This window comes from Sphingobacterium mizutaii, from assembly GCF_900187125.1.
GTDB classification, from domain to species: domain Bacteria; phylum Bacteroidota; class Bacteroidia; order Sphingobacteriales; family Sphingobacteriaceae; genus Sphingobacterium; species Sphingobacterium mizutaii.
The window spans coordinates 173,015-634,387 of the sequence record NZ_LT906468.1 but is presented as its reverse complement, the minus strand read 5'-3'; the positions used below and the strand labels follow the sequence as shown (position 1 = coordinate 634,387).

The 461,373-nt window shown below is 39.7% G+C and carries 399 protein-coding genes, 5 tRNA genes, 1 other RNA gene, 6 pseudogenes and 1 riboswitch (2 of these 412 only partly in view); of the genes and pseudogenes, 181 read left to right on the top strand and 230 right to left on the bottom strand.

The features are described from left to right. From CKW03_RS02815 to recJ, 5 genes are all read right to left on the bottom strand, one after another. Nucleotides 1-1,322 carry the start of a SusC/RagA family TonB-linked outer membrane protein gene (locus CKW03_RS02815; RefSeq protein WP_093101623.1) on the bottom strand. 1,906 nt of this gene lie to the left of the window's left edge, so 1,322 of the gene's 3,228 nt are visible here — the first part of the coding sequence; the start codon lies at nucleotides 1,320-1,322; its stop codon lies beyond the left edge, outside the window. 419 nt (nucleotides 1,323-1,741) lie between these two features. After that, nucleotides 1,742-2,812, bottom strand: coding sequence for a branched-chain amino acid aminotransferase (locus CKW03_RS02810; protein WP_093101625.1), 1,071 nt, complete (start codon nucleotides 2,810-2,812; stop codon nucleotides 1,742-1,744). Nucleotides 2,813-3,425: 613 nt separating this feature from the next. Then, on the bottom strand, nucleotides 3,426-4,943 hold the full coding sequence (locus CKW03_RS02805; protein WP_093101626.1) for a GH3 auxin-responsive promoter family protein: 1,518 nt from the start codon (nucleotides 4,941-4,943) through the stop codon (nucleotides 3,426-3,428). Nucleotides 4,944-4,967: 24 nt separating this feature from the next. Then, complete coding sequence (gene lptB / locus CKW03_RS02800; RefSeq protein ID WP_093101628.1) at nucleotides 4,968-5,702, bottom strand: LPS export ABC transporter ATP-binding protein; 735 nt, start codon at nucleotides 5,700-5,702, stop codon at nucleotides 4,968-4,970. Between the two features lie 31 nt (nucleotides 5,703-5,733). Continuing rightward, the gene (gene recJ / locus CKW03_RS02795) at nucleotides 5,734-7,434 is read right to left on the bottom strand and encodes a single-stranded-DNA-specific exonuclease RecJ (RefSeq protein ID WP_093101629.1); all 1,701 of its coding nucleotides are present in this window, start codon (nucleotides 7,432-7,434) and stop codon (nucleotides 5,734-5,736) included. 115 nt (nucleotides 7,435-7,549) lie between these two features. Here recJ and CKW03_RS02790 point away from each other — a divergent pair, with 115 nt between their 5' ends. The 3 genes from CKW03_RS02790 to CKW03_RS02780 all read left to right on the top strand — a co-directional run bounded on the left by CKW03_RS02790 (nucleotide 7,550) and on the right by CKW03_RS02780 (nucleotide 10,194). Continuing rightward, nucleotides 7,550-8,329 carry an MBL fold metallo-hydrolase gene (locus tag CKW03_RS02790; RefSeq protein ID WP_093101631.1) on the top strand — a complete coding sequence of 260 codons (780 nt, stop codon included), beginning with the start codon at nucleotides 7,550-7,552 and terminating at the stop codon, nucleotides 8,327-8,329. A gap of 73 nt (nucleotides 8,330-8,402) precedes the next feature. Continuing rightward, on the top strand, nucleotides 8,403-8,882 hold the full coding sequence (locus CKW03_RS02785) for a cation:proton antiporter regulatory subunit (RefSeq protein ID WP_093101632.1): 480 nt from the start codon (nucleotides 8,403-8,405) through the stop codon (nucleotides 8,880-8,882). A 7-nt stretch (nucleotides 8,883-8,889) separates the two neighbouring features. Continuing rightward, nucleotides 8,890-10,194 (top strand): cation:proton antiporter, encoded by a 1,305-nt coding sequence (locus tag CKW03_RS02780; RefSeq protein WP_093101634.1) that lies wholly within the window; start codon nucleotides 8,890-8,892, stop codon nucleotides 10,192-10,194. A 9-nt stretch (nucleotides 10,195-10,203) separates the two neighbouring features. Here the strand turns inward: CKW03_RS02780 and CKW03_RS02775 are convergent, their stop codons facing one another. Then, on the bottom strand, nucleotides 10,204-11,706 hold the full coding sequence (locus tag CKW03_RS02775) for an alpha-L-fucosidase (RefSeq protein ID WP_093101635.1): 1,503 nt from the start codon (nucleotides 11,704-11,706) through the stop codon (nucleotides 10,204-10,206). Nucleotides 11,707-11,715: 9 nt separating this feature from the next. Beyond that, complete coding sequence (locus CKW03_RS02770) at nucleotides 11,716-13,812, bottom strand: glycoside hydrolase family 2 protein (protein WP_197700969.1); 2,097 nt, start codon at nucleotides 13,810-13,812, stop codon at nucleotides 11,716-11,718. A gap of 192 nt (nucleotides 13,813-14,004) precedes the next feature. Between CKW03_RS02770 and CKW03_RS02765 the strand changes: the two genes are divergently transcribed. Further along, nucleotides 14,005-14,796, top strand: a complete 792-nt coding sequence (locus CKW03_RS02765; RefSeq protein ID WP_093101638.1) for a hypothetical protein — start codon at nucleotides 14,005-14,007, stop codon at nucleotides 14,794-14,796. Nucleotides 14,797-15,545: 749 nt separating this feature from the next. Here CKW03_RS02765 and miaA read toward each other — a convergent pair. The 4 genes from miaA to pdxA form a co-directional block, all read right to left on the bottom strand. Next, the gene (gene miaA, locus CKW03_RS02760) at nucleotides 15,546-16,463 is read right to left on the bottom strand and encodes a tRNA (adenosine(37)-N6)-dimethylallyltransferase MiaA (RefSeq protein ID WP_338066386.1); all 918 of its coding nucleotides are present in this window, start codon (nucleotides 16,461-16,463) and stop codon (nucleotides 15,546-15,548) included. A gap of 91 nt (nucleotides 16,464-16,554) precedes the next feature. Then, nucleotides 16,555-17,133 carry an IS1096 element passenger TnpR family protein gene (locus tag CKW03_RS02755; protein WP_093100492.1) on the bottom strand — a complete coding sequence of 193 codons (579 nt, stop codon included), beginning with the start codon at nucleotides 17,131-17,133 and terminating at the stop codon, nucleotides 16,555-16,557. Between the two features lie 77 nt (nucleotides 17,134-17,210). Next, a complete protein-coding gene (locus CKW03_RS02750) occupies nucleotides 17,211-18,614 on the bottom strand; it encodes a CCA tRNA nucleotidyltransferase (RefSeq protein WP_093100494.1) in 1,404 nt (467 codons plus the stop codon). 70 nt (nucleotides 18,615-18,684) lie between these two features. After that, nucleotides 18,685-19,740: a 4-hydroxythreonine-4-phosphate dehydrogenase PdxA gene (gene pdxA / locus CKW03_RS02745; protein WP_093100495.1), complete on the bottom strand. Its 1,056-nt coding sequence runs from the start codon at nucleotides 19,738-19,740 to the stop codon at nucleotides 18,685-18,687. Between the two features lie 138 nt (nucleotides 19,741-19,878). Here pdxA and rsmA point away from each other — a divergent pair, with 138 nt between their 5' ends. The 3 genes from rsmA to CKW03_RS02730 are packed head-to-tail and all read left to right on the top strand — an operon-like array spanning nucleotide 19,879 to nucleotide 22,750. Next, complete coding sequence (gene rsmA, locus CKW03_RS02740) at nucleotides 19,879-20,658, top strand: 16S rRNA (adenine(1518)-N(6)/adenine(1519)-N(6))-dimethyltransferase RsmA (RefSeq protein WP_093100497.1); 780 nt, start codon at nucleotides 19,879-19,881, stop codon at nucleotides 20,656-20,658. A 1-nt stretch (nucleotide 20,659) separates the two neighbouring features. Further along, the gene (locus CKW03_RS02735) at nucleotides 20,660-21,814 is read left to right on the top strand and encodes an FAD-dependent monooxygenase (RefSeq protein WP_093100498.1); all 1,155 of its coding nucleotides are present in this window, start codon (nucleotides 20,660-20,662) and stop codon (nucleotides 21,812-21,814) included. A 9-nt stretch (nucleotides 21,815-21,823) separates the two neighbouring features. Continuing rightward, the gene (locus tag CKW03_RS02730) at nucleotides 21,824-22,750 is read left to right on the top strand and encodes an NAD(P)-dependent oxidoreductase (RefSeq protein WP_093100500.1); all 927 of its coding nucleotides are present in this window, start codon (nucleotides 21,824-21,826) and stop codon (nucleotides 22,748-22,750) included. On the opposite strand, the gene CKW03_RS02725 is transcribed toward CKW03_RS02730, so the two are convergent. Next, nucleotides 22,715-23,602 (bottom strand): UbiA prenyltransferase family protein, encoded by an 888-nt coding sequence (locus CKW03_RS02725; RefSeq protein ID WP_093100501.1) that lies wholly within the window; start codon nucleotides 23,600-23,602, stop codon nucleotides 22,715-22,717. The two genes, CKW03_RS02730 and CKW03_RS02725, sit on opposite strands and share 36 nt — an antisense overlap. 180 nt (nucleotides 23,603-23,782) lie before the next feature. Here CKW03_RS02725 and acs point away from each other — a divergent pair, with 180 nt between their 5' ends. Continuing rightward, nucleotides 23,783-25,699: an acetate--CoA ligase gene (gene acs, locus CKW03_RS02720; RefSeq protein WP_093100503.1), complete on the top strand. Its 1,917-nt coding sequence runs from the start codon at nucleotides 23,783-23,785 to the stop codon at nucleotides 25,697-25,699. A 234-nt stretch (nucleotides 25,700-25,933) separates the two neighbouring features. Here the strand turns inward: acs and CKW03_RS02715 are convergent, their stop codons facing one another. Continuing rightward, nucleotides 25,934-27,019 (bottom strand): metallophosphoesterase, encoded by a 1,086-nt coding sequence (locus CKW03_RS02715; protein ID WP_093100504.1) that lies wholly within the window; start codon nucleotides 27,017-27,019, stop codon nucleotides 25,934-25,936. A gap of 221 nt (nucleotides 27,020-27,240) precedes the next feature. Here CKW03_RS02715 and CKW03_RS02710 point away from each other — a divergent pair, with 221 nt between their 5' ends. From CKW03_RS02710 to mnhG, 7 genes are read left to right on the top strand one after another with little or no spacing between them, the layout of a single operon-like run. Continuing rightward, nucleotides 27,241-29,550, top strand: a complete 2,310-nt coding sequence (locus CKW03_RS02710; RefSeq protein ID WP_093100506.1) for a putative monovalent cation/H+ antiporter subunit A — start codon at nucleotides 27,241-27,243, stop codon at nucleotides 29,548-29,550. Nucleotides 29,551-29,554: 4 nt separating this feature from the next. Beyond that, entirely contained in the window at nucleotides 29,555-29,968 is a 414-nt protein-coding gene (locus CKW03_RS02705) for a Na+/H+ antiporter subunit B (protein WP_093100507.1), read from the top strand. Between the two features lie 3 nt (nucleotides 29,969-29,971). Then, a complete protein-coding gene (locus CKW03_RS02700; RefSeq protein WP_093100509.1) occupies nucleotides 29,972-30,328 on the top strand; it encodes a Na+/H+ antiporter subunit C in 357 nt (118 codons plus the stop codon). Then, nucleotides 30,325-31,842 carry a proton-conducting transporter transmembrane domain-containing protein gene (locus CKW03_RS02695; protein ID WP_093100511.1) on the top strand — a complete coding sequence of 506 codons (1,518 nt, stop codon included), beginning with the start codon at nucleotides 30,325-30,327 and terminating at the stop codon, nucleotides 31,840-31,842. The genes CKW03_RS02700 and CKW03_RS02695 overlap by 4 nt, the downstream gene beginning before the upstream one ends. Then, on the top strand, nucleotides 31,839-32,315 hold the full coding sequence (locus tag CKW03_RS02690; protein ID WP_093100513.1) for a Na+/H+ antiporter subunit E: 477 nt from the start codon (nucleotides 31,839-31,841) through the stop codon (nucleotides 32,313-32,315). Before CKW03_RS02695 ends, CKW03_RS02690 begins: the two co-directional genes overlap by 4 nt. Continuing rightward, nucleotides 32,312-32,584, top strand: a complete 273-nt coding sequence (locus CKW03_RS02685) for a monovalent cation/H+ antiporter complex subunit F (protein WP_093100515.1) — start codon at nucleotides 32,312-32,314, stop codon at nucleotides 32,582-32,584. The genes CKW03_RS02690 and CKW03_RS02685 overlap by 4 nt, the downstream gene beginning before the upstream one ends. Next, on the top strand, nucleotides 32,577-32,993 hold the full coding sequence (gene mnhG / locus CKW03_RS02680; protein WP_093100517.1) for a monovalent cation/H(+) antiporter subunit G: 417 nt from the start codon (nucleotides 32,577-32,579) through the stop codon (nucleotides 32,991-32,993). The genes CKW03_RS02685 and mnhG overlap by 8 nt, the downstream gene beginning before the upstream one ends. Here the strand turns inward: mnhG and CKW03_RS02675 are convergent, their stop codons facing one another. Further along, nucleotides 32,994-34,058, bottom strand: a complete 1,065-nt coding sequence (locus tag CKW03_RS02675) for a lactonase family protein (protein ID WP_157739374.1) — start codon at nucleotides 34,056-34,058, stop codon at nucleotides 32,994-32,996. Between the two features lie 208 nt (nucleotides 34,059-34,266). On the opposite strand from CKW03_RS02675, the gene CKW03_RS02670 reads away from it, so the two are divergent. After that, nucleotides 34,267-35,652, top strand: coding sequence for a peptidylprolyl isomerase (locus tag CKW03_RS02670; protein WP_093100520.1), 1,386 nt, complete (start codon nucleotides 34,267-34,269; stop codon nucleotides 35,650-35,652). A 70-nt stretch (nucleotides 35,653-35,722) separates the two neighbouring features. Here the strand turns inward: CKW03_RS02670 and CKW03_RS02665 are convergent, their stop codons facing one another. The 8 genes from CKW03_RS02665 to tgt all read right to left on the bottom strand — a co-directional run bounded on the left by CKW03_RS02665 (nucleotide 35,723) and on the right by tgt (nucleotide 48,067). Next, nucleotides 35,723-36,583 (bottom strand): YybH family protein, encoded by an 861-nt coding sequence (locus CKW03_RS02665; protein WP_093100522.1) that lies wholly within the window; start codon nucleotides 36,581-36,583, stop codon nucleotides 35,723-35,725. Between the two features lie 23 nt (nucleotides 36,584-36,606). Continuing rightward, the gene (gene cysS / locus CKW03_RS02660; protein ID WP_093100523.1) at nucleotides 36,607-38,073 is read right to left on the bottom strand and encodes a cysteine--tRNA ligase; all 1,467 of its coding nucleotides are present in this window, start codon (nucleotides 38,071-38,073) and stop codon (nucleotides 36,607-36,609) included. Nucleotides 38,074-38,090: 17 nt separating this feature from the next. After that, nucleotides 38,091-39,392, bottom strand: a complete 1,302-nt coding sequence (der, locus tag CKW03_RS02655) for a ribosome biogenesis GTPase Der (RefSeq protein ID WP_093100525.1) — start codon at nucleotides 39,390-39,392, stop codon at nucleotides 38,091-38,093. A gap of 686 nt (nucleotides 39,393-40,078) precedes the next feature. After that, the gene (locus CKW03_RS02645; RefSeq protein WP_093100528.1) at nucleotides 40,079-41,710 is read right to left on the bottom strand and encodes a RagB/SusD family nutrient uptake outer membrane protein; all 1,632 of its coding nucleotides are present in this window, start codon (nucleotides 41,708-41,710) and stop codon (nucleotides 40,079-40,081) included. A gap of 11 nt (nucleotides 41,711-41,721) precedes the next feature. Further along, complete coding sequence (locus tag CKW03_RS02640) at nucleotides 41,722-44,757, bottom strand: SusC/RagA family TonB-linked outer membrane protein (RefSeq protein WP_093100529.1); 3,036 nt, start codon at nucleotides 44,755-44,757, stop codon at nucleotides 41,722-41,724. A 187-nt stretch (nucleotides 44,758-44,944) separates the two neighbouring features. Beyond that, nucleotides 44,945-45,823, bottom strand: coding sequence for a DMT family transporter (locus tag CKW03_RS02635; RefSeq protein WP_093100531.1), 879 nt, complete (start codon nucleotides 45,821-45,823; stop codon nucleotides 44,945-44,947). A 12-nt stretch (nucleotides 45,824-45,835) separates the two neighbouring features. Continuing rightward, complete coding sequence (locus tag CKW03_RS02630) at nucleotides 45,836-46,921, bottom strand: LptF/LptG family permease (RefSeq protein ID WP_093100532.1); 1,086 nt, start codon at nucleotides 46,919-46,921, stop codon at nucleotides 45,836-45,838. Between the two features lie 15 nt (nucleotides 46,922-46,936). After that, nucleotides 46,937-48,067 (bottom strand): tRNA guanosine(34) transglycosylase Tgt, encoded by a 1,131-nt coding sequence (gene tgt / locus CKW03_RS02625; protein ID WP_093100534.1) that lies wholly within the window; start codon nucleotides 48,065-48,067, stop codon nucleotides 46,937-46,939. A 127-nt stretch (nucleotides 48,068-48,194) separates the two neighbouring features. Here tgt and CKW03_RS02620 point away from each other — a divergent pair, with 127 nt between their 5' ends. Together CKW03_RS02620 and rsmG are read left to right on the top strand one after the other, a co-directional pair. Continuing rightward, complete coding sequence (locus CKW03_RS02620) at nucleotides 48,195-49,337, top strand: glycosyltransferase (protein WP_169918971.1); 1,143 nt, start codon at nucleotides 48,195-48,197, stop codon at nucleotides 49,335-49,337. Between the two features lie 21 nt (nucleotides 49,338-49,358). Further along, nucleotides 49,359-49,994 (top strand): 16S rRNA (guanine(527)-N(7))-methyltransferase RsmG, encoded by a 636-nt coding sequence (gene rsmG / locus CKW03_RS02615; protein WP_093100535.1) that lies wholly within the window; start codon nucleotides 49,359-49,361, stop codon nucleotides 49,992-49,994. Nucleotides 49,995-50,188: 194 nt separating this feature from the next. Here the strand turns inward: rsmG and CKW03_RS02610 are convergent, their stop codons facing one another. Together CKW03_RS02610 and CKW03_RS02605 are read right to left on the bottom strand one after the other, a co-directional pair. Then, nucleotides 50,189-50,389 (bottom strand): hypothetical protein, encoded by a 201-nt coding sequence (locus CKW03_RS02610; protein WP_093100537.1) that lies wholly within the window; start codon nucleotides 50,387-50,389, stop codon nucleotides 50,189-50,191. A 70-nt stretch (nucleotides 50,390-50,459) separates the two neighbouring features. Next, nucleotides 50,460-50,696, bottom strand: coding sequence for a hypothetical protein (locus CKW03_RS02605; protein WP_093100538.1), 237 nt, complete (start codon nucleotides 50,694-50,696; stop codon nucleotides 50,460-50,462). Nucleotides 50,697-50,789: 93 nt separating this feature from the next. Here CKW03_RS02605 and dprA point away from each other — a divergent pair, with 93 nt between their 5' ends. From dprA to CKW03_RS02575, 6 genes are all read left to right on the top strand, one after another. After that, a complete protein-coding gene (dprA, locus tag CKW03_RS02600) occupies nucleotides 50,790-51,887 on the top strand; it encodes a DNA-processing protein DprA (protein ID WP_093100540.1) in 1,098 nt (365 codons plus the stop codon). Between the two features lie 15 nt (nucleotides 51,888-51,902). Further along, nucleotides 51,903-53,399, top strand: coding sequence for an MFS transporter (locus tag CKW03_RS02595; RefSeq protein WP_093100541.1), 1,497 nt, complete (start codon nucleotides 51,903-51,905; stop codon nucleotides 53,397-53,399). A 1-nt stretch (nucleotide 53,400) separates the two neighbouring features. Then, nucleotides 53,401-53,628, top strand: coding sequence for a DUF6814 family protein (locus tag CKW03_RS02590; RefSeq protein WP_093100543.1), 228 nt, complete (start codon nucleotides 53,401-53,403; stop codon nucleotides 53,626-53,628). An 81-nt stretch (nucleotides 53,629-53,709) separates the two neighbouring features. Further along, nucleotides 53,710-53,807: signal recognition particle sRNA small type (gene ffs, locus CKW03_RS02585), an RNA gene on the top strand. A gap of 100 nt (nucleotides 53,808-53,907) precedes the next feature. Further along, the gene (gene accD / locus CKW03_RS02580) at nucleotides 53,908-54,750 is read left to right on the top strand and encodes an acetyl-CoA carboxylase, carboxyltransferase subunit beta (protein WP_093100544.1); all 843 of its coding nucleotides are present in this window, start codon (nucleotides 53,908-53,910) and stop codon (nucleotides 54,748-54,750) included. 305 nt (nucleotides 54,751-55,055) lie between these two features. Continuing rightward, a complete protein-coding gene (locus tag CKW03_RS02575) occupies nucleotides 55,056-56,456 on the top strand; it encodes a sialate O-acetylesterase (RefSeq protein WP_236736551.1) in 1,401 nt (466 codons plus the stop codon). A gap of 80 nt (nucleotides 56,457-56,536) precedes the next feature. On the opposite strand, the gene CKW03_RS02570 is transcribed toward CKW03_RS02575, so the two are convergent. Continuing rightward, on the bottom strand, nucleotides 56,537-56,887 hold the full coding sequence (locus CKW03_RS02570) for a hypothetical protein (RefSeq protein WP_236736552.1): 351 nt from the start codon (nucleotides 56,885-56,887) through the stop codon (nucleotides 56,537-56,539). Between the two features lie 106 nt (nucleotides 56,888-56,993). Between CKW03_RS02570 and CKW03_RS02565 the strand changes: the two genes are divergently transcribed. Then, a complete protein-coding gene (locus CKW03_RS02565) occupies nucleotides 56,994-57,329 on the top strand; it encodes a MerR family transcriptional regulator (protein WP_093100690.1) in 336 nt (111 codons plus the stop codon). Here the strand turns inward: CKW03_RS02565 and CKW03_RS02560 are convergent. Together CKW03_RS02560 and CKW03_RS02555 are read right to left on the bottom strand one after the other, a co-directional pair. Next, nucleotides 57,324-57,821: a metallophosphoesterase family protein gene (locus CKW03_RS02560; protein WP_093100546.1), complete on the bottom strand. Its 498-nt coding sequence runs from the start codon at nucleotides 57,819-57,821 to the stop codon at nucleotides 57,324-57,326. The genes CKW03_RS02565 and CKW03_RS02560 overlap by 6 nt on opposite strands. Nucleotide 57,822: 1 nt before the next feature. After that, on the bottom strand, nucleotides 57,823-58,527 hold the full coding sequence (locus CKW03_RS02555) for a tRNA1(Val) (adenine(37)-N6)-methyltransferase (RefSeq protein WP_093100547.1): 705 nt from the start codon (nucleotides 58,525-58,527) through the stop codon (nucleotides 57,823-57,825). A 124-nt stretch (nucleotides 58,528-58,651) separates the two neighbouring features. Here CKW03_RS02555 and CKW03_RS02550 point away from each other — a divergent pair, with 124 nt between their 5' ends. After that, nucleotides 58,652-59,047: a hypothetical protein gene (locus tag CKW03_RS02550; protein ID WP_093100549.1), complete on the top strand. Its 396-nt coding sequence runs from the start codon at nucleotides 58,652-58,654 to the stop codon at nucleotides 59,045-59,047. A gap of 16 nt (nucleotides 59,048-59,063) precedes the next feature. Here the strand turns inward: CKW03_RS02550 and mutS are convergent, their stop codons facing one another. After that, entirely contained in the window at nucleotides 59,064-61,670 is a 2,607-nt protein-coding gene (mutS, locus tag CKW03_RS02545; protein ID WP_093100551.1) for a DNA mismatch repair protein MutS, read from the bottom strand. 139 nt (nucleotides 61,671-61,809) lie between these two features. On the opposite strand from mutS, the gene mtgA reads away from it, so the two are divergent. After that, nucleotides 61,810-62,553 carry a monofunctional biosynthetic peptidoglycan transglycosylase gene (gene mtgA / locus CKW03_RS02540; protein ID WP_093100691.1) on the top strand — a complete coding sequence of 248 codons (744 nt, stop codon included), beginning with the start codon at nucleotides 61,810-61,812 and terminating at the stop codon, nucleotides 62,551-62,553. Between the two features lie 16 nt (nucleotides 62,554-62,569). On the opposite strand, the gene CKW03_RS02535 is transcribed toward mtgA, so the two are convergent. The 7 genes from CKW03_RS02535 to CKW03_RS02505 all read right to left on the bottom strand — a co-directional run bounded on the left by CKW03_RS02535 (nucleotide 62,570) and on the right by CKW03_RS02505 (nucleotide 73,306). Continuing rightward, nucleotides 62,570-63,562, bottom strand: coding sequence for an isoaspartyl peptidase/L-asparaginase family protein (locus tag CKW03_RS02535; protein WP_236736554.1), 993 nt, complete (start codon nucleotides 63,560-63,562; stop codon nucleotides 62,570-62,572). Between the two features lie 146 nt (nucleotides 63,563-63,708). Further along, nucleotides 63,709-65,037: a DUF5125 domain-containing protein gene (locus CKW03_RS02530; protein WP_093100554.1), complete on the bottom strand. Its 1,329-nt coding sequence runs from the start codon at nucleotides 65,035-65,037 to the stop codon at nucleotides 63,709-63,711. Then, a complete protein-coding gene (locus tag CKW03_RS02525) occupies nucleotides 65,034-66,530 on the bottom strand; it encodes an endo-1,6-beta-glucanase (protein WP_093100555.1) in 1,497 nt (498 codons plus the stop codon). The genes CKW03_RS02530 and CKW03_RS02525 overlap by 4 nt, the downstream gene beginning before the upstream one ends. A gap of 10 nt (nucleotides 66,531-66,540) precedes the next feature. Next, nucleotides 66,541-68,064, bottom strand: a complete 1,524-nt coding sequence (locus CKW03_RS02520) for a RagB/SusD family nutrient uptake outer membrane protein (RefSeq protein WP_093100692.1) — start codon at nucleotides 68,062-68,064, stop codon at nucleotides 66,541-66,543. A gap of 19 nt (nucleotides 68,065-68,083) precedes the next feature. Beyond that, entirely contained in the window at nucleotides 68,084-71,053 is a 2,970-nt protein-coding gene (locus CKW03_RS02515; RefSeq protein WP_093100557.1) for a SusC/RagA family TonB-linked outer membrane protein, read from the bottom strand. 197 nt (nucleotides 71,054-71,250) lie between these two features. After that, nucleotides 71,251-72,855, bottom strand: a complete 1,605-nt coding sequence (locus CKW03_RS02510) for a SusR family glycan utilization regulator (protein ID WP_197700968.1) — start codon at nucleotides 72,853-72,855, stop codon at nucleotides 71,251-71,253. A gap of 40 nt (nucleotides 72,856-72,895) precedes the next feature. Beyond that, nucleotides 72,896-73,306 (bottom strand): RNA-binding S4 domain-containing protein, encoded by a 411-nt coding sequence (locus CKW03_RS02505; RefSeq protein WP_093100558.1) that lies wholly within the window; start codon nucleotides 73,304-73,306, stop codon nucleotides 72,896-72,898. A gap of 105 nt (nucleotides 73,307-73,411) precedes the next feature. Between CKW03_RS02505 and CKW03_RS02500 the strand changes: the two genes are divergently transcribed. The 5 genes from CKW03_RS02500 to brnQ all read left to right on the top strand — a co-directional run bounded on the left by CKW03_RS02500 (nucleotide 73,412) and on the right by brnQ (nucleotide 77,533). Beyond that, nucleotides 73,412-74,236 (top strand): 2,3,4,5-tetrahydropyridine-2,6-dicarboxylate N-succinyltransferase, encoded by an 825-nt coding sequence (locus CKW03_RS02500; RefSeq protein ID WP_093100560.1) that lies wholly within the window; start codon nucleotides 73,412-73,414, stop codon nucleotides 74,234-74,236. 7 nt (nucleotides 74,237-74,243) lie between these two features. Beyond that, the gene (locus tag CKW03_RS02495) at nucleotides 74,244-74,825 is read left to right on the top strand and encodes an L-threonylcarbamoyladenylate synthase (protein ID WP_093100561.1); all 582 of its coding nucleotides are present in this window, start codon (nucleotides 74,244-74,246) and stop codon (nucleotides 74,823-74,825) included. Between the two features lie 2 nt (nucleotides 74,826-74,827). Next, nucleotides 74,828-75,307, top strand: coding sequence for a DUF4920 domain-containing protein (locus CKW03_RS02490; protein WP_093100563.1), 480 nt, complete (start codon nucleotides 74,828-74,830; stop codon nucleotides 75,305-75,307). 70 nt (nucleotides 75,308-75,377) lie between these two features. Next, on the top strand, nucleotides 75,378-76,220 hold the full coding sequence (gene folP, locus CKW03_RS02485) for a dihydropteroate synthase (protein ID WP_093100564.1): 843 nt from the start codon (nucleotides 75,378-75,380) through the stop codon (nucleotides 76,218-76,220). Nucleotides 76,221-76,225: 5 nt separating this feature from the next. Next, the gene (brnQ, locus tag CKW03_RS02480) at nucleotides 76,226-77,533 is read left to right on the top strand and encodes a branched-chain amino acid transport system II carrier protein (RefSeq protein ID WP_093100566.1); all 1,308 of its coding nucleotides are present in this window, start codon (nucleotides 76,226-76,228) and stop codon (nucleotides 77,531-77,533) included. Nucleotides 77,534-77,589: 56 nt separating this feature from the next. Here brnQ and metG read toward each other — a convergent pair whose 3' ends face one another. Further along, complete coding sequence (metG, locus tag CKW03_RS02475) at nucleotides 77,590-79,656, bottom strand: methionine--tRNA ligase (RefSeq protein ID WP_093100568.1); 2,067 nt, start codon at nucleotides 79,654-79,656, stop codon at nucleotides 77,590-77,592. A 215-nt stretch (nucleotides 79,657-79,871) separates the two neighbouring features. On the opposite strand from metG, the gene CKW03_RS02470 reads away from it, so the two are divergent. Then, nucleotides 79,872-80,267 carry a DoxX family protein gene (locus tag CKW03_RS02470; RefSeq protein ID WP_093100695.1) on the top strand — a complete coding sequence of 132 codons (396 nt, stop codon included), beginning with the start codon at nucleotides 79,872-79,874 and terminating at the stop codon, nucleotides 80,265-80,267. 72 nt (nucleotides 80,268-80,339) lie between these two features. Here the strand turns inward: CKW03_RS02470 and CKW03_RS02465 are convergent, their stop codons facing one another. Genes CKW03_RS02465 through CKW03_RS02390 form a run of 16 tightly spaced genes read right to left on the bottom strand, consistent with a single transcriptional unit; the run spans nucleotide 80,340 to nucleotide 97,444 of the window. Further along, entirely contained in the window at nucleotides 80,340-80,798 is a 459-nt protein-coding gene (locus CKW03_RS02465) for an ABC transporter ATPase (protein ID WP_093100570.1), read from the bottom strand. Between the two features lie 11 nt (nucleotides 80,799-80,809). After that, nucleotides 80,810-81,346, bottom strand: a complete 537-nt coding sequence (locus CKW03_RS02460) for a DUF420 domain-containing protein (RefSeq protein WP_236736556.1) — start codon at nucleotides 81,344-81,346, stop codon at nucleotides 80,810-80,812. Between the two features lie 7 nt (nucleotides 81,347-81,353). Then, a complete protein-coding gene (locus CKW03_RS02455; protein WP_093100573.1) occupies nucleotides 81,354-82,076 on the bottom strand; it encodes an SCO family protein in 723 nt (240 codons plus the stop codon). A gap of 11 nt (nucleotides 82,077-82,087) precedes the next feature. Beyond that, complete coding sequence (locus CKW03_RS02450; protein WP_093100575.1) at nucleotides 82,088-82,465, bottom strand: cytochrome C oxidase subunit IV family protein; 378 nt, start codon at nucleotides 82,463-82,465, stop codon at nucleotides 82,088-82,090. A gap of 34 nt (nucleotides 82,466-82,499) precedes the next feature. Beyond that, nucleotides 82,500-83,237 (bottom strand): cytochrome c oxidase subunit 3, encoded by a 738-nt coding sequence (locus CKW03_RS02445; RefSeq protein WP_093100577.1) that lies wholly within the window; start codon nucleotides 83,235-83,237, stop codon nucleotides 82,500-82,502. 9 nt (nucleotides 83,238-83,246) lie between these two features. Beyond that, on the bottom strand, nucleotides 83,247-83,849 hold the full coding sequence (locus tag CKW03_RS02440; protein ID WP_236736557.1) for a cytochrome c oxidase subunit 3: 603 nt from the start codon (nucleotides 83,847-83,849) through the stop codon (nucleotides 83,247-83,249). A 3-nt stretch (nucleotides 83,850-83,852) separates the two neighbouring features. After that, nucleotides 83,853-84,761, bottom strand: coding sequence for a heme o synthase (gene cyoE / locus CKW03_RS02435; protein WP_093100579.1), 909 nt, complete (start codon nucleotides 84,759-84,761; stop codon nucleotides 83,853-83,855). 15 nt (nucleotides 84,762-84,776) lie between these two features. Then, complete coding sequence (locus CKW03_RS02430) at nucleotides 84,777-85,835, bottom strand: COX15/CtaA family protein (protein WP_093100581.1); 1,059 nt, start codon at nucleotides 85,833-85,835, stop codon at nucleotides 84,777-84,779. Between the two features lie 48 nt (nucleotides 85,836-85,883). Further along, nucleotides 85,884-87,758 carry a cytochrome c oxidase subunit I gene (locus tag CKW03_RS02425; RefSeq protein ID WP_373865677.1) on the bottom strand — a complete coding sequence of 625 codons (1,875 nt, stop codon included), beginning with the start codon at nucleotides 87,756-87,758 and terminating at the stop codon, nucleotides 85,884-85,886. A gap of 25 nt (nucleotides 87,759-87,783) precedes the next feature. After that, complete coding sequence (locus CKW03_RS02420; protein WP_236736558.1) at nucleotides 87,784-89,136, bottom strand: cytochrome c oxidase subunit II; 1,353 nt, start codon at nucleotides 89,134-89,136, stop codon at nucleotides 87,784-87,786. Between the two features lie 41 nt (nucleotides 89,137-89,177). Next, nucleotides 89,178-90,413: a quinol:cytochrome C oxidoreductase gene (locus CKW03_RS02415; RefSeq protein WP_093100584.1), complete on the bottom strand. Its 1,236-nt coding sequence runs from the start codon at nucleotides 90,411-90,413 to the stop codon at nucleotides 89,178-89,180. 19 nt (nucleotides 90,414-90,432) lie between these two features. Beyond that, nucleotides 90,433-91,083: a c-type cytochrome gene (locus tag CKW03_RS02410; RefSeq protein ID WP_093100586.1), complete on the bottom strand. Its 651-nt coding sequence runs from the start codon at nucleotides 91,081-91,083 to the stop codon at nucleotides 90,433-90,435. After that, entirely contained in the window at nucleotides 91,055-91,591 is a 537-nt protein-coding gene (locus CKW03_RS02405) for a DUF3341 domain-containing protein (RefSeq protein WP_093100588.1), read from the bottom strand. Before CKW03_RS02405 ends, CKW03_RS02410 begins: the two co-directional genes overlap by 29 nt. Before the next feature lie 5 nt (nucleotides 91,592-91,596). Continuing rightward, entirely contained in the window at nucleotides 91,597-93,078 is a 1,482-nt protein-coding gene (nrfD, locus tag CKW03_RS02400) for an NrfD/PsrC family molybdoenzyme membrane anchor subunit (RefSeq protein ID WP_093100590.1), read from the bottom strand. Between the two features lie 27 nt (nucleotides 93,079-93,105). Then, nucleotides 93,106-96,117, bottom strand: coding sequence for a TAT-variant-translocated molybdopterin oxidoreductase (locus CKW03_RS02395; protein ID WP_093100592.1), 3,012 nt, complete (start codon nucleotides 96,115-96,117; stop codon nucleotides 93,106-93,108). Nucleotides 96,118-96,157: 40 nt separating this feature from the next. Further along, nucleotides 96,158-97,444: a cytochrome c3 family protein gene (locus CKW03_RS02390; protein WP_093100593.1), complete on the bottom strand. Its 1,287-nt coding sequence runs from the start codon at nucleotides 97,442-97,444 to the stop codon at nucleotides 96,158-96,160. Nucleotides 97,445-97,685: 241 nt separating this feature from the next. Here CKW03_RS02390 and CKW03_RS02385 point away from each other — a divergent pair, with 241 nt between their 5' ends. Continuing rightward, entirely contained in the window at nucleotides 97,686-98,150 is a 465-nt protein-coding gene (locus CKW03_RS02385) for a methionine-R-sulfoxide reductase (RefSeq protein WP_093100595.1), read from the top strand. On the opposite strand, the gene CKW03_RS02380 is transcribed toward CKW03_RS02385, so the two are convergent. Then, nucleotides 98,110-99,144 (bottom strand): LacI family DNA-binding transcriptional regulator, encoded by a 1,035-nt coding sequence (locus CKW03_RS02380; RefSeq protein ID WP_093100596.1) that lies wholly within the window; start codon nucleotides 99,142-99,144, stop codon nucleotides 98,110-98,112. The two genes, CKW03_RS02385 and CKW03_RS02380, sit on opposite strands and share 41 nt — an antisense overlap. A 158-nt stretch (nucleotides 99,145-99,302) precedes the next feature. Here CKW03_RS02380 and CKW03_RS02375 point away from each other — a divergent pair, with 158 nt between their 5' ends. After that, nucleotides 99,303-101,567, top strand: a complete 2,265-nt coding sequence (locus CKW03_RS02375) for a GH92 family glycosyl hydrolase (RefSeq protein ID WP_093100598.1) — start codon at nucleotides 99,303-99,305, stop codon at nucleotides 101,565-101,567. 81 nt (nucleotides 101,568-101,648) lie between these two features. Beyond that, nucleotides 101,649-101,975: a DUF493 domain-containing protein gene (locus tag CKW03_RS02370; RefSeq protein ID WP_093100599.1), complete on the top strand. Its 327-nt coding sequence runs from the start codon at nucleotides 101,649-101,651 to the stop codon at nucleotides 101,973-101,975. A 45-nt stretch (nucleotides 101,976-102,020) separates the two neighbouring features. Here the strand turns inward: CKW03_RS02370 and CKW03_RS02365 are convergent, their stop codons facing one another. The 5 genes from CKW03_RS02365 to CKW03_RS02345 form a co-directional block, all read right to left on the bottom strand. Continuing rightward, nucleotides 102,021-102,911: a collagen-like protein gene (locus CKW03_RS02365; RefSeq protein WP_093100601.1), complete on the bottom strand. Its 891-nt coding sequence runs from the start codon at nucleotides 102,909-102,911 to the stop codon at nucleotides 102,021-102,023. 160 nt (nucleotides 102,912-103,071) lie between these two features. Then, nucleotides 103,072-105,411 carry a glycoside hydrolase family 95 protein gene (locus CKW03_RS02360; protein ID WP_093100602.1) on the bottom strand — a complete coding sequence of 780 codons (2,340 nt, stop codon included), beginning with the start codon at nucleotides 105,409-105,411 and terminating at the stop codon, nucleotides 103,072-103,074. Between the two features lie 142 nt (nucleotides 105,412-105,553). Then, complete coding sequence (gene pnp / locus CKW03_RS02355; RefSeq protein WP_093100700.1) at nucleotides 105,554-107,716, bottom strand: polyribonucleotide nucleotidyltransferase; 2,163 nt, start codon at nucleotides 107,714-107,716, stop codon at nucleotides 105,554-105,556. 224 nt (nucleotides 107,717-107,940) lie between these two features. Then, nucleotides 107,941-108,219, bottom strand: a complete 279-nt coding sequence (gene rpsO / locus CKW03_RS02350) for a 30S ribosomal protein S15 (protein ID WP_093100604.1) — start codon at nucleotides 108,217-108,219, stop codon at nucleotides 107,941-107,943. Between the two features lie 121 nt (nucleotides 108,220-108,340). Further along, on the bottom strand, nucleotides 108,341-109,552 hold the full coding sequence (locus CKW03_RS02345) for an acyltransferase family protein (RefSeq protein WP_093100605.1): 1,212 nt from the start codon (nucleotides 109,550-109,552) through the stop codon (nucleotides 108,341-108,343). A gap of 216 nt (nucleotides 109,553-109,768) precedes the next feature. Here CKW03_RS02345 and CKW03_RS02340 point away from each other — a divergent pair, with 216 nt between their 5' ends. The 5 genes from CKW03_RS02340 to CKW03_RS02320 all read left to right on the top strand — a co-directional run bounded on the left by CKW03_RS02340 (nucleotide 109,769) and on the right by CKW03_RS02320 (nucleotide 118,484). Continuing rightward, complete coding sequence (locus tag CKW03_RS02340; protein WP_157739371.1) at nucleotides 109,769-110,950, top strand: ROK family transcriptional regulator; 1,182 nt, start codon at nucleotides 109,769-109,771, stop codon at nucleotides 110,948-110,950. A gap of 61 nt (nucleotides 110,951-111,011) precedes the next feature. Continuing rightward, complete coding sequence (locus CKW03_RS02335; protein ID WP_093100608.1) at nucleotides 111,012-114,284, top strand: SusC/RagA family TonB-linked outer membrane protein; 3,273 nt, start codon at nucleotides 111,012-111,014, stop codon at nucleotides 114,282-114,284. A gap of 4 nt (nucleotides 114,285-114,288) precedes the next feature. Further along, nucleotides 114,289-115,878 (top strand): SusD/RagB family nutrient-binding outer membrane lipoprotein, encoded by a 1,590-nt coding sequence (locus CKW03_RS02330; RefSeq protein WP_093100610.1) that lies wholly within the window; start codon nucleotides 114,289-114,291, stop codon nucleotides 115,876-115,878. A 74-nt stretch (nucleotides 115,879-115,952) separates the two neighbouring features. After that, nucleotides 115,953-117,383 carry an alpha-L-fucosidase gene (locus tag CKW03_RS02325; RefSeq protein WP_093100612.1) on the top strand — a complete coding sequence of 477 codons (1,431 nt, stop codon included), beginning with the start codon at nucleotides 115,953-115,955 and terminating at the stop codon, nucleotides 117,381-117,383. A 72-nt stretch (nucleotides 117,384-117,455) separates the two neighbouring features. After that, nucleotides 117,456-118,484, top strand: a complete 1,029-nt coding sequence (locus CKW03_RS02320) for a sialidase family protein (protein ID WP_093100613.1) — start codon at nucleotides 117,456-117,458, stop codon at nucleotides 118,482-118,484. 32 nt (nucleotides 118,485-118,516) lie between these two features. Here the strand turns inward: CKW03_RS02320 and CKW03_RS02315 are convergent, their stop codons facing one another. After that, the gene (locus tag CKW03_RS02315) at nucleotides 118,517-120,901 is read right to left on the bottom strand and encodes a glycoside hydrolase family 3 N-terminal domain-containing protein (protein WP_093100615.1); all 2,385 of its coding nucleotides are present in this window, start codon (nucleotides 120,899-120,901) and stop codon (nucleotides 118,517-118,519) included. Between the two features lie 171 nt (nucleotides 120,902-121,072). Here CKW03_RS02315 and CKW03_RS02310 point away from each other — a divergent pair, with 171 nt between their 5' ends. Continuing rightward, nucleotides 121,073-122,845, top strand: coding sequence for an alpha-L-fucosidase (locus tag CKW03_RS02310; protein WP_093100616.1), 1,773 nt, complete (start codon nucleotides 121,073-121,075; stop codon nucleotides 122,843-122,845). Then, entirely contained in the window at nucleotides 122,826-122,990 is a 165-nt protein-coding gene (locus tag CKW03_RS20240; RefSeq protein ID WP_157739368.1) for a hypothetical protein, read from the top strand. Before CKW03_RS02310 ends, CKW03_RS20240 begins: the two co-directional genes overlap by 20 nt. Before the next feature lie 1,117 nt (nucleotides 122,991-124,107). Here the strand turns inward: CKW03_RS20240 and CKW03_RS02305 are convergent. Beyond that, nucleotides 124,108-125,883 carry an aminopeptidase P family protein gene (locus CKW03_RS02305; RefSeq protein ID WP_093100618.1) on the bottom strand — a complete coding sequence of 592 codons (1,776 nt, stop codon included), beginning with the start codon at nucleotides 125,881-125,883 and terminating at the stop codon, nucleotides 124,108-124,110. Nucleotides 125,884-126,011: 128 nt separating this feature from the next. Here CKW03_RS02305 and dacB point away from each other — a divergent pair, with 128 nt between their 5' ends. The 4 genes from dacB to CKW03_RS02285 all read left to right on the top strand — a co-directional run bounded on the left by dacB (nucleotide 126,012) and on the right by CKW03_RS02285 (nucleotide 131,079). After that, nucleotides 126,012-127,451: a D-alanyl-D-alanine carboxypeptidase/D-alanyl-D-alanine endopeptidase gene (gene dacB / locus CKW03_RS02300; protein WP_093100619.1), complete on the top strand. Its 1,440-nt coding sequence runs from the start codon at nucleotides 126,012-126,014 to the stop codon at nucleotides 127,449-127,451. A 49-nt stretch (nucleotides 127,452-127,500) separates the two neighbouring features. Further along, nucleotides 127,501-129,786, top strand: coding sequence for an NADP-dependent malic enzyme (locus CKW03_RS02295; RefSeq protein ID WP_093100621.1), 2,286 nt, complete (start codon nucleotides 127,501-127,503; stop codon nucleotides 129,784-129,786). Nucleotides 129,787-129,795: 9 nt separating this feature from the next. Further along, nucleotides 129,796-130,380, top strand: a complete 585-nt coding sequence (gene ruvA, locus CKW03_RS02290; protein ID WP_093100622.1) for a Holliday junction branch migration protein RuvA — start codon at nucleotides 129,796-129,798, stop codon at nucleotides 130,378-130,380. A gap of 507 nt (nucleotides 130,381-130,887) precedes the next feature. Beyond that, complete coding sequence (locus tag CKW03_RS02285; protein ID WP_093100624.1) at nucleotides 130,888-131,079, top strand: hypothetical protein; 192 nt, start codon at nucleotides 130,888-130,890, stop codon at nucleotides 131,077-131,079. A gap of 89 nt (nucleotides 131,080-131,168) precedes the next feature. On the opposite strand, the gene CKW03_RS20705 is transcribed toward CKW03_RS02285, so the two are convergent. Next, nucleotides 131,169-131,294 carry a hypothetical protein gene (locus CKW03_RS20705; RefSeq protein WP_261772043.1) on the bottom strand — a complete coding sequence of 42 codons (126 nt, stop codon included), beginning with the start codon at nucleotides 131,292-131,294 and terminating at the stop codon, nucleotides 131,169-131,171. Between the two features lie 60 nt (nucleotides 131,295-131,354). Here CKW03_RS20705 and CKW03_RS02280 point away from each other — a divergent pair, with 60 nt between their 5' ends. Then, nucleotides 131,355-131,831, top strand: a complete 477-nt coding sequence (locus CKW03_RS02280) for a free L-methionine (R)-S-oxide reductase MsrC (protein ID WP_093100625.1) — start codon at nucleotides 131,355-131,357, stop codon at nucleotides 131,829-131,831. An 85-nt stretch (nucleotides 131,832-131,916) separates the two neighbouring features. Then, on the top strand, nucleotides 131,917-132,711 hold the full coding sequence (locus tag CKW03_RS02275; protein ID WP_139185522.1) for a TspO-related membrane protein: 795 nt from the start codon (nucleotides 131,917-131,919) through the stop codon (nucleotides 132,709-132,711). Here the strand turns inward: CKW03_RS02275 and CKW03_RS02270 are convergent. The 11 genes from CKW03_RS02270 to CKW03_RS02220 form a co-directional block, all read right to left on the bottom strand. Then, nucleotides 132,683-133,834: a WD40 repeat domain-containing protein gene (locus CKW03_RS02270; protein ID WP_236736559.1), complete on the bottom strand. Its 1,152-nt coding sequence runs from the start codon at nucleotides 133,832-133,834 to the stop codon at nucleotides 132,683-132,685. The two genes, CKW03_RS02275 and CKW03_RS02270, sit on opposite strands and share 29 nt — an antisense overlap. 647 nt (nucleotides 133,835-134,481) lie before the next feature. Next, nucleotides 134,482-135,069 carry a bifunctional phosphoribosyl-AMP cyclohydrolase/phosphoribosyl-ATP diphosphatase HisIE gene (gene hisIE / locus CKW03_RS02265; protein WP_093100628.1) on the bottom strand — a complete coding sequence of 196 codons (588 nt, stop codon included), beginning with the start codon at nucleotides 135,067-135,069 and terminating at the stop codon, nucleotides 134,482-134,484. 13 nt (nucleotides 135,070-135,082) lie between these two features. Beyond that, nucleotides 135,083-135,838 (bottom strand): imidazole glycerol phosphate synthase subunit HisF, encoded by a 756-nt coding sequence (gene hisF, locus CKW03_RS02260; RefSeq protein ID WP_093100629.1) that lies wholly within the window; start codon nucleotides 135,836-135,838, stop codon nucleotides 135,083-135,085. Between the two features lies 1 nt (nucleotide 135,839). Continuing rightward, a complete protein-coding gene (locus tag CKW03_RS02255; RefSeq protein WP_093100631.1) occupies nucleotides 135,840-136,592 on the bottom strand; it encodes a 1-(5-phosphoribosyl)-5-[(5-phosphoribosylamino)methylideneamino]imidazole-4-carboxamide isomerase in 753 nt (250 codons plus the stop codon). Nucleotides 136,593-136,607: 15 nt separating this feature from the next. Further along, nucleotides 136,608-137,198, bottom strand: coding sequence for an imidazole glycerol phosphate synthase subunit HisH (gene hisH / locus CKW03_RS02250; RefSeq protein WP_093100632.1), 591 nt, complete (start codon nucleotides 137,196-137,198; stop codon nucleotides 136,608-136,610). A gap of 39 nt (nucleotides 137,199-137,237) precedes the next feature. Beyond that, a complete protein-coding gene (hisB, locus tag CKW03_RS02245) occupies nucleotides 137,238-138,377 on the bottom strand; it encodes a bifunctional histidinol-phosphatase/imidazoleglycerol-phosphate dehydratase HisB (protein ID WP_093100633.1) in 1,140 nt (379 codons plus the stop codon). A 6-nt stretch (nucleotides 138,378-138,383) separates the two neighbouring features. After that, entirely contained in the window at nucleotides 138,384-139,436 is a 1,053-nt protein-coding gene (gene hisC, locus CKW03_RS02240) for a histidinol-phosphate transaminase (RefSeq protein ID WP_093100635.1), read from the bottom strand. Between the two features lie 55 nt (nucleotides 139,437-139,491). Next, nucleotides 139,492-140,406, bottom strand: coding sequence for a ribonuclease Z (locus CKW03_RS02235; RefSeq protein ID WP_093100636.1), 915 nt, complete (start codon nucleotides 140,404-140,406; stop codon nucleotides 139,492-139,494). Between the two features lies 1 nt (nucleotide 140,407). Continuing rightward, the gene (locus CKW03_RS02230) at nucleotides 140,408-140,785 is read right to left on the bottom strand and encodes an STAS domain-containing protein (RefSeq protein WP_093100638.1); all 378 of its coding nucleotides are present in this window, start codon (nucleotides 140,783-140,785) and stop codon (nucleotides 140,408-140,410) included. A 31-nt stretch (nucleotides 140,786-140,816) separates the two neighbouring features. Continuing rightward, nucleotides 140,817-141,764 carry a phosphoribosylaminoimidazolesuccinocarboxamide synthase gene (locus CKW03_RS02225; protein WP_093100639.1) on the bottom strand — a complete coding sequence of 316 codons (948 nt, stop codon included), beginning with the start codon at nucleotides 141,762-141,764 and terminating at the stop codon, nucleotides 140,817-140,819. 32 nt (nucleotides 141,765-141,796) lie between these two features. Next, on the bottom strand, nucleotides 141,797-142,768 hold the full coding sequence (locus CKW03_RS02220; protein WP_093100641.1) for a PhoH family protein: 972 nt from the start codon (nucleotides 142,766-142,768) through the stop codon (nucleotides 141,797-141,799). A 256-nt stretch (nucleotides 142,769-143,024) separates the two neighbouring features. Between CKW03_RS02220 and CKW03_RS02215 the strand changes: the two genes are divergently transcribed. Beyond that, nucleotides 143,025-143,813: an SAM hydrolase/SAM-dependent halogenase family protein gene (locus CKW03_RS02215; RefSeq protein WP_093100642.1), complete on the top strand. Its 789-nt coding sequence runs from the start codon at nucleotides 143,025-143,027 to the stop codon at nucleotides 143,811-143,813. Nucleotides 143,814-144,118: 305 nt separating this feature from the next. Here CKW03_RS02215 and CKW03_RS02210 read toward each other — a convergent pair whose 3' ends face one another. Together CKW03_RS02210 and CKW03_RS02205 are read right to left on the bottom strand one after the other, a co-directional pair. Continuing rightward, complete coding sequence (locus CKW03_RS02210) at nucleotides 144,119-144,733, bottom strand: hypothetical protein (protein ID WP_093100644.1); 615 nt, start codon at nucleotides 144,731-144,733, stop codon at nucleotides 144,119-144,121. 6 nt (nucleotides 144,734-144,739) lie between these two features. Then, nucleotides 144,740-146,041, bottom strand: coding sequence for an LVIVD repeat-containing protein (locus CKW03_RS02205; RefSeq protein ID WP_093100645.1), 1,302 nt, complete (start codon nucleotides 146,039-146,041; stop codon nucleotides 144,740-144,742). A gap of 209 nt (nucleotides 146,042-146,250) precedes the next feature. Between CKW03_RS02205 and CKW03_RS02200 the strand changes: the two genes are divergently transcribed. The 18 genes from CKW03_RS02200 to CKW03_RS02115 all read left to right on the top strand — a co-directional run bounded on the left by CKW03_RS02200 (nucleotide 146,251) and on the right by CKW03_RS02115 (nucleotide 163,728). Further along, nucleotides 146,251-146,802, top strand: a complete 552-nt coding sequence (locus CKW03_RS02200; protein WP_093100647.1) for a hypothetical protein — start codon at nucleotides 146,251-146,253, stop codon at nucleotides 146,800-146,802. A gap of 58 nt (nucleotides 146,803-146,860) precedes the next feature. Beyond that, on the top strand, nucleotides 146,861-148,696 hold the full coding sequence (locus CKW03_RS02195) for an ABC transporter ATP-binding protein (protein ID WP_093100649.1): 1,836 nt from the start codon (nucleotides 146,861-146,863) through the stop codon (nucleotides 148,694-148,696). A 96-nt stretch (nucleotides 148,697-148,792) separates the two neighbouring features. After that, nucleotides 148,793-149,170 (top strand): YtxH domain-containing protein, encoded by a 378-nt coding sequence (locus tag CKW03_RS02190; protein ID WP_093100650.1) that lies wholly within the window; start codon nucleotides 148,793-148,795, stop codon nucleotides 149,168-149,170. A 53-nt stretch (nucleotides 149,171-149,223) separates the two neighbouring features. Beyond that, nucleotides 149,224-149,883 (top strand): heme exporter protein CcmB, encoded by a 660-nt coding sequence (locus tag CKW03_RS02185; protein ID WP_093100652.1) that lies wholly within the window; start codon nucleotides 149,224-149,226, stop codon nucleotides 149,881-149,883. An 11-nt stretch (nucleotides 149,884-149,894) separates the two neighbouring features. Then, nucleotides 149,895-150,557, top strand: a complete 663-nt coding sequence (gene ccsA / locus CKW03_RS02180; RefSeq protein WP_093100653.1) for a cytochrome c biogenesis protein — start codon at nucleotides 149,895-149,897, stop codon at nucleotides 150,555-150,557. Between the two features lies 1 nt (nucleotide 150,558). Continuing rightward, the gene (locus tag CKW03_RS02175) at nucleotides 150,559-150,762 is read left to right on the top strand and encodes a CcmD family protein (RefSeq protein ID WP_093100655.1); all 204 of its coding nucleotides are present in this window, start codon (nucleotides 150,559-150,561) and stop codon (nucleotides 150,760-150,762) included. A 14-nt stretch (nucleotides 150,763-150,776) separates the two neighbouring features. Next, the gene (locus CKW03_RS02170) at nucleotides 150,777-151,760 is read left to right on the top strand and encodes a DUF6427 family protein (RefSeq protein WP_093100656.1); all 984 of its coding nucleotides are present in this window, start codon (nucleotides 150,777-150,779) and stop codon (nucleotides 151,758-151,760) included. A gap of 175 nt (nucleotides 151,761-151,935) precedes the next feature. After that, complete coding sequence (bamG, locus tag CKW03_RS02165; protein ID WP_093100658.1) at nucleotides 151,936-153,279, top strand: BamG family beta-barrel-assembly machinery protein; 1,344 nt, start codon at nucleotides 151,936-151,938, stop codon at nucleotides 153,277-153,279. An 18-nt stretch (nucleotides 153,280-153,297) separates the two neighbouring features. Then, nucleotides 153,298-153,882 carry an LPS export ABC transporter periplasmic protein LptC gene (gene lptC, locus CKW03_RS02160; protein ID WP_236736560.1) on the top strand — a complete coding sequence of 195 codons (585 nt, stop codon included), beginning with the start codon at nucleotides 153,298-153,300 and terminating at the stop codon, nucleotides 153,880-153,882. Nucleotides 153,883-154,030: 148 nt separating this feature from the next. Next, nucleotides 154,031-156,130 carry a peptidylprolyl isomerase gene (locus tag CKW03_RS02155; protein WP_093100661.1) on the top strand — a complete coding sequence of 700 codons (2,100 nt, stop codon included), beginning with the start codon at nucleotides 154,031-154,033 and terminating at the stop codon, nucleotides 156,128-156,130. Nucleotides 156,131-156,195: 65 nt separating this feature from the next. After that, nucleotides 156,196-156,711 carry a DUF2480 family protein gene (locus tag CKW03_RS02150; RefSeq protein WP_169918970.1) on the top strand — a complete coding sequence of 172 codons (516 nt, stop codon included), beginning with the start codon at nucleotides 156,196-156,198 and terminating at the stop codon, nucleotides 156,709-156,711. A gap of 30 nt (nucleotides 156,712-156,741) precedes the next feature. After that, nucleotides 156,742-157,533, top strand: a complete 792-nt coding sequence (locus CKW03_RS02145) for a DUF3108 domain-containing protein (protein WP_093100662.1) — start codon at nucleotides 156,742-156,744, stop codon at nucleotides 157,531-157,533. 1 nt (nucleotide 157,534) lies between these two features. After that, complete coding sequence (locus CKW03_RS02140) at nucleotides 157,535-158,101, top strand: DUF3109 family protein (protein ID WP_093100664.1); 567 nt, start codon at nucleotides 157,535-157,537, stop codon at nucleotides 158,099-158,101. 53 nt (nucleotides 158,102-158,154) lie between these two features. Next, entirely contained in the window at nucleotides 158,155-159,129 is a 975-nt protein-coding gene (locus CKW03_RS02135; RefSeq protein WP_093100665.1) for a polyprenyl synthetase family protein, read from the top strand. A 3-nt stretch (nucleotides 159,130-159,132) separates the two neighbouring features. Continuing rightward, nucleotides 159,133-160,188 carry a TerC family protein gene (locus CKW03_RS02130; RefSeq protein ID WP_093100666.1) on the top strand — a complete coding sequence of 352 codons (1,056 nt, stop codon included), beginning with the start codon at nucleotides 159,133-159,135 and terminating at the stop codon, nucleotides 160,186-160,188. Nucleotides 160,189-160,353: 165 nt separating this feature from the next. Next, on the top strand, nucleotides 160,354-161,535 hold the full coding sequence (locus tag CKW03_RS02125) for a C1 family peptidase (RefSeq protein WP_093100668.1): 1,182 nt from the start codon (nucleotides 160,354-160,356) through the stop codon (nucleotides 161,533-161,535). A 101-nt stretch (nucleotides 161,536-161,636) separates the two neighbouring features. Then, a complete protein-coding gene (locus CKW03_RS02120; protein ID WP_236736561.1) occupies nucleotides 161,637-162,872 on the top strand; it encodes a thioredoxin family protein in 1,236 nt (411 codons plus the stop codon). A 214-nt stretch (nucleotides 162,873-163,086) separates the two neighbouring features. Then, the gene (locus CKW03_RS02115; RefSeq protein ID WP_093100671.1) at nucleotides 163,087-163,728 is read left to right on the top strand and encodes a hypothetical protein; all 642 of its coding nucleotides are present in this window, start codon (nucleotides 163,087-163,089) and stop codon (nucleotides 163,726-163,728) included. A gap of 54 nt (nucleotides 163,729-163,782) precedes the next feature. Here CKW03_RS02115 and CKW03_RS02110 read toward each other — a convergent pair whose 3' ends face one another. After that, nucleotides 163,783-165,930, bottom strand: a complete 2,148-nt coding sequence (locus tag CKW03_RS02110) for a prolyl oligopeptidase family serine peptidase (RefSeq protein ID WP_236736562.1) — start codon at nucleotides 165,928-165,930, stop codon at nucleotides 163,783-163,785. Nucleotides 165,931-166,217: 287 nt separating this feature from the next. Between CKW03_RS02110 and CKW03_RS02105 the strand changes: the two genes are divergently transcribed. From CKW03_RS02105 to CKW03_RS02055, 11 genes are all read left to right on the top strand, one after another. Beyond that, the gene (locus tag CKW03_RS02105; protein WP_093100672.1) at nucleotides 166,218-169,352 is read left to right on the top strand and encodes a SusC/RagA family TonB-linked outer membrane protein; all 3,135 of its coding nucleotides are present in this window, start codon (nucleotides 166,218-166,220) and stop codon (nucleotides 169,350-169,352) included. Between the two features lie 10 nt (nucleotides 169,353-169,362). Continuing rightward, nucleotides 169,363-170,976, top strand: a complete 1,614-nt coding sequence (locus CKW03_RS02100) for a RagB/SusD family nutrient uptake outer membrane protein (RefSeq protein ID WP_093100674.1) — start codon at nucleotides 169,363-169,365, stop codon at nucleotides 170,974-170,976. 25 nt (nucleotides 170,977-171,001) lie between these two features. Beyond that, nucleotides 171,002-171,682 (top strand): hypothetical protein, encoded by a 681-nt coding sequence (locus CKW03_RS02095; protein ID WP_093100675.1) that lies wholly within the window; start codon nucleotides 171,002-171,004, stop codon nucleotides 171,680-171,682. A gap of 18 nt (nucleotides 171,683-171,700) precedes the next feature. Further along, the gene (locus CKW03_RS02090; protein WP_093100677.1) at nucleotides 171,701-172,696 is read left to right on the top strand and encodes a DUF5007 domain-containing protein; all 996 of its coding nucleotides are present in this window, start codon (nucleotides 171,701-171,703) and stop codon (nucleotides 172,694-172,696) included. Nucleotides 172,697-172,864: 168 nt separating this feature from the next. Next, nucleotides 172,865-173,620: a UDP-2,3-diacylglucosamine diphosphatase gene (locus CKW03_RS02085; protein WP_093100679.1), complete on the top strand. Its 756-nt coding sequence runs from the start codon at nucleotides 172,865-172,867 to the stop codon at nucleotides 173,618-173,620. Continuing rightward, complete coding sequence (locus CKW03_RS02080) at nucleotides 173,602-174,165, top strand: Crp/Fnr family transcriptional regulator (RefSeq protein WP_093100680.1); 564 nt, start codon at nucleotides 173,602-173,604, stop codon at nucleotides 174,163-174,165. The genes CKW03_RS02085 and CKW03_RS02080 overlap by 19 nt, the downstream gene beginning before the upstream one ends. 70 nt (nucleotides 174,166-174,235) lie before the next feature. After that, complete coding sequence (locus CKW03_RS02075; RefSeq protein ID WP_093100682.1) at nucleotides 174,236-174,565, top strand: DMT family transporter; 330 nt, start codon at nucleotides 174,236-174,238, stop codon at nucleotides 174,563-174,565. A 91-nt stretch (nucleotides 174,566-174,656) separates the two neighbouring features. Then, a complete protein-coding gene (gene prfA / locus CKW03_RS02070; RefSeq protein WP_093100683.1) occupies nucleotides 174,657-175,730 on the top strand; it encodes a peptide chain release factor 1 in 1,074 nt (357 codons plus the stop codon). Between the two features lie 73 nt (nucleotides 175,731-175,803). Further along, a tRNA-Asp gene (locus CKW03_RS02065) sits at nucleotides 175,804-175,877 on the top strand. 58 nt (nucleotides 175,878-175,935) lie between these two features. Continuing rightward, a tRNA-Asp gene (locus tag CKW03_RS02060) sits at nucleotides 175,936-176,009 on the top strand. A 54-nt stretch (nucleotides 176,010-176,063) separates the two neighbouring features. Next, nucleotides 176,064-176,140, top strand: a tRNA-Asp gene (locus CKW03_RS02055). Nucleotides 176,141-176,201: 61 nt separating this feature from the next. Here the strand turns inward: CKW03_RS02055 and CKW03_RS20885 are convergent. Next, entirely contained in the window at nucleotides 176,202-176,429 is a 228-nt protein-coding gene (locus tag CKW03_RS20885) for a (4Fe-4S)-binding protein (RefSeq protein WP_093101640.1), read from the bottom strand. 186 nt (nucleotides 176,430-176,615) lie between these two features. On the opposite strand from CKW03_RS20885, the gene CKW03_RS02045 reads away from it, so the two are divergent. From CKW03_RS02045 to CKW03_RS02035, 3 genes are all read left to right on the top strand, one after another. Next, nucleotides 176,616-176,975 (top strand): DUF4870 domain-containing protein, encoded by a 360-nt coding sequence (locus CKW03_RS02045; protein WP_093101642.1) that lies wholly within the window; start codon nucleotides 176,616-176,618, stop codon nucleotides 176,973-176,975. Between the two features lie 205 nt (nucleotides 176,976-177,180). Continuing rightward, nucleotides 177,181-177,765, top strand: coding sequence for an RNA polymerase sigma factor (locus CKW03_RS02040; RefSeq protein WP_093101643.1), 585 nt, complete (start codon nucleotides 177,181-177,183; stop codon nucleotides 177,763-177,765). A gap of 11 nt (nucleotides 177,766-177,776) precedes the next feature. Further along, the gene (locus CKW03_RS02035) at nucleotides 177,777-178,850 is read left to right on the top strand and encodes a S1C family serine protease (RefSeq protein ID WP_093101645.1); all 1,074 of its coding nucleotides are present in this window, start codon (nucleotides 177,777-177,779) and stop codon (nucleotides 178,848-178,850) included. Nucleotides 178,851-179,248: 398 nt separating this feature from the next. On the opposite strand, the gene CKW03_RS02025 is transcribed toward CKW03_RS02035, so the two are convergent. Continuing rightward, the gene (locus CKW03_RS02025; protein ID WP_093101648.1) at nucleotides 179,249-179,884 is read right to left on the bottom strand and encodes a peroxiredoxin; all 636 of its coding nucleotides are present in this window, start codon (nucleotides 179,882-179,884) and stop codon (nucleotides 179,249-179,251) included. A gap of 260 nt (nucleotides 179,885-180,144) precedes the next feature. Here CKW03_RS02025 and CKW03_RS02020 point away from each other — a divergent pair, with 260 nt between their 5' ends. Further along, on the top strand, nucleotides 180,145-181,281 hold the full coding sequence (locus tag CKW03_RS02020; RefSeq protein ID WP_093101649.1) for an acyl-CoA dehydrogenase: 1,137 nt from the start codon (nucleotides 180,145-180,147) through the stop codon (nucleotides 181,279-181,281). A gap of 96 nt (nucleotides 181,282-181,377) precedes the next feature. Here the strand turns inward: CKW03_RS02020 and CKW03_RS02015 are convergent, their stop codons facing one another. The 5 genes from CKW03_RS02015 to proB all read right to left on the bottom strand — a co-directional run bounded on the left by CKW03_RS02015 (nucleotide 181,378) and on the right by proB (nucleotide 189,066). Then, a complete protein-coding gene (locus CKW03_RS02015; RefSeq protein WP_093101651.1) occupies nucleotides 181,378-182,862 on the bottom strand; it encodes a RagB/SusD family nutrient uptake outer membrane protein in 1,485 nt (494 codons plus the stop codon). A 3-nt stretch (nucleotides 182,863-182,865) separates the two neighbouring features. After that, on the bottom strand, nucleotides 182,866-186,039 hold the full coding sequence (locus CKW03_RS02010; protein WP_093101652.1) for a SusC/RagA family TonB-linked outer membrane protein: 3,174 nt from the start codon (nucleotides 186,037-186,039) through the stop codon (nucleotides 182,866-182,868). 347 nt (nucleotides 186,040-186,386) lie between these two features. Continuing rightward, nucleotides 186,387-186,770, bottom strand: a complete 384-nt coding sequence (locus CKW03_RS02005; protein ID WP_093101654.1) for a hypothetical protein — start codon at nucleotides 186,768-186,770, stop codon at nucleotides 186,387-186,389. 2 nt (nucleotides 186,771-186,772) lie between these two features. Beyond that, entirely contained in the window at nucleotides 186,773-188,023 is a 1,251-nt protein-coding gene (locus CKW03_RS02000; RefSeq protein ID WP_093101655.1) for a glutamate-5-semialdehyde dehydrogenase, read from the bottom strand. An 11-nt stretch (nucleotides 188,024-188,034) separates the two neighbouring features. After that, nucleotides 188,035-189,066, bottom strand: a complete 1,032-nt coding sequence (proB, locus tag CKW03_RS01995) for a glutamate 5-kinase (RefSeq protein ID WP_093101657.1) — start codon at nucleotides 189,064-189,066, stop codon at nucleotides 188,035-188,037. Nucleotides 189,067-189,374: 308 nt separating this feature from the next. On the opposite strand from proB, the gene CKW03_RS01990 reads away from it, so the two are divergent. Then, a complete protein-coding gene (locus CKW03_RS01990; RefSeq protein ID WP_093101658.1) occupies nucleotides 189,375-189,881 on the top strand; it encodes a hypothetical protein in 507 nt (168 codons plus the stop codon). 89 nt (nucleotides 189,882-189,970) lie between these two features. On the opposite strand, the gene CKW03_RS20570 is transcribed toward CKW03_RS01990, so the two are convergent. The 6 genes from CKW03_RS20570 to CKW03_RS01955 all read right to left on the bottom strand — a co-directional run bounded on the left by CKW03_RS20570 (nucleotide 189,971) and on the right by CKW03_RS01955 (nucleotide 195,254). Beyond that, nucleotides 189,971-190,240, bottom strand: a complete 270-nt coding sequence (locus CKW03_RS20570; RefSeq protein ID WP_093101659.1) for a hypothetical protein — start codon at nucleotides 190,238-190,240, stop codon at nucleotides 189,971-189,973. A 557-nt stretch (nucleotides 190,241-190,797) separates the two neighbouring features. Further along, the gene (locus CKW03_RS01980) at nucleotides 190,798-191,562 is read right to left on the bottom strand and encodes an exodeoxyribonuclease III (protein ID WP_093101614.1); all 765 of its coding nucleotides are present in this window, start codon (nucleotides 191,560-191,562) and stop codon (nucleotides 190,798-190,800) included. A gap of 1 nt (nucleotide 191,563) precedes the next feature. Then, on the bottom strand, nucleotides 191,564-192,325 hold the full coding sequence (locus CKW03_RS01975) for a peptidylprolyl isomerase (RefSeq protein WP_093101613.1): 762 nt from the start codon (nucleotides 192,323-192,325) through the stop codon (nucleotides 191,564-191,566). Nucleotides 192,326-192,328: 3 nt separating this feature from the next. Continuing rightward, nucleotides 192,329-192,676 (bottom strand): hypothetical protein, encoded by a 348-nt coding sequence (locus CKW03_RS01970; RefSeq protein ID WP_093101611.1) that lies wholly within the window; start codon nucleotides 192,674-192,676, stop codon nucleotides 192,329-192,331. 4 nt (nucleotides 192,677-192,680) lie between these two features. Then, nucleotides 192,681-193,121, bottom strand: a complete 441-nt coding sequence (locus tag CKW03_RS01965) for a low molecular weight protein-tyrosine-phosphatase (RefSeq protein ID WP_093101610.1) — start codon at nucleotides 193,119-193,121, stop codon at nucleotides 192,681-192,683. 594 nt (nucleotides 193,122-193,715) lie between these two features. Next, the gene (locus CKW03_RS01955) at nucleotides 193,716-195,254 is read right to left on the bottom strand and encodes a Do family serine endopeptidase (protein ID WP_093101607.1); all 1,539 of its coding nucleotides are present in this window, start codon (nucleotides 195,252-195,254) and stop codon (nucleotides 193,716-193,718) included. A 190-nt stretch (nucleotides 195,255-195,444) separates the two neighbouring features. Between CKW03_RS01955 and dapF the strand changes: the two genes are divergently transcribed. The 3 genes from dapF to CKW03_RS01940 all read left to right on the top strand — a co-directional run bounded on the left by dapF (nucleotide 195,445) and on the right by CKW03_RS01940 (nucleotide 200,175). Further along, nucleotides 195,445-196,233, top strand: coding sequence for a diaminopimelate epimerase (gene dapF / locus CKW03_RS01950; RefSeq protein WP_093101605.1), 789 nt, complete (start codon nucleotides 195,445-195,447; stop codon nucleotides 196,231-196,233). A 76-nt stretch (nucleotides 196,234-196,309) separates the two neighbouring features. Next, on the top strand, nucleotides 196,310-199,189 hold the full coding sequence (locus CKW03_RS01945; RefSeq protein WP_093101604.1) for a DEAD/DEAH box helicase: 2,880 nt from the start codon (nucleotides 196,310-196,312) through the stop codon (nucleotides 199,187-199,189). A 509-nt stretch (nucleotides 199,190-199,698) separates the two neighbouring features. Continuing rightward, nucleotides 199,699-200,175 carry a hypothetical protein gene (locus tag CKW03_RS01940; protein WP_093101602.1) on the top strand — a complete coding sequence of 159 codons (477 nt, stop codon included), beginning with the start codon at nucleotides 199,699-199,701 and terminating at the stop codon, nucleotides 200,173-200,175. Between the two features lie 49 nt (nucleotides 200,176-200,224). Here CKW03_RS01940 and CKW03_RS01935 read toward each other — a convergent pair whose 3' ends face one another. The 3 genes from CKW03_RS01935 to gltX form a co-directional block, all read right to left on the bottom strand. Then, nucleotides 200,225-201,025: a hypothetical protein gene (locus tag CKW03_RS01935; RefSeq protein ID WP_093101601.1), complete on the bottom strand. Its 801-nt coding sequence runs from the start codon at nucleotides 201,023-201,025 to the stop codon at nucleotides 200,225-200,227. Between the two features lie 168 nt (nucleotides 201,026-201,193). Then, nucleotides 201,194-202,069: a sugar phosphate isomerase/epimerase family protein gene (locus CKW03_RS01930; RefSeq protein WP_093101599.1), complete on the bottom strand. Its 876-nt coding sequence runs from the start codon at nucleotides 202,067-202,069 to the stop codon at nucleotides 201,194-201,196. Nucleotides 202,070-202,092: 23 nt separating this feature from the next. Continuing rightward, nucleotides 202,093-203,622 (bottom strand): glutamate--tRNA ligase, encoded by a 1,530-nt coding sequence (gltX, locus tag CKW03_RS01925; protein ID WP_093101598.1) that lies wholly within the window; start codon nucleotides 203,620-203,622, stop codon nucleotides 202,093-202,095. Nucleotides 203,623-203,700: 78 nt separating this feature from the next. Here gltX and CKW03_RS01920 point away from each other — a divergent pair, with 78 nt between their 5' ends. The 5 genes from CKW03_RS01920 (at nucleotide 203,701) to CKW03_RS01900 (ending at nucleotide 208,342) form a co-directional block, all read left to right on the top strand. Beyond that, nucleotides 203,701-204,933 (top strand): sensor histidine kinase, encoded by a 1,233-nt coding sequence (locus CKW03_RS01920; protein ID WP_093101596.1) that lies wholly within the window; start codon nucleotides 203,701-203,703, stop codon nucleotides 204,931-204,933. Then, entirely contained in the window at nucleotides 204,914-205,450 is a 537-nt protein-coding gene (locus CKW03_RS01915; RefSeq protein ID WP_093101594.1) for a DinB family protein, read from the top strand. The genes CKW03_RS01920 and CKW03_RS01915 overlap by 20 nt, the downstream gene beginning before the upstream one ends. Beyond that, nucleotides 205,440-205,865 carry a hotdog fold thioesterase gene (locus tag CKW03_RS01910; RefSeq protein WP_093101593.1) on the top strand — a complete coding sequence of 142 codons (426 nt, stop codon included), beginning with the start codon at nucleotides 205,440-205,442 and terminating at the stop codon, nucleotides 205,863-205,865. Before CKW03_RS01915 ends, CKW03_RS01910 begins: the two co-directional genes overlap by 11 nt. Nucleotides 205,866-206,135: 270 nt before the next feature. Then, nucleotides 206,136-207,410, top strand: coding sequence for a sugar MFS transporter (locus CKW03_RS01905; RefSeq protein ID WP_093101591.1), 1,275 nt, complete (start codon nucleotides 206,136-206,138; stop codon nucleotides 207,408-207,410). An 86-nt stretch (nucleotides 207,411-207,496) separates the two neighbouring features. Further along, the gene (locus CKW03_RS01900; RefSeq protein ID WP_093101619.1) at nucleotides 207,497-208,342 is read left to right on the top strand and encodes a DUF2911 domain-containing protein; all 846 of its coding nucleotides are present in this window, start codon (nucleotides 207,497-207,499) and stop codon (nucleotides 208,340-208,342) included. Nucleotides 208,343-208,418: 76 nt separating this feature from the next. Here the strand turns inward: CKW03_RS01900 and CKW03_RS01895 are convergent, their stop codons facing one another. From CKW03_RS01895 to cdaA, 3 genes are all read right to left on the bottom strand, one after another. Next, on the bottom strand, nucleotides 208,419-211,340 hold the full coding sequence (locus tag CKW03_RS01895; RefSeq protein ID WP_093101590.1) for an FAD-binding and (Fe-S)-binding domain-containing protein: 2,922 nt from the start codon (nucleotides 211,338-211,340) through the stop codon (nucleotides 208,419-208,421). 3 nt (nucleotides 211,341-211,343) lie between these two features. Further along, on the bottom strand, nucleotides 211,344-212,252 hold the full coding sequence (locus tag CKW03_RS01890) for a DUF1338 domain-containing protein (protein ID WP_093101588.1): 909 nt from the start codon (nucleotides 212,250-212,252) through the stop codon (nucleotides 211,344-211,346). Nucleotides 212,253-212,357: 105 nt separating this feature from the next. Beyond that, entirely contained in the window at nucleotides 212,358-213,152 is a 795-nt protein-coding gene (gene cdaA, locus CKW03_RS01885) for a diadenylate cyclase CdaA (protein WP_169918969.1), read from the bottom strand. Nucleotides 213,153-213,260: 108 nt separating this feature from the next. Between cdaA and CKW03_RS01880 the strand changes: the two genes are divergently transcribed. Beyond that, nucleotides 213,261-213,977 carry a pyridoxine 5'-phosphate synthase gene (locus CKW03_RS01880; RefSeq protein WP_093101616.1) on the top strand — a complete coding sequence of 239 codons (717 nt, stop codon included), beginning with the start codon at nucleotides 213,261-213,263 and terminating at the stop codon, nucleotides 213,975-213,977. Nucleotides 213,978-214,047: 70 nt separating this feature from the next. Here CKW03_RS01880 and lepB read toward each other — a convergent pair whose 3' ends face one another. From lepB to CKW03_RS01855, 5 genes are read right to left on the bottom strand one after another with little or no spacing between them, the layout of a single operon-like run. After that, nucleotides 214,048-215,490 carry a signal peptidase I gene (gene lepB, locus CKW03_RS01875; protein WP_093101587.1) on the bottom strand — a complete coding sequence of 481 codons (1,443 nt, stop codon included), beginning with the start codon at nucleotides 215,488-215,490 and terminating at the stop codon, nucleotides 214,048-214,050. Between the two features lie 3 nt (nucleotides 215,491-215,493). Beyond that, entirely contained in the window at nucleotides 215,494-216,237 is a 744-nt protein-coding gene (gene dapB, locus CKW03_RS01870; RefSeq protein WP_093101585.1) for a 4-hydroxy-tetrahydrodipicolinate reductase, read from the bottom strand. Between the two features lie 15 nt (nucleotides 216,238-216,252). Continuing rightward, a complete protein-coding gene (locus CKW03_RS01865) occupies nucleotides 216,253-216,999 on the bottom strand; it encodes a DUF5683 domain-containing protein (RefSeq protein ID WP_093101584.1) in 747 nt (248 codons plus the stop codon). After that, nucleotides 216,999-217,919, bottom strand: coding sequence for a ParB/RepB/Spo0J family partition protein (locus CKW03_RS01860; RefSeq protein ID WP_093101582.1), 921 nt, complete (start codon nucleotides 217,917-217,919; stop codon nucleotides 216,999-217,001). The genes CKW03_RS01865 and CKW03_RS01860 overlap by 1 nt, the downstream gene beginning before the upstream one ends. A 1-nt stretch (nucleotide 217,920) precedes the next feature. Then, nucleotides 217,921-218,718, bottom strand: a complete 798-nt coding sequence (locus CKW03_RS01855) for a ParA family protein (RefSeq protein WP_093101580.1) — start codon at nucleotides 218,716-218,718, stop codon at nucleotides 217,921-217,923. 214 nt (nucleotides 218,719-218,932) lie between these two features. On the opposite strand from CKW03_RS01855, the gene CKW03_RS01850 reads away from it, so the two are divergent. From CKW03_RS01850 to CKW03_RS01830, 5 genes are all read left to right on the top strand, one after another. Further along, entirely contained in the window at nucleotides 218,933-219,454 is a 522-nt protein-coding gene (locus CKW03_RS01850) for an NADPH-dependent FMN reductase (RefSeq protein WP_093101579.1), read from the top strand. A 130-nt stretch (nucleotides 219,455-219,584) separates the two neighbouring features. After that, nucleotides 219,585-220,301 carry a 3-keto-disaccharide hydrolase gene (locus tag CKW03_RS01845; protein WP_093101577.1) on the top strand — a complete coding sequence of 239 codons (717 nt, stop codon included), beginning with the start codon at nucleotides 219,585-219,587 and terminating at the stop codon, nucleotides 220,299-220,301. A gap of 224 nt (nucleotides 220,302-220,525) precedes the next feature. Further along, on the top strand, nucleotides 220,526-220,849 hold the full coding sequence (locus tag CKW03_RS01840; protein WP_093101576.1) for a DUF6686 family protein: 324 nt from the start codon (nucleotides 220,526-220,528) through the stop codon (nucleotides 220,847-220,849). Nucleotides 220,850-221,028: 179 nt separating this feature from the next. Next, nucleotides 221,029-221,106, top strand: a tRNA-Val gene (locus CKW03_RS01835). Nucleotides 221,107-221,170: 64 nt separating this feature from the next. Next, nucleotides 221,171-221,245, top strand: a tRNA-Val gene (locus tag CKW03_RS01830). 1,634 nt (nucleotides 221,246-222,879) lie between these two features. On the opposite strand, the gene CKW03_RS01820 is transcribed toward CKW03_RS01830, so the two are convergent. The 12 genes from CKW03_RS01820 to nagA all read right to left on the bottom strand — a co-directional run bounded on the left by CKW03_RS01820 (nucleotide 222,880) and on the right by nagA (nucleotide 242,516). Beyond that, a complete protein-coding gene (locus CKW03_RS01820; protein ID WP_236736582.1) occupies nucleotides 222,880-224,862 on the bottom strand; it encodes a putative porin in 1,983 nt (660 codons plus the stop codon). A 58-nt stretch (nucleotides 224,863-224,920) separates the two neighbouring features. Beyond that, complete coding sequence (locus CKW03_RS01815) at nucleotides 224,921-225,736, bottom strand: purine-nucleoside phosphorylase (RefSeq protein WP_093101247.1); 816 nt, start codon at nucleotides 225,734-225,736, stop codon at nucleotides 224,921-224,923. A 68-nt stretch (nucleotides 225,737-225,804) separates the two neighbouring features. After that, nucleotides 225,805-227,316 (bottom strand): sodium:solute symporter, encoded by a 1,512-nt coding sequence (locus CKW03_RS01810; RefSeq protein ID WP_093101245.1) that lies wholly within the window; start codon nucleotides 227,314-227,316, stop codon nucleotides 225,805-225,807. 15 nt (nucleotides 227,317-227,331) lie between these two features. After that, nucleotides 227,332-228,156: an N-acetylmuramic acid 6-phosphate etherase gene (murQ, locus tag CKW03_RS01805; protein ID WP_093101243.1), complete on the bottom strand. Its 825-nt coding sequence runs from the start codon at nucleotides 228,154-228,156 to the stop codon at nucleotides 227,332-227,334. 73 nt (nucleotides 228,157-228,229) lie between these two features. Then, complete coding sequence (locus CKW03_RS20700) at nucleotides 228,230-228,856, bottom strand: polysaccharide deacetylase family protein (protein ID WP_236736581.1); 627 nt, start codon at nucleotides 228,854-228,856, stop codon at nucleotides 228,230-228,232. A gap of 53 nt (nucleotides 228,857-228,909) precedes the next feature. Beyond that, on the bottom strand, nucleotides 228,910-230,700 hold the full coding sequence (locus tag CKW03_RS01800) for a glycoside hydrolase family 9 protein (protein ID WP_236736580.1): 1,791 nt from the start codon (nucleotides 230,698-230,700) through the stop codon (nucleotides 228,910-228,912). A 7-nt stretch (nucleotides 230,701-230,707) separates the two neighbouring features. Beyond that, entirely contained in the window at nucleotides 230,708-232,537 is a 1,830-nt protein-coding gene (locus CKW03_RS01795) for an outer membrane protein assembly factor BamB family protein (protein WP_093101241.1), read from the bottom strand. Nucleotides 232,538-232,591: 54 nt separating this feature from the next. Next, entirely contained in the window at nucleotides 232,592-234,454 is a 1,863-nt protein-coding gene (locus tag CKW03_RS01790) for a RagB/SusD family nutrient uptake outer membrane protein (protein ID WP_093101239.1), read from the bottom strand. An 11-nt stretch (nucleotides 234,455-234,465) separates the two neighbouring features. Further along, nucleotides 234,466-237,936: a SusC/RagA family TonB-linked outer membrane protein gene (locus tag CKW03_RS01785; protein WP_093101237.1), complete on the bottom strand. Its 3,471-nt coding sequence runs from the start codon at nucleotides 237,934-237,936 to the stop codon at nucleotides 234,466-234,468. A 162-nt stretch (nucleotides 237,937-238,098) separates the two neighbouring features. Continuing rightward, complete coding sequence (locus CKW03_RS01780) at nucleotides 238,099-239,331, bottom strand: exo-beta-N-acetylmuramidase NamZ family protein (protein ID WP_093101235.1); 1,233 nt, start codon at nucleotides 239,329-239,331, stop codon at nucleotides 238,099-238,101. 353 nt (nucleotides 239,332-239,684) lie between these two features. Beyond that, nucleotides 239,685-241,331: a glycoside hydrolase family 10-like protein gene (locus tag CKW03_RS01775; RefSeq protein WP_093101233.1), complete on the bottom strand. Its 1,647-nt coding sequence runs from the start codon at nucleotides 241,329-241,331 to the stop codon at nucleotides 239,685-239,687. Nucleotides 241,332-241,403: 72 nt separating this feature from the next. Next, nucleotides 241,404-242,516 (bottom strand): N-acetylglucosamine-6-phosphate deacetylase, encoded by a 1,113-nt coding sequence (nagA, locus tag CKW03_RS01770; RefSeq protein ID WP_093101231.1) that lies wholly within the window; start codon nucleotides 242,514-242,516, stop codon nucleotides 241,404-241,406. 133 nt (nucleotides 242,517-242,649) lie between these two features. On the opposite strand from nagA, the gene CKW03_RS01765 reads away from it, so the two are divergent. The 5 genes from CKW03_RS01765 to lipB all read left to right on the top strand — a co-directional run bounded on the left by CKW03_RS01765 (nucleotide 242,650) and on the right by lipB (nucleotide 248,236). Continuing rightward, nucleotides 242,650-243,036, top strand: coding sequence for a RidA family protein (locus CKW03_RS01765; protein WP_093101229.1), 387 nt, complete (start codon nucleotides 242,650-242,652; stop codon nucleotides 243,034-243,036). 237 nt (nucleotides 243,037-243,273) lie between these two features. Continuing rightward, complete coding sequence (locus CKW03_RS01760) at nucleotides 243,274-244,023, top strand: SDR family NAD(P)-dependent oxidoreductase (protein WP_093101254.1); 750 nt, start codon at nucleotides 243,274-243,276, stop codon at nucleotides 244,021-244,023. A 112-nt stretch (nucleotides 244,024-244,135) separates the two neighbouring features. Next, entirely contained in the window at nucleotides 244,136-246,241 is a 2,106-nt protein-coding gene (recG, locus tag CKW03_RS01755) for an ATP-dependent DNA helicase RecG (protein WP_093101227.1), read from the top strand. Nucleotides 246,242-246,337: 96 nt separating this feature from the next. Further along, nucleotides 246,338-247,528, top strand: coding sequence for a GTPase HflX (gene hflX, locus CKW03_RS01750; protein ID WP_095067834.1), 1,191 nt, complete (start codon nucleotides 246,338-246,340; stop codon nucleotides 247,526-247,528). 9 nt (nucleotides 247,529-247,537) lie between these two features. Beyond that, nucleotides 247,538-248,236, top strand: coding sequence for a lipoyl(octanoyl) transferase LipB (lipB, locus tag CKW03_RS01745; RefSeq protein WP_093101223.1), 699 nt, complete (start codon nucleotides 247,538-247,540; stop codon nucleotides 248,234-248,236). A 70-nt stretch (nucleotides 248,237-248,306) separates the two neighbouring features. Here lipB and CKW03_RS01740 read toward each other — a convergent pair whose 3' ends face one another. The 4 genes from CKW03_RS01740 to CKW03_RS01725 form a co-directional block, all read right to left on the bottom strand. Next, the gene (locus CKW03_RS01740; protein WP_236736579.1) at nucleotides 248,307-249,134 is read right to left on the bottom strand and encodes an MBL fold metallo-hydrolase; all 828 of its coding nucleotides are present in this window, start codon (nucleotides 249,132-249,134) and stop codon (nucleotides 248,307-248,309) included. A gap of 83 nt (nucleotides 249,135-249,217) precedes the next feature. Beyond that, complete coding sequence (locus CKW03_RS01735; protein ID WP_093101221.1) at nucleotides 249,218-250,645, bottom strand: L-serine ammonia-lyase; 1,428 nt, start codon at nucleotides 250,643-250,645, stop codon at nucleotides 249,218-249,220. A gap of 96 nt (nucleotides 250,646-250,741) precedes the next feature. Then, nucleotides 250,742-252,448, bottom strand: coding sequence for a glycoside hydrolase family 3 protein (locus CKW03_RS01730; RefSeq protein ID WP_093101219.1), 1,707 nt, complete (start codon nucleotides 252,446-252,448; stop codon nucleotides 250,742-250,744). A 90-nt stretch (nucleotides 252,449-252,538) separates the two neighbouring features. Beyond that, entirely contained in the window at nucleotides 252,539-253,078 is a 540-nt protein-coding gene (locus CKW03_RS01725) for a TetR/AcrR family transcriptional regulator (protein WP_093101217.1), read from the bottom strand. A 250-nt stretch (nucleotides 253,079-253,328) separates the two neighbouring features. Here CKW03_RS01725 and CKW03_RS01720 point away from each other — a divergent pair, with 250 nt between their 5' ends. After that, a complete protein-coding gene (locus tag CKW03_RS01720) occupies nucleotides 253,329-256,061 on the top strand; it encodes a TonB-dependent receptor (RefSeq protein ID WP_093101215.1) in 2,733 nt (910 codons plus the stop codon). Here the strand turns inward: CKW03_RS01720 and CKW03_RS01715 are convergent. From CKW03_RS01715 to CKW03_RS20225, 9 genes are all read right to left on the bottom strand, one after another. After that, a complete protein-coding gene (locus tag CKW03_RS01715; protein ID WP_093101213.1) occupies nucleotides 256,058-256,852 on the bottom strand; it encodes a M48 family metallopeptidase in 795 nt (264 codons plus the stop codon). The two genes, CKW03_RS01720 and CKW03_RS01715, sit on opposite strands and share 4 nt — an antisense overlap. After that, nucleotides 256,849-257,292 (bottom strand): magnetosome magnetite crystal formation protein family, encoded by a 444-nt coding sequence (locus CKW03_RS01710; RefSeq protein ID WP_093101211.1) that lies wholly within the window; start codon nucleotides 257,290-257,292, stop codon nucleotides 256,849-256,851. Before CKW03_RS01710 ends, CKW03_RS01715 begins: the two co-directional genes overlap by 4 nt. After that, complete coding sequence (locus tag CKW03_RS01705; RefSeq protein WP_093101209.1) at nucleotides 257,268-257,675, bottom strand: DUF2752 domain-containing protein; 408 nt, start codon at nucleotides 257,673-257,675, stop codon at nucleotides 257,268-257,270. Before CKW03_RS01705 ends, CKW03_RS01710 begins: the two co-directional genes overlap by 25 nt. A 4-nt stretch (nucleotides 257,676-257,679) precedes the next feature. After that, the gene (locus tag CKW03_RS01700) at nucleotides 257,680-257,991 is read right to left on the bottom strand and encodes a TM2 domain-containing protein (protein WP_236736578.1); all 312 of its coding nucleotides are present in this window, start codon (nucleotides 257,989-257,991) and stop codon (nucleotides 257,680-257,682) included. A 115-nt stretch (nucleotides 257,992-258,106) separates the two neighbouring features. Beyond that, nucleotides 258,107-259,078, bottom strand: coding sequence for an oxygen-dependent tRNA uridine(34) hydroxylase TrhO (gene trhO / locus CKW03_RS01695; RefSeq protein ID WP_093101205.1), 972 nt, complete (start codon nucleotides 259,076-259,078; stop codon nucleotides 258,107-258,109). Nucleotides 259,079-259,167: 89 nt separating this feature from the next. Beyond that, nucleotides 259,168-259,404 carry a DUF3820 family protein gene (locus CKW03_RS01690; RefSeq protein ID WP_093101203.1) on the bottom strand — a complete coding sequence of 79 codons (237 nt, stop codon included), beginning with the start codon at nucleotides 259,402-259,404 and terminating at the stop codon, nucleotides 259,168-259,170. Next, nucleotides 259,385-260,137, bottom strand: coding sequence for a glycosyltransferase family 2 protein (locus CKW03_RS01685; protein WP_093101201.1), 753 nt, complete (start codon nucleotides 260,135-260,137; stop codon nucleotides 259,385-259,387). The genes CKW03_RS01690 and CKW03_RS01685 overlap by 20 nt, the downstream gene beginning before the upstream one ends. A gap of 657 nt (nucleotides 260,138-260,794) precedes the next feature. Further along, nucleotides 260,795-261,028, bottom strand: a complete 234-nt coding sequence (locus CKW03_RS01680) for a hypothetical protein (protein WP_093101199.1) — start codon at nucleotides 261,026-261,028, stop codon at nucleotides 260,795-260,797. Next, nucleotides 261,029-261,175 carry a hypothetical protein gene (locus CKW03_RS20225; protein WP_157739356.1) on the bottom strand — a complete coding sequence of 49 codons (147 nt, stop codon included), beginning with the start codon at nucleotides 261,173-261,175 and terminating at the stop codon, nucleotides 261,029-261,031. Nucleotides 261,176-261,303: 128 nt separating this feature from the next. Between CKW03_RS20225 and CKW03_RS01675 the strand changes: the two genes are divergently transcribed. Continuing rightward, on the top strand, nucleotides 261,304-261,996 hold the full coding sequence (locus CKW03_RS01675; protein WP_093101197.1) for an FkbM family methyltransferase: 693 nt from the start codon (nucleotides 261,304-261,306) through the stop codon (nucleotides 261,994-261,996). Here the strand turns inward: CKW03_RS01675 and CKW03_RS01670 are convergent. Further along, nucleotides 261,993-262,916, bottom strand: coding sequence for a glycosyltransferase family protein (locus CKW03_RS01670; protein ID WP_093101195.1), 924 nt, complete (start codon nucleotides 262,914-262,916; stop codon nucleotides 261,993-261,995). The genes CKW03_RS01675 and CKW03_RS01670 overlap by 4 nt on opposite strands. Nucleotides 262,917-263,040: 124 nt before the next feature. Here CKW03_RS01670 and CKW03_RS01665 point away from each other — a divergent pair, with 124 nt between their 5' ends. The 3 genes from CKW03_RS01665 to CKW03_RS01655 are packed head-to-tail and all read left to right on the top strand — an operon-like array spanning nucleotide 263,041 to nucleotide 266,967. After that, nucleotides 263,041-264,495: a lipopolysaccharide biosynthesis protein gene (locus tag CKW03_RS01665; protein ID WP_093101193.1), complete on the top strand. Its 1,455-nt coding sequence runs from the start codon at nucleotides 263,041-263,043 to the stop codon at nucleotides 264,493-264,495. After that, entirely contained in the window at nucleotides 264,495-265,868 is a 1,374-nt protein-coding gene (locus CKW03_RS01660; protein WP_093101191.1) for an asparagine synthetase B family protein, read from the top strand. Before CKW03_RS01665 ends, CKW03_RS01660 begins: the two co-directional genes overlap by 1 nt. Continuing rightward, nucleotides 265,846-266,967 carry a CapA family protein gene (locus CKW03_RS01655; protein WP_093101189.1) on the top strand — a complete coding sequence of 374 codons (1,122 nt, stop codon included), beginning with the start codon at nucleotides 265,846-265,848 and terminating at the stop codon, nucleotides 266,965-266,967. Before CKW03_RS01660 ends, CKW03_RS01655 begins: the two co-directional genes overlap by 23 nt. On the opposite strand, the pseudogene CKW03_RS01650 reads toward CKW03_RS01655, so the two are convergent. From CKW03_RS01650 to CKW03_RS01635, 4 genes and pseudogenes are all read right to left on the bottom strand, one after another. Then, a pseudogene (locus CKW03_RS01650) lies at nucleotides 266,964-267,707 on the bottom strand (DeoR/GlpR family DNA-binding transcription regulator). The gene CKW03_RS01655 and the pseudogene CKW03_RS01650 overlap by 4 nt on opposite strands. Before the next feature lie 59 nt (nucleotides 267,708-267,766). Then, entirely contained in the window at nucleotides 267,767-268,996 is a 1,230-nt protein-coding gene (locus CKW03_RS01645; RefSeq protein WP_093101188.1) for a hypothetical protein, read from the bottom strand. Between the two features lie 120 nt (nucleotides 268,997-269,116). Further along, on the bottom strand, nucleotides 269,117-269,842 hold the full coding sequence (locus tag CKW03_RS01640) for a YebC/PmpR family DNA-binding transcriptional regulator (protein ID WP_093101186.1): 726 nt from the start codon (nucleotides 269,840-269,842) through the stop codon (nucleotides 269,117-269,119). A gap of 1 nt (nucleotide 269,843) precedes the next feature. After that, the gene (locus CKW03_RS01635) at nucleotides 269,844-270,794 is read right to left on the bottom strand and encodes an NAD-dependent epimerase/dehydratase family protein (RefSeq protein WP_093101184.1); all 951 of its coding nucleotides are present in this window, start codon (nucleotides 270,792-270,794) and stop codon (nucleotides 269,844-269,846) included. A 371-nt stretch (nucleotides 270,795-271,165) separates the two neighbouring features. On the opposite strand from CKW03_RS01635, the gene CKW03_RS01630 reads away from it, so the two are divergent. Continuing rightward, a complete protein-coding gene (locus CKW03_RS01630; RefSeq protein ID WP_093101182.1) occupies nucleotides 271,166-272,155 on the top strand; it encodes an aspartate-semialdehyde dehydrogenase in 990 nt (329 codons plus the stop codon). A 352-nt stretch (nucleotides 272,156-272,507) separates the two neighbouring features. On the opposite strand, the gene CKW03_RS01625 is transcribed toward CKW03_RS01630, so the two are convergent. Together CKW03_RS01625 and CKW03_RS01620 are read right to left on the bottom strand one after the other, a co-directional pair. After that, complete coding sequence (locus CKW03_RS01625; protein ID WP_093101180.1) at nucleotides 272,508-273,500, bottom strand: Kelch repeat-containing protein; 993 nt, start codon at nucleotides 273,498-273,500, stop codon at nucleotides 272,508-272,510. Between the two features lie 3 nt (nucleotides 273,501-273,503). Beyond that, nucleotides 273,504-274,865 carry a DUF4270 family protein gene (locus CKW03_RS01620; RefSeq protein ID WP_093101178.1) on the bottom strand — a complete coding sequence of 454 codons (1,362 nt, stop codon included), beginning with the start codon at nucleotides 274,863-274,865 and terminating at the stop codon, nucleotides 273,504-273,506. 271 nt (nucleotides 274,866-275,136) lie between these two features. On the opposite strand from CKW03_RS01620, the gene CKW03_RS01615 reads away from it, so the two are divergent. Genes CKW03_RS01615 through pncA form a run of 3 tightly spaced genes read left to right on the top strand, consistent with a single transcriptional unit; the run spans nucleotide 275,137 to nucleotide 277,900 of the window. Then, nucleotides 275,137-276,564, top strand: a complete 1,428-nt coding sequence (locus CKW03_RS01615; protein ID WP_093101176.1) for a sensor histidine kinase — start codon at nucleotides 275,137-275,139, stop codon at nucleotides 276,562-276,564. 51 nt (nucleotides 276,565-276,615) lie between these two features. Next, entirely contained in the window at nucleotides 276,616-277,290 is a 675-nt protein-coding gene (locus CKW03_RS01610) for a response regulator transcription factor (RefSeq protein ID WP_093101174.1), read from the top strand. Between the two features lie 19 nt (nucleotides 277,291-277,309). Further along, nucleotides 277,310-277,900, top strand: coding sequence for a bifunctional nicotinamidase/pyrazinamidase (pncA, locus tag CKW03_RS01605; protein WP_093101172.1), 591 nt, complete (start codon nucleotides 277,310-277,312; stop codon nucleotides 277,898-277,900). On the opposite strand, the gene CKW03_RS01600 is transcribed toward pncA, so the two are convergent. Together CKW03_RS01600 and trmB are read right to left on the bottom strand one after the other, a co-directional pair. After that, on the bottom strand, nucleotides 277,901-279,337 hold the full coding sequence (locus tag CKW03_RS01600; RefSeq protein ID WP_093101170.1) for a M28 family peptidase: 1,437 nt from the start codon (nucleotides 279,335-279,337) through the stop codon (nucleotides 277,901-277,903). It lies immediately after the preceding gene. A 36-nt stretch (nucleotides 279,338-279,373) separates the two neighbouring features. Then, entirely contained in the window at nucleotides 279,374-280,027 is a 654-nt protein-coding gene (gene trmB, locus CKW03_RS01595) for a tRNA (guanosine(46)-N7)-methyltransferase TrmB (RefSeq protein ID WP_093101168.1), read from the bottom strand. Nucleotides 280,028-280,081: 54 nt separating this feature from the next. Here trmB and fcl point away from each other — a divergent pair, with 54 nt between their 5' ends. Continuing rightward, nucleotides 280,082-281,014 (top strand): GDP-L-fucose synthase, encoded by a 933-nt coding sequence (gene fcl, locus CKW03_RS01590; protein ID WP_093101166.1) that lies wholly within the window; start codon nucleotides 280,082-280,084, stop codon nucleotides 281,012-281,014. Nucleotides 281,015-281,020: 6 nt separating this feature from the next. On the opposite strand, the gene CKW03_RS01585 is transcribed toward fcl, so the two are convergent. From CKW03_RS01585 to CKW03_RS01575, 3 genes are all read right to left on the bottom strand, one after another. Next, nucleotides 281,021-281,581: a hypothetical protein gene (locus tag CKW03_RS01585; RefSeq protein ID WP_093101165.1), complete on the bottom strand. Its 561-nt coding sequence runs from the start codon at nucleotides 281,579-281,581 to the stop codon at nucleotides 281,021-281,023. 7 nt (nucleotides 281,582-281,588) lie between these two features. Continuing rightward, a complete protein-coding gene (locus CKW03_RS01580; RefSeq protein WP_175486362.1) occupies nucleotides 281,589-282,035 on the bottom strand; it encodes a hypothetical protein in 447 nt (148 codons plus the stop codon). A gap of 95 nt (nucleotides 282,036-282,130) precedes the next feature. Beyond that, nucleotides 282,131-282,400 carry a YtxH domain-containing protein gene (locus CKW03_RS01575; protein WP_093101163.1) on the bottom strand — a complete coding sequence of 90 codons (270 nt, stop codon included), beginning with the start codon at nucleotides 282,398-282,400 and terminating at the stop codon, nucleotides 282,131-282,133. Between the two features lie 229 nt (nucleotides 282,401-282,629). On the opposite strand from CKW03_RS01575, the pseudogene CKW03_RS01570 reads away from it, so the two are divergent. Continuing rightward, nucleotides 282,630-283,682: pseudogene (locus tag CKW03_RS01570) on the top strand (YifB family Mg chelatase-like AAA ATPase); the annotation flags it as partial. On the opposite strand, the gene CKW03_RS01565 reads toward CKW03_RS01570, so the two are convergent. The 11 genes from CKW03_RS01565 to CKW03_RS20695 form a co-directional block, all read right to left on the bottom strand. After that, nucleotides 283,672-285,144 carry a recombinase family protein gene (locus CKW03_RS01565; protein WP_169918968.1) on the bottom strand — a complete coding sequence of 491 codons (1,473 nt, stop codon included), beginning with the start codon at nucleotides 285,142-285,144 and terminating at the stop codon, nucleotides 283,672-283,674. The pseudogene CKW03_RS01570 and the gene CKW03_RS01565 overlap by 11 nt on opposite strands. A gap of 116 nt (nucleotides 285,145-285,260) precedes the next feature. Beyond that, complete coding sequence (locus CKW03_RS01560; protein ID WP_093101159.1) at nucleotides 285,261-285,467, bottom strand: hypothetical protein; 207 nt, start codon at nucleotides 285,465-285,467, stop codon at nucleotides 285,261-285,263. A 168-nt stretch (nucleotides 285,468-285,635) separates the two neighbouring features. Next, nucleotides 285,636-286,259, bottom strand: coding sequence for a hypothetical protein (locus CKW03_RS01555; protein WP_093101157.1), 624 nt, complete (start codon nucleotides 286,257-286,259; stop codon nucleotides 285,636-285,638). Beyond that, nucleotides 286,259-287,071, bottom strand: coding sequence for a DUF4099 domain-containing protein (locus tag CKW03_RS01550; protein WP_093101156.1), 813 nt, complete (start codon nucleotides 287,069-287,071; stop codon nucleotides 286,259-286,261). Before CKW03_RS01550 ends, CKW03_RS01555 begins: the two co-directional genes overlap by 1 nt. A gap of 29 nt (nucleotides 287,072-287,100) precedes the next feature. Next, entirely contained in the window at nucleotides 287,101-288,327 is a 1,227-nt protein-coding gene (locus CKW03_RS01545; protein ID WP_236736577.1) for an ArdC family protein, read from the bottom strand. Then, nucleotides 288,320-288,475 carry a hypothetical protein gene (locus tag CKW03_RS20220; protein ID WP_157739352.1) on the bottom strand — a complete coding sequence of 52 codons (156 nt, stop codon included), beginning with the start codon at nucleotides 288,473-288,475 and terminating at the stop codon, nucleotides 288,320-288,322. The genes CKW03_RS01545 and CKW03_RS20220 overlap by 8 nt, the downstream gene beginning before the upstream one ends. Before the next feature lies 1 nt (nucleotide 288,476). Continuing rightward, nucleotides 288,477-288,986 carry a M23 family metallopeptidase gene (locus tag CKW03_RS01540; protein ID WP_093101152.1) on the bottom strand — a complete coding sequence of 170 codons (510 nt, stop codon included), beginning with the start codon at nucleotides 288,984-288,986 and terminating at the stop codon, nucleotides 288,477-288,479. A gap of 45 nt (nucleotides 288,987-289,031) precedes the next feature. Further along, nucleotides 289,032-291,068, bottom strand: coding sequence for a type IV secretory system conjugative DNA transfer family protein (locus tag CKW03_RS01535; RefSeq protein ID WP_093101151.1), 2,037 nt, complete (start codon nucleotides 291,066-291,068; stop codon nucleotides 289,032-289,034). A gap of 86 nt (nucleotides 291,069-291,154) precedes the next feature. Beyond that, a complete protein-coding gene (gene traN / locus CKW03_RS01530; protein ID WP_093101149.1) occupies nucleotides 291,155-292,003 on the bottom strand; it encodes a conjugative transposon protein TraN in 849 nt (282 codons plus the stop codon). Between the two features lie 22 nt (nucleotides 292,004-292,025). Continuing rightward, a complete protein-coding gene (traM, locus tag CKW03_RS01525) occupies nucleotides 292,026-293,186 on the bottom strand; it encodes a conjugative transposon protein TraM (protein WP_093101148.1) in 1,161 nt (386 codons plus the stop codon). Nucleotides 293,187-293,201: 15 nt separating this feature from the next. Continuing rightward, entirely contained in the window at nucleotides 293,202-293,414 is a 213-nt protein-coding gene (locus tag CKW03_RS20695) for a hypothetical protein (RefSeq protein WP_139185537.1), read from the bottom strand. Here CKW03_RS20695 and CKW03_RS20690 point away from each other — a divergent pair. Further along, a complete protein-coding gene (locus CKW03_RS20690; RefSeq protein ID WP_157739349.1) occupies nucleotides 293,413-293,586 on the top strand; it encodes a hypothetical protein in 174 nt (57 codons plus the stop codon). The genes CKW03_RS20695 and CKW03_RS20690 overlap by 2 nt on opposite strands. Before the next feature lie 33 nt (nucleotides 293,587-293,619). Here the strand turns inward: CKW03_RS20690 and traK are convergent, their stop codons facing one another. From traK to CKW03_RS01425, 18 genes are all read right to left on the bottom strand, one after another. Then, nucleotides 293,620-294,240: a conjugative transposon protein TraK gene (gene traK, locus CKW03_RS01515; protein ID WP_093101145.1), complete on the bottom strand. Its 621-nt coding sequence runs from the start codon at nucleotides 294,238-294,240 to the stop codon at nucleotides 293,620-293,622. 21 nt (nucleotides 294,241-294,261) lie between these two features. Then, the gene (locus CKW03_RS01510; RefSeq protein ID WP_236736576.1) at nucleotides 294,262-295,404 is read right to left on the bottom strand and encodes a TraJ family protein; all 1,143 of its coding nucleotides are present in this window, start codon (nucleotides 295,402-295,404) and stop codon (nucleotides 294,262-294,264) included. Nucleotides 295,405-295,422: 18 nt separating this feature from the next. Continuing rightward, on the bottom strand, nucleotides 295,423-296,142 hold the full coding sequence (locus CKW03_RS01505) for a hypothetical protein (protein WP_139185536.1): 720 nt from the start codon (nucleotides 296,140-296,142) through the stop codon (nucleotides 295,423-295,425). Between the two features lie 71 nt (nucleotides 296,143-296,213). Continuing rightward, a complete protein-coding gene (locus CKW03_RS01500; RefSeq protein WP_093101142.1) occupies nucleotides 296,214-296,888 on the bottom strand; it encodes a hypothetical protein in 675 nt (224 codons plus the stop codon). Beyond that, nucleotides 296,885-297,538: a hypothetical protein gene (locus CKW03_RS01495; RefSeq protein WP_093101140.1), complete on the bottom strand. Its 654-nt coding sequence runs from the start codon at nucleotides 297,536-297,538 to the stop codon at nucleotides 296,885-296,887. The genes CKW03_RS01500 and CKW03_RS01495 overlap by 4 nt, the downstream gene beginning before the upstream one ends. Beyond that, nucleotides 297,535-298,197, bottom strand: coding sequence for a hypothetical protein (locus tag CKW03_RS01490; RefSeq protein ID WP_093101139.1), 663 nt, complete (start codon nucleotides 298,195-298,197; stop codon nucleotides 297,535-297,537). The genes CKW03_RS01495 and CKW03_RS01490 overlap by 4 nt, the downstream gene beginning before the upstream one ends. Then, entirely contained in the window at nucleotides 298,194-300,683 is a 2,490-nt protein-coding gene (locus tag CKW03_RS01485) for a TraG family conjugative transposon ATPase (protein ID WP_093101137.1), read from the bottom strand. Before CKW03_RS01485 ends, CKW03_RS01490 begins: the two co-directional genes overlap by 4 nt. Further along, entirely contained in the window at nucleotides 300,655-300,966 is a 312-nt protein-coding gene (locus tag CKW03_RS01480) for a DUF4133 domain-containing protein (RefSeq protein WP_093101136.1), read from the bottom strand. The genes CKW03_RS01485 and CKW03_RS01480 overlap by 29 nt, the downstream gene beginning before the upstream one ends. Beyond that, nucleotides 300,963-301,271 carry a DUF4134 domain-containing protein gene (locus CKW03_RS01475; RefSeq protein ID WP_028069947.1) on the bottom strand — a complete coding sequence of 103 codons (309 nt, stop codon included), beginning with the start codon at nucleotides 301,269-301,271 and terminating at the stop codon, nucleotides 300,963-300,965. Before CKW03_RS01475 ends, CKW03_RS01480 begins: the two co-directional genes overlap by 4 nt. 41 nt (nucleotides 301,272-301,312) lie before the next feature. Further along, on the bottom strand, nucleotides 301,313-301,618 hold the full coding sequence (locus CKW03_RS01470) for a DUF4134 family protein (protein ID WP_093101134.1): 306 nt from the start codon (nucleotides 301,616-301,618) through the stop codon (nucleotides 301,313-301,315). Between the two features lie 7 nt (nucleotides 301,619-301,625). After that, entirely contained in the window at nucleotides 301,626-301,946 is a 321-nt protein-coding gene (locus CKW03_RS01465) for a hypothetical protein (protein ID WP_093101133.1), read from the bottom strand. Continuing rightward, the gene (locus tag CKW03_RS01460) at nucleotides 301,943-302,290 is read right to left on the bottom strand and encodes a hypothetical protein (RefSeq protein ID WP_093101131.1); all 348 of its coding nucleotides are present in this window, start codon (nucleotides 302,288-302,290) and stop codon (nucleotides 301,943-301,945) included. The genes CKW03_RS01465 and CKW03_RS01460 overlap by 4 nt, the downstream gene beginning before the upstream one ends. Further along, nucleotides 302,287-302,922, bottom strand: coding sequence for a ParA family protein (locus tag CKW03_RS01455; protein WP_093101130.1), 636 nt, complete (start codon nucleotides 302,920-302,922; stop codon nucleotides 302,287-302,289). The genes CKW03_RS01460 and CKW03_RS01455 overlap by 4 nt, the downstream gene beginning before the upstream one ends. A gap of 38 nt (nucleotides 302,923-302,960) precedes the next feature. Continuing rightward, nucleotides 302,961-304,208, bottom strand: coding sequence for a relaxase/mobilization nuclease domain-containing protein (locus tag CKW03_RS01450; protein WP_093101128.1), 1,248 nt, complete (start codon nucleotides 304,206-304,208; stop codon nucleotides 302,961-302,963). Then, on the bottom strand, nucleotides 304,205-304,615 hold the full coding sequence (mobC, locus tag CKW03_RS01445) for a plasmid mobilization relaxosome protein MobC (RefSeq protein ID WP_093101127.1): 411 nt from the start codon (nucleotides 304,613-304,615) through the stop codon (nucleotides 304,205-304,207). Before mobC ends, CKW03_RS01450 begins: the two co-directional genes overlap by 4 nt. Nucleotides 304,616-305,391: 776 nt before the next feature. Beyond that, the gene (locus tag CKW03_RS01435) at nucleotides 305,392-305,715 is read right to left on the bottom strand and encodes a hypothetical protein (protein WP_093100879.1); all 324 of its coding nucleotides are present in this window, start codon (nucleotides 305,713-305,715) and stop codon (nucleotides 305,392-305,394) included. A gap of 53 nt (nucleotides 305,716-305,768) precedes the next feature. After that, the gene (locus CKW03_RS01430; protein ID WP_093100881.1) at nucleotides 305,769-306,746 is read right to left on the bottom strand and encodes a DUF8464 domain-containing protein; all 978 of its coding nucleotides are present in this window, start codon (nucleotides 306,744-306,746) and stop codon (nucleotides 305,769-305,771) included. Between the two features lie 16 nt (nucleotides 306,747-306,762). Then, nucleotides 306,763-307,611: a DUF8464 domain-containing protein gene (locus CKW03_RS01425; RefSeq protein WP_093100882.1), complete on the bottom strand. Its 849-nt coding sequence runs from the start codon at nucleotides 307,609-307,611 to the stop codon at nucleotides 306,763-306,765. A gap of 878 nt (nucleotides 307,612-308,489) precedes the next feature. On the opposite strand from CKW03_RS01425, the gene CKW03_RS01420 reads away from it, so the two are divergent. Next, on the top strand, nucleotides 308,490-308,708 hold the full coding sequence (locus CKW03_RS01420) for a hypothetical protein (protein ID WP_093100884.1): 219 nt from the start codon (nucleotides 308,490-308,492) through the stop codon (nucleotides 308,706-308,708). Between the two features lie 73 nt (nucleotides 308,709-308,781). Here CKW03_RS01420 and CKW03_RS01415 read toward each other — a convergent pair whose 3' ends face one another. Continuing rightward, nucleotides 308,782-309,156: a hypothetical protein gene (locus tag CKW03_RS01415; RefSeq protein ID WP_093100885.1), complete on the bottom strand. Its 375-nt coding sequence runs from the start codon at nucleotides 309,154-309,156 to the stop codon at nucleotides 308,782-308,784. A gap of 714 nt (nucleotides 309,157-309,870) precedes the next feature. Here CKW03_RS01415 and CKW03_RS01410 point away from each other — a divergent pair. The 3 genes from CKW03_RS01410 to CKW03_RS01400 are packed head-to-tail and all read left to right on the top strand — an operon-like array spanning nucleotide 309,871 to nucleotide 315,038. Then, nucleotides 309,871-310,440 carry a TlpA family protein disulfide reductase gene (locus CKW03_RS01410; protein ID WP_157739346.1) on the top strand — a complete coding sequence of 190 codons (570 nt, stop codon included), beginning with the start codon at nucleotides 309,871-309,873 and terminating at the stop codon, nucleotides 310,438-310,440. A gap of 21 nt (nucleotides 310,441-310,461) precedes the next feature. Then, nucleotides 310,462-313,665 (top strand): SusC/RagA family TonB-linked outer membrane protein, encoded by a 3,204-nt coding sequence (locus CKW03_RS01405; protein WP_093100888.1) that lies wholly within the window; start codon nucleotides 310,462-310,464, stop codon nucleotides 313,663-313,665. A gap of 2 nt (nucleotides 313,666-313,667) precedes the next feature. Continuing rightward, nucleotides 313,668-315,038, top strand: a complete 1,371-nt coding sequence (locus CKW03_RS01400) for a RagB/SusD family nutrient uptake outer membrane protein (RefSeq protein ID WP_093100889.1) — start codon at nucleotides 313,668-313,670, stop codon at nucleotides 315,036-315,038. A gap of 141 nt (nucleotides 315,039-315,179) precedes the next feature. Here the strand turns inward: CKW03_RS01400 and CKW03_RS01395 are convergent, their stop codons facing one another. From CKW03_RS01395 to CKW03_RS01380, 4 genes are all read right to left on the bottom strand, one after another. Continuing rightward, nucleotides 315,180-315,539, bottom strand: coding sequence for a hypothetical protein (locus CKW03_RS01395; protein ID WP_093100890.1), 360 nt, complete (start codon nucleotides 315,537-315,539; stop codon nucleotides 315,180-315,182). A 47-nt stretch (nucleotides 315,540-315,586) separates the two neighbouring features. After that, nucleotides 315,587-316,102, bottom strand: coding sequence for a MauE/DoxX family redox-associated membrane protein (locus CKW03_RS01390; RefSeq protein ID WP_093100892.1), 516 nt, complete (start codon nucleotides 316,100-316,102; stop codon nucleotides 315,587-315,589). 106 nt (nucleotides 316,103-316,208) lie between these two features. Beyond that, entirely contained in the window at nucleotides 316,209-317,195 is a 987-nt protein-coding gene (locus tag CKW03_RS01385) for an AraC family transcriptional regulator (protein ID WP_093100893.1), read from the bottom strand. A 5-nt stretch (nucleotides 317,196-317,200) separates the two neighbouring features. Then, nucleotides 317,201-318,373 carry a hypothetical protein gene (locus tag CKW03_RS01380; RefSeq protein ID WP_093100895.1) on the bottom strand — a complete coding sequence of 391 codons (1,173 nt, stop codon included), beginning with the start codon at nucleotides 318,371-318,373 and terminating at the stop codon, nucleotides 317,201-317,203. Nucleotides 318,374-318,955: 582 nt separating this feature from the next. Here CKW03_RS01380 and CKW03_RS20205 point away from each other — a divergent pair. The 3 genes from CKW03_RS20205 (at nucleotide 318,956) to CKW03_RS01370 (ending at nucleotide 322,697) form a co-directional block, all read left to right on the top strand. Next, nucleotides 318,956-319,126, top strand: a complete 171-nt coding sequence (locus CKW03_RS20205; protein WP_157739343.1) for a hypothetical protein — start codon at nucleotides 318,956-318,958, stop codon at nucleotides 319,124-319,126. Between the two features lie 74 nt (nucleotides 319,127-319,200). Then, nucleotides 319,201-319,557, top strand: coding sequence for a response regulator (locus tag CKW03_RS01375; RefSeq protein WP_139185526.1), 357 nt, complete (start codon nucleotides 319,201-319,203; stop codon nucleotides 319,555-319,557). Nucleotides 319,558-319,562: 5 nt separating this feature from the next. Beyond that, nucleotides 319,563-322,697, top strand: a complete 3,135-nt coding sequence (locus tag CKW03_RS01370; protein WP_093100898.1) for a lantibiotic dehydratase — start codon at nucleotides 319,563-319,565, stop codon at nucleotides 322,695-322,697. On the opposite strand, the gene CKW03_RS01365 is transcribed toward CKW03_RS01370, so the two are convergent. Together CKW03_RS01365 and CKW03_RS01360 are read right to left on the bottom strand one after the other, a co-directional pair. Continuing rightward, complete coding sequence (locus CKW03_RS01365) at nucleotides 322,694-323,401, bottom strand: LytR/AlgR family response regulator transcription factor (protein WP_093100900.1); 708 nt, start codon at nucleotides 323,399-323,401, stop codon at nucleotides 322,694-322,696. The two genes, CKW03_RS01370 and CKW03_RS01365, sit on opposite strands and share 4 nt — an antisense overlap. 10 nt (nucleotides 323,402-323,411) lie before the next feature. After that, the gene (locus CKW03_RS01360) at nucleotides 323,412-324,488 is read right to left on the bottom strand and encodes a sensor histidine kinase (RefSeq protein WP_093100902.1); all 1,077 of its coding nucleotides are present in this window, start codon (nucleotides 324,486-324,488) and stop codon (nucleotides 323,412-323,414) included. 1,130 nt (nucleotides 324,489-325,618) lie between these two features. Here CKW03_RS01360 and CKW03_RS01355 point away from each other — a divergent pair. The 17 genes from CKW03_RS01355 to CKW03_RS01275 all read left to right on the top strand — a co-directional run bounded on the left by CKW03_RS01355 (nucleotide 325,619) and on the right by CKW03_RS01275 (nucleotide 346,973). Next, nucleotides 325,619-326,284 carry a glycosyltransferase gene (locus tag CKW03_RS01355; RefSeq protein WP_093100904.1) on the top strand — a complete coding sequence of 222 codons (666 nt, stop codon included), beginning with the start codon at nucleotides 325,619-325,621 and terminating at the stop codon, nucleotides 326,282-326,284. Beyond that, complete coding sequence (locus CKW03_RS01350) at nucleotides 326,271-327,413, top strand: alpha-mannosyltransferase (protein ID WP_093100906.1); 1,143 nt, start codon at nucleotides 326,271-326,273, stop codon at nucleotides 327,411-327,413. The genes CKW03_RS01355 and CKW03_RS01350 overlap by 14 nt, the downstream gene beginning before the upstream one ends. Before the next feature lie 126 nt (nucleotides 327,414-327,539). After that, nucleotides 327,540-329,825, top strand: a complete 2,286-nt coding sequence (locus tag CKW03_RS01345; RefSeq protein ID WP_157739340.1) for a TonB-dependent receptor domain-containing protein — start codon at nucleotides 327,540-327,542, stop codon at nucleotides 329,823-329,825. A 95-nt stretch (nucleotides 329,826-329,920) separates the two neighbouring features. Further along, entirely contained in the window at nucleotides 329,921-330,118 is a 198-nt protein-coding gene (locus CKW03_RS20200) for a hypothetical protein (protein WP_139185527.1), read from the top strand. A 99-nt stretch (nucleotides 330,119-330,217) separates the two neighbouring features. Beyond that, on the top strand, nucleotides 330,218-331,516 hold the full coding sequence (locus CKW03_RS01340; protein WP_093100910.1) for a radical SAM/SPASM domain-containing protein: 1,299 nt from the start codon (nucleotides 330,218-330,220) through the stop codon (nucleotides 331,514-331,516). Nucleotides 331,517-331,604: 88 nt separating this feature from the next. After that, nucleotides 331,605-333,794, top strand: a complete 2,190-nt coding sequence (locus tag CKW03_RS01335; protein ID WP_093100912.1) for a peptidase domain-containing ABC transporter — start codon at nucleotides 331,605-331,607, stop codon at nucleotides 333,792-333,794. 4 nt (nucleotides 333,795-333,798) lie between these two features. Then, nucleotides 333,799-334,284, top strand: coding sequence for a hypothetical protein (locus tag CKW03_RS01330; protein ID WP_093100914.1), 486 nt, complete (start codon nucleotides 333,799-333,801; stop codon nucleotides 334,282-334,284). A gap of 11 nt (nucleotides 334,285-334,295) precedes the next feature. Continuing rightward, nucleotides 334,296-336,056 (top strand): galactosyltransferase-related protein, encoded by a 1,761-nt coding sequence (locus tag CKW03_RS01325; protein ID WP_093100916.1) that lies wholly within the window; start codon nucleotides 334,296-334,298, stop codon nucleotides 336,054-336,056. Continuing rightward, nucleotides 336,034-337,098: a glycoside hydrolase family protein gene (locus tag CKW03_RS01320; RefSeq protein ID WP_139185528.1), complete on the top strand. Its 1,065-nt coding sequence runs from the start codon at nucleotides 336,034-336,036 to the stop codon at nucleotides 337,096-337,098. The genes CKW03_RS01325 and CKW03_RS01320 overlap by 23 nt, the downstream gene beginning before the upstream one ends. 208 nt (nucleotides 337,099-337,306) lie before the next feature. Next, a complete protein-coding gene (locus tag CKW03_RS01315) occupies nucleotides 337,307-338,626 on the top strand; it encodes an erythromycin esterase family protein (protein ID WP_157739337.1) in 1,320 nt (439 codons plus the stop codon). 894 nt (nucleotides 338,627-339,520) lie between these two features. Further along, nucleotides 339,521-339,736, top strand: a complete 216-nt coding sequence (locus tag CKW03_RS01305) for a helix-turn-helix domain-containing protein (RefSeq protein ID WP_093100924.1) — start codon at nucleotides 339,521-339,523, stop codon at nucleotides 339,734-339,736. Nucleotides 339,737-339,757: 21 nt separating this feature from the next. Further along, on the top strand, nucleotides 339,758-340,990 hold the full coding sequence (locus CKW03_RS01300) for a DNA adenine methylase (protein WP_197700965.1): 1,233 nt from the start codon (nucleotides 339,758-339,760) through the stop codon (nucleotides 340,988-340,990). Between the two features lie 5 nt (nucleotides 340,991-340,995). Next, nucleotides 340,996-342,801, top strand: a complete 1,806-nt coding sequence (locus CKW03_RS01295) for an AAA family ATPase (RefSeq protein WP_093100926.1) — start codon at nucleotides 340,996-340,998, stop codon at nucleotides 342,799-342,801. Next, nucleotides 342,785-343,666 (top strand): HNH endonuclease, encoded by an 882-nt coding sequence (locus CKW03_RS01290; RefSeq protein WP_093100928.1) that lies wholly within the window; start codon nucleotides 342,785-342,787, stop codon nucleotides 343,664-343,666. Before CKW03_RS01295 ends, CKW03_RS01290 begins: the two co-directional genes overlap by 17 nt. 47 nt (nucleotides 343,667-343,713) lie before the next feature. Then, nucleotides 343,714-345,237 (top strand): ATP-binding protein, encoded by a 1,524-nt coding sequence (locus tag CKW03_RS01285; RefSeq protein WP_093100930.1) that lies wholly within the window; start codon nucleotides 343,714-343,716, stop codon nucleotides 345,235-345,237. Beyond that, nucleotides 345,227-345,889 carry a hypothetical protein gene (locus tag CKW03_RS01280; protein WP_093100932.1) on the top strand — a complete coding sequence of 221 codons (663 nt, stop codon included), beginning with the start codon at nucleotides 345,227-345,229 and terminating at the stop codon, nucleotides 345,887-345,889. Before CKW03_RS01285 ends, CKW03_RS01280 begins: the two co-directional genes overlap by 11 nt. Next, nucleotides 345,876-346,973, top strand: a complete 1,098-nt coding sequence (locus CKW03_RS01275; protein WP_093100934.1) for a hypothetical protein — start codon at nucleotides 345,876-345,878, stop codon at nucleotides 346,971-346,973. The genes CKW03_RS01280 and CKW03_RS01275 overlap by 14 nt, the downstream gene beginning before the upstream one ends. A gap of 225 nt (nucleotides 346,974-347,198) precedes the next feature. Here the strand turns inward: CKW03_RS01275 and CKW03_RS01270 are convergent, their stop codons facing one another. Next, nucleotides 347,199-347,702 (bottom strand): Shedu anti-phage system protein SduA domain-containing protein, encoded by a 504-nt coding sequence (locus CKW03_RS01270; RefSeq protein WP_261772011.1) that lies wholly within the window; start codon nucleotides 347,700-347,702, stop codon nucleotides 347,199-347,201. A gap of 930 nt (nucleotides 347,703-348,632) precedes the next feature. Here CKW03_RS01270 and CKW03_RS01265 point away from each other — a divergent pair. From CKW03_RS01265 to CKW03_RS20875, 4 genes are read left to right on the top strand one after another with little or no spacing between them, the layout of a single operon-like run. Then, nucleotides 348,633-349,313 carry a glycosyltransferase family 2 protein gene (locus tag CKW03_RS01265; protein ID WP_093100938.1) on the top strand — a complete coding sequence of 227 codons (681 nt, stop codon included), beginning with the start codon at nucleotides 348,633-348,635 and terminating at the stop codon, nucleotides 349,311-349,313. Continuing rightward, entirely contained in the window at nucleotides 349,313-349,642 is a 330-nt protein-coding gene (locus tag CKW03_RS20880; protein WP_093100940.1) for a DUF2304 domain-containing protein, read from the top strand. Before CKW03_RS01265 ends, CKW03_RS20880 begins: the two co-directional genes overlap by 1 nt. Further along, nucleotides 349,639-350,571, top strand: coding sequence for a glycosyltransferase family 2 protein (locus CKW03_RS01255; RefSeq protein WP_093100942.1), 933 nt, complete (start codon nucleotides 349,639-349,641; stop codon nucleotides 350,569-350,571). Before CKW03_RS20880 ends, CKW03_RS01255 begins: the two co-directional genes overlap by 4 nt. 12 nt (nucleotides 350,572-350,583) lie before the next feature. Next, entirely contained in the window at nucleotides 350,584-350,973 is a 390-nt protein-coding gene (locus tag CKW03_RS20875) for a GtrA family protein (protein WP_093100944.1), read from the top strand. 72 nt (nucleotides 350,974-351,045) lie between these two features. On the opposite strand, the gene CKW03_RS01245 is transcribed toward CKW03_RS20875, so the two are convergent. From CKW03_RS01245 to CKW03_RS01235, 3 genes are read right to left on the bottom strand one after another with little or no spacing between them, the layout of a single operon-like run. Next, the gene (locus tag CKW03_RS01245) at nucleotides 351,046-352,233 is read right to left on the bottom strand and encodes a hypothetical protein (RefSeq protein ID WP_093100946.1); all 1,188 of its coding nucleotides are present in this window, start codon (nucleotides 352,231-352,233) and stop codon (nucleotides 351,046-351,048) included. 17 nt (nucleotides 352,234-352,250) lie between these two features. Further along, nucleotides 352,251-355,022 (bottom strand): TonB-dependent receptor, encoded by a 2,772-nt coding sequence (locus tag CKW03_RS01240; RefSeq protein WP_093100948.1) that lies wholly within the window; start codon nucleotides 355,020-355,022, stop codon nucleotides 352,251-352,253. Between the two features lie 10 nt (nucleotides 355,023-355,032). Beyond that, nucleotides 355,033-356,229, bottom strand: a complete 1,197-nt coding sequence (locus CKW03_RS01235; RefSeq protein WP_093100950.1) for a DUF4934 domain-containing protein — start codon at nucleotides 356,227-356,229, stop codon at nucleotides 355,033-355,035. A 102-nt stretch (nucleotides 356,230-356,331) separates the two neighbouring features. Here CKW03_RS01235 and CKW03_RS01230 point away from each other — a divergent pair, with 102 nt between their 5' ends. The 9 genes from CKW03_RS01230 to CKW03_RS01185 all read left to right on the top strand — a co-directional run bounded on the left by CKW03_RS01230 (nucleotide 356,332) and on the right by CKW03_RS01185 (nucleotide 364,966). Next, nucleotides 356,332-356,682 carry a hypothetical protein gene (locus tag CKW03_RS01230; RefSeq protein ID WP_093100951.1) on the top strand — a complete coding sequence of 117 codons (351 nt, stop codon included), beginning with the start codon at nucleotides 356,332-356,334 and terminating at the stop codon, nucleotides 356,680-356,682. A 247-nt stretch (nucleotides 356,683-356,929) separates the two neighbouring features. Further along, nucleotides 356,930-357,223, top strand: a complete 294-nt coding sequence (locus CKW03_RS01225; protein WP_139185529.1) for a hypothetical protein — start codon at nucleotides 356,930-356,932, stop codon at nucleotides 357,221-357,223. Nucleotides 357,224-357,729: 506 nt separating this feature from the next. Continuing rightward, nucleotides 357,730-358,950 (top strand): DUF4934 domain-containing protein, encoded by a 1,221-nt coding sequence (locus CKW03_RS01220; protein ID WP_093100955.1) that lies wholly within the window; start codon nucleotides 357,730-357,732, stop codon nucleotides 358,948-358,950. 244 nt (nucleotides 358,951-359,194) lie between these two features. Beyond that, nucleotides 359,195-360,634, top strand: a complete 1,440-nt coding sequence (locus CKW03_RS01215; RefSeq protein ID WP_093100957.1) for a hypothetical protein — start codon at nucleotides 359,195-359,197, stop codon at nucleotides 360,632-360,634. A 1,407-nt stretch (nucleotides 360,635-362,041) separates the two neighbouring features. Continuing rightward, complete coding sequence (locus CKW03_RS01210; protein WP_139185530.1) at nucleotides 362,042-362,350, top strand: hypothetical protein; 309 nt, start codon at nucleotides 362,042-362,044, stop codon at nucleotides 362,348-362,350. Between the two features lie 35 nt (nucleotides 362,351-362,385). Next, a complete protein-coding gene (locus CKW03_RS01205; RefSeq protein ID WP_093100960.1) occupies nucleotides 362,386-362,616 on the top strand; it encodes a hypothetical protein in 231 nt (76 codons plus the stop codon). Between the two features lie 431 nt (nucleotides 362,617-363,047). Continuing rightward, nucleotides 363,048-363,299, top strand: coding sequence for a hypothetical protein (locus CKW03_RS01195; RefSeq protein WP_093100963.1), 252 nt, complete (start codon nucleotides 363,048-363,050; stop codon nucleotides 363,297-363,299). A gap of 621 nt (nucleotides 363,300-363,920) precedes the next feature. Beyond that, on the top strand, nucleotides 363,921-364,277 hold the full coding sequence (locus tag CKW03_RS01190; protein WP_093100965.1) for a hypothetical protein: 357 nt from the start codon (nucleotides 363,921-363,923) through the stop codon (nucleotides 364,275-364,277). After that, nucleotides 364,256-364,966: a glycosyltransferase gene (locus CKW03_RS01185; protein WP_093100966.1), complete on the top strand. Its 711-nt coding sequence runs from the start codon at nucleotides 364,256-364,258 to the stop codon at nucleotides 364,964-364,966. Before CKW03_RS01190 ends, CKW03_RS01185 begins: the two co-directional genes overlap by 22 nt. Here the strand turns inward: CKW03_RS01185 and CKW03_RS01180 are convergent. Next, entirely contained in the window at nucleotides 364,938-365,339 is a 402-nt protein-coding gene (locus CKW03_RS01180; RefSeq protein ID WP_093100968.1) for a hypothetical protein, read from the bottom strand. The two genes, CKW03_RS01185 and CKW03_RS01180, sit on opposite strands and share 29 nt — an antisense overlap. 464 nt (nucleotides 365,340-365,803) lie before the next feature. Between CKW03_RS01180 and CKW03_RS01175 the strand changes: the two genes are divergently transcribed. The 4 genes from CKW03_RS01175 to CKW03_RS01160 all read left to right on the top strand — a co-directional run bounded on the left by CKW03_RS01175 (nucleotide 365,804) and on the right by CKW03_RS01160 (nucleotide 368,165). Then, nucleotides 365,804-366,076: a helix-turn-helix domain-containing protein gene (locus tag CKW03_RS01175; RefSeq protein ID WP_236736568.1), complete on the top strand. Its 273-nt coding sequence runs from the start codon at nucleotides 365,804-365,806 to the stop codon at nucleotides 366,074-366,076. Between the two features lie 20 nt (nucleotides 366,077-366,096). Further along, a riboswitch (Fluoride riboswitch) is annotated at nucleotides 366,097-366,163 on the top strand. A 30-nt stretch (nucleotides 366,164-366,193) separates the two neighbouring features. Further along, nucleotides 366,194-367,510 (top strand): voltage-gated chloride channel family protein, encoded by a 1,317-nt coding sequence (locus CKW03_RS01170; RefSeq protein ID WP_093100970.1) that lies wholly within the window; start codon nucleotides 366,194-366,196, stop codon nucleotides 367,508-367,510. Then, nucleotides 367,500-367,844 (top strand): DUF190 domain-containing protein, encoded by a 345-nt coding sequence (locus CKW03_RS01165; protein WP_093100971.1) that lies wholly within the window; start codon nucleotides 367,500-367,502, stop codon nucleotides 367,842-367,844. Before CKW03_RS01170 ends, CKW03_RS01165 begins: the two co-directional genes overlap by 11 nt. Nucleotides 367,845-367,994: 150 nt before the next feature. Further along, nucleotides 367,995-368,165, top strand: coding sequence for a hypothetical protein (locus CKW03_RS01160; protein ID WP_236736569.1), 171 nt, complete (start codon nucleotides 367,995-367,997; stop codon nucleotides 368,163-368,165). Here CKW03_RS01160 and CKW03_RS01155 read toward each other — a convergent pair. The 3 genes from CKW03_RS01155 to CKW03_RS01145 all read right to left on the bottom strand — a co-directional run bounded on the left by CKW03_RS01155 (nucleotide 368,162) and on the right by CKW03_RS01145 (nucleotide 373,202). Then, a complete protein-coding gene (locus CKW03_RS01155; RefSeq protein WP_197700964.1) occupies nucleotides 368,162-368,779 on the bottom strand; it encodes a hypothetical protein in 618 nt (205 codons plus the stop codon). The two genes, CKW03_RS01160 and CKW03_RS01155, sit on opposite strands and share 4 nt — an antisense overlap. A gap of 570 nt (nucleotides 368,780-369,349) precedes the next feature. Continuing rightward, entirely contained in the window at nucleotides 369,350-371,887 is a 2,538-nt protein-coding gene (locus tag CKW03_RS01150; protein WP_093100973.1) for a DEAD/DEAH box helicase family protein, read from the bottom strand. 1,078 nt (nucleotides 371,888-372,965) lie between these two features. After that, nucleotides 372,966-373,202 carry a hypothetical protein gene (locus CKW03_RS01145; RefSeq protein WP_093100974.1) on the bottom strand — a complete coding sequence of 79 codons (237 nt, stop codon included), beginning with the start codon at nucleotides 373,200-373,202 and terminating at the stop codon, nucleotides 372,966-372,968. 494 nt (nucleotides 373,203-373,696) lie between these two features. On the opposite strand from CKW03_RS01145, the gene CKW03_RS01140 reads away from it, so the two are divergent. Next, nucleotides 373,697-374,200, top strand: a complete 504-nt coding sequence (locus CKW03_RS01140; RefSeq protein ID WP_093100976.1) for an RNA polymerase sigma factor — start codon at nucleotides 373,697-373,699, stop codon at nucleotides 374,198-374,200. Between the two features lie 281 nt (nucleotides 374,201-374,481). Here the strand turns inward: CKW03_RS01140 and mrdA are convergent, their stop codons facing one another. After that, nucleotides 374,482-376,275 (bottom strand): penicillin-binding protein 2, encoded by a 1,794-nt coding sequence (gene mrdA / locus CKW03_RS01135; RefSeq protein ID WP_139185531.1) that lies wholly within the window; start codon nucleotides 376,273-376,275, stop codon nucleotides 374,482-374,484. Nucleotides 376,276-377,174: 899 nt separating this feature from the next. On the opposite strand from mrdA, the gene CKW03_RS01125 reads away from it, so the two are divergent. The 3 genes from CKW03_RS01125 (at nucleotide 377,175) to CKW03_RS01115 (ending at nucleotide 380,172) form a co-directional block, all read left to right on the top strand. Further along, the gene (locus tag CKW03_RS01125) at nucleotides 377,175-377,678 is read left to right on the top strand and encodes an RNA polymerase sigma factor (RefSeq protein ID WP_093100980.1); all 504 of its coding nucleotides are present in this window, start codon (nucleotides 377,175-377,177) and stop codon (nucleotides 377,676-377,678) included. A gap of 483 nt (nucleotides 377,679-378,161) precedes the next feature. Continuing rightward, nucleotides 378,162-378,692 (top strand): YciE/YciF ferroxidase family protein, encoded by a 531-nt coding sequence (locus tag CKW03_RS01120; protein WP_093100982.1) that lies wholly within the window; start codon nucleotides 378,162-378,164, stop codon nucleotides 378,690-378,692. A 472-nt stretch (nucleotides 378,693-379,164) separates the two neighbouring features. Then, nucleotides 379,165-380,172, top strand: coding sequence for a DNA topoisomerase IB (locus CKW03_RS01115; protein WP_093100983.1), 1,008 nt, complete (start codon nucleotides 379,165-379,167; stop codon nucleotides 380,170-380,172). 71 nt (nucleotides 380,173-380,243) lie between these two features. Here the strand turns inward: CKW03_RS01115 and CKW03_RS01110 are convergent, their stop codons facing one another. The 37 genes and pseudogenes from CKW03_RS01110 to CKW03_RS20185 all read right to left on the bottom strand — a co-directional run bounded on the left by CKW03_RS01110 (nucleotide 380,244) and on the right by CKW03_RS20185 (nucleotide 425,191). Beyond that, entirely contained in the window at nucleotides 380,244-380,522 is a 279-nt protein-coding gene (locus CKW03_RS01110) for a hypothetical protein (protein ID WP_093100985.1), read from the bottom strand. 588 nt (nucleotides 380,523-381,110) lie between these two features. Beyond that, nucleotides 381,111-381,707 carry a DUF892 family protein gene (locus CKW03_RS01105; protein WP_093100986.1) on the bottom strand — a complete coding sequence of 199 codons (597 nt, stop codon included), beginning with the start codon at nucleotides 381,705-381,707 and terminating at the stop codon, nucleotides 381,111-381,113. 52 nt (nucleotides 381,708-381,759) lie between these two features. Further along, nucleotides 381,760-382,467 carry a KGG domain-containing protein gene (locus tag CKW03_RS01100; RefSeq protein ID WP_093100988.1) on the bottom strand — a complete coding sequence of 236 codons (708 nt, stop codon included), beginning with the start codon at nucleotides 382,465-382,467 and terminating at the stop codon, nucleotides 381,760-381,762. Nucleotides 382,468-382,697: 230 nt separating this feature from the next. Then, complete coding sequence (locus CKW03_RS01095; protein ID WP_093100989.1) at nucleotides 382,698-384,419, bottom strand: FAD/NAD(P)-binding protein; 1,722 nt, start codon at nucleotides 384,417-384,419, stop codon at nucleotides 382,698-382,700. Between the two features lie 690 nt (nucleotides 384,420-385,109). Beyond that, nucleotides 385,110-385,346 (bottom strand): annotated as a pseudogene (locus CKW03_RS01090) (response regulator); the annotation flags it as partial. A gap of 790 nt (nucleotides 385,347-386,136) precedes the next feature. Further along, nucleotides 386,137-386,853, bottom strand: coding sequence for a DUF3891 family protein (locus CKW03_RS01080; RefSeq protein ID WP_093100994.1), 717 nt, complete (start codon nucleotides 386,851-386,853; stop codon nucleotides 386,137-386,139). Between the two features lie 239 nt (nucleotides 386,854-387,092). Next, entirely contained in the window at nucleotides 387,093-388,466 is a 1,374-nt protein-coding gene (locus tag CKW03_RS01075; RefSeq protein ID WP_169918967.1) for a 5-methylcytosine restriction system specificity protein McrC, read from the bottom strand. Nucleotides 388,467-388,645: 179 nt separating this feature from the next. Continuing rightward, nucleotides 388,646-390,247 (bottom strand): McrB family protein, encoded by a 1,602-nt coding sequence (locus CKW03_RS01070; RefSeq protein WP_093100997.1) that lies wholly within the window; start codon nucleotides 390,245-390,247, stop codon nucleotides 388,646-388,648. A gap of 46 nt (nucleotides 390,248-390,293) precedes the next feature. After that, the gene (locus CKW03_RS01065) at nucleotides 390,294-392,192 is read right to left on the bottom strand and encodes a Dam family site-specific DNA-(adenine-N6)-methyltransferase (protein ID WP_093100998.1); all 1,899 of its coding nucleotides are present in this window, start codon (nucleotides 392,190-392,192) and stop codon (nucleotides 390,294-390,296) included. Nucleotides 392,193-392,349: 157 nt separating this feature from the next. Beyond that, entirely contained in the window at nucleotides 392,350-393,861 is a 1,512-nt protein-coding gene (locus CKW03_RS01060) for an HAD family hydrolase (RefSeq protein ID WP_093101000.1), read from the bottom strand. Nucleotides 393,862-394,215: 354 nt separating this feature from the next. Continuing rightward, on the bottom strand, nucleotides 394,216-394,497 hold the full coding sequence (locus CKW03_RS01055) for a hypothetical protein (protein WP_093101001.1): 282 nt from the start codon (nucleotides 394,495-394,497) through the stop codon (nucleotides 394,216-394,218). Further along, the gene (locus CKW03_RS01050; protein ID WP_093101003.1) at nucleotides 394,484-395,572 is read right to left on the bottom strand and encodes a DUF3800 domain-containing protein; all 1,089 of its coding nucleotides are present in this window, start codon (nucleotides 395,570-395,572) and stop codon (nucleotides 394,484-394,486) included. The genes CKW03_RS01055 and CKW03_RS01050 overlap by 14 nt, the downstream gene beginning before the upstream one ends. A gap of 37 nt (nucleotides 395,573-395,609) precedes the next feature. Continuing rightward, on the bottom strand, nucleotides 395,610-396,254 hold the full coding sequence (locus tag CKW03_RS01045; RefSeq protein ID WP_093101004.1) for a hypothetical protein: 645 nt from the start codon (nucleotides 396,252-396,254) through the stop codon (nucleotides 395,610-395,612). After that, on the bottom strand, nucleotides 396,254-398,614 hold the full coding sequence (locus CKW03_RS01040) for an N-6 DNA methylase (RefSeq protein WP_139185532.1): 2,361 nt from the start codon (nucleotides 398,612-398,614) through the stop codon (nucleotides 396,254-396,256). Before CKW03_RS01040 ends, CKW03_RS01045 begins: the two co-directional genes overlap by 1 nt. Nucleotides 398,615-398,622: 8 nt before the next feature. Further along, a complete protein-coding gene (locus CKW03_RS20975) occupies nucleotides 398,623-398,832 on the bottom strand; it encodes a helix-turn-helix domain-containing protein (protein WP_445009323.1) in 210 nt (69 codons plus the stop codon). After that, a pseudogene (locus tag CKW03_RS01035) lies at nucleotides 398,821-399,213 on the bottom strand (recombinase family protein); the annotation flags it as partial. The pseudogene CKW03_RS01035 and the gene CKW03_RS20975, both read right to left, overlap by 12 nt. Nucleotides 399,214-399,555: 342 nt before the next feature. Further along, nucleotides 399,556-399,822, bottom strand: coding sequence for a hypothetical protein (locus tag CKW03_RS01030; RefSeq protein ID WP_093101007.1), 267 nt, complete (start codon nucleotides 399,820-399,822; stop codon nucleotides 399,556-399,558). A 98-nt stretch (nucleotides 399,823-399,920) separates the two neighbouring features. Beyond that, nucleotides 399,921-400,538, bottom strand: a complete 618-nt coding sequence (locus tag CKW03_RS01025; RefSeq protein WP_093101015.1) for a polymorphic toxin type 10 domain-containing protein — start codon at nucleotides 400,536-400,538, stop codon at nucleotides 399,921-399,923. Between the two features lie 243 nt (nucleotides 400,539-400,781). Then, nucleotides 400,782-401,285 carry a hypothetical protein gene (locus tag CKW03_RS01020; protein ID WP_093101009.1) on the bottom strand — a complete coding sequence of 168 codons (504 nt, stop codon included), beginning with the start codon at nucleotides 401,283-401,285 and terminating at the stop codon, nucleotides 400,782-400,784. 2 nt (nucleotides 401,286-401,287) lie between these two features. Continuing rightward, the gene (locus CKW03_RS20195; protein ID WP_236736570.1) at nucleotides 401,288-401,872 is read right to left on the bottom strand and encodes a JAB-like toxin 1 domain-containing protein; all 585 of its coding nucleotides are present in this window, start codon (nucleotides 401,870-401,872) and stop codon (nucleotides 401,288-401,290) included. After that, nucleotides 401,863-402,013: pseudogene (locus CKW03_RS20870) on the bottom strand (RHS repeat domain-containing protein); the annotation flags it as partial. The pseudogene CKW03_RS20870 and the gene CKW03_RS20195, both read right to left, overlap by 10 nt. A gap of 40 nt (nucleotides 402,014-402,053) precedes the next feature. After that, nucleotides 402,054-402,356 (bottom strand): MafI2 family immunity protein, encoded by a 303-nt coding sequence (locus tag CKW03_RS01010; RefSeq protein ID WP_093101012.1) that lies wholly within the window; start codon nucleotides 402,354-402,356, stop codon nucleotides 402,054-402,056. Then, nucleotides 402,356-405,757: a DUF6443 domain-containing protein gene (locus CKW03_RS01005; protein ID WP_095067824.1), complete on the bottom strand. Its 3,402-nt coding sequence runs from the start codon at nucleotides 405,755-405,757 to the stop codon at nucleotides 402,356-402,358. Before CKW03_RS01005 ends, CKW03_RS01010 begins: the two co-directional genes overlap by 1 nt. Before the next feature lie 12 nt (nucleotides 405,758-405,769). Continuing rightward, entirely contained in the window at nucleotides 405,770-407,008 is a 1,239-nt protein-coding gene (locus CKW03_RS01000) for a hypothetical protein (RefSeq protein ID WP_139185548.1), read from the bottom strand. A 273-nt stretch (nucleotides 407,009-407,281) separates the two neighbouring features. Beyond that, on the bottom strand, nucleotides 407,282-407,428 hold the full coding sequence (locus tag CKW03_RS20865) for a DNA cytosine methyltransferase (protein ID WP_139185547.1): 147 nt from the start codon (nucleotides 407,426-407,428) through the stop codon (nucleotides 407,282-407,284). Next, a complete protein-coding gene (locus CKW03_RS00995; RefSeq protein ID WP_093101678.1) occupies nucleotides 407,419-408,000 on the bottom strand; it encodes a hypothetical protein in 582 nt (193 codons plus the stop codon). The genes CKW03_RS20865 and CKW03_RS00995 overlap by 10 nt, the downstream gene beginning before the upstream one ends. Continuing rightward, entirely contained in the window at nucleotides 407,978-411,367 is a 3,390-nt protein-coding gene (locus CKW03_RS00990; RefSeq protein ID WP_095067822.1) for a DUF6443 domain-containing protein, read from the bottom strand. The genes CKW03_RS00995 and CKW03_RS00990 overlap by 23 nt, the downstream gene beginning before the upstream one ends. A gap of 12 nt (nucleotides 411,368-411,379) precedes the next feature. Continuing rightward, a complete protein-coding gene (locus tag CKW03_RS00985) occupies nucleotides 411,380-414,760 on the bottom strand; it encodes a hypothetical protein (protein WP_139185544.1) in 3,381 nt (1,126 codons plus the stop codon). A 253-nt stretch (nucleotides 414,761-415,013) separates the two neighbouring features. After that, a complete protein-coding gene (locus CKW03_RS00980) occupies nucleotides 415,014-415,724 on the bottom strand; it encodes a hypothetical protein (RefSeq protein ID WP_197700963.1) in 711 nt (236 codons plus the stop codon). Nucleotides 415,725-416,028: 304 nt separating this feature from the next. Continuing rightward, a complete protein-coding gene (locus CKW03_RS00975; protein ID WP_093101357.1) occupies nucleotides 416,029-416,532 on the bottom strand; it encodes a hypothetical protein in 504 nt (167 codons plus the stop codon). Continuing rightward, nucleotides 416,522-417,778: a PilN family protein gene (locus tag CKW03_RS00970; protein WP_093101355.1), complete on the bottom strand. Its 1,257-nt coding sequence runs from the start codon at nucleotides 417,776-417,778 to the stop codon at nucleotides 416,522-416,524. Before CKW03_RS00970 ends, CKW03_RS00975 begins: the two co-directional genes overlap by 11 nt. Nucleotides 417,779-417,786: 8 nt before the next feature. Next, nucleotides 417,787-419,745: a secretin GspD/PilQ domain-containing protein gene (locus CKW03_RS00965; RefSeq protein WP_093101353.1), complete on the bottom strand. Its 1,959-nt coding sequence runs from the start codon at nucleotides 419,743-419,745 to the stop codon at nucleotides 417,787-417,789. Further along, the gene (locus CKW03_RS00960) at nucleotides 419,745-421,172 is read right to left on the bottom strand and encodes a GspE/PulE family protein (RefSeq protein WP_236736587.1); all 1,428 of its coding nucleotides are present in this window, start codon (nucleotides 421,170-421,172) and stop codon (nucleotides 419,745-419,747) included. Before CKW03_RS00960 ends, CKW03_RS00965 begins: the two co-directional genes overlap by 1 nt. Nucleotides 421,173-421,749: 577 nt before the next feature. After that, nucleotides 421,750-422,166 (bottom strand): prepilin-type N-terminal cleavage/methylation domain-containing protein, encoded by a 417-nt coding sequence (locus tag CKW03_RS00950; RefSeq protein WP_093101347.1) that lies wholly within the window; start codon nucleotides 422,164-422,166, stop codon nucleotides 421,750-421,752. 809 nt (nucleotides 422,167-422,975) lie between these two features. After that, entirely contained in the window at nucleotides 422,976-423,797 is an 822-nt protein-coding gene (locus CKW03_RS00945; RefSeq protein ID WP_093101345.1) for a hypothetical protein, read from the bottom strand. Nucleotides 423,798-423,867: 70 nt separating this feature from the next. Continuing rightward, nucleotides 423,868-424,518 (bottom strand): hypothetical protein, encoded by a 651-nt coding sequence (locus tag CKW03_RS00940; RefSeq protein ID WP_093101343.1) that lies wholly within the window; start codon nucleotides 424,516-424,518, stop codon nucleotides 423,868-423,870. A 472-nt stretch (nucleotides 424,519-424,990) separates the two neighbouring features. Then, nucleotides 424,991-425,191: a hypothetical protein gene (locus tag CKW03_RS20185; protein ID WP_139185542.1), complete on the bottom strand. Its 201-nt coding sequence runs from the start codon at nucleotides 425,189-425,191 to the stop codon at nucleotides 424,991-424,993. Nucleotides 425,192-425,922: 731 nt separating this feature from the next. On the opposite strand from CKW03_RS20185, the gene imm40 reads away from it, so the two are divergent. Continuing rightward, the gene (gene imm40 / locus CKW03_RS00935; RefSeq protein ID WP_093101341.1) at nucleotides 425,923-426,297 is read left to right on the top strand and encodes an Imm40 family immunity protein; all 375 of its coding nucleotides are present in this window, start codon (nucleotides 425,923-425,925) and stop codon (nucleotides 426,295-426,297) included. 40 nt (nucleotides 426,298-426,337) lie between these two features. Here imm40 and CKW03_RS00930 read toward each other — a convergent pair whose 3' ends face one another. Next, nucleotides 426,338-426,547 carry a hypothetical protein gene (locus CKW03_RS00930; protein WP_093101339.1) on the bottom strand — a complete coding sequence of 70 codons (210 nt, stop codon included), beginning with the start codon at nucleotides 426,545-426,547 and terminating at the stop codon, nucleotides 426,338-426,340. 402 nt (nucleotides 426,548-426,949) lie between these two features. Between CKW03_RS00930 and CKW03_RS20860 the strand changes: the two genes are divergently transcribed. Beyond that, complete coding sequence (locus CKW03_RS20860) at nucleotides 426,950-427,141, top strand: IS110 family transposase (protein WP_197701008.1); 192 nt, start codon at nucleotides 426,950-426,952, stop codon at nucleotides 427,139-427,141. A 735-nt stretch (nucleotides 427,142-427,876) separates the two neighbouring features. Here the strand turns inward: CKW03_RS20860 and CKW03_RS00920 are convergent. Continuing rightward, nucleotides 427,877-428,950 (bottom strand): hypothetical protein, encoded by a 1,074-nt coding sequence (locus CKW03_RS00920; protein WP_186811873.1) that lies wholly within the window; start codon nucleotides 428,948-428,950, stop codon nucleotides 427,877-427,879. 388 nt (nucleotides 428,951-429,338) lie between these two features. Between CKW03_RS00920 and CKW03_RS00915 the strand changes: the two genes are divergently transcribed. The 11 genes and pseudogenes from CKW03_RS00915 to CKW03_RS00870 all read left to right on the top strand — a co-directional run bounded on the left by CKW03_RS00915 (nucleotide 429,339) and on the right by CKW03_RS00870 (nucleotide 442,683). Further along, complete coding sequence (locus tag CKW03_RS00915) at nucleotides 429,339-429,698, top strand: hypothetical protein (RefSeq protein ID WP_093101337.1); 360 nt, start codon at nucleotides 429,339-429,341, stop codon at nucleotides 429,696-429,698. Beyond that, the gene (locus CKW03_RS00910) at nucleotides 429,698-430,204 is read left to right on the top strand and encodes a hypothetical protein (protein WP_093101335.1); all 507 of its coding nucleotides are present in this window, start codon (nucleotides 429,698-429,700) and stop codon (nucleotides 430,202-430,204) included. The genes CKW03_RS00915 and CKW03_RS00910 overlap by 1 nt, the downstream gene beginning before the upstream one ends. Then, entirely contained in the window at nucleotides 430,201-430,899 is a 699-nt protein-coding gene (locus CKW03_RS00905) for a toxin-antitoxin system YwqK family antitoxin (protein WP_093101333.1), read from the top strand. Before CKW03_RS00910 ends, CKW03_RS00905 begins: the two co-directional genes overlap by 4 nt. Then, the gene (locus CKW03_RS00900; protein WP_093101331.1) at nucleotides 430,900-432,150 is read left to right on the top strand and encodes a TPM domain-containing protein; all 1,251 of its coding nucleotides are present in this window, start codon (nucleotides 430,900-430,902) and stop codon (nucleotides 432,148-432,150) included. Beyond that, nucleotides 432,138-432,509, top strand: a complete 372-nt coding sequence (locus tag CKW03_RS00895) for a type IV pilus modification PilV family protein (RefSeq protein ID WP_093101329.1) — start codon at nucleotides 432,138-432,140, stop codon at nucleotides 432,507-432,509. The genes CKW03_RS00900 and CKW03_RS00895 overlap by 13 nt, the downstream gene beginning before the upstream one ends. Further along, the gene (locus CKW03_RS00890) at nucleotides 432,499-432,978 is read left to right on the top strand and encodes a prepilin-type N-terminal cleavage/methylation domain-containing protein (protein ID WP_139185541.1); all 480 of its coding nucleotides are present in this window, start codon (nucleotides 432,499-432,501) and stop codon (nucleotides 432,976-432,978) included. The genes CKW03_RS00895 and CKW03_RS00890 overlap by 11 nt, the downstream gene beginning before the upstream one ends. Nucleotides 432,979-432,989: 11 nt before the next feature. Further along, a complete protein-coding gene (locus tag CKW03_RS00885) occupies nucleotides 432,990-434,159 on the top strand; it encodes a type II secretion system F family protein (protein ID WP_093101325.1) in 1,170 nt (389 codons plus the stop codon). A gap of 443 nt (nucleotides 434,160-434,602) precedes the next feature. Then, nucleotides 434,603-437,452 (top strand): RHS repeat domain-containing protein, encoded by a 2,850-nt coding sequence (locus tag CKW03_RS00880; RefSeq protein WP_139185540.1) that lies wholly within the window; start codon nucleotides 434,603-434,605, stop codon nucleotides 437,450-437,452. A gap of 11 nt (nucleotides 437,453-437,463) precedes the next feature. Continuing rightward, nucleotides 437,464-439,314 (top strand): annotated as a pseudogene (locus CKW03_RS20855) (DUF6443 domain-containing protein); the annotation flags it as partial. 45 nt (nucleotides 439,315-439,359) lie between these two features. Beyond that, a complete protein-coding gene (locus CKW03_RS20685; protein ID WP_236736585.1) occupies nucleotides 439,360-442,281 on the top strand; it encodes an RHS repeat-associated core domain-containing protein in 2,922 nt (973 codons plus the stop codon). A 6-nt stretch (nucleotides 442,282-442,287) separates the two neighbouring features. After that, nucleotides 442,288-442,683, top strand: a complete 396-nt coding sequence (locus CKW03_RS00870; protein ID WP_139185539.1) for a hypothetical protein — start codon at nucleotides 442,288-442,290, stop codon at nucleotides 442,681-442,683. A 567-nt stretch (nucleotides 442,684-443,250) separates the two neighbouring features. On the opposite strand, the gene CKW03_RS00865 is transcribed toward CKW03_RS00870, so the two are convergent. Then, entirely contained in the window at nucleotides 443,251-443,574 is a 324-nt protein-coding gene (locus tag CKW03_RS00865) for a helix-turn-helix domain-containing protein (protein ID WP_236736584.1), read from the bottom strand. Nucleotides 443,575-443,618: 44 nt separating this feature from the next. Here CKW03_RS00865 and CKW03_RS00860 point away from each other — a divergent pair, with 44 nt between their 5' ends. Together CKW03_RS00860 and CKW03_RS00855 are read left to right on the top strand one after the other, a co-directional pair. Further along, nucleotides 443,619-444,158: a magnesium chelatase subunit ChlI family protein gene (locus CKW03_RS00860; protein WP_307724205.1), complete on the top strand. Its 540-nt coding sequence runs from the start codon at nucleotides 443,619-443,621 to the stop codon at nucleotides 444,156-444,158. Between the two features lie 86 nt (nucleotides 444,159-444,244). After that, nucleotides 444,245-444,646: a VOC family protein gene (locus tag CKW03_RS00855; protein ID WP_093101313.1), complete on the top strand. Its 402-nt coding sequence runs from the start codon at nucleotides 444,245-444,247 to the stop codon at nucleotides 444,644-444,646. 8 nt (nucleotides 444,647-444,654) lie between these two features. On the opposite strand, the gene CKW03_RS00850 is transcribed toward CKW03_RS00855, so the two are convergent. The 4 genes from CKW03_RS00850 to rsfS are packed head-to-tail and all read right to left on the bottom strand — an operon-like array spanning nucleotide 444,655 to nucleotide 448,468. Beyond that, on the bottom strand, nucleotides 444,655-445,284 hold the full coding sequence (locus CKW03_RS00850) for a rhomboid family intramembrane serine protease (protein ID WP_093101311.1): 630 nt from the start codon (nucleotides 445,282-445,284) through the stop codon (nucleotides 444,655-444,657). Beyond that, entirely contained in the window at nucleotides 445,285-445,932 is a 648-nt protein-coding gene (locus CKW03_RS00845) for a LutC/YkgG family protein (protein ID WP_093101309.1), read from the bottom strand. Between the two features lie 55 nt (nucleotides 445,933-445,987). Next, on the bottom strand, nucleotides 445,988-448,060 hold the full coding sequence (gene ftsH, locus CKW03_RS00840; RefSeq protein ID WP_093101307.1) for an ATP-dependent zinc metalloprotease FtsH: 2,073 nt from the start codon (nucleotides 448,058-448,060) through the stop codon (nucleotides 445,988-445,990). A 33-nt stretch (nucleotides 448,061-448,093) separates the two neighbouring features. Further along, nucleotides 448,094-448,468 (bottom strand): ribosome silencing factor, encoded by a 375-nt coding sequence (rsfS, locus tag CKW03_RS00835; protein ID WP_093101305.1) that lies wholly within the window; start codon nucleotides 448,466-448,468, stop codon nucleotides 448,094-448,096. Nucleotides 448,469-448,529: 61 nt separating this feature from the next. On the opposite strand from rsfS, the gene CKW03_RS00830 reads away from it, so the two are divergent. The 6 genes from CKW03_RS00830 to gloA2 all read left to right on the top strand — a co-directional run bounded on the left by CKW03_RS00830 (nucleotide 448,530) and on the right by gloA2 (nucleotide 454,604). After that, complete coding sequence (locus CKW03_RS00830; RefSeq protein ID WP_157739329.1) at nucleotides 448,530-449,309, top strand: biotin--[acetyl-CoA-carboxylase] ligase; 780 nt, start codon at nucleotides 448,530-448,532, stop codon at nucleotides 449,307-449,309. Between the two features lie 97 nt (nucleotides 449,310-449,406). Further along, nucleotides 449,407-449,859 carry a protein-disulfide reductase DsbD domain-containing protein gene (locus tag CKW03_RS00825; protein ID WP_169918966.1) on the top strand — a complete coding sequence of 151 codons (453 nt, stop codon included), beginning with the start codon at nucleotides 449,407-449,409 and terminating at the stop codon, nucleotides 449,857-449,859. Between the two features lie 76 nt (nucleotides 449,860-449,935). Further along, complete coding sequence (locus tag CKW03_RS00820; RefSeq protein ID WP_093101299.1) at nucleotides 449,936-451,657, top strand: protein-disulfide reductase DsbD family protein; 1,722 nt, start codon at nucleotides 449,936-449,938, stop codon at nucleotides 451,655-451,657. A gap of 52 nt (nucleotides 451,658-451,709) precedes the next feature. Then, on the top strand, nucleotides 451,710-452,684 hold the full coding sequence (pfkA, locus tag CKW03_RS00815) for a 6-phosphofructokinase (protein ID WP_093101297.1): 975 nt from the start codon (nucleotides 451,710-451,712) through the stop codon (nucleotides 452,682-452,684). A 226-nt stretch (nucleotides 452,685-452,910) separates the two neighbouring features. Continuing rightward, entirely contained in the window at nucleotides 452,911-454,215 is a 1,305-nt protein-coding gene (locus CKW03_RS00810) for a UDP-N-acetylmuramoyl-tripeptide--D-alanyl-D-alanine ligase (protein ID WP_093101295.1), read from the top strand. Beyond that, on the top strand, nucleotides 454,215-454,604 hold the full coding sequence (gene gloA2 / locus CKW03_RS00805; protein WP_093101293.1) for an SMU1112c/YaeR family gloxylase I-like metalloprotein: 390 nt from the start codon (nucleotides 454,215-454,217) through the stop codon (nucleotides 454,602-454,604). Before CKW03_RS00810 ends, gloA2 begins: the two co-directional genes overlap by 1 nt. Here gloA2 and CKW03_RS00800 read toward each other — a convergent pair. The 5 genes from CKW03_RS00800 to CKW03_RS00780 all read right to left on the bottom strand — a co-directional run. Then, nucleotides 454,601-455,047 (bottom strand): RrF2 family transcriptional regulator, encoded by a 447-nt coding sequence (locus tag CKW03_RS00800; protein WP_093101291.1) that lies wholly within the window; start codon nucleotides 455,045-455,047, stop codon nucleotides 454,601-454,603. The genes gloA2 and CKW03_RS00800 overlap by 4 nt on opposite strands. A 45-nt stretch (nucleotides 455,048-455,092) precedes the next feature. Next, a complete protein-coding gene (gene pafA / locus CKW03_RS00795) occupies nucleotides 455,093-456,733 on the bottom strand; it encodes an alkaline phosphatase PafA (RefSeq protein ID WP_093101289.1) in 1,641 nt (546 codons plus the stop codon). A gap of 12 nt (nucleotides 456,734-456,745) precedes the next feature. After that, on the bottom strand, nucleotides 456,746-459,553 hold the full coding sequence (gene uvrA / locus CKW03_RS00790) for an excinuclease ABC subunit UvrA (protein WP_093101287.1): 2,808 nt from the start codon (nucleotides 459,551-459,553) through the stop codon (nucleotides 456,746-456,748). 165 nt (nucleotides 459,554-459,718) lie between these two features. Then, a complete protein-coding gene (locus tag CKW03_RS00785) occupies nucleotides 459,719-460,759 on the bottom strand; it encodes a cytochrome-c peroxidase (RefSeq protein WP_236736583.1) in 1,041 nt (346 codons plus the stop codon). Between the two features lie 8 nt (nucleotides 460,760-460,767). Continuing rightward, on the bottom strand, nucleotides 460,768-461,373 hold the final stretch of the coding sequence (locus CKW03_RS00780; RefSeq protein ID WP_139185538.1) for a DUF6850 family outer membrane beta-barrel protein. 903 nt of this gene lie beyond the right edge of the window; 606 of the gene's 1,509 nt are visible here — the last part of the coding sequence; its start codon lies off the right edge, out of view; the stop codon is at nucleotides 460,768-460,770.

Below are 461,373 nucleotides of genomic sequence, written 5' to 3'. Positions count from 1 at the left end.
CGCGAGGAATAGAACTGCCTAAGAATGGAGTTACCACCACCATCGATGGAGTAGCCACCATCTTGCGGGTTATCGGTTTTTTGATTGATAAAGGCGTTGCCGATATCTAATTTCAAATAGTCGTTTACCTGCGCTGAGATATTGGCCCTGGCATTGATCCTGGCGAATTTATCGTCACCGACCTTAAACATCCCGTTTTGGGTCATATTACCCAAGGAAGCCATGTAAGTTATCTTTTCACTACCTCCAGAAAACTGGATATTGTTATTGTAGATATTGTATTTCTTTTGGATGACCTGATCTAAGATATTTTGTTGATTGTATGTTCTCCATTGACCATTGGAACCTAGCACGAAGGTAGGGCCGTTTACGGCGTATCCTAAATCTTCCTCGGAGTATTCTGCTGCAATACCTGCATTTTTACGGGCAAGGTTTACATAGTTCATCTCATCGATCAAGGAAAGGCGATCGGGCATAGCGCCTGGTCTTTGGATCCCTAAGTTGCTGGACACGGATATCCTGCCCACTCCAGAGGTACCTTTTTTGGTTGTTACCAAGATTACCCCACCAGCAGATTGAGCACCATAGATGGCGGTCGCTCCTCCATCCTTCAGGATACTGATGTTTTCAACATCATTTGGGTTCAAAGCGACAAAGGTTTCCTCCGAACTGATCACTCCATCGATAACGATCAAGGGACCTACGGAACCATTCGCTGAAGTTTCACCGCGAACGGAGATATTCAGGCCTTGGGCTCCGGGTCTACCCGAGTTCCTTGTCACGACCAAACCAGGGGCTGCACCTTGCAACATATTGGTAATGGTTGGCGAAGGTCTGTTTTGGAGCACCTTGGCATCTACTTGGGATACCGCACTGGTCAAGTTGGTCTTTTTCTGGTTACCATAGCCGACCACCACGATCTCATCAAGAGCATCTTCAGAAGGGGAAAGGATAACGCTATTCGCAGCAGAAGCAGTCACTTCCTTCGGTTGAAAACCGATATAAGAAAAGGTCAGGATGGATGAACTGCTTGCCACTGAAATAGTAAACTTACCGTCTGTTCCTGTAGAAGTGCTTTGCCCTTCATTCTTTACCGCTACGGTCACTCCTGCTAGTGGATTGCCATCCAAATCTTTTACTGTTCCGGTAATTTCCGTTTGGAGAGGATTGATCTTAAAATTGGTCGCGTAGTTTGACGCTAGTATTGGTTTCCCTTCAGTTCCATAGGTTGTGGAAGCGAAGAGCAGCGAGGGGGATATTAAAGCAAAATGAATAAACGCTTTTGATAACCTCACTTTGTTAAAGTAATGTTTTCTTCTCATTTCATTTTCGGTGAATAGTTTTTAGACTTATATGGCTATTTCTGGAATAATGGTAGGGAATAATTTAATATTCCACGAACAATCAATTAACACAAACGATTGTGTTAATTACGAAAACGATTGAGATAATAATTTTATGAAATAATTAAACAGCAACAGTTAATAGGTAGTTTTTGTTAATTGCCGATTATCGTCAAGTAGCTCTTTTAGGTAAAATAATTTTATCAGGATTAACTCTTTTAACAAAAACTGCAATATTAACTATCTTTTTATCTCTAAAAAGAGCTGAATATTAATTAGGAAAAAAGAAATATAGATGATACTGCGCGAAGAGCATTGAGGGCGAAAAATGAAGGTTAAAGGCATAAAAAAGACCGCCTCAGGGACGGTCTTATATGTGGATATTGATAAGTTCTTAATTACTTAACGATATAGTTCCAACCAAATGGATCATCGATCTTTCCGTATCTCAATTCATTTAGATAAGCCAACACCTTGTTAGAGAACTCACGTCCTTCAACAGGCGGAAGTGTGTAGTCTTGACCATTGAATCCGATTCTATCGATATGGGTAATGGTGGCAGCAGTACCAGCAGCAAAGGCTTCTGTTACATCTCCTGCTTCGATTCCATCGATCAGTTCTTTTACAGATACTTTTCTCTGTTCTGCTTTGTAGCCCCACTTCTCAGCAAGCTCCATAATGGTACGTCTAGTAACACCATGTAAGATAGTGTCTCCATGTGGTGTGATTATGGTATCACCAATGCGGAAGATCAAGTTAGCTGTTCCAGCTTCTTCAATGTATTTGTGTTCCAATGCATCTGTCCACATGATTTGGTCATACCCTTCGTTGTTGGCCAACTGAGTAGGATAAAGTGACAAGGCATAGTTACCTGCATTTTTAGAGAATCCAACACCACCTTCAGCAGCACGCGTATAATGTGTTTCTACTTTCAAGCTGATTGGTTTGCTATAATAAGCACCAACCGGACAGGTGATGATAATGAATTGATAAGATTTAGAAGGGTGGACACCTAAAGCAGCTTCAGTACCGAACATAAAAGGACGGATATAAAGTGCGGTACCTTCTTTGGATGGAATCCAGTTACGGTCTACATCCAATAGTTTTTTTAAGCCATCCAAGAAGATTTCCTGAGGAACTTCAGGCATTTCAAGTCTTTTTGCAGATTTATTGAATCTTTCCCAGTTTTTATCAGGGCGAAAGATGCTCACGGTGCCATCTTGGAATTTATAACCTTTAATTCCTTCAAAGATAGCCTGTCCATAATGTAAGGCAGACATGGAAGGGCTTACACTCAGGTTCCCATAAGGCACAATCTTAACATCTTCCCATTGCCCGTTGTCATAATTGGCAACCAGCATGTGGTCAGACATTATTTTTCCAAAAACTAAATGATCGAAGTCTACTTGAGAAATTCTTGATTGTTGGGTAGGCTCAACTTGAATAGTGAAATTATCTATGGCACTCATATCAAAAAGAATATTTATTGCTGTGCAATTTAGGTAAAAAAAACAAAAGCATAAATGAATAATGGATTTATAATCGTCCAATCTCCACAAATGCGAGCGACTCCTGTTGATTTCTTAAGAATTTAGCATTTTAGCTATAATGAAATATGTATGTTTTCCTATTCATAACTGTATAGTGTTTGCTATACAGATCATACCCTAAAATGCGGAGATTTATTGTTTATTACTTGATTTCTTTCTCGGTACAGTATTTGGAATAGGCTCAATGCTTTTTAGCAAATCTTTGAAAAGGATTTCTAACCAAGAATTGTAAGTGCAAAAGATAATTTTTATTTCTGTTTTCGGACAGGCTGCTAAAATAAAAAGGCTTGATTTGCTAAAAATAAAAGGCATATAATTAAAGGTTTAACTAAGTAATCCTAAAAATGGAAAGACAATCGACTGATTTTAATGCTCAAGCCACTCCGACAGTTGGAGTATGGAAATTTATCCTAGGTTTTTTTATCTACCTGTACAAAACTGCAATCCGTCCCTAATCAATAGCTGCTCCGAATAACATATCGCATATTACCCACATCTACCTAGCTGCCTTTTGGGCTAGAAATAAAAAAAATTAAGATGCTTGGATTAACTTCAATAGTGGTTCCAGGTATTCCCTGCTATTAGCCAATCGAGGAACTTTGTTCTGTCCTCCTAATTTCCCCCTACTTTTCATCCAGGTATAAAAACTTCCCTTCGCCGCATTGTGAATGATCGGGAAAGATAAAGCCATATTTTTATAACGTTTAGCGTCGTAGTCGGAGTTAATCTCCCGAAGGGTGGCGTCTAGGATTTCGCCAAATCTCTGGAAATCATCTGGTTCTTGTTCAAACTCGATGATCCACTCATGTGCACCAGCGGTCTTATCGTTGAAATACACCGGACCAGCTGTATAATCTTGGATGGTAGCTCCTGTAGCCTTACAAGCAACCTGCAATGCTTGGTCCGCATTGTCCACGATTACCTCTTCCCCAAAAGTATTGATATATTGCTTTGTTCGCCCCGATATCTGGAATCGATAAGGAGACAAGGAAGTAAAACGGATGGTATCCCCAATCTTATAACGCCAAAGTCCCGCATTGGTGGAAATGATCAACGCGTAGTTTTTGCCCAATTCAACCTCATGCAGACATAAGGTCTTAGGGTGTTCTTCATTGATCTGGTCCATTGGAAGGAATTCATAATAGATTCCATAGTCCAGCATTAACAGAAGATCCTCAGAATCAGAACGGTCTTGAAGTCCGAAATAGCCTTCGGAAGCATTATAGTTCTCCAGATAGTACATGTTATCGGAAGGGATCAATTTCTTGAACTGCTCTCTGTAAGGCTTGAAACTAACGCCGCCATGGCTATAGAATTCAAGATTAGGCCATACTTCCAATAGGTTATCCTTTCCAGTGATCTCAAGGATACGGTTTGCCATGACCATGTTCCATGTCGGAACACCAGCCAAGCTCGTTACGTTTTCCTTGATGGTAATCTGCGCAATCTGCTCGATCTTTTCCTCGAAATTGGGATTTAAAGTAACCTCAATGTTAGGTGTCCGTTTAAACTCAGCCCAGAAAGGGAGATTGCGGATAAGGATGGAAGACAGATCCCCATAGTAAGAATCGGGGCTGAAATTATTGATCTGTGATGATCCGCCAATAACGACAGATTTCCCAGTGAAGACCTTGTTTTCAGGCTTATTATGGCAATAGATGGAAAGCATGTCCTTACCCCCTTGGTAATGGCATTCTTCCAACGCTTCGATACTGACTGGAATAAATTTACTGCGGTCTGAAGTAGTGCCCGAGGATTTCGCGAACCATTTGATATCGGATGGCCAAAGGATATTCTGTTCACCTTTAATCATGCGGTCTACATATCCCTTGATATCATCATAATCTTGGATTGGGACACGTTCCTTGAATTCATCAGGGGTAAAAATGCTGTTATAGCCATATTTCTTTCCCCATTCAGTTGCTTCAGCAGCAGAAACTAGGCTTTGAAACCATTCATCTTGAACATCGTGAGGATACTTCATGAATAGATCAATCTGATGCATCCGCTTTTTCATTATCCAAGTAAAAAGAGAATTCAATAAAGCCATAGGTTTATTTTCTGCTATATTTTTTTAGAATTTTTTACGTCTTAATTCGAAATGTCTACCCAAATAGAACTTACGTGCAAGTTCATTGTCGGCAATTTCTTCTGGGGTACCGGTCAGCATGATCTTCCCTTCCGTCAACAGGTAAGCTCTATCTGTGATGGAAAGAGTTTCTTGAACATTGTGGTCAGTGATCAGGATTCCGATATTTCTGGTTTTCAATTTGGCTACGATAGTTTGGATTTCTTCCACGGCGATGGGGTCAACACCTGCAAAAGGCTCATCTAAGAGAATAAAGTTAGGGTTTGCGGCCAATGCTCTGGCAATCTCCGTTCTCCTTCGTTCACCACCCGACAAGAGGTCGCCACGATTCTTGCGGACGCGGTGCAAACTGAACTCAGTCAATAACTCTTCCAGTTTAGCCTTGCGCTCTTCTTTGTTGGGATAATGGATTTCCAATACGGCTAGGATGTTGTTTTCAACAGATAGCTTCCTAAAAACTGAAGCTTCCTGAGCAAGATAACCGATTCCGCGCTGCGCACGCTTGTACATTGGGTCTTGCGTTATTTCCAAGTCATCTAAGTAGACATGTCCATCATTAGGTTTAATCAATCCAACGATCATATAAAAGGAAGTTGTCTTTCCGGCACCGTTAGGACCTAAAAGACCTACGATTTCCCCCTGTTCAACATGGAAGGATACATCGTTTACTACTGTTCGCTGTTTATATTTTTTGATTAAATGTTCTGCTCTTAGAATCATGTGAATAAACCCTTATTTGCAAATATATTTTTTAAAATCGAATTGCCTTTACATTTAGTTGCAAATTCTTCTTGCCACGCCAAGAGTTTTCCTCAATACTGAAGCATATATCGAAAGGTTTCCCCGAATTGATCAGCTCGGCAAATTCGCCTAAACCAAAGCCTATACACTCAAATATAGCGGAATCCTCCTGTTTTACTGAAAACTTTAGATGCGTACTGCCAACGACATTGGCATTGTTACCCATCGTCACGCCTCTGCAAAGAAAAGTTGGAGCTTCATTCTGCGGACCAAAAGGTTGGAATTGACTCAAGATCCTATAAAACTTAGGATCAATCTCTGAAAGCCTGATTTCCTTTTCAATAGAAACCTCCTGCTGCAGCATCTCAGGTTTGATGCTTTTGCTCACGACTTCTTCAAAACGTTGTTGAAAAAGACCAATATTATCTGTAGGCATGGTTAACCCTGCTGCATATTTATGACCACCATACTGATCCAACAAGTCGCTACATTCGCTCAATGCTTCATATAAGTCGAATCCGAGTACCGATCTGGCAGATCCTGCGATATGCCCATTAGTATTGGTCAGGATAATGGTAGGTCTATAATATCTTTCGGTCAATCGAGATGCGACGATCCCGATCACCCCTTTATGCCAATCCTCCTTATAGAGAACGGTGGTATTTCTAGTCTGCAGATGCACATTGTTATCCAACAAATCCAATGCTTCTTTCGTAATCTTCAGATCAAAGTCCTTACGGGCTTTATTCTGATCATCTACACTGGCAGAGAACACTCTCGCTTCAGGCAAAGTCTTTGCAATCAATAATTTCACGGCATCTTTTGCATGGTCTATCCTACCGGCCGCATTGATTCGTGGACCAATCTGAAAGACGATATCATTTACCGTAAAATGACCAGATTTATGGGTAGAAAGATTGATCAAAGCCTGAAGACCACAACACGGGTTGCTGTTCAGCTTTTTCAATCCAAAGTGTGTCAATATTCTGTTCTCACCAGTAATGGGTACAATATCCGAGGCAATGCTAACCGCCACCAGATCCAGATATTGATATGCCAAATCCATTGACATTTTGTTTTGCTTGATAAAAGCTTGAATGATCTTGAATCCGATGCCACAGCCTGATAATTCCTTGTAAGGATAAGGACAGTCTACACGCTTAGGATCCAGTACCGCAACGGCATTAGGAAGGATATCGCCCGGCAGGTGGTGGTCACCGATGATGAAATCGATTCCTTTGGCATTTGCATATTCAATTTTATCGACCGCTTTGATACCACAGTCCAAGGCAATGATCAAGGAGAAACCATTCTCCTTTGCATAATCGATCCCCTTATTGGAAATCCCATAGCCTTCCGCATAGCGATCTGGAATATAGAACTCTAATCCCGTATGGAAGTCACGGAAAAAACTGTAGACAACAGATACGGCAGTGGTTCCATCGACATCGTAGTCACCATAGATCAAAATCTTTTCTTTATTGCCGATGGCACGTTCAATCCGGTCGATTGCTCGGTCCATGTCTTTCATCAGAAAAGGATCGTGAAGATGGTCAAGAGAAGGGCGGAAAAAGTCTTTCGCTTGGTCGAAGGTTTCGACCTCACGGTTTATTAAAAGTTCTGCAATTATATGGTTTACACCCAGCTCCTGTTGTAGCTTCTTCGCCTGCTCTACGTTCTTTTTAGGTTTCAGCACCCACCTTTTTTGCATATCTTTGCCTTATAATAAACGTGTAAAGATACATTATATCAGGGGACTTACCTAATGAGGACCTCGATGTAAAATGATATGCACACATAACTGTCAAGATAACAAACAAATACAAATGGCTCGAGCGCATTCACTATTTGAAGGTTCCTACTCTGTAGATATAAGCAAGCAATTTATCCCCTTCGACCCAAAAAAAGATGATCCAAAAGATAGACCCGGATCGTTGTTCATTCATGTACACCCTTTTCTAATTGAAACCAAAGATGGCCTTATCGTCCTTGATACTGGTCTTGGGCTACGCAATGAAAACAATGAATTGGTCATCCATGAGAACATCAAAAAACTAGGTTTCTCTATCGATGACGTACGTTATGTTCTAATGTCCCATCTGCATAAAGATCATGCAAGCGGCATGGTGGACATCAAAGATGGCGTAAAGCGCTTGGCTTTTCCAAATGCGGAATATGTTATCCAAGAACAAGAATGGGAAGCAGCCTACAGCTCTGAATCCCCTTCCTATCGCACTGAGGTATTTGATGTATTGCAGAGAAGTGGCAATATCTTGTTTGTGAATGGAGATGGACAATTGACTCCAGAGATCCGCTATGAGCTTTCAGGAGGACACAGCGAGTTCCACCAGGTATTCCATGTAGAAACCGAGGGTGAACATTTTTTCTTTGGAGGAGATGAATTACCCGAACCCGAGGAAATCTTCCGAAGCTTTATTGCCAAGTATGACTTTGACGGCAGGAAAGCCAGGGACCTACGCGCAAAATATTGGGCTGCAGGTGCTCCAGAGGGCTGGGTCTTCTTATTTTACCATTCAAAAAATATCGCGGTTGGGCGGCCAGAACAGAAGCCGGATGGCAGTTATAAGATCGTAAATGCCGAATAATCCATTCAGAATCGATATATTTGAGGATAACGAAAAATAATTTTTCTAATTTTTAATTAAATAAAAGGAAATCATGTCGATAGTTAGAGAAAGTGACCTAATTGGTATCGGTAAGAAATACCAAATTGAAACTGATGCTGGAGACAATATGGTGGTTGTCATCCATGATGACGGACGCAGAGAGTTATACCGCCATGAGGATGATGATAACGAAACCCACTGTGTGATGACATTGTCGGATGAGGAGTCTCGTCAGGTTGCCGGAATCTTAGGAGGGCTTTCCTATAAGCCCAAGGCATTGGAAACCATCGAGGTGGCATTGGACGACCTACGCATTGAATGGTACAAGGTTGGCGAGTCTAACGACGGAGTCAACAAGAGTATCGGTCAATTGGAGGTCAGACAGCGTACCGGAGCTTCCATTATCGCTGCTATCCGCGAAGAGGAAACCATTATTAATCCAGGCCCCGACTACGTTATTACGCCGGGAACCACCCTGGTAATCGCCGGAAAGCAGAAAAACATCAAACTTTTAAAGGAAATATTACTATAAGAATAACATGCACAGTAACCTCATCATAGAAATTGGAATCGCAGTACTATTAGTAGCTTCAGTTGGCCTACTTGCCAATAGACTAAAATTTTCAGTGATCCCCTTTTTTATCGTGATTGGTATGGTACTGGGCAATCAATCTTATCCCAAATTCATAGCAGATTTCTTAGCCAGTGTCAACAACGAGGGATTAACCTCTACTGTCGACTCGGTATGGTCTTTCCTGACCTTTACCGAAAGCAAACCGTTCATCGACTTTATGGGACGGCTGGGAGTGCTTTTCCTTTTATTCTATTTAGGGCTTGAGTTTTCAGTCGGTAGGCTTATCAAATCGGGGAAATCAATCGTAGCAGGCGGAAGTATCTACGTCGTGCTCAATTTTTTCTCTGGGCTATTGGTCGGATGGATGATGAACCTCCCATTCAAAGAAATGATGGTCTTGTGTGGTATTATGACCAGTTCGTCCACCGCCATTGTTGCCAAGGTATTGACCGACCTGAAACGTACTGCCAACCCTGAAACCGAAGTAATCATGGGGATGATCATGTTTGATGACCTGTTTATCGCCATGCATATTTCCTTTTTATCGGGCTTAATCCTTACTGGAGGCGGTTCATTCTGGACCGTAGCAGGGACTTCCCTATTGGCGCTAGGCTTCATCCTATCTTTCCTGATCCTTGGAAGGAAGCTCGTGCCATTCATCGACAAGCTCCTTCAGGAGAAATCCTCAGAACTGTTTATCCTGATTATTTTCAGCTTACTGTTTGTCATTGCGGGCTTCTCTGAAACCATCCATGTGGCGGAAGCCATTGGCGCACTGATGGCAGGATTGGTCTTTGCAGACTCCAAATACCTAAAGAAAATCGAAGGAATGGTCTTGCCATTCAAGGATTTCTTTGGTGCCATGTTCTTCTTTAGCTTTGGTCTATCCATTGACATGTACAGCCTCGGTGGTGCTGTTGGCTGGGCAACCTTTGCCGCAGCAATAACAGTGGTAGGCAACGTCGCTTCCGGTTATTTTGCAAGCCGCTTCTCCGGGTTGAAACCAAAGAATTCAGTAGATATTGGCTTTACTCTATCGGCAAGAGGAGAATTCTCTATTATCATGGCCAATATTGGTAAAGCAGGCAAGCTCCTTCCCGTTATACAATCCTTTGTGGTGGTCTATGTATTGATCCTTTCTATTATTTCCCCATTATTGACCAAGGAATCTAGAAAAATCTGGAACAAGCTTGCCGGTCAAGACGATACCGTCAAGAAGCCTAAGAAAAAGCTCAGTGACCTCGAGGCCAGCGTACAAGAGAAAAATTAATCCTCCTGCTTACATCTTGGCATCCATCAGCTTCTCTGACTTCGTCGCTGGAGCTCCCGTAGTCATTTTAATCACAAATGCTCGTTCTGCTTTGAAATCAGCAGGAATGATCACATCATAGTAGGTGTTTTTATCCAGGTCAAGACCAATATCAGAATGTTTCACTTGTAGTTTTTGCCCGTTTGAAAGCAGAACAGCTTCTACAGGAACTTCAGTAGCTTTTTTAGGAATAGCAATCCTGGCAATATTGTTTACTGGTCTATTGAACACCGTTAGATATAGATTTTTATCCTTCTGCGTCAGGTAGCCCAATTTTGTTTTTGGAAGATCTGCATGTCTCACCCCGTAAACTGCCTCTCCATTTACTTTCATCCAATCCCCTAATTCCTTCGCTATCTTATCCTCCTCGGGATGCATCAAACCTTGGCCGTCAGGACCAAAATTCAACACAAAATTACCATTCAGTGAGACCGTATGCATCAACATGTCCAAAAGGTCATCCGTAGTTTTCGTATAGATCCCCGACCAGTCTTTCATATAACCCCAGCCATTAGGAGGTATCGTCATTACCGCATCCCAATCATTGCCATCAAGCCATTCAAATTCCTGTGGCAATTTCCTTTCCCAGCCCTGCTCATAATCACCAAGGATCTTCCCATTGCTGTCAAAATGCCTTTTGCCATGTTCATCGTTCCTAAACCTCGAACCGATAATCAAACCGGGATGCTTGGCCCGCAATTCCTTTTCTAAGTTATAGGTGAAATCATAGGCCTTCACCCAAGATTGATCCCAAGTACCATCAAACCAAAATCCTTTGATCTGCGGGTAGTTAGCCAATAGTTCCAACAATTGATTTTTTGTATACTGCAAGAAACGATCGTACTTCTTCTTTTCGTCCTCCGTCTTTGGTTCTTTAGAAAGATAGTCTGGATTATTCCATTCCAAAATGGAGAAATACAGATAGACATCAATCCCTTCAGCAGTATAGGCATCCACAACCTCCTTCACGATATCCTTCTTATAAGGTGACTTGGTAATATTGTAGCCAGAATACTTGGTTGGCCAAAGGGCAAAACCATCATGATGCTTGGTCGTAAAGATCATGTACTTTGCACCCATATCCTTAGCTTGCTTAGCCCATTGCTTGGCATCAAAATCCTTCGGATCAAACTTTTTATAAAGGTTATCGTAGGTTTCTTTCCAGTTCTTCGGCGCAGTAGGTCCAGACCAAGTCCTGATCCATTCCGAAGCAGCAGCACCTTTTCTGGCGCTCACCCCTTCCCATTCATTCCCCGGAATGGCATATAAGCCCCAATGGATAAATTGCCCCAGGCCATAATTGCGGAAGGCCTCCATATTGGCATCGGTACGGTGCTCAGGTGTCAATGAGCCATATTTCACCTCCGTATGTTTAGTCGGTTTCACTTTCGGACCAGTCCATTGCCCATAAGAGTCTTGGCTAAATATCAAGCCTAAGACTGCAACACATATCGTTTTAAGTATGCTTTTCATAGGTTTTAATTATTGTAGGGTCCAGGTCATTTCATCAGTCAACACTTCGTTGCCACTATTCCCTTTCGCCTGTATCTTATTTTCCCCTTGTTTCAATTCCACATTATCAACGACCCAATGCTTCGAGTTTACTCCTTGTTTTGCTTGGTATTCTTTACCATTAACGATCAGCTGGACTTTAGAAAGATTAGAGAACAATTGGATCTTGCTGTTTTTATGCGTGCGGATACTATCCCTGCGATTTGCCAGATAGATCATAGGTTCAGGGTTCCAATTGGCTTTATACCAATAGAAGGAATCCTTTTTCCTTTTACGATCAAAGGTAATCAGCCCTTTTAGGTTTCGCGCATTTACACCACCACGGTTCCAAGCAGGCACAGCAAACTCAAAACTGTTCCATAGATAAGAAGCCAAGATGATTGGGTTCTTTTCAATGGCAGCCCATTGCTGAATATGCGTCTCAGTCTGGTAATTCTCAGGGAATGCTTTCCCCGAAATCACATCCTTTGGTGCCTCAACCTCTTCCTTGCCAATATCGATATTCCCATCAGCACCATATTCCGAAAGGATAATCTTGTATTCAGGAAAATCCTTCTGCACTTTCTGTGCCCAAGGTCCCAAATCCTCGATCTTGCCTCCATACCAACCAAAATAATGGTTGATACCCTGCACATCGGTACTTAAATTCTCCTGCCTATCAATCACATTGTATCCCGTAACGGCAACCGTATAGCGATCAGGGTCCAATGTTTTAGCGATATCGTTCAATTCTCTCGACAATACAGGCACCTGTTCATCGGCAGTCTTGGAATAGACTTCATTATGCACTCCCCAGATATAGATGGATGGATGGTTAAAGTTTTGCTTCACCAATTCGACCATTTGCTGCTTGGCGTTATCATTCTCATAGTAGGAAACCCTATTGACAAAAGGTATTTCAGCCCAGGTCAAGAAGCCTATCGAATCTGCCAAAGCATACATCTGCGGCGACTGCTGATAATGCGCCAATCGAATGGTCGTGGCCCCCATTTCCTTGATCAGCATCATATCCTCCTTATGCTGTTCAAAGCTCAATGCTGAGCCAAATCCTTCTCGGTCCTGATGCCTGGTCACTCCATACATTGGATATTTCTTACCATTTAGAAACACGCCCTTATTAGCGATCATTTCGATGTGACGGATTCCCAATGGCTGCTTTACGGCATCAAGCTCTTTGCCATTGGCGGTAATCTTTGCCGTTAAAGAATATAGATAAGGATCCCTGATTCCATCCCATAGATGCGGGGATTTCATTTTGATCGTTTCATTCACATAGGTCACCCCTTGCGGCGAAATCTTAACGGGATATTTCTGCGTTTCAACCGTTTTGCCCTGATCATCCTTGATTTCTAGGCTCAACTCCACCTCTTGGATGGTCTTTTCCTTAGTTTCTAATTTTGCCTCAACCTGAATATCCGCAGATTTGCTCGATACATTTTTCTGTCTGATAAAAATCCCAGGAGCAGCTTGATCCGTAACCACAAAATTGGTTTTGTTGGTCGTAATCAGGTGCACAGGTCTATAAATACCACCATATACAGGAAAAAGGAAATGGTTGATCGGGATAATATCCTTTCTCGATTTATTGTCTGCAATGACCGTAATGCTATTGTCCTTTCCATATTCAATGGAATTACTGATTTCAAAGACAAACATGGAATAGCCACCTTTATGTTCTCCAATATAATTTCCGTTGACAAACAACTGCGCCACGGCACCAACGCCTTCAAACTTCAAAAAGGTCCTTCTATTCTTATCAGCCTCATCCGGATGAAATGTTTTCTGATAAACAGCCTTCCCTTCAAAGAAGTTCCGATCCTTCTGCATATCGTCCTTATTGTAAGTATGTGGCAAGGTTATGTCTTCCCATATTTCCAGTTTGGTCCATTGCCCTTGGTTCTCAAAATATTTTTGGCCGTTTTCGAAATCAGTGAAGAAAGTGGAGTTATTTGCCTTATAGAATTTCCAGCCCTCATTAAAAGACTTTTCCATTCTAGACTGCGCAAAACCAATCGAATTGGCAAGCAATCCGACCATCATCAATAGGTACTCTTTCCTAAAAATCATTTTCTGTTTTAGATTTATATGAATCTAAGATAGTCATTTCAAAAAGCCCCTAACCTATCAATCGATTGCGCGAATAGCGAAATGGTTTTCGTAACAAAAACAGTAAGTAGAATTACCCGAATACAGGTATTTACCCCTTTTTTATTAAGCAATACCTTTGAATCAACACAAAAAATCAATCCTGTAAAAAACATGAAAAAGAAAATCCGCATTCCATTTGTCGTATTATTATCCTTGGTATTAGCATTTGCAATCAGTTCGTGCAGCAAAGACGACAAAGACGATGAAATCGAAATCGTTGAAGACCTACCAGGTAAGATCCCAGGACTTGGAAATACTGATGGAGAGCCAACTGGTCAGAAATATAGCCTTCCCGAAGGCATAGAACTGCAAGGTGAAATCACCGGATATGAAGGTGACTATAACACAACTGCCAGAGCTAGCGCTAAGAAAGCTATGGTTGCCAAAAGAGCATCTAATCTTAAAGCTGAAGTTGCAGCAGATCTTTCACCTGATTTCTCGCGTGGAAGTGGTTATTTCGTAAGGTTGGGAATCAAATTGAAAAACAGCACCTCAAGCACTAAAAAATTAGAATTACCCGCTGGACTTATCATTAAATCGAGAACTGGGGACTATCAAAATGGTGTACTATTGAAAAAGGTAAGCATCGATATCCCAGCAAACAAGACTATTTATCTGGATCTGCACATGTACTGCGGAAATGAAAGTAAATATGCTTCTTCAGAAACTGAGAAATACGATTTCGCCGTTATTTCAAATTCCTCAAGCTTACATGATTTAATCAATAGATTGAAGAATAAGAAAATCAATATTGAACAATATTTTAAAAATAATCAGGTAGATCAAAACTATAATGCAATAACCGGCAAACTTCAGGATATCCTATGGACCATCACTGATACGGAGAAAGGTCTTCAAGAAGATGATATCAAATATATCAATGAATATTTACCGAATGACTAATTCATCTAACTCTTAGAAAGAATACACTGTTATTGAAAATAGCCCTATTGGGGCTATTTTTATTTTTAAGCCCAAAAGTACCAAACCTACGAAGGAGCTCACGGATACCAATTCTATTGTTACTTTTGAAGCGCAAAAGTAACCAAACCAACGAAGGAGCTCACGGATACCAAAAACAACTCGAATCCGTAAACGCTTCGGCTCATTTAAGGTGGCTTTTCGCACGGCCTCCCACACATGGATAGAATGCCTTGTTGTCGGGAATATCTTTCAATAGATCATCCCTTTTGATGGGATGATCTATTGAAAGCATTCCAAGGCCAATCCCATCGCACAGGGCATCGGCATTCTATCCATTTTTCCGCCAAGGAAATGAGCCGGGGGCTAAAGGACTTCCTGCGGAAGGATGGTTGTTTGCCAGGATAGGCAACCCCCAGTGGGGGTGGAATATTTGTAGAAAAATTGGACTGTTTAACGGAGAACCCCTAGCGGGGGTGAAATATTTTTCTGAAAATCCCTACTGAATTCATTTCCAACTCTGAACGATTAGTGAAGAATCTGTACGGCTCTCCTTCTAGAGACTTTGTCATCTTCAATCGAAGATTGAAGAACTGTTCGTCAATTCAATAATGGCTGTCTTTGAATTTGAAGGTCCGCATATATCCGAGATGCTTCGGACGAACCTCAGCATATAAAACCTCAAATTAATGACATGGTCTAGGGGAGCAATTTTTTATTTTTTAGAATTTCTAACCCTTGTTTTTAAGGGTTTGATCTAGGTAGGCGAAAATCTCGTCTTTAGCTTGGGGTTCAAACCAGACGGTATTTCCATATTTCTTAAACCAGGTGATCTGCCTCTTTGCATATCTTCTGGAATTCTGCTTGATCTGCGAAACTGCGTCCTCCAAACTGATCTTCCCATCCAAATACTCAAAGATTTCAGCATAACCCACGGTCAAGAGGGCAGGTTTATTCCGGAAAGGCAATAAAGACTTCACTTCTTCCAGCAATCCAGCCTCCATCATCAGGTCCACCCTTTGGTTAATTCGATTGTATAGCCATTCCCGATCGGTATTCAGGCCAATCGTAATCACTTGAAAAGGTCTTTCCGTCTTCTGCTTGTTCATGAAATAAGAGATGGGCTTTCCAGAAGCCTCAAAAACCTCTATCGCACGGATTACACGTTGCGGATTATCAATATCCGCCTTATCATAATACGCTGGATCGATCTCCTGAAGCCTCTGTTTCAAGGGCTCCAATCCTTCGTTCCGAAACCATTCATTCAGCTTATCCCGGATTTCTTCACCCGCTTTCGGAAGATCATCCAAACCCTCGGTCAATGCTCTTACAAAAAGTCCAGAACCACCAACCGCGATCACTACATCTGTACTCTTGAACAGAACCGCTAAACGGACCAGAGCCTCCCGCTCAAAATCCCCAGCAGTATAATCCTCGGCAATGGAACGGGAATTAATAAAATAATGGTTTGCTTGTGCTAACTCTTCCGCATTGGGCTTGGCAGTCCCTATGCTCATTTCTTGGTAAAACTGCCTGGAATCAGCAGAAATAATGGATGTTTTAAAATGATTGGCCAATTGGATTGCCAGTGCAGTTTTTCCTACAGCTGTAGGTCCAACGACTACTATCAATGTTTTTTGCCTATTCAATTCCGTGGACATCCTTTTTTACTAATTATAGAATAAAAAAATAGATGATAGAAGCTCTATCATCTATTCAAAATCTTATTGTTGATCGATATTAATAATCTTCCTCATTAGACTTGTTCGATTCACCTTCCGACTCCTCACCTTCCTCATCATCAAACATATCATAGTCATCCTCCTCATCTACGCCATATTCTTCAGCATCTTCTGGTACAAATTCATCATCATCTTCATCATCCGCCGTAACAGGGAAATTTGCAGCCGTCAAGTTTCTTGGGGCTTCACCGATTTTCTTGAACAGGGCCGGATATTCTTTACCCTCCTCTTCTTTTAAGATCTTGATCAATTCCACATGAAAATCATAAGGACGGTCAAAGTTATACGTGTAGTAAAACTTTTGATGAGGATCATCAATAAATTTACTCAAACGAACATCCTCCACGATCAAAACGCCAGCTGCTTTCTTCCTTTCGTTCGGTAAGTAAGCAATCTCAGTACCTTTTTTCCATTGGTCATTGCTCACATAAAACGAAGAGGAACGCTCTTGGTCGTAGCCAGTACTTTTTTGAATCTGTGTGTGTAAATCTAAGAAAGTACTTTTTGAAGGCATGTCAATCTCTCTGTAAACATCTTCGTAGTCTTCAAAAGTTACTCTAAATCTATAAATCGCCATATTCGTAAAATGTATTAATTTGGATAAGCTCTATTTCAAGCTTTAAAATTACATATTTTTTTAAAAAATCAATCTGTTCAAACTTTGGTTAGCCCCAAGGTTTTCCCTTTTTCTATCATCAAGGATAGTGCTTCTTGCCTAGAGTTTGGAATTTCGCCTTCCAAAATCGCCTCGCGAATCGCTTTCTTGATAATCCCAACATGTTTTCCAGGCCCGATACCAAAGGTTTTCATGATATCATCACCATCCACAGGAGGTTGCCAGTTTCTTAGGTGATCTCGCTCTTCAACATCTTTCAGTTTTTGTTTGACGAGTTCAAAATTGTCCCGGTATTTCCTCTTTTTATATTCATTTTTGGTGGTGACGTCTGCATGGCATAGCAACATCAGATCATCGATATCATCTGCCGCTTCAAACAATAATCTGCGGACCGCTGAATCCGTCACGATATCCTTAGCCAAAACGATCGGTCTCAGGTGGAGCATCACCAATTTTTGCACAAACTTCATCTTTTCATTCAAAGGAAGCTTCAGTTCAGCAAACAATTTAGGCACCATCTTCGCACCACGGTCCTCATGACCATGGAAGGTCCAACCTACCTTTTTATCAAATCGCTTGGTAGCTGGCTTGGCTATATCATGCATGATTGCAGCCCAACGAAGCCAAAGATCATTAGACATCTCAGCTACATTGTCCAATACCTCCAGTGTATGGTAAAAGTTATCCTTATGCCCCTTACCATCTACGTATTCCACGCCGTACAATTGGTACATTGCTGGGAATATCCTCTCTAAAAGGCCGGTATCAAATAAATACTTGAAACCGATAGAAGGTTTTTCAGCAAGGATAATTTTATTGAGTTCGTCAGTAATACGTTCTTTAGAGATAATCTGAATCCGGTCAGCATTTTCACTGATGGCATTCAGCGCGGTTGAATCGATCCTGAAGTTTAATTGGGTAGCAAAACGGATGGCGCGCATCATTCTCAATGGATCATCTGAAAAGGTGATATCCGGAGACAATGGTGTTTTTATCAGCCTATTTTGGATATCGTTAAGCCCTTGGAATGGATCGATGAGTTCGCCATAATTCGACTCATTTAGCGAAAAAGCCATGGCATTGATGGTAAAGTCACGACGATTTTGGTCATCTTCCAGGGTGCCGTCCTCTACGATTGGCTTTCTGGAATCTTTTCGGTAAGATTCCTTTCTAGCACCCACAAATTCAACCTGTAGGCCTTCATAAACTAACATCGCTGTTCCAAAAGATTTATAGACAGCAACTTTCGTATGTAGTTTTTCACCTAATTTATTGGCAAAATCAATCCCGCTTCCCAAGACAAGGATGTCAATATCATCCTTAAATGGACGGCCCATGATTCTATCGCGGACATAACCGCCGATAACAAAACAGGAAACACCCTCCTGATGGGCTAATTCTCTTATTATGGAAAAAATGGGATGACTTAAATTCTCACTCATAGCAACAAAGTGCAAAAGTAATGAAATTTATAGACAACAGATGGCAGCCTTTATAAAATCCAGGCTTTACTTAGTCACGATCTTTCGATAGTCTACGGAATGCTAATGGATTTTCAGTCAGAACCTCTTGTTCTCTACGTCTATTAACTATATGTACAGCTTCAAAAATCGCTTCTAAAAATGATGCATGCGAGGCCAGATTTTTTCCAGCGATGTCGTATCCGGTTCCATGATCGGGAGAGGTACGGACAACTGGAAGACCTGCCGTGAAATTGATGCCGTTACGGGCAGCAATATGCTTGAATGGAATCAATCCTTGGTCATGGTACATCGCAAGGACCGCATCAAACTTGGTATAGGCATCAGCAGCAAAGAAACCATCTGCAGGGAATGGCCCAAAACAGAAGATATCTTCCTCATTTGCTTTCTCAATGGCTGGCTTGATGATATCCCGATCTTCAGTACCGATCAGCCCATCATCGCCGGCATGTGGGTTCAAACCTAATACAGCAATTTTTGGTTTTTGAATCCAAAAATCCTTCTTCAGGCTTTCATTCATCATCCTTAATTTGTGCAAGATGCTCTCTTCGGTAATTGAAGCGGCCACTTCCTTCACAGGGATATGTCCGGTTACAACCCCTACTCGAAGATCATCGCTCACCATAAACATCAACACATCCTTGGCTTCAAATGCATTCTGTAGGTATTCGGTATGTCCCGGAAAATTAAATCCTTCTTGCTGGATATTATGTTTGTTTATCGGTGCAGTGACCAAGGCATCAATCAGACCTGCTTTCAGATCTTCAGTAGCCTTTTGCAATGAAACAAAGGCATACTTTCCGCCAATTTCATTTTGCTCACCTAAACTGATCTTCACATCCTCCTGCCAACAGTTGATCATATTAGGACGTTTAGGGTTCGCCTGATCCGCTGAATTGATCACATTGAAACTGAAATCATTCACTCCAATGGCCTTTCGATGGAATGAGGCAACTTTGGTATTGCCATAAACTATGGGCGTAAAGAAATCCATAACACGGTTATCCATCAAGGATTTGATAATTACCTCTAAACCGATTCCGTTAATATCTCCTACTGAAATGCCTATTTTTAGTTTCTCACTCATCTTCAATGCTATTAGATATAGTCAAAAATAGCAAAAAATCATAAACATTAAGGTTCTATTGGCATTAACATGCAAATGGAACATATAATTCAAATCCTGCTCGCTTAAAAAACACTATCTTTGTGGCAAATAATTCCTATGGGTTCAGTACGCGCAAAAAAACATTTAGGTCAGCATTTCCTTAACGATAAAAATGCCGCACAACGAATTGTTGATGCATTAACTCCTTCTCTTGGCTTTAAGCAGGTCTTGGAAGTTGGACCTGGGATGGGCGTACTCTCCGATTTCTTGTTGCAAAACGAGGCTTACGAAACTTTCCTGATCGATGTGGATGATGAATCCATTGAATACTTAGCAGACAAATACCCTGAACTCGGCAATCGCCTGATCCATGGCGATTTCCTGAACCTAGACTTCAGCCAGTATTTCGGCGAAAAGATGGCTGTTATAGGGAACTTTCCCTACAATATTTCTTCGCAAATCTTATTTAAGGTACTGGAAGAAAGAAACCGTGTGGTCGAAATGGTGGGTATGTTCCAAAAGGAAGTTGCGGAACGTTGCGTTGCCAAACCTGGAAACAAGGAATATGGAATCTTAAGTGTGTTTCTGCAAGCTTACTATGATGTTTCTTATCTTTTCACGGTAAAAGCGGGCGCATTCAATCCACCGCCAAAGGTACTTTCCGGGGTAATGCGCATGGTCAGAAACAATCGTGAAACCTTGGACTGTGATGAGAAATTATTCTGGCGCGTAGTGAAAGCTGGTTTCAACCAAAGGCGAAAAACCCTTAGGAATGCACTCTCAGCAGTAGTCCCAAAAGATAGAATGAGCGATAACCCGCTCTATGAATTGAGGGCAGAACGCCTATCCGTTCAAGATTTTGAAATCCTGACAAACGAAATCTCAAAAAGTCTCTGACATGGAAGTACAAAGGGAATTTACCATTATTGGGGCCGGAGTTGCCGGATTGACCGCAGCAATAGCCCTCCAAAACCTTAACCGTGAATTCACCCTTTTTGAACAATCCAAAGCAATCAAAGGTATCGGAGCCGGATTTGGTTTGGCTGCCAATGCCATGCACGCCCTAGAATACATAGGTATCCGTGAAGAAGTCGAAGAGATCGGTTATTACCTAGACTCCTTTGCTATCTTAGATCAAAAAGGGAATATACTGGTCAACCCAAACACCACTAAATTATCCGATAAATACGAGCAAAAGAATTTTGCCATCCATCGCGCAGATCTACATCTCTACCTTTTATCCAAGGTAAAACAAGAATCCATTGCCCTTGGCAAAAAAGCTTGCAATCTACTTCAGAAGTCAGATTATGTGGAGATCCAATTTGAGGATGGGAGTTCCCATCGAACTAAATACCTCATCATTGCCGATGGTGTAAAATCTCCACTGCGTCAAAAACTACTCCCTGCATCCAAACCACGATATGCTGGCTATAGCTGTTGGCGTGCTACCATTGACAACTCAGATCTCCAACTGAAAAGAGGTTCGGAAACTTGGGGAAACAAAGGCCGATTTGGCTTAACCCCTCTCGTTAACCAACGGATCTATTGGTATGCCTGCATCAATGGGCCACAACAGAACCCCGTCTTCAGAGATTACAAAGTACAGGACCTGAAGCGCCAATTTGGAAACTACCATCAGCCCATTCAGGAAGTGCTGGACAAAACCTTGGATGCCGATTTGATTTGGTCTGATATCATCGATATCCAACCCATAAAGAATTTTGCTTTTGGTAATATCTTGATCATTGGTGATGCCGCACATGCCTGTACCCCAAATATGGGCCAAGGAGCCTGCCAAGCCATGGAAGATGTAGCCGTACTGCATAATGAACTACAGAATGAGCAGTCCGTGGAGCAAGCATTCCTCGCTTTTGAAAAAAGAAGACTAGCGAGGACCAAGTATATCACAGATACTTCAAAATTGATCGGTGATGTTGCTCAATGGGAGAATAAATTCTTAATTTCAATCCGAAATAACCTGATGAAAATCATGCCCGACAGCATGAATCAAAAGTCTTTGATCAAGCTGTTCAAGGAAGATTTCATGAAATAATGCATTCTTATGAATATTTTAATAGTAGACGATATACACGAAGTTCTATTGCAGAAATTAGGTCGCGCTGCAATTGCCTATTCCTACCAACCCGACTTCAGCAGAGCGGATGCTGAAAAAGCCATTGTTGATTATGATGGCCTGATCATACGTTCCAAATTCCAAGTGGACAAGGAATTCATAGATCTCAATCCCAACCTCAAGATGATCGGAAGAGCAGGGGCCGGAATGGACAATATTGATGAAGCTTATGCCAACAGCAAGGGCATCAAATTGATCCCTGCCAATGAAGGGAATCGCGATGCTGTAGGCGAGCACATGATCGGTATGCTTCTGAGCCTGATGAACAACCTCAACCGTGGCGATAGAGAAGTTCGATCGGGCGAATGGAAAAGAGAAGAAAACCGAGGCCATGAGCTGAAGGGAAAAACCGTAGCACTAATCGGATATGGTCACAATGGTCAAGCCATGGCTAAAAAATTATCTGGTTTTGATGTGAAAGTCATCGCTTATGATAAGTATAAAACCGGCTTTTCCGATTTATATGCCACTGAGGTCTCCATGGAAGAAGTGGTACGTAGAGCCGATGTATTGAGCTTCCATATTCCATTGACGCGTGAAACTCGAGGCATGGTGGATGATGAATATCTATTCCATTTCAGGAAACCGATCTTCTTTTTGATGGGTGCTCGCGGCGGAATCGTGAAAATCCCTGCAGTATTGAAGAAATTGGATGAAGGGAAGATTATTGCGGCAGCATTTGATGTGTTGCCTGTTGAAAAATTTCCGGCCTTGGCAGAGGAAGCTTGGTATGAGGACCTGATCAAAAGGGACAATGTCTTATTGAGCCCACATGTTGCCGGTTGGACCTTCGAAAGTTACTATAAGCTCTCTGAAGTATTAGCCGACAAGGTTATTGCTTACGAGTATCAATAGCCAAACAAAGAACCATTGAAGCACTAATGCCAAGTCTAAGAGATAGACATGGTGATAGTGCTTTTCTTTTGAAAAGATAATGATCCGGAACATGATCAGGATCAGGATGGTCGTAATCAATAAACCTATTTTTACCCCCCAAGTATTTGGAGAAAGCAGAATCAGGATCAGGTGAAACACCCCTATTCCATAGGATAAATTAATCGCTCTTTGTTTTCCCAATAAGATCGGCACCGTCTTCAGGTTGTATAAGCTATCCTGCTCAAAATCCCTGATATCAAAAGGCAAGGTACAGAGTACCAAGAACACTATTTTTACCAAGCCTAAATAGTTGGCAGCATACCAATCAATTTGCTCTCCATTGGCGAATAGCTCAACCACGGGAAGTCCCACACTACTTAAAGACCAGACTAAGGCAATATAAAAAACCTTAAGTCCGGGAATCTGCCGCATCCCTACCCATCTGTCATTTATCTTAATCAATGGAACGGCATAGGCCAAACTCATCGCTCCAATAAAGCCCAGAAAAAACAAGGTCAGGATGTGGACATGTAACAAAGTCCAAACTGTGACCAAAACAGACAGTCCACTCAATAACCAAAAAAGCCACATATTCTTTCCGATCCATCGAGTACGCTGGAATGGCGATTTACTGGGGTCTTTTGGCAAGGACAGGTACAAGCTCAGGTTATAAAGCAGCAAGGTGGTAGCACCTTCAATGATCAGGATATCATTGTTGACAGGGAATTGAAGGATATAATAGGTCAAGGCACATTGGGCCACCGCTGCCAAGGCAATCAGTAGATTCGTATGAACCAAAAAGTAGTATATCCTTTTTAAAACGCTTGTCATGGTAACCTAACAATTGCTCTCAATATTTGTTCCTAGCCTACAAAAATTAGTATTTCAATCGAAAAAAAATTAAATTAGCTAAACAGGTTCTTGTTTTTTCCGCATTCAATAACTAATTGACCGAAATAAATAATTTTCCTGATGTAAAGATAATGTAGACCTATAATTTTTAAAAAAAAGATGAATTTTCAGCTTAAATCTTTTGAGGAGTATCAAGAAGCTTACAAAAGGAGTGTAGAAGAACCCGAAGCGTTTTGGAGTGATGTGGCAGACCATTTCTTTTGGAAAAGAAAATGGAACAATGTATTGAACTGGAACTTTAGAGATCCAGACATCAATTGGTTTGAGGGTGCAAAACTTAATATTACAGAGAACTGTTTAGATCGTCATATCTATAAATTAGGAGATCAACCGGCCATTATCTGGGAACCTAACGATCCCAATGAGGCTCACCGTATCCTGACCTATAAACAATTATTACAAAAAGTTGAGCAGTTTGCCAATGTTCTGAAGAACAACAATATCCGCAAAGGTGACCGTGTATGTATCTATTTACCGATGGTACCTGAATTGGTCATTGCTGTATTGGCATGTGCGCGTATCGGTGCAATCCACAATGTGGTATTCGGTGGATTCTCTGCTCGATCTATCGCTGACCGGATCAATGATGCAGAATGTAAATTGGTCATTACCTCCGACGGCGGTTTCCGTGGCCAAAAAATATTGGAACTGAAATCTATCGTAGATGATGCATTGATGCAATGTGATACCGTAGAAAAGGTAATCGTATTAACCCGTACCCGTACCCCTGTTTCCATGATCAAAGGCCGTGACGTATGGTGGGAAGATGAGATCAAGAAAGTAGAGACACAAGGAAATCCGGCATGTCCTGCTGAAGAGATGGACGCTGAAGATACTTTGTTCATCCTTTACACATCTGGTTCTACCGGCAAACCCAAGGGTGTGGTGCATAGCACAGCTGGATATATGGTCTACACCGGCTATACCTTTGCAAATACCTTCCAATACCAACCGGGAGAAGTTTTCTTCTGTACAGCAGACATCGGTTGGATTACCGGTCACAGTTATATCGTTTATGGACCGCTCTCGCAAGGCGCAACTTCATTGATGTTTGAAGGAATCCCGACCTACCCAGATGCAAGTCGATTCTGGGATATCGTCGATAAATATAAAGTCAATATCTTGTACACCGCTCCAACAGCTATCCGTTCTTTGATGGCATTTGGCGATGACTTCCTGGAAGGAAAAGATCTTTCTTCCCTTCGTGTTTTAGGAACCGTTGGTGAGCCAATCAATGAGGAAGCTTGGAACTGGTACCATGATAAAGTTGGTCATGGTAAATGCCCAATCGTGGATACCTGGTGGCAGACTGAAAACGGTGGACACTTAATTACACCGATTGCAGGTATTACAAAAGAAATCCCAGGCTATGCGATGCTACCACTTCCTGGTATTCAGCCGTGCTTAATGGATGAAAACGGAGAAGAAATCAAAGGAAATGATGTATCGGGCAACTTATGTATCAAGTTCCCTTGGCCAGGTATGTTGCGTACGACTTGGGGCGACCATGAACGTTGTAGACAAACTTATTTCTCTACCTACCAAGATATGTACTTCACTGGCGACGGATGTTACCGCAGCCCTGAAGGATACTACCGTATTACCGGCCGTGTGGATGATGTATTGAACGTATCCGGACACCGTATCGGAACGGCTGAGGTTGAAAATGCCATCAATATGCACTCGGATGTGGTTGAGTCAGCGATCGTAGGTTATCCGCACCCAGTTAAGGGGCAAGGAATCTACGCTTACGTGATTGCCAATCACCATATCGATGCCGAAAAAACAAGACAAGATATCTTGCAAACCGTAACCCGTATCATCGGAGCGATTGCAAAACCAGATATTATCCAATTCGTAACAGACCTTCCTAAAACAAGATCTGGAAAAATCATGCGCAGAATCCTGCGTAAGGTTGCTGAAGGCGAATTAAGCAATCTAGGCGATACCTCAACCCTTCAAGATCCTACCGTCGTGGAAGCGATTATCGAAGGAGCTAAAGAAATGAAGAAATAATCTCCAAGATTTACGAATAAGAATTCCATAAAAAAATGGAGCTTTCTCTTAAAGGAAGCTCCATTTTTTTTATGTCCATTTTGGGTGTCTTGAATTAGAAAAATGTTCTGGCTAATTTTTTAGAAAAATCCTGGTTTATATTTTAACCTCATTCGAGACACATTCCGAATTTTCCGAATATGTCTCGAATGAGGTCAAAGCAAGACCCGAAGCCAAGTGGTCAGGAAATTCGAATCAATCTTCCAGTGAAAATTGAAATTCTTGATTTTTTTCAGTCTTGTAAGCTAGGTTTTGAGTTGCTGGAGAGATCGCAAAAAGCGGCGAAAAGGTTTTCACTTTTACAGTCTTGCCATCCGGAAGGAATTCCAGATATCTCAACCAGCCATCGCCACCATTACCGAACCATCCCCCACCCATCGCCTGGGCATTGAAGGTCATCTGGCTTACGGTTTTACCGGCAGCGTTCTTGTCCTGTCTGAACCCTATGTGCCCATCGAAATTATCAGGGTCACCAATATGGCCAGAGAACACCATTCGGATATTTTTGGAAGGCTTCACCAGTTTTTCAAAGACAGCAGCTCCATAGTTCGCATCTTCGATCTTGTACCCTTCTTTTTGGATGTGGTTGCTTTTGCTGTCCAAATAAGTATGGGTCAACAAAATGACATCATGATTTTCATATTTCTGTTGATCCAAGGTTTTCTTTGCCCAAGCCAGCACTTCATTTCTTGGTGCAAATTCAAGGACCATCACCAATAGTTTCTTTGGATGCGGAGTTTCAAACTCATAGACAGCATTGACAGCCGATGAGTTGCCGTTCAAGCTTGGTCCTACCTCCCGCAAAGCCTTGGCATTGAATCCATTTTGCTCTGGGGAGAAATACTTATCGTATTGCGTAGCCCTATACTCTGCACTGACATGGCCATAATCGTGGTTTCCAGTGGCCAAAACATAGGGCACGCGGTTATCTAATTTACGGAATGCCTCACTGGTATTGGTCCATTGCTGTTTGCTATTTTGGTTGGCAGCCTTGGTATCAGGGTTCAAAAGGTCATTCTGTTCCACCAAATCTCCTGTGCATAGCACGAATTGAGTATTTAGGGAATCGGCATTCTCTCGGACCCAAGAGGTCATCAGGTTTAATATTCCCACATTGCGGTCGTATTTGACATAGGTCTGGGGATCTGGGATCAAAACCAAAGACCAGGATTTGCTGTTTGTAAGTTTGGGCTTAACATAACTTTGCTGTGCAATTAATTGCTGCGAAAACAATAGCAGAGCCAGTAAAGTGGAGAGCACTGAAATAGATTTTAAATTCATAATGATTAAAAGTTGATTATCTAAATTTAGAAAGAAAAGGCGATTTTTATTGAAAGTATATGTTTTTATAGAGGGACATAAATATTCCTGTTGATTTTTGAGGAATTGGCTTAATGGAATTATTTTTGAATTTCATCATGTTTTCTCTTAATTATAGCGAGAAAAATGCCTGTTTTTTATTATTTTTAGCCGAATCCCATTAATTCTTTAAGAGAGCGCGCATGTTATTTACGATACTTCTAGGTTTGATTTCTTCGATTTTGCTCATTCCATTTGGCAAAAAGCTTAAATCATCTTGGAGCATCCTCATTCCGCTTATTCCCACAGCCTTATTTATTTATTATATGGGATATATCCCGAAAATCGCTGCGGGATCAAATTTTTTCCAAGAAATCAGCTGGGTTCCATCCCTAGGGGTCGACTTCAACCTCAGGTTAGATGGTTTATCCCTTTTGTTTTGCTTGTTGATTACCGGAATTGGCTGCGGAATCTTCTTTTATGCCCGGACTTACCTCAAAGGACACCCCTATTATGACCGATTTTTTGGATATCTCTATCTTTTTATGTCGGCCATGTTGGGTTTGGTCCTTTCTGATAATATCTTTTTGCTATTTATCTTTTGGGAATTGACCAGTATCAGTTCATTTTTCCTGATCGGATTCAACAATGACCAAGAGGCCTCCCGAAAAAGTGCCATGACGGCGCTGACCATTACCGGGATGGGCGGATTCTTCCTCCTTGCCGGCCTAGTGTTGATTGGAAATGTAGCAGGAACCTTCAGGATTTCAGAATTAATAGAATATCGGGATGTCATTTTGAACCATCCCCAATATCCATTGATCCTATTCCTGATTTTTATAGGTGCATTTACCAAGTCGGCACAGTTTCCATTCCATTTTTGGTTGCCCGGAGCCATGAAGGCCCCTACTCCAGTTTCGGCATACCTGCATTCTGCCACGATGGTAAAAGCAGGGATTTATCTTTTAGCTAGGTTTTTCCCGGTGTTGAGCGGAACGGAATTATGGAGCTATACCTTGATGGGTGTAGGTGGATTTACCATGTTATATTCCGCCATCCATTCACTTTTCCGGATAGATTTGAAATCCATCTTGGCCTATACCACCATTTCAGCCTTAGGTATGCTGGTGTTTTTATTAGGCGTCGGCACGAAAGAGGCTGTTATTGCCGCCAGTGTATTTATCTTGGTGCATGCCCTGTATAAAGCTACCCTGTTTCTGGTTACGGGAATCATCGATCACGAAACAGGCACAAGGGATATCACGAAACTTTCAGGTTTAAAGAAAGTATTGGGACCAGTTGCACTAGCTGCAGGTCTAGCTGCTCTGAGCAGTGCAGGACTGCCATCGACCTTTGGTTTTATCGGTAAGGATCTGATCTATGAAGCGACCTTACACGCAAAGGAAAACTGGATATTAATATTGACGATAATAGCCGTTGCCACCAATGTCTGCTTAGTTGCAGCAGGGTTTATGGCCGGAATCAAACCCTTCTTCGGAGAGCTTCCAGCTGCTTATGAGAAATTGCACCTGCCCTATAAGTCCATGTGGATCCCACCTTTGATCTTGGCCTCATTAGGTTTAATTTTCGGATTGATCCCTGGAGTTGCCGGAAACTTCCTGAGTTATCAAACCGCTAATTCAATCTTTGGCGGAGATACGGAAATGCATTTGGCGATCTGGCATGGATTCAATACCGTATTGATCTTAAGCTTGGCCACGCTAGGGGCTGGTACCTTTGTATACTTCATCAATAAACCAAGCGAGGCAAAAGTAAAACGGGTGGAAAGTCTAGACAGGATATCTCCGCAACGGATAATCACAGGCTATTCCAATGATATTGTACGCTTTGCCGATTGGTTCAGCAATTTCTTCCATAATGGCTATTTAAGGTCTTATCACATGAAGATCATCTTATTTGCGGAAGCTTTATTGATATACAAGCTTTGGCAAAGTGGCCCTATCCAAATTGATTTTGACAACCTAACTCCATTGACTATTTATGAGGTTGCGGTGGTAATCATCCTTTTGGGGGCATTAGTCATTGTGATCTCCACCCCTTCCCGATTGACCTCGGTGGTGGCGATGAGTGTCATAGGCTATTGTATCTGTTTGATGTATGTGTTCTACAGTGCGCCGGATTTGGCCATGACCCAGTTTACCATTGATACCTTGAGTACCGTACTTTTTGTATTGGTCCTATATAAATTACCAAGTTTCTTGAACCTTGCTTCGAAAAGGGAAAGATACCGCGATAGCATTGTTGCCCTAGGCTTTGGCGCTATCCTTTCCATTATTGCCTTGAAAGTACTTTATGAACCGATAAAAACGGAAACCAGTGATTTCTATGGCGAGAATGCCTATATTTTGGCAAAGGGAAAGAATGTGGTCAACTTGATCTTGGCAGATTTCCGAGGAATTGACACCATGTTTGAAACCGTGGTACTGGGGATTGCCGCATTAGGAGTGTACAGTTTATTGAAATTGAGATTAAAATCTTCAGAAAAGGAATAAGAACATGCGCAGTATAATATTACAGACAGCTACCAGATACCTGTTACCCATCTTACTATTATTCTCTTTCTTTCTGTTGTTAAGGGGGCATTATTACCCTGGAGGAGGATTTGTTGGGGGCTTAGTAGCTTCCATTGCCTTCGTATTGCACAGCTTTGCAAATGGTACGGAAGCCACCATGAAGATATTGGGAAGGAAACCTTTGTCCCTGATTCCGATAGGATTGGGTATATCGGCGGTTGCCGTGGTGATGCCTACCTTTTTTGGATTGCCACCCATGACAGGATTATGGTGGGAGGAAAAGATTCCGGTTATCGGGATGATCGGATCGGCTTTATTTTTTGACCTAGGGGTTTACCTAGTCGTGATAGGAGTTGTATTAACTATTTTATTCACTATTTCACTGACAAAGGATTAATAGATGGAATTACTGTTAGTACTCGTTTTAGGTTTTTTATATGCTGCCGGGGTTTATTTGATCCTTCGGAGGAGCATGGTCAAGCTCTTGTTGGGGATAATGCTCTTGGGAAATGGAACAAACATCTTGATCTTTCTTTTAGGTTCGATTACCAAAGGGAAGCCTCCGGTGATTGATTCACAGCATAATGTTTTCCAAGATGCCTATGCAGACCCTATTCCGCAAGCCTTGATTTTGACGGCAATTGTCATCAGCTTCGCATTGACAGCCTTTGCCATTGTATTGTTAAAACGTGTTTATGCTTTAGTGGACACAGATGATTTAGATGATTTAAACACGCCGGAAGAAGAAGATATATGATCGACAACCATATTTTAGCCCCTGTATTCATACATCTTTTTACGGCAATCATACAACTGATTGCTTGGCGAAAGACTGTTTCACAGCGTTTTTTGAGCGTTGGCGGTGCGTTTATAGGCTTGCTGATTGCCATTCGTTTATTTGCTAAGGTCTATTCCGAGGGATCCCTGCACATGAATGCCTCCAATTGGGAACCTCCCTTTGGGATTGTATTCGTCGCGGATATGCTGAGCACTACGATGGTCTTACTGACCTCCATAGCTGGTTTTGCCGTTTCCATTTTTTCATCCGTTGGATTAAGTAGGCAAAGGATGCTGTATGGCTACTTCCCTATCTTTCATTTCCTTTTGATGGGTTTGAATGGGGCGTTTTTGACCGGTGATATCTTTAACCTGTATGTTTGGTTTGAGGTAGTCATTATCTCTTCCTTTGTCTTGATGACCTTGGGCGGTAGAAAAGCGCAATTGGAAGGCGCCGTGAAATACATGGCCATGAATATTTTGGCTTCTACCTTCTTCCTGACTGGAATTGGGATCCTGTATGGTATCACAGGTTCATTGAACATGGCGGACCTTTCCCTCAAGATCAGGGATTTTGATAATAAAGCGCTGGTGGGCATTACATCAATCTTCTTTATATTAGGATTTGGAATCAAATCGGCAGTATTCCCCTTGTACTATTGGTTACCTTCATCTTACCATACTCCACCCTCTGCCGTTGCGGCGACTTTTGGTGGTTTATTGACTAAATTAGGTATCTACGCTATATTAAGGGTATTCAGCCTGATCTTTATACCAGATGATTTTACCAGAAACCTCTTTATGGTTCTGGCTGTTTTGACAGTATTGACGGGAGCATTTGGCGCATTGATCAAGACCAATATCAGAAGGATGTTTTCTTATCTGATCGTCTGCCATATCGGCTTTATGCTAGGTGGTATAGCCATGTTTACCAAGATCGCCCTAATGGGGACTGTGTTCTACCTGATCCACGACATCATGGTCAAGACCAATATGTTCTTGATTGCGGGCTATATCCGTTTGGTTCGTGGCAGCATGGACATGAAAAAACTAGGTGGCTTATACAAAGATTATCCGTTGATATCGTTGATGATCGCTTTGGTCCTGTTTTCCTTGGTCGGCATACCTCCACTTTCAGGATTTTGGCCAAAGATTTACCTTTTCCAAGAAGCCTTTGTGGATAAGCAATACTTCTTTATCGCAGCATTGATCATCGGAAGTTTGGTGACCATGTACGTGATAGCCAAGATGTGGGCAGATGTTTTCTGGAAAGATGTACCTAACGGGGTGGTTGTGGAGGATAAATTCCATGATCAGCCTTTGTTTAAGAAAATACTGTTGGTGGGACCGATCCTGATCCTCTGTTCAGTGACCCTGTACATAGGATTCAATGCGGAGAACATCATCACGGTGGTGGATAGAATTACGAACGAATTGTTGGACACAAGCCCTTACATCCGTACCGTTTTGGGCGATAAAGCTTTTGAACAATGATCAAGTTTTTTTTAATGAACCTGCTCCTGTCCTTTATTTGGGTAGCTCTAACGGGTTCACTGTACTATTCTAACTTTATCTTCGGTTATCTGCTGGGGTTCGGGGTGCTATGGATCATGAACAGGAATGAAACTGATCAGCGTTATTTCTATCGGGTACCTAAGATCATCAGTTTCTTCTTTTTCTTTCTTTTTGAGTTGATCAAAGCGAATGTACAGGTAGCTTATGATGTGATTACACCGAAGTACTTCTTTAAACCGGGCATCGTGCGGTATCCAGTCAATACCACGACCGATTTTGAGATCAATATATTGGCAACTTTCATCTCGCTGACTCCGGGTACACTGATTATTGATATCAGCGATGACAAGAAAGCGATTTACATCCATGTGATGTACCTCAAGGACGAAGAACAATTTATCAGGACATTAAAAACAGGGGTTGAACGGAAATTATTGGAGATATTACGATGAGTTTAGAAACCTACTTTGATTTTGTCATATTACCAATCTTGACCATCTCGGTGCTATTGGTGTTTATCCGTTTGTTCAAGGGACCATCCGTTGTGGATAGGGTGATGGCCTTGGACCTCATCATTACCATTGGTATTGGGATCATTACGGTGTACAGTATCCGACAAGAACAGGAAGTCTTGCTGGATGTAGCCATTATCTTGGCGCTGATTGCCTTCCTAGGTACCATTGCATTCTCTTACTATATAGAAAAACAACAAGATGATTGATATTATTCTCGCTATATTGAGCACGGTAGGTGCGCTGTCTATCCTCTTTGCCTCCATTGGGGTATTGAGGATGCCAGATTTCTATCTGCGCCTTTCTGTTACAGTTAAGGCCTCTACGCTAGGGGTTGGTTTATTATTGATCTGTGCGGCCATCATGTTCCCGGAAGATGTCTCAGTGACCACGAAATCCATTGCTATCATCTTCTTTTTACTGCTGACTGCGCCTATTGCAGCTCACATGATCGGGAAGGCGGCCTATTTCATTGGCATTCCGCTGTGGAAAGGAACCGTCATAGATGAGCTGAAAGGGATGTACAATAAGGAAACCCACTGTTTGGAAAGTGACCCTAAAAAAGCAGATCAGAATGCGCCAGATAACATAGCGCATACCGATGATGCCACAGATTAATTAAAACAGGATACAAACTGGCTTAGATGCCTTGATCCTTTTTCCGGAGTCGGTCAATTTTCCCGATTTTTTATCCCTATTGAAAACGACAATTTCGTCGGTCAGCTGGTTGCCCACCAAGACAAAACGCTCATCTGGGCTGAAATTGAAGTTACGAGGACCTTTTCCATGCACTGAATTCACTTCTTTTCTTCTTAATTTCCCATTCTTGCCAACCGCAAAGGTCGTAATGGTATTGGCATCGATTCTATCGGTAGCATATAGGTATTTAGCATCCGAGGATATCTTGATATCCGCTGCACCACTTTTACCTTCGAACTCAGGCTTACGGATAGAGATAATTTGATAGGAATCCCAAACCCCATCTTTCTTTTTGAAAACTTCAATATCACCGGTCAATTCCATCAGGGAATACAGGACTTTGCCATTGGGATGAAATGCGAGATGCCTCGGACCTGCGCCCAGATTGACATTAAGTTTCCCTTTTTCAACAAATTGGAATTTGCCGTTGTCAGTTTTCTGTATATCGAGGATATAAATCTTATCGCCTCCTAAATCGGATACATACAATAGATTATCGGGACCAAAAAAAGCTGAATGGATATGGGAGGCCTCTTGACGGGCTTTATCTACACTTTTCCCTTTATACAGTTTGGTATCGTCCTTGGATAGGATCTCTCCTTTTGGGGAAAGCTGAAATAGATCCAGTGCACCACCCAAATAATTGGAAACTACGGCATATTGACCATCTTTAGCAATGACCACATGGCAGGGTGCTGAACCTCCGGTTGCTAATTTGTTCTGGAAAGACAAGCCATCCTTCCCAAGAGAAAAGGAAGAAAGGGATTGGCTACCATCGGTCATTTCATTGGCTGCCAAAAGGAAATTTCCAGTCCTATCTAAAAATGAGGGGTTGGCTGTACTGGTTTCCCGAACTAAAGTTGCATCTCCTGTTTTTGTGTTAAAACTGAATTCGTAAATGCCCTTGCTCCCATTCGGAGAAGTATAGGTACCGACATAAAGTGGGATCTGGGTATCCTGAGCGTGGGTTAATGTGACATTCATGAATAGGAAGAGTAAAAATAGCAGTCGTGCATTCATCTGTTAAATATGGTTAAATCGCCTTAAGTTTAAAGCCGTTTAAGTATTTTAGCCCGAATATCTTAGCTTAGGCTAGGTGTTAATACAATTATTACTATATAAAAGTAGAAAAAAGGCATAATATTTAATAATTTTGCGATTGAACTTTAGATTTACTGTGACAACAGACAGCATGAAAAACTTTTCAAGTTTCCTTATATTACTTTTATTAGCTTGTACATTTCAGGCTAATGCACAAGAAAAACTGATTGACCGCGTGGTGGCGACTGTGGGATCCGGAATTATTTTGCAATCAGATGTTGACATGCAATATTCTCAGTACCTAGCCAACGGTGGAACACCAAGTGATGATTTCAAATGTACCGCCCTTCAACAATTAATATTGAGTAAAATTTTAGCTCAACAAGCCGAAATCGATTCCATCGAAGTATCAGAATCCGAAATCGACGATGAGTTGAATGGTCGTATCCGCGAAATGACCTATAGAGCAAAAGGAAAAGAACGTTTAGAGGCATTCTTAAAACGCTCCTTATTGCAATACAAGGAAGAAATGCGACCTACTGTTACGGAACAGATGAAAGCTAAAAAGTTCCAAAACACCATTGTAAGTAAAGTTTCTGTAACGCCTCAAGAAGTTAAGAAATATTTTGAAGGCTTAGATCAAGATAGTCTTCCGGCATTCAATACGGAGGTTGAGATTGGAGAAATCGTCATTTATCCGGAATTGACCAAAGAAGAGAAGAACGTATTTAGGGAAAAAGCTGAGGGATACCGCAAGCAAATCATGGACGGAACAGATTTCGGTACAGTTGCTCGTTTCTATTCAGAAGACCCAGGATCGGCCGTGCAAGGTGGTGAGTTAGGTTTCGCCCCGCGTGAAAACTACGTAAAAGAGTTTTCGGCAATGGCTTTTAGATTGAAAGAAGGTGAGATTTCGCCTGTCTTTGAAACGGAATATGGATTCCACTTCCTACAGGTTTTAGAGCGTCGTGGTGAGGAGGTGAATGCAAGGCATATCCTAGTGACCACCAAACCGACTACGGCGAGTATGGATAGGATAAAAGGTAAAATTGACTCGATCTATACAAATGTAAAGGATGGTAAACTACCTTTCAGTACCGCAGCAACGAGATATTCGGATAATAAAGAGACTAAATTCAATGGTGGTATGGTGGTAAACCAACAATCAGCATCTCGTTCTACCTTGATTCCCGTGGATATGTTGGAAAAAGAGGTGTTCTTGGCCATCGATACCTTAAAGGAAGGTCAAATCTCTAAACCATTCCCATTCCAAGATCCTAGAACAGGTAAGTCTGGATATAAGTTCACTTACTTGAAAACCAGGATTCCACCGCACAAGGCAAGCTTAGAGCAGGATTTTGCAAAGATTCAAGAAGCTGCACAAGAGGATAAAACCCGCAGGGCATTGAGTGAATGGTTTGAGAAGAAGACGAAGAATACCTTCGTTCATGTGAACAGCGAGTTTGCTACTTGTGAGGAATTGCAAATGTGGAACACGCCAGCAAATGAAAACCTAGCTTCCTCTAAAGAAGATTAAAAAAGAAATAAACGATAAAAGAAAACCCCGATCAAATGATCGGGGTTTTCTTTTATATAATTCTGTCCTGTTATCTTTCGAACATCATTTCTAAGATCACTTTCCATTGGAACTCTCCAGTTAATTGCCAAATACGGATATAACTGAATTTAACGACCTTGTCTTTAAGCCCAACGGTAGCTGTACCGGAAGTGTAAGCGAATTCACCGCTATAAGCACGGCCTACCTCTGTAGGATCTGTATCGATCTCAATTCTTTCTTTCTTCAGGAATGCCAACACATTGTCCCTACCTTCGATTTCATTCTGCCAAGGGAAGTAGAAACGGGCATCATCAGCCAAGAACTCTTTATAGCCTGTTTTGGTATCTGCCTTTAGAATGGTAGAGAATAGCTCGTCTGTTTGAAGAACGACTTCCTCACGCTGTTCAAGGCGTTTTACGGAGCGATGTTTTAAGTATGCCTTATCATCGGGTTCGTAGTATTCCAAAGGGCTGGCTTTCTTCTTACCGTAGTTTTCCACTTCGGCACGTAGATGAGCTCTCCAGTTTCCTTTTCTATCGCGGTGCCAAACCGTAAGGTACTGTCCGAAACGCTTAATAGAACCCATCTTTTGGAATTCAATAGGTCCTGAAGTTACCCCCCAGTCTAAACTCCTTGATACAAGTACAAAGTTGGGGTTCCAAGAAAGACGATCTGGAAGATTGGGTCTGTTATCTAAATAGTTGGCTGCATTGACTGGTGAAGGCACAAGGAAAGTAGATTCCTTGTCAATGATATATTTAAGTCCGGTATAAGGACTTTCCGTTTTTGAAAGATTCGCTGCTGTTCTATCAACCGAAAGAAGCCCCCCTACCTTTTCAGGTAGTTGGGCAAAACTCGAAAAAGAAATTAGCGTTGCGGCTAAAAGAGTTAAGCCTTTTTTATTAATCATTACTGTAAATTTTACCTTACTAATCAAATCTTATTCCAAAGTGTTCCATCCTTACTATCTTTCAGTTGGATACCTACGGAATTCAATTGTTCGCGGATACGATCTGAGGTCACGAAATCCTTGTTTTTCTTAGCTTCATTACGCATATTGATGATGATCTGCATCAAATCATCCATATTGTCACCTTCGCCGATCTGATCATCTTTAAGCCCTAGAATGTCGAATACAAAGTCTTGCATATAGGTCTTCAATTCACTCAGGTCTGCTTCCGTAATCGTCAGTTTACCATCGTAGATCGAATTGATGATACGAACTACTTCAAATAACTCAGCGATTAGAACCGGGCTGTTGAAATCATCATCCATGGCAGCATAGCTGCGCTTCTTGATTTCAGCTAAGTCACCGAAATTAGATGATTTTGAAGGAACAACTTTATCCAATAGGCCGATGGCAGCCATCAGGCGTTTATATCCTTTGTCTGCAGCGTCCAAAGCATCATTGGAGAAATCCAATGTACTTCTGTAATGGGCCTGCAGCATAAAGAAACGTACCGCCATAGGCGAATAGCCTCTATTCAACAAGGGATGGTTACCTGTGAAAAGTTCTCCCGGTAGGAAACCATTACCTGCTGATTTGGACATACGGGTACCATTCACGGTCAGCATATTGGTGTGCATCCAATATTTTGCCGGTGTGGTATGGTTACATGCTTCAGATTGCGCAATCTCGTTGGTATGGTGGGTTGCTGCCAAGTCCATTCCACCACCGTGGATATCGAATTGATCACCCAAATACTTCCTGCTCATCGCTGAACATTCGATATGCCATCCTGGGAATCCTACTCCCCAAGGAGAAGGCCAGCGCATGATATGCTCAGGTTTAGCCTTGATCCATAAGGCGAAATCAAGTCTGCCGCGCTTTTCATCCTGACCACCCAATTCGCGGGTGTTGTTCAATAGATCTTCTAGGTTTCTATTGGTCAAGATGGTGTAGTTATATTCTTTCACGTATTTCTCTACGTCGAAATAGACCGTACCGTTCACCTCGTAGGCAAAACCGTTCTTAATGATCTCTTGGACCATTTCGATCTGCTCGGAAATATGACCGGTTGCCGTTGGTTCTATGCTTGGAGGAAGGGTATTGAATAGACGCAGTACATCATGGAATCCAATGGTATATTTCTGAACGATCTCCATGGGTTCCAATTGTTCCAGCTTCGCTTTTTTCGCAAATTTATCATCCCCCTCATCATTGTCTCCCTCTAAGTGCCCAGCATCTGTGATATTACGCACATAACGTACTTTATATCCCAGGTGCAACAAGTAGCGGAAAATCAAGTCAAAGGAAACAAAAGTCCTACAGTTCCCTAAATGCACATCACTGTACACAGTGGGTCCACAAACATACATCCCAACAAGGTTAGGATGGATGGGTACAAACTTTTCTTTCTTACGGGTAAGGGTATTGTATAATACTAAATTATGCTCCATACGACAGTTGAAACTAATTATTTTTGTCTAAAGAATATCTGGATTGGCACTCCTGAAAAGTCAAAGTTCTCACGTAATTTGTTTTCGATGAAACGTTTGTACGGATCTTTGATATATTGAGGCAGATTACAGAAGAAAGCAAACATTGGCGATCTACCTGGTAATTGCGTCACGTATTTAATCTTGATGAATTTACCCTTCGTTGCTGGAGGTGGATATCTCTCGATAATTTCCAACATCACATCATTCAACTTGGAAGTAGGGATCTTTTTGGTTTTATTGTTATAAACCTCCATCGCCGTTTCCACGGTCTTGAAGATACGTTGTTTCTCTGTTACAGAAGTAAATAGGATTGGAACATCAGTGAACGGAGCAATCTTGTTCTTAATAGCTTGCTCAAATTCTTTGGCTGTTTTATGGTCCTTTTCAATGGTATCCCATTTGTTTACCAGAATAACGATTCCTTTTTTGTTCTTCTCAGCCAAGTGGAAGATATTGATATCCTGTGCTTCAATGCCATCTTTGGCATCAATCATCAAGATGACAACATCAGAATCTTCTAAAGCCTTGATGGTACGCATTACGGAGTAGAATTCGATATCCTCATTGACTTTGGATTTTCTTCTCAAGCCTGCAGTATCAACCATCAGGAACTCATGGCCAAATTGATTGTAATGAATACGGATGGAATCACGGGTGGTACCTGCAATTGGGGTAACTATATTTCTCTCTTTCCCTAATAGGGCATTCGTTAATGATGATTTACCAACGTTAGGACGTCCTACAATGGTAAACTTTGGCAATTCGGTATCATCTTCCTCTTCGTTCTCAAAATTAGAGACTACTTGGTCAAGAAGCTCTCCAGTCCCCGACCCAGTCATGGAAGAGATATTGAAGATCTCGCCAAGACCAAAGGAATAAAACTCAGCTGAATCATGGGTTTGTTTGGCGCTATCCACTTTATTGGCAACGACATAAACTGGTTTTTTGCTGCGACGCAACATATTTGCAATCTCATCATCCAAATCTGTTACTCCTGTAGTGACATCCACCACAAATAGAATAACGGATGCCTCATCGATGGCAATCAAAACTTGCTCACGGATGGCTGCTTCAAAAACATCATCTGAACCATGTACAAAACCACCAGTGTCGATCACAGTGAATTTCTTTCCGATCCATTCCGCTTGTCCATAGTGTCTGTCACGGGTAACCCCGCTGTAGTCATCGACAATAGCCTTTCTGCTCTCTGTCAAACGGTTATATAAGGTTGATTTACCCACATTGGGTCTCCCTACAATTGCTACGATATTTGCCATATTTCTTTCTATTCGTTACCTCACGGCAACGTTTTCAGGTATCTTGTAAAGGTACAAAGTTACGGATAAATCGCACATCTTGCGTGAGAAATCAGAAAATGACAGCTTTATGGGCAAATTATGGACTTCGGTCTTTTCGAATCGGCTGCTCCTTGATTTCTTTTATCACTTTTGAGGGAAAATATTTCCAAAAAAATAGGCCGTCCCGGAAAGGGATGGCCTAAAATTAGTTTTGAAAATTAACAGTTAGAAATGTTATTAAGAATCTTTGTGTAATTTCCACTAAGTCTTACTACTTAGATTATATTCTCTACAAAGACATCTGACTTCGTCAAATTATGCTGAAAGATAGAAAATTTATTCCTAAAACTTAAATAATTCCAGGAGGAAATTTTAACTTGATTAATTAGATAAAACTCTTTAAACAGTTGATTAATAGAGTTTTTTAACGCATTCGAAATCTTAGTAACTGATGATTGCAAGCAAATTGTTACACTGTTCATTTTAAGCAAGAAAACAATCTTTGAAAGCAAAAGCAACTCGAGAGGCCAGACCGATATAAATATCATAATTCTCTAAAGTTTTTTTTAGTATGACAAATAAAGTCTCAAAACTTTAATCATTCTAGTGGCAAAACAGGAAGAGCTGCCTAAAATCGGCAGCTCTTCTGATAGCTGTTCTGAGTTCTATGGATTCTGTTTCAAGACCCCATTCGATAACACAATCTGTTGCTCTGGAATAAATTCGATAGCTTGATTGCTCTTGGCGTCGATGGTCAAAATAGGACTGGTTCCCGAGGTGTGGGTTCCTGGATATTTCCTGTCCATTAGTTTGCCATTTCTGAATACATCAAACTTCCTGTGTCCTTCCCAAGCAAGCTCCAATTTTCTTTCCTCAAGAACGACATCTAAAGCGGTCTTTCCATTTAAATTGGCAGCTGTCCAAAGTCCTGCTGTAGATATCCCCGCTCTTTGTCTGATCATGTTCACATCCTTCAATGCTGAAGTAATATCTCCTACCTTAGCACTTGCTTCTGCACGGATTAGATACACTTCGGCTAACCTTGAAATAATCGGTGACCATAAATGCGCTTGCCCTTCTTGACCAGAACATTTCATTACATAGTATTTCAAATAGCCATTACGGTTCGCCAACTTTCTATCGATCAACACCGTTCTCTTCTTGCCAGCGATTTGTATGTAATATTGGTAAGCGCCTGCTCCATTTGACTCTTTGATCAAGTTCTTTTTAGCTCCAGCTTCAGTATAGGAATAATCTGTACCCGCTTGAGTCACTTGCACGCTCGCATATTTATAATCATCCGTTACATAATACGCATGCAGTTCATTTGCCTTTTCAACCACTGGCTGGATCATCCTATAGCGCACATCCTCTGGATATTTCCTGACTTCCTCCAAATAGCTCCTGGAAGCATACATTTCACCCCATCCTGAACCTTGGATATTGGCATACATGGAACCAATCGTACTCCAACCATCATCTGGATAGTCAATATCCTTCACGAATTTGATAGCGAATATATTCTCTCTATTTTCCTCTGGGGTAGAAACGGTTAGTTTATTGTAATCAGATCCCGCCAACAAAGAAAACTTACCCGATTCAATGACCTTATTGGCATATTGGATAGCCTTTTGGTTATCTCCTTTGAAAAGGTAAACCCTAGCCAACAAGGCCTGAGCGGCATATACATTACCATACACATTGCTCTTGTAGGTATTGAACATACCTTCAGCTTTCAATAGATCTTTTTCCAATTGATCATAGACTTCCTTCACGGTATTACGAGGAAGGATTTCGAATGGATCATCAGATAATTTAATTGGAACAGCCAAGGACTGAGGATCTTGCGTATATGGTTTTCCAAATACATTTGCCAAATAAAAGTACATCAAGCTTCTCAGGTATAGATTCTCCGCGATCATTTGATCAACTTCGTCACTTTCACCCTCTTTCAGTTTCTGCAGCAATAAATTGGTCCCTGCAATTACGCGGTAAGAGTTTTCCCAATAGCTATTTACCCTTGCGTTATTTACTACTCTTTTGTAGTTATAATTATAAAACAGGTTATCGGTAGTCGTTCCACTCAAGGACACATTATCCCCCGGATATTCTGTTACACGGTGCCAGTTTTCGACCCAACCTTTTAGGGTATGGTAATTCCCTAAATGTAAAGCTTCGATAGCACCTTCAGTGTTTTCGATCGATTCATTGGTCATCGAATCATAAGGCTCCTTATCCAAAGAACAAGATGTCATCAACAGACCAACGACCCCACTTAATATGAATAATTTCTTCATCTTTCTTTCTTTTAAAATGTTAGGTTAAGCCCAAAAATCAAACGCTTCGGTGCAGGATATTGTGAGGTAGCATCACCACCTGCGGCTTTATCTGCCGAATTATCATTTCCTAAGATGGCAGCCTCTGGATCCAGACCTGAGAATTTGGTCGAAGTCCATAGGTTATCTCCTGATAGATAAACGTTCAATCCTTTTAATTTCAATTTGCTAACTAGGCTCTCCGAGAAAGTATAGCCTAAAGTCACGTTCCTCAATCTCAAGAAGTTCGTGCTCTCCAAGTACCTGGAAGAGGTTTTGTTTGAAAGACTGGTATTGTTGTATTCCGCCCTTGGATGCGTAGCATTCGGATTATCTGCCGACCATCTTGACCAGCCATCCATCAATATCATTTGATTATAAGAGGCATAAGCACCATCCGAATCAAACAATTCTCTTGCAGCATTATAGGTTACACCGCCATTTTGATAGGCAAAACTAGCATTCAAGTTAAACCCTTTGTAGTTCATGGCAGAGTTAAAACCACCTTGGAATTTAGGCGTTGCTGCTCCAACAAACTGCAAAGCAGCATCGTTATAATTTGAAGTGGTCGAAACCTCCCCGGTTTCTTCGTCAATGGTTTCCCAAAGTGGATCCCCGTTTTCAGGGTTCACACCTGCCCATTTACGCATGTACCAAGAGTCAACATCATGACCTTCGGAGAAACGCATATTGCCTTTAGGAATATCCTGACCATCTTTCAAGGAGGTAATTTTATTGTTGTTATGGGCGATATTCACACCTAAATCCCATTGGAATGGGTTTTCAAGACTGAACACCGAACCACTCAAGGCAACTTCCACCCCACGGTTCCTCAATCCACCGATATTCAACCAATAGCCATCCCATCCAGCAGTTGAAGGGAACTCCACATAGTAAAGCAATCCGCTGGTGTTCTTATTATATAAATCTACTGAAAGGTTCAATCTATTGAACATTCCCAATTCTAGACCTAGATTGGCATCATAAGATTTCTCCCAGCTCACATTGGCATTCTGGAAGTTCTTCTGGATCGCTGCAGGTTCGCCATTGTATTGCGCATTTAACCCATAGGTCGCAAATGAAGAATAATAATCGATCGGCACGTTTCCAACTCCACCATAGGATGCTTTCAAACGCAATAAATTAATGGCAGGAACATTAAAGAACGCTTCATTGTTGATATTCCATGCACCACTTACGGAATAGAATGCACCATATTGCTGGTTCTGTCCAAACCTTGAGGATCCATCCACACGGAAGGACGCCATCAAGTTATAACGGTTATCATAACCGTAAGTACCTTGCAAGATTCCAGACTGGAAAGAATAATCATTTTTAGTACCACCAAAATCAAGAACGCTGGCCGCATTTCCTAGGATCTGAGACCCTGGGGCAATACCTTTACCTTTCGCATTTAAACTAGAATACACATAATCTGAGTATTCGTAGGCTGCAAAACCAGATACGGAATGCTTGCCAAATGTTTCATTGTACTTCAACATCTGGTTAAAGAACCTGGTAATACGTTTATCTGAAAATTGATAGATTGTTCCTTTATCATTTCGACCAGCATTCGAGTTAGGGTCTGCATAACTCATTGTGGTCTGATTATAATAGGTCAGGTTATTCATGGATTCAAAGGTGAATCGATCAGAAATCCTATACGAGAAATCAAAATTACCCTGCATATCAAAGGTCTGTCCCTTACCATAGTTATATTGCAAGTCATACAAGTAGTTTGTATGGTCACGTCCTAACCAAAGCACATTCGCATCAGCATCTTGCGGGTTTTTGATAGTTCCATCTGCATTATATGGATTATCCCAAGGCAGATAAAACATCATATTATATAATGAATGTTGTTTATCAAGATAGGTCGTGTAGGCTGCATTCAATTTCGGCTTGAATGTCAATCGATCCGTCAATTTATGCTCTACATTGAAACGGCCGGTCATTCTTTCGAAATCATAACCTTTCAAGGATCCTTTTTCACCATAGTAATTGGCACTTGCGAAAACAGAGGTCTTTTCAGTTTTACCCATGTAATTTGCAGAGAAATCATTTACTGGTGCCGTTTGGGTACCGTTCTTGATCCAATTATAATCGTTGTTCAAAACATCTTTGGTTACATTCGGGTCGATATCCTTCTGGTTAGGGAAAGTTTGGTAGTAATCCCAAAGCTCCTGAGAATTCATGAGCTCAAAGTTCCCAAAGTTGAATTTGCTCACACCGGATGAAAGGTTGACCGAAAAGGTACCTTCACCTTCGCGCAAAGCTCTTTTCGTAGTCACCACGATTACACCGTTGGTACCTCTGGAACCATATTGCGTGGTCGCTGCAGCATCTTTCAAAACCGAAATGGTCTCAATATCATTGGGGTTGATATTCGCAACACCGTGAGTGATTACCCCGTCAACTACCCATAAAGGATTAGTACCAGAAGAAAGGGAACTTCTACCCCTGATCTTTACATTCGCTTGTTGTCCAGGTCTACCTGTACCCACTACATCAACACCAGCTACTTTACCTTGCAAAAGGTTGGATACATTCGGCGATTTGCTGTCCTTCAGTTTCTTTTGATCCAAAGAAACGATAGAAGCACTGATTTCACCCTTTTTCTGGGTAGAATAACCTGTAACCACCACCTCATCAATATTCTCCTCACTCGCACTTAGCTCCACATTCAGGGTAGCACCCGTAACCGCCACTTCTTTTTTCTCATGACCCAAGGCAGAAAACACTAAGGTCTGACCAATCTCGGCCGTGATACTAAATTCTCCTTCGGCAGTGGTAGAGGTCGATCTGCTCGGATCTTCCTTTACGGATACTGTAACTCCTGGCAAAACAACCCCACCTGAAGTCACCTTCCCTTCGACTTCTTGTTGAAATGCATGGATTTCCTTTTTATCCTTACTCAGATCATGGGCAGCCGCATATCCACTAGTTAGACTTAAACCTAAAATAATGGCTCCTGCAACTAATTGAGATCTTTTCAATGGAAAAAATGGACTTGAAAATCTCTTTATCATAATTAATCTATTAAATAAAATTTAGTAATAAGCCGTAGGCACTATCACAACTTAGATGCAGGAAGGTAAAAGTTTATTGAAAAAATTAAAGGAATAACCCATAACGAAAACGATTGCGCAAATTCATGCAAACGTGTGCATAAGCAACCAAATGTAACTTTATTGTAAAGCTTAAATCAACAGTGGATTAAATCTTGATTTTTGTCTTCAGATAAGGATAGACAAATACAGCGGCCAAGACTATAACAGCCCCGAAATAGAACCCCGTACTCATCGCTTCTTTTTGCCCAAATATGAGCAAGGCTAAGATAATACCATAAACCGGTTCCATGTTTGTCGTCAATGCAACTGTAAATGCAGATAGCTCTCGCATTACAGCCACACCAAGCACATAGGCTATTGCCGTACACACAACACCCAATAGCAGGAGATATAACAAATCAGATTGACTGAGGATCATCTGTTCATCAAAATCCCCCGTAAAAAACATCACGAAAGAAACGCCAATCCAAGCACCGACCATCTCGTACAAGGTAATCGTTGTCGGGCTACCCTTCTTGACCATTCTAGCATTCAATATGGAAAAAATACTAGCGCAGAAAGCACAGGACAAGCCATAAACAATCCCCCAGAAGTATTTGAATTCAAATTTAAAGATCAGGTAGATCCCGAAGATAATCACCAGACCAACAATCACATCCGCTATGGAAATCCGTTTTCGGTTAATAATGGGCTCCAATAAAGCGGTAAACAAGGTCACAGAAGAAAGGGTAACCAAAGTAACAGAAACGGTTGAGACCTTGATGGCATGGAAAAATAACACCCAATGCAACCCCACGATCATCCCCACGCCTAAATACTGCAAGAGCTGATCTTTAGGAACCAACAGGGTCCTCTTGGTAAAAATATAATACAGCACCAAGGAAACCGCAGCAATCAACACCCGATACCATACCAAATGCAGGGCCGAAACAGTAATCAATTCGCCCAGAACACCTGTAAAACCCCAAATTAATACGGTAAAGTGCAATATCAGTGTATTGCGGTTAATGGTTAACTGTGACATGGTTTGTGATGCTTATTTAGGAGCCTTCTTCAACAGATAAAAACTCAATATCAAGAAAATGACATTGGGGATCAATACCGAGATCAGGGGATCCAGCCCTCCTTTGATGGAGAACATACTTGAAAATCGTTCAAGCACGATATATATACAGCTCAAGCCGATTCCTAAACCTAAACTCAAGCCAATACCACCACGGACTTTCTTCGACGAAAGGGAAACCCCAATCAAAGTCAAGATAAATGCCGAAAATGGATTGATTATTCTCTTATACTTTTCGAGCAGCAATTCGTTCATCATCCCGGTTCCTCGAACTTCCTCCTTGCTGATACGCTCATTCAATTCATGCTGGTCCATCGTGGTAAACACATCCTCATAAGATTCAAAATCCTGCGGACGCATATCCAAGGTCGTGTCCTTTTTCTCTCCGCTCAGCATCTCTTCCTTCAACCCTTTGATTTCCCTCGTGGTATAGGTATGCAAGCTCCACTTCCCTGCTACCGAATCCCAAGTCACACGTTCTGCCATCAACTTCTCCAACATCTTGTCCCCATCAAACTTCTCCAAACTGAAGTTATAGCCCACTTTGGATTTTGTATCAAAGGAACCCATATACACATAGGTATTCGAATCCACCTGCATGTGGATGGAAGAAGAAGTGGTACTGACCTTGTTCGGCTTCACATAGACGTTCTCAAAATTCACCTTTACCTTATTGGTGAAAGGAATAATGTAAACATTGGACAGTAAAGTCATCCCAAATATTAATGCCGCACAGATCATATATGGCCTCAGCAACCTATTAAAGCTCATTCCACCACTTAGGATCGGCACGATCTCTGTTTGATCCGCCATCTTGGAGGTAAAGAAGATTACGGCAATAAAGTTGAACAGCGGGGTAAGCATATTGATAAAGAAAGGCAAGCTCCCCAAAGCATAGTATTCAAAGAATACCTGCGTCATGGTGGCCCCATATTTATTGAAATCATCAATCTTCTCCGAAATATCAAATATCACAATCACGACACAGAAGATCGCCACTGTGAAAACAAAAGTAGACAAGTACTTTTTCATGATATATCGATCGATGATCTTAAACATGCGCTTTCTCTCGAATTATAGTCTTTGACCTAATACAGGAACCATTTTATTTTTCCAATCATAAAACGTTCCATCTATGATCTTTTCTCTAGCTTGATTTACTAACCAAAGATAAAAATGTAAATTATGTAATGAAGCGATTTGTGCCCCTAAAATTTCTTGCGATCGGATTAAATGCCTCAAATAAGCTTTCGTATGGATCTGGTCCACCAACAAGTCCGATTCCGCCTCGATAGGACTGAAATCATCCTTCCATTTCTCATTCTTGATATTGATGATACCATTTTGGGTAAACAGCATTCCATTTCTCGCATTTCTTGTCGGCATCACACAGTCAAACATATCGATACCTAATGCAATATTTTCCAAAAGGTTCACTGGCGTACCTACGCCCATCAGATACCTTGGTTTATCATGCGGCAAGATATTGGTCACGACTTCCGTCATCGCATACATCTCCTCAGCTGGCTCACCTACAGAAAGGCCTCCAATTGCATTTCCCTCTCTATTGAAAGAAGCAATGGTCTCAGCCGATTTCTCACGTAGGTCTTTATATACTGATCCTTGGACGATCGGGAACAAGGTCTGATCGTATCCATATAATGGATCAGTGCTATCAAAACGATCACAACATCGTTTCAACCAACGGTGTGTCATTTCCATAGACCTTCTTGCATAGCGGTAATCGCAAGGATATGGAGTACACTCATCAAATGCCATAATGATATCGGCACCAATGATACGCTGCGTATCCATCACATTCTCCGGCGTAAATAAATGTTTAGAACCGTCGATATGCGACCTGAATGTTACACCTTCTTCCTTGATCTTCCTGACCTCAGTCAAGGAGTATACTTGATAACCACCCGAATCAGTTAAGATCGGACGGTCCCAATTGATAAATTTATGTAGACCACCAGCTTTATTCAACACATCCAATCCTGGTCTTAGGTACAGGTGATAGGTATTCCCTAAGATGATCTGTGCTTGAATATCATTTACCAATTCATGTTGGTGTACCGCCTTGACCGTTCCGGCAGTACCAACTGGCATAAAAATAGGTGTCTGTATTTTTCCGTGAGCAGTTTCAATCTCTCCGGCCCTTGCTTTTGAAAATTTATCTTGTGCTTGAAGCGTAAAATTCATAGTAATCCTTAATCGACCGCAAAAATACTATAAAATTCTTAGCGAATCGCATATCAGCCCTTTAATTCGCATTTCTTAACAATTAACAGAAATTTGGGCGATAACCTGTATCTTTGAACCTAATTTTATGGGTTTAATATTCTATATCGATCTCGATCTATCGCTTATTCCTTATGGAGTCTTGGCGCTTTTGTTGATTATCCAACTCAACTATATTCTGTTTGTATATGGAAAACTGGCTTTCTACAAGGTCAAACCCAAGCAAGAAAATGCAGCCGATAAGCAAGTCTCTATTATTATCTGCGCTCATAACGAACAAGAAAATCTAAAGACTTATCTTCCCGCTATATTAGAGCAAGATTATCAAAACTTTGAAGTCATTGTAGTCAATGACTGCTCAGAAGATGATACTAAATGGGTTTTAAAGGAATTTGCAGAGCGATATTCCCATCTTAAAATCGTCGAGATCAAGGAACATATCCAATTAAAGCACAGCAAGAAATTCGCCCTTACCATGGGCATCAAAGGCGCACAGTATCCATATCTCCTGATGACCGATGCCGACTGCCAGCCCAATAGCAGCAATTGGTTGCGGGAAATGGCCGGTTCCTTCCAAGAAAACAAGGAGATTGTGCTGGGCTATTCACCCTACTTTAAATTTCCAGGCTTTTTGAATCGACTGATCCGCTTTGAAACAAGCCATACCGCTATGAGCTATTTGTCGTATGCCTTAAAAGGAAATGCATATATGGGCGTAGGGAGAAATCTAGCCTATACAAAGGAGCTGTTTTTTAAGAATAAAGGATTTACCGAGCATATGCATATCAAATCTGGCGATGATGATCTTTTTGTGAATGCAAATGCAGACAAACACAATGTAGAGATCAATATCCATCCCGATGCCTTTGTTTATTCAGACCCTAAAAGGACCTGGAAAACCTATTACAAACAAAAAGCAAGGCATTCAGGAGCATCTACTCTCTACAGAGGCGAACATAAACGCATGCTAGGAACGCAACTGATCAGCGCCCTGTTGTTTTATATCATGATTATCGTTTGTGTCGCAAATGAACCATCCTATTGGTATATTGCTTTGGCAGCATACCTGATCCGATTGATCTGCCAACTCTTGATCTTTAACCCAATCTATAAAAAACTTGCGGTCAGCGACCTCTTAATCTGGTTGCCGATCTTAGATCTATATTATTATTTTTACATCTGCTTCAATGGATTGTTCAATCGCTCCAAAAAGCAGGTCTCTTGGAAATAAAAACCCTTAATTTATTACATCGTGAACCCTACTGTCGACATTATCTATAATTACTTCCCGAAATTAACGGAAACCCAGAAAGAGCAATTTGCCAAGCTGGAAGAACTCTATCCCCTATGGAATGACCAGATCAACGTGATCTCCAGGAAAGATATCGAAAGCTTGTACCTGAAACATGTGCTACATTCCCTGGCTATAGGAAAGTTTGTAGGTGAATTTGCACCTAACACCAGAGTTCTGGATGTTGGTACAGGCGGTGGTTTCCCAGGAATTCCATTAGCGATCCTATTTCCAGAGGTTAAATTCCACTTAGTGGACTCCATCGGCAAAAAAATCAAGGTCGTTCGTGAAGTAGCGGAAGGCTTAGGCCTCAAGAATGTCGAAGCCGACCATATCCGTGCTGAGCAATTGGACTATAAATACGATTTCGTAGTTTCCAGAGCAGTAACACGTTTAGGTGACTTTATCCCTTGGGTGAGAAACAAAATCGAAAGACAAGATAAAAACGGTATTCCCAATGGTATCCTTTATCTGAAAGGTGGCGATTTGAAAGAAGAGATCAAGGAAGCTAGAGTAAAAGCTGAATTACACCCAATATCATCTTATTTCAAAGAAGATTTCTTTGATACCAAGTATGTAATGTATATCCCTATGTAATTTATTGGTTTACTTTTACTTAGAATTTGTAAAAAACAAATTGAAAATTAGCATTAGTGGATTAGACATTTAATCGATAAAAAAAGCAACCGGTATGAGGTTGCTTTTTTTATAACGTTACTTATCTTTTTTAATCAAACAGATCGGAATGCGTACCAGTTTGGACAAGTTCTAATAGCAGGATTTTAGCTCGTTCAAACCATACTTTTAAAAAGCTCAGAAACACTTGAAAAACTCACCCCTTTTCCCTCCTGCAATTCCTTCATAGCTTCTAGGGTCTCATGGCTGGGCTTACTGCTTTGAGAAACAATTTTTCCATTTAGCTTCTTAAGAAGCTGTTTGAATAGCTTAGTTTGCTTTTCGGGCAGTTCAATTGTAAAGATTTTCTTATCCATATTACCTATTGAATACTTGATATTATTTCTATTGCTCACATTGAAGCTAAGATGTTGCCCTTCAACGACCCTACTTCTCCTCTACGTTCTTATTGATCTCCGCCCCGATCAAATTAATTTCTTCATCCATCCCAAACAAGGGCAGACCTGTCTCTGGATTCAGTTTCAACCAAGATGTTTCTGTATCTTTTATGATCTGCACATATTCTTTCCCATCCTTAAAAACTGTATAGGTATCCTTCTCATCCGGAAAAACGGAATAGGTTACGTCTCCAACTTCGATATCAAAAGGCTCTTGCATTTCCATGGTATTTCTTTTTCAACAAAGGTAATCAATTATACTTTATAGATATTGCATAAGGTGTATCGAATCCCTATCTTTAATTCTAAGCTAACCAAAATGAATGCAATAGAAAAAATTGCCTTGACCAAGATCAAAGGTATAGGCCCGAAAACAAGCCGTTTGTTACTCGCCTACTGTGGAAGCTTGGAAGAAATATTCAAATGCCCCCAAAAAGAACTTAGCTTGATTCCCGGCTTACAAAAAGCCACTATCGAACAGCTGATCTCCAAAACCTACCTGAAAGAAGCCGAAGAAGAATTCCGATTTATTGAAGACAACGACATTGCACTCCTGTGGTTTGAGGACGATAATTATCCTGCCCGGCTCAGACATTGCGAAGATGCCCCATTGATCCTGTTCCAAAAAGGAATATGCAACTTGAATGTTCCCAGAACCATCAGTATCGTCGGCACCAGAAATGCGACCACTTACGGTAGAAGGTTAACCGAGGATTTGGTCCATGACCTCAAAGAATTAGGCGTATTGGTGGTAAGTGGTTTGGCTTATGGCATCGATATTATGGCACATCGGTCGGCCATGCAAGAAGGTCTAGAGACCGCAGCAGTTCTGGCACATGGTCTTGATCGGATCTATCCCTTTGAACATCGGGAAATAGCCGAGGAGATCAGCCTGCATGGCTGTCTCTTAAGCGAATACCCTTCGGGTACCACTGCCGAAAAGACCCACTTCCCAATGCGGAACCGTATTGTGGCGGGCTTGTCTGATGTCACAGTCGTGGTGGAGGCTGCAAATAAGGGTGGTGCACTGATCACGGCGGATATTGCCAATAGCTATAACCGCGACGTATGTGCCTTTCCTGGCTCGATAGATCTCTATTATTCGGCAGGTTGCAATGAACTCATCCGTTCCCACAAGGCACATCTGATCCGAAACGCCAAGGACCTGCTGCATCTGATGCAATGGGATGAACCCGAGAGCAAGAGTAAAAAAAATGTGCAGCTCCCATTAATTTTTGAATTAACTAAACAAGAACAACGAGTTTTTGACTATCTTAAAGACTGCAAAGAGTCTCATATAGATGATATTGCCGCGTACTGCGAATTTCCGCAGAGCAAACTAGCTATGATTCTCCTGGAAATGGAAATGAATGGTATCATTCAGACCTTACCCGGAAAACGATATAAACTACCTTAAACCTAAACTTCTTTTATGCAAGAACAAGCAAGTAAAAAAGGAATTTGGAAAGTGATCGGTGCCTCCTCATTAGGAACGCTGATCGAATGGTATGACTTCTTTATTTTCGGAAGTCTTTCCATTGTTATTTCCACCAAATTCTTTCCTTCAGACAATCCGACTGCAGCCTTTCTATCTACCTTGGCCACCTTTGCCGCAGGCTTTGTGGTCCGTCCATTCGGAGCACTTTTCTTTGGAAGACTGGGCGACCTCATCGGTAGAAAGTACACCTTCATGGTCACCCTAATGCTAATGGGTGGAGCGACCTTCCTGATCGGTTGCATCCCCAGCTATGAAAGCATTGGATTCCTTGCCCCATTGATCGTCTTAATCCTGCGGTTGCTCCAAGGCCTTGCCTTAGGGGGTGAATACGGCGGAGCGGCAACCTATGTAGCGGAACATGCACCAAATGGAGAACGGGGTTATTGGACCTCTTGGATACAAACGACCGCCACTTTCGGGCTATTCATTTCGCTTGTGGTCATCTTACTGACTAAACTTGTTCTTACCGAAGCCCAATTTGATCATTGGGGTTGGCGTGTCCCTTTCCTACTTTCTATTCTTATGGTCTATGTATCATACCTGATCCGTAAGAACATGGATGAATCCCCAGAATTCAAGAAAGCAAAAGCAGAAGGGAAGACCTCCACAAATCCGCTGAAAGAAAGCTTTGGGAATAAATACAATCTAAAGTTCGTCCTATTGGCTTTATTTGGGGCCGCGATGGGTCAGGGTGTTGTTTGGTACACTGGCCAATTCTACTCCATGAGCTTTATGAAAACAGTCATGTTCCTCGATTCAGACCAAGCCGATATCATTCTAGGCATAGCCCTACTCTTTGGAACGCCTTTTTTTGTGGTCTTTGGTCGGCTCTCCGACAAAGTAGGCCGTAAATGGGTCATGCTCACGGGCATGTTGCTGGCGGTGCTGACCTACAGGCCGATTTACCAAGCCATGTACCAGATTAGCAACAGCGCAAACAAACAGGAATTGGTCGACAAACGAACAGAAACCATCATTCCGGTGAGCGCCGATAACGAGCATGAGATCAAATCCATCACACGCTATTACAACGATGGGTCGCATACTGTAGAAAACACCGATACGGTAAAGGCCACAAGCAAGACTGCTGTCTTTTTATCGGGCTCAAATTATGTTAAACTGATTGCTTTAATCTTTATACAGATCATTTATATCACTTTGGTTTACGGCCCTATTGCTGCTTTCTTGGTGGAAATCTTCCCAGTAAAAATCAGGTACACCTCCATGTCCCTACCCTATCACATCGGGAATGGGATCTTTGGCGGATTATTACCGGCAGTATCCACATACTTGGCCACGAATGCCAAAACCGCTGCAGATCCGACCTTTTATTTGGAGGGATTATGGTACCCTATCATTATTTCGGCGGTCTGTTTTGTGATAGGCGCGCTATACATCAACAAAAACATGGTTGCAAAAGATTTGAATTGACATGGAGAGCATTAAAAAAATATTAGGGATCCTTTGGATTGCATTAGCGCTACTTGCGGCATATTTCTGCATCGCCAAATTTGGCTTGCCAAAAATTATTTCCGGAAAGCAAGAAGACGTCGTTTTTGGAATTATTATTCTGTTTATCCTCACGCCGATCATCTCGATTGGGCTTGGGGTCTTTGGATATTTCGCCCTGAAGGGCGAATATCAGAAGGACAGAATGTAATTTTCAGGTTGAACCTCAGCCGAATACGTCCTAAATGCGATTTTCTTTTCGAAAAGATTAATTTTTTGTTAATTTTGCCGTGGGTAAGTCCTCTACGACCAGCTCCCATTGACTCCCCCAGGTTGGGAACAAAGCAAGGGTATTTGGTTGAGCGGTGCGATAGAGGGAGCTTACCCATTTTTTATTGGCCTAAACTCTCCTTTATTTCCATCATTTCGTTTTCTAAATACACATATTAGATATTTTTCGTTTATTTGTAAACCGAATTAACATGAGTCTATGAGTTGGTTTAAAAGAAATAAAGCAGGTATACATACTGCAACAGAAAACAAGAAAGAGGCACCTGATGGGATGTGGAACAAATGTCCTAACTGTAAAAAACCTCTTTTGAATGTGGAACAAGTTGAAAACAAGTATGTTTGCCATTACTGTGATTACCACATCCGCATTGGTTCAACTGCCTATTTCTCCGTATTATTCGATAACAACGAATTCACTGAATTATTTCCGAACCTGAAAGCTGGTGACCCCCTAAACTTTGTGGACACCAAACCTTATAAGGACAGACTATTGGATAGTCAAGCTAAAACTGGCTTGAACGATGCCTTAAGATCTGCCGTTGGTAAAGTGAACGGTCAAGATCTTGTTATCGCTTGTATGGATTTCTCTTTTATCGGAGGTTCAATGGGCTCTGTAGTTGGAGAGAAAATCTCTAGGTCCATCGATTATTGTATCGAACATAAATTACCGTTTATGTTGATCTCCAAATCTGGTGGTGCCCGTATGATGGAAGCCGCATTCTCTCTGATGCAAATGGCTAAGACTTCTGCAAAATTAGCCCTATTGGCTCAAGCTAAATTACCTTACATCTGTTTATTGACTGACCCAACCACCGGTGGGGTAACAGCTTCTTACGCGATGTTAGGTGATATCAATATTGCTGAACCAGGAGCTTTGATCGGTTTCGCCGGACCACGTGTCATCAAAGAAACCATCAAGAAAGACCTGCCTAAAGGATTCCAAACTTCTGAATTCGTTTTGGAACATGGTTTCCTAGACTTCATCGTCGACAGAAGACAATTAAAAGAAAAGGTATCTACTTTCCTTAAAATGGTAAAGTAGAGATACTCTAAACATATTGGAAAGCGAGCTCTTTGGGGCTCGCTTTTTTTTATCCCCATTCTCTTCCTCAACCTAGGCCTTGCTCATTCCGGTCTTGTTCGAGAATCATTCGAGACATATTCGAGAAGTCGATCAGAAAAAGCTCGACCATTTCGGCATTTTCCGAATATGCCTCGAATAAGGTCGGAGCCAAATCCGAAAACTCAAACATTTTTTCGCTAACTTCTTGTTTAGGTAGGCTAGATTGAAAAATAATTTTAGATTTTTTTGTTAAATTTAGGTATCCATAAACCTAAAAACATCACATGAACTTAAAAAGACTCTTTTTGCTTTCCCTATTGGCAGTATTTGCCTTTCAGCAAAATGTAATAGCTCAACTTCGAATTCCAAATTTCTTTTCTGACCATATGGTCTTGCAGCGTGGCACCGAGATCAATTTCTGGGGATTGGCACCAGCCAGCTCTGAAATCAAGATCGTGGGGACCTGGTTTCAAGATACTGTAAAAGCAAAGACTAACGGAGACGGACAATGGAGAACCACCCTACCAGAAGGAAAAGCGGGTGGTCCTTATGAAATAAAGATCATGGCCAACCAAGAGAGCATCACCTTGAAGGATATTCTATTAGGAGATGTATTCTTATGTTCAGGACAGTCCAATATGGAATGGGGAGCTGCTCAGAACTTAAAAGAGATCATTGATGAAATGCCAAATGCCAATAATCCAAACATCAGGTTATTGCATATCAGTAGGAATGGTGCTTTGACCCCTCAAGATCAGATTTCCAATCAATGGGCTACCCTGAGTGCAGAGTCCTTAAAGCCCTTTTCGGCCATTGGCTATTTTATTGCCAAAGAGATCAATGCACAGGAGAATGTACCTATTGGAGTCATCAATTCCAGTTGGGGTGGTACAGCCGCTGAAGTCTGGACCCCAAGTTACTTAATTGAGAATGATCCATTCCTCTTGCAGCGTGCCAAGCTGCAAGGTGCAAATGATTGGCGCCCGCATAACAGCGGTGTCCTTTGGAATGCCATGATCCATCCATTTGCAGGCTATAATATCAGTGCTGCTTTCTGGTATCAAGGTGAGAGCAATGTGGGAACATGGGATGGATATGATAAACTGATGAAAACCATGATCAGTTCATGGAGATCAGCATGGAATGATGATTTCCCATTTTACTTCGTGCAGATTGCCCCTTTCCAATACAACAACAAAGAGCCCCTGGCAGCTTACCTACGTGAACAACAAGTTAAGACCGCAACCGAACTACCCAACACCGGCATGGTCGTGATTACTGACCTTGTCGACAATATCAAGGACATCCATCCTATCCAGAAAAAAGCTGTAGCTAAGCGATTGGCGGATTTGGCACTTGCAGAAGTTTACCATAAACCCTTGAAAGATTATAAATCACCGATCTATAAATCACAGGAAATTAAAGGCAATAGCATTGAGATCAGCTTTAGCAACCTAGAAGGAAAATTGACCTCCAAAGGTGAGATTACAGACCTATTCATTGCCGGAGCCGATCAGCAATTCAAACCGGCTAAAGGAAAGATTAAAGGGGATAAACTGATCGTTGAATCCGCAGAGGTCAGAAACCCAGTAGCGGTACGTTTTGGATTTACAGAAATCGCTATGCCGAATCTGTTTAATTCCAATGGATTGCCAGTGTCTCCGTTTCGAACTGATCAGTGGTAGTCCTATAGGAGCAAGGAATCAAAAACGTTATTAGGATATTTAGGGGCATAAGGTCAATGCCCCGACTTCCCTATCTCCGGTTATCTTGTTACATATTTCCAAAAGCTAAATAGCTTCCGAGATTTGAGGTAATTCAAGTTATGCTCATTTTCATAAGCTTCCCGTTCAAAGGAAATATTCAGGTATGCCCTAGTAAAATTGCGGTATTGGATCAGTCGAAGACTGAATTCCAATAGATAGAGCACATAAAAAGGGATAATAAGCAACTCAATGGCTTGCAATATATGGATGCGTTCATGGTTGATCAGGATCCTATTATCGCGATCGGAGGAGTATTTGAGGAAGATAAATGGAAATATGGTAATCGCCTGTGCTTTTCCCATGGAAAAGAACTTGGTCCAAAACTTACTTACAATTACTTTACCTTTCATCTAAAGTTTAAAATTACGAAATCGGCTTTAACTTTATATCAATCATGGTTTTTTTGATTTTCAAACTTAGATTGTATATTTGTTAATACACTAAAATTAAATGTTCATGCCGTACAAAGAACGAGAAATAAACAAGCTGTATTATACCATGGGTGAAGTCACTGAAATGTTCGGTGTAAATGCATCTCAAATCCGTTTTTATGAGCGTGAATTCGATATTCTTCAGCCTAAGAAAAACAAAAAAGGAAATCGTCTATTCACTCAGAATGATATTGCGAACCTTAAGATTATCTTCAATTTAGTCAAAGATAAGGGGTATACCTTACAAGGGGCACGCGAATTCTTAAGAAGCAACAAGAACGAAGCCAGGGAAAACCAAAGGATCATTGAGTCTTTGGAGGGATTAAAGAGCTTTTTAATTGAAGTTAGGGATAGTCTATAAGGCTCGACTCCCTAATTCAATCACTTCTAGATTTTCAATTTTATCTCCATTAATTTCAAAACGCATTGCGGTCCTCATCTGATGCCAGCCTTGTTTGCCGGCTGCTCCTGGATTGAGGTGGAGCAACTGCAGCTTCGGATCAAACTGCACTTTTAGGATATGGGAATGTCCTGTAATAAATAGCTTTGGGGGATTGTTCAAGATTTCTGGCTTAACCAAAGGGCTATATTTCCCCGGATAACCACCAATATGGGTCATCCACACATCGACCTGTTCGCAATGGAACCTGAGGTGCTCCGGAAATTTCAAGCGGATATCTTTATCATCGATATTTCCATATACTCCCCTTAGCGGTTTACATGCTTCCAGTTTCTCGATGACCTCCATGGAGCCAAAATCGCCAATATGCCATATCTCATCACAATTTTCAAAATGCTTTAGAATAGCATCATCCAAGTATCCGTGGGTATCTGAAAGAAGTCCGATTTTCATGTTAAAAAGCTAAAAAATAAGGTTGCAAGATCTGTTTATAGGCCTCCGAATATTGGGATCTCTCTTGGTAGATCACAAAAGTCTGTTGTTCAGGATTGATTTCTTCTCTTTGGAAACTCAGGATACAGCGAAAAGGCTCTGAATCCACAAAGGATTGCATATTGATCTGTTTATTCAGAAAAAGCTGGTTTTCTTTTGCTTCAGCGACCATAAAATCCAATAGCTCTATGGGAACCACAATCTGTAGCTTCCCCATACTGCTAAGTCTGCTTGCTGCAAAATGGAACATCCCCTTAAAGAATTCTACGTCTGTATGCTTGGCGACTTTTTTTCTTTGGTCAGGATTATGGAGCGAATTAATGTAGAAAGGTGGATTGGAAACAATCAGATCAAACTCAAGATCCGTTTTCCAATGGAAAATATCCGAATGTACAATGCTAAGACGATCTTGGAAGGGCGAAGCTTGAAAGTTCTCCGCTGCTCTTTGGGAGGCTAATTTATCGATTTCCACCGCCCAAATTTGGGCTTGCGGATATTTTTGAGCCAGCATCAGTGCTATTACCCCCGTTCCAGTCCCTATATCAAGAATGGCATCCGCTTGTTCTTGCTCTGCGAAGGCCCCTAATAGTACCCCATCGGTATTGATCCGCATGGCACAGTGTTCTTGATTAACTGAAAATTGCTTGAATTGGAAGATATTTCCCATAACACAAAGGTAATTCTAAATGCTTGTTTTTGAGCTAAAAAATAGCATTTGAAAAAATATTTACGTGCACGGATTAATCTAAATGGTTTCCAAGTAGTCTATTTCCTTAAAGACAGACAAGCATATGAAAGCAAAATTACTTAAAATCGTAGCCTTGATCATGGTCATTGGACTATTTTCATCCTGTTCTAAAGAATATATTGGGGGATCATATTTTTATCCAGAGGACTTTGCTGTAGATGTGTTTGATGTCTATAAAGTAAGTCCAGATGCCTACCGCGTCGAGTATGCGGTTACTAATCTTTCCAATATCGATTATTACCACGGTCAGGATGGTGATTTCTATTTAGAATTTTCATTGGTTGGACATAATGGGGCACCTTTTTACAATGAGGCTCCCATAGGGACTTTATATGCCGGTGAATCGTTCCGAGGGACGATGATTATTCGGGTCGATCCTAGATTAGGTTATGATCCAAATGACATCTCCTATGATATATATGATGCTGGCAGGTATTAATCCTACCAGCATTTTTTTAGTTCTTCAATAAGCGTTGGATTTCATCTAGCTTCATCAATGCTTCCACCGGAGTAAGGGTATTCACATCCAAATTATTCAGCATATCACGGATCTTTTCCAGGACTGGATCATCAATGGCAAACATCTGCAATTGATAAGCCTGTTTTTGTATCTTTCGCATACTATCCTTGATCTTCTCCCCGCCGGTACGTTCCTGTTCCAGACGTTTCAGGATCTCGCCAGCGCGACCGATAAGCTTCGGCGGCATACCAGCTAACTTCGCCACATGTATACCGAAACTGTGCTCAGAACCACCGGGCACCAACTTCCTTAAGAAAATCACTTTATTGTTGACTTCTTTCACACTCACATTAAAATTCTTGATCCGCGACATGGACGTACTCAACTCGTTCAATTCATGGTAATGCGTTGCAAACAGGGTCTTTGCTCGACAGGAAGGATGGTTGTGCAGGTATTCCGCAATCGCCCATGCGATGGAGATACCATCATAAGTACTGGTACCACGTCCAATTTCATCTAAGAGAATCAAACTACGATCAGACAGGTTGTTCATAATACTCGCTGTCTCGTTCATTTCTACCATAAAGGTAGATTCTCCAGAGCTGAGGTTATCCGAAGCCCCAACACGTGTAAATATCTTATCTACGATCCCAATGGACGCTTCCTTGGCAGGCACAAAGGAACCAATTTGAGCCATCAGGACGATGAGCCCCGTCTGTCTCAGCAAAGCAGATTTACCGGCCATGTTTGGTCCTGTAATGATAATGATCTGCTGCCCCTCTTGATCCAAAAAGGTATCATTGGTAATATAGTCTTGACCTATCGGGAGATTCTTTTCAATAACAGGGTGTCTACCCCCTTTGATATCGATGTTCTTTCCAGCATTGACCTCAGGTCTTACATAGAAATTCTTCTCTGCAATAACGGCAAAATTCAATAGCACATCCAGCTTGGCAAGCAATTGGGCATTTAATTGTATCGGTTTTATATATTCCGAAATCGCGAGCATTAACTCGGCATAAATGCGGTTTTCAATGGCTTGTATTTTTTCTTCAGCACCTAAAATCTGTTCCTCATACTCCTTCAGCTCTTCGGTAATATAGCGTTCCGCATTCACCAAGGTCTGTTTACGGATCCAACCCGAAGGCACTTTATCTTTATGGGTATTGGTAACTTCTAGGTAATAGCCAAATACATTGTTGAAAGCTATCTTTAACGATGGAATCCCCGTCGCTTCAGACTCCCTCCTTTGGATCTCTATCAGGTAATCTTTACCGCCAAAGGCAACCTTTCTCAGTTTATCCAGATCAGGGTCGACCTGATCGGCAATAACGTTTCCCTTGTTCAAAGCTACTGGAGGTTCAGCTTGAATGGTCTGTTCAATTTTATCCCGGATAATCAGACAAGGATTGAGCTGTTCTGCAATGACCTTTAATGACTCCGATTCCTGTTCTTGGCAAAGCTCTTTTAGTTTTTCAACGGCATACAGTGCTCGTTTTAATTGGATGATTTCACGCGGATTTGCTTTTTGAAGGCCAATCTTAGAAATTAGTCTTTCCAAATCGCCCACTTGCTTGACCTCTTGGATTAATTGATCCCTTAGGCTTCTGTTCTTATAAAAATCCTGAACAACCTGCAATCTTTCATTAATGGATTTCTCATCCTTCAAAGGCATGACGATCCATCTTTTCAGCAATCGTGCTCCCATAGGAGAAGAAGTTTCATCGAGAACATCCGAAAGGGTAATGGCGTTTTCATTGGTTGAACTGATCAGTTCCAAGTTGCGGATGGTAAAACGGTCCAACCACATATAACGGTCTTCTTCGATCCTGGAGATATTGGAAATATGTTGCAGATTGCGATGTTCGGTTTCATTGAGGTAATGCAAGGCTACCCCAGCTGCAATAATTCCGGTAGGCATACGATCAATACCAAACCCTTTCATGGAATTGACCTCAAAATGCTTGAGGAGATTTTCGGTGGCATAGTCACCGGTATATGGCCATTCATCCAAGGTATAGGTATAGTAATTGGAACCAAATTGTTCCACGAACTCCTTATACTGTTTTTTTGGAAGAATGATTTCAGTAGGCTTAAAGCCTTGTAAAAGCTTGTCGATATAACCAACAGAACCTTGGGCAACGAGGAATTCCCCGGTGGAAATATCCAAAAAAGAAACCCCTACGACCTGCTTATCCATGAATATGGAGGCAAGGTAGTTATTGGATTTCTGTTGAACGATATTTTCATTGTATGAAACTCCAGGTGTAACAAGTTCCGTTACCCCTCTTTTCACGATGGTCTTGGTTTGTTTAGGATCTTCCAGTTGATCACATATAGCAACCCTTTGTCCTGCGCGCACCAATTTCGGCAGGTAGGTCTCTAGGGAATGGTGCGGAAAACCAGCCAAAGCGGTTTCAGATTCCGAGCCATTTCCTCTTTTTGTCAATACGATTCCTAAAATCTTGGCTGCTTTAACAGCATCTTCTCCAAACGTCTCGTAAAAATCCCCAACTCTAAACAGCAATAAGGCGCCTGGGTATTTGGCCTTAATGGTATTATATTGCTGCATTAAAGGGGTTTGTTTCTTTGCTTTTGCCAAGGTTATTCTTTTTTTGTATAAGATGTAAAAATAGCAGAATTGTGGCGATTTGCAAAACAATGCCTACAAGCAAAAAGCATTTGGGAAATGACATAAAAATTAAAAAATACATCTTATGTTTGCATTAAATTTCAAAGTAATGGCAATCAAACGTTCTACCACAAAGAACAGGAAAAAGCAAACCAAATCATCCTTCGGGAGCACACTGAAAACCAAGGTCCTTCCTTGGGTAATTAGGGGAGTGATTGCATTTTTCGTTTTGACCATACTTTGGGTCATTGCCCTAAGATTTACTAATCCACCGATCACTTATTTGATGTTACAGCGAGGTTTTGAGCGCAAGGCGGATGGTAAGGAATGGAAACTGGAACGCAAATGGTTGGATTATGAAGATATCTCGAACAACCTGAAGCGCGCAGCCTTAGCGGGTGAAGATGCTCATTTTATGACCCACAATGGCTTTGATACGGAAGCGATCAAGGAAGCTTTTGAAAAAAACAAAGAGGGAAAAAGATTAAGGGGCGGCAGTACCATCAGTCAGCAGACTGCTAAAAACGTATTCCTATGGCCAGGTCGTTCCTGGTTCCGTAAAGGCTTAGAGACCTATTTCACGGTTTTGATTGAAGTTTTTTGGAGCAAGAAAAGGATCTTGGAAGTGTATCTCAATGTGATTGAAACGGGACAAGGCGTTTATGGAGCAGAGGCCGCGGCACAATATTACTTCCATAAATCGGCAAAAAGCTTGACCAAGAAAGAAGCTGCCTTGATCATTGCCATATTGCCAAGCCCACAAAAGTGGGATGCTAGAAGACCTTCTAACTATATCAATAGAAGAGCTAATAGCATCGTGAGGTATTTGAATTATTATACCATTCCCGAGTAATGATATATTAAATTCTCTATTTATAGATTTCCACCGTAATTTTCCCGTCTGCAGTAACCGTTCCACGGTACATCCCTTCGGTATTGAATGGCATAGCAACTTCACCATTTTTATCGATGGCAATCATTCCACCATCGCCACCTAATTTCCCGATTTCGTCGATTACTTCCTGAGAAGCTTTGGCAACACCCATTTTAGCATATTGCATTTTTGCCGAAACATTAAATGCCGCTACCGAACGGATAAAGAACTCTCCCCATCCCGTACAGGAGATTGCCACCGTAGCATTATTTGCATAAGTACCTGCACCAATGATAGGAGCATCACCTACCCTACCGAATTTCTTATTGGTCATTCCACCAGTAGAAGTACCAGCAGCAAGGTTGCCTTGTTTATCCAATGCAACACAGCCGACAGTTCCGAATTTTTCATCTTTATATGGCGGCAAGAATGCTTTTTTATCGTCATGGTCCAATTCCGCACGATCTTTATCTCTTTCTAAAGCTCTTTGCAGACCTTCCCAACGTTGTTTGGTCCAGAAATAAGAGGGATCAACGATTTGGATGCCGTTATTTTGGGCAAATTCCTCCGCCCCTTTACCGATCATCATGACATGTTCGGATTTGTCCATGACCGCTCGCGCTGCGCTGATAGGGTTTTTGATATTGGTAACTCCGGCGACAGCACCGGCTTTGAGGTTAGAACCATCCATAATGGCAGCATCAAGTTCATTTTTCCCTTGATTCGTAAAAACTGCACCTTTACCAGCATTGAAAAGTGGGGAATCTTCCATGACATGGATTGCAGCTTCAATAGCGTCCAAGCTTGATTTTCCTTGTTTGATCTGATCGTATCCAGCCTGAAGCGATTCCGTTAGTTTAGCGATATATGCTTTCTCCAAGGAGTCCGTCATATTCTTTTTTAGTATAGTACCTGCACCTCCATGAATGGCTAAAACATACTTCGGTTTTGAATTGCTCTGTGCAGAAGAAGGCGTTAAATTCATCATAACACACATTAAGATTAATACGTAGGTTACACTATTTTTCATAATTAGATTCAGTTTTAAACAAAGAACGTAATTAATACCTACAAAAACAAAAGGGGTGGAAACGCCTTCATCCACCCCTAATCAATCTAAACTGTTAGTTAGTCTTATTGCTTAGTCACAGTAAGTTTTGCTTTATTATTCCCTTCAGAAAGGTCAACTACGATTACGTAAGTTGCGCCTACTTCCAGTTTTTTACCAGCCTGAAGACCTAAGTTTCCTGGGTCACGGCCATTTTTTCCATCACCAACCAAGATCAGGTCACTCGTGGTTGTCAAGTCAGTATTCTTGAATTCACCATTCCAGCCTTTTTCATGGAAGAATTTGAAGTTGATATTATCGGTATTGATGGATTGTCCGCCAACAAGGGTAACCTGATATTTCTTATCACCCATTGGTGTCACACAAATTGCCTTTCCTGGATCCCAGCCTACTTGATTGTCAGCAACACTTGGTTTACCGACTCCCTCACCAATTATCCAGATTGCTCCGGTACCATCCGCATTCAATCGTGCTAGATCGTTTCCGTTCATGGCTTCCACCTTGATATACTTCTTACCTAGATCGGCGATGAAACGGTATTTTCCAGACATCGCGTTGAAGTAGTATTTGTCACCGTCTTGACGGATATAATCTTTATCTACCCACCATCCAGCTGGCATACCTTCGAAAGTCAATTCTTCATCTTTATTGATCGTCAAATCCAAGGAGAAGATTTCATCTTCTACCATTTCCATATCGGTATCATTGATCGCATAACGAACGAAAGGTGCAGCTGCATAAGTCAATGTATTGAAGCTGATCTTGTATACACCATCAAAGGCATTTGAAAATGGGATTGGTGTATTGACACCTTGTTGGATCCCCTTGTTTTCCCAACCGAATTGGATTTTGTTTCCAAATTCACCAACTTTTGGTGCTTCGATATAAGCTGGAGCTTTCATCTTGAACTCATCTGAAACTTCATATTGGTTAGGACCTACCTTGCTCATACGATAAGTTTTACCTTCCGCTACCAAATCCAGGTAAGGAAAATCAGGTCTCGCAATAGTCACGACCTTTTCTTCGGTTTTACTCACCATCTGCACATTTTGAAGGGTGAACTTCAATAATGCCGATCCATTGGGAATATTTTTAAGGAAAGGAACATATAATTTTCCAGAATAAGATCCGGATTCTTTGGTACGAATGGTTTGTTCAGAAACTACTTCATCACTGAACAACAATTGCACTTTTAGCGTAGACAGGGCTACACTTTTGTCCGAAACATTCACGGTATATTGTAAGCTATCGCCAAACAAAGAAGCAGTTGGACTCTTAACTATTTCAATGGCAGGCTCCCCAGCGCCATAAGGCACGATTAATTCATCTTCTTTACAAGAGAACATGAAGCTCAAAAGAAGAGAAAAGGCTAAATAATTGATTAATTTTTTCATTTTTTCCAAGAATAAGAAACAACAGAACCTGCAGGAACATCATAGCTGAAATGATTTTTCCCATCCTCAATAACAATTCTAGAATTGCTTCCATTTGAGTTTGCAATTACAAAAGCATAGGTGCCATCTGTATTTTTAAATGCGGCATAAGATAATCCAGCATCAGAATATCCTTCTGACCCAATACGTACTGCTCCTGGTTTTACTACAGCAGACATGTGCCCGATAATATAGTAATGAGAGTTTTTACGAATGGTCTTGTAATCCGCTTTGCTGATATCCACTGCTCCATAACATGTTTGACATCCACCCTCACGGTTAGGACCTCTTTCAGAATCCAACATCAAGTTCCATACGATTACACCTTTGCTCCAGTTGTTTACTGTACCTAATGCCACTTCACGCATATCTTCCAATAATCTTTTTCCCAATGCATGGCCATCATTCCAAGTTCCAATAGAAGTTTCGGTAAAGATTAAATCTTTATTAGCCGCTTTGGCATGGATATCCAATAATTCGGCTTTATCCCCACCATAGTTATGGTAAGCAGAACCAGCGAAATAAGCCGCAGCAGCAGGATCTTCAAAGATCTTGATTGGGTAATCCTGTTGTTCAGGCATATTATCATAATTATAGTTATGATCGAATGCGTAGATTTTGGTCGTTAGGCCAGCTGCTTTCATTTTTGGTCCAAGCGCATTTTTCACAAATGCCTGTTGCTCATTCCAAAACATCACTAAGGAAGCTGAATTTTTATCGTTTAATGGCTCATTTTGCGTCGTGATAGAGTAAATGTTTACACCATGTTCCTTCATTGCTTGGATCCACTTCACAAAATAAGTTGCATAATCTTGGTAGTATTTCGGGTTCAAGTGACCACCGGTCCAAGAATCATAAGGTTTCAATTCTGTCAAGTTGTTTACTTTCATCCATTTTGGCGGAGTCCATGGCGAGCCCATGATCTTGATCTCAGGATTGATAGCGATAATCTCTTTCAAAACCGGGATAACATATTCCAATTCTTCCGATTGAAGCGCGAAGTTTTCAATTCCGGGTTCATCGGCCAAGGTATATTCATCCAAGGAGAAATCAGAACAGCCGATTGCGATACGGATATAACTTTGACCCATTCCTTCTGTTGGAGAGAATGTTTCTTTTAAGAATTTCGTACGGTCTTCTGGAGCCATTTTCAACAAGTTGAAGGCCGCAGAACCGGTGATGGCAGATCCAAATCCATCCATGGTTTGGAATTTTTTGTTTTCATCGATCTTAATGGTCTTGGTTCCCATATTACTGGTCTTGCTAAAGTCCACATAAGACTTTTTGAAATCATGGCTAAGCGAACCAGTAGTGGTATAGATCAAAACATCTCCGGAAGTTGGATCCACTGGTGCTGGATCTCCACCTCCGCCGCCGATATTATCATTGCCACAAGCAGTAAAAATCGAAGAGAATAGGCTAGCAACAAATATATATTTCTTTAAATTATTCATAGTTTCAGTATTAATATCCTAAGTTTTGCTTGATTTTCGGGTTTTCGTCAATTATCGATTGCGGAATTGGCAAACGGTATGAATTTTCTGTAAATGGATACACTTGGGCTTTTCTACCAGAATCTTTTGCAAAGACAGCATTCATGACAGATTCTACTTTATTCAAGCGTACAAGGTCATACCAACGTTGACCTTCGAAAGCCAATTCTAATCTTCTTTCGTTCAACAAAGCATTTAACATGGCATCCTTACTTCCTTTAACGGCATTAGTCAATTTTGGAAGTTTAACGCGTTGGCGAACTTGGTCAATAATTGCTGCTGCTGCAGTTAGATTAGGGCTATCACCATTAATCAATGCTTCAGCCTTCAATAATAACAGGTCCGCATAACGGATTTTGATGATGTTACTGAATGCAGAACGTGTTTTATACATAAATGGGTAGTTGCTTGCTGGATAGTAATTGCTCCAACCAGCTTCATAATACACGATGGATTCGGTGTAGCGGATCTCATCTCCTTCGCGGGTGAATGCATTTATTAAATCCCTTGAAGGAGTGATCCATTTTGCCCATGTAAAATTGCTATTGTAGTTTGAAAGGTCACGCCCAAACATCCAGGTTACCCAGTTGCCATTACCTGCAAAGAATTGAGTTTCAAGAATAGTCTCTTTGCTATTTCGGATCAATGGTTCTGCATTACCTGCTTGAACCCCAAACAAGTTTTTATAATCTGCATCTAGCGCAAATCCATCTGCTGCTAAATCATCTACATACTGAATGACCTTCGCATAGTTACGGATTGGTTTTTCTGCATAGATCTTTGCCAATAATGCTTTGGCGACGGATTTTGAGAATTTAGTTTTGTTTGCAGCTGTATTAGAAGGCGCATCCACTAAGGCTTCTTCTACATCTTTTGCCAAGAATTCATAAACCTCTTTTTCAGGAGTTTGGCTTGGGAAATAATCATCGTATACCTCTTCGATATTTTCAGCGGTAATGTCTTTACCTACTTTGGTTACCAATGGAATATCACCCCAAAGACGAACCATATCAAAGAAAATCAATGCTCTTTGAATTCTAGCTTCAGCTTTGTATTGCTTACGCAATGCGGAAGATAGGGAATTGTCGGCAACCGAATCCACATTAACGATCAGGATATTCAGTTTGGCAACATCTTCCAGGTAACGGATCCAGTCACGTTGAACAACAGAGTTTGAACCTTCGATACCGTTATTTTCATAAGGGACCACTTCGGCACCGGTCGTTCCGGCGTAAGCATTATCGGAATGCGATTCAGCGATCAACATTTGGTCTAAGTACCAATGTTCTTGTCTATCACGCATAATATTATATAAGCCCTGCATGTAATTTTCTACTGCGGCTTTGTCTTTAAAGACTACTTTTTTTCCTTCTTCATTTACCCCTTCGGTCACGTCAGAATATTGACCAAGAGGATCTTTATCAAGAGAGCAGCTTGAGATGGCCAGTGTACTGAGTACAGCGATCATCATCTTCTTCATTATATTAAATTTCATTGTTCTCATCATCATAATCTTAGAACTCCATATTTAATCCAAACACGAATGACCTAGTTTGAGGATAAGTACCCCAATCTAAACCTTGCACCCTACCTGAATTTCCCCATTGGTTAACCTCTGGATCCAAGCCTGTGTATTTCGTCAAGGTAATTAAGTTGGTGGCTGAGATAAACGGAGCCAGTTTGTTAATTCCGATTTTTGACAAAGCTGGAGCTTTGATGTTGTAGGATAGGGAAATATTTTTCAAGCGGATATAACTTCCGTCTTCCACGAAATAAGAGGAGTTTTTCATGTCATAACCTGCACGAGGCACTTCAGTCACTTGACCAGGAACTCTCCAACGTTGAAGAACACGAGTGGATTGGTTTTTACCGTCGTACATACCTTCCATTTCCATTCTGGAAACGTTGTAGATATCATTTCCTTGAGTACCTTGGATAAAGACATTCAAGTTGAATCCTTTGTAAGCAAGGTTATTGGTGAAACCGAAAGTGAAGTTAGGGTTCGGATCGCCGATATATGTTTTATCGTTAACCGTTACCTTGCCATCACCATTGATGTCGGAATAGATCATATCTCCAGTTTCAGGATTTACGCCTTCACTGATATAACCGAAGAAACCACCCACAGGTCTACCTGCTTCGTTTCTTACTACGGTTTCATTGACATAATCTGTTGTTCTAGCATCGAAATAAACAGGTTTCAATACCAACTTGGTAAATTTATTTCTGTTGAAAGAGATATTAAAGCCAGAAGACCAAGTTAAGCCTTCCGATTTTAGGATATCAGCATTAATATTGGCTTCGAATCCACGGTTGGTCATCTCCCCTTCGTTTCTTTGGATTTGGGAGATATTACCACTACCTGGAAGATCTACCCACATCAACATATCGGTGGTATTCTTGTAGTAGTAGTCCAAGTTTACGGTCAATCTATTGTTGAAACCCGTAAAATCTAAACCTACACCAGTTTGAGTTGTTCTTTCCCAACCTAAGTCGATTGTTCTCAAGTTTTCAGGTGTAACAGAAGCTAAATCATTGGTTTTACCTTCTTCAAACCAAGGGGAACGGATAATATTATAGCGTTGTAGGTAAGCATAGTCACCAATACCAGATTGGTTACCTGTTTGTCCCCAACCTCCACGCAGTTTCAAATCGTTCATCCAAGGCACATCGCTCAGGAATTCCTCAGATGACAATCGCCAAGCTGCAGATACCGATGGGAACATCGACCATCTCTTGCTCGGGTGTAATTTAGAGGAACCGTCTGACCTTAAATTGGCAGTTACTAAGTATTTTCCGTCATAGTTATAGGAAATACGTCCGAAATAAGACATCATTGCCCAATCAGAAGCAGAAGATCCAGTACCTGTCCAAGAAATTTTATTGGCCACATTCAGGGTTTCGATCAAGTCATTTCTAAAGTGTGAACCAAGGATATAACTGTTGGTATAGTTTGAGCTTAACCAAGCCGTACCAGCCATGGCTTCGAAATTGTGTTTATCAAAGCTTTTGTTATAGGTCAAGGTATTATCAAACGTAATAACGGTGTTCATATTTCTAGAATCCGTTGCCTCACCAAATTGGTTTCTACCCCAAGAGGTAGACAATGGGTCTAAGAAAGTAGAAGAGAAAGCATTTCTTCTATCCAAAGCGAACAAAGTTTTGAAGTTCAATCCTGGAGTGATATGTACGGTTGCCGAACCCGATCCGATTAATCTGTTTTCACGGTTGCGGTTATTTCCAGTAGTCGCTAAGTTCTCCAATGGAGAAGTTACGTTCAAACCATAGAAGTTATTGTAGAATTGTTTCGGATTGAATGGATCCATGATTGGAGCAAATGTCGGTGTATTGATTGCAGACAAGACTACCCCCCCTCTATTGGAACCTGTACCTTCCACCATTCCATTTCCATTATAGTCTGCATAAGAGAAGTTCGCATTTACGGTTAACCAATCTCTTACTTTGTTTTCGATGTTACCTCTGAAGTTGTAACGTTTGTAGAAAGTAGAATGCACAATCCCTTTGTCATTTACATAGCCTCCCGAAAGGAAGTATTTGATTCTATCGGAACCATCTGATATAGAAAGTTGATAATCTTGGGTCAATCCATCGCTGAAGGTTTCATCGAACCAATCAGTTTGGTCGGTCAATCCATCAGGCAATTTCACGATTCCGATCTCGTCCATCAATTCCTTGTATTGAGCGGTATTCAATGGGGTAATCGAGTTGGTCACTCTATTTTGAGTAGCTAATGCATTTACAGTAATCTTAGGATTACCTACACGACCTTGTTTTGTAGTAATTAAGATAACCCCGTTTGCAGCTCTAGAACCATAGATAGAGGCTGAGGATGCATCTTTTAAGATTTGCATATCGGCGATATCATTTGGCGAAAGGAAGTTGATATTGTCAACAGTTACCCCATCAACTACATAAAGAGGGTCATTACTACCGTTGAAAGAAGTTGTACCACGGATACGGATCGAGGTTCCACCACCTGGAGCACCAGAAGGTTGAGAAACCGTTACACCCGCTGCTTTACCTTGAATCGCTTGGTTGGCATTGACAATTGGTCTTTCGTCCAGGTCTTCCAAGGATACAGAGGAAATAGCGGCAGTTACATCTTTTCTTTTAACTGCACCATAACCGATAACAACCACATCTTCGAGCGTATTTGTTTCCGGGCTCAAGGTAATGGTCATGTCTGTTTGTGCAATTACTTCTTGGCTTTTATAGCCTAGATAAGAAACTCGAAGTTTTGAATTAGCTGGAACATTCTCGAGTGTAAATAGTCCAGAGTTATCTGAAGAGGTCGATGTAGAACCTCCGATAACAGTGATGGTAGCCCCAATAATTGGCTCATTGTTGGCTTCGTCTATAACCTTTCCAGAAACTCGAATTCCATTTTGCGCAAGTGCAAAATTTGAAAAAACGGATATCATAAAAAGGAAAAGACCGATACTAACTTTAGTAAAAAGTTTCATACGTCTTATAATCAGTTATTAGATTAATATAATAATTTAGGGTATTCCTAAACTTCCCAATCCAAAGTTAAGCAGGGTGCTAATGTTTATTTAGCTTTTGAGGCAGGTCAAAACAAAAAAGTAACCGAAGTAAACCAATAAACATTGTTTTACAGGTCATTAGGCGCTTTTAAAAAGAAAAAAAGTAAAGGGTTTTGCTAATACTTTAGGTTACCAATCTCCTTAATTTGCTCATCGAAGTCTTCTTTGGTTCCTAAAACTTTGTTACGGACCTTCACTCGGTAGTTGTAAACGGTACGTAAGGAGTAGCGAAGGAAGCGAGCAATCTTGGTCGAATCAGAAATTCCGAGACGGATCAAAGCAAAAATACGGAGTTCAGAATTCAGCAATTCATCATGCTTCAAGGTCAACTGTTCTTCAGGTTTTAGGAGCTTGTTGAACTCTTGGATAAAGGTCGGATAAAGGTTCAGAAAGATCACATCGAAATTGTGATACAGATCGTCCAGTTCGGTCTTGATAAAATCTTGGGATTTCAGTTCCTTACTCAATTCATCAAATTGCTTATTGGAGATTTTCTTTAAGATACCTTTACGGGTATTATCTAATTTATCAATATAAGCAGAACATAACTCAAAAAACTGCGCCATGTATTCCTCCTTAATATGATTTGATTCCTGAAGATCTTGATTGACTTTTAACAATTGGGCATTCAGCCCTTGCAGTTCATCATTTAGATTTTTCAGGTCCTTTCTGGTTTTCTTTAGGCGCTTCATCTGCATAAACAGAATGATTAAGGCGACCAAAAGCAGGATTGACATGAGGGAAATGGTATACAGGAAGTTTTTGAGTTGGTTTTTATTAGCCTCTTCTTTTTCTTGGAATGCCGAGTTGATAATCGGATAAAAGGATGAGTTTTCTATCGTCCTAAACCTGACATTACAGAAAAGGGCATCTTCCATAGCCTCTTGAATAAATTGATAGGCTTTATCGATTTCATTTCTTTCGAAATAGACCAGAGCTAGACTTTGCATGGAGGCATTGTCCTTGACCGTGTTTTTTACATCGGTAATGGCTGATAAACTTAAATAATAGATCTGCTTTTCCTGGTCATCTTTGTTTTTATAGAGTAAACCCAAGAGGTAAGCGATTACCGCTCGTTCATGATGTGGTTCTTTGTATTCACTTAATAATTGCAATAATTCTGATTCCGCCTTATCGAAATTATTCCCAAACAATGCCCTAGTTGCAGAGCTTAAGCGATGTTCTCTAGAATCTGAAGGCAGTACATGGAGTAAGGAGTCGCGATAGACTTCACTTAGGCTGAAATAATTATAGTGATTGGTACTTTGTCCATAATGGGAATAGAAATCGGAAAAAGCGCGGTAATAATCAGCTTCCTGTTCACTGGATAAGCTTTGTCTTGGAATTCCCTTTAGGATTTCATTGGATTCGATAAAGCGACCAGCCGAGGAGTATAAACCCGCCAATTGGATATCGACCTCATTCTTTTTAAGGTTATCATTCAATTGCTGGGCTAACTTTTTGTTTTCATTGACATAATAGATAGCCGAATCGATCTGATAGGTCTTGAACTCATTATATAATTTCTCCTGAAAGTTGTATCGATCTGTAGGGGATTGGCTCAATTTAAGGTGTTGCTTGATTTCGAAGATCTTCATCAATTTTTCCTTTTCAAACTCAATCTTCCTGCCTAGGACTTTTTGGAGTTCTCTTTCAACCGAGTCTTTGGGACTGATATCCACAGCAGCTTGGGCAAAGGAAGAGGATGCTACCAGTGCCAAAAAATATATAAAGGAATAGCAAATTTTCTTTAATTCAAGTTTACTTATCATCATCTTCTTCCCACCAATCACTTTTCAAATCATCAATTTCCCTTCGGTCCTTTTTAGTAGGTCGACCTGTTCCACGATCTCTTTTCAGGACAGGAGCATGGAAAGACGATTTGAAAGCATAGGTTTCTTCTACAGGTGTGTGATCTTCATAGAATTGTACAGCCGTTTTGGCGTCAGACCTCCGTTCCAGCAATCCGGTCACTTTAAGGACCTTGCGTTCAATCCCTTTCTGAATGCTATAGGTTTCCCCAACTTTTACGATTGCTGATGGTTTTACATTCTGGCCATTGAGTTTAACTTTCCCTGCTTTGCAAGCTTCTGTTGCCAAACTCCTGGTTTTGAATATACGAATTGCCCATAAGTATTTATCAATCCGCAATTTGTCTGATGCCTCTGCCATCCTACAAAAATAGTCATATCTTCTTAATTTTGCCCCTTCTGTAACTTACATATCATTAAAAATCTCCATATTTGTTAATAATTTAAAATTACTTTTAAGAATATTATGGTAGATAATACAACCCTTCAAAAATTAATAGAAGAAGCTTGGGAGAACAGACAGTTATTAGAGTACAAAGAATACTATGAGGCGATTGAATTCGTAATCCAACATTTAGACAAAGGCGAATTACGTGTTGCTGAACCAGTTGGCGAGTCTTGGTATGTTAATGATTGGATTAAAAAAGCTGTAATTCTTTATTTCCCAATCCGTAATATGGAGGTGATCAAGAATGATCCATTTGTCTACCATGACAAAATGAAATTGAAGACGAATTACAAGGAGTTAGGTGTTCGTGTGGTGCCTGGTGCGTCGGCTCGTTATGGAGCTTTCTTATCCAAAGGTGTTATCATGATGCCTTCTTATGTCAATATCGGTGCTTATGTTGGTGAGGGTACCATGGTTGATACTTGGGCTACTGTAGGTTCTTGTGCACAGATCGGTAAAAATGTTCACTTAAGTGGTGGTGTTGGTATCGGTGGTGTTTTGGAACCTGTTCAAGCAGCGCCAGTAATTATTGAAGACAACGTATTCGTTGGTTCAAGAGCTATTGTAGTTGAAGGTGTTCGTGTGGAGGAAGAAGCGGTATTAGGTGCCAACGTGGTATTGACTGCCTCGACCAAGATTATTGATGTTTCAGGTCCGGAGCCGGTAGAATATAAAGGATTTGTTCCTGCACGTTCAGTAGTTATTCCAGGTTCTTATACCAAGAAATTCCCAGCTGGAGAATATCAAGTACCTTGTGCTTTGATCATCGGACAAAGAAAAGAATCTACCGACAAGAAGACATCATTAAATGATGCGCTTCGTGATCATAATGTAGCGGTATAACACGCTGATGCAAAGACCCTATATAGATAAAGAGGATTTGAATCAGGCTTTAGAGACCCTGAAGTCTGGTGGATTGATCTTGTATCCCACTGATACCATTTGGGGAATAGGATGCGATGCCACAAATCCAGAAGCGGTGGAAAAGATATTTGCATTGAAAGGAAGGGATAAAGGCAAGAGCATGATCATCCTTTTAGGCAATGACAATCAGCTGCAGAGCTATGTAAGCGAGGTTCCTGAAGTTGCTTATGAATTATTGGAAGCAACGGATAAGCCATTGACCATTATCTATTCTAATGCGAAGAACTTGGCTGCCAATGTGGTTGCTGAAGATGGCAGTATTGGGATCCGAGTGGTGAATCATCCATTTTGTGAACAGTTGTTACAAAGGTTCAGAAAACCTATCGTTTCTACATCGGCGAACATCAGTGGTGAAGCCTCAGCCAGGAATTTCGTGGAAGTCTCTGATGAGATTGTAAATGGAGTGGATTATGTTGTTAAATTTGGTCAACAGGATCCATCAAATGGCACGGCATCGACGATCATGAAATTGGATCCAAGTGGAAAATTTGAATTTATTAGAAAATAAATATGAAAAAGATTATCTCTTTACTGATCTGTGCGGTTGCATTCATTGCATTTAGCCATGCACAAACTGCCATCCAACCGGCAAAAGCTGGAGTAAGCTATGGCAAGAAAATAGATAAAAAAGGTGCTATCACTGTTAAACAACTTGAAAAGAACCTAGCTGGAACAGAATCCTATACTGGAAAAGTTCAGGGCGAGGTGGTTCAGGTATGTACGAAAAAAGGATGTTTCTTGACCTTGAAAACTGAAGAAGGCAAGGAGCCAATCATGGTACGTTTTACAGACTATGCTTATTTCGTTCCTCAAGATATCATTGGTAAGACAGTGGTATTGGAAGGTAAGGCAAAAGTGAAAGAAACCACGGTAGAGTGGCAAAAGCATTATGCTGAGGATATGGGCAAGAGCAAAGAAGAAATTGCTAAAATTAATCAGCCAAGAAAAGATATTTCTTTGGTTGCAGATGGAGTTCTAGTTGTAAAGTAGACACAAAAGACTTATTTTGGGGGCTGCAAATGAGAATTTGCAGCCTTATTTTTTTATTAATCTTACGTAAATGTCAGTTTTTCAGCCCGTTCCTTGTCAGAGCATTCGCCTTGGCAATCGACTCATGACTTTTGAAGTCCCAAGGATCATGGGGATTCTCAATCTGACACCAGATTCATTTTATGATGCTGGGCAGCATCAATCCTTAGACCTGGCATTGGAGCATACGGAGAAACTAATTGCTGAAGGGGCGGATATCATTGATATCGGCGCTTACTCAAGCCGACCTGGAGCAAAAGAAATAAGTCATCAAGAAGAATTAGATCGCGCTATACCAATTATTGAAGCCATACATAAACATTTTCCTAAAGCTATTCTATCCATTGATACTTTTCGTGCTGATGTTGCCGAAGCCAGTGTAAAGGCAGGGGTACATATCATTAACGATATTTCGGGTGGTAGTTTGGATCAGGAGATGTTCAATACCGTGGCTAGGCTTCAATTTCCTTATATTTTGATGCACATGCGGGGTACACCTGCAACGATGCAACAAATGACTGATTATGATGATGTCGTGAATGATGTAGCAGTAAGTCTGGGCAATAGCATTGCAAAGCTCAGGGCATTAGGAGTGAAAGATATCATCCTAGATCCTGGATATGGTTTTGCAAAGACCATTGAACAGAATTATGAACTTCTGATGCGCATCAATGAGCTTCATTATTTTGGATTGCCCCTCTTGGGTGGTATTTCCAGAAAATCTATGCTCTATAAAAAAATAAAATCTACCCCTGACCAAGTATTACCTGGAACTATCGCACTAAACACCTTGCTTCTAGAACGTGGTGCCCAAATATTGCGGGTACATGATGTCAAAGAAGCCAAACAATTACTTGAAATTTTTTATACCTAATCATTTTGAAGAAAACTAGAGACATAATCACGATAGGTTTTGCCTTATTTGCCATGTTCTTCGGAGCTGGAAACTTATTACTCCCCCCTTATATTGGAATACAAATTGGAGACCATGTTTGGATCACGATCTTAGCTTTTGGTCTTACGGGAATATTACTGCCCTTTTTCGGAATACTTTCCGTTGTCAATTCGGGCGATTCTTTTGAAGATCTAGGCACTCGGATCAACAAATTTCTTTCTCCTGTCTTAGGAACCATCATTATGCTCTGTATAGGGCCAATGATTGCCATACCGAGGACTGCTGCGACGACCTTTGAAGTTGGGATATTGCCTTCCTTTCCGACTGCGGATCCGCTTTGGACTTCGATCGCCTTTTTTGCTGTAACTTGGTTATTGACCATAGCACCTTCAAAAGTAGTGGACATTATCGGGAACCTTTTGACCCCGCTTTTATTAGTCTTATTATTGAGCTTAATTGCCATGGGGCTGTTCTCTCCTATGGGTGATTTCAGTGAATCTTCCTTGGATACAGCACAATCCTTTACTTTAGGTTTTGTGGATGGCTACCAAACATTGGATGTATTGGCTTCGGTAATTTTTGCGGGCATTATCATTACGGCATCTAAAACGAAAGGATACAACAGCGTAAAATCGAAAAATCAAGTGGTTATTGCGGCCGGAATATTGGCTGCTTCTTGCCTTTTCATCATTTACGGAGGATTGATCTATTTAGGGGCTACCTCTGGTATCGAAGATTTAGCCATTAAAAGATCGGAATTATTGATCCGTATTTCGAGAGCTATCATGGGACCATTTGGAACCATCGCCATTGCAATCAGTATCGCCTTGGCCTGTTTGACGACTGCCATTGCATTAACCTCTGCTGTAGGAACATTCTTTTCTTCCTTGACCAAAGGAAAATTGAGTTATAAACTATTGGTGACGGTATGTTGTATTGCATCTTGTGTGCTTTCCATTACCGGCGTAGATAATATTATCACCTTTGCTTATCCAATCCTTACTTTTGTTTACCCCATTGTAATTACGCTGGTTTTATATACGGTTTTCTTTGGCAGCTTTGTGAAGAACAAGAAGCCTTATGTAGCAGCATTAATCGGTTCCACCGTTATTGCCTGCTTATCATTGGCTAAGCACTTTAACTTATTAAGCGAAAATACGATTGCAACCTTGAATCATATCCCTTTCTTTCAATATGAACTAGGTTGGGTAGTACCTTCCTTTGTTTTGTTTGTATTGCTGATCCTCATCACAGGCACTGGAATAAAAAAAGAAGAAGCTAAATCATTATAACAGAAAAAGGCTGGTCCATGTGGCCAGCCTTTTTCTTTAATCCTTAAGGATCTCTATTATCTTACGATACTTCCAGCGGAGATATCGGTATTAGGTCTTACAAAATCCAAACGACCATCTGCATCCTCAGCCATTAAGATCATCCCTTGCGATTGGATTCCCTTAATTTCTCTAGGTTCAAGATTGACCAAGATGGATACTTGCTTACCTACGATTTCCTCAGGCGTGAAGTATTCAGCGATTCCGGAAACAACCGTACGCTTATCTATACCTGTATCGATGGTTAATTTCAAAAGCTTTTTAGTTTTAGCCACTTTTTCAGCAGTCAAGATACGACCCACACGGATATCCATTTTCATGAATTCATCGAAATTGATATTCGCTTTTTGTTCTGCTTTTGGAGCTGCTAGTGCATTGCTGGCTTTAGCGTTTGCTAATTTATTCAGTTGGAATTCCACTTGCTCATCGGTAATCTTATCGAACAATAATTGGGTTTCACCTAATTGATGTCCGGATTCCAATAAATCGGATTTTCCAGCTTCATCCCAATTCTTGGCAGCAAGGTTCAACATTTCAAAGACTTTCGTAGAGGTGAAAGGTAGGAAAGGCTGGCCTAATAAAGCAAGATTAGCAACGATTTGACTGGCAACGAATAATACGGTTTTTACGCGTTCTTCGTCTTGTTTGATTACTTTCCAAGGTTCTTCATCAGCCAAATATTTATTTCCTAAACGGGCAGCATTCATAAATTGAGCTAATGCTTCGCGGAATCTGTATTGGGATAATGATTGTTTTATTAGTTCTGGATAGGTAGCCAATTCATTTAAAACAGCCTGATCAGAATCAGTCAATGGCGAACCCAGCAATACCTTTCCTTCAAAGTATTTATGGGATAGTACCATCACCCTGTTGACGAAGTTACCATAGATAGCTACCAGCTCATTGTTTACACGAGCTTGGAAATCTTTCCAAGTAAATTCAGAATCTGAAGTTTCAGGAAGGATTGAGGTCAACATATATCTCAATTCGTCTTGTTTTCCTGGGAACTCTTCTAAGTATTCATGCAACCATACGGCATGGTTTCTTGAAGTAGATAGTTTATCGCCTTCTAAGTTCAAGAATTCGTTGGCAGGAACATTCTCAGGGAGAATATAGTCGCCATGAGCATGTAAGATTGCTGGGAAAATAATACAGTGGAAAACGATATTGTCCTTTCCAATGAAATGGATCAAGGTAGAGTTATCTTCTGGATTGGCTTGTTGTTTCCAATACTTCTCCCAATCTTTTCCTTCATCGATTGCCCATTGTTTTGTAGCAGAGATATATCCAATTGGAGCATCCAACCAGACATATAATTTTTTGCCTTCAGCTTCGTCAAGCGGAACATCGACTCCCCAATCCAAATCTCGGGTCATTGAGCGAGGCTGTAATCCTGATTTTAACCAAGATTGACATTGTCCGAAAACATTTGATTTTAATTCGTTCTTCTTGCCTTCAATCAACCATTTCTCTAGCCAAGGTTGGTATTTATCCAATGGCAGATACCAATGTTTGGTTTCTTTTAATACTGGTGCTTTTCCACTCAGGGTCGATTTAGGATTGATCAGATCTGTAGGGTTAAGCGAAGTACCACATTTTTCACATTGGTCACCATAGGCACCTTCGTTTCCACAATGCGGACAGGTCCCTACAATATAACGGTCTGCTAAAAACTGATGGTATTCTTCATCATAATATTGTTCTGAAAACCTTTCGATAAACTCTCCCTTTTCATAAAGATTCAAGAAGAATTCTTGGGATAGTTGATGATGGATAGGTTCAGAAGTACGGTGATAGATATTGAAAGCGATACCAAACTGTTCAAAGCTATCTTTGATCTGTTGGTTATATTGATCGATGATTTGTTGAGGAGTTACGCCCTCCTTCTTTGCTTTAATCGTGATTGCAGCGCCATGTTCGTCAGATCCACAAACATAAACAACGTCTTTGTTGTTTAATCTTAAGAATCGCACGAAAATATCTCCTGGAATGTAAGCCCCTGCAAGGTGGCCTATGTGAAGTGGACCATTGGCATATGGCAATGCAGATGTAATGGTATAACGTTGTTTACTGAATATATCCAATTTGATTGCAATTAATGATTAATATCGAGCTATTTCAGCTCAGAGAACAAAGATAAGGCAAATTGAAGTATTCTGCTATTCCTATGGTGATTTTCATGAAGAATACAAAAAAATAATTCCATATTTCTGAAAGTTTATCTTCTTGATCTATGTTAATGGAGGCTATTTCTGAAAATATGTATCTTCGTTTCAGTTACAGACACTTATTATTCAATATGAAAAATTCAAGAACAGATTTAGGTCTATTAATAATTCGCATAGGATTCGGATTGACCATGATTGCCTTTCACGGCCTACAAAAATTAATGGGTGGACCAGAAAAATGGACCGCTATTGGTAAATCAATGGGAAACTTAGGGATTGACTTTATGCCTACAATTTTTGGGTTTTCAGCAGGTTTGGCAGAGTCCCTAGGGTCTTTGTTGTTAATTTTAGGCTTATGGACTAGACCGGCAGCGATTGTTTTGGCCTTGACTATGCTGGTAGCGACCTTGAATCATCTTGCCAAAGGTGATGGTCTATCTGGAGCATCTCACGCGATTGAGTTCATGATCGTTTATATCGCATTCGCTATCATGGGTCCTGGAAAACTTAGTATCGACAAAAAATAATCAAAATAACAGTTATAAAAACAAAAGGGCTACGCAATATGCGTAGCCCTTGATATTTCTTTGAAATTGGATTTATCTAAACACAGTGGCATGCCAACTGCTTTTCATTGGAACTTCCCAATTGCTTTTCAATTCTTCTTCGGTTTGAACCAAATTGTTGAAGACAATGGTATCCGCATTTACTTCGCCCTCTTTGCATAAAGCTTCAAATACATCCCTAGACACCAATTGAATATTGTTTTCACTATCGCGGTAGCTGATCAAGGTTCTGTTGAACAAACCAATGTTCAGTTCTTCCTCTAATTCTTTCAATATCCTTACTGATTTATCAATCGAACAGCCCGTTACTTGAGCAATTTCTTCATCTACTGTCAATACAATAAATAGGTTATTGATAATTTCTGCCTTTCCAGCTAATTGACTACCATGAGCAGTCCATTCCTTGATAAAAGAATCTAATTTTGCTTGAGCGGTCTCATGCTCGGGTTGGGTAAAAAAACGATCTGCCTGATAAATCCAAACTTTCTTCATATCTCAATCTATTAATGAGTGTAATAAGGAGAAATCATAAGGTATACAATTACTCCTGTTACTGCGACATACAGCCACATAGGATAAGTGATGCGGGCAAGCTTTTTATGACGCTCATAGGCACCAGCAATCCCTCTAACAAAAGTAAATAATACGAATGGGATAATGACGATCGATAATATGATATGTGTCACAAGAATGAAAAAATACACATATTTAATCGCTCCCTCACCACCATAACTGGTCGAAGTGGAGGTCATGTGGTAAGCTACATACATCAACAAAAATAAGGAAGAGAATACCATGCACAACTTGATTAAGTTTTCATGCATTTTCACATTCCCTCTCTTGATAGCTGCAACAGCAATTACCAAGCATACTGCTGTCAATCCGTTGATCGTTGCATAAATTGGAGGTAGAAAACTTAATGGCTCTACATCATAACCCATCTTTTGAAGGTTAATGCCAAATAAGGCAGCAACCGCTAAAGGAATAATTACGGATAATGTCCAAATTATGCCTTTATACTTCTTTTCTTCTTCAGTCATTCCCATATTACTTTCTCTCTACTTTTAATGGATTATTTCTAACCTCTTCAACCAACTGTACTTTGATTTCATCTTCGAGACGATCTAATTCAGAACGAAGGCTGATATCATAGAAACCTCTGATTCTTTTTTCAGAGTCGATTAATACAAATTGATTGCTGATAATAAATTTTGTGCTATCCTCAGGTACAGGCATGGCTTCAATTAACATGGAAGACCTTGCAAATTCGAAGATATCAACACTGGGTTTATTCACGACAAACCAATGTGGATTCTTGTCCTTCTTGTAAGGCTCGATGTATTCCTCTAAATCCGTTGCTGAATCTTGCGGATCAACTGAAATTGAATAGAGCTCTACCTTAGGATTTGATTTGAATCTAGCCGCAATGGTACTCATATCATGAACCAATTGCTTGGATAGACCTTGATCTCTCGTATAAAATAAATGGACAACTGAAACGGCCGTATCAGTACCTAGGAATTTTACCGGTTTATTGTCGTAATTCACGAACTCAACCGGACTTAATTGATGGAATATGGTATCAGGAATTTCTCTTCCCATGACACGGCGCATTTCACCAGAAAGCTTTTTTTCGCCAAACACTGGTAGCTTAATGTACTCGTTTGAGCCCATTTTATTGACCAGTATATATAAAAAACCTGGCACAAAAAGAACAAGTGCCAGGATTATTAATTTTGATATATTTTTTGAACGAGTAGTTTTACTCATTACTTATATGCTTATTGATGTGGGAATGTAGGTTGATGAGTCATTACAGTGTTTAAATAACCACCTTCAACCAACATTAAAATAATGAAATAGATAATAAAGAAAAATACTACTGCACAAGTTACAATAAAGCTAGATTTCTCAAACTTTAAGTGCATGAAGAATGCAATAATATAATATGCTTTTACTAATGTCAATGCAATATAGATTGTATTAACTAGCATACCTTTTTGTAAGATTCCCCAGTGGTGTACAAAACCTAAAGCGATTAAGAATTCTAATGCTGTTAAAGCTAATAGAACAAAGAATACACTCCAGATACGTTTTTTATCCATTCCTTCGCCATGCGCATGCGCATCGTGCTCTGATATATGTTCGTGATTAGTCATGTTCAATGAATTTTAAAATAATTCTTACAAAAAATTATACTAGGTAGAAGAAGGTAAATACGAATACCCAAACTAAATCCACAAAGTGCCAGTATAAACCTACTTTTTCAATCATTAGGTAAGTTCCTCTTCTTTCAAACGTATTGTTTAGGGTCATGCTCAACACAATAATGTTCAACAATATACCGATTGATACGTGGAATCCGTGGAAACCTGTAATGGTAAAGAATAGATTAGAGAACTGCAATGCAGCTGTGTAAGAAATGTCCTTGGTGAAATAAGGTTGGAGAGCATTCACAATGGCATTATCATCCGTTAATCCAGTTGCTGGATTTTGACCGAACCAGAAGCCCATGTGATGTAAGTGGCTCCACTCTAAAGCCTGACAGCCGATGAACATAAGACCACCTAAAATAGTCCATAACATCCATTTGACAACCTCTTGCTTTGAATTTCGATGTCCTGCTTCCACGGCAAGTACCATAGTAACTGACGACATGATCAAAATAAATGTCATGATACCCACGAAAACCAAAGGCTGACCTGAATCTGCGATACCTGGAATAGATTGGAATACCTTATCCGCATCGATCCAGCTAGGTTGCGCAAATTTTTGAGCACCATAATAAATCAAGAATGCAGAGAATGTAAATGCATCTGATACTAGGAAAAACCACATCATGATCTTTCCATACTCTAAGTTCCAAGGTGATTTACCTCCGCTCCAAGGTCCTTGTTTTACCTTATCCAATTGCGATACTGTTGTACTCATTGTTTACTGTTATTGATTCAAAAGTAAGAAAACATAAATATAAATCCATAATAGATCTAGAAAATGCCAGAATATCGAGGCAAGTTCCATCCGGAAAATATTGTTATCTAAAGCAATCTTGCGAGTTGCTCCAATATAACATCTAACCAACACCAATACTCCGGCTATGATGTGGGCCAAGTGTAAGCCTGTAAATACGTATATGAACGATTGTGAAGCATTAGAGTTTACAAAGGTAATCCCTCTGTGAAACAAAACAGACCAAGCTTCAACTTGTAGCCAAAAGAACACAATACCTAATACTATAGTAATCAGTAAAAATGTCTTTTGTTTTGATATTTGATTAGCTTTTACCGCTTTATAAGCTAAGTGCATGCTAATACTACTTAATACAATTACTGTGGTGCTATAGATAAATGCATAAGGTAAGATGGTTTTGATCCCCTTATCTACACCACTAGCGGTATAAACTATAAATCCACTTGTCAAAGCAGCAAACATCATGAACATCCCGATCATTCCAAGCCAAAGATTAAACTTCTTAGCTTTTCTTGATTTTAGTAGTTCCTCATTCATCAACTCTTGCTTATCCATCGATAATTGTAAATCCATTTTTTATTTAAAAGGTATAAAGTCAAACAACAACACTAATTGAGTTAAGGGCAAATAAGCAAAAGAGGTAAACATAATCTTCTTTGCCGTACTGACCTCCATCTTTTGTAGGTGTTGAAACCCATACCAGGTGAAAAGTAATCCTCCTATTAAGGAAAGAATGGTAAATACCCATCCGCCAATTCCAAAATACATGGGAAGAAAACCAATTGGAATCATTAGCAGACATGAAACAAAAATGAACCATGCTGATAATTTATCCTTTCTCGTCGTAGGTAGCAATCTGAAACCTGCTCTTTTATAATCATCATCAGATACCCAAGCAATAGCCCAAAAATGGGGGAATTGCCAAAAGAACTGAATAGTGAATAACACCAGGGGTGTAATTACGATTGCCTGTTCACTAACCTCGGCGTAAGCTAATCCGAATCCTGCTGATTTAAATGCAGCGTAATATCCGATCAGTGGTGGCAATGCGCCTGGAATTGCTCCAACCCAAACAGCTATTGGTGATTTTTGCTTTAATGGTGTATAGACAAAAGCATAAAGGAAAATTGAAAATACAGATAGTAAACCTGCAATAAAATTCAATTCCACTAGGATCAAAGTCCCAGCTATTCCCATGAACACACTCAATATTAGAGCTTGTCCAGTAGTCATCCTTCCTGCAGGTAATGGTCTATCTTCAGTACGCTTCATTAATTTATCAAGATCTCTTTCGATAATCTCGTTAAACCCATTTGCTGCACCGGTAACCAAAAAACCTCCAATGGTCAACAACGCCCAATTAAACCAGATGATATCACCTTGCTGTGTAGCTCCAATCAAAAATGAAATGGAGGCAGAGAACACAACTGTTAGCGTAAGCCTCAGCTTGACAAGTTTGTTAAAATCTGAAATAAATTCCTTCATAACCAAAATAAATCCCTAAACCGTTGTTGATAATGCTTTCTCAGGTTTGTTAAGGATCAACAATAAATAATATTGTGAACCGACCAATAAACTTGCAATTACCAAATGCACTGTTTGTGCCACTGCGGGAACATGAAACCTAGCCAATATTATCCCTGACAACATTTGAATGCAAACTAAAACCAATGAAATCTTAGCATACTTGAATTGAAGTGTATTGATCAATTCAGAAGATCTTATCTTAAAGTATAAAAATACACTCAAGGCTAAGGTCACATATGCTAGGAATCTATGGGTTATATAAGGTAACCCAATAGAATCAATCCATTCGCTCCGTTGTATCCCCTGTTGATTAAGATGATCGATTATCTCCCGAACATCAGTACCAAATACCACTTGTATAACTAGAATTGCTAAGGAGATCAAGGTAATCCAAGTGAATCCTTTATTGGTATTCTTCATGAATGATGTATCTCGCAATTTAATAGCCCAGTAATAAGTCTGTATGGCAATACAAACAATTACTAAAGCCAACAACATGTGGATGGTAATGACCCAAGGGGTAAGATTTGTTGAAACAACAATCGACCCTAACCAGGCTTGTATAACAACGACAATAAGATTAAGAACGCTCCATATGACTATGGCTTTTTTCTTTTTCCAATAAGTAAAAGAATATATTGCTGTAAACAGCATACTGAAACCGGCTAAAACTCCAGTCAGACGATTAATATATTCAGTCCAAGTTTTTACAGCATTGAATTCTTCATGCTCATGGATTGTTTCATCGTGACGAATTTGATCTGCTAAGTGCGAATATCCAAACGCTTCAATCATTTTGGCGAAGCGTTCATTCTTCTTGATGCGACCTTCTACATAATGTTGCTCAAAGCCTTCAGGCAATTGAGAGACATCTGTAGGAGGAATAATCCTGTTAAAACATTTTGGCCAATCCGGACAGCCCATTCCTGAACCTGTACTCCGCACGACCCCTCCTGCTGTTATTACTAAGAAAAGAACGAAAATCGTGATCTTATTTATCCGTATAAAACGCTTTTCAGCTGCTGGATACATAGATCTCTCCTTTTACATTAAAAAGTATAAAGAGAGGTAGGTATGAACCTACCCTTCTTCTTCTCTGTTATGCTCACGATTGTAAACCTTTTGAGCTTCAATTCCTTCTTCATTTCCTTCCCAATCATGCAACAAGTTTGAACTCATTGTTTGAGAAAGTGGAGTACTTTGAGGAATGAAATCTAGGTCATGACCTGGTTTACTGTAATCGTAAGGCCAACGGTATACTGTAGGGATTTCTCCTGGCCAGTTTCCGTGAATATGTTCTACTGGAGTAGTCCACTCCAAAGTATTCGAATCCCAAGGGTTTTGCGGAGCACGTTTTCCACACCAAATTGATGCGAAGAAGTTCCACAAGAAAGCAACTTGTCCAACAGCTGAAACAATAGCAGCCCAAGTGATCAACAAGTTAACTGATACCCATTTTTCCATAAATGGAAACTCTGTGAAAGCGTAGTAACGACGAGGAACTCCATCAATACCCATAAAGTGCATTGGGAAGAATACCAAGTAAGCACCAATAAATGTCAACCAGAAGTGGAAGTAACCCAAACGCTCATCCATCATACGTCCGAACATTTTAGGATACCAATGATAAACTCCTGACAACATACCAAAGATTGACGCAGAACCCATTACCAGGTGGAAGTGAGCTACTACGAAGTATGTATCATGCAAGTTGATATCTAATGCAGCATTACCTAGGTACAATCCTGTTAAACCACCAGACACGAAGAAAGAAACCATACCAATTGCAAACATCATAGCAGGGGTGAAACGAATGTTACCTCTCCAAAGAGTAGCAATATAGTTAAAGGCCTTAACGGCTGAAGGTACAGCAATGATCAATGTGGTAATCATAAATACACCTCCCAAGAAAGGACTCATACCTGTTACGAACATGTGGTGACCCCAAACGATGAAAGATAATACGGTGATACCAACTAATGAATAAACCATCGCGTGGTAACCAAAGATTGGTTTACGAGAGTTTGTAGAAATAACCTCAGAAGTCAAACCTAATGCAGGCATTACTACGATATATACCTCAGGGTGTCCTAAGAACCAGAACAAGTGTTGGAACAAAATTGGGGAACCACCTTCGTTAGGAAGGATAGTACCTTGAACAACTAAGTCTGATAAGTAGAATGAAGTACCTACTGAACGATCAAAGAATAATAATACTACTGCAGAAACTAAAACTGGGAAAGATAACAAACCTACGATAGCTGTTAAGAAGAATGCCCAAATAGTTAGAGGCATTTTCCATAATTCCATACCTTTAGTACGCATGTTCAATACTGTAGAGATGTAGTTAACACCCCCTAATACTTGTGATGCGATAAATAAAGCCATGGAAATTAACCATAGGGTCATACCCAATCCAGAACCTGCGATAGCTTTAGGAACTGCAGATAGTGGAGGATAAATTGTCCATCCAGCTGATGCAGGACCACTTTCGATAAAGAAAGAAGCAACCATGATCACACAAGCTGTAAAGAAAAACCAGTATGATAACATGTTCATCAATGGAGAAGCCATGTCTCTAGCTCCTAATTGATAAGGGATTAATAAGTTACTGAACGTACCTGATAAACCTGCTGTAAGTACAAAGAATACCATCATGGTACCATGAATAGTTACCAAGGATAGGAAGAAGTCGGGTCTAATACGACCACCTTCTGCCCATTTTCCTAAGAAAACCTCAAGAATTGGAAACTCATGATCAGGCCATGCTAATTGAATACGGAATAAAATCGACAGGATCATAGCGAAAACCGCCATTATAATACCAGTGATCAAGAATTGCTTAGCAATCATCTTATGATCTTGACTGAAGATATACTTCGTCAAAAAGGTCTCATGATGATGATCATGTGATCCGTGATGAGCTGCGTCGTGCGATATAACTGTAGTTGACATATTCTATTTAAATTCTCTGTTATATTTAATTTATTGAAGCCGCGATACGGTCATTCTTCTCCGTAGTTTCTCCTTCTGCTTGAGCGAACTCTTTTTGAAGGTCTTCAGTGAAGAATTTAGCTTGTTTGCTTAACCACTCTTTGTACTCAGCTTCGGTAACCACTCTTACATTCTTTTGCATGTTGTAGTGAGATTCTCCACAGATCTTCGCACATAACATAACGAAGTTGTATTGTGGATCATTCATCTTATCACGCATCTCATCAGTAGTGATGGTCGGTGTAAACTGGAAGTAGTTAGTCATTCCTGGTACTGCGTTTATCTGAACACGGAAATCAGGAATATAGAAAGAGTGAATAATATCTTTTGACATAATGTGGAAACGAACTGGTTTGTTAACAGGGATTACAATTTCATCACCTTTAACGTCGTCCCATGCAGTTTTATCATTATAATCAATACCGTAGGAATTCAGAGGAGTAGTCAATTTGTAGTTACGCTTTCCGAATTCACCATCCGCACCTGGGTAACGAACGGTCCACATGAACTGCTCACCTAATACCTCAATCTGTAAAGCAGATTTCTTTAGATCTTCAGGAATATTGGTAATTGATCTCCATGTAAAGAAACCGAACAATACCAAGATAGTTAAAACTACTGCTGGTACAATTGTCCATAATCTTTCAATAGCATCATTGTGCGGATAGAAATATGCTTTACGTTTAGCACGCATTCTGTAGATAAAAGTAAAGGTCAATAATAAAATATGAACCAATACTAATACGATGGTAATGATTACCGTAGTGATGATAAACATCCTATCAATATCCTTACCGTGCTCAGTTGCGGCAGGTCTCCATGACCAGCTTCCCCAAACTGCATATCCGTAATAAACAAATCCTAAAAATCCAATCAAGAAAACAAATAATAAAGCTGCTTGTAGCGTATTATTTGCTAAAGGATTGTATTTTCCATTTACTTTCTTAGTCAATACATAGATTGACTGTACCTTTCCGATAACTGCAACCACAGTACATAAAACCAAGAAAAGTAAAATATAATAAGTCAAGTTTTTGTAAACCTGAGGATCAATTTTCTTCTCTTCTTTGGTTGTTGAAGCAGCAGGAGTTACGGTGCTGCTAGAAGTACTAGATGCTGAAACGCTAGCTGAATCTGTTGCAGCAGGTGCCGCAGCAGCACTATCAGCTGGTGCAGCAGCCGAGTCTGCAGTAACTGCAGGTGTTGCCGCTTGCTCAACCTTAGCTGTATCAGCTGCTTGTTCCTGAATGGAAGCCATTGCAGGAGCAGCAAACAATAGGTTAATAGCTAATAAGCCTCCAAATAAGGACTTAAATCTGTTATGTAATTTAAACTTCATCTCTTATAACACGTTTGAACGTTATTTCAACTTAATCTCTATTAAATTTGGTGGTGTAAACTTTCATCCAAGAATGGGTGGTTCTTCGGTGCTAGAGCATGTTTGCTCAATTTCGAAAGAACTAAGAAAGTAAAGATTCCAACAAATCCTATTGCAGTACCGATTTCAATGAAACCAAAACCACGGTGTGAATCAACTGTACCAGGCATTACCATGATATAGTAGTCTAACCAGTGACCTAACAACAATACGATAGATATGAATAACATCATATTTTGCTTACGTTTTGCATCACGGTCAACCAATAGTAATAATGGAGCCACAAAGTTAATAACAATATTTATCCAAAACCAAGGCTTGTATTCTGGTTCCCAACGTTTATAGAAATAAACAGTTTCTTCTGGAATGTTTGAATAGTAGATCAACATAAATTGAGCAAACCATACATAAGTCCAGAAAATTGAGAAACCAAACATTAATTTACCTAAATCATGTAGGTGGTTTTCATTAACCCAGTTCATATAACCAGCTTTCTTAATCAAAATTAAGATTACTGTAATTGCAGCTAATCCGCTAACCCACATTCCTGCGAAGTTGTACCATCCGAACATGGTAGAGAACCAGTGTGCCTCTAAAGACATGATGGTATCAAATGACCAAATTGGGGTAGTAAATCCGAAGATTACTAAAAATATTGCGGATAACTTAAAGCTCTTTTTGTATGAATTTAATCCACCTGCTAAATCCTCATTGTAAGATAATTTCGCAAGAATAAAAGCAAAGATGCTATAACTTCCCATGAAAATAATCTGACGGATTAAGAATCCTGGTACATTTAAGAAAGCAGACTTACCAGCAACTAAGCTATCATAGTTAGGACTACTTGGATCTGTCAAGCCATCTGCATGCCAGTGGTGGTATAAATTATGTGTATTCAATCCTAAAGCTACAATGATTAATAAAATCACGGAAGCGATTGGAAGTACACTCGCCATTGCCTGAGGAATACGGATTAAACCTGCAGACCATGCTGATTGAGTTACTAATTGTAAGGCAACGAAAAATGCTCCTGCTGCACAAACACAAGTAAAATAATATCCCATCAATAATAAATTGGCATATGTACGCTCAACCATTATATGGTCACTTGATAGTAAGCCAATTGCAATTGCGGCTATCCCTACAACGATAGCAACTAAACTCAGGACCTTAGCGATACCTGCGAATTTAAATTGCTCGCTGAAATTATAATCGTGATGATGATTGTGAGTTCCCATTTATAATATCGATGTTAATTTATTTTTTTTGCAATTCGTGAACATACATTACCACTTTCCAACGCTCCTCAGGAGATAATTGCGAAGCGTGTGAACCCATCGCGTTATATCCATAAGTAATTGTATGGTAAATCTTTCCATCTGACAATTCAGACATCTGACCTCCTCTAGAAGAAGGAGTTCCTGCTGATTGGTGGTATGATGGTGGAGGAGGGAAATTCTCTAGAGCTCTTTTTCCTCTAGAATCATCAACTTCTCTATCTTTTGTAATAGGACCATCCCCTGCTCCATCTTTACCATGACAAACTGCACAGTATGTCAAGTATAAAGCTTCTCCTTCTTTTAGATGTGCTGGATTGACAACAAGAGGATTCTTTAATTCCAATCCTGCACGCTCATATTCTTCAACTGAGTTTCCATAATCAAAGCGATCAAATCCAATCGGATTAGAACCTTGAGGAGGAGTTTGAGCTGTACTATTATTTTTAAAATTCTTGTTTGGCTGATCTGGATTGAAAGCAATCGGATCATACATATTACGTGAGAATTCCCATCCTGCACTGCGAGTGGTGCCATCTCCGCATGAAGAAACAACTGCTGTTAAAGCGACAGCAACACATACAGTTCCAAGAAAATTCTTTTTATTCATAACTAACATATTTTCTTTCATTGTACTTAACTTCTACTGCTCCTGCTTCTTTCAATAAGCCATCGATCAACGCATGGTCAGTATTTTCTTTTGCATCTACAGCAATAATAAAACGATCATCCGTAGCTCTCAAGTCCATCACACGTGGTGCACGTCCTGGAAATAAATGGTTACGGAAAAAGAATGTCGCAACCATACCCAAGGCACATAATAAAATTGTCACCTCAAATGTTACCGGAACAAAGTTTGGCAATGGCATCGATGGTTTACCACCAATATTCATCGGCCAATCATAAGACATGGTGTAAAACAAAAGACTGAATCCTAAAACTGTTCCCAACGCACCGAAAATAAATGCTGCAATGGGTAATCTTGAAGGTCTCACCCCTAACTTTGCCTCAATCCCGTGGATAGGCATTGGAGTAAAACAATCGTAAATGCTAATATTGTTTGCTTGCAACTTGTCAATCCCATGCATCATATCATCAGGATCAGCAAAACTACCTAGTATATATTTTGTATTGCTCATTGCTATTATTTTTGATGTAATGCCTTAATGTCCGCTTCTGTAACTGTATCGTATTTATCCATTGAGTCTCTGAAGTATTCAACTTGCTCTTCAGGGAATGCACCTTCTTGTACAAGTTTAGTTTTATGCTGTAAGCTTGAGCTTTTCAACAACAACTTAACCTCTGCAATCGCAATACCTGGTAAGAAACGCAGGAATAATAAGAATAAAGTAAAGAATAATCCGATAGATCCAACAAAGATACCAACGTCAACCCAAGTTGGGTAGAACATCGCCCAAGAAGATGGTAAATAGTCACGGTGTAATGATGTAACGATAATTACGAAACGCTCAAACCACATACCGATGTTCACAACGATAGACAGAATCCATGAAATAGGAATACTTGTACGAATCTTCTTGAACCAGAACAACTGAGGAGAAATCACGTTACATGTCATCATCGCCCAGTAAGCCCAAGCGTAAGGTCCAGCGATACGGTTAGCAAATGCATACATTTCGTATTCTGACCCTGAGTACCATGCAATGAATAACTCAGTTAAATATGCGATACCTACGATTGAACCAGTAGTCATGATAATTTTGTTCATGGCTTCAATATGGAACATAGTAATGTAATCCTCAAAATTCATTACTTTACGTAAGATCAACAATAAGGTTTGTACCATCGCGAAGCCTGAGAAAATCGCCCCTGCAACGAAATATGGAGGGAAGATAGTCGTGTGCCATCCAGGAATCACTGAAGTAGCAAAGTCCATGGATACGATAGTGTGTACCGAAAGTACTAATGGAGTAGAGATACCAGCTAAAATCAAAGAAACGATTTCAAAACGTTGCCAAGTTTTAACAGAGCCATTCCATCCAAATGATAAAATTGAATAAACTCTTTTCTTGATACCAGAAGCACGGTCACGAACTGACGCGATATCTGGTAAAAGACCACAATACCAGAACACTAATGATACGGTGAAATATGTAGAGATCGCGAATGCGTCCCATACTAATGGTGAGTTGAAGTTAACCCACAATGATCCAAATTGATTTGGTAAAGGGAAAATCCAGTATGCTAACCAAGGACGACCCATGTGAGCTACTACGTATGTAGCAGCACAGATAACGGCAAAGATTGTCATCGCCTCAGCCGATCTGTTAATGGAGTTACGCCAGTTCTGACGGAATATTAATAATACAGCGGAGATCAAAGTACCGGCGTGACCAATACCTACCCACCATACGAAGTCGGTAATATCCCATGCCCAACCTACTGTTTTGTTTAATCCCCAAGCGCCGATACCCGTCCAAAACGTATATCCAACACTTACAACCCACAACATTGCGCCTAGTGCAGCTACGGTAAAACCGATCCACCACGCTTTGTTTGGTTTATTTTCAACCGGAAGTAAGATATCATCTGTAATCTTTGCATAGGTGATATCCTTGCCGGTGATTAATGGTTCTCTTAATATTGATTCGTTATGCGATGACATAGTTATTTTATTTCAGTCTAGAATAAATTATGCTTCAAATGTGTTTCTTACCTTCGTCATATAACCAATATTTGGTTGTACGTTGATTTCTTCAAGCACATAATAAACGCGTTCGTTACGCAATGCTTTTGAAACTTCTGACTCTGGATCGTTTGCATCACCAAAGATGATTGCATTTGCCGAACATGCTGCTTGACAAGCCATTTTGATGTCCCCGTCTTTCACTTTACGGTTCTCAACTTTAGCTTTCAACTTACCTGCTTGGATACGTTGGATACACATTGAACATTTCTCCATAACCCCGCGTGAACGTGTAGTCACATCTGGATTCAATACTAATTGTGTAAACTCGTTGTTCAAATAATTGTCAAAACGAGAATCATTCCAGTAATTGAACCAGTTGAAACGACGCACTTTATATGGACAGTTGTTCGCACAGTAACGTGTTCCGAAACAACGGTTATAAGCCATGTGGTTAAGCCCCTCTGAAGAGTGAACTGTTGCTAAAACTGGACATACAGTCTCACATGGAGCGTGTTCACAGTGCTGACATAACATTGGTTGATAAACTACAGATACATCCTCATAGTCATAACCTGCTGCTTTAGCAATTTCTTTCTCTTTTGTTAATTTACCTTCACCTGTATTCAATGTATAGTAACGGTCGATACGCAACCAGTGCATTTCACGACGACGGCGAACCTCGTCACGACCTACAACTGGAACGTTGTTTTCAACGTTACATGCTACGATACAAGATCCACAACCTGTACAAGCATTCAAATCGATTGCCATCACCCAACGGTGACCAGGTTGCTCAAATTTATTCCATAAATCATAAGTTTGGTGCGAATCAGAGAAACGTCCAGACTCAGAATTAGGATCTTTTAAGTAATTAGCAAAGGTAGTCTCACGGATAATGTTACGACCCTCAATAGTGTGGTGAGTTTGTGTCTGAGCCAACTCATAAATGCCAGAAGCTTTTGAAATAGTAGCTTTTGCAGCGAATTGAATTGTTCCATTTACTAGACTAGCAAATGGATAGGCATTTACACCGACATTATTTCCAGCCTTACCAACTTTCGTACGACCATAACCAATCGCAACTGAAACAGTTCCTCTTGCTTGACCTGGTTGTAACAATACTGGAAGGTCTACTTTGTAACCATTAGCCTCGACAGTAACTTTTCCTGTTTCCTTAACACCTAATTCCTCAGCATCTGCTGGGTTGATAGCTGCAAAGTTATCCCAAGTTACTTTAGATACTGGATCAGGCAATTCTTGCAAATAAGCATTGTTTGCCCAACGTCCGTCTCTAATATTTGGAGATTCATAAATCTTTAATTCAACACCACCAGCAACACGCTTAGCATCATTTGCAATCGCAGTTGCAATTGCATTAACATCTACGTTAGCTGAGTAGGAAGAACCAGTATTTGACCCTTTATAAACAAAACCTTGTTGAAGTACATCCTTCCAAACTTTTCCAGTTCCAGCTAAGATATTGGTTTCCCAATTTTCTTTTACAAAATCATGGATTGGCTTGTTAACACCGGCCCAGTTGATCAAACTTTGTTCAGCTTGGCGAGTGTTAAACACAGGGTTTATAGTTGGTTGAACGATTGTAAATAATCCCTCTTTTGCAGAAGCATCACCCCAAGATTCTAAAAATGTATTATTTGTGGCAATAGCTTTCAATTCTGACGAAGTTTCATCAGCGCGATCACCTAATGATACAGTATAACCAATTTTAGAAATTGCAGCTTTTACATCATCAATTTTATAATAGTCATAAACTGGGTTTGAGTTCCAGAAAATAGCTACTCCCACTTGACCAGCTTTAGCAGCCGTCAAGAAAGTTTGGAATGCTGAATCAGATCCTTGATGTTGTTTTGAGAAATTATCTAGGTCAATGATAGAACCGTATGCTCCTAATGCTGTATTGATCGCATTTGCCAAAGCTTGTACATTGATATCATTCGATCCTGCCACAACTACTGATGAACCTTTCGCATTCACCAATTCTTTTGCAGCTAGAGCAATCGCTGTTTTTGCTTTTGCATTGTTTGTACCGCCAGCAACTGATTGACCAGTGATAGCATTGTACAAACTAATTAATACCGCTCCTTCTTCTGAAGGTTTGATCGCAATACGAACGTCTGCATTTGAACCAGTCATTGATAATCCTGATTCAAATTGAATATGACGTGACATTTTACCGCCTTTCAACGATTTATAGTCACGATTTTTAATATAATCTTGTGTGTGTTCTTCTCCAGCTAACCAAGTTCCTAAAAAGTCTGCTGCTACAGAAACAACAACCTGAGCTTTATCGAAATGGTAAGAAGGAACGACTGCTTTACCAAATGAAGCTCTATTAGCTTCAATGATACCACTATAAGAAACTGCATCAACTTGAACGTGTTGAGTTGCAGGATATTTTGTCGCGAATGCAGCGATAGCCGCTAATGAAGAAGGACTGTTGATTGTATTTGATACAATAGTAATTTGTTTTCCTGCTGCTTGCGCTTTGTTTAAAGCATCAACAACTGCTTGGTCTAATTTCGCCCAATCTACATCTTTACCCCCAATTTGAGGATTTTGCAATTTGGACATATCATATAAATCAAGAACTGATGCAGAAGTTGAAGCATCTGTACCTTGATTTAAACCAACAGCATTTGGATTTGCCTCCAATGAAATTGGTCTTCCTTCTCTCGTTCTAACGATTACACTCTGACCATTGAAGGAAGAAGCGTAGAAGTTTGGTACACCTGGAGTTACTTCTTCAGGTTTGATTACATAAGGTACCGCCTTGTGAATTGGCGTACGGTTACAAGCTGCCAATGTCACAGCCCCTAAACCAAAACCTAAAGCTTTCAAAAAGTCACGACGAGGTGTCTTGGTACTTAAACCAGCTTCATTTAACACATCTTCTACGGGAATAGGCTCAGCAAACTCACTCTTGCTTCCTTCAACAAAAGCAGGAGTTTGATTCAATTCCTCTAAACCTTTCCAATATTTTTTATTGCTTTCCATTTAAGCTATATATAAGATTCCGTTATTCTAAATTAATTTATTAATAATGACACTTTCCACACTCTAATCCACCGATCATAGCTGCTGTCATTTTCTCACCTTTCTTCAACTTGTCGTGAGCCTCGATCAATTGATCATAGTAAGCATTATCTGTGTTTACAGAAGTCTCTTTGTGACAGTCAATACACCATTTCATGGTCAGTGGTGAATATTGGTAAACTTCTTCCATATCTTGGATAGGACCGTGACAAGTTTGACACTCAACTCCTGCGACAACAACGTGTTGTGAGTGGTTGAAATAAGCAAAGTCTGGTAAGTTATGAATCCTAACCCATTCGATAGGTCTTGTGTTTGTACCATAAGTTCTAGCTTCAGGATCCCAATCAACCGCACGATATAATTTCGCAATCTCTGGCGAAATGTTACCGTCGTAATGATCTGAACCTGTTACTGTATTGTGACAGTTCATACATACGTTTGCTGATGGAATTGAAGCGTTTTTAGATTTAAATGCTCCACCGTGACAGTATTGACACTCGATCTGATTTACACCAGCGTGAATTTGGTGAGAGAATTTAATCGGCTGCACAGGCTTGTACCCTTGGTGAACACCAACATTCCACATGGTCTTCCATCCTGCCACGCCTAATAAACCTACTACCATCAATACTACGAAGAACACTAACTTCTTGTTCTTTAAAAATGCTTTTGCAAATTTTACAGAACCGCTCTCTCCTTCTTCTTCGCTTTTCGCTTGAGCTTCAGCAATTGACGCCTGATTGTTAGCAATAACGCGTTCTAAAGTTTTTGTTACCCTGTTCAAGGCAAAAATCACCGCTACAGCAACCACAAACAAAGCGACCAAACCGATAATCATCATGGTGTTCGCATCTGAACTTGCAGCACCCGCACCTCCAGCAGCCGGACCAGCAGCCTTTTTCTCAGCTAACTTTACCTCTTCTGCTTTCAAGTACGCAAGGATATCCTTAATATCACCTTCTGAAAGGTTAGCATAAGGAGCCATCGTCGTAGCAAACTGAGATTTCAATTCAAGAGCTTGTGGATCGCCTGAATCAATCATCCCTTGCGGGTTGTGGATCCATTTCACAATCCATGCTTCTTCTCGACGCTCTGACAAGCCAGCCAAATCTGGACCAGTCAATTTCTTACCTACTGCGTGACATGAATTACACGCATTCGACTTGAATAGCGCTGCACCATTCGCAGCATCCTGCGCCTGCGTGGTAGTAGTAACGGCAAATAACAATACCAAACTGATTGATATTGACTTCGCAAGTCTTCCCAAAACGGATGAGATATTTCTCATATTTAGCACTTTATACTATTTTATGTGTAATAATTAATTGTTGACTCTTCAGTACATGTACACAATACCGTACAAAACAATGCACAAAAGTATAACTTATTAAGCAATCCCTGACAATTTGATGACGTAATTTATCAATTTATAATCATTCTAAATAGATTGCTTTATATAGCTCTATGTCGGTACAAATTAACATTCAATTGATATTTCAATAATCTTTTTTTAGTAAATTAGCTTCCTTATGAAAGCAATATATTGCATATTAATTTTAATTGTTTTATCTGGTTGTGCTCATTCGCAATCAAACAATACTACTGTAACCATGGACCAAAACAAAAAATACAACGAATTAACTCCCGAAGAACAATACGTAATCCTTAATAAAGGAACCGAAAGGCCATTTACTGGTCAACTTCTAAATAACAAAGAAAAGGGAACTTATGTTTGTAAGCGATGTGATGCTCCATTATACCATTCGGAAGACAAATTTGAGTCCCATTGTGGCTGGCCTAGTTTCGATGATGAAATCCCTGGAGCTGTAAAAAGAGAAACTGATGCAGATGGCAGAAGGACCGAGATTCTGTGTGCTGCTTGTGGTGCCCACTTGGGCCATGTTTTTGAAGGCGAAGGATTCACCTCCAAAAACACAAGGCACTGTGTCAATTCTATTTCAATGAAGTTTGTTCCAGCGTCTCCTCAGAAATAACGGAAGAACCTCGAACTAACAATTCACTAGGAATTACAATCTTCTGTAATTCCTTATTTTTTCCCTTGATCTCGTTTAATAAGGTATGAATCAATTCATTGGCTATTGCAGAGGTATCCTGAGTCACCACACTAATCCCTGGCTCATATAGCTTAAACAAGGTATGATCATCAAATGCCACCATATTAGGCAGCTTCATATTATATTTCTTAACAGCCTTCAAACCATCAATTGCCAAATAGTTGGTCGCAAATAATACTGCATCCAGATTATTGGCACTGATGAATTCGTGAATTTGGTCAATCGAAGAATCTTCATTTTCATCGATCTTTACTTTTTTAATAAATGCCTGTTGCTGGAATTCATCAATAGCCTTCATATAGCCGTCAAGTCGATCACGCATCTGCGTTTGATTTGAATATAAAGAAACAAACCCAACTCTCCTGTTATTTTGATTTTCCAAAAGGTGTTTAGTTGCCTCAAATGCACCATTAAAGTTGTCTAATACAACATAATGGGTCTCCAACTGCGGAATATATCGGTCAAAAAGAACCAATGGAACATTATTCTTAATTAAATTAGACAAAGTATCCTCTAGGCCTTCAGGAGGTGTAATGATATATCCATCCACCTGTCTATCATAGAATAATTGGATCAACTCCCTAGCTTTGGTCTCATCATTATCCATACTACAGTAAATAATATGATAACCATTGTCATAGGCAATCCTTTCAATATATTTTGCAACATTAGAAAAGAAAGGATTGGAGATATCTTCAACGATCAAACCTAAAATCTTAGATTGACCCGTCCTTAAACTCTGTGCTAATTGGTTTGGTTTGTATCCTACTTTTTTTACATAATCCAGCACTCGTTTGGTCAACCCTTCGCTGATCCTTTTTTCCTTAGCCTTCCCATTTAAAATAAATGATACGGTCGTTACGGATACCCCGAGGTTCTTTGCAATGTCACTAATTAATATTCGTTTTCTCATGTTAGGTTAATAAAATGCAATTCAAAATCTATCAAATATATAAACTCGGCTAAATTTTAGCAAATTTATGCTAAAGATTATGCTAAAAATTTGGCTAAAAGGGTTTATTAGGTTTAAAAACGTACATTTGTTCATGTACACTATTTATAACGACATTTATGAAATTACATTATAAATCTTTTGCAATTATTTTTGCAGCTGCTGGTTTGGCAATGATAAGCAGTAATCAAGCCTCTGCACAGCAATATACAAAATATGTCGACCCTTTCATCGGAACTGGTGGACATGGACACACTTATCCTGGAGCAACAGTTCCATTTTCATTGGTCCAATTATCTCCTGATAACGGAAAAAATGGTTGGGACTGGGTGAGTGGCTATCATATCAGCGCAGATTCAATTGCAGGATTCAGCCATATGCACCTAAGCGGAACTGGAATCGGAGATTGGCTTGACATTGCAATTATGCCATTAATCCAACCCATAAATCAAAAAGACTTTGACACCCGTGTAAAATTCTCTCACGATAATGAAAAAGCAAGCCCGGGCTATTATGAGGTCAAATTAGAGAATGGGATCCAAGCCAAACTAACGTCTACCGAACGCGTTGGGCTCCATAATTATTCATTTCCCAACAATGCCAAGCCAACTATTAGACTAGACCTTGGCCATGCCTATAATTGGGACAGACCAATGGAAACTGAGATCAAGATCTTAAACGATAGTACAGCAATCGGAAAAAGATATTCTTATGGATGGGCAAACCAACAACATATATATTTTGCAATCCGCTTCAACAAACCATTCAATTCCTACCTATTGAATGGAAATAAGACAAATGAAAAGCAAGTTACCCAAATCAACAATTCAAGGCAAGGTCCTATAAACGCTGTCAATGCACAGTTTATTTTCCAACCGACAGAACAAGTTGACCTCAAGGTTGCACTTTCAACTACTTCAGCTGAAAAAGCAATTGAAGCATTAAATGAAATTCCAAATTGGAATTTTAACCAAGTGAAATCGAATGCCGAAAATCAATGGGAAAAAGAATTAGGGAAAATCAAGGTAGAATCCACTGATGAAACCTTGAAAAAGATCTTTTATACCGCTTTATACCACACTGCTGTGTCGCCCACCCTATACTCTGATAAAGATGGCGAATACAAGAATTACAAAGGAGAAATCCATAAGATGAACAATGCCGGTCAACGGTACACTTTATTTTCTCTTTGGGATACTTTCCGGGCATTAAAACCCTTGCTGACCATCACGCAATCTGAACGTTACACAGACATGATGAACAGCATGTTAGCTTTCTATGATGAAAATGGATTGCTTCCGGTATGGGACCTTAGCACTTTCGAAACCAATACCATGACTGGTTATCATGCTGTCCCTGTACTTGCCGACGCGGTCTTAAAAGATATCCCAGGCATTGATCAAGAAAAAGCATTTAAGGCAATGCTTGCAAGTGCAAATCAAAAAATCAGAGAAGTCCCAGATTATATTGAATATGGATATGTTCCGCAAGATGTAAACGGTGGATCAGTGACATCAACTTTGGAGTATGCCTTTGATGATTATTGCATTTCATTAGTGGCCAAAAAACTAGGAAAGAAAAAGGAGTATGAGGAATATACTAAACGTGCTAAGAATTACATCCACCTCTTCGACCCTAACTCTGGCTTTATGAGAGCTAAATTGAAAAACGGCAAATTCGTTGAACCATTTGACCCTTTCTATTCAGAACACGAATTCTCAAAAAGCCAATATATCGAAGGAAATGCATGGCAACACTCCTTCTTTGTTCCTCATGATGTAAGAGGATTGGCAAAATTATTCCCAAAAAAGGATGGCCTTGATAAAATGTTAGACACTTTATTCACCGCTCCTTCCTTCATGACTGGAGAAAACCAATCACCTGATGCCAGTGGTTTTATCGGTCAATACGCTCATGGGAACGAACCGAGCCATCATATCGCTTATATGTATTCATATCTAGGAAAACCATGGAAGACCCAAGAAAAAGTGAGAGCAATCATTGACTCCATGTACCATGAAAGACCAGATGGATATGCAGGCAATGAAGATGCAGGTCAAATGAGCGCTTGGGCGGTTTGGTCGATGATGGGCTTATACCCTGCTTCTCCTGTAAATGGAGAATATGTATTCGGTAGTCCAGCACTTGACAAATCTGATATCACTATGCCAAATGGCAAAATATTCAGCATTATTGCCAAAAACAACTCTAAAAAAAATATTTACATCAAATCCATTACTCTGAATGGAAAACCATACAAAAACACCTATATCACCCATAAGAACATGTTAAAGGGCGGAACTTTGGAATTCCAGATGAGCGATGTCCCGAATCAAAAATTTGGAACACAAAAGAAATCTTTACCTACTTCAATGGAAAATTAAACAAAACCCAAAATATTACGTTTTGTCATATATTGGCCTTGGGTACACTTATTGATACTTAAGGGAAAGGAGAAGAAAAAAATGGAAGAATTAAACAACAATATTAACATCAAGGACATACAAGACGACAGCAACAATCAGGACTTTTACAAAAACTTTAAAGATAAATTGATTGAGGTAGAACAGTTTCCGACCATCTATACTTTCAAATTCATCGTAAAATCAGATTCTGATCAAGCTGAAAAGGTTAAAGGATTGTTCACTCATGCCTCAGCTAAGTTTTCTGAGAAAAAATCATCAGGAGGAAAATACACTTCGATTTCAATCGAAAACTATGTAAACAATGCCGACGAAGTAATCAACTATTACAAAAAAGTGGGGGAAATCCCTGGTGTAATGATGTTATAAGTAAAATACTAAAACAGAAAAGGGTGTCAAATTGACACCCTTTTTCTATTCTTTCAACTCTTGGATAGCCCTTTCAACAGCGACAGGGTCTTTCAAATCAACCCCTCTTTTTTTCATCGCAATATAAAAATTACCTGGAATAATAACATATCGATATAGTATGTAGCTGCTCATGGAAATTGTTGGCCCACCATCATAAGCCATCCTCATAATTACCAATTCCCTCAATTTGGGGTGAAATGTAATGGTCGACATCCTATTTATCGCATAACTTGTATATGGCAGTGGGTAAGCACCTTGACCATAATCCAAGTAAACCAAAATAGCAGAATTTGCTAAAACCTCTTTGGTTAATTGTGGTTCATAAATATGAGCAGCCCTAACCCTTGTATTGTCAAATGCTGTATCCACCATGCGGACCACATTTCTCCAACCTGAATACATAATCTTAACATTGGCTTTTAAATTTGTTCCAACTCCCCATCCAGTACTTGTCTTTGGGCCATATAAAACCATTTGAGCCGTGTTAAAATAAAAATCGCCTACAGCACCCAATGTTACCGCGGGAATTGTAGTACCTGAAAGAAATTGAGAACCATTTTTCCCGTTGCTACCATTAGTTCCATTAGTTCCGTTCTTGCCATCAGCACCTTTCAACTTCGTAGGACTTCCCCAACCTGAGCTAGCCTTAGGCCCATATAAGTCGCCCGTCGTCGTTCTAAAATAAAAATCGCCATTCTTACCCAAACTCGTAGCTGGAACTGCAGTACCACTGTAAATCATAGATCCATCAGCTCCTTTTGCTCCCGTAACACCTTTGTCGCCCTTATCTCCTTTTGCTCCTTCAGGACCGATTTCGCCCTGATCACCCTTCTTACATGAACCTGCCCCGAAAATAATGAAGGCCAGTAAAATCATTAAAAATTTAGTTTTCATAATCTTTTGTTTAAAATCATCATATATTATTGGATGACCTAAACTACTTGTTAATGCAAACTTAAATTATCAATAATGAGTAAACCCCAGTGCAGATTGAGTGAACAATTTATTCTAATGAGGGATTAAATTATAAGCTGTTTAAACATAAATCATCAAATCAATTTAAAGTCAAGGTATTCAACCCTTCCTTCACTTTAAATTCCTTAACCACTTTCCCAAAACGAACTTTAATCTTCTCAGCAGCTTTTGCTTGTACTGTTAAAGAAACAATCCTATTATTTTCCCATTTAAAGCTTACTTTTTTGTCTCCCCAAGTTTTTATCCCATCTACCGAGCCAGATTTCCAAGAAAAGGGCACTGCCGGTAAAAGATGAATTTCCCCATGCTGGGATTGAACTAACATTTCAGCAAAGCCAGCCGCACCACCAAAATTCCCGTCAATTTGGAAAGGTGGATGCGTACTGAACAAATTAGGCAAACAAGTTTTTCCGATCAACTCCTTTAAGTGTTGATTTGCTTGCTCTCCATCATATAGTCGAGCATAAAAATTCACAATCCATGCTTTGCTCCAACCGGTATGCCCACCTCCTGAGGCGAGTCTGTTTTCAATCGTTTTCTTGGCAGCCTCAAATAATTTAGGGTCATTAGGGTTAATGGAATTCCCGGGATATAAACCCAACAAATGCGACATATGCCTATGCCCAGGCTCCACTTCATCATAATCATGGATCCATTCCTGGATTCCGCCATTTTTCCCAACTCGGATTGGAGGCAATTGCTTCCTCACTTCTTTAATCTGTGCCACCAGCTCTTTGTCCTCCTTCAATAATGTGGCAGCCTCTTCGAAATTATCAAACAGCTCCAAAATGATTTCTATATCTATGGTACTCATATAAGACAACTGAGACCTGACTTCTTTGCCATCAACCATGGTTTTAAATTCATTTTCAGGAGAGTGAGAAGGATTCGTCACTAAATACCCCTCAGGTGACTTGATCAAGAAATCTAACACCCACAATAAGGACCCTTTAAGGATTGGATAAGCCACATTCTTCAAGTATGTCCTATCTTGACTGAAAGCAAAATGACGATAAACCGGGAATGTCATCCATGGACCAGCCATCGGCGAGACTCCCCATACGCCATCAGCCACCCCTGTTCTTCCAAATGGATCAGTTAAGTGGTGGATCGTCCAACCTCGCGCAGCATACATTTCCTTTGCCGTCCTTTCTCCCGGTTTCATTAATTCTTTCATGAAATTCGCCAATATCACACTTGTTTCCCCTAAATCTCCAGACTCTGCCGGCCAATAGTTCATTTGCAGATTGATATTGGTATGAAAATCGGAATTCCAAGGCGCCTCATATTCCTGATTCCAAATCCCTTGCAAATTCGCTGGCAAACGTCCTGGAGATCGACTTGAAGACATCAAAAGATATCTGCCATATTGATAAAAAAGCACTGGCAGCCCAAAGTCTTCCTGCCCTTCCGAAAAAGCTTTCAACCTTTGGTCTGTAGGCAACTTTGATTCAGCAGATGAATTTATTGACACTTTAATCCTTTCAAACATCGACCTATGATCATTAACATGACGGAGTAAGTAATCCTGAGCTTGATCTTCTAAAATTAAGCCCAATATACTTTTTACATCAGCCTCCAAATTTCTATTACCAGAAAAATTAAGCTTCTCTAATTCATAATCCGTTATTCCAGTATAGACCAATTCAAGCTTTTTCACATCTTTAAATCGAATTCCTGACCCAGTATCATCACTGAACACCTCATATTCCCCTTCGATACTCTTGACCATAAGCCCAGAAGCAAATTGCATATGCGATCCTGCGGGTCCAGAATCCTTTTTAACTGAATCTTGAATCTGTCCAGTATAATATGCTCCATCCTTCCATGTCCCATATTCATTCACATCTTGACTTCTATCAAGCTTTACTGTAAATGAAATTGCTGCTCTTGACTCCCATTTCAGAAACAAAGCATCCCCAACAGAAGGGATATAGGAAGTTTGAATAATCTTATTGGAATTTACTGTGAATAAGGTCTGATGGACCCCTTCATTTAAATTGAGTACCCTTGAATAATCTTCCACCTGACTACTTCCCCAATCGTAATTTACGCTTATATTCCCCAAAGGTTGATAAGATCGGATCCTAGCAGGAGTACCAACCATATATTTTGTCGCCAATTCCTTAGCCAATTCAAATTGATTTCGGAAAATGGCATCTTGTATTTCCTTCAAATGCGAGGCAGATTCAGGATTATTGTTATTGATCTGGCTTCCGGCCCATAGACTCTCCTCATTCATCTGGAAAAGCTCATGATCATAACGACCATGAACCATCGCCCCAAGACGTCCATTCCCCAACGGCAATGCTTCGGTCCACTTGGCAGCAGGTTGTTGATACCATAACTTTAGATCAGACTCCTGCCCGATCAGAAAACAAGGAAATAATAAAAGGATTAGGTTTAGTAGGTTTTTCATTTCATTAATTTACGAATTTTGACATAAGACTAAAAAACAAAAGACATTAGACTTGTTGAAAGTTTCAAGTCTAATGTCTTTTATTCTCTGATTGTAGGTCAAAAAAGAAAGAGAGCAACTCGCATCGCTCTCTTTCTCCATATTATTCGCCTTGTGGCTTGTTTTCTTGTTTTGGCTTATCTTCTCTTGGAGGACGAGGCAACAAAACTTTACGAGAAAGCTTCATTTTTCCTTGTTTGTCCACATCCAAAAGTTTTACAGTCACCATATCGCCTTCTTTGAATACACCGTCCATTGTTTCAAGACGTTTCCAGTCAATTTCAGAAATATGTAATAAACCGTCTTTACCTGGCATGATTTCAACGAATGCACCAAATGGCATGATGGATTTCACTTTACCTTCATAGATCTCACCAATTTCTGGTTTTGCAACAATCGCTTTGATTCTTGCCAATGCAGCATCAATAGCTTCTTTATTATCAGCAAAGATTTGAACCACACCTTTATTCTCAACCTCTTCAATTGAAATAGTTGCGCCAGTTTCACGTTGCATTTCTTGGATAATCTTACCACCTGGTCCAATTACAGCACCAATAAATTCCTTATCGATTAAGATTTGGATGATACGTGGAGCGTGTGGTTTGTAGTCTTCACGTGGAGCAGAAATAGTCTTAGCCATTTCACCCAAGATATGTAGACGGGCTTCTTTCGCTTGATCTAATGCCTGAGTCAACACTTCCCATTTAAGACCATTGATCTTAAGGTCCATCTGACATCCTACAATACCTTTTTCAGTACCAGTAACTTTGAAGTCCATATCTCCTAAGTGATCTTCATCACCTAAGATATCCGAAAGGATTGCATATTTACCTGTTTTCTCATCAGTGATCAATCCCATTGCAATTCCTGAAACTGGAGCAGCAATCTTAACACCTGCATCCATTAGTGCCAATGTACCGGCACATACAGTTGCCATAGATGAAGAACCGTTTGATTCTAAGATATCAGAAACAACGCGGATGGTATAAGGATTATCTTCTGTTGGAAGAACTTGTTTCAATGAACGCATTGCTAAGTTTCCGTGTCCAACTTCACGACGACCTGGACCTCTATTTGGTCTTACCTCGCCAGTTGAAAATCCTGGGAAATTATAGTGTAAGATAAATTTGTTATACCCATGGAAGAATGCTCCATCGATCATTTGCTCATCATCTTTAGCACCTAAAGTCACTGAAGTCAATGATTGTGTTTCACCACGTGTAAATACTGCTGATCCGTGAGCAGCTGGCAAATAATCTACCTCTGTCCAAATAGGACGTACAGTACGAACATCACGACCATCTAAACGAATTCCTTCATCTAATACAAGATTACGAACTGCGTCATATTGAACATCGTGGTAATACTTCTTCATCAAGAATTCTGTATCCTCATCGATTTCATCACCCATAGTTTCAAAGAATGATTGACCAATCTCTGCGAACTTCTCTGTACGTTCATGCTTGCTAGATTTTGATTTAGCAACTTCATAAACTTTCTCATAAGTAGCTGCATAGATCGCATCTTTCAATTCTGGATTAGAAGGCTCATGGTTGAAATCACGTTTTTCTTGTGATCCTACTAAATTTGCCAATTCAATCTGTCCAGCAACTTGTTTCTTAATAGCTTCATGTGCAAAAGCAATAGCTTCTACCATTTCAGTTTCCGAAATTTCTTTCGCTTCTCCTTCTACCATCACGATGTCTTGTGCAGAACCCGCCACGATAAATTCCAAAGATGCTTTCTCCAAAGCTGAAACAGTCGGGTTGATCACCAACTCACCTTCAATCTTCGCAACACGAACTTCTGAAATAGGTCCATTAAATGGAATATCAGAAACAGCAATCGCTGCCGATGCTGCTAATCCTGCCAATGCATCTGGCATAATTTCTTTGTCTGCAGAAATTAAGCTTACCATAACCTGTGTGTCAGCATGGTAAGTTTCTGGGAACAATGGACGTAAAGCCCTATCGATCAAACGTGAAATCAAAACCTCATAATCTGAAAGTCTTGCCTCACGACGTAAAAATCCTCCTGGAATACGACCTGTAGCCGCATATTTCTCTTGGTAGTCTACTGATAATGGAAGAAAATCAGCACCAGCTTTAGGTTCTTTTGACGACACCACGGTCGCTAGCAACATCGTTGCTCCTTGTTTCAAAACTACTGATCCATCAGCCTGTTTAGCTAACTTACCAGTCGACAATTCAATGGGAGCTAGTCCGCCACCCATCTCAATTGTTACTTTCTTTTCGTTATAACTCATTGTTTTTTCTTTGTGATGCATTTGCGTCATTTTACATGCACCAAATTAATATTGACCTTTTTAATCGCACAAAGGTAATTAAAAATTCATTGCCGAGTCATCAACGGCCAAAATTTTAGAATCTCAGCCTATTCATTATAAGCAAAGTGTAATTTTATTAATTCAAAATAAAAAAAGGGACCCTGAATAATCAGGGTCCCTCTTAAAAGCTCTTTACAGATCGCTTATTTGATGATATCACGTAAGCCTAATGCTTTGATGATAGCACGGTATCTTTCGATATCCTTTTTGTACAAATAAGCTAATAATGAACGACGCTTACCTACTAATTTTTGTAGGGAACGTTGTGTGTTAAAATCTTTTCTGTTTGATTTCAAATGCCCAGTTAAGTGAGCAATTCTTTTTGTAAATAAAGCTACTTGTCCTTCTGCAGAACCTGTGTTTTCAGCTGCTCCTGCAAATTCTTGGAAGATATCAGCTTTGTACTCTTTACTTAAATACATTTCGTGAATAATATTAAAGCGTTAAAAATTTTATTAATTGCGTGCAAAGTTAACATCTTCTTTCTGAAACAAAAAATTTATTGTTCTTTTATTGATGTTTCTATCGCTCAGTAATTTAGAATTATACTTTAATGTAGATTTTCTTTTGATCTAACCAGTAACAAATCGCCCACATCAAAACCAAAAAACATAATGAATAGGCAAAGGAACCAATTTCGGGAATCCCGGGTATCTGCGCACATACATTTTTATAGAACCAGGTCAATGGGCTACCAAAAGTAGTCTCACCGAGGTCGTTCACCCCCATTGGAATGCGGATTAAACCCAAAGTCTTCGGTAACAATCCACTTAAAACAAAGATAAAGAGTGGATTTTTCCCAAAGACATCAAAAAATCGGGTCAACCAATTCTTAACTCCCTGCACTTCAATATACCAGATCATGGTGCCAATCGTCAATATCCCTAAACCTGTTGTATATAGTACATAAGAACTCGTCCATATCTTTTTATTGATCGGAAATCCTAACGACCAGGTCCATGCCATAACCAATAAGATAAATCCCGTCACAAACATTCCCGATAATAGTTTAAAATGAGGTTCATTGCTCTGTGGTACCTTTGTCCATAACCAATCTACTTGACCCTGCTTTTTGATAAACACTCCAGCCAAATAACCAAATACCACCTGAACGACAGCTGGCATTGCACTCATTAAGCCTTCAGGATCAAAAGGAACTCCTTCTCCTTTATACATATGTGCTACTCCAAGAATTTGCTTGTCGATCGCTGTACCAAACCAACCCTCTAACGAATAAGGATCACCTGTCCCTAGAAACGCGCATAATCCCCAATATCCTAATAGAATCGCTGCTGATAAATATATTAAGGTCCTAGGTTTAAAATAATAAGCCAAAATTGAGGCAAAGAAATAAGCAATGGCAATTCGTTGCAACACTCCTAATATCCGAACTCCCTGTTCAGGATTACTACTATTTACCCACTCCCTGAATTGAAGCACTCCATCAGACCAATGGACAAATGGAAACCAATTCAATCCTAATCCTATCAAAAAGATCAATATCGTACGTTTGATCACCTTCTTCCAAAATATAGCATCACCGGCCTCCTGTAATCTCGGGATCACAAATGACATCGCATTTCCCACTGCAAATAGGAAAAAAGGGAAAACCAAATCAGTAGGGGTACAACCATGCCATGGGGCATGCTTCAATGGAGCAAACATATGCGACCAAGTCCCCGGGTTGTTAACCAAAATCATTAAGGCAACTGTAGCTCCCCTAAAGACATCTAATGAATAATAGCGCTGTTTCATAATTTATATTCTCCCGAAGTTACAATTAAACGCTCATAAAAATGCAACACAAAATCTATTAATTAGCCAATCAGGCATAAAAACGCATAAAATCGCCATACTTTTCATTTTTCCCGTACGAACCGGAAGAAACTTATTAATTTTTTTAAAAAGTATTTGTTAGTTAATTTATTTTTATCCTAATTTTACAGAAGTATTAAATAATCAATTTTAACTTTGGATAGCCTTAAATTATCAATATTAAAGCGGTTATATTTTTCCAATCCGCAATCGATTGCAGAACTCAGTACATCGATTGGGAAGAGTGTGCCCAATATTACCAATGCCGTAAATAAATTATTGCAACTAAACCTGATCGAACAAGACGGCCTAGCTCCTTCCACAGGCGGTAGACGTGCTGCTCAATTTGTACCCAACGAAAAACATCTCCCATTAATTCTATCCATTGCTATTGACCAATTTTATACTTCAGTAGTCGTTGTTGACTTTAAAAACCAATATAAAACCGCAATAAATACCGAGGTTATCGACCTAAGAGAGGACGATGCCTATGAAAAAATTATTGCACTGACTAAAACAACAATCCAACAAACCGACGCTTATCAAATTTATGGAATAGGAGTAACCATTCCTGGATTTGTTGACAGCAAAACAGGCAAAAACAATTCTTACAGTAGCAATTCCCCATTCTACGACCTGAAAACTAACATTCAAAAAGAATTTAACTTGCCGACTTTTGTGGAAAATGACTCTTCCGCAATTGCAATTGCAGAACATAAATTTGGCTCTGCCAAATCCATTCAAGATGTCATGGTGGTCAACCTCAATTGGGGGGTTGGACTAGGAATGATCCTAGACAACGAACTCTACCGTGGCCATTCTGGATTTGCAGGTGAGTTCAGTCACATCCCTCTTTCTGACTCCAACAAACTTTGTTCTTGTGGTAAAAAAGGCTGCCTTGAAGTTGATGCTTCTCTTTTGGCTGCCGTAGAATCAGCAACTAACTCTCTAAAATCCGGTGAGGTGTCCTCGCTACAATCGATTTTCAAACAACAAAAATATCTGACAGGTGACCAACTCTTATCAGCGGCTATTCAAGGTGATCAACTCGCCATGGAAGCGGTTAATAAAATTGGCTATATGTTGGGAAAAGGCATAGCAACCTTAATCCATATCATCAACCCTGAATTGGTGCTGATTTCTGGACGTGGTGCAAAAGCAAAGGATGTACTGTTGCCTAAAATTCAAAGCGCAGTATTGGAGTTTAGTATCAAAAGATTATCACAAAACACAAAAATTCAATTCTCTAACACAGAAAACATACAATTATTGGGTTCAACATGCATCTGCATCTTGAGCGCAGACAAAAACATCTATAAAACACAATTAATAGACTAATTACTTAAATCATCAACAAATGAGCAATTTTTACTCAAAATGTTGCAGTATAACCTTAGTTATGCTTTTCAGCTTATCTTCGTTATTTGCACAACAAACTGTTACGGGGAGAGTAACAGATCCTAATGGAGCAGGTCTTCCAGGAGTGAGTGTGTCTGTTGTTGGAACAAACAAAGCAGCTCAATCCAACATGGAAGGTAACTACTCCATCGAAGCCAATAATGGCCAAAAACTACGCTTCACCAGTGTAGGCTATCAAACTCAAGAAGTCAATGTTACTTCTTCTACTTTAAATGTAACCATGCAGGAAGATGCTGGTAACATCGATGAGGTAGTGGTAACTGCAATGGGTATCAAAAGAGCACCTAAGGAATTAGGTTATGCTATGAGTACCGTTGAAGCAAAAGAATTAACAAAAACTGGTTCGCCAAACTTTGCAGGTGCATTGTACGGTAAAGCGCCAGGTGTTCGTATTTCTGCCGCTCCAGGAGGTGCTACTTCTGGTATTAATATCAATATCCGTGGTGTCAACTCGATCACCGGTAACTCGCAACCTTTAATTATTATTGATGGTGTTCCTATGAGAACAACCACATTTAATAACTCGAACTACTGGGGTGACCAAAGAGCAAGAGGTAACGGATTAGAAGACTTAAACCCTGAAGATATCGAATCCATCACTGTACTAAAAGGTGCTTCGGCAGCTGCTTTATATGGTTCTGAAGCATTAAATGGGGTAGTCATGGTAACTACTAAATCTGGTAAAGGTGGAGAAGGTGTTGCAATCGACTTCAATGCAACTTATACCCATGACCAAATCGCTTACCTACCTCGCTTTCAAGATGTGAGAGGTCCTGGTTATACTACTCAATATGCTGATGCAGGCCAAGGAGAAGACATGTTCTTCTACTATGGTGATGATCTAGCAGTTGACGGAGTAAAAAGAGGTCTTTTAGGAGCAACAATTAACTTTGGTCCAAAATTCGACGGCCAACCTGTTGTTTCTTGGGACGGTAAAGTTAGACCTTATGTAGCGCAAAATGCTTATGGTAAATTATTCAACAACCCGAATAATACTATCTTCAACTTAGCCCTATCGCATACAAGTGATAAAGCTAACACCAGGTTCTCGTTGACTAGACAAGACAATGAAATGACCGCCCTTTCTTCTTACAACAAGAAAAACATCGCTAGTATCAATTCAACCATGAAATTCTGGGATAAATTAACCACAGATATCGTAGTAAACTATGTTAACCAACATACCCATAACAGACCATTCTTGACAGACCGTCTTGTAAACAACTTTACAGGTATGATCTCAACTTTTGATAATCCAGAGTGGTATTTGGACAGATACAGTACTAGCCTAGGTTATAAATATGTAACGGGTTCTAACCAAAGTTTGACTCCTGAAGAAAACCTAAGACATAATGGCTACAAAGCTGATGTTTTAGACTTCATGTGGAATAACTTAGCTAGACAATATGATGAGTACTCTAACAGGGTTATCGGATCATTTACCAACACTTGGCAAGTTACACAAGACTTCTCTATCCGCGGTAGATTCTCTGCAGATATGACGAACTTAAAAACAGATGATAAACAACCAAACGAAATTCCAGTTGCCTTTGGACAGTCTGGATACTATGCTTCGAATAACACCACTGCAAATATTTATTACACCGATTTATTGGCTTCATACAGCAAACAAATCACCGAAGATGTAAAATTAGGCGCAATGCTTGGTTATACTGCTACTAAATTGAATACGACTAATTTAACAGCAAATACCGATGGTGGTTTATCAGTAAGGAATTGGTATGATATCAGTGCGTCCAACAACCTTTCAAGAGGTAATTCTACGAAATTGAACTCCTTACGTGACGCTACATTCGGAACCATCAACTTTAACTTTAAAGACTTCTGGTTTGTTGAAGGTACATTAAGAAGAGAGCAAATTTCACAAATGCACCCTGATAACAACGTATTATACTACCCTTCAGTAAATACCAGTATTATCTTGAATGAAGCTTTCCAAATGCCAGAATTCTTCAATTATGCTAAATTAAGAGGTTCATACGGTATCGTGGGTAAATATCCAGACATCTACTTAAGTGCCTTAAGTTATTCCCAAGCTACTTTGGGTAATCAAGGTACAGGTGCATCAGTATTGTATACCCAGATCCCGACTTCTTCTTTCGGTAATGAAAAAATTAAACCTGAAAACAAACACGAATTGGAAATTGGTCTAGAAACAAGATTGTTCAATAACAAATTAGGTTTAGACTTTACCTACTATAACGGTAAAATCGTTGACCAGATCTTAAACTATACTCTTCCTTATTCTACAGGTTCCAACTCAATCCTAGCCAACGTAGGTACATTGAGAAACACAGGTTACGAATTTGCATTAAACGGAGCTCCAATTTCAAATGATAACTTCAAATGGAATTCGATCTTAAACTTTGCATTCAACCGCAATAAGGTAGAAGCCCTTCCAGGTGGTGCTTCCCAATTAATGTTAGCAGATTACGATGGTTCTGCAGCGAGATTAGTAGCTAACGTTGGCCAATCCATGGGTGACATCATGGTACACCCGTATGTATATGATGCAAGCGGCAAAAAGATTGTAAATGATAATGGTCTTTACCAATTAGATCCAGATGAATGGGTTAAAGCGGGTAATGCGATGCCAAAAGTAACAGGTGGTTTCATCAATACTTTTACTTACAAAAACATCACTTTAGATGCATTGATCGACTTCCGTTGGGGCGGACATGCCATGCCAACTGGTATCAACTGGATGAAATCTCGTGGTCTATTAGAAGAAACCCTTACAGCAATGGATGCTGAGCACGGTGGTTTAAGCTACTATATCAAAGATGGTAAAGGAATTGCAACTACTGGAAATGCTGGCCCTGCTGGTGAAAAAGTTTTCCATGACGGTATGGTAATGGATGGCGTTTTAGCAGACGGTTCTCCAAACACCAACATCATTTCTCAAGCATACTATTACGCGCAAACCTACAACTGGGGTGGCCCTCAATACTCTAACTCAAACTACGGTTTGTATGTTCAGAAAAACAATTACATTAAATTAAGAGAACTTTCATTAGGTTATAGATTACCTGCTTCTGTAGCAAAAAGCTTAAGAGCTAAAAACCTTCAGATCTCTGCATTTGCAAGAAACCTATTCTTTATTTATAGATCAATGAAAGATTTAGATCCTGAGCAAATGACAGGTGGTTCTTATTGGGTAAACAACGTTACTAATGCGGGTACTTCTCCTGCAACTAGAACTTATGGTTTCATGTTACGTGCAAGCTTCTAAAATTATGAAAACAAACAAATTATTAGTGATAGCGGGATTAATGGCTGCATCACTAGCAACGATAACCTCTTGTAAGAAAGAGTCCTTTGATGCTGAATATCGGAACCCTTCTAAAGTAACGAGTTCAACTATCGAAAAACAATATACAGGTGTACAATTTGGCTATATCGAACTAGTCGTTCCAACCTATAGAAATTACTTTGTAACCCTTTCCCCAACCATTCACCGTTATTTACAAACGATTGGCTGGGCAAACACCACCGATCAATTAACGCCAGGTATGGCAGCAATCAATGATCGTTGGGAAAGATACTACAGAGGATTAGCACAATTCAGAGAGTTCGAAAAAGTGTATAATGCTAGCCCTGACGATGAAAAGGCAATGAAGAAAATCTTCTTATTAACTGCAAAGATCTTTTTCTATGATCTTACGCAACAACAAGTAGATTTACATGGTGATATTCCTTGGTCTCAAGCTGGTATGTTAAGTACAAATGGTGGTGATTATACCAAATCGTACTCAAAATTTGACAAAGCTGCAGATATCTACACCGCTATGTTAGATGATTTAAAATCTATCAGTTCGGAGTTGAGCAATTTTACCATTCCAGCTGCCGTAGTTAATTCTTTCAAAACTCAAGATTTAGTAAACTCAGGAAATGTAGACTTGTGGAAAAAATACTGTAACTCCTTAAGATTACGTATGTTGACTCGCGTTGGAAAAGCTTCACAGTTTTCTGCTAGAGCTACTCAAGAGATCAATGAAATCTTGGGCAATCCAACAAAATTCCCTGTCTTGGCATCAAATGCAGACAATATCCAAATTGATATCTTCAACAATGCTGGAGATGTGAATTCTAGAGGATTTAGAGATGCAATTGAAAGCTGGAACAACAATATTGCTGGAAAAGTTATGATTGACCACATGTTAAACAATAGCGACCCAAGGCTTCCATTTATGTTTGAACCAGGTGCTGGTGCTAATGGTGCCTTCATCGGTCTAGATCAATCGTTAACTAGCGCTGTTCAATCCTCTCAGATTGCTGGAACACCTGCAAACCCGAGTAAAATTGCTATCTATAACAGATCTACTTATTCGCGCAACCAGAACTTCCCTGGCATCTTGATCACAGCTTCTGAAGTTGATTTCTTGAAAGCTGAAAATCAATTGAACAGTGGAAACGCGACAGCAGCAAAAGCTAGTTTTGAAAAAGCAATCAAAGAATCCATTGAACTACAGGTTTCTTTGAGAAACATCAGTAATGATGCAACGGTAGCAAAACCTACCGAACCAACTGCTGCTCAAACAACAGCTTATATCAACAAAATTGGATGGGGAACTAACAACCTCCAATTGATCGCTATGCAAAAATGGTTACACTTCAACATCATCCAATCTGTAGAAAACTGGTCGGAAGTGAGAAGATTGAACTACCCAACTTTTGCTTTCCGTGTTGAAACTTCAGATTTCCAAAAAACAGTCCCTGTAAAATGGAACATGGTTCAAGATGAAATCACGTACAACCAGGAAAACTACAACGCGATCAAAGATCAAGACAACGTAAATACAAAATTATTCTGGGATGTAAATTAATGCCCAAACTAATTATTATTTGAAAAGCCACTTCGCGTGGCTTTTCTTTTATCAACTCCCTAAACTTAATACCAATGAAGAGATCAACATTATTTACCGCAGCTTTCCTCCTTGCTTCATCCTTGACTTTTGGCCAAGCGCATAATGTCTCCGCAGGTTATCAAAAACCAACCGACCCACAGGTCCTCCAAAACTTGGAACAATGGCAAGACATGAAGTTCGGGCTTTTTATGCACTGGGGAACCTATAGCCAATGGGGAATCGTTGAAAGTTGGAGTATTTGCCCTGAAGATGAAGGCTGGACCCAACGCAAACCGGAACACGGTAAAACCTATTTCGAATATGTAAAAAATTACGAAAACCTACAGAAGTCTTTCAATCCTGTAGATTTCAGTCCCCAAAAATGGGCTGATGCTGCAAAAGCTGCCGGTATGAAATATGTCGTATTTACGACCAAACACCATGATGGCTTCGCCATGTTTGACACCAAGGAGTCTGATTATAAAATCACTTCCAAAAACACTCCTTTCTCTAGCAATCCAAAAGCCAATGTCACCAAGGAAATCTTCAATTCCTTCCGAAATGAAGGGTTCAAAATAGGTGCATATTTCTCCAAACCTGATTGGCACACAGAACACTATTGGTGGCCTTATTTCCCACCAAAAGACAGAAATGTAAATTACGACCCTACTAAATATCCAGAACGCTGGAACAATTTCAAAAACTACACCTATAACCAGATCAATGAACTGACCTCAGAATATGGCAAAGTAGATATCCTTTGGTTAGACGGTGGTTGGGTAAGACCATTCAGTACCATTGACCAATCCGTGGATTGGCAACGCGGCATAAAAGTGGAACAAGACATCGATATGGATCGTATTGGTGGAATGGCAAGAAAAAACCAACCTGGAATCATTGTGGTTGACCGGACAGTTCCCGGAAAATGGGAAAATTATGTGACCCCAGAACAGGCTGTCCCTGAACACCCACTCGATATCCCTTGGGAAAGCTGTATCACCATGGGGAATTCATTCTCCTATGTACCAAATGACCAATATAAGCCCACTAAAAAGATTGTCGAAACCCTTGTCAAGATTATCTCTCGCGGTGGAAACTATTTGATGAACATCGCTCCTGGACCCAATGGTGATTTTGACCAAGCAGCATACGATCGCCTAAAAGAATTGGCAAAATGGGTGCAGATCAATGAATCTGCAATCTATGCTACTAGAAGTGTTGCTCCATACCATGAAAATGAATATTACTACACCCGTAGCAAAGACAATAAAACCATCAACGTATTCCATTTATCTGAAGGAGAAAAATACAGCGCTCCAGCAACTTTTTCTTTCCAAGTACCTGCCAACAGCAAAATAAAGGGAGTGAAAATCCTTGGCCATAATGGGAAAGCAAAATGGACTTTAAAGGAAAATATACTTACCGTTCAGAACTCAGCAAAGAACCTGGATTATGCTACAGCCATTCAAGTCAGCTTGAAATAACCAGTATTTGATTACAATTTCTTATCTTAAATACTGGATAAGAAATTGTAATCAAAATTGAAATCTACGCCTATGAAAACCTCCCTTGTAATCCTCCTCCTTCTTTTTAAGATAAATCTATTCGGACAATCTCCGCAACCCAACATATTGAAATCGGAGTTTATTTTCGAACAAGGCAAATATTTCGATCAATGTCACGCTTCAACCATTGAAGAGGCAAAAGATGGAACTTTGTTGGTAAGCTGGTTTGCAGGAACACATGAGGGCAACCAAGACGTTAAGATTTGGGGATCTACTTATGATGGAGAGAAATGGTCCGAGCCAACAATCTGGGCCGATGGAATCTCCGACAAAACCTATCCTTGTTGGAACCCAGTTCTTTTCAGGAAAAATAACGATCAAACGATCTATCTCTTTTATAAAGTTGGACCTAACCCTAGAGAATGGTGGGGAATGGTTAAAACCTCAAAAGACAACGGAAAGACCTGGTCCAAAGCACAAAAATTACCTGATGGAATTTTAGGTCCAATCAAAAACAAACCTAAACAGCTTTCTAATGGAACTGTTGTTTCTCCATCCAGTGAAGAATTTACTGAAACCCGATGGGTAGCACATGTGGAGATCGCAGATAAGAAAATGAAGACATGGAAAAAGTATCCCATTAACCATGAATCAACCTTGAATGTCATCCAACCAAGCATTTTGCTTCACCCAAACAACAAGTTGCAGGTTCTATGCCGCAGCCGAGAAGGTTCGGTTATTTCATCTTGGTCTACCGATAATGGCAAAACTTGGTCAGACCTTGAAAAAACAAATCTAATCAATCCCAATTCAGGAACCGATGCCATAGCAGTAAAGAATCAATTTTGGATAGTATACAATCCTGATATCCCTGGAAAGGATTGGTGGGAAGGAAGAGCTAAATTAAATATTGCTTTCTCCAATGATGGACTAGATTGGAATAAGTTCTTGGAACTAGAAAACCATGATAAAGGTGAATTCAGTTATCCAACCATCTTCCAAGATTCCAAAGGAAAGATCCATATCACTTACACTTACAATAGAGTCAATGTAAAACATGTTGTTTTAGATCCTAAATAAGCAAAACGCCAGAATTAATTCTGGCGTTTTGCTTATTTAATTATTTTACTGTTCATAACCTCGAACTCTCCATTCAACTTTATATTATCGGAAGCCGGACCTATCAATACCCTGAACTTCCCTATTTCAACTTGCCAATCCTTATTTGCGCCCCATAACTTCAAATCATTTTGATCTAGCGTAAAGCTAACTTTGCGGCTTTCTCCTTTCATCAATGGTACCCGGTCAAATCCTCTTAATTGTTTTACTGCCGAAACAGCTGAACTGACCTCATCAATTAAATATAGCTGCGGAACTTCTTCTCCATCAAAACTCCCGGTATTGGCCAAATCAAATGAAACTACCACATTAACATCCTCATCTCCTTCTAAAACCTCCATTTCTATATTCTTATACTCGAATTCAGTATAACTCAACCCATATCCAAAGCTATACAAAGGAGTAGATTCTTGATCAATGTAAGGATGATGTTTGGGTTTTTGGTGATTGTAATAAACAGGTAATTGGCCAATGGACCTTGGAACTGAAATTGGAAGTCGACCAGCTGGATTGTAATCGCCAAACAACACATCCGCAATCGCAGTTCCTCCTTCTTGTCCTGGATACCAAGCATCAAGAATTGCAGGAATATGCTCATCCGCCCAGTTTAGGTTTAACGGCCTTCCTTTAATGACCACCAAAACAACTGGCTTTCCAGTTGCCTGAATAGCCTGCATCAATTTCAACTGATCACCCATCATATCCAATGATGCACGATCGAAACCTTCACCACTCTCCATATCAGAAATTGTTTCCTTGCTGCTTTCCACTTCCGCAGCACCAGTTGCTTGATAGGAAGTCTTGAAATCGCGAGCGCTAGACCCTCCAACAACCAAGACCACAACATCAGCTTGTTTTGCCGCAGCAACCGCAGAAGGAATATCGGTTTGCCCCATATCACGTATGGCAGCTCCCTTTACATAATCAACCTGTGTTCCTGAACCCAACTTCTCCTTAATCCCGGCCAAAACTGTCTTTACCTTACCCTCTGCCTGTGGAGCCGTATAATCACCTAATTGATTGTAAACATTATCTGCATTCGGTCCGATCACCGCTATTCGCTTTAAATCTTTCTTTAAGGGAAGAAGATGACCCTCATTTTTCAGTAATATTATAGACTCGCGAGCAACTTGCCTCGCCACTTCTATATTTTCTTGGCTAGCAACTTTCTTCTTTGCTTCTTTTTCCGATACAAAAGGATTTTCAAACAGCCCCAAAAGAAACTTCGTCCTCAAGACTCTGCCTACCGCTTGGTTCAATTCCTCTTCACTTACCAAACCTTCTTTGATAGCCAACAATAGGTTTTTACCATAACCCGAACCACTTAGATCTACATCCAATCCCGCATTTAAGGCTTGAGAAGCCCCTTCCGCCGGACTAGCAGCCGTATTATGACCCCCAGATAAGCCTTGTATACTCAACAAATCGGATACAACAAATCCTTTAAATCCCCATTCTTTTCTCAATACCTCATTCAATAACCATGAATTCGAAGAGCAAGGTATCCCATCTATGGAATTATAAGCCGTCATTACAGACCAAGCCCCTTGTCTAACCGCTTTTTCAAATGGATATAGGTAATTCATCCTCAAATCGCGCTCACCCACAGAAACACTACCGCCATTATGCCCCCCTTCAGGAACACCATAAGCCACAAAATGCTTCAAAGTTGAAAAGACCTTTCCTGCTTGCCCAAGCTGTTCACCTTGCATCCCTCTCACCATGGCTTCACCAATCTTGCTAACTAAATAAGGATCCTCACCGTAGGACTCTTCCGTCCTTGACCACCTTGGTTCCCTTGCCAAATCCAAAACAGGACCGTAGCCATTATGTGCTCCAACGGCTGAGGCTTCTGCAGCAATTACCCCTGCCATTTTTTGGATCAAAAACGGATTCCAAGTGCTCGCTTGACCGATCGCTGTCGGGAAAGTTGTAGCTCCAATAGCCATATGTCCATGTGGAGTTTCCTCAGAAAGCAACAATGGTATGCCCAAACGCGTACTATCTAACATGAATTTTTGAATGGCGTTGGTTGCCTTTGCCGCCTCTTCAGGGCTTAGACCAGTCAACAAAGTCTTCTGGGTCCAAGGATCTGCACGCAGCGTAGCCCACATCAATCCAATTTTTTGATTCTTGACGGTCTCTTTAAACTTTTGACTTACCCCTATTTTTCCAGCATGCTTATCATACATTTCCCAACCCAAAACTTTTGAAAGTTGACCAACTTTCTCCTCTAAGGTCATTCTACCCAAAAGGTCTTCCACCCTTTTCTCTACAGGCAGATTCTTGTTCTTATAAGGAAGTTCCTGGGCTAGCAAACTGGATTGACAGGCTGCCATCAAACCAAATATCAAAAGTCTTTTTATCTTAATTTTCATCTATACACTATGCTTGGGTTTAGGGATTAAAAACTACATGTTATAATCACTGTAATTTAGTCAAAATTATCCTTTTAGCGTCAAATAAACTGTCATTTGATGCTGATTCACATTAGAAAATAACTGCTGTTTTCCATATATTTGGATAGACCCAATTTTATTAGAACCAGCATGGCATCAACATCAAAGCAATTCCTTCTTTTCTTAATTCTAACATTGATTAGTTTCAGTACCTTTTCCCAAACCAAGAGAGCCCAATGGCTGGAAGACGACCGTTTCGGTATGTTCATTCATTGGGGACTCTACAGTGCCACTGAAGGTATTTGGAAAGGCGAAAGATTAAGACATCCGAATAATTATGCAGAATGGATTCGATACAGAAACCGTATTGGTGAAGCAGAATATGGCGAATTGGCAAAAAGATTTGACTGGGATAAAATCAATCCAGAAGAATGGGTACTCCTAGCCAAAAAAGCTGGCATGAAGTATATCGTCATTACCTCGAAACATCATGATGGAGTAGCTCTTTGGGATAGTAAGGTAAGCGATTATTCCCTGCCTAAACTTAGCGGAACCAATAGAGATGTCATTAAAGAAATAGCTGAAGCCTGTAAAAAACACGATATCAAACTATGTTTCTATTATTCCCATTGGATCGACTGGCAACATCCTTACGCTTGGAACCATAACCAAGAAGTCACTGGCCGTGTTACAGATGCTCAATACAATCAGTATTGGCAAGAAAAAGTAATCCCTCAAATCCGTGAATTGCTAACAAATTACGGTGATATCGCCATGATGTGGTTTGATATGTGGATACCTTATCAACAGAGTATCATCAAAAAAGAACAGTTGGATCAACTAGCTAACCTCATCCATGAATTACAACCAAAATGTTTAATCAATTCAAGGCTGGGTTTTCCAATCGAAAATGAACATGTTGACTTTGAAACTTTAGGCGACAATCAATTCGGATCCGCTTACACCGACCATATTTGGGAAACTCCCGGAACTATCGCTCATTCATGGGGTTTCAACGCCTTGGAAAATGAATGGAAGTCAACCAATCAATTATTCCAATCCTTAATCAACAATGTTAGCCTCAATGGTTCATACACCCTGAATATCGGCCCACGCGCAGATGGCTCTGTACCATATGAAGGCGTTCAACGATTAATGGATATGGGACAATGGCTAAATAAATATGGGCAAGCAGTTTATTTTAACAATGGTCTGCCAATCCGATTCTCCCAACATGACTGGGGCAAAATGACCATCAATAACAAAACAAAAAAACTGTACCTAAATGTCTTTAATTGGCCATTAGATAAAATCCTTCGCGTAACTGGTTTGCAGAGCAAACCAACTAAAATCGAGGTATTAAACGGCAATAAAACCCAAGAAGTACAATTTGAACAGTTTGGTCCTATCATCCATATCCATGTGCCGGAAGAGCAACCTGATCCCTATGTATCCGTCTTAAAAGTAACCATGGATCAACATCAATTCAATACGGAAGTTGTTGCTGAATCTACCTTTGGCGGATTCTCATTAAACGCCAAGAACCACCTTTCAAAAAATCTAGAATTCAAAGCCTTTGACGGAACTAAACCGGATCATTTGGTACTAAAAGCAAATCAAACAGTAAAATGGAAGGTTTATCTTCCAGAACCTGGAGATTATAGCCTAGAAACTTCCTTACATAATGGTTCCGGCAAAACAACCCAGATCACCATCAAGGATATCGAAAGCACATTTACAGTGCCCGCAGCTCCCAATGGAAAAGTAACAGTCGAACCTAATCAAAACTGGTATGTAGAAGAATTCTTAGATGTCCCAGTTGGAAAGATCAACATCACAAAACCAATAGAACTAACCTTAGAGTTTTCAGCATCAGAACCTATCCTATTTAATAGAATCTGGATTGAAAAAAAGAAAAAATAAGGATTGGGGGGGAACCAGGATTCAAGGGATGAGAGGAGGGACCAAGATTATCACGCCTTTTCAACGACATTCTATCCATCTCTCCGCCACTGGTAATGATCCGGTTGCTAAAGGACTTGCTGCGGAAGGATGGTTGTTTGTATAAACTGGGAACCCCTGGAAGGGGTGACATCTTTGTAGAAAATCGGATCGTTAATCGGATAACCCACAGCGTGGGTGAAATATTTTTCTGATAATCCTTTATAGGGTTTATTAAGAAAAAAATAGTTCCCTCATCTTACGATTTCGATGACAGCCATCCTTAAAAAAAAATAAAAAATAGTTCCTCGCTGCGCTCTGAATCCCTCTCTGGGACACTTCCAATTCTGAACGAATAGTGAAGAATCTGTACGTAAATGTCCAAAACATTTTGTCATCCTACACCGAAGGTGTAGGACCTGTTCGCTAATGAAATCATTATTGTTTTATAATAAAGAGGAAGTTTGTATACCTCCGAGATTCTTCCTGCGTACCAATGAACACGTTTGTTAAATCTGTGTTTCTAGAAATTTAATCCCATATTTATTTCCCAGAAAAATCTGTTTTTTGCGCCATACTGCCCTGGAAGGGCAGAATTATTTTAGCAATGGTATCCAACAATAAAGGGTTAATGCAAAAACGATGTTCGATTAATCGAACATCGTTTTTGCGCTACATCCAGGCTAACATGCCATGCTAGCTAAAATAATGGAACCCCGATGGGAAATGTCATTAAGTTAAGGTTTTTTGGGTATTCATGAGGTTCATCCGAAGTATTTAACCTTGCAAAAATACTAATTCAAAAACACCGTGCATTGTATTGGTTTACAGTTCCTTAACCTTCGGTTAAGGATGACAGAATCTTAGAGAGAAGAGCCGTACAGATTCTTCACGAATTGTTCAGAATCAGAAAAATACAAATTGATATTCTTGTTCCTAGGGAAAGTTCCCCTTTGTTTTTTCTTACCTTGATGACATTGCCCAGCGGGGGTGAAAAATTTTTCTATTTATTTTTTCGCGGCTGGCGTATGCGATACACACCGAATTTTGTGAATATAATTTTGAATGTAATACCAACAATAATCCTGTGCCGGGTCTCGACGCCGCTCGACCATCGGAATATTGATCTTGGTCCATCCTCTCATCCCGTACCCTGAGCGGCGTCGAAGGGCATCCTGGTTCCTTCCCAGATCTTGGTCTATCCTCCCATCCCATCAATCCTGGTTCAAATAAAGGGCTAAAGCCTATATCGCTTTGGTTTTCTCTTTCAACCAAGCTTTTTCTCCTTCATCCAATTTCGGAGACAACTTTTCAAACACCCAGCCATTATATTGGTTTAACCAATCAATATGTTTCTGATCCAATAGGCTTTTATCAACCAAAGCCGTATCGATATAACAAACCGTTAAAGTCTCAAAATCCATGAAATCACCAAATTGATTACTCTCTACTTTTTTCGAAAGCACCAAGTTCTCAATACGGATTCCATAATGACCTTCTCTATATAATCCCGGTTCAATGGAGGTAATCATACCTTCCTCAACTGGAATATCGATTGCTGCCATATTGAAGGTCTGAGGTCCTTCATGAACGTTCAAGAAAAATCCAACCCCATGTCCGGTACCATGTCCATAATTGCGCATCGTTTCCCAAATCGGCCTTCTGGTTATTGCGTCAATTGAATAACCTCTGGTTCCAGTAGGGAATACCGCTTGGGAGCCTTCAATAGTCCCTTTAAGAACAATGGTATAATCGGTTTTCTCCTCAGGTATTATTTGACCTAATGAAATAACACGGGTAATATCAGTGGTTCCATCTAGGTATTGACCACCTGAATCCACCAACAATAATCCCTCAGGTTTCAATACTGAATTACTGCTTTCTGTTGCTTTATAATGTGGTAAAGCACCATGAGCTTTATAGCCAGCAATGGTATCAAATGATATATCAACAAATCCTTCTGAAGTGGCACGCAAGGCTTGTAATTTCTCGGCAATAGAAATTTCCGAGAGTTTACCTGAGGCTACATTTTCCTCAACCCATTTAAAGAATTTTGTCAATGCAACACCATCCTTAATCATGGCATGACGAGTATGATCAACCTCAACTTTGTTTTTAATAGACTTCAATGAAGTTGAAGGATTCATATCTTCCAAAATTTCGATGTTTTCTGGAACAGAATCATAGATAGCAAAACAAGTACGCTTAGGATCCAATAAAATATGCTCACCTTTCAACTGTTTTATAGCCTCAAACGCACCTTGATAGTCAGCTACTTCAACTCCAGAATCCTTTAAAGTGGAAATATCAGCTGAAGATAATTTCCCTGAGCCAATAAACAAGGTGTTTTTATCCTCTTGGATCAACAAGAATCCCAATACAACCGGATTGCAATGAACATCATTCCCACGGATATTAAGGATCCATGCCAAATCATCCAAGGAAGAAACAAAATGAACATCCGCTCTTTTATCCTTAAGTTTTGATTTTACTGTTGAAATCTTATCTTTTGTCGACTGTCCAGTTGTGTTTACATCTAATAGATATGCCTTTTCAGTAGGTAGTTCAGGTCTATTTTCCCAAATTGCTTCCAATAAGTCCAAATGTCCGTTGACTTGTATACCCAAAGGTTCCAATTCTGTTTGTACAGCTTGTGCCACGGCAACAGAAGCTAAATTACCATCGAAAGCCACGGTATCGCCTTTTTTCAATGTTTTAGAAAGCCAAGTCGCATATTCTGCTTTGCCTTGGACTTGTAGTTTAACCAATTCAAAGCCTGTTCCCGACAATTGCTCATTGGCTTGAACAAAATAACGTGAATCAGTCCATAAGCCTGCAAAATCTTGCGTAATGGCTAATGTCCCAGCAGAACCGGTAAAACCTGATGTCCAAGCTATGCACTTGTATCTTTCTGGAAGGTATTCGCTAATATGTGGATCGGAGGAGGGAATTATATAGGCATCTACACCCTTTTCTTTCATCTCTTTACGGATGGAAGCTAACTTATCGATGTATTTCATTATGTAATTTTTAATAATCCTTGCAAGTTATAAAAACTCTCACAATTAATACATTTACTTCATCATACATTTGAAATTTTACAATTTAAATGTACTACTTGTGCAGTAGATTACGATATTTGCTACCTATGAGAAGATTTTTTTCATTTTTTTATTTCCTTGCTGTTATTAGCGTCCTAAACACGCAAACAGTACAAGCCCAAGGAGTAAAAGCAAAAGTCCAAACGGCATTTGATGCTTTTAGCAAGAACCCGTCTCTAAAAAATGGCATGGCTTCCTTGACGGTCATAAACTCTAAAACTGGTGAAATTGTTTTCGATAGCAATAACCAGATCGGAATGCCTACCGCATCAACCCTGAAAGTAATTACTTCCATTACAGCCTTAGACCTATTAAGTGCAGATTACACCTTCAACACTGAACTGTTTTATACCGGTCAGATTGACTCTTTAGGCACTTTACATGGCAATATCATTATCGAAGGTAAGGGCGACCCAACCCTTGGTAGTGATAGATACCCTGATACAAAACCGGAAGTCATACTGGCTAAGTGGTCCGAAGCAATCAAAAAGGTCGGTATCAAAAAAATCAATGGTAAAATCATTGCTGATGATATTTTCTTCAATGGCTATGATGTTCCCGGAACTTGGATGTGGACTGATATTGGAAATTATTACGGTGCTGGATTCTCTGCATTGAATTGGAAAGAAAACAAACTCGGAATCAATTTCACACCTAGTTCGCCTGGCAAGCCAGCAACCTTACAGCCTGTACAAAAAGCTCCATTCTACCATTTAATCAATGAAGTAAAAACAGGAGCCAATGGATCGGGTGATAATGTATATGCCTATTCAGCTCCTTATTCGACCCAAGTTTACCTAAGGGGTACCTATGGTGCCAATCTCAAAAAAACAATTGAAATTTCAGTACCTGATCCAGCATTGGACTTAGCATATTCGCTCTCTGATGTCCTTGGCAGGGATTCTATCTTTGTTGCAGATTCATTGAACAGGGTTACAACAGGTAAACGATTAACAGACATGGATTCTGCAAGCATCTTGGATGAAAAGAGAAATTCAATCCTTCTGATTAAATCGCCTCGATTAGGAGAAATTGTACATTGGTTCAACCAAAAAAGCATCAACCTATACGGTGAGTCTCTGCTAAAATTAATCGGAGTAGTCTCAGCGATGGAATACGACACCGAAAAATCGGCAACCTTGGTTTCAAAATATTGGCAGAACAAATTATCGATCGATCCAAGTGCCATCAATACTTTCGATGGTTCGGGATTATCCCCTCAGAATAGAGTGACCACTTTGGCTATGAGCAAGATCATGCAATATGCAAAGGGAAGACCTTGGTATGATGAGTTTTTAAAATCTTTGCCAACAATTAACAATACTACCATGAAAAGTGGTACTATTGGAGGTGTATTAGGATATACAGGTTATCAAAAATCCAGCGACGGGCAAGAATATACCTTTACCTTGCTAGTCAACAACTATCAAGGTCCGGCTGGGCAGATGCGCCAGCGTATGTTTAAATTATTAGATGTATTAAAGTAGATTATTACTAGGTGATAATCATGAAATATTAGTATAAACCAAAATTGTAATGAGTAACATCAACAGAAAGAAAGACGCTTTAAACTACCATGCTATGGGGCGTCCGGGTAAAATAGCAGTGGTTCCTACAAAACCACATAGTTCACAAAGAGACTTATCTTTAGCCTATTCCCCAGGTGTAGCCGAGCCTTGTCTGGCAATTGCAGAAAACAGCGAAGACGCTTATAAATATACTGCCAAGGGTAACTTGGTAGCCGTAATCAGTAATGGTACTGCCGTATTGGGCCTTGGTGACATTGGTGCCCAAGCTGGTAAACCCGTAATGGAAGGTAAAGGATTACTTTTCAAAATCTTCGCCGATATCGATGTATTTGACATCGAATTAGACACCAAAAACGTTGATGAATTTGTCAATATCGTTAAAGCTTTGGAACCAACATTCGGTGGTGTGAACCTCGAAGATATCAAAGCTCCTGAGTGTTTTGAAATTGAACGCCGCCTAAAAGCAGAAATGAATATCCCAGTTATGCACGATGACCAACATGGTACTGCAATTATTTCTGGGGCTGCTCTGATCAACGCTTCTGAGTTACAAGGCAAAAATATCGCTGACCTGAAAATCGTGGTGAATGGTGCAGGTGCTGCGGCAATTTCGTGTACGGCGATGTACGTGGCTGTAGGCGCTAATAAAGACAACATCGTGATGTGCGACAGTAAAGGGGTTATCCGTAAGGACCGTGAGGTTTTAGATCCTACAAAAGCTGAATGGGCAACCGACCGCGATATCCATACCTTAGCTGATGCGGTAAAAGATGCTGATGTTTTCATCGGTCTTTCCGCTGCAGATGTTTTGACGCCAGAAATGTTGAAAAGCATGGCTCCAAAACCAATCGTATTAGCAATGGCAAACCCTAATCCTGAAATCGCTTATGAGCTTGCGCTTGAAACTCGCGATGATATTATTATGGGTACCGGACGCTCTGACTTCCCTAACCAAGTAAACAACGTTCTTGGTTTCCCTTATATCTTCCGTGGTGCATTAGACGTAAGAGCTACTGCTATCAACGAAGCAATGAAAATTGCCGCTGTAAAAGCTATTGCGGAATTAGCAAAACAACCTGTCCCTGAAGAAGTAAATATTGCTTACAATGCCAACAACATCCGTTTTGGTATTGATTATGTGATTCCTAAACCTACAGACCCACGCTTGATAACTGAGGTTTCCGTAGCGGTTGCAAAAGCTGCTATTGAATCTGGTGTTGCGCGTAAGGTAATCGAAGATTGGGATGCATACCGCGATGAATTACGTAAAAGATTGGGTAAGGACGAACGATTGATCCGTACCATTACCGCTAAGGCAAAATCTAACCCTAAACGTGTTGTATTTGCAGAAGCCGATAATTATAAAACCCTTCGTGCTGCTCAAATTGTTAAAGAAGAAGGAATTGCTTTCCCGATCCTATTGGGTAACCAAGAAAAAATCAACAATTTGATCCATGAATATGGTTTTGAATTGGATGGTGTAGAGATCATCGACCCTCAAGCTGAGATCAAATCCGAAAGATTTGAAAGATATGCGGAGCACTTATACCAAAAAAGACAACGTAGAGGCGTCAATAAATTGGATTCCCGCAAGTTAATGACCAACCGTAACTACTTTGCAGCAAGTATGGTTGAATTTGGCGATGCAGACACCCTTATATCAGGTTTGACACGCAATTATGCTTCAACCATCCGCCCGGCATTACAAGTAATCGGAGCAAAACCAGGTAGCAGAGTTGCAGGCATGTACATCATGTTGACAAGCCAAGGACCTCTATTCTTTGGTGATACAACCGTAAACTCCAACCCTAGCGCCCGTGAACTTGCAGATATCGCCGTATTATTAGATTCAGCAGTTAAAAGATTCAACGTTAAGCCTCGTTTAGCGATGTTATCTTACTCTAACTTTGGTTCAAATATTGGAGATATTTCGGATAAAGTAAGGGAAGCAGTAAGCATCTTGCACAAGGAACATCCAGATATCGTTGCTGACGGTGAAATCCAAGCAAACTTTGCTTTGAACAAAAACTTATTGGCAGACAACTTCCCATTCTCTACATTAAATGGCGAACCTGCAAATACCTTGGTATTCCCTAACCTAGAATCGGGCAACATTTCTTATAAATTATTGCAAGAAGTTGGAAATGCTGAGGCTGTAGGACCTGTCCTATTAGGAATGAACAAACCTATCCACGTATTGCAATTGGATAGTTCAGTTCGTGAAATTGTAAATATGGTTACCATTGCGGTAGTTGATGCCATTGAACACGAAAAAGAATCAAAAAATCAGTAAGCTTTGCTTATGTACGAATATTTTAAAGGTAAACTAGTTTTTAAAGCTCCGACCCATGTCGTTTTAGAAGTGGGAGGAATTGGCTATTACTTGCATATTTCATTGACCACTTATAGCCAGATCAAAGATCAGGAAGATTGTAAGCTTTTTGCTTCCTTTCAGGTACGTGAAGATTCCCAAACTTTGTTTGGTTTCGCTACGGAAGCCGAAAGACATCTCTTTCACCATTTGATCTCAGTTTCGGGAATCGGCCCTAACACGGGTAGAATGATGCTTTCTTCCATTACTCCGGAAGAAATCCAACAAGCTATCGTCAACGGACAGGTCAATGTCATTCAGAAAATCAAAGGGATAGGACCCAAAACAGCACAACGGGTAATCCTTGAATTACAGGATAAACTTAAAAAGCAAGGTCCAGATGCATTGATTCCATTAGTAGTCAGCAAACCTTCTTCAGCCGAAGAAGCATTGACTGCATTGGTGATGTTAGGTTTCCCAAAAGCACAAGCGGAAAAAGCCCTTCAGGCTATCTATACCGCCGAGCCAGATCTTTCTGTAGAGCAATTAATCAAAGCCGCCTTAAAACGCCTATAAAGATTAATTATCTTTTAATAAAAGTCAAAAAAGAGGTTATCTGAACAAGATAACCTCTTTTTTGTTGATTAATCTTATTCCTTCCCCTCATCCTGCTCTGAATGCGAAGAATCTATTTTTGTTCTTTTTTCTTAGACAGATTGTCATCGAATCGCAAGATGAGCAAACTATTTTTTATTAAATCAAACAAAGATTGCATGGGCGTACAGGTCCTGTACCTTCGGTACAGAATGACAGGACCTGTTGGAGGAGAACCGTTCAGATTCTTCACTTATCGTTCAGAATTGGAAATGAATTAAGAAGGGATTTTCAGAAAAATATTTCACCCACGCTGTGGGTTATACGTCAATCGATTTGGTTTTCTACAAAGATTTCACCCCTTCCAGGGGTTCCCAATTTACGCAAACATTCATCCTTACGCAGGAAGTCCTTTAGCCCCCGGCTCATTTCCAGTGGCGGAAAAATGGATAGAATGCCGATGCCCCGTGCGATGGGATTGGCCTTGGAATGCTTTCAGAAGATCATCCCATCAAAAGGGATGATCTTCTGAAAGATATTCCCGACAACAAGGCATTCTATCCATGTGCACTGGATGGTGCGAAAAGCCACCTTAAATGGGCCGAAGGTTTTTGGTTACTTTTGGGCTCCAAAAGTAACAATGAGATCGGTATCCGTGAGCTCCTTCGTCGGTTTGGTTAATTTGCGCTTCAAAAGTAACGAAGAATCTAAATTTTGTTTTTTTCTTAACTTAATGACATTGCCTAGCGGGGGTAAAATATTTTTCTGATTTATATGCTGCGGGTGTATTCAATACCGCCCCTACGAACCTTGCCACAGAATGTTCTTGGTCTATCCTCATATCCTTTCCATCCTGGTTTATTCCAGATCTTGGTCCTTCCTCTCATCCTTTCCATCCTGGTTCAAATATTCCCCTATCAATTCCGTATATTTGTAATACAAAAACCCTCCAAACCATGGCAGAAGATTTACATATAGCAAGCGGAAGTAAAGAACAACAATATCAATCCTTGGTACCACAGATTAAAGGCCTACTACAAGGCGAAACTAATTTTATTGCCAATCTCGCAAATATCTGTGCCGCATTAAAAGAACAGTTCAATTTCTTTTGGGTAGGATTCTATCTAGTAGAAGGAAAAGAATTGGTACTTGGTCCTTTCCAAGGACCTGTAGCCTGTACACGAATCGCCTATAATAGAGGCGTATGCGGAACGGCATGGGCGAATGAAGAAACTCTGATTGTTCCTAATGTAGACGAATTCCCAGGACATATTGCCTGTTCCTCTTTGTCGAAATCTGAAATAGTTGTTCCTCTCCTTCAAAATGGAAAATGTATCGCAATTCTAGATGTCGACAGCAAAGAATTAAATTCGTTTGACTTAATCGATAAGCAATATCTAAATACCATTTTAGACCTACTTAATTCTCAGTAAAATTCTTTATATTTGTCGTGCCAAACACATTAACTATTAACCGAGCATGGCAGCACCGAAGACATTATCTTTTTTAAATTTAGTGATGGTAGCATTAAATTTTCTATGGATTGCATGCCTAGAAAATGGCTTACTATTTAGTTTTTCATTCACGGACACCATAGCCTTCTACCCATCCTATTTAACCCCAGCAAAGTTTGCCTATCAAATCTGGAACTTTATCGCTTTCAATATGGTATTGGCAACCTATATGATGTACGTCGGAACGCAAAAAAACAGCTTAAATGAAAACGTGGTCAAAAAAGTTCAAAAAATAGACTACCTATTGATCTTAAATCAGATGGCGCTCGGTTTAAGTATGACCTTAAAACACAATGATTATTTCTATTGGTCCTTATTGTATTCTATAATCTGTTTGGTTTCTGTAATGCTGATCAACAAACGGATCCAAATCCAGAGGTTGACGACCAATTCTTTTACTCGATATTTTATCCGCTTAGGTTTTGGGGTTTTTACCGGTTGGTTAATGTTCGTTATAGGCTTTAATTTTGCTGTAATTCTTGTCAAACTGAGCCCCTCCATTGGAGATCCTTTATTCTTTTATTTGAACCTGTTGGCCTTGGCTATTACTTGTGCATGCATGCTGGCCTATTCTTATTACAACTATTTGCCTTCCGTCTCAGCGGTATTGGCTTGGGGAAGCTATGGTGCATACGTTGAAAACAAACAAGACCCTCTTCCTACCCAATATGACATCTTGCCTTTCCTGATTATTTCCATGATCTTGGGTTTAATCTTTACAGCATTTAATTACTATAGATGTACGGTCAGAAGGAAGTTGCTTACTGTAACTATGCAGGAACCACCGTCCATAACTTAATGGTCTTGTCATCACTGACTGTAAAGATCCGATCTTGATCCCATAACATATTATTGATGGAAAGATAATGGCTATCATAGCCACGATCCCGCGACACATTCTTGATCAAGGCTAAGTCTTCCAAGCGCCAAACCTTTAAGGTCTTATCCCTACTCACGGTTGCCAGCAAATTTTCCTCAGAATTCAAGGCAATCCCATAAACGGTGAACATGTGAGGAACAATCTCTTGAAGGGTGTCCAAATTGGAATCCAACTTAAATAATTTCGCATCCCTTCCCCCAGACAGCAAATTCCCGAAAGGATCAAATTGCAAACTAGTTACGGGTAACTCATGCACCTTTCTTTTCTTCACTTCCCGGAAATCATCCGCATGGAAAAGATGAATCTCTCCGCTCTTATCCCCAAAAGCTACAGAAGAGCCTTCCTTATCCACCTCAATGACCCTAACCGTGGTATTGGAAACCTTAAATCTATAAAGCAGCTCATAGCTCTCTAAACTCCATACATAAGCATAACCTTCCTCACCAATTGCAATCAATTCCTGTTTACCGGGAATGGTCTTGATCGAAAACACTGCCCCCTGTTCCACCTTTAAATTAGCCTTTAAACTGAGGCTCTCAGTATCGACGATTAATATCTGACCAGATCTCATCCCTATCGCCAGCAAAGAAGTTCCTGGGATAGGAAATAAAGAATATACAGAACTGCCTACCTTACACAAGATCCTTTTAAAGCTCATACTTTGCAAGTCCCATTCGACAACACCTTTATCGTTGCCTCCCGTAAATAAAATATTCGGATCCACACTTGAAATTGCCAAAGCAAATACTGGATTTTGATGACCGGATAAGGTCCCATTTAGGTTGATATTAATCTTTTCTAGATTCATGTTATACAAATATACCCTTGATTGCACAGAAATAAAAGGAATGTCCGCCTCTATCCCAAATGCTGACATAAGTCTTACGATACGGGCAGTTTGAACCAGGATGGAAGGGATAGGAGGATAGACCAAGATCTGGGTTTGAACCAGGATTAATGGGATAAGAGGATGGACCAAGATCTGGGTTTGAAAGTGGCCTCCTAGACTATTTTTGGCCACAATTCCGTAGGCGTATCGCATACGCCCGCCGCATATTTTGAATAAATAAAAGGTTTGTATTGGCGAACAGTTCCTGTACCTTCGGTACCGGATGACAGGACATGAAGGTGAGGAACCGTACAGATTCTTCACTTATCATTCAGAATGGGAAATGCGCTAAGGAGTGATTCAGAGTGAAACGAAGAATTTATTTTTTATTTTTTTAAGGGTCAGTTTCATTTCGAAATCGTAAGATGAGAAAACCATTTCAAATGAAGAGTGGATTATTCCGAGACCCATCGGGCATGCCCTACCAATAAATAATTTAATAAAAATGTTTTTCAAGCCATTCAGGCCCATATTTATTTATCAGAAGAATATTTTTATCCGCCATACATCCCCAGCGGGGATGAATTATTTTAGCTATGGTATTGAAAAATATAGGGTTAATGCAAAAACGATGTTCGATTAATCGAACATCGTTTTTGCGCGACTTTCAGGCTAACGTACCATGCTAGCTAAAATAATTGAACCCCAAGAGGGGTTCAATTACGCAGTTCAATTAAATTTGAAATGGGAGTATCGAATAAGTCTGCCACATGCAGATGAACCAGGGTTCGGTTCGGCTCCCAAACAAAAAATCCCCAGCCAATGGCCAGGGACTCCTCTATTAAAAATATCTTGACCTCTTATTGATGCCTACCTTCAAGGTTCTTAGCGATAGTTTCTAGGCTCATACCTTTCTCCTTCAGCAATACAATCAGGTGGAACATCAAATCGGACGTTTCATTGATGAAATCCTTTTCTGTTTCGGTTAATGCCGCAATAACGGTTTCAACTGCTTCCTCGCCGACCTTTTGTGCAATTTTATTGATCCCTCTAGATCTCAAGCGGTTCACATAGGATTCATCAGTAGGAAAGTCGATACGATGCTGAACGATCCGCTCCAATTGCAATAAAAAGTTTTGGTTGAATTCCGTATTAAAGCAGCTACGGTTACCTGTATGGCAAGTTGGTCCTACGGGGTCTGCTTTGACCAAGATGGTATCTTGATCACAATCGATATGAGTACTAACAACATGAAGAAAGTTTCCGCTTTCTTCGCCTTTTGTCCATAGTCTATTTTTGCTCCTTGAAAAGAAAGTCACCTTTTTCTCCTCTTGGGTTTTGTTCCAGGCCTCTTCGTTCATATAGCCAAGCATCAGCACTTCCAAAGTCTGGTTGTCTTGGATAATTACTGGAACAAGTCCGTCACCTTTGTTAAAATCAATACTCATGTTTTATGTATTATCAACGCCTAATGGAAATTCCATTGGCGTGCAATGTTTCTTTTAATTCAGGGATCAATATCTCCCCATAGTGAAATACCGAGGCTGCAAGGGCTGCATCCACATTAGACTGTTGGAATACATCAACAAAATGTTGCTGATTACCTGCTCCACCCGATGCAATCAATGGAATATGGATCGAATCATTGATCTTTTTCAACAAGCCATTATCAAATCCATTTTTAGTTCCATCATGGTCCATGGAAGTTAACAGGATTTCACCTGCACCTCTATTTTCTGCTTCCTTGATCCAATCTTCGGTTTCAATATCGGTAAGGTCCCGTCCTCCACGTAAGTGGACAAAATTCTTACCATTTACTAATCGGGTATCAACCGCCAATACCACGAATTGAACCCCAAATGCCTTTGCAAATTGATCCAAGAGTTCCGGATTACGTACCGCAGCTGAATTGATCGAGATTTTATCCGCACCAGCATTCAGCAGTACATCTGCATCCGAAAGCTCATTGATTCCACCTCCAATGGTAAATGGAATATTGATCTGACTGGCTACTGCCTTTACCAAATCCACAGTCGTCTTACGACGCTCATGGGTCGCTGTAATATCCAGAAAAACCAGTTCATCAGCTCCCTGTTGCGAATATTGCCAAGCTAATTCAACAGGATCCCCCGCATCTCGAAGGTCAACAAAGTTCACCCCCTTTACCGTTCGGCCATCCTTAACATCCAAACAAGGAATAATCCGCTTTGCTAGCATGCTATAAACTGATTAATGCTTTTAGATTCCAAGCCTTGATCTCTTCAATGCTGATCCTATTTTCATAGATCGCCTTTCCAACAACCACGGACTCCATTTTACCTAAATTGTTCAATTCTTCAATATCTGCCATAGAGCTGATACCACCAGAACCGATCAGTTTGATAATTGGTGAATGATCCAATAATTTCTTGTATAATTCTACACCGGCACCACCTAATTTCCCATCTTTACTGATATCAGTGCACAAAAAGCGGTAAAAACCTAAGGCTAAGCATTTATCAATGTATTCGATTAATTTGATCGGGGAACTCTCCAACCAACCTGAATATTTGATGACTTCATCCAATACATCGATGGCGATCACAATGTGATCAGCATATTTAATCCTTCCTTCGTTCAGCTTGCTCAGCTCTTCCAAAAAGGTTGGGTTTGTAATAGCTTGCGTACCGACAATAACGCGATAAACACCTGCATCAACCAATTCCTTAACTTTCTCGATACTACGGACACCACCACCATATTGGACTTTCATTTCGGTTCTCCTAATGATGTCAAACAAGTACTCTTGATTACTGAAATCTCCTTTTGCACCATTTAAATCAATGATATGGACGATTTCAGTACCATTTGCATGGTATTTCTCAATTTGTTCTTCCAAAGTAATGGAGTAAGTTGTAACATCTTCATAGTTACCCTCTCTCAAACGGACAACCTGTTTGTCCAATACATCAATTGCAGGTATAATATACATAGTCTAAAAATTCATTTATAATTCATTAAAATTCAGCAACAATTGCTCCCCAAATTTCCCTGATTTCTCAGGATGAAATTGTACCGCCCAGAAATTATCCTTTGCTATTGCTGCCGAGAATGGCAATCCGTACTCACAAGTTGCTATGCCGTAGGTTAATTCATGTTCAATGTAATAAGAATGAACGAAATAAAAATAGGAATTATTAGGAATTTCCTTAAAAAGTGGACAGTTCTCGTCAAAATTAATACTGTTCCAACCCATATGAGGCACCTTCTCTTTTACCCTATCTTCAAAATGTAACGTCTTTAATGGAATAATCCCCAACAGGTCCGCATTTCCTTCCTCCGAATAATCTGTCATCAGTTGCATCCCCACACAGATCCCCAACACAGGCTTTTTTAAGGTTCTGATCGTTTCGGAAAGGCCAGAATCCAGCAATTTTTGCATGGCAGCCCCTGCATGTCCGACCCCTGGAATAATAATCCTCTCATACTGCTCAAAATCCGCTGGGACATTGATCATCCCATAAGAAATGTTTAGGCGCTTTAAGGCTGCAGTTATGGAAAATATATTTCCAGCTCCATAGTTTACTATCCCAATCATAATTCCTTTATATATAACCCATCAAATCCCATTTCGTTTTTATAGAAGTCCTTTTGTACTTGGAAGTTGCATATTGTCAACATCTCTGCGTACTGCTTTTTTGATGGTTTTCGCGAAAGCCTTGAAGATCGCCTCTATTTTATGGTGTTCGTTATCTCCAGTTGCCTGTATGTTCAAATTAGATTTTGAAGCATCTGAAAAGGATTTAAAGAAATGGAAGAACATTTCTGTTGGCATGTCTCCTATTTTCTCACGCTTGAATTCAGCATCCCAGACGATCCAATTCCTACCTCCAAAATCAATGGCAACTTGCGCTAAACAATCATCCATCGGTAAGGTATAGGCATAACGTTCAATTCCACGCTTATTTCCCAGCACATTCAAGAAGATTTCACCCAATGCAATCCCTGTATCTTCGATGGTATGGTGCTCATCGATATGCAGATCACCTTTGGCTTTAATCGTTAGATCCAAAGCACCGTGGCGGGCTAATTGATCCAACATATGGTCGAAAAATGGAAGTCCGGTCTCTATATCAGATTTTCCACTTCCGTCTAAGTTCAATTTAATATAGATATCCGTTTCATTGGTCTTACGATGGTGCTCACCAGTACGGCTACCCAACTTCAAGAACTCATAGATGGATTTCCAATCACTGGTTTCCAATCCAATGCAATCTTCCGAAATCGCTACATTTTCGAGTTTACCCAATTCATCGTTATTCCTTAACCAAATGGCTTTCGCACCAAGGTTCTGGGCCAACTTCACATCATTGACACGGTCTCCGATGACAAAGGAATTCGCCAAGTCAAACTTGCTTTCATCGAAATATTCTTTTAACATTCCAATTCCTGGCTTACGGGTCTCCGCATTCTCATGCGGAAATGTCTTGTCTATATGTTCTTTGACAAAGGTCACCCCCTCACCTGAAAAGGTATCCAATACAAATTGGTGTACTGGCCAGAAGTTTTCTTCTGGATGTGAGGAAGTCCCCAAACCATCTTGATTACTTACCAATACCAATTCAAAATCTAGTTCTTTTGCAATTTTAGGCAAGTACTGCAAAGCTCCCGGATAAAACTTCAACTTAGCAAAGGAATCGATCTGCTCATCCTCCGGCTCTAATATCAAAGTTCCATCTCTGTCGATAAACAATATTCTTTTTAATTGATCAGCCATGCTTACTTATTTATAAAATTGTTGGATCTCTTCTAATAATTTTTCGTTTTCAACCTTAGTACCGATCGTAATCCTTAGACAACCCTCACATAAGGCCACTTTGGAGCGGTCGCGAACAATAATACCTCTACCCACCAAGTGTGCATATAATTCTTTAGGTTGCTCCAGTTTGACCAAGATAAAGTTGGCATCTGAAGGTGTGATATGTTCAACCTGTGGAAAGGCCTCCAGCTTCTTGGCCAGCTCTTCCCTTTCAGCAACAGTTGTTTTAATCCACTCATTGACCACCTCTACATTTTCCAAAGCTTCCAGAACTAAATCCTGTGTAGCTTGATTGATGTTATAAGGAGGTTTGATCTTATTGAAGACCTCGATGATTTCCTTACTCGCAAAAGCCAAGCCTAAGCGCAATGCAGCCAAGCCCCAAGCCTTTGAGAGGGTCTGTAAAATGACCAAATTTGGAAACTCCGGTAAAGAATGGGTAAATGATTTCTGTTTCGAATAATTGATATACGCCTCGTCTACTACCACTAAGCCGGAGAAATTCACCAAAAGTGTTTCTATATCTAATGGATCGATACTATTCCCTGTTGGATTATTTGGCGAGCATACAAAGATTATTTTAGTATGCATATCAATAGCTTCTGCAATTCCGTCCAAGTCCAGTTGAAAATCTTTGGTCAGATTGACTTTCCTCGTTTCAACATCGTTGATATTGGCGGAAACCTCGTACATCCCGTAGGTTGGAGGTACCAAAATCACATTATCTAATTTCGGAGTACAGAATGCTCGGTATAGAATATCAATGGCTTCATCAGAACCGTTCCCCAAGAAAATATTTTCCGCAGGCACGCCCTTGATCTTGGAAAGTTTATTCTTAAGTTGATGTTGTAGGGGATCCGGATAACGGTTGTAATCATGTGGAAGTGGAGAGCCAAAAGAGTTCTCATTAGCATCTAAAAAGACAGATGCTTCTCCCTTAAATTCATCTCGTGCCGAAGAATAGGGCACAAGGTTCTTGATGTTATCTCGAAGAAGTGCGGTTAAGTTGAATGACATTGTAGTAGTCTAAAATTTTTCGAGCTGTAAATATGGCCAAAAATAAACAAAATCACTAAACTAAAAACCATTTCCCTTCTACTGAAAGTTCGGTGTTGGGAAAAACCTGCTGCGCTTCCTCCAATAGTGGCTGTAAAGTCCTGTATCTTGCTGAATAATGGCCAAGTAAAAGCTTCTTTACATGGGCTTCCTTTGCTATTTCTGCTGCCTCTAAAGAGGTGGTATGGAAAGTTTCCTTGGCTCGGTCCACCATTTCATGTAGAAAGGTACTCTCGTGGTACAGTAGATCAGCTCCCTCTATTGAATTCAGATAAATCGGATGCCTTACGGTATCCGAACAATAGGCATAACTTCTTGATGCCGGTGCAGGCAAGGTCAAATCACTGGCTGCATAGACCTTTCCTTGGGGATCCACATAGTCAATCCCTTTTTTCAAGGCTGCAAAGTATACTTTTGGTATTTGTAATTCCTCGACTTTATCCGCTCGCAGAGCCGCAGCTCGCTTTCCTTCATCAAATCGAAATCCTGTACAGGAAATTCGATGGATCAAAGGAAAGGTCCTGACAGTTAACATTCTCGATTCAAATATTACCTCTTCCTGATCTGGATTCGTTTGGTGGAAGATGATATTATAACGGATAACCGTTTCGGAATATTTAAAATGTAGTTCCAATATTTCCTGCAAAGGTGCAGGCCCATAGATATGAAGATCAGCCTTTCTTCCAACCAAATGCATGGATGATACCAAGCCTACTAGGCCCAGATAATGATCTCCATGCAGATGGCTAATAAAGATATGATCTATGCGATTGCTCTTGATCCCATATTTTGACAGTTGCATCTGCGTGCCCTCGCCACAATCGATCAGAAACAATTGCTCGTTATAATTTACCACTTGAGATGTAGGATGACGCTCGAACATAGGTGTCGCCGAACTGTTCCCTAAAATTAATACCTCAAATCGTAACATATTACTCTTGCTCTTCTTTTAAATCTAAACGGATCTCGTTTCCAAAGATCAAGTCTTTGGCTTTCTCAATGTTCTTTGTAATGATCAAATATTTATCCAAACCCAATGATTTGATATACGTCAATATCTCCTCATTCAGATTGGTCAAGATAAATAAGCCCCCTAATGATTTACATAGACGACGAGCCAAAAGACCAGTGCGAATCCCCGTTTCATCCGTAGACTTCACGTTGTTCATGTCCAATACTATATTGCGTTGCCCACCAGTATTGCGCAACATAAACTCGCCTTTCAAACTTGCGGCAGTTTCTCCGTCCAACCTCTCTTGTAGAGGCTCTATTACAACATATCGATCGTATTTGTCTACCGTAAATTTCATCTTTTCAATAAATTAATAGTTGTGTTAATGCTTAAATCAGTTTTTCCAAAGCCTTCTCCACATTCTTTTCCACCCTCACAAGCACATCAGCTTCTTCTGGAATCAGAAATTTCTCTCCAGTAATGTGTTCGTAAAGCTCAATATAGCGCTCAGAAATGGATTTAACAATTTCCTCGGTCATTTCAGGTACTTTTTGTCCATCTTTTCCTTGGAATCCATTTTCAATCAACCATTGCCTCACAAATTCTTTGGACAGCTGTTTCTGAGGTTCTGCCTTTGCTTGGCGTTCCTCATAGCCCTCTGCATAGAAATAACGTGAAGAATCTGGTGTATGGATTTCATCAATCAAATAGATCTGACCGTCTTTCTTTCCAAACTCATATTTGGTATCCACCAAGATCAAGCCTCGTTCAGCAGCAATCTCAGTTCCCCTTTGGTATAAAGCATGGGCATACTTTTCCAGTTGCGTATAATCTTCCTCGGAAACAATTCCCCTAGCAATAATATCGGCTCTGGAAATATCCTCGTCATGGCCCACATCAGCTTTAGTTGATGGGGTAATGATTGGCGTTGGCAACTTATCATTCTCTTTTAATCCCTCAGGAAGTTCCACTCCACAAAGCACTCTTCCTCCATCACGGTAGGTTCTCCAAAGATGTCCGGAAACATAACCACGGATTACCATTTCTACCTTGAAGGGTTCACATTTTTTTCCGATTGTAACATTAGGATCTGGAACGGAAGCGACCCAGTTTGGAAGGATATCAGAAGTGGCAGACAGAAATTTGGACGCAATTTGGTTCAATACCTGTCCTTTATAAGGAATTGGCTTTGGCAAAACTACATCAAAAGCAGAGATGCGATCAGATGCTACCATAACTAGGTAGTCCTCGCCGATGCTGTATACATCCCTTACTTTTCCTCTATAAAATGCTGTCTGTCCCTTGAAATTAAAATTTGTTTCTTTTATTGTATTCATTGTGTGTGCGTCTGAAACGCGTTAATTTAATCTTAAATGTCACCGTAAGCTTCCAAGATCCGTTTCACCAATTTATGGCGAACGACATCCGAACCGCTCAGGTAAATCATGTCTATCCCTTCGATCCCATCCAAAATTTTCACGGCATTTACCAAACCAGATTGGGTCTTTTTAGGTAAATCCACCTGGGTCATATCACCAGTCACGATAAACTTTGCTGTTGGTCCCATACGCGTTAAAAACATCTTCAACTGCATATCGGTAGCATTTTGTGCTTCATCGAGAATAACGAAGCAATTGTCCAAGGTCCTACCACGCATAAATGCCAATGGTGCCACTTCAATTGTTCTGTTTTCAAGATATCCCTTCAGTTTTTCTGCTGGAATCATATCATCCAAGGCATCATATAATGGACGTAAATAGGGATCAACCTTTTCTTTTAGGTCTCCCGGCAAGAAACCTAAGTTCTCTCCGGCCTCTACCGCGGGTCGGGTCAGGATAATACGTTTGATTTCTTTATTCCTTAACGCCCTTACCGCTAGGGCAACTGCCGTATAGGTTTTTCCGGTACCAGCTGGGCCGATCGCAAAGAGAATGTCATTCTTATTGATACTGTCCACCATCCGTCGCTGATTTGGGGTTCTAGCACGGACCACGATACCATTTGGACCATAAACGATTGGTTCACCTTTAAAAGCCGCAGCCTTCTGTTCGCCTTCTTCCTTTTCTGCAATTACGGGTTTTACACTCGATACAGATCCTAACAAACTTTCCAATTCCAACAAGGAAAGCGTCTGAAATTGGTTGATATGAGCTAGAATATCATCAAATACCTGTTGAAACCTTGTCCGCTCCCCTTCTTCACCTAAAACCTTCAAGGTACTCCCTCGCGCTACTAGACGTAACTTCGGAAAAGCTTTCTTTATAAACTCAAAATTTTCATTCTGAGCTCCCCACAATGTCACCAAATTGACAACATCTAAATTGATTTCTAATTCGCTCAAATTGTTTCCTAATTAATTTCCTGAATATTTCACGTCCTGTCCGATTGGCGTGCAAATAAAGATATCAAAAAAACGAAAATATTATGTCCTTTTCACTCTTTCTTGAATCAAAAATACAAACTAATTGAGCAGAATTAAAAGCAATTGCAAGTATTAATTCATAATAGATTTAGCAATCGATTTACTTTTTCTATTTTTGTAATTCGCTTAACAAAATAACAATATAATTTTTTTAGCTTCAGGCTTGCTGAACACTATGGGAGTAATTACGTTAACCACCGATTTAGGTCATCGCGATTTTTATCAAGCTGCACTCAAAGGCAGTATCATTTCGCAGTTGCCGAATGTTAGGCTTGTTGACATATCACATGATATCCCTTCTTTCAGTATACAACATGCGGCTTTCGTCATCAACAACGCTTATCCGTACTTCCCGAAGAACACCGTACACTTAATCGGTATCGACACCGTCTTCCAAGAAGACTCCCGTTACCTCGCTATGGCCTACAAAGGTCAGTTCTTTGTCGGTGCTGATAATGGGATCTTCAGTATCATCATCGGAGAAGACAAACCCACTGAAATGGTCGAGATCAATATCATGCAGGATCTGCGGTACCTGCATTTCCCGCTTGCTGATATCCTGACCAAAGCTGCTTGTCATATCGCGGATGGCGGTAAACTCCAAGATATTGGCCTCCCAATCGACAATGCGGTACAGAAAGTTACTTTTCAACCCATCTACAACCAGAACAGCATCAAAGGTCATGTCACCTTTATTGACTCCTTTGGTAATGTCATCAGTAATATCAGCAAGGACCTGTTCAACCAAGTCCAACAAGGTCGAGATTTTATCCTACGCTTCAAACGAAACGAAACGATCAGCAACCTGTCTTGGCACTATAATGAAGTTGCCGAAGGCGAGAAGCTATGCCTTTTCGGAATCAGTAATTTCTTGGAGATAGCGATCAACAAAGGCCATGCAAGCCAACTACTAGGACTTTATCAAGATGAAACCATTCTTGTGGAGTTCTTGGACAAGAAATAAGTTTCTTGTCTCCGTCTGAACGATAAAATGTTCCACGTTTTTTTCCTGCCTGCAATCCACTAAACGATAAATTGTTAAGTGTGAATTTTACAGGTAAACCCCGCTAGAATTTATCCCAATCTCATTCGAGAATCATTCCGAAATTTCCGAACGCGAATCGGATTTCCCCGAACATGTCTCGAATAAGACCAAAAGAAAACCCGAATAAAGAACCCCTTTTCTGACCTTAAAAAACAAAGGCCAGCAAATCACTTTGCCAGCCTCCCAAATTATGGTAATTAGGATTATTTTTACGTGAAAATCGCTTAGAAACCGAATCCAACTTTTATGGAGAACCTATGCACATCCATTTTCTTGGTCTCCTCATAACCCTCAATGGGATAAACCTGGATGTAGTCCATGTAGGGCTCAAAAATAGGTGGCTTTTGTTGGGTATATTTAGCCTTAATTGCTTGGTATTGATAACCTAGAGTGAAGGATATAAATCCAGTCCCTTCGGATAATTTCAATTTAACACCCAATTCCGGTGCAATCCGTATTCCTCCAGCTATATCCGCCTTTCGTCGAGGTTCATCTTCCCAAATAATACCGTAACCTGCATCTAATCCAGAAATTAACCGGGCTTTACCGGGCTCCAAAAAGGTATAGCGTGCAGCAAGGGAAATCGGGACCGATGAAAAGGTATGGATGCCATCAACAGCATATTTTTCGAATCCTGCAGTTCCGCCAATGGCAAGGTCCGGATTCAACAGGTATCCATTAAAGGTTTGGGCTGTAATGCCGGCTTCCCTAAAAGTCATATCATAGGCCATGACCCCAAATTCGGTATGGTTCATATATCTTCTCTCTTGTGCTATTAATACTTGGACACTGTTCAGACCTAACAGGAGGACTAAAAACAATTTGAAACATTGCTTCATAAAGAGTTATTTTTTCTGGTTAATGGAAATACAGCTCAATTGTTTCAAATTGGCTTTGTTAGCATAATCAAATTGGCAAATACCTTCAGGGCCGAATACAATCAATGATTTCGGTCCGGCAATGACATCAAAGCTCTTCAGGTTTTCCAAATTCTGCATGATGTTCTTATCAATGGCATTGACATCCGACACCTTGAAGCTCTTCAAACCGAATTGCCCTTCACAAACATAGAGGTGATCACCCGTCAACGCCAATCCATGTGGGTTTTTAAGCGTATAGCTCTTCAATAACTGTGGTGCGGTCAGATCACGGATATCGACAACCTCCAGGACATTTTGGTTGCCATTACAAATATTACCGGTCCGCAAGGTCACAAAGGCATAATGATCATTGACAACAACAGGATCACATGCAAAGGCATGACTATAGTTAGCAAGCTCTTTTGGGCTCGTTGGGTTGCTGATATCTAAGATATGCATGCCATTATTGGCACCGACAAACAGAGATTTTTTGAATGGGAACAAGGTTTCGATCCCAAAACCTAAACTCACTTCATTGATCAATTTTGGAGAACGGGCATTTTGCAGGTCGAAGTTTTTCACTTTATCCTGGAAAATGGCAAAAAGGAAGTTTTCTGAAATGGCAAACCTTGCCAATGAACCAGCCTGTCCAACGCTGTTTCCACCGCTACCCCCTCCATTTGAAGTGGTATAATCATTTCCTAGATTTTCATAAACCAAATAACGTTGTCCATCAGGCTTATATTCTCGACCATCGGCAAAGCTCACCAAAGAGTCCCGGTAAGCCACCGGTACAGGATCATCATCTCTTAAAACATTAACCGGTTTGTTGTCAACAATATATTTGACTGCGAACACATCCTTTTGCCGATTAACCAAAACAGGCTTGTTGATATTGGAAATGTCAAAGGTCAACAGATCGACGATGTTATCAACATAGAGCAGATCATTTTGAACCCCGAGATCAAAATTCCCAACGATCGGCAGAAAGCCTAGGGCCTTGGGCGTGGCAGGATTGCTATTATCATAAATATGAATACCTTTATTAGGTTCATTGATCAATAGGTAATCTTTATACAGATAAATTTTACCGGTTGCTGCCATCGTTTGAGGCTGAGCCATGCTAATATTGCTTGCCCTGACTTCACGTAAGGTTTTGTAGATGGGAATCTTGGCGATATAGCTTCCCTCGGAGTCAATTTTGTCACAGCCCCAAAAAAGAGAAAATAGCAGGACTGGCAAAATCAGCAATAAGCATCTTTTCACAGTTAGTGTTGTGGATTTCATAAGTTTAAGAATTGGAGTATATAAAATGATATACGTTAATCAAAGTCCAAGTGCTACAGCTGCTTGTATTTTTTCACATGGATGAGATTTCGTTGATCAAATCCGGATAAACTGACCAAAAAACGTCATCATTACAAAAATAGGCAGCAAAATTGCGGGTAATGAACCCATATTAAAAAAACAATAAAGCAAGCATCATCCATACGAATATGAAAAAACATAGTCTCTTCATTATAATTGCACTCTTTTTTGTTCAGCTGCTACACGCTCAAGATAGCACGGCGGTCAAGGCAGACTCCTTAACTTTCGAGGCACAGCGCGAGCGCGTGAATCATTTGTTGAATGAACGGAGCCGCCGATTTGGGGAATATGATCAATCCTTGGAGAAAAAAACTGGGGTCTTCGGACTGTTCAAGACCAAGAAGGACATGCAGAAATCCATTGATATCCTGAGGCAGGTTGTACTGAACGACAACAATATCTTTTTGGAAACAAGAAAATTACTAGATCTGAAGGATGCCCAAAGTGAACGATATCAGCGTTTGGCGAATGAATACGACATGCAGGTTTCTGCGTATATGAAAACCATTACCAAACTTCAGAATGAAAATGACAAACTACGGGAGGAGTTGAAATCTATGGAAAGCACGGATACAGGGAATGGCGTGTTGATTTATTTGGCTGTTATCGTCATCATAGCATTAATAATCCTTCTGATTTATCAGTACAATAGGCATAAACCCAAAAAATTGACGGAATAGTGATAAGAAGACCTATTTATATTGGTACTTTTGCTCAAAAAGAGAAAGAAATTAGTACATGGCCAGACCGAGATTGAACAGTGGAGACACCCATTCGGGGGATTTACCCAAACCGAAGCTGAACAAAGAAATTTTCCAGAAAGCATTACGGATATTTTCCTACATCAAGCCTTTTAAATGGAAATTTATAATTGGGATGGTTTTCCTTATCCTTTCCAGTTTGACGATGTTGACCTTTCCTGCGCTTTTGGGTGCTATGATTGATGCAGCACAAGGAAGGGTAAAATACGAATGGCTACCGGCCAGTGTCATGTACATTGGCGGATTATCATTGGTTATTCTTTCCTTTCAATCGGTGATTTCTTTTTTTCGGATCCGATTGTTTGTGGAGATTGCCGAAAAAGCATTGGCCAATATCCGCAAAGACACCTACCATCGCTTGATTACCTTGCCTATTGATTTCTTCGCTAACCGTCGGGTTGGGGAATTGAACAGCCGTCTATCATCAGACCTTTCACAGATCCAGGACACGATGACAACCACTTTGGCAGAAATGCTGAGGCAAACCATTAGTCTAGGTTTTGGCGTAGCCTTATTGATTTGGGTATCGCCAAAGTTGGCTTTGATGAACTTGTGCATCCTGCCCTTGATCATTATCGTGGCGATTGTTTTCGGGAGATTCATCCGAAACCTATCTAGGGAAGCACAGGATAAATTAGCAGAATCCAATTCTGTCGTTCAAGAAACTTTATTGGGCATCAGCAATGTAAAGGCCTTTGTGAACGAATTTTTTGAATCAAAGCGTTATGCAGAAAAGCTGAACCAATCGGTGGCACTAGCGGTAAAAGGCGCAACTTACCGTGGTATTTTTGCCTCCTTTATCATATTTGCCATCTTCGGAGCGGTCATTATCGTAATTTGGTACGGAGCATCCTTGGTATCCATCCATGAAATTTCAGTTGGAGATCTAACTACTTATATCCTTTATTCCATGTTTGTTGCAGGCTCAATGGGTAGTTTCCCGGAGCTCTATGCGACCTTGCAGCGCTCTCTTGGAGCAAGTGAACGTGTCTTAGAAATATTGAACGAGCCCAAGGAGGATATCCAGGTTAGTGATGAGGATAAAGAGATCAAGGTTGAATTGCATGGTGACATCCAATTTGACCATGTCAGCTTCGCCTATCCAACTAGACCTGACCTAACCATATTAAAAGACATTTCCTTTCATGTTGCTGCGGGCAAAAAGTTGGCAATCGTTGGTCCTAGTGGTACTGGGAAATCGACCATTGCTTCCTTGATATTAAAATTTTACCAACCAAGCAGTGGACAGATCAAGTATGATGGCATTCCTGCAGACCAGTTGGCACTGACCGATATCCGGAACCAAGTAGCCATTGTTCCCCAGGATGTACTCTTGTTTGGCGGGACCATCCGTGAGAACATCAGTTATGGCAATCTGACTGCCGATGCGGAGGACATCATTACTGCAGCAAAACGTGCGAACGCGCATCAGTTTATCATGGACTTCCCAGAAGGCTATGATACGGTCGTGGGTGAGCGCGGGGTCAAATTATCAGGCGGACAAAGACAAAGGATTGCGATTGCTCGTGCCCTATTAAAGGACCCAGCTATCTTGATCTTGGATGAGGCAACCTCTTCTTTGGATTCAGAATCTGAAAGAATGGTTCAACAAGCTTTGATCGAGCTGATGAAGAACAGAACGTCTATTATTATCGCACACCGACTGTCCACTATTCGAGACGCTGATAAGATCATCGTAGTGGAAGATGGCATTATTTCAGATATGGGAAATCACCAAGAATTAATGGAAAAAGGCAGCGGATTATACCATCATCTCTATACCTTACAGTCCCTTCACGTGGTTGAAAGTTAATTTTTGTTAATTTAGGGAAGCAAAAAACATTTTGGCTTATACCTTGTTTATCATTAACAGAACATATTAGACTAAATAGGATAAAATAATAGAATCATGGAAAAAAATAGAAACGGATTAGTGGCATTTGCCTTACTAGGTTTAGCAGTTGGTACTGCAGCATACTACTTATTAGGAACAGAAGACGGAAAGAAACAACTAGATCGTGCGAATGATGGCATTAAGAGCTTAACTAAATCAATCAAGGATCTTTCTAAAAAAGAAGCAAAAAGAGCACAAAAACTTGCTAAATCAGCGAAAGATGATTTAGAAAACCTAAAAGACCGTGCTAAGAATGCTGGCCGTGATGCTTTAGACAAAGCTTCATCAAAAGCAAACGAATGGGCAGGTAAAGCATCAGATGCGGCGCATAATTTAGCCAACAGAGCTGAAGACGCAGCAGACAAAGCGAAATCAGAAATTAAAAACGCTTAATTTCTAGCGCAATCATACATTGCTCAGCAGATTGATTTGTATCTTTGCGATACATGAATCTGCTCGAACAAGTAAAAACATTAATATATAAAGATGTTATTTTAGAATGGCGATCTAAATATGCCATCAACAGCATCTTACTTTATGTGGTATCCACAGTATTTGTATGTTATCAATCATTCAAATCTGTGGATACTATAGTTTGGAACACTTTGTTCTGGATCATCCTCCTATTTGCGGCAATCAACGCCATGAGCCGTAGTTTCATCCAAGAAACCGGAAATCGTCACCTCTATTATTATGCGATCGTTGGACCTAAAGCAATCATCTTAGCCAAAATCATTTACAATTCATTGGTGATGATCTTGATGACCGCCATTGCCTTTATCGTCTATAACCTGATCTTCAAAACCGAAATTGGAAACCTGCCGGTCTATCTGTTAAGTATATTCTTGGGCAGCATTTCCTTTGCCACAGTTTTTACGATGATTGCGGGAATCAGTGCAAAGGCAGGCAACAACAGTACGATCATGGCGATATTGAGTTTCCCAGTGATCATTCCTTTATTGATCATCTTGATCAAACTTTCCCGATCTGCATTAATGGGCGGCTTTTTATCGGGCAGCTGGGCTGATATTGCTGTTTTATTGGCAATTAATGTCGTTACAATTGCTATTTCTTTGCTGTTATTTCCTTACCTTTGGCGAGATTGATTTTTGTTCTTATGAAAAAAAGTTGGTGGAAAATTTTAGGGGTTGTCATGGTCGCTAGTACCATAATTGCAGGACTCCTTGGCCCCGTTCCCGTATTATCTATTTTAAATGAAACCATTCGTAATGTATATTTCCACGTTCCAATGTGGTTTACGATGATGGTTTTGTATTTGATTTCCCTGATCTATAGCATTAAGTATCTGAATACTGGCAAGCGTGAGTACGATTTTATGGCTGTTGAGGCTGTGAATACAGGTATTTTATTCTGTGCATGTGGATTGATGACGGGTATGCTGTGGGCAAACATAACTTGGGGTGCTCCTTGGACCAATGACCCACAATTGAATGGTGCAGCTATTGCCACCTTGATGTACTTAGCTTATTTAGTACTTCGAAATGCAATGGAAGAAGAGCAGAAACGTGCAAAGATCTCAGCGATCTACAATATTTTTGCTTTCCCGATCATGATCGTATTGATCTATATCTTACCCAAGATGAATGATTCATTGCATCCAGGAAGCGGAGGCAACTCTACTTTTGGGGATTTGGATATGGATAATTACATGCGCCCCGTGTTTTACACGGCTGTTATTGGCTGGATCCTGATTGGTTGTTGGATAGCGAGCTTACGCTACCGTGTTCGTATAATTGAAGATAAAAGAAATAGTTTTTAATATGAGAAATTTCCTATTGTCCCTAGTGGCTTTAATGATCAGCTTTTCGTTGAATGCCCAAGAAAAGGTACAGATGGCTGATGGTCTTCGTGCTGAAGGAAAAATCTATGTAGTAGTAGCGGTGATGCTGGTAATCTTTTTATCGGTTGCCATCTACTTATTTAGCATAGACAAAAGAGTCAAAAAACTAGAAAAAGATAAATAAGGGAGTACACCTCTATGCTGATCAACCAACATCGAACTCTTTCGGGACTGAATGTATTCCTCGTTATTTTTGTTGGTACGGTATTATGCTTGGGGGTCTTCTACCATCTTCCTGAAAAACTAACGCCAGTTTTATTTGAACCTGGACTGGACCGATTGGCTGGCATCCGCTTAGGATCTAACTTTTCACCAACGGGAAATGTCTTGATCACCTTGGTCCTGACTTTGCTACAAGCCTTTTCCTTGAATCGGGTAGTAAACCATTTCAACCTATTGGGCAAACCTAGTTTCCTGACGGCATTGATGTTTATGACCTTGGTGAGTCTGTTCATTCCCTTTTTGGTTCTATCGCCTACCTTAATCTGTAATTTCATCACTATTTGGATGCTCCAAAAGCTGTTCAATATCTACAAGCATGTGGATATTAAAGGGATCATGTTTGATCTTGGCCTGTTGGTAGCATTGGGAAGTTTGATCTATTTCCCATTCATCGTGATGTTGTTATTGATCTGGTCGAGCTTGGTTATTTTCAGGCCTTTTTATTGGCGGGAATGGATTACTCCATTATTAGGCGTAATAACGGTTTATTTCCTATTGGCGGTCGCTTATTTCTGGTTGGAAAGAATGGATGAGTTCTATCAGATATTCTTACCCTTTACCTATGCTTTTCCAACGAAACTGAACATGGATGTGCACGATTATTTTGTGCTGATCCCTATCGTTATTTCTTTGGGAGGCTTCTTATTTATCCTTAAGGACAACTTTTTCAAGAGTGTGGTGCAAATTAGAAAAAGCTTTCAGTTATTGTTTATCATGCTGTTATTGATCTTTGGTTCATTTTACCTGAATGAGGAAAGATCGATCAATCACTTTTTGCTCTGTGTACCCCCTCTATCCATTTATCTGGCCTATTTTTTCACGCATGCCAAGGTCAAATGGTTTTACGAAACGCTATATTTAGTCATATTATCCACAATTATCTATTTTCAGTTTTTCTAAACAACTGACCAATAGGTGTTTAACCTTTTTTAACAAACAAAAAGCTTGTGATATTTAAAAAATAGATAGTTTTGTAGCAAAAATTCGGATAATACAGCCATCATATAAGATTTAAGCACATCGATTTGTACAGAAGATATTTTGAAAGAATGATGCAGCGATAAATCCACTTAAAATGTTAGAACAGTTGAAACTATTTTACTCTAATACGTCCTTACTTATTTTATTAGGAATAAGTTCCATCTTACTCTCGAGTACACGCTCTTATGGACAGTCCTCAACCTCACATTCGCCATATTCTCAATTTGGATTGGGACAGATGCGCGAAGATTTACTTCCTCAGACCCGAGGAATGGGAGGGATTTCTACAGCGGTTAGATTTCAAGGCGGCTTACCGGTTTTAAATATTTCAAACCCTGCATCCTATTCTGGATTCAACAGGACAATTTTAGATGCTGGACTGTATGGCAACGTGACTCAATTGCAAAAAAACAACCTGACTGACCATACTGCAGACTTTGCATTCAGTCATTTTGCGTTTGGATTCTCGTTGAACAAGAACAATGGACCAAAATTAGGCGGTATCTCCTTCGGATTGATGCCCTATTCTGATGTAGGTTATAGCATTTCATCTAAAAGAGATATCAGCAATACCCCTTATTTGACCAAATTGGTTGGGGAAGGTGGCTTGAACAAAGCTTATGTGGGTTATGGGGTATCTCCATTCAAGAACTTCAGCATTGGTGGTAATATCGGTTTCCTATTTGGTAACCTTTATGACAAATCCATTATTGAGTTCCCAAGCAACTACGATTTCTACAACACCTCCAAGACCGATACCAGAAGAGTTACCGGTATTGTCTATGATTATGGTGCACAATATTTCATTCCATTGGGAAACAGAAAGAACTTGACGATTGGTTATTCAGGATCATTGGATAATTCGGTAAAGAGCAAGGTTTCAACGATTGTGACCCGTACTATGACCGGAACTGGAAACATTACGGAGCAAGTTCCTATTGATACTTCTTATTCCGATATTTTATCAAACCGTAAAATCAACTTACCTTTAAGACATAATGTAGGTTTTACCTTCAGCAAAGGTGTCAACTGGATGGTTGGTGCAGACTTTAAATATGCAGATTGGTCGAAGTACCAAGTACGCCAAGGTGAAGATCCATTAGGCAAGAACATTGGTTTTGCAGTGGGTGGACAGATCAAGCCAGATCCAACCTCTTTGAATTATTTAAAAGTGATCGATTACCGTTTAGGTTTCAGATACAACAAAACACACATGACCATCAACCAGCAACGTATCAATGATATGGCGGTGACAGTGGGACTAGGTTTACCATTACCAGAAACAGGCTTTGGTAGGACCTTCTCGAATGTTAACATTTCGGCTGAGTTTGGTCAACAAGGAACAATAAAGAGCAATTTGGTGCGGGAGCGATATATCAATATCAACTTAGGCTTCACCATCAATGATGCTTGGTTTATCAGAAGAAGTTACGATTAACAAATGCGAATTACAGCAATGAAAATATCGAGAATATTGCCCCTAACAATTGTTTTGCTAGGGGCAATCTTGTCAATTGCCTGTGAAAATGACACCAAGGACATCGATCGTTTGGCGAATATCAAGCAGGAAGAGGCTGTGGATATATCCAAGGATGTAACGGTGGTATACAGTGATTCGGCGAAAGTAAAGGCGGAATTAAAGGCACCTGAAATGCGGGTATACCATGACAGTACAGGAAATTATGAATTCAAGAAAGGTGTTTTGATTATTTTCTTTGATGATCAAGCCAAGGAGATGCAAAGGGTGACCTCCGAGTATGCTTTGCAGAAAAGGATTGAGGGATTGACTGAATTCAGGAAAAATGTGGTGATCACCAAGGTTGATGGTACCATTATCAAGACGGAAGAGTTGATTTACGACGAAAAGAACAAGAAATACTATGGTAGCCAACCCATTACCGCTGAATATAATGATGGCCGGACCTCTGCGCAGGGCACATCATTTACAGCAGATGCAGATTTCAATGACATTCGATTCATGAATGGTACTGCTATTCATATTCCATCGGCAGACTCCCAACTTCCTTCATTTGGGAACTAGCAGAAATTGAAGGAATTGACGAATAGAAAATAGAAATAGGCTAAATATAAATTTTTACCTTATTTTTTTATAAAAGTTGTATCTTGCGCCTTGTTTTTAAGAAAAACAAATTAATTAAAATATTAGCATAAAATTATAGAATATCGTTATGGGATTAATGACCTCTTTGCGAAACCGTGCGGGCTTAGTCATTTTCGTGATTGGTTTGGCAATTGTTGCATTTTTATTGGGTGATGCCATCAATGTTGGTACCCCATTTTGGCAAAGAAGCCAAAATGAAGTGGGTAGTATCAATGGAGAAGGTATTGATTATCAAAGCTTCAATGGACAAGTTGACCAAGCAAGCCAAATGTATCAACAACAGATGGGAGGGGCTGCCTCACCACAGATGCGCGGATTTGCGGTTCAACAAGTTTGGAACCAATTTTTAACACAGAACTTATTAAATCAAGAAATTGATAAAATCGGTCTACAAGTAGGTAAGGAAGAGTTGAACAGCTTATTGTTCGGCAATAATCCTTCTCCACAGATCATTCAAGCCTTCACTAACCCTCAGACTGGACAGTTTGACAAGAACTACCTTTCAGCGGTTATTGAACAAGCGAAAACTAACCCAGAGATGAACGCTCAATGGGAAGGTTTATTAGAGAATGTGAGAAACGAACGTTTAAACCAAAAATACACGAACTTAATCAACAACAGCATCTACACCACTTCTTTAGAAGCTGAATATGATTACAATTCACGTAATAAGCTTGCTAACTTCAAGTATGTGATGTTAGACTATGCATCGGTAAAAGATTCAGAGATCAAATTGACAGATGCTGACTACAAGGAATATTATGACAAAAACAAAAATGCGTTCAAAAATCCAGAGGAGATTCGCACGTTAGAGTATGTTTTGTTTGATGCAAAACCTAATTCGGCTGACTCAGCATTGGTATTAGGCGAGATCCAAAAATTGAAAACTGAATTACAGGCTTCAACCAATGATTCAAGCTTTGTAACGATCAACTCGGAGAACAAATACCCAGTAAGATATTATACAAAAGGTCAATTGAGTCCAGCATTGGATTCAGTAGCTTTCAAAACAGCAGCTGGTACTGTTGTAGGTCCATTCTTGACTCAGAATGTTTATGAGATTGCGAAAGTAATCGCAGTGAAAAACAGTCCGGATTCAGTGAATGCAAGTCATATTTTGATCAATCCAGCGACAGAAGGTGGTGTTGATAAAGCGATGGCGAAAGCAGATTCCATCAAGAACTTGATTCAAGGTGGAGCTAACTTTGCAGCTTTAGCGGTTGAATTTAGCGCAGACCCTAACAGTAAGAACAATGCTGGGGAGATCGGTACATTAACTCGCGGAGCATTTCCTGAGCTAGATGAAACGTTATTCGAAGGTAAAGCTGGAGATGTGAAAGTAGTATCGACCAATTATGGTGTGCATATCGTTAAGATCAACAGACAAATTGGAAATTCTCAAATTGCTAAACTTGCTATTGTAGACAAGAGTATCAATTCAGGAAAAGAAACAACAGATGCTGCTTATTCAAAAGCAAATCAATTCTTCACAGCAGCAAACAAGGATAACTTCAACGATATCGCAAAACAACAGAATGTTGAGATCTTGAAAAATGACCGTACGGTTGCTATGGACAATATGTTAGGTGGCGTTGAGGTTCCTAGAGAGCTTATCCGTTGGGCATTTGAGGCTAAAAACGGTGAGACCAGCGACAAAGTTTATGAAACTACAGATAACTTTATCGTTGCTAGAGTAACCAATATTCAGCCGAAAGGCATTCAACCATTGGAATCAGTTAAGACCTTAATTGAGCCAGTTGTTAAGAATCTAGTTAAAGCACGTATGTTAAAAGAGAAAATGAACAATGCTTTGTCAGGAGCTGGGAACATCGATCAGGTGGCTCAGAAATTAGGCAAGAATGTTCAAACTGTTGACAACGTGGTTTTAGCGAACCCAGTAATTCCAGGAGTAGCTGTTGAGAACGCTGTCGTAGGTACAGTATTCGGTTTACAGCCAAACAAACCATCGAAGTCTATCGAAGGAAAACAAGGTGTTTATGCTGTTCAAGTAGCAGGCTTTGTAAATCCTAAGGCATTAGCGGGTGAGGAATTGACTACACAACAAAAGCAGATCACAGAAGCAAAATCTCAGCGTGCATGGGGAACAATCTTGAAAGCCCTACAAGACAACGCCAAGATTGTTGACAATCGTATTAAATTCTATTAACATAGAATTGTTTAAATTTGCAGCTGGATGACGAATGTTATCCAGCTTTTTTTATTTTTATAGAAATGGACATTCAAGAAAACATAATAAACAAGGTCGCACAGAGCGGGTTGATTACGATTGATTTGGCAGAGCATGCTCCAAAAGCAGCTATTGAGATTTATGATATCAAGGATAATTTATTTCATGGTCTAATCCTAAAGGAAAAAGACTTCAGGGAATTCATCAAGAGCCATGATTGGTCCCAATATAAAGACAAACATATTGGCATCATCTGTTCTGCAGATGCGATCGTGCCTACATGGGCCTATATGTTGCTATCCACAAAGCTGGCCGACCAAGCCCTATCCATCCATTTTGGCGATGAGGAATATGTACGCAAGGTCTTATTTGACCATGCCCTATCTACATTGGATTATAGCCAATACCAAGACCAACGGATCGTGGTTAAAGGATGTGGTGATATTCCGGTTCCAGAGTCTGCTTTTGTTACATTCACAACACAATTAAGCAAGGTTGCCAAGAGCGTTATGTATGGCGAGCCCTGTTCGACTGTCCCTGTATTCAAGCGAAAATCTTAAACTTTCCAATATAATTGCTGTCAAACCCGTATGAAAAGATTTATTTCATTATTTGTATTTAGTGTTTTTTTGATGACCACGGTCATTGGACAAACCCTTCCTTATTTAAAAGATCCTACTTTCAAACCAGGCGAAATATTAAAATATAAGCTTCGCTATGGTTTTATTTCGGCAGCTACTGGAACACTTTCCGTACAGGAGTCCAAATATAGCTTTGGGGTAAACGATGCGATCCATCTGTCTGCCTTTGGGCAAACCTCTGGAGCCTTTTCCAAGTTTTACACGGTAAAGAACCAATATGATTCCTATATAGATCAGTCGAATTTCCTTCCAATTCTCTATACCGAGAATATTAGGGAGAACAATTACCGCAGGGTGGAATATGCGACTTTTGATCATAAGACCAAGAAGGTAAAAGGCAAAAAAGGAACTTTCACCAGTCCGACACAACAGACTTTTGATTTGGTATCCGCTTATTATTTTTCCAGGAATCTTGATTTCTCTGGCTTAAAGTCAGGTGATAAATTCAAGATCACATACTTTTTGAATGATGAGGTTGCACAGCTTGGTGTGGAGTATATTGGGGTTGAAAAGGTAAAGTCAGTACTGGGTGAACTGGAGTGTATTAAGCTTAGTCCAGAAATATCTCCAGGAAGAATCTTTAAAAAGAGCAGTCGTTTGTATCTTTGGGTTACCAATGATGGCAATCGTATACCTGTGAAGGCTCAAGTGGAAATCTTGATTGGATCAGTGACTATGGATTTAGTGAGTGCTGATGGTCTAAAATATCCATTGGGCAAGAGGGTAAGTTATTCAAAATAAAATGATAGAAGTAGGAAATGTCCTTGTTCATGAGGATATCATCAACAATGACTTTGTGTGTAATCTCAGTAAGTGTAAAGGGGTATGTTGCATTGAAGGCGATGCAGGTGCTCCATTGACGGAAGCTGAGACCAAGATATTAGCGGAGATTTATCCGAAAGTAAAACCCTACCTCACCGAGGCTGGGATAAAAGCCATTGAGGAGCAGGGTACCTCAGTGGTCGATGCAGATGGCGATCTTACGACTACCTGTGTGGAAGGTAATAAAGAATGTGCCTATGTAACCTGGGAGAACGGAATTACCAAATGCGGTATTGAAAAAGCCTATGAAATGGGAGATGTACAATGGAAAAAACCCATCTCTTGCCACCTCTACCCTATCCGTGCTACCCATTATCCTGAGTTTGATGTATTGCATTATGACCGTTGGTATATCTGTAAAGATGCCTGTAGCTTTGGGCAAGAACTGAAAATCCCAGTTTATAAGTTCTTAAAAGACCCTTTGATCCGTGAATACGGTGAAGAATGGTACCAACAGCTTGAAAATACCTTAGCTTCTAAAGCATAATTTTAGTATTTTTATTGCGATTCAGTTTGATCTGAAGGTCTTATACCCACTACATGTTAACATTAGACGAAATACAACTTCCTATAAAAGAACACCTCAAACGCTTTGAAAAGACCTTCAAGGCTTCTATGCAGAGTTCCGCCCCGTTATTAGATCGTATTACACGTTATATTATTAAGCAAAAGGGAAAACAGATGCGACCAATGTTTGTTTTCTTTTCAGCTGGATTGACCGGAGGTATCACAGAATCTACCTATCATGGAGCTTCGTTGGTTGAATTACTTCATACAGCCTCCTTGGTACATGACGATGTAGTGGACAATTCCAATGAAAGACGAGGTTTTTTCTCGATCAATGCCTTATGGAAAAACAAGGTTGCTGTATTGGTTGGTGATTTTTTGCTTTCCAAGGGTTTATTGTTATCGGTAAAGCATAAGGAACATGACCTGTTGCGTCTGGCATCGGAAGCTGTTGAGCAAATGAGCGAAGGGGAATTGCTACAGATTGAGAAAGCTAGGCATCTGGATATCGAAGAGGGTATCTATTATGATATTATCCGTAAGAAAACGGCCTCTTTGATCGCTTCATGTTGTGCTATTGGTGCTTCTTCTGCTGGCGCTGATCCGGAAACGATTGAGAAGCTTCGTTTGTTTGGAGAAAAGGTTGGGATCGCTTTTCAAATCAAGGATGACCTGTTTGATTTTGGTCTGGATGATGTTGGAAAGCCAGTTGGAAATGACATCAAGGAAAAGAAAATGACCCTACCATTGATCCACGCCTTATCTATCGTTGATAAAGTGCAGAAAAGGAAGATCATCAACTTGGTGAAGAACCATAATGAAGATTCGCAAAAAGTGGCTGAGGTCATCAATTTCGTTAAGATCAACGGTGGATTAGATTATGCTACGGAGCAAATGTTGAAATATCAACAAGAAGCTTTTGATATTTTAGATACCATCCCGAATGGCGGAGAATATAAATTAGGATTAGAACAATTAGTACGTTACACTACAGAAAGAAAAAAATAGAATATGAGCCACGAAGCACTTTTTATGATCGGATTTATAATATTTATAATTCTGATGCTAGCGATAGATTTAGGTCTATTTTCCAAAAGTGACAAACCAGTATCTTTAAAAGTTGCAGCAATCATGAGTGCCATCTGGGTAACCTTTGCCCTCTTGTTTGGCTTGCTCCTTTACTATTGGGGGAATGAACTCCATAATGTTCATGACATGGCTCGACTCAAGGAAGTCATTGCAAACCACTTCCATAACATTACCATTAATGAAAATGACCTAGCGGCCAGTATACATATCTACAATAAGAACTTGACCCTGGAATACTTGACCGGTTATGTGGTGGAGTATGCCCTTTCCGTAGACAATATCTTTGTTATGGTTCTATTGTTCAGCTCATTTGGTATTCCTGAAAAGTATTACCATAAAGTATTGGTATGGGGAATCCTAGGTGCGATTATCATGCGTTGTATCTTTATTTTCGTAGGTGCAGCATTGATTACGAAGTTTGGCTGGATCCTTTATGTATTCGGAGCATTCCTTGTATATACCGGATTTAACATGTACATCAACCGCAATAAAGAAGAAGAGGTTGATCCCGAGAACCACCCTGTGGTAAAATTTGCATCAAAACACTTTAAAGTAACCCATAAACTAGATCAAGGAAGGTTCTTCCATATTGAAAATGGTGAAAAATATATGACACCATTGTTCTTGGTTTTATTGGTTATTGAGTTCACCGATTTGATCTTTGCAGTTGACTCTATTCCTGCGATCTTCTCGGTAACGAAAGACCCTTATATTGTGTTCTTCTCCAATATCTTTGCGATTTTGGGCTTAAGGTCTATGTTCTTCTTATTGGTCAATATTATCCACAAGTTCCATTACCTGAAAGTTGGATTAGCATTCCTATTGATTTTCATCGGTCTGAAAATGTTATTGCACAGTTACTTGAAAGAATGGGGCTTTACTACTTCCCATTCCTTGATCGTCATTATAGGAATTTTAGCACTGAGTATCATCGCGTCCCTTGCTTTTCCAAAGAAGCAGGATTTCGATAAAGCATAAAGAATTAAAGAAACGGGCTGGTGGTATCACCAGCCCGTTTCTTTTTGCAATAGGCTAATCTTAATCCTATTGAAATATTTGTGCTAATATTTTTACAAATTCTACCCTTGTTCGCGGCTAATAATTAATAAATTCGTGCACAATTAAAAAAAACACACAAATCATATGAATTGGAGTAAATCTATTCTAATTGCAGCTGCGTTCTTTGCTGCTACACAAGTACAAGCTCAAGACAATCTAATAAATGCCCTGAAAGGAAATGCAAGCGACAATAGCAAAGAAGGGTTCAAGTTTACAGAAGTTATCAACTTAGGAAGAACTTCTATCAAGGATCAAGGATCATCAGGTACCTGTTGGTCATATTCAGGAAACTCATTCCTAGAGTCAGAAATGATCCGTATGGGTAAAGATCCTGTTGAGATTTCCCAATTATACACCGCTCGTAACACTTATGTGGAAAAAGCGAAGAACTTTGTTCGCTTACATGGAGAACAAGCACAGGGCGATGGTGGTCAATTGCATGATGTATTGACGATCTTCAAGAAATATGGTGCTGTACCTTATGATGTTTATACAGGTTTACCAGAAGGACAATCAAGAAACAACTTCAGCGAGATGAGTCCAATCTTGCAATCTATCACTGAGACGGTTGCTAAAAGCAAGAAACCTTCCAAAAACTGGATGAGCGCTTTTACTGGAGCAATGGACTCTTACTTAGGAGAAGTTCCTGAGTCCTTCCAATACAAAGGAAAAACCTATACGCCAAGAACATTTGCTGACCAAGTAATCGGTATCAATCCTGATGATTACGTAGGAATCTCATCATTTGAGGAACATGCCTACTATAAACCATTTGTTCTATTGATTCCAGACAACTGGTCTTTCGAAAGCTTCTACAATGTGAAGATCAATGATCTGACTGATATCATCGACAAAGCTTTAGAAAAAGGATTCACTGTTGCTTGGGCTACGGATGTTTCTGAGAAAACTTTCAGCTGGAAAAATGGTGTTGCTTTTGTACCAGAGAAACCTATTGAGAAAATGAGCAAAGAAGAGGTCGACCAATTGTTTAATGGTCCTAAAGCAGAACCAACTATCACAGCTGATCAAAGACAAGAAGCTTTTGATAATTACGAAACTACTGATGACCACGGTATGCACATCGTAGGAAAGGTAAAAGACCAAAACGGAAAAGAATACTATATCGTGAAGAACTCATGGGGAGTTTCCAATGATTACCAAGGATACCTGTACGCAACGAAAGAATTTGTTCGCTACAAAACAATTTCTTTATTGGTTCACAAGAAAGCATTGGATAAAACCATGCAGAAACAGTTAGGTATTTAATATTAAATAAAATTTGAAAAGTCCCGATAAAAATCGGGACTTTTTCATTTAAATAATTAACTTAGTTTTTACAATTCCACAATATGTAATAAACACTGATTATGAAAAAGTTATTTTTATTGTTATTCATTATTCCATTCATGGCTATTGGCCAAGAGAAAGGAATTTCCTTTGAGCACAACACGACTTGGGCCAAAGTAAAGGAAAAAGCTAAAGCGGAGAACAAACATATATTTGTAGATGCCTTTACGACATGGTGTGGACCATGTAAGTGGATGGCGGCCAATATTTTCCCTCAAGAAAAAGTGGGCACATTCTTCAATGAGAATTTTGTGAACCTGAAAATCCAAATGGATGAAACTCCGGAGGACAATGAAGATGTGAAATCATGGCGTGAAGAGGCAAAACGCTTTGCGAAAGACTATAAAGTTGCGGCTTATCCAACCTTCTTGATTTTCAGTCCGGAGGGCGAATTGGTGCACCGCATCGTGGGTGGTGGTGAAGCTGATCAGTTTATAGCCTTGGCAAAAGAAGGTTTAGATCCAAACACCCAATATGAGACTTTAGTGAAGAAGTTCACTGAAAAACCTAACGATAAGGCTATTGCTATCGCTATGGCTGCAGCAGCAGAAAAAGCTTATGATCGTGACATGACAGCTAAAGCTATCGAGAGTGTTATCAACAATTCTTCAGCAGATGAATTATTGCAAGACGATATATTGAAGTTAATCAGCAAAAATGTTGGTAAACCAGGATCAAAAGCTTTCAATACCCTGCTTGAGAATAAAGAAAAAGTGGATGCTAAGCTAGGCGCTGGAAAAACAGATCAAATCTTATCGGTTTCCATTATTAATTCAGAGATCGCTCCTGTGGTCATGAAATCTGAAGCTGATATCTTCGATAAAACAGTAGCAGAAGTGAGCAAGAAATATCCTAATGTATCTTTGACGAACAGCATTGCGAGCTTTAAGCCAAACTTCTATGCTAGGAAACAAAACTGGCCAGCATTTAGGGACGCTGTCCAAGCTTATATCAACATAGATCCTGCAAAGGTAAATGCAGCCCAATTGAACTCATTTGCTTGGGCCATATTTGAAAACTGTGATGATCCATCATGTGTTGAATCGGCCTTGGCATGGAGCAAGAAATCGCTTGAATCGGAAAATGACCCTGCCTTAATGGATACTTATGCAAACTTATTGCACAAAGTTGGCAAAACGAAGGAAGCCATCGAATGGCAAGAAAAAGCTATTGCGGCTGTTGATGAAGGTAGTAAAGCGGAATACCAAGCTACCTTGGAAAAAATGAAGAAAGGCGAACCTACTTGGACGAAATAGTTTAAACAAAAAACCCAGAGTTAGACCACCTATACACCTCATTATGAGGTTGAAGAAAATTTAATTTAGGAATAGAAGCTATCTAAAATAGGTAGCTTCTTTTTTTTGATACGGATACGTTTTGGTAATTGTAACGAAATTTAGATAGTTAATTTTTCTCTTTGATAAACATTATTTCTAATTTTGTTGTATATCCTATTATGACCAAGATGCTATGAAATTTACACTTAACTTGAAGAATCCGCTATTTTACGTTTTCCCTTTATTATTTATTTATTCCTGTACGGAGGATCCCATTGATCCAGAAGAAAAGGAGGATCCCGATAAGTCAATGGTTTATAAGTTTGACCGATTTGAGCTTGTCAATGCCAAATTGTATGTAGGTTCCAAGGACGGGGCGGTAGATAAATCCGAAAGCTTCAATCCGAACAGCTATTTTACGACCTCTTTTGGGAAAGAGAGCAAACTTTCCTATTTCAAATATGATTCACTGATGGTGAAAAGAGATACATTGACAGAGTTTCCGAATAAATATGAGAGTAATGTCTTTGGATTCAAAGTAGGTGAAAAGGACTCCTTATTCCGATGGAATATTTATGCTGATTTTTGGCAATACTATGGTACTTATCCAAGCACTAAGGAAGAAATCATTTATGAAAGCAATTATAGCCGCTTGATTAAAAAACGAAAAGAAGCTTCTTTCTATCTGGATAACCAGAGTGAGGGACTTGTTTCTGACAAGGATTTCTTTTGGGGAAATACCTATCATTTTCCGAGTAAGGATGATATGACCGAAACCACGGACACCCTAGCTTATGCCAACGTGAAGTATTATTATAAATTGATTAAAAAATAAGGAACAAATACCTAATAAAAAAGAGGCTCGGAATTGTTTCCGAGCCTCTTTCAATTATTTAACTTCTTTATAGCCCTGCTTCATGTTTTGGAACATGAAGGCCCATTTATCGGTCTGTTCAGCAATTACCATGGCAGTAGACTTGCCTGCGCCGTGGCCTGCTTTTGTATCGATCCTGATCAACACCGGATTAGTCCCTTTGTTGTATTCTTGCAATCTAGCTGCAAACTTGAAGGAATGCGCTGGTACTACGCGGTCATCATGATCGGCTGTGGTAACCATGGTCGCTGGATAATCAGTTCCTGCCTTCAAAGCATGATAAGGGGAATATTTCAACAGGTAATTGAACATTTCTGCATTATCGTCTGCAGTACCATAATCAAAAGCCCAACCTGCACCAGCAGTAAATTTATGATAACGCAGCATATCCAAAACGCCTACCGCTGGAAATGCCACCTTGTAAAGCTCTGGTCTTTGTGTCATGCAGGCACCAACCAAAAGGCCTCCATTGGATCCACCAGAAATAGCTAGTTTTTCCGAGGAGGTATATTTCTCGCTGATCAAGTACTCTGCAGCCGCAATAAAATCATCAAATACATTCTGTTTTTTAAGCTTCGTCCCTGCAAGGTGCCAATTCTCGCCATATTCACCACCACCGCGAAGGTTAGCGACCGCATAAACTCCGCCTTGTTCCAATAGGATTACATTGCTGACACTGAAGGAAGGTGTTAAAGAAATATTGAAACCTCCATAACCATATAACATGGTTGGGTTGGTTCCGTCCAGTTTAATTCCTTTTTTATAAGTAATGATCATCGGTACTTTGGTTCCATCTTTGGACGTGTAGAATACCTGTTTGGATTCGTATTTGGTTGGGTCAAATTGAACTTCTGGTTTTTTGTAAATTTCTGATTTACCTGAAGCAATCTCGTATTTATAGATCGTGCCTGGATTCACATAATTGGTAAAAGAATAGTACAAGTCTTTTTCTTCTTTCTTTGCACTAAAGCCACCGGCTGATCCTACTCCTGGTAATTCAATATCATGTTCAAACTTACCGGTTCTATCGTATTGCTTCACTTGGGATGTTGCATCCTTTAGGTAGCTAGCAAAGATTTTACCACCACCAATAGATGGACTTAAGACTTGATCGGTTTCTGCGATCAGGTCTTTCCAAGTGTCAGGGGTTGGTTTAGCAATATCCGTTTGCACGATACGTCCATTTGGAGCATTTAGTTCAGTATAGATCAAGAGACGGTCCCCATCATTATCTAAGACATAATGGTTTTTCTCCATATTGCTAACCATGGTAACAAATGAGGAACCTGGCTTAGAAAGATCTTTGATGTAAAGTTCGTTTCCAGAAGTGGAGTTAGCGGCAGTAACGACCAAGAAGCGTTCATCTTCAGTAAGGCCTGCACCGATATACCTTCTTGGGGTTTCCGGGCCACCAAAGACAAGCTCATCTGTGTTTTGAGGCGTATTTAATTTGTGGAAGAATAGCTTATGCTGGTCTGTCATAGCAGATAATGCGGACCCTTCTTTAGGTTTATCATAAGAGCTATAGTAGATTCCCTCATTACCTTTCCATGCCATTCCGCTGAATTTCACATTCATCAGGGTATCTCCTACAATGGATTTATCCTCAGCATTCAAGATAATGACCTTGGTCCAATCAGAACCTCCTTCAGAAATCTGATAAGAAATCAAAGATCCGTCTTTGCTAAAGGATAAGCCTGCTAAAGAGGTCGTACCATCCGATGATAGCTTATTCGGATCCAAGAATACTTCTTCTTTACCCTCATCGCCTTTTTTGCGGTATAAAACGCTTTGGTTTTGTAATCCATCATTTTTGAAAAAATAGATATAATCTCCAGAAGTGAATGGGGATGATACTTTTTCATAGTCCCAAAGGTGTTCAAGACGTTTTCTGATATTCTCACGGAAAGGGATTTGGTTAAGGTAATCTTCAGTTACCTCATTTTCTGCTTTAACCCAGTTTTTGGTTTCTTGGGAAAGGTCATCTTCCAACCAACGGTATGGATCTTCGACTTCGGTTCCGAAGAAATTATCTTTTTGTTCTATTTTTTGGGTTTTGGGGTAGGGTTTCACGCTAATGTCTGCTTTAGATTCAATTACTTTTTCTTGTTGGCAAGCTGTCAATCCAACAGCTAGGATGCCAATACTTAAATATTTCATCATATTGATCTTACAATTAGTTCAGCACAAAACTAATGAAATAATTTGCATGAAGAAATCCCAGAAAACCCGCTTTCCGTATTTATATATTAATTACATAATGCCTAACTATTAGAAATTTTCTAATTGATTTAAAATAAATCCCCATAAGAAGCTGAAAGGGTAATTTACGCAAACCCTTGGTTAAAATACGGTTGAAGAAGTAAGAACTACTCGTTTAAATTTGAATTAATAAAACCACTTAACACCAATTAATTTCAATTACTAATTAACACCTAAATTAACCATCCATGAAGACATTTATCATGCTAATGGTTTCGATTCTGGTATCCGTTCAGGTACATGCTCAGCAGATTCGGGGAAAGGTCCTTAATCAAGACAATCAACCCATCGTAGGCGCATCAATCCGGAACCTGAGTACCACAATTGCTACCCAAACAAACCAAGACGGGGAGTTTATTATTGGAGGTCAGTTACAACAGAGGCTTGAGGCCTCTTCGATTGGTTATGAGCGCAAGCAAGTAACCGTAACGCAGAATGACTTGACCATCATCTTAGTAGAAACCTCGAGTACTTTAGAAGAAGCTGTTGTAATCGGTTATCAGACAGTAACGCGAAAGAAGGCAACAGCAGCTATTTCCAGTATTTCTGGAAAGGAATTGGAGAATTTACCAGCAGCAAGTTTTGACATGCTCTTGCAAGGTCGCTTAGCTGGTGTAAACGTCCAGAACTTTTCAGGAGCCCCTGGAGCATCGCCTACCCTGTCGGTCAGAGGTACATCCGCGCTTAGCACCCAGTATTCTGGGGATGATTACTACAATGTAATCAGTAGCCCATTGTATGTTATCGACGGAGTTCCACAGCCTACCGAGCAATTCGTAAGCCCTAACACCGGAACTGGAACCAACTACCTAGCGGGATTAAACCCGAACGACATTGAGTCCATCGACGTATTGAGGGATGCATCGGCAGCTGCGATCTACGGATCAAGGGCAGCAAATGGCGTTGTGATGATCACCACCAAGAAAGGCCGAAGCGGCGAACCTCGCGTCATCATTACAGGTTATAGCGGTATGACCCAAAGACCTGAATTGCGTGAAGTGACCTTAGGAAGAATTGAAAGGGAACAGAAATTGGACATCATCAGACGCCAAGTGTCTATTAACGACCAAAAGAATCTGCCAAAGTTATTGACCGACTCCTTGAACCCAGCATTCAATGGTCATACCGATTGGCAAGACCTGTTTTACCAATCTGGAAAAGTAAACAATGCTAACCTTTCCTTATCAGGTGGTGGAAACTCAACGACATATCGCTTCAGTGGAGACTACTTCAATGAGGAGGGGATTGTTAAGGCCACTGGCTTCCAACGTTATTCTGGACGCCTGAACCTAGCCACCAAAGCTATCCAAGAAAGGTTGACCATTAACCCGATCGTATCCTATTCTTACAATGCTAGGAATCGAGGAAATGGTAATAGTGTGAGTCCAATAGCATTAGGTGCCGGCAATATGCCGACTTCATTATTGAATCTCTCCCAAAAGAGGGCGGATTTCCTGCTGGGGCAATATGAAGACAACCTGGATGTTAACAGAAACACCAATTTTAACACCAATTTAAATTTAAGTTTGGTCATCTTACCTGGATTGACCTTTACTTCACAATCGGCATACATTGTCAATGAATCGAAACGGGATTATAACCGTCCTAGCATGTTGACCAGTGGCGCAGGAAACTATTCCTATTCAGTAGCTTACGGCGATTCCCAATTAAGGATTTCGAACATATTAAGCTACAACAAACAATTTAACAAGCACAGCCTAAGCATCCTTCTAGGTCAAGAAGCTGAAAAGAACAAGATCGATATGGTGCAAGCATCAGGTAGCCAAGGGGTATCTGACCAGATCCAAGTAGTAAATGGATTCTTGCAGAACAATATTGGAGCTTATTCTGATCTTCAGCGCTATTCACTTCTATCCTATTTGACTCGTGTGTCCTATGATTTTGATAGCAAATATCTATTCTCAGGAGCATTCCGGGCTGATGGTTCTTCCAGATTTGGAGCGAATAATAAATGGGGTTATTTCCCATCTGCATCAGTAGGATGGATTATCTCCGAGGAAGATTTCTTGAAAGACCATGAAGTATTGACCTTGTTAAAACTAAGAGGTAGTTATGGACTTACAGGTGCATTACCAACCAGTAATTACCTTCAATACAACTTATACGACGTTAATGCTGGAGGCTTTGCCGGTAGTAATGGTTCCTCTTCCTACAATGGCCAAGTGGTTGTGATGCCTAACTTTGTAAGTGGTGTTGCGCAGAAAAACCTAAGCTGGCAAAAGAACAGACAATGGAATGCGGGTTTAGATATTGAGTTATTGCGTGGCCGTTTTTCCATGATGATCGATGTTTTCAACAAGGAGAACTACGAAGGTCTATTTGATGTAGAACTTCCATTGACAACTGGATATGATTACGCGAAGACCAACTCCGTTGGTATCCGAAATTCAGGTGTGGATGTTCAATTCTCTGCCGATGTATTATCTAGGGAATCAGCAGTTAAATGGCGTTCAAATTTCAATATCTCCTACGTAAAAAACAGGATCATGAACCTTCCGAATGCAGGCAGGGATTTAGTTATGGGCGGAGATCGATTTGACAAGTCCCATATCCTTTCTGTAGGAAGTCCGATCAATGCTTTCTATCTCTACAATACCCTAGGGGTATTCAGTACTATGGATGATATTCCTGTCAACCCTAATACTGGAGAACGCTATAGAAACTCAAACGGAACATTTAATGCGGGAGATTTCTATTTTCAGGACCTTGATGGCGATTACTTTATTGATATCTTCAATAGCGGTATCAATCCAGATAAAATTCCGATGGGTGACCCGAACTTCAAATGGGTCGGCGGGTGGAACAATGTCTTCTCTTATAAAGATTTCACCTTGACCTTCCAATTCAATTATGGATTTGACAGAGATGTATTAAATTTATTTGAATCGGATCAGTTCTCAAACTCAACGTCTGGCGATCCGTTAAATAATTTTATTTTCTACTCCACTCCTAACCTCAAGAACTTGAACATGTGGAGAAATCCAGGTGACCAAGCAGAATACGCTAAATATGACCTAGGAACCTACCGTTACTATTACACCTCCGCACAATCCTTCTTCTTAGAGAGTGGATCGTATGTACGTTGGAAGAACTTTATTGTTTCCTACAACCTGCCATCGAATCTCTTGAAGAGCTGGAAGCTATCCAACCTTCGCGTATTTGGTATCATGGACAATGTGTTGATGTGGCAACAGTCTAAGAAACTGCCTGATGCAGAAGCGGTGAATCCTTATGGTGAGTACAATGGAGCTGGGTATCCAATTCCTAGGAAATACACTATTGGTCTAGAACTAACCTTATAAAGCAATCAACATGAAAAGAATAATAAAAAATATAGTACTGTGCAATGTTGCTATTGCGATACTACTCGTTTCTTCCTGTAAGGACTTTCTGACTGAAGAGCCTGTAAACTCGACCTATTCTGAGGCCTTTTGGAAAAGTTCAAGGGACTTGAGCAGCGCTTTGGCCGGCAATTATGCCCTGATGCGTAATGTGATGAACACCGGCAACTGGAATCCAAGTCCAAGCTATTTTATGTATGGGGATGCTGTGGCAAAACAGTATTTCACCATTCAATACACTGGAGATGGATTGGAAGGCATTCAAAACGGGGATTATACCTTTCAATATAATGTGGAATCCTTTGCTGACTGGCGTAGGTTTTTCAAGTCCATCACGATGAGCAATATTATTTTGAATAGGGTGCCTAAAGTTGATGACGCCTTATTGGATGATGTAGCTAATCCGGATAAATTCAAAAACAAGGTTATGGGCGAAGCTCATTTCTTGCGTGCTCTTGCTTATTTCATGATGGTCAGGGTATGGGGAGATGTGCCATTGGTGACTCAAGAATATGAAGATCCGATTTCAGCTGAGGAATTACCTAGAAGCCCAAAAACGGATGTCATGAAACAGATCGAGGCAGATTGCCTGAAAGCAATCGAGCTCCTAGACTGGAATTATACTTCGCAAAACGACGCGAAAGTAACCGCAAATAAGGGTTCTGCTCAAGCTTTACTGGCCCACTTATACCTTTGGAGAGCAACAACTACCAACGTGACTGTGGACCAACCGATAATGGCTGATATTGACAAAGCGGAAGCTGCTATCAATGCGATCACTGCCAACGGAATGTATAGCCTAACGGATACCGCTAACTATTACAATACGTTTGTAGGTAAATCTAGAGAAGGGATCTTTGAGATCGCCATCAATGATGATCTTCGGGAAGGCAGTAACTTGCATATCGCCAATATGTTCCTAAGAACCTCTCAAATCGCGTATTACGGCACTAACTCTAGATGTTATGTGAATTCAGAATACCTTAGCAACCATTTCTATAAGATGGGGAAAGTATGGGATTGGTATTGGAACTCAACCATTGGTCAATGGGAATGGAGAGAGGGAGATGTTCGAGTGATCGATGATGGTGATGTTCGATATCGCAAGAACTTCACAGATCTTGATACCGAAAGGCCTACCTGTATCAAATACCATAATGTGAAATACAGAAATGCTGCACAAAAACAGGATGCCTTTATTAGCAACAACATTATTGTATTCCGTTTAAGCGATATGATGTTGCTTAAAGCTGAAATAGCATTGTACAGAGGCAATACCCGTGCAGCTATCGATATCATCAATTCATTTAGAAAAAGAAATGGCGCTGATCCAACGGCTATGCTTGCGAATACCTTGACCAATGATGAGGTCTTCTATGAATATGCCTTGGAAAGAGGGAAGGAAATGTACCTGGAAGGACATATCATGTTTGACTTGATCCGTACTCGCCAATACAAAAACTTTGTGGGCTGGTTGAGTGAGTCAAGATTTAAACAAGAAGGTTTCTACTGGCCAATTAACCCTGCACTATTTAAGAACAACAACAAACTTGTGCAAACAAGTTACTGGAGAGGTAAATTATAACACTTAACAATTAGAATTTTAGATCATGAAAAATGTATTATATATCTTATTCCTCCTGTTGTTGACTGCATCCTGTTCTAAGGATGATTACAGGAATGATGGCGGAGTAAGTGATCCACATGTGAACAAAACCACTTATGATTTCCTGAAGGAGCATGGAAGCTTTGACTCGCTAGTCCGGATCATCGACCATGCCGGCATTAAGGATATCATCAATTCAAAAGTCACGCTGTTTGTCACTTCTGACTATGGAATCCGCGATTATGTGGCAGCCAAGAAACAAGAGAAAATTGTGGAAGTGGGTGATGAGAACATCAAGTTCAGCATTACTGACATTCCGAAGAATGAGCTTCGCGATTCCATGATGATCTATGTGTATGACGGCGCGATCAATCGGGAAAACCTGACCACCGAAAACAAATATTTCACTTCTAAATTTGGCCCTATTCCGAACGTTAGATTCAACATCAAATTGCGTAGAACAAGGGAATACAGCGATTATGTGGATTATGTTGATTATTTGAACTTTACAAAGGTCATCAAATCATTAGATGCTGATGAACCAGACCGTAATGCTATTCCTGAGAATGAATTGGACAGGTCCTTTGACTGCCAAACGTCAGGCATAATCACTACAACTGGGATCGTTCATGTGTTAGACAACAACCACCGGCTATTCTTTAACCGTGGTAAAATGGCTCAATAACCTAAAATTGAAAAAATTATGAAAAAGAAAATCAATTCGATCGTCATTGGTCTAGGGGTTATAACAGCACTGGCAGCCTGTTCGAAGATTGAGAATGGATTCCAGAGTGATAATATCCGTTATAAATCAAATATCATTCAGGCTAAACGTGGGATGTCCCTGACCATGTCTGACCGCATTAACGCGGACGGATCTACCCCACCCTATAAATTCGAACTGCTAAACCTTCGGGATGCCGAAACAGGTGCTGCAGCTCCGAAAGAGTTTTTCACAGATTACGAAATGTTGGTGTTTAAGCAAGGAATGGTATTCAATGCGGAAACCGACACTACCGTAGAGCTGTTGAACCAGAAAAGGGAGAACGTGAAAAAACCTCCCATGGAATTCAACGAGATCAGTGGCCAACTGATCTTTAATAGGGCATCGGCAAACCTTCCATTAGGACGATATGCCTTTGATGTAAACTTCACCAATCAGCGCGGCACCAAGCTTTTCGAAAACTTGGCAACCATTGAGATTGTGGACCCTTCTATTGAAGATATGTTTGAGGTAACTTATCAAGCAGCGACTGGATCCAGTGCATCCGAAGTTTTTACCACAATAACTGCTCCTAAGGTGACCAGTAAGAAGGTTTCAAACGAAGGTGCTAGGGTAATCTTAAAAATTGTGGATAAAACCGGAAAGCCATTCAATCCTAAAGCTGGTGAAATCGTAAAAAGAGGTGACCGCCCAATGTTTGAATCCCACGTGAAATTCAATCCGGTGATCACAACGGATACCGCATTGATCTGTGACTTTGAGGTGGCACCATTTCCATTGACAAAGCTGATCGATAAGAATGGAACCGATTGGAGTTACCTGAATTATTACCGTATCCCGATGAAGTTTGCATCCATCGATGGCCTGCCAAACAACAACGTAAACCCCGTATTCGGTTTTAGGGTGTTGATGGAAGGTACTTACATCGTGGAAGTAAAACTACCTAGCGTAACGAGAGTTTCAGTGATTAAATAGTTAATAATATCAGTTTGGACAGCAAGGAAATCGCAGTACTTGTTGTTCAAACTTTTTTCATTTCTTTTCCATCCTTCCTATTCTCTTCATTATATTGGTTTTAATTCCACTAAACCAAATATTACCCTGTCTTGATAATCCGTAATTATTATGCTAGTTTTGACCTGAATGAGCCCAGGCAGTAAAATATATTTTGCATCAGATTTTCACTTAGGTTCCTATCCTATGGATCAATCCAAGGTTAGGGAACAGCATATTATTACTTGGCTGGACTTCATTAAGCGCGATGCTGCTGAGCTCTATCTGGTCGGTGATATCTTTGATTTTTGGTTCGAATACAGCACCGTAGTCCCTAAAGGCTATATCCGTTTCTTGGGCAAGCTGGCCGAATTAGCCGATCTAGGCATTAAAATCACCCTATTTAAGGGTAACCACGATATGTGGATGTTCGGATACCTGAAAGAGGAACTGAATGCAGAGATTATCTCCAATGAGAAAGTCATTAACCTCAATGGGAAATCAATCTATATCCATCACGGCGACGGATTGGGACCCGGAGACGCCAAATACAAATTCCTTAAGAAGGTTTTTCGAAGCCCTCTTTGCCAATGGCTATTTGCCAGATTGCACCCCAACCTGGGAATCGGGATTGCACAACGCTGGTCCAAGCACAGCCGTATTTCAAATAATGCCGAAGAACGCTTTCTTGGTGAGGAGAATGAATGGCTGGTCGTTTATGCCAAGGAAATCCTTGAGCAACAGCATTACGACTATTTCATCTTTGGACATCGACATCTACCCTATGACATTCAATTAAAGAACAGTAGCCGAATCATCAATCTCGGCGAGTGGATCAATTACCACACTTATGCTGTTTGGGACGGGCAAGAAATTAAACTTGAAAAATGGAATTCAGAGAAATAGCAAACTCGATCTACCCAATGAATGATGAGCAGTTTTCCTTATTGGAAGAAATCTGCGAACTGGTTGAAGTCCCCAAAAACACGACAGTCATCTATGCGGACAAAACCAGTCCCTTTCTCTATTTCCAGAAAGATGGCATCTGCAGAATATATTACCATAAAATTGAAAAGGAAATCATCCTTGGATTCACCTTCCCCGGTGAAGTCTTGATGTCCTTGAACAGCTATATCCATCAGCAACCTGGCTATGAGACCATCCAAACTTTGGAAAAATCTCAATTATATCGTCTTTCTATACAAAAACTTCAAGAGCTTTACCAAAGCCATACCTCCATCAGCAATTGGGGTCGCCGCTTAGCCGAGCTTGAAGCCTTAAAGATTGAAGAAAGACTGATGCTAAGGCTTTTCAGATCCTCTTATGAGAGTTATGAAGAGCTGTTGAAAAAGGCACCCAACATCACCAACCGCATCAAACTAGGCTATATCGCCTCCTATCTAGGTATTTCCCAAGTTACATTGAGCCGTATACGCGGCATAAAAAGGTAAAATTTTTAACAATTGTAAAAAGAATTGGCTAAATTAAACTAGACCTTTGCGCCATTAAAAATTTACAGCAATGAATTGGATAATATTAATAATTGGTGGTTTATTTGAAGTCGCTTTCACCTATTGTATTGGCCGCGCCAAAGACGCAACTGGAGCCGAAATGTACCTTTGGTACTTAGGTTTCCTGATCAGTGTGACCATCAGTATGGGATTGTTAATCAAAGCTACCCAAACCCTTTCTCTAGGAACAGCCTATGCCGTATGGTCTGGAATCGGTGCCGTAGGTACTGTTTTAATGGGTATTTTCTTCTTTAAAGAGCCTACAGATTTCTGGCGCATCTTCTTTATTATCACTTTAATCGGGTCAATTGTTGGACTAAAAGCAGTTTCTTCGCATTAGTATCTTTAAAAGCGCATAAAAATCTTTATTTTTGTCGATTAATTACCGTGTATGGTATTCAAAAGCCCTGCGGTAAAGCAAGATGTAATTTATGTTAGAGAAACTACAAGCCATAAAAGAGCGCTGGGAAGAAGTTGAAAGAGAGTTAAGCAATCCCGATACGATCAGCGACATGAAGCGCTTTGCAAAATTGAACAAGGAATACAAAGACTTGGGCAAAATTGTTGAGCAATACCATATTTACAAAAATATGGTCAGCAATATCGACACCAACAAAGATATCCTAGCCAACGAGAAAGATCAGGAACTGAGAGAGATGGCAAAAGAGGAGCTGGATATCTTATATACTGAAAAAGAGGAAAAAGAAGAGGAAATCCGCTTAATGTTGATCCCTAAGGATCCGGAAGATGCTAAGAACGCCATCATCGAGATCCGTGGAGGTACAGGCGGTGACGAAGCAGCATTATTTGCCGGCGATTTATACCGTATGTACACTCGTTTCTTTGAAACCAAAGGTTGGAGAAACGAAGTAATGGACGTAACGGAAGGAACTTCAGGTGGTTATAAAGAGGTAATCTTGAAAGTAATCGGCGAAGATGTATACGGACAATTGAAATATGAATCAGGTGTTCACCGCGTACAGCGTGTTCCAGATACAGAAACTCAGGGTCGTGTCCACACTTCTGCAGCTTCAGTGGCCGTATTACCAGAGGCAGAAGAGGTTGACGTGGAGTTGAACCCAGGTGATATCGAAATGCAGACCTCTAGATCAGGTGGTGCTGGTGGACAGAACGTGAACAAGGTAGAAACCAAAGTTCAGTTGACCCACAAACCATCGGGTATCGTAGTTGTTTGTCAGGTAGAACGTTCGCAGTTAGCAAACCGTGAATTGGCGATGGAGATGCTTCGTAATAAACTTTATGAGCTAGAAGTACAGAAGAAACACGGTGATATTGCTGCAAAACGTAAAACCATGGTTTCCACTGGTGACCGTTCGGCAAAAATCCGTACTTATAACTATCCACAAGGTCGTGTAACGGAGCACCGCATCGGATTGACGATGTACAACCTTCCGGCAATTATGGATGGTGATATTCAAGACATTATAGATGCATTGCAGTTTGCTGAGAATGCAGAAAAGATGAAAGAAGGCGCCGTAGAGTAAGATTTTTCAAAAATATATTAGCAGATATAGAAATAAACACTATATTTGCACACCTTCTGAAAAGAAGGAAAAAGGTCTGGTAGTTCAGCTGGTTAGAATACATGCCTGTCACGCATGGGGTCGCGGGTTCGAGTCCCGTCCAGACCGCTAGCAAAAAGAGAAGCGAAGCTTCAACAAGTTCTTTTTTTTAATTTTAAAGATTTTAGGTCTGGTAGTTCAGCTGGTTAGAATACATGCCTGTCACGCATGGGGTCGCGGGTTCGAGTCCCGTCCAGACCGCTAAAATTTAAATGAAGCTCGTCTTCTATTTGTTCTTTTTAAGTTTATTTTTTTGGTCTGGTAGTTCAGCTGGTTAGAATACATGCCTGTCACGCATGGGGTCGCGGGTTCGAGTCCCGTCCAGACCGCCAAAAAAATCAAAAGGTATCATGTCTCCATGATACCTTTTTTATTTCCTGCCTATCCCTGCATTTAACCTCCATGTAATTCATACTGCAAAGCTCCCGAAGGACAGCGATCGATCTGCTTGATCAACTCTTGGGTACTTGCATGTTCAGGCTTAACCCAGGGACGATCCCCTGGATCATACACCCGGGGCAATGTGTTTATACATACCGCCGAATGAATGCATTTCTTAGGCCGCCATAACACCGTTATCTCTCCATTTGGATGTTTATAGCGAATAATCTTTTCTTCCATGGTCTCCTTTCTCCTATTTTAACTATTAACAAGCAGTAATTCCTTTTGTTTATGAAAAACTTCCTCCAAGACCTTGTCCGAGAAATCCGCCCAGATGCAAACAGGATAAAACTTTGCGTTGATCGATTGGATTGAAACTTATTGAAATATTTGTTTATTTTTAATCTAAATTATAACCTTAATCTTATGGAAAATCCACAAACTCCGATTGAAAGTGGCGGAAACAATACCATCAATGATGGTAAAAACATTGCCATAATTGCTTATTTAACAATCATTGGTCTTATAATTGCCTTTGTATTGAACAATGAAAAACGGAATGACTTTGCAACATACCATATCCGTCAATCGTTGGGCATATTTTTGACACTATTCGTTTCCGGTATATTGAGCTATATTCCATTTATAGGATGGATTATTTCAGTTGCTGCGTTTTTTTTAATGATTATCCTTTGGATCATCGGGATCATCAATGCAGCCAATGGCAACAAGAAACCGGTACCTTTGTTGGGTGAATATTACAACAATCTATTTGCGGGGATTTAAACCCTATGAACCAAATAAATGAAAGACACCCCCAATTGGAAGGTGTCTTTTATATTTTCATTCGTTCAAATTTTTAAAAATTGTCAATAGATTATAAATAGGATTGATATTCCATAAAAATTCTCTTACGTTTGGAAACGAAATCACAAATAACAAAAATTTTAACAATTCTTGGGTTACTATTTGAAAATTAGGGTATTAATAAGTGAGTAAAATAAGACAAATATTACCAAAGACCCGTGAGGACAAGGAACTACTGGAAGGTTTGCGAAAAGGGGACAATACAGTAATTTCCGACATCTATCAAATCTGCTATCCTTCCGTATCCCATCTTATTACTGGCAACAAAGGTACTGAGAATGAAGCCAAGGATATATTTCAAGAAGCGGTCATGGTATTGTACGATAAAGTTACTCATGAGAATTTCGAGCTCAGCAGTAAGTTAAGTACGTTCCTGTATGCAGTATGTAGGCGATTGTGGTTAAAGCAATTGAACAAAAGGAGCAACAGCATGGGTACTTCTGACACCGAGGGATTGGAGATAGCCGATGTTGAAAGCGACATACAAAGCCATATCGAGAAAGAAAATGACTTCTCAAAAATGGACAGCGCAATGAGTCAACTAGGAGAACCTTGCCAAACGATCTTAAAGGATTTCTACATCAGGAATAAATCGATGAATGAAATCTGCGAAAAGTTTGGTTACACCAATACGGACAACGCGAAAACTCAGAAATATAAATGTTTACAACGATTGAAGAAGCTTTTCTTTGATCAAAAATCTGATTAGTAAAAGTTGAAATGAGACAGCAAGAATTTTTAGAATTGGCAGACCGCTACATCAACGGGCAAATGGATCCTCAAGAAAAGGCTTCCTTTGAACAGTTGTGCGATCAAGACCAAGATTTGAATGCGCTATTCCTATCGCATGCTGAATTCGTGCAAACCATGAAGCGCCATGAAGCTCGTGCTGAGTTTAAAAATCAATTAGAAAAAACCGTTCAGGCGCAGCCTTCTGAGGCCATTGTGGTCCGACTGTGGAAGAAACTTAAGATCAATGCCGTGGCAGCAGCCGCTGTAGCCGTTCTTTCTTCTTTAGCGACGCTATATTCCACAGGATATTTTTCTACACTGCGTAGGGCCAATTCTGATTATAGCGCCCTTAAAAGAGAGATAAATAGCGTTAAACGCAATGTCAATGCGCACCACAATGCCATTAGGAATATCAACAAGGAAACCAATGCCCCTCAAGATGCTCTTCAATTTGGTGCAACAGGCTTTATGCTGACCAAGGATGGCTACGTCGTGACCAACTTCCACGTAGTGAGTGGAGCCGACTCCATCCATCTTCAAAACAATAAGGGCGATTCTTTTAAAGCGACCATTATCCATATTGATTCGGAGAAAGACCTAGCGATCCTTCATATTTCAGATTCCAGCTTTATTGCACAATCTGCAAATATTCCTTATACATTCAGAAGACAGAACACCGATCTTGGTGAAGGTATCTACACCATCGGTTATCCAAGAGATGAAGCTGTATATGGCGAAGGTTACTTGAGTTCTTCAACAGGTTACAGTGGGGATACCACAGCCTACCAAATCTCTATTCCAGTAAACCCTGGTAACAGTGGAGGTCCTGTACTTGATAAAAACGGAAATATCATCGGTATTATTTCCGGTAAACAAAAAGGTCTAGATGGCGCCGCTTTCGCGATCAAAACCAAAGCGCTCATCGAAACATTGAACCGCATTCCAGAAGAATCCTTAAAAGGAAATATCGTTCTGAATAATAAAAATAGCCTATCAAATTTACCTCGTACCGAGCAGATCAAAAAGTTGCAAGACTTTATCTACATGGTCAAGGTCTATTAAAAATAAATTGGACTTTTGTATTAAACAAGGTGTTACATTCATGTAGCACCTTGTCTGTTTTTACACCCCAACATCCCCACAAAACTATATCCCTTTGATTTTAAATATCTTATTCATTATATTTAATAAAAAAACAAAGTGAATATGCGGACCTTTTGGACCTATTTTTTCATCTTTCTAGCATTGGCAATCTTTATACAGGTTTTTCAATTCTTTTCATCACACAGCGCTTTTGAACTCGATTATGAGGCCATCTTAAAGCAACTAGCCCTCGTGACCCTAATCGCTCTGATCACTTCGTATATCGTACCTAGAAAAAAGAAAAATCCATTTAAAGAAAAAGCCAACTAGTATCAGTTGGCCCTATTCTTTTACCTATCCAAATAATCTGGATGGGATTACTTGTTTGGTTGTGGAGTTGTTCTCAAATATGGTTTGATCTCTTTATAACCTTTCGGGAACTTCGCTGGAATATCCTCAGTCTTAATAGCAGGCACAACGATTACATCCTCGCCATCTTTCCAATCAGCTGGTGTTGCCACTTGATAGTCCGCAGTAAGCTGCAAAGAATCAATCACACGCAAAATTTCATCAAAATTTCTACCGGTTGAAGCTGGATAAGTCAGAGTTAGTTTAACTTTCTTGTCTGGCCCAATAACAAATACCGAACGTACTGTTGCTGTTGCAGAAGCATTCGGATGGATCATGTCGTACAATTGAGCTACATGCCTGTCCTCATCGGCAATAATAGGGAAATTCACTTCAGTATTCTGGGTTTCATTGATATCCTTAACCCAACCATTATGGTCCTCAACTGAATCCACGCTCAAGGCCAAAACCTTAACATTACGCTTGTCAAATTCGGATTTCAATTTTGCTGTACGACCTAGTTCTGTGGTACATACAGGGGTATAGTCTGAAGGGTGAGAATATAGAACAGCCCATTTGCCGTCAATATAGTCATAGAAATTTATATCACCCTCGGTGGTTTTTGCTTGAAAGTTTGGTGCGTCATCACCTAATCTTAAACTCATATCTAAAAATGTTTATAATGAACGAAATTGTTTACTCTATCAATATAGTAGATTTTATTGAAAATCGCAATACAGGCTTTTCATTTCAGCCTTTTCTTACAATCATTTTACTTTTATGGATCGCAACTAGATAACACTCAAGGCACAACAAAGGTTTATCACAAAAAAATATATTTGATTCTCCGCCGGATTATTTTATATTTTATTATGCTTGCATAATAAAATATAATTATATTTGAGATAACCTTATAAGCAAAGAGATGAATTTCGAACTATCAGAAGAACATAAAATGATCCGCGAAGCTGCCAGAGAATTTGCTCAGGAGCTTAAACCTGGAGTTATTGAACGGGACGAGCAAGCAAAATTCCCAACTGAGTTTGTCAAAAAAATGGGCGAGCTGGGTTTTATGGGCATCATGACGCCAGAACAATATGGCGGCGCCGGAATGGATACGCTCGCTTATGTATTAGCCCTGGAAGAAATCGCTAAGATTGATGCCTCAGCAGCGGTTATTATGTCGGCCCACAACTCATTGGTCCTGTTTGGACTGAACGAGTTCGGGACCGAAGAACAAAAACAGAAATACCTTAAACCTTTGGCTTCCGGAGAAAAATTAGGCGCATTTGCCCTCTCTGAACCTGAAGCAGGCTCTGATGCTTCTTCCCAACATACCATGGCGGAGGATAAAGGTGATCATTATCTATTGAATGGAACAAAAAACTGGATTACCAATGGTGGTAATGCGGATATCTATATTGTCATTGCGCAAACCCACCCAGAATTGGGACATCGCGGCATCAATGCACTGATCGTTGAAAAAGGAACCCCTGGTTTTACCATTGGACCGAAAGAAAACAAATTAGGGATCCGCAGTTCTGACACCCATTCCTTAATGTTTTCCGACGCCAAAGTACCGAAAGAGAACCGCATCGGCGAAGATGGATTCGGATTCAAGTTTGCCATGAAAACCTTGGATGGTGGTAGGATCGGTATTGCAGCACAGGCATTAGGCATTGCAGCCGGAGCCTATGATCTTGCATTGGCCTATTCTAAGGAAAGAAAAACCTTTGGCAAACCTATTTCAGACCATCAAGCTATACAGTTCAAATTAGCCGATATGGAGGTCGATATCGAAGCAGCTAGATTACTGACCTATAAAGCTGCCTGGACCAAGGATCAAGGCTTACCTTACGGAAAGATTGCTGCCATGGCGAAGTTGAACACCTCAGAAGTGGCGATGAAGCATACCGTGGAAGCTGTACAGGTCCATGGTGGCTATGGATACGTCAAAGAGTACCATGTAGAGCGCCTGATGCGCGATGCCAAGATTACGCAGATCTATGAAGGAACTTCCGAAATCCAGCGTTTGGTAATCGCAAGAGAAGTTTTGAGATAAGAAACTGGTATAATTATTAATAAATCAAAGTGTAACTAAGAAAAGAAAGCCAGGCAAATTGCCTGGCTTCTTTTATAATATATAGTTTGAAACCTCTTACGGATTCTGAGTAACAACCCCTCCTGAGTTCAGGATTTCAGATTGTGGAATCAAAAGCTGCCATTCTTTTGTACCCGCAGCTTGATTCATTTTCAACGCCACAGTAGCATTATGGTTTCCACCAGTCCTGTCTAAAGCAGTGTTCGTTCTCTTCAAATCATAAAACCTGAAGCCCTCTCCCCATAATTCAGACCTTCTCTGCAACATGATTTCATCAATTAGAGCTTGTCCTGTTTTAGTAGATTTCACGTATTGAGGATCCCTCTTTGAAGCAAAATCAAACAAAGCTGTCGCTGCTTCTGCAGATTTCCCATCCCTAGCTAATGCTTCAGCTTCGATTAAGAACATTTCGGCACCACGCATGTATGGAACATCCCCAATACTCATCGCTTCATTCGCTACCCTGAATTTCCGGCTATGGTATTTAAAACGATTGAATGTACTCAACGGAAGTTTGAACTCCTCCACATTGGTACCCGTCGGATCCCATAATTTCTTCCTTACGTCCGTATCTGAAATCTGATCGTAAAGTTTAGAGAAAATCAATTTAGGTGTACCTCTAATAACACTTGAACTGTAGTTAATAGACATGTATGCAAAGAAGGAATAGAAGTAGTTGGTTTGGTCGGCAACAATTTTTGAAGACCACATCCACTCACCTACTGCATAGTTATTAAATCCTGAAAGATATTCAGCTTCGTTCATCAATGGCGCGTTCTTTCTTGCTTCTTTTGCAAATTTTGCAGCATCAGCATAGTTCTGTTGTGCTAAAGCAACACGAGCTTGAAAACCTTTCACCACATCCAAATTGATCTGTGATTTGTCAGTACCCCTATTGTAACCATTCAACAAAGTCGCCGCCTGTTGCAAATCTCCATTAATTTGCGTGTATACTTCTTGAACCGTATTTCTTGCTACAGCTGCCGTACTTGGTTTCGTAACCAGGGAAACCGCTAATCCTGAATTAGCTTGTCCCTTTACAAACCTTTCACCAAACAACTGGACCATTTGAAAATAACTCCATCCTCTGTACGCCAAGGCTTGTCCTTTGATATAGGCTTTATCAACTTCAGAACCTTCTGCTGCATCAACGTTCTCAATAATCATATTGGCATTACCAATAATCACATAGTAGAACAAATAATTGTACATAACATTTGTCGATGTTGCATCCCTATGGTCAACCCATTGGTAAGATGCACGCATATGCGAACTTACTCCGGTTGAAAAAACAACATCTTCTCCCATTAAATCCATCAACATCATGTTTCCACTTTGTCCACCTTGTGGCTGGGAACCAAAAATCTGTTGGTATAATATCCTGTGGATCCCGTTCAATGCCGCCCAAGAGTTATCGACGGTTTTGAATGCGGAACCAGTGGCTACTTGGTTAGTGGGCTGGGTTTCAAGATAATCTGACTTACAACCAGTAAATTGAAACATGGAAAGCAACCCTAAAAATATAATAAATGTCTTTTTCATGTCTTAAAATTTAATTCGTGCACCAACTGTAAACAATCTGTTGAAATTGTAAGTATTATCTACCACTCCATTAAAGGCTCCCAAATTGTTCATCCCTTTTCTCTTATTGAAAAATGCAAGGTTTTCTCCCGAAAGGAAAATATATGCTTCTTTTACCGCTACTGTATTCAACATGTTTTTAGGTAAATTATACCCTAATGTGATGCTGTTCAGGTTTAGGTATGATGCTTTAGTCAAATACCTTGAACTTCCTCCTGAAAGATTAGAAGTATTCCCTCCATCCATTCTTGGAATATTCGTTTGATCTCCTGGTTTTTGCCATGCATTCAAAACATCAACATGTTTTGCGTTACCATAATTTCCTGATGACATCAACGATCCATACTGTGAGTCATATACATATCCGCCCAATTGGAAAGTAAACAATACATTCAGGTCAAATCCTTTATAGGATAAATTGTGAGACATTGATCCATATAGATCTGGAATGGCTGTCTTACCAATAAATCTTAAGTTCGCTTCACTAAGCACATTGGTCACCGTATCTGCTCCAATAATCTTCGCGTTAGCAGTCATTTCATTGGTTCTATAAAGCGCATCCCCATTTTCTGAATCTACACCATAGAAATCACGTAAATAGTAATCATAGATCGAATGACCAACAGAATATGCCTTGGTGCCACTGGTGATCAACGGAGTTCCTGGAGGCATGGAAGTAATTTGGTTTTTCAGATGCGTTAGGTTCAACGTCGTTGAATAACTCAAGCCTTCTTTTCTAACCACATGACCAGTCAAGGACATCTCAACACCGCGGTTGTAAAGGTTACCGATATTCATATCAATGGTATGGTAATAAGGTGAAGAGTTAACAACACCACCATTCATCAAGGCCATCGGCACAGGGAAAATCAATCCCGTAGTTCTTCTATCGAAATATTCTACCGATCCTGAAACTCGTCTATTGAATAATTCAAAATCAACACCAACGTCAAAGTTTTTGGCGGTTTCCCAAGTAATACTATCGTTTGGCAATGAGCTTTGAGTAAATCCAGGATTTGATGCATTATTCACACCTAAAGTATACAAGGCTTGGTAAGCATAGTTGCTAATTCCAGCATCATTACCTACCGATCCATAAGATGACCTAATTTTCAACATGTTGATTTTATCCTTATTGATAAAATCTTCCTCTCCAATATTATATGCTCCACCAATCGACCAGAAGTTTGCCCATCTGAAATCTTTATGGAACCTAGAGTTACCATCTCTTCTTAAGGTACCTGTGAAAATATATTTGCCTTTATAATCGTATGATAATCTAGAGAAGTAACTTTCAATTGCTCTATTATCTTCATAAGATGAAGTTCCTAATACAGTTGCAAAGTTTGGAAGTTCTGTAATACCATCAACGATCATTTCCGAGCGGCTTCCTGAAAGGTAGTTGTATTTGTAAGAATAATTTTCATGACCCACCATTAATCCAACATTGTGATCATTGAAGGATTGGTTATATTCCAAGATTTGGTTCCAGGTATAACTGGTCGTTCTATACAAATAATGATATGCACGTCCCGCTGGTGAACCGTCTCCTAAAATTGGGTTATCGTAATATCTTTCATGCGAATCCTGAACATCTAAACCAATATTGGTTGATGCCTTTAACTGAGGTAGGATCTGGATCTCCATGAAGGTCCTTCCACCCAAGGTAGATCTAACGTTCCTTTGTTCATCCAATGTATTTTCATACAGCGCATGTCGTCCAGGCGAGAATGGTCTTTTATCCCCAAAGTCAAATTTCCTTTCACCAAATTCATCAAGAATCAATTCTCCAGTAACCGGATCATGTAAATGCACCGGATAGATTGGACCTACGTTCCTGGAATAAAAGAATGGGTTAATAAAAGATGTACCACCATCACCGGCATTGTCAAACAGGTTCACATTGTAGTTACCATTCAGGTTTAAACCAGTTCTCAACCATTTGGTCGCTTGTGTAGTGATGTTTGCACGAGCATTAATTCTTTTTAAACTTGATTTTAACAAGTAACCTTCATCGTTGGTATAGCCTAGGTTTGCAAAATAAGTTGATTTTTCAGAACCACCATCATAGGTAATACCATAGGCTTGACGTTTTCTACCACCTGATAAGATTTCATTTTCCCAATCCAAATCATCCGCCCATTTTAGTTTAGCACTTGGATTAAGCACCCCATTGACATCCACGATGGCATCATTATCAACATTGAATGGGTTGTAACCTAATTGCGAGAAAATTCCCGTATAATTATTCCCGTTATAACTTGTCAATTTCCCTGAAGCAATTTGTCTTGCAATATCATCAGGAAGACCATTTGTTACCAAGCTGTTTTTTAAAGCCTGCCACATCACAGGATAATACTGCATGGCATCTATACGATCATACTCCGGCAAACCACGGCGAATGATACCAGCCGATGCATTTGCAGTAAAGTTCCCTGAATTGTACTTACCTTTTTTGGTAGTGATCATGATCACCCCATTGGCTCCTCTAGAACCGTACAAGGCTGTAGTTGCGGCATCCTTCAAAACCGAGATAGACTCTACGTCATCTGGGTTTACATTGGATACTGCTCCATCATAAGGGATCCCATCCACCACATACAGAGGATTGTTTGAAGCATTAATGGAACCAAAACCTCTGATACGGATGTTTGCAGCAGAACCCGGAGCACCACCTGAAAGCGTACCCTGAACACCAGGAGCAGAACCTACTAAAGCGCTGGAAACGTTGGTCAAAGGCCTGTTTTCAATCTCCTTTGAAGATACTTGTGCCGAGGATCCTACGTGCGATTTTTTACTAACTGTACCATACGCGACAACAACTACTTCATCTAAAGCATCTGCAATGGAGGTTAATGAAATATTTAAAATAGATTTCCCCGATACGGATTGGGTTTGACTCTCGTAACCAATAAATGAAAAGGTTAATCTTCCATTCTCATTCACAGTTAATGAATAATTCCCTTGATCATCTGTTTGAGTAGCAGTTGATAATCCAACAAGTTTTACTGACACTCCAGACAGCGGCGCACCTGTCGTAGCATCTGTAACTCTACCACTCACCTGACGATTTTGTGCGTGCAGCAATCCAATGGAAAGCGAAAACAGCACAAAAAAGCTGAGTAATTTTTGTTTCATAATAATTGTTTGAATTTGTTAAATAATTGTTTCCACTAAGGATGACGGTTATTTCATCCCTTTTGATTTCATAATTGCGGTAAGTATATAACAAAAACTTAACATGAAACAACAATTTTAATCACTATTTTAACCCATCAACCTCATTTCACATGTAATCAAACAAATAACAAAGAATAATTTGCTTATTTTTTTAATAAATAAAACCAATCTGTAACAAATGAGATAAAGGATGACAAATTCTCTTGCTTTTGGACCAAAACAAGAGGTGGTTATATGATATTTTTAATTGTTGGGAATTAAAAATATTATTAAAACAAAAAAACCTCATATTAATGAGGTTTTTTTCATAATTTGCTTTCAATCTTTGACAAATAATCAAAATCTTCAAAAGAGAAAGATCCCGTCTTTTTCATATTCCATTCAAAGAGAAACTTAGCTTTATGCAATAATTCCTGATCAGAGCTCATAAACCCGTCGTACATCAGCAACTGCGCCAATGGCCTAACCTGTTCTGGTTCCAAACTCCCAACGAATTCTTCTAAGCCCACTTGGTCGGTATCCAAAAAGAATGCCCTATCTTTCTTAAAAAAATCCGTATAGCCTTCGTCCAGGTCCATCGGCTCTTGCGTTTCATCAAATGCGCTGTAGCGATCTACTACCAAACGCATGTACTTTCCCATCTCATTGATCCAATTCAGGATCGTATCTTTTTCAAATCTAATTCCCATACCTATCTAATTTGTCCTTCACCCGTCACGAACCACTTCTCGGTCACTAATTTCTCCAAAGCAAATGGCCCACGGGCGTGTAATTTCTGCGTAGAAATGCCGATCTCAGCACCTAAACCAAATTCACCACCATCTGTAAATCGGGTGGATGCATTGGAATATACGGCTGCGGCATCTACCGCATTCATAAAGTTCAGAATATTTTCTGAATCAGAAGAAACAATACACTCAGAATGTTTAGAAGAATAATTTGAAATATGATCTAAGGCTTCTTCCAAACCTGAAACCACTTTCATCGAACAGATCAGGTCCAAAAACTCCCTACCAAAATCATCTGCTTCCGCCCTTCCCAATTCCGTATAGCCATTTTCCTTCAAGCTGGCATAGCTTTTTTCATCGGCCAGCACCTTTACCTGGGCGTCCTCAAATAATGGAACTAAATTCTTTACAAACCCATCTACAATCCCCTCATCCAACAATACACAATCCAAAGCATTGCATACCGATGGCCTTGAAATTTTAGCATTGGCCACAATTTTAGCTGCCAATTCCAGATCTGCAGTTTGATCCACATAGGTATGGCAAACTCCAGCTCCAGTTTCGATCACAGGCACCTTGGCATTTTCTCTAACAAAGTCGATCAAACCTTGAGAGCCTCTCGGGATAATGATATCTACATATTTGACCGCCGTCAATAGCTCGGCGACAAGTTCCCGATCGGTAGGCAACAATTGAACGATATTCGGATCCTGTCCAAAAGCCTTCAGCACATTTTGTATCAAGCCTACCAAATAGGAATTACTGTACCAGGCATCAGATCCGCCCCTCAGCAAACAAACATTACCCGATTGAATACAAAGGACCGCAACATCGATGGTCACATTAGGCCTGGATTCATAGATAACCCCTACTACGCCCAATGCTACCGACCTCTTTTCCACCAAAAGACCATTATCAAGCGTTTTGCTGCTCAATAACTTTCCTGTAGGGTCATCCAATTTAGCAACGGCTTGCACACTGGCAGCAAGGTCCTGGATTCTAGCCTCGGTCAACTTCAACCGATCATATTTGGAATCAGAAGGATCCATTCTTTCCAGATCCTTTTTGTTCTCTTCTATGATCTGTTCGGAATTCACCAATATTTCTGCTGCAATGGCATTCAGTATTTTAGCTTTCTTTTCAATCGACAATTGCGCAATGGCTCTCTTGGCTTTCCTGCTATTTTCAAGTTCGGTTAAGATCGTTTTCTTCATTTTAATATTCTTTATAATAGCACAATATCATCAGCATGCGCAATTTCAATATTCTTCTTTTCAGCCTTACTCCGCAGTGAAACCGAATCTATCTTCGATTTGGCAACCGCATGGATAACATGGTCCTCATCCGCAATCTGGAAGACCTCGCCAACCTCAAAATCTTGGATGATCTTGTTTACACCCACCGCCAATAAGCTTTTCCTTTTGCTCAAAGCTGCCAAAGCACCCTTGTCCACCTGCACCAAACCGGTAATCAAACTACCACTCGCCAACCATTTATTCCGGGAAGAAAGCTTCTTCACTTGAGCTTGACATACCGTACCGGTTTCTCCAACCACCGCTTTCAAGATTCCATCTTCCGTTTTCATGGAGAAAATAACCGCTTTGATGCCCATTTGATTTGCCAACCTTGCAAAATTTAATTTAGAAATCATTCCACCTAATCCTACAGCAGATTTCTCCTCCTTTGCTAATGCCAAAGCAGCTTTATCAATGATCTTTAATTCCGGAATCACCTTTCCATTCTCGTCCAAGACCCCCGGCACCGATGTACTGAACAAGATCTGCTCAGCACCAAATCCCACCGCAATCAGGGTCGCCAATTCATCATTATCAGAGAACTTAAGCTCTTTATTGCTGACCACATCATTTTCGTTGGCGATAGGAATTACATTATTCTTCCAGAGCGTTTCGTATGTACTCTTCAATTGCAAGAATTGACTCCTATTCGCAAAGTGATGTCGCTCACATAGACTTTGTGCCAATGCAATCTTAAAAGGCTTAAAATAGGTCCCGTAGGTCCGCACTAACAAAGGGTTTCCAATGGCTGCTGCAGCTTTTTTCTGAGCAAGGGTACCCGTGTATTTGGGAATAAATTTCTTTCCGGCAGCAACGGCACCAGATGAAACGATTACAATATTATATTTCGGCTGTAATTGAGCACATTGACGAGCGATTTCCAAGACAATTCTTTCATCAATTTCTCCATCGGTCGTTATGGCCGCTGACCCAAACTTGATGACCAGTATAGGCTTCTTCATTTTATGATACAATCAAAGGATTAAGCAATTTTTTGTTGAAAAATCAACAATTGCAAATAATTTATATAAAAATATGAATTATTAAGCGATTTTCAACCGAATTATCTCATATAGCGAATGGAAAAGAAGGAAAGAGGATCATGGAAAGGTTCTCTATTTTTGATGAATTTTTAGGATTAAATTTTAAAAAATACAATTTTTAATAATTAGCTTTATTACTCAAATACTTGCCAACTCCTTTCTGTTAAATCTTATAAGATTTAGTCTCATCAAGCTCCCTCGGCGTAAACTATTAATCTAAAATCATTATGGAAAAAACTAAATACCCAAAATTCTTATTCCTGGTCATTGGATTCATGGCATTGATCCAAGTTCGATGTGGAGAATCCATTCCTGCGGACTGCCTTGAAGAAGAGGTTGCCTTTACAGCTATCAGCATTGATCCCACTTGCAATTTCCGTATAGTCGATGATAAACTAGAAGATAGGTTTCTGCACATTGAGTCAAAGACAGAACTTGAAAAAGCAATTGCCTTTGTCGATTCAGACGCCAATGGACCTTGCAAAGAAGTTTCAAAAAAGTTATCTGAAATAGACTTCAAGACCCAGAGTTTATTGATAGGCAAGAAACTTGTACAGGGCATTCCTGCTACATTAATTAGTCAGCAGGTCAATAGAGACTGTGCTAACCATGGGATAGTCTATTCTGCAAAAATCAAGAACGGCAACTATACAGCTATGGGCACTTATTTGTTTGCAGTCATAGTTCCAAAGAACCATGGGAATGTTCGATTCGAGATCGAAGTGATCAAGTAACCTAATTGACAATAGCCCAAACTGAGAAGTAAAAATTTAGATTCTTCGTTACTTTTGAAGCCCAAAAGTAACCAAACCGACGAAGGAGCTCACGGATACCAAAAACAACTCGAATCCGTAACGGCTTCGGCCCATTTAAGGTGGCTTTTCGCACAATCATCCGCACATGGATAGAATGCCTTGTTGTCGGGAATATCTTTCAAAAGACCATCCCTTTTGATGGGATGATCTTTTGAAAGCATTCCAAGGCCAATCCCATCGCACAGGTCATCGGCATTCTCTCCATCTCTCCGCCAAGGAAATGAGCCGGAGGCTAAAGGACTTCCTCCGGAAGGATGGTTGTTTGCCTGGATAGGCAACCCCAGTGGGGGTGGAATATTTGTAGAAAAATTGGACTGTTTAACGGAGAACCCCTAGCGGGGGTGAAATATTTTTCTGAAAATCCCTACTGAATTCATTTCCAATTCTGAACGATTAGTGAAGAATCTGTACGGATCTCCTTCTAGAGGTTTGTTCATCTTCAATCGAAGATTGTAGAACTGTTTGTCAATTCAATAAAGGCCGTCGTTGAGTTTGAAGGTTCGCATTTCTCCGAGATGCTTCGGATGAACCTCAGCCTAGAAACACAGAGTTAACAAACTTGCCATTGTTAGGGTAAAAAATCATCCCAAAAAACAGGGTTTCATTCGAGGCATATTCGAGAATCATTCGAGAATTATTCGGAACAACTTTGGCTTTTCTACGAAAAAGCTCCAATGATAAAAGGGCATTGGTTGAGAACATATTGCAAAAAATCCGAATGTCTCTCGAATAAGGTCAAAACCGAATTAAGGATCACCCAAACTTCTGACAAAAAAAGAAGTGGTCAGAGTATTGCTCTAACCACTTCCAATATAAATCTTGTATTCTTCTCTTATTAGTCTAGGACCAATTCAACCGGACAATGATCGGAGTGAACTGCCTGAGAAAGGATTCGAGAAGACTTGATACTGTCTTTCAGATCATTCGACACCATATTGTAATCAATACGCCAACCTAAGTTTCTTCCTCTTGCTCCTGCGCGATAAGACCACCAGGTGTAATTATGTGGTTCTGGGTTGAGATGCCTAAAAGAATCGGTATAACCCGAATTGATAAAGTTCTCCATCCATTCACGCTCTGCTGGCAAGAAACCAGAACTATTGGCATTTGATTTAGGATTATGGATATCAATGGCACGGTGACAGATATTAAAATCGCCACAGACTACCAATTTTGGCTTCTCTTTCAATAGGTCATTGCTGTACAATTGAAAATCATCCAAGAATTTGTACTTGAAATCCTGCCTTACATCTCCAGTTGTTCCCGAAGGGAAATATACGCTCATCACCGAGGCTTTATCAAAGTCCGCACGGATAACTCTACCTTCAAAATCATAATCTTCATGGCCACAACCATATTCAATATGATTAGGGGTAATCCTAGTGAATATTGCAGTACCGCTATAGCCTTTTTTCTGGGCAGGGTACCAATAGTGTTCATAGCCCATCTCCTCTAACAATACCAATTCAGGAACCTGATCTGGGCTTGCTTTAATTTCTTGGATACAAATTACATCAGGGCTTTCAGCCTTGAACCAATCCAACCAGCCTTTTTTCAAAGCGGCACGGATTCCGTTCACATTATAGGTAATGATCTTCATCTTAAGGGAGTTTGTAAGTTTTGGATTTCATGGAATCAAAAAGCTTGGTAAAGAAGCCTTTCTTAGGCGGAAGTCCTTGAAGCTTGCGCTCAAGATCCAATGCCTGCCTTCTATCCAATAATTTCATCGCAAAACGCTCATCGTTATATGGGCGGTCGTTGTCATCGGTTTTTACGGCAGCAATGCTATCCACAACACCGATTCCTTCGATTAATTCGCCAAATACGGTGTATTCACCATCCAGATGCGGGGTTCCACCAATTGTGGTATAGGTTTCTCTTTGAAGTGGAGTCAATTTTTTGCCTTTCAGCCTGAATTTTTCCAAGGAATCTAGAGCGACTTCAGTAAACACGCGGCCTTGAACCAGGTAAAATTGAGATGCCGAGGATTCTTTGGCAGGATTATTATCCCGAGCAGCACCTAAAGCCCCTTTCTTATGGATGATATCTGCTTGAATTTCGGCAGGAACCTTATAATCAGGACCACCATTACCCAGTTGCTGCCTGCTACCTGCATAGCGGGAGTCAGGGTCACCACCTTGGATCATGAAATTATGGATCACACGGTGAAACAATAAGGAGTCGAAATAGCCTTCATTGACCAATTTGACAAAATTATCCCGGTGTTTTCGGGTTTCGTTATAGAGTTTGATAATTCCGTTGCCTTTACCGGTTTTTACTTCAACATAATAGTTTTTAGGAGTCTGTGCATACACAAAGCTCAAGCCCATCACAAAGGCAAACAACAATACAATTCTTCTCATATATTAAATGAAATTTACATCTTCAAAATAATCAATTATCAAGGACTTGATAATCATTTCCTGCTCCATTAGGGTGTAATTAGGGATCGGCTTAATGAGCTTCCAATGTGGCCAGCCTTGTTCATCTTGCCCTTCAAGTTCATAGAATCCTAAACTACTGAAAAGCCTACAGGTTGCGATGTGCATCAATTCTTCTTTTTCTCTTTTTGAAAACTCCTGAGGTCCTTTTCCCAACTCCTGAACACCGATCAAGAATAGCATGACCTTGATGTCAGGAATGTCCATATCGAAGTTTTTGGCGATTGCACCTTGCAGTTCCGCCCACTTCTTATTTATTTCTGCTGCTTGCATGGATTTAATTTTCTGACCAGTCTTTAATGAGTTCTTTACATCTGGATTCAATCAGTTCAAAGACTGGAACGAACATGTTTGAATCGTAGTATGGATCAGGAACAATATCATCGATCAGAAACAGGGAAACTTTATCCTTATCTTCTTCAGAAACGGCCATTGCCACTACGTCTGAATAGTTTTGTTTGTCCATCACCAATATACGGTCGTATTTAGAAAAAAGGGAAGGATTAAAATGTTGGGCTCTTTGATTTGAAATATCAATACCTCTTTCTTTCGCCACTTGGATAGAACGACGATCCGGCGCTTGACCAACATGCCAATCACCCGTACCTGCAGAATCTATTTCCCATGACAATCCATTCTCTGCAACCATGTGCTCCATAATGCCATGAGCCAACGGAGACCTGCAAATATTCCCTAAACACACCATTAGTATTTTCATGGTTTCAAATATAACATTATCTAGTTAGTATTGAGATGTGAGATATGAGATGTGAGATATGAGATATGAGACAAAAGAAATTTCTAGCGGCCAGTATAGAGGGAGATGAGAAATGGTTTTCTCATATGGCGATTCTGAGCGAAAGCGAAGAATCTGGAGCCTTTTATTATTTTTTGGATGTCATCCTTAACCGAAGGTTAAGGAACTGCTCGGATGTAGGAACAATTCTTGGGTTATTAAAAGTCTCTTTTCCCAGCTGAGGCTTTCTTTGGCGAACGGTTCCTATTTGCTTCGCAAAAGGATGACAGCATTTCCGTGAAAAAAAGCATACAGATTCTTCACTTTTCGTTCAGAATTAGAAATGCTGTAGAGTGAGGGATACTGAGCGAGTCATTCTAAATCTCCGATTTAAGAACTACAAGTTCATGTATTTAAAAAATTAATGGTTTAGACTGTATTATTCCGCGAAATCTCAAATAAAATCCCTCGCTAGGCTAGCTCCTACGGTCTTGTGTCTATTGTCTTATGTCTATCAGTCTAAAAAGCAAAAGGGGCCACAATTTCTTGGGCCCCTTTTGCTTTTTAATATTTTTACTAGTATTTCAATGGAACATTGAATTGTACGGTACTTCCTTTTTCAGGTACACCGGTAATACGGACGATGTCTCGACGGGTGCTACCAAGAGCAGACTCCACATCATCAACATTATTTACTGGTTTACCATTTACTTCAGTAATTACCAATCCTCTTTCAACGCCGAAGTATTCAAATACACCACCTCTGTGTACCTGTGAAACAACTACACCGGATTTGATGCCTAATTCTTGTTTGCGAGCATTGCTTGCAGGCACAAAACTAGCACCTAATTTATTGAAGATCTCTGTTGCTGACGCACTAGATTCTGAATCTTCTGTTTTAGGTTTGCTTTCCTCACCTTTCAAGGTCAATGAAACGTCTTTCTCTTTACCGTCACGTTTGTAAGTGATCTTCACTTTATCACCTGGACGTAAGCGAGCAACATATTCTTGTAGGTCTGGAGTTCCATAGATTACGCGGCCTTCAACCTTGGTCAAGATATCACCAGATTTAATTCCGGCAGCTTCTGCAGCTCCACCTTTTAATACATCACGTACATAAAGACCGTTTACATCTTCAATACCTTTCTCGGCACGTAACTGATCGTTGATTTCAGTAAATGTTACACCCACATAACCACGTTTAACACTACCGAATTCTTTGAAGTCATCGACAATCTTTTTAGCAAGGTTAATTGGGATAGCGAATCCATATCCAGCATAAGTACCGGTTGGAGATGCGATAGCGGAATTGATACCGATCAATTCACCTCTAGCGTTTACCAAGGCACCACCACTGTTACCTCTGTTGATCACGGCGTCAGTTTGCAAGAATGATTCAACAGCATTGCTGATCATTTGCTCTTGCTGACCCATACCTCCATAACCACGACCTTGAGTCGGTTCATCTAAGATACCGATACGACGGCCTTTAGCACTGATGATACCGGCTGTAACGGTAGATTGTAATCCTAGTGGATAACCTACTGCTAAAACCCACTCGCCAATCTGAACGTTATCTGAGTTGCCTAACTTCACCATAGGTAAGCCAGTTGCATTTACTTTAATCAAGGCCAAGTCAAAGTTCGGGTCTCTACCGATCACCTTCGCTTCGTATTTACGTTTATCGGTCAAGACCACTTCGATCTTGTCTGCCTCTTCCACTACGTGGTTGTTGGTTACGATATAGCCATCAGGAGAGATCAGTACACCAGAACCCGACGCTGTTGCAGGACGAGCCTGACCGCGTTGTTGTGGTACTCCAAAAAATTCCTCAAACATATCGAAAGGCGATCCGCCACCACCACGGTTACCGCGGCTTGCCATTGTTACTTGAATGTGTACTACACCCGGAGATACTGCGGCTGCAGCTTGGGTAAAATCCGGATTTCCTGTAGAAGAAAGAATCTCTTCACCAGGGTTGTTTGCATAATATACTTTTTGACGCTCTTCAAACGTCATGTTGTCCATCTGTTTGTTTTCAAAGAGCTTAAACCCACCCACGGCTATGGCTCCTCCTATGATGGCTGCTAATAAAGTTGCACCTATCTTTTTCATATCTATAATTAATCTAACTTTTTTATTTATGTTTCCTAATTCAAATGTAATACCATTCAAAAGGCCTTAAAGACTTTTGTCAGTTAAATAATGTTAAGGAGAGCCTACTATGTCAGGCATTTAACAAGATTTAACAAAAGTTCGGTTTATTGTAACAAGAATATTAAATTTACGGCAGAAACTCAACAAAATGTCAAAAGAAATCCAATTCTATAAATACCAAGGTGCAGGTAATGATTTTATCTTGATTGACAACAGAAAGGGCTCGTTTGATGCCAATAACCAACAATTGATTCAGCAGATCTGTGACAGGAGATTTGGAATTGGTGGGGACGGATTAATGCTGCTTCAAGATACAAATAATTATGATTTCCAAATGCTTTACTTCAATGCAGATGGAAAGGAAGGCACCATGTGTGGGAATGGAGGGCGCTGTTTGGTAGCCTTTGCCAGAGATTTGGGAATCATCTCACGCGATACTGTCTTTTTGGCAGTAGACGGAAGGCATGATGCTCAAATTCAGCAAAATATTGTAAATCTTGGCATGATTGACGTGAATGAATACAGCATGGATGGGGAAGCATTTGTCCTAAACACAGGTTCTCCACATTATGTCGAGTTTGTTGAAGATTTGGCACACAAGAATGTCTTCCAAGATGGCTATGCCATTCGGAACAACAGCACCTATGGCGAAAAAGGAATCAATGTCAACTTTATCGAACCGGAAGAAAACGGATATTTCGTAAGGACCTTTGAACGTGGTGTAGAGGATGAAACCTATGCCTGTGGCACTGGCGCTGTCGCTTCAGCCATGAGTGTTGCTTTGAAATCGGGCAAAGACGGTGATTTTCAAATTCCAATCCGGGTATTGGGTGGGCAGCTTAGCATTTCTTTCCACAAAGTGGGCCATCAATTTAGCAAAGTGTATCTTTCGGGACCTGCAATCCAAGTATTTCAAGGAAAAATCGATATTTCATAATAATTTAACCTCCTTAATTTTGGAGAAAAAGACCTAATACACGTATATTAGTAGCTTTTTCTACAGAGTCTATAGGATGCAGCAGGTCGACACAATAACTTCATATCGTTTGGTTTACTCATTAGGGAAGCACCCCTACTTGGGCTACCTGATTGAACCCCATATTGTTCAGCTCAACCAGAATGGATCTTATTCTCTCTCCTATAAAAGGGTATTCAGCAATACCGTAGACGAATTTTCGGATGCTTTGGATGAAATCGATTACGAACTGATCCGTCTTTGTGATGAGATTGAACAAACGCAATTGATCAAAAGATTCCATAAGAAAGCCATCCGACCCGCCGATTACTTCTCCAAGATCTTTGATCAAAATATCTATGAGCATATCCGTCCAAAGATTGAAAGCCGATTGCTGCACATCCTGAACAACATTGGCGACAAGCCACTGTTCTTGATGAGCAAGGATGGATATCCGGCGGAACAGGAACTCAAAATAGCGGATAAACCAACCAGCATCTTGTTCCATTTCAGAAGGAATGAAACGGAAACACGCTATTTCCCAACCCTCAAATATGATGGGCTCCGCATGGAATTCATGTACAAGAATGCAGATGTGATCGTCAATCAACAGGCCTGGTTGCTTTTGGAGAATGTTCTCTATCATTTTGATGAGGAACTGGAGGGCAAGAAATTGACTCCATTTTTGAACAAGAGGTTTATTTCAATCCCTAGGAATACGGAGAAAAAATACTTCGAAACCTTTGTGACCTCATTGATCGAGAAGCACCATGTTTATGCCGAAGGTCTCGAGATCATCAATTATAGGGAACAGGCGATTCCTCAACTAAGGATTGTCTATAGTCCAGACCAAGAGGCTCAATTGCAATTGTATTTTGAATATGGGGAATATAGTTTTCCTGCCGGTGCACAGCATCCCGTAACGGTTCGCTATGTCTATGACAAGGAAAAGGATTCCCATCAATTCTACAGAATAAAAAGGTCTCTGCAATGGGAGGAAAAGAAAGCCAAGACCTTAGAAGATTATGGCTTGGAACGAGCGGATGCCCTATTTGGATCATACCTGCCTGTTACTGGGATCAATGGCTATCGTATTTCCAGCATTGAATGGGTCAATGAGCACCTTTCGGAATTGACTGAGGCCGGTTTCCACATCGTCCAAAACCATAATGATAAAAAATTCCTGATCGGCAAGACTACTATCAGCATTGAGGTCACGGAGAAGAATGACTGGTTTGATATTTCAGCGATCGTAAGATTTGGCGAGTATGAAATTCCTTTTATCAATCTCCGTCAGCATATATTAAACCGGATCCAGGAATTTGAATTACCAAATGGTGAAATTGCGATCATTCCTCAAGAATGGTTTTCACAATACGAGCATCTTTTCCAATTTTCTTCCCAAAAGGAAGGCATTCGATTAAATCGAACACATATTGGCTTGTTACACGATGTCACCGAACATACACAAGTCAGTATGCAACGGAAGCTGAACAAGCTTGGCGAGTTTGATGAAATTGCAGACATCGAGGCCCCAGTGGAGTTTAAGGGCTCTTTACGCCCTTACCAGAAAGCTGGTTACAATTGGTTCCATTTCTTGCAGGAATACCGCTTTGGAGGTCTTCTGGCAGATGATATGGGCTTGGGTAAAACTGTTCAGACCTTAGCATTATTGCAGCATCAAAAAGAGAATCTACCCGCTGACCAGCCTAAGACCTCCCTTTTGATCGTGCCGACTTCCCTGATCTTTAACTGGCAGAAGGAAGCAGAAAAGTTTACCCCGAAATTGCGGGTCTTGTTACATACTGGAACTTACCGCAGCAAGAACAATTTTGCTTTCAGCCATTTTGATTTGGTGATCACGACCTACGGCGTGGCACGTATTGATGAGGAATTATTATCTGGTTTTTTCTTCAATTATATTATTCTGGATGAAAGCCAGAACATCAAAAACCCAAGGTCAAAATCCTTCTCCGCGATCAAACATATCAAGGGGAAGAACAAATTAGCCTTGAGCGGTACCCCTATCGAGAATTCAGTAGCCGATATCTGGTCACAGATGTCTTTTGTCAATCCTGGACTTTTGGGCAGTTATACTTATTTCCAAAAGGAATTTGTCCTAGCTATTGAAAAGAAGAAGGATGAGGAGAAGGCTAGACGTTTGCAGGCTATCATTAAACCCTTTGTCTTGCGAAGGACCAAGTCTCAGGTTGCAACGGAATTACCACCTAAATCGGAGCAGATCTTCTACTGCAGCATGACCGAAGAGCAGTCTGAATATTACGAGAAGGTAAAATCGGAATACAGGAATGCCCTGCTGGACGGCGCTTTCACAGGGAAAGCTACTCAGATCGCCCTATTGCAGGGTCTTACCAAGCTCAGACAATTGGCAAACCACCCTCTGATGATCGACAGCCAATACAAGGATGGTTCCGGAAAATTTGATGCAGCTATAGAGACCATGGATTCCATCCTGAAAGAAGGAAACAAGGTCCTGATTTTCTCCCAATTTGTAAGGCATTTACAGATTTTCAGGGAATACTTCGACAAGAATAAAATCCGATATGCTTATTTGGATGGATCTACCACAGATAGGAACAATGCCGTAAAAGAATTCAAGGAAAATGAAGAAACCCAAGTTTTCCTGATCTCAATCAAAGCTGGTGGCGTTGGTTTGAACCTAACGGAAGCGGAATATGTTTTCATTTTAGATCCTTGGTGGAATCCAGCTGTAGAGCAACAGGCCATAGACCGTAGCCATCGAATCGGACAGACTAAAAATGTATTCATCTATAAATTCATCGCGAAGGATAGTATTGAAGAGAAAATCCTCGCTCTTCAAGGTATGAAAAAGTCCTTGGCAAGTTCGTTGATCAGCACGGAAGAAAGCTTTGTGAAATCACTGAGCAAGGAGGACATCAATGAACTATTTAGCTAATCCAATTTTGCTAAATATTACAATTCGCAGCTCACAGGTATTTTTCTTATAAATCAGGTATTTATCCTAGGATTGATGGATATCGATGCTTCTATATTGAGAAACAGTAATTGCCTTTTATCCCACACCTCAATTAACCCAATTTTATCTTCTAGCCAAACTAAATTTAACTTCTTACTAAATGACAGTGGCAATTTTTACCCTCTTTCCATAATCTATTATTAGCTCTCTTTGAAGAAAACCTAAGCCAAACTACAAGAACAAAAATTTCACTTCCAATTGCAGATTACGATTAAAATTCCCCTCCTCCATATACACACAAATATTATCTTGAATTAAATTTTAACCGTTACACTTTTTCTTAAAAAGACTGTATTGTCTTTTAAGATTATCGAATTTAAGGCATATTAATCTTTTGTGTTTAAACAATTACAATTTTTCTCATTATTTAATAACTGAATTAAATATATTTACATAATAGTACAGCAAACACCTAAAAAACCATTCAAATGTACAAACTAGATTTTTTCACGGAATATTGTCAGTTCTACCTTGTGAACAAGACAGAGGTCAGTGAAACAGACAGCCTCGATTTCTGGAGTGACGAGGCTCTTGAGGAGCGCTTAGCGGTGGACATGGATGTGCTGGGTGTATCAGTAGAGAATGATTTCTCCATCGTGAAGGGCGAGCTTGAAGTTTTAAATGCCCCAAATGAAGAATTGGATCCCCATGCCGACCATATTGTAGAAGGGAGCCTGAAAATTACAACTGGGGCCATGGAAATACAAGATTGCCCGACAAGCGAAACCATTCTTTCTGTTCCACTTGACAATGACGATTACAGGGTTAGGATTTACTCATATAACTTGGACATGCCCTATAACCAAAACAACCCAGAAAAGCCGCATGATCATTATCGGATAGAAGTTTGGAAAGAAGCGCCTTCTGAACGGAAAGTACTGAAACTATGGTCCCCAAACTATTAAGTAAAAAAATGATACTTTGATTAACGCCTTACAAAGTATCCTTCAACGCTTAATGCTCAGCCCCTTTATTATCCTTCTCCTCATCACTATACAACAGAAACCTATCAGCAAAAAGTTGGTTCTTCTTCAAGTCAAAGTAGGTATGGCTCCTTAATTTGCCTTCTATATTGATGTCCTGCGTAAATTCATAATAATGTGCCTTTTTGAGAGCTTCTTTCTGAGCATTGTCAATCATTAGGAAATCGACTTGATAATAATAATCGTCAGGGCTAGATGAGGCTAAACTCAAGTCTTTGGCATTGAATGGTACAATTTGTATGGTCCTATCTTTTAAAGTCCATTCCTGAGCCTTTATTCCAATAGATTTATTAACGTCCGTTTCAAGGTTGGGCTCTCCTAATTCTTTATAAAGAAGAGATAGTACGCTGTCCCTAGTCTCCTTAGATTTATAAAAAGCTAAGGCTTGATAAGCTACTGGTTTTTTATGGAGGTCAGTCAGCACGGAAACAGTCTTGAAAAAAAGTGGCCCATAGGCAGCGATACTATCTTTAAAGGAGCTTTCTAGAAGATATCCGAAATCTTCCTTGGGGACTTGGATATGAAGGGCGCTAATAACAGGGTCTTTAATCCGATATGCCAGCTTCTCATCACTCAGCTCATGTTGTTTTAATGATTCAAGGCTGGCTTCATTTTCTTCGACCATCCATTTTCCAAAAACAGCCATAACATCTTCGTCGAACTTAGAGTTCTTCAACTCCAAAATATTGCCATGGTTATTGTTTTCCGCGCCTTCTTTACAGGAAATCAATAAAAGAAGTAGCATACACAAACTGATCAGGGAATTTCTCATAAACGGAATGATTGGGATGATCTATACTATAAATATACCCAATTTACAGTTGGGTATATCGTTAATTTCCAAACATTTGTGAATCTGGTTAAGTCCAAAGAAGAATAGCCCCCAAAAGAAAATGGGCAATAAGTCGCCTTATTGCCCATTCAATAAATCATTTATTCCTTAAAGAGCGGCTCTAAAGTTAACCACGCTTTCAGTTACTTCTGGAAGACTGTTTTCCCAGTTGTATTCATATTCAGCAGAAAGCATTCCTTTGAAATTCTGACGCTTTAATTCTGCCTGTACTTCTTTCATTCCTAATTTACCTGTTCCCCAAATTACATCGTGTGCTTTTTTGTCACCAAATGCATTTAAGTCTTTAAAGTGAACATGGTACACTCTGCCCTCCAATTTTTTAAGGCACTCAATAGGATTTAATCCTGATCTCATCCAGTGGCCAACATCTGCCGCAGCTCCCATTCTCTTACTTCTTCCCTCTAATGCCTTAAGCACTACATCAGGATTCCAATAATGTGATGGATCTGGGTGGTTGTGGATCGCCACTTTGATATCGTATTTATCGCAAAGTTTAGAGATATAATCCAATTGGTTTTCCGCTGGCTCGGCATTGATTACCTTAATATCAAAGTCTTTTGCAAATTGGAATACTTTTTCCCATTCAGCTTCATCCTTTGCACCAACAACACCATAAGCATGTACAGTAATTCCCCTATCTTTTAAAAGTTTCTTTACTAATTGACGTCCTTCAGGTGATAGTTCATAAGTCATTTTCTCGGTGCTACCGCCACCTACCGTTTGGCCTGGAAAGGCTTCTACATAACGTAGGTTTGCCGCAGCGATCTTATCCAATGCCTCCGCAAAAGAAAACAATCTGAAGGTATAAGCTTGAGAACCTAAATGCCAGCCTAACTTTTCTTCAGGAAATGGTCCTTTGGCCTTTGCGGTTCCTTTTGCCGCAGGGACATTGCTAGAGCAGGATGAGAAAATTACCAAGGCAACTGCCATGCATCCTACAAACAATTTACTAAGTTGTTTCATATAATTTGATTTAAGTTGAGTTCTTAGTCTTGAAATTTTGGCACAGCTAACTGGATTCGCTCGATGACTTCATCCTTGCCTAATACCTCGGCAATCTTGAATACATCAGGACCGAATTTCCCTCCAACCAACATGATACGGAATGGCATCATCAATTCACCCATCTTCATCCCTGAGTCCGCGATCTTTTGCTTGAAAAGAGGCTCAAGTGTTGCAGCATCCCATGAGGACTGATCTTTGAATAGATCGGTTACTTCGTTAAAGAAAGATGTCTTGTCTTGATTCCACTTAGGTTTTACTGCATCGATATCGTAATTTGCTGGCTTTTGAAAGAAAAATGACGCTTGCTCCCAAAAATCTTCTATGTAAGTTAATCTTTCTTTAACTAAATCAAGAATAGTTTCCACAAAATCATCTCCATATTCCGCTGTTTGAACAGCATGTTTCTCTAATACTGCCTTCACTTCTGACAAAAGTTCTGTATTAGGAGCACGTTTAATCCATTCTTGGTTGTACCATTTCGCTTTTTCGAAGTCGAATTTAGCACCGGCCTTGCTGATACGCTCCACAGAGAATTTCTGGATCAGCTCATCCATATCAAACAGCTCTTGTTCGGTCCCATCGTTCCAACCTAATAGCGCAAGCATATTGACAAATGCCTCAGGAAGGAAGCCTCTTTCACGGAATCCGGTGGTCAGATCACCTGTTTTAGGATCATTCCAATTCATCGCATAAACCGGGAATCCTAAACGGTCGCCATCGCGTTTACTTAATTTACCATTTCCATCAGGTTTCAAGATCAATGGAAGATGCGCCCAATTAGGCATTTCATCTTTCCAACCTAGGTATTCCCATAATAAGATATGTACTGGCGCCGATGGCAACCACTCTTCACCTCTAAAGATGTGGGAAATCTCCATGGCTCTATCATCAACCACAACCGCTAGGTGGTAGGTAGGCATACCGTCAGCTTTTAACAAAACCTTGTCATCAACAAGATTTGTCTCAAAGCTCACTCGACCACGAATCATATCATTAAAGGATACTACTTCGTTTTCTGGCATCTTAATACGGATGGTATGTGCAGCACCCTCGGCCAACAAGCGTTCTGTTTCCTCTTTCTCTAGGGAAAGGGAATTCCTTAAACTCATGCGGTTATCGTGGGCATAGCGAAAGTTAGGATGTATCTTTCTCTGTTCTTCTAGTTCTTCAGCAGTGTCAAAGGCATAATACGCATACCCTTTTTCCACAAGTTCTTCAGCAAACTTCCTATACGAAGGCTTACGTTCGCTTTGACGGTAAGGACCAAAGTTGCCGGGTTGGTTAGGACTTTCGTCAGGATTCAAACCACACCATGCTAAACATTCCATAATATATTCTTCGGCACCGGGCACAAAACGGGTCTGATCGGTATCTTCAATACGTAAGATGAACTCGCCATTATGGTGTTTCGCGAAAAGATAATTGAACAATGCGGTACGGACGCCGCCTAAATGTAATCCGCCTGTAGGACTAGGTGCAAAGCGGACCCTTACTTTTTTGTCTGAACTCATAAACACAAAATTAAGCAATTATTACTTTTCTTTCTCGTAGCAATCTTAAAATGATTAATTTGGTTGAATTGAAGAGTTATGAAGCAACATCCCTATCGGTACAATAAACAACAATGGAAGTTTTTCCTTTTTTTATTTGCGGCATTAATTGCTGCTGCATCGTTGCTTTATTCTAATTATTTAGTCAAGAACCTTTCAAAATCAGAGCGGACCAAGGCGGAAGTCTGGGCTATGAGCACCCAAAGTATTGTTTCCATGCCCGATGTGGACGATCAGTTCATCAGTTTTATCTACGCCGTGCGGGACAGTCTTTCCCTCCCTGCCATTATCACCAAGGAATCTGGGGAAATCATTTTCTGGAGAGACCTGGATAGCACAAAGACCAATATCCATCCCTCCGCTCAGGATTCGTCGATTTCCTTGGTCTATGATCCTCCTTACTTCGAAAAGCAATTAGAGAAAATGAAAAAAGCACATCCGCCAATCCATATTTCCTTGGATACCGGCGAGAAGTGGCTCGTATACTACCATGATTCCAAAGCGCTGAGCCAATTGAGGATTTTCCCTTATATACAACTATCCTTGATTGCTGTTTTCCTGATTGTTGCCTATACCGTATTTAATTCTATTCGGGATTCAGAACAGAATTTAGTCTGGGTGGGTATGGCGAAGGAAGCCGCCCATCAGCTAGGTACTCCTATTTCTTCCATGATGGGTTGGCTGGAACTGGCCAGGATAACCTACCAAGGAAAGGACAACTCCCTATTGGACGAAATGGAAAGGGATGTGCAGCGACTGGAAATCGTAGCAGACCGTTTTTCCAAGATCGGATCAACTCCCTCATTATCAAACCATGTCATCTTTAAGATTGTAGAAGATTACGTGAATTATTTCAAGGTACGGACCAGTAAAAGGATATCATTTGAGCTAACTGGAGACCAACAGGTGGAAGCCAAATTGAATGTACAGGTATTTGACTGGATCATCGAAAACTTACTGAAGAATGCTGTAAATGCCATTGAAGGAGAAGGAAAAATCACGGTCAACATTTCGGAAAACATTGCAAAAGAAGAAATTTTTATAGACATTAGTGATACAGGAAAGGGAATCCCGAGATCAAATTGGGAAACCATTTTCCAACCAGGATATACCACCAGACAACGAGGCTGGGGATTAGGCTTAAGTCTCACCAAGAGGATGGTATATTATCATCGAGGACAAATTTTTGTTAAAGAATCTGAATTAGGAAAAGGTACAACATTTAGAATTGTATTAAAAAGTAATTTACGCTATGAACCAACTCAAATCTGACGAATACCCAGCGATTTTCAATGACTATATCGAAACCATTACTGGCGACGTTATGGAAGAATTGAACGAACAAATCGAATCTTTTCCTGAATTTATTGCGAGTATCCCGGAAGAATTGGGCACTTTTACTTATGCCGAAGGGAAATGGACCATCAAAGAAGTGCTTTGCCATATCCTAGATGCAGAACGGATCATGACCTACAGGGCCCTGAGGTTCGCCCGCAATGATATGACCGCATTGGCATCTTTTGAGCAGGACGAATTCGTTGCCAATGGTAGACATAACGAAAGAAAACTAAAAGAGATCTCTGAAGAATTTGTCCACCTTCGAAAAGCAAACATGTTCCTGTTCAACTCCTTTGATGACACAGAACTAAATAGAAAAGGAATGGCTTCGGATCGCTTGATCAGTGTGAGAGCCTTCTTATACATTATTGCAGGACACCTAAACCACCATGTTACTTTATTGAAATCCCGTTATCTAAAAGATCAAAATTTGAACAACAATGTGGTATAGAGAATATAGTCTAGAAGAAATTAATGGCCTCTTCGCCATCAATATGACTGGTTTCTTGGACATCAAGGTCGTTTCCATCACTCCGGACTGCCTTGTGGCCGAAATGCCAGTAACCGAAAAAGTAAAACAGCCCTATGGCCTATTGCATGGCGGTGCCTCCTGTGTATTGGCAGAATCAGTTGGTAGCATAGCTTCCAATATGGTCATCGATTCCAACGAATGGGCTGGTGTAGGATTGGAGATCAATGCCAACCATATCAGACCAGTAACGAAAGGTTTGGTTCGCGCAACCTGCAAAGCTTACCATATCGGAAAGACTACCCATGTATGGGACATCCAAATTCACAACGAACGTAATCAGCTGGTATGCATTTCAAGGCTTACCATTGCTGTGATAAAAAAACCAACAGCCTAAAAAAACAATTTGTTCCAACATCTGTTGAGCCTGTATCATAGCGATATGGTTTTATGATACGGTTTAGGTTTTTAGAAGAGACATTAGCTTAATGTCTCTTTTTTATTAACTAAAAAATCTTCTGCCCTGACTTCCTAGACTCTTGACGCAGTGGAATAAATGGATTTTTTCTTCCAAATGCAATCGATTGCTTGTTATTTTGCGTTTTAAAATACCGAATTATTTTATTAGCCTTGTAGCTACCTTATTATTAATTTGTAAATCAAATTTATGAGTAATCAAAATAATCAATCGACCGTAGGGCCAATGATCATCATTGGATCCTTGTTTTTTATCTTTGGTTTTGCGACCTGGTTAAACTCTCTATTAATCCCCTATTTAAGAATTGCTTGTGAACTGACTGAGGTGCAATCTTACTTTGTGACCTTTGCTTTTTACATTGCTTACTTGGTGATGGCACCGGTATCTACATGGGTATTGAATAAATTTGGTTTCAAAAACGGAATGGCTGTATCCTTAGGGATCATGGCAGTAGGTGCCTTATTGTTTATTCCAGCAGCTTATTCTAGAACATACATACTATTCTTATTAGGATTGTTCGTTATGGGAGGTGGATTAGCCATCCTACAAACAGCATCCAACCCATATATTACGATCCTTGGACCTGTGGAAACAGCAGCCAAACGGATTAGTATCATGGGAATCTGTAATAAATTTGCAGGTGCTTTAGCACCAATCATTCTTGGATATTTCCTTAAACTGGATGAAGCGGATAAAGTGAAGAATCAATTGGCAAGCATGAGTCCGGAAGAAACCAGCATAGCATTAGATAAAATTGCTCTCCAAGTTGTTAACCCATACATAGGAATCGTGGTAGTGTTGATATTGTTAGGGTTTTGGATCTCAAAATCTAATTTACCAGAGGTAAAAGGTGATGAGGAAGAGGATGCTGAGCACCATAACCTAACGGAATCCAAACAATCCATATTTGATTTTCCGCACGTATTATTAGGGTTTATCGCATTATTTGCATACGTAGGTGTAGAAGTTTTAGCAGGTGATACGATTATTGCTTATGGTACTTTCTTAGGTATTCCATTGAATACAGCAAAATTCTTTACGGCATTTACCATGGGATCAATGGTTGTCGGATATATCATCGGAATCATTGCCATCCCTAAATACCTTTCTCAAGAGACAGCCTTGAAATCTTGTGCTATCTTAGGCATCATCTTGACTGTAGGAATTATTTTCACTGACGGGATGGTATCATTAACATTGGTAGGTTTATTAGGTCTAGCTAATTCATTGGTGTGGCCTGCTATTTGGCCATTGGCTTTAAAAGGAGTAGGAAAATTCACCAGTGCTGCATCAGGTATCTTGGTTATGGGTATCGCCGGTGGTGCTGTTATCCCATTATTATATGGTGCATTATCGCATTCTGTAGGTGCTCACCAAGCCTATTGGATCGCTTTACCTTGTTATCTATATATCCTGTACTATGCCGTTTCAGGGCACAAGGTCAGGAAAAAGACACATGCTTAAAATTAAGCAAGGCAATGGAGTTAGTGTACTAACTCCATTGTTTTTTTGAAGTTTTTCTTATCTTCGAATATTCTATTAAAATGATTATGAAAAAATTAGCATTAAGTATCCTTGTTGCGGCAGGGCTTGTATTGACGGCTTCACAAGCTGAAGCACAATTAAAGCTGCCTCAACCAAGTAGTACCCAGTTTATCCTACAGGATTTGGGAACCGAACAGATTAGTGTGGTTTATCAGCGCCCAAGTGCTAAAGGACGTGTTATTTTTGGAGATCTAGTTCCTTATGATCAAATATGGCGTACGGGTGCAAATGATGCGACCAATATCACATTCCAATCAGAGGTTATGATTGAAGGTAAAAAACTAGAAGCTGGTACCTATGCTTTATTTACCATCCCAGGAAAAGAGGAATGGACGATTGTTTTCAATACGAATGCAAAACAGTGGGGTGCTTATACCTACAATGCTGAAGATGACGTCCTGCGCGTTAAAGTAAAACCTACTACATTAGAAAGTCCAGTTGAGACTTTCACCATTGAATTTGATGATGTACATGAGCAATCATTAGATCTTTCATTAAGCTGGGAAAAAACAAAAGTTTCTTTCAATATCGCTGTAGATCAAAAAGAAGAGATCATGGCTGACATCGAAGAAGCCATGAAAGGTGATAAGAAACCTTACTTCCAAGCGGCTATGTACTATTTCAGCAATGATATTGATATGCAGAAGACTGTAGCTTGGATGAAAGAAGCTGACAAAGGAAACACCAAAGCGCCACATATCAAATATTGGAAATCAATTGTTTTGGCGAAAGCTGGCGACAAAGCAGGAGCGATCAAAGCTGCTGAAGAAGGCTTAGCGATTGCAAAAGCGAGCAACAACCAAGAGTATGTGAAATTGAATACTCAAGCGCTAGAAGCAGCTAAGAAATAAAGAATTATTTTAAAAGAGAAAGCGGAGGCCGTGTTATCGACCTCCGCTTTCTCTTTTATAGCAACTCCAGGTTTCTCTATTTAAGTGCATTAAATAAGATCTCTACCGGATGAAGCGCTCCAGTTCCCGTACCATCCATGATCTGATGTCTACAACTTGCTCCAGGAGCCGCAACCAAGGTATTCTCAGACTTTCCACGAACTGCTGGAAACAGCACCAATTCGCCTATCTTAATCGATAACGCATAATGCTCCTTCTCATAACCAAATGAGCCTGCCATACCGCAGCAACCAGAAGGAATCTCCTTGACCTTATAATTTGCAGGGATTTCCAAGATCTTTGAAACAATGGGTGACAATCCCCATGCTTTTTGCTGGCAATGTCCATGCAAAAGAATGTTTTCTTCCTTCGAGACAAACTGGTTAGATGAAATATTACCAACCATATATTCTTCCCAAATAAACTCTTCGATTGTCAATGCAAATGGCGCAATCCTTTCCGCATCAGCGATCAAATGTTCATCCACAAGGTCGACATACTCATCCCTAAAGGTCAAGATAGTCGATGGTTCCACTGACACCAGCTTAGTGTTTGAATTCAACCTGCCACGGAAGGTCTCCACATTCTTATTCGCTAATTTCTTGGCTTCACGGAGCAGGCCTTTCGACAATAGAGCTCTACCTGAAAACGCATGCGGCACCATCAACACCTCATAGCCTAACTTCTCTAATAGGATGATGGCTTTCTTGCCAATCTCAACATCATTGAAATTGGTAAACTCATCACAGAAAAAGTAAACGGATTTGATCGGTTCTTTATGTCCAGAAAAAGGTTTATCCTTCCCTTGGAACCATTTCCTTAAGGTCTTCGAAGCAATTTTAGGGATATGCCTTTCAGGAGCAAAGCCTAGAACATTCTTCACTAGACCTGAAGTCAGTTTTGACTCCACAACCCAATTATACAGACCTGATATTGGCTGCATCAACTGCGTTAAAGTATCCACATGAGCTATCATTCTAGAGCGGAATGGAATACCGTGGCTATCGTAGTAAGCCTGAAGGAATTCGGCCTTCAACTTAGCCATATCAACGCTGGATGGACATTCAGATTTACAACCTTTACAGCTGATGCAAAGGTCCATGACCTCTTTGATTTCCTCATGGTCAAAAGGATTTGCCTTCTCCGAATTGGTCAGCATTTCGCGCAGAATGTTGGCTCTCGCTCTGGTCGTATCCTTTTCATCCTTTGTGGCCATATAGGAAGGACACATCGTACCTCCCGACAAATGCGACTTTCTACAGTCACCGGAACCATTGCACTGTTCAGCATGCTGTAAGATAGTCTGCCCCTTATACCTGAATACGGTCTTGATCTCTCGATTAGTTTGCCCAGGCTTATATCGCAAGGAACTATTCATCGAAGGAGTATCCACTATCTTCCCAGGGTTAAAGATCCCTTCAGGGTCCCAGGTTTTTTTAATTTCTTTTAGCAATTGATAATTATGATCTCCGATCATCAGCGGAATAAACTCTCCACGCAAGCGCCCATCACCATGTTCTCCACTCAATGAGCCATGATACTTCTTAACCAAATGAGCAATCTCAAGAGCTATTTCACGAAACAACTGATTACCTTCTTCGGTCTTCAGGTTGATTATAGGCCGTAGGTGCAGTTCGCCTGTTGCCGCATGGGCATAATGAACCGCATATAGATTGTACTTCGTTAAGATCTCATTGAAATCCTTGATATAGGCAGGTAGATCCTCCACATCAACGGCGGTATCTTCTATCACCGCAACGGGCTTCTCATCCCCTGGTACATTGCTCAATAAGCCCAATCCGGCTTTCCGAAGGTTCCAAACCTTCTTCTTATCATCTCCCAATACCAATGGGAAGTGATAACCCAGGCCATGGGCCAAAAGATCCTCTTCAACAGCCTTTACCTTGCTCAGGATTGCCTCTTGATCTTCCCCGTCATACTCCGCTATTAAGATTGCTTCAGGATCACCTTCCACAAAAAAGCGGTTCTTGGACTGCTCCAGATTACTCTTCGTACATTCCAATATATATTTATCCATCAGTTCACTGACCAATGGATGATGCTTCAACACGATAAGATTACCCTTTAGGGCATCTTCCAAAGAATTAAAATGAACGCAAAGCAACCCACTTGGATTTACCGGCAATGGATTGGCATGTACTTTTATTTCAGTAATGAATGCTAGAGTACCTTCCGAACCACAGATCAGTTTACAGAAATTAAAAGGTTCTTTCCCTGCCGTAAAAGGATCGGTTTCCAGAAGCATATCAACAGCATAGCCCGTATTCCTACGATGGATGGAAGGCTTTGGAAAGTTCTCACGGATTTGCTCCTGATTATGATAGTTCCCCAGCATACTGCGGATGTCATGATAGAGCCGCCCTTCTAAATCGGGTTGATTACATTTCCTATCAAACTCTTCAAAGCTCAACGCTTTGAACGTTACTTCAGTGCCATCGCTCAGCAAGGCCTCGACCTCCAGCGTATGCTCTCGTGCACTTCCATATATCAATGAATTGGACCCACATGAATTATTTCCAACCATACCGCCAATCATAGCACGGTTTGCCGTGGAGGTCTCGGGGCCAAAATATAATTTATATGGTTTTAAGAAAAGGTTCAGTTCATCGCGGATTACACCCGGCTGAACCCGTACCCAAGATTCTTCTGGATTGACCTCCAGTATCTCGGTAAAATACTTAGAGACATCCACCACGATTCCAGCTCCCACGACCTGTCCTGCCAACGAGGTCCCTGCAGTCCTTGGAATCAATGAAGTCTTTTGTTCTCGGGCAAATTTAATAAGCAAAAGAAGGTCTTGCTTATCTTTGGGGTAAGCTACTGCAAGTGGCAACTCACGATAAGCAGACGCATCTGTTGCATACAACAGACGCATCTTTTCATCCCAATATAGTTCACCACTTAGTTGTTCTGAAAGCAGGGTTAACTGCTCTTCCATAAGTTATGATCCTTTAATTTGTGATGTATAGGTACTTTCAAATATTTTATCGGCATTGTTCGTTTCGAAGCCGTCACGACGATGCTCTCGCTTGATTTCCGCTTTGGCTAAATCTTTAAATTGGGGCAAAACACTACGTTCAGCAAATTCTACATAACTACCTGCAATTTCCAATGTTTTACCATCGGCAAAATTGGCGTCATACAAAGCTGAAACGGTACTGCTTTGTCTCAAGAGTTTATCATCGCTTGTTTTGATCTTGCCACCAGAAGTATTCAATTTAACACCAATGCTTTCCAAAAATGCATTGAACTCTTCTAGGGTATTATATCCATCCTTCAACTCATGGATTGAGATGGTATAATGGTTCAAATAATAGCGATTATAGATAACCCAAGCAGCATATTCACTTTCTGCAAGCAGGGTTTCATATTCAGTGGAAGTAGGTAGGTCCCATAAAGGTTTCTGCAAGAAGTCAGCCACTTGCTGTCCATTGTTCAAATCAAGTTGATCTACAGGGTCAGAAGTAATTGCTGCAGTATATTTCAAGATGATTTCTTGGGCGGCTTGGCTCAGCTCAGATACCCTTAATTGGGAAACAAATATTCTAGGATAGCTATCCGCTGGGGGTGCATACCAATGTGCGTCTAGTTTCTTGCCTTCAAAATAATAGTAATCCATCTTTTTGTAGCCAAAAGAAAGGAAGATCTTCTCGAAGGAAGCAATTCCTAAATTCGGGACACCTAAAGTACGGAATGCAATATGGTCATTTACGATGTCAGCTTGCGATTGTACCACCCCACGCTCAAGCAGCGCTTTGGTGATCTTATCTACATCTGAAACATTCGCTCGGTAATGTTCAAACAAATCGTTCAACACTATATCAATAGGCTTTTTTTCGTCGAAATGCATAACAATGAATTTAGTCTTATAATTTGAATAAAGTTATCTAAAAATAATCAAACAAAAACTATTGTTCAGTAAAAAATAGATAACAAAAAATATTATTCAGGAAAACTACAATTCTTCCGCTAAAATCTTCTCCAACTCCTCCGCGGTCAGGTTCATATTGATATTTCCATCCTTTGCGAAGGAAATCTCTCCGGTTTCTTCCGACACAATAACGGCGACAGCTTCAGACACTTCCGTAACACCGATTGCTGCTCGGTGCCTCAGACCAAACTGCGGCGGCAGATCTTCACTATCCGACAATGGAAGTACCGAACTCGCGGTCATGATCCTGTTGTCTACAATAATGACTGCACCATCGTGCAATGGGGAATTTTTGAAAAATATACTCTCCAATAATCTTTTGGAAATCGGCGCATCGATCACGGTCCCACTGGTCTGGTAATATTCCTCATCAAAATACCTTGAAAACACCAAAAGTGCCCCGGTTCTCGACTTGGACATATTCTGGCAAGCCTCTACAATAGGCTTGATAAATTCCACATTCTCTCTATGGGTAGATTTCTTACCACCAAAGATGGACCATAAGAACTTTTTCCGTCTCAGGGAGATATTTTTACCGATATGTAAAAGGAAGCGACGTATTTCCTGCTGGAAGACGACAATCAATGCAATGGATCCTACAGAGATAAATCCACCGAATATCTCGGTCAATAGGCGCATCTCCATCTGCTTTACAACTAGATAGATACCGTAAAACAAACCCACACCGATCAAGATATTTACGGCTATAGTCCCTTTGATCAAGCTATAGACATAGTAGATGATAATTGCCACGAGCAATATATCGATGAAATCCAGTAGCCTGAAGCCACTTAATAGATTGAAGTCCAAACCATCCATACTTCCTGCAATTTAAAAAATATTATCCATTGATGAACCTATTTAAAATCATAAAATGATAGGAATATGGCAGTGCAAAACAGTAAATTTGTAAAAAGGAGCAAAACTATGACTAAACTTTCTGTAAATATCAATAAAATCGCTACCCTGAGAAATGCCCGTGGTGGAAATGTTCCAAACCTTCTTGCTGCAGCCTTGGCTTGTGAGAAATTCGGTGCACAAGGAATTACCGTACATCCAAGACCTGATGAGAGGCATATCCGCTATCAGGACGTTTATGACCTAAAAGCTAATATCAGTACAGAATTTAATATCGAAGGTAATTGCCGCGAGCAGAAATTTATAGACTTGGTCCTTGCCAATATCCCAGCACAGGTTACTTTGGTTCCTGATGAAGAAGGACAGATAACTTCAAACCATGGTTGGGACACCATCAAGCATCGTGACTATTTGTCTGAAATGGTGAAGCTTTTCAAAGATAAAGGAATCCGAGTTTCCATCTTTGTCGATCCAGTGGAAGAATTGGTAGAGGCTGCCGCTGAAACCGGAACCGATCGTATTGAACTGTACACCGAAGCTTATGCAACCGATTTTACCAATAATCCCGAACAAGCAATCGAACCTTATGTCAAGGCCGCACTAGCCGCCCAAAAGGTAGGCTTGGGATTAAATGCAGGCCATGACCTTGACCTCAATAACTTACAGTATTTCCATCAGAATATCCCTGGACTATTGGAAGTCAGTATCGGCCATGCCTTGATTTCCGATGCCCTGTACCTAGGTCTGGAAGAAACCATCAAAAGATACTTAGCTTGTCTGAAATAGAATAGACAAAGCCTCAAATAAAAAATGGGAGCCAGTTTCTGCTGACTCCCATTTCTATTTTATTACGACCTTAATGAATCGGTCTAAAGATTCTATTCCATCTAATTTTGGACAGGAATGAACCATTTTCGTCCCAGCTCAACCAAGTAAACAAGGCTTTACCGACAATATGGTCTTCCGGCACAAAACCCCAGCCTCTCGAATCCAATGAATTATGGCGGTTATCCCCCATCATCCAATAGTAATTCATATTGAAAGTATAGCTGTCGGCCTTCTGTCCATTGATATAATAGCCATCCGATTTCTTTTCAAAAGTATTCCCTTCATATACTGAAATAGCTCTTTCGTACAATGGCACCGTCAATGAATCTAATTTCACGGTCCATCCTTTTTTAGGAACCTGGATTGGCCCAAAGTTATCATAGTTCCAAATGATCCCATTGGTATACATTGGGAAAGCTTGGAAACCTGGATTGGCATCCCCGGGCTCATAAACAATCTCTTTAAATTCTTTGATGTTAGACCATTTCTTCACTTCTTCAGCCTCAGATTTCGTCATGTGCATCGCATACTGGCCCATACTTGGATCTGTATACAGCATGTCCATTTCGATACGCATATCCAACAATTTCTGCAGGTTAAGACCATTCGGATCAGTGATCACCAAATAGTTGGTTTGAAAATCCTCATCTGTAAAAGCAGGCTCTCCATTGACAAACAGTTTCGTGCGTTCCATGGAAATAACATCCCCTGGCATCCCTACACAACGCTTAATATAATTTTCTCGTTTATCGATAGGTCTATTGAATGGTGCATCAGCTTCCATTGGGTAGTTGAAGACAACCACGTCATTTCTTTTGATATCCTGAAATCCCGGAAGTCTCTTATACGGGATTTTGATTGCTTCAGAATAAGCTTTACCCCCTGTGATTGGCATGGTATGGTGCGCAAATGGAAATGCCAAAGGAGTCATCGGAACCCTAGGGCCATAGTTCAATTTACTTACAAATAAGAAATCACCAACCAAAAGGCTTCTTTCCATAGATCCAGTAGGAATCATATAAGCTTCAATTAAGAAGCCACGGATCAATGTAGCGGCAACTGTGGCAAAAATAATGGCATCTGCCCATTCCCTAGCTACTGATTTTTTATATGGATATTTCTTTTTGAATTCTTCGGTAGTGGACTGTCCTAGATATTTCACATTAGGATCTCTGCCCCACATCGGCAATACGATAAATGGAACTAAGACTGCAGCCGCATTTTCCCAAAATCTACGTTTCCCAAAAGATTTGATCAGGTTTAATAAGAGATCATACCCAATAAAGATATTTACAATCGGAACAAATAGCCACACTATCCACCAAGTCGGCCTTCCGACCAATTGCGCCATGACATATTGTGCATAAACAGGAACAAAAGCTTCCCATCCTTGCTTGCCTGCTTTCCTATACAATAAGTAAAGTCCGTAAGCAGAACCAATGATGTATATGGCTAAAATGATATACCACATATATTATTTATTAAAATCAAACATTTCAGTCACCTGATAGAACCCTTTTTTACCTAAAAGCCATTCAGCCGCAATAACCGCACCCAAAGCAAAACCTTCCCTGCTATGGGCCGTATGCTTAAATTCGATTTGGTCAACCTCTGAGCTGTACAGCACGGTATGGGTACCAGGAACCTCTTCTATCCTCAAACTTTCAATCAGCAATTCATTTGGTTTTGGAATAACTTCCTCGCCTGATCCCTCCACCGAATTGACCCAGGATTTCTTTTCATCACTGTTCTCCAAAATTCCTTCAGCAATGGTGATTGCTGTGCCGCTTGGCGCGTCTAATTTATGGATATGGTGGATTTCTTCAACCTGAACATCGTATTGTTTATAGGGATTGACTGCCTTTGCCAACATCTTGTTGATATGGAAGAAGATATTCACTCCAATACTGAAATTAGAGCCATATAACAAAGCTTGATCAGCTTCCAAACAAGTGTCTTTTACTTCGTCCAAATGTTCGTACCAACCGGTAGTACCAACTACTAATGGCAGGTTGGATTCAAAACAAAGACTGATATTTTCTAAGGCTGCATTAGGAGTACTGAAATCAATAGCCATATCTGCATCTTCCAGATCTTCAGAAGTAATGCTGTCCCTATTTCTTTCATCAACGATCAGAACCACCTCATGCCCTCTTTTCATGGCGAAGCGCTCGATCAGTTGCCCCATTTTTCCATAACCTAATAAAACGATTTTCATATAGTTAATTGGTTTTTATTTAATGGTAAAGGTCATTTTCAAACCCGGAGATACAAATCCATTTCCAGAAAAAGTACCCATACCCGGTGTATAAGCGTAATTTGGAAGTAAAGTCGGTGAAACTTTAAAACTTAGATCATTGCTGATATTCCAACGGTTTTTTAAGATTGAATCCACGTAGGCCTCAACCACGTTCAATCCGTACCAACCTACAGTCAGCAAGATCGTCAGATCTCGGTTCCTACGTCCATAATCTTTCTGTTGGACCAAGCCCTGAACAGTCCAGCTACTATTGATCCCTAAGGATTCATGATTGGAAGGCTGTCCAAATTCTTCCCGGTACTGTAACTCATTTAAGAACTCCTTATAGTACCATTGCCAGTAATTAAAGGTCAGACCTGCACCCACAAATCCTCCATAGATTACTGGAACTTTAATCCACCAAAGGCCTCCGTTGGTATATTGTCCCCAACCAGGTAATATCAAAGACCTTTTCCATGCTATCCTGGTCAATCTTTCGATTGCCAACCTTGCCGAATCCTTACGGATATCCTTATAATAAAATTTCTCGCGCTCCTTTTCAGCTTTTATTCTGGCTTTCCGTTCTGCGCGAGTCTCTTTTTTGACAGTATCTTGTGCCGCTTTCTTCAGAGAGTCCTGCACTTGAACCATCTTCGTAGAGTCAGGAATGGTATCTTTCACTTGGCTTTTGAGGCAAGTAAAAGAAAAGATCATCCCAAAGAGCAGTAAAAATTTATACATTACCAGTCTAACAACTCTAAAATTCGGCTCAAATCATCCTCCGAATTAAAAGGAATCTCAATGGCTCCTTTTCCTTTCGTAGATTTCACGTTCAATTTTACACGAGTGGCAAATTTTGAAGCCAGGTCATCCTCAATCTTTTGATATTGAAAAGTCAATGGAGCCTCTTTCTTGCCCTTTTGCTTTTTATCCTTAGCTTGTTGAACCTCACGGACCAATTGCTCGGCCTTACGAACCGACAGTCCTTTTTCAACAATCTCTTTGAAAATAAATAATTGCTTATCGATCTCTCCGACATTGATCAAGGCCCTAGCATGTCCCATGGATAAATCGCCATCACGGATTGCCGCCTGGATCACAGGAGGAAGTTTTAATAAACGAAGGTAATTGGTCACCGTAGAACGGTTCTTGCTCACGCGGTCACCCAACTCCTCTTGTTTCAGACTACACTCTTCGATCATACGCTGGAAACTCAATGCAATCTCAATGGCATTCAGGTTCTCTCGTTGAATGTTCTCGATCAAAGCCATTTCTAGCATCTGTTGATCGTTTGCAGTCCTTACATAAGCAGGGATTTCGGTAATACCGGCCAATTTGGATGCTCTCAACCTTCTTTCACCAGAAATCAATTGGTATTCATTCTTTCCGATCTGACGTACGGTGATAGGTTGGATCAAACCTTGTACCTCGATAGACTCTGACAGTTCCCTCAGGGCACCTTCATCAAAATCTGTCCTAGGCTGAAAAGGGTTGATCGATATCTGTTCTACTTTAATAAAGTTTATGCTACCGGCAGGAGAGCTCGGTGTCTTGCTCGCAGGAACATCGGCCGTCTTGTCTTTAGGACTGCTGATCACTTCTTGCTGAAGCAATGCCCCCAAACCCTTGCCTAATCCTGTTTTCCGCTGTTGTGCTGCCATACTATACTGTTACAGTTTGCTTATTCTCTTTTAATAATCCATTCTTCTCCAAAATCTCACGCGCAAGGTTCAAATAATTGATTGCTCCTTTACAAGATGCATCATGCATGATCACTGAAATCCCGAAACTTGGGGCTTCACTCAAACGTGTATTTCTCTGAATAATTGTATCAAACACTAAATCATGGAAATGCGTACGCACCTCTTCCACCACTTGGTTCGATAACCTCAAACGAACATCGTACATCGTCAATAATATACCTTCGATCTCCAGTTCGGTGTTCAATCTTGTCTGTACAATTTTAATCGTATTCAACAACTTACCCAATCCTTCCAATGCAAAATACTCACATTGTACCGGAATGATCACTGAATTTGAAGCCGTAAGTGCATTGATGGTAATTAGTCCTAAAGATGGCGAACAGTCAATGATCACAAAATCATAATCATCCTTCACTTCATCCAAAAGCCGTTTCATCTTATATTCACGCTCCTCCAGGTTGATCATCTCAATCTCCGCACCGACCAAGTCGATATGGGCTGGCAATAGATCTAAATTTGGAGTATCGGTGGCCTGTATTGCTTCTTTTGCTGTCACATCATTCACCAAACATTCATAAATACTGGTTTTAATGGCGCGAGGATCAAAACCAATTCCAGAAGTGGAGTTTGCTTGCGGATCAGCATCCACCAACAAAGTCTTATATTCTAACACAGCTAAACTCGCAGCAAGATTGATGGAGGTGGTTGTTTTACCAACTCCTCCTTTTTGATTGGCTATGGCAATAATCTTTCCCATTGTGATTCCTCAATTTTTGAAAATAATGTCGACTGGCATTCTTCCCCTTCGATATGCAAATTAACATACCTTAATGATATTAGACACTTAAATGATGTTAAATTTGCTAATTTTGAAGCGAATCTCATTCTATCCAGTCAGGATGCTAAGATACGAAAAATAGATTTAGGTATTGATACCGAACGCTATTGCTTTTTACATGTAACATCAAACAATGAATTTAATTATCTCAGGCACAAATAGAAAACGTTCCAACTCATTAAAAGTTGCAAAATTTTATCAAAAGGAATTGTCAAAAAGAGGCGAAGAGTTTGAGATACTTTCCCTTGAAGATCTTCCTCTTGATATCATTGACACGGATCTCTATGGAAAACGCAGTGAAGCCTTTGCCGAGATACAGGAAAAAGTGTCCGCCGCTAAAAAATTCGTGTTTATCATACCTGAATACAATGGTTCCTATCCAGGTATCCTAAAGGTCTTTATTGATGCCTGCGCCTTCCCCGCCTCCTTCTACCATAAAAAAGCGGCCTTGGTTGGCGTTTCGACTGGTAAATATGGGAATATCCGTGGAGTCGATCACTTTACTGGCCTCTGCAATTATATGCGGATGCATGTATTACCCTTAAAGATCCACATCCCTTTGATCCAGAACGAATTGAATTCAGAAGAAGAGTTCCAAGACCCAATTTCCTTGAAATTTATCATGGAGCAAATCGATGAAATTGAACGTTTTTAATCTCCAGCTCTTCTTTTAATTTCATCTGTCATATTTTCTTTATACAAGCCAATCTACTGGGTGGTCCCAAAATTTTATTGATTTTTATTTTTACATTTAATCCTTTGTAAAATTTTAAAAATCAACAACTATGTCGACCAACCCTATCAAATCCTTGGCAATCGTACTTTCATTAGCCCTGGCTTCCTGCAACCAAACTTCATCCGTAAAGGAAAGCCCAGCAACTACAGATTCTAGCACATTTTTCAACGCAAAGGACTTGACCGGATGGCATGTTTACAACCGTGGAAACATGGAATCCAAATGGAAGGTGGACAATGGCGAACTGATTTGCGACCCGAAGGCAAAGGGTGAATTCGGAGATCTGATCAGCGACAAAGAATATCAAGACTTTGAACTAGATTTTGAATGGAAAGTCAAAAAAGGAGGCAACAGCGGTGTTTTCATCAATGTCCATGAAGACAGCACCTACGCGGCAACCTTTGCCACCGGACTGGAGATGCAACTGCTGGACAATGCCAATGCCGAACCCAGACACCAAGTCGATTCGACTCACTGGGCTGGCTGTCTTTATTCAGTAGAATGCATTGGCAGCAATTCCAAACCAAACCCTTACGGCGAATGGAACAAAGGCAAGATCAAACAGCAAGATGGACAGGTGACCTTCTGGCTCAATGACAAGATTACCTTCCAAGACAGTATCAACAGCCCTGCCTTCAAACAAAAGATAGCCAATAGCAATATGAAAAACTATCCCGATTTTGCTACCTATCCAAAAGGAAAGATAGCTTTCCAAAACCATACAGACTCGGTTGGTTTCAGAAATATCGTGATCAGGGAATTATAGCCCTGAATGACCAAAAGGAGCAATTTCTTTAATTAAATATTAACCCAGACGACAAAATATAATCCCAATGTCATAAAGGAACTATTATTTATAATCATTCTAAATAATACCTACTTTTACTCCAGCAAAGAAAACAGTTTCAATTATACAGAAGTCCTGTTTACCCGCATGAAGATAGGCATGCGGGTAATGCAGGCACAATAAAAAAACGGGATTGGCTATATATGGACAACTGTCGCCTAAGAATTCTCTCCAAACATGACCAAGGCTTCATCAGTATGCCGGAGGGTCAAAATATCATTCACCTTTGTTTCAACAACATCCTCATTAACTTCAGTAAAGAAGATTTCATTATGTTCCGAAAGATCGTAAAGGACATCTATGCAGACAACAGTCCTGTAGCTTTTCCAGATGGCCGAGAACGGATCCTCTTGAATAGCCCCTATTCAGGAATTAATTTCTCCTTCAACCACTTTGAAATGACTGAATTGGTCAGGTCCCTAGATGAGGCGTTTTACATGGAAAGAATCTATTCATTTTTGCAATAAGCAGGCTTCAAGAAGCTTCTTTCCTATATTCTCTCCTTTCTGGAAGTCAGCACATCATGCTGAAAAACAAATTAATTATTTGGCTTTGAATAATTTGCCAATCCGGCAGCAAAAAATATCTATAAAATATTTTGTAAATCAGAATTAACCCCTATATTTGCACACCGCAACAGGGAAAAGGAGAATTAGCTCAGCTGGTTCAGAGCATCTGCCTTACAAGCAGAGGGTCACTGGTTCGAATCCAGTATTCTCCACCAAAAAAGACTAAGCTCAGTTCATTCAGAGCATTCCGACTAAAGTCGGAAGGGGTCAACAAAAAAAGGAGGCTTAGCTCAGCTGGTTCAGAGCATCTGCCTTACAAGCAGAGGGTCACTGGTTCGAATCCAGTAGCCTCCACTACCGAAAGAAAAGCATCAAGAAATTGATGCTTTTTTTGTTATCCCTCTTTTGTTTCAAACCAACCATCTAAAATAATGTTGCCCCCATGGGCAATACATCTCAAATATAGTTTTTTCACTGTGTCACCTTGAGGAACGAAAGGTCTCGGAACCATACTAGCCATGATTGCCTTAGCGAACAGGTCCTACACCTTTCGGTGTAGAATGACAGGATCAAAGTGGGGAAAACCATACTGATTCTTCACTTTTCGTTCAGAATAAGAAATGTCCAAGAGAGGAATTCAGAGCGCAGCGAAGAATCTATTTCTTGTTATTTATAAGAAGACGGGGTTATTCCGAAATCGTAAGATGAGGAAACTATTTCAAATGAAGTGTGGAACGTTCCGAGAACCTTCGGGCAGGCCCTACCATGACACGTTTGTTAAATCTGTGTTTCTAGATATTTAGACCTATATTTCCTTTCCAGAAGATTATTTTTTATCTGCCATACATCCCCAGCGGGGATGAATTATTTTAGCATGGATGGTAAACAATAAAGGGCTAATGCAAAAACGATGTTCGATTAATCGAACATCGTTTTTGCGCGACTTCCAGGCTAACGTGCCATGTCTGTTAAAATAATGGAACCCCAAATGGGGTTATATATTTAAAAGACAAAAGAGCTAATAGATTTTCATTGACAATATGCTGTCATCACCTTCCAATAAATTTAGTCCAAATTTTTACTTCTCAGGATGACACGAAAAGGGTACAAAAAAATATTTCACCCCCGCTAGGGGTTATACGTTATACAATCCGATTTTCTATAAAGATGTCACCCCCGCTGGGGGTTGCCCCCTATTCAATCTCAAACCATCCAACTAAAATAAGATTGCCCCTATGGGCTATACATCTCAAATAAAGTTTATTTTAACAGTGTCACCTTGAGGAACGAAAGGTCTAGCAACCATACAAACCATGATTGAATTAGCGAACAGGTTCTACACCTTCGGTGTAGAATGACAGGATCAAAGTGGGGAGAAGCATACAGATTCTTCACTGATCGTTCAGAATTCAAATTACCCTAGAGAGGGATTCAGAGCGCAGCGAAGAATCTATTTCTTGTTTTATTATAAGAAGACGGGGTCATTCCGAAATCATAAGATGAGGAAACTATTTTTCAAAAGAATCCTTACTGAATTCATTTCCAATTCTGAACGATTTAGTGAAGAATCTGTACGTAAATGTCTACTAGATTTTGTCATCCTAAATCTTCGATTTAGGAACTGTTCGCCAATACAATGCACGGTTTTATAGATATTGTAGTTTTGAACGTTGAGATACTTCGGATGATCCTCATAAATACTAAAAAACCATAACTTAATGACATTGCCCGCTGGGGGTTGGGATTAGATCATATTCAAAGATAGCGCCTAGCCACTATCCTGACCTCATTCGAGACACATTCGGAATTTTCGCAATATGTCTCGAACATGCCTCGAATAAAACCCAAATCTCATCAACCAAAATCCCCTTAAAAACCTACACCTTTTCACAAGATTTTCCCCATAATCCACACAAAAATCTCCCTCCCAGGCAAAAATTTTCACCAAGTCTAAATACTAAATACTCTCTACTAAATACTACTAAACACTAATCGTAAAACTTCCAGGATACACCAAACCTAAGGTTTGCAGGCGCCATTGGATAGCGTCTTACACTGTAATACCCATTGGGGTAGACATGTTGGTTGACGAAGTTATAGCTTAAGAAAAGATTGACACGATCAATGTTTCCGGTAAACCATAGATCGGCAATTGGATAAGTGGAGAATTCGATCCCTACGTTGTCATTATAGAACTGCCCGGAGTTGATGGAATAGGAAGGCGAACGGAATGGGGTATTGAAGCGCACGTCCATTCCCAATCTAAAGTCCATAACATTGTATAGCTTGTTTGCATAGTAGAAACTGTGCCAAGTATACAACTCAGGAGTAGCCAATACTGCCATCGCATCAGACTTTTGATAGACTACGCGGTTGTCCAAGTGGAATCGACGGAACTTGAAGTTCTGGCCGACGGTCAGTTTCAGAAGGTTCAAGTTTCCTTCTTGGGTAGGCAAGATGTTTCTAGCTCCCAATATATTGTTATCAGGGTTTGGAACTTCTTGAAAATAAGTATAATTGTTGATCAAGAAATATTCAAGCTTACCATTGAAACCCAACTTATCATTGGCATATTGGAAGGAAAGGTTTTGGGTCTTGATCTTTTCAAGATTCAGGTCTTCCTCTTTCCAAGAATGGTAGGAGAGATTTGCATTTTGGAATATCATCTCTGGCGACTTATTCTGAGAATAAGCACCGATCCTTAATTTCCCTAAGGTTTCATTCAAATGGATATCTGCATAGGCCTCATATAGGAAATCACCAAAATTTCGTCCAACCACAATCTGGTTGGCGGTAAAATTGACATCCACTTTGTCGGAAAACTTATATCCTATGGCACCTTTCACCATGGAGTTTTGGTAAAACTTGTTCAACACACTATCCGCATACCAGATCAGGTCGTTTTGGAAGCCCAGTTCGACCTTTGCTTCATTCTTGAGGTTTTTCCCCCGGAGATAGAAACTGTAGGTGAAATCATTGGAAATGGTTGTTATTTTCGTTGTATCTTCTACCCGCACCAGGTTGTTGAAAGGTAGGGCATTATAAAGATCCGCTTGATTCTTGAAGAAAATAAATTTCTGCTGTCTGATACTAGAATTATGTGCAACGACATTCGTAGGGTGGATTTCTGCATCAGGGCCATTTCCACTAACCGTATCGATCCTACCCATAAAATAGGATTGTCTAATAAAGAAGCCGAGGTCTTTCCATTTGCTGTACGGACGATTGGCCTGAATACCATCTAATTTCACTGGGTAACGAGAGGGCGAAGTATTACTGGAAGTGTCCCTGAACAAGGTATCGTTCCTAACCGAACCGTTCTCTGTCGCATCTAGGGTATTGAAGGTAAAGTTGGACAAGAGGTTGTACCTTTTGCTTGGGGATTCGTACCAAGCGAATACGGCTCCTTTTCGATCACTATATTGTTGGTTATTATAAAATCCGTCGGTATTGGTAGCATGGTATTCCGCACCTATATTCAGGTGGGGATTGATATTCTGAGCCAATTTAGCTCGAAAGACCTGATCGTCAAAGAAGAAACCAACGGCATATAGTTCCGAGTAACGAGCTCGAGCACGGTAGTACTGGATGGAATCCGAATGCAGGAGATATCGTTCCATGGCATGGTAACCCGATTGAAAACCAATGGTCTTATTCGGGTTGAACAATAAATCGCGAGTCGCCAAACCATAAGAACCCAAGTTGATGGATGGATCCCAAGGGAGGTTCTGTTTATTGTAATATTGGAAATTGACATGGGAAGTATCGATCTGAAAGGTCTTGGTTCCCTGTTTCATTGTTTTCAGGTTGGTGAACCTAACGTATTTAGCCGTGAAGATCACCGAGTCTTTCTTATTATCCTCTGCATTACGCGCAGAATCCAATGCAGAACTGAACTCATCTTCAGTCTGGGCGTATAGTTTAGGAACAAGGCTAAACAACAACAATACAAACAATAACCTTCTTAGCATACTCAAATCAGGAACGGTACAAAATTTATGCCCTCAAAAATAGCGCAAAAAACCAAAATTATTGCAATGCAATCAATTCTTTTAAAATACTTGTCATTTTTGGTTCTGCCTGCGCGGCAACTTCCACTATTTCTTTGAGCGATACCGGTCTTAAATTCGGGTGGAAACCTTCATCCGTGATCACCGAAATCGCAAAAACAGGCAAGCCCATATGGTTGGCTACGATCACTTCAGGAACCGTACTCATCCCAACGATATCACCACCGATAATGCGCATATAACGGTACTCTGCCCTGGTTTCAAGATTAGGCCCCGGTGCCGAGACATAAACCACTTTATGGGTTCTGTACCCTAGGTTACTGGCGATCTCCATGCCCTGTTCTATCATTTTGAAATTATAGGGCTGGCTCATATCTGGGAAACGAGGACCTAGATCCTCATCATTGGTACCCCTTAATGGATTGTCTGGAAGTAAGTTGATATGGTCTTCGATAATGCCGATATCGCCTTTGCGGATATCAGGGTTTAAGGAACCTGAAGCATTGGACACAAATAGTTTTTGGATACCTAGACCTTTCATCACACGAACCGGGAAAGTGATCTCCTGCATGCTGTAACCTTCATAATAATGGAGTCTACCTTGCATGGCTACCACCTTACGGCCATTGAGGGTTCCAAAGATCAATTTTCCGGTATGGAATTCAACGGTAGAAATGGGGAAATTGGGAATATTGGAATACATCATTTGAAATTCCACTTCAATTTCCTCAACAAGTTTTCCAAGGCCTGTGCCTAAGATAATTCCGAATTCTGGGGTGAAATCGCCGATTTTACGACGGATAGATTGGATAGATTCTTCAATCATTTGATACATGTGTGCAAAAAAACTAGTTAATCAAACTTACTGTTATTTTTTTGCACACACAAATCAAAGGAATAGGCTTACTTTACAGCTGTCATGGGCTTTCTAACTTTTCCTGGGGAAGTTAACCATAACAAGATAAAGGTTGTCAAGCCATTATATACGATTAGTTCGAAACCGATTTTATATTCAGTCATCGGCAATAAGTAGGTCGTCAACAAGTACATCAATATCGGCGACACTACACAGATATAAGGTACAAGGTTATCCTTGACACGCATTTTGGTCAGGATACCGAAAGAGAACAAACCTAACAATGGACCATAGGTGTATCCCGCAATTTTAAAGATCGCTGAAACTACAGATTCATCGTTGATGACATGGAACAACAAAATAACCAATAACATAACGATGGAGAATGCAAAGTGTACATAGTTACGTTGTTTGACCAATTTGGGATCATTAGGATTTTCTTTTTTATTGAAGTTCAAGAAATCCACACAATAGGATGTGGTCAAAGCCGTCAAGGCAGAATCCGTTGTTGCAAAAGTTGCTGCCGTCAGACCCATCATAAAGATAATTCCAGGCACAATGGACAGGTGTCTCAATGCGATTTCAGGGTACAGGTAATCCGACTTGCCAAGATCAGCAATATTGATTCCGTTTGCATCGGCATAGAAATATAAAAGGGCACCTACCGCTAAGAAGAATAAATTGATCACCACAAAGATACCAGTAAAGGTCATCATATTGGTTTGAGCCTCCTTAATGGTTTTCATGCTCAGGTTTTTCTGCATTAGATCCTGATCAAGTCCGGTCATGGCAATGGTCACGAAGATACCGCCGATTACATGTTTCCAGATATTCCTCGGATCACCCAATAAGTTCTCCCAAATGAACACCTTAGAATAGGTACTTTCTTTAACCTTTTCGAATGCCTCCGTTACGGTCCAACCTAAGCCGTCTGCCATAAAATAAATGGACAAGACTACAGCTAAAAGCAGGAAAGTTGTCTGTAAAGTATCGGTAATAATAATGGTCTTTAATCCGCCTTTATTGGTATACAACCAAATAAGAATAAGACAGACTGCCACTGTTAAGATGAATGGCACGTTCCAAGCATCGAAAATATACCGTTGTAAGACGATGGCAACGAGATATAATCTAAATGCAGATCCGATGGTCCTGGAGATCAAAAAGATCATAGCTCCGGCTTTATAACTTTTGTGGCCTAAACGTTCTTCCAAATAAGTATAGATGGAAGTTAGGTTCATGCGGTAATAAAGTGGCAACAAGACATAGGCGATGATAATGAAGCCAATGGCATTCCCGAGGACAAATTGGAAATAACTGAAATTATTGGGATCGCTCAGGCCTGCAGGCGTATTGCCCACATCACCGGGAACCGAAATAAAGGTAACTCCCGATAGGGCGGTACCGATCATACCAAAGGCAACCATGTACCATTTGGCATTTCTGTTTGCGACAAAGAACGTGGAGTTATCTGAGGAATTCCTGGATGTAAAATAAGCTACAGCCAAAAGGAGCCCAAAATAAACCACAATAAAAGTTAGCAGGATAATTGGTGACATAGGTAGATCTAAATTTTATTTATTAAGGTTAAAATTATCGATCGCTTTTCGAACATTTCCGAATTCTTCGATCAGAGCAGTTGCAGTTTCTTCGTCAGTTCCGGTTTCTGCCATCACCATACGAACCCCTCTTCCTACCAATTTATGGTTAGAAAGCTGCATATCGACCATTTTATTTCCTTTAACTCTTCCTAATTGGATCATGACAGCAGTGCTGATCATGTTCAATACAAGCTTTTGAGCAGTCCCAGCTTTCATACGCGTAGAACCCGTCACAAATTCAGGGCCCACGATCACTTCAATAGGGTATTTTGCGCGAGCAGCGATCGGTGAGTTTCCATTACAAACCAAGCAACCGGTCGCAATGCCTAATTCATTAGCTTTATCAAGTCCGCCGATAACATAAGGCGTGGTGCCAGAAGCGGCTATTCCAAGGACAAAGTCGTTTTCATTGATGGCGTATTCTTCTAGGTCTTTCCAAGCTTGTTCAACATCATCTTCAGCGAATTCTACCGCTTTACGGATCGCAGTATCACCTCCGGCGATCAATCCGATCACCCAGTCAAAAGGCACACCATAAGTAGGAGGACATTCAGAAGCATCTAGAATTCCCAAACGGCCCGAAGTACCGGCACCGATATAGAACAATCGACCACCAGCTTTCATGCGGTCTGCAACAACCTTAACTAGGGCTTCGATTTGAGGGATAACCTTTTCAACTGCCAACGGCACTGTTTTATCTTCATTATTAATATTGGTCAGGATCTCAAGAACCGACATCTTATCTAGGTCTTGATAGTTGGAATCTTTCTCCGTGGTGTTGATCATAGCCTTCAGCATTTGCAATACATTCAATAACTTTTCGTAAATATGCGACTTTTTGCTAAAAAACGCAAAAACACGCAGGTTAATTTTATATCTCGTCGAGTGGGACGAATTTATAATTTTTATTCTTCAATAAATCAATTAACCTTTCTAATTGATTAAATAATTTATCTTCTCTTTTAGGGTCTGTGCCGAGGTGAACAATAATCTGGAATCCATTTAGTCCATTGCTCTGTTCATACTCAGTCAATTGTTTCAGAATCGCTTCTGAGGACAGATACCTTGTACCCATTTCAGGATAAGTGTAATCTGCCGCTGTTCTTAAACCTGGAGTAAAATTATACAGGTCCATGCCTAATTCCTTCGTCCAGGCTGCAATTTGCTTATTGTACCATTCATATGGAGCAACAAATTTGTCCATTCTCTTGATACCGATTGCATGGAGCTTACCTAAGTTTACCTGTAAATCATTGACAAACTCCGTTTTAGATAGCAAAAGGCTATCTCTATTCTCCCAAGGTGCATACAATAGATGTTGGTCAGAATGTGGACCTACATAATGTCCTTGGCGATATAATTTGTGGAGCAACTTTGCCGATTTCTGATCTTCCAGAAATCTTCCTGTAACAAAAAAGCTCCCTTTTACTTTTTCTTTTTCGAGTGTTTCTGCAACTGTTTGCAGTCCTTCCCTGAATTCGTCACCCGTAAAAATCAAGGTGACCTGCCTTTTACTGGTATCGCCCCTAATGATTGCGCCTTGTGAATCCGTTAATCTTTTTTTTTTGATTCACTCTCTTTTGCCGACAATAGATAGATCAAAGAAGCTGTACCATCCATAGTTGGTTCATTGGTGCTATAATCACCGAAATCGTCATGATAAACCACCAAATCACTTTGGAATGGAGCATATACATCCGGCTTGTACAATTGAATCCCGATCAGATTATTGTAGATCGCTGAATATACTGGCCCATCAACCAATCCCCCATCAATTGGGTAATTGTGTAAATATGTAAACGACGAATGAGGCTCAGTTGGTGTGTCACCATGAGCAGGTAATCCATAAACCATACTGGTTCCCCAAGGATTTACTCCGAACAACCAATCTATATTAGCTTGTTCTAACTCTTGGAACTGCTTGTCCCCCGAAGCTTCACGGTACCAAAGACATTGGATAGCAAAGGAGGTCGTCAAGTTATTGCTGCACCAAATAAAAGGAACACCGCGGTAGAACATGTTGTCCTTAGCACGAACATTTACCGCTTCGATTCCATCTTTATAATAGCCTAGGGCTTCTTTCTTTACCTTTCCATCTACAGATTTTGCTAATTCAAAATGTCCAAGGTTAATGAAAGGATAATATTGATAGTGGTTAGCAGTATCGCGAACCATCCAAGGCGTAACTTTTTCCTGTCGGGCAAAGTCTATCGCTTTTTGGATATGTTCTTGGTCTTGGTTCAGGTTGAACATAGTCGCTTCGGCCAATTCCATATCATCGACCCAGTTATCTTCTGCATAAATATAAGGAGATTTAACTGATACCGTCTGGGTTACACCCGGTTTGATATATGCATATTGGTAAGCAGTACCAGCTTTCTCCTTTAAAAGGGAAGCATAATCCGCGTTCTGATCTTTTAATAATTGATGCCCCAATCCAAAAGCACTTACGAATTTTGCCGCAGTGGAACTGGTCCCTGTGGTATTGTTCATGAATTTTCCTCTTTGCTGCGGCTTGCCATCAATAAAATAAACTGGTCTTTCATGGCCTCTTCCATATACTGAGTCTTGACCCGGTAAGCGCATAGCAGTATGATCACGGTCGTCTGCGATCTGGTTGAACATGATATTCGGTTTAGGATGCATTTTCACCAACCAATCTAATCCCCAGATTGCTTCATCTAAAACATCAGCAATCCCGTTTTTACCATCCAGCCCGTTTGCTTGTTTCTCATCAGTGAAAACCGAAGGAAAATCACGATAGGCCGCTAATAAATGATAAGTTGCATTAGCTGATGTGGTAGCATATTGCAAATAATCTGAAGCATCATGCCATCCACCAGCAACCTCTACACGTGTACTATCCGGCATGCCAACCGAGCTGGCATACATGGTAAAGCCATCGTGGGTATGGCAAGAATCTTGGAGGAAAGGGTTAAACAAGGTCCTTTGCTGGCGCATGTATCGCAAGGTAAAGTCCGCTGTGCCTTTGTACACCTCATCATTGATCTTAAAGCTTGGAGACTTGGTGCCATCATCGGCAAGTAGGTAGTATTCGCCGTTTTTATTGAACTTACTGAAGTCCAATCTATAGCCCAATTGGAAAGGTCCATATTGACCGAATTGCTTACCAGATTTTCCTGTGTAAACGGTCTTATTATTGTTTTTGTCTATTAAACTAAATTTCTTGATCCCTTTATTTCCTTTAGTCACCCATACAGCTACCTTTTTATTGTCGGGAAGATAGCCTAATTGGTTAATCCTTATCCAGGAATTCTCTTGTGCAAGTGCCTGAAAAGTACATACAAGTAAAATAAGCAAGGAAAGCACTCTATTCATCATTATTGGTTTAGTAGGTTAGCATTACGATTTTTCCGTCCATTGTACTTACAACAACTCTATCCTTCAGCACTAATGGCGGATTGATCATACCATTGGAAATCTTGTATTGCCAAGCTGTTTTTCCAGTTTTAGGTTCAACAGCAGACAACAATCCTTTGTCGCTGGGTACAAATATATATTTTGCGTTGGTATAAATTGCAGTTGGAGCTAATTCATATGGTAATTTTATTTCAGCCTTCCAATTTACATCCATCTTGTCGGCATTAACAGGTACTCCGATCAGCTCGCCATCCATGGTTTTTGCCAGGACTAACTTCCTATCTCTTGAAATTCCCATGGACTCCCTAACGCGGTATTCATCTTTCTTTTCACGCCAAATGGTTTGGCCCGTTTTTAGATCGATGGCTGTCATAAAGCGATCTGGAGCGACGATGAAAACCCGATTGTTTTCTACGACTGGATAACATGCCGCTGCAGAGAACATTCTATTGCTATGGCCATTGTCCCACTTCCAAACTAATTGACCGGTCTTTTGATCTAGGGCATAGAAACCGTTTTTCCAACTTCCAAAAATCACTTTATTATCAGCTAAGGTTGGCAAAGTCGAAACATACCCTTGAACATCTTTATAGCTCCAGATTAATTTTCCAGTCTTAACATCGATACAACGGAAGATGCCATCTGATGCTCCGATGTAGGCTTTACCATTTTTAACCGCTGGTGAACCCAGCACAGCTTTATCAGCTTCCAGCTTCCAAAGTTCTTTTCCAGTTTTCGCATGGATTCCGTAAATAAAATGGTCTGAGGAACCTACCACTACCACACCTTTATGTACTGCTGGAGTGGAATACACTTTTCCTCCAGTCTTGAAGGCCCATTGTTGTTTTCCGGTTTTCAGATCCAATGCATAGACCTCACCAACTGTATTGGCAGTGTACATCCATTTTTTATCGGCCGTAATTCCGGTACCAATATCCCCATGATCCTCGAATTCCCAAACCACTTTGGCTTGGCTATTCGCATTCAATGCATAGTTTGGTCGTTTTACACCTTGAGCAGCATCAGGAGATACACGTTTAAGCGGGAGTTTTAACCAATAGTCTTCGGTAATCATCAGAGGTCTTCTGACCCTGAAAAATACCGAGTCGGAAGAAACCGTTATAATATTATATCCACCAACAGCATCCTTTGCACGCAGATTAGATCTAGCCATTACACCTGGGATCCCTTCCCAATCATACAGTTTATTGATGTGGCCATGACCACAAAGCGCCAATTGCACGTTTTTGGTCTTGATGCGATCGATATTCTCGTACCAGTTATTCAAGGAAGAATCTAAAGGATAATGGTTGATGGCGATCAAGGGTTTATCTTGATCAGGATTGGCCTTAAAGATTGAATCCATCCATACTAGGTTTTCCCTAGGTACTTGACCCGGACTCATACGCATATTAGGCCCTGAGGTAGTCCCTATAAACTGGACTCCATTGTGTTCGAAAAAGAAAGTTTCTGCAGCAAAAACCTTACGGAAAGAGTTAGCTCCACTCTCCGACCAGTTACTGTCATGGTTTCCCGGAATGACATATAGTGGTAAGTTCAAGCTGTCCAAAATCTGCTTTGCCAAGGCCAGTTCCTCGTCGGAACCAAACTCAGTGACATCACCCGACAGAATCACGAAGTCAATGCCTTGCTGCTGATTTAAGTCCAGAACGGTTCTGCGTAAATCATCAGCTCCTGTAGCACCACCAACATGGGTATCGGTTACTTGAGCAAATCTGAAAGTCTGAGAAAATAGGTTTAATGGTAATAGGAACAGCAAAAATAATAGTCTTCTCATAGCATAAATATAGAGCAAAAGGTCAATTGCTTGACCTTTTGCTTAAAATTTTCATTAATTCCAACCCGGTGTTTGGGTCAAAGTATAACCTTGGTCTTGGTAAGCTTGGATCAACCCAATGCTTACTGGAGAAAGGTAGTTCTTAGGTAGGACAGGTAAACGGTTAGTGAAATTTCTAACCACATAGTAACCTTCCATTTCAGCATCATTGCTTCCATCATAAGTAACGATGGTACCATCTGCTTTTTTAACCTGTAATCTTTTTACGAATGCGCTTAAGATTTTTCCAGGGTTTTTCTTGTCGCCAAAATCTTTCACCCCGATAACCCATGAACCTAATTTATAGGAATCATTATTAAAGTTAAGGGTTTCCAATTTTTTCCAACGACGGATATCTTGGATACGAGCATATTCGAATACAAATTCCATACGACGCTCACGACGGATTTCCCACATTAGAGGAGATACATCAGCATCTTTATTAGGATCTGCAGGAATAGCACCAAGCATCAAAGGTTCTGTTTGTTTAACTCCTTTAGCTACAGCAACAGCATCCAATGGTCTCTTACGGATTGCATTGATGGATTTATCCAAGTCAGCTTGGGAAACCGCAGCGCCTCCGTAGTTTTCAGCTAAGATCTGTTTTGCCTCTACCCAGTTTAATACCACCTCAGCGTAACGAGCTACTGGTGCATCATTGGTATTGGTATTTGAGCTCCATTTCGCAGGATATGCTTTTCCAGAGTTCAAGAAATCTAAAGCCTCTCTACCCGCAAATTTATGGGCATAAACCAATGTACCAACAGCAGGTGAGTTAACCGTATCCATAAAAGTAGCTTCGAAACGAGGGTCACGAGTTTTTACCAATTCTTTCAATCTGAAGTTTTTAGCATTAGCTACTCCAGAGTTTTGGAAAGTCTTGCCATCGTTACAGATGAATGCTTCGATTAGGTTCAAGTTTGCTGAACGTGGTTGGTTTTCTGTACCATTGCTATAAGAAGCCACCGCATGTCTGATTGCCAAAGCATCATCATAGGTTCTGAAGAAAATGACCTCAGGGTTTCCAGCTAAGCTTTCCGAAGCAAACAAGCTCTTGAAATCAGAACCGAAAGTATATTTACCTGAATCCATTACGTATTGCGCTGCATCACGAGCTAGTTCCAAGTATTTCTTTGCTCTAGTTTTATCCAGGTTGTGGTAGTGTTGCCAAGAACCTTCAAATAACATCGTGTTGGAAATCAAAGTGGCTGCAACATATCTATTCAGATTGCTTACACCATCATTATCACGCATGTTTGCCAATACATATTTGAAGTCGTCATATACATGGTCCATCACCTCAGCACGAGGCGTTCGGTCTTTGTACTGTTCGTCCATATTGGTCGGGTCAACGACATCACCATAATATGGAACATCACCGAAATTACTAACCAAACGGCCATATTCATAAGCTCTAAAGAATCGAGCAACTGATGACCAGTGCTTGTATTCATCTTCTGTCAACTTTGGTTTTGCAAAGTTCTCGATACGGTTCAACATCAAGTTGGCCTTTCTGATCCATACGAAGTTCCAGTTAGGACCTGGGTGCTCAGCACGTAAAGATGACACCAATGTACTTGTCGAACCTCCAGCATCAGTAGGAAGACTGGATAGCAAGGCTAATTGTTGGTTCTCTGATGTTAAATCGTCGGAAAAGTTATAACCTGTTAGCGGCGTATAAGCTGTCCCGAAGCTGGAGTTATACCCAACAAAGAAGTTGGTATAAAAGTCATTTGCAAAAAGACGCAAGTCATTTTCATTTCTCCAGTAGGTCGGCTCTGAGTCCACCATGGCGTTTAACTCCGGTCTATCTAGCAGGGTATTACAGCTGCTGAAAAACAGGGCTGAACCTAAAAATAAATATGATAATTTTTTCATTGTCGTAAGGATTAGAAGTTTAACTGTACACCGAATGAAGCAGATTTGAATGATGGAGTACCAACCCCAGTTCTACCTGTGTTATAGTTACTTTCATTAAACATGGAGAATCCAGAAACTACCTCTGGGTCGATTGGCAAGCCATTCAGTTTATCCCATGTAAAGAAGTTTTCTAAAGCTACATATACACGTACATTGCTCAATTTAGCTGGAGCGATAAAGCTCTTAGGCAAAACATATCCAAATGTGATGTTCTTGATTCTAGTGTAAGATAGATCCAATAAGTATTTAGACTGAACCTGCATGTTGTTGGCATCATTGCTACCCGCATTATTGAACGCAGCTGGATAGAAAGCACCTGTGTTGTCTGGTGTCCAGTAATCATCTACGATTGCTGCTGGCATAGCACCATCCGCGGTATTATAACCAGCGATTGCCAATGCACCATTACCCCACATTGCACGTTGTCCTGTTCCTTGGAAGAAGATAGAGAAATCGAATCCTTTATAATCAGCGCCTAATCGTAAACCATAGTTATAACGTGGGGTTGTGTTACCAATGATTTTTCTATCACCTGGATTATCCACTGTACCATCACCGTTATCGATTTCACCATCACCGTTCAAATCCTTGAATTTCACATCACCAGGACCGAAGTTGAAGGTATTGGTATTTTCTAAACGTGGTTGGTAAACTCCATTAGGATCTTTTAATTGGTTAGCTTTTCCATCACCATTTGCATAGTATTTGGTCATGTCTTCGGTCAAATTGATCAACTTAGGTTTTCCATCAGCCCCTAGCACGAAGTCATCCATTTGGTAAAGCCTGTCAGTTTCATAACCCCAGATATCTCCATAAGCTGCGCCATCATAGTAAGAACCTGTGGTTCTTTGGCTAGTCACATTATAGAATCTCGAGATCGCATCGTCAAAGTTTGCACGAACATTGATACCTAGACCATTATTGAAACGGTGGTTATAGTCTACTGCTACTTCATAACCTTTTGTTTTTAAGGTACCGAAGTTTCCAAGAGGTGCAGCACCACCAGTAGTCCAAGTAGTACCTTGCAATCCTACGAACATATTGTTAGTGTTACGCACGTAATAGTCGAATACCAAACCTAGTTTGTTGTTTAAGAAACGAGCATCAACACCAAAGTCAATAGTTTCTAGATCTTCCCAAGAGATATCTCTTAAGCTGAATGTAGGCGTTGGTACTCCATAGTATTTATTCTGACCACCGATCCACAAAGTCTCGTAAGGGAACATGTTTGGTGTATACAAACTTGCTGGAACGGCTTGGTTACCGATTACCCCGTATGAACCTCTAAATTTCAAGTGAGACAATGCAGGTTTAGCCCATTGCATGAAGTTTTCTTCTGAAGCCACCCATCCAGCAGATGCTGATGTAAACCATCTCCAGATCAAATCATCCACGAATTTTGAAGATCCATCATAACGTGCATTTGCTTCCAAAAGGTATTTGTTTTTGAAGGCATAGTTCACACGACCAAAGAAACCTACCTGACTGGTCCAATAAGTACCACCAGAACCTGTTACTGTACCTGAAGCAAGATCGAATTGCGGATTGCTCAAGTCAAGTAGGTTAGTTTTTTGAGTCCAGTTGTATTTACCATAATCAGACACCAAGTTAGAACCCAGCATAAATTTGAATTCATGGCCGTTCTCAAGGTTTAGATTATAAGTAGAGAATGCATTAAAAGTATGTTTATACTCATACGCTGCACGAGCATATACGTGGTCAGGGTTTGCACCTGGTGCCGTATATTCGTGAGTATTCAAGTCGTATGCTGCAATTGCTCCAGGAGAACCTGCAGGCACTACAGCTCCAGTATTATCTACATAAACCTGGTTACCATTAGCGTCTAAACGCTGAATCGGAGCGATCCAGCTATTCGCTGCTGTAAAACGAGTACCCGGTCTAAACCAATCGTAGTCTTCATTGGTAAAGTTGTAATCCACATCTAATCTCCAGTTCTTGGTCATATTGACTGTTGCACCAGCATTCAAGTTGATGTAGTTACGTTTCATTGATGCTTCGTTTGCATCTTCGTACTCCGACCAAGGGCTACGGATTTTGCTTCCGTTCTCATCCAATCCCATTGGATAAACTGATGACCAACGGTACATGTAGTACCAAGGATCGGCAGTGGTAGAGTTGGTTGCATAAGGATAAAGCTTTTGACGTTGGGCAAACATTGCTCCGGCGCGTAAAGTCAAGTAATCACTTACATCTGTTGATACCCTTACTGCTGCATTTGCTCTTTTGAATTTATCGGAGTCTCCTGCTTTCAACATACCGCTTTGAGCGATGTGTCCAAAAGTAGCGGTATATTTAGTTCTACCTACAGAACCATTTAAGGATGCATTATTCGTAATGGTTGGAGCCCATTCCCTTACCATGTAATCGTAAGGATCATAGGTTCTCAAACCAATTTTACGAGAAGTATTGGTTGGGTCAACAATCCAGTCACGTCCGAAAACAGTTGGATCATTTGGACCTAAAGTGGACCCATACTTATCATCCCATTCTTTCGCCATTTCATATCCTTCTGGAGTTACATAGTAGAAAGCACCAGAAATATTTGATCCAACACGTTCCATCGCATCTTTGGTATATTTCAACGCATTGATCCTACCCATTTCATATTGTTTGAAAGGGTTTTGGAACGAGAAGTTATTGGAATAGGAAATATCGATTTTTTCACCTTTAGCACCGGTTTTGGTGGTAATCAAGATAACACCGAATGCAGCTTTAGCACCGTAGATCGATGATGAAGCGGCATCTTTCAATACCGTAATGGATTCGATATCGTCAGGGTTCACATATTGGATACTTGGGATCTCCACGTTATCCAATAAGATCAAAGGATCTCCTGAAGCCTGCAAGGAAGCAACTGCACCACGGATTTTGATACGTGGATCAGAACCTACCTCACCCGATGGAACCGTCACGGTCAAACCAGGGGTTACCCCTTGAATACCACGACCCACATCTGCGATCGGACGACCTTCCAAGTTATCTTTTACACTGATTGTAGAAACGGCACCAGTTAAGTTACCTTTCTTTTGAGTACCATAACCCACGACAACAACCTCATCCAACAGGTCGCTGGAAGATTGAAGCGTTACGTTCATGGTATTTCCAGCTACGGTAACTTCTTTGGATTCATATCCCACATAGGAGAATCTTAAAGTCGAACCTACAGCGGCCGAAATTGAGAATTTACCTGATTCATCTGTAGAGGCTTTCACGGAGGAGCCTACTACCGAAACAGTAACACCAGCTAGGGGACCATCCGGACCACTTACCGTACCTGTTACGGTATTTTGCAGCACCGATGAAGCATTTGTCCAGCTAGCATGGTTTCCAAGTGCAACAATACCTTTGTTTGCCTCAAAAGACGCATAAGTCGGCATTGTTAAACCCAGAGCGAGAGAAAAGAGTATAAGTCTTCGCATTGCTTTAAGATTAATAATTTATAATTTTTGTTATCATAATTCGGCTTATTCCCATCTAACTGAAACAACCGAGTTTGTTTGCGTGATAAAATGTTTTCCAAGCATCAAATGTCCCATTATGCGAATAGGCTCAATTAAATTGAGCCCTCACATGCTTGTTTTTCATTTGAAGTCTGGGTAGATCAAATATTTTGTTCTCATTTTCTTGTATTCATCCAATTCAGGTTTCCAGCTGGCACGGATTTCATCTTCTGTCTTTCCAGCAATGATTTGCTTTCTAAGTTCATCCGTTCCGGCTAGCTTGTCGAAGAATTCTGCTCGCACAAAAAACTTAGACTTGTCTGGCATTTTATTATAGAAATCGAGTATGTATTTTAATGTGAATTTCTGTTTGTCGGCATCTAGACCTCTTAAGTCTAGACCGTAATTGGTTGCGCCTTTTCCTTCTACGTGTTTAGCCATACCTGCTTTTTCACCTGGAGTAAAAGTAAAATCTCCATAAACAGGATCAGTAAACCCAACCACTTGGAAAGGCCAGTCTGTACCACGTCCAACTGAAATATCAGTTCCTTCAAATAGACATAATGAAGAATAAAGGCGTACGGATAAATGGTTTGGTAAACTTGGTGATGGAATAACAGGAAGGTCGTACATGCTATCATGCGTATAGCCTAGAACCGGGATAACGGTTAACTTGCATTGACGTCCTTCTTCCAACCACTTCTCACCATTGATCATCTTTGCCAGCTCTCCAACGGTCAAGCCGTGGACCATGGCAATTTTATGATAAGAAACGTTGGATTTGAATTTATCGTCCTTACGAACAGGACCATCAACCTGGTCTCCACAAGGATTAGGTCTATCTAGTACGATCAGTTCTTTGTTGTGTTTAGCGCAAAGCTCCATAACTCGGTGCAAAGAAGTGATGTAAGTATAGAACCGAGCACCCACATCTTGCAGATCGAAAATCATGACATCAACCGACTGTACGATTGAATCCTGCTTTTCATTTCCACCATATAGGGTAAATAAGGGAAGACCCGTTTTAGCATCAACATCATTGCTGACCTTCTCACCTCTTTCGATATCACCACGGAATCCATGTTCAGGAGCGAATCCAAATTTAAGGTCTACTTTCTCCCTTAACAGTACATCCACCAAATGTTCCTTTTGCGGACCTACAACAGAGGTCTGGTTACCCATCAAACCGACTTTCTTTCCCTTCAACAAAGGCAAATAAGTAGTAAGCTGATCGGCAGCAGGTACAATGGTTTCTTGTTTTACAGTTTCAACGACAGGCTGTGAGGCATTTGAAGAGCTATTCTTCTTAGTTGAATCACAAGCACTTGTCAATAATAAACCAAGAACGGCAGAATATAAGAGTATGTTTCCCATTAATTAAGATTCGGTAAATTAGTTTCGCAATAAAAACTGGATAAAATTAAGACAAATACCGCACAATAAAGCAAAGGAAACTGCAAAATCTGTCATATTCCGCAAAATAAAACGCAAAACACGCACGAATCAGAAATTAGAGGTGTAAAAATCTACATGAATAATAGAATAGAATCCTTGAAATTTAACTGATTAAAGCATTTAGCTCCGCAACCGATTGCATGAGGAAGTGTAAATACTACACATATAAGTAACATTTACGTGACACTATCGTTACAGTAAATATTTGTAAAATAAAAAAGCAGGAAAGAACATACTTTCCTGCTTTTTTATAAATTATTTTTGTTTAAATACTATTCTATAGCTTCACCAGCATAGTCGCCTTCGTTTCCTAAACGGTCAATTGGCTTTACAGCAACAGCATTTAATTTATGTCCATCCTTGCTCTTAGGCAAGCTCAATTCGGATTGTGGACCATCCAAGATCTGAATGTCCCAAGTATCTCCATAACGCGCATAAGTAACCCATTTAAATACTTGTTCTGGCTGTTTGTGGAGCCATTTCACAAATACACTGCTCGGTTGATTGGTCAACAACAGGGTTGGCTTCAAGATTGGATTAGCAGACAACCATGGGGATGCCGGAACTAAAGCTTTCTGCGAATATGGACCATCATGCAATGCTTTTAATAACATAGGGTTTTTGGTCAATCCCGCAATACTCCAATGCACTGCACCTACGCTATTCGGAATAACTTCGCGAGTAACCGCAATTTGGCGTTTGATTTCATCTGCTCTATTGGCAGCTCTAACTTCAACTGTATTCAAGCCAGGCCATAAGTGGCGGTTATGCTTGTTTTCAGATTGCCACCATTTCAATAAGCTGGTAAAGCTCTGTCTCGGTGGATGGATAGGCCAATATAATTGAGGTGTGAAATAATCGATCCAACCTTCATTTAGCCATAATTTTGCATCTGCATATAATTCATCATATTGGGAAGAACCAGTAACCCCAGAAGGATAACCTGGTTTCCAGATACCAAAAGGACTCAAACCAAACTTAACGGAAGGTTTTTCTTTTTTGATCTCCGTATAGATGCGTTTAATGAATTTATTGACATTATCTCTTCTCCAATCTGGGCGGGTCAGGTTGCCACCATTCTTTTTATAGGCAAACCAAGTTTTGTCATCAGGAAAGTCTGCTCCACCATTATAAGTTGCATAAGGATAGAAATAATCATCGAAGTGAACTCCATCGATATCATAACGTTTCACAATATCCATGACCACCGAAGCGGCATGGTTTTGCGTTTCTTGACTCGCTGGATCAAACCAGTACATTCCGTTCCTAAGCCTAACTACATTCTCTGGTGACTTGCGGACTAGGGATTCGCTGGTCACCTGGCCTCCATTGCTATGGTGCGCGCGGTAAGGATTTAACCAAACATGCAGTTCCAATCCTCTTTTATGGGCTTCCTCAACCCAGAATTCTAAAGGATCGTAATAAGGACTTGGTGCTTTTCCGATGGTCCCGGTCAAGAAATATGACCAAGGCTCTAAACTGGATTTATACAAGGCATCAGCAGAAGGTCTTACTTGGAAGATAACCGCATTGAAATTGTTGTTTTTCAACATATCCAATAGGTTGATAGCCTCTTGCTTTTGTTGTTCTGTCGATAGATTGTTTTTACTAGGCCAGTTGATATTGGCTACTGTTGCTACCCATGCTGCCCTAAATTCACGTGGCACATTAGGTAAGTTTGCTTTGAATACCGGTTTTTCTACAGGTTTCTTTTCTGCCACTTTCTCTCCTACAGGTTTTTTGGCCACCGGTTTCTCAACGGGTTTTTCATCAGTTTTTGGAGCTTCTGTTGGAATCTCCTGGGTAACCGTAGCGGTTGGCTGCTGCAACACTTTTCCTTGCCTTCTCTTCGACCCACAGGATAATACCACCACCGTCATCAGCACAAAAAGACAAAGACTTAAGATTTTTCTCATCATAAATTCATTCTTAACCCACAAAATTAAGACTTTTATGGGCTATCCTACTAATTGTAACTTATTCTTTATATGTTAAATAATTCTTTTTCCTTGAAAAACAACTTGTTGCACTTGGAAATCTTGGTCAAAAACCAGGACATTGGCGATAGATCCTGAGTTCAGATTACCTAGATCATGGCGTCCAAAAAGTCGTGCAGGGTATAATGTAGCCATTCGCAGGCTTTCTTCTAGACTTATGCCAACCTTTTCGACACAGTTCTCTACGGCCTTCAGCATCGTCAAGGCAGATCCGGAAAGAGTGCCATCCGGCATGGTATAATGATCCTCATTGAAAACATGCTGATATATCCCTTTGTCACATTTTGCTACGGCATCTGTAATCAGGAACAAGCGTTCTCCCATTAATTCTTTGGATATCTTGACGGTTTCAAAATCGGAGTGAATCCCATCCACGATAATCGAAGCGCAAACCGCATCATGATTGAAAGCTGCGCCCGGCAAGCCAACATCACGATGATGGAGCGGTGACATGGCATTCCAAAGATGGGTCACGGCAGGAACTCCATGGTCAAAAGCATGGGTTGCTTCCTTATAAGTGGCTGCACTATGGCCGGCTGTTACCAACACACCTTTTTCATTTAGGTAGTCAATACATTCTTGCTCGGTAAGCTCAGGAGCTATGGTCATCATTTTAACCACATCCTCTTTGCCTTCAACAACTGACCCTAACAATTCTAAACTAGCTTTTTGAATCAGTTCCGCAGGATGCGCACCTCTTTTGGCTGCATTTAGGAATGGCCCTTCCAAGTGAAGCCCTAAAGCAACTTTGGGTTTAGCTTCTTCAAAAACTTCAATGGCTTGATTAAACAGCTCTAAGGTATTGGTCGCCAAAGTGAGCACAAAAGAAGTACAGCCTTGTTTTAATAGATTCTGTTCTATGCGATGGATGGAATCCACGGTCAATTCAGCAGAAAACAAGTCTTCACCTGTTCCATAAATCTGCAAATCAATCAATCCGGGACTTATATTGGCTCCTTTCACGTCCATTAATTCGAAACCCTCTGGGACATCGGCTTCTGGGACAATACCAGCGATTAGGTCTGAATCTATTAAGAGAGCATGTTGTTCATATATTTCATATTCGGTAAAAATCCTACCGTTTACTAGTGCGAGTTTATGTTTCATCCTGCAAGTTACTTATTGTTCGCTTTTGTTGAAAATCCAAGTGCCTAATCGTATATTAGACCAGCGAAATGAGATTTCTGTCCTATATCAGAACCTCATTTTTTAAGAATTATTATCAAAGAACAATAAAATCATGGCACAAAAAGAAATTCTGAATACAGATAAGGCTCCAGCAGCCATCGGTCCATACAACCAAGCAATAAAAGCAGATAAAACCCTTTATGTTTCGGGTCAGATTCCATTGATCCCAGAAAGCATGGAATTAATCACGACTGGTGTAGCTGACGAAGCTCATCAAGTATTGAAAAATGTAGGCGCAATCTTGAAAAACGCTGGTTATGACTATTCAGATGTTGTAAAGACTTCTATCTTTTTAAGCAGCATGGACTATTTTGCAACTGTAAATGAGGTCTACGCCGAATATTTCAAAGAAAACCAACCAGCAAGGGAATGTGTTGCGGTAAAGACCTTACCTAAAGAGGTAAATGTGGAGATCTCCGTAATTGCCTGGAAAGGATAAAGAATAGTAGAAAAACTATTAATAAAGGAATGCCAACAATATTAATTGTTGGCATTTTTTGTGGATTCCTATTGCTAATTATCAAAATTTCCCCTTACCGAAAAACAGTATGCCATTTCAACTGTTACTCACCCATATCTATATTACAGAAAAACAGCCATTTATTTTAAGAAGGTAACCTAGGTCACTTTTTTAATGAAAGAAGCTTATGATATTTATTCACGAAAAAACACTACTATGAGATTAAAAGGCAAAGTCGCCATTATTACCGGTGCAGCATCGGGGATGGGTGAATCCATGACCTATTTGTTTGCAAACGAAGGCGCAAAAGTAATAGCAACCGATATACAGATTGATAAATTGAATGCCATCGTGGAGAAATTGCAGTCCGAAGGCTTTGATGCCGTCGCTGTAAAACATGATGTTTCAAATAGAGAGGCTTGGTTTAATGATGTCATCCCTGCGGCATTGAATAATTTTGGAAAGGTAGACGTTCTGATCAATAATGCGGGAATTTCAGTCCCTACTCCATTTGAAGAGCAGGATGAGTCGCTTTGGAAAAAGACTTACGACATCAACATCAACAGTGTGATGTTGGGGATGCAAGCGGTTCTTCCCCACATGAAGGAAAACGGAGGTAGTATCGTGAATATTTCTTCGATTGCAGCCTTGACCGGAATGTCTGGACCTGGCTCTTACACCGCATCTAAGGGTGGTGTATCTGCAATTACACGTGCAGCAGCTGTAGATTTCGGCAAGATGAAAATCCGCGTGAATGCAATCAACCCCGGCTATATTATGACCCCGATGGCTGAAGCTCACCTAAATAACCCGAAGCACAAGCCTTATTTTATGTCCATCATCCCGATGAAGGACTATGGAAAAGCAGAGGACATTGCCTTGGCGGCTTTATTTCTAGCTTCTGAAGATGCCCGCTATATTACAGGGGTAAATTTGGCAGTGGATGGCGGAACCACCATCATTTAACCCTAAATCTATCTATATAAAACAGTGAAAAGCTCCTCGATTCTGGGGAGCTTTTGTTGTTATCAGAGCCTGAGTTGAAAGTTTTTATTATTTTAGTGGGATTAACTATCCCATGGCAGATTTATCGTTAATAACTCCCATAGAATATCTCAAAGGCGTAGGTCCGCAGAAAGCGGATGTCCTCAAGAAAGAGCTCCAGATCTTTACGATTGGAGACCTTTTGCAGGATTATCCTTTTCGGTATATCGACCGCACGAAATTCCATAAGATCCGAGAGCTGCACCCAGACATGGTGGGCGCTCAGGTATTGGGCAGGTTGATGAGTCTCCAAGAGGTTGGCGAAAAACGGGCTAAACGCCTGGTTGGTCAATTCAAGGATGATACCGGGATGATGGAATTGGTATGGTTCCAAAGCATCGCATGGTTAAGAAAAGGACTTAAGGTCGGCGCCGCTTATATTATCTACGGGAAACCAACGGAATTTAATGGAGCAATTTCCATTACCCATCCCGAGATGGAACTCTACCAGCAACAGGGTAAAAAGGTCGGAAACATGACCATGCAGCCAGTCTATTCTTCCACGGAAAAACTAAAGAAATTCAATCTGGATTCCAAAGGCATCCAAAAGCTTCAACAAACAGCCTTAGAAACTACTTTAAGGACGGTTGCTGAGACTTTACCTCCTTATATCCTTGATAAATACAAACTCTTACCACTTCAACAAGCCTTGCTGAGCATTCATTTCCCTCAAAACGAGCAGTTGATGAAGGCCGCTATAAACAGATTGAAGTTTGAGGAGCTTTTCTTTATTCAACTCCGTTTATTGAAAAACAAGCAGCTGAATACCCAACGTTATAAAGGCCATCAATTCAACAAGGTTGGAGACAAGTTCAACACCTTTTTCAATGAAAGGCTGCCATTCCCACTTACAAATGCCCAAAAAAGGGTGGTTAAGGAAATCCGCATCGACTGTAATACGGGTGCTCAAATGAACCGATTGGTGCAAGGTGATGTGGGTTCTGGAAAGACGGTGGTGGCCTTAATGAGCATGCTCTTGGCTATCGATAATGGCTACCAAGCCTGTATGATGGCTCCCACAGAGATCCTTGCTACTCAACATTACAATGGTTTAAGGGAATTATTGGGCGATGATATCTGCACGGTTAAGCTTTTGACAGGCTCAACACCCGCAAAGGCTAGAAGGATCATTCACAAAGAATTGGAGGATGGCACGCTGGATATCCTGATCGGTACACATGCCTTGATTGAAGACAAGGTGAAATTCAAGAATATTGGTTTTGTAGTAATCGATGAACAACATCGTTTTGGAGTGGAACAAAGAGCCAAACTATGGCGTAAAAACCTCATTCCTCCACATATGTTGGTGATGACCGCAACGCCAATCCCTAGGACTTTGGCGATGACCATGTATGGTGATCTCGATATCTCCATTATTGATGAATTACCAGCCGGAAGGAAACCTATCAAGACGGTTCACTTTTTCGAAAACCAACGCTTACGTGTTTTTGGATTCATGCGTGAAGAAATCACAAAGGGTCGGCAAGTCTATATCGTCTATCCTTTAATCAAGGAAAGCGAAAAGATGGACTTGCTATATCTAGAAGCTGGATTAGAAGGTTTGATGCGAGAGTTTCCACTACCCGATTTTAGAATCAGTATTGTTCACGGAAAGATGCCTGTGAAAGATAAAGACTTTGAGATGCAGCGATTCATCAAAGGGGAAACCCAGATAATGGTTGCTACGACGGTGATTGAGGTAGGGGTAAATGTGCCGAATGCATCCGTGATGGTCATTGAAAACTCCGAACGCTTTGGTCTTTCCCAGTTACACCAATTAAGAGGTCGAGTGGGTCGAGGAGCAGAGCAATCTTTCTGTATCCTTATGTCCAGCAACAAATTGAGTAAGGAAGGCAGAACCCGATTGGAAACCATGGTGCGAACAAATGACGGTTTTGAAATCGCAGAGGTGGACCTTCAACTCCGTGGCCCTGGTGATCTTTCAGGCACCCAGCAATCCGGAGTGTTGGAAATGAGAATCGCCGATCTTGCTAAAGATCAAGCCATCCTTTCCGAGGCAAGGCAATTGGTGATCCAGATCTTCAATGAGGATCCAAACCTGCAGGAAGAACGCAATCAACTCTTAGCCCAGTATTTAAGCAGAAGCTCCCCTGCTATTTCTTGGGACAAAATCTCGTAAAAACCGTAACTTTGTAAACTTGTTTCTACTTAAACAAGGTTTAAACAAGCTAGAACCATTTCATTGGCGAGCTTGTTCACTATTTAAAAACAATAAATGGCAAGATTTAAGATATATGACACGGCAGTAAAGCCAGAAACAGCAGTATTGGTGAGTGTAATCACTCCCGATGTTTCGGACGAGACCGCCAAAGAATATTTAGAAGAATTAGAATTTTTAGTGACTACCGCAGGTGGAGTAACCAAAGGTATATTCACCCAAAAGTTAGCTTTTCCAGACCGTGCAACCTTTGTAGGATCAGGTAAGCTGGATGAAATCAAAGAATTTATCCAAGCGGAAGAAATTGACATCGTGGTGTTTGATGATGAACTTTCTCCTTCCCAATTGAGGAACATCGAGAAATATTTCGGCATCAAAGTGCTTGACCGCTCCAACCTGATCTTGGATATCTTCGCTAAACATGCGAAAACCGCTCAGGCAAAGACCCAAGTCGAGCTTGCCCAACTGCAATACCTATTGCCCAGATTGACAAGAATGTGGACCCACTTGGAGCGTCAGCGTGGTGGTATTGGTATGCGTGGTCCGGGTGAAAGCCAGATTGAGAGTGATAGACGGATGATCTTGAATAAAATCTCTCTGTTGAAGGATAGGTTAAAAGTCATCGACAAACAAAACGAGACCCAACGCAAGAACAGAGGCGAGATGATCCGCGTGGCATTGGTCGGCTATACCAACGTTGGTAAGTCCACCATCATGAACATGGTCTCAAAATCTGATGTATTGATCGAGAACAAACTCTTCGCTACGTTGGACACAACGGTTAGAAAGGTCGTAATCGACAACCTTCCGTTCTTATTGTCAGATACCGTTGGATTTATCCGCAAGCTTCCTCACCATTTGGTGGAATGTTTCAAATCTACCTTAGATGAGGTCAGAGAAGCTGATGTATTGATCCATGTCGTTGATATCTCCCACCCTTATTTCGAGGATCATATCCGAGCGGTAAATGAAACCTTAAAAGATATCGGTGCAGTTGACAAACCAATCATCACCGTATTCAACAAGATCGATGCCTATAAACCTCCAGTTGAACTGGATGAAGATGGTGAAGAGATCAAAGTTACCTTGGATGATTTCAGAAACTCTTGGATGGCAAAAAATGCCGATCCAGCGATCTTTATCTCTGCAACCAACAAAACCAACGTAGAGGAATTCAAGGAAAAACTATATGATATCATTGTGAAAATGCACAACGCCAGATATCCATATAACAACCTGTTGTATTAGTAGAATAAAATGCAAAACAAAGAAGTAAAGTTTATTGATTGGGGATTATTGGATTATCAAGATGCCTGGGACAAACAAGAAGAGATTTTTGCAAAGACCCTCGCCATCAAACACGATAACCGAGTAAATAACACACAGGATCCAACACCAAACTTTTTGATATTTACCGAACATCCTCATGTCTATACCCTTGGTAAAAGTGGACATTTAGAATACCTGTTGCTGGATGAAGAAGGATTAAAAGAAAAAGAAGCCACCTTTTATAAGATCAATAGAGGTGGCGACATCACCTACCATGGCCCCGGACAGATTGTAGGCTATCCGATCTTAGATTTGGATAACTTTTTTACAGACATCCATCTTTACCTTAGAACGCTTGAAGAAGCCATTATCCTGACACTTGCTGACTACGGAATCGAAGCCGGCAGATACCCAGGATACACGGGCGTTTGGCTAGATCCTGACAATGAAAAAGCAAGGAAGATCTGCGCTATGGGCGTTAGAGCTTCTCGTTGGGTCACTATGCACGGTTTCGCCTTTAATGTCAATGCTGACCTAGCCTATTTTGGCAATATCGTCCCTTGTGGAATTGATGACAAAGATGTCACCTCCATGGAAAGTGAACTGGGCCATAAAGTGGATGTAGAAGAAGTGAAAGCCAAACTCAGAAGCCATCTGGCGGAGCTATTTAAAATGGAACTGCAATAAAAATATGCAATACAAAAAGGGAGCTGTTATGATCATAACAGCTCCCTTTTTGAATAACTTACTCTTGGAATTATCCCGTAATGATCTGGATCGATTGATAGGAGAATTCTTCCACGTATATTTCAGTTTGAACCGGTTTACTGATCTCAAACAACGGAGTCGACTCCGTCCGCTTAGCTACCGACATCTTAAATTCTTGGCAATGTGGCTGAAAGACCTGCTCAACCATTTCAACCGAATTGTTCTCACCAGAAAGGTGACCCAATATCAAATGTTTCAAGCGGTCGGACTTATTCTCAATAAAAGCCTCTAATGATATCTTATTCGACAAGTGACCCCAACCTCCTTTAATTCTGTTTTTCAGATGATAAGGATACCTTCCGGTCAACAACATTTCCTCATCGTAATTTGCCTCCAAAAACAGAATATCCGCAATACGGATTGCCTTCTTCACATTATCGCATATCCTTCCCAAATCCGTAAGGACAGAGATATTCAGCTCTCCATCAGAAACCAAAAAACTACAGGGTTCTTGGGCATCATGGTATTTAGGGATACCATAAACTGAAAAATCCGCTAAATTGATAACAGAATTCGGCTTGATGAAATTGATAAGGTAATTCGGCAATTGCAATCTGGATGATACATAGGTTCCCTCCGTCAGATAAACAGGGATCTGATACCTTTTCAAGAAAACAGAGAGTCCAGAAATATGGTCGGTATGTTCATGGGTGATAAAGATGGCATTGATACTGGCAGGGTTTATCCCCAAAGATGCCATCCTTAAATGCAGGTGCTTGCTATTGATTCCGGCATCAATTAAGATGGAAGTATTGCCCTTAGCAATATAATAGCTATTTCCGTTACTTCCAGAAGCTAGTGCCGCATATCGAATCATTTTACAAAGATAGAAAAATCGAAAATAAAAGAGCCGCCCTTTTGGGCAGCTCCAATTCTATTTTGAAAATATTTCTTTTTGAATTAACACTCCGGCAAACTCAGCGGAACTTTAATCGCCAATCCACCATCTGCCGTCTCTTTATATTTCACATTCATATCCTGCGCAGTGTCCCACATGGTGCTCACTACCGCATCCAAACTCACTTTTGCCTTGTCAGGATTCGATTGAAGAGCCAATTGAGCAGCCGTAATCGCTTTGATGGCCCCCATGGTATTTCTTTCAATACATGGAATCTGCACGAGACCTCCGATTGGGTCACAAGTCAGTCCAAGGTGATGCTCCATAGCGATCTCAGCCGCCATCAAGACCTGCCTTTGCGAACCGCCCAGGCACTCGGTCAAAGCCCCTGCAGCCATAGCGGATGAAACCCCAATCTCTGCCTGACAGCCTCCCATCGCAGCAGAAATTGTTGCCCCCTTTTTGAATATAGATCCTATTTCAGAAGCAGTAGCAATAAATTGAATGATCTTATCTTCCTTATAGCAATCGTGGAACACGATGTAATATTGCAGCACCGCAGGAATCACCCCTGCTGCACCATTGGTAGGAGCAGTCACCACGCGACCAAACGAAGCATTCTCCTCATTCACCGCCAGAGCAAAGCAACTCACACAATCTAAGATATAACCGAAATCTCTACCACCTGCACGGATTGCCTCTACCCAACTGTCAAAATCCGAATATTCTCTACCCTTCAGCATCTTTTTGTTCAGTTTGGAAGCCCTTCTTTCCACATGCAATCCACCCGGCAATACCCCATCAGTATGGCAGCCCTTGTAAATACATTCTTTAATGGTTTGGAAGATCTTTAATACACCATCCCGAGTTTCCTGCTCCGAGCGCCACGAACATTCGTTTTCCAAGACCAACTCCGAAATTTTCAATCCGGTACGCATACAAGAAACCATCAGTTCTTGAGCGGTATCAATTGGAAAAGGAAGGTCGATCTCCGACAGTACGCTTTCTGTATCATTTTCCTGAACCACAAATCCACCGCCAATCGAATAATAAGTTTCAGAGATGGCTTTTCCATTGTCCAAGAAAGCCTGGAAAGTAACGGCATTCGGATGGAATGGAAGACTTTGGTCATAAAGGAAAAGCAAATCATCGGCATAAGAAAAATCAATTTCCTTTTTACCTCCCAGATCCAACTTCTTGTTGGATTTGATGCGATTGACCTTCGGCAGGACATCATTTACATCAAAGGTTACAGGGTCATCCCCACTCATGCCCAGCAGCACCGCGATATCAGTACCATGACCGATACCAGTCTTTGCCAAAGAGCCATATAAAAGGATCTTGACCTCCTGCACATGCTCTAAAGCCTCTCGTTTCTGCAACGCTTCAACGAATCGCTGCGCTGCACGCCAAGGGCCTAAAGTATGCGAACTGGATGGTCCAATCCCTATCTTAAACATATCAAATATCGAAATCTGCTCTTTTGCCATAATTCTCAATCTACATAGCAAAATTAGTCTTTCTTTTGAATAAAAAAAGCCAGTAAAATTTACTGGCTACTTTATTTTTATGTTAACAAAATTGGATTACAACCCTTTTCCGTTTTCTAAATGCTCAGAAATAGTTACTGGCAATTTACCTTCTGGTTTAATTTGTTTCAACAACACCTTAAGAACAGCTTTTTGCATGAAAAAATCATTTTGATATCCTAAAAGAACGGATGAACTACGCATCACATCCACAGAATTCATCGCGTATGGATTGGTAAACATCACTGAAATCGTTCTTCTACCCGCAATCTTATCGATAAAATCTTTTGTAGCATCGTTCAACAGCAATTCACTGCGTGGTCTACTGCGATTATCATGGATGACCAAAACAATCTGACGGTTATCTTTAGAATCCTTCATCAAATCTTTCAATTGCCCCTCTGTTTCATCGCCTTTGATAAAAAACTGATCAAAATCTGTCAACTGCAAAGCCAGACCCTTCTCAAAATCTTGAACCTGATCAATCCCCACACTTACAATCGAAGTTGATTTCTTAGGATCAAATCTCTTCAAGCCACGATCAGATTTCAACAGAGTAACCGCTGCATCTGAAATACGTTGAACCAAGCTTTGCGCAGCAGGTGTATTCAGATCCTCATAAAGTCTATTGGTATTAACTGGCTTCACTTGGTTTAATCCCAACCATAATTTTGCTGCCAATACTTTTTTCACTCTAGCATCGATATCAGCTTGAGACAGTCTACCCGATTTAATCGCTTTCTCAACCAAATCAATGGCACGACCACTGTTCGCAGATACTTCCAATAGATCATGTCCAGCTTCAATAGCCATCACATCAGCTTCCCCATTTGGGAAGAATTTCTTCACCCCACTCATGTCCATCGCATCCGTCACGGTCAGCCCTCTAAAGCCCAACTCCGTACGGATAATGTCCGTCACCACTTTCTTAGAAATAGAAGAAGGGATATTTGGCGTATTGTCCAACGCCGGAATATTCATGTGTGCAACCATCACAGAAGGAGCACCATCTTTGATCAACTGTCTAAACGGATACATTTCAAGGCTATCCAACCTTGCTCTATCAAACTTCAATTGTGGCAAATCATGGTGCGAATCCACATCAGTATCCCCATGTCCAGGGAAATGCTTCAATGAGGCCAGGATACCGCCTTGAACCATCCCGTCCATATAGGCTTTTGCCTTTTCAGTAACCTTATACTTATTGTCACCAAAAGAACGGAAGTTAATGACAGGGTTCTTAGGGTTGTTATTGATATCCACATCGGGCGCAAAGTTAAAGTGCATTCCCATCCGGTGGAAATCACGCGCCACTTGTCTACCCATTTCATATAAGAGGTTATTGTTCTGGATAGCACCCAAAGTCATCTGATAAGGATATGAAATCGTCGAATCCGGCATACGCATACCCAATCCCCATTCTCCATCAAATGTAATCAACAAAGGGACCTTGCTCACCTTTTGGTATTGGTTGAACATATTCGCGTGCCTTACCGGTCCTCCTTGGAATACCACTAATCCACCCAACTGTTCCTTCTCAATCACCTGTTTTACGGAGTCAACATATTTTTGCCCCAAGTTCGTATGGGCTCTCACCAAAAAAAGCTGACCTATGCGTTGCTTCGGTGTCAAGGTATTGAACACAGAATCAACCCAGGAATGCTTTTGATTGATAAAATCTACGAAATTGGGTTTGTTCTGAGCGAATGCTGCAGAAATAAGCATCATGGATAGCAATCCAAAACTGAAGAGTTTCTTAATCATCACAATATAGTTTACACGAAATAAGGCATTTTTACTTGTTTTTTAAAATATTTTGCACTTTTAAAAAACAACACGCAGGAACACGCAATACTAAAGGTTGTATTTTTCCTCAACCAAGGAGGCTAATTCGGATGCATTCTCGAGCTCCCCGCAGGCCTCTTTTTTCCATAACATATCAATGATCAGCAATAAGTATTGTGTTTCCAGATCCGGATTAGCATAACCCAATTCTTCAAACGCCTTATGGACGATGGGCTGAACGGGCTTAATGAAGAGTTCATGTTGAGATTTGGAGAAACTATGGTGAGAAAGTCTTTCTTGCAATTTCCAGAACAAAGGATCATCGGCCACCAATTTACTCGGGAACTGAACCATGTTCTTTAGAAAATCTTTGGCCCCCTTATAGGTCATCATCCCTTTATGGTGAAGGAGTACCTTCCTATAACCAGACTTCACGATATGTGCCAACAAAGCATCTTTGTTTCCGAAATGCTTAAAGATAAGTGCTTCAGAAACTCCAGCTTTTGCAGCAATCTCCTTCGTCGAGGTATCAAGGTATCCCTTAATTGCAAATAACTGTAAGGCAGTTTGCAGAATCTTTTCCTTCCTACTAAGTGTCGTTTCTTTCATTGATTATTAATAAGCAAATATATCCAATTTTTCTGAAAATGTCCTTGTCAACGGATTTGGCCCCTGTGTAACATCTCTAATGCGACTCGTCTTTCCGAGATTTTCAATTCTGCTGTAACCTATTGATAATCTATCTTTTTCATTTTTTCGGTTTTTACCATTGTCATAACAACAATGTATCTTTTTTGTGATTATCAGGCTGTTATCGCCTAAAAATTATATAATTGAAAAAAATCCATCAAACCTTACCATGAAATACCTGCTTACCTTATGTTTAGTTTTATTAAGCTGTGCCTGTGTATTGGCTCAAGTCAATATCGCTGGAAAGGTACAAGACAAAACAAAGGGTAGCAACTTACAGGATGCCAGCATCCAACTCCTTAACCTGAAAGACTCAACCATCCGCACCGCCAAATCCAATGAGAAAGGCGACTTTTCTATCCCAAGGGTAGCGAATGGAAACTATAAATTGACAGGTACCCTATTGGGCTTCAAAAAATTCGAGCGAAACATCGTGGTAAAACCTTCCATGGAAACCTTAATGGTCGGTTTAGAGCCCGGAGAAATCGTGATTGAAGAAATCACCATTGCTCCTCCTCCGAGTGTGGCCGTCAAAGGTGATACCATGGAGTTCAATTCACGCAATTTTGCCACTAGGGAATACGCTGATGCTGATGAAATGGTCGCTCAGGTCCCAGGAGTTACCATCGATGAAGATGGAAAAGTTACGGCACATGGCGAAGAAGTCACCAAAATCATGGTGGATGGAAAGGAATTCTTCAGTACCGACCCTAAAGTAGCACTAAAAACCCTCCCAGCTGATATTATTGACAAGCTTCAGATCATCGATGAGAAATCCGAACAGACTAAATTCTCTGGATTCGACGATGGTAAAAGGTCCAAGGTCATCAACATTGTCACCAAACCCGACAAGAAAAAAGGCTTGTTCGGAAAGTTCAATGCCGGAAAGGGAGATTCCGATAAATTCTCCATCAACTCCGGTGTCAATGCCTTCCGAGGTGATGAAAAGATTTCCATCAACGTCATGGCTAACAACATCAATGAAACGGAATTTTCAGAGCAAGGCCGAGGTGGATTCAGAAGGGGAAACAACAATACCGATCGCGGTCTATCTGACACCTATGCCGCTGCAGCCAACTATACCAATACTTTCCTCGACAAAAAGATGGAGGTAAATGGAAACTACAGGTTCCGCAACAGCAGCACCTTTACCAACACCCTATCAGATATTGAATTTACGACAGGAAGCCGCGCTAATCAGTTCCAAAACCAGCAGCAAACCGGAAACAACGGGAATATATCCCATAACCTAAGGGGGCGATTGAAATGGGATATCGACAGCATGAACCGTATCGATATCAATCCTAACCTTTCTTATACAAAAACTGATCTTGCCAATAGCTCCATCAGCAGCATGAGCAAGGACAGGACAGAACCTTTGAACAATTCCAACCGAAATTTTAACAATAATAATGAAGCCCTCAATTTTGGTGGCGGCATGACCTATATGCATCGCTTCAAAAAAGCGGGGCAAACCATTTCCCTAAGTCTTGACGGAAATAAAAGCAGCAACGAAGCATTGGGAAAAACCTTGGCATTCAACCAATACTACAAAGACGCAGTCTTGGACCGCATCGACACCAACAACCGCGAAAGCACCACCTACGGGTATGGAAATGGATACAACGGCAGGCTTTCTTACACCTACAACGTCTCCAAGATCTCCAGATTACAGGCCAACTACAGCATGCGAAATACCAGCAACTACTCCGATAGGAAAACCATGGAGTTTCTTGCTGAAACCGGTCAATATGAAGAACTGAACGATCGATTATCCAATGAATTCCGAAACGATTTTACCCATCATAGCGCTGGGCTTTCTTATTCCTACAACAAACAGGATACCTTTAGATTCCAGGCCGGAATGAACTATGAACACGGCTATCGGGTAAACAACCGAACCGTTCCCATAAACTTGCGAACCACTGCAGACTTTGGCGCCTTCCTCCCTGAATTGACCGTAGCCTACTATTTCAACAAGGAAAGACGATTGGAATTCAACTATAACGGAGCGACCAATACGCCTTCCATTGATCAATTGCAGGATTATATCGATAATTCCAACGAACTGTTCGTCAGGAATGGTAACCCTAATCTAAGCCAAGAATACACCCACAGGCTCCGCCTTCAATATCGAGACGTGAACCGCAGCAATGGCCGGAGTTTCAACAGTAGCCTCAATTTTGACTACACCAACAACAAGATCATCAACTCCACCATGACCACCGATAGTACCATCACCTTGTTTGAAGATATTATCCTCGGTGCCGGCGGACAATATATGGTTCCTGAAAACATCGATGGAGTATTCCAACTGCGAGCCAACAATAACTATGGCCTTCCATTAAAAAAACTGGGCTTCAACCTGAACTTGAACAATTACATGTATTACAACCGTAACTATGCCATCCTCAACAAAGTGTTGATGCCAAACCACAGTTATGGCTTCAGTCAGCATGTCGGCATATTCACCAATTTCAGCAAAAAGATCATTATTGGATTCAATTACAATCTCAATATGAATTTCACCAATAACCCAATGAGTGAAATAACCCATTACAGGATCACCAACCACAGGATCAGCAATTCCTTGAACCTGGAATTCTTCAAGAACATGACTTTGGGCTACAATTATTCCTTCTACCGTAATGGTGGTATAATGGGCGCAGAAGCTATCTCTACAAACTTGCTGAACGCTTCGATCGGTTATAAGATCTTGAAGAAAAGAAATGCTGAAATCTCCTTAAAGGCTTTTGATTTGTTCAACAATGCCCGAAATGTCAATCGCCGGGCTTCAGAGATTTCAATATCAAACATTACCTCAAATACCCTGACCAGGTACTTCCTTTTGAGTCTGAACTATAATTTAAGAAGTTTTGGAGGAAGGTCGGACCGAGATTAATCCTGATTGCCATATGCAGACACTAAACCTTGCAGATCCGACCAGCTCTTGGAACTAATCGGGCTCTTATAGCTTTTAGGGTCTGTCTCGATCCGGTTGATTTTTTGACCAAGGTATTTCTTACGGTCTGTAGGAATAGGGTGTGAAGAAATCCAGCTGACATCCCCATCCGAACTCAAATACACATCAAATAATTCCATGACCTTCATCAGGCTATTAGGATCAATATGAGCTTCTTCTAAATACTCCACCGCCATTTCATCGGCTTCTTTTTCAAGCTTCCTGGAAAAAGCTTGCCCAGTCAAGAAATTGGTCACCTCTCCCGTCCCAGAGCCGGAAAGCAAGAGGTCCAAACCGAAATTAGTGATCAACGAACGCATCACATGGTTCTTTTCACAATGGGCGATCTCATGCGCCAAGATGGCTGACATGTAATCCGCACTATCTAAGAAATTGATCAAGGCGGTCGTCACAATGATTTTATCATCAGGAAGCGCAAAGGCATTCACCTCTTCGCTCTCGACCAACAATAGATCGTAGTTTTTTGTAGGGATATAGTTTTCCTTTAATAAGGGAATAAATAGCGAATCTAAGGTGCTGTCGATCTGCTCATCCTCAATCACATCATACAGGTCACGAACTTGTTCCAAGACCAACTTACCCAATTTAGATTCTAAGCGGACCTGATTTTGCTGAACCTGAAATAAACTGGTCCAATTCACTTGCAACAGCAGTAAATAACAGACTGCAATACCCGCAGCTAAAATCAGAAACTTGCCTAGTATCTTCATTTTTTCAAAAGATTATCGGTGATGTCTGAAAACAGAAACCAACGTACATGAATTCCTTTCCTGGTCTTTATGGAAGTATAGATCGTGGAAACAATTTCAATCCCATTCAATAGTAAAATCAAGATGATATAGGCGATATAAGCATTGCTCACTTCTTGCTTATGGAAAATAATCGCCAAGGTCCACCAAAAACCAACAGTATTGAAAAAGAAAATGGCAAATTGGGATATGAGCGCTTGGGTACAATGCCACTTCACAAAGCGTGTAGACTTCCGATTTCCCAAATAGAAAATCACGGTTGCCAATAGATTGAATATTGGTAAGGGTAGTCCAATAAATAAAGCAAACAAAGACATCAAATAACTATTTGACGCATATTCACGTTCATCCTCAGTAATCTCCCTCGGACTAAAATCTAAAGACCCTTCGATATGTTCCATGCCCAATTTAAAATAATTAATAAAACCAGAATGGCACTGAATGCCTTATGTTGCTGAAGAAATTTCTCTGCCCGACTATATACCTTAAAATAATAATCTCGCTTAGTCAGCAGATCAAGCAACATCAATAACAAAACAGTGATGATAATGATGCTTGACACAATCCCCAAGGGATTGATCATAAAAGCATCTACGATCTTTCCGTTAAACAGTGCTGATATAGACCTTGTCGTTCCGCAGGAAGGACAAGGATAGCCAGTAACTAATTTTACTGGACATAGTGTGACGTTTGCGGCAGCATAATAATCCAGCAACAACCAGACAATCCCAAAGAAACAAACTATTCCTGTCGTAATATACAGTCTGTTCCTTGGCCCTCGCATTGAATTAGTAATTCAAAGATGTGATGAGCTTTTCGAAATTCTTGGTTTTTGTTGCTCCCATGATCAGGAACCAATCAATGATAGTCCAAATACCCAAACCTCCACAAGTCAATAATTTAGCGATCCCCAAACCAGTATCTCCAATCATAAAACGGTCGATTCCAAAGGATCCAGCCAAAATGGAAACAATCAATACAGTAGTTGGATCTTTATATTGTTGGATCTGAACATTCGTGTATTTGCTCTCATCCGACCTCGTCAATAAATCCTTGATCTCCATCAATTGATATGACTCAAAAAACTTGTTGTTTGACATTAAAAACATGTCTACTTTCTGACTATCCATTTCGCTTTTCTAATTTAGATTATAATAAAAAATCCATTTACCTATTGAAAGATAAACGGATTTTTCGAAATATTTTAATAAACTTTTAATTTTTCACCAACTTCTTGTGCTTACGCTTAGAGATTTTCTCAATGTTGACAGGTTGTGGAACTTTCACATAATATCCTGTGCCATCATACTCACGTTTCTTCGGATGCGACTTACATGCATCAGAACAGCAACCATCTAATTCCCAACCACATTCATCACATTGCGTAAAATGCTCATTGCAAATCGGGTTTGCACAATTGATCATTTTTGAAGTTATCTTTCCACAGTTTTTACATGTTGAAACAACTGTTGGGTTCACTGAGTTGACTGGAACTGTAACACGATTATCAAAAACATAGCACTCCCCTTCAAAATCCTCTCCAGCTGCTTCCTTACCATATTTTATGATCCCACCGTGCAATTGATATACATCTTCAAATCCCTCCTTCAACAAAAGAGCGGATGCTTTTTCACACTTGATACCACCTGTACAGTAAGTCAAGATTTTCTTGCCCTTTAGGTGTTCCAACTCTTTCACTTTTTCTGGAAATTCACGGAAATTCTCAATATCCAATGTAACAGCGTTTTTAAAACGACCTACATTATGCTCATAGTTTGAACGGACATCTAGGATAACCACATCCTCTTGATCCTTCATGGCCAAGAAGTCCTTAGGTTCCAAGTGCTTACCGGTTTGTTTGTTAGGATCGATCTCAGCAGGATTTCGCAAACCTGAATGCACGATCTCCTCTTTGTAACGACAATGCATCTTGATAAAAGAAAGCTCCTCTACATCATCCACCTTAAATTCGGTTTTTGCAAACCTTGGATCCGCATGTACATGCTCCATATAGGCTTTACAAGCTTCTGGAGTACCTGAAACCGTACCATTAAGACCTTCTTCAGCAACGATGATACGTCCTAATAAGCCAAGTGATTTACAAAATTCTAGATGATCTTCTGCGAACTTTTCCGCATTCTCGATAGGGCTGTAGCAATAGTACAGCAATGTTTGATATTGTGCCATATATTCATTGATACCGCTGCAAACGGCGTTTAATGTTTAAAATTATGCTGCAAAGATAAAAAAATTGGACGAGCAAAAATTGATATTCATCACTTTTTGACTAATGGCTTCAATAAATACTCCAGGCCATTGAGCTTTATTTCATAGAGGGTCTCCAACAAGATCCCGATTTTGCCCGGTGGAAATCCCTTTTGTTTGAACCAAGCCAAATAGGGCTCCGGCAAGTTCATCAAAAGATAGCCTTGGTACTTTCCAAAGGGCATCCTACTGTTTGCCAGCTCCACCAAAAGGTTGGGATTTAAAAAATTAGTCTCTTGTTTTGCCATGCTTCAATCGATGTACCACTAATCGCATCGCGATCACACCATGGTTAATGAGGTTTGGAACAAAACCATAGTATTTCTTAAAGATATCATAACGCTCCTTCAAGCTCTGCTTATGTCGCTGTTGAGACATACCACCAACTAGGTATTTTGCAACATAATCTTTTACATTGACTACCTTGTTCGCCTTTTGGGCTGCACGGATCACCCAATCGATATCTGAACTCAATTTATATTGCAGATCATAGGGCGCTGTTAAGCTCCGCTTGATATAGATCGCCTGATGACAGACGTTCATCCCATATTTAAAGGATTGCCAATCAAAATGGTCTGGTGTCTTATGGCGACGATCGCCAATGATCTCTCGATCCTCATTGATCAACTTGGTCTCTCCATAATAGATATCCGCATTGTCCTCATTACCGAAGATCTTTTCCAAGGTATTGGCAGCAAAAAGCTCATCCCCCGAATTCAAGAACAGCACATAGTCACCAGTAGCCAAAGCCAAACCCTTGTTCATGGCATCATAGATCCCATTATCCTTCTCAGATACCAAAATATTGATCGTTTCTTTATACTCGGCAATAACATCCATGGTACCATCCGTAGATTTCCCATCCACCACGATATATTCAATATTGGGGTAGGTCTGTTGGTCTACAGATGCTAGGGTAAATCCGATATCCCTGACATTATTGTAAACAATGGTAATGATTGAAACCTTAGGATAAGCCATGCTTAAGGATATTATTAATATAAGTCAACCCTGCAAAAATAGTCATTTTAACCTTAAAAACGCAGCGGAAAAGTACTCAAAAAATGCCAACGACATTTTAAATCCCATAAAGAAATGAAGGGAGAAAATGTTTATTAATGCAGAGAACCCTCAGCGAGGGTTCAATTATTTTAGCTGAAATGGTTCGCTAGCCTGGAGGTCGCGCAAAAACGATGTTCGATTAATCGAACATTGTTTTTGCATTAACCCTATTTTGTTCGATACCATAGCTAAAATAATTCTGCCCTTCTAGGGCAGTATGTCGCAAAAAAGACATCCTTTCTCTTGTCAGCCTGAGGAACGAAGGTTCTCGGAACTATGCAAACCATGATTGGAATGGCGAACAGGTCCTCAATCTTCGATTGAGAATGACAAGATCATGAGGGGCATTATCGTACAGATTCTTCACTAATCGTTCAGAATTGAAAGTGTCTCAAAGAGGAATTCAGAGCGCAGCGAACGAACTATTTTATTTCTTTAAGAAGAAAAAAATCTCGTCACCTATGGGTGTTTTGGTTGGAAGTTATTTACACCAGAATCTGAAAAATTTAGGATTTTCTTTAATCATAAGATGATAATAATTCAGGTTTTTATGGGGCGGGCGTATTCGATACGCCCCTACAGTATTGGGGATTTTCCAGCGATATGATTGATTAAAATCTTGGTCAATCCTCCCATCCTGTACCCTGAGCTCTGCCGAAGGGCATCCTGGTTCAAAACCAGTTCTTGGTCAATCCTCTTATCCCATTCATCCTGGTTCAAATCCGGCGGGCGTATTCGATACGCCCCTACAGTATTGGGGATTTTCCAGCGATATGATTGATTAAAATCTTGGTCAATCCTCCCATCCATTTAATCCTGGTTCAAACCATGGTATCCGTGAGCTCCTTCGTCGGTTTGGTACTTTTGGGCTTCAAAAGTAACAGAAGAATTGGTATCCCTGAGCTCCTTCGTCGGTTTGGTTAATTTGGTATCCAAAAGTAACAAAGATTCCCTCATAACAGGATTAAACATTCCTCCACAAAACTGTTAAATGGTCCTAAATTTTTTATCCAACTTACTTACCCTAGAAAAATAAATTGTACATTGATTGCAAAATATTAACGATTATAAATTGCTTTGGCCCAATGTCTAAAATTAAGAAAGCTGTCTTAACTTATTTCCCGATACATAAATTTTTCCATGCGCGTTCATTTTCACAAGAGGGCGAGGACATGGTCCTTAGAGGATTTTATGAAGGTCGTAAAAACTACAAGGGATTCTATGTGGATGTAGGTGCCCACCATCCCTATAGATTCTCCAACACCATGTACTTCTATAAAAAAGGATGGCGTGGTATCAATATAGAACCTTCACCAGAAGCCATGAAATGGTTCAACTGGTTTAGGACCAAAGACGTAAATCTCAACATCGGCATCAGCGAAAGTCCGCAAGAATTGACCTACTATTGCTTCAATGAACCCGCACTAAACGGATTTTCCCAAGAAATATCTGAAAAAAGAGATGGCCTGAATGCCAAATACCATTTGATAAAAACGATCCCCGTGCCAACATTACCTCTAAAAGAGGTCTTGCAAAAGCACCTCCCAAAAGGAAAAAAGATTGATTTCCTATCTGTCGATGCAGAAGGATTTGACCTGATCGTCCTCAACAGCAATGATTGGCAGCAATATAGGCCAACATTTGTCTTGGTAGAAGAGGAATTGTCTATCGCTGACTTGAATAAATCGGAAGTCTTTCAATTGATGCTTGAAAAGGGATACTCTTTGGTAGCAAAAACCAAAAGGACTTTATTCTTTAAGAATTTAGAAGAGAATTAAGCCTTCAGTTTTCGCATCTTCCGTTCCAATAGCTTCTTTTCTATGAATTTCGCCAACCTTTCGAAGAAGGTTCCCTTGCGATTTTTATAGAAATGCTTAATGGCCTGGAATGCCAAGGGATCTTCTTCCAAGATAATCGGGAATTTGCGAACAGGCTTTTTGGAAAGCTCCACTCGATAGACCTTATCTACATCCGAATGGGTCCCCGAACCGTCGGTCCCTGTATTTTGGATAAATGAAAAACGCGGATACAACACAAGCCCACCTTTGTTGAATACCGATAGGTACCAACGAATCGCCCAGGAATTGATTTTGCCCGCTTTGAACTGTTTGACCTGCTTCCAGAAGTTCTCCGAATTATCTACGCTGAAAGCCTTCCTTTGTTTACGGGTAAAATCCTTGGTCAACTCCTCAATATCGGGATTGAAGTGCTGCCAAGCCCTATCCCATGTTGCCCAGCCCCAACTATTGGCTACCCGGAAGAAAAAGGATTGCGGCAGTTTCTTGGGCTTATCCACAGGATACATATAGCCCGAGATCTCCATCACCTTTTCCTGATCTTGATACTGGTTCAGTGCATCATTGAAGTATTGAAGGGCAAAACTGGAGGTTTCCAGGTCATCCTCCAAAACAATGATCTTTCCATGTTTCTGTACCACCTGGGTTACCCCTTCAATGATACTGTTGGCAAGCCCCTTGTTTTGAGAACGCTCGATAATATAGATATGCTTAAACTTCCAAGGTTCCCGGATAATGGAACGAACTTGGTTGACCGAATCGATATCTTGGGCCGTCTTGGCACCATCTGAAAAGATGTAGATATCGGATTGTTCCGCCAAACTGTTGGCCTCAAGAGCTGATAATGTCTTACGGGTATGTACGGGTCTATTGTAAACAAATAAAGCGATTGGTGCTAGCATGTGAAAAGGAAAATCAATCTATTCTAAATCAAATATATGAGTAAATCTTGTAATGCATTAAGTATAATGCTTTTTTCTTATGCTGTACAAGAATCTTTCCTAAATTTGTTGATTAATCCAATACATGAGCGAAAACACGAAAAAAATCACCCTCAACGGGCTATTCTGGAATGCCTTAGATCGATTCGGTAATCAGGCCATCGTCACTATCGTCGCCATCATTACTGCCAGGATCATAAGCCCCGATGAGTTTGCTGTGATCGCCGCCTTGGCGATATTTTCCATTATCGCTACAACCTTTGTGGATAGCGGATTAGCAACTTCGTTGGTCAGGACCAAAGTAGTGGATGAATTGGACTATTCGTCCATGTTCATCTTTAACCTCTCTGTAAGCGCCATTATTTACCTGATTCTCTATTTTGCATCCCCCTATATCGAAAAATACTACAATATCCCAGGCCTTGCCCTATATGCTAGGGTCTTGTTCCTGCAGATAATAATCCAATCTTTTAGTATTGTACAATACGTAAAAATCCTCAAGAAGTTTCAATTCCATTTAACGACCAGGGTCAATGTATTGGCAGTTCTTTTTGCCGGCATTATTGTGATCATTGTTGCCTTATTGGGCTATGGGGTATGGGCATTGATTTTACAACCCCTTTTGTACACGCTGTTCAGAACGATTATGCTATGGATATGGGGCGATTGGAAAGTAAACTTCGCTTTCAGTGCAGCATCCTTAAAAAAGCACCTTTCATTCTCCCTTTCCTTTATGGTTTCAAATATGTTGGGAAAGATACTATCCCCTTTTTATGCTTCTTTTATCGGAAAACATTACACTGCTGACCAAGTAGGATACTATTACCAAGGGAATAAATGGGGAGAAACGGCAGGACAGACCATTACCGCCATTTTGCAAGGAACGACTTTGTCTACCTTGACCCCCATCCAAGACGACCTTCCAAGGTTCTTGAATGCCAGCAGAAAAACATTGTCAAGCCTTGCATTCGCATTGATCCCGATCAGCTTTCTGGCCATTGCAGTGGCAAAACCAGGCTTTGTATTCTTCCTAACGGACACCTGGGTTTCATCTATAATTTTGTTCCAAATATTATGTTTCGCCAGCATCTTCACTTCATTGACCGACCTGAACGCGAACTTCCTGAATATCAAAGGACGCTCTAAATTTTTCCTGAGCTTGGAAATCATCAAAGTTTCCTTAGCCATCATAGCCCTGTTTTTAACCTATAAACATGGCCTGGTCATGATTGCTCTTGGCCTCGTTGCCGTTAGGATCATTTGCTATATTATTGCAGCGAGCATGAGCGGAAGAGTTTATGGCTACAACCTGTTTATGCAGGTCAAAGACCTTTTACCAACTACCCTTATATCCATCATAGCAGCAGGACTGGCTTATTTACCGCTGTATTTTAACCTTATCCCGAATTACTTGCTTCTCATCATTGTACAAAGCCTTATATTCGTAGTTATTTATGTTGGAGCCAACCATATGATCAAAAATGATATCTGGATGGAAATATTGGGCATGTTAAAGAAGAAATTAGCGAAAAAATCTTAATGGAAGTTGCAAAAGGAAATTGGGTAGGTTATCAAACCGTATTCTATAATCTTAAAACCGGAAAATATAGCCAAGAGATCAATGAAGTCATTGATTACGCCAATCTGGAAATTGATCCAGAGGGCTTAGCTGCTTATCTAGATTTTGGCTATAGCGTATTTGGACATACACCGGTCAAAGACGTAAAATACCTCTTGCCCAACCAAATACTGTCTCTTGAAAATGACAGACTTTCTATCAAAGAGGGGAATGATGACACCTTAAACCTCTTGGGCAAAAAATCGCATGAAGACGATGTCTTCCATAAATTAAGCACTGCTCTCCAAAATTGGGCGGATGGATTTAAAGATGATATCCTGATTCCCACCAGTGGTGGTTTTGATTCCAGGTTGATGAATGTACTTTTGGAAGACAAGAGCAGGATCCATGCCTATACCTATGGTACCTCCTTAAACCAGGATGAATCGCGGGAGGCCGTATATGCAGGTTTGTTGTCCAAAAGATTGCATACCCAATGGAAAAGGATTCCACTTGGCAAGTTCAATGTCTATATGGATCAATGGTATGATCAATTTGGTCCTGCCGTTGCCGCATCTGGCACTTACCACATGGAATTTTATGACAAGATCAAGCAATTGGAAGCCGGCAACCCTATGCATCTCTTGAGCGGCATTATTGGTGATGCCTGGGCTGGAGCTGTCAAAGTGCCCATGATAGATAGCTCAGCCTCTTATCGTACCCTTGGATACACCCATGGAATGAGTGCCGATTCTAAATTGGCGATGGACATAGACTACAGTAGCATCGTAGAGCCTATTTATGATCGTCAAAAAGAACATTTAGGTTCACCTGAATACCGCATCATCACCGCCATGCGGACCAAGATGATGATGTTACAGTATTTGATTTCTGTGCCCGCAAAAATGGGATATCCTGGCTACTCTCCATTCGTGGATGAGGACATTGCCATTTCCATGTTGAACCTTCCTGTAGAAAGAAGGGAGAATCGGGCATGGCAAAGGGATTTCTTTAGAAAGAACAACCTCCTTTTTGAAGAGGAAAAACATAAATACACCTATCAAAATTCACTCAATTATTACGCACTCCTCAACGAGACGCTGACCCCATTAAATGTGGATTTATTGAAGGAATGCCTCAATCCGGAATATTTAAACTGGATCAACCAAAAGATCATGCACATCGGAAGGAAGGAAAAGATCTTCCAAACCTTGATGCATACCCCTAAGGTCAAGGGAGTTTTGAAACTATTAGGTGCAAAAAACGATTTGTTGGAAGCTTATTTTGCTTATATTACAATCAAACCGATTGAAAATTTATTGATAAGAAGAAATGCCAGCCACATCCAAGCATAAGTTTGTCTTTGTTGGAGATATTGTTTGTGAAAAAGCACCGCAATTTTCCCCAAGCCTCAAGGAACTTTTCAACTCAGCAGATTTGAAATCCTGCAATTTTGAAGCACCACTACAGGGGCTGGGCCAACCTATCCATAAAACAGGTCCTTTGGTAGCCCAAAACAAAAATGCTCCAAACTGGCTGCAAGAACTCGGTTTCAACTGTTTTTCCCTAGCGAACAACCATATTTATGACTTCGGTGAAGATGCCCTCCTGAAAACAATGGAACAATTCCCGAGAAAAGAAATCTTGGGAGTAGGCTCCGAAGAAGAAGCCTATGGCTTAAAAACTTGGACTTTTGATGAGGTCAAATACGGTTTCTTGGCCTATGGAGAAAATGGATATGGGGCATTGAACGGAGACCGCTTGGTTGGACATGCTTGGGTAAATGCCAAGCGCGTAAACGCTGATATCCAACAGTACAAGAAGCAGGTTGATGTGCTGATCGTGCAAATCCATGCCGGTGTTGAATTATTGGATGTGCCTATCCCAGAATGGAAAGACCGCTATAAGGAATTGATTGACCTAGGTGTTGATGTCATTATCGCCCATCACCCCCACGTCGTACAGGGAATCGAAGAATATAATGGCAAATTGATTGCCTATAGCCTTGGCAATTTTTATTTTGAATATCCCGCAAATCATCCACAATGGAATGTGGGTGGAGTATTGGAGCTGGAATTCGAAAACAAAAAGCTGAGCAAGCATTTCCTACATATCGTAGAAAAGAAAAAACAGCTCGTAGAATTGAAGGACGAAAAGCTCTCTGCAAATTTTGTGAAGCCTCTTTCTGCCAAGTTGGGAAATGAAGAATACCTGGAATATGTAAATAGGAAGGCATTGGAGGAATGGAAAAAACACCATGCTTCCTATTATGCCAAGCCGTTTAATGGAATAGCAGGCTACAGTGTCTTTAAACTACTTAAACATGCCAAGCGGACCCTTTTCAACCGCAGGATCAATTACAACCTTATTTGGCACAACCTTTTTATAGAAAGCAACAAATGGCTCGTTGAAAGAGCCATTCGTTTAAAAACCTTTGGAAAGAAACCAAATTAGATAATGGTTATCTGTTTACTGAATTCTTCTAAACTTGGATGCTTTGGATTTAAGTCCGTGATGAGATAGGTTATATCTTTCAATGGACATACCCTAAGTTTCTGGTTGGAGTTCAATTTCTCCACGATACTCAATACCCCTAATTTCTGCGAGCATTTGATCATCGCTTTCTTGATCTGAACGACCTCCCAATCGGAATCGGTCACCCCCTCTTCAACAGAAAGACTGTTGGTCCCTAAAAGACATAGATCTACCTTGATATCAGACAGTTCATTGATGACCTGCGAGCCTGATACCACATTGGTATTTCTCGAGAGCTTACCTCCTAAGAGGAAAACCTCAAGGTTCTCTTTCTCCGCTTATTCCAACGCGACAAGTGGACTGATCGTGAAAAATGTACACTGCACATCCTTTGGAACCAAACGTGCCAACTCAATCATACTGGTCCCGCCTCCAACTAAAATAGTCATTCCGCTTTGAATCAACGAAATAGCCTTCGAAGCAATCTCTTTCTTAGCTTCTTTGGCATATACATTCCCTTCTTGGAAAGGATATTGAAAAGACTTAGATAATGCACCCCCATATACTTTTAGCACTTTACCGCTCTCTGCCAATTCGTTTAAATCACGACGAATGGTATCTTCAGAAACATTCAGCTGAACGCTTAGATCAGAGGATAAAACTTTATTATGTATGTTGATTTGATGTATTATATAGGCTTGCCTTTCTTCTTTTAACATATTTTTTACGCAATTTTGTAATTAAAATTATAAAATAAATGGGATTATCCATATTAATTCTAATCCTCTTTATCTTTTTGATCTGATGATTTCTTGGCCACAAAACGCGGCTTGAATCCTACTGGTTTCGTTGTTGTTTGGGTAGATGGTTCTTCAGTTGGAGTACTTGATTGCTCAGGATTGGGATCCTGGTCCTCCTGGTTAGTAGCTGCTTTGGTAACACCAGCTTTAAAACGTGGTTTAAAGCCAGTTGGTTTAGATGTAACTTCTTCTGTAGCTGTAGTTGCTGCATCATCGGATGCAGATGGTTCCTCTGCTACTTTATTTTCTTGTACAGACTCCGCACTAGGTTCTTCCTTCTCCTCCAGCTTCTTAGGAAGGTTCGCAGCCTTAAACCTTGGCGTAAAGCCTTTAGGTTTAGACGCTTCTATGGAAGCTTCTTCTTTTGCTTCAGGAGCTGATTCCTCTTGAGCTTCACTTTCTACCTTCTTCGGTAGATTCGCGGCCTTAAACCTTGGTGTAAAACCTTTAGGCTTTGGCGCTTCGATTGTGGCTTCTTCTTGAGCTTCAGGAGCTGACTCTTCTTTATTTTCGTCTTCTACCTTTTTCGGTAGATTCGACGCTTTAAACCTCGGCGTAAAGCCTTTTGGTTTCGCTGGGGCCGCAGCCTCCTTGTTCTCTTCGGTATTATCTGCCGGAGTTTCCGCTTGGCTATCTTCTGGCTTTTCTGATTCTATTTTTTTAGGAAGGTTTGCTGCTTTGAACCTTGGCGTAAAGCCTTTTGGCTTAGCAACAGCCTCCTCGCTATCTTTAGGGCCGTCAGCCGGCTTATCGGACACATTGCCTTCCATTGGCCCGTCCAATCTTTCAGGTGGAGCAGCAGCCTTAAAACGAGGCTTAAAGCCTGCCGGTGCTTTTGCAGCTGGCTTCTCTTCGGTTTCCGCTGTTGGCTCAATCGCTTTCTCCTCCACGGTTTTGACAGCAGCCTTGAACTTAGGACGGAATCCTGCTGGCTTAGCTGCTGCCGGAGCAGTGCTTGTTGATGCCGCAGTTGCAGGCGCAGTCGATTCTGCCTTGACTTCCCCCTTCTTCGGTTCCGTAATTTCGATCTCTTTCAAGAGGTAATCTTTTCTGAGCCTATTGAACCAGAACTTCTTGCTATGATCAAAGCTTTTTTCACCCATCAAGGCATAATCCCTATCAAATTCATGATAGAGATCAGGCTTCGCTTTTTGCAAAGCATTGATGTCAATTTTCTTTTTCGTGAAAAACTCGGTGAACGAAAGCATATACAAATGTATACATTTAGACCAAAAAACGCACAGGAACTGAACTTTCTTCAAATCCCTTTGTATATAAACAGAAAAAGAGGGCAAGCCCTCTTTTATGTTTTCATATCCTAATCTGGATTAGTCCATGTTGTGATATACCGCTTGGACGTCATCATCCTCCTCGATCTTATCGATCAATTTTAGGACGTCAGCAGCTTGTTCTTCCGACAGGGTTGTATGCGATAATGCGATACGTTCTGTTTTAGCAGAAGAAACTTCAATACCTTTTTCTTCCAACAGTCGTTGCATGTTTCCAAAATCTTCAAAAGAAGTCTGTACCACGATGATATCGTTTCCTTCTTCATCAGCCTCCACATATAACTCTTCTAGACCGCCATCGATCAATTCTAATTCTAATTCTTCTACATCCAGTTCATCTGTAGCCGGAAAACGGAAAACAGATTTCCTTTGGAAGATAAAATCCAGAGACCCAGTTTTACCTAGGGAACCTCCAGCTTTTGTAAAATAACTTCTAACGTTTGCTACGGTTCTGTTGGTATTATCAGTAGCAGTTTCGATCAATACCGGTACACCATGTGGACCGTATCCTTCGTATACAAATTCTTCGTATCCTTTTGAATCCTTCTCAGAGGCTCTTTTGATTGCCGCTTCAACACGGTCCTTAGGCATGTTTACAGCCTTGGCGTTTTGAATTGCGGTACGTAAGCGGGAATTGTTCTCCGGGTGAGGACCGCCTTCTTTTACTGCGATTGCAATTTCTTTTCCAAGACGCGTAAATTGAACGGCCATCTTGGCCCAGCGTTTAAATTTTCTTTCTTTTCTAAATTCGAAAGCTCTACCCATTTTATTTTAGTTTTGTTTTAAGATTCTCCAGCATGTCTTTTGCCATCCCTGCCAGATCAAATGTCGGCTTCCAGCCCCAATCTGCTCTTGCTTGATCGTCATTGATGCTCTTTGGCCATGAATCAGCAATTGCTTGACGCGGATCATTGTCTGAATAGGAGATTTCAAAATTAGGGAGAATTTTTTTAATTTCTTCAGCAATTTCTGTCGGAGTAAAACTAACCCCCGAAAGATTGTAGCTGGAGCGGATCGTCAAACCCGCTGATGGAGCGTCCATTAGCTCGATGGTACCCCGAACCGCATCATCCATGTACAGCATCGGCAACTCGGTGCCTGCATTTAGGAAGGAAGTATATTTCCCTTGACGGATAGCCTCAAAAAAGATATGGACCGCATAGTCGGTAGTACCCCCTCCTGGTTCTGTACGCCAAGAGATAATTCCTGGATAACGGACACTGCGGATATCCAAACCATACTTGTTATGGTAATATTCACATAAACGCTCTCCAGCCAATTTACTGATCCCGTAAATGCTGTTTGGATCCATCACACAATATTGCGGTGTGTTCTCTTTTGGAGAATGTGGGCCAAATACCGCAATGGAACTAGGCCAGAAGATCTTCTTGATCCCCAACTCTACAGCTAGGTCCAATACATTCAACAGACCGTTCATGTTCAGGTCCCAAGCTTTCTGTGGGTATTGCTCCCCAGTAGCCGATAGCATCGCTGCCAATAAATAAATCTGAGTAGGTTTATATTTAAGGATCAAGGCTTTGATCGCTTCTTTGTCCAAAACATTCAGGGTTTCAAAGATCTCACCTTCGGCAATCTCTTTGGGTTCGCGTATATCTGAGGTGATAACATTCTCGTTCCCGAACTTGATTCGCAATGCTGCGGCTAACTCTGAACCAATCTGACCATTGGCTCCGATCATCAAAATGACTTCTTTCATTATAGAAATGATAGTTTTATAAATTTAGTTATTTCAATAACTTCTAAAATAATATGGCGAAATTACCAATTAAATGCCTGAATATGATGCTTCCCAACATTTTGCGCAAACGTATGATTTAATTTTTTACAATCAAAAGGCATTCGGACGTTTACGCTCTGTAAAACCGATTTTTCAATGAAACATTGTCAACGAAAACCCATTTTGTCTGAACGTTTTTCATTAAATGGCAAATCCTGTTGAACTTTATTCCATCATAGTGATAATCAATTATTAAAAGCGAAAATATTCCAAAATTGTTCAGGTTTATTTAGTATGTTTGTTACCTTAAGAAAATCAATAATAATTAAAATTTTAAGCAAATATTATTTATGAAAGTTGCAGTAGTAGGCGCGACTGGTCTAGTCGGGTCAGAAATGTTGACAGTGTTAGCGGAACGTAATTTCCCAGTTACAGAATTGATTCCTGTTGCTTCTGAAAGAAGTAAGGGTAAGGAAATCGAATTCAAGGGAAAGAAGTATAAGGTCGTGACTGCATCTGAAGCTATTGCTCTTAAACCTGATGTAGCGCTTTTCTCGGCCGGTGGTAGCACTTCTACGGAATATGCGCCTCTGTTCGCAGAAGCTGGAATTACCGTTATCGATAATTCTTCGGCTTGGCGTATGGACCCGAGCAAGAAATTGATCGTCCCTGAAGTAAATGGTGATGTATTGACTGCGGAAGACAAAATCATCGCAAACCCGAACTGCTCAACCATCCAGATGGTTGTGGTGATGAAGCCTTTGCATGAAAAATATAAAATCAAACGTGTTGTCGTTTCTACCTACCAATCCGTAACTGGAACTGGTGTAAAAGCTGTTGATCAATTGATGAACGAGCGTAAAGGTATCGAAGGTGAAAAAGCTTATCCTTACCAGATCGACTTAAACGTTATCCCTCATATCGATGTTTTCCAAGACAATGGATACACCAAAGAGGAAATGAAAATGATCCAAGAGACCAACAAGATCATGGGTGATGATTCGATCAAGGTTACAGCTACGACAGTACGTATCCCAGTTATCGGCGGTCACTCGGAATCGGTAAACATTGAGTTTGAAAACGAATTCGACTTGGCAGATGTTCGTGCCGCTTTAGCAGCGCAAGAAGGTGTGGTGGTTGTCGACAACCCTGCAAACCTAGAATATCCAATGCCTAAGGATGCACATGGCAAAGACGAAGTATTCGTTGGCCGTATCCGTAGAGATGAAACACAAGAAAAAACATTGAACTTATGGGTAGTTGCGGATAACCTTCGTAAAGGTGCAGCAACCAATGCGGTTCAAGTGGCAGAACTATTATCTGCTAAAGGACTTATCTAAAAAACACTAGATATTTCAATAATTAAGTAAAGTGGCAACCCCTAAAAGGTTGCCACTTTACTTTTGGGCCATAGCCATAAAAACACTCGCAACTTAATCCCGAAGGAATCCCAACGCTTTGATAAAAAATCGAGATGTTGCTTCGAGCCTTGTTTTACTCTCGTTCGAGACATATTCGGAAAATTCGGAATATGCCTCGAATAAGACCAAGCTTATTTCCAAGAAACCTCATCCAAAAAAAGACCCCGCAAAACGAGGTCATTTAATGCTAAACAAGAAGGCTTGAAGAGCTAAATTCAATAAAAAAGGGATGACCAATAGGACATCCCTTTTCTATCGTTATATAAAATTATTATCTAACTGGAGTGAACACGTAAGTGTCATCGAAGAAGGTGGTACCGTTGTTACCTGTAGTGATATAACCTTTTCCTTTGATTGCAAAAGAAACTGCATTTTCACGTGCTGAAGGTAATGATTGGCTTCCATCAGACCAAGAGTCATCAGAAGGATTGTATTTCCAAACAGTAGTAACTACACCTGATTGAGAACGACCAGACACAACATAACCGTTGTTTCCAATAGCGAATGCACCTGCTCTAAAGCGTCTAGCATCTTTGTTGTCTGCGTTTAATGCTTTTTTAGGAACCCAATTGGTACCATCAAAAGAATAGAAATCTTCTGTAGGAACTCCGTTTGAGTAACCACCACCAACATAAGCAACATTATTGATTACGAATGCATAAGCATCACCTTTTTTGTTACTGAATGAAGTTTTGATTTCAGTCCATTTATCAGTAGCTGGATCATATTTATAGAAATCTGAGAAAGTCTCATCTGTAGCTTGAACTTTTCCTAAACCTACGTAAGCAGCATTTCCTAATGTGAATGCTACAGCACCATGACGTGCATCACCTGGGAAGTCAGCCACTTTTTTCCAAGTGTTAGTTGCAGGGTCATATTGGTAAAAATCTTTAAATGGGGCAGAAGTTTCACCATCTGTACCATATCCTAGACCAATATATCCTTTTCCAGCAACAGCAAAACCTACTGCGCTATGTCTTTTTGGACCGGTAAACTCTGCTTTCTTAACCCATGAAGAACCGTCGAATGCATAAGAGTCACTTAATAACTCATTTGTTTTCATTTGTCCACCTACCAAGTAAGCGACATCACTGATAGTAAATGTTGCAGCTAAATTTCTTGGCTTACCTGTGAATACAATAGATTTTTCCCATTCAGTTGGTCCTGAATCAGTATCTGTTGATTCCTCTTTTTTACATGAGTTAAAGGTTGTAATTGCGAAGGCTCCTATCAAAAGTAGTACAAGCCAATTTCTCTTATTCATAGACTATTTAAATTTTGTATATACGATATTTAATTTAACTTTCGGTTTATTTCTTTCTGTAGCAATCACAGAAGTGTATGGCGTAAAACCAAGGCCAGCCGTTGGAGACAAAGTTAAGAATAATGATTTTTCTTCTGAATGTGGCTCCGTAGCAGATTTAATATATTGAATCAGATTAAAAAGGTATCTTCCTTTTTTACCTGCATTATCTCCAACTAGGTAAGTTGCATATTGGGGGTCTCTACCAAACGGTATAGATACAAATGAAATTGGCGCTCTTGAATCTGCAATCATCAACATTGGATTCGGAACTGCCGGCATAAGACCTGTATGTGGGGTTTCTAACTCGATTTCTAATTCTGCCTTATTGATAGCAACTCCAGGTTGCGATAAAAAGTCTTTTAATGCTGGGAACTTGATTTCTGTCACCACGCCTGAACCTCCTTGGAAATAGGCAACACCTGATGTACTGGTACTGGCAATGGCTTTAGTAGAACTTAAGCCTTCAAATGCCGTTCCTTGTACGTTCTTGTCAAATTGATTGTATTGGAATGCCTTTTCAGTCATGTTCAACACTTTCGATCCTGTTTTCTTGAAGCCATCAGTTCCTAAATAGGAATAGTTAACCTTAACCTGTAAGGTATCAGAGAAACCTACGATCGCCGTATTGCTTTCAGCAGGCACCAAACTCAAGCCTTTAAAGTATTCTTGGAAGTTGGACGCTGAATTGAATGCGATATCAGAAGCTTTGATCTTATTAAAGAACTCAGCACCTAAGGCATCATTCAAGCGAATGGAAAGCGTATCTCTCTTGGTCTTCTTAGGACGGAATGTAACCGAACCCAATGCATCGGCAGCATAATTGAACTTTTGGGATCCAAAAATTGCAGGTCCTGTAATGTAAAACGGATTAGGGATTCCACTAGATGAATTCTCTAAGGTTTTAGTTTCAAGGGATTGGGTCAATCGGTGTGCAGAAATGGTCTGCATCTTGGTGGTATCTCCATATGCAATTCTCCAATAACTAGGCACCATCACTAGGTTCAACGAGTCAAACTTAGCATTGGTTGGGATTTCATTCGTAATACCTGTTGGGTTTAGCCTGAAATATGAAGTAGACTTTAAACTACCGGTAATGGGTTGATTGATCTTACCGACCAATACCACTCCGCTACCTGAAGTAGGGATATAGGGCATTTGTAAGGTGGACACAGTAGCGCTCAGCGTATCATCTGAGGTTACGTTTAGGTTGTCTAAATTATCGTTATCCAACGAGATTGACATATCCTTATCACAACTTACTGTAAAGAGTGCAGCACTTAAACCAAGAGTAGCAAAAAGAATAATTCGTAATTGTTTAATCATAAAATCATTAGTCTAGCAAAAGTATGGATTGCAGAAGTTTATCCCATGTTATTAAATGTTAAAATAAACATCCAAAAGCATGATTAATGGACTTATTGACTTCTTCCATGAAAAATCTTTTGTAAGCAGCATAAATCTATTGAGCAAATAACGTATTATTAAGCAGAAATGCGACAATTTAAGTAGCACTTTGTTAATCAGTGTTATAATTTGTTAAAAGCCCACCAATATTTATGCGGAGCAAATCTACTAATTTAAATTTGTTTTAATTATGTTAAAAAAGTATAAAATATTGCTCGCTTCCATTGTCCTCACTATCGCCGGGATCGTCGTTGTGCTGGGTTTTTGGTTATTTGGAAGTTATTTCGGCCATAAACAGTTCTTTTTGGGAATGACCGAACATGAGCTATTTGATGTGGTTCAGGACTTTTACAATGAAAACGAAGAGCAAATCCAAAAGGAAAACCAAAATCAACGAAAGGACAGAATTGATAGGCTTTCCATTGCTTTTAAAGAAAAATATCCGCAAATAAATGTCGATACCATAAAAAGTATCTTCGAGAACCAGAATTTCAACCGCAAGAACGATCGACAGAACGTAACTGATTCCACAGGCAATTCCAAGAACAAGATGAGCCGGCATTTTATTTCATCTTATGTCGTGCGCACCATCAATTGGAATGAAGCCACGATCGACTCCTTGCAGATCCGCCTGGAAAAATCCTTACGGGAAAGAGATATGTACTCCCCTTTTGTATTACAGATATCCAATCTGCCTAATGAAGAGGAGCGCAATAAGGAATTTTACCATCAACGCTATAAGGAAAGTAAATCTAGGCCCATCGTGATCGACCAAAGTGAGAACCTTTACCTCGAGGTGGATTTCATCAATCCTACTGTTTACCTATTAAAGCAGATCGGTTGGCAACTTTTATTCTCCTTAATCTTGATCATCGCATTGATCGGAACATTCTGGGCCTTATTGGTCACCATCCGCAAGCAGAACCAATTGGCGATGATGCGCAAAGCATTTGTAAACAACATGACCCATGAGCTTAAGACTCCTGTTTCGACCGTAATGGCAGCCATTGAATCCATACAGCGCTATGGTGCCAAGGATGATAAGGAACGTATGAATAGGTACCTATCGATTTCAAGACAGGAACTGGAGCATCTCTCGGACATGATCGAAAGGGTCTTGCAGGTGGATGTAGCGGAAACGAATGGCGTACTGCTCGAGAAGACTTGGTTTGACCTGGAGTCCTTGATCGATGAATCGATGGAGAATGCCAAGCTATTCGCCAAAAAAGAAGTGGATATCCAAAAAACGATATCTGGGAATTCCTTCCAGATCTTTGCCGATCAAGCACATATAAAAAATGTGATCAGCAATCTTTTGGATAATGCCATAAAGTATGCCGGCGATCAAGTGAAAATCAATATCGCACTATCTGAAAACGGGGATAGATACAAGCTTTCCATCCAAGATAATGGAATAGGCATCCCAAAAGCCTATCAAAAGGGCGTGTTTGACCTATTCTTTAGGGTACCGTCGGGAAATGTACACAATGTGAAGGGATTTGGACTAGGCCTTGCTTATGTCAAGCAAATCGTACAGCAACATCAAGGTACGATAGATTTGAGCAGTGAAGAGTCAGTTGGCAGTACTTTTGTTATAGATTTACCAAAAGAATCCTAATTCGATTGAAGGAAACGGATGTAATTTGATTAGCCAATTCAATTTAGGGAAATGACAAACATCTTATATGTAGAAGACGAGGAAAGCCTAGCGATGATTGTTTCCGACAGTTTGGAGGAACATGGTTTTGAAGTGAGGCATGTGCTGAACGGGCAACAGGCCATTGTATTCCATAATAAGTATAAACCGGATATTATTGTGCTGGATGTGATGATGCCGATCATGGACGGATTCACGGCGGCGAAGGAAATCAGAAAGACCGACATGCTCACGCCTATTATCTTCCTTACTGCCATGACGCAGACAGAAGATGTGGTCAAAGGTTTTAAATTGGGTGCGAATGACTATATCCGAAAACCTTTTAAAATCGAAGAATTAATTGTCCGGATCGAAGCTGCGCTCAAAAAAGTTGGCCAAAGCATGTCCCCGAGCAAGCTTATCCTCGGCAATTACACCTTAGATAGTGGAAAAAACACCCTTAGTATCGGGGAAAATGTGGAAAAACTCTCTTACAGGGAGTCTGAACTGCTGAAGCGATTGATCGAAAACAAGGATAAGGTTATCCCTCGCGATGAAATCATCCGTACCTACTGGAGCAATGACACGTATTTTACTGGCCGTAGCCTAGATGTATTCATCAGCCGAATCCGGAAATACCTGGCTCAAGATGAAAGGATCAAGATCACGAACATCCGCGGAGTGGGCTATATGCTGTCCGTCGATTAAATTTTATTACATTAGAACTATGAAGGCACTGATTATTGTAGATGTTCAATACGATTTTTTACCGGGTGGATCATTGGAAGTCGCTAAAGGCGACGAGATCCTTCCAATTATAAACAGTATCCAAAAAGATTACGATTTAGTGGTTGCCACGCAAGATTGGCATCCCCAGGACCATCTGAGCTTTGCCAGCAAACATGAAGGCAAATTGCCATTTGAGGTTATTGATCTCGATGGACTTGAACAGGTCCTTTGGCCAGACCATTGCGTTCAGGAAAGCTATGGCTCACAGATTTCTGAAGACCTGGACAGCAGCCGCATTGAAGCCATCTTTAGAAAAGGCATGGACCCTAGAATCGACAGCTATAGCGGATTCTATGATAATGGCAAAAGGAAAGATACAGGGTTGGCAGGTTATTTAAAGGCTAGGAAAATCGATGAAGTCCATGTTTGTGGCTTAGCAGCAGACTTCTGCGTATTCTTTACGGCAATGGATGCGATTTCTGAAGGCTTCAAAACCAGCATAATTTCCAAAGCGACAAAAGCAATAGATAAAGGTGCATTCATGGAAAAGAAAAACACCTTTATCCAAGCTGGGGGATCATTGATCTAATTATTTACCCCAACGCCATTCTCCTGAAATCATTAAAGGTTCTTTCAATCCTTTAGATTCCAAGAATTTCACAATTTCATCATCTGAAAAACGTTGTGCAGGAATTGCTTTGGCGTTCGCTAAGGCATATAGGTAGGCAGCACCTACTTTAACAGTCTGCTCCAACCCTTTTTTATCGACAAGACTGAAAACATCATTGTCGGAATGGTAATACAAGCCGGCATTATTAGGCAACTTACCTCCAGCTGCAGATCCAGTCGGGATCCCTTGCATCATAAATGGCTGGTGGTCGCTATGCAATCCAGCACCTGAGGCATTGGTATTCTTAAAATCGGTATCTACTGTAGCATAAATGCCACCTAAGGAATCCAACAAAGGCATCATTTCTTCTCTACTAGTGGAGAAGCCAGTCGGTGCATTGGTCATATCGAAGTTCAACATATATTTGATCTGACCCAGAGTACCATTTTTAATAGCTTCTGCGACATAGGCTTTTGAACCCAGCAGACCTTGTTCTTCACCCATGAACAGGACGAAATCAATGGACCGCTTTGGTTTTAGATTAAGTTTCTTGAAAGCTCTTGCCATATCAATAATGGCATAGGAACCTAAACCATTGTCAATAGCTCCGGTTGCAAGGTCCCAACTGTCTAAGTGACCACCGATCACGATCTTCTCTTCCGGTAGCTCAGAACCTTTGATGGAAACGATAATGTTTCTGGCAGTTGCTTCATCTGCCTTATTGCGCATATTGATTTGGGCTTGTACCTTTTCTTTGGATAGGGCCTCCTTCCATTTCATACCGTCTTCAAATCCGATACAGATGGCCGGGATATCAATGAGTTTCCCGGTAATGGATGCCGTTCCAGTTAGCAGCACATTGCCCTTCACGCTGTTGATGAATACGATTCCTTTAGCACCGTATTTTTCAGCTAAGGCTGTTTTTTCAGAACGATGTAGATTTTTAAGTTTCTCTCCAGAATTAGGGAGAATGTGCAGGTAGACCAAGGCAATTTTTCCTTTGACTTGATCCCCAACCTTTTGATAGTCGGCCTCTAAGCCATTCCCAAGATCAACTAAATCAGCATTTAGATCGACCTTAACAGGAGAATGAGCCAAAGAAACTGTAGGAACATCGGAATTGTTTAGTTTTAAACTCAGCGATTCCCTAGCCCAGCTCTGAGCAGAAAAAGGTTGGTATTTGACGTCGTAGCCATAGGCCTTCAAGAGGTTGAACACATGCTCTTCAGCTTTTTTGCCGTGCTCTGAACCGGTCAAGCGGTGCCCTAGGTTTTCCGTACTATACTTTAAACGTTCATAGGCTTCCGAATTGGTATTAATATCTTCATAAATACGCTGGAAGTCGGTTTTTAGATTATCTTGCGCGGAGGCAAACTGATAACTTAATAAAAGGCAGATTAGGTAAATTCTTTTCATAATAGATGAATTTACGAAATCATTCTTAATTCGCTATTATTTTGCGAATTTCCATTGCACGTAATTGATGTTTTTGTCCTCAGCCAAATACTTTTTCTCATAGTACGTCTTGATGGACAAGACCTCATCTACTAAATCAGAATGATAAAGGTCTGTGGTTTCCTTCAGTTTTGGCAAGCCTTGTAGCTCGATCTGCTCCACGGTATAGGCAAAAAAGCCATCGTTATCTGTTTTAAGATGCATGATACCTGCTGGAACCAGGATCTCTTTGTATCTTTCCAGGAAGACTGGATTGGTCAGGCGTTTCTTTTCACGGCTATCCTGAGGCTGCGGATCAGGGAAGGTAATCCAGATCTCTGCGATCTCACCTTTTTCAAAATGCTCCAAGATGGTTTCAATTTGGATCCTCAAAAAGCCTACATTATCAATTCCTTCTTCAAGGGCAGTCTTGGCACCGCGCCAAATCCGGTTGCCTTTATAGTCAATACCAATAAAATTCTTTTCAGGAAACAATTTCGCAAGGTTAACGGTATATTCACCCTTACCACATGCCAATTCCAATATCACAGGCTTCTCATTCTTGAAGAATTCCTTAGCCCATTTACCCTTAAATTCTTTTCCTGCATCCAGCTGCACCACATTCTTAAAAGTGGATACTTCAGCGAATTTTCTTAGTTTATCCTTACCCATAGCTGATAATTAAGTCGCAAAATTAACCTTATATTTGTATAAATAATACTTCAGGTGGAAAAACAAGCGAAAATTTACGTAGCAGGACATAGAGGGATGGTCGGATCGGCTATTTACCGCAAGTTAAAAGAGTTAGGATTCGAAAATATTGTGGTTAGGACTTCCAAGGAATTGGACCTCCGTGACCAACAGGCCGTGAAAGAATTTTTTGAAACTGAAAAACCTGAATACGTATTCCTTGCCGCAGCTAAAGTGGGGGGTATTATGGCGAATAACGTTTACAGGGCAGATTTTATCTATGAGAATTTGGCCATCCAGAACAATGTTATCCATTATTCCCATGAGAATGATGTCAAGAAATTGATGTTTCTAGGTTCCAGCTGTATTTACCCAAAAATGGCCCCTCAACCTTTGAAAGAAGATTATCTGTTGACCGGAACCCTTGAACCCACCAATGAACCTTATGCTATTGCCAAGATCGCTGGTATCAAGATGGTCGAGTCTTATAGAATGCAATACGATGATAATTATATCTCGGTCATGCCGACTAACCTATATGGCATCAATGACAATTATCATCCAGAAAACTCCCACGTATTGCCGGCATTGATCAGAAAGTTCCATGAAGCAAAAGTCAATAACAGTCCTACAGTAAATATCTGGGGTTCTGGTAAGCCATTACGTGAATTTATGTTTGCGGATGACTTAGCAGATGCCTGTGTTTTCTTAATGGAAAATTATAATGACCTTCAATTTGTGAATATTGGAGTAGGCGAGGATATCAGCATCCGCGAGCTTGCAGAATTAATAAAAGAGGTGGTCGGATTCCAAGGTGATCTGGAGTTTGACAGTAGCAAACCCGATGGCACTCCAAGAAAATTAATGGATGTAAGCAAATTGACCAGCTTAGGCTGGAAAGCAAAAACCAACCTTAAAGAAGGAATTAAATTAGCTTATGAGGATTTCTTGAAAAAGCAAGAAGCTTAAAAACCGTTAATAGGCTTCGCTATCTTTCGGAATACCGTACTTATTGTCCTGAACACTCTCTTCAGCTGTAATCATTGGAGGATGGTTAGGCGGAATAGGGTTGGCAGCAACGGCTTCCAGGGTCTCTTCATTTTTCTTTTTCTTCTTTTTGTTTTTCGGTTTGATCAAAGCGGTTAACCTATCGATAACAGCAGTAACTTTGCTTTGATTTACTTGGCTGGCAACGGTTTCAGATCCAAAAAGCACAAGGCCTTTCTTCAACCATCCGGCATTCTTCAATAAAGTTCGGTTTAATACTAATGGAAGTCCCAATTGCAAGGTTTTAGTCAACCAATCGGCTTCGTTGTTCTTGTTGGTAACCTGACTGATTCCTGAAAACAACCCTTTCACGGTGGAAACACCCGGCACACGGTTGAAGATCATATTGGCAATACGCGCAGGAGCTTCTACCTTATGTTTCAGCAATTCATATTGATTCAATAAAAAAGCCTCTTGCTCCTTCTTCTGTACCTTCAGGCGAGCAATCTCTGCTGTCAACTCATCAAAATTCGTAACCTTTGTTCTCATATCCTGATTAAACTCGTTCTTTTTCTTCCTTTAATTCTTCCTCAACTTCATTTACGGCCTCACGCACCTCCTCTTTGATCTCTTCAATCTCATCATCATGATCATCGGCATCCCACTTAGACATAATACGCTTGATGGACATGTTCATGAACTTCTCTTCTAACTTTGGCTCAAAGGCCTTGATCAATAGCAGAACTAGAAAAAAGATTCCTCCTGTTGCCAAAAACCCTAAAGAATAGCTCCCCAGTAATTCCCCTAAATAAAAGCCTAAGGCCAGGGAAACAAAAAACACGATCAGCAAAGACAATAAAACCTTACTGCCATCTACGATCAGAGAGCCCATGATCCTAGAGGATCTGGATAAAGCTTTTAATTTCGCTAGTTCAATCTGGGTCTCAATGTATTCTTTAGACTTATCGAATACTTCAGAAAATGAAAATTTTTGTTCTTCCATGCACGTAATTCCATATCATAGGTTCCAAGACTATCGAGAGATAGTCCTGGAGCTATTATTTAAAAATTTTTAATAATCTAAGGTTTGCTTTAGCACTATGCGTGCTCTTCGATCTCTTCATCGATCGCATCTTCTGCTTTGCCAAGCTTAGATTTTACCGCCGCAACGATTTTATCTTTAAAATCAGTCAGCTGATCGAATTGTTCTTCTGCGCGTTCTTTGATTGCATCAGTTAAATCAGCTAGTGATTCATTCAATTTCTCTCTAGTCTCACTTCCTTTCTCAGGTGCGAAAATAATTCCTAAAACTGCACCTGCGGCTAGTCCAGCCAACAGCGCTGTTACAATTTTACCGTTATCCTTCATTTTATACTGCAATTTAGTTGTTAAACCAATTTCTATTTCTTTTAATACTATTATAACAAAAAATAGACCGAATCGTTTTATTTATTAAAAATTTACCCAATCCCGTCAATTTCAGACTACATAACACATATTGTGATTCAGTAAAATTTAAGAAATTGTTAGCATTAACCATACATCATTTGTTTTATATATAATTTATTTACTTTTAGTGATATTAAATATCGCTAAAATGTTAGTAAAAACCTATTGCAGTGCAGTCTTCGGTATTAATGCGACAAGCATCACCGTCGAAGTCAATGTTACACCTGGATTATATTACTTTATCGTCGGCCTTCCTGACAATGCTGTCAAAGAAAGTATCCAAAGAGTAGAAAGCGCCATATTGTCAAATGGTTTCTATATGCCCCGACAAAAGATCATCATCAACTTAGCTCCAGCAAACATCCGAAAAGAAGGCTCATCTTATGACTTAGCGATCGCAATAGGAGTATTAGCCGCCTCTAGACAGATTATTTCGGACCGCTTGAACAAATATGTATTACTCGGAGAATTATCCTTAGATGGAAAGATCCATCCTGTTAAAGGGGTGTTATCTATTGCCTTGCAGGCAAAACAAGATGGCTTCCATGGCATCATCTTACCGATTGAAAATGCTGAGGAAGCAGCTATTGTTTCAGGTATCGAGGTCCTTGGGATCAGGTCCTTTAACGAAGCGGTACAGTTCATTATTGGGGCAACAAGCATTGAACCCACCCTAGTTGACATCAATAAACGCTTCGAAAAACTAATGAATAGTTACGATTTGGACTTTGCTGATGTAAAGGGTCAGGAGAATATCAAAAGAGCATTGGAGATTGCAGCTGCAGGTGGACACAATGTTATTCTTATTGGTCCTCCAGGTGCTGGAAAGACAATGCTTGCGAAGAGATTGCCAACCATCTTGCCACCACTGACTGTTGACGAGTCCTTGGAGACCACCAAAATACATTCTGTTTCTGGGCAACTGCCTAGCTCCACGTCCTTGATGACCATTCGTCCTTTCCGTTCACCCCATCATACGATATCCGATGTCGCTTTGGTTGGTGGCGGTTCGTATCCACAACCCGGAGAAATCTCCTTGGCCCATAATGGGGTATTGTTCTTGGACGAACTGCCAGAATTTAAAAGATCCGTTCTGGAGGTGATGCGACAACCATTGGAATCCAGATCCATCACCATTTCTAGATCGAGGTTTAGTGTGGATTACCCAGCAAGCTTTATGTTGATTGCCGCTATGAATCCCTGAAGATGTGTGGACTTGTTTGCTTTGAGGATAAAGGAAGGTGGGATAGTCCTATGTTAATAGAGTCCTGTCCAATGGTAATATATTCAGTAATAGTTTCAACAATAGCCCGTTTTTGTCGGAAACACATTTCGGACCATTGATTATACAACATCTTTGCTTCTTTGAGAACGTAATCACTTGAAGAAATCTGAATTCGCTTAAGGTCTATTTCGGCTTGCAATTCGGGAGTAGATTTATCCAGTTGTTTTACTTGGTCAACAAGAGGTTGGTATAATTCTCCAAAATGCTCCTTGTCAAGCTCCGCCCTAAGAGGAACTAATTCATCCATTTTCTTTCGTAGTTGAACACGTTTCTTTTTGGTTTCTGAAAATAATTTTTCTTTTTCTTTCAATACTGATTCAAGTTCTCCAACATACATTTCTGGTTGTAGGTCATGAAGGTATCCTTTAAGGAGTTGCTGGTAAACTTTATCCATTTCATCAACAAGGATATTGTTCTTACAGTTTTTACATGTAAATTTTTTCGCACTGCTTAACACATACATAGAAGTACCACATTCACATTTAACAAAACCTGCAAGTAAATACTCAGATTTCCTACCAATCCTTTTTCTTTTTGTTGCTTGTTCATTAAGAATAGAATTACACTTTTCCCATAAATTTTCATCAACAATCGAAGGACATGGGATTTTTATCCATTCATTTTCGGGTTTTATAACCCATTGCTTCCCTTCGCCTAAACTCTTTGTATAATTCGCAATTCGGACTCCTTTGGCAGTTGTGTCCCGTAATAATCGGTCTATTGTAGTATCCGAAAAACATGCGCCACTTCTGGTTCTATAACCCATTTTGTTCAAACTATCTGCAGTTGTTTTCTTACGTTGACACTTCAAAAATATTTCATATATCAGTTTACGAACTGGAGCTTCGTTCTTATCGATTACAAGGGCCTTATTCTCCCATTTGTATCCAAAACTTGCTTGTCCACCAAGAGGTTTTCCCATCCTTGCACGTATAGGCACCGAAGCTGCAACCCGACTTGAAATCTCCTCTCGTTCCCATTCTGCCATTGCAGCTACAAGCGTAAAGAATAACCTACCCGCTGGGGTGCTTGTGTCTATCTGTTCTGCTAATGAAACCAAATCTGCTCCCTCTTTTCTAAAGATTTCCCCAAAATCCAACAGCTCTTTAGTGTTTCTGGCAAGACGCGCAAGTTTAGAGAATACTAAACCAGTTATACGTCCACTTTTTAAATCATTAAGCATGCGTTGTGCCTCGGGATGATTCATAACAGATTTACCGGATACAGCATCTAATCTATACACTTCAGCAACTTGCCAATCTCTCGATTCGATATAGAATTTCGCTCGTTGTTCATGATGTTCGGGGCTCTCGTCCCTTACTTGTAAATCTGTGGACACTCGTATCCAAATACCAACTCGTTTCTTATTTTCGATCATAATAGTGAATTGTTTTGTCAGCCACAATATAATTAAAAATAGGCTCAACATCAAATAAGGACCAGATTTACAAGACATTAGAAAGTCACGTTTTTAATACAAAATTGTCCATACCTCTAAAGGTTTTTCATAATATCTTCAATAATACCACGTTTGATTTTTCTTTCTTCATCCGTCACCTCTATGAAACTTATCGTTACTCTATATCTTTTCACTGATTCTTTAGTAAGGGTACCTTTTCTTCCAATTGGTGTTTTCATCCAGTTCTGATAATTTGTTTTTTCTGTCTGTTCATTTCGCGAAGGCTTTATTTCATCTTTCATTTTGCTATCCTTTTAAACGGTTGATTTAAAACTCATTAAATATAAAATAACCACTTTTACAGGCGGCTCTTCATAAAAATTTTGATTGGTTGCTTGTATCAATTATTGGGATATTTTGACTTTATTTTTTTGATAAGAGTAATGTACCAGGGTACAGAATGGACCGGTTCAGATTAGACCGTTTATAAATGATTCGTAGAACGTTTCAAATGGTGCTTTGGGTTTATGGGTTCTGATACCTGCACGGATGCCGGACAATTTTTCAAAACGGTTCAATGAAAATATACTTACCGGAATACGATACTTCTTTTTGTTGCAGTAAAACTCTCCGTGGTCATCAACAATACTAAACCTTGCGTTCTTACCAAGTTGCCACGTCGCTACTTTACAATCAGCTACACAGCCACTTATTCCCCCATCAAATACCGTATGTATTTTAGCGTTTGGGAAAAGGGATTTTAGCCACGTAAACTGTTCTTTGGTTGGCAACAAACCCAATGAGACAAATGCACTCAAACAAGGTGAATAAACCCAATTAGGGTAATAATGGCAGAAGCATAATATATCGCTTGCAGAATGACCTATAAAAAGATTGGTGACAGATACAGGCAAACTGTCCATCACCAACCACATACCTTTACAGACCGGAATACGGACACCGTTTTCACTCCAATGCTCTTGGGCGACAATCTGATTTTCCAATGTATAAGGAAACAGAATTTTATCCTCGACCACGTGGAAATAGGGTGCAAAGAAGTTCCGTACTTCGGACTTTAATCGGAGAAATACCATTACCTCGAAACGGTACGTCCGTAACCTCTATTTTCTTGTTTACCACGAAGATTTTGCACAAGGTCTTGAACGGTTTTCTCGTTACCGTGTTTTTGTTTTTTATCGGCCATTATCATTTCGGTCAATGCGTGGTTATATCCCTCGCTGTACCCTTCACTTTGTGGTTCGAGCCTACCTCTTAGGTTATTGATACTACGGAATACCAAGTATGAGAGACCGCCGTCCAATAGCACGGATAGGATAAGCCGTTTACGGTCTGAACGAATACCCTTATTGTCCGTTGCCGAGTGCTGGATTTTCGCTCCGTCTTTGAGTTCCACCACTTCGCCGTTACGGAAAGCCTCCTGTTGCTTTTCCGAAAGTTCTTCGCCATTTACTCGGATGGGGGCCTGCACTTCTTCGGGTTCATAAGCCACAAACTCCCTTGTCAAGTCGTCATATTCAATGATGACTTTCTTCTTTTTGTTTCCGTCAATCTCCTGTTCCTTGCTTACCACGTGTTTTTCTCCTGCGATCAGGGCTTTTTCCTCGTCATCGCTCAACAATGGATGCCATTGCGGTTCACGATATATGGGATGTATGTTTAGCTGTACTGTGCCATCTGTATTTCGGCTAAGGGATAACTTTGCATCCAACCCGCGGATGGCAAACCCGTCGATGTTCAGACCTGCCATGCTCAACATATCGGTTCTTCTCCCTGCAAGCAGTGCATCGATATTCTCCGGACTTATGCTGAACCCTCCGTCTTTGTAAAGCCCCAATTTTTCAAGTTCGTTTAGGGGCATTTCGTTTTCGTTGATAGGATATTTCATGATGTAATTGTTTGTTAAGTTTTATGATTTTATCTTCTGATACCGTAGGCGGCAACGGCCTCCATTTCGGTATGTACCGGGCGGTTCAGGTCTTCACTTACCTTGACAACATCGGGATGTTGTTTGGCATGGAGCAGTGAACCATATAGTCGATCTGTTTTCGATAGCGAAAATGTGTTTCCCGTTGATAGGTCTTCCACACGCATACGCCCACGTTTCAAATGCCCTTGCACTTTGTACATAGTACTGTTATAGGCAATTTCATCACCTATCGAAAGGGTGGCTTCTTTTAACTTTTGTGGTTTTGCCTCGGTCTGGGCTTCGACCTGAACATTGGCAGCGGCCTTGATCTCTCTTTTTTGCTCAAATGCCAATAGATAATTGAGGATTTTCTCTGCATCGGCGGCGGCAGCATGTATTTCAAAAGGTGTGTCACGCAATATCTGTATCCAACTGTCCACGTAGGCAATGTGCTGGCCGGGATCATGGCCAATGTTGAGTTCCTGACCGATAAGCATCGAAGCGATTTCGGCACGAAGTTCTTCGCGGGCATAGCCCTCTGTTCCAAAACTGTCAACCATGCTTCTGTCCAGACGGTCTTTATGTCCCGTCCAGTGACCGAGTTCATGGAGCACGGTGGCATAATACTTATCCGGTGCATCGAATTGTTCACGCAAAGGCATGGTGATACTGTCGAGTGCCGGACTGTAATACGCTCTGTTACCTGTTTTGTGGGTTATATCTGCTCCCGAAGCCTGAATGATGTTTTCTGCTCTTTGGATAGAATCCCATTGGAATTGCGTTGCTTCGGATTTCACCAAAGGTTCGATGCCATCGATCTGCTGCGCATTGAAAACCCAAGCAGTGGTGATAATTGCCCTGCCAAGACCTACCTTAGCTTTTACAGGCTTACCCTGTTCGTCCAAAATTGGTTTGCCCTGTTCGTCTCTTTTGGAAACAAATTCATGGGTCTTGACAAACTGGATCAGTGTCGCCTTTTCGCCCTTTCTTACGTTCCAACCTTTTGCAGATGCTTGGTTGAACGTCATCCAGCGCGGGTCTTCACGATCGGCCGATAATAGTGATAGACTGTTTATGCCCTTGTATCGGTTTCCCGTGATTGCATTATATGGTAATTCAAAAGCTGGGCTATTGCTATTCCACGGCTTTTGCCACGGTGCTGTACCTTGTTCGAGTTTCTTGATGATATTCTCCGCAACTATTTCATGCAGGGATTTAGAATTTTTACTACTCATCTTCATCCACCTCCGGGGATTCGTCATCTGGCCATTCGTCTGCGTATTCCACGCCATAAATGGCGGCTTCCGCTGGGGTCAGACCAATGTCTTCACCACTGGCCAGGACACTTAGTTTTTGTTGCAGTGATCTTAAATGATAGTCCATATTATTCCATGTTTAAGGATTGGTCTAATTGTTCTCTTAACCTGCGTAGGAATTTCAAGGGGTCAAGGAATTTACCGTTGAATTTCACCGAAAAATGCAGGTGTTCTCCTGTCACCCTGCCCGTGCTTCCAGTGATAGCGATAGGTTGCCCCGCTATTACCGTATCACCAGATGAAACGAGTATATGGGAAAGGTGTCCGTAAATGGTCTCTACTTCGCCGTGTACTATCCGTATGTACTTGCCGAGTGCTTTATGTCTTCCTGTTGCTTTGACATAACCATTAAGTACATTAAATACAGGATCGGAACGGGCGGCAAAGTCAACACCGCTATGGTGTGAAGCCTTACCGCTGATCGGGTGGATACGGTATCCAAATGGCGATGTGACCTTTAGCTTGTCCAATGGTGGACTGTAATCTATGCCTTGTCCACAAAGCATAAAGGGAACAAGCACCAACCAACCGAAAAAAAATCTAATCCGCAGATATGCAGAACGTCGAGTGTTGTTCATAATGTTGTGATTTGTAGGAGTTAACTCCCTTAAAAAGTCGATTGACTATTTTCTTTTGTTGTATTCCGTCGTTTCGGTTGGTACGGGAATTTGAACATTGTCTTGGGCAGGAATAAACTGTTCAACTATTTCCTCAACTTCTCTGTTGATGCGGAAAAAATTGTCCAATAGGATTTCTTCTTTTCGATCACCGAAGTCATAATAGGTTGGTAGTTCCCGATAATTCGCTTCTTCTTTTTTGATGGCTTCCATGTCCAGATTGACACGGCATTTAACCGCCGAAGTCTGGTATTTGCCCGTATAGGTGTCTACCGTATCACGGGCAAGGATGCCAACAATTTCACCAGCTTTTAGCGATGCTATCTTTCCGGCAGGAATCAACGGTTCGAGTTTTTCATTCAAGGATAGCGAGGTTCTCGTACGGTCTATACTTAGACTTTCCCCCGTTTGTTTGACTTTACCAAGCAGGCGCTCCAACCACTCCAAAGTTTCTTTGCTCCTGACCGAACCGGACAGTACATTGCCCATGATGGACGTGATGACCTCCGCTGTTTCCTTGCCGTATTGTTGGCGTAACATAGGCAACTCCTGAAGCCCCAAAACGACCCCAGAAAAATTGGATCTGCTCTGTGCTACCAATAGGTCAACACGGTGAATATAAAGGCTTGGGGCCTCATCCACCACTAAACCGATAGGTAAATTGCCTTTCGTATTGATAAGTTTCGTAACCCGATTAAGTACCACCGACAGGCAGGCGGAGTTAATGCTCTGGGTACGGGGATCATTGGCGAGCACCAAAACACCGGGGTGCTTGGGGTTACTGACTTGAAGCTCAAAATCATCCGCACCGAAAACCCAAAACGTTTCTTTGGTAGCCATTCGGCTGATAAAGATTTTGAGCGTCCCAACCTGCCCCTCCAATTGGTCAAATGCCTTTGCCTTGTAGGCGGACATGAATGGCGATAAAAGGGAGCTAAGCTCTCCGTTGCTGAACAGTACCGTAAAAACCTGTTCATACGACAGGTTAAGAAAGGCAAGTACATGAGGCAGGCTGGAATAACGGCCATCTTCGAATCTACTGAAAAAGAAGATGCATGCGGCAAGGAAATTGATGGCGGACTGCGTGAAAAATTGGTCACTACCACCGCTTTTGTCTCCCTTTTTCAAGGCTTCAACCAATGCTTCGGCCGTTTCCGAAGCATCGGCAAGTGTGTTTAGGTAAGCCCGCTTCATCGGGTTTACCCGTCTGCTCTTTGCGGGATCGTTGAGATTGATAACATGGAATTTGTAATCCCTGCAACGACCGTCCTGCTTGGCGAGCAGATAGTGATAATAGGCCACCTTGCCGAGATCGGGATATTTCAGATCGTATAGGCACATCGTGAACGAATTGGCCAGCATTTGGCGTATGATCGGCATGATGACCCCAAACGATTTTCCACTGCCCGGAACCCCGCAAAGAAGCAGGCCCCTAAAAATATTTTCAATTAAGATGTACCCTTTACGGACTTTTCCTTTGTAATAGAACAACGTCGGGATGTTGATTGCATACGGGCTTACGACGGGTTCGGTCGGCTGCATAAAGGATTCTTCTTCGACGTTCCAGCGATCCTTTCCCAGATTGGAGCTTATGATCTTGGATACATTGTCCATTGCCATGTGTACCAGAATCGCACCCGCAAAAGCACTCGTGACATAGGCGAGGTCATACCAATTGACCGATTGCCATATCGGGGCTGCCTCACGTCCCTGCAACCATAAACCCGAAAAAAGGATAAGCATCCCCAATGCAAAAGGGTAACCGATCTGCGTCTTGGGATTGAGGTCTTTTTTCTTTCGGCTCAATGTTCCGACGGAGACCAGACAGATCAGCACGAGTGTAAAGAGTTTACTGTTTATCAGTTCGGCATAGAACAGTACTCTCGAAAGTCTCTCCGCAAACAGGAACAACCCATTATCGGTTGTTCCTGTCAATAGGAACCTATCTACATAGAAAAAAAGAAAGACTTCGAGGACAACGGATAGGTATATGCCAAATTGCAGGGAACGGTAAAGCCCCTGTTGCTCTTTGGTTTCCTCCATAATAATTTGATTTTTAATGGTTGGTGGGCTGCCTTACGGCGGTCTTCCATATATTATTTGATTTTCAAAGGATGGATACAGCCGACCTAAAAGGTGTCGGATTTCAGTATATCTCCGTATTTTATCTTTAAGTTGACCGTGCGTCCTGAAATCTGTTTTTCGGTGAGCGTTACCCGAAGTACCTTACTGCCGGGAAAGGTGGCCTTTTTCAGTACGAACACATTGCGGTGTCTTTTCTTAAATTCCGTCAACGGCTGGTATTGCCATAAGGGTTTAATCTCGACCGTCTGCACGTTCGTTGCTTTGGTGATCTTCTTGTCCTCAATGAAAAACCGGAGTTCATCCACAGTGTAGGAAAGGTTTGAGGTATTGGTAAACGACACGTCAAGAAAGATATAATCGCCCAATGTGCTGATACCGTTAAGTACAATGCCTACACCGTAGTCCCTCGTGCTTCGTATAGGATTGTGAACACTTTTTGTAAGCAGACCGAGCGCAAGGTTTTTCATATTGCTACGGCTCAATCCGATCTCTGAAATTTCCAAAGGCCGGGTGTGTTCCGGTCTGATTTCCAGCATGGCCGGAATGCTCTCGTCATTAACCCATAATGGGGCCGTTAGGCGGTATTGCGCCACGAAGTTATCACCCACAATGGTAACCGTTCCAAGTTCATAATCGAGTTGTTCTGTCTGCGTGGTGTCTTCATTCAATTTGATCCGCAACACGTTTTCAAGGGGCAGATCGCCCGATACATGGTGCGAAGCGATGTCAACATACCTAATGGGTTCGGGTGAAAGGATATGCACCGTATGGCCACGGTGCAGGCTCAGGCCGGGAAGTGTTCCTAATCGGCTTTCCGTAGCCTGTTGACTGTGCGCGGAATATCCGATACAACATATAAGGAAAAGGATTAGAAAATGATGTTTCTTTTTCATGGTGAAATCTTAAATGGTTTTACTATTTGTAATTCTGTTGGCTTTGGCGGAGTGCCTGCGGATCGATGAGGTACACCATCGTATTGTATTTCAGTTTGGCCCTGTTCTTCCGAATATGTTTTGATACGGCAGTCGTTGTGGATTGGAACATCCGTTGAATGGCACTCATGACCAACTGACTATTGTTCTCGGCCTGTTGCCCGAGGGTAATTCCCTGCGTGGTGTTACCGCCGAGCTCCCGGCTAAACTCCCTGAATGCCGAGGCGGGCACGTACAGTCCGGGTGAGCCGTCATTGTCGTAAATTTCGAGCCGTATGGGTAATATGTTGTTTTCGTGCATAATGGAAGTAATCGTAAGCAGCACCCGTTGCCCCGAAAAACCCGAAATTTTTGCAAAGACGTGTGTGCCTTTCCTGACCACGTGCGGGCCGACCAATAGGTCATCCATTAACCGTATCCGTAGACGGGAATCGGCATAACCTGTTATGTTTTCGTCGATAATGGCTTGTATGAAAGTGTTGTCACTTTCAGAGCGAATGGTGTTGAACGTTCCTTGATCTGTACCGTATTTGGAAACAGACAAGCGGGGCTGATTTTCGATTTCTCTTTTTGCTTCTTCCATGCGTTCACGTTCCATGCGGGCCGCCTGTTCGTCGGGATCATTCGCTCTTGCCATACTATCCGCAAAGGACATCTGCCTACGGAAAAGTTCCATCGGATCAGTTTTATCCGGCGTCTCTCTGATTGGTTCGTGTTTTCGCTGTAGTGACGAAAGGGCCTGTTGCAAGGTCCTGTCTCCGTCGTCGTTTCCCGAATCTCCATTAGTGGGAACAGGTCGCCCGTTTTTGAGCGCCCGCTCGATGGAATCAAGTCTTCGCTTTTCTTCTTCGTTGTACAGTTCATCAAAACGGAATTGTTCGGCTCTTTCTTCCTGTAACTGGCCTATTGCCGTATAGCCATCACCACGGCGGTACTGCTCACGATAGGCGGCAAGTTTGTCGGATAGCGCACGGTTCTTAACGTCCTCCGATACATCGGCAATCTGCCCCTGCAAGGGATTGCCCTCTTGCTGGGGAGCTTCATCCTTTGCAAAACCTGTCCGATAGACATAGAAGAAAAGGCATAGAAAGGGCAGCACTATGAGGGGCAGCACATAGCGCGGCTGTCTGAAATTGATTTTCATGTTTGTTGCATTGTATTAGGGTGAATTTTGGGGTTTGTTTGCTTCGGCCAATCTTTTTTCGAGGATCTGCATTCTGTCGATGGCTCTCTCCATCAGAAGGCTGTCGGAGCTGTCCAAGTTTTCTTTTTCCATCAGACTGTCGAGGATGGTACGGATTTCCAGCAGTTCCTTTAGAGCTGAAACGGTGGTAACAATACCGCCCATTCCGCCCATTAGGGGCTGTTGCATGGAAAGTTGTAAGGGTTCTTTCTTCGGTATTTCCTTTGGGAGAAAAAGAAAGCAACTGGCAGAAACGAGGATGCTTAGTACCATTGCGATAAATACCGCACGTGGCCGGGCTTCAAGAAACCGTTTGGTACGTGTGATGCTCCCATCGATGTACTTGCCAAACTCCTTATAAAAAGCTGCCCATACCGTCGTGTCTGGTGGTCGGTTAGAAGTTATTTTTTTGAACATAGGATATATCTTTGTTTTCGAGTGTTTTCCATCGGGTTATCAGTACACCGTGACCATTGTTCTCCGTACGCATTTCAAGGTCCCGTAAATAGCCCTCGGTGACCAGCGAGCGTATTACGGTAGAGCTGCGCCGATCTATGGTCTGTTTGCCATAAAACTTAAAGTATTTCTTTACCGGATCGACGTGGATGGAGTCCGTCTGGATGGTGAGCACGGAGCTGGACGATAGCACGGAGTTGAAAAAGCCTTTTTCCCGCAGATTGTTGTACTGCAATGCACCGGATTCATCGATCAGGTACATGGCTTTATTCATCTGGTATTCGATAAACTTCTCATCGGGTGCGAGCGTAAAGAACAGGGAATGAAATAGGTTGATGTGCGTACGGTATTCCACGGGCCTGTTCACCTCCACGTCTGTCTGTCGTGCAGACATCGGTACATTGTTGGCATCAAGTATATACACGGATTTCCGTGCATTGCCGACCTGTTTGTAGGCAAAAAAAGATACCGCCACCACCATGAGCAGGGCGGCGATCAGGCTTGCCCCTGCAATAAAGGTGGCAAGCCTGATCTTGGCTTCAATATTTTTTATTATCATAGCATTGCGTGTTTAAAGGGGTTAAAAGTTGGCGATTATCTTTCTTGCGGCACGGCCCATATTGGATGCTCCACGCCCCATTGTACTTGCGGCGGAAGTGATACCGCTTGTCGATACGATCCAAGTGCTGATACTCGGTACGGTTAACATGGTCAGCCCTCCGATCAGGAACGTCACGATGACGATACCGAAACTCAACAGCCCATTTCCAGCGAACCACCCCATTTTCTCCATCGTGTCGCCCGTGCTTTCAAGAAGTTGCTGATAACGGGTAATCTCGGCTTCCATCGCATATTGCTGGAACAGGCTCGCTATGTGCATGACCAGATAGGCAATGCCCGAATACAGGTTTACGCTGATAAACCGGGCTATCCATGTACCAAAGGAATCCCTAAAGGCGGGCAGGATACTTACGGCAACGGAAAACGGGCCTAATATGATAAGGATGGTCGAATAGATGATCTGGATGATGAAGATGATGTAAACGCAGATGCGCAATACCCAGACGGCCAATGTTTCTAAGGTATAGGTCGCCAGTAGCTGTAACCCCACTTGCATACGGTTTTTGAGTTCAACGATTGGGTTCCATACTGAAGCAAAACCCTCTTTTACCGTTGAGGTGACCGCATCCCATGCCTGACCGTACCACGTATCCGCTTCTTTTTCGGCGATCTCGGTTTCGGCCTGTATGGTGGTCAGTTGATCGGCAACGTCAACCATGAGTTTTGCACGTTGCAGGCGTAGGTTGTTAACTTCGATCTGCCCGCTGTCAAACAGGCTTTCCGTTTTGGCGGCAACAATGTCCGTGGGATATGCAAGTACGCGGGTGAACGTTCCCCACCAGATGATGACCATCACAAGCCCGAATGGGCGTAACAAAGGCATGATTTCCATTTTTTTGTCGCCCGCCATCATTTCGTATGATTTGATGGCACAGAATATGAGCATGAAAATGGCGGCAAGGGCCTGTGCATCGGTGATGAATGTATCGAAGTGGGTCCATATCGTGTTTTTCATGCCTTTGAGAAAGTGCATAACACCCTCCTCATATACACCGTTCCCTTGCAAAAAGTTGAACGTGTCTTTAAAAGAGTCCGGCACATTTACAGGATTTCCCTGCAATAAAAAACGGGGCATTAGCCCCGTCATGTTTATAAAGTCCATATAGTGATTTTCTTTTGGTTATTGGGTTCTTTTTAGGATGTCCTCTGCAATCTGTACATCGGAACGATCTGTTGCAAACTCCGGCAGATCGGGGTTCTCACTTTGCAGGCGGTCACGGTTCCCCGCCAATAAAAGGAATTTTGCGGCATAGTTCTTTTTGGATTCCCATGCGGACAGTAGTTTTCGGTGTTCCGCAAGTAAACGGTGATAGGCCATTATACGGTTGCCACGGTCAAGCGTGGTCGTTCGGGCAGCTCCCAACCGTTCTTTCAATTCCGCACGTTCTTCGTTGTACCATTCCAATAGACCTTTGTTCCTCAAATAATCACTCACGTCCGGTGAAAGTCCGGCGAGCGGATTGGTGTCCGTATCATCGATCAGATTTCCAAATTCCCTGCGGTAATAAAGTAACCATAAGGGGTCGGCCTCCGTGACCAGACCGGAATAATTGAGGGCTTCGGTCACCGCTACATTGCGGATGGTGTCCGTATGCTTTTTATAGGCTTCGTCCGTTTGTTGCATGGCCAGTACCATACCCATGCGCAGGGTCTGTGGCCCTGTACCGCTCAACGGTCGGCGGTCGGTCTTGGGGTAGTTTGGATGCCACGCCCAGGTGAGCCAATATTGATAGTTCAACCCCAAAAAACCTTTGGTCGGCGTAAACTTCTTTCGATCCCATTGCTTATGAACCATGCGTTCCTGTTGGTTTACGATATGTTTATCGGTCTGTCGCTTCACGTTCTGCGCCATCGTTCCCGTGATGGAAAATAGGAACAGCAGTAGCCCTGTGATGTATTTTGTTTTCATGTTCAATCCTTTAGTAGATAATAGTTCCGTATGATTTCGTCGGCTTTGCGTTTGTCCATATTGATGAAATTGCGGTAAGGGTTCGCCATTTTTAGTACGCCGTTGATCTTCGCCCAATACATTGACCTTTCCATACTGAACACCAATGCGCGTATGACTTTCAGTTCGAGAATGATCTCGCGCATGAGGTGGTCTCTTTTTTCGTAATCCATCAGTACGTTTTTTCCCTCTTGGAGAACAAACTCGGAGACTTCGGCGGCAAGGTTTATTCCCCTGTCTTTGAGCTGGCGGGTGACGTCCTCGGCAAAGAGCAGCAGCCACGGTTCTCCTTTGGCGGTCTCCAACATTTTAGTGCTGTGTGTGGCAATGTCCTGAGAGAGCCTTGCAATATGGAGCGCGGAGCGGCCGGACTTCAATGCCCGATCCACTTCGGTCAGTGATCGGTGTATCATGTTCTGTACCAATACCACGGAAGATAGGTTGACGTTAATGTCGTCGATCCGTCCACGGATGTTGCCCAGCATATTGTTATGAGCCTGTTCGGAAACCAACCTTACCGCGCCGTTCTCGTTTACGATGGCGAGGTGCTTGGCATCATAGATAATGGTTACATAGCTTTGTCCAAAGGCAAGCGTCGAAAAGCATATAAACAGCATGGATATAAGTTGTTTCTTCATGGCTTAAATTCCTCCAATTGCCTTAAGATATTATCAACTATACGCTTGTCCTCATTGATGTAACCCGAAAACGGATTTAGGGAATCAAGTAGCTTTTTGCGTGTTGAATAGTACATAGTAACCGCAAGCCCCCGTGATGCTCCGGCTATTGCTCGAAGTTCCTGCAGGACGTGTCCGTACAGTATTCTTCTGTCACTTGCTTTCATCTGGCCCAGGTCGCCGATACTGATAAAAAGCCCGGTGAGGTAGCGTGCCAATTGCACAGCTTTTTCTGCCATATCCTTTTCTGCATCGATGGCGAGCAATAGAAATTCGGGATGTGCGGAAACAATGCCCATGATCCTTTTCTGTTGGTTTATGATCTCTGTAACGATAGGCGCGGATTCCAGACCCATACTAAGCCCCTGCAATGCCATACCGAGGGTCTGGAAACGGCTGTGCAACTGCCGATAACGGGTTTTGAGCTTTGCCGTTTCTTCTCTGTTTACTTCCTCGTTGGCCGAGGTAATGGCCTGTCTGTTTCTTGCGGTGATCTGGCGGTCGTATTCATCTTTGCTGTGTTCGACCAATTGGTGGATCAGTTCCACATTGAGCTGTGCGTTTGCTGTGGTCAAGATGACCAAAAGCAGTATTAGGATAATGTACCTCATCGTTTGAGCAGTCTTGAATTACGGATAATGTCATCGGCAATCTGTTTGTCGATATTGATAAAACCTGCGTATGGATTGAGGGAGTTAAGAATACCGCGCTGTTTGGCCCAATACATACTTCTGTGCATCCCAAAGGCTACGCCCCGCAGGATGGTCAATTCCGTACGTATCCGGTTGAGCAATTTAGCCCTTTCTCCCGCATCCATCAGGTTATCTTTTCCACCTTTCAGCACAAAGGCGCTGACCTCGGCAGATAGGTTGGTCGCCCGTGTCTTAAATTCCCGTGCGCCCGCTTCGGCAAATAACAGGAGTACCGGATTTCCGCTTGCGATGTTCATTGCTTTTTCCACGTCATTAACGATGTCAAGGGAAATACTGGCAATGTCCTCTACGGTGAGCAGTGAACGGACAACGCCGGATACTTCGCTCAATCCCTTGTAAATCTTATCCTGTAAATCGTTCACAATCAGGAGCTGGCCTGTTACCGCCATCTGCCCCCGCTGGATGAGCGTAAGATTACTATTCACATTGTTGAGTTGGCTGTTCATTATCCCTGCATGGACACCCGTTGCGGCTGCCACGGCGGGGTCTATGTAAATCTGACCTCTTGCATAGAAAACAGCAAAGGACAGGATCGTTATTGCAATAAATCGTCTCATGTAAAATCGGGTTTAAAGTATTCTCTTGATGTTTCAACAGGTGCATTATTTTGGTTTACCTTTTGCACAAAATCGCCCAATGCAAGAACGCTCTTTTCCATGTCGGATACGAACGCCGTCAGGGCGGCCGGGTAGCTGCCATGATGTTTGACGTAAATCTCCACGGCACTTTTTTCGGGTTTTTCGGTGGTGAATGCCAAGTGGTGGTAAATACTGACCTCTACGCCGTAAACTTCTCCGACATTTCCACGCCGGATATAGAACTCGTTGAAACGGGCGCGCCCCTCTTTGTTGTCCAGACGGTTGATCGTAAAAATCTTTTTTTGCTCCGCTTCGTTGATGGAGAGCAATTCGGCGACCTTTCTAAAATCGGCCTCGTTCTGTTGCAGCAAGATAATGGTGTCAGAGTTGTTTATGATACTGTCCTTGATAATGGGGTTGCCGATGATGTCGTTGATTTCCTGCGTTACCTCGATGATTTCCCCCCAGAACTTCCGTACGGTCTTGTTCAGGTATAAAAGGAAATTCGCCATCATGGGCGACGAAATGGCCCGCCATGCTTCTTCCAAGATCAGCGTTTTCCGGCGGTTTTTCCGGTAGCGCATCTTCTGCACGAACAGATCCATGATTATGAGCGTGACAATCGGCAGGAGCGTCTTGTTATTCTGTATATTGTCAATTTCATAGACTATGAACCGTTCGTTGAACAGCGATTGGTCGGCATCTTCGTTCAGTATCGCTTCGTATTCACCCCCTCTGTAAAACTTCTTTAGCACGAACCGAAATTCCTCCACGTCAAAAGCGATGCTTTCTTCGTTCCTTATATCGGGGATTTTAGCAGTGGCAAATTCATAAAAGGAATTAAAGTCCAACCTGTCTACTCGGTCTTCGATGGTCTTATCGAAATGATGGGCATAATAGGCTGAAATGACATTGGAAATTACGTCACGCTCGACGGTGGTCACCGTACCCTCGGAACCTTTCCAGAGCAGGCAGATCAACGTTATCAAAAAATCCTTTTTCTCGATGTTGTATTCTTCCTCGCTGATCGCAAAGGGGTTCATCGTGATGGGCTTTTCCTCCGAATAGGTGATGTACTTGCCCCCGTAGGTACTGCAAAGACCGGAATAGGAATGCCCCACGTCCACGATCACCACGTCCATATTGTATTGCAGGTACTGTTGGACGATCGCATTTATGGCATAACTTTTACCCGTGCCACTGCTACCTAACACGAAGCGATTTCGATTTTTTATGCGGCCTGTCCTCATAACCAAATCCGATGGGTCAATCGCCACGGGCACCCCTTGACGGTCGGTAAACCTTAACAGAAACTCCGAGGGTTCGTCCGTCGGCAGCCGTTCCTTGAAAAAGAAACAGAGGGCGGCATCGGCGGTCGTCAGGAACCAATCGTATTTTTTCAGTTCTACGCCGTTGCCCGGCAGGGCACACCTGAACAGTTCCAATTGGTTGTAGGCATTGCGTGATGGAATGATCCCCTGCTGGAACAGGGCGGCTTCAATGAAATTGGCCGTTTTGTCGATCTTGTCCGTATCGGCACATACGATCATGGAATATTGCGCATTTACCAACAATTGGTTGTCGCGGGCCACGTCCACCAATAAACGGTCGATGTCCTCCACGCACATGAGGTTGGCCGGATCGGGTACGCTCGAATGCCTTTTGCGTTTTACTTCAAGTTTGCCCAGCGTGATCTGTTGGCTGGGTATCTCCAATAATTGGTTATAGATAATGGTGCGATAACCGGGAACATTGTGCAGGAAAAAAAGGTTGTCTACCGGAAAATCACGCATACCGTTTGTTTCGGTTCGGGCGATAAACGATCCGACCTTTTCGGGCAGGTCAACCGAATCGGTGCCCACCATGCTAATACAGCGAACGGCGCGGTCACCTATTTGCAATTGAAGGTCTCCGCAGCGAAGATTGTCCAATGTGATGTGGGGTTGCTCAAACTCCATGCCGAGCACCCTGTTTACAAAGCGGTTTATTTCGGCTTCCGTAAGATATGAGGGGTTAAGGGCGGCACCCGAAAGCAGGTCAAATACTTTGGCCATGTTCTGTCCGAACGTGGCCAGCACTTTTTTGTCATAGGTATATAATACCCCTTTTTTGACCTGACGGGTAACGGTCAGGTAGGTTCTGATCTCGGTGTATTCCCGCCCCTTGAAATGTTCCTGGTATTTCTGTTCCAAAAATTCGGATGCGGGTTTGGGGCGGTATTTCCGTTTGATAAATACGTCGTGTTTTTGGATGATATGCCCCTCGCCAAGTATCTTGATGACGTTCAACAGTACCTGTTGGAATGTGGTATAGGCTTCGGGGTCGGCGCCATACTGCAGGACGGGATTGGTCAGTCGCATCACGACTGAAAAATCACCACGGTCGCCATACAGTATGGACATTCCCTGATATTGGTCGATACCCGCATAGGGCATTTCAAAGGCTGTCTTTCTTTCTGTTTTCATAGCTGATCGATAATTTGGTGGGTTGGATAAATGCGCCTCGGTGCCGAGTTTTGTCATGGAGACCGTTTCCCTGTTTCATGAATGTGTAGGCAAGTCCTGCACCCATCAGGGCAAGGGTCACAAAGCCACCGATAAAAAGATTAGTCAATGCACCGATAAGTCCACCGATGGCCAGACCGCCGATAAGGGAGCCTATGCCCCAATAAATAAACTTACCCTTAAAACCGCGGTAAATAAGGGGCTTTTGAAGCCCCTTATAGATCGGATAACGCTCTTGTGTCATACGCCGAAAAACGCTTTGATGACTACCGACACAAGCACCAAGAATAAACAGGAACCGCCCCACGACATCAGTTCTTTATTGATGTCCTGATCTCCGCTGTTCCACTTGATGTAGACCCGTATGCCCCCTATCAACCCGACGACCGCGCCGATCGCGAGAATTAACGTCGAGATGGGGTCTACATAGCTGGTGAGCGATGATGTGGCGGCATCGATACCCACGGTACCACCTTGTGCGAATGTTGATTGGGCCGCTGAAAGGCAAAGCGCGGCCATTGCAAACAGTTTTTTAGTGTTTACTGTCATAGACATAATGGATAAAAAGTGAACAAAAAATGATTGGATTGTCAGTTTACCCCGAAAAGGGCCTTTAGTGCGGAGCCGACGAGCGACAGGAACAGGCAGGAAAAGAACCATCCCATGACCTGTGCATCGATGTGGTGCTTGCCGGACTGCCAATTGCTGTACACCCGCAGACCGCCGAGCAGTCCGCACACGGCACCGATGACAAAGGCAAGGTCAGAGAAGTTGTAGTACCACGTATTGACTTCCCTGCGCACTTCCCTAAATTCCGCAAGGCCGGGCTGGGCGGCCCCGTACACGGCAAAAAAAATGGCAGTAAGGAATACTGCCACAAAGCGGATTGGTCGCATAATGGATTTAATAAGGGATGGCTTTGGTGTACTCGATAACGTCATTCTGTACGAGCGATACGAGCTGCTTTAGGTTTATGCCTCCTGTGGATTGCAGTGGACCGGACGAGATAACGAGCTTCCCCTCGGTTACTATAGGTTCGTTTTCTCTTTTGGATGGTTCGGGAATAACCCTTTCGGGCGGTGAATCTTCATCAAATGTCAGTTCGTTTCCTCCATCGGCCGCCCGTGGGGCGCGACGGTGGATAAACAGGTCATACAGTACGTTTAGGGCATAGTAAATGCCATAGACGGCGGTAATGCCGAGCAGGAATTGTGTCCAGTTCATAGATCAAGGGTTTTAATGTGTTCTTTGATGTATCGGGTGAGTTCGGGATGGGTTTTTAGAAATTGGTGCAGGCTGTAAGATATGATCTTGGTCATGTCGATACCTTTGGCAACTTTTAGTTGTTTCAGCAGAAAAAGGGTCTTGTCGTCCAGACGGATCAGTAACCGTTCACGTCCTGTCAGTTCGTGGTTTTGGATACTTTCAAACAGGCGTTCAAGCGTTTCCGTTTTCTTCTTAGGTGCATCCTTTGTTTGCTCTGCCGGGGGAATTTCATTTGCCTGTGGCGGTTTCCCTTTCCGCATGGAATCCCGAAGCTCGTCGGCAAGGCTTTTTATTCCGCTCATAATGGTTCCTCCTTAGCAATGTACTGTTCATAGATCAGGTCTAAGAGCGGCAGGATAACGGGATATAGGATGATCGGTGTCTGGAATGTATTTACCCGCTGGAAGTCGATACGATCCGGCAGGCCGGGTGCGACCGTGCCAAAACCGCGCAGGACATTTTCGACTTCCGTCCGGGTTTCGTACTTGACGGTGTTCTTGATACGGTTCGGCACGAAGATCAGGGGCGCCCGCTTGTTGATCCTGCCGATGACCATTGCAAACAGCAATGTGGAGTCCACCGTAAATTCATCAAAGGCAAACGGACAGATTACCGCATCGGCGGCGGCAAATATGGGGATCAACCCGTCGTCGTCCATCTTGCCCGGCAGGTCTATCAGTACGATTTCGTTTCGTGACTTCCCCAACTTACGTTGCATTGCCGGAAAATGGCTGAGGTCGGCGGGTACGATTTCGTACAGCGGTTCATTTTCCAAGATTTTTGCTTTCTCGGCTTTGGCGTAAAGTGATTGCTGATAGTCCATGTCAAGTATCGTAACCCGCCGTTCCTGTTGCTGGGTCAGGTAGTTGGCGAGCAGCAGGGTGAGCGTACTTTTTCCGGCCCCGCCTTTTTGGTTTCCTATAAGTATGAGCATAGTGCGTGGGTTTTAAAGGTGTTGTTGATAAAGTGATGTCAACGGGTATTTGTGCGGGCTTTACGCTTACGTCTCCGGTTGCGTCCGTGGATCGCCTCGTCGTCGATGTCGTCGGAAATGTCGATCTGGATATTTGGTATCCATTGCTCCGATGTTCCCTGCACATGATCGGTATAGGTAGCGGTTTCTTCGGATGTTGATCTCCGCTCTTTCCCGGTCGGTTCTGCGAAGTCGTCTTTGGCTGGTTGCACATGACCGTTTTCGGTGACTGTTTCTTCGGGGCGAGGTACCCACCCCTTTACAGTCGGTTTCTTTATATCCGCTTTAGGCGACATTTCGTTCCTGTCTTCCGACGGTGCGATAAATTCTGCCACCGGCATTAGGTCTTTGCCCTTGTAGACCATTTTCCTCGAATGGTCGATGACGGTATAACCGTATGGCGGTTTTTCGTTGTTACCGTGGAATATGATCTGTACCCCGAATTTGTCCGATAGCATCCGCGCCATTGCCGAAGTGTAGCCCGATGGAGCGGAATATCTATTACCGGGAAGCGGGGCCGTAACATGAACGATAGCCGGATCGTGCTGGCCTCGGTACTTGGCAAAGACAGCGCGGAGTTGTGCCAGCCGATCAATGTCTTTACTGAATGTGCCGATTTTGGCGTCCACCTGTTCCAAAGACACCGTACCTTGTCTTTTGCCGTAACGGCTGATCTGATAAATCCCATCGGACAGTTTAAGCGAATAGCCCTGCGCTTCAAGTACCATTATGAATTGCGCCCGTGTTGAGAAACTATAGCTCAATGCTTTTTCGATGTTCTTATCGACCTCCTGTTTTTCATCCACGCCGACGATACGGTTCAATACCTCGTAGGCACGGATTTTCTCGAAGCTGTCATTTATCTTTTTACCGTCACGGTCTACCCGTGTGGAAACGACATGGATATGGTTGTGCGCAGTGTCCTTATGAAATACCAAGAGGTAAGGTTGTTCGCCGTAACCCATGCCTTTCAGCCATTGTTCGGCAATGGCTGAAAGTTCTTGCTTGCTATGCGACCTCCCTTTGCAGGAAATGACGGCGTGGAGCTGTGGGTATTTCGTCCGTTTACTGGCTGCGGATTGGGCTTCCAGATAATTGACGTAATCCTTTGGGCGGAGATTTTGCAGGGCCTGTAAGGCATCGAAATTTGCCACTTTCATCAGCTCGCCCTTGTCCTTGTCCACTTTGTTCGTGTTATAACGAACGCCTTTGAACGTGGCGGACGGCTTCAATATCTTGACGATCATGTCTGCCCCCTCATAAGTCTGATGAGCCGGCGAACGGACTGTTCCAACCTCCGTTGCAACCGGATATATTCGGTAAGCAATGGGGCAAGGTCACGCATAATAGCGGAGTGCAGCATTCCCTGTTGCCCGAGGGTATTGGCGTGCTTCGCCAATTGGTTGATATTGTTGCCGGATCGGCCTATCTCTGTGCCGATACTGTCCAGTAGCTTCATGATTTCGGTGGTATTGACCAGCATCTTTTTGGAATGTTGGAGCACCCGGATACGCACGATGTCCGCACGGCTTAGGCCAAGTGCTTTTTCAAGTTCGAGAAACTGCGCCCGTTCCGCTTCGCTCAACCGGAGTTCAAAGCGTCGGGAACGTTGTTCATGGGCTGAGGGTTTTCGGTTTCCTTTTTTGTTCTTCATGGTGCTTGGTGGTTCAGGGTAACAGCATGTATTGTCCTGAATATTGCAAGGACGATAATATGCTAATGGTGTAAAGAGGTATAGATGGTTCGCCGGTTACGGCAAGCATGGTGCGCTTTGCCTGAGAAAAAGGGAGTTGCGACCTTTTTCCTACCCTGGTACAGACCTGCTCCATCGGAGCCGGGATGTTCCGGGGCAAGATGGTTTTTGTGGGTACGACCGAGGTACGAGAGCCGTACGTACAAAAACACAACTTGCAGGTGGCAAAACAAATCTTGCAGGTGGCAAAACAAATCTTGCAGGTGGCAAAACAAATCTTGCAGGTGGCAAAACAAATCTTGCAGGTGGCAAAACAAATCTTGTTTTGGCGGCTGTCCGACGTTTCCGTGGGATAGCTGTGGCTGCGGGGAAACGTCGGGCGGTGGGTAGTGTGTAGGGATTTGACTGTCATGGGATAGTCCTCGCTATTGGTTTGGTGGGCCAAATACTTTGCTGACTAATTGTTCAGGTAGCTAAATAAGATGCTGGCTTATCAGCTAATGGATTTGTCTGCACCCTCACTAAGCATTAGGCCGGCTAATCGTTTTATTGCTTAGTTGCTTTGTCATTTAGCTGTTTATTCCGCCTATGGATTAGCGGACTAAACAGCCTAGTAACAAAGTACCAGAGTAATACGCTGCTTTCCTTATCCATTGCTTAGTCCGCCAATCAGCCTATCGTCTAATTATGCTATCGGCTTAACGGCCTATTAGCTTATTACATAAACGTTATGTTATCTATAAGATAGGCTTTTTTGAAGGTTCAGCTTCTGGACCTTTCTGGAGGTCTCCATTGTCCGCCGATGAGTCCGAATATTTCTGTATTATTTCCTCGAGTTCGCACCGGATCTCCGCAAGTGTTATATTCACGTTTTTCAAGGTGTCACTTCTGTCTTTATTATAGCCTTTCTCCCAAGTAGGATAATCCTTGTAATTGTACAGCGGATTGAAGGGGTCATGGCAACCGGTCACGATTTTAAATAAGGTTTGGTAGAGGTACTTTATGGCGAAGTAGAGGAATACTAAAAATAGGGCTACATCCCAAGTAATAATAATTTCCATGATGGTGTGTTTTAAAAATATTTGTTAAGAATGGATTAGATAATATAGCATGGTTACCGCTGATAAGATGATCTGATCTCGTCCGAGGGGTAATCCTCTTGCCAAGGCGGGCGGCATCGCAGACGTATCATCAACATTTCGTTGTAGTCATTATAGCCTTTGTAAACTTCTGATCGGTCAGTGGAATGAGGTAATTTCTGCCGGAAATTAGTAAGTGCGGTAGAGCCAGCTTTATCGCGATCAAAATACAGATCAATCTCTTGATAACCTGCTGCACGGTCTATTGCCATCTCCAGCAGGTTAACTGAATTAAGGACGAGGATGCTGTCGATAGACTGTGGATTATCGCGAAGCCAGCTAAGATAATCCATGTACCCTTCGAAAACTGATAACCTATCCGGATTTCCAGCAATGAAGCTGATCGACTTACGTCCCAGACAGGCCTTAAAATCGGTCTGCCCGATCTTGTTGCGCAGTTCCCATGATCCAAGCTCATTCTGCCAACCTGCAGAGAAAAATTTCTTCCCTTGGTTCGGGCCGCTCTCAAAGCTGTAATGCACTACCATCATCCGGCCCCAGGCCTGCTCCAAAATACCACGGCTTTGTAGGTATTGCACAATGGCAGGATGGCTGCCGACCTCCTTTATCTCGTTTATGGTATAATGGGGTTCCGATACTCTGGCAATCTGCTGTCGTTTCTCCCGTTGATCGGAACCAGTTGCTTCCCTCAGCGGTATGGCCATGACGTCACTTATCTTTTGGATGACCTCATAGAATGTTGCAGGATACCAATAGGACATGGCAAGATCAATGATATTCCCCCCTTTGATCCCGGATTGATTTGATCCTCCGTGATCGAACCATACACCCATCTGCTCATTTACGGTCAGGGAGGCTGTATTTTCTTCACGCAACATGCTCCGGTAGAACAGTTCCCCTCCGGAGCTGTGTGCAGGATGGTGACCGAGCCGGGCAAGAAAATCCATTATGGAGGTTCTCCTGATCCCATCGATGTTTACAAATTTTGACATAAACTGAGGTTAGCGGCTAAAAGGAAAATACGGTTGTCTGTGGCAATTCTTGAGTAAATTTTGCTATTGCCGAACCATAGCTTTCCCGGGATTCATCGACATAGAGCATTATCTTTTCGAATCGCTGGGCGCGTTTGATGGTTGCGGGAAGAAAGCTAGGGTAATTCAGTACCATTACCGACGCGTAAGACAGCTTTTTATCATTACGTCTCTCCAGGTAGTCGGTATATTCCGGAAAGATGGCAAGTACCGTCTCGCTTCTTGAAAGTATAGTCAAGCCTTTTGTACCGATACAACTTTGAAAATGTTTTGCTCGTACTTCCCACCCGCTGTTCTCATTTTGCCATCCTGCGGCACAGAAATCTTTACGCTTTCCTTTTTGGTCAATAATAAAATAGTGGACTTCCTGGACATTCAGATCGGCAATTTCCCACAATCCGGTTTCCTTCAGAAAATCGGTAATTTCAGTTGTCTGCCCAAGTGGCCTTACTCTATCAATCTGGTAATGTGGAAGCTTCTTCGGTTTACGCTTTCGTTTAGATCTGTTTTCAGTCAGGCTAGCACTCTCTATTTTTGCCATGATTTCGAGGAGTTTTTGTTCGATTTGTTCTGTGGACAATTCAGGCCAATATGCCCGGGCGAAATCTATAACATTGCCGCCTTTGCCAAGCGATCTGTCGAACCAACTGTTAAGGTTGTTATTGACTGTAAGAATAACACTGTTGCTTGATCGGCTTGTGAAAACTGCTGCATATTGAATTTCTTCATCTTTCGTGCAAACAGGTTCATGTCCCAGCTTGCTGAGTAGAGCAGTGAGGGATAGTTCATCATTGAATGATGGAATTTCTTTCTTTTTGGATGTCATATATGGAATTTTTAAAGTGTTATGTTTACAGATGCCGCAGGGTTTTCCGGGAGATACTTACAGCTTCGATTTCCATGCAGTCTATCCGCCTGCTTTTGGAATTGGAATTTTCTTTGGGAAAAGGTTAAAAAGAACATGTCCCTCATTGGAACCGACAACGGGCAACGAACCCGTAATGATCCACTCTTGTCGGTTATGTTAGAATTCGGGACTACCCACGTCAATCCGTACGGATCGGGCTTTCGCCTGCCAATGCGTTATCGGTATGTTGGTGCTTACCTTGATCTGGCTTAACCTTACCTTCGCAAAATTTCTCACTTCTAAGGAGATAATGCTTCATCCCTCTATGTCAAAGAGCGCTCGAGCACTGCCCTCGCGGCAAATGCATAGCCTGTCCGTTGAAGGTAGGCGGAGATCCAGTTGCTCAAAACCACAGAGGTTTTGTGTTGGGATCGGTCAAGAAAAATTGGGGAAGTTTGGGTAGGATGGCTGGGGGATAATCCCCTGCAGTACTATATGTTCCCCGATTGGGTTTTCATCCCATTCAGGGTACAAAGCACGATAATAGGGCAATGCAAAAACAGTGTAAGGGGGTGAAAGAAACGTTTCACCCCTACATTAAAAAATGCGTTTAAACACACTCAAAGTAAGTTTTTGGGGATTTTGAAAAAGGGAGTATTTCTACGGAAAGGCTCCGAACAGATCTGAAAGACGATCGAAATTTAATGACTTTGGATACTGAATTGGAATAGGATAAAAATAATATAGCCTGTCACTCGTTCGTTAAGGATACGAGCGACATCTTTAAGATTTGACTTTAAAAATTTGCGAGGATAGTATATTTATTTTTATTTTACACGGTATAATCTAATTATCAAATGACTTCAACACGTATATTCCTAACCCAGATCGAGAGTAATGTGGCTTTTATACAGCGTGCTAATAGTATGGGATTGCAGACGTTGGGCGACATTATGGATATTAAACTGCCCGATCTGCGAAAGAATAAAGAGTTTACTTACTTATGGTATGCTGATCTTTTGACTATGTTGGAGAAACACGGACTTCTGGAAGAATTCCAGCGGAGGCAGCTTTAATCTATTGGGCAGGTTCTAAAGAAGAAAAGGCGAAATCTTGAGAAATTCGCCTAAGCTGTGTATTGTATTTTGTTTAAGATCCCCTCTTAGAAAGCTTTTTTTCCAATTCGGAGATATACTTCCGTTGCAACAATAGTAGCTCTTCATTTTTTTCAGTCAGTTTTTCCTTTGATGCTAATTCGTTCTCCAATATTTTGATTTTTTGCTCCCATTCCTTTTCCTTCAAAGCACGAAAAGTCTTAAAAGGCTCACTTTCATAATAATATTCAAGAAAGTCGTGATCTAATTGTACACTAATTACCTTGAGCAGTTCAATATCTATCGTAGATCTTTTATAAATGCCCGCTACGGCTTGTTTGGTTCTATTGATTTTCTCACCAAATTGACTTTGACTTAGTCCCTTGGAAGTGGCAACCCGTTTAATTATTTGTCCTATTTTTTCACTCATAAACAAATATGATAGTAGAATATCATTAATACATTTGTCCACCGGACCATAAAAGTTGACGAATGAATTATTTTTCTTGTCTTTATATAAAATAATAACTATACTTGTCTAAGTAAATGATAGTAGCATTTTCCAAATTTGGTTTTAGAACTAATTAGAGAATAAGATATTAGCCATTTAACGGCTTTTAAAGATACGATTGATCCTCCCCAGGCAAAAACGGAAGTCAATCGGATCGGGTGAAGCCCCATGTCGTGCATGTATTTTTTTATTATAATTTTACATGATGAGCGGCATGGTGTGCTCACTCGTTTTTCCGAACTATGCCTGGGGAGGAGACGAGCAGAGGCCCATGTCGCTTATTTTTTTTGGCCTCGCTCATTTATATAAAATTAAAGAGTGAGTTATGAATAATCTTCTCAAAAATCTGATTTGCGCACCCGAATAAGTTAAATAACCAAGTAATGGCTATTACAATTTCCTACACTACGGCGGGCGCCCCCAATGTATAGGTTCCTATTAAATACAAATTTATGAATTTTATAAACCTATTTACAAATGAAGCTATTTTACAGCTACGTGTGGCGCCTTTTTACCCATATCCAAACCCTATCAAAGATTTTCAAAATACTACTAAGAATATTCTCACCTGCCAATCAATGGCATAGACTGGTAATGCCCGGCAGGTACCTTGCGATTGTTTTTTGTTTCATAATGTTTAGTTATGCCCAAGCACAGTCTCCCGAGAAATCGGGAGCTGTTTTGGGATCAGAGATTAAACTACTTAAGATCGGAGATACCATTCCAGATGAGTTATGGAACCTGCCATTGCAGGTTGTTAACCATCCAGATGGCAAAGAAACTGTCACATTAAGTGAGTCCAGGGATAAGCTTATTATACTTGATTTTTGGGCTTCCTGGTGTAGTACCTGCGTCAAGAGCTTCCCACTCATTTCTTCTATCCAGAACCAATTTCAAGACAATGTCCAGTTTATCCTCAATAATCCCAAGAGGACCTTGGATGACATGGAAATCATAACGAACGCCCTCAAACTGGTAGAAGAGACCGAAAAGATTAATTTCCATATTCCTACAACATATCAGGACACGACTCTGATCAGTTATTTTGAGTTGTTTTCATATCCACATATCGTATGGGTAGGAAAGAATAGGGAAATCATTGCCATAACTGGGAAAAAAGAGCTCACTCATGAAAATGTATGCAGATATATTAAGAACGGAGAAGTCAACCTTCCAATCAAACCAGGACGAAGGGAACAGTAACCAATACCTAAATAGACCAGTATGAACAAAAAAATTATATTAATATTCGCTATAGTTTTCATTTCAACCCTTGAACTATATGCTCAAATTAAGCCTATAGATGGAAAAATATTTCAAGACCCGGATGGAAGTCCCATTGGATCTGCAACGATCACATCTTCGAGAAACAATACATCTGTTTATTCTGATTCCTCCGGAAGGTTTCGGATAGATGTCGACCACAAAGCCGATACTTTAATAGTTTCACACTTTGGCTTTGAGACAAAGAGAATACCCATAGATTCAAAAATAACTTATCCGCTAGAAATCTTCCTTGAAATCTCTACAACGGCAATATCTGAAATAGTATTAAATACCGGTTACCAAACCTTGCCAAAAGAAAGAGCAACAGGATCCTTCTTTCAAATTGATAATCAAGCCTTAAATAAAAGGGTTGGCGGAAATATATTAGATCGTCTTGAGGGACTATCCGGCAGTTTGCTCATTGACAGACGTAATGAAGAGCCAACGATTCAGATTAGAGGCATCAGTACGCTCAATGGGGATATAATGAAACCTTTGATCGTATTGGACAATTTTCCTTATGAGGGTGATCTGAGCAATATAAACCCAAATGACATCGAAAGCATTACGGTACTGAAAGATGCCGCCGCCAGTTCAATATGGGGGGCAAGAGCAGGAAATGGGGTTATTGTGATCAATTCAAAAAGAACTGGAACAAATCAAAAGCCTTTAATAAATTTCAACTCCAATTTGACATTATCTCCAAAACCAAATCTTTATACGGCAGATCAGATCGGAGTCGGTGCTTTCGTGGATTTAGAGGCAGAACTATTTGATCTGGGGTTCTACGATATTCTTTTCAGTGACCCTACCTACTCACCAATGCCCCAGACGGCGGAAATACTTGAAAAACTCCGGCAAGGACTAATTTCACGGTCGGAATCTGATAGACTTATAAATGAATTGAAAAAGAAAGACCTCAGATCGGATATGTCAAGATATTTATATAGGCCGGCCGTGAAGCAACAATACCATGCAGGTATCAATGGAACAGGTAAGGGTATCAGATATTTATTCTCTACAGGTTTTGACAGTGACTTAAACTCATTAAAAGGTAATTCAAACCAGCGAATTACATTACGAACCAATAATAGTATTGATATAACCGATCGGATCGAATTTCAGATTGGTTCTATCTATACGACAAATAAAAGTACGCTTAATAGTCCGGGGGGGTATGGAAGTTACATGTACAGCACAACAATATCACCTTACGCATCACTTGTTGATGAATACGGTAAACCTGCATCACTTGATCTGTTCTATCGAGGAGAATTCACCGACCTTGCGCTTGAAAATGGTCTGCTTGATTGGAAATATAGACCGCTTCAAGAGTTGTACAACAATGACAAAAGTTCCAAGAACAACGACCTACTTATTAATCTGGGTCTAAACTATAAAGTTTTGGATTGGTTAAATGTCGGTGTGAAATACCAAAACCAGAAAAGTTGGATAGCGACAAGGTGGAACAATGGACTCGAGAACTATGCCACGAGAGATATTATAAATAGATATAGCCAATTAGATGGGGACAGAGTTATTTCTCCAATTCCGAGAAAATCAATTCTTCATACCACTGACGTAGAGAATACGACTCAGGCATTGCGTGGTCAAATTGAAATTGCTAAGGACTGGGCAAATCTGCACGAGATCAATGCTATTGCCGGAGGGGAAATCAGGCAAAACAATAGAAAAACAACTGGTGATGTAATTTACGGATACGACGAAAACCTGCTTTCAATCGCAAGCATAAATTTTGCCCAACAATATCCAACTTATGAGTACCTATATGGCAACACATTTATCCCAAATGGTAAAAACCTAAATGAAACTACAAACAGGTTTATTTCCCTTTTCACAAATATTGCATATACATATAACAAGAAGTATACCCTGTCTGCCAGTGCAAGAAGGGATGCCTCAAACTTATTCGGTGTGAAAACCAATCAAAAGTGGGTACCATTATGGTCAATAGGTGGACTATGGAGAGTTGATCAGGAATCATGGGTTGATATACCAACTTTCACGAGCCTCAACCTTAGGGTAAGTTATGGTCTAAGTGGAAATCTTTCTCCAAATGCATCATCACTCGCACGAATCGCGTACTATGACGCCGCGAGGTCGCCTATAGGATTACAATCTGCGGGGATAGTTTCACCGCCCAATCCGAACCTGCGCTGGGAACAAGTAAAAACATTTAATTTAGGTGTCGATTTCGGAATGTTAAATGGCCGCCTCACCGGCTCTATCGACGTTTATAAGAAAAATTCTTATGACCTTCTTAACAGTAAAAAATTTGACCCTATCACAGGTACGATGACCGCGATCCAGAACTCTGCAAGTTTAGCATCAAAAGGACTTGACCTTGTATTAACCAGTGTTAATACCAATGGTGAAATTAAATGGTCATCGTCTTTTCTGTTGAACTTCGTCTCCTATAAAGTAACTGAGAATCTTGATCCCATTCCGCTTGAAGGATTGGTGTCGAGCGGGAATACGATCTTTCCGGTAATTGGTTACAGCCCATATCTCCTTGCTTCATATAAGTGGGCCGGGCTCAACCCTGAAAATGGAAATCCGAGAGGTTACGTTAATGGTCAAATCAGTGAAGATTACAACGAAATAGTAAAAAATCCAATCGAAGAACAAGTAGTTCATGGAGCAGCTTTACCGCCTCTATTTGGAAATCTGAGAAATTCATTCGAATGGAATAACTTTTCGCTTTCCTTCAACATTTCCTATAGGTTGAATTACTATTTTCGAAAGCCAAGCCTAACCTTTACGGGGTTGCTACAAAATGGAAGTGGGTACGGCTATGGGGAATTTGAAAACCGTTGGAAGTATCCAGGCGATGAACGAACCACCAATGTACCGTCATTTCTTTATCCTGCCGACTACCAAAGGGATAATTTTTACGTTAACTCTGAAATAAATGTTGAAAAGGCGGATAACATTAAATTGGAGGAGGTTTTTCTACAATATAACCTACGTGAAAATGCTGTCGGTATCAAAGGGATAAAGGGAATCCAGCTATACACCTATCTCAATAACCTAAATCTATTCTTGTGGAAAGCAAATAAGGTGAACCTAGATCCAGATCGTTTGGCCAATTTTCGGACTCCGATCAATATGTCTTTAGGTCTAAAAATAACATTTCAATAATTATGACAAAGCATCTATTTCATGTAAAAACAGCACAAATTAGATTGTTCTGCGCAATAGCTGTGATATCCCTACTTTCTTGTGAAAAATTTCTCGACGAAAAATCGGATAAAAAAATTGCTACCCCATCTTCATTGGATGATCTATCATTAATGCTTGATAACTATTCTGTGTTAAATGCTAGAAATCCTTCTGCCGGCGAAATTTCATCTGATGATTTCTATATAACCGCCAGCGATTTTCAGAGTTTAAATGAACGGGAAAGGAGTTTTTACTCATGGCAAAAGTATGACCTTACTGCCGGTGATTGGTCGTCTCCGTACAATAATATTTTACACGCAAATGTAATCTTGGAAAATGTAGAAAAGTTCAAGGAAGAGAACAGGACTTTGGCAAACACAATAATGGGGAAGGCTCTTTTTTTAAGGGCATTTAATCACTTTACATTGTCTCAATTATATGCTTCATCTTTTGATCAGAATACGGCTGACTCTGATTTAGGAATTCCCATACGGACAACATCCGATCATGACATCAGACCGTTCAGAGCTACGAATCTCGAAACTTATAGTGCTATTTTAAATGATGTTTTAGAAGCAATTCCTTTGTTACCTGGATCCCTCGAGCAAAAACAACATGGAAGTAGACCAGCAGCCTACGGACTCCTTGCAAGAGTTTACCTAAGTATGCGCTATTATGAAAAAGCTGAAATATATGCAGATTCCTGTTTGCGACATTACGATAAGCTGATCGACTACAACACCATCAACCCTAATATAAGTATTCCATTTCCACAGAGGAATGAAGAGGTTATATTTGACGCGAGATCAGCTTCCCCTTCAATACTGACAAGAGGGAGAGCTAAGGTAGATACGGTACTTTTATCGAAATACGAAGATTGGGATTTACGAAAATCGATTTTCTTTTTATCAAATGCCAATGGAAGTAAAGCGTTTAAAGGAAGTTATACAGGATTGAGCACATCCTCTATTTTTGTAGGCCTAGCAACCGATGAGATCTATCTGATTAGGGCTGAATGTTTCGCTAGAAGGGGTAAGATAGCGGAAGCAATGGCAGACCTCAACCATTTGATGCGGCACAGGTATAATAACAATCGTCCATTTATTCCCTTCACTGCGTCTAGTGCCGATGATGCACTGAACATTATTTTAATGGAAAGGAGAAAAGAGCTATTATTCCGTGGAATAAGATGGTCTGACCTAAGGAGACTCAATATGGAAAATTCCACAAAAACAATCTTAACAAGGTTTATTGATGGTAAGGAGTATAAATTACTTCCGAAAAGTAGTCAGTATGTTTTACAAATTCCAAGAGAATCTATAGAATTCAGTGGTATGGAACAGAATCCATAAAAGAATTAGGGGCTCCATTTTTTTAGGAAAGCCCCTAGTTTTGGTTTGTTGGATGTATCTCAAAATACATTTTCCCCGATAAAGGTTCATTATCAAAAATTTAACTCACTAATCGTCTTGCTGAATTTTCATACTTGAAAGTTATTCTTTCATTTTTATATCAGCATTCGCCGGTTCGCCAGATTGCTGCGAGCTCCATAATTGGCTTTTTACAGCGTTGAATTCTGATGGTACAGGTGTGGAATTTGCTGGTTTATCTGTAGCAAGGTAAACCCCGCACACATTGCTGCCCTCTTCACATGAGTCATCGATTCTTTTGTAGTTGTTGATGTTCTCAATGTCTGGCTGGGCCAGTGAAGAGGAAGTGTATCTGTAGAAATGACCGGCAATTGTTGATTCAGGAGTTTCCTTGCTCATCATCGTGAAAGACATACTTCCTAAAGCAATTACGATAGCAATCGTACCTGTAATATTTTTCTTGATTATCTCTTTGATTTTCATCTTAATGGTCTTTTTTATAAATCTAAAAAAGGTTGCCTCAAAAAACTTTAGTTAAAAATATTTTTTATCAGTCTTTTGGCCGACCCGCCCTCAGCAACTCTGCTTCCCGCATTATTACCTCGCAATTTATACCATAGATAAAGTCCCCAACCGCTTAGCGTCAGAAAGAAAATGTTAAAGAGAAGATGTTGCGTCCAGCTCATTCCGCTAATAACCGTTCCGCATCCACAGGGCAATTTTTCCCATGCACCCATGAGAGCCACGGCGATATAACTTGTAAAAGCAGTCATCAAGATGGTGGAAAGAACTAACCCCGCTTTGTGAAATTTTTCCATTACCAATGCCAATACTATTATTAACTCCAATGCTGGAAGTGTGTAAATAAGTATATATCCTAGAGTGTCGGAAAATGGTTGACGGATTATACCTTCTTTAAAAGCAGGAAAATCTATTATTTTATCGATGCTTACGGGGATCCACAACAACAACAACAGCACGATAACAATGTTAAACGTTGTACGTTCTCTTTTTAATTGTTTCTGATGTCTAGTTGTCGTTTTCATCCCTTCTTTCGTATTTATAATAGTATTTGATATCCTCTTATACAAAGTTCATCAAAGCGGGAGGCGTACGAAAGAAAGAAACGGTAAAAATTGAGCAGGTTTGAGCTTAAAATTTACCGTTTTTTTCAATTTTTGTATAGTTGTTTGACTTGAGACGCTTTCGGTAAGCTTCCAGAGCGTAGCGGAAGGCTCTTTCGTCGGTATAACCCACCTGCATATAAACATCTTTAATGCCCACTCCTTTCTGGGCCATTAGCAGCAATGAATTGTCTATGCGCAGATTGGTATAGAATTGCAGAACGCTTATGTGATACCTGCGCTTGAAGATATTCCTCAAGGTACGTGGGGTCACATGAAAATGATCGGTTACAAAATTAATATTTAATCTTGGATCGCAATAATTGGCTTCTAAAAAGGTTTTTATTCTAAATGCGAGATCACTCTCCTGATCCTCTAATATGCTATCATAATGCTCCAGCAGGAGACTGATATACTTCCGTAAATTGCCATCCAGTGCCCCTTTGTTTTCTTTGGAATAGTTGTAGATTTTAAAGAGCCAGCGATGGATTTCTCTATCCATCTTACATTGGTTCATCGTTTCGTAGGGGCGTCCACTATGATGAAACTGGTATAGAATCCGTTGTATGTTTTGGTATTTTAGGCTTATACTTTCGATCCAGTCATGGTGCATACTTATGACAATTGCAATGTGCTTTCCTTTTAGGGCATGGGCAAAGTAGGCACCTCTATCATAATAGGACATTAGGAAAGTATTGGCTTGCGTTTTGATGATTGGCTCTTTTCTTTCAGTTGTATAAAGTAAGCTCCCTCTTAACGTGAAATACATATATAGCTGTTTGTCGTGGATGTCGAATGGAATATATGTGGATTCTTTAGCTTCGATCTCTACCACGTCAATAAAGAAAGGATAGTAATTAGACTGTTGGCTAATAAGTTCCAGTTCAGGAACTTTATAATGTGGTATCTGCTGGGCGAATGGCAAGAAGTACCTACACTGTTTGGCAAGCTGATCAGGGAGGGGGTCGGGTTTGACGCGTTCTTTCGCCGAGTATAAGGTATAAGGAGCTTCCATATCTTCTAATTTTGACCACGCTGGGTATTATGATGTTCATTGAGCCAATTAATCATGCCTATTAGATGTCCTTTAATTTTGTTCGCCGTTGAAAATTCGACATTCGTGGACTTTTTCTGAAGACTCTCAGGGGAAATAAATGGTGTATTTGGCGTACAAAAGTATCTCGCATAATGGGCAAAGGTTTTTCCAATGTCCTCTTTAGGTAGTAAGTCTTTCTCCATAAACATCCGAATAAATAAACCCAGCTGCGCCACAGAGAGATTGATTTGAACCCGATCAGCACCATTAATTAATAAATTATCATTGATTTCGGCTCTTTTTAGCTCGATCCGTTGATTAATAAATAACTTTTTCTCTTTAATGAACGTTCGGATCTGGTCGCGGATAGATGAATCAGTATTCATCCATTTTGATGTTCCAATTGGTGGTAGACCATTAATCCTGTCTTCCATTTTTATAATTATTTCCAACTGAGTATGAAGGTTAGGTGTATCTTCTAAAAATCTATTACAGCTCTTTGCAAAATAATTGAAGAATGTCAGTGTGTTAAAGTCGTGTTGAAATAGAAGGTTTTCGATTTCAAATGTTGAAAATGGTTTTAATTTCTCAAGTCGATCCAAGATTAGTCCAACATATTCAACGTCTCCTTTACTTATCCCTTTTCTTGAGATTAAGTGCCGCAGGCCAGAAAGTAATAGTTTGCCAAGTTCTTCATCAATATTAGAATGAATTATGCACTTATTTAGCAAATCCAATCTCATTCTTAAATCTAATCGAATATTAGCAACAGAAAACGAAGTGATAGGTAAAGTGAATCGTATCTTTCGATCCAACCTTCCAAAAGAATCTAAAAGTGATTCTAGTAAATTAAGGATTTGCCGGTATATCTGAATTAAATGGTTGTAAAATGGATTTGATTTCTGAATACCTATCGATTCAATAAGAAATTTGTGTAACGTATCACTTGTATTAATAATTTGCATAAGAATTGGGATTGCTTGATATCTAGATTGACTTAGAATTTCAGTAAAATATGGCCGGAAGCTCTTGATTTTTTTTGACAGCTCTGTTATATAATTTTCAGAATTTAGCCAGATTTCTTTATTGAGCTCATATGTTTTTGGGTGAAAAATTTCTTCTAATTCGTAGAGCCAACCTAAATTTGTTTTGTTCATAATTATATCGATTTTTATTCATCTCATAGAAAACAGGTACCTTGAGGAGTTCTGCTTTTTTTGCTGCATTCAAATTATTTGAGGCTTGCCTTCAAAAATTAAGTCTAAAAAAGTTTGTTTGATTAAGCTGGCTACTTTTTTCCTGGTCCGCTTTTTTTTGTTTTTAATAATTTTAAAACAGCTAATTCATTGAGGATCGTGCCAATCTTTTAATAGAAAATTATCTTGTTTTTACCTTTCATCTTTCAATAGCAATTTTTATCATTCGTTTCATATTTAGTCCCGCTTATTCCATCTAATGATAATATCACAAACTCTCAAAAATCATGATTAATTAGGTAAAAAAGTTTTTTTTTCGACGAATTGGGTTTTGAACACCACAAACCATTAATCTCACTCCACATTTATAAAAACACTATGTAAGTATCACGTATACAGTCGTATATGTTATAAAAAAATAAGATATGGAGTGAAAATAGCAGGTTATGGAGTTCAAATTTCATTTGATCGAATAATTTTTTTTGAGTCAATCAATTGATCCAGTTTAGCAAAAAAAGAAACTGAAATCTTAATTGAAAAATCATGGAAAATTTTAATCAAAACCAAATTGCCGAATTTCTTAAAATCGAAAAAGTAGCTGAGTTTAGTGCTGATCATGCAGACGTGTTGTCCTTCGGAGGTGATAGAGACGAAGATACTCCAATTAGTGGCCTTACACTTTTGACAACAGTTACTTACAATCTTAAAGTTTGATCTACTTCTATCATAGAGTGTTGAAATGCATTAAAAACGAAACAATGTACAACAAATCTAAATCTGTAACCTGCATGGTAATCGAAGACGAAGTATTGTCGTTAGAAATGATGGAAGATTACATTGGTCGTAGAAAAGATCTAAAGCTGGTTGGTATTTGCCACCAGCTTTCAGAGATAAAGGAAATTGTTGAGAAACATAAACCTGCAATTATTTTTCTTGATCTTAAAATTCCAATAGGAGACGCAACAGACTTTCATTATGGTATGTTGCCCAAGACAGCGTCCATAGTAGTTGTTTCCGGAATACCGTTAAATTATTACAAAGGTGAGTTACCAACAGGAGATATTTTTGAACTTTCAAAACCTGTCTCCTTTGAATGTTTTGATCGCTGTGTGGATAAGGTATTGAAAAAGAGAGGGATGGAATAAGAGATATGTCAAATTTCACTAATTTCGATTTCTATCTATTACGTACTCCCCGTTTGCCGTCTAAAACCGTTCAAGAAATAAATGGATTTTACAGCAAGGAAGAAGCTTGGGACTATCTGATGGATCTTTTGAAAGACCAAGAGATTCTTGATTCTATATATATTGCAAGTGTACCTCTCTTTAATGAAATCTCATTAAACCTTAAAAATCCATACTCGCCTTCAGGAGACAAACTATTGATGTCTTTGATCAAATATGTCAACAGAATGGCTGGACGTGCTACTCCATATGGGAAGTTTAGCGGAGTATCTTTTGGCAAGGTAGAAAATACCAGTTCAAACATCAAGCTTTCAGGGGATTATTGCCCAACCTTTCGGTTGGATTCGGAATACTTGGCACACCTTATTAATCTGGTGTTAAAAGAAAATTCTGTAAAAGATCAACTATTATATTACACAAATAGTACGCGATTTGAAACAAAGGATCGATATTATTACATAGACTTTAATGAAAATAATTATAAGAGGAATTACACATGGGCTTGGGTTGCAAATAACCCCATGTTACAACAAGTATTATTGCTTGGAGAAAAAGGCGTAAAGCTTTCGGAATTAGCAACATACCTTAATCGCTCTGGTGTAGATCAGGAAAGAGCAGAAAATTACCTTTATAAGTTATTGGATCTTAATTTACTCATAAATGAGTTGGAGGTTTCCCGCATCCATAATAAGGCTGAACGTATATTGCCAAAGTTGAGGAACCTGGAACTTCCAATACAGATCAGAAGTCTATTGGACAAATTGAATGATTTATTGCAGAATTTGAACAGTGGTAAAACAACTTTACATGAATCTCTAATTGGGAAAGACATAATTGATTTTGGCCACGGTGATAGACAGCACATGTTCCAAATAGATTTAAAAGTAGAAACTAAATCGAATATAATAAATCGAAAGATTTTCCACAATCTCGCACAAGAATTAGAAGAATTATCTGTACTCAATAGAGGGAAGACAAGTAGTCAATTAAAATCATTCTACAGCAAATTTCAGGAACGTTATGGGGAAAGGGCAATTCCCTTATTAGAAGTACTGGATCCAGGGAGGGGAATAGGTTATGGTTCAACATCGATCTCAGTTTCAGAACACAGTCCGTTATTATTTGGATTGGGGATGCCCAATGCATTACAAGAAAATAACAGTGATTCTAATAGATTGACTCAGTCGATTGTGGATCGTATTCTGCTCGGTAGCATTGACACAACTCCCATAGATTTAAATCCAAATGAATTACAATCATTAAAATCGCAAGGTGTAGATAATGAACTCCCCGCTGCATTCTATGCTCTAGGTAATGTACTTACATTTGATAGAGGCTTAGACAATGGCGATTATTTCTTTAATTTACAAGCCGTAGGTGGTGCTTCTTCAATTCCTTTAATGAGTCGATTTTGTCATTTGGATGGGGAGCTTGAGGAAAAATTAAAACAATGTGCCAAGTGGGAAGAAGAACAAATGCAAAATATAATTTTGGCGGAGATAGTTTGTTTACCAGATACCAAAGCTGGCAATATCCTTTCAAGACCTAGTCTTTTTAAATATGAAATTCCGATAGTAGGTCAATGTAGTGTGGAAAAAGATTTCTGTATAAACTTAGATGATCTATTAGTATCCATAAAAGAAAAGAAAGTGATTTTATATTCCAAAAGATTGGGCAAACAAGTCATTCCTAGACTGAGCAGCGCACATAATTTTCATTATCAGATGGTTATTTATCGCTTTCTTTGTGACCTTCAATTTCAGTACGGTTATTTTGATCTTACATGGCATTGGGGAGTATTAGCAAATTCTCCGTTCACTCCTCGCATTACTTATAAGCATATCATTTTAGCGAGGGCAAAATGGAATATAACCAGAAAAAGTATAGATCTGTCAAATATTGACGATGATAAGATGAGAGTCTCATTATTAAAAAAGAGATTTAATCTTCCAGACATTATTTCGTTAACTAATGGAGATAATGAATTGATTATTGACCTTCGAAATTCCTTAAGTGCGGGAATTCTGCTAAAGCAGTTAGAGAAAACTGATATTGTGCTTCATGAATACCTTTTTCAATCGTATGAAAGTCCTGTAATCGGAGTCGACGGTGAACAGTATAACAATGAAATTATTATTCCTTTCAAGGTTAAAGCTCCCCAAAAAATGATTAATCTAAAACCAAGATTCGAAAGTAAAGTTAAGAGGTCTTTCCTTCCTGGTACCGAGTGGGCTTACATCAAAATTTATTGTAATGTAATGGAAGGAGAACGGTTGATGTCTAATCAGATAAGATCACTTCTCCATGATCTGGAGAAAAAAAATATAATCGATAAATGGTTCTTCATTAGATACTTTGATCCAGACTCTCACATAAGGCTTAGATTTCGATTAAAAGAAAATAATGGGGAAATCGGTTTCCAACAATTATCTATTTGTATCAATCACCATTTATCAAAACTCTTAGAGAATAAATTAATACATCGAATCGTCTATGATACCTATGAACGAGAGCTGGAAAGATATGGTATGGATAATATCGAAATTTTTGAATCTATATTCCATCTAGATAGCCAATGTGTTCTTAAACTATTGCCCTTGTTTAAACAAGGGCATGGAAGACATTTCCGGTGGCTTACAGGGATGCTTGGTGTTGACCATTTATTTGCTGCTTTCGGATTGGATCTTTCGAAAAAAATATCCTTAACCACATCATTGAGAGACGCATTTTTTAATGAGTTTAATATTTATAATAAGCTAAAATTTAAGCTTGACAGAAAGTATAGGGAAAACCGTTCTTGGGTAGATAAATTTTTTGGTTTGCAATATGAAGATGCACAAACAATAAATAATATCCTTCAAGAAAGATTAAAGACAATTGAGCTAAATGTCGACCGACTTAATTGTAATAGAACTGATCAAAACGAATTGTTTGGCTTGCTTTCCTCTCTTACCCATATGTTTATCAACCGTTTATTCTTAACCAATCAAAGGGAAAACGAGATGGTGATATACCATTTTTTAACCAAATTTTATGCATCCTCAATCAATAGGGCAAAACTTGATTTGTCGACAACGAATAGTAAGAAACAACCCTTTTAATCTGTACCCGTAATTCCTAATCTTTTATATAACTCTGCTTTGTACTGTCCGCCGATAGGTATCTCTCCAATATTACCTCTCATTTTAATGATATTCCCATTTATGGTTTTTGCAAAATCGAGGTTAATGACATATGATTTTTGCACTCTGAAAAATTGTTTCGCTGAATTGAGCGCGTCCACAATTTCCGCAAGCCTTTTACAGACTACGTAATTTTTTTCTTCGGTCGCTATCGTAACATAATCCCCATCACTTTTAATGAAGTATATTTCATTATAAGGCATAATAATATTCGAGTTTCTATCCTTTATGATAAGAAAATCTCTATTGGGGGTATTAAAATTTTGTGAGTCCAGAAGAGCCCTGACTTTATTTACAGACTTCAATAGCCTATCTAAACCAAATGGTTTGAGGATATAATCCACCACATCCAATTCGAAACTTTCAATAGCATGGTTAGGGTCACCTGTAACAAAAATGAACAGCGGTGATTTTTTTAAGCTTTTTAAAAATGAGACACCACTTATCTCAGGCATCTGGATATCGCTAAAGACCAGATCGACATCACCAGATCGGACTATTGGCATAGCATCCAAAGCACTGTCATATACACCCAAGAGCTCTAAATCAGGAATCTTGTCAATCTGTTCTACAAGAATTTCTTGTGCCAATTCCTCGTCATCTACTATAATACATCTAATCATTATTTCGTTATTATAAATTTACAATCAATTCAACCGAATAACTATTTTCCATTTCTTTTATGTTCAACGTATGACGGTCTGGGTAATAGAGTTTTAATCTCCGTTTAACATTTTGTAGCCCCAATCCACCGGCCACTGGCTTTTCAGCATTGTTGTTTACTCCATTGCTTACCGATAGGATCAAGGTATCCTGAACCAAGCGTAGAGAAATATTGATCCAGGCGTTGTATCGGCTCCGTTCAATACCGTGCTTAAAGGCGTTTTCTACAAAAGGAATTAGGATTAATGGGATTACTCTGTAAGGTTCATTAATGATTGCAATATCTGTCTCAATAGGAACTTTATTTCCATGTCGTATCTTGAAAAGCTCAACGTAGTTTTTTATAAATTCAACTTCTTTTTTTAATGATATTTCCTCATTCTGTCCTTCATACAATACATATCGCATCAAATTAGAAAGCTGAAGAACTGTTTTAGAAGTATTTGGATCGTTTTTTTCAGACATTCGATATAGACTGTTTAATACATTGAACAGGAGATGAGGTGATACTTGGGATTTCAAAAAAGCGAGCTCCATTGCTAAATTATCTCGTTCCAATTTAACCATCTTTATGGACCCTTCCATCACGACTTTGGTAAGCTTTGGAGCTAGTGGAATAGCCGCCATATACATGAAATCCAAAATTAATGCTGCAAATTTCTTGAAATGAAAAAGTCCAAAGAATCCATCTTCTAAAATAAAACGTATATAATTATTAAATCGCGACTCGGTTTTACCTATCAAATCTTCAACCGCCTGACAAAGGATATAAGTCCATCCAATCCACCATATGTACGCAAATATGAAAAACACGATCAAGGGATATAATTTCCCTTTGGATACCCACTTGGATATTATCCAAGATGCAGAATAATAAAGGCTCCCAGTCACAAACAATTCTTTTGATACAAAGATCCAAGTCCACTCTCCTCCGATCCTGTTATAATTTATATAGTATAATGCGCTGACTAGGAACCAAAATAAAATATGGGACACAACACGAACCTTTGGCGTATACCATTTCGACCAGTTAAAATTTCCTCCCATACAAGCCTTTTGTAAAATTTATGTAATATGTTTTAAGATAAAAATAATAAAAAAACCTTTATTTAGGATATATACACCAGGAAATTGCATTTCAAAATAAAGTTCTTCATTTATCCAATTTCATTTATTTACTAAGATATGGAGAGGGATGCCCATTTTGTGGATATCAAATTGCCGTTGATCGAATTTATCCATTTTTAAATGTTTAGAGGTATTAACTGTTTGGAAAGCAGCAATGTGAATGAACAGCTAAATAAGTGCGGTTCTCTTTAGCGAGAGATGATCGACCAAATGCTAAAATAGAAGTTTTTTAAATAACTAATCTAAAACATTGATAGGTAATACTCGCATATGAAACATAGAGAAATAATTGGGAAGAGTCTGAATGAACTTAGGGGAAAAAATGGCAAATCCCAAAAGAAATTTGCATGTCATTAGGATTCAGAATTCATGAAATGGAAGACATTGAAAAAGGAAAGTTTGATCGTCTTACAGTTGAAATGTTAATTGATTTTGCAAATTATTATAAGGTTAGTCTGAATCAGATTCTTAACAACAAGTTTTAATTGATTTGCATTTTCTTTAACCTTCCAAAGGGACTTAAATGAAGATTGAAATCTGAACCTTTCAGGGGATAGTTAACTTGATTCTTGAATCATGATTCCTTAATTTATTACAGGTTTTAGCTTCTTAGGAAGACAATAAAACAACAACTGGATAAAGTAATTCTCTACAAGGGATATACAGATGCTTTTTTGGGAATGCCAATAAAATCATTTAGCGGGGTAAGCATTTATCTGCCAATAAACCAAGATCCAATACAAGCTAATTATAACACGTTAAATTGGTCAAAAGACGCCAATTGGATAAGTCTATTTCATTGAACAACAAAGTTGCTTTTTTAAGATATGGAGCGTAATCAGTATTTCATGTAGTTCAATAGGCGTTTCGTCGATTTTTTTTTGCGGTTAGATCTATGGCTGTTAGCTTTAAGAATGATGATGAAACCATCTATAATTAATGAAATTATCATCGATCATTTTAAGTTTTTATATTATTTAAAATAGACACATACTGATCAATAAACTATGTTAATCACCTTAACTTAGTCGAGTTTTTAAATTATATATATGAGCAATGTTCCTAAAATAATTCACCAAATAGTCGGTCCTGGAGTAAATGAGTTTATTCTTCGGTGCCTCAACTCCTGGAAAGTGTTGGAGAAACATGGGTTCGCAATAGAGCGTTGGGATGATTCGAAAATTGCAGATTTTCTTTACAAGTTTCACAGATTTTCATATGATGCATTTATCAATGCGAGAAATCACGCGGAGGCAGGTGATATTGCAAGATATCTTATCATTCATGAGTATGGTGGATTTTATGTCGATTGGGATATTGAGCTTATTGACATTGACGCCTTTTTTTCACTAAAAGACAACTATAGGAATGGTTTTATGCTCATTGATCCTTCTAATGGAACCTTGGCCTCGGAGTTCTTTTGCTGCATAAAAAGTGATCCATTCTTAATGGGTTTATCAAAGGATATAGCGGAATTGTATGAGAACGGTGATAGGGAAAAATTTCTTACACCTCAGTTTTCCGGGCCGTACCGAATGAGAGATAGTTTCGCTAAGTATCCAAACACATATATGAATCCAATTCCTGTCAAGGACGCCTTTGCTTATGATTACAGTGAGATTAGAAATCCTCCTGAAGGTGAAATTACACAGGCAATGATTCATTACTGGTTGCATTCATGGGTTTCTAAAAATTTGTATCATGTCGACATTTAATAGAAATGGCATAAGAGAAATTGATTTCTTGCTAGCTGAAGAGGAAATTAATGAAATACGGAATATATGGACAGATCATCTACACTCTATTTCCATTTATCCTTCTGATTACTTTAAAGGAAGGGGAATTGTCATGTGTGGCGGTGGTGTAACATATTTTACTTGTGCATGGATAGCGATAAAAAATCTACGTTATTTAGGTTGCAGATTACCTGTTGAATTTTGGTACTTAGGCAATGAGCTATCAGAGCAATGTATAGAACAGTTATCTGATTTTGATGTTGAATGTAGGGACTTCTTGAATTTTGAAGAAACAGAACTGACAGGTGTAATGCTAAAACCCCTTGCGATAAAATTAAGTCGCTTTAAAGATATACTTTTTCTCGATTGCGACAACAACTGCTTGAGAGATCCTTCTTTCTTTTTTGAAACGGAGGAGTTTAAAAAAATTGGAGCTATTTTCTGGCCAGACTTCTGGTTGACAGCCGTGGATAATCCTATTTGGAAAATTATAGGGAGTGATAAATTTTTTGTAAAAGAACAGGAAAGCGGACAACTACTTATTAATAAAGAGAGATGTTGGAAAGAGCTGAATTTAGCTTTATTTTTTAATCAGAGGAATGAGATTTTCCATCAGCTTCTCTTCGGAGATAAGGACACTTTCAAATTTGCTTGGGATGCTCTGGGTTCTTCATTTGTGATGATTGGGGTGGAACCGGCCTCATGCGGATATCTTGGGGAAAAACAAGAGTTTTTGGGAGTCGCGATGATTCAGCACGATCTGGATGACAGGCCGTTATTCGTTCATAGAAATTTGGTGAAATGGGACGTTACACGGGACAATGAAATGCTATTCAATACAATAAAAATGTTTAAATCAAATACAAAGAATAGAGAATATAAACTAGGATATTCAAAAAAAGGAAGCCATTTTTTTATGGACTTGAACGGAGAAATTCTGCAAGTGAAAGTTAATCAAGATCTTATAGATATGGAGAAAAGAAGTCTAGATTATTTATCGCATCTACGAGATCAAAAGTTTTATCATGAATTTCTACTTCATTGCCACCTAGCGACTGAAAGATTTAAAAACAGGAAAATTCTTCAAAAGGATCTATTAGCAGTTTAATCTTGTATTATAATAAATATTTAAAAAACCATTTGCACAATAAAATTAATTATGATCAAACGACTTATATCCATTATTTTTTTCACCTTTCTTCACACAGCTTTATTTTGCCAAGATTACACATTGATGGGTAAACTTATAGATCAGGATCGTAAGCCTTTGGAGAATATGAACGTACATCTATTAAAGCAGGATAGTACCCTTTTGAAGCAGGTAGTAACAGACAGTAATGGAGCGTTTAGCATGAAGGAAAATTATGGCAAGTATATGCTCAAAATATCCCGCTTGGGACAGGAATTTTTGCTAAGGCATATCAATCTTTCTAGGGATTTCGATCTTGGAGAATTGGTCATCAATGCTACTGTAAGGTTAGAAGATGTAGTGGTCAATGGAGAAAGAAAACTTATTGAAAGAAAGGTGGATAGGCTTGTTTTTAACGTTGAAAACTCTCCTGCAATGCAAGGGTTTGATGTATCTGAAGCCCTCGCCAATACGCCAATGCTGAATACCAGCGATGGAGGGGTCTCTATTGTCGGTAAAAGTGGAGTCGCTGTAATGATAAACGAGAGGCTAATCAATCTGTCCGGTAATGAACTGATGCAATATTTAAAATCGTTACGGTCGGACGATGTTTCGCGAATTGAGGTGATTACCACTCCTCCAGCCAAGTATGATGCCCAGGGAAATAGCGGACTGATAAACATTGTTCTCAAAAAGAAAAAAAATAACGGCTTTCAGGCAACCTTGAGTTCTACCTATTTACAACGGACTTATGGAGGTATCGGTAACAATGCGAATGTCAATTTCCAATCCGAGAAACTGTTGCTATCAGTAGGGCTGCGCCATTATGACGTCGCATTCCGTTCTACAGAAAATGCATCATTGATAGGTAATCCGACCTCAACCGTTCAATCAGATAAAAGGAAGGATTTTAACGATGGAGGAGGCCTGAATATTAACCTTGATTACAAGATAAATGAATCTTCCAATATCGGAGTTATTTATGATGGTAGTATCGGGCATGCAAACATGGACATTGCTTCCTCCACCCAATATATGACCAACAATATACAGGATTCTACACTATGGACGAACTCCAAACATAGGCAATCCTTGAATTTTCAGACGGTAAGCGGTTATTATGACCTGAAATTGGATACCTTGGGCCGTAAGCTAAGTTTTATTGGAAATTTTTTGTCAAACAAACCTAAAAATCCGGTTGACTTTACCTCTAATAATTCGGAGTCGGGCAATAGCTACTTTGTGAGGAATGAAAGCGATGTGTCCTATCAAGTTTTTTCAGGCCAGGCTGATCTAAACTATCCCACCAAAGCGATAAATCTGGACATGGGGATAAAATATTCTGATATTTCGAACAGTTCGTCCGTGAAGTATCTTAACCTGACCGATGGAGACTTTATCATTGATCCGCTTAAGAGTAACGATTACGATTATTCAGAAAGTAATTATGCAGTTTATATTAGCGGGGCCCGTAGATTAAGCAACAAACTTGAAGTTAAAGCAGGCATCCGTTACGAATATACCGACGTAAAAGGATTTTCTCCAGAAACAGCAGAGACAAACACTTTTGAATATGGCAAATTTTTTCCGAGCGGATATATAAGTTATACTCCCAATGATAAACATACGCTTTCCTTCAGTTATTCTAAGCGGATTAACAGGCCTAGCTTTGGTAACCTGAATCCATTCAGATGGTACAGTAATCCATATACCTACTCTACAGGTAATCCAAACTTGTTGCCATCGTTCAACAATAACTTTGAACTTGGGTATATTTTTGACGGGAACCTATCTATTACGCTGTATAATCAAAGAGTTACTGACGGATATTCATATCTATCTTTTTTAGACAACACCATTAAAATGTCCACTTGGGAAAACCACCTTACGCAATATAATTCCGGCCTGAACATCGGTTATTCTTTTACTGGGATCAAGTGGTTACAGAGTTATCTATTCTCGGATCTATCTTATAGTAAAAGCAAAAGTAGCTTGGATATAGTAATTCCGCAAAACGGCTTGAGCTATTATTATATGATCAATAATTCCTTTTTTCTGAATAAAGAAAAAAACATTACGTTTTTACTTAATTATTGGCAGAACCTTCCCCGACGATCTGGTAATTCTTTTTACAGGTCAGCCGCAAGCCTGCGGACAGGCATAAATTTACAACTGCTGGACAAAAAATTACAGATCCAACTAATGGCAGAAGATATCTTCAAACAAAATCGAACTGGAATTGAGGCTTATTTTCAGGGTAACACACAGTATTTCAATAATTATTATGATGCAAGGAGGTTGACCCTTGGTGTAACCTATCGTTTTGGTCTATCTAGTATAAAGACCAGTAATAAGGATACCAAATTTGACGAACGTGGCCGTGCTAACTAAACGAGTATTTATTCATGAAGTATTTTACAAGTGCGCATAGTAAAAGAAAGATGTCTAAATAATATTAACAGAGTGTAAACTTTAAATTCATTAACATGAAAAAGTCAATTAAAGTCCTTATTGAAAAATTGGACGAAAACGAAAAAGGCGAATTCACTGGAGGATTCGGCTCAATCAAAGGTGGTTTCAGACAGTTAAGCGCAAGTTTGTTTTCTTCAAATCCTGGGTGCACAAATCCTGGAGACTGTAGAGGTTCAACAAATCCTATGTGTACTAACACTGGAACTTGCTAAAATTAATGAAGTTCTCCCCAGTTTCGGAAGACCTGGGGAGTCTTTATAATCTAGCCAATTCTAGCTTCAATTTATTAATGCATCTCCAAAATTTATAATATGAAAGCAAGTAAATATAATATGTTTTTTGATTATGAAAATCAGAAAATAGGTTTTAATAGTTATTCTCGGGAGTACATGGCTTTAGATGATTCTTTATATTTAATGTACGACTCTTCTGTTAAAAAGTCGGAATTTGAAAGTCTACAATCAATGCACCCAACTTTTTTTGATTTCCTGGTAGAGAAAGGTTTTCTGGTAGAAAATGCCGAAGACGAACTTCAAAAGGTAAAGGATTTGGTTAGTTTAATTGATAATGATGAGTCAGTTTTTCAATTACATATCAATCCTACCATGAATTGCAATTTTAAATGCTGGTATTGCTATGAAACCCATATTAAAGATTCAAAGATGGATATCAGTACCATTGATAGCACCGTTCGGTTTGTGAAAGGTATATTAACCTCGAGAAAGGATACCCTAAAATTCTTTAGTTTGGATTGGTTTGGCGGCGAACCATTATTGTATTTCAAAAGGGTGGTACTTCCGATTTTAAAAGAGGTTCATGCTTTATGTGCATCGTTGGGTATTGAGATGGCATCTGGAGTGACCACCAACGGTTTATTAATTAATTCTGAAGTAATTCAAGCTGCAAAGCTGTTTAATTTATCGTTTTTTCAGATTACGTTAGATGGGCATCGTGATAGACATGATGTGGTGCGTTTTATGTCAGAAGGTCGTGGATCGTATGATGCTATTATCAAAAATATCAAATTGTTGGCAACCAACGGCATCAAAGTCTTGATCCGTATCAATTGTTCTCCCGAAACTCTTCCTGATCTTAAAAAAATTTCAGAAGATTTTCGTGATCTAACAGTGGAAGCTAGGGAATTTATAGAGTTCGACTTGCATAAAGTATGGCAAGATAACTATAATGTGAGTGACGAGGATCTGTATGATATCCGTTGGTATTATCGTGAACAAGGGTTTAAGGTGGCAACAGGATCACATGATCTCGTAATGAACTCGTGTTATGGTGATCATAAAAACCATGCTACCATTAATTACAATGGAGAGGTGTTTAAGTGTACCGCGAGGGATTTTACTTCAACAAATAGCGAGGGGTATTTATCTGATTCAGGTGAGGTCATATGGAATGATAAATATACTAAACGATTGGAAAGTAAATTTAAAAATAAACCTTGCTTAGATTGTGTCATTTTACCGATATGTAACGGTGGTTGCTCGCAACAAGCCCTAGAACACGAAGGAGTAGATTATTGTGTCAACGATTTTGATGAAAATAAGAAGAGAATGCTTGTGCTTAATCGATTCAAAGAATCACTCTTAGAAAATTAAGTGTTTAGTCTTAAAATAATTATATAAAGTGGTTGGAGTTTAATCGTTTGAATAGTTAATATTATACTAATCTGAACTTAGCTCGTATATGTTTAGGAAACGTTTTTTCTATAGTCAGCATGATTTGGCTGATTGTGGGCCTACTTGTTTGAAAATGATCTGCCGTTACTATGGAAAGGATGTGCAGCTTGAATATTTAAGGGAGAAGTGCTATATAAACAAAGATGGGGTAAGTTTACTGAATATAAGTAAGGCTGCTGAGGATCTTGGCTTTAGAACGTTTATGGCTTATTTAGATGTTGAGAGATTAGTGAATGATTGTCCTCTTCCTGCTATCCTGCATTGGAATCAAGAACATTTCGTCTTGCTGCTTGAAATAAAAGGTAAGAAGTATTTTAAGATTGCCGATCCAGCACATGGAATAGTAAAAATTGATTTAGGAACATTCAAGAAATCGTGGATATCAACAGCTGATCAGAAAGGAGCTGCTTTATTACTTGAACCAACACCAGCATTTAGTAACCTCAATGAAAAGGGAGATGAGTTTAGCGGTTACAAATTTCTACTAAAGTATATAAAACCATATAAACGGAATTTTTTCCAACTTATTTTCGGGATGATGATTGGAAGTCTGATTTCATTGATCCTTCCTTTTGCTACTAAAATATTAATTGATGAGGGGATAAATAAAGGTAGTGCATCTATTATATATCTTGTATTATTATCTCAATTTGCACTATTTGTGGGAAGCACGTTGATTGAATTGATCAGAGGTTGGCTGCTTTTACATGTTAATACAAGAATTAGTTTAAATATTATTTCAGATTTTCTAATTCAACTATTGAAACTTCCGATACGCTTCTTTGATACGAAATCTGTAGGGGATCTTTCACAACGCATAGGTGATCATCATCGTATTGATACATTTTTGACAGGAACAGCAATCTCTACCATCTTTTCTATTGTAAACATTATCGTTTTTTCAATCATCTTACTCTTTTTTGATAAAGCTATATTCCTAAGTTTTTTTGTGTTGAGTGTACTAGGTGTTTTATGGGTATTTCTTTTTCAGAAAAAACGTAAGCAGCTTGATTATAAACGATTCGCGAGAAATCGGGAAAACCAGGATAAACTTTATGAAATGATAGTTGGTATGCAAGAAGTAAAGTTATATGGGAGCGAAATCTCGAAAAGATGGGAATGGGAAAGACTGCAAATAAAATTTTTCAAATTAAACATTTCTACATTAGCCTTGGAACAGTGGCAGTCTACAGGTTTTAATTTTTTAACCTCTCTAAAGAATATTATCATCTCTTTCCTGGCTGCCACTCAGGTATTGAACGGGAACCTAACTTTGGGCACGCTTTTGAGCATTTCGTATATTATTGGACAAACTAATGGGCCCATCTCCCAACTGATGGCTTTTATTCAAGGATTTCAGGATGCTAAATTGAGTATGGACAGATTACTGGAGATACATAAAAAGAGAGGTGAAGAGCAGGACGAAGAAATTGATCATTCATTTGAACGAGTAGAAAACCAAGATCTCAATCTTGAAAATGTATCGTTCCAGTACAGCGGTCCTGATTCTCCATTAGTATTAAATAATATCACGTTATGTATTCCAAAGGGAAAGGTTACAGCGATCGTTGGTACAAGCGGAAGTGGGAAATCAACTTTGTTAAAGTTGATGTTGGGATTTTACAAACCAGTAAAAGGGATTGTTAAAATTGGTGAATCGGATTTGAAAAGAATTTCGCCAAAACTTTGGCGAGAGGCATGTGGAACCGTCATGCAAGATGGTTTTATTTTTTTTGATACAATCTCACGTAATATTGCAGTAGACGGAATGGCTATCGACGATAAAAGGATGGAAAATGCTGTCAAAATTGCGAATCTATCCGAATTTATTGATCGATTACCTCTAGGTTATACCACTAAGATAGGTTCTTCGGGAGTTGGTTTAAGCGGTGGACAGAAACAACGAATACTTATTGCGAGATCTGTTTATAAAGATCCAGAATATTTGTTTTTTGATGAGGCAACAAGTAGTCTAGATGCCAACAATGAACGACAGATAATAGACAATCTCGATGATTTCTTTAAAGGAAAGACAGTGGTGATAATTGCACATCGTCTTAGCACTGTTAAAAACGCGGATCAAATTGTTGTACTAAAAGATGGTGAAATCGTAGAAATCGGGAACCACACGACGCTTTCGAAAGCAAAAGGGAATTATTATGAACTTGTTAAAAATCAACTTGAATTAGGAGACTAATATTATGCCTGAATACAAGTATGAAATAAAGAGTGAAGAGATGTCTTCGTTATTAAAGAAGATCCCTAACGCCTTGGTAACAAAGGGGAACTTCTTTGTATTGGCAATATTGGTTGTTTTTTTTTATCTGTTAAATCGTTATGGTCCTCGAGATGAATTGAAGCTGACAGCTCAAATAGATACTGTTTATACCAATAATAAAAGAAAAGACCTGATGCATTTTAGCCTATTCGTTTCAAATACTAAAAACGCTGCCATTAAGAACCATTCGAACTATGAATATAGATTTGAAAACAGAAGTACTAATAAAAGAGATACTGTAACCGGGAAAATAGATACCATTATATATAAGAACTCTAACTCAGCTATTATTCTTGTTACAGCTAATTCTTCAAAGCCTTTAAGAAGAAGAACTAATGGCGATATAATAATTGGAAAAGAAAAAGAATCTTTCTTTTCACGTATTCTATATAGTATTTTCAATATTTGAACCCAAGTATTATGATATTTATTTCAGCTCAACCTGATGATTATTTTTTTGTCTGGCAATTGGAATTGCAAATTCTCAATTTTCATCAGCAAGGTATTTCCTCGAACAATATTCATGTCCTTGTTGGTTATCCATCACAGAGAGATATTGCACCTCATTTTAAGGACCTTGAAAAACGGTTTAGACATATGGCCATGTTTTTCTTTTATCCAGATACCCGAGAGAAAAGAAACTATATTCCTTCTCTAAGGCCTCATATTATTAAGAAACATTTTTTAAGATATCCAGAGTTATCGAATAAACCTATATTTTACCACGATTCTGACATACTGTTCGTAAGACAGCCTGATTGGAATTTATTAAATAAAGATGATAAGTGGTATGTTTCGGATACGAGGACATATCTCGATAGCCACTATGTAATTGGAAGGACTAGCGATGTTTTTTTTCAAAAATTATGTGCTATTGTTGGAATTCCACATCAGACTGTTATAAAGAATGATCCGAATTGTGGGGGAGCACAATATTTACTAAAAAAATGCACTCCAGATTTTTGGGCTAAGATTGAAAGAGACAGTGAGTTGCTTTTTGACGAGATCAAAGCCTATAATACCGGCGTAAAAGAAAAATATGAAAACGTAGGTGAACCAGTACCACATACTATCCAATCTTGGTGCGCGGACATGTACGCAATGTTCTGGAACGGACTCTTATTCGGGAATAAGATAGAAATCCATGAATCACTTGACTTTGCATTTGCAAAGAGTCCGGGCCATGAGCTCCAAAAAAAGAACATTTTACATTATTCAGGGGATTCTCTTCATGCTCCAGGGCCAGTATTTATAAAAAATAATTATAGGCATTATCCCCCTTACTACGATACTTCTCTCAATGAGATAACTAGGATAACAGCGAGTTATTTCGTCGTCAATCTAATCAGACAATTTAAAGAGGAAATGGATAATGAAAGATCAGATTTATCAGACGTTACATTCGCTATATGCGTAAAAATTGATTCACAAAGTAGGCTCGAGAATCTTTATGCTGTAACCTCGTATATATCCAAGTATTTTAAGACCAATATTATTTTGGGAGAAGTCGATGAGGTTTCTAAAATCGACCTCAAATTGCTTCCTTCAGAGTGTTCCCATTATTTAATTCAACAAAATATCGGTTTACTCCATAGAACGAAAGTAAACAACTTTTTGATTGATAAAGCCAATACTCCAATTGTAGCCATTTTAGATACCGATGCTATTGTTCCAATCAACCAGATTATTGAAAGTGTAAAATCAATAAGAAACGGTGAGGCTGATATGGTTTCTCCATATGATGGAGAGTATTTGGATGTACATATGTTGTTCAAGCCAATGTTTGGGAAATTATTAGATGCAGAACTCCTAATGATAAATAGGGAAAGCTTCCATCCATTGGCTCATAGATCATATGGAGGATTGATTCTTTTTAACTGTGTTTCATTTGTAAGTGCAGGTATGGAAAATGAATTTTTCACGAGTTGGGGCCCTGAGGATAAGGAGCGTATAAAGAGAATGCAAAATTTAGGATTTAAGGTAAAACGAGTAAATGGCCCTCTTTTTCATCTCGGTCATGAAAGGTTTGAAAATTCAGAATATGTAAGTGAGACAGTCTATTTTGAATTTATGGAAGAATATTTTCGTATTTCAAACATGGGAAAAACTGAATTACAAACTTATATCGATGGTTGGACTAAAATTAAATTTTCAGAACATGAATTTACAAAATACAAATGATTCTAAACTCGATCTCATCGTTAGAGCGTTTGAAGGTGGAGTTAAAAACGTTGATGCCCTTGGTCTGGTTAATGGGAAGGCTGGGCAAGCTATAATTTTCTTTCTCGTGGCAAAGGTTCTTAATGAACAGAAGTATGCCGATTTTGGGGAAAGCTTGATAGAAGAAATCTATGATCGAAGTGAGTCTATTAGAACAATGGACTACGCTGAAGGTCTAGCGGGTATTGGGTGGAGTATAGAATGGCTTGTTCAAAATGATCTGATAGAAATAACGGATACGCATGAAATATTAGAATCGATTGATAAGGTCATTTATAAATATTTGGCGTATTCAAAGATCGAGGATTTGTCAATTGATAAAGGTATTTGTGGTATATTGAAATACTTAAGCCGGAGAATCACAAATCAAACCAGTAATTCACATCGTTATACATTTTTGGGTCATTTGGAATGCTGCCTCTTCTTGACTGATGATGTATTGGAGATTATTGATTTGGCACTGAGAGACGAATCTAATATCAATTTAGATATTATTACGGTAGCGAATACTTTAAGAACTGTTTCGAATTTAAATATAGCTGTAAATAAGCCAACTATTGAAAGTATTACCCATAAACTATCGATCCATGCGGAATCATTGTTAAATAAATTTTCTAAGGAATCCAGCAATAAAAATATCGATAGCCTTTTGGATAATATATATTTAGCGACAAGTTATTTAGCAGCAGCAAGGAATGGTGGATTGAACATGCGTGAGTCGAAAGCTATAGAATATTTAAATTTTCTGATCACTTTACTATCGGTAAGTAATATAAATTTGGAAGAAATAAACCTTAAAATGTTATCTATTTTCAATCTGGCGAACTTTTATTATCCTAATGAGGTCATTAGGAAGATGATTAATAGGAACCTTATCTCTGAACAAACGCTTCGATTACCTGCGAAGTTGTATGATGGGTTAGGGGTAGCAATTTTAGCTGATGTATGTGCAAATCAAAGAGATTTGGAATTGGATATAAGTGAATTGATTCTTATTTTATAAATCTTCAAAAATTTGCTTTATCATCAAAAAAAAGGTAAAGATATATCTGAAACTTTATTAAAGTATAATTTCTGGGAGTAATTCTTCTCGGAAAGAACAAGAAAAAAACTGCAGAATTACGTTAGAAAAAGTAATATTATTGTTTCTTTTTGGTTAAAATTGATAATCGATGTATTTTCGCCCAAACCACATTACAAAAAGACAATTAATGAGACTTCCTTTTCTAATCATGTCCTTTTTCGCAGGTCTACATTCTGTTTTCGGACAATCAATAACGGACTTTTCAAAACTTTATCTCGATGACCTTTATAATAAAAGCAGTGAGATCCGCCAATACAAAATTGGGGACAATGATTTCAATGACCTGGAATCCATCGGAAGATCGATCGGCGAGGCAGACATTGTCTTGTTGGGAGAACCCAGCCATGGAGATGGTGGGGCAATACAGATGAAGACCAGATTGGTAAAATATCTTCATGAACATAAAGGGTTTGATGTTCTACTCTTCGAGGCTGATCTCTTTGCAATAATGTACGGTCTTTCAGGCCTCGAGGATCCCCAAGAGATCAAAAGATTTGCCAAGGAAAGTATCTACACCTGCTGGTCAGAAAGTGACGTAAGCAAGGAGTTGTGGCTGTATTACTCATCTCAACTTAAAGGTCCCAACCCCATACGTTTAGGTGGGTTCGACGTTCGCCATGCCGGGCGATACTCTAAGGACAGACTGGTTAAGTATTTGGACAGTCACCTAATCTCCATTGATTTCAATACGACTACCGATAGTTATTTGCGTTTCAAAAAGGATCTTTCCTACTTTCTGAAAGAGGAATTCAGGTCAAGAAAAGATTCGGTAGACCCCAAGAACTTCAATCTTGAGGTCGACAGGATCGAAGAGGCTGTGCGTTATAGCAGACTGGACACCAAAGAAAGGAATCTATGCATGATCGAGATCAACAATATCAGGAATCTTTTCTCCTATCTTATCGATGGAAAAAGCAGGGATGCGATCATGGCCCAGAACTTTATTCTGCTATCCAGGTATATATTTCCGGGACAGAAGATCCTGGTCTGGTCCCACAATAACCACAACGTCCTTGATGTGAACACCTATGCTTCCTATAGTAAGGAATTTGCCGAAAACTGGTATATGAACGACACCTACCGTGGATTCACCTACTTTGGAACTGACATCTTTCGGGAATTCGGGGATAGGGTCTATTCCCTGGCAATTACTTCGGGAAGTGGAAATTATTCTCCCGCATTCTTCGGTAAGGATTATTTCCATGCGGATTTTACCAAGGTTGCAAAGATACCTGCATCAGGAAAGGAATCCCTCGAAAAATATCTGCAGAACAAGAAGAGCGGAAATCGGTTCATTCCCCTGCCCGATGCTCAGGGACGGCCCAGTGGACTTCCATGGTTTTCAGGTAGATTGCTGGATCTTACCTTTGAAGCCAAAATGGATTACACTTCCTCCTTTAACGGGATCATTTATTTGGAACGTACCGTAGATCTCAATGGAAATTAGACGGTAGATAAGGTTTTCTGAACCAAATAAAGTGAATACCAATTTGTTCTTTTATATGAAAAACTCTGTCCTTAAGAAATCTCGTAGGTGCATAATTTACCAAAGCTTTTTGATTTCATTAATCATAAATTTTACTGATTAGTCTTTAACAAAAAAATGTTTCAGTTTTGTCGCTAATAGGATATTAGTTATAAAGCCCACCTTGCAAATTTTGAAAAGAAAAACCGTTGTATTTAAGCGATATCGTTGCTATCATTTATTTCATGTAACGATTAGGATAATTCATTTCCCTAGCCTCTGCCTAAACGCGGGCCATATGTCGAATCTATATGACTGAAAAAGAGTGATATCTTTAAGTTCCTTCCCGACACCTTGATCCTGAACGAAAAAGGCCTGTATGCCAATGTAAATGGAGATCGCCAAAAGCTTTATTATGAAGCAGGAACTTTTTTCGCTCTGATGACATGTAAAGGTAAATTTAATGACCGTAACAATTCCTCAAACAGTCCGTTATCATGGGAGATTAGTTCAGAAGATAAAAAAATGTGCGACATTGATCAACTTCTTAGCCTAAGGATGTTCAAAAAATCTTAGCTTTAAAAGATGGAGAAAAAACGAACTATAGTGTCGGCCTGCTGAATTTTTGACCGGGACTCCATTCAATCAAATACCATCACAGCTATCCATAGAAAAGAATTGAAAAATTATTAGTGATTTTACAGTATCGATGTTCACTAAAAAACCATTACTAATAGGCTAACTAAATTTATGGACAAAATTATAGTTCGTATAACTATGTTTAAATAAGGCTAATTTTCTTTTCACAAAAACATCTCACTAAGTGAGATGTTTTGTGAAACTTCATATATTTACGGTTTTAAACAGTTTCTCTTCATGAATAGGATAAAAGAAGTTTTGGAACAAAAAGGAATAAAACAAGTTTGGCTAGCAGATCAGCTTGGTAAAAGTTATAATATGGTTAATTCTTATGTTCAAAACCGCAGACAACCTAGTTTGGATATATTAAATCAAATTGCCGTGATACTTGATTTAGATGTAAAAGAACTGATTGTTTCCAACAAAGAGAAACAATTAGAAGAATACAAATAGTTGTATAAGAAAAAAATTATAATGAATAGATTAGAAACAGAAATAATTCACTTGGATAATCAATTGGACTTATTAACTTCTTATGACCATAATGTACCCCATATAACTAAATATATGGGTTCCAAGAGAAGTATTTTAGATTTTGTGATTGGTGCTATTAATGAAATATATACAGAGGGTAAGGTATGCGATTTATTTGCAGGTACGAGTGTTTTATCTGGAGCTTTGGGTAAATTAATTTCAATTCATTCTAATGATATTCAAGAATATTCAGCTGTATTGTCTAAAACATATTTGTCTAATTATGATTGGCAACAATTTAGTAATACACTTTTAAATGATATCCTAATCGCAGCAAGTAATCATGTTAGGGATTTCAAGGTGGAATATCCTGGTTTGAAATATGCTTACTCTGCTGAAATGACGATTAAGCAATTCGTCCAGGTAGAAAAGAAACAACAGAAATTATTAGATTATAATTTTGAAAATTCAATATATCATTTGTTTACAAAATATTATTCTGGGACCTATTGGTCATTTGAACAATGTTTGTGGATTGATGCATTGAGAAGGGTTGCAGAAGATTATAGAGATACTCCTGTCTACTATGTTATTCTTTCAAGCCTTATGTATAGTATGTCTTATTGCTCCCAAAGTACTGGACATTATGCACAGTACCGCGATGCTAATAGTGAGTCTTCTAAAAACGATATATTGATTTATCGATTAAGAGACATTATACCTTATTTTGAATCTAAATTTAATCAACTTAAACAACATCTGGGTAGTAATAATCTTGATCATACAGTTACTTCGTTAGATTACAGAAAATGCTTGGATAAAATAGAAACAGGCACTTTAGTTTATGCTGATCCACCTTATGCATTTGTTCATTATTCCAGATTTTATCATGCTATAGAAACATTGGTTAAATACGATTACCCAAAAGTGGACCATAAAGGAAGATATCGTTCTGATAGACATCAATCCCCTTTTGGAAGAAGAACGGAAGTGAAGAAAGCTTTTCAAGCTTTGTTCCTAGGAATTAAGCAGAAAAAATCAGATTTAATTCTTAGTTACAGTAATACTGGGATGATATCATTGGAAGAAATACTACAAATAGCAAAGGATAACATTGGTAAGAACTATGATGTGAGTTATAAAGAACAAGATTATAAACACAGTACTATGGGACGTAATGATGATAAATCCAAAGATGTTAAAGAATATTTAGTAATTGCTAAATTAAGATAATAGGAATGATTGATATTGATTTTACTAAACTTAAGACTTCATGGACAAAGTACGATATTGTCCAAGTTATGGAAGTAATTCATAGTGGAGATACTATTGAGAAATTCAAGAAAAGGGAGGCTGGAATTGACGAACCTATTTTGAGATCATTCTTAGGGATTAAATCACTTGAAGATCCTACGCCAAGTTATTGGATAGAGATTCAGAAATATCCGAACGAAAAAAAGCTTTTTGCTTTTTTTGCTCTCCTCTTTACACATGGAGGTGTTGTAAATGATTTTGCGGAAAAGTATTCTTCAGGAGAGATGAAAGGGGTTTTTGTTGTTGAAAATAAACATAAGCAATATACAAACATTAGAAGTGCATTAGTTGAATCTGGTGCAGCCGATCCTTCTTTTAGAAGAAAAGATACAGTTCCATATGAGTTTTCACCTATTTTTCAAAATTCTGAAGTTGGCAAATTATTTAAACAGGTATTATTAGAAAGAATTTCAAGATTAGTAGATATTGAGAAATTGTCTGATCAGGACTTTTATGATGTATGTCTAAGTAATAATTTCCATAAAGCATTAAGTGTTTCTGAACAACAGTTTAAAATGTGGATTGAAGGAGAGAATGTATCAGAATCAGGATTTATCAAATCAGTCAATATCATCGATTTTCTATCTGTAGAAAATGTTTTATTAGATTTTAATAAATCAAAAGAAATTTATTTTCTGGGTGAAAATGGGGATGGAAAGTCACTAATATTAATGGCTACATATTTAGCTTTTAATGGAAATTTTATTACAGAAAAGACGGATCAGGAAAAAACAGGAAAAGCATCAGATATCCTACGGAATAACAAAAAAATTCAATTGTCAGCTATTGATGAATATGGCTCCGAATACAATCCCCAAAGAGGATTATTTTTAAATAATTTCTTTGCATATGGTACACATAGAGGAAGAGTTAGTACAGATAATCCCGAAGAGTATGGTTTTATGTCCTTGTTTGATAGTGATGAAACAATGATTAATCCAGTGTCTTGGCTCAAAGATCAAAAATTACTAGAACTAGAGAAAAGTTTAGACAAACATAATATGATAGCTGAAGAGAAAGATTTACCAAATTCTTTTTCAGTTGTTGAGCTAGAAGAAATGTTTTTTGATTTATTAGAAAGACATGTTGAAATAAAAATTGATGGTGCAGGAGTAACATTTAAAGAGAAAAATGCGACCTTAACATTTGATCAACTTTCAGAAGGTTATAAAAGTATTTTAATATTCGTATCAGATTTGATCTACAGATTGAATAAAAATGCAAAAGAAGGTCAAAGCATTAAAGATTTAAAAGGGATTGTCCTTGTTGATGAAATTGATTTGCATTTACATCCTAAATGGCAAAGAATCGTTGTGAAAAAATTACGTAGTATATTTCCAAATGTACAATTCATCTTCACTTCTCATAGCCCTACAATAGTTCAGGGAGCTTCAGATGATGCGATTTTATATAGGGTTTATCGTAATCCGGAAGATGGTAAAACAAAAGTAAGCGATCCTTATTTTAGGAAAGATCTTAATAGATTAATGATTAATACCCTTATAACATCTCCTTTATTTGGATTAGAGGATTCACGTCTTAATTCAGAAGAAGATTATGCAGACACAAGCGAAACATATTTATTATATAGAATAAATCAACAGCTAGAAAATACTTTAGCAGAACAAAGGGAAGCAGGTAAAATATTTCTGAGTGATACAGATATAGACGAGATGATTCAGCAAATTATTAATGAAGAACTAGGAAATAAAGATGATAAAAATAACTAAAAGCCTAGATAATATCCCAGAGTCGTTAAAACCTGCTTTTGCTGATTTATTTCCAGATCGTATAAGGAGAAACGTAGTTTCAATTCCGCAACACTCTAATAAAACTCATGAACGGAGAATGCAAGTCATTGAGGCTGGTTTTTATCCTAGTCAAGACCCAGCTAAGGTTATATATATAACCAATGATGATAATTCTACTTCCAAAATTCCTACAAAAAATTACAATTCTAGATATAAATTAGATGACATCAGAGATGCTTTGAACATTATATATAAAGGAAAATGTGCCTTCTGCGAGCAGAAGGAAGAATTAACACATGTGGAGCATTTTAGACCAAAAGATACATATTATTGGCTAGCGTTTTCTTGGGATAATTTACTCATGTCATGCCCAACATGCAACACACATAAAAGTACAAACTTTGAAATAGATGGTGTTTTAGTAAACTTTGAGAACACAGAATTAAACATCCGAAATATTAATTCTAGTTCAACTACATATGACGCAATTGAGATCCCTAAAATGGTTAATCCTGAAGTAACTGATCCTAATGGTTTAATCTATTTTGAAAAAGATGGAAGTATAAAATCAGACAATCCTCGTTTCTCATATACTATTGAAACTTGTAAAATAGACAGAAAAAGCCTTAACGATAGCAGAAGAAGTCTTTTAGACCGATTTCGGCAGCATATTCGAGATGCGTTTATTATAAATGCTAACGAACACGATCAACAAGTTGCGATAACTACTAATACAAGAAATTTCATTCGTGATTCAATAAACGAAAATGAAGACTTTTTAGCATTTAGGCGATTTGCAATTGCTAATAATTGGATGAACGATATTATTAAGGATATAAATTAAATTTTGATACGATTGGGTATCTGATTAATATATGAATTTTATTATTTATGAATAAGTTTCAAATCAACCTGAATGTAGGCAATCGTTTTTGGACACCAAAAGGACTAGGTGCAATGGGTATGGAACCAACACAAGCTATTGCTGAGTTAGTTGCAAACTCACTTGATTGGCGTACTGAAAATGAAAATACAAAGCCCCTAATTCAGGTCATAATTTCTAAAAATTCGATAGAAGTAAAGGATAATGGAGTTGGAATGACTGCTGAAGAGCTGCAGAATGCTATTCAGGTTTCAGTCGCTAATGATAGTTTACGTCCATCTCTTCGTGTAAGGAAAGGAATGTTTGGAATGGGAATGAAAGTAGCTTGTTTGAGCTTAGGATGGAAAATTGCGATTCATAGCCGATCATTAAGTGAGAGAAATATTGAGCACACACTTTTGCTAAATACTAGGGAATTAGATTCTGATGGCATAAGCAATGAATATAGAAATAATATTACAGGCGAATCGACTGAAAATTTATTAAATAGTCCTTTGAATGATTGGAGGTCGGGAACTTCAATTCTAATTGAAGACTTAAGCCATCGTCCTTTAACAGCCATAGCTGTAAGAGATGCTCTTCAAGAAATCTTTAGTCCAGAAATATCAATTGAAAATGTTAATATACAAGTAATAGATAAGGAAAATGATATTGAATATAATTGCGGAAAGATTGAAGTACCTGTTTATCCTGAAACAATTATCAATCTGGACGAACTCAATCTAATCGTAAATGATGAAGTAACTGGAGATCCTGTGCAAGTAAAAGGTTGGCTTGGATTAATGAAAACGAGTTCGTCTGGTTTGGGGAAATGGGGTTTACATCTTTTTAAAAATAATCAAGTAATAGAAAGATTCCATCAATTACCTAGCAGATTGGGTGGTTTAATGCCTAAAAATCCACATCCAAAATTTGGTAGAACTTATGGAGAAATTCATTTGGATATGTGTATGCCTTCATTTCATAAAGTTGGTTTTGATTATTCAAAAGAAAGCTGGAAGAAATCATCTGAAATTTTAGAATCTTCGATTGCCACAATTATGCAAGCTTCTGAAGAATTTAAAGCAAGTGATCATGAAAAGGTTAAGGAAACAATTAAAAAAGTTCAAAAAAATAAAAGAGCCATTAAGAAAGCACTTTCTAATGTAAGATCAACGACAACAGGAACAGAAAAAATTGGGGCTCCGGAAAACTCAATTATTCTCACTACAGGAGATTGGTTTATAATTGTGGATCCGATCATAGATAAATTAGGTGAAAATGAAAAAAATAAACCTTGGATTTATCATTTTAGAAAAGAGTCCAGAGAATTAGCAATTATTATTAATGAAGAATCTCCAATACATAGAAACCTCATTAGTGGCGATAGTGATGATAAAACTATTTCTCTTTTAATAAGTTGGGCTATATCAGATTGTATTTTATTGCTATTATGTGAAGAGTTTGGTTATGAATTGAAAGATGCAGTTGCTTTTCGAGATGAGCAGTTAGTTTGGTTAACATCTGGAAAAGGAGGAAGCAATGAAGGATAAACTAAAACTATTAAATTCAACTATTCCTCTTCAAGATCGATATGATACGTTTCTACTCTGGCAATCATCTATCAACCATGTAGTAATTGAATTTATGGCTCAAGATCTTGGATTAAATGTTAGCGAGGTTGCTGTGTTCAATGAATTAGGTGAATTAGAGGAAGATGAATTTGATATTATAGATAAAACAGGATTTGATATCGGACTTCTTTTTATTGTGGTGAGAGCTCCTGAAAAAGTGAGAAGAATAATGTATAGTCGTTCTGAAGAAATTTTAAAATCTTCTCAGCCATTAACTTTTCTGAAAGAAATTGTTGATGAACATAGTGATTATACTGGTATTGAAGAATTAGTAAAACAAATTTCTGGCGATTGTTGGAAATCTATAGCAAGTTATTTAAAGCAAAGAAATATTATATCAGGCACTATCAACTTAAAGATAAGGAGCATGCTTATGCAGATAGGTAATAAAATTAACAGAAAATCTGGCGTAAGTGATAAACAATATGAATGGATTGTTAGGGCAATTCAGCATGATCATGCACAGTCAATAGGAGTTTTTACGAATGAAACAATTATGACGGATTTCAATGATGATTATCAACTAATCGCTAGAATTCATGAACATATAGAAAGGTATGAAACAGACTAATGCCGAAATATTTAGTAATGCAATTTTCAATCTCCCTAAACAACGGGATGAAAATAGCATTGAGGACTATTTAGATAATTTTTGTAATGATTATTTAAATGAACTTAAAAAATTTGATGGCGATTTGGGAAACCAAGTAAAATCTAATATTCCATTTATAGAAGATCAAATCTCAAAGGTAAAAGAAAGTCTTGCATTTTATTTGCAAGGGTTTCCATCCTTAGCTTATGCTTCTCTATCAGAAGCGTTAAATTTATTGGATAACATTAGTTATTTACCAATACAAAAAGCAGATTTAAACACTTTTAATTCGCCATTTTATCGTGTGAGAATCTCTAACAGTAAAACATTAAAAAGAGAAGAATTATTTCATATTCCCTTTGAGATAAGAGAGAAAGTATCTACTCAACGATATAGTATTCCAGGTTTACCATGTTTATATCTTGCCGATTCCATTTTTGTATGTTGGGAAGAACTTGGAAGGCCTGATATAAATACATTTCATGTAGCAAGGGCAGATCTTTCTCAATCAAAATTGAAATTTTTATTTTTTGACACTTCCCCAAACGAGATTAAAAAGAAATGTTTTCCAACTAAAAGCCCTGAGGGTAAATTATTAAACTTGTTAATCCCATTTCTCTGTTATTGGCCAATTTTAGCAGCATGCTCATTGATAGTAAAAAAACCTAATGAGGTGTTTAAACCAGAGTACATAATTCCTCAATTACTTTTACAATGGGTTGTATCAGATCAAAAGGTGGATGGAGTGGTTTATAAATCAAATAGAATAAAAGTTTCAAAACATAACATGGGAACTTTTCGGAATGTGGTGATTCCTGTAAAGAAGATTGAAGCGAAAGGGATATGTCCTCAATTGAAAAAGAAAATTAAACTTACCAACCCCATCTCTCATCAACTTCTTGAAATATCAGGAAATAAGCCAAATATTAAAGCAGTTGAGGTGGCTGATTTGCAAAGAGCAATGTATATAGAATTGATTGAAGGAGAAAAATCGGCTTATTCAGAAACCATTTTTGGTAAGTTAGAAGAAAAGTTAAAAACGATACAAGCGAGATATTTATAAACATAATAAATTCTTTCGTCGCACAGAAAAATATGAATTTAGATAGGGACTGTCCCACTAATATATAAAATGACCGACCTCTTTTCCATCCTGATATAGTCCACTCGCTTTTGTGAAGCTAAGCATTCCTAGTAGCTCTTCCATCTTACTATAGAGTATATCTTCGGGGGTTGTTGTTTGGTGCATGGGTGTTTTTCGTTAAAGGTCGAAAATTGGACTAAAAAGCTAATTGACACGCAACCGTCCTAACTTATTGATATATCCTACGTATAATAATTCCAATTCTTCATATGTCACCACTTCAATTCCAGGAAAATGGTCTCCCAATTTTTCACGGAATATATCTTGGGCTTCCAGTTTTTCGTCCAATCGTCCGACGAGAAGTTGGAATGAATTACGTTCGGGCAAATATCCCATCTTCAATGTAAGTTCATCAGCATTCTCTTGTTTATTCGTGTATTTACGATAATCGGAAATCTGGTATAGGTGATCATGCATTTCTGAACTGAATCTAGGGCGCTTCTTGTTCATTTTGACGATCATTTGGACATTTTCCTTTTTTACTTCAAAAAATGTCGTGTTCTGGTGGGAAGGCACGTCAGGTATAAGGATAAAATCACAATTCTGCCTACAATTATCCTGTTTCTCTTTCAGACTGAGTTCGTATTTGTGATCAGCATAGCTATCCCGGTACAAAAGGCTGGGATTCTGCAGGAATAATTGATGGATAACCGTCCGTCTCCATCGTTTTTGAGATAAGTATTTTTGTGGAATCGTGATGACAATATTTAAAAATAATTGAACTCATCAATATCCTCCCAAAGTTTTTTTAGTTCAAGCAATATTTCATTAGCTGTTTTATTTCTTTATCCAAATCCTGAATCGTCTAACGCTTACTATCAAATCTTGAGTATTGTGTCCTATTTGAACTTCTTTCAGTTAATCGCCATCTATTTTCTAAGCAATAAATACGCGCTTGATTGTTTTCAATTGTCACATCAAGCCAAGCGCCATGTATAAAACTGTTTCTTGGCCTTTGGAACGGTTTTAGTTTTGAAACGATTTGCAAAGTTCTTTCCTCTTCATAATGGCGAGAAAATGAAAGCTTTTTTATTTGCTCCAAATTAACGTGAAGTGAATTTTCTTTAATTAAAAAATGATTGATCAGTTCATCATCAGAATTTATAAGTCTCTCAATAATATGAGTAATTAGACTTTCAATTTCTGAAAATCGAATGCTAAGTAAGCCTATTCTAGTATAAAAAGGTGTATTAATTTCATTTAGTTCTTGTAATTCGTATTTATAAGGTCTAATTGCTGTTAAGTAGATAATTAACTAATTTTAGGATATGGTTTTTCTTCATCAGCTATTTCTCCAAAATACGATTCTTCAAAGTTTGGTAAAAAAGCTTAATGTCGAGTAGAAGTTCTCCTACTACCTATGAATTTATAGCCTGCAAAATTTTGGTTTTCCAACAATTATCCGGGCTCTTCAATTAAACACAAATGGAGAAGGAGTTTTTATGCCAAAAAATTTATTTAAGACAGTAGTATTCCAGAAACAAAAAACATAATTGTCATCCTTTTCTTTTAACTTAACTACAATCTTTTTATATTTAAAATAATCGATTTCAAATACATCTAAACCAATTAATACTTATGAAAGATAAGGTTCATGTTATAGTTCCTGTTTTCAACGAAGATCCTGAAGTCCTGAAAGAGACTTTACATCAACTCATATTGAAAGACTATATAGTAGTACTGGTTGACGATGGAAGTCTGATTAGTGCTAGTTCCTATTTGGAAGATTACCCTATTCACCATTTAAGACATATTGTAAATTTGGGACAAGGGGCAGCTCTTCAAACCGGAATATCTTATTCAATAAGTATTGGAGGTTCTGTTTTCGCAACTTTTGATGCCGACGGACAACATGATCCAGATGATATTGAGCGAATGGTAACTTCTCTTACTAAAGATGAAGTGGATATCGTTTTAGGTTCCAGATTTTTAGAAAATAAAAGTAACATAGGATGGCAAAGGAGACTTATTTTACAATTAGCAAGGGTGATAAACTTTATTTTCACAGGTGTTTTTATGACAGACTCTCATAATGGATTACGTGTCTTTAATCTAAAAGGAGCACGTCTATTTATTTTCAAGGAAAATAGAATGGCGCATGCAACAGAGATATTAATTAATCTTAGCAAGGAAAAGGTTGCGTTTCAGGAATATCCAGTAAATATTACTTACTCTGAATATTCGAAAAGAAAGGGTCAGAAAAACATTGACTCATTAGTTGTATTAAAAGATCTAATCTTTCACAAAATCTTTCAATAATGAATATTATACAGATTGTGTTAATGCTTTTCGTAAGCTTTATGTACATATATTGGATATTAATCTATAAGATAAGTTATTTTTACAGAGCAATAGTAACTTTAATTTATATTGTAGGAATAATTTTTATATTATTCCCTAATTATGCAAACAATTTAGCGTCCGTATTCGAGGTTGGAAGAGGAGCCGATTTAATTATGTACTTTTCTTTAGTGACCTTCACCTTTTTTCATTTGCGAATGTATTCTAAGAACCGAAAATTAGAACAAGATGTCACGAAAATTGTCCGAGAAAATGCTATTCAAAACGTTATCAAACCAAAAATATGAAACGATTAGATCTTAAAATATCTATTATTATTCCTTGTATGAACGAGGAAGCCAATATTTTGCCATTATTTAAAAATATCAACAAACAGTTAAAGGAAAAATATAGTTTTACAGTTTTATTTGTAGATGATGGAAGCAATGACAATACTTTATCAACTATTAAAGGATTGGCCAGATCGAACGTAAATGTAAAATACATCAGTCTTTCAAGAAATTTCGGACATCAAATGGCGTTAAAAGCAGGTTATGATCATGTAGATGGAGATGCTATCATCTCTATGGATGGTGATATGCAACATCCCGTAGAAATATTGGAAGAAATGATAAAGAAATGGGAAGATGGATATGATGTAGTATCTAGTCGCAGACAAGATACTACCAGTTCAGTATTTAAGAGGAAAAGTTCCACTTTATTTTACAAAATTTATAATTCTTTCTCAAAAATTAAGTTAAACGAGGGAACTGCCGACTTCCGACTTATTGATGCCAAAGTATTAAATGCTTTTAGAGAAATTAAAGAATCCAATATGTTTATAAGAGGTCTGATAGCTTGGATGGGATTTAAGCAGTATGAACTATTTTATACTGTTGAAAAAAGACTTTATGGAAAATCAAAATATTCCATAAGGAAAATGTTTTCACTATCACTTGACGGTTTCACATCTTTTAGTATATCACCCCTTAGAATCAGCTCATTAGTTGGGATAACTTTATCAATGATATCATTTATATATGTAATTTATGCCCTTTATATGCATTTGTTTACCCATGACACAGTGCCTGGGTGGACTTCTTTAATGGTATGTTTCCTATTTGTTTCTGGATTACAATTTATTATGATTGGAGTTGCTGGTGAGTATATTGGAAAAGTATTCCTAGAGGTCAAAAACCGTCCTCTCTATATAATTTCGGAGGATAATTTATCATAAGTATCGGAAAACATGGTTAAATTTCAATTCGATAAATATAAAAAGATACTTTCGTATGGTATAATATCTTTGATTTCTTTTACTAGTGACTTTTTGATTTCAAAGTGGCTATTTAAATTATCTTTCCCAATTATTCTTTCAAATTCAATTGGATGGATTTCTGGTGCTATTTGCCATCTTGTTTTATCAAAATACTTTGTGTTTCAAAGCAAAAAAAAAATCGGATTATCAGTAATATTGGTCTATATTTTCAACCTTATTTTTAATAATATTATTGTTCTCCAACTTTACAATCAGAACGGCTTGACCTTCCTCATTTGTAAAACAGTTGCAACTGCCATTCTTTTTTTCTTTAATTTTTTCGTTTTATCCCGATATTTTTCAATCAAACTTTCTGTATAACTTTTATTCCCAAACAATCTTCCCCAAATAAAATGCAGTTAATGGAGATAATCAAATATAATTTTTTCAATATCAAGACCAATTTTGCGAATATGAGAATGTGTATATAGAAAGGACAATTACAATGACGATTATCGCAAATTTAGTCCAACCTTTTAAAGAGAATTTGTACTTAACCAATAATTCAAACAAAAGAAGGATTAAAAAAGGAATGGCCAAATAAACATATCGATCGGCAATAAGAACCTTTCTTGCTAAGGGTAAAATATGGACACTTAAGATTAAGTTAGAAAGAAATATCAAAAAAAACAATAAAGATTTCTTGTCTTTTAAAGTGCATAAATAATAAACAATTAAAAAAAAGATTATGGGATAAACATAAAAATAAACTGGAATAGATGTACCAGGGGTGTATGGAAATGCATAAAATTTATTCAAATTAATTGGAGCTATTATTTTATAAATATATTCTACAATAGCAAAACATGCCAAAATGAGTCTCTCAGATAACGGATAGTATTGGGTCTCAAGCCGATCACCAAAACCCTTTTCCTGAATGATTATAGATAATACTCCAAATATTAAAGCAATGAAAAAAAAGATTACCGTTCTGTAAATAATTTTTTTCTTTTGAACAGGTTTCTTTTCTACTAGTATTTCAATGAGCAGTATTACAACTGGAAGAATTACAGCCTGTTCTTTGGACAGAATACTCATTATGAAAAATAAAAGGGATAATAAATAATATTTATATCCACCACCTTGTTCCTTTGATACCAAATAGCTCCAAATTGACAATATGGAAAATAAACTGAACAATAAAATTTTTGATGCAGAAATCCATATAACTGATTCGACCTGCATGGGGTGAATACCAAATATTAAAGCAGTGACGAATACAACATACATTCTCCATTCTTGAGAAATTACTCCTAGACCCCCTATTTTCTTTAACAAAAAGAACAGCAGGACAGTATTTAGACAATGAATTAGAATATTAAAAAAATGAAAAGCAATAGGGTTATATCCAAAAACATTATAAACAAGTGAATAATATAAAGTATTCAACGGTGAATATTGCCCGTGATAAGATTCAGTAAATATGGATATAAGGTCCTGAATGGTCAATAACTTCACAAAATCATTGGAAAGCAACATCCAGCCATCATCTATTTTAGAGAATCCTGTAAACATTCCTGGTGCTAATATAAGCAGAGGATATATAAACAAAAAAAACGACAAATAGAATTCTTTTTTCATATACTTTGATTATGATATTAGAAAAATCTAGGAAAATAAGATAAATTCAACATCACATATCTACGTATTATATTATTTGTCTCATATAAAGTATATGTGCTTGTAGAATTTGTATTTATAGAGGAATTATTATTTAAAACATCAAGGACGGACAGTTTAATCTCCAAATTGCTCTTTTTCATAGCCCGATATGAAACTGAAACATTCCAAAGGAAAACATTATCTGAATTATTTATATTTTCGACATTCAAGTAAGAAACATTAGTATTCAAAAACAATCTTTTCCTAATCCCAACCCCAAGGCTCAGGTTTGAGTCTGAAGTCTTATTTTTGAAGTTAATATTCTTCTGATTTTTCTGCAGAAAATAATCTAACTGTTGATATGCACCAAGTTTGATAAAATCTGAAAAATTAAACAACAAATCTAACTTTCCATTATAGTTCATACTTTCTAATCTCTCGTAATAATCGTTGATAACTTGACCTTTTTTTGAAAGAATTCCAATATTAGAAAGTTTAACAGTAAAATTATTCTTTGAGGATACTTTATAAGATTTACGGAAATTGGCTGAAGAAATATAGCTCACTTGTACATTCTGGTCGTTCTCAAAAAACACGTTTCTCAGTCCATCATTATTATAAGTTATATTAGGTGTAAATGCGTTTTTTAAAAACTTTACATGAAAAGCTAGATCATAATTGAGACCTGTTGGCTTTAAATTTGTAAATATATACCTAAGACTAATATTATTTTCCTTATTATTTTTCAAGTTCATATTTCCATATGTCTGATTAAGTAAATTAATACTATCAACAACAGGTGCTAATAATTCTATTGAAGGGATTCCATATGAAATATTCCAAGATAGGTTAAAATCTTTGACTGAATTCTGCTCTATTTTATTTAGATAATTCAAATGAATTGAAGGTAAAAGAAAAGTATTGGATCGTTTTAAATTCCTGCCCGAATAACCAGATCTTACATCATCATTAGATATCTGAAAATCCAAATTTGAATAAAACCCAAAGCTCTTTTCATACCTCATATATAATTCATCTATAATAAATTTTCTACCTAAGCTCAGAGATGAACTTGAAAAGAGGTGTGATTGTTCTTCTTTAAAGGTAAGAGATTTATTGAGATTCAAGGAGTCTCTTACTCTATTGTCCGAATTGTTGTTGATTAATAAAATTCTCTGCGCCAAATCAATATCAACTATGCCATTCAATTTACGCGGAAATATTCTTTCAAATTTAGAGAATGCGTCGTGATTCATAGTATTTCTCTTAACTTGGGAATCTCTCAGAAAAGATCTGAAATCAAAGTCGACGTTAGAACTTTTTATCTGTTTCTCTATGTGTATATTAGAGGAAGAGGGGTTAAGTAGTAAATTATACTTTAAATAAATGTTGTCGTACAACTTCATCCGATCTATCTTTGATTTGCCGTAAATTCTTAACGCGGTATTAAGGTTAAAAATACTTTGATCAAGGTCTTCTTGTGATTTGCTGTTCTCACGATTTTCAACACCATGGATCTGGCTAATTGCTGATGAATTTCTATTATTATCTTCTTTCCGTCTTTCGAGCTTCGCTATAATATCTAAATTTATTTTATTAACTTTTGTAAATTTATAGCTCACGTTTCCAAGAAAATTATTAAAGTCAGAAGTCTTATTTTCTTTGGTGAGCGTCGAATTATCCATTTCATCCGAGGACAACCAAGTAATATTTGAGTTACGTTCCGAAAATGAGTTAGTCAATTTTTGAAACAGGTCAACTTTTAATTCATTATTATTGTCCGACATCATCGGAGAGGTCTTTTTCCTGAAATTATGGTTTAATAATATTCCTAAACCAGAATCTTCATGATAGCCCATTTTTCTCAAATCTGAAAAATAATTAACATTCAAATTCACACCGCCAAACGTTGTATTATTGAGCAATTGATCTATATTGTTTAAAGGCTTGTTGATATTGCTTTTTGTCCCACCTACAGATAATTGACTAGAAGAATTAAATAAACTTGAGATAGCTTCAAATTCTTTCTGATTGTTACTACCCAAACCAGCACCAATTTTACCAAAAATCCCTCGATCTTTTCCATTCTTTAATACAATGTTTGCATCCTTGGTCTCACGTTTATCTCGGTCTGTATCAAAAATTTGCACTTTATTAATAATGTTCTTGGGTAAATTTTGAAGGGCCAAGTTCATATTAGTGGAAAAAAACTCTTTTCCGTTTACATAAAGTTTATTTATTTTCTTGCCATTATATGTGATTTCATTGTCTCCCCAGATTGTTATCCCTGGTAATTTTGTCAACAAGTCTCCCGCAACCGCATTAGAATCCAATTGAAAAGCATCTGCATTAAACTCTATCGTATCCCCGTTCAATCTAACGGGAGACAAGATTTCTACCATCTCAATTTCATATGATTGCGGAAATAAATACAATCTCCCGAGATCTACACTCGAGTCACGCATAACTATTTCCTGTTCAAATAGATTATATCCCATGCTATTGACTTGCAAACGAAATGAAGTATTAGGAGGTAGGTTTTCGAGAATAAATCTACCACTTCGACTAGATAATGCAACGCTATGGATTTTATCTACACCTTGTTTATAAACTGCAACCGACGCAGCCTCTATCCCTATATTTCTAGTTGAATCGTGCAATGAACCAGAGAGAGAAAGACCCTTATTTTTTTTCATATTGGTTTGAGCTTTAGCACCAAACTCACAAAAAAAAATAAATAGTAGTAACAAAATTGTATAAACTTTCATAATTAACTCATCATTTCAAAGATGAAATCACTAAAATGGGGTTTCTGAATACATCTCTTTTTTTTACGATTTCGTTTACAAAGGGAGGTGCTGTACTTAATTGGTTAATCATCGCAGCTTCACTATAATGTTCTACCAGATCTTGTGGATATACCAATGAATACAAAAGTTCATTGTTACTATCTAAAAAAAAACTTTCATTTTTAGGTGATGATAACGGCATAAAGTTATTTAACTCTGAAGGCATAACTTTATTTAAATCATATACTTCACCCGTCTCCCAATTAAAAAAAATAGATGAGATGCCATTTAGAGAAATGTGACTTCTTAAATTTAAAATCGCAAAATCTTTTGCCATCAAAATATTCGTAATGCCGATAATTGCATTCGGATAGTTGGATTTAATAACCTGATTAATTTTTCCAAAGTTATTCTTAGTAAAATTATTAGGTAAGGAGTATTGAAAGGGGAATATTAACTTTTTGGCTGAAATCTGGGCACTAGAGTCTACCGAGTAAATTTTATTTTCGTAAGGTTCGCTCCAATACAGCTTTCCATTGTACGAATTCTTGCTTATACGATTGGGAAACGAGGAGTAATCAGACTTAAATTTCGGGTCAAAATATGAAAATGTTATAGTTTCATCGTCTTGGAAAAATTGAACATTCTCAAGTTTTTTCTCATCATAAAAATAATTTGATAATAGAATTGAATTTCCAAGAAAACCCATGCCGTCTAAGGTATACCATTCTTTATTTTGTCCTAAAAATTTACCTTCAAAATCAAATATCCCCATCGTCACATTGTCCATAGATGTTCCGTAGATAGCATAGATCTCCTTTTTTGCTTTGTTAATAAAAACTGAGGAAAATAAAATTTCTGCACGATTACATTGTGCACAATTTGGCACTTTATCTATTTTATGTTTAAAATGTCCGTCAGTTCCAAAAAACAAAATTGCCTTTCCCCTCCTATCAAAAACAATAATTTCCGTATCAGTTGCCCAAAAATCATCCACTTCTTGAATCATTGAGTTTTTATTACTTTCAAGAGGAATGTATTTCACACTCAGAAATAAATCTTCGACATTTGCGCCTCTACTCTGATGGAGTGGAATCCTCAATTCCTCTTCCGTTTTTTGGGCAAAAGAAATCGAAACAAATGATATTAAAAACAGGAGAACTATAAAAGTTTGTCTTAATCTCATAACTTTTTTATTTTTTTTTCATTTTAAGTTTTGTTAGCAGAAATTGAATATATATATTTATAACGATAATTTAAAAAAGTCTAACCAAAAAAACATTTTATTATGAAAAAACGGATTAATTATGTTGCCGTGCTATTATTCTTACTTGCATTTGTAGTTAACATTTCAACAAACATTAACGGTGAAACCTTTTTCATCAAGAGGAGTGAAGCGCAAAGTTCAGGAACAGTAACTTATGTACCTTATAAATTAGAACAGTACAGTAAGTTGGAACAGATAGAAGTAGGCTTCCCGCCAAAATTTGTCTGGAAACAGGTTCAATATTGTCGAGAGGGGAATAGTTTAATGTGTACTGACAGTAAAGGCAATACATTTATTTATAAGGCGACTGATACGGATACCGACACGGACACCGACACAGATACTGACACCGACACTTCCCCAAATTCATAATTTCCCCCAATTAATTGTTTTTATAAACTAACTTTACCTGCCTCAAGGTGAGTTTAAATTTATACACAATATCAATTTCATGGAAATTGATATTGTGTATTGAAGATTTTATATACAAGCTAATTAATAGGTAGGCATTTAATTAACAAACCACATTTTATTTAACAATCAGACACTTATGAAACACACAATAAAGAAAAATACAATAAATTTAATAGCAGGCATAACATTCCTAATCGCTTTCATTATGAATATTTCAACTAATATTAATGGAGAGACCTTTTTCATTAAGAGAAGCCAAGCCCAAAATTCTGGAACTGTTACTTACGTCTCATTTAAACTTGAACAATACAGCAAAACTGAAGAAGTTCAAATTTCGGTTATTCCGCCAAAATATGTAAAGAAAAAAGTTAATTATTGCAGAGAAGGAAGTAGTTTGATCTGTAGTGACAGTAAAGGCAATTCATTTATTTACCAAGACTCAAACACCGATACGGATACGGATACGGATACTGATACAGACACCGACACAGCACCGTAACAGACCTATTAAGTAATCTAGGAAAGTTTAATCCAAAGAAATCTACATAGGGAGGAAAGTTAAGATAAAATTAGCGTTGTATTTTTCATACCCTACAAATGCATTAATTAATATTTACTGAAAAGTTGTTTGTTTTGAAATTTGTGTTTATTAAAAAAACACAATTAATTACCAATTCCTTATGAAAAAGTAAATATTTTTTCCCAACTTATATTATTTTGATAGCCTTTCTAATCAGTTATTAAATTAATGTTTTTGAAAAAAATTTTTATCAAAAAATGCTTATGTCTAACTGCAGAATGTGTGGCGAATAAGTTGGCGCATTAAAAAATAACTTCCATTTTAATTGTTTAAAATTAAAAAATAAAACAGGAAGCAAGAGTCATAACATGTCTTTATTAAGAAATAGAAGCCTTTGAAAATTGGTCCACTAAATTCACCTAAATTGACTAATAGATTAATTGACAAGTTCGAATCAAGCTAAAAAATAAACCATAAATAACTGTATGAAACTATTAAATCACCGTTTCTCCACCTACTTAAAATACTTTACTTATAAAAATATATCCCCAAAAAAAATAAAAAAACACCTTTTACATTTATTTTTAGTCTCGTGCTGTCTTAACATTGTTTCCTGTTCATCTTTTCAGAAAGAAACTAAGGTTGAAAGAGATAACTTGATAACTATTGATATTGATCCTGAAAATTCTACCGAACTTTCAAAAATCGATTCTATTGTAGAAAGTGTTAAAATTGTTCAACTCCAATTTATTGAAAGCATAGCGGAAATAAATAAAGTGGAAAAAATATTCCAGGTGAAAGATACTCTAGTTGTCTTTGATAAAGTTATGGGAAACGTATTTATATATGACAATAATGGAAGGTATATAAACCATATTAAAAGAGGAGGAAAACAATCGGAATTTTTAGATCCCTCTGATGTAAGTATCTCCAATAAAAACACAATTTTAGTACTAGAATTGAGACGGCCATTTATAAAAGAGTATAATCTTGATGGCTCTTATATAAAAACTTTTGATAGACCACATTCCTATGCAGAACACATCGAAAACATCAATGATTTTATATTCCTACACTCTCCATTTCAACCTTCCAAAGCTAACAAAAGCCACATTAATATAATTAAATATAGTACAGAAGGTAAAAATATTGTAGAAATTAAACCCGTGTTCCCTTTCACAAAAGAACTAACTAAAAACGTTGTATTAATGAATATTAATAGGAATTTTGATGTCTTAAATGATACTTTACAATACCTTCAATCCCTGAAAGACACCTTATATTCAATCACATCAAAACCAGAAGTGTTTGCAAAATATTATTTCAATTATGGCGGGAAAAACCCTTCCATGAACGATTTAGAAAAAGCCGGCAATCAAGGTGCCAACGACATTATCAACAATTTTGTTTTTACAGGATCATTTTCAGAAACAGATAAATATCTTTTTATTTCTTATTCAAATTACGGGAGTGTTTTAGGAACACTCATTGATAAGAGTGATTCATTTAAACCTATTTTTAACACGAGCTATTTGCAATATCAAGATTTTTATATTCCGATACTTTTAAGCAAAGGTTATGATGAAAGCACATTTATTTCTGTTTACAACAATAGCAAAGGTTTCTTTCAACAAAATAGCAAGGCAGATCAAGGGCTTGACAAGCAGAATAAGAACCCCATAATTTTCATAATATCTTTAAAGTAACATTTTAATGAGATAATTACTACAATATTTTTGTATCCAAAACACCGGAATAAGTCTCATATTTTTACTATTTTTTTAAAGTGGAATTTAGCTGTCTTGTAGAGATAAGGTTCTGAAGTTATTAAACAAAATACTCAGTAATGTACCTATGAAACATTGATAAAGAAATTTTAGAGTAAAGAATTAAATGATAAAGATATTTAATAATAACAGTTTGATATGGCGTATACTAATAATAGCAATTATGTTTATCAGCATGATGACCTATTTTTCCTTTTTGACACCATATCACAACTGGGGGGATGATTTTGCACTATACTTAAATCAAGCAAATTCCTTAATTAAAGGAGAAGTAGATACCTTAATTTTAAAAAATTCATTTGCGATAAAAAATTCTAGCAGAAGTTCCTTTTCGCCAATTCTTGCCCCATGGGGATGGCCTTCTATCATAGCTGTTATCATTTACTTTTTTGGCCTTAATATAGTTTATATTAAAATAATAATAATATTGTTCTTTTATTCTTTTTTGCTCATTTTTGGTAAAATCATTTACGAAAAAAACAGTGCCATTTCTTCTTTTTCTATTTTATCAATTTTGGTTTTTAATTCGTACTATTTCGATCACACCAACGTGATTACCACAGAAATTCCATTTTTGTTCTTTTCTTCCATAATTTTATATCTCACAATATTGTATAAAAACAGAGAACTTAATGTATTATTTTCACTGTTTTTAGGTTTCCTAATTGCATTTAATTGCTTAATAAGGACAGAAGGAATTCTATTTTTACCAATCATTCTATTTATTCAAATAAGTTGGAGTTTCAATAAAATAACCATAGATTCATTGTGGAAGAGAAATAATCTTATTATCATTTCCCCCTATTTAGGATTCTTAATAGTTTACTTATTATCAAAAATTATCTTTCCTACTGTTCCTAATTCCCATCTCTCCTTTTTGAATAAGGTGTCTTTAGAAACTGTGTATCAATCGATTTTGTGGTATTCCAATGGCTTTCAAAAATTATTCCTTATTGATAACCAAACTTTTTACTTAAAATATATTTTATACACTTTTTTCTTCGTGGGAATTTTCAAATTCTTTTGGAAAGAATTTGTTCTATCGAGTTTTACCATCGGCCTTTTAATTATTTATTTAATTTGGCCATATTATGAATTGAGATATTTATTTATGGTTTTTCCATTTGTATTGTACTTTACTATCAAAGGATGTTATATTTTTTCATACTGGGTATTTAAAAACAACTCGATTGCATATGTGCTCATTGCGGGATTGATTTTATCAAACAGCATTCAATTTATTAAAAATGTTAAAGAAACTAATAGGATTACTGAAACAGAAGGGCCCTATACCCGAAAAAGCAAGGAAATGTTCCAATTTGTAAAAACAAATATACCTAAAGACAAAATAGTTTCTTTTTTTAGGCCAAGAGCCTTTACATTCTTTACAGGATGTTATTCTGTAATGATCTATCATAGCTTAGAGGATATAATGAAAATTTCTGAATATTTGATAATTAATAATTACACAAATAATTTTCAAATTTCCCCAATTTCTATTAAATATAGTAATCAGTTAAAAAATGGATGCTTAACTGAGATTTATTCAAACGGCCAATTTGACATATACAAGATTAAGAAAACAAATTGTTGTTATCAATAAACCGTTTTCCGCAATACCTTCATGAATATCCAGTCATATTTTCCCTCGATCCATTGAACAATGGTCTGTTGGATCACTCTGTCAAGGATTGTAGGGGTTGAGTTGTTACACAGCCAGATGTTGGTCATACTTTTATAGGTATAAACCAAAATGGTGTTACTAGAATTTTAGGGTTTTACCCTTCTGAAGCTGTTTCCCAAAAATATCCAGAAAAAGGTGCAGCACTAGTTGATGATAGCAAACACGAATATAATGTTAGTATTTCATATGAAGTTTCCATATAAATATATTAAGTATTAAAATATAAATTGAGTTGTGACATAAATTTTAAATTATAGTCAAACTAATGACAGTGAAATAATAGTTTAATATCCTAATAATTTGCGTTATGCATAACATTCAGAATCATCCCTTATACAGGTGTTATACATCCTAGATAGAAATTAGATCCCATATCAAGGTGGATTTTGGAAAATTACCCGTAAAGATACTTATGTTTACGGATTCCACACCTAAACAACCTTGTGCACATAAAGCACCTAAGATAGAGGATTTGCTGCAAACAACTCTAAAACAATCTATCAATGAAACTTGATTTCTCTTATTAGCTAATGCTTTTTAATTCAATGTGCAAGAATTTATAATGGAACAACACACCTTTAAATTTTGAAAGATTATTTATATATTGATGTATTCTTTGTGTTAAATTTCTGTTTAGCGGCGGGAAATACAATGGTCGACCGTTTATTAATTGAAAGTATCCATGATTCATCCCATTTGGATTTAGGCCTTTTCAAGAGAAACATAGGACTAATTTTATTAAAGTAAAGAATTTTTACAGTTTCTTACTGATCTGAATTGGGACTAGTCTTTCCTTCTATTAAGAATTCAATATACCTCAACAAGAATATAATGTAAGTTGTACCCCTCCCCCAAAGTGGTACTTAGGGTAATCCAATTTATACCCGATTTCACTTTTTTGGAAGGTTCTCGTTATAGAACCAAATATAGTCTCTATTTTTTTTTGCCCAAATGAGATTATCACCCAAACATTTGCTTTCATGATAAACGACAACCGATTCAAATCAAAGTCCTGTTAATGTCCGACTAATCAGAATTTACACTTTTGTCAGATCTTGATTTACTCAAAAGTTCTTCGGGTGCATAGTTTTATTAAATTTTAATAAAAAAATTGTTATGTATTACATAATAATTTTTTTGTAGATTCGCCTCATAAATTATGAATTATGAAAAAGAAAACTAAGTTAGCCTTATCTATTCTCGAAAAGGAGTTAAATGTACTCTCAAAAATTGAAACTTTACATGTATTAGGTGGTGCAGACCCCAATGCACGGAGACGTTTGGATAGTTGGGGGTGAAACATATGTATGGGATTCAAATGCCGGAATGTGGACAGGACAAATTCCTGAAATTGTAATATCTCGAAATCCTTATCAGTCATCATCTGGCTACAATTTTAATACTTGGACATGGTCAAATATGCTCACAGGACAATCGGGAGGCTTTATGCTATCGAGTTCTGGATATATGGATCTAGGCCCAATAAGTGGTGGTGGAGGTGGTGGAACCGGCACAGGAAATCCTCCACCGACAAGCAATTTATTTTCAATGTCAGCATTTATTGGCTATGCAGGTCTTTTAGTTAAAAAAATGCTGCTGCGATTGAATTTACTGCCCAACAAGCCAAAGAATTAGCTGATATAAAGAATGCACTTCAAGCTTCCAAGGTTATGGTAATTGCTGGTAAATATCTTGGAGTAGCTGGATCATTATTGACTGCTCATGAAGGTCTATCCGATAGCAATGGATTTACATGGGGTGATGGCGCAAAGGTTGGAATTGGTATTATCACCACATTTACTCCTTATGGCTGGGAGTATGTTATAGTTGACTTGGGGACGGGAATCATTACAGGTACAACTCTGACTGATTCAATAGGAAATGCAATTGATGGACTTTAATAATATTTTATTAAATAGCTAATGAAAAAATCTTCAAAATTTTTTTTTGATTACATCTATTTTAGGGTAGCAGAGGTCTATTTTAAGTGGGATGGAAAAAATGGAGTTACGGCTGTGTTTGCAGTAAGTTTAATACAATCCCTATTATTTCTTTGTGTATTAGGCACGTTGTATAAAACAATTCTTAGCCCAGAAATCACTTCTAAACTTCATGGTTATAGTAAATGGATTTCTTTCGCTTTGGTTGGATTTCTTAGTATATATAATTATCAAAAGTTTAAAGGTAAGTTCTTCTTTTATAAATCTTATTGGAAGGATGAAAATAAAAAGGTAAGGAGGATAAAAGGACTGCTCGTCCTACTTTCCCTAATAATTCCATGGATTCCTATAGTCCTTTTAGGTACTATTTTCAAATAACAAATTAACTTTAAATGAAAAAGGACCTTGTTCTTGTTGCAAACAAACCTCCTATAAACCCTATAGGAAATATAATTGATTCATTTGATAAAATAATACGAATTAATAAAATGGACCATCTTGGACATTCTGGAAACCGGATTGATGGACTGTATTTAGAGATGAACCATGATTTTGTGGTGAACTGTGGTGGAGGAAAAAATAAGGAATATTTTAAAAATGCCAACCATATTTTTATCAGAAACTTTATAAACAAAACATTTTAGATTGGAATGAATTTATATCCCCACATCAATATAAGAACGCCGAGATAATTGATGAAATAAAAATTTATAGTGATTTAAAATGCTATAATATTACCTCCCCAATCCTTATAATTCATTATTTATTGAATTCTCATTGGAAAAGGAGTATAACATTTACATTACTTGCCTCGATATAGAAAATAGGGCTATTTTGATCGACAATCATCCTAATTGGAAATGGCACTCTGGAGCAGGAATCCATGAACAAAGGTATCTCCATAACATATTGAGAAAAGGGTTAATAAAAAGGATATATGATGAATAATATTCCAATTCTAGACCAGTTAAAAAACACAGTAAAAGATGTCATAACAAAAATTTTTTTCTTCTACCATATACCCTTCAGTATTTAAAGGACGAAGGCTTTCGAAAGGTCTTGGTCTTATCAGATTCAAAAGTATTTGAACCTATAACTGAATCTTTTGGTTTCAAACTTAAAATCACTCCTAGGTTAAAAATGATGATGAACTTAAAACATGCTTTCGGTACCTAAAGAATAAGAGAATCAAATTTTTTGCTATCTGTTCTGTAACACATCCACTGAAGGAACCTGGACTTATAAATAAATTGGTATCAAAATATATGGAACAAAAATTAAAAATTGATTTTTGCACTTCGTATTATCGTTTTAAGAAAAGGAGACGGTTTTTTATTGAAGAACAAAATGAAGTTTTTCAATTTAAATATAAATATAGAATTCGATCAGGAAATGTCCTAAAGAAAGAAATAAAAATGATTGACGGAGGTGTATACATTATTTCCTCAAAATTTATTGAAACCGTCGTTAAAAGTAAATCTTCCAATCAAGCATTTTGGAGTGGAAGATTTACTTGTATAGAAAATAACATGCCTTTTTTAGATATTGATTCTGAAAACGACCTTTTGAGTTTTAAAAATTTTTTAAATCAATTTAAATCATGCCAGAAACTACAGTTCTAATTCCAACATTTAATAATTCCCAATATATTATACAAAGTTTAAAAAGTGTTATTAATCAAAAATATAGAGATTTTGAGGTCATTATCATTGATGATTGTTCAGATGATAATACGGAGGAATTGGTCTCAGAGCTGGATACGAGAATAAGATATTTTAGAAAGAAAACTAAAACAGGAATTGTCTCATGTCTGAATGAAGGATTAGCATATGCAACCGGTAAATTTATAGCAAGAATGGATGCGGATGATATTATGTTGGGAAATAGGTTGCTAAATCAAGTTAATTTTCTAAATAATAATAAAGAATATGGGGTTGTAGGAAGTAAGTACAATGTGATATCAAAGGATGGTGAAATATTAGAAACTGTAAGTACAAAACAGAATGATGAAGAACTCAGATTAGGGTTGTTATTTAAGAATCAGTTTGCCCATTCTAGTGTTACGTTTAGGAGAGAATTACACTCCAAAGTCCTAAAGTATCATAAGAAGTATGAATTTGTTGAAGATTACGCATTATGGTGCGAATTTTCTAAAATAAGTAAATTGGCTAATCTTCCTGAAATTAACCTAAGCTATCGTATTCATGGGAAAAATTCCAGTCATGAAAACCAAACGGTTTTGAGAAGTAATCTGGTTAAACTTTTTGCAATCGTTGTAATATCTATTGTATTAATGGATTATCGTAATTGAGCATTTCTTTAATAGACTTTTCAGATAAGTATGTGTAATAACTGCTTCCTTCTCCAATCTGAAGAGGATTGTTCAAAGTAAAAAAATCTAGATCAATATCGAAGAAAATATTATTCTCTTCACTATTTAAAAGACATTTTCCTAAATTTTGATATTGTTTAAACTTCTTTATTGTGTGAACATTCCAATAGCTATCTGTAATGAATTCGTCTTCCCAATCACCTTCAAAAGAGCCTTGACGGCAATGTACATAAATATCGCCAATTATATTTAAATAAGCTACTGACATTATATGGGTATCATTTAGACCTCTCAAATTAGCCCAGGTGTATAAAGATACATCCTTATTACTGCTCAAATCCAATTCTTTCAATCATTCTTTTTCTCCATCTGTAGGATAAACTAAATTTTGATGCCAGTCTAAGGTAACTAGGCTCGGAGGATAATTTATGCTATCTTCATTCATTAATTTTTGTGTCCATTTATTCCAAAAGAAAAGGCATATCTGTGATCATTGAAAATAGAAATTTCAATACTTTTCCTGTCTCCATAATATGGATGAGAAAGCAATTGACTTAATGTTCCGGGAGGAGTAACGTATTCATTATTGTGGAAGTGGAGTTTCATAATGAATTCTTCGTTAAGAACTATTTATCCTTTTAAATTCTCATGGATATGGCTATTTAATAAAGTTCTTTTTATAAAATAAATTTTCAGTAAAAATACATCAAAGATTAAAAACAGGTAAAACGGTTGTTAATAAATTATTTACAGCCGTTTTATGATTTTTTGGTAATGAGGTAAAAAGCAACGATTGGCAAAAGTAAGGAGCTTTCAATGGAACATATAGCGGTATTTACTGGGCGAAGTTTGGTAACGTTCAAAAGGGATTTTAAGAAGATAAGAAGCCTCACGCCGCAAAAATGTCTCATCAATAAACGTTTGGAAATGGCTTACATCAAACTCAAAGAAGAAAAGAAAAAGGTACAGGAAGTATATACGGAAGTGGGCTTTAAAAACCTTTCCCACTTTTCTACTGAATTTAAAAGCAATACGGCACCCCACCGACAGAGAAATAAAATCACGAAGAATAAACATTCATATGGATAAATTTTTCTAAATTTGTCACAGACAAAAAAGGAAATGGTGTTCTTCCTTACCCAACCGCTTTAAAAAGCTGATGACGCCTGATTAAATTAAGTGTATTAACATTTTAATCAGGTAATTATGTCATTAAATAAAAGAAAGTCATTCAGCAAAATAATCAAATTATCAACAAAAGTATTTTTCAGACACTATCCTCCTATACCTTACATCATGAAATGGACACTCATTTGTTCATTTATCGGGGTTTGTGTTGGTAGTGCTTCGGCAGGTTTTTTACAGTCTTTGGATTGGGTAACTGATTTTCGGGAAACTCATTTATTGTTAATAGCACTGTTACCGGTTGGTGGTTTTTTCATTGGGTTGCTCTATCATTATTTAGGCAAAGACATTAAAGCAGGTAACAACTTGCTTATTGATACCATTCACGATCCTAAAAAAATTATTCCTTTCCGTATGGCTCCGTTTGTGTATATCGGAACTATTGCAACGCATTTTTTTGGTGGTTCGGCAGGACGTGAGGGAACAGCTCTACAAATGGCAGGTGCTATTGCCTACCAATTCAGCAAGCCTTTTCGTCTTACTGAAAGTGAACTGAAAATTTTAATTATATCCGCTATTTCCGCAGGTTTTGGCTCTGTTTTCGGCACACCGTTGGCAGGTGCAATTTTCGGGTTGGAAGTTTTTTTAATCGGACGGCTAAAATATGATGCTATTTTTCCTGCGTTTACAGCTTCCATTATTGCCGATATAGTAACCAAACTTTGGCAGACACCGCACACACATTACCACATTGATTTTATTCCCGACATCTCATTTTTAAATATCATTTACGCAATCATTGCAGGAATAATTTTTGGATTATGTTCCGCAACATTCAGCAAAACCATACATAAGGCAAGTGCAGTTTTTAAATCAAAAATTGCTTATCCGCCTTTACGCCCTTTCATCGGTGGAATTCTTATAGCGCTGGCAGTTTGGGCAATCGGTACTACAAAATATATCGGTTTGGGTATTCCTACAATCGTAGCTTCTTTTAATGAACAATTACCTGCTTACGACTTTGCTTTGAAAATGATTTTTACCATTGTTACACTTTCAGCAGGATTTAAAGGTGGCGAAGTTACTCCGTTGTTTTTTATCGGTGCAACATTAGGAAGTACGTTAAGCTGTTTTATACCATTACCGACAGGACTTTTAGCAGGAATGGGGTTTGTTGCCGTTTTTGCAGGTGCTTCCAATACACCTATTGCGTGTAGTATAATGGCTATTGAACTGTTTGGTGCTGAATGTGGCGTTTATGTTGCTATTGCTTGCGTTGTTGCTTATCTGCTATCAGGACACAACAGTATTTACAACAAACAAATAATAGGCGAGCCAAAACACAACAGATTTGTAAATCATCAAGGAAAAAAAATAAATGAAGTCAATGAAATATAAAACAACTATACGGCTGTATTTTGAATATGGCAAAAAAGTAAAAGGGCTTTCCTTTTGGAAACGCATTTGGAACAATAGATTTTCTGCGGAACTGCTAAAAAGTGCCAAAGAAAAAGGGATTGAACAGGTTATTTATTTTAATGTAACAAAAGGCTATTTACAAAATCAGCCAATACAATGGGGCATTACTGAAATCGTCTCAGCCAAACATCCACAATGTATTGAAATGACCGATTTTGAAAGCAAAATAATATCGTTCCTTAACGAGCAAAAACAACTGTTGGGTAAACAAAAAATTATCCTTGTAAAAAACGAAATAGAAATTTTGATATAAACGATTAGACCAATAATATCTATTTGCATCTGTCAAAATCTGAAAAACTAGAAGTCTATAATTGAACCTTACAGAAAAGTAATTTGAGCCTTACAGCAAAACCGTTGTAAGGCTTTGTTTTTACCTTTGTATTATAAAAATTGTAAGGAAATGGAAATAGAAACGATAGATATATTTGAAAGGTTTCGCAATGGCGAAAGAGCACAATTCAGCGACCCTCAATATTCCAAAATAGAACAAGCCTGTTACGATACAAAGAAATTGTTGCTTCAAATGAATGGCACAGCCGAGCCGAATGAAGTGAGAAGTTATTTAAGCTAAATTACAGGAAGCGAGTGTTCCTGTGGCGAACGACCCGTGTAGTGCTTGATGAGGTCGCCAAAATAGTTGGGAGACAAATTTGCCATATCTGAAAAATAGGAAACCGACGGAACTTTCAGCGCATTCTGCTCATCATCATAAAAGGCTTCAAGGTTTTTGTAAAAATCACCTACGGTGGTGTTATACAACTCTTCCCTTGTATCAAATTGTCTGCTGTAAAACTTTTGGATATAGGAAAGGATAAACGAAGCATAATGAATGACAATGCCTTTGGAGAAATGCTCATTACCTTCAAATTCATTCAGTGCCTTTTTGAAAAGGTCGGTAATAATTTGCTGTTCCTCTTTGGTAATGAAAAGTCCTTCGTGATTATTGTAATAGGTAAAGCTATACTTTTTGGCAATCTTCCTAAACAGACCGGCATCTATCAGTATATGATAACCTGGCATTTGATGCTGTATGTCCCTCTGAAGAAAATCGCCCGGTTGGTCAAGATAGACAAAGGCATCAGTATGGACAAATGTTGTCTGACCGAAATTTTTATCCTTGTCGTAGTCCAGTTTTATTGCCAACAGGTAAAAATCAAGCTCGATACGCACTGATTGTCGCCTCATATCCTTTTGTTTTTGGTATTCTACCAAATGGATCTGATTGTTCTTATAACCGCTGATGTTGGTATATTTCAGAAATTCCTTTATGTCGTACTTTTTCTACAAATGATGCTTACTTTGTAAAGTACAAATCTAGTAATTTAAGCAGCTATTGCTCCCAAAATATCCAATAAGAAGTTACTTACTGACCTATGTCTGGTATGTTGTACCTTCTATTATTCCAAACCATTTTTGCTTTAATCTATGAATTCCTACTAGATAATTTTCCAATTTAGCTTGGAGTTCTTTTTTAGTACTCCAAAATTTTCAAAGGGGTATCATTGCAGATTTTGGTGTCCTAATGTAATTTATAAAAATTTGCTAAGGTGGAACGGTGATTATTAATGAAGCGAGAGATCATTTCATCGTGCTGGAAGAAGGATATTCTATTTAAAAGGATGAAGATTACTTTTAATTTCAAAGACCTCGTTTCTCATAAACGAGGTTTTTCTATCAGCAGATGATTAATTTCTTAAAGAGTTTTGATTGAAAACACCGAGTATAAGATATTTCTTCTAATCAAATTTTATTTTACTAACGATTGAATTTTTCACTATAATTGTTTGAAAGTGATTCTACATCAAGATTATGATTAACTAAAAATTCTTGAATTTTTTCACTTGTAATTGTCCTTAAATCATAATCTTTAAATTCTTTAATAAAACTTTTAATTGAAAGTTTTAATTTTTTTAAATTACCTTTCCTTATAATTTCAACATTATGTGTAAAGTTTGCAACATTTGATAACTTTTTAGTTGGGATTATCATATAATATTTAACCTTTACATCTTTTCCATATTCTTCTTCGAACCATCCACAATGATTATTCATTTGACCACTCTCGGATTTAACAATTTCTACTCTATCCGAATCTACTTCAGATTTGCATTCAAACACTAAATATTCATTTACAGAAACGCACCATAGATTATCTGGTCCTTTTTTAATCTCTTTATCAGGTCTCTCGGAAAGGAAACCTAACAATTCGCCAGCTTTTTGAAACGCTCGTTCAAATTTGTCATGACTAATTCCAAAATCTAAATTTGATAAAATTTCCTCTACTTCTAATGAAAACTCTGAATATTCCTTGAATTTTAGAATGAAATTTTTAATTCTTTGTATTCTATCTTCATTTATATAACTAAGCTTTTTATAAGTAATACCTTCTTTAGGTTTTAATAATTCATAATTTTGACTAAATGCACTTTTCTGCAATTTATTCGCTTCAATTTTACTTTCCTTATATAAAAACCTTGCCTTTAGTTGTAAATACCATCCTTTTTCTAATTCATCATCCAAATATGAATCTATTATTTCTTGTATATATTCTCCTGCTTTAGAATATTCTCCCAGATAATAATGTTTACTAGACTTTTTTTCAAGTTCATATATTTTATAATTATAAGATACATCTTGATTATCATCAATCGAATCCATTTCATCAGTATAATAATCCTTCCACCCTTCATCCCTATTTAAACTTTGCTTAATAAGATCAATTAATTGATAAATGCGATTGTCCTTGTATTTTACATCATCATCATTTGCCATATTGGCTATCTCCAACCCAATATCTATTTGCTTTCTAGTTTGTGCGGAGAAATATTTATTTGTTTGTGAGCTTTTAATAAATTTTACAAGATCAGCTCCTATAATTAATATTGCGCTAAAATCTTTCTCACCACGAACACTTCTTCCTAACCCTTGCTCAATTTTTTGAGCTAATTTTATATTTGTATAATCACTATTTGCTCTTGACTGTTCCTCATATTTATCAGAAAGAGATGTGAAATTCGGTTTACCATCAATTATTAAAACTCTACAACTTTCATCAGGTAAATCGATTCCATCATATCTATTTGCTAGGACTAAACAGTTACTAAAATCACCAGACTTAAGCTTTTTTATTTCATCGTATAAATTTGATGTATTGGGTGTTAGTGCTCCTTGATTAAAATATAGTTGTGATTTCACAAAGGAGGAAACCAAAGATACCACCCCAAAATTTCTACTTTTATTTGTAGGAGAGAATAATGTAATTACTTTATCCCTTGTAAGATCATCATGAATTAGTGATGGTAATAATATCATTTTTTCCCCAGACCATTTTTTCTGAAGATCTCGTAATGGTGTTTTTATTGCATCAATAGATAAATCTAATCCTTTGATAAAGAAAGAATCATCTTGAGTTGTTGCAGACATTAAAATTCTATTTTTAGCATTTGCAAAAAATGAAAACTTCTCTATTGGGAGATGAATTGACGTTATCTCAATAGAATTTCCTGAAATAAATGCTTGGCATTTATTTATATTATCTTTTAATAAAGGCCATGTAAACTTTATGAAATTTTCTTCCTTAAATTCTGATAAGATACTAATAACTTCATCAGCCTTATCTTCCCATTCCCAATATGGTATAGGAAGGAATGAGTCATTTGATTTCGTGTATAATTCTAAATACGAACCCATCCCTTGTTCTTGGAGTGCTGTGTCAAATAAATTAAATATTTTTTTATAACAATCTTTTGATTTATCTAAAGAACTATCAATAGTTATTGTAAAAGATGATTTTATTGAATCGACACAAGCATGTGCATCATCTAAAACAATTGTTCCGATGTTGACACCCTTATTCCCAATACCAAATATAGATTTCCCATTAAAAATCTTTTGAACATGTGTTACCAAAATTTTTTTTCCATTTAAAAACTCGTCTGGCAACAGGTTATCTTTTCCAATTATACAAATTGGTATACCAAATTTATTGGCATCTTCAATAACTTGATTTACTAAATATATATTTGGACATACAAAAACACAATTCCCTTCATTAGAATTAATTTTTGATTGAAGAATTAATAAACCAATCAGTGTTTTTCCCTCACCTGTATGAAGTTTAATAATTAGATCTTTATCTTCTTTTCTTTCTGTAAACCATTCGTTTAGAATATTATTTTGAATAGGTCTGAGCGGCCCTGTAACACTTCTTCTATCTAAAGTATCGTAAATATCTACAGGATTAAGCTTTTTAGCAATAATTGCTTTATTTAATTTCTTTTTGAAATCTACCATAATTTATCTTATTGATTGGTTATAAGGCATTCCGTTTTGGAATTACCGCCATTAATATACGCCAAACCAAGCTATAAATAAAACGGTTTCCCGTAATTTATTTATAGAGCTCCGCAGTTTGTCATAATTATTGGCTTGGTAATCCCTTCACTCCATAAAAGTTCCTTTGTCTTTTAACTAGGTAATGACATACCTGGTTAAAATCCAACCACTTTTAGAGTTTAGCTCGCCTGCTGATCACTTAGGCTTCGATGTTGTCACTATTTTTGATATTCCCACCCCGCAATCCATTTTCAAAAATATCGCCAACAGTCTTCGTATACTTCGTATATAGAGCAATTCTGGGTTTGTGCAAATTCGGAGGGCACGGAAATTTACAAGGGATATATATGTAAAAAATTGAGTCCAAAATCTTGGTCCCTTAAAAAGTGAGACAAAAGTGAGACGAAATCCAGCTAGTTTACTGGCTTTTCCTTATATTTATTGAAAGAACAATTAATAAAATTTTTAACTCCTCGTTTTAACAGAACTTGAAAAATATACGCATAAAACGCAAATCAGAGCTATAAAAACAAAAAAGCTCCCCTAATTCTAGAGAAGCTTTCCAGTGACCCCGCTGAAGCTCGAACTCAGGAACCACAGATTAAGAGTATTATGTTCCGTAGATCTCATCAGTACTAAAAATCTTTTTTCCTGTTTCCTAAAGCGATTGATGAAAAATTACATAATATTCAAATAATGAATGTTTTAAATAATAATTTCTGATTTTTAGTTTATTATTATGTGGTGATTTAATCAAATGATTTAAGGACTTCTTTTTATAGTCTCAATAATTAATTAAATTGCAGCATATAACCTTCAGTCTATTTTAGCATTCTTAGACAGTGAAATGTTGTTTATTTGGTCCCTCTCGGTAGATAGGGACTTTTTTACCTTACTATACTAGATCAATTAATCCCCATTGCAAAACAGTTCCGAACCGAAATAATCTCATTATCAATAAAAATAAAAGTTCCCAAAAAAAAAATTCAGGAACTTTTAGTTATTGATCAATTTTTAAAATTGGTTATTAACAATATCAATCATGTCCTTCGGTTTTTACGATTTTGTTATAGATCCCCAAGAGAAGGAAGGGAGCCGCCCACTGCCCAATGAAAAGAGCGTCCTTATCATCTTTCCACCGTGAGCATTTCAATGCCGCAGAAACTCCCATGGACAGTAATGCTGCCCCTAAAAATACCACAGATGGTATTTTTGCTGTTTGACTCTCAATAGTTTTACTTACCTGGTCCTCGTTTGCTGTATTAATTGCCATAATGTTTTGTTTTTAAGTTCAAAATATAAACAAGGCACGACAGAAATAGTTTATGTCTTCTTAAATTTAAAGAATTAACAGGCTATTTGACAAGAATTTAAAAGATTGAGGCTAAATACACAACAGGTAATTTTTTGTCCTCGCCCTCAAATGCGGACCTAATTTTGGACCCATTTGTAGCTGAACAACTACATGTATTAAATTAAATAAACTATGTGTCTATTAAATTAAACAGTCCGCGATTTTGATAATTCCTAAAAAACACAATTGAACAGATAATAGTATATCAGTAACTGTAAAATACTTTTTTTATCAGGGATAGATTGATGAGGATGCAATTGGCACGGGTATTGAATATTGTCGATTATACAACCTTAACATATAGATATAGCCTATCCGCACGCGAGGTGTACAGATAGGCTATATCAAACATCTTCCTTTGCGCAAAGGGGTAATTAAATAGTAATATTTATTCACAAAAGCCCTATTTAAAGATGAATTACAGATTTATAAAAGAAGAGGTATTGGTGCATACACCAACACTTTTGCAATACGCCAATAAATTCACTCAGGATCCTAATGATGCAGAAGACCTTCTTCAGAACACACTGATCAAGGTGCTGAAGTATCAGAAGAAATACGTTTCTGGAACCAACCTATTGGGGTGGATCTATACTATTATGAGAAATACATTCATCAATGATTGCCGAAAAAGAGTACACCAGGTCAAGTATATCAATGGAATTGTGGATTCCAAGGATATGGAAAGTCGGGTAAGTAGAGATAGAGCGGAAGGCAATTTAATGAATGAGGAAATAAACACTGTCATGAAAACGATTCCTGAAATATACTATAATGCATTCATGATGTATTATGAAGGGTTCAAATACTATGAAATAGCTGAATATCTCGGAGTACCTGAAGGGACGGTAAAGACCCGAATCCATACGGCCAGGAAAATCCTACAGAAAAAGCTACGTAACTATAGACATGATTAGCTAAAAAAACTATAAAAACAGAACCAGGGGTAATTAAATCAGGCCCCTGGTTCTGTTGTTCTGTTATATGGTGCGCGTAATGGTAATCAAGCAAAGCTGACCCCGAAGCCATATAAATATTATTAATCGTTTTTATCGTTCTTAAATTCCCCCAAAATTTAAAGCCCCCAATGATAGTATCATTACTTCTCCTGCATAGGAGGAGACCTATGAATTCCATTAAGCAATTACATTCAATGTGCACATACCTGACCCATGAAATTCTTGTTGATCAAAATATTTTAATTTATGATCCTCTGGTATATGTGATCAGGTATAGTGACCTTTCCATGGAGGAATTTTTCTATCATCATGCTGCCAATGGGTGCAGCCCAGGTGCTTCCGTAACCTGCATTCTCAACGAAAACTGCTATCGCGATCTTGGGATCTTTCCGTGGGGCAAAACCAAAGAAGACAGCATGGTTTTCTCCATGGGGGTTTTGGGCAGTGCCAGTTTTGCCACACATCTCCGTTCCAGAGATCCTTACGGAATATGCCGTGCCGCCCGGCTGGTTTACCGCCATGCTCATGCCTTGGATGACCGGTTCAAAAAAACGGTCCTTTATTTCAACCGAATGCCGAGAAAATTCCAAAACACTATTGTCCATCATTTTCACAAGGTGAGGAGTGTAATAATAACCCCTATTTGCCACTATAGCCATTATATTAGCCATCTGCAGTGCAGTAATACCCATTTCTCCCTGGCCGATCGATAGTGAAATGTTATATCCCGACATCCATTTTTCATTTCCAAACCGCTTGCTATAATATTGGCTGGGAGGCAACAAACCCGGTTTTTCGCCTGGAATATCAATACCAATTCTCCTGCCGATACCAAACTTCATCACTTTATCCCTCCAGATATCATACTGTTGGCTAGGTAAGACATCACCTCCTTCAAGTATTGCTGAATAAATGTGACCGTAATAGGTATTGCAAGAGGTTTGGATCGATTGGGACAGATTTATAGGTCCGTGCACATGGGTACATCCCATATAGCCGTTCCTACCATATCGGTATCCCCCCGGACAGTTTAAAACAGTAGATCCAGTAATTTCTCCCATTTCCTGTGCAATAAGGGCACTGACAACTTTAAAGACTGAACCGGGTGGATATTGGGCCTGAATGGGTCTTACAAATAGTGGTTTATCCGGGTCATTAAGCAATTTTTTAAATCCCTCTGCCCTTTTGTCCCCAATCAGATCATTGGGATCGAAAGTCGGACTGCTTACAAAGGCTAATATTTCTCCTGAATTAGGTTCGATTGCAACAATACTTCCTTTTCTTTTCCCCATCAGTTTCTCTCCAAATTCTTGGAGATCAATATCCAGGGTACTAGAGAGTTCCATTCCATATACAGGTTCTCGGTCATATTTCCCATTTGCAAAACTTCCCTGGGGGCGGTTATGGACGTCAGCGACCATATTTTTTATTCCCTTCTCTCCCCTCAGATAGCTCTCATAGGCCTTTTCTATTCCAGAAATACCTAAACGGTCACCCTTTTCGTAGAACCTGTCACTTTTTGGGAAACCTCGGGACTCGGTTTGTGCTACATCCCGTAAGACGTGTGCGGCTACCCCATAAGGATAATATCTGGACGATTTCATCACTACCTGGAAACCTTTGTACTCAAATAGATGCTCCTGCAAGGCGGCAAATCGCTCCACTGATATGTTCTGGTAAAAAACAGAGGGTTTAAATCTGGAATAACTTTTCGCTCTTTCTATCCGGCTTATGAATTCCTGTCGATCGATTTTCAGCCATTTACACATTGAAAGCGTATCAATGTCCCGCACCTCATTTGGGATGACCTGTAAGTCGTAAAACGGCCTGTTCCATACCAAAATCTTTCCATTTCTGTCATAGATCACCCCTCTATCAGGCACCATGGACTGCCGCCTTATGACGTTGTTTTGAGCCATATCGTAAAAATCATCCGTCAGGACCTGCATATAAAATAAACGCAGACAAAATATAATTGCCGTAACAATTATCAGAACCTTGATTGTTAGCGCTCTATTAGTTCGATATGCCATAGCATGAAAGAGAAAAAAATAATATTCTTGGCCGAAGACTACATATCTATCAATAAACTTTCCCTTATAGTTTAAAAAGACAGATTTTATTATTTTTTCATGGCCATCCTGCCACCAGCAATGTGGGGGGAAGAACAGAAGGATAGAATGATCCAATTGAAAAATATAGTTAACAGAACAAACTTTAGGGATGAATGGATGATAATATGGTTACATTTTCACTGTTGGGCCTGATGCCTACATAGCACCTATTTCTGAAAGGACAATCCATGTAGGTTGTCTCTGACCCATAACCACTCTTAGACCCAATTAAATTTAACTGTACAGATCATTGGGATTCCCGGCCATCGAGAGATTGGCCACATATCGACCCTTTTTGTACATTTCATGAAATTTAATTCAGTCTTAATTCGTGATATATTTTTGGCAGAAACAACAGTCGGAAACAGGTTCCATAAGGATTCCAAAGATAGAGGGGCAGGCCCTTTTTACTCAAATTGGGCTGTAATAAAAAGGTGTCTTTTATTTTCCAACAATCTTTTATTTTTAAAAAAAAGTTTTTGTAAGGAAGCCATTGAAATTTAAAACACGAATCGATCCGCTCATTACAGTTAATCGATCAATTTGATTAAAAAAGCTATTATCCCTATTAATATTGTATTTTAAAATTAATATGTTATTGGGATCGCCCCAATCTCCATATCCAGATCACACCGTTATATAAAAATTTGTCCAGTAATTTCTTTGGCACACTCATTGCAACTTCATGGACATACAACCATAAGATTTTTATTGGACCGGAGATATAACGCGAGGTTTGTTTCTGGTCCAATTTCAATCTAGACCATCTTTGCGCAAGGGTGAATTAATACCAGTTTTCTTCTAAATCTCTTTTTGAAATGAACAATGATTTTATAAAAAATGAAGTGTTGGTTCATTCTGACACGCTGCTTCACTATGCAAACAAGTTTACAAAGGACCAGAATGAGGCGGAGGATCTCCTCCAGGATACCCTCATGAAGGTCATTCGATATCAGGAAAAATTTGAGGAAAGCACAAATCTTTTGGGTTGGATCTATACGATCATGAAGAATATTTTCATTAATAGGTGCCGTAAAAATAGAGTGGAAAGAAATTACGCATCAACAGTCCTCCCCGCTTCTGACCCCTCAAAACAGCAGAGCCAAAACAAAAGTATAGACAATTTTTTGGGTCAAGACATAGATTCAGTTCTAATATCGATACATGAAAAATATTATCTACCTTTCATAATGTTCTTTGAAGGTTATAAGTACTACGAGATAGCAGAGCACTTAGGCATACCAGAAGGTACCGTCAAAACTCGAATACACACCGCTAGAAAACTTTTGCAGGAAAAACTTAAAAGCTATAGATTTTCTTAACTTATATAGAGTAAAGGTCCTAAGATAAAACTTAGGACCTCTTTCCGCTAAAAATATCCCCTATGGGAGGGGTAATTTCTATTAAAATAGAAAAAAATATTGATTGACCGCCATATAAAATACTTTTGATTACCGTAAAATAAAATTAGCACTAGTGAGTCCCAGAGATAGCCAGATAAGACCTGACTCTTGTTTGCAGTCCCCTTCTATATATTCAATTCGCGATCATATAAAAATGTGCCACCTATAGTGGGGATATAGGTGGCATGGGGTTATGGACTATTAATTTACCTTTACAATATAAACAGTTCATCGGTAAATATGTTTGAGGTCGCCTAAAAAAATGGCCTTCCCCAATTTATATCTCCAGGATATAATCTTCATTACTTTTATCTAAACCTACAAAAGCTCGGATAATTCCTATTTCAGAACAATTAGGAGCATCCGATATTATTTAATCAAACAATCTTAACAATATTTATCATGGCAACAACAACAAAACCTACTCCAAAGGAAAATAAATTTAAAGCAAAGCCAAGCGCGGCCAAAGATTTAAATGAGCTATTTGAGGACGGCCTAAAGGATATTTATTGGGCTGAGAGGGAATTGGTAAAAGCGCTACCTAAAATGGCGAAAAATGCTACATCGCAAAAACTGAAAACAGCAATACCTTCTCATCTTGAAGAGACCAAAGAGCATGTCAGTAGACTGGAAGAAGTTTTTGGATCGATCGGAATTAAGGCGAAGGCAGGGAAATGTGATGCTATGGCCGGAATCTTAGAAGAAGGTAAAAGTATTATGGGAGAGACAGAACCCGTAACTTTCCGTGATGCGGGAATAATCGCCGCTTCCCAGAGAGTAGAGCATTATGAGATTGCAACTTATGGGACCCTGGCAGCATTTGCAAAAGTGCTTGAACATAAGGATGCATTAAAGTTGCTCTTGAAAACTTTAAAGGAAGAAAAAACCTGTGATAAAAAATTATCCGCCCTTGCGGATACGAACTTAAATTGAAAAGCCGAGTAACATGGTAAAATAGGTTCTCTTAAATGCCATCCATTTAGGTTGGCATTTAAATTTACAGAACGATGCTATCTTAAGAGCCATAGCGCGGAATCATCATTATACCCAAAAAAGGCCTGACAATAGAAGAAAAATAAGCGCCAAAAGCGATTTCCCATTTCTAACATTCAGAAATATCATTTAAAACTAAAATTCTCAATGGGAATTGATTCCCGACCTTTTCTGATCATCATGTCTGATAAAAAAAGTTAAATACCCTCTGAAAGTTGTATCGACATTCACGGGCAAAGAATTGATACTTAAACCTGAAAATACATCAGGAATACGCAAAATGAAAAACACAGGTGCTAAAATAATGGTGGTGCCAGATCTATAGCGTGATTTATATCCTTAAATCATACATGCTTAAAACAATATACCCAGGAAACAGATTAATGGTATAGAAATAATTCAATGATATTGTATGGAAGCAAAGAAACCTTTTAAATATGTAAACAGCAATTCAAAGGGATTCTCTAGGATCCACAACGGTGAGGTATTTGAATACCACGACAAAAAAAAGGTGAGGATCGTGGATCCAGCGGTCCTATCTCGGATCCATTCCCTTGTGATCCCTCCAAATTGGACCGACGTATGGATCTGTCCGAATAAAAATGGTCATATCCAGGCTACGGGCTTGGACAATAGGCAGCGAAAGCAATATATCTACCATCCGCTCTGGACAGCTTTTCAGGAACAGGATAAATTCAGCAGACTATATCTATTCGGAAAGAGCCTGCCAGTCTTGAAAAAACAGTTGGAAAAGGATATCAAAAGGGACCTGTGTGACCAGAGATTTGTCTGTGCACTGGCCATCATGATCATCCAGCACACCTCCATACGGCCAGGGAATACCATCTATAGAAATTCCAATGGTTCCTTTGGTCTTACCACGCTCCAGAATAGACATGTTAAATTACATCCAGGAAAGGTAATATTGAGATATAGGGGCAAGAAGGGCGTAAAGCAGGAGAAAACATTTAGGAACAAAAGGCTGTATGACAAGGTTGAAAAGATTTTGCAGCTCTCTGGAAACCAGTTCCTCCAATACCTGGATGAAAAGAATATCAAAAGGGCCATAAAGCCATGCCATCTGAACAGCTATCTTTCTGAAATATATGGCGGGGAGGTGACCAGTAAAACCATTAGAACGTGGAATGCATGTTTTTTGGCTCTGTTGCATCTTTTGGAAACCTTTCCTGAAAACACCAAGAACAGGAACAAAAGTTGCAGGGTGCTTGTCAGTTATGTCGCGCACGTTTTGGGAAACACGCCATCGGTGGCACGAAAGAACTACATCTGTCCCGTTATCTTAAAAAAGTTCGCAGAGGGCAGTCTTGACGGCTGGATGAGGAGGTATGCAAACATTGCAAACAGGGATAAGGATACCATTGTCCAAAAAAAGCTCTTGATGCTATTGAAAGAGTGTTAGATAGACCATCTTTCTTTTTATCCAGTGAAAATCTGGAGAGTTTGCCAAGGTGGAAAAACTTTCCCCACCGATCAAACGTACCTAAGACCATGGTTTATTCCGTGATCTAGGGCCTCTTCGTACATATTCCAATAAGCTGTGGAGCTAAGGGGGGGATGGTGATAATAGATCGATGAAGGTTCAAACACCTGATAGGAAAACCTAAAGTCCCCCTCATCAACCTCCCTGAGCGTTACCAATACGATAACACCCTTATTTCTAAGCCACCTTTGGATATCTGTCGGGTCGGGATATCCGTCAAAACCTTTTTCTTTCGCATATTCAAGGATGTCCATATTATTGCTTTCCATAGGGTGGTGGTGTAGGTTTAGTGACCTTTAACACTAAAATATATAAATTCCATCCTTCGGAGAGAATTCTGGGGGAAATTGGATGATTTGATCAAAAAATTGTAGACAACGAGCTATGGCCTATTGATTCTAGCCATTGTTGAGGACAAGATGTACAAAAATAGGTTGATCTTTTTCCCATGAAAAAAGTCGATCATAAAATATTTCAAGAAAATCCCTTAAAAAAATAAAAGTTGAACGGTCTTTGAAATAATATCTAAAAATAAATCAACTAAGGGAACTATTTATGGAAAATTTTAAAACAGCAGAAGAACTTGGTCTGGAAAAGGGATATTATCTATTACTGTTAGCTATCTTGGAAGAGAATGGTCAAGAGCGTGGTTCTAAGGAAGATAGATGAAGTGAAAACATTCCCGGTTAATTAAATCTTTTGAGAAGGTCGCCCTTCGAATTAAAGAAAGTTTGTTGGCTCTTATTTCTGAGTAGAGGGAGAGCCGTATAATTCGAAAATACCCAAAGAATGAAAAACGTCCATTTTTATGGACGTTTTGAGATATTAGAGATTATGGATATGTTCCAAAATTAAGGTCAATCCTCTTGTTCAGCTTCTGGATTTATATGGTTCTCTGCAATAAATGTCAGATCCCGGTCTGTTTCTTCTTCTTCTTCAAGCGTTCTTTCCAAAAGATCCGCAATCTTATCAAATCCCAGGGTAATTGCCAATTGGGCAAGTCCTCCATAGGTAGCGATCTCATAGTGCTCGACTTTTTGGGCCGCAATGATAAGACCTACGTCCCTAGTGGCCGAACCCTCGGGGGTATTCTTGATGATCTCCCTTGCCTCTTCTAGGATACCTTCTATTGCCTTGCACTCCTTTGCTTCCGCCTTTTCCCCCAATAGACCGAATATCTTGTTGAGCCTGCTGACGTGTTTCTTGGTCAATAGATGATGATCTTCAAAGGCATCTTTAAGCTCCTCTGAAGAGGCTGCGCTTTCCATCTCCAGGAGAGCTTCAACCAATTTGTTTTCAGCATAGAGAACATCCTTTAGGCCAGAAAGGAAAAAAACATATAACTGAGAGCCCTTTTGAGGGGATTGCTCAGCTTTTTTATCAGTTTCGTTTATTTGATCGGTACCCTGGGTACCTGTGTTCTGCCCTTCTTTGTTCAATTCTTTTTTTGCCATAAGTATTTTTTTTTTCAGTGCCCTTAATAGGGCACTGAAATGATGATATTAATTAAGAATTCCTTCTGCCTCCGATTCCCGATCGGCCGGATGAGCGTCCTCCACCGTGGGAGGCCTTGCCTCCCATGCGGGCGATACGCGTACGTTCAGCCTTGCTCATCGATGCAAATCCGCGTTTTGAGCCTGAACCAGAATTGTTAGAGGAAGAATCCGTACTGGATGAGGAGTTCCTTGATCTCCCCCTTAAGCCCGAAGAACCTCTACCTGAACTGCTTGAGCTACTTCTTCCTGAATTTCCCGATCTTCCCCCGTCCGAGTTATTTGATCCACGGTTTGAGCTGCCGGATCTACGGTTCGAACTGCTGGATCCGCGGCGTGAACCACTTGAGCTCCGTCCCGAACTGCTCGAACTGCTTCCTTTTCTTGACCCCGAGCTGGTCGAGGTAAACCTTCCATCGCTATCGCGGCGTCGGTTTGATGATCTTCTGCCCGAGGAGTCGTCATCATCCTCATCATCCTCATCATCATAATCATCCTCATCCTCATCGTAATCGTAATCGTAGTCTTCCTCCTCGTTATCGTAATCCTCGTCCTCATAGTCATCATATTCCTCTTCATCGAATTCATCATCATAATCTTCATCATTTGATGCGTCGCGGAATCCATGGCTGTACCCTAATTGGTATATGGTTTCCAATGAATGTTCGTTATTGTCGGAAGATCCTCCTCGTGAGCTGTTGCCTGAATTATTTCTTTTCATGATAAATTACTTAAATATTAAACTGCTTTGAAACAGTGGTTTATAATAATAATTAACGAAACACTCTCTAGAACCGGTTTCTTAAGATTGAACCCGTTAAAATATAAAAGGTTCATAAATAGTGTAAATTTTACAATATATTCTTAATCTGGAAGAATTATCAATCTCCCCCAAAAAAGAGACTTTCCCCAAATTCCCTAAATTGGCACATTGGTCTGCTCTATAGTATTTCATTCCATTCCGTTAATCACCAACGTCCTGACAATTCTCTCAGCCGCTGTATCGCAAAAATCCAGGCCAGAAAAATCTGGATTTATTCCACTGATAAATGGCACTGCCATAATGAAGAGTGCCGGATCTGCTGCCCCGAACCTGTCCAGGGCCTGAAAGTTATCATTTATGGCCAGTCCCGTCACCCTCATGAAATACTTGCCCATGTCATCCCTGTAGACATTCGCTGCACCTTCTTCAATAAGTTTTTTGGCATTTTCCTCTTCCTTGAAATATAGGAATCCGGAGGTGACCTTACCCTTCTTAAGTCCGTCAAAGGGAAGGTCGTTGAAGTGCATGGGTCTCTGCCCAATGGCATCTACAAAAATCTTATAGTTTTCTTCAAATCTCTTATCTTCGTGCTCGAAAGTAACCTTGCATCCGTTACCTGTTCCATTGGGAACGAACTCGCCTTTCTCACCAACGGCATATGTACGAAGCAGATCCTGTTCATAAAGGGCAATGATCTCATGGTAGGAAGCTTGGGGGAGGGATGCGATCACAATTGAAATGAGCGGCATAAGCACTTTTTTGTGCCGGACCATATCTTCTGCACTGAAATGCTTTGCCGGATAGTTGACGGCATAGCTAAAGGCAGACAGAGCTTCCTTCCAACTTATCGACTGCTTACGCTTTATGGACTTTTCAGCTTCCTTGAATTCGGCCATAAATAGCTTTATGGCATCGATCTCTTCCCGGAGTTGCAGCATTCTTTCGGTAAATTCTTCAATTCCAAGCCCTTTCACCGTATCGTAGAAATCAGGGTCCCTCTGACTGAGGGGGATCAGGAAGTTCCTTTCAAATACATGGTCGAGGTCCACGAATCCCCCGTGCTCCGCTTTATATTCAATGATTTCGTCCCTATCCATCGTCCACCCACTTGAAAATGACTTATCCTCCGAATGGAACCTCAGTGCGGGCAGGAACCCTCTAATGGAAAATAGGTCGATCCGAAAACCGACGCTCTCTTCGCTCAATTCGAAATCATAACCACCCTGAGGTCTTTCCTTGAATTTACCGTTTGCCCTGGCCAAAGTTTTTATGGCATCAACTGCCGTAAGTGAGGCCCCCCGGATCGCTACCGGAAAATCTGCTTTCAAGGACAGCTTGGATGGCGGATAGGGAGAATCGTACCATGACTTGGTCTTCCCTTCATTTTTACGGGGCCAAACGTGACCCGTGCACAAGATCACAGCATCCGCCTCGATGATCCCTTGGGTTGTCACGATCCTATATGGTAATCCTCCATTCCCGGGAATAATGTCCTCCACACATGTGTTCAGACGTATATCTACGGAAATCCCCAAAGTCCTCGCCATTTCGATATAACTATGGAAAGAATGTTCCAGATAATCCCCCAATAACCTCCGGGGGATCACCTCAAAGGGATTTACTTTGTTTTCTTGAAAGAAAGAATCAAACCCCTTTGGCGGATATCTCTGAACGTATGATTCAAAATCCTCAGCAAGTAATGGAAGTTCATTTGCAGAAACATTTGCCAGGTGTTCCGTTCCCGAGCCCATTTTGCCGTAGGGCATACCCACCCCCAATCTGTCGAAACTTTCAAAAATGGTAAGCTTTTGAGGGGTGATTTTGCTTTCAACAAGGTGCTTGACAATAAAAAGTGCTGCTGGGCCGCCTCCGACAATCGCGATATTTTCCTGTATCTTATTTGTGTCCATGGATTTATTATAAATTAATTTGATATTAGCCAACTGCTAATCTTAGCGTCCTATGATTAGGGCGACTAACCTTAAACATACACGGTATGGAAAAGTTAGGTGTAAATGCATTTTTAAATGACGATATCCTCTATTTCACATATTCCCTTTAAAAAGCACATATTCCCGTTAAATATTTCGAGATCAGCGTGTTATTTATATATTTATATAAATGTTGCGCCAAGTAGAACAATGACCAATGGACAAAATCTTTTTAGATTTAAAAAATAGTAGGAAAAATGAAATATGAGAGATTTTATACGCAGACTTAAGGAATACCTGTGGGAGGCAGGATATGAAATAGACCATGAAGATAGGAGAATGAGATATTTTTTCTATTCCTATATCTTATTAACGGTACTTTTCATGTTTAGTATGTTATATATCTTCCTTAAAAGGCCATGGTAAATTAATGGGGCCCTAGATCGGCGGCCCAGGACCCTATTAACCAAACAATTATTATCCTATAAATATACTCAAAATTATAAAGATAACATGGAAAAAAAGGTTAAACATGAGGGGAGACGGAATTAATGGTATTTGTTAATGTGCAGATTGTTCCCTAAGGTTGGAGAATTTTATCCACTATGCCCTCCAGACTGTCAAGGTCAAAAGGTTTGGAAAGGAACCCGTCAGCTTTTGCCTTGGTGGCAGGAAGATTATGGGGATATCCTTGGTCTTTTTTGACGATGACAGGAACTCTGCGACTTCATAACCGTCCATCTCGGGCATCTGTACATCAAGGATGATCAGGGCATATTCGTTCTTGAGGCATTTCTTCAGTGCCTCTTCTCCAGAAAGGGCAGAGTCTGTCCGGAACCCTTTTGCTTGAAGGGTCTTATCCAATGAGAAAATGTTTTCGGGTTTATCGTCAACTATTAGGATCATTTGTTAATCTTTTTTCGGTGATACCTGGTATATCAGGACCATTGCCGAAAGTAGTTCAAGAAAAGAAATTATCAAAATTTTAATTGATAAAACATAACTGATCATATTCACATTATTTAACTTTAATATTTAAAGATTTGGGAAGTATTTCGAGCACTTCAAACGGTAGGAAATATGAACTTGAAAATCATTAAAAAGATATAGAACTAAAATAATAAGAATTATTTGAAGCTAATAAAAAAAAAGAAAATTATTTGATTTGCAAATAAATAAATTATTTTATAATTTATTTTTAAAACTTTATTTAATAATTATTTAATGTCAATAAAACCTTACATACAGCGTAAACTTGAGAATTCATTGGGAGGCCTGACCAATTTTTATAATATACATCATCGTAAATCCGATAATAATATGCAAATGGAAATGGGCATACCGTTAAATACAGATATTTTTATAGTTTGTTTAATAAATAAACCCGAGATAAAAATTTACAATTTATACATCTTGAGGGAAGATTCTAAATACTCAATTGATCATAAGATTGAAGAATTGGTTGAAAAAATAAAAAAGGATATATTATGAACTTAAGAGGACCAAGTTATCTTAATTTTAAAAGGAACTATTACTCATATTTCTATAATTCTAAGCTATTCAAAATCTAAAGTTTTAAAAATTAAAGTTTCGTTTCCGAGAGGGACGCGTGTCACGAGGGTTCCTATTTTAAAAAGCAAACAGTTAGTACTAATTTTTTAAATCTTCTGATAAATTTTTAATAGGTTTGTTGAAGTTAGTGTGAAAAAGTAATTTGTTGCACCGTTATGGGACTATGAAACAATGCATCCTGTAATTCTTTATCGTTTCTAAACTTCAATTTATCGAGCAATCGACGCTCCACATTAATGGTAAAATCCTTCTCACTAAAAGGCCAGGGATCTATTGTGTAACAATCTTTATCTCTTGCAGAAATAAAATACGGTACGCCATCGGGCCCAGCACTTATTTCTAAAGATCTACCTTCTGGAGGAATAATGCGCTGGCACACCAAAAGCGAGAGCGCATCGCACCATTGAAGGATCGTGTAATATGTTTTCATCTCGTTTATCGATAAATCAATCTGATTACACCAGTGCTGTTTTTTGCTTTCGAGTGCATCACAAAACCTTGTTGCTGCTGCGGAGAGATTCCGCTTTACAAACTGTATATGACAGGCTATCAAAATCGCGATAAAGATGCTTTGCGAAAGTGATTCATCGAGCAGTCGTTGGCAATTTGCTTTATCAAAGGTTTCCATTGTGAAATCTTTGGGTCCACCTGGTTCATTAAGTATCCCTTTCCGCCTGAACTCCGTATAATTATCGTCGTGATCGGCAGCTGCCATGATAAGATCGATTTTGTAGGGGTCTCCCTTAATCCATTCAAGTTTTTCCATTAAACTCGCTGCTAATCTTGCATGATGTCGCTGCAAGACCACTTCAAAACCTTTTTCTAAATAGACGACGATCATAAAATTCTTAAATAAACTCTTTAATTTAGGAAAAAATATAAAAATAGTGATATCGCTGGCAAAAGTATTTTTTAGATACTGGTGATCAGCAGGTGCACTTGCTTAGAATCTTTCTTCCCGTTGTCTGTATTGCAGATGGAAACTATAACGAATAGGATCTAGAAATGTTCGTTTTTTGAGACAGGTCTTTGTATGACCTGAACATGCCACCATTTTTTACGATAGACACAATAATTCAACTAGTTTTCTTGACTAATAATACGTCCTAGGAATTTGTCGAAATTTTGACATTTTCCAGGTGACAACGGCACTGCCCCGACACCTTCCAAATTGTCCTCATTATTAGTTTGAATTATTTTTTTAGTATAGAAGAGTATTTCGGTGCCGGGATAAACAACTATAGCGAATTTGGTATTATTAATTGCATCTACATAAGCGTGCATTTTATGTATGTCTTCATGTTTAGGCGAACGTATAGATACCGAATCCCGAAAATTAGAGCTATTAAACTTATATTTTGCATCGAAAATGTATAACTTTCCTTCGTATAATAGTGAAATGTCCGGTCTTAAATTTACAGAATATGACCCGCCATTCTTTTTGCTATACGATTTGTTATATGATAACTCAAGTTTTTTATTTTTCCATGTATAGCTATTGATAGATGAGTCATTTTTTAAGGTGCTATTACTAATAATTTCATTAATTGTGCTATCCCCAAAGAAAAATTCAGCAATTTTAAGAAAAACCCAAATTTCATATAAGGTGGCAATGTTTTTAAGACCGGCTGTGTGACGTAATCTTTCTTGACTTTCTAGTATCGGCTTAAAACTGAATTTACTATGAATATAATGATGATAAATTGCACTGTACCCAACTTTTTTTAATAGCACAGAACTTCCAGAAGGTATATATTTTAATCTACCTACATTTCTAAAAAATGGTAGTAAAAGATATTGATTAACTGTCTTTTGCAGCTTTTTAGCCCTTTGGTCAATAGTTGAACCGATATTATAGGATTTAACTCTTATGCATATAGCACTTATTTCTTCCAAAAAAAAACGCAGAAAACGGTTTTCAGTAGTATCTAGGTCGTTAACAAACTCTTTATTGGGTATGCTTATAGGTAGTAATCTTTTATCAGTTCGATTATAAATTTGTCCTACAATGCTAGAATTAGCTAAAGAATGGTCAGATTTTAGTTTTCCGTATTTCTTGGTTGACCCTAATTTAGTATAAAAAGTATGATGAAGGTGTTTTGATTTTTCTATACTTCTTTTAGTTTCGGATGTAGAGTATCTAAAATTTGGAAATTTTATGCATTGTGACAATAAGGCATCAAGATTGCTGCCGAATGGAAAAGTGAAAGCCAATTGGTAATAATATTCGAAGATGCCAAGATCATCTAATGAATATTTATTTTCAATTTTACGATGTACAAATGATGTTCCTTTAATGTTAAAAGTTAACTTATTGAAAATGGATGTAATTTCATCTAATAAGGTTTGAAATTGAGCGTTTCCATCTTTATCATCATATAATTTCTTTGTTCTTACGTCATAGATTGAGCCGAGGATATTAACATTCCCTACTATATTGTCAAACCTAATCACGTAAATTTTATTTAAGGGATGGTAGTTTATGATAGAAGACAGAATATAGTTGTCTTCTATCCAAAGCTTTAGAAATCTATCTGTATAACCTTCAGTATTAAGATAATAGGTCTCTCCTTCAAATATTATATTTGATACTATTTTGCAATTTAGATTTATATCGGAATACAGCTGAACCATTATTCTAAGAAGCTAGCAAAACCATTATTTACGAGGTTATTATACAATCTGCATAATTTCGAAATACTTTCAGGATACATTGTTTTTGAAGGCTCGATTGACGATATGCTTTCTACATTAATAATCTCATATTGGCTAGGATCATTATATTGCACAAATGCAATCAATTTCCTTAATGGTTCATCTAGTTTGCCAAACGAGCCATTTATCTTAGGAAGAATTTTTTGGCAGATTTGAACATCGATAGCATCATATATTATTTCATTGTCGTTCCCGATATATTCGACTGCATTGTTTACAAACTGCGCCATTTCGTTAATTACTCTGTATCCAAAATGTAAATTGTATGGATGAAGAATACTCAGAAGTTGTTCCACTGTTTGCTTAAAGTGTTCCGGGGAATTGCTGTAGTGGCCGCTTGTAGATAGTATTGCAGATTCAAACTTTGGAAAAGTCTTTAATGTGAAACGATCTTCGCCTTGTTCTTGATTATAAACAGATAAACTTACGTCATTAAATTCTATCACATTAGCACGGTCTAGTACCTTGGGGCTAAAGGAATAGGTAGTTTCATCTATATTAACTGTCCCAGTAACATATAGATTCATTGGTATACCAATTGAGTTTGGAATTATGTCAAAATAGTCGTCATTTGAATCCGCTTGATATGGGTGATTATGAAGCCATATATTTTCTTGTTTTATAGTATCACCAACTTTTATTCGACTTTCTAAGCAGCTTAGAAAGTCACTAAAGTAGTGTTCTACTTTAGATAAGTTCATCTCATCTAATATCAAAAAAAATGGCTTAGACGGATGCTCTTGGGCGGTTAAAATAAACTTTAATAAAGGCGTTAAGCTATATTTTTCCTCAAGAACGTTGTAATAACCAAACAATTCTGTATTGTCTGTCCAATTGCTTTTCACAGATACAAATAGCTTATTGTCAACTAAACTTGTTTCTTTTCGGTCTAATGCAAGTTCAACTCCCTTTACAGCTTCATCATTTACACTTACAAGCTCAAGTTCACGCATACCAATCTTTCTAAAATTTAAAACATCACCGTCATTATAATGCTGTTTTAGGAAGTCAGAAGAGTTATATTGCTCAGCTTCATTTCGTTTCGATACAAATCTTATGCGTACTAATGGATTGGTTGCTCGCTGTAAATATACTCCAATTTTGTATGTTCCATTCGGATCTCTGACAGTGAATGTTTCTGGCTCCGTTATATTCCCATTATTCTGCCTTGCTGCTAGTGTATCAATCTTTGCTTGAATCCCTGGAATCTCGTCAGTTTCAAAAAGTGACGGTAAATCGTTGAATTTAAAATTTGCTCGATCCCCTGCTAGAATGCGATTCGTTATTTTTAAAATAAGATAATCGTCATCTTTTAAAGGAATTTCGGAGGCCTCCGATTTGACGGCATCATCTACAAAAACTTCAAAAAGTTGTGCAATTTTTGTTTTACCCGTACCTGATATGCCGGAAAGAATCAAAAAAGGTTTAGTGTAAAGTGATAAGCAATACTTAGTAAGTACTTTATTGCTAAAATGAAACCCTTGATTTTTATAATGGTTAAAATATTGATCTACACTCATGAGAGGTTATGTTAGAAGGATTTTTTATTTGATTCTCCTTTGAAAATCAATACCCGACAAAAATATATTCCTGGACAGTATTTTTATTATTTTTCACTTTGTTTGCTTGGTTTCCTATCGAATACTTGTAATCAATTGGAAGTACTTCTACATTTTTTTTGTATTTTGCCAACAATGAAATCATTTCATCCAAGGTTGGTAAACTGTTTGATGAATACGATACCATGATAATGCTTTCTTTGTATTTTTTGAAAAGTAAATCAAAAGCATCTGCTGCTCCTTTTCTTGAAGAAAAAGGTGTGGGATATGATTTAAATTTTTTTGTAATAGTATGCTCTTGTATCTCTACGCCTTTCCAATCTCGAGCAATGCCTTCAACAAAATGATATCTTCTGACATATTCATTATCAGAAAGTGGTGAATAGTAAGGGGGATCAATATAAACCAATGAGTTTTCAAGATTATAAACCAATGTCATCGCATCCCCATGTCTTGATTTACATGATTTACCATTATCAAATACTGCTTTATTAATTGAATCAACAGCTTCAAGAAATTGTGAAGAAAAAGTCATTTTTAAATCTTTCCTTCCATCATCATATTTGTACCCAACATATGTGAAAATACCTCTTGGTCTTTTCTTTAAGCAGGCTCTAATTAATGCAGCCGTAGCTATTGCTGATTTGTACTTGTTTTTTAAACTTTTAATATTTGCTCTTATAATGTCGATAGTTCTATTTTCTTCATCGGTAAAATATAAACCCTTAAACGTTTGCTCTACAAAGTTGTCACCTAGTCTGCTCGGCTTCAGTAAACCTGCTGCCTCTTCCTCTGATAAAATAACATTCTTGTTTTCTATCATTGCTTTAGTGAAAACTGCAGACATAGCCATATAGTCATTGCTAATTACGCTTTTTCCCTGTGACTTAAACATATATCCTACTATGCCGGAACCAGAAAATAGGTCAACAACATTTTCAAAATTGAATTGTGAGGCGATAGCCCATATATGTTCAAGAAGTTTGTTTTTCGAACCCATGTATCTTGTGGAGGGATAAAGAGTTGTTTGAATAGGCAGATTAGCTGGTAATGCTTTTAAGTTGAAACGAGGTTTTGCTATTGCATTAACTATAACGTCTTCCCCCGTCCGTCCCTTACCATTACAGGAGATATATCGTTTTGTCTGGATAATTTCAACGTGGAATTTTCCATATTGTTCATGTACAAGTGGATGATTTGAATTTGTTAAAACTACATGCGCGCCAATATTATGTAGGCGTGTCACTTCGTCAGCCAATTCAATATGATCCTCTTCATAAAATTGTTCTTTCGTGTACCGCTTAAAATCCGCGTATTCAGATATAGGTAAGTAAGGTGGATCTAAAAATATAAAATCTCCAGGTTCAGCGAATTCTTTAAGAACGTGTTTGTAATCGCCACATATAATTTTTGTATCTCTCAGTAACAATGAAGCCGCATGTAGGGAATCTTCGTCTAATATTTTTGGGTTTTTGTATCTTCCGAATGGAACATTAAATATACCCTTTTTATTTACGCGATATAATCCGTTAAAACATGTTCTATTTAGGAAGATAGTTCGTGCAGCTGCTTCTGCAGGTTCCAATTTTGTCCAATCAAGTGCTCTAATATAATAGAAGGTATCTTCTGTATTTTCAAGCTTTTGAAGGTAACTTATGATTTTGTCAACTTCGTTTGCTACTGATCTGTACAGATTTACTAATTCAGGATTGCTGTCTGCTATTATTCCATTTTTAGGTTTATGAGCAAAAAAAAGCGCTCCCCCTCCAAAGAACGGCTCTATGTATTTATTATACGATGTTGGTATCAAAGGAAGAATTTGGGGAAGCATTTGAGTTTTTCCGCCAGCCCATTTCAGCAGTGGTTTCGACTTGTCCAACAAATTATTGTTTATTGCAACGTTCATAAATTTTTTTTTTCAGGCAAATGTGCTTTTTTGCATATTATTATCCCGGTTATCTAAAGACTAAATTATTTAAGCGGGAACCAAGTACTATTATCAATACTTCTATTTCACCCAAAGACAAAGATTATTTTTTGACTAATGACCATTTTCTTAGCAGCTAGCGCCTAACTTGATTTATCGAATCCTTTGCTATAGGTGTTGAATTCTTTGTATTTTGCGATGTTGATTGTTGAAGAGTTTTATGATTGAGTAGTTTATCTTCTTTCACTTTACTATCTAAATTGCTATGGCTTGTTGAATGGCCAAAAAATAAAGCGAAGGTAAGAATCATAAGTGGAGTAAATAGTAAGCCGTAAAATATCCAATATTTATTTGAAGAATGTATGATCCACTTTCTTTTACCAAATGATATGGATTGTGGACTGGCTTTTCCAATAGATGTCGTCAGGCCGAGCTCAGGTAGTGTCCCAGCATTTATTGTTTCTATAAACTGTCCTTGCTTAACTGCTCCTAGTAGTAGCTTATGATACCAAAATCTATCCATATACCAAAAAGCCACTAATGTAAGCATACCTGTAAAACTTAGTACAGCTGAAGCAGGGAGGTGAAATCCTCCAAAATTTAATTGTATTTTCTCTTTTTCCAATAGACCAATTCCTGCGACGATGGCTGTAAACAATGTTAGGGCATAATTTCTGATTCTCAATTCTAAATCATTAAAATGCTGTTGGACATCTATTGTCTTTTTCCAAATCTCCACTGTAGATTTAGTATCATCATTTTTGCGCGATCTATCCAAAGGATAAAACTCAAAGACGTTAAGTAATTCTTTTAACGAAGTTTCAAGGGTAAGATTTGCTGATATTTTTTTCCCTTTAAAGTCTTCTTTAAATTTTATTTCTCTTTGAACATCTTCTTCTGACCAATGTGTGACCTCTTTTAAAAGATCGTATTCTGCGCCAACCGTCTTATCACCATATTGAGCATAGATGCTAGTTATACCAGCTTTATTTGCCATAAATACGTCCCTATCAAGTTTATCACCGATGTAGATCGAGTTTTCTTTTTTTGCATTAAAGTCTTTAAGAATTATCTCTAGAATTTCTGCATCGGGTTTATTTACGCCTCTTGACAAATATCTAAATTGTGTTTTTTGGGGTTCCCAGTGACCTGCTGGATAAAATTTCCTTACACTTTCAGGTACTTCTGAATCAACCGGCGCATATATGCAGTCAAATAATCCATCCATATTGAGGGTTTTCAATCTATATTTAGTATAAAATGAATGGGATTCTGTGAAGCCAATTATCATAGCGCCAGAATTTTTTATTGCAGATAAAGTCTTAAGCGTATCCTTGTATAAAAGCAAATTATTCTTTTTGTTCGAATAATATTCGTGCATAATGCTCTTTTCTCCATCTTCCTCTTTAAACATCTTATCTCTATGTTCATCGGAAAGTTCAGATAATTCATCAATGATAAAGGATGATTCTGTGGTTCCATATTTCTGATGAAGATTTTTGAAATCTGTTTTGAGCTTTGTTTTGTCGATGCCGAATTCTTTGCTAATTCTAGTTAAATAAGGCTCAAACGACATGTGCCACATAGAAAGCCAATCCCATATAGTATTATCTAAATCGGTTACTACAAAATTTACGCGTTTCTGCATCGTGATCTTTTGATATTCGTTTTATAAAAGTTTTTCCAAAGTTACTAATCTACGTCCGTAATAGCTGCGCCGAAAAGCTCTTTCATAAGATTATTACCATATAAATTCGCTATGACCTGAATATAATAAAAAATTTGTTTAAAGTTTTTTATTTGGCGGTTCTACTTGTCTAATATTCCACCTAGGATTCCATCTTTTAATTAGTTCTGTTTCTAATTCCATAGGGCAATCCACAAAGTCTATATCATGAGTGACGTACCAATTTATACGTAACTTCTTAAATCCATCTACAAGCATGTTTTCCTTCCATAATTTATATCGAGGAATTCCCTTTTGAGAGCCTTGAATTAATCTTCACTTGATACCAGTCATACCAGCTCTCCCCTTCCTAACTTTTATTTTACCTTCCGGTGTTTTTTTGCCTGAGCTGCCGATATATACCAACTCTTCTTTTTCAAAACCGATTCCATATATAAGATAAACACCAGACATATTAGCTGGTGCATTACATTTTTGAAAGCAGTTTTTTCTTGTAGGTAATGGTAAGAACGTAAAGAAACCGAAGTTTGTATACTTATTTAATCGCGTGTCCATCGTTTTGTGAGAGTCATCGAGAAACTTTTCAATTTTGATCATTTGGGTTTTGAGAACTTGAAGAAATCAATGAAGACATAATATCAACATGGTCATGTTTAGTTTTTCTTGGTGGCGGAAAGGTTGGAAAATCATATCCAGGATGTATACCTGTTGCAGTTAATTCTCCCAAGCCTAGTTTAAGTGCTTCAGCATAAACTTCCTTGTTTCTAACAAGACCACTTTGAATCTTTGATCTCTGAGTTATAAAACCAGCTATGATATCACACAACTGAATAGAGCGATTGATCTTAGAATCCTCACTTTTAGTATCTACAATTTTTAAAGGAAACTTTACCGATGTACCATCAGGTAGGGGATGAATAAATTCCGGAACGTCTGGTTTAGTTATAGATTTCCAAACGTCTAAATTTCGATAGAAATTAGATGATTTGTCATGGATAATCTCAAAATCTTCATCAGACCGTTGTCTCCAACGCCCGACTAATCCCAACATTGTTGCTAACTGCAAGTCGTTGGTTTTCTTGTAAGTATCGAAGTTTACAAATCGTTCTACAACTCTTGCACCTTCAATCATTTGATCAATCAATGTTGCGACTTCAAAAACAGTTTTATCTCTTATATCTTTAAGGTTTTGTAATAGTATCTTCAAGCTGTCTTTAGAAGCATTTCTACTGAACTGTTGGTATGTCGCGAGGACATCGTCATATACGTCAATTTTTGAGATGGTAGTAAGTCCTACATATACATAATTTGCAAATTTAACGTTAAATCCATCTTTATAAAAAGCTGTACCAGAACTATTAGCTAATGGTTCGATAAAATATTCAATCATTTTTATCAACATGGCGAATCTTTTATCTATCGTAAAAGATAAGCATCGAACTATATAAGGTTTAAGTTCTTTTGCGAACGTGGTCAAATATATTTCATTCTTCGAATTTACAATATTTGAGAATTTATACTCTTCAGACTGGTACTTTGGGAATGATCGTTTGAGAATATATTCGGCAAGATCTGGTTCTATATCCGTGCTTGTTATAGCAAATAAAGGCTGTTGAGGATCTAGATAATTATATCCTGTAAATCCAGATTCATCAAAATATATAGTCTTCATGTTATTGGCAAGCTAAAAGTTATACAAGTTTGACATCCTACATGCCACGCCGGCTATCAATAAATTTTAGTTCTGTACGAAGATATGCTAATAAGCCCCCGAACCAACGTCCCAATGTTTTTTCATTATCTATTAAATGAATATGCCTGTCCGTATTATTCCAATCTGCATTCATTGCAAAATGAAACTTACTGAGATCTACCGACCTACGTTTTTCTTCAGCGATCATGTCGGTAAAACTGTCTCCAAATTCAGACGAAACAAATTCGACAAAGTCAGAAACCGTATCATCAATATTTCTATTCCGAAGAAAATGCCAGTGAGGTTGTGGATGATTCATATTATTATCTCCATAATCATCCCACTCTGCTCTAAATAATTGGTTTTTATAGTTATCGTCTTCCTCACCCTGGAATACGGATACAGTTAATAACACACCTTTCGGATATTTAAAATTCAATTCAACAAATAACCAGTAATCGCTAAACCATTTTACAACTTTCACGGTTTCACCGTCATTTCCATAATCATTGTAAGCATCTGAGCTAAACTCAGAAACCGTTAATCTGTAAGTTCCAGATGATTTATAGGCAGACAAAACAAAATTTCCACCTTCTCCTTTAATAAAAAATGGACCTAATGCTTTGTTAATGGTGTGGATAACATTTTTTATACTAAGCATCACAAATCATTAGGATAGTAATTTATTACAATGTCATCTAATATGGATTTAACATATGTATCGCCATCAGATAAGAGTCTACCAATTTCAACCATCTTTGAATACATTGGACTCTCCTTAACCAAGTGATCTCTAACATTAGGTATCGGAATCTGTTTTGTGTGCTTTTTGCCCAGATCATACCATCTACCGCCAGCAAGTTGTCGAGAATAAATAGAGAGTAATTTGTCGAAAAAGTTGCTTGAAAAAAGAGATAAATAAAAGTAAAGATCTTCACTATCAAATTTATATTTAGACTGCCAAGCGTAGCCTCTTTCTACTACAAAGTCACCACTCTTATCGATAGCAAACGAACTGGAATTTCCAAACTCTGTAGATATCAGCTTTGTAGCTTTATTTCTTTGCCATGCCCTATGTTCACTTAATTGCCACCAGTTTGTTTCATCTTTTCTTGCTCTGTTGGATAATATCTCTTTAAAGCCAATTACCTTCGCATAATAATTTGGTGCTTTTTCCAAGAAATCCAATTCAGTATTGATAGTCAGCCCATTAATATCATAAGGGTACCATGTGTAAAATGACTTTTTAAGATAACCGTTGGAAATTGATTCATTATCTGTTACGGGTCTAAAGTATATTTTTTCATTATCAGGAAGATTTTGATAATCGTTTCCTGAAATTTTAAATATGTTATTATTACCTGTTCGAATACCCTGTTGAACATCAAATAAATCACCAAGTTTAACGAGCTTTCCATTTATAACATATAGTTTTAAAGATTTTATAAGACTATGCTCTTTAAATGATACTGCTTTCCAGCTATCCTCAATTACTGGAAACGTGTCAGGCTTAAATATGCTGAAATCAACTTGATCCTTACTTCCCCCAGTAGAGTATTGTATTTTTCGTAACTCTCTAAGAGCATTATGAACTATTCCCTTTTCATTTCTAGTCCACAGCAGAGTTGGAATAGTGTCTTGTGTTTTAGGTTTGTGACCTACAAACATGCTTACATCAGTTAGTGCATCTTCAAACACAAAATTTCCAAGTTTAGCTAACAAGTCAATATTAATCGTTTCAAACACTTCCTTCCTCAATCGATCGTATGCGCTGTAAGTAAGTATAGAAGAAGGTATTACACTTCCAACACAACCTCCTTCTGCCAAATGCAACACCGCTTTGTAAAAAAAGGCACTTGCTTGATTTGGTCTCCCGGTAAAGTTTGAATTTAGTATCATCCTTACCGCTTCCCGACTTTTTTTTGTTCCTAGATGTTCCCATGACGCAAAGGGCGGATTCATTACAATTATAGAATAATCATTATCCCAACGTTCCAATAAAGAATCATCAACTATGTTAACTTCAAAAGATAGCCTTTCTTTCCATATGGATCGTTTTTCATAGCTCAACAAAAATCTGGTAGTATTAATGGCCGTTTGTGAGCTGTCAAAACCATGGATGGTTATATTTCCATGGTAACGTACTTCAGCTAATTGTTTAAGTACTTCTATTAGAAATTCCCCGGATCCACAGGCAGGATCTAATATTTTAATCAAGTCCGTTTTAGTCGAGTCAATATTTTTCAATACGTTTTCAACAATAGACCTTGCTAAATATGATGGTGTGTAATGTATACTTGAGTAGGCAAGATTTTTTGTCTTTACAGAAGAAGAATAAGTGCCAAAAAGATCCATTTGGCTATCAAAAAACATAACTTCCTTTTGCGCCTCCTGAAATATTGCTCCAGAACTATGTCTTAGTATTAGCCCTAAATTGGGCTTTAAATGCCCAGCATTTGTTTTAAATCGTTCGACAAAAGCATCAAAATTATTAGGTATGGTAATGTCTGATATATTCCATTTATTTTTGTCTAATTCAGATAGATCGTCTTCTAAACTTGCTAGAAGTATAAATAGCAAGTCTAAAGCTTGCGTCGGATTTTGATATTCAGAAGTTAAAGTCCTGAACTGTTTAAATATATCTATTATTTTGGGTACAATATCTTTATCTGATTTGTGACTTTTTGATACAAGATACTCGTAGAACTTCTCTAAGTTGTTTCCAATTGCTTTTAAGGGTATTTCCTCAACTCTATTCGGATTGCTCCAGTTATATAGATTTGCAGTTTCATCTTTGATATAGAGATAGTTTTTAGTATTACTGGACCAAGACTCTGAAAAATACGAATCCATAGATCCCTCTTCTTCTGACACATCAAGACAAAAATTTCCAGTAACACCATTCAACATTATAAATTTGCTTTCAACCAACGGTATTAAATGTACGGGCAGATGGCCCAGATTTTTTGTCCAGAAAGTTAAGTCTTTGAAATTTCCCATATCTTCTTCAAAAATATACAAATAATTGTTTATTTATTAAGATCATTATCCATTTTGTCATGTGCCTTTAAATACCGGTAACACGTTGCTCGACTTATTTTCAGACTGTCGGCTATATCTTGCACAGAGGGGCTATCGCTAGCATCATATAATGTTTTCACTGCCTTTATCTTCTTCATAGTTTCTTTACCATATCCAGGTGGTCTCCCCCCCTTTCGACCACGTGCTCTGGCTGAAATTAAACCGGCCTTAGTTCTTTCGGAAATAATTTCTCTCTCGAACTCAGCTAGCGAAGCGAAAATGTTAAATGTAAATCGACCTGTAGCCGTATTTGTATTAATTCCGTCTTGTATGCTGAGAAAGTTCACATCAAGATGTTGCATTTTTGTGATTAGATCAATTAGGTCTTTTAGAGATCTACCGAGACGATCTAATTTCCACACGACAACAGTATCATCTTTTCTTAATTTTTCGAAGAGTTTCTTAAGCTCTGGGCGTTATTTCGATTTTCCGGAAATCTTTTCTTCAAATACGATTTCGCAGCCAGCATTTTTCAATGCATCGATCTGCATGTCTAAGTTTTGATCTTGGGTACTTACCCTAGCATATCCTATTTTCATAAAAACGATTGATAAGCTAATTTATGAAACATAGATTTGTGAAACAACATTTTGAGACACTATATGACATGAAATATCTTCAATTATTGAATCCATTATTTTTGTCGCAGAAAACGACCATATACATGCAAACCCAAAAACCAGAATGAGGAAATTGAATTCCAGTCCCATAATTGCCACATTTTTGTTGGCTTTTCAATAATATTTAGTCCTCAGTCCACTTTCCATCGATCCAAGGGTTCCTGAAACATGCATGTTTAACCTAGGTTTTAAAGATAGAATACAAATTTAGGTCAAATATGCTAGTGTCATTATTGTTCATACAAAATGATATTAGCTTTTTTATTTATTGGTGTAATTTACAAATATTTTATTAGGGTATTCTTCACCCTGATATTCTGGATTAATTTTAATTGGAAACGTTTCAATTTTATGTTTGACAATTTCTTTATAAAAATCAATTCTATTGATTAATTCCTTATAGTTATTGCTCCTTTTTGCTCTGAAATAACATGAGTCAAGAATTTGCAGTGAAACGTCTTCATATTCATTGGTTTCAGGATTAATTTTGAAAACAGAGTATTTTTCATACCAAGCATCCCAAATCATTTTTGCTTTATCTTGCTCTAAAGGGATTGCTTCTAGTTGATTTACCTCTAATTCAAATGGAATTTTAGTTTTAATTATTTCACTTTTATCAAAAGCATTTAATAGATCTTCATCATAAGCGTTAGTTGTGTTTTCACGTTTTGTTGATTAGGTATTGTAAATTCTCTTGCTCCTCCTTCCGTTAAGCCAAAACCTATAAACCCTGGATTGTCGCGATTTATTGGTGATGAGAGACCTGAGCTGGGAGTATCAAATTCAATAACTAAAAAATCCGACACAGATTTAGGAATTGTCAATTTTTCAGCAATTTGAGAAGCATTTAGTCCTTTTATATCTTCTGCAGCTGTCACAAATACATCCTTTAATCCAGGAGCACCTAGTGTATTTCCTTTAATATTTGCAGGAATTACTCTTGCAAGTCGTTTGGGTATAGAATTATTAAGTAGGGGAATTTTTATATTCCTTGGCCTAGGTTCTGCACTTGGTTTATTTCCTTGACTTAAAGCAACTATTTTAGTTGTGCTTGTAGTAATTGCAAACAATACATCAAAATTTGTTTCTGGATTAATTCCCTTTTCAAATGCATAATCAAACCCAAATGCGTTAACGACCGACCACATCCCAATATTCAAGAATGTTCCAGATGCTTTTTTATTACCCCAAACAGTAACCGTTTTAATTATACCTCCAAATAAGGTAGAATCGGTTGCAGCCATTCCAGTAGGATCACTGTATCTAATCGGACTATTATTTCCATAAATATATGACGTATAACTTTCAAACGCTTCCCCTAGCGGATCCACCACGTTTCACCGTCCGATCTCCGGGTCATAAAACCTTGCACTGTAGTCCAGTTGGTCTCCCCGCTCTGATTGTCGCTCCTTGCCATTGTAAAGAAAGTTGTTTATCCCTCCGGTTACAATAGCCCTGGTCTTGACAATGGCATAATAATCCTGTAGTTAATTCAAAAAAGGCAATGCCATTTCATTCACCAATAGCTCAAACTTATCATCATGATAAATATAAACCCAGACCATTGGTTCAAATATTTCAGGTTCATCTGCTATCTTCCCTTTATTTTTCTCTTTTGTATGTTTGTAAGGAATTAAAAAATCAAATGACGTCTTATCTTTAGTTTTATTATAAAATTTATGGGCACTGTTTCCATAAATCATTACCGGAATTCTATTAAAATCAGTATACCCAAACAACCTTTCCCTTTTACCTTCTAGGTACCATCTTAATTCTTCTTTTTCGAGCCCTGTAGCCTTTATCTCATAAGTATCATCAATATTGTTTATATTTAGGACTATTACACTTTTTTCCAAAATAGAATTTTCCTCTAAATGCTCAAAAACAGTTTTAACAATCTCAGCTTCGATCTTGGGCTCTTTCGGAGTTAAAAAACAAACCTTAGTCTGGATGTTACAACTCCACAATAATATCAAAAACAGATATTTCATAATTAGCGATTTTTGGGTTCGTACACTTTTTCAGGGTCAAAACGAATATACATTCCAGTTTTCGGAATGTAAACATGTAATAATGTTTTAGAAGAAAAAGAATTAATAAATACAGCGGTTGCTTTGTCCCCCGTTTTTCTGTTTTGTGTAGCTGTACCGTATCCACTTGGCCCTTGAATTGAATTAGGGTGGCTATGATTCACTTCGCGTATTAATTTACGCTTTTCCCCGAGCCCTTTCGCCAGATGGTTCGCTCCAACCTCGAAATTTCCCTTATTACTGGTAGATAGATAATTAGATTCCTTTTCATATTTCACATGTCCCCATTCAACTTTCGAGTTATTAGCTACAAATTCAAAAAGTTCTGTAGCCTGTTTATCACCTTTAACACTAAAATAAGAATATTCTTTTCCACTGGATGAGATAGCTTTCTTTTCATTATTCAAAATACCTTCTTCCACCTCGATAGATTTTTCCGTTTCGCGTTTGTTCTTATCCAATACGATTAACCTATCTGTTTTATCTTTGGTCTCCCTTAGAAATATAATATTGCCTGCTTCATCCAATCCATAGTCATCAGGTATCATGCCATCAGGATCAATAAATCGCATCGGATTATTGAATACATAATTATAGGGACTGTGTCTCCTCATCTTCTCTGCCAGCGGATCCACGACGTTCCAGCGTCCGATCTCCGCATCATAGAACCTCGCTCCGTAATCGTACTGCCTATTGGGATCAACCAATGGTGATCCTTATAGCGTCATCTCATTCGTATCTTGCATAAATTAAATCGCCGATATTGTTGGTTGCTAATTTCTCAAAATTAACTTGAGATACTACTAAATTCAATTCTGAAATTGAGTCATCCAACTCTACGAAATCTCCTGTAACTTCCCCTATCACTGAATAATAAACATCTTTTTCAACCAAACTAAATTCAACATCACTATAAACCGTTAAAATTAATTTGTTTCCAATGACTTTTACAAAAATAAATCTAACAGAACATAGTATGTTAAATAATAGGGCTCTATGCAATGATAATCTTACTCTATTTAAATCTATCATTATTTATTAGGATTTACGGGTACAACTTTAGGCGCGGATGTTGAGTGAATCATAAATTTCTGACTAGGCATTTTAAGATCAGGTAACCCGTTAGGATTTCCGACATTAATAAATGTACCGGTAACATGTTTAACTTGAATAACAACGGTATTTTGAGAGACATTTTCACTTATTAGTCTGTAATTACCTGTATTATAAGCATCCAAAACCGATTGTGCATCTTCAATCTTGTCAAAATAAGATTTGTTGTTAGGGGCGCTGGCTTTGATATGTCTAGTCATTTTTTGGGTGCTTACCCTACTAGCAAACTTTAAAATACTCCTTGACATATTGTTCTTAAATGGGACTTTCCCTCCTTCAGGTTTTCCGCTCTGAGAGTGCGTCACAACTTTCCCAACATATGTGAAATATGCAGTTAAAACATCAAAATTCGTCTCAGGTCTTAATTTGTTCAGCCCTTCATCTCCATACACATTTGCTGCAGAAAATAATCCTATATTTAAAAATGTTCCTGAAGCTTTTTTATTGCCCCAAACAGTAATCGTTTCAATTATCCCTCCAATCAATGTAGAATCTGGAGCCATTCCATCTGGATCAATCATCAAGATGGGATTGTTCATTCCATAGTTATAAGGGGAAAGGTTTTCAAACTCATCCGCCAGCGGATCTACCACGTTCCACCGGCCTACCTCCGCATCATAGAACCTTGCACCGTAGTCCAGTTGGTCTCCCAGCTCTTCCTGTTTCTCCTTGCCGTTATAAAGATAACGATTTATCCCTCCGGTTACAATGGCCTTCGTCTTGCCGAAAGGATAATAGTCCTGTTTCTGTACGATCACTGAGGCCGTCTCGGTCGAGCCCTTCCTGATCACCGCCCGCACATTGCCCAGATGGTCCGTCAGGTTGTAGTGGAAAATATACGTCCCGCTGCTGTTCTGCAGGTATCCCTCTTCCGTTAGGATCAGATCGATCACCTGAAAGCCCGTTTCCTCCTTCTTGTACTCTATGCCCCTTATATAATCACGGGTCGTCCGGATACCGCCGACATCCGAGTACTTCTGGAGCTTGGTTCCCAGTGCATCGTACCCGTAGGATACCGAAACCCCTGTCCTGCTCGCCGTCTTGGGCAGGTTAAGGTGGTTATAGCTAAAGGCCGTACCCAGCCGGTCCACTGTCGCATTGCCGTTCAGGTCATAGCTGTAGACCTTTGGTGTGCTGCCGATAAACCCTCCCGTGAGCCTGTCCAGACGGTTGCTACGGCCCGAGTTCAGGTAGCTGTATGTTGTTGCCTGTCCGTCCCGGTTCAGGCTCTTTATATTGCCCATGTCATCATAGTCCAGCACCTCGCTCATCCCAGGTGCACCGCTGCTCGTTCCGTTGGTCAGTCGGTTCAGCCGGTCATAGCCATAGCTGAACGTACTCAGGGCATCCGACCCGTGGCGCCACTGCTGGCGCGAGATGTTCCCGTTGTACTGTACCGTCCCTGCGTCCTGGTAGTTCAGCGTGATCGCCAGCTCTTTCGAGGCGATACGCTTGCCCCATCCGCGCTCGTTATAGTCATAGTCGACAATGGTCATGTAATTGGTACCGTTGTTCTCGCTGTGCAGGCCCTTGCGCCTCAACTGGCCGATCTGGTTGTATTCATTATTGCTCAGGACCACTTCCACCTGGCTGTTTACCTTTTTTCGCGTCTGCAGTGGACGGCCGACATGGTCATAGCTGCTCGTGGTCAATAAAGTCGTTGCCGCTCCGCCGGCAGATGCCCTGTGGACATGCCTGCTGGTTTCCACCTCTCCCGAAAAAAGATAGCTGTTGGTCACCACGTCCGTACCGCCCAGGTGGTTCTCCGATACCGCCTGCACCAACCGGGCCCTATCGTCATAATAGTTGATCGTCAGCAGAGAAGTGCTGCCATCTTCCCGATATACCCTCATGCCCGTCAGGAGCGTCCTGGTCTTATCGGACCTGCCGATCCCGGTGGGAGGTGGACCTAACGTTGTAGCTCCCGTGAAATCATACCTGTCATAATAGTTCACCACCAGAGGCTTTACCGTAATGCCCGTACCCGTTGTAGGGAACGTGGTCGTCGGGTAGTCCGCACCGCTCCGCGTCTCCCAAAGTGGCCCCGTATGGACGTCCACCACAGCCTGCACTTGGGCACGTGAAACCTGGGCCGTGTTCGTATTGATGTAAAGGCCCGTAGAGGTCACACGGCCAAAGGCATCGTATTTCGTATAGCTCCATTCCTTGCGAGTGCGCTGCATCGCATCCTGGCTCAGGACGGGCTGGTCGTTCCTGTTGTAGACGATGTATTCCCAGCCCTTACCCGGAACTTTCTTCTCCACCAGCCTGCGCCTGTCGTCATAACGGTAGCCATAGACCAGTTCGGCAAAGTTCGCGCTGCTCTCGGCGATACTGGTGCCCTTGATCCCGGGAGGGACCACATACCGGAGGTCCCCAAGGTCATCGTATACATAATAAGTGTCCAGGAATTTGCTCGAGGTTTCCCAGACACGCTTCAGCACCACCCGGTCCTGAAAATCCCTGTATTCATCAATGGTCCCTGCCCGGCCGTTCGAGGAGACCCAGTTCTCGTCCTTCACCGTCGTCCGGTAGAGCTTTCCGGTAGGGTAGAGCGACGGGGCACTGGCCCCACCACTGCTCACCGCCCACAGCCGGACAGTATCGCGGGTCGTGCTGACCGAGGAATTCGTTCCGTACTCGCTCACCACCGTCCGGCCCGTGGTGGTCGCGGTCCCCCGAACAGCGACGGGCTGCCACGGGAGACCGGGCGCTCCCTGCTGCAAAACGCGGTTCAACGGGCTGTTATCAAAGACCGTAACGGCGAAAGGACTGTCTATCTCTGCCACATGCGCGTCCCAGCGGGTTGACTTATAAAAGTTCCCCTGATTGGTCCTGGCGGCAGCCTTAAAGCTGCCGTTGTCGCTGCTCTGCTCAGCATAGGGAAGGTACCTGCGAGTCTGGCGGCCAAGGCCGTCGTATTCGATATGCTGAACGATATCCTTATAGGTAGGGCTGGCCATCACCGCCACGGTCTGGACAGCACGTCCTAGGCCATCAAGGTATTGAACCGTGCGGTTCTCATCGCCGATCGGGCGGATCAAAGATAGGTCCGCCACTTTCACCGGTTTGCGGAATGTCCGCGTAAGCACATAGTTCTGCGAGGCGGTGAGACCGCTCACCACGTTCGGGGAACCCTGCACAAAAAGGTGCACGTTCTTCCCCGACGGTATATGGAAGCCCGGCTTTAACGTGATGCTGTTCAGCGCAGAATAGCTCGTGGCCGTACCGTTGTAGCTGCTCAGCTCCAGGTCTACATCCTGCGCATGGCTGCACAGCGAAACGGATCCCAGCAATATAAGGTTCAATAGTCTTTTCATCGTTCTGGTCGTTTAGGGACGGTAATGGTATTGGTAATCCATAAGGACGTTCATCTCAAAGTCGAGCACTCCCTTCAGGCGCAGGAACCCGTCGTACTGGTAATGTTCCGTGATACCCCGAGGATCCGTCTTGCTCGTCATACCAACGAGCGGACCGTAGGTGTAGCTGGTAACCTGTGAACTGCCCAGACTGTCCCGAAGCGTCTTCATGTGCGTATTTATCGTCGCATCGCTCACGTTATGGGCGTTCAGGGCATTCAGTATCGTCGCAGAACTGCTCCCGAAGACCGCAGCGACTTCAGCGTACGTCGCGTTCTCGATCTTTGCTATGGGATACTGCCCACCATACCCCCACAAATAAACCGTTGGGGGCCCGGACTTAAGTCTAAGCTCAAGGGGGTTTGAGTAACTGTCGTAACTTCCAAAAATAATCTCTGGGCTGTATCGATTATCAGGAACAAATGAACCATCAATTCCCTCGCTAGGCAATTGCCCCAATAATCTATTCGACAGCTTAAAACTGGCAATTGGAATAGGTGAATTCAGTCGAAGTTTCAGGACCTCATCAATAGTTCCTTTAATTCCATTCCTGTATTTTATGATCTCACCAGATAAAACAATTTTCGCAGAACCTAATTCCTTATATTCAATGCTCTCAATCGGAAAGGAAACAAGATGATTCTGTTTCATTTCCCCAATAGATCCGGTTGAGTTGCTATATTGTAAGGGATAGGTGACAAGTCTGACATTAACGCCACCATCACTACCAATCGTTCTAATCTGCGTAAGCTGGAGGTGGTTCGTATCACTATATTGATATATCCTTTTTGTGATGACCGGGTCTGCACCAATAAGATTATACTGGACTTCAGTTATCGTGTCGACATATATCCATTTTCTCCTTAACGTATACCTAGCTACATCAAAAGGTTCGAAATCGACTTCTGAAGGTGTATTGCTTGGCTGGGTATCCCAATTTTTCCTAACTACGTAATAATTCAGATCTTTAGAGAGTCGTATATCGGAATTATAACTTGTAAAAACTTCTCGAACTGGCTTAGTTAGATATGCAACCGTTGGGTTAAATCTATATCGATGCAATCTTTTAAATGATGTACGATTTGTATCTCCTTCGTCAATCGTTAAAAAACGATGAGATTTCGGATTGAAATATTCATCTTGGTTCGGAGTGTCATTTCCCAGACCTAAAAATGCATTAGCTACGCAAAGGCGAGCTTTATCTTTAGGCATTTTAAGAATAATCTTGTTATCATATGTTATTTTACTCGGCCAACCCACTGACTTGGGGTTATTATACATTTGTACAGGCCATCTGAATACATACTTTTCTGCAATAAACCCCGCTTTACTTAGATTTGAAACTACTTGCTTTTCAAATGCAATTAAGGCTATTCTTAGCCTATTCTGAGGATAGCCTTAATTAAACACGTTTAGTATTTCATGCCAAACAACGTAACATGCTTCCTCGAGCTCCGCTACATACGCCTTAAAGGCAACTCTGTGTCATTTCACTTTGTAAAGCCCTTCGACATTTTCAAAGAAAAGAAACTTTGGCTTGACCTTTTTTACTAATGAAAGATAGCTGTTTATCAAACGATCTCTTTCTCCCACAATACCGGCATGAAAAGAGCAACAAAAAATTACATCCATTCATTATTAAATACAGAAATCATGTTTGCATCCAAATAAGTTAAAGTCCCATTATCAAATCTGTAAAATAAAGAATAAGGATCAATATTTGTAGGAAAATAGATCAACCCCTGTTCCTTAGCCTTTCTCAATCTACTCTTTTCAATTTGTTTATAATAATTTTTATAATAATCAACTTTTATAAATTTATTGGTACTTTGTAGAAATTCTTCTGAATCACCTAAAAATCCAAATGTTTTACAATTAAACTTTGATACACCTACCACAATATCCTTAAATAGAAACATATTTTTACTGAATTCGTAACGATCCATTATAGCTATTTTTAATTGTTTTTTTGATCTATTAAAATTAACAACTATATATTCTTTTTTTTCTATTTTTTTTGATATTTGGAGGTCCTGAAGAAAAAGTTTTGGCACCAATTTATCTTTAAATTCATATTTTTTAAATTGAATTTGTTTCTCTTGGGCATTTGCTTGATTATGAATTAAAATTCCATTTAAAAATAATATCATCAAAAATAGAATTAAAATAGTATATTTTAAATCAATATATTTTATTGCCATCATATCTTATATATTTTTTTGTTCGAACTTGATATACTTTGAAAATGGCTTTAGGGAAATATTTTTCGGAAAATTCTGCCATTGCTCTATCGGAATTTTTTAATGATCTTTCTGCCGTTTTGAAACCTGAAGGTCCTACATCTGTCCAGTTAGGATGACTATGAATGTTTTCGCGTAACTGAAGCTTATCTTTATATATTTTTGCCATAAAATGGGATGCTCCTCTTTCTGTATTTTCTTCATTAGAAGTTAAAAGAATATTTGAAGTTTTGTCATATCTTAGAAGTGACCATTCTACGTTAGAGTTTTCAGCTACGAATTCAAATAATTCAGTTGCTTTAATGTCATTATTTATTTTTATAGATGAGTACTCTTTCCCGTCAAAATTTTTATTTTTTTCTATATTATTTAATACACCTTCTTCCACCTCGATAGATTTTTCAGTCTCGCGATTGTTCTTATCCAATGCGATTAACCTATCTGTTTTATCTTTGGTCTCCCTTAGAAATACAACATTGCCTGCTTCATCCAATCCATAGTCATCAGGTATCATGCCATCAGGATCAATAAATCGCATCGGATTATTGAATACATAGTTATAGGGACTGTGTCTCCTCATCTTCTCTGCCATCGGATCCACGACGTTCCACCTCCCTATTTCACTGTCATAGAACCTGGCCCCGTAGTCCAGTTGGTCCCCCAGCTCTTCCTGTTTCTCCTTACCGTTATAAAGATAACGATTTATCCCTCCGGTTACAATGGCCTTCGTTTTGCCGAAAGGATAATAGTCCTGTTTCTGTACGACCACTGAGGCAGTCTCGGTCGAGCCCTTCCTGATCACCGACCGCACATTGCCCAGATGATCCTTCAGGTTGTAGTGGAAAACATACGTCCCACTGCTGTTCTGCAGGTATCCCTCTTCCGTTAGGATCAGGTCTATGGCTTGGGATCCCGTCCCCTCCTTCTTGTACTCTATGCCCCTGACATAGTCACGGGTCGTCCGGATACCGCCGACATCCGAGTACTTCTGGAGCTTGGTTCCCAGTGCATCGTACCCGTAGGATACCGAAACCCCTGTCCTGCTCGCCGTCTTGGGCAGGTTAAGGTGGTTATAGCTAAAGGCCGTACCCAGCCGGTCCACTGTCGCATTGCCGTTCAGGTCATAGCTGTAGACCTTTGGTGTGCTGCCGATAAACCCTCCCGTGAGCTTGTCCAGACGGTTGCTACGGCCCGAGTTCAGGTAGCTATATGTTGTGGCCAGTCCGTCCCGGTTCAGGCTCTTTATATTGCCCATGTCATCATAACCCAGCACCTCGCTCATCCCCGGTGCACCGCTGCTCGTTCCGTTGGTCAGCCGGTTCAGCCGGTCATAGCCATAGCTGAACGTTCTAAGGGCATCCGACCCGTGGCTCCACTGCTGGCGCGAGATGTTCCCGTTGTACTGTACCGTCCCTGCGTCCTGGTAGTTCAGCGTGATAGCCAGCTCTTTCGAGGCGATACGCTTGCCCCATCCGCGCTCGTTATAGTCATAGTCGACAACGGTCATGTAATTGGTACCGTTGTTCTCGCTGTGCAGGCCCCTGCGCTTCAACTGACCGATCTGGTTGTATTCATTGCTGCTCAGGACCACTTCCGTCTGGCTGTTGACCTTCTTGCGCGTCTGCAGTGGACGGCCGACATGGTCATAGCTGTTCGTGGTCAATAAAGTCGTTGCCGTTCCGCCGGCAGATGCCCTGTGCACATGGCTTCTGGTTTCCACCTCTCCCGAAAAAAGATAGCTGTTGGTCACCACGTCCGTACCGCCCAGGTGGTTCTCCGATACCGTCTGCACCAACCGGGCCCTATCGTCATAATAGTTGATCGTCAGCAGAGAAGTGCTGCCATCTTCCCGATATACCCTCATGCCCGTCAGGAGCGTCCTGGTCTTATCGGACCTGCCGATCCCGGTGGGAGGTGGACCTAACGTTGTAGCTCCCGTGAAATCATACCTGTCATAATAGTTCACCACCAGAGGCTTTACCGTAATGCCCGTACCCGTTGTAGGGAACGTGGTCGTCGGGTAGTCCGCACCGCTCCGCGTCTCCCAAAGTGGCCCCGTATGGACGTCCACCACAGCCTGCACTTGGGCACGTGAAACCTGGGCCGTGTTCGTATTGATGTAAAGGCCCGTAGAGGTCACACGGCCAAAGGCATCGTATTTCGTATAGCTCCATTCCTTGCGAGTGCGCTGCATCGCATCCTGGCTCAGGACGGGCTGGTCGTTCCTGTTGTAGACGATGTATTCCCAGCCCTTACCCGGAACTTTCTTCTCCACCAGCCTGCGCCTGTCGTCATAACGGTAGCCATAGACCAGTTCGGCAAAGTTCGCGCTGCTCTCGGCGATACTGGTGCCCTTGATCCCGGGAGGGACCACATACCGGAGGTCCCCAAGGTCATCGTATACATAATAAGTGTCCAGGAATTTGCTCGAGGTTTCCCAGACACGCTTCAGCACCACCCGGTCCTGAAAATCCCTGTATTCATCAATGGTCCCTGCCCGGCCGTTCGAGGAGACCCAGTTCTCGTCCTTCACCGTCGTCCGGTAGAGCTTTCCGGTAGGGTAGAGCGACGGGGCACTGGCCCCACCACTGCTCACCGCCCACAGCCGGACAGTATCGCGGGTCGTGCTGACCGAGGAATTCGTTCCGTACTCGCTCACCACCGTCCGGCCCGTGGTGGTCGCGGTCCCCCGAACAGCGACGGGCTGCCACGGGAGACCGGGCGCTCCCTGCTGCAAAACGCGGTTCAACGGGCTGTTATCAAAGACCGTAACGGCGAAAGGACTGTCTATCTCTGCCACATGCGCGTCCCAGCGGGTTGACTTATAAAAGTTCCCCTGATTGGTCCTGGCGGCAGCCTTAAAGCTGCCGTTGTCGCTGCTCTGCTCAGCATAGGGAAGGTACCTGCGAGTCTGGCGGCCAAGGCCGTCGTATTCGATATGCTGAACGATATCCTTATAGGTAGGGCTGGCCATCACCGCCACGGTCTGGACAGCACGTCCTAGGCCATCAAGGTATTGAACCGTGCGGTTCTCATCGCCGATCGGGCGGATCAAAGATAGGTCCGCCACTTTCACCGGTTTGCGGAATGTCCGCGTAAGCACATAGTTCTGCGAGGCGGTGAGACCGCTCACCACGTTCGGGGAACCCTGCACAAAAAGGTGCACGTTCTTCCCCGACGGTATATGGAAGCCCGGCTTTAACGTGATGCTGTTCAGCGCAGAATAGCTCGTGGCCGTACCGTTGTAGCTGCTCAGCTCCAGGTCTACATCCTGCGCATGGCTGCACAGCGAAACGGATCCCAGCAATATAAGGTTCAATAGTCTTTTCATCGTTCTGGTCGTTTAGGGACGGTAATGGTATTGGTAATCCATAAGGACGTTCATCTCAAAGTCGAGCACTCCCTTCAGGCGCAGGAACCCGTCGTACTGGTAATGTTCCGTGATACCCCGAGGATCCGTCTTGCTCGTCATACCAACGAGCGGACCGTAGGTGTAGCTGGTAACCTGTGAACTGCCCAGACTGTCCCGAAGCGTCTTCATGTGCGTATTTATCGTCGCATCGCTCACGTTATGGGCGTTCAGGGCATTCAGTATCGTCGCAGAACTGCTCCCGAAGACCGCAGCGACTTCAGCGTACGTCGCGTTCTCGATCTTTGCTATGGGATACTGCCCACCATACCCCCACAAATAAACCGTTGGGGGCCCGGACTTAAGTCTAAGCTCAAGGGGGTTTGAGTAACTGTCGTAACTTCCAAAAATAATCTCTGGGCTGTATCGATTATCAGGAACAAATGAACCATCAATTCCCTCGCTAGGCAATTGCCCCAATAATCTATTCGACAGCTTAAAACTGGCAATTGGAATAGGTGAATTCAGTCGAAGTTTCAGGACCTCATCAATAGTTCCTTTAATTCCATTCCTGTATTTTATGATCTCACCAGATAAAACAATTTTCGCAGAACCTAATTCCTTATATTCAATGCTCTCAATCGGAAAGGAAACAAGATGATTCTGTTTCATTTCCCCAATAGATCCGGTTGAGTTGCTATATTGTAAGGGATAGGTGACAAGTCTGACATTAACGCCACCATCACTACCAATCGTTCTAATCTGCGTAAGCTGGAGGTGGTTCGTATCACTATATTGATATATCCTTTTTGTGATGACCGGGTCTGCACCAATAAGATTATACTGGACTTCAGTTATCGTGTCGACATATATCCATTTTCTCCTTAACGTATACCTAGCTACATCAAAAGGTTCGAAATCGACTTCTGAAGGTGTATTGCTTGGCTGGGTATCCCAATTTTTCCTAACTACGTAATAATTCAGATCTTTAGAGAGTCGTATATCGGAATTATAACTTGTAAAAACTTCTCGAACTGGCTTAGTTAGATATGCCCCTTGCGTACCACCCACCGTTATAAATTGAGATTCTTGAATTGGAGTGCCTGCTTCAAATCCAAAGTTACCGACAGGTACGCCTGGGATCCTTGTCCCACGCAATTGAAGCGCAACACTGCCTCCTTCACCCATAAATCGATAGAGAGTGCCTCCATTGTTCCAGTCGGGGCCATTCAATTCAATAACATCAGTGTAGAATATATGCCCTCCTGAGAAGGATTCAAGAGGAAAAACATTATGGTTGCTGGCAATTTTATAATGGCATTTCTTAACGATGGTAGCTAAGAAACTGATCTGGCAGATATGACCGTCTATCAATTCTGAATAATATTCCTCAGAAGTGGGGAGTCTAAATAATTTTGCACTTGATTTAGTTTGATCGGATAAACCTGTGTATAGATATGTCTTAACAATAGAAGGACCTATTAAGGGATTAGAAATTTTCTTCTGAATCCTGACACCACCCGTAATAAAGTTTCCAGATATTTGTTTTATTCCATCCCAAAAGGAAAATCCAACATAGCCCCTGGCAGCCTGGCCAGCAGAGACCAGCTCTATCCGGAAATTACCCACAGGGAGATCGATGGATATCGTTTTGGATTGACCAATAAGTACATTACCACTAGTCAACAATGTATTGCTTGCATTATAAACATAAACGGAGGTCCCCTGATGGATTTGATCATCTATTCCACTCCCGCTATATACACATGAAAGAACAAATTTAAATTTTTGTAGCTTTTTATTCGAAAACGTCAATGTTTTAGTTACCTCTCCCTTAGTACCTGTCCCTTCGACAGATAATGTTTTGGAAACCGTTATATCCTCTTCATTAACACCAAAATAAGTGTTCGGTTCATAAATGACACTATCGGTCCCTTTTGAGGGGTAGGTGATCTTACTGAGCAGACCGAAATGCGAAACACTCCCATCAGGATTTCGATCCCCAAGGTTTCCGGTGAAGATTGCTGAAAGATCAGGATTTGAGCTTTGAGGCACCAAGCTTAAGTTGTTTTTTCCATTAAAAAATCCCCAGTAATCCTGTGCAAATGACAATCTAGGAGCTAACCGATTTATATCGTAATACTCAATTCGGTGAACTTCATCTTGCATCCCGGCCGAAGTGTGCCTCACACTGCTTAAAAAGGGTCGCGTAGTTAAGTTATCTACTGAAACCGTAGGTTTATTAAATAAATTGTTTTGACTATGGACATAGGAAAGGGCATATGTCTGTATTACGTTAGAAAGGACGGTGTCACCATTCTTTATCAATCGTTCATAGAATTGTATATGGGTCAACAGCGAATCGCCACTTAGGTCTTGCCTCGAACCATATCTGAATTCTGCCCGCTGGTACTTCGAGGATATTGACTTTAATATCCTACCCTGACTGGATAGAGTTTGTACACATAGTCTCTCCTCGTTCCTAGGGGGGCAAAAACTTTCAGGACATGTCGGACAAGGCCGGCAGGTCGTACCTGCGAGTGTTGCCAACGGAGTCCTTATTATTGACTCTGATACACTAGCAGAATATTCGAAGTTGCACGAAACATAATCGAACTTGATTTCGTTGCCCGTTAAGTCGACGATCGATTTAAGGTACCAAGCAGTTGGGACAGCCTGATCGTAATTTTTCCCACATGACTGTCCCAGCGGAGATGTCCGGCTTTTTTCTGTCGCTGTGTTTCCTCCGAAATAATACTTCACACCTTTTTCATCCGTAATCCGGAACGTCCAATTCCCTGAAAGAGCTCCATTAAAATTGGACTCTATTTTTAGGGCCGAAGGATTCAAAAGTACTATTTTTCCGTTAGTGCCTTTCTCGAAGATGAATTTCCCATTAATTCCATTAAAGCTAAAATTAAAGATGTCAGGCTGTGAATCGGCGACATTGGAATTAACCAAAGCATAGAAATACTGGTATAGACTCGGTGTATTGGACACCATATCAGAGGGTGCCGTCAAAAAGGTGGACGTCTCATCAGGGTTACCATACACCGTCCTAGTAATGACCCCACCAGCATCAAGAGCCCATGACATCCCGGTCCTTGACGGAAATTGATCCAGAGTGATTCCATTTCCTGAATTATACCTTAATGTGATCGGAACGGCCGTCTTTCCGTTTCGTATTGTACCAATCGGAATTGTTGTATTTATTGCCCCAGTAGAATGATTAACTGGTAATCCGGAATAACGTGTCAATTCGTATGCATTAGGCGCAGGGGGTAAAATATCGGTTACCGATTGCCTTTCAAAAGATCCATTACCTACTTGGGCGGTAGCCTGACTATCTAGGAGATGGAATATTACAAGATGCAAAAAACATATTACTAGTTGACAAATCACTTTATTGTTCATGTTCTGTTTTTTTATTTTACTTTTTTAACAATCTTCGGAAAGTTAATTTTTTATATAAAAATTAATTATTGGCTAAAAGAGTTTGAATTTGCTTGAAGTTGGATTTGGGGGTATATTGATAAAATTTGTCGCGTTGTTATGTTGCCCGAAACTTATGATGTATATAACAAGATAGGTTATGATAAGAATGTATCTTTTCATTATTGTTTTTTTCTTAATTAAGATAATGGACTTGCATAACCTTTCTCTTCAATTTCTCAATTTCCTGGTTTTGTCTTTTCAGTTCCTTGTCTTTCTCGATCAGATGGAGAGTGAGTTCTTCTATTTTTTTCAATAGGGCTGTATTCATTTCTCCCAATGATACTCCTTCAGATTCTATTTCTGCCGCCGTCGGTATCCCTGGAAGGTGTCCGTTTGTTTTAATGAACTGTTCGATCACCCCAAGGCTTAAAAGTTCATAATCTGAATGGAAAACGTAATCAGGCCAGTTTGCCGCCTCAACCTTGATTTCCTTTGCTCGGATCTTCCCATTAACAGATAGTCTCTCCATTGGATTGTCCGTTCCTATCCCAACATTTCCAGCTATATTTTCTGCAAGTACCTTTCTCCAACCTGACCAACCGGAAGCTATGGTTCCCGTCCGGTAGGAAATTCCCGAAAGATTGGAAAATGCCAGTTCATGGGCGGGACCTCCGCTGTCATCGGACCAGCCACGTAGGCCTAAAATGGTATAATAGTTACTTGAAGGGAACCCGATCACTGTCCCCCTTTTAAATTGGGATGTCAACTTTCGTCCATAATCTAAGGGCAATGTCGCTACATCTCTGGTATCAGGGATCGAAAGGTAGGTCGATTGCGCGATTGAAAAACTTGGAAATAAAAATATTGATCCTAGCAACAGGATACAATGTCTTATTTTTAACATATAATACTGGCTTTCAAGTTAATAATATTGGTATTGGTCAGTTCGCGGATCCTTTTTGATCCATCATGTTCAAAAGTAATAATTAAAATAATATAAAAAGAGATTTATAATTAATTTTGTAATATTTGATCAACCTAAATATGTCCCGCAGTTTGAGGTCCCATAGTATTTCTTATCTTAAGTCTAACTATAAATTGAAAAATTGCCAATAATTTATGTCAATTCCATTATTTTATTTCATTATTAATGCTGGAAATTAGTTCTGAAAATTCCATACAGGATATAAGTAAATCTTCAAAAAACATCATTCATTGTTTGCTTTGACCACAACTAGTGAAACCTGACATTTTAACGAGCCTTTATCGACATATAATTTAACCGATTTAATAAAAAATTTACTTTCAATGTCCTTTAAAGATTTCTCAATCTCTTGATATGTCCCAATTAACATTACTTCTCTTTCCAGAATCTTATGGTTGGTTTTTATTTCGGGATTTTCAAAATTTACCCTTACTTCATCATCCCTTATAACATCATTTAGGCTCGAAAGCAGACCAATGCTCCAAGTCGTGGAGTCGGCCGTATAAAGAGATAGCAAACTATCCTGCAATATCACCTTATCAGAAACAATTTTCTTATTCGAATGAATCCATGGATTATTTTCAAGGTTATCCTCAGTATTATGATAATCTCGAATCAACCGGTAGGTTTTTCCAAAAGCAAGCAACCAGGATATTAATAGCGCAACGATTGCAAAAACAATCAATCCCTTATTCTTCTTCCCGTATGTCCAATCCCTAAAGTTCATTTCGGTATTTGATATTTAGCATAAAATCCATCAAGTTGCTCCTTGGGTCGTTACGGAGAACAAACCGGTTGATTTCGACCTGATCAACCCAAGGTAGGTTCCGAAGCACCCTGGTCCAATCTTCAAGCTGATCCAGCGAAAGGCTGCTGCCCGAAATTTTAATCAGGTATGGGTTTATTTTTTCATTTTGTTTGCTGGATAATCTTCGTTCCAAAGCAGGATTTATCTCAACTCGCTGAATTTGCAAACCATCCCTATCCTTAAGGGATGACATTAACTGATTGATAAGCCATGATTTTCGGATGCCCGAATTCCATCCCATTTCCCTCAGAAGTGAGTCATTTAGTTTTGATTTCATATTCAATTCCTCCAATTCTCCCCGGGATAAGGTATTTTCTCTCGATTTTGAATCTATCCATTCAAACTTAGAACTGTAATGGGTGAATAATAACGTATTAATCACTAGTAAAAATAAAAGTATACTTAGAAAGGCGATGGAATTAACTCTAAATTTTAGTTTTTGTCTGTACTCGTATAATTCACCCTCCAAATTTGGGTCTTCAACGGCATAATCCTCAAGATATGGCTGTAGGAGCAACGAAAAAGCAAGAGCATAGGAAATGATGTAATTTTCCTTCATCTCTGTTCCCTGAATTTTTAGTAGAAATTTACGGCTAGTTTGGGGGTTATACTTATAAGATTCCCATAAGCCAGAGTCCGTTTCTATCGAAATTTCATGACCTGCGAACTTGTACAGCCCGGAATACCCATTCATTGATTCCAATATATTTTCACTCACAAAAGGACCTAGAAACACCTGAAAAACACGGCAATACAGGGAATTAAATTTTTCCAGAATATCCGTATACAGCTCCTTTCTTATTAAACTCAACCAGCCCTTAGAAAAGCCTTTAAAATAGGTAAATAGATAATCTTCATCTGTGAAATTGGGAAATACATCGACCAGAGATTTATCCGTTATCTCTTCCGTTTTTGGCACCTCTTTAATTAATACACCCCTGCCCTGCAGTTGGATAGCGATAGGAATAGCTTTATAGCCTTGTAAGAAATCCAGTAAGGTATCCCAACTTTGAAAAGATTCATTTAAAAGTATCTCGATCTCATCATTGGTCTTTTTAAGGTAACTCAGATGAAAGCTGCATTGACTGTCAGAACCCAGGAAGATACTGATCCCTATTGATTCCTTTAATTCATATAGACCTTTAATCTTAGCCAAGATTCCCATACAACACCTTAATAAATGATAATAGGTTTAAGAAAAACGACAGAGACAACTTTTCTTGTTGTTTTTTCTTTACTGCTAAATAACCATCGAAGAACAGGTATTCTTGAAAGAAGTGGCACTCCGCTACCCGTATCACTGTTCTCCATACGTTCGATCCCGCCAAGGACAATCATATCTTCATTTCTGGCACGTACGATCGATTGGAACTTGCTGGTCGAGGTAGGAGGGGGCTGGTTTATGGCAGTGTTGCCGATAAAGTCAGTAATATCTACATTTATATCCAATGTGATCTGATCATTTCCCGACACGACCGGTCTAATGGTGATGTCCATATTTGCCTCAACGGGGGTATACTGCTCGGTCGTAATGGTATTCGATTGTAGGGACGGAATAACGTTCATGGTCTCAGTTTTGTAGTACCGTTTGCTTCCTATGCTCAATGTGGCATTATGACCATTTAAGGTGGAGAGCTTGGGTACCGATCGCATCTCTACGTTCTGATTTTCTTCTAGTGCTTTTAATGTCACATAGAAATTTGGCGAGACCCGTCCCAGGTTAAAAGTGCTGTTTCTACCGATCTGCGACAGGAATCGGTTGATTCCACCTGATCCAAAGGTAAAATCGATACCTTCACCCAATAATTTACCGCCGTATCTTGTTGTGCTATCTGCAATGCCTGCACTGATTCCTGTTTTAACGGTATTTCCCTTTTGAATGTCCAAGATCGTGACTTCAATCAGTACCATAGGTACCAGCTTATCAAGCCTTTTGATATAGGATTCAATTTCATTGATCTGTGGAGATGAACCTGACAATAACAGCATATTCTGTTCTTTAAATTCCTTGATCTCCACATCCCTTCTCCATTCGTTGGGAATCATGGCGAGCACTGTATCCAAGGATCGATGTTGCAATTGGACAATTCTGCTATCTCTCAGTCCTTCCATCTTTCGGTCGCCAATGAGGTACATCCCATTTTCCTTTTTATAGGTATAAGGAGTGGTCTTAAAGATTGTGGTCAGAAATTCATCGAACGATACATCACGGACATTCGCACTGACCTGGCCCTGAATAGCCGAATAAATAAAATAATTTACCTCAGCGTCTTGTGATGCTCGCTTTATAACCTCAATAATGGGTGTATTTTCGGCCTGAATGGTAAATCTTTTCCCTGAACTGGTGGTTTGCCCATAGACCGTAAACTCACCGGTAGTCACCATGTTCTGCATTGGATCCTGCATCGGGTTGACGGAATTGCTCCGGTAACGCACTGCGGTTTCTTTATCCTGATTGATGAAAAGCTCCTCTCCGGGAATTAGTCTTTCAAACACATATACACCGTCCTGGGTCAGGTTATACCTTAAATTATTCGCAAATGCTAATTTTTCCAATGCAATCTCAAAAGGAGCTGCTTCAATGTATCCACTGACTACCTGTTCTTGTAAGGTGGTGGGAACTACGATATTCCTGCCCGATAGATTGGATATTAATTGCGCAACATCCAACAATTTATCGTTGCTGAGTTCATAGTGCAGCGTTCTTTCGGAGGTATTATACGAAATCTTAAGTTCTTTCGGAATAGTAATTGGTTCAACGCCTTGCATGGCACTGATCGACATAATGGTTCCCACGACCTGTATATCCAGTTGATAGTTTTTGCTCAAGAATAATAAAATATTCAAAGGGGTTTCCCCTTGAAAATTGTTGGCAATGTTTATTTGAAGTCCCGGATCCACATTGATGTTCAACCCATTGGATTCCGCAAGTGCCCTGACGAACTCCTGAATAGAGACTCCCGAAACTGAAAGCCTTACTTTTTCATTCATTCCCGGACTCATAATCGCTACGGCACGTAAACGCTCTTCGACCTGCTGAAACCGCTGTTCCAAGGTCTGTTGAGCAGATAGGGTTGATATCGATCCTATAACAAGTAATAGGAGGATACAAATCTCACGAAAACTTTTCATCAATAATTAATTAATAAAGGGTAAATCTCATCTATACTGGTCAGTTTATTTGCAAATATTTCGAACGCATTAAAACCCAAAGTTTTAACTTTTCGCTGATCTAGAAGGTCGTCCACTACCAAGTTCTCTTTTTTAATTTCTTCGGCCAATTCCCGATCCATCGGTATAATCTCGTATACAGCTCTCCTTCCCTTATAACCAGTATAGTAACATTGACTGCACCCGACAGGTACGGCATATTCGTCAACGGCATAAAATGGGATAAACTGCCGTGGAAATAGTGAATCGTCAAAAGGTTTTGTAACCTTACAGTGAGGACACAGCAAACGAAGCAATCGTTGGGCAACCGTTGTATTTAACGTATTTGCGATCAAGAATCCAGGTATTCCCATGTCGATGAGCCTGGAAACCGTCCCCCATGCTGAATTCGTATGGATGGTAGAAAGGACCAGGTGTCCGGTCAGCGCAGCCCGGATTGCCATATTGGCCGTGTCGGGATCTCGGATTTCACCGACCATGATAATATCCGGGTCCTGCCTTAGAAATGTCCGCATGGCGGCACCAAAAGTAAGCCCGATATTTTCCCGAAGCTGCACCTGATTGATTCCCTCCAGGGTATACTCGATTGGGTCTTCGATGGTTATTATATTGTTAGTTTCCTTATTCAGGTATTTTAGGGTAGCATACAACGTAGTCGTTTTTCCGGAACCCGTCGGACCGCTAATCAGTAAAATTCCGTTTGGTTTTTTTACCCCCTGCAGATAATTGGAAAGATCCTCCAGGGTCATGCCTAAGGATTCAATATGAATATTGGTGGCATCATTGTTCAACAAGCGAAGGACAACCTTTTCACCGTGAAGCGTTGGCAGGACCGAAACACGCATATCGAAATTCTCTCCATTTTTGGAATAATGGATCCTTCCATCCTGCGGCAACCTTTTTTCAGCAATATCCATATTGGACATAATCTTGATCTTGTTTACCAAGGCGGGATAATCACTTTTTATTACTGAATACCGTTCCACCATCATGCCGTCTATCCGAACGCGAACCCTCCCCCTATCCTCAAAACTTTCTATATGTATATCACTGCTTTTTAACTGCTTGGCCTCTAAAATCAGATTATCTAAAAAGTTATTGTCAAAGGATAATTGTTTAGCAACATGGACCTGCACCGTATTATAATTCTCAAAATAATACAGTTCCAAGAAACGTTCAATCACAGCTGGTTCAGTCTTCTCCAGCATAAACGAAAAATCAAGAATCATCGATAACTCCTCCTCAATGTCATCCCCTGGATTGTCTGAGACCAAAACAGTGATATCTCCCCTTTTAGCCACTGGAACAACGCGATAGTGATGCGCCACCTTTCGCGGCACCGTCATAATCAGTCCCTCTTCTACCGAAGTTATTTGAAAATCATCCAAAACGTACTGTTTAATAATTTAGGCTGTGTTAAACATCTTTTTGTAAATATAAAGGATTTACAAAAAAAGAAAAATTGAATTATAGAATATTTAGAAATTCTTTAAAACTAAATAGCTTAAAGTAATCCAGAGTTATATAAAGCGTAAAACAGACCGACTGCAATCCAGCTAATGGTATATGGTTTTCTTTTCCCTGAAATTTAAAAATTATTGGGGTTAGCAGCAAACTTATAAACAGGCTGGCAATAAAAAAAAGAATATAGGAGATGATATCAAAGTAAAAACCGGTCACGATAAAAAAGAGCATATCTCCAAGTCCCAAATATTGAGAGAAAAGATTGACCAACTTCTTTTCCTTTATAGAGAAATACAAAGTCAACAAAAGCATGAGAAATGCAATAAATGCAAAGCATAAAATTGTATTTTCTATGAAGGCATTAAGATCTATTCTCTTTAGGGAATAACCCAGTATGCCGATCATCAACAAAATATACCAGGCCAAATGCACCATTCGGTTGCAGAAATCCTCAACAGCTATAGCAGTACATCCCACTAGAGCGATCACTAACCAAATCACTTAATCCGCCGTTACTTCTTTCAAATTTTTATCCTGGTCAATCTCCCACACATTGAACACTCCATCACCATCAAAATCTACAACGGAAGTCGCTCTGGCCAAAAAACCTTTATTGTCGGCCTCAATAATCTCAATCTTATAGTTGGCTTTTCCGTCCTCTCCCTCGCTCACCAATTTCTCCTGTATGAATCCAATCTCCTGAATATCGGATGTGTATTTGGACTTCTCGTAGAAATAATTCTTTTGTAGCGTTTGGACATGTTGGAGCTGCATCTTGGCTTCTGTACTTTTGGCTTTTGAAATCAAAGGCAATAAATTGGGCAGTACCAACAGGATTAGGATACCAATGATCAAAAGAACGACCAATATCTCCGTTAATGTATACCCCTTGACTTTCTTAAATAAAATTTCTTTCATAATTTAGATTTATTAAGCTCAAAAGTAATGATTCTTTTATTTACAATCTAGTTCATCATTTCTTTGTTTCCACTGATTCTGGCGCTGTACAGGCGGTCGGATTGTTTCTTCTTACATTATAGACTTATAAACCAATAAGTTAAAAGGTCTTACTCGGGCTTGATGGCCATTTGTTCTCAATAACTCTATTTTCTAGAGCTTGATGACATAGACCTAAATCGTCCAAAATTCTCACTTGTTTTTCAATTTGAATATTCTTTTCGATTAAATGGAGTGTTAGTTCTTCATTATATTTAAGTAGTATTCTGATCAGATCGGATATTAAAAGCCAGTTCTTCTCAATTTCCTTTGCAGATGAAATTCCGGCAAGATGACAGTTTCATAATCTGGTTCAAACTTAATCAAACCAATTGGTTGTCTCAACCTTGATTTTCTTCGCCCTAACCATACCCTTTACCGAAAATTTTACATTTGGTGTATCCTTTCCTTTCCCCAAAATCTACCTAGGTAAAATGGAAACAATGGGATTAGTATATGATTCTCCATAAAACTGTAATAAGCGGTTTTTTTTTCCCGTCCAGTTTATTTCCCCAGGTTCCAATATATACAAATCCAAGGTTGTCATTCAGGTGGCTCATTGGGTATCCCCAAACCCAATCACCGTTAATAGTATGCCAATTACATAATATGTTCATACATGAAGCAGGAGCATCAAGACCTATCGTCACATTATTGTAAGGAACATACTGTTAATTATAAGGAACCACAAACCGCATAAAATCATGTTAAAAATCTTTCATAGTTTCATATTATTTTTTCTCAAGTGATTTTAACCTCTCGTTTAAAGAATCAATCTGCCCTTCCTTTTCAATTAAATAAAGTGTCAATTCTTCGATTTTCTTTAAAAGTATCGCGTCCATTCTACCCAAATCTATCCCCTCCTTTTGAACCTGTACTGCCGAAGGGACTTCTGGGAGGCGACCATTTTCCCTTATATAACTCCTAATTTGATCCAGGGAAGGAAGGTGGTAACCTTCTTCGAAAACATAATCTGGCCAAGGGGTGGCATCTACTTTTATTTCTCTTGCCCTGACCAGCCCGTTTACTGTAAGTTTTGCTGTAGGATTTGTTGTACCTATACCCACATTTCCGTTGAAACCAACGACCAAATAATCATTAATCGCCATCTTCCCGGCCTTGGTTTCAGCTCTAACTGTGCCCCCTCCGTTAGTTAAAGTTCCGGTATAAGGTTTTGCGATATTCCAACCATAGGTGTCCGAAATTATGAACAATGCTGCTACATCCCTTGTAAAATTAACCTCAATATATGTCGAATCGGCATCATATGTAATTCGTGCCCCCGTCCAATAACCCGCTGAACTATTTGATTTTATAGATATCCCAGCAACTGTGGCCCAATCTTTAAACCATTCAATGTCCAATTGATAAGGAGTAGATGTACTTCCAACTGTGTAAATGCTGACCTTTCCGAAACCTCGACCACTTGCGCTATTGACATAGGCAACTCTCTTCCATCCCGAAGAACCAACAGAAGCTGTGGAGGGCGTTTGTGAAAAAATAACATTTGGAACCAAAATCGCAGCGAGGATTAAAAAGTAAAGAAATTTCATAATTTAAGTATATAAGGATATTTAGGTCTTGATAATTTACAATCCTATGAACGAATTATTCACTGTATTCTCAGTTTGAATTTAAAGAATCAATTTCCTTTCTTAATGAATCTATCTCTTTATCCTTATCAATCAAATAAAGAGTTATCTCTTCAATCTTTTTTAATAGAATCTTATTCATCTCCCCTAATGATATCCCATTACTTTCAGCATCAAGGGCTGAAGGTACACCAGGTAAATGACCATTTTGCTTGATAAACTCTTCTGTTTCTTTTAATGAAGGAAGGTGATGATCTTTTTTAAATACATAATCTGGCCAGCCCGAAGCATCAACTTTTATCTCTCGAGCCCTAATATTCCCATTGACGGCTAACTTCACATTAGGAGAAACTGTTCCTATCCCAACATTTCCGTTAGGTAAAAATACCATGTAAGGATTTGTATGTGTTTTGCCAATAAAATTGTAATATAAAGTTGATATTCCATTTACGGCATTACCCGTAGATCCAAAATACACGAATTTTTCAGAGTCGTTATGATTGCTGATAGAAAACCCCCGAATCCACCCTGTAGTAAGGTTCGGCCAATTCGTTAAAATGTTTACCCCAATTGCTGGAGCGTCCAGACCTATCCTAACATTGTTGTAGGTGACGTTTTGACCAGATGAATAAAGTCCTAATAGCAAGCCGGAAAATAATAACAATGTCTTTAAAATTTTCATCTTATTCTATGTTTTAAAGTGTATTCAGTCTTTTTTCAATCTTGTTTATCTCTTCCTCCTTCTGGATCAGGTGCCTGTCAATCCCTCTGTTATTTTTAACAGGATACGTTTTATTTCTCCTAGTGAAAGCCATTTTGCCACGAACTCCTTGACGGAATCTCGGGAAGGTGTTTATTTTCGTCCGATGAATTCCTCTATTTCGCTCAGGGTCATTTTTCTATAGTCCGGTCCAAATAAATAGTCAAGCGAGTTTGGATGTTCCCATCCGTCACCTCTTGACCCCTGATTTCCCATTAACAGATAGTCTCTCCATTGGATTGTGAGTTCCTACACCAACAAATCCAGCAGTCTTTTCCACGATTACCTTTCTCCATGCTGCTCAGCCAAAAGCAGATGTTCCGTCCCAATAGACAATTCCTGTTTGAGAATGCAAGTTCGTGAGCAGGTCTACTAACTATCGTCTGTCATGCCCTTAATCCCATCCTGTTAATATAAACTGCAAATGGGAATCCGACGGCTGTTCCCTGTTGAACTGTACCATTACGTTCAATGAATAACCTGCTGGTAGTGGCACCACATCCCTGGTATCCGGTACAATTAGTGGGGAAGACTGCGCATTTGCTATGAAAGAAAAAAAACCCGAAATAAATATTGAAAGGCTGTTCTTGGGCATATGATTGGTTTGTTAGTACTTAAGGCTAACAGTATTGTGCTACAATACAATAATTTCTACTTGGATTAAAGGTAATGATTAACAAATAATATTTCAAATTATTTCAGAAAGAAAGAGGGATTATTTTCAACTTTTTTATTCTCTGGCCATTTCTTCATACTCATTAAGATTTTGAATGAATCCTACACCAGCAAAAGCTACTATATAACATTGATAGGAAGTTTGAATCCAACCCAAAAAAATAATAATATCTACTACCGGATATCTGTTCCTTTCTTATAATACAACAAGTCTTTTATTTCCTTTTTCTTAAATATCAGATGGAGAACGGAATTATACCACGTATTGGAATGACACATCAGGCTAAACAATCCAATGATTTAAGTTATGGTAGGTAACAAATACTTCGACCGTGAATCTTTTCGGAGCGTACCTCTTTGGTCCAATCTATCCAAGCCTCCAATTGGGCGGTTGTAGAAGAACCTTCTATTGCTACGGTATAAGGATGTTAGGGTCCACTCCAGCAGCTGAATACGGAAGATCCTAGTTACTGTCCAATAGAAAGGGGAGCTATAGATTAACAATCCCGTCTGCGTGATCGAAAACCTCATGTCCACAATAAACACCATATCTTTTGAAGGGAAACAGCAAAACGGGTACATTTGAATACATCAAAGCTGCTAACGGAATAATTAACCACAGATTTTTTAACGTACCTAAAGTTCCTTAGAATGGAAAATACATTGAGTTATCTAAATTTTTTAAAAGAGAAAGGCAGGCCATTATCTGAAATTAATCCAGGTAGTGATGAAATCGCATTGGCCGTTGATGATGCTTTGCAAGCAATAGAGTTATTAAAAGATAATCAAACAGCAATTTTAGGAGGGGGTATACTTTCAGAGGATAGCGGAGAGCTTATTTATGCTTATCAGCTTTGGGGAGAAGAATATCATTACTTGAATTGGTATTGTGATAGAATAGACAATGAGAGGGAAGATGATTATTTAAAAAGGAGCTATACCTTAGCACAAGAAGGTATTACAAATGCCCACGCAACAGCTGAAAACCTTAAAAAGAAATGTTACATAGTTTTTGTAACTGAATGACTTAACCGCCAAGCTGTAAGCCTGGCGGTTTTGTTTTACATCAAGAAATCTTGCTTGCTTTGATAAAATGGTCAACGGTATTGAGCAGGCATTCCTTTTCCTTTTCGGGGAGTGTTGCAATATCCTGAAACCTCTTTAACATAGCGGGGTCTTTAAACAGGACGGCCTGTTCGTTCTCTCCCAATAGGTAGCCCACTGTCGTATCTAAAATCTTAGCGAGTTTTTTGGCAGCTTCGATAGAAGATGTCATCTCATAGCTTTCATATTTTTTATAACGTGTTTATTTTCTTCAGTTAAAAACGTTCATAATACATCTGGTATCACCAACAGCCATGAAAGTCACGGGCTCATAGTCCCAATAGGCATTTAGCCAAAACGGTATCTTAGTATCCATAAATATAAGACCTTTGGCTGTCAGGGGATTACCCTTTATTCTTGATCGTGGTTGTGGACTGGATGTCCACAAAGACACAGTAGTTGCTACAATTAAAGGCAGTGATTTTGATACAGAGACAAAAACCTTCTTAACTTTTATGGATGACCTGTACAATTTAGTGGAATGGCTCCAGGTACATTCCATTACACAGGGTAGAAAAGAGAGCACCGGGGTCTACTTGCGACCTGTTTACGCAGTTTTGGAAGACTATTTTCAATCCTACTGGTCAATGCCCGGCATGTCAAAAATGTTCCGAGAGAGAAGACCGACAAGAAGGATAGCGAATGTATCACCAAACTGCTTCTTTCGGGTCTACTGAAGGAAAACTTCATCCCACCACAACATATCCATGAGCTCAAGGAGCTTTTTCGACATAGACGTAAGCTTATCACTATGCGGACCGCATAAAAGAAACGGTTACAGAACATCCTTGAATCCGCCAACATCAAACGGTGGAGCGTAGTCAGCGACGTATTTGGAGTAAGCGGTATGGAAATGGTCAGGGCCATGGCCAAAGGTCACCTCGATCCTTTGCTATTGGCAAGAGATTACACTGACCATAGACGGTAGGTATAAGTGCCGTTTATTCCCTGTACAAAGAACCGTTTTTACAAACTATTAAAGTAGCTTTATCCAAAGAGTTATTGACACATTCAGAGTATGTACAAGTTTTGCATAGTTTTAATAGTGTGGAAAACGCCCGGGTATACCTGATGAGTGATCTACTTAATAAGTCAACCAAATATCAAAATTTATAGTATAGCAAAAAAAACCAACAACATGATATAAGCTAAAGGGTATGCTGCCCAAAGCAGTACATTGGGCGTAACCCCTTTTTCATTCGAGCGGAATGTTCCTCGTGAGAAACAAAGTGTTTTGAAATAGTCTCTAACAACATGTTCTTATCCTGTTGGATATTTTGAGCATATAACTTACTATAAACTGTCAAATGTAAACCAATGCTTAAGAAGCTAAGGAAAAATGAAAAAGAATATTTCATAAAATATGTTTACAATTAACATTTAGCAATAGCACTATTTAAACCATTATAACAGGTTTTAGCACCTATTGGACAGTGCTAAAACTAGTTCAGAATTTGATATAAATTATCATGACCAATGAGTAAAAAGTAAGATAATCCCGTTAACTTTCAATACCATATTCTTTTGAACTCGCACCCTTTGAAATTTTCTTAATCTCTTTTTTAAGCATCTCAATTTCATTTTCCTTTTCAATAAGGTGAAGGGTAATTTCCTCCAATTTTTTAAGCAATAGCTTATTAAACTCTCCAAGGGATATTCCATCAGCCTCTACCTCTTCAGCTGTTGGGACATCGGGTAAATGACCATGATTCTTAATAAACTCAGCGGTCTCTCTAAGAGGAGGCACTCTATATTCATCCTTAAATACATAATCTGGCCAATTACTGGCTTCAACCTTAATTTCCTTTGAACGTATCTTCCCATTCACAGCTAGGTCGAAATCTCCAGGGGTATCGGTCTTGACACCAACCTTCCCTGCAAAATAGAAATTCTCACCGCTATTTGCATTGTTCAATAGTGAGGCAATGGTTGGTTCATTTCCATTGACCTCTTCTACCCGCGGTCCATAAAAGTATTGTCTATCATTGGCATTATTATCATAGAACAGGTAAGATCGTATCTTATTCGTCGTACTTCCAGAAATTGATTTGTAATCCGTTATGGATACAACTTTTTTTCCAGTAATTCCATCATAAATCCCACCCAGGCTGACCGTGGAGGCATCGGTACTGGCATGAATATATCCTACGATTAAATACCACCTGTTCAATTCCGGCAAATCTCCATTCCAGAAGTACGCATTGCTATTTAATGTTCCTGCTAAAGTGTTCACATTTCCGCAACCAAAATAACTACTTCCATCCGCGGAGTTTGTCTTTTTCATCCAGATGGTATAGCGGTACATTTTTTTGTTGTCCATGGAAAAATCAGTACTGTTAAAACCGCCGTCGTTATTTCCGTCCCCACTCGGTAAGGCCTTCCAGAGGACTGCTCGGTTCCCTTGGGGGCCATCCCCCCATTCCCTGAGGTTTTCAGTAGTGGGACCATTTAAGGTAAAACCAGCAATTGGCCCTTCACCTGCGGTCCACTCATTTAAGTTCAATAAATTTTGTGAAAAACCCCTTTGCATGCCGCAAAGCAGAATTGCAATAAAAAATAACTTTAAAAATTTCATTTCTAAATCGGATAATTTGGCTTGGCAATTATTAATGGATCGATGTAAGATACTAAAATTCTTTAAAAGAAATATAAAATTTATTTTTAACAGATCCGACCATAAATATCATTAATAAAAAATCCGTGAAATTCATATTGATGGTATAAAAAAGAAGGAAAATATTTGAATGTTATAATTACATTTGTACCGTTATCCACTGAATTATCGAAACACATCAGTTCTTTCAAGGTATAAGTCATCTTTTATAATTTACTGTCCGTTCAAATTAAAAATGAGAAAAACGCCTTAATTTCCTTAGCATCTTGAAGATCAATTAAACTTTTAATCTAAAACGCCTATACAATCTTACAAGATATATATATATATTTACCCTACACTTAACATTATGAATAAGCTGGTTTATTATTTACTGTTTTTTTTATTGATAACCTCTTGTGCCGATTTTATAGAATATCCCTTGGAAAAGGAAACTGTAGAATTGAAAGCACCCGCGGATGACCTGAGTACCAGGGACTCTGTTATCACCTTTTGGTGGAATACGCATCAGGATGCCAAATATTATAGAATACAGATCGTATCTCCCAGCTTTGAAAACAGTGCGCAGTTAATCGTTGATTCCCTTGTTGATAAGAATCAATTCCAGATCCAACTAAATCAGGGCGTATATCAATGGCAGGCAAGGCCTGAAAACGATGGTTCCGTAGGTTTATTCCAGGAACGGCGAACTTTACGTATTATTAAGTAATGAAAGATAAAAAGCATAACATTTATTTCCTTTTTGCCTTAGTACTTGGGATATGGGGCTATGTGATCTATGTGGTCTTTTCAAAATTTTCGGATCATGATCCGCTTCCCATATCCAATAAGGGCGTAGTAGAGGTACGATCGAATTTGGACACTTATCGATGGAAGGAAGATCTTACCTATGACGACATTCTGTCCGATGATTTCTTTCAGGAGATATCCTCAACCGATAATAAACCTGATGAACAAGCTGATCAGGATGAGGAGCAGATTTTACCTATGGAAACCTATGACCCTTTGGCCTATGCCCCGGCCTTAGATATCCAATACTTGGGTTTTATCGAAAACTTAAACATGAATAAAAAAGTGGCTTTAGTTCAGATTACAGGAAAACAGCACTATCTGAAGACCAAACAATCGATTGATGGTTACACAATTCTATCGATTTACCCACATGAAATAAAGGTCAGAACCAATTCTCAAACAGTAACCATTTCCAAACAATGAGACCGCTAAAATTTATCATCCCCGTGATCATCCTATTTTCTTGTTCAAAGATTGCTTTCAGCCAATATCAAAGGTCGGAATATGAAAAATTATTGGATATAAAGAATAGGATAACGATCAATCATGATGAAAGGAGATTGGAGTCTTTTTATATAACAGATGAAAAGACAATTGTACGATCGGAAAAATTCTATTACTGGTACCAATCAAGAAAGGTCCAAAGGACACAGGGTGGATTTTCAGGCAAATTACTTCATGGGAGCTATCAAGAATTTTCTGGGAATAAGCAATTACTTAAACAAGGATTTTACAGGAAAGGCCTGCCCCATGGAGAATGGAAATATTGGTCCGACAGCCAGCACCTCCTAAAAGAAGAGCATTGGAGCAAAGGCAACCTGAATGGACTGGTCAGCCTTTACAATGAAAATGGGGTCCTCTCAAGGAAAGGCCCGATGAAGGATGCCCAGTGGAATGGAAAAATACAGGTTTTGGATACTGTGGTGAATGATTATCAATGGAAATATTATCGCGAAGGGATCGAAATCAGTGCGGAGGAATATATCGATAAGAATATATTCCGAAGGACGGCAAATTTCTTCAACTCACTGTGGGATAAGGTATTTCTAGGTAACAGGAACGATAAGATCCCCCCATCTGAAAACCAAGAAATATTACCAGACTTAGATTCCAATTAAATGCTGAAGGCCTCTTCCCTACAGATCTCCGTTATTATCTCATTGATACTAGCTATTTTGTTAGGAAGTCTTATTCTGATGTTCTATTACTTTAGGACCCAACAGCAGAAATTCGACAGATGGGAAAACTTAAATACTGACGTGGAGACCGCTACAACATTATCGCTTTCAAATTATTTTGCAAACACTTCCGGAGATACCGTGATCTATTTGCCCCTACGTTCCAATGATTCGGTCAAGATCAATAAAAAATTTTGGGGAATGCTCGAAGTTGCCTCGATTACCGCAGTTGAAAATTTGGACACATTGAAAAGGAGCTTTCTTATCGGAGAGAAGCCCCTGGATTCTACCATCCTTTATATCGCCGATGAAGACCGTCCGATATACATCAGCGGAAAAACTAAAATCCAGGGAAATGCCTTCTTGCCAAAGTCAGGGATCAGACCTGCATTTGTTGACGGGCAATATTACGATGGAATCAAAAAATTGGTTGATGGCAAAATCTTGGAAAGTTCCCATAAAATGCCTCAGGTGAACCATGAAATATTACGTTCCATCGAATCCAATTTCAAAGGTATCCATGATAATAACCGGCCGCTATTAAATGGTACTCCTGTCCTGAAGAACTCCTTTTTTAATGAGACCCAATTTTTCAGGATAAAATCTCCACTGGTGTTAAACAGGGATTCAATAAACGGTAATATTGTGCTGGTCTGTGACAGTGCCATTACCATAACAGGGCAAACAGTATGGGAAGATGCGATCGTCTTTGCGCCCGTTATAAAAATTGAAAGTAATTTCAGGGGAAAGGGCCAATTTTTCGCGACCGATTCTTTGGTGATCGGGAAGGATGCCGTTCTGGATTACCCTTCGGTAACAGGACTTATTGCGAAAGATAGCGTCAATTCAATGGCTAAAATATCCATTGGAGAGAATACAAAGATAAGTGGCCTGGTATTCCTTTATCGGGAAGAGTTAAATGAGCAAATGGACTTGATCGAGCTCGGAAAGAACAGCAACATCCAAGGAAATATCATAAGTTTTGGTCAGCTTAAATATTCGGATCCGCTTGAGATTAATGGTAGTCTATATTGCTATAGAGTTATAACGGAACGACCGAGTTCGCTCTATGAAAATTATTTGATAAATTTAACCCTGGAGCGAAAGAAACTGAATCCCTATTTTATCAGACCCTATTTTTTTTCGGGAGACCATAATCTTGAAAAAGGCATTGTATCATGGCTGAATTAAAACGTAGAAAGAAGTATCACCTGAAGTCCTCAACCTTGATTGAGGTTCTTATTGCCATGATTATTTTGCTCACCGTATTCTCCATAGGTATACTCATTTTTACCAAGCTGACTACTTCAATCAAGAGCAATAGTAAACAGGACGTTCAGTGGATGATGAAGCAGATCAAATCTCAATATCTCAACGACCCGGATATTCAAGATCCTGAAACTGCTTGGGAACATCATAATTTTACCGTCCAGGAGGATAGCCTTACAGGTTATCCCGATTTGAGAAAAATAACCATTTATGCAATGGACTTCAATCAGGATAGGCTTACCGATAGCCTGGTGTTCTTAAAGAGAATCTATGAAGAATAAATTACATCTGTCTGCATTTACGTTAATGGAACTTACCATTGCTATGTTGATTTCAGCAATATGTCTGGGAATTGCATTCTTTATTTTGAATAGCTTTTATAAATTTGGCTCGGTTCAACAGAAAGAAAGGACGGAGAATTTAAATGTCAGTCATTTTTATCATCATATGAACAAAGAGATACTCAATGCTGACGAAGCATATTTCTTGGACAATGTCGTAATGCTCAAAAGGAACGATTACATTTCCAAATACATAATTATGGATTCCTTAATAATTAGAAAGCAGGGGGACCTGACTACAGATTCCCTACATGGTGTAATAGAAGATATTCAACCTGAATTTGTGAAAGGCATGGATAATGAATTAATACAGGCAATTACCATAACCTTAAAAACCAAAAATAGATTGATTCCCTTTGTCCTGTCAAAGGATTACAGTGCAGAAAAATTGATCAAAATTTCCAACTAGCTGCTCTAATTATGTCGAAGGTCAATATCTCACGGTACAAAAAAGTCCAGCACCGCGTGTCCAAATCAAATCCAAAGGGGACTCATCGTAAAACTGAAGGCAAATTTGACCTCTTGGAATTTCTTAATAGGGATATCAGCTTTGGAAACAAGCAGCTATCGGATAAAAAAAAAGAAGAATTCTATCTTGAATTTAGCACACTTCTCTTATCGGGAATCGATATTCGAACAGCATTTGATTTAATACTGGTTGATCAAAAGAATAAAAAAGGAAGATCGGTCTTTGAACATATTCAAGAGGACGTCATTGCAGGATTCAGTCTCTCGGAAGCCATTTATAAAAGCAATAAATTTAGTTCTTATGAAGTGCACAGTATAAAAATAGGGGAAGAAACTGGGAAAATTGGCGATATTCTACAAGAGTTGGCACTTTATTTTAAAAGCAGGATCTCTCAACGCAGAAAAATCGTTTCCGCCATAACCTATCCCCTTATCGTTCTTCTGACCTCCTTTGGAGCCGTATTCTTTATGCTGAAATTTGTCGTGCCGATGTTTGCCGATGTATTTAAGAAATTTGGAAGGGAACTTCCCTGGGTGACGCAGTTTATCCTCAATATTTCAGAGCTGATAGATGCCACGTTCTATTTAAACATTCTAGTAATTGCATCCATAATATTCATTTTATACTACAGTCAGAACAAACTATGGTTCCGCAAATGGTCATCATGGATCATTTTAAGGATTCCGTTTGTCAATGAAATCGTAAAAAAAATCCATTTGGCGCGATTTGCAAATACGATGAGATTATTGATCAGTACGAATATTCCTTTGATTCAAGCTATTCAATTGCTCCAACAAATGACCGAATTCTACCCCATACAGATTTCCCTGGATAAAATTGAACAATCGATACTTCATGGTCAAAGCCTTCATTCCAGCTTGGAAATGTTCGACTTTTATCCAAAGAAAATGATTCAGTTGATTAAGGTCGGGGAAGAAGTCAATAGGCTGGATTTCTTTTTTGAGAAAATATCTCACCAGTACACTGAGGAAATTGAGTACAAAACCTCAACCATATCAACTGTTATGGAGCCGTTGATAATTATCTTTCTGGGCTTGGTAGTTGGATTGATTTTAGTAGCGATGTATCTGCCGATGTTCCAAATGAGCAATAGTTTTTAATTTATAACTGTCTATTTTATCAAGGCTAATCTAACAGACCAGAATTCGAAAGGAAGATAAGATAAGACTTAAGATAGCTTTAGGCGCACCTGATATGTTTATCTTGCATTCATTTAATCCCTTAGGGAACTTTACAGGTTTTGTCCCTTGATTTGCCAATTTTTACCGTCCATTTGTACTTTTAGTATCCCTAAATAATATAAAAACCGTCCATTTGATAAAAATAATTTCGAGATTATTTTTATCAAATGAAAAAAAATAATCTAATTTAGCGTTAACCAATCATTAACAATCAATGAATCTTTTATAGACCAGTTATATTAACTACTAAAGAGTTTTATCTTTTTTTTCAAGATTATAATTTTCGTTCTGAAAAAAATCATTGGAACCAGATAGCCCTCTTGTTACTAAAAAATCAATATCAAATCCAATTGAACCCAAAGATGAAAATTATTTTTAAGAGTGTTTTACTGCTTTGTACAATATGCTTAGCTTCTCTAAATTGTTCAGCCCAGGAATACCTGAAGGAATTCCTGAACCATCTTACGCCGTTGTCACCTGAGGCAGCTTCTATTCAAAAATTTGGCAATATGCCTTCTGACCTGAATACCGGTACGCCCATTATTAATGTTCCAGTTTACAGTTATACCAATAAGGATCTGAATTTGAACGTTAATTTAAATTATTCAGCTGGAGGTGTCAAAGTTGATGAGATTGCTTCATCTGTAGGTATAGGATGGAGCCTCGAGGCTGGCGGTATTATATCAAGAAGTGTCCGGGGCACGTATGACGAACTGAACCTGAACGGTTTCCTAAATTCCTCCTCGCTTCCTTCGAGCGAGCTTTTGGGGAACAGGCCTATTTCTGAATATGATAGGCCGTTCAATAAAATGCATCAAAACAGGTTAGATTCTCAAAATGATGTATTTAGCTATTCCTTTGGAGGATCCTCAGGTCTTTTTTATCTTGGTAAGAACAATGATATAATTGTTGCTCCACAGCGGAAAATAAAAATTGAAAAGACAATTGCAACGATTGAAGGGAAACAGTTGATTTCAAAATTTGAGATTACAGATGAAACGGGCAGGAAATTTATTTTTGAAGCATTTGAAGTGTCAACGATACACAGTGGCTCTGAGAACAGTACCTACACCAGTTCCTGGTATCTGACCCAGATTGTCTCTTCAAATTTGATGGATAAAATAATTATTACATATTCTGACGTAACACTAAATAGCTTTGACTCTTATCGGACTTCTTCTGAAAGAAGGTTGGCTATTACCGGAGGTGGTCTTATATCCTCCACCCAATTGGTTTCACAGAGCATCAGGGCTAAACGGATCGCCCAGATAAATTTTCCAAATGGGATCAAGGTTGATTTTATCTACAATACCAGCAATAGGGTTGACCTGCCAGGTGATAAATCCCTCGTTAAAATAGCGGTCACTGACCCTAACCTGGGGGAAAGGGGCGCTATTCTGACACAGGATAATTCTTTGAATAGGCTGACGTTGAAGAGCGTCCTTAAGTATGGTAAAAACTCAACGGTCGTTGAAAAACCCTATGAATTTACCTATCATAGTCCACTTCCTGCAAAATTGAGCTTTCAACAGGATCATTGGGGCTACTATAATTCCAATGGCGTTAACAACCTTATTCCAGCAGAAACATTCAATGGTCACGTGGGAGGACTATCTAGTCTCCCGGGAGGAAATAGGGAAGTTGATCCCATTCGCTGTTTAGCCGGGTCAATGACTAAAATTATATACCCCAGTGGGGGATCCACGGTTTTTGAATTTGGACCAAATATAGCGAATCATGATTGGCACTTAAAGAACCAAGGTTATGTCGGAGGTATCCGGATCAATCGGATGCTAGATTATGACACAGTTTCGGCAACCCCGGTTTCGATAAAGGTTTATGAATACCTACTCAATGATGGAACTACAAGCTCTGGTGAGATCGGAATCTATCCACTGTATTCGCAGGCTGTGTATTATGAAGCAGCCGATCCATTTCTGGAAATGAATCATGTCTATTCTTCTCAAACGCCCAATTATATAATCAGGTCAAACAGTACGGTAGATAATCTCGTCTATCTAAAGGGAAGCCCTGTAAGCTATAGTCGGGTGATAGAAAAGATTTATGGAAATAGTACAGGAAATTATAAGGGGAAAATTGTTAGAACCTATTCACCATTATCAGTCAGTCGGTCTGCTTATTTTCCGCAGGTTCCACAGGTCCTTCAGTCATGGAATTCAGGACTCTTATTGAGTGAAATGGTCTATAATGCTCAGGAAAAACTGGTCAGGAAGAGTGAAAACACCTATAATCATATCGACGATAACTTCTACTCTAATTCAACTCGGAGAGAAAATTTTAGGAATCAGGTAATTTCTCCTGTAATGTTTAGGTCATCTTCTACTTCCCCTCAAATTGATCCCAATGGCTCACCGGTCTATTTTGTGATGTCGGAATTCTTCCCCTATTCAGGGCGCACCCATTTAATAAAAGAGGTGAATACTGAGTACGACCCTTTGGGCCTGGAAGTAGTGTCGACAGTTAAATCTAGTGGTTTTGACGGAAATTACTATTATAAAATCTGTGATACTCTAAAGGACAGTAAATCCAGCTTACTGATTACAAAATATAAGTACAATCCAGATTTGAGTTTACTTGCAGGAACACAGTACGATGTATATAGGGAGATGGTAGGCAAAAACATCATCAATAGACCAGTTGAAACTCTTGTTTCTCGAGGAAGTATTCCTATCCATTACCAAAGTTTGGAATATTCCAAGAATATCTTGGGGTATTATTTTGTTAATAATATTAAGGAAGGAAAAACAACGGCCTCCATTTCCTCATCTTATTCCTTCCAGTCCCATGATTCCTATGGCAATCCAAGGGAGGTCAGGTCGCTTGGAATGCCCGTCACGGTCTACCTCTGGGGCTATGGCGGACACTATCCCATTGCAAAGATCGAGAACTCGACCTATGCAGAGGTCATCGGAGCCCTTGGGAGCAATGCTACAACGATCCTGAACAGCTTGAATTCGTCCACTGTAAGTGATGCGACGATCGATACACACATGACCACACTGAGGAACAGCTTGAAGAACGCCCGGGTTACGAGCTACACCTACGGTGCGCTCGTGGGCATGACGAGCATGACCGACCCCCGTGGGAATAAGGAGAGCTACCAATATGATGGATTCCAGCGCCTGAAGTCCGTCCTTGACTTCAGCAACAATATCCTCAAGAATTACCAATACAACTACCGCACCAATTAACGCCTAATGAAATGGGAACGAAATTTCTTAATATCCGTTTAATTCTGCTGCTGCTGATTCAGTTTTGCGGCTTCATGCTGTCGGCCCAACAGGACAGCATTCCTCGGGATAGCCTCCTGCTGCGTACCTCTGCCCTGCAGCAACCGATGATGTCTTCCCTGTCCATGGGAACCATGGCCCTTCCATCAGCCCCGGTGATCACCTATTCGGTTCCTTCGGTTTTGAACACCGGAACGGCTGTGAACTACCTTCCCACGAACAGCGGTGGGGCAGTTTATGCCATTGGCGATGTAGGCCCGATAGCTGGCAGTACAGCTTTAGGATTTGTTGAGGGTACCGGTCCGGCGGCCCGGTTCAACGTTCCGTGCAGGATGGTCGCCGATGCTTCGGGGAACATCTACATCTGCGATGTGTACAATCACCGTATCCGCAAGATGACGCCGGCAGGGGTGGTCAGCACCTTTGTCGGAAACGGTACGGCTGCCTTGGTGAACGGTACGGGTACGTCCGCCTCGATCTACGGCCCCAATGACATCGCTCGGGATGCCTCAGGTAACTTCTACATTTCGGACCGGGGAAACCACGTGGTTCGCAAGGTTACCCCTGCAGGCGTTGTGACGACCCTTGCAGGAGCGGGAGTCCGTGGCTATGCGGAAGGTACCGGTACTGCAGCGAAGTTCAACGCACCGGCGGGGATCAGCGTCGACGGTTCTGGGAACGTATATATCGTTGACGAGGGGAATTATCGTATCCGCAAGATTACGCCTGCCGGGGTCGTTAGCACACTGGCCGGCGGCAACAATACGAGTGTTAACGGAACGGGTACGGCAGCGGGTTTCCATGGGATGAAAGGACTGGTGATCGATGCTTCGGGGAATCTTTACCTGGCGGAATATAATGCCAGTAAGATCCGTAAGATCACACCCTCGGGTGTAGTGACCACCCTTGCTGGCAGTGGAACGGCAGGAACGGTGAACGGCACGGGAACTTCTGCCGGATTTTATTTTCCGATGGGATTGAGCTTGGATGCCTCGGGCAACATCTATGTGACGCAGCTCGACAACAGGATCCGAAAGGTAACGCCTGCGGGGGTGGTAACGACCATTGCAGGAACGGGGGCCAGTGGTGTGGACAACGGTCCTCCCTTACAGGCGACTTTTAATGGAGCGGAGGGAATATTGTGGATGCCGAATGGCGACCTTTATATAGGTGATTCCCAGAATCACCAGATCAGGAAGATGGGAAGGGACATGGCCTATTCCATTAGCCCTGCTCTTCCTGCAGGACTTACATTCAATAAGAACACGGGTGCGATAAGCGGAACCCCGACTACGGCGACTGTCTCAAAGAGCTATACGGTCACGGCCTACAATGCGGGCGGCTCGGGAACCAAGGTGATAACCTTCGGTGTCAACATGACATTTGGCAGCTCCGATCAGAACTATGTTTTGGAGACCGTTGCCAGAGAGGCCTTCACCAGTGCTGATGCCCTGGCCTCGCAGGGCGTTGGAGCGGTGAACAGGACTATCCATTACTTTGATGGCCTGGGCCGTCCCCTGCAGGATGTCTCCTGGCAGGCTAGCCCGGGGAAGAAGGACATTGTCCAGCATGTCGAATACGACGGCTTTGGCCGCCAGACGCACCGGTACCTTCCGTATGCTGAGCAGACCGCCAATGATGGAAGTTTCAAAACGGCTGCCAAGGCGAATCAAGAGAACTTTTATAAAATCGGAGGTGGCTGGGATGCAGCGGTATATAAAACAGGCCAGCCCTATTCGGTGACCGTCTTTGAGAACAGCCCGTTGAACCGGGTCCTTCAGCAAGGTTCCCCGGGTCTGGTTTGGCAGCCCGGCGCGAGCCGAACGGCGAGTACGGGCCGGACCGTGGTCAGTGAGTACGGCACGAACGTGGGCAGCGGGACGGAGGCTGTCCGGCTGTGGACCGTCAATGCGACCAATACGGGAGCGACGGGCACAGGATTCTATGCTGCGGGAAAGCTGTCCAAAACGGTCACCAAAGACGAGAACTGGGTTTCGGGAAAGACGGGCACGGTGGAAGAGTTCAAGGACCTTGAAGGCCGGATGGTGCTCAGACGAATCTGGAAGAGTGAGAGTGCTGCCCTAAATACCCAATACGTGTACAACGGTTTTGGGGAACTATGCTATGTTATCCCGCCCAGGTTCACTTCTACCAGTGTCGTGGACGGCGATGCAACTTTCAATGAACTCCTCTATGCGTACAAATACGATGCTAAGGGACGGCAGATCAAGAAGAAGGTCCCGGGCAAAGGGTGGGAATGGTTGGTCTATAATGCAAATGACCAAGTTATATTGGCACAGGATTCCGTTCAACGGACCAAGACAAATAAGGAATGGAGCTATTTGAAATACGATGCATTTGGCAGAACGGTGGAGATCGGAACCTTGGTAGCGAGCTATGCGACCCAGGTGGCTGCACAAACGGCAGCCGATGGGCACGCAGCATCTAGCAATAAACATTGGGAGGAAAGAACGGAGGTTGCAAAGGCAGCCTCTCCCACGCCCTTCACCAAGTACACGAACCTGTCCTTTCCCATACAGGTGCGTACCCCCAGACAGGTCAACTATTACGACGACCATAGGTTTGAGAGCGCTGATACGACAGGGCTTGCGATCAGTGGCCTGACCTACGTCGATAGGAACAAGACGCTATTGACCGGTATGAGGGTCTTTAGGGACGATGGTACATCGCCAACGATGACGGTCAATTACTATGACGATCGTGCAAGGCTGGTCCAGAGCGTTTCCCAGAACCATCTGGGAGGTACCGACCGGGTGACCAACACGTATAACTTTCCGGGGGAGCTGTTGAGCAGCAAGCGGGAACATAAAGCGAGCGCTGCGGGGGCGGTGACCACGCTTGTTGCCACGAACACGTACGATCATGCTGGCCGTCCGATCGATGTCAGGCATAAGGTGAATGCCCAAGCGGAAGTCTTGCTCTCGCGCAGCGAGTACAATGAGCTGGGGCAGCTCAAGGGCAAGAAGCTGCACAGCGAGAACAGCGGCACCAATTTCTTGACCTCGATTGCCTACACCTATAATGAAAGGGGCTGGATGAGCAAATCGTCCGCTCCTCAATTCACCTATCAGTTGAACTATGCGACCGGTGGTACCCCTCAATACAACGGGAATATCTCGCAGCAGCTGTGGGGCCACGGAGCGACCACGGCAAATACGTTCACCTACGGTTATGACCGGTTGAACAGATTGACCAGGGCTTCCAGTAAGGGAGTGATCATGTTCGAACGCATGGAATACGACGACATGGGCAACATCACCAAACTTGTCCGCAACAGCCAGACGGCAGCGGACACCCTGGGCATCAATTACAGCTATCTGGTGAATACCACGATACCGAGCAATCGGCTACAGTCCCTGAGCGGGGGCTTTACGGGAAGCTATACGTATGACGTGAACGGCAATGCGACCAAGGACCGTACGGGGATGACCTTTGCCTATAACCACCTGAACCTACCGAAAACTGCCACGAAAACAGGTGTTTCGGTAAGTTACCTCTATGATGGAGCGGGCAATAGGCTGCAGAAGAAATTGGTTGAGGGCGCCAATACGGTGATCAATGATTACCTGGGGGAAATCGAATATTACAAACTGAACTCCGCCGCTTCGGTGATCGACCGGATAGGGACCCCAGAGGGTTATCTCCTGCCCAACGGTACTACCTATACGTACCATTATAACCTGACCGACCATCTGGGCAATGTGCGATCGGTGGTGAAGCGCGGGTTGACGGCCACTACGGCCGAGGTGGTACAGAAGAGCGACTACTACGCCTTTGGCAAGCGGCATGCGAATTCGAGCTATGTTTACAGTGATAATCGCTATCTTTACAATAGCAAGGAACTACAGGATGAGATCCGGGGCGGGACACATGCGTTTGCAAGCGGCTATGTCCAGGAAGGACAGTACGACTACGGCGCTAGGTTCTATGATGCCGAAATCGGCAGATGGAACGTGATTGATCCAATGGCGGAAAAGTATTTTCAAATTTCACCTTATGCCTATGTTGCTAATAATCCTATCCGCCTGATTGACCCAAATGGTATGGAGATTGTAGGTGATACGGCCGCAGTAGCAAGATTAAAAAATAATGCACAAAGAATCATTAACAGAGAAAATAAAGTTCAAAACAAATTACAAGCTAAGATAGCTTCTCGGCAGGCCGCGGGCAAGTCAACAGAATCTTTGCAAAACCGATTAAGTAGGTCCCAATTAAGATCTAATACAATGTCCTCTATGTTGAGCGAAATAGCAGTTTTAGAAACCTCTAGCCAGGTCTATAATATAATAACTAATTATACTGGAACATTGAGTGATGGTGAAGCAAAATACAATACACAGACTGGCGCTTTGGACATCATGGTTTCGCAAAATTATATGACTGGGGGCGGACTACCACATGAACTCGCACATGCATACCAGTTTGAAACCGGGCAACTTGATTTTAGTGGAGTCTCAGGTGGACCAGGCTTTTTATATGACATCGGCGATGAAGTGACGGCGTTCCGAAGACAAACAGCTTATACTGGTGGAGATATATCAAATATAAATGTAGGATTCGTTAGGGCACTTAAAAACAGTGGAGGTAATTTATTATACAACAAATTACCAAATGGAAACCTTAGCACAGGTTCAACATTAGGGACTATTGACTTAATGTGGAGGATGCAAGGTGTAAATCCATTCACGAGAACCTTAGATATCAATCAACTGGGGAAAAAGTATATAGATGTTTCTAATTCAACATTTGGTAGTTCAATTATTAAATAAAAAACAATGAATAAAATAGGTTTATGTTTTGTAGGTCTTATTTGTCTATCTTCTTGTGTTGTCCAGAAGCTCAATCAGGATTTAAATAATCGATTTTATTCAACAGGCCATATGGGGATGCCTGGAGAATATAATTTTATTTTTAGCGATGACAGTATTTTTTATTACTCACAAACTGTTCCAGGCATTTACTCGGAAGGATATTATAAATGGATAAGTGATGATTCCATAAGGTTTATTAGCAGAAAGAGTATTCCAGATTCCAGTGCCATGAAAGGCGTATATAATAGCATTAGTGGCAAAATTGCTGTATTAAAAGGAAAAAAGCTTTATTTTAATGGTTTCACCTTTTTTTTGAAAGAAAAAAAGAAAGTATCTTCAGCCAGCAAGAATTCTCCATAAATGACCTTTAGACTATGAAATTGAACCTTAAAAACAATAGTAGACGAGCAAGAAAAATGTTTCATAGCAGACAATATTTTGCAATTCCAATACAAATGTTTGGTTCCAATTTGACTGTAGCAAATATAATTATGGATTTATAAACTTATGATCCCGTTGGGATAAAATTTTCATTTTTAAACAACTTATTTTCAGAGTTTTAAATGTTTTACTTTTCTAAAGGCACCAATTAAGGCAGTAGTATTATTAGATATAAGAACTTCTATCACAAATAGAATAAAAATTTGAAACTTTAACACTTCCTATAAAAATCGATTAAGTTAATGATACTATTATTGGATTGTAAATAAGAATTACACAGGTTCGAATCCCTTCCTCTGTGCTGTAATAAGAAAAAACCAACTTATTTTCAGTTGGTTTTGTTGTTCCGTAAACATAAGGGGAATGATTGGGGGTGTAACCCTCCCTATTTTCGGACTGGCATCCAGGCGATTTTTCAAATTTAAATCCTGATCAGTCAGAATTTAAACCTTTTGCTATATGTTGGTTAACGACAGTGCTACAGCTCTATAAAATAGCATCAATCTCATTTTTCTTGACACCTCCACCTTTTCCAGCTTCCCAACGACTAACGGTAGCAGGGTCTACGTTCATCAACTTTGCAAATTGCTTTTGAGTAAGCCCATTTAAATATCTATAAGATTTGATCTTGCCAGCAAACGTAGATGTATCAAATTCGAACGGACAATATCCTAAGAACCCGAAGATAGGTGGATAGTATCGAATTTGGGGTTCACTTCTGTTGTTCTCCCAATAGGTGATGCAGTCCTCGCTAACATTCAATATGGCCGCTATATCCCTTTGAAAAAGCCTTAGCTCCATCCTTCTCATCCGAATATGCTCTCCAAGAGTCTGTGGATTTATCGGTATGGATTTTGGTAGAGATTTATCGATATGTTGTTCAAAACGCAAACAGGGCAACGCATGAATGCCCTTGCGGCTTTTACAACCATCCAACCAGACGGTGCATCTGCGGTTCTTATGCGGTCCAGAAATATATCAGTAAAATATCTGGCCCTTTACTGGATAGGATAGACATCCATATTGAAGTCACTCCAGTCGAATTCAACGAACTGAGCAGCCATCAATCTTCTGAAAAAAGCGAAGCTGTAAGGGAAAGGGTAATCAATGCCCGTAAGGTACAAGAACAACGATTCAAAAAACATCAGCATATCCATAGCAATGCACAAATGAGAGCAAGGAACATCCAAGAAATCTGTATTATTGACGAAGGTGGAAGGCACCTCCTCAAGATGGCTATGGAAAGACTGAATCTTTCCGCAAGAGCTTATGACCGAATCTTAAAAGTCGCCAGAACAATTGCCGATCTGGAAGGCTCGATTGAAATCAGCAATGAACACCTTGCAGAAGCTATCCAGCTAAGAAGCCTAGACCGAGAGAATTGGACTGGTTAATGATTATGACCTCCATTTTGACAAGAATTATCTGAACCAACCAAACGAAATATCCCTCCGCTTGTTCCTAAAGAAAAAAATAAACCATGAATCCAAAACTCATTTGGGCAAATTATAGTGTCAAGTCAGCAAATCGCACACATAAATTCTATAGCAAACTAGGCTTTGTATCCAACACGCCCCCAAACAAAACAGACCTTAAGCTAGCGAGCTTCTTTTTTGGAGAGAACAATTTTGTCATCCATTTCTTCGAAGAAAATTCCGGACAAATTGACAAGTATATCCAAGCCGGTTCCAAATCCGATGGAATAATATTTACGCTCTCTGCAGATACGGAGCAGGAAGTACAAGAATTTGAAAGATTAGTAAAGGAAGCAGGTGGAAAGATTATCCAACCGCTAATTAGAGATGAAAACAACTACTATGGTTTTGCATTCACAGATCCTGATGGGCACAAGTTCAATGTCCTATTAATGGACAACATGTAAAAGAGATCTTAAAATTGTGCAATAAAGTGTTTGATAATCCAAGGGTAGGTAATAATGGTAAACAGCAAACCCGTTAGAGCGCCAAACAAATGGGCGTCATGATTAATACCATCATTCGAATTCTTGGAAGCCCAGATACAGTAGCCCAAATACACAAAAGCAAAAATATACGCTGGCATAGGGATAATCATAAAGATCCCCAACATCATCTTTGGATTAAACAGGATATAACTGAACAGGACGGCACTGATAGCTCCCGAAGCACCAAGGCTATGGTAGCCATAATTGTCTTTGTGACGAATTACCGTAGGGATATCACTTAAAACCAAAGAAATAATATAGAGCAGGGCAAACAATAAGTGTCCCATTGGTCCACTGATTTCAACAAAGATCTGCTCGAGACCAAATCCAAAGTAATAGAACGTGATCATATTAAAGATCAAGTGCATCCAATCCTTATGGATTAATCCACTGGTCAATATCAGGTACCATTTACTTTTATCTCGAGTAACCGAATATGGATGCAGCATCAACTTCCCAAACCACTGCGGATTAGAAAAGACATAAATACTCAAACCGATCGTAAGGGCAAAAATCAAACTGGCCACTGGAGTAGTGGTAAGGTAATATTGTATCATCTAAAAACGGTCTTCTAATAAGAATAAATAGAGCTCTTTTGGTCCATGCGCCCCCAATACCAATCTTTTTTCGATATCGGCGGTTCTACTCGGCCCGGTAATGGTAGTAATCATGGTTGGTAGGTCATCCCCGTACTTTTCCTTGATTTGCGCCATGGCGTGTTTGACATCCATAACCAATTGGGAAGCTCTGGCAATGACAATATGAACAGGAGGGTATACGCTCAATCTACGGCCTGACTCCGAAGCATTAGAAATCATGATACTGCCATTTCTGGCGATCAAAGCCTCACAAGTAGTGATACTGGCTTCAATTTCATCCAAAGCTTGTTGAGACTTTCTAAAGGGAAAGCCATATTGATCCAACATCTGCTGAAGTGGCTTCTCCCAAACAAAGATCTTACTGATATTGATCTTCTCTACTAGGATAATCAGGTTTTCGATCAGGTTGATTTCCCCATCGCAGTAAATGAATTTACCGGACATCTGGGTGAATTCTCGAGCAAAAGTCACGTCCAATGAATCTTCTTCATCTTTGTACAAAGCCGTTTCTTCAAACATAGGGTGTGGGTTCTCCCTTTTTTGAAGAAGTGCTTGCCGAATTTTCTTCAGCATTTTCTCTTTCGCTGTCGTATTCCTGATATTCATATTATAAAAACAAACAGGACTGAAAGTCCTGTCTGTTACTTTATTTTGATAATTTTTATTCTGAATCTAATTGTTTCGGCTCTTCGTTGGATGACTGAACGTCTTCTCTATCCGTTGTAGGAATCGGCAAATCAGTCTGTGGAACACCTCCACCATCAGCACCACCATTGACAAACTCATCATACGTAGTTTTATTGCTGAAAGGGCGTTTTCCTAAGATTTCCTCCAAATCAGCTTGGAACAAGATCTCTTTTTCCAATAGCTTCTCAGCGATCTTGATCAGACCATCTTGTTTATCCATCAACAGCTTTTTAGTTCTGTCGTAAACTTCCGAGATCAACACCCTTACTTCATCATCAATCAGCTCAGCTGTTTGATCAGAATAAGGTTTTTGGAATTGGCTATCGCCAGAACTATCCCTGAACGAGACATTACCTACTTTATGGTTCATACCATAGACCGCAGTCATCGCATAAGCCAACTTCGTAATGCGCTCCAAGTCGTTCTGAGCACCGGTACTGATTCTTCCGAATGTGATATCCTCAGCCACACGACCACCCATTGTCATACACATACTATCGATCAATTGCTCTGTAGTGTACAAGAACTGTTCTTTTGGAAGGTATTGCGCATATCCTAATGCAGCAACACCACGCGGAACGATAGATACCTTAACCAAAGGATCTGCATGTTCCAAGAACCAACCTGCAATCGCATGTCCTGCCTCGTGGTAAGCCACGATTTTCTTCTCTTCAGGAGAGATAATCTTATTCTTTTTCTCCAGACCTCCAATAACACGGTCAATGGCGTCTTGGAAATCTTGCATTTCAATTGCTTTTTTGTTTTTACGAGCAGCGATCAAGGCTGCTTCATTACAAACGTTCGCAATTTCAGCACCTGCAAAACCAGGTGTTTGTGCTGATAATTTCTTCGCGTCAACCTCTTCAGCCAGTTTCAATGGCTTCAAGTGAACATTAAAGATTTGCTCACGGCCGATCAAGTCTGGTTTATCGATAGAAATCTGTCTATCGAAACGTCCCGGACGCAATAATGCCGAGTCCAATACATCCAGACGGTTGGTTGCAGCAAGGATAATTACCCCTACGTTCGTACCGAAACCATCCATTTCCACCAATAATTGGTTCAATGTATTCTCACGTTCATCATTACCGCCCATGATGGAATTCTTTCCACGGGCTCTACCGATAGCATCGATCTCATCGATAAAAATGATACATGGAGCCTTCTCTTTGGCCTGTTTGAACAAGTCGCGTACACGAGATGCACCTACTCCGACAAACATTTCCACGAAGTCTGAACCTGACAAGGAGAAGAAAGGCACTTGCGCTTCACCGGCTACTGCTTTCGCCAACAAAGTCTTACCTGTTCCCGGAGGGCCTACCAATAAGGCTCCCTTCGGAATCTTACCTCCCAAATCAGTATATTTTTTTGGATTTTTCAAGAAATCCACGATCTCCATTACCTCTTCCTTAGCCTCTTCTAATCCGGCTACATCATTAAAAGTGATATTGATCTGCGATTCTTTGTCAAACAATTGGGCTTTAGATTTACCAATATTAAAAATGGCACCTCCACCAGCTCCTGCTCCACCGTTCATACGGCGCATCAAGAATATCCAGATCACCACAATGATCAGCAATGGCAACATGAATGAAATAAACCATCCAGCCCATGGATTGGTTCTATCTTCATAGGTCACACCGATCTTCGGTTGACCAACTGCCAAACTGTCTTGCGAAGCTTTTAGCTTCTGCTCAAGAATCTCTGCTGACGGTTCTGTAAATTGGAATTGGGGCCCTGTCGAATTAGAAAAAGATAGGTTATTCGGACTACTTGAGATGTTTTTGTATTTCTCTTGGTCTAATCTATCGCTTTTTATATATACTTCGACATCGATCAGGTCATTGCTCTTATAGGCAACGAGCTTCTCAACATCCCCAGGGATAAGCATGGTTTGTTCGAACTCCTTGTAGGTAATTTTCTTGGATGATTCTCCACTAAACAAGTATTGAAGCCCAAAAAACCCTACGATCATCGCAATCCAAAGCCATATCATATTGAATTTTGGTGGCATTGGCGTAATCTTCTTACTCGGAACTTTCTTCATTTATTACTCTTATTCTACGTTTCACAACAATTATTATGCGCTCTGGTATTTGCTCATGTGCGCATCCCCCCACAGGTCCTCTATCCTATAATGCTCCCGCTTATCTGTTTTAAAGATATGAACTACTACATCGATAAAATCAAGCAGAATCCATTCGCCGTTGCCCTGGCCCTCTTTATGCCATGGGTCTTGGCCAAATGCTTTATAAACTTCATCTTCAACGCTCTTGGCAATCGCGTTTACTTGAACCGTAGAATCAGCATGGCAGATTACAAAATAGTCAGACAAGGTGCCGTTCACCTCTCGCATATCCATCCTCACGATTTCGTTGCCTTTTTTCTCCTGCATCCCATGTATCACCACATCTGCTAGCTTCTCTGACAACAAAGATTTTTTGTTTTTACTCATTAAGATTTATTATACTTTTGACTAATAAATTGTTTCAAACTATTTTTTAATACAATATCTTTTGCAAAATAACACATTTTCGGGAGAATCACTACGCCAAACACTAATTGTTTTGGACGAGATCGGCTCTACCAATGATTATTTGAAATCTCAATTGTCAAATTTCAAGCCACTAGCCGAATGGTCTGCCATTATGGCAAAAAACCAAACCAAAGGCCGTGGCCAACGCGAAAACTCTTGGACATCCGAACCAAACAGCAATATTACCTTCAGTTTTGTCATCTACCCCACCTTCCTAAACTTGCAGAAGCACTTCATATTGAACATGTTAATCAGTCTAGGCATTATCGATTGGCTAAAATCACTGCAGGTCCATGCGAGCATCAAATGGCCAAATGACATCATGATCGGCGACAAGAAAGTAACAGGCATATTGATTGAGAATAGCAGCAATAGCAAGGAAATAAAGCATTCTATTGTCGGCATCGGTGTGAATGTCAACCAAAAGCAATTTTTTGGACCGCTCGCGGACACTGCCAGTTCCGTATTCAAAGAGACAGGACTATTTATACCTGACCTAAAATCGGCATGTATTAACCTCTTGTTACAAATTCAGCAAAGAGTGGAAGATTATCGCTCAAAAACCCTTTCCGACAAAGACTTATTAGAAGAATACAACCAACAGCTCTTCCGACGCGCTATACCCGCAAAATACGCAGTTAATAACGAGATTTTTGAAGCTACCTTATTGCGTGTGGAGGAAAACGGAGCACTGGTCCTAAAGCAGGACCTGCAAGAGCAGCGGTACTATTTCAAGGAAGTTGTATTTATAATGCAATAAAATCATTACATCTACATTAAATATTAGAGATAATACTAACTTTGAATTAAACTTTATGGACTTAAATAAGTCACACATAAGAATAAAACGGTTATTTATGAAAAAAATAAATCTATTAATTGCATTTTTAGTGTTTGCCGTATCTGGGACTTTTGCTCAGGTGGTAAACCCTGTAAAATGGTCAGTAGGCTTTAAGAAACTACCAAACAACGAAGCTGTAATCTTATTAAAAGCCAATGTTGATCAAGGTTGGCATATTTACGGATTAAACGTACCTTCTGGAGGCCCTATTTCAACTTCTTTCACCTTCACTCCAGCGAATGGAGCAAAGATCACTGGAAAACCAGCAGCTAAAGAACCAAAAACGAAGTTTGAGGACGTCTTCAAAATGAATGTCCCTTACTATAACGGCGAGGTTGTCTTCCAACAAAAAGTGAAGTTGGCAAACGACAAACCAACAACAGTTAAAGGTGTAGCAACATTTATGGCATGTGATAAAGAGCGTTGTTTACCACCCGATGAGTACGAATTTGCAGTTACTATTAAGTAACACATCAAATAAAGAAAGAAACCAAAAGGCAGGATACCCCTGCCTTTTTCTTAATTTATCCCGACAATAATCAAATATGTTTAGCTTAAAAAATGCCTTAATAGCCTTCAGTTGGCTATTTCTAATAACAATCACTCCCCTAAAAGGAATTTCCCAAGATACCCTGATCAACATTGAAGACGTTGAATTTAGCTCTGGCCAAGAAGCAACCAGCTCTGGCGACAGCTTGATTACAGACCTCGATGGTGTAGAGTTTTCCGACGGTACCGACACTGCTACAACAGCAGACAGTACCGCCGCGGTGAGCCCTACGGTTGTATCTTCCGATAGCCAATCTGAAAGCACTTCCCTATGGGGAATTTTCATCGAAGGCCTTTTAGGTGGATTTCTGGCATTCCTAATGCCTTGTATCTTCCCAATGGTACCATTGACCGTTAGTTTCTTCACCAAAAAATCAGCCTCTAAATTACAAGCAGTATCGCAAGCCCTGACTTATGGCTTGTTTATCATTGTTATTTACGTTGCTTTAGGGATGTTGATTACGATCGCATTCGGTCCTGAGGCCTTAAATGCCCTATCCACTAATGGTGTGTTCAACTTCTTCTTCTTCCTGATGCTCGTCTTCTTCGCAGCATCGTTCTTTGGAGCATTTGAAATCACCTTACCGAGCAAGTTTGTCAACAAAATCGACGAGAAATCCGACAAAGGCGGTATGATCGGGTACTTCTTTATGGCGGCTAGTTTAGCTGTTGTATCCTTTTCTTGTACCGGTCCGATTATCGGAACCGTATTGGTCAACGCAGCAGTTAAAGGCGACCGTTTAGGACCTGCCATTGCCATGTTTGGCTTCTCATTCGCATTAGCAATTCCATTTGTTTTATTCGCCATGTTCCCTGCTCTATTGAAATCCATGCCTAAATCTGGCGGTTGGTTAAATAGCGTGAAGGTGGTACTTGGTTTCTTGGAATTGGCCCTTGCTCTGAAATTCTTGTCCAACGTGGATTTGGCTTACAACTGGCAATTCCTAGACCGTGAGGTCTTCCTTGCCCTTTGGATCGTGATCTTTGGCTTGATGGGACTGTACCTGATCGGAAAGATCAAGTTTGCCCACGATAGCGACCTGAAATACATGTCCGTTCCGCGGACGGTTATTTCCATTCTGGTCTTTTCCTTTGTGGTCTATATGATCCCAGGAATGTGGGGAGCACCTTTGAAATCAATCGCTGCTTTCTTGCCTCCAATCGGTACTCAGGATTTTGATATCTCTGCTGGATCACAAGGTGGTGCTGGGCATGCCATTTCAGCGGATGCCACAAGCCGTAAATACTTCAACCACTTCCACGATCGTGCTACGATCAAGGGAATGGATCCATATTACGATTATGATGAAGCATTGGCAGCAGCAAAAGCACAGGACAAACCTTTATTGGTAGACTTTACCGGCTGGAACTGCGTAAACTGTAGAAAAATGGAAGCCGATGTATGGTCTGATCCTGGAATCAAGCAAATGATCAATGAAAACTTTATCCTTGCTGAACTCTATGTGGATGACTACGATCTGAAATTACCTGAATCAGAACAATTCGTTTCTGAAACTACAGGCAAGAAAATCAATACGGTGGGCAGAAAGAATACGGATTTCCAGATTTCTAAATTTAACTCAAACTCACAACCGTTATACGCAATGTTAGATAACAACGAAGAACTATTGGTTCCTACCAGTGGTGCCAACTATAACATCGAAAGCTACAGAGCATATCTGCAATCAGCAATTGATGCTTATAAGGCTAAGAAATAGGCTTTCTAACAATTTAATACACAAAAAATAAGTATTTCGGTATATTTGAACTATGAGCAACATTAACAACATCGCAGTATTGACGTCCGGAGGAGACTCCCCCGGCATGAATGCAGGAATTCGTGCAGTTATCAGAACAGGAATCTATCACGGTAAAAATATGTTTGGTATCCGTAGAGGATATGACGGAATGGTGCAAGGAGATATCACTCCAATGGACGCTAAATCCGTTGCCAACATTATCCAACGTGGTGGTACCATCCTTAAAACTGCAAGAAGCGATGAATTCCGTACCGTAGAAGGTAGGAAGCAAGCTTATGAAAACCTTAAGAAACATAATATCGACGCATTGGTCGTAATTGGTGGTGACGGTACATTTACCGGAGCGTCTAAATTTATCGAAGAGTTTGACATCCCCATCGTTGGAATGCCTGGAACAATCGATAATGACCTAAACGGTACAGACTTTACCATTGGTTATGATACAGCTATCAATACCGTAGTAGAAGCAGTCGATAAAATCAGAGATACAGCAGAGTCCCATGACCGCCTATTTGTGGTGGAGGTAATGGGTAGAGACTCCGGATTGATCGCTTTACGTTCAGGTATCAGTACCGGTGCCGAGGCGGTTCTTATCCCTGAGTTGGAGGTGGATTATGATGCGATCATGAAACGCCTTGACAAAACCAGAAAGAACAAATCGTCCCGTATTATCATCGTTGCTGAAGGCGATAAAGAAGGAGGAATGGTAGTAGCAGAAAAGATCCAAGCGAACTTCCCTGCTTACGATGTCCGTCTTTCGATCTTAGGCCATATCCAACGAGGTGGTTCACCAACCTGTATGGACCGTGTATTGGCGAGTCGTTTGGGTGTTGCTGCAGTAGAGGGACTTATTGAAGGCCGTAAGGCTGAAATGGCTGGCTTAATCTGCGGAAATGTCCAATTTACACCATTCAATAAAGCGATCAAGCATATCGATAAGGTAAATGAAAACCTTACCCGTATCGTTGAGATTCTATCGCTATAATAAAAGACTTGTAAATCATGGAGGGGCTGCTTAAAAACAGCCCCTTCTTTTTTGCAAAAACCTGCAAAACCCATTCACTCTTTTCTTGACCTCATTCGAGAATCATTTTCAAATTTCCGAATGTGTCTCGAATGAGACCAAAGTAAATCCCGAATGCTTCCAATCATTTTTAATTCCTTATTTTATTTTAAAACTGCATGCTTACCTTTGTTTAAATTTAAATGTGATGCAAATAGCTCAACTCTACCAGATTTATAAGGAATTTCCAAAAGTTTGTACAGATACACGTCAAATCAGCAAGGACTGCCTGTTTTTTGCCCTGAAGGGTGATAACTTCAACGGCAATAGCTTTGCAGACCAAGCTTTGGAGGCTGGCGCAAAATATGTGGTCATTGACGACAAGAACTTTTACCGGGAAGACCCTGCCTTTATCTTGGTAGAAGATGTACTGGCTGCCTTGCAGGATTTAGCAAGGTTCCACAGGAAACATTTAAAAATGCCCTTCGTCGGTATCACGGGTACCAATGGAAAAACGACGAGCAAGGAATTATTGAACAGTGTACTTTCGCAGAAATACCATACCTATGCCACCAAAGGCAACCTGAACAACCATATCGGCGTTCCTTTGACCATCTTATCGCTGACAGAAGATATTGAAATCGCCATCGTGGAGATGGGAGCAAACCATGTTGGTGAAATCGCATTTTTATGCGGCATCTCACAACCTACCCATGGTTTCATCACCAATGTCGGCAAAGCACATTTGGAAGGCTTTGGTTCCTTTGAAGGGGTCATGAAAGCCAAAGGTGAATTATATGATTTCCTTCGCGACCATCAAGGACAGATCTATGTACAGGGCGACAATGAATACCTGATGCAGATGGCGGCGGATAGAGACCTAAAAGATGTGATCCATTATGGTTTTTCGGAGCAGAATGATATACAAGGCGGATTGGTTGTCGCCGATCCTTACCTGACCATCTTCTGGAATGAAAAAGGCGAAGAAGAGAGACAGGAAGTGAAAACGCATCTGACCGGAGCATACAATATTGAGAACATGTTGGCGGCAGTAGCACTTGGCAAAACCTTTGGTTTGAGCACCGAACAGATCAATGACGGTTTGTCGAATTACGTGCCTCAAAACAACCGTTCCCAAATTACAAAAACCAAAAAGAATACCATAATAGCAGATTATTACAATGCCAATGCCAGTAGTATGGCAGCAGCATTGAGCAACCTGGATGTAATCCAAGCAGATCGTAAGGTCGCTATTTTGGGCGATATGTTCGAAATGGGCGATCAGAGCGAAATCGAACACCGAAAAGTCATTGAGAAAGCGAAAAGCTTGAAATTAGACCGTTTGATTTTTGTCGGAAAAGCCTTCTATGCATTGAAGGACGATGAAGCAAGTTTCTTCGCTAGCACTGATGAGCTGAAAAAGGAACTCCAGGAACATCCTTTGGAAGATTATATGATCTTATTGAAAGCTTCAAGGGGCATGGCATTTGAAAAATTAATGGAAGTACTTTAATGCTCAAACTACAAGGTATCCATCATATCGCCATTATTTGCAGCGATTACGCTGTTTCCAAGGCATTTTATATCGAGATATTTGGCTTGACCATCCTACAGGAAGTCTATCGAAAGGAAAGGGATTCCTATAAGTTGGATTTAGCCCTGAATGGGGAGTATATCATTGAATTATTCTCCTTCCCCAATCCAGCCGAAAGACCAAGCTATCCTGAAGCCAGAGGCTTGAGGCATTTGGCGTTTAAGGTGGAAAATATAGAAAAGGAAGTGGAAGCGTTAAACAGGATGGGGGTAAAAACAGAGCCCATCCGTATTGATGAAACAAGCAATAAGAAATTTACTTTTTTCACCGATCCAGATGGGCTTCCTTTGGAACTCTATGAAATTTAGTCCTTACCTACTTCTAGGTTCAGTTCCTTTTCTTTATTGATTAAGTTCGAGATACTGGTATCGTTCAAGATCTGCAACATGGCATTTCTCACTTCGATAAAGGTATCTCTGATGCCGCAGGCATGTTCTTCTACGCATTCTTCACAAGAACGGTAGAAATTCAAGCTGACACATGGCAATAGGGCAATAGGACCATCAATAAGGCGCATGACCTGCGAAAGGTAGATGTCTTCAGGAGCTTTGTTCAAGCTATAGCCACCACCTGCACCTTTTTTGGAATAAAGAATTCCTGCATTACGCATTTCCAGTAAAATCTGTTCTAGGAACTTCTTTGGGATACGTTCTTCTTCAGCAATCTTGCCGATCTGCATGGGTTCTTTCCCATAATTTCTGCCTAATACCATTAGGGCTTTTATCGCGTATTTCGTTTTCTTCGATAGCATAACAAACCGATCTGGTCTTACCTTTCAAAAGTATAAAAAATAAAGCTATTTCTGCAATACGTCTACAATAGGCTGGCCTATAGATCCATTTGGTTCCATAACATGCAGCAAAGAGGAGATCGTAGGTGCAATATCCGTGATGTGAACGACTTTATTGGTCTTACCGGGCTGAATACCCCAACCCATAAAAACCAATGGGATATGGGAATCATAAGGCGTCCAGGTACCATGTGTAGTCCCTGTAGACCTTGGCGTTCCATCATACCATTGTGGTTCCGTAATGATCTGTATAGCACCACTGCGTTTGCGGTTATATCCATTGATGATCTTCTCGCGGATTTCCGTAGGCACCATCATGTTTTCTCCACCTTCCATATCGACCACATAAGCGACTCCGTCTTCATGTCTCAACATCTTGATGATGGATTTCTTGATTTTCTCTTCGTCCAACTTAGAGTTTTCAATTTCTGCATAGTTCAAGTGAACTTGGTAGTTCATCAAACTGATGATCAAATTCTCTTTTCCGAATTCCTCTTTCAATGCATCGTTCATGTTCCTTTGCAATTGTCTCGAAAAGAAATACCCACCATTACCACGCATATCCATGAAATAACGTGAGTTGTAAGATGCAGCATGATCGGCAGTTAGGAAAAAGGTATAATTTCCTTTACCCACTGTTTCATCCAAGTATTTGAAAAATTTAGCCAATTCTTGATCCAAACGCAGGTAAATATCTTCGATCTCTACAGAAGAAAGCGAATAACGGTGCCCCACATAATCCGTGGCAGATAGACTTACCGCAAGAAAATCTGTAGCGTTTTGAGGGTTTTTACCGAGCTTTTCGTTTTTGATTGCTTCCTTCGCAAAATCTAATGTAATGGTATTCCCATAAGGTGTAGATTTGATCAATTCATAACCGGCATCCTTCATCAACAAAGAAGTCTTTCTAGGGAAACCAGCAGTTTCTTCGCCGGCCCATTTTCCTTCATACACATTGTCATCATCGATACTGTTTGTTTTGTAGGTATCAATCGGATAAAGCGTATTCCAATCTTGCTTCAGGTATTTATCCGCCAGTTTTTGTTTATTGAAACCATCTACCCATTGAGGAAGTTTTTCCATGTAATAGGTCGAGCTGATCCAATCACCAGATTTAGCCTCAAACCAATAAGCAGCATCAGCAAAGTGACCAGCAGGTAGGATTCCGCCCCTATCTTTGATCGCAATACCGATTACTTTAGAATGAAAATTGGTTGCTAATTTCAATTGATCTGTTACTGTTGATGCCAATAGGTTCCTAGGTGATTGCTTGCCTTCTTTTTCAGCCGTTCCTACACCTTCTACCGCATCATCTTGGGTACAATACATGGAAGTACCTGTTTGTTGTTCGATCCAATCATTTCCAGCAATACCGTGGATAGAAGGCACACTACCGGTATACACCGAACTATGCCCGATAGCCGTGAAAGTTGGAACATAATTGATCATGGCATTCTCACAAGAAAAACCATCGCGAAGCAGGCGTTTGAAGCCGTCATTCCCATATCGGTCTGCAAACCGGTACAGATAATCCCAACGCATTTGGTCTACCATCAGTCCTACCACTAACTTTGGCCGCTCCACCTGTGCTGAAAGCAGGGTGCAGAAGCATAAGAACAACATAGAAATACTTAACTTTCTATACATTATTATTAAATTTTAGGGTTTAAAATTTAGGTGACGTTTTAAAAAATCACCCGTATAAGAGTCTTTATTTTTGACCAAATCTTCCGGCGTTCCGGCAAAGACAATGTTTCCGCCCTTGTCTCCACCTTCCGGACCGATATCGATTACCCAATCGGCAGATTTGATCATATCTAAGTTATGTTCGATTACCAAAACCGTATTCCCTTGAGCAATCAGTGCATTGAATGCTTTCAACAACTTGCTGATATCATGGAAATGCAGACCAGTTGTTGGCTCATCGAAAATAAACATGGTTTTCTTTTGATTGTTTCCTTTGATCAAGAAGGAAGCTAGCTTGATCCTTTGGGCTTCACCCCCAGAGAGCGTGCTCGAAGACTGCCCTAATTTCACATAGCCTAAACCCACTTCTTGCAAAGGTCCAAGCTTGTTCAAGATCTTTGGCTGGTCAGCAAAGAATTCAATGGCTTCATCCACGCTCAGATCCAAGATATCAGATACCGATTTCTCCTTATACTGCACATCCAAGACATGTTGTTTAAAACGCTTGCCATCACAGGCCTCACATGGCAGGATGATATCGGCCATAAATTGCATTTCGATCTTTACAACACCTTCTCCTTGACAAACCTCACACCTTCCGCCTTCCACATTGAATGAGAACGCTGATGGTTTCAAGCCGTTGGCTTTGGCCGCTGGCAAGGAGGAATACAAAGCCCTGATTTCATCCCAAGCTTTCACATAGGTCACTGGATTGGAGCGTGTAGACCTTCCGATTGGATTCTGGTCGACCATTTCCACCTGTTCGATCTGGTCTATCGCACCTTCGATTCCATCATACAGACCAGTTTGCTCGCCAGAATAAGAGCCAATGGCCTTTTGCAGGGCAGGATATAGGATCCTTTTGACCAAAGAGGTCTTACCGGAACCCGATACACCAGAAACTACGGTAAATACATTCAATGGGAAATCTACGGTTATTCCTTTCAAGTTATTTTCTCTAGCGCCATTTACGCGGATGCTTTCATTCCATTTCCTTCTTTTCTCAGGAACTACAATGGAAAGGTCTCCATGTAAATATTCGCCGGTTAAGCTATTTTTATCTTTCAAGATTTCTTGATAGGTACCTGCGAACACTAGTTCACCGCCATTGATGCCTGCTTCAGGACCAATATCGATCAGGTAATCGGCAGCTTCCATCATTTCCTGCTCATGCTCAACCACTATCACAGTATTTCCCGCATCGCGAAGTGATTTTAGAACACCGATTAACTTTTGGGTATCCCGAGGGTGCAGACCAATACTTGGTTCATCCAATACATAGATGGAGCCAACTAAAGAGGAACCCAAGGATGTTGCTAGGTTGATACGCTGCGACTCACCACCCGAAAGGCTATTGCTCAATCGGTTCAGGGTAAGATAGCTCAGACCAACATCACAGAGGAATTGCAAGCGGTTGACAATCTCGGCCAACAAGCGTTTGGCAATAATGGCTTCGTTTTCTGTAAGTTTTAAGTTTTGGAACATTTCCAAGGCTTCACTTAAAGGCAATAAGACCACATCTGTAATGGAATGCCCGTTGATCTTTACGTAAGAGGCATCTTTTCGCAATCTGGTACCTTTACATTCTGGGCAGTCCGTCTTGCCTCTATACCTGGACAACATCACTCTATATTGGATTTTATAGGTCTGTTCTTCTAATTCCGCAAAGAAGTCGTTTAAGCCTCTGAAATATTTATTCCCTTCCCAAAGCAACTCTTGTTGAGCCTTGGTCAGGTCACTATAAGCACGATGTATAGGAAAATCAAATTTTATTGCCGTCCTGACCAATTTATCTAACCAAGCACCCATTTTTTCACCGCGCCATGGTGCAATTGCCCCATCGAACACGGAACGGCTTTTATCAGGAATAACCAAGTCTGGATCGATACCGATGATCTTTCCATAACCTTCACAGCGCTTACAGGCGCCATAAGGATTGTTGAAACTGAAAAAGTTCGGCGTAGGTTCTTCGAAGGTTATCCCATCCAATTCAAATTTGTCAGAAAAATGGAACAGTTCTTCATCGACCTGGATCTCACATTCACCTTTTCCTTCGAAATAGGCCGTTTGTACCGAATCCGCCAAGCGATTGATAGTATCATCTTCATGATCCAAGCGCACGCGGTCGATTACGATATAGACTTCCCCTTCTTTGAAGCTAGCGTTTGATACCGCTTTATCTTCAATGATGGTTTCAATCTTCTGGATGGAATCTTGGTATTTTACGCGAACAAAGCCCTTTTGAAGGAGCAGTGAAAGCTCTTCTTTCAGCTTTCTGTTATTGCTCGGAATCAGGGGGCTGTAAATCGTTATGGTAGTATCGTCAGGATAAGCCAACAGTTTATCCACAATGGAACTGACGGTATCTTTACTGACTTCTTCTCCAGAAACTGGGGAAATGGTCTTGCCTATCCTGGCAAACAATAATTTCAGGTAATCATAGATTTCTGTAGAGGTCCCTACTGTTGATCGAGGATTGCTGGATATGACCTTTTGCTCGATAGCAATGGCCGGAGCGATGCCTTTGATGTAGTCTACATCAGGCTTGTTCATACGCCCCATAAACTGTCTTGCATAGGAGGACAAGCTTTCTACGTATCGGCGCTGGCCTTCAGCATATAGCGTATCAAATGCGAGGGAAGATTTTCCAGAACCCGACATTCCCGTAATGACAACAAGCTGATTTTTAGGAATATCGACATCGATATTCTTTAGATTGTTGACACGGGCGCCTTTAATTTGGATATGGGTTTTTGGAGAATGAATAGCAGTTTTTTGCATAACCTTCAAAGTTAGGCAAAACTCGTGAAAATGAGCCCGCTAATCCAAAGAAAAACGTTTTCTTTTGAAATAGTTACAATCTTATCGCGGAAGTTTTTCAGGTCTCGGCATGCGATATTTTGTAGCGGTTATCGCATCCAAAAACGCAGCAACCTGGCGGATTTCCTATTTGCTCAGATCCAATTTCTTCATCAAAGGGTCTATCCTTGGATGCATCGGATCGGCCTCCTGTTCTGCATTTCTCGGATTGTTCATTGCCATCCCTGAATTATACATATTGATCACGCCGATGATATTATCGAACAGCCCATTATGCATCCAAGGGTTGGTATTCATCACATCTCTCAAGGATGGAGTCCTGAACTTACCGACGTCTTTGGGATCTTTGGTCACTTCATAACGGCCAAGGTCTTCATACTTTCTTTTGTAGTAAGTGAGACCGATATTATGGAAATCTTCATCTGTAAAATACTGACCATTATGGCAGTTCATACAACGGGCTTTGGTACGGAAAAGGTGCAATCCTGCGATTTCATCATCATTCAAGGCATCATATTTACCATCTAGGAATTCATCAAAACGACTTCTTCTGCTGGTAATGGTGCGTTGGAATGTAGCAAGGGCGCTCATGATCTCTGGCATGGAAAAATCATCATCGCCAAAGGCCTTCTTAAAGAGTTCTTTGTATTCTGGAATAGCTTTCAGTTTAGGGACCAACTTGGTTAGGTCCATTGCCATTTCGTTATGGGCTTCAATAGGGCTCAAAGCCTGTTCTTCTAGAGAATGTGCTCTTCCATCCCAAAACATCGTTTTGCGCTCAGCCACATTCATCAGGGAAATGGTATTTCTATCTCCGACTAAATGGTCGTGACCCACAGGTACCGTAGAATGGTCACCGAAAGAAGTCTGTGGATTATGGCAAGAACTACAGGAGATCTGATTGGAGCCAGATAGGATGGGATCAAAGAAAAGGAGTTTTCCCAGCTTCACCTTAGGTTGTTCCATGAGGGAAAAATAGCTGGTATCGATTTTCGGAAGTGATTTGAATTCTTCATATTTCACTCCAGAATCAATGGTAGGATTTGGCCATTCACTGATTGGCTTACTATAAAGGCTTCGCAAATCTTGAATCCCTTTATCACTCAGGAATGCCGTGCTTAAAATGCACATTCCTAAAATCAACCCGATCGCTAATACTTTTTTCATCTCTATCTCTAAAACATTAACCCAATGGTCAATGAATAATACTTTTGTTTTATTTCAGTAGCTGAAAGACCCTCTGCTTGCACAAACGGCTTGATCTGCTTAGATGCAACAAAATCATACCTGGCACGAGCTCCAATGGAGAAAGGTTCGGCTGTCAGGTAGTTGTAGTTCTGTTGCAGCATATCAGCAATGCCAGTTCCCTGTTTGATTCCATTGAACTGGGATCTGCTTTTCAGTAGCTTTTGCTTCTGCAAATTTAAACTAATTCCAAATAAACCACTCTTTAAATCCCATAAATACTGTCCTTCAACTCCAATATGCAGCATATCAGCCAATTGCTCGCGGAAAGGATTGATATATTGTTCTTTAAATTGGGTGAAATTGGCATAAGGTTTCACTGTCCAGTCCGCTTGTCCTACAATTGCCTCTAGGTGGTAATTGAAATGGTAATATCGGTAGGAAGATACTTCGGAAATCTTGATAAGTCCTATGGAGGACCCATCATTATGGAATAAGCCTTCCACTCCTTTGCGGGTTTGCAGGTCCAAGGAGGCATTTCCTCCGTATTTCCAATCATTAGACTTATGGAGATAGCCGATCTTTCCAGCAATCAC

Excerpts from the sequence above, each read along its gene's own strand:
- CKW03_RS02315 (WP_093100615.1), bottom strand. The coding sequence starts at position 120,901 with ATGAAAATTAAGATAAAAAGACTTTTGATATTTGGTTTGATGGCAGCC.
- CKW03_RS02415 (WP_093100584.1), bottom strand. The coding sequence starts at position 90,413 with ATGGGAACTCACAATCATCATCACGATTATAATTTCAGCGAGCAATTT.
- pdxA (WP_093100495.1), bottom strand. The coding sequence starts at position 19,740 with ATGAGTGAGAAACTAAAAATAGGCATTTCAGTAGGAGATATTAACGGA.
- CKW03_RS01795 (WP_093101241.1), bottom strand. The coding sequence starts at position 232,537 with ATGAGAAGACTATTATTTTTGCTGTTCCTATTACCATTAAACCTATTT.
- CKW03_RS01000 (WP_139185548.1), bottom strand. The coding sequence starts at position 407,008 with ATGCCTAAAGATAAAGCTCGCCTTTGCGTAGCTAATGCATTTTTAGGT.
- CKW03_RS02730 (WP_093100500.1), top strand. The coding sequence starts at position 21,824 with ATGAATATTTTAATAGTAGACGATATACACGAAGTTCTATTGCAGAAA.
- CKW03_RS01145 (WP_093100974.1), bottom strand. The coding sequence starts at position 373,202 with ATGGCAATTAATACAGCAAACGAGGACCAGGTAAGTAAAACTATTGAG.
- CKW03_RS20205 (WP_157739343.1), top strand. The coding sequence starts at position 318,956 with ATGGAAAATTTTAATCAAAACCAAATTGCCGAATTTCTTAAAATCGAA.
- CKW03_RS01735 (WP_093101221.1), bottom strand. The coding sequence starts at position 250,645 with ATGGCAAAAGAGCAGATTTCGATATTTGATATGTTTAAGATAGGGATT.
- CKW03_RS01185 (WP_093100966.1), top strand. The coding sequence starts at position 364,256 with ATGCCAGAAACTACAGTTCTAATTCCAACATTTAATAATTCCCAATAT.
- CKW03_RS01290 (WP_093100928.1), top strand. The coding sequence starts at position 342,785 with ATGATAAAAATAACTAAAAGCCTAGATAATATCCCAGAGTCGTTAAAA.
- CKW03_RS01645 (WP_093101188.1), bottom strand. The coding sequence starts at position 268,996 with ATGCTTTCGTTCACCGAGTTTTTCACGAAAAAGAAAATTGACATCAAT.
- CKW03_RS02590 (WP_093100543.1), top strand. The coding sequence starts at position 53,401 with ATGGAGAGCATTAAAAAAATATTAGGGATCCTTTGGATTGCATTAGCG.
- CKW03_RS02380 (WP_093100596.1), bottom strand. The coding sequence starts at position 99,144 with ATGAGAAAACGAATATTAATTAGTGACATTGCAAAGAACCTCGGGGTA.
- CKW03_RS00785 (WP_236736583.1), bottom strand. The coding sequence starts at position 460,759 with ATGAAAAAAGTATTAGCGATCGGGTTGATTTTAGGAATGTGCATTTTA.
- CKW03_RS00950 (WP_093101347.1), bottom strand. The coding sequence starts at position 422,166 with ATGAAAGAAATTTTATTTAAGAAAGTCAAGGGGTATACATTAACGGAG.
- CKW03_RS02805 (WP_093101626.1), bottom strand. The coding sequence starts at position 4,943 with ATGGCTTTATTGAATTCTCTTTTTACTTGGATAATGAAAAAGCGGATG.
- CKW03_RS01205 (WP_093100960.1), top strand. The coding sequence starts at position 362,386 with ATGGTAATTGCTGGTAAATATCTTGGAGTAGCTGGATCATTATTGACT.
- CKW03_RS01665 (WP_093101193.1), top strand. The coding sequence starts at position 263,041 with ATGAGCGAAAACACGAAAAAAATCACCCTCAACGGGCTATTCTGGAAT.
- CKW03_RS02675 (WP_157739374.1), bottom strand. The coding sequence starts at position 34,058 with ATGAATGTCACATTAACCCACGCTCAGGATACCCAGATCCCACTTTAT.
- CKW03_RS02465 (WP_093100570.1), bottom strand. The coding sequence starts at position 80,798 with ATGAAGAAAGTTTGGATTTATCAGGCAGATCGTTTTTTTACCCAACCC.
- CKW03_RS02345 (WP_093100605.1), bottom strand. The coding sequence starts at position 109,552 with ATGAAACAGCGCTATTATTCATTAGATGTCTTTAGGGGAGCTACAGTT.
- CKW03_RS01935 (WP_093101601.1), bottom strand. The coding sequence starts at position 201,025 with ATGAGAAATTCCCTGATCAGTTTGTGTATGCTACTTCTTTTATTGATT.
- CKW03_RS01855 (WP_093101580.1), bottom strand. The coding sequence starts at position 218,718 with ATGGGAAAGATTATTGCCATAGCCAATCAAAAAGGAGGAGTTGGTAAA.
- CKW03_RS02755 (WP_093100492.1), bottom strand. The coding sequence starts at position 17,133 with ATGGCGATTTATAGATTTAGAGTAACTTTTGAAGACTACGAAGATGTT.
- CKW03_RS00990 (WP_095067822.1), bottom strand. The coding sequence starts at position 411,367 with ATGAAAAGACTATTGAACCTTATATTGCTGGGATCCGTTTCGCTGTGC.
- CKW03_RS02605 (WP_093100538.1), bottom strand. The coding sequence starts at position 50,696 with ATGGAAATGCAAGAGCCTTTTGATATCGAAGTTGGAGACGTAACCTAT.
- CKW03_RS01680 (WP_093101199.1), bottom strand. The coding sequence starts at position 261,028 with ATGGATGGGAGGATTGACCAAGATTTTAATCAATCATATCGCTGGAAA.
- CKW03_RS01845 (WP_093101577.1), top strand. The coding sequence starts at position 219,585 with ATGTCGACCAACCCTATCAAATCCTTGGCAATCGTACTTTCATTAGCC.
- CKW03_RS02555 (WP_093100547.1), bottom strand. The coding sequence starts at position 58,527 with ATGGGAAATATCTTCCAATTCAAGCAATTTTCAGTTAATCAAGAACAC.
- CKW03_RS01760 (WP_093101254.1), top strand. The coding sequence starts at position 243,274 with ATGAGATTAAAAGGCAAAGTCGCCATTATTACCGGTGCAGCATCGGGG.
- CKW03_RS00810 (WP_093101295.1), top strand. The coding sequence starts at position 452,911 with ATGCAAATAGCTCAACTCTACCAGATTTATAAGGAATTTCCAAAAGTT.
- CKW03_RS02645 (WP_093100528.1), bottom strand. The coding sequence starts at position 41,710 with ATGAAGAAATTATTCATATTAAGTGGGGTCGTTGGTCTGTTGATGACA.
- CKW03_RS01720 (WP_093101215.1), top strand. The coding sequence starts at position 253,329 with ATGAAATACCTGCTTACCTTATGTTTAGTTTTATTAAGCTGTGCCTGT.
- nrfD (WP_093100590.1), bottom strand. The coding sequence starts at position 93,078 with ATGTCATCGCATAACGAATCAATATTAAGAGAACCATTAATCACCGGC.
- pafA (WP_093101289.1), bottom strand. The coding sequence starts at position 456,733 with ATGTATAGAAAGTTAAGTATTTCTATGTTGTTCTTATGCTTCTGCACC.
- trmB (WP_093101168.1), bottom strand. The coding sequence starts at position 280,027 with ATGGGTAAGGATAAACTAAGAAAATTCGCTGAAGTATCCACTTTTAAG.
- CKW03_RS01640 (WP_093101186.1), bottom strand. The coding sequence starts at position 269,842 with ATGGGTAGAGCTTTCGAATTTAGAAAAGAAAGAAAATTTAAACGCTGG.
- CKW03_RS01785 (WP_093101237.1), bottom strand. The coding sequence starts at position 237,936 with ATGCGAAGACTTATACTCTTTTCTCTCGCTCTGGGTTTAACAATGCCG.
- CKW03_RS01610 (WP_093101174.1), top strand. The coding sequence starts at position 276,616 with ATGACAAACATCTTATATGTAGAAGACGAGGAAAGCCTAGCGATGATT.
- ruvA (WP_093100622.1), top strand. The coding sequence starts at position 129,796 with ATGTACGAATATTTTAAAGGTAAACTAGTTTTTAAAGCTCCGACCCAT.
- CKW03_RS01965 (WP_093101610.1), bottom strand. The coding sequence starts at position 193,121 with ATGAAAATACTAATGGTGTGTTTAGGGAATATTTGCAGGTCTCCGTTG.
- CKW03_RS02025 (WP_093101648.1), bottom strand. The coding sequence starts at position 179,884 with ATGAGTTTAAGATTAGGTGATGACGCACCAAACTTTCAAGCAAAAACC.
- CKW03_RS02420 (WP_236736558.1), bottom strand. The coding sequence starts at position 89,136 with ATGAAGTTTAAATTACATAACAGATTTAAGTCCTTATTTGGAGGCTTA.
- CKW03_RS02150 (WP_169918970.1), top strand. The coding sequence starts at position 156,196 with ATGGACATTCAAGAAAACATAATAAACAAGGTCGCACAGAGCGGGTTG.
- CKW03_RS01305 (WP_093100924.1), top strand. The coding sequence starts at position 339,521 with ATGAATAGGATAAAAGAAGTTTTGGAACAAAAAGGAATAAAACAAGTT.
- CKW03_RS02225 (WP_093100639.1), bottom strand. The coding sequence starts at position 141,764 with ATGAATACAATAAAAGAAACAAATTTTAATTTCAAGGGACAGACAGCA.
- CKW03_RS20885 (WP_093101640.1), bottom strand. The coding sequence starts at position 176,429 with ATGGAAGAAAAGATTATTCGCTATAAACATCCAAATGGAGAGATAACG.
- prfA (WP_093100683.1), top strand. The coding sequence starts at position 174,657 with ATGTTAGAGAAACTACAAGCCATAAAAGAGCGCTGGGAAGAAGTTGAA.
- CKW03_RS01320 (WP_139185528.1), top strand. The coding sequence starts at position 336,034 with ATGAATTTACAAAATACAAATGATTCTAAACTCGATCTCATCGTTAGA.
- CKW03_RS00890 (WP_139185541.1), top strand. The coding sequence starts at position 432,499 with ATGAAGAATAAATTACATCTGTCTGCATTTACGTTAATGGAACTTACC.
- CKW03_RS02135 (WP_093100665.1), top strand. The coding sequence starts at position 158,155 with ATGTTAACATTAGACGAAATACAACTTCCTATAAAAGAACACCTCAAA.
- CKW03_RS02080 (WP_093100680.1), top strand. The coding sequence starts at position 173,602 with ATGGAATTCAGAGAAATAGCAAACTCGATCTACCCAATGAATGATGAG.
- CKW03_RS01125 (WP_093100980.1), top strand. The coding sequence starts at position 377,175 with ATGAACAATGATTTTATAAAAAATGAAGTGTTGGTTCATTCTGACACG.
- CKW03_RS02705 (WP_093100507.1), top strand. The coding sequence starts at position 29,555 with ATGCGCAGTATAATATTACAGACAGCTACCAGATACCTGTTACCCATC.
- recJ (WP_093101629.1), bottom strand. The coding sequence starts at position 7,434 with ATGCAAAAAAGGTGGGTGCTGAAACCTAAAAAGAACGTAGAGCAGGCG.
- dapB (WP_093101585.1), bottom strand. The coding sequence starts at position 216,237 with ATGAAAATCGTTTTATTAGGTTATGGAAAAATGGGGCAACTGATCGAG.
- CKW03_RS02145 (WP_093100662.1), top strand. The coding sequence starts at position 156,742 with ATGAAAAGATTTATTTCATTATTTGTATTTAGTGTTTTTTTGATGACC.
- CKW03_RS01255 (WP_093100942.1), top strand. The coding sequence starts at position 349,639 with ATGAAACGATTAGATCTTAAAATATCTATTATTATTCCTTGTATGAAC.
- CKW03_RS01340 (WP_093100910.1), top strand. The coding sequence starts at position 330,218 with ATGAAAGCAAGTAAATATAATATGTTTTTTGATTATGAAAATCAGAAA.
- CKW03_RS02520 (WP_093100692.1), bottom strand. The coding sequence starts at position 68,064 with ATGAAATTTAATATAATGAAGAAGATGATGATCGCTGTACTCAGTACA.
- CKW03_RS00865 (WP_236736584.1), bottom strand. The coding sequence starts at position 443,574 with ATGAGAAGGATGGAGCTAAGGCTTTTTCAAAGGGATATAGCGGCCATA.
- dprA (WP_093100540.1), top strand. The coding sequence starts at position 50,790 with ATGAATGCAATAGAAAAAATTGCCTTGACCAAGATCAAAGGTATAGGC.
- CKW03_RS01350 (WP_093100906.1), top strand. The coding sequence starts at position 326,271 with ATGTCGACATTTAATAGAAATGGCATAAGAGAAATTGATTTCTTGCTA.
- CKW03_RS01820 (WP_236736582.1), bottom strand. The coding sequence starts at position 224,862 with ATGCTAAGAAGGTTATTGTTTGTATTGTTGTTGTTTAGCCTTGTTCCT.
- trhO (WP_093101205.1), bottom strand. The coding sequence starts at position 259,078 with ATGGCACAATATCAAACATTGCTGTACTATTGCTACAGCCCTATCGAG.
- CKW03_RS02115 (WP_093100671.1), top strand. The coding sequence starts at position 163,087 with ATGAAATTTACACTTAACTTGAAGAATCCGCTATTTTACGTTTTCCCT.
- pfkA (WP_093101297.1), top strand. The coding sequence starts at position 451,710 with ATGAGCAACATTAACAACATCGCAGTATTGACGTCCGGAGGAGACTCC.
- CKW03_RS00945 (WP_093101345.1), bottom strand. The coding sequence starts at position 423,797 with ATGAAATTTCTTTACTTTTTAATCCTCGCTGCGATTTTGGTTCCAAAT.
- CKW03_RS02750 (WP_093100494.1), bottom strand. The coding sequence starts at position 18,614 with ATGAGTGAGAATTTAAGTCATCCCATTTTTTCCATAATAAGAGAATTA.
- pnp (WP_093100700.1), bottom strand. The coding sequence starts at position 107,716 with ATGAGTTATAACGAAAAGAAAGTAACAATTGAGATGGGTGGCGGACTA.
- CKW03_RS02565 (WP_093100690.1), top strand. The coding sequence starts at position 56,994 with ATGCCGTACAAAGAACGAGAAATAAACAAGCTGTATTATACCATGGGT.
- CKW03_RS01710 (WP_093101211.1), bottom strand. The coding sequence starts at position 257,292 with ATGGAACATATCGAAGGGTCTTTAGATTTTAGTCCGAGGGAGATTACT.
- CKW03_RS20705 (WP_261772043.1), bottom strand. The coding sequence starts at position 131,294 with ATGGAAAGGATGAGAGGAAGGACCAAGATCTGGAATAAACCAGGATGG.
- pncA (WP_093101172.1), top strand. The coding sequence starts at position 277,310 with ATGAAGGCACTGATTATTGTAGATGTTCAATACGATTTTTTACCGGGT.
- CKW03_RS02275 (WP_139185522.1), top strand. The coding sequence starts at position 131,917 with ATGGTAGCATTAAATTTTCTATGGATTGCATGCCTAGAAAATGGCTTA.
- mrdA (WP_139185531.1), bottom strand. The coding sequence starts at position 376,275 with ATGGCATATCGAACTAATAGAGCGCTAACAATCAAGGTTCTGATAATT.
- CKW03_RS02375 (WP_093100598.1), top strand. The coding sequence starts at position 99,303 with ATGAAATTACATTATAAATCTTTTGCAATTATTTTTGCAGCTGCTGGT.
- CKW03_RS02530 (WP_093100554.1), bottom strand. The coding sequence starts at position 65,037 with ATGAAAAAATTAATCAATTATTTAGCCTTTTCTCTTCTTTTGAGCTTC.
- CKW03_RS01230 (WP_093100951.1), top strand. The coding sequence starts at position 356,332 with ATGAAAAAACGGATTAATTATGTTGCCGTGCTATTATTCTTACTTGCA.
- CKW03_RS02390 (WP_093100593.1), bottom strand. The coding sequence starts at position 97,444 with ATGAGAAATATCTCATCCGTTTTGGGAAGACTTGCGAAGTCAATATCA.
- CKW03_RS02255 (WP_093100631.1), bottom strand. The coding sequence starts at position 136,592 with ATGTATATTATACCTGCAATTGATGTATTGGACAAACAGGTTGTCCGT.
- CKW03_RS00980 (WP_197700963.1), bottom strand. The coding sequence starts at position 415,724 with ATGTTAAAAATAAGACATTGTATCCTGTTGCTAGGATCAATATTTTTA.
- CKW03_RS01300 (WP_197700965.1), top strand. The coding sequence starts at position 339,758 with ATGAATAGATTAGAAACAGAAATAATTCACTTGGATAATCAATTGGAC.
- CKW03_RS00920 (WP_186811873.1), bottom strand. The coding sequence starts at position 428,950 with ATGAAATTTTTAAAGTTATTTTTTATTGCAATTCTGCTTTGCGGCATG.
- CKW03_RS01070 (WP_093100997.1), bottom strand. The coding sequence starts at position 390,247 with ATGAGTGTAGATCAATATTTTAACCATTATAAAAATCAAGGGTTTCAT.
- CKW03_RS01810 (WP_093101245.1), bottom strand. The coding sequence starts at position 227,316 with ATGTCACCAATTATCCTGCTAACTTTTATTGTGGTTTATTTTGGGCTC.
- hflX (WP_095067834.1), top strand. The coding sequence starts at position 246,338 with ATGGCAAGATTTAAGATATATGACACGGCAGTAAAGCCAGAAACAGCA.
- CKW03_RS00845 (WP_093101309.1), bottom strand. The coding sequence starts at position 445,932 with ATGAATATCAGGAATACGACAGCGAAAGAGAAAATGCTGAAGAAAATT.
- CKW03_RS01455 (WP_093101130.1), bottom strand. The coding sequence starts at position 302,922 with ATGCTCATACTTATAGGAAACCAAAAAGGCGGGGCCGGAAAAAGTACG.
- acs (WP_093100503.1), top strand. The coding sequence starts at position 23,783 with ATGAATTTTCAGCTTAAATCTTTTGAGGAGTATCAAGAAGCTTACAAA.
- CKW03_RS01705 (WP_093101209.1), bottom strand. The coding sequence starts at position 257,675 with ATGCGAGGGCCAAGGAACAGACTGTATATTACGACAGGAATAGTTTGT.
- ftsH (WP_093101307.1), bottom strand. The coding sequence starts at position 448,060 with ATGAAGAAAGTTCCGAGTAAGAAGATTACGCCAATGCCACCAAAATTC.
- CKW03_RS01385 (WP_093100893.1), bottom strand. The coding sequence starts at position 317,195 with ATGGAAGCTCCTTATACCTTATACTCGGCGAAAGAACGCGTCAAACCC.
- CKW03_RS01980 (WP_093101614.1), bottom strand. The coding sequence starts at position 191,562 with ATGAAGATCATTACCTATAATGTGAACGGAATCCGTGCCGCTTTGAAA.
- CKW03_RS02515 (WP_093100557.1), bottom strand. The coding sequence starts at position 71,053 with ATGAAACTTTTTACTAAAGTTAGTATCGGTCTTTTCCTTTTTATGATA.
- CKW03_RS00885 (WP_093101325.1), top strand. The coding sequence starts at position 432,990 with ATGTCGAAGGTCAATATCTCACGGTACAAAAAAGTCCAGCACCGCGTG.
- CKW03_RS01690 (WP_093101203.1), bottom strand. The coding sequence starts at position 259,404 with ATGGCAAAACAAGAGACTAATTTTTTAAATCCCAACCTTTTGGTGGAG.
- CKW03_RS02215 (WP_093100642.1), top strand. The coding sequence starts at position 143,025 with ATGGGAGTAATTACGTTAACCACCGATTTAGGTCATCGCGATTTTTAT.
- CKW03_RS01330 (WP_093100914.1), top strand. The coding sequence starts at position 333,799 with ATGCCTGAATACAAGTATGAAATAAAGAGTGAAGAGATGTCTTCGTTA.
- CKW03_RS01450 (WP_093101128.1), bottom strand. The coding sequence starts at position 304,208 with ATGATCGTCAAGATATTGAAGCCGTCCGCCACGTTCAAAGGCGTTCGT.
- CKW03_RS01740 (WP_236736579.1), bottom strand. The coding sequence starts at position 249,134 with ATGATTCGATATGCGGCACTAGCTTCTGGAAGTAACGGAAATAGCTAT.
- CKW03_RS01990 (WP_093101658.1), top strand. The coding sequence starts at position 189,375 with ATGGAAAAAACTAAATACCCAAAATTCTTATTCCTGGTCATTGGATTC.
- CKW03_RS01170 (WP_093100970.1), top strand. The coding sequence starts at position 366,194 with ATGTCATTAAATAAAAGAAAGTCATTCAGCAAAATAATCAAATTATCA.
- CKW03_RS02175 (WP_093100655.1), top strand. The coding sequence starts at position 150,559 with ATGAGAAATTTCCTATTGTCCCTAGTGGCTTTAATGATCAGCTTTTCG.
- CKW03_RS00965 (WP_093101353.1), bottom strand. The coding sequence starts at position 419,745 with ATGAAAAGTTTTCGTGAGATTTGTATCCTCCTATTACTTGTTATAGGA.
- CKW03_RS20195 (WP_236736570.1), bottom strand. The coding sequence starts at position 401,872 with ATGATACCTGATGACTATGGATTGGATGAAGCAGGCAATATTATATTT.
- CKW03_RS00975 (WP_093101357.1), bottom strand. The coding sequence starts at position 416,532 with ATGAACTTTAGGGATTGGACATACGGGAAGAAGAATAAGGGATTGATT.
- CKW03_RS00940 (WP_093101343.1), bottom strand. The coding sequence starts at position 424,518 with ATGAAAATTTTAAAGACATTGTTATTATTTTCCGGCTTGCTATTAGGA.
- CKW03_RS02455 (WP_093100573.1), bottom strand. The coding sequence starts at position 82,076 with ATGAGTAAAACTACTCGTTCAAAAAATATATCAAAATTAATAATCCTG.
- CKW03_RS01725 (WP_093101217.1), bottom strand. The coding sequence starts at position 253,078 with ATGAAAGAAACGACACTTAGTAGGAAGGAAAAGATTCTGCAAACTGCC.
- cdaA (WP_169918969.1), bottom strand. The coding sequence starts at position 213,152 with ATGGATGGTTTGGACTTCAATCTATTAAGTGGCTTCAGGCTACTGGAT.
- CKW03_RS00900 (WP_093101331.1), top strand. The coding sequence starts at position 430,900 with ATGCTGAAGGCCTCTTCCCTACAGATCTCCGTTATTATCTCATTGATA.
- murQ (WP_093101243.1), bottom strand. The coding sequence starts at position 228,156 with ATGCTGAAGGCTATGATCAACACCACGGAGAAAGATTCCAACTATCAA.
- CKW03_RS02735 (WP_093100498.1), top strand. The coding sequence starts at position 20,660 with ATGGAAGTACAAAGGGAATTTACCATTATTGGGGCCGGAGTTGCCGGA.
- CKW03_RS02185 (WP_093100652.1), top strand. The coding sequence starts at position 149,224 with ATGAATCTGCTCGAACAAGTAAAAACATTAATATATAAAGATGTTATT.
- CKW03_RS02325 (WP_093100612.1), top strand. The coding sequence starts at position 115,953 with ATGAAGAGATCAACATTATTTACCGCAGCTTTCCTCCTTGCTTCATCC.
- CKW03_RS01390 (WP_093100892.1), bottom strand. The coding sequence starts at position 316,102 with ATGAAAACGACAACTAGACATCAGAAACAATTAAAAAGAGAACGTACA.
- CKW03_RS02620 (WP_169918971.1), top strand. The coding sequence starts at position 48,195 with ATGGGTTTAATATTCTATATCGATCTCGATCTATCGCTTATTCCTTAT.
- CKW03_RS01495 (WP_093101140.1), bottom strand. The coding sequence starts at position 297,538 with ATGAGGTACATTATCCTAATACTGCTTTTGGTCATCTTGACCACAGCA.
- CKW03_RS02105 (WP_093100672.1), top strand. The coding sequence starts at position 166,218 with ATGAAGACATTTATCATGCTAATGGTTTCGATTCTGGTATCCGTTCAG.
- CKW03_RS20695 (WP_139185537.1), bottom strand. The coding sequence starts at position 293,414 with ATGCAACAGCCCCTAATGGGCGGAATGGGCGGTATTGTTACCACCGTT.
- CKW03_RS01485 (WP_093101137.1), bottom strand. The coding sequence starts at position 300,683 with ATGAAAACAGAAAGAAAGACAGCCTTTGAAATGCCCTATGCGGGTATC.
- CKW03_RS20200 (WP_139185527.1), top strand. The coding sequence starts at position 329,921 with ATGAAAAAGTCAATTAAAGTCCTTATTGAAAAATTGGACGAAAACGAA.
- CKW03_RS01480 (WP_093101136.1), bottom strand. The coding sequence starts at position 300,966 with ATGACACAAGAGCGTTATCCGATCTATAAGGGGCTTCAAAAGCCCCTT.
- CKW03_RS02360 (WP_093100602.1), bottom strand. The coding sequence starts at position 105,411 with ATGAAAAACCTACTAAACCTAATCCTTTTATTATTTCCTTGTTTTCTG.
- CKW03_RS01955 (WP_093101607.1), bottom strand. The coding sequence starts at position 195,254 with ATGAAAAAGATAGGTGCAACTTTATTAGCAGCCATCATAGGAGGAGCC.
- CKW03_RS01615 (WP_093101176.1), top strand. The coding sequence starts at position 275,137 with ATGTTAAAAAAGTATAAAATATTGCTCGCTTCCATTGTCCTCACTATC.
- CKW03_RS02120 (WP_236736561.1), top strand. The coding sequence starts at position 161,637 with ATGAAAAAGTTATTTTTATTGTTATTCATTATTCCATTCATGGCTATT.
- CKW03_RS02785 (WP_093101632.1), top strand. The coding sequence starts at position 8,403 with ATGTCGATAGTTAGAGAAAGTGACCTAATTGGTATCGGTAAGAAATAC.
- CKW03_RS01140 (WP_093100976.1), top strand. The coding sequence starts at position 373,697 with ATGAATTACAGATTTATAAAAGAAGAGGTATTGGTGCATACACCAACA.
- CKW03_RS00870 (WP_139185539.1), top strand. The coding sequence starts at position 442,288 with ATGAATAAAATAGGTTTATGTTTTGTAGGTCTTATTTGTCTATCTTCT.
- imm40 (WP_093101341.1), top strand. The coding sequence starts at position 425,923 with ATGGAAAATACATTGAGTTATCTAAATTTTTTAAAAGAGAAAGGCAGG.
- CKW03_RS01375 (WP_139185526.1), top strand. The coding sequence starts at position 319,201 with ATGGTAATCGAAGACGAAGTATTGTCGTTAGAAATGATGGAAGATTAC.
- CKW03_RS01365 (WP_093100900.1), bottom strand. The coding sequence starts at position 323,401 with ATGATTAGATGTATTATAGTAGATGACGAGGAATTGGCACAAGAAATT.
- lptC (WP_236736560.1), top strand. The coding sequence starts at position 153,298 with ATGAAAATATCGAGAATATTGCCCCTAACAATTGTTTTGCTAGGGGCA.
- CKW03_RS01565 (WP_169918968.1), bottom strand. The coding sequence starts at position 285,144 with ATGATCGAAAATAAGAAACGAGTTGGTATTTGGATACGAGTGTCCACA.
- CKW03_RS01095 (WP_093100989.1), bottom strand. The coding sequence starts at position 384,419 with ATGGACACAAATAAGATACAGGAAAATATCGCGATTGTCGGAGGCGGC.
- CKW03_RS01920 (WP_093101596.1), top strand. The coding sequence starts at position 203,701 with ATGAAGCAACATCCCTATCGGTACAATAAACAACAATGGAAGTTTTTC.
- CKW03_RS01215 (WP_093100957.1), top strand. The coding sequence starts at position 359,195 with ATGTTTATCAGCATGATGACCTATTTTTCCTTTTTGACACCATATCAC.
- CKW03_RS01410 (WP_157739346.1), top strand. The coding sequence starts at position 309,871 with ATGTTTAGTTATGCCCAAGCACAGTCTCCCGAGAAATCGGGAGCTGTT.
- CKW03_RS01780 (WP_093101235.1), bottom strand. The coding sequence starts at position 239,331 with ATGGGAAACATACTCTTATATTCTGCCGTTCTTGGTTTATTATTGACA.
- rpsO (WP_093100604.1), bottom strand. The coding sequence starts at position 108,219 with ATGTATTTAAGTAAAGAGTACAAAGCTGATATCTTCCAAGAATTTGCA.
- CKW03_RS02495 (WP_093100561.1), top strand. The coding sequence starts at position 74,244 with ATGCAAAGACCCTATATAGATAAAGAGGATTTGAATCAGGCTTTAGAG.
- CKW03_RS01295 (WP_093100926.1), top strand. The coding sequence starts at position 340,996 with ATGATTGATATTGATTTTACTAAACTTAAGACTTCATGGACAAAGTAC.
- CKW03_RS01790 (WP_093101239.1), bottom strand. The coding sequence starts at position 234,454 with ATGAAAAAATTATCATATTTATTTTTAGGTTCAGCCCTGTTTTTCAGC.
- CKW03_RS01050 (WP_093101003.1), bottom strand. The coding sequence starts at position 395,572 with ATGAAGACTATATATTTTGATGAATCTGGATTTACAGGATATAATTAT.
- CKW03_RS00910 (WP_093101335.1), top strand. The coding sequence starts at position 429,698 with ATGAAAGATAAAAAGCATAACATTTATTTCCTTTTTGCCTTAGTACTT.
- CKW03_RS02075 (WP_093100682.1), top strand. The coding sequence starts at position 174,236 with ATGAATTGGATAATATTAATAATTGGTGGTTTATTTGAAGTCGCTTTC.
- CKW03_RS02550 (WP_093100549.1), top strand. The coding sequence starts at position 58,652 with ATGAAAGCAAAATTACTTAAAATCGTAGCCTTGATCATGGTCATTGGA.
- CKW03_RS01275 (WP_093100934.1), top strand. The coding sequence starts at position 345,876 with ATGAAACAGACTAATGCCGAAATATTTAGTAATGCAATTTTCAATCTC.
- CKW03_RS01160 (WP_236736569.1), top strand. The coding sequence starts at position 367,995 with ATGGAAATAGAAACGATAGATATATTTGAAAGGTTTCGCAATGGCGAA.
- CKW03_RS01800 (WP_236736580.1), bottom strand. The coding sequence starts at position 230,700 with ATGATGAATAGAGTGCTTTCCTTGCTTATTTTACTTGTATGTACTTTT.
- CKW03_RS01430 (WP_093100881.1), bottom strand. The coding sequence starts at position 306,746 with ATGTCAAAATTTGTAAACATCGATGGGATCAGGAGAACCTCCATAATG.
- CKW03_RS00905 (WP_093101333.1), top strand. The coding sequence starts at position 430,201 with ATGAGACCGCTAAAATTTATCATCCCCGTGATCATCCTATTTTCTTGT.
- CKW03_RS00930 (WP_093101339.1), bottom strand. The coding sequence starts at position 426,547 with ATGACATCTTCTATCGAAGCTGCCAAAAAACTCGCTAAGATTTTAGAT.
- hisH (WP_093100632.1), bottom strand. The coding sequence starts at position 137,198 with ATGATTGGGATAGTAAACTATGGAGCTGGAAATATATTTTCCATAACT.
- CKW03_RS01625 (WP_093101180.1), bottom strand. The coding sequence starts at position 273,500 with ATGAATAAGAGAAATTGGCTTGTACTACTTTTGATAGGAGCCTTCGCA.
- CKW03_RS02790 (WP_093101631.1), top strand. The coding sequence starts at position 7,550 with ATGGCTCGAGCGCATTCACTATTTGAAGGTTCCTACTCTGTAGATATA.
- CKW03_RS01635 (WP_093101184.1), bottom strand. The coding sequence starts at position 270,794 with ATGAAAGAAGTCATTTTGATGATCGGAGCCAATGGTCAGATTGGTTCA.
- CKW03_RS01675 (WP_093101197.1), top strand. The coding sequence starts at position 261,304 with ATGTCTAAAATTAAGAAAGCTGTCTTAACTTATTTCCCGATACATAAA.
- rsfS (WP_093101305.1), bottom strand. The coding sequence starts at position 448,468 with ATGAGTAAAAACAAAAAATCTTTGTTGTCAGAGAAGCTAGCAGATGTG.
- CKW03_RS02210 (WP_093100644.1), bottom strand. The coding sequence starts at position 144,733 with ATGAAGCAATGTTTCAAATTGTTTTTAGTCCTCCTGTTAGGTCTGAAC.
- CKW03_RS01940 (WP_093101602.1), top strand. The coding sequence starts at position 199,699 with ATGTACAAACTAGATTTTTTCACGGAATATTGTCAGTTCTACCTTGTG.
- CKW03_RS01060 (WP_093101000.1), bottom strand. The coding sequence starts at position 393,861 with ATGCAGAAACGCGTAAATTTTGTAGTAACCGATTTAGATAATACTATA.
- lepB (WP_093101587.1), bottom strand. The coding sequence starts at position 215,490 with ATGTGGTATATCATTTTAGCCATATACATCATTGGTTCTGCTTACGGA.
- CKW03_RS20865 (WP_139185547.1), bottom strand. The coding sequence starts at position 407,428 with ATGGATGTAATTTTTTGTTGCTCTTTTCATGCCGGTATTGTGGGAGAA.
- CKW03_RS00820 (WP_093101299.1), top strand. The coding sequence starts at position 449,936 with ATGTTTAGCTTAAAAAATGCCTTAATAGCCTTCAGTTGGCTATTTCTA.
- CKW03_RS01555 (WP_093101157.1), bottom strand. The coding sequence starts at position 286,259 with ATGGTATTTCTCCGATTAAAGTCCGAAGTACGGAACTTCTTTGCACCC.
- CKW03_RS01285 (WP_093100930.1), top strand. The coding sequence starts at position 343,714 with ATGAATAAGTTTCAAATCAACCTGAATGTAGGCAATCGTTTTTGGACA.
- CKW03_RS01055 (WP_093101001.1), bottom strand. The coding sequence starts at position 394,497 with ATGATCAAAATTGAAAAGTTTCTCGATGACTCTCACAAAACGATGGAC.
- CKW03_RS01100 (WP_093100988.1), bottom strand. The coding sequence starts at position 382,467 with ATGAAAAGAAATAATTCAGGCAACAGCTCACGAGGAGGATCTTCCGAC.
- CKW03_RS01670 (WP_093101195.1), bottom strand. The coding sequence starts at position 262,916 with ATGCTAGCACCAATCGCTTTATTTGTTTACAATAGACCCGTACATACC.
- CKW03_RS01535 (WP_093101151.1), bottom strand. The coding sequence starts at position 291,068 with ATGGAGGAAACCAAAGAGCAACAGGGGCTTTACCGTTCCCTGCAATTT.
- CKW03_RS01190 (WP_093100965.1), top strand. The coding sequence starts at position 363,921 with ATGGAACAAAAATTAAAAATTGATTTTTGCACTTCGTATTATCGTTTT.
- CKW03_RS02490 (WP_093100563.1), top strand. The coding sequence starts at position 74,828 with ATGAAAAAGATTATCTCTTTACTGATCTGTGCGGTTGCATTCATTGCA.
- ccsA (WP_093100653.1), top strand. The coding sequence starts at position 149,895 with ATGAAAAAAAGTTGGTGGAAAATTTTAGGGGTTGTCATGGTCGCTAGT.
- CKW03_RS01915 (WP_093101594.1), top strand. The coding sequence starts at position 204,914 with ATGAACCAACTCAAATCTGACGAATACCCAGCGATTTTCAATGACTAT.
- mtgA (WP_093100691.1), top strand. The coding sequence starts at position 61,810 with ATGGCAATCAAACGTTCTACCACAAAGAACAGGAAAAAGCAAACCAAA.
- CKW03_RS01110 (WP_093100985.1), bottom strand. The coding sequence starts at position 380,522 with ATGGAAAGCAATAATATGGACATCCTTGAATATGCGAAAGAAAAAGGT.
- der (WP_093100525.1), bottom strand. The coding sequence starts at position 39,392 with ATGGCAAATATCGTAGCAATTGTAGGGAGACCCAATGTGGGTAAATCA.
- CKW03_RS02690 (WP_093100513.1), top strand. The coding sequence starts at position 31,839 with ATGATCAAGTTTTTTTTAATGAACCTGCTCCTGTCCTTTATTTGGGTA.
- CKW03_RS01020 (WP_093101009.1), bottom strand. The coding sequence starts at position 401,285 with ATGAAATATCTGTTTTTGATATTATTGTGGAGTTGTAACATCCAGACT.
- CKW03_RS02780 (WP_093101634.1), top strand. The coding sequence starts at position 8,890 with ATGCACAGTAACCTCATCATAGAAATTGGAATCGCAGTACTATTAGTA.
- CKW03_RS02140 (WP_093100664.1), top strand. The coding sequence starts at position 157,535 with ATGATAGAAGTAGGAAATGTCCTTGTTCATGAGGATATCATCAACAAT.
- hisC (WP_093100635.1), bottom strand. The coding sequence starts at position 139,436 with ATGTCATTCAACTTAACCGCACTTCTTCGAGATAACATCAAGAACCTT.
- CKW03_RS01540 (WP_093101152.1), bottom strand. The coding sequence starts at position 288,986 with ATGAACAACACTCGACGTTCTGCATATCTGCGGATTAGATTTTTTTTC.
- CKW03_RS02425 (WP_373865677.1), bottom strand. The coding sequence starts at position 87,758 with ATGTCAACTACAGTTATATCGCACGACGCAGCTCATCACGGATCACAT.
- CKW03_RS00995 (WP_093101678.1), bottom strand. The coding sequence starts at position 408,000 with ATGATGGCAATAAAATATATTGATTTAAAATATACTATTTTAATTCTA.
- CKW03_RS01325 (WP_093100916.1), top strand. The coding sequence starts at position 334,296 with ATGATATTTATTTCAGCTCAACCTGATGATTATTTTTTTGTCTGGCAA.
- CKW03_RS01120 (WP_093100982.1), top strand. The coding sequence starts at position 378,162 with ATGGCAACAACAACAAAACCTACTCCAAAGGAAAATAAATTTAAAGCA.
- CKW03_RS01730 (WP_093101219.1), bottom strand. The coding sequence starts at position 252,448 with ATGATTAAGAAACTCTTCAGTTTTGGATTGCTATCCATGATGCTTATT.
- CKW03_RS02505 (WP_093100558.1), bottom strand. The coding sequence starts at position 73,306 with ATGGCAGAGGCATCAGACAAATTGCGGATTGATAAATACTTATGGGCA.
- CKW03_RS01105 (WP_093100986.1), bottom strand. The coding sequence starts at position 381,707 with ATGGCAAAAAAAGAATTGAACAAAGAAGGGCAGAACACAGGTACCCAG.
- CKW03_RS01065 (WP_093100998.1), bottom strand. The coding sequence starts at position 392,192 with ATGAACGTTGCAATAAACAATAATTTGTTGGACAAGTCGAAACCACTG.
- CKW03_RS01580 (WP_175486362.1), bottom strand. The coding sequence starts at position 282,035 with ATGGAAGAACAAAAATTTTCATTTTCTGAAGTATTCGATAAGTCTAAA.
- CKW03_RS01895 (WP_093101590.1), bottom strand. The coding sequence starts at position 211,340 with ATGGAAGAGCAGTTAACCCTGCTTTCAGAACAACTAAGTGGTGAACTA.
- CKW03_RS00895 (WP_093101329.1), top strand. The coding sequence starts at position 432,138 with ATGGCTGAATTAAAACGTAGAAAGAAGTATCACCTGAAGTCCTCAACC.
- CKW03_RS01265 (WP_093100938.1), top strand. The coding sequence starts at position 348,633 with ATGAAAGATAAGGTTCATGTTATAGTTCCTGTTTTCAACGAAGATCCT.
- CKW03_RS02195 (WP_093100649.1), top strand. The coding sequence starts at position 146,861 with ATGGCCAGACCGAGATTGAACAGTGGAGACACCCATTCGGGGGATTTA.
- accD (WP_093100544.1), top strand. The coding sequence starts at position 53,908 with ATGAGTTGGTTTAAAAGAAATAAAGCAGGTATACATACTGCAACAGAA.
- CKW03_RS01245 (WP_093100946.1), bottom strand. The coding sequence starts at position 352,233 with ATGAAAAAAGAATTCTATTTGTCGTTTTTTTTGTTTATATATCCTCTG.
- CKW03_RS00915 (WP_093101337.1), top strand. The coding sequence starts at position 429,339 with ATGAATAAGCTGGTTTATTATTTACTGTTTTTTTTATTGATAACCTCT.
- CKW03_RS01030 (WP_093101007.1), bottom strand. The coding sequence starts at position 399,822 with ATGATTTGGGATGCTTGGTATGAAAAATACTCTGTTTTCAAAATTAAT.
- CKW03_RS01025 (WP_093101015.1), bottom strand. The coding sequence starts at position 400,538 with ATGGCTGCAACCGATTCTACCTTATTTGGAGGTATAATTAAAACGGTT.
- CKW03_RS01345 (WP_157739340.1), top strand. The coding sequence starts at position 327,540 with ATGGGTAAACTTATAGATCAGGATCGTAAGCCTTTGGAGAATATGAAC.
- gloA2 (WP_093101293.1), top strand. The coding sequence starts at position 454,215 with ATGCTCAAACTACAAGGTATCCATCATATCGCCATTATTTGCAGCGAT.
- cysS (WP_093100523.1), bottom strand. The coding sequence starts at position 38,073 with ATGGAGCATAATTTAGTATTATACAATACCCTTACCCGTAAGAAAGAA.
- CKW03_RS02200 (WP_093100647.1), top strand. The coding sequence starts at position 146,251 with ATGAAAAAACATAGTCTCTTCATTATAATTGCACTCTTTTTTGTTCAG.
- dapF (WP_093101605.1), top strand. The coding sequence starts at position 195,445 with ATGTCAAAAGAAATCCAATTCTATAAATACCAAGGTGCAGGTAATGAT.
- CKW03_RS01415 (WP_093100885.1), bottom strand. The coding sequence starts at position 309,156 with ATGAGTGAAAAAATAGGACAAATAATTAAACGGGTTGCCACTTCCAAG.
- CKW03_RS02395 (WP_093100592.1), bottom strand. The coding sequence starts at position 96,117 with ATGGAAAGCAATAAAAAATATTGGAAAGGTTTAGAGGAATTGAATCAA.
- CKW03_RS01005 (WP_095067824.1), bottom strand. The coding sequence starts at position 405,757 with ATGAAAAGACTATTGAACCTTATATTGCTGGGATCCGTTTCGCTGTGC.
- CKW03_RS02385 (WP_093100595.1), top strand. The coding sequence starts at position 97,686 with ATGAAAGCAATATATTGCATATTAATTTTAATTGTTTTATCTGGTTGT.
- CKW03_RS02640 (WP_093100529.1), bottom strand. The coding sequence starts at position 44,757 with ATGATAAAGAGATTTTCAAGTCCATTTTTTCCATTGAAAAGATCTCAA.
- CKW03_RS02525 (WP_093100555.1), bottom strand. The coding sequence starts at position 66,530 with ATGAATAATTTAAAGAAATATATATTTGTTGCTAGCCTATTCTCTTCG.
- CKW03_RS02020 (WP_093101649.1), top strand. The coding sequence starts at position 180,145 with ATGAATTTCGAACTATCAGAAGAACATAAAATGATCCGCGAAGCTGCC.
- traM (WP_093101148.1), bottom strand. The coding sequence starts at position 293,186 with ATGAAAATCAATTTCAGACAGCCGCGCTATGTGCTGCCCCTCATAGTG.
- CKW03_RS02630 (WP_093100532.1), bottom strand. The coding sequence starts at position 46,921 with ATGTTTAAGATCATCGATCGATATATCATGAAAAAGTACTTGTCTACT.
- CKW03_RS02460 (WP_236736556.1), bottom strand. The coding sequence starts at position 81,346 with ATGACTGAAGAAGAAAAGAAGTATAAAGGCATAATTTGGACATTATCC.
- CKW03_RS01900 (WP_093101619.1), top strand. The coding sequence starts at position 207,497 with ATGAAAAAATTAGCATTAAGTATCCTTGTTGCGGCAGGGCTTGTATTG.
- CKW03_RS02310 (WP_093100616.1), top strand. The coding sequence starts at position 121,073 with ATGGCATCAACATCAAAGCAATTCCTTCTTTTCTTAATTCTAACATTG.
- CKW03_RS00850 (WP_093101311.1), bottom strand. The coding sequence starts at position 445,284 with ATGATACAATATTACCTTACCACTACTCCAGTGGCCAGTTTGATTTTT.
- CKW03_RS01405 (WP_093100888.1), top strand. The coding sequence starts at position 310,462 with ATGAACAAAAAAATTATATTAATATTCGCTATAGTTTTCATTTCAACC.
- lipB (WP_093101223.1), top strand. The coding sequence starts at position 247,538 with ATGCAAAACAAAGAAGTAAAGTTTATTGATTGGGGATTATTGGATTAT.
- CKW03_RS01460 (WP_093101131.1), bottom strand. The coding sequence starts at position 302,290 with ATGAGCGGAATAAAAAGCCTTGCCGACGAGCTTCGGGATTCCATGCGG.
- CKW03_RS02695 (WP_093100511.1), top strand. The coding sequence starts at position 30,325 with ATGATCGACAACCATATTTTAGCCCCTGTATTCATACATCTTTTTACG.
- hisIE (WP_093100628.1), bottom strand. The coding sequence starts at position 135,069 with ATGAGTATTGATTTTAACAAAGGTGACGGACTTGTTCCAGTAATTATC.
- CKW03_RS02775 (WP_093101635.1), bottom strand. The coding sequence starts at position 11,706 with ATGAAAAGCATACTTAAAACGATATGTGTTGCAGTCTTAGGCTTGATA.
- CKW03_RS01225 (WP_139185529.1), top strand. The coding sequence starts at position 356,930 with ATGAATATTTCAACTAATATTAATGGAGAGACCTTTTTCATTAAGAGA.
- CKW03_RS01660 (WP_093101191.1), top strand. The coding sequence starts at position 264,495 with ATGGAAGTTGCAAAAGGAAATTGGGTAGGTTATCAAACCGTATTCTAT.
- CKW03_RS02330 (WP_093100610.1), top strand. The coding sequence starts at position 114,289 with ATGAAAACAAACAAATTATTAGTGATAGCGGGATTAATGGCTGCATCA.
- CKW03_RS02710 (WP_093100506.1), top strand. The coding sequence starts at position 27,241 with ATGTTATTTACGATACTTCTAGGTTTGATTTCTTCGATTTTGCTCATT.
- CKW03_RS02000 (WP_093101655.1), bottom strand. The coding sequence starts at position 188,023 with ATGAAGAAAACGATCTTAACCGAACTTGAAAATAGCAGGAAAGCCAAG.
- CKW03_RS01195 (WP_093100963.1), top strand. The coding sequence starts at position 363,048 with ATGAAAAAGGACCTTGTTCTTGTTGCAAACAAACCTCCTATAAACCCT.
- CKW03_RS02205 (WP_093100645.1), bottom strand. The coding sequence starts at position 146,041 with ATGAAATCCACAACACTAACTGTGAAAAGATGCTTATTGCTGATTTTG.
- CKW03_RS01545 (WP_236736577.1), bottom strand. The coding sequence starts at position 288,327 with ATGAGTAGTAAAAATTCTAAATCCCTGCATGAAATAGTTGCGGAGAAT.
- CKW03_RS02715 (WP_093100504.1), bottom strand. The coding sequence starts at position 27,019 with ATGAATTTAAAATCTATTTCAGTGCTCTCCACTTTACTGGCTCTGCTA.
- CKW03_RS01560 (WP_093101159.1), bottom strand. The coding sequence starts at position 285,467 with ATGAAAGATGAAATAAAGCCTTCGCGAAATGAACAGACAGAAAAAACA.
- CKW03_RS02130 (WP_093100666.1), top strand. The coding sequence starts at position 159,133 with ATGAGCCACGAAGCACTTTTTATGATCGGATTTATAATATTTATAATT.
- CKW03_RS01930 (WP_093101599.1), bottom strand. The coding sequence starts at position 202,069 with ATGAAACAACTTAGTAAATTGTTTGTAGGATGCATGGCAGTTGCCTTG.
- CKW03_RS01815 (WP_093101247.1), bottom strand. The coding sequence starts at position 225,736 with ATGTATCAAATGATTGAAGAATCTATCCAATCTATCCGTCGTAAAATC.
- CKW03_RS01010 (WP_093101012.1), bottom strand. The coding sequence starts at position 402,356 with ATGATAGATTTAAATAGAGTAAGATTATCATTGCATAGAGCCCTATTA.
- recG (WP_093101227.1), top strand. The coding sequence starts at position 244,136 with ATGGCAGATTTATCGTTAATAACTCCCATAGAATATCTCAAAGGCGTA.
- CKW03_RS02810 (WP_093101625.1), bottom strand. The coding sequence starts at position 2,812 with ATGAGTGCCATAGATAATTTCACTATTCAAGTTGAGCCTACCCAACAA.
- CKW03_RS02470 (WP_093100695.1), top strand. The coding sequence starts at position 79,872 with ATGAAAAATTCAAGAACAGATTTAGGTCTATTAATAATTCGCATAGGA.
- CKW03_RS02285 (WP_093100624.1), top strand. The coding sequence starts at position 130,888 with ATGCTTTCAGAAGATCATCCCATCAAAAGGGATGATCTTCTGAAAGAT.
- CKW03_RS02430 (WP_093100581.1), bottom strand. The coding sequence starts at position 85,835 with ATGTATCCAGCAGCTGAAAAGCGTTTTATACGGATAAATAAGATCACG.
- CKW03_RS01905 (WP_093101591.1), top strand. The coding sequence starts at position 206,136 with ATGAGTAATCAAAATAATCAATCGACCGTAGGGCCAATGATCATCATT.
- uvrA (WP_093101287.1), bottom strand. The coding sequence starts at position 459,553 with ATGCAAAAAACTGCTATTCATTCTCCAAAAACCCATATCCAAATTAAA.
- CKW03_RS02700 (WP_093100509.1), top strand. The coding sequence starts at position 29,972 with ATGGAATTACTGTTAGTACTCGTTTTAGGTTTTTTATATGCTGCCGGG.
- CKW03_RS02575 (WP_236736551.1), top strand. The coding sequence starts at position 55,056 with ATGAACTTAAAAAGACTCTTTTTGCTTTCCCTATTGGCAGTATTTGCC.
- CKW03_RS20875 (WP_093100944.1), top strand. The coding sequence starts at position 350,584 with ATGGTTAAATTTCAATTCGATAAATATAAAAAGATACTTTCGTATGGT.
- mobC (WP_093101127.1), bottom strand. The coding sequence starts at position 304,615 with ATGAAGAACAAAAAAGGAAACCGAAAACCCTCAGCCCATGAACAACGT.
- CKW03_RS01970 (WP_093101611.1), bottom strand. The coding sequence starts at position 192,676 with ATGCAAGCAGCAGAAATAAATAAGAAGTGGGCGGAACTGCAAGGTGCA.
- rsmA (WP_093100497.1), top strand. The coding sequence starts at position 19,879 with ATGGGTTCAGTACGCGCAAAAAAACATTTAGGTCAGCATTTCCTTAAC.
- CKW03_RS01175 (WP_236736568.1), top strand. The coding sequence starts at position 365,804 with ATGGAACATATAGCGGTATTTACTGGGCGAAGTTTGGTAACGTTCAAA.
- CKW03_RS02685 (WP_093100515.1), top strand. The coding sequence starts at position 32,312 with ATGAGTTTAGAAACCTACTTTGATTTTGTCATATTACCAATCTTGACC.
- CKW03_RS01585 (WP_093101165.1), bottom strand. The coding sequence starts at position 281,581 with ATGAGAACAAAGGTTACGAATTTTGATGAGTTGACAGCAGAGATTGCT.
- CKW03_RS02100 (WP_093100674.1), top strand. The coding sequence starts at position 169,363 with ATGAAAAGAATAATAAAAAATATAGTACTGTGCAATGTTGCTATTGCG.
- CKW03_RS02235 (WP_093100636.1), bottom strand. The coding sequence starts at position 140,406 with ATGTTACGATTTGAGGTATTAATTTTAGGGAACAGTTCGGCGACACCT.
- CKW03_RS01865 (WP_093101584.1), bottom strand. The coding sequence starts at position 216,999 with ATGTATAAATTTTTACTGCTCTTTGGGATGATCTTTTCTTTTACTTGC.
- CKW03_RS01335 (WP_093100912.1), top strand. The coding sequence starts at position 331,605 with ATGTTTAGGAAACGTTTTTTCTATAGTCAGCATGATTTGGCTGATTGT.
- CKW03_RS02405 (WP_093100588.1), bottom strand. The coding sequence starts at position 91,591 with ATGAGCAATACAAAATATATACTAGGTAGTTTTGCTGATCCTGATGAT.
- CKW03_RS02365 (WP_093100601.1), bottom strand. The coding sequence starts at position 102,911 with ATGAAAACTAAATTTTTAATGATTTTACTGGCCTTCATTATTTTCGGG.
- CKW03_RS02015 (WP_093101651.1), bottom strand. The coding sequence starts at position 182,862 with ATGAAAAAGACATTTATTATATTTTTAGGGTTGCTTTCCATGTTTCAA.
- lptB (WP_093101628.1), bottom strand. The coding sequence starts at position 5,702 with ATGATTCTAAGAGCAGAACATTTAATCAAAAAATATAAACAGCGAACA.
- CKW03_RS02295 (WP_093100621.1), top strand. The coding sequence starts at position 127,501 with ATGAGTAACATCAACAGAAAGAAAGACGCTTTAAACTACCATGCTATG.
- CKW03_RS00970 (WP_093101355.1), bottom strand. The coding sequence starts at position 417,778 with ATGGGAATCTTGGCTAAGATTAAAGGTCTATATGAATTAAAGGAATCA.
- CKW03_RS02035 (WP_093101645.1), top strand. The coding sequence starts at position 177,777 with ATGAGACAGCAAGAATTTTTAGAATTGGCAGACCGCTACATCAACGGG.
- traN (WP_093101149.1), bottom strand. The coding sequence starts at position 292,003 with ATGAAAAAGAAACATCATTTTCTAATCCTTTTCCTTATATGTTGTATC.
- CKW03_RS02595 (WP_093100541.1), top strand. The coding sequence starts at position 51,903 with ATGCAAGAACAAGCAAGTAAAAAAGGAATTTGGAAAGTGATCGGTGCC.
- CKW03_RS01210 (WP_139185530.1), top strand. The coding sequence starts at position 362,042 with ATGTGGACAGGACAAATTCCTGAAATTGTAATATCTCGAAATCCTTAT.
- CKW03_RS20880 (WP_093100940.1), top strand. The coding sequence starts at position 349,313 with ATGAATATTATACAGATTGTGTTAATGCTTTTCGTAAGCTTTATGTAC.
- tgt (WP_093100534.1), bottom strand. The coding sequence starts at position 48,067 with ATGAATTTTACGCTTCAAGCACAAGATAAATTTTCAAAAGCAAGGGCC.
- CKW03_RS01700 (WP_236736578.1), bottom strand. The coding sequence starts at position 257,991 with ATGTCAAACAACAAGTTTTTTGAGTCATATCAATTGATGGAGATCAAG.
- CKW03_RS02670 (WP_093100520.1), top strand. The coding sequence starts at position 34,267 with ATGAAAAACTTTTCAAGTTTCCTTATATTACTTTTATTAGCTTGTACA.
- CKW03_RS02190 (WP_093100650.1), top strand. The coding sequence starts at position 148,793 with ATGGAAAAAAATAGAAACGGATTAGTGGCATTTGCCTTACTAGGTTTA.
- CKW03_RS01220 (WP_093100955.1), top strand. The coding sequence starts at position 357,730 with ATGAAACTATTAAATCACCGTTTCTCCACCTACTTAAAATACTTTACT.
- CKW03_RS01600 (WP_093101170.1), bottom strand. The coding sequence starts at position 279,337 with ATGAAAAGAATTTACCTAATCTGCCTTTTATTAAGTTATCAGTTTGCC.
- CKW03_RS01880 (WP_093101616.1), top strand. The coding sequence starts at position 213,261 with ATGACTAAACTTTCTGTAAATATCAATAAAATCGCTACCCTGAGAAAT.
- CKW03_RS01655 (WP_093101189.1), top strand. The coding sequence starts at position 265,846 with ATGCCAGCCACATCCAAGCATAAGTTTGTCTTTGTTGGAGATATTGTT.
- CKW03_RS01890 (WP_093101588.1), bottom strand. The coding sequence starts at position 212,252 with ATGCATTTCGACGAAAAAAAGCCTATTGATATAGTGTTGAACGATTTG.
- CKW03_RS02280 (WP_093100625.1), top strand. The coding sequence starts at position 131,355 with ATGGCAGAAGATTTACATATAGCAAGCGGAAGTAAAGAACAACAATAT.
- CKW03_RS02500 (WP_093100560.1), top strand. The coding sequence starts at position 73,412 with ATGGTAGATAATACAACCCTTCAAAAATTAATAGAAGAAGCTTGGGAG.
- CKW03_RS01910 (WP_093101593.1), top strand. The coding sequence starts at position 205,440 with ATGTGGTATAGAGAATATAGTCTAGAAGAAATTAATGGCCTCTTCGCC.
- CKW03_RS01165 (WP_093100971.1), top strand. The coding sequence starts at position 367,500 with ATGAAATATAAAACAACTATACGGCTGTATTTTGAATATGGCAAAAAA.
- mnhG (WP_093100517.1), top strand. The coding sequence starts at position 32,577 with ATGATTGATATTATTCTCGCTATATTGAGCACGGTAGGTGCGCTGTCT.
- CKW03_RS01395 (WP_093100890.1), bottom strand. The coding sequence starts at position 315,539 with ATGAAAATCAAAGAGATAATCAAGAAAAATATTACAGGTACGATTGCT.
- CKW03_RS01360 (WP_093100902.1), bottom strand. The coding sequence starts at position 324,488 with ATGGGAGGAAATTTTAACTGGTCGAAATGGTATACGCCAAAGGTTCGT.
- CKW03_RS02320 (WP_093100613.1), top strand. The coding sequence starts at position 117,456 with ATGAAAACCTCCCTTGTAATCCTCCTCCTTCTTTTTAAGATAAATCTA.
- CKW03_RS02110 (WP_236736562.1), bottom strand. The coding sequence starts at position 165,930 with ATGATGAAATATTTAAGTATTGGCATCCTAGCTGTTGGATTGACAGCT.
- CKW03_RS01315 (WP_157739337.1), top strand. The coding sequence starts at position 337,307 with ATGAGACTTCCTTTTCTAATCATGTCCTTTTTCGCAGGTCTACATTCT.
- CKW03_RS02370 (WP_093100599.1), top strand. The coding sequence starts at position 101,649 with ATGGAAGAATTAAACAACAATATTAACATCAAGGACATACAAGACGAC.
- CKW03_RS01355 (WP_093100904.1), top strand. The coding sequence starts at position 325,619 with ATGAGCAATGTTCCTAAAATAATTCACCAAATAGTCGGTCCTGGAGTA.
- nagA (WP_093101231.1), bottom strand. The coding sequence starts at position 242,516 with ATGAAACATAAACTCGCACTAGTAAACGGTAGGATTTTTACCGAATAT.
- gltX (WP_093101598.1), bottom strand. The coding sequence starts at position 203,622 with ATGAGTTCAGACAAAAAAGTAAGGGTCCGCTTTGCACCTAGTCCTACA.
- CKW03_RS00825 (WP_169918966.1), top strand. The coding sequence starts at position 449,407 with ATGAAAAAAATAAATCTATTAATTGCATTTTTAGTGTTTGCCGTATCT.
- CKW03_RS00855 (WP_093101313.1), top strand. The coding sequence starts at position 444,245 with ATGAATCCAAAACTCATTTGGGCAAATTATAGTGTCAAGTCAGCAAAT.
- dacB (WP_093100619.1), top strand. The coding sequence starts at position 126,012 with ATGAGAAGATTTTTTTCATTTTTTTATTTCCTTGCTGTTATTAGCGTC.
- CKW03_RS01150 (WP_093100973.1), bottom strand. The coding sequence starts at position 371,887 with ATGGTAGATTTCAAAAAGAAATTAAATAAAGCAATTATTGCTAAAAAG.
- CKW03_RS01400 (WP_093100889.1), top strand. The coding sequence starts at position 313,668 with ATGACAAAGCATCTATTTCATGTAAAAACAGCACAAATTAGATTGTTC.
- CKW03_RS01500 (WP_093101142.1), bottom strand. The coding sequence starts at position 296,888 with ATGAAGAAACAACTTATATCCATGCTGTTTATATGCTTTTCGACGCTT.
- CKW03_RS01115 (WP_093100983.1), top strand. The coding sequence starts at position 379,165 with ATGGAAGCAAAGAAACCTTTTAAATATGTAAACAGCAATTCAAAGGGA.
- CKW03_RS20690 (WP_157739349.1), top strand. The coding sequence starts at position 293,413 with ATGGAAAGTTGTAAGGGTTCTTTCTTCGGTATTTCCTTTGGGAGAAAA.
- CKW03_RS02045 (WP_093101642.1), top strand. The coding sequence starts at position 176,616 with ATGGAAAATCCACAAACTCCGATTGAAAGTGGCGGAAACAATACCATC.
- CKW03_RS01465 (WP_093101133.1), bottom strand. The coding sequence starts at position 301,946 with ATGAACTGGACACAATTCCTGCTCGGCATTACCGCCGTCTATGGCATT.
- CKW03_RS01240 (WP_093100948.1), bottom strand. The coding sequence starts at position 355,022 with ATGAAAGTTTATACAATTTTGTTACTACTATTTATTTTTTTTTGTGAG.
- CKW03_RS02335 (WP_093100608.1), top strand. The coding sequence starts at position 111,012 with ATGCTTTTCAGCTTATCTTCGTTATTTGCACAACAAACTGTTACGGGG.
- CKW03_RS01420 (WP_093100884.1), top strand. The coding sequence starts at position 308,490 with ATGACTTCAACACGTATATTCCTAACCCAGATCGAGAGTAATGTGGCT.
- CKW03_RS02765 (WP_093101638.1), top strand. The coding sequence starts at position 14,005 with ATGAAAAAGAAAATCCGCATTCCATTTGTCGTATTATTATCCTTGGTA.
- CKW03_RS01715 (WP_093101213.1), bottom strand. The coding sequence starts at position 256,852 with ATGAAGATACTAGGCAAGTTTCTGATTTTAGCTGCGGGTATTGCAGTC.
- CKW03_RS20185 (WP_139185542.1), bottom strand. The coding sequence starts at position 425,191 with ATGCCCAAGAACAGCCTTTCAATATTTATTTCGGGTTTTTTTTCTTTC.
- CKW03_RS02270 (WP_236736559.1), bottom strand. The coding sequence starts at position 133,834 with ATGCGATACGCCTACGGAATTGTGGCCAAAAATAGTCTAGGAGGCCAC.
- CKW03_RS01280 (WP_093100932.1), top strand. The coding sequence starts at position 345,227 with ATGAAGGATAAACTAAAACTATTAAATTCAACTATTCCTCTTCAAGAT.
- CKW03_RS01370 (WP_093100898.1), top strand. The coding sequence starts at position 319,563 with ATGTCAAATTTCACTAATTTCGATTTCTATCTATTACGTACTCCCCGT.
- CKW03_RS02010 (WP_093101652.1), bottom strand. The coding sequence starts at position 186,039 with ATGAAACAAAAATTACTCAGCTTTTTTGTGCTGTTTTCGCTTTCCATT.
- CKW03_RS01860 (WP_093101582.1), bottom strand. The coding sequence starts at position 217,919 with ATGGCAGCACAACAGCGGAAAACAGGATTAGGCAAGGGTTTGGGGGCA.
- CKW03_RS02085 (WP_093100679.1), top strand. The coding sequence starts at position 172,865 with ATGAGCCCAGGCAGTAAAATATATTTTGCATCAGATTTTCACTTAGGT.
- CKW03_RS01380 (WP_093100895.1), bottom strand. The coding sequence starts at position 318,373 with ATGAACAAAACAAATTTAGGTTGGCTCTACGAATTAGAAGAAATTTTT.
- CKW03_RS01425 (WP_093100882.1), bottom strand. The coding sequence starts at position 307,611 with ATGACATCCAAAAAGAAAGAAATTCCATCATTCAATGATGAACTATCC.
- CKW03_RS01850 (WP_093101579.1), top strand. The coding sequence starts at position 218,933 with ATGAATTTAATTATCTCAGGCACAAATAGAAAACGTTCCAACTCATTA.
- CKW03_RS01550 (WP_093101156.1), bottom strand. The coding sequence starts at position 287,071 with ATGAAATATCCTATCAACGAAAACGAAATGCCCCTAAACGAACTTGAA.
- CKW03_RS20220 (WP_157739352.1), bottom strand. The coding sequence starts at position 288,475 with ATGGACTATCATTTAAGATCACTGCAACAAAAACTAAGTGTCCTGGCC.
- CKW03_RS02725 (WP_093100501.1), bottom strand. The coding sequence starts at position 23,602 with ATGACAAGCGTTTTAAAAAGGATATACTACTTTTTGGTTCATACGAAT.
- CKW03_RS01775 (WP_093101233.1), bottom strand. The coding sequence starts at position 241,331 with ATGATGAGAAAAATCTTAAGTCTTTGTCTTTTTGTGCTGATGACGGTG.
- bamG (WP_093100658.1), top strand. The coding sequence starts at position 151,936 with ATGTTAGAACAGTTGAAACTATTTTACTCTAATACGTCCTTACTTATT.
- hisF (WP_093100629.1), bottom strand. The coding sequence starts at position 135,838 with ATGCTAGCAAAGCGGATTATTCCTTGTTTGGATGTTAAGGATGGCCGA.
- CKW03_RS01475 (WP_028069947.1), bottom strand. The coding sequence starts at position 301,271 with ATGACAGTAAACACTAAAAAACTGTTTGCAATGGCCGCGCTTTGCCTT.
- CKW03_RS01470 (WP_093101134.1), bottom strand. The coding sequence starts at position 301,618 with ATGCGACCAATCCGCTTTGTGGCAGTATTCCTTACTGCCATTTTTTTT.
- CKW03_RS02450 (WP_093100575.1), bottom strand. The coding sequence starts at position 82,465 with ATGACTAATCACGAACATATATCAGAGCACGATGCGCATGCGCATGGC.
- CKW03_RS01235 (WP_093100950.1), bottom strand. The coding sequence starts at position 356,229 with ATGAGATTAAGACAAACTTTTATAGTTCTCCTGTTTTTAATATCATTT.
- CKW03_RS02665 (WP_093100522.1), bottom strand. The coding sequence starts at position 36,583 with ATGATTAATAAAAAAGGCTTAACTCTTTTAGCCGCAACGCTAATTTCT.
- CKW03_RS01575 (WP_093101163.1), bottom strand. The coding sequence starts at position 282,400 with ATGAAGGATAACGGTAAAATTGTAACAGCGCTGTTGGCTGGACTAGCC.
- CKW03_RS02305 (WP_093100618.1), bottom strand. The coding sequence starts at position 125,883 with ATGAAATACATCGATAAGTTAGCTTCCATCCGTAAAGAGATGAAAGAA.
- CKW03_RS01155 (WP_197700964.1), bottom strand. The coding sequence starts at position 368,779 with ATGAGGCGACAATCAGTGCGTATCGAGCTTGATTTTTACCTGTTGGCA.
- CKW03_RS01435 (WP_093100879.1), bottom strand. The coding sequence starts at position 305,715 with ATGGAAATTATTATTACTTGGGATGTAGCCCTATTTTTAGTATTCCTC.
- proB (WP_093101657.1), bottom strand. The coding sequence starts at position 189,066 with ATGAAGAAGCCTATACTGGTCATCAAGTTTGGGTCAGCGGCCATAACG.
- CKW03_RS02095 (WP_093100675.1), top strand. The coding sequence starts at position 171,002 with ATGAAAAATGTATTATATATCTTATTCCTCCTGTTGTTGACTGCATCC.
- CKW03_RS01620 (WP_093101178.1), bottom strand. The coding sequence starts at position 274,865 with ATGATTAAACAATTACGAATTATTCTTTTTGCTACTCTTGGTTTAAGT.
- CKW03_RS02090 (WP_093100677.1), top strand. The coding sequence starts at position 171,701 with ATGAAAAAGAAAATCAATTCGATCGTCATTGGTCTAGGGGTTATAACA.
- CKW03_RS02410 (WP_093100586.1), bottom strand. The coding sequence starts at position 91,083 with ATGAAAGAAAATATGTTAGTTATGAATAAAAAGAATTTTCTTGGAACT.
- CKW03_RS01945 (WP_093101604.1), top strand. The coding sequence starts at position 196,310 with ATGCAGCAGGTCGACACAATAACTTCATATCGTTTGGTTTACTCATTA.
- CKW03_RS01975 (WP_093101613.1), bottom strand. The coding sequence starts at position 192,325 with ATGAGAAGAATTGTATTGTTGTTTGCCTTTGTGATGGGCTTGAGCTTT.
- CKW03_RS02155 (WP_093100661.1), top strand. The coding sequence starts at position 154,031 with ATGGGATTAATGACCTCTTTGCGAAACCGTGCGGGCTTAGTCATTTTC.
- CKW03_RS02170 (WP_093100656.1), top strand. The coding sequence starts at position 150,777 with ATGCTGATCAACCAACATCGAACTCTTTCGGGACTGAATGTATTCCTC.
- CKW03_RS00880 (WP_139185540.1), top strand. The coding sequence starts at position 434,603 with ATGAAAATTATTTTTAAGAGTGTTTTACTGCTTTGTACAATATGCTTA.
- CKW03_RS02125 (WP_093100668.1), top strand. The coding sequence starts at position 160,354 with ATGAATTGGAGTAAATCTATTCTAATTGCAGCTGCGTTCTTTGCTGCT.
- CKW03_RS02560 (WP_093100546.1), bottom strand. The coding sequence starts at position 57,821 with ATGAAAATCGGACTTCTTTCAGATACCCACGGATACTTGGATGATGCT.
- CKW03_RS02610 (WP_093100537.1), bottom strand. The coding sequence starts at position 50,389 with ATGGATAAGAAAATCTTTACAATTGAACTGCCCGAAAAGCAAACTAAG.
- hisB (WP_093100633.1), bottom strand. The coding sequence starts at position 138,377 with ATGGCTGATCAATTAAAAAGAATATTGTTTATCGACAGAGATGGAACT.
- traK (WP_093101145.1), bottom strand. The coding sequence starts at position 294,240 with ATGATAATAAAAAATATTGAAGCCAAGATCAGGCTTGCCACCTTTATT.
- CKW03_RS02570 (WP_236736552.1), bottom strand. The coding sequence starts at position 56,887 with ATGAAAGGTAAAGTAATTGTAAGTAAGTTTTGGACCAAGTTCTTTTCC.
- CKW03_RS01510 (WP_236736576.1), bottom strand. The coding sequence starts at position 295,404 with ATGGACTTTATAAACATGACGGGGCTAATGCCCCGTTTTTTATTGCAG.
- CKW03_RS02230 (WP_093100638.1), bottom strand. The coding sequence starts at position 140,785 with ATGAAATTTACGGTAGACAAATACGATCGATATGTTGTAATAGAGCCT.
- cyoE (WP_093100579.1), bottom strand. The coding sequence starts at position 84,761 with ATGAAGGAATTTATTTCAGATTTTAACAAACTTGTCAAGCTGAGGCTT.
- CKW03_RS02440 (WP_236736557.1), bottom strand. The coding sequence starts at position 83,849 with ATGGATTTACAATTATCGATGGATAAGCAAGAGTTGATGAATGAGGAA.
- CKW03_RS01685 (WP_093101201.1), bottom strand. The coding sequence starts at position 260,137 with ATGGCTTATCCTAAGGTTTCAATCATTACCATTGTTTACAATAATGTC.
- CKW03_RS01630 (WP_093101182.1), top strand. The coding sequence starts at position 271,166 with ATGAAAGTTGCAGTAGTAGGCGCGACTGGTCTAGTCGGGTCAGAAATG.
- CKW03_RS00800 (WP_093101291.1), bottom strand. The coding sequence starts at position 455,047 with ATGCTATCGAAGAAAACGAAATACGCGATAAAAGCCCTAATGGTATTA.
- CKW03_RS02005 (WP_093101654.1), bottom strand. The coding sequence starts at position 186,770 with ATGGGAATTAGATTTGAAAAAGATACGATCCTGAATTGGATCAATGAG.
- CKW03_RS02535 (WP_236736554.1), bottom strand. The coding sequence starts at position 63,562 with ATGATGAATTTAACGCCTTCTTCTGCACAGAGCAATTCAAAACCGAAG.
- CKW03_RS01840 (WP_093101576.1), top strand. The coding sequence starts at position 220,526 with ATGGACAACTGTCGCCTAAGAATTCTCTCCAAACATGACCAAGGCTTC.
- folP (WP_093100564.1), top strand. The coding sequence starts at position 75,378 with ATGTCAGTTTTTCAGCCCGTTCCTTGTCAGAGCATTCGCCTTGGCAAT.
- CKW03_RS20225 (WP_157739356.1), bottom strand. The coding sequence starts at position 261,175 with ATGAGGGAATCTTTGTTACTTTTGGATACCAAATTAACCAAACCGACG.
- CKW03_RS02445 (WP_093100577.1), bottom strand. The coding sequence starts at position 83,237 with ATGAGTACAACAGTATCGCAATTGGATAAGGTAAAACAAGGACCTTGG.
- CKW03_RS01490 (WP_093101139.1), bottom strand. The coding sequence starts at position 298,197 with ATGAGACGATTTATTGCAATAACGATCCTGTCCTTTGCTGTTTTCTAT.
- CKW03_RS01080 (WP_093100994.1), bottom strand. The coding sequence starts at position 386,853 with ATGATCGTCGTCTATTTAGAAAAAGGTTTTGAAGTGGTCTTGCAGCGA.
- CKW03_RS02635 (WP_093100531.1), bottom strand. The coding sequence starts at position 45,823 with ATGTCACAGTTAACCATTAACCGCAATACACTGATATTGCACTTTACC.
- CKW03_RS02770 (WP_197700969.1), bottom strand. The coding sequence starts at position 13,812 with ATGATTTTTAGGAAAGAGTACCTATTGATGATGGTCGGATTGCTTGCC.
- CKW03_RS01045 (WP_093101004.1), bottom strand. The coding sequence starts at position 396,254 with ATGCTTAGTATAAAAAATGTTATCCACACCATTAACAAAGCATTAGGT.
- CKW03_RS01765 (WP_093101229.1), top strand. The coding sequence starts at position 242,650 with ATGGCACAAAAAGAAATTCTGAATACAGATAAGGCTCCAGCAGCCATC.